This window comes from Pseudomonas sp. 273, assembly GCF_029201425.1.
Lineage (GTDB): Bacteria > Pseudomonadota > Gammaproteobacteria > Pseudomonadales > Pseudomonadaceae > Pseudomonas > Pseudomonas delhiensis.
Window position 1 is genome coordinate 1,959,829 of the sequence record NZ_CP116775.1, and the last position, 448,064, is coordinate 2,407,892.

General features: G+C 64.9%; 399 protein-coding genes, 2 tRNA genes, 3 rRNA genes and 28 pseudogenes (2 of these 432 only partly in view). 240 read left to right on the forward strand and 192 right to left on the reverse strand.

The window, feature by feature from the left end:
* A protein-coding gene (locus PKO50_RS09395) for a TetR-like C-terminal domain-containing protein (RefSeq protein ID WP_275629477.1) crosses the window boundary here: on the forward strand, positions 1-110 show its final stretch. Its footprint begins 214 nt before the window's first position; 110 of the gene's 324 nt are visible here — the last part of the coding sequence; its start codon lies beyond the left edge, outside the window; its stop codon occupies positions 108-110.
* Between the two features lie 188 nt (positions 111-298).
* Here PKO50_RS09395 and PKO50_RS09400 read toward each other — a convergent pair whose 3' ends face one another.
* From PKO50_RS09400 to PKO50_RS09430, 7 genes and pseudogenes are all read right to left on the reverse strand, one after another.
* Positions 299-1,069 (reverse strand): hypothetical protein, encoded by a 771-nt coding sequence (locus PKO50_RS09400; RefSeq protein WP_275629478.1) that lies wholly within the window; start codon positions 1,067-1,069, stop codon positions 299-301.
* A gap of 44 nt (positions 1,070-1,113) precedes the next feature.
* Positions 1,114-2,424, reverse strand: a complete 1,311-nt coding sequence (locus tag PKO50_RS09405; RefSeq protein ID WP_275629479.1) for a hypothetical protein — start codon at positions 2,422-2,424, stop codon at positions 1,114-1,116.
* A 37-nt stretch (positions 2,425-2,461) separates the two neighbouring features.
* On the reverse strand, positions 2,462-2,851 hold the full coding sequence (locus PKO50_RS09410; protein WP_275629480.1) for a type II toxin-antitoxin system VapC family toxin: 390 nt from the start codon (positions 2,849-2,851) through the stop codon (positions 2,462-2,464).
* Entirely contained in the window at positions 2,851-3,063 is a 213-nt protein-coding gene (locus PKO50_RS09415; RefSeq protein WP_275629481.1) for an AbrB/MazE/SpoVT family DNA-binding domain-containing protein, read from the reverse strand. The genes PKO50_RS09410 and PKO50_RS09415 overlap by 1 nt, the downstream gene beginning before the upstream one ends.
* Before the next feature lie 71 nt (positions 3,064-3,134).
* A pseudogene (locus PKO50_RS09420) lies at positions 3,135-4,069 on the reverse strand (DUF3363 domain-containing protein); the annotation flags it as partial.
* A pseudogene (locus PKO50_RS09425) lies at positions 4,069-4,389 on the reverse strand (Arm DNA-binding domain-containing protein); the annotation flags it as partial. The pseudogenes PKO50_RS09420 and PKO50_RS09425, both read right to left, overlap by 1 nt.
* A gap of 379 nt (positions 4,390-4,768) precedes the next feature.
* Complete coding sequence (locus PKO50_RS09430; protein ID WP_275629482.1) at positions 4,769-4,966, reverse strand: hypothetical protein; 198 nt, start codon at positions 4,964-4,966, stop codon at positions 4,769-4,771.
* A gap of 177 nt (positions 4,967-5,143) precedes the next feature.
* Between PKO50_RS09430 and PKO50_RS09435 the strand changes: the two genes are divergently transcribed.
* Both PKO50_RS09435 and PKO50_RS09440 read left to right on the forward strand, forming a co-directional pair.
* Positions 5,144-5,515, forward strand: coding sequence for an antitoxin Xre/MbcA/ParS toxin-binding domain-containing protein (locus PKO50_RS09435; RefSeq protein ID WP_275629483.1), 372 nt, complete (start codon positions 5,144-5,146; stop codon positions 5,513-5,515).
* Positions 5,512-6,036 (forward strand): RES family NAD+ phosphorylase, encoded by a 525-nt coding sequence (locus tag PKO50_RS09440; RefSeq protein ID WP_275629484.1) that lies wholly within the window; start codon positions 5,512-5,514, stop codon positions 6,034-6,036. Before PKO50_RS09435 ends, PKO50_RS09440 begins: the two co-directional genes overlap by 4 nt.
* 13 nt (positions 6,037-6,049) lie before the next feature.
* Here PKO50_RS09440 and PKO50_RS09445 read toward each other — a convergent pair whose 3' ends face one another.
* The 22 genes and pseudogenes from PKO50_RS09445 to PKO50_RS09550 all read right to left on the reverse strand — a co-directional run bounded on the left by PKO50_RS09445 (position 6,050) and on the right by PKO50_RS09550 (position 27,066).
* On the reverse strand, positions 6,050-8,911 hold the full coding sequence (locus PKO50_RS09445; RefSeq protein WP_275629485.1) for a conjugative transfer ATPase: 2,862 nt from the start codon (positions 8,909-8,911) through the stop codon (positions 6,050-6,052).
* A complete protein-coding gene (locus PKO50_RS09450; protein WP_275629486.1) occupies positions 8,911-9,345 on the reverse strand; it encodes a TIGR03751 family conjugal transfer lipoprotein in 435 nt (144 codons plus the stop codon). The genes PKO50_RS09445 and PKO50_RS09450 overlap by 1 nt, the downstream gene beginning before the upstream one ends.
* A pseudogene (locus tag PKO50_RS09455) lies at positions 9,326-10,746 on the reverse strand (TIGR03752 family integrating conjugative element protein). The gene PKO50_RS09450 and the pseudogene PKO50_RS09455 overlap by 20 nt, the downstream one beginning before the upstream one ends.
* On the reverse strand, positions 10,736-11,623 hold the full coding sequence (locus tag PKO50_RS09460) for a TIGR03749 family integrating conjugative element protein (RefSeq protein ID WP_275629487.1): 888 nt from the start codon (positions 11,621-11,623) through the stop codon (positions 10,736-10,738). The pseudogene PKO50_RS09455 and the gene PKO50_RS09460 overlap by 11 nt, the downstream one beginning before the upstream one ends.
* Entirely contained in the window at positions 11,620-12,294 is a 675-nt protein-coding gene (locus PKO50_RS09465; RefSeq protein WP_275629488.1) for a PFL_4703 family integrating conjugative element protein, read from the reverse strand. Before PKO50_RS09465 ends, PKO50_RS09460 begins: the two co-directional genes overlap by 4 nt.
* The gene (locus PKO50_RS09470) at positions 12,291-12,686 is read right to left on the reverse strand and encodes a TIGR03750 family conjugal transfer protein (RefSeq protein WP_061561446.1); all 396 of its coding nucleotides are present in this window, start codon (positions 12,684-12,686) and stop codon (positions 12,291-12,293) included. The genes PKO50_RS09465 and PKO50_RS09470 overlap by 4 nt, the downstream gene beginning before the upstream one ends.
* Positions 12,687-12,696: 10 nt before the next feature.
* Complete coding sequence (locus PKO50_RS09475) at positions 12,697-13,056, reverse strand: TIGR03745 family integrating conjugative element membrane protein (protein ID WP_249919366.1); 360 nt, start codon at positions 13,054-13,056, stop codon at positions 12,697-12,699.
* An 11-nt stretch (positions 13,057-13,067) separates the two neighbouring features.
* Positions 13,068-13,301, reverse strand: coding sequence for a TIGR03758 family integrating conjugative element protein (locus PKO50_RS09480; protein WP_275629489.1), 234 nt, complete (start codon positions 13,299-13,301; stop codon positions 13,068-13,070).
* On the reverse strand, positions 13,298-13,681 hold the full coding sequence (locus tag PKO50_RS09485) for an RAQPRD family integrative conjugative element protein (protein ID WP_275629490.1): 384 nt from the start codon (positions 13,679-13,681) through the stop codon (positions 13,298-13,300). Before PKO50_RS09485 ends, PKO50_RS09480 begins: the two co-directional genes overlap by 4 nt.
* Positions 13,682-14,527: 846 nt before the next feature.
* Entirely contained in the window at positions 14,528-15,649 is a 1,122-nt protein-coding gene (locus PKO50_RS09490; RefSeq protein WP_275629491.1) for a hypothetical protein, read from the reverse strand.
* 204 nt (positions 15,650-15,853) lie between these two features.
* Positions 15,854-16,603, reverse strand: coding sequence for a TIGR03747 family integrating conjugative element membrane protein (locus PKO50_RS09495; protein ID WP_275629492.1), 750 nt, complete (start codon positions 16,601-16,603; stop codon positions 15,854-15,856).
* A complete protein-coding gene (gene traD, locus PKO50_RS09500; RefSeq protein ID WP_275629493.1) occupies positions 16,600-18,771 on the reverse strand; it encodes a type IV conjugative transfer system coupling protein TraD in 2,172 nt (723 codons plus the stop codon). The genes PKO50_RS09495 and traD overlap by 4 nt, the downstream gene beginning before the upstream one ends.
* A 10-nt stretch (positions 18,772-18,781) precedes the next feature.
* Entirely contained in the window at positions 18,782-19,300 is a 519-nt protein-coding gene (locus tag PKO50_RS09505) for an integrating conjugative element protein (RefSeq protein WP_275630451.1), read from the reverse strand.
* Positions 19,301-19,305: 5 nt separating this feature from the next.
* Positions 19,306-19,887: a transglycosylase SLT domain-containing protein gene (locus PKO50_RS09510; RefSeq protein ID WP_275629494.1), complete on the reverse strand. Its 582-nt coding sequence runs from the start codon at positions 19,885-19,887 to the stop codon at positions 19,306-19,308.
* On the reverse strand, positions 19,872-20,525 hold the full coding sequence (locus tag PKO50_RS09515; RefSeq protein WP_275630452.1) for a TIGR03759 family integrating conjugative element protein: 654 nt from the start codon (positions 20,523-20,525) through the stop codon (positions 19,872-19,874). The genes PKO50_RS09510 and PKO50_RS09515 overlap by 16 nt, the downstream gene beginning before the upstream one ends.
* Positions 20,526-20,587: 62 nt before the next feature.
* Positions 20,588-21,253 carry a hypothetical protein gene (locus tag PKO50_RS09520; RefSeq protein WP_275629495.1) on the reverse strand — a complete coding sequence of 222 codons (666 nt, stop codon included), beginning with the start codon at positions 21,251-21,253 and terminating at the stop codon, positions 20,588-20,590.
* Positions 21,250-21,776 (reverse strand): annotated as a pseudogene (locus PKO50_RS09525) (PilL N-terminal domain-containing protein). The gene PKO50_RS09520 and the pseudogene PKO50_RS09525 overlap by 4 nt, the downstream one beginning before the upstream one ends.
* An 865-nt stretch (positions 21,777-22,641) precedes the next feature.
* Positions 22,642-22,797: pseudogene (locus tag PKO50_RS09530) on the reverse strand (general stress protein); the annotation flags it as partial.
* Positions 22,798-22,950: 153 nt separating this feature from the next.
* A complete protein-coding gene (locus PKO50_RS09535; protein WP_275629496.1) occupies positions 22,951-23,607 on the reverse strand; it encodes a phosphoribosyltransferase family protein in 657 nt (218 codons plus the stop codon).
* 2 nt (positions 23,608-23,609) lie between these two features.
* Positions 23,610-24,941, reverse strand: coding sequence for an erythromycin esterase family protein (locus PKO50_RS09540; protein ID WP_275629497.1), 1,332 nt, complete (start codon positions 24,939-24,941; stop codon positions 23,610-23,612).
* A gap of 289 nt (positions 24,942-25,230) precedes the next feature.
* Positions 25,231-25,503 carry a DUF1652 domain-containing protein gene (locus PKO50_RS09545; protein WP_275629498.1) on the reverse strand — a complete coding sequence of 91 codons (273 nt, stop codon included), beginning with the start codon at positions 25,501-25,503 and terminating at the stop codon, positions 25,231-25,233.
* Positions 25,504-25,992: 489 nt separating this feature from the next.
* Complete coding sequence (locus PKO50_RS09550; protein WP_275629499.1) at positions 25,993-27,066, reverse strand: flavodoxin family protein; 1,074 nt, start codon at positions 27,064-27,066, stop codon at positions 25,993-25,995.
* A gap of 173 nt (positions 27,067-27,239) precedes the next feature.
* On the opposite strand from PKO50_RS09550, the gene PKO50_RS09555 reads away from it, so the two are divergent.
* Genes PKO50_RS09555 through PKO50_RS09565 form a run of 3 tightly spaced genes read left to right on the forward strand, consistent with a single transcriptional unit; the run spans position 27,240 to position 28,046 of the window.
* The gene (locus PKO50_RS09555; RefSeq protein WP_275629500.1) at positions 27,240-27,578 is read left to right on the forward strand and encodes a hypothetical protein; all 339 of its coding nucleotides are present in this window, start codon (positions 27,240-27,242) and stop codon (positions 27,576-27,578) included.
* Positions 27,579-27,606: 28 nt separating this feature from the next.
* Positions 27,607-27,849, forward strand: a complete 243-nt coding sequence (locus tag PKO50_RS09560; RefSeq protein WP_009619767.1) for a hypothetical protein — start codon at positions 27,607-27,609, stop codon at positions 27,847-27,849.
* 53 nt (positions 27,850-27,902) lie between these two features.
* Complete coding sequence (locus tag PKO50_RS09565) at positions 27,903-28,046, forward strand: PSPA7_2676 family Cys-rich small protein (protein WP_009619769.1); 144 nt, start codon at positions 27,903-27,905, stop codon at positions 28,044-28,046.
* A 55-nt stretch (positions 28,047-28,101) separates the two neighbouring features.
* On the opposite strand, the gene PKO50_RS09570 is transcribed toward PKO50_RS09565, so the two are convergent.
* Genes PKO50_RS09570 through PKO50_RS09585 form a run of 4 tightly spaced genes read right to left on the reverse strand, consistent with a single transcriptional unit; the run spans position 28,102 to position 31,134 of the window.
* Positions 28,102-28,773, reverse strand: coding sequence for a glycosyltransferase (locus PKO50_RS09570; protein WP_058072385.1), 672 nt, complete (start codon positions 28,771-28,773; stop codon positions 28,102-28,104).
* Positions 28,770-29,354 (reverse strand): class I SAM-dependent methyltransferase, encoded by a 585-nt coding sequence (locus PKO50_RS09575; protein ID WP_275629501.1) that lies wholly within the window; start codon positions 29,352-29,354, stop codon positions 28,770-28,772. Before PKO50_RS09575 ends, PKO50_RS09570 begins: the two co-directional genes overlap by 4 nt.
* The gene (locus PKO50_RS09580) at positions 29,351-30,112 is read right to left on the reverse strand and encodes a PIG-L family deacetylase (protein WP_275629502.1); all 762 of its coding nucleotides are present in this window, start codon (positions 30,110-30,112) and stop codon (positions 29,351-29,353) included. Before PKO50_RS09580 ends, PKO50_RS09575 begins: the two co-directional genes overlap by 4 nt.
* Complete coding sequence (locus tag PKO50_RS09585) at positions 30,109-31,134, reverse strand: hypothetical protein (RefSeq protein ID WP_058072382.1); 1,026 nt, start codon at positions 31,132-31,134, stop codon at positions 30,109-30,111. The genes PKO50_RS09580 and PKO50_RS09585 overlap by 4 nt, the downstream gene beginning before the upstream one ends.
* A gap of 182 nt (positions 31,135-31,316) precedes the next feature.
* On the opposite strand from PKO50_RS09585, the gene katE reads away from it, so the two are divergent.
* Entirely contained in the window at positions 31,317-33,443 is a 2,127-nt protein-coding gene (gene katE / locus PKO50_RS09590) for a catalase HPII (RefSeq protein WP_275629503.1), read from the forward strand.
* A gap of 247 nt (positions 33,444-33,690) precedes the next feature.
* On the opposite strand, the gene PKO50_RS09595 is transcribed toward katE, so the two are convergent.
* From PKO50_RS09595 to PKO50_RS09655, 13 genes are all read right to left on the reverse strand, one after another.
* Positions 33,691-36,072, reverse strand: coding sequence for a membrane-bound PQQ-dependent dehydrogenase, glucose/quinate/shikimate family (locus tag PKO50_RS09595; protein WP_275629504.1), 2,382 nt, complete (start codon positions 36,070-36,072; stop codon positions 33,691-33,693).
* A gap of 79 nt (positions 36,073-36,151) precedes the next feature.
* Positions 36,152-36,409, reverse strand: a complete 258-nt coding sequence (locus PKO50_RS09600) for a hypothetical protein (protein WP_275629505.1) — start codon at positions 36,407-36,409, stop codon at positions 36,152-36,154.
* Positions 36,406-37,026, reverse strand: coding sequence for a cytochrome c oxidase subunit 3 (locus PKO50_RS09605; protein WP_275629506.1), 621 nt, complete (start codon positions 37,024-37,026; stop codon positions 36,406-36,408). The genes PKO50_RS09600 and PKO50_RS09605 overlap by 4 nt, the downstream gene beginning before the upstream one ends.
* Positions 37,016-38,617: a cbb3-type cytochrome c oxidase subunit I gene (locus PKO50_RS09610; protein ID WP_275629507.1), complete on the reverse strand. Its 1,602-nt coding sequence runs from the start codon at positions 38,615-38,617 to the stop codon at positions 37,016-37,018. Before PKO50_RS09610 ends, PKO50_RS09605 begins: the two co-directional genes overlap by 11 nt.
* Complete coding sequence (coxB, locus tag PKO50_RS09615) at positions 38,614-39,564, reverse strand: cytochrome c oxidase subunit II (protein ID WP_275629508.1); 951 nt, start codon at positions 39,562-39,564, stop codon at positions 38,614-38,616. The genes PKO50_RS09610 and coxB overlap by 4 nt, the downstream gene beginning before the upstream one ends.
* Positions 39,561-40,358: an SCO family protein gene (locus tag PKO50_RS09620; protein WP_275629509.1), complete on the reverse strand. Its 798-nt coding sequence runs from the start codon at positions 40,356-40,358 to the stop codon at positions 39,561-39,563. Before PKO50_RS09620 ends, coxB begins: the two co-directional genes overlap by 4 nt.
* Positions 40,348-40,713: a hypothetical protein gene (locus PKO50_RS09625; RefSeq protein ID WP_275629510.1), complete on the reverse strand. Its 366-nt coding sequence runs from the start codon at positions 40,711-40,713 to the stop codon at positions 40,348-40,350. Before PKO50_RS09625 ends, PKO50_RS09620 begins: the two co-directional genes overlap by 11 nt.
* Positions 40,710-41,669, reverse strand: a complete 960-nt coding sequence (locus PKO50_RS09630) for a hypothetical protein (RefSeq protein ID WP_275629511.1) — start codon at positions 41,667-41,669, stop codon at positions 40,710-40,712. The genes PKO50_RS09625 and PKO50_RS09630 overlap by 4 nt, the downstream gene beginning before the upstream one ends.
* Positions 41,659-42,186, reverse strand: coding sequence for a cytochrome c (locus PKO50_RS09635; protein WP_275629512.1), 528 nt, complete (start codon positions 42,184-42,186; stop codon positions 41,659-41,661). The genes PKO50_RS09630 and PKO50_RS09635 overlap by 11 nt, the downstream gene beginning before the upstream one ends.
* Entirely contained in the window at positions 42,183-42,698 is a 516-nt protein-coding gene (locus PKO50_RS09640) for a DUF3341 domain-containing protein (RefSeq protein WP_275629513.1), read from the reverse strand. Before PKO50_RS09640 ends, PKO50_RS09635 begins: the two co-directional genes overlap by 4 nt.
* The gene (nrfD, locus tag PKO50_RS09645) at positions 42,695-44,029 is read right to left on the reverse strand and encodes an NrfD/PsrC family molybdoenzyme membrane anchor subunit (RefSeq protein WP_275629514.1); all 1,335 of its coding nucleotides are present in this window, start codon (positions 44,027-44,029) and stop codon (positions 42,695-42,697) included. The genes PKO50_RS09640 and nrfD overlap by 4 nt, the downstream gene beginning before the upstream one ends.
* Positions 44,019-46,901 carry a 4Fe-4S dicluster domain-containing protein gene (locus PKO50_RS09650; RefSeq protein ID WP_275629515.1) on the reverse strand — a complete coding sequence of 961 codons (2,883 nt, stop codon included), beginning with the start codon at positions 46,899-46,901 and terminating at the stop codon, positions 44,019-44,021. Before PKO50_RS09650 ends, nrfD begins: the two co-directional genes overlap by 11 nt.
* Positions 46,898-47,554 (reverse strand): cytochrome c3 family protein, encoded by a 657-nt coding sequence (locus tag PKO50_RS09655; RefSeq protein WP_275629516.1) that lies wholly within the window; start codon positions 47,552-47,554, stop codon positions 46,898-46,900. The genes PKO50_RS09650 and PKO50_RS09655 overlap by 4 nt, the downstream gene beginning before the upstream one ends.
* 149 nt (positions 47,555-47,703) lie before the next feature.
* Between PKO50_RS09655 and PKO50_RS09660 the strand changes: the two genes are divergently transcribed.
* A complete protein-coding gene (locus PKO50_RS09660) occupies positions 47,704-48,384 on the forward strand; it encodes a DUF2238 domain-containing protein (RefSeq protein ID WP_275629517.1) in 681 nt (226 codons plus the stop codon).
* Positions 48,385-48,648: 264 nt separating this feature from the next.
* Here PKO50_RS09660 and PKO50_RS09665 read toward each other — a convergent pair.
* Positions 48,649-49,718: pseudogene (locus tag PKO50_RS09665) on the reverse strand (M42 family peptidase).
* A gap of 404 nt (positions 49,719-50,122) precedes the next feature.
* Here PKO50_RS09665 and PKO50_RS09670 point away from each other — a divergent pair.
* The gene (locus PKO50_RS09670; protein ID WP_275629518.1) at positions 50,123-51,193 is read left to right on the forward strand and encodes a DUF748 domain-containing protein; all 1,071 of its coding nucleotides are present in this window, start codon (positions 50,123-50,125) and stop codon (positions 51,191-51,193) included.
* 9 nt (positions 51,194-51,202) lie between these two features.
* Here the strand turns inward: PKO50_RS09670 and PKO50_RS09675 are convergent, their stop codons facing one another.
* The 3 genes from PKO50_RS09675 to PKO50_RS09685 all read right to left on the reverse strand — a co-directional run bounded on the left by PKO50_RS09675 (position 51,203) and on the right by PKO50_RS09685 (position 52,435).
* Positions 51,203-51,397, reverse strand: coding sequence for a hypothetical protein (locus PKO50_RS09675; protein WP_275629519.1), 195 nt, complete (start codon positions 51,395-51,397; stop codon positions 51,203-51,205).
* A gap of 308 nt (positions 51,398-51,705) precedes the next feature.
* The gene (locus tag PKO50_RS09680) at positions 51,706-51,909 is read right to left on the reverse strand and encodes a DUF2795 domain-containing protein (protein ID WP_275629520.1); all 204 of its coding nucleotides are present in this window, start codon (positions 51,907-51,909) and stop codon (positions 51,706-51,708) included.
* A 16-nt stretch (positions 51,910-51,925) separates the two neighbouring features.
* Positions 51,926-52,435 (reverse strand): DUF892 family protein, encoded by a 510-nt coding sequence (locus tag PKO50_RS09685; protein WP_275629521.1) that lies wholly within the window; start codon positions 52,433-52,435, stop codon positions 51,926-51,928.
* 197 nt (positions 52,436-52,632) lie between these two features.
* Here PKO50_RS09685 and PKO50_RS09690 point away from each other — a divergent pair, with 197 nt between their 5' ends.
* The 8 genes from PKO50_RS09690 to PKO50_RS09725 all read left to right on the forward strand — a co-directional run bounded on the left by PKO50_RS09690 (position 52,633) and on the right by PKO50_RS09725 (position 57,815).
* Positions 52,633-52,878 (forward strand): hypothetical protein, encoded by a 246-nt coding sequence (locus tag PKO50_RS09690; protein ID WP_275629522.1) that lies wholly within the window; start codon positions 52,633-52,635, stop codon positions 52,876-52,878.
* Positions 52,879-52,969: 91 nt separating this feature from the next.
* Complete coding sequence (locus PKO50_RS09695) at positions 52,970-53,389, forward strand: low affinity iron permease family protein (RefSeq protein WP_275630453.1); 420 nt, start codon at positions 52,970-52,972, stop codon at positions 53,387-53,389.
* Between the two features lie 30 nt (positions 53,390-53,419).
* Positions 53,420-53,938, forward strand: a complete 519-nt coding sequence (locus tag PKO50_RS09700) for a DUF4142 domain-containing protein (RefSeq protein WP_275629523.1) — start codon at positions 53,420-53,422, stop codon at positions 53,936-53,938.
* 10 nt (positions 53,939-53,948) lie between these two features.
* Positions 53,949-55,316: a sodium:proton antiporter gene (locus PKO50_RS09705; protein WP_275629524.1), complete on the forward strand. Its 1,368-nt coding sequence runs from the start codon at positions 53,949-53,951 to the stop codon at positions 55,314-55,316.
* Positions 55,317-55,777: 461 nt separating this feature from the next.
* Positions 55,778-56,164: a response regulator gene (locus tag PKO50_RS09710; RefSeq protein WP_275629525.1), complete on the forward strand. Its 387-nt coding sequence runs from the start codon at positions 55,778-55,780 to the stop codon at positions 56,162-56,164.
* A gap of 14 nt (positions 56,165-56,178) precedes the next feature.
* Positions 56,179-56,697 (forward strand): nicotinamide-nucleotide amidohydrolase family protein, encoded by a 519-nt coding sequence (locus tag PKO50_RS09715; protein WP_275629526.1) that lies wholly within the window; start codon positions 56,179-56,181, stop codon positions 56,695-56,697.
* Between the two features lie 42 nt (positions 56,698-56,739).
* Entirely contained in the window at positions 56,740-56,955 is a 216-nt protein-coding gene (locus PKO50_RS09720; RefSeq protein ID WP_275629527.1) for a hypothetical protein, read from the forward strand.
* Between the two features lie 446 nt (positions 56,956-57,401).
* Positions 57,402-57,815 carry a CBS domain-containing protein gene (locus PKO50_RS09725; RefSeq protein WP_275629528.1) on the forward strand — a complete coding sequence of 138 codons (414 nt, stop codon included), beginning with the start codon at positions 57,402-57,404 and terminating at the stop codon, positions 57,813-57,815.
* Positions 57,816-57,865: 50 nt separating this feature from the next.
* Here PKO50_RS09725 and PKO50_RS09730 read toward each other — a convergent pair whose 3' ends face one another.
* Positions 57,866-58,237: a DUF3509 domain-containing protein gene (locus PKO50_RS09730; protein ID WP_275629529.1), complete on the reverse strand. Its 372-nt coding sequence runs from the start codon at positions 58,235-58,237 to the stop codon at positions 57,866-57,868.
* Positions 58,238-58,456: 219 nt separating this feature from the next.
* Between PKO50_RS09730 and ligD the strand changes: the two are divergent.
* Positions 58,457-58,732: pseudogene (gene ligD, locus PKO50_RS09735) on the forward strand (ATP-dependent DNA ligase); the annotation flags it as partial.
* Positions 58,733-59,153: 421 nt separating this feature from the next.
* On the opposite strand, the gene PKO50_RS09740 reads toward ligD, so the two are convergent.
* Positions 59,154-59,660, reverse strand: a complete 507-nt coding sequence (locus PKO50_RS09740) for a DUF4142 domain-containing protein (protein ID WP_275629530.1) — start codon at positions 59,658-59,660, stop codon at positions 59,154-59,156.
* Between the two features lie 230 nt (positions 59,661-59,890).
* On the opposite strand from PKO50_RS09740, the gene PKO50_RS09745 reads away from it, so the two are divergent.
* Positions 59,891-60,157, forward strand: coding sequence for an SDR family oxidoreductase (locus PKO50_RS09745; RefSeq protein ID WP_275629531.1), 267 nt, complete (start codon positions 59,891-59,893; stop codon positions 60,155-60,157).
* Positions 60,158-60,232: 75 nt separating this feature from the next.
* Here PKO50_RS09745 and PKO50_RS09750 read toward each other — a convergent pair whose 3' ends face one another.
* Positions 60,233-60,478, reverse strand: a complete 246-nt coding sequence (locus PKO50_RS09750; RefSeq protein WP_275630454.1) for a DUF2934 domain-containing protein — start codon at positions 60,476-60,478, stop codon at positions 60,233-60,235.
* A 74-nt stretch (positions 60,479-60,552) separates the two neighbouring features.
* On the opposite strand from PKO50_RS09750, the pseudogene PKO50_RS09755 reads away from it, so the two are divergent.
* Positions 60,553-60,810: pseudogene (locus tag PKO50_RS09755) on the forward strand (alpha/beta hydrolase); the annotation flags it as partial.
* Between the two features lie 22 nt (positions 60,811-60,832).
* On the opposite strand, the gene PKO50_RS09760 reads toward PKO50_RS09755, so the two are convergent.
* The 3 genes from PKO50_RS09760 to PKO50_RS09770 all read right to left on the reverse strand — a co-directional run bounded on the left by PKO50_RS09760 (position 60,833) and on the right by PKO50_RS09770 (position 62,344).
* Positions 60,833-61,351, reverse strand: a complete 519-nt coding sequence (locus tag PKO50_RS09760) for a DUF4142 domain-containing protein (RefSeq protein ID WP_275629532.1) — start codon at positions 61,349-61,351, stop codon at positions 60,833-60,835.
* 215 nt (positions 61,352-61,566) lie between these two features.
* Positions 61,567-62,037: a hemerythrin domain-containing protein gene (locus PKO50_RS09765; RefSeq protein WP_275629533.1), complete on the reverse strand. Its 471-nt coding sequence runs from the start codon at positions 62,035-62,037 to the stop codon at positions 61,567-61,569.
* A 76-nt stretch (positions 62,038-62,113) separates the two neighbouring features.
* Entirely contained in the window at positions 62,114-62,344 is a 231-nt protein-coding gene (locus PKO50_RS09770) for a hypothetical protein (protein ID WP_275629534.1), read from the reverse strand.
* 131 nt (positions 62,345-62,475) lie between these two features.
* Between PKO50_RS09770 and PKO50_RS09775 the strand changes: the two genes are divergently transcribed.
* Positions 62,476-62,712 carry a hypothetical protein gene (locus tag PKO50_RS09775; RefSeq protein ID WP_275629535.1) on the forward strand — a complete coding sequence of 79 codons (237 nt, stop codon included), beginning with the start codon at positions 62,476-62,478 and terminating at the stop codon, positions 62,710-62,712.
* Between the two features lie 188 nt (positions 62,713-62,900).
* A complete protein-coding gene (locus PKO50_RS09780) occupies positions 62,901-64,670 on the forward strand; it encodes a thiamine pyrophosphate-requiring protein (RefSeq protein WP_275629536.1) in 1,770 nt (589 codons plus the stop codon).
* A gap of 157 nt (positions 64,671-64,827) precedes the next feature.
* On the opposite strand, the gene PKO50_RS09785 is transcribed toward PKO50_RS09780, so the two are convergent.
* From PKO50_RS09785 to PKO50_RS09800, 4 genes are all read right to left on the reverse strand, one after another.
* Positions 64,828-65,100, reverse strand: a complete 273-nt coding sequence (locus tag PKO50_RS09785; RefSeq protein WP_275629537.1) for a hypothetical protein — start codon at positions 65,098-65,100, stop codon at positions 64,828-64,830.
* 431 nt (positions 65,101-65,531) lie between these two features.
* The gene (locus tag PKO50_RS09790; protein ID WP_275629538.1) at positions 65,532-65,696 is read right to left on the reverse strand and encodes a general stress protein; all 165 of its coding nucleotides are present in this window, start codon (positions 65,694-65,696) and stop codon (positions 65,532-65,534) included.
* Between the two features lie 45 nt (positions 65,697-65,741).
* Entirely contained in the window at positions 65,742-66,065 is a 324-nt protein-coding gene (locus tag PKO50_RS09795; RefSeq protein WP_275629539.1) for a hypothetical protein, read from the reverse strand.
* A gap of 30 nt (positions 66,066-66,095) precedes the next feature.
* Entirely contained in the window at positions 66,096-66,653 is a 558-nt protein-coding gene (locus tag PKO50_RS09800) for a type 1 glutamine amidotransferase domain-containing protein (protein ID WP_275629540.1), read from the reverse strand.
* A gap of 235 nt (positions 66,654-66,888) precedes the next feature.
* Between PKO50_RS09800 and PKO50_RS09805 the strand changes: the two genes are divergently transcribed.
* Complete coding sequence (locus PKO50_RS09805; RefSeq protein ID WP_275629541.1) at positions 66,889-67,308, forward strand: transcriptional regulator; 420 nt, start codon at positions 66,889-66,891, stop codon at positions 67,306-67,308.
* 757 nt (positions 67,309-68,065) lie between these two features.
* Here PKO50_RS09805 and PKO50_RS09810 read toward each other — a convergent pair.
* The 4 genes and pseudogenes from PKO50_RS09810 to PKO50_RS09825 form a co-directional block, all read right to left on the reverse strand.
* Positions 68,066-68,325: pseudogene (locus tag PKO50_RS09810) on the reverse strand (hypothetical protein).
* 15 nt (positions 68,326-68,340) lie between these two features.
* Complete coding sequence (locus PKO50_RS09815) at positions 68,341-68,739, reverse strand: hypothetical protein (protein ID WP_275630455.1); 399 nt, start codon at positions 68,737-68,739, stop codon at positions 68,341-68,343.
* 185 nt (positions 68,740-68,924) lie between these two features.
* Entirely contained in the window at positions 68,925-69,752 is an 828-nt protein-coding gene (locus PKO50_RS09820; RefSeq protein ID WP_275629542.1) for a DUF932 domain-containing protein, read from the reverse strand.
* 196 nt (positions 69,753-69,948) lie between these two features.
* Positions 69,949-70,838 (reverse strand): annotated as a pseudogene (locus tag PKO50_RS09825) (DUF3577 domain-containing protein).
* Positions 70,839-71,378: 540 nt separating this feature from the next.
* Here PKO50_RS09825 and PKO50_RS09830 point away from each other — a divergent pair.
* Together PKO50_RS09830 and PKO50_RS09835 are read left to right on the forward strand one after the other, a co-directional pair.
* Complete coding sequence (locus PKO50_RS09830) at positions 71,379-71,633, forward strand: type II toxin-antitoxin system prevent-host-death family antitoxin (protein WP_275629543.1); 255 nt, start codon at positions 71,379-71,381, stop codon at positions 71,631-71,633.
* A gap of 3 nt (positions 71,634-71,636) precedes the next feature.
* Complete coding sequence (locus tag PKO50_RS09835) at positions 71,637-72,023, forward strand: type II toxin-antitoxin system VapC family toxin (RefSeq protein WP_275629544.1); 387 nt, start codon at positions 71,637-71,639, stop codon at positions 72,021-72,023.
* 179 nt (positions 72,024-72,202) lie between these two features.
* Here the strand turns inward: PKO50_RS09835 and PKO50_RS09840 are convergent, their stop codons facing one another.
* From PKO50_RS09840 to PKO50_RS09860, 5 genes are all read right to left on the reverse strand, one after another.
* Positions 72,203-72,571 (reverse strand): DUF3085 domain-containing protein, encoded by a 369-nt coding sequence (locus PKO50_RS09840; protein WP_275629545.1) that lies wholly within the window; start codon positions 72,569-72,571, stop codon positions 72,203-72,205.
* Positions 72,572-72,706: 135 nt separating this feature from the next.
* On the reverse strand, positions 72,707-73,075 hold the full coding sequence (locus PKO50_RS09845; RefSeq protein WP_275630456.1) for a hypothetical protein: 369 nt from the start codon (positions 73,073-73,075) through the stop codon (positions 72,707-72,709).
* A gap of 46 nt (positions 73,076-73,121) precedes the next feature.
* Positions 73,122-73,373 (reverse strand): hypothetical protein, encoded by a 252-nt coding sequence (locus PKO50_RS09850; RefSeq protein ID WP_275629546.1) that lies wholly within the window; start codon positions 73,371-73,373, stop codon positions 73,122-73,124.
* Positions 73,374-73,663: 290 nt separating this feature from the next.
* On the reverse strand, positions 73,664-75,229 hold the full coding sequence (locus PKO50_RS09855; protein ID WP_275629547.1) for an ATP-binding protein: 1,566 nt from the start codon (positions 75,227-75,229) through the stop codon (positions 73,664-73,666).
* Positions 75,230-76,032: 803 nt separating this feature from the next.
* Complete coding sequence (locus PKO50_RS09860) at positions 76,033-78,036, reverse strand: DNA topoisomerase III (RefSeq protein WP_275629548.1); 2,004 nt, start codon at positions 78,034-78,036, stop codon at positions 76,033-76,035.
* Positions 78,037-78,404: 368 nt separating this feature from the next.
* Between PKO50_RS09860 and PKO50_RS09865 the strand changes: the two genes are divergently transcribed.
* Positions 78,405-78,773 (forward strand): histone-like nucleoid-structuring protein, MvaT/MvaU family, encoded by a 369-nt coding sequence (locus tag PKO50_RS09865; RefSeq protein WP_275629549.1) that lies wholly within the window; start codon positions 78,405-78,407, stop codon positions 78,771-78,773.
* 157 nt (positions 78,774-78,930) lie between these two features.
* On the opposite strand, the gene PKO50_RS09870 is transcribed toward PKO50_RS09865, so the two are convergent.
* From PKO50_RS09870 to PKO50_RS09925, 12 genes are all read right to left on the reverse strand, one after another.
* Positions 78,931-79,326, reverse strand: a complete 396-nt coding sequence (locus tag PKO50_RS09870; protein WP_061561469.1) for a single-stranded DNA-binding protein — start codon at positions 79,324-79,326, stop codon at positions 78,931-78,933.
* A complete protein-coding gene (locus PKO50_RS09875) occupies positions 79,323-79,880 on the reverse strand; it encodes a DUF3158 family protein (RefSeq protein ID WP_275629550.1) in 558 nt (185 codons plus the stop codon). The genes PKO50_RS09870 and PKO50_RS09875 overlap by 4 nt, the downstream gene beginning before the upstream one ends.
* A complete protein-coding gene (locus PKO50_RS09880) occupies positions 79,877-80,656 on the reverse strand; it encodes a PFL_4669 family integrating conjugative element protein (protein WP_275629551.1) in 780 nt (259 codons plus the stop codon). Before PKO50_RS09880 ends, PKO50_RS09875 begins: the two co-directional genes overlap by 4 nt.
* A 163-nt stretch (positions 80,657-80,819) precedes the next feature.
* Positions 80,820-82,004: an STY4528 family pathogenicity island replication protein gene (locus PKO50_RS09885; RefSeq protein ID WP_275629552.1), complete on the reverse strand. Its 1,185-nt coding sequence runs from the start codon at positions 82,002-82,004 to the stop codon at positions 80,820-80,822.
* Between the two features lie 2 nt (positions 82,005-82,006).
* A complete protein-coding gene (locus PKO50_RS09890) occupies positions 82,007-82,567 on the reverse strand; it encodes a DUF2857 domain-containing protein (RefSeq protein ID WP_275629553.1) in 561 nt (186 codons plus the stop codon).
* Between the two features lie 17 nt (positions 82,568-82,584).
* On the reverse strand, positions 82,585-84,261 hold the full coding sequence (locus PKO50_RS09895; RefSeq protein ID WP_275629554.1) for a ParB family protein: 1,677 nt from the start codon (positions 84,259-84,261) through the stop codon (positions 82,585-82,587).
* A complete protein-coding gene (locus tag PKO50_RS09900) occupies positions 84,254-84,490 on the reverse strand; it encodes a type II toxin-antitoxin system HicA family toxin (protein ID WP_275629555.1) in 237 nt (78 codons plus the stop codon). The genes PKO50_RS09895 and PKO50_RS09900 overlap by 8 nt, the downstream gene beginning before the upstream one ends.
* On the reverse strand, positions 84,477-85,337 hold the full coding sequence (locus tag PKO50_RS09905) for a ParA family protein (protein ID WP_275629556.1): 861 nt from the start codon (positions 85,335-85,337) through the stop codon (positions 84,477-84,479). Before PKO50_RS09905 ends, PKO50_RS09900 begins: the two co-directional genes overlap by 14 nt.
* Positions 85,338-85,368: 31 nt before the next feature.
* On the reverse strand, positions 85,369-85,578 hold the full coding sequence (locus PKO50_RS09910; protein WP_249919395.1) for an AlpA family transcriptional regulator: 210 nt from the start codon (positions 85,576-85,578) through the stop codon (positions 85,369-85,371).
* Between the two features lie 487 nt (positions 85,579-86,065).
* On the reverse strand, positions 86,066-86,791 hold the full coding sequence (locus tag PKO50_RS09915) for a LysR family substrate-binding domain-containing protein (protein WP_275629557.1): 726 nt from the start codon (positions 86,789-86,791) through the stop codon (positions 86,066-86,068).
* On the reverse strand, positions 86,680-86,964 hold the full coding sequence (locus PKO50_RS09920) for a LysR family transcriptional regulator (RefSeq protein ID WP_275629558.1): 285 nt from the start codon (positions 86,962-86,964) through the stop codon (positions 86,680-86,682). The genes PKO50_RS09915 and PKO50_RS09920 overlap by 112 nt, the downstream gene beginning before the upstream one ends.
* A 164-nt stretch (positions 86,965-87,128) precedes the next feature.
* The gene (locus PKO50_RS09925; RefSeq protein WP_275629559.1) at positions 87,129-87,791 is read right to left on the reverse strand and encodes a dienelactone hydrolase family protein; all 663 of its coding nucleotides are present in this window, start codon (positions 87,789-87,791) and stop codon (positions 87,129-87,131) included.
* Between the two features lie 257 nt (positions 87,792-88,048).
* On the opposite strand from PKO50_RS09925, the gene PKO50_RS09930 reads away from it, so the two are divergent.
* The 22 genes and pseudogenes from PKO50_RS09930 to PKO50_RS10035 all read left to right on the forward strand — a co-directional run bounded on the left by PKO50_RS09930 (position 88,049) and on the right by PKO50_RS10035 (position 112,077).
* The gene (locus PKO50_RS09930; protein WP_275629560.1) at positions 88,049-88,807 is read left to right on the forward strand and encodes a glucose 1-dehydrogenase; all 759 of its coding nucleotides are present in this window, start codon (positions 88,049-88,051) and stop codon (positions 88,805-88,807) included.
* Between the two features lie 48 nt (positions 88,808-88,855).
* A complete protein-coding gene (locus PKO50_RS09935) occupies positions 88,856-90,340 on the forward strand; it encodes an aldehyde dehydrogenase family protein (protein WP_275629561.1) in 1,485 nt (494 codons plus the stop codon).
* Positions 90,341-90,394: 54 nt separating this feature from the next.
* Positions 90,395-91,525: an alkane 1-monooxygenase gene (locus PKO50_RS09940; RefSeq protein ID WP_249919400.1), complete on the forward strand. Its 1,131-nt coding sequence runs from the start codon at positions 90,395-90,397 to the stop codon at positions 91,523-91,525.
* Between the two features lie 16 nt (positions 91,526-91,541).
* Positions 91,542-92,036: a styrene-oxide isomerase StyC gene (styC, locus tag PKO50_RS09945; protein ID WP_275629562.1), complete on the forward strand. Its 495-nt coding sequence runs from the start codon at positions 91,542-91,544 to the stop codon at positions 92,034-92,036.
* 25 nt (positions 92,037-92,061) lie between these two features.
* A complete protein-coding gene (locus tag PKO50_RS09950) occupies positions 92,062-93,111 on the forward strand; it encodes a 2Fe-2S iron-sulfur cluster-binding protein (RefSeq protein ID WP_275629563.1) in 1,050 nt (349 codons plus the stop codon).
* Positions 93,112-93,161: 50 nt separating this feature from the next.
* Positions 93,162-94,511: an outer membrane protein transport protein gene (locus PKO50_RS09955; RefSeq protein WP_275629564.1), complete on the forward strand. Its 1,350-nt coding sequence runs from the start codon at positions 93,162-93,164 to the stop codon at positions 94,509-94,511.
* A gap of 77 nt (positions 94,512-94,588) precedes the next feature.
* Positions 94,589-96,538, forward strand: coding sequence for a propionate--CoA ligase (prpE, locus tag PKO50_RS09960; RefSeq protein ID WP_275629565.1), 1,950 nt, complete (start codon positions 94,589-94,591; stop codon positions 96,536-96,538).
* A gap of 180 nt (positions 96,539-96,718) precedes the next feature.
* On the forward strand, positions 96,719-97,927 hold the full coding sequence (locus PKO50_RS09965; RefSeq protein ID WP_275629566.1) for an FAD-dependent oxidoreductase: 1,209 nt from the start codon (positions 96,719-96,721) through the stop codon (positions 97,925-97,927).
* Between the two features lie 32 nt (positions 97,928-97,959).
* On the forward strand, positions 97,960-99,264 hold the full coding sequence (locus PKO50_RS09970) for an aromatic ring-hydroxylating dioxygenase subunit alpha (protein ID WP_249919406.1): 1,305 nt from the start codon (positions 97,960-97,962) through the stop codon (positions 99,262-99,264).
* Positions 99,265-99,274: 10 nt separating this feature from the next.
* Positions 99,275-99,820 carry an aromatic-ring-hydroxylating dioxygenase subunit beta gene (locus tag PKO50_RS09975; protein ID WP_249919407.1) on the forward strand — a complete coding sequence of 182 codons (546 nt, stop codon included), beginning with the start codon at positions 99,275-99,277 and terminating at the stop codon, positions 99,818-99,820.
* 12 nt (positions 99,821-99,832) lie between these two features.
* A complete protein-coding gene (locus PKO50_RS09980) occupies positions 99,833-100,771 on the forward strand; it encodes a VOC family protein (RefSeq protein ID WP_275629567.1) in 939 nt (312 codons plus the stop codon).
* 2 nt (positions 100,772-100,773) lie between these two features.
* Positions 100,774-101,547, forward strand: a complete 774-nt coding sequence (locus PKO50_RS09985) for an SDR family oxidoreductase (protein ID WP_249920234.1) — start codon at positions 100,774-100,776, stop codon at positions 101,545-101,547.
* A gap of 10 nt (positions 101,548-101,557) precedes the next feature.
* Positions 101,558-101,914 carry a non-heme iron oxygenase ferredoxin subunit gene (locus tag PKO50_RS09990; RefSeq protein ID WP_249919409.1) on the forward strand — a complete coding sequence of 119 codons (357 nt, stop codon included), beginning with the start codon at positions 101,558-101,560 and terminating at the stop codon, positions 101,912-101,914.
* Positions 101,911-102,645 (forward strand): class II aldolase/adducin family protein, encoded by a 735-nt coding sequence (locus PKO50_RS09995; protein ID WP_249919410.1) that lies wholly within the window; start codon positions 101,911-101,913, stop codon positions 102,643-102,645. The genes PKO50_RS09990 and PKO50_RS09995 overlap by 4 nt, the downstream gene beginning before the upstream one ends.
* Positions 102,646-102,768: 123 nt before the next feature.
* The gene (locus PKO50_RS10000; RefSeq protein WP_249919411.1) at positions 102,769-103,392 is read left to right on the forward strand and encodes a TetR/AcrR family transcriptional regulator; all 624 of its coding nucleotides are present in this window, start codon (positions 102,769-102,771) and stop codon (positions 103,390-103,392) included.
* A 117-nt stretch (positions 103,393-103,509) separates the two neighbouring features.
* Positions 103,510-104,376, forward strand: a complete 867-nt coding sequence (locus tag PKO50_RS10005; RefSeq protein WP_275629568.1) for an alpha/beta fold hydrolase — start codon at positions 103,510-103,512, stop codon at positions 104,374-104,376.
* Positions 104,377-104,386: 10 nt separating this feature from the next.
* Positions 104,387-105,174: pseudogene (locus PKO50_RS10010) on the forward strand (fumarylacetoacetate hydrolase family protein).
* 13 nt (positions 105,175-105,187) lie between these two features.
* A pseudogene (locus PKO50_RS10015) lies at positions 105,188-106,133 on the forward strand (acetaldehyde dehydrogenase (acetylating)).
* 10 nt (positions 106,134-106,143) lie between these two features.
* The gene (dmpG, locus tag PKO50_RS10020; RefSeq protein WP_275630457.1) at positions 106,144-107,196 is read left to right on the forward strand and encodes a 4-hydroxy-2-oxovalerate aldolase; all 1,053 of its coding nucleotides are present in this window, start codon (positions 106,144-106,146) and stop codon (positions 107,194-107,196) included.
* 194 nt (positions 107,197-107,390) lie between these two features.
* Positions 107,391-108,692: an FAD-dependent oxidoreductase gene (locus PKO50_RS10025; RefSeq protein ID WP_275629569.1), complete on the forward strand. Its 1,302-nt coding sequence runs from the start codon at positions 107,391-107,393 to the stop codon at positions 108,690-108,692.
* A 25-nt stretch (positions 108,693-108,717) separates the two neighbouring features.
* Positions 108,718-110,022, forward strand: coding sequence for an NAD(P)/FAD-dependent oxidoreductase (locus tag PKO50_RS10030; RefSeq protein ID WP_275629570.1), 1,305 nt, complete (start codon positions 108,718-108,720; stop codon positions 110,020-110,022).
* 126 nt (positions 110,023-110,148) lie between these two features.
* Positions 110,149-112,077 carry a methyl-accepting chemotaxis protein gene (locus PKO50_RS10035; RefSeq protein WP_275629571.1) on the forward strand — a complete coding sequence of 643 codons (1,929 nt, stop codon included), beginning with the start codon at positions 110,149-110,151 and terminating at the stop codon, positions 112,075-112,077.
* A 104-nt stretch (positions 112,078-112,181) separates the two neighbouring features.
* On the opposite strand, the gene PKO50_RS10040 is transcribed toward PKO50_RS10035, so the two are convergent.
* From PKO50_RS10040 to PKO50_RS10050, 3 genes are all read right to left on the reverse strand, one after another.
* A complete protein-coding gene (locus PKO50_RS10040; protein ID WP_275629572.1) occupies positions 112,182-113,495 on the reverse strand; it encodes a PAS domain-containing protein in 1,314 nt (437 codons plus the stop codon).
* A gap of 65 nt (positions 113,496-113,560) precedes the next feature.
* Positions 113,561-113,740 (reverse strand): hypothetical protein, encoded by a 180-nt coding sequence (locus tag PKO50_RS10045; RefSeq protein ID WP_275629573.1) that lies wholly within the window; start codon positions 113,738-113,740, stop codon positions 113,561-113,563.
* Complete coding sequence (locus PKO50_RS10050; RefSeq protein ID WP_275629574.1) at positions 113,740-114,501, reverse strand: 2-dehydropantoate 2-reductase; 762 nt, start codon at positions 114,499-114,501, stop codon at positions 113,740-113,742. Before PKO50_RS10050 ends, PKO50_RS10045 begins: the two co-directional genes overlap by 1 nt.
* Positions 114,502-114,758: 257 nt before the next feature.
* Here PKO50_RS10050 and PKO50_RS10055 point away from each other — a divergent pair, with 257 nt between their 5' ends.
* The 19 genes from PKO50_RS10055 to PKO50_RS10145 all read left to right on the forward strand — a co-directional run bounded on the left by PKO50_RS10055 (position 114,759) and on the right by PKO50_RS10145 (position 137,462).
* Entirely contained in the window at positions 114,759-115,541 is a 783-nt protein-coding gene (locus tag PKO50_RS10055; RefSeq protein ID WP_249919418.1) for an SDR family NAD(P)-dependent oxidoreductase, read from the forward strand.
* Positions 115,542-115,563: 22 nt separating this feature from the next.
* Complete coding sequence (locus PKO50_RS10060) at positions 115,564-116,769, forward strand: acetyl-CoA C-acetyltransferase (protein ID WP_275629575.1); 1,206 nt, start codon at positions 115,564-115,566, stop codon at positions 116,767-116,769.
* Between the two features lie 10 nt (positions 116,770-116,779).
* Entirely contained in the window at positions 116,780-118,177 is a 1,398-nt protein-coding gene (locus PKO50_RS10065) for an enoyl-CoA hydratase-related protein (protein ID WP_275629576.1), read from the forward strand.
* 47 nt (positions 118,178-118,224) lie between these two features.
* On the forward strand, positions 118,225-118,542 hold the full coding sequence (locus PKO50_RS10070; RefSeq protein ID WP_249919421.1) for a 2Fe-2S iron-sulfur cluster-binding protein: 318 nt from the start codon (positions 118,225-118,227) through the stop codon (positions 118,540-118,542).
* Positions 118,543-118,577: 35 nt separating this feature from the next.
* On the forward strand, positions 118,578-119,810 hold the full coding sequence (locus tag PKO50_RS10075; RefSeq protein WP_275629577.1) for an FAD-dependent oxidoreductase: 1,233 nt from the start codon (positions 118,578-118,580) through the stop codon (positions 119,808-119,810).
* Positions 119,807-120,592 (forward strand): enoyl-CoA hydratase-related protein, encoded by a 786-nt coding sequence (locus tag PKO50_RS10080; protein ID WP_249919423.1) that lies wholly within the window; start codon positions 119,807-119,809, stop codon positions 120,590-120,592. The genes PKO50_RS10075 and PKO50_RS10080 overlap by 4 nt, the downstream gene beginning before the upstream one ends.
* Positions 120,593-120,728: 136 nt before the next feature.
* Positions 120,729-121,154 carry an organic hydroperoxide resistance protein gene (locus PKO50_RS10085; protein WP_275629578.1) on the forward strand — a complete coding sequence of 142 codons (426 nt, stop codon included), beginning with the start codon at positions 120,729-120,731 and terminating at the stop codon, positions 121,152-121,154.
* Positions 121,155-121,363: 209 nt separating this feature from the next.
* Positions 121,364-121,690, forward strand: a complete 327-nt coding sequence (locus tag PKO50_RS10090; protein WP_275630458.1) for a limonene-1,2-epoxide hydrolase family protein — start codon at positions 121,364-121,366, stop codon at positions 121,688-121,690.
* Between the two features lie 298 nt (positions 121,691-121,988).
* Complete coding sequence (locus PKO50_RS10095; protein WP_249919426.1) at positions 121,989-122,489, forward strand: MarR family transcriptional regulator; 501 nt, start codon at positions 121,989-121,991, stop codon at positions 122,487-122,489.
* Between the two features lie 82 nt (positions 122,490-122,571).
* Complete coding sequence (locus tag PKO50_RS10100; protein WP_249919427.1) at positions 122,572-122,958, forward strand: hypothetical protein; 387 nt, start codon at positions 122,572-122,574, stop codon at positions 122,956-122,958.
* A gap of 523 nt (positions 122,959-123,481) precedes the next feature.
* Positions 123,482-124,951 (forward strand): FAD-binding oxidoreductase, encoded by a 1,470-nt coding sequence (locus PKO50_RS10105; RefSeq protein ID WP_249919428.1) that lies wholly within the window; start codon positions 123,482-123,484, stop codon positions 124,949-124,951.
* Positions 124,951-125,661, forward strand: coding sequence for a glutathione S-transferase family protein (locus tag PKO50_RS10110; RefSeq protein WP_249919429.1), 711 nt, complete (start codon positions 124,951-124,953; stop codon positions 125,659-125,661). Before PKO50_RS10105 ends, PKO50_RS10110 begins: the two co-directional genes overlap by 1 nt.
* A 44-nt stretch (positions 125,662-125,705) precedes the next feature.
* Entirely contained in the window at positions 125,706-129,248 is a 3,543-nt protein-coding gene (locus tag PKO50_RS10115) for an indolepyruvate ferredoxin oxidoreductase family protein (protein ID WP_275629579.1), read from the forward strand.
* An 86-nt stretch (positions 129,249-129,334) separates the two neighbouring features.
* Positions 129,335-131,047, forward strand: a complete 1,713-nt coding sequence (locus PKO50_RS10120) for a DUF1302 family protein (protein WP_275629580.1) — start codon at positions 129,335-129,337, stop codon at positions 131,045-131,047.
* Between the two features lie 20 nt (positions 131,048-131,067).
* Positions 131,068-132,465, forward strand: coding sequence for a DUF1329 domain-containing protein (locus PKO50_RS10125; protein WP_275629581.1), 1,398 nt, complete (start codon positions 131,068-131,070; stop codon positions 132,463-132,465).
* Between the two features lie 76 nt (positions 132,466-132,541).
* Complete coding sequence (locus PKO50_RS10130) at positions 132,542-133,654, forward strand: YCF48-related protein (RefSeq protein ID WP_275629582.1); 1,113 nt, start codon at positions 132,542-132,544, stop codon at positions 133,652-133,654.
* 30 nt (positions 133,655-133,684) lie between these two features.
* Positions 133,685-136,192 carry an MMPL family transporter gene (locus PKO50_RS10135; RefSeq protein ID WP_275629583.1) on the forward strand — a complete coding sequence of 836 codons (2,508 nt, stop codon included), beginning with the start codon at positions 133,685-133,687 and terminating at the stop codon, positions 136,190-136,192.
* 59 nt (positions 136,193-136,251) lie between these two features.
* Positions 136,252-136,998 carry an SDR family NAD(P)-dependent oxidoreductase gene (locus tag PKO50_RS10140; protein WP_275629584.1) on the forward strand — a complete coding sequence of 249 codons (747 nt, stop codon included), beginning with the start codon at positions 136,252-136,254 and terminating at the stop codon, positions 136,996-136,998.
* 17 nt (positions 136,999-137,015) lie between these two features.
* Positions 137,016-137,462, forward strand: a complete 447-nt coding sequence (locus PKO50_RS10145) for a nuclear transport factor 2 family protein (RefSeq protein WP_275629585.1) — start codon at positions 137,016-137,018, stop codon at positions 137,460-137,462.
* A gap of 218 nt (positions 137,463-137,680) precedes the next feature.
* On the opposite strand, the gene aldA is transcribed toward PKO50_RS10145, so the two are convergent.
* The 3 genes from aldA to PKO50_RS10160 are packed head-to-tail and all read right to left on the reverse strand — an operon-like array spanning position 137,681 to position 141,605.
* Entirely contained in the window at positions 137,681-139,111 is a 1,431-nt protein-coding gene (gene aldA, locus PKO50_RS10150) for an aldehyde dehydrogenase (protein ID WP_275630459.1), read from the reverse strand.
* Between the two features lie 2 nt (positions 139,112-139,113).
* Positions 139,114-140,331 carry an alpha-hydroxy acid oxidase gene (locus tag PKO50_RS10155; RefSeq protein WP_275629586.1) on the reverse strand — a complete coding sequence of 406 codons (1,218 nt, stop codon included), beginning with the start codon at positions 140,329-140,331 and terminating at the stop codon, positions 139,114-139,116.
* 32 nt (positions 140,332-140,363) lie between these two features.
* Positions 140,364-141,605 carry a cytochrome P450 gene (locus PKO50_RS10160; RefSeq protein ID WP_275629587.1) on the reverse strand — a complete coding sequence of 414 codons (1,242 nt, stop codon included), beginning with the start codon at positions 141,603-141,605 and terminating at the stop codon, positions 140,364-140,366.
* A 322-nt stretch (positions 141,606-141,927) separates the two neighbouring features.
* Here PKO50_RS10160 and PKO50_RS10165 point away from each other — a divergent pair, with 322 nt between their 5' ends.
* The 3 genes from PKO50_RS10165 (at position 141,928) to PKO50_RS10175 (ending at position 144,086) form a co-directional block, all read left to right on the forward strand.
* The gene (locus PKO50_RS10165) at positions 141,928-142,626 is read left to right on the forward strand and encodes an ester cyclase (RefSeq protein WP_249919439.1); all 699 of its coding nucleotides are present in this window, start codon (positions 141,928-141,930) and stop codon (positions 142,624-142,626) included.
* 20 nt (positions 142,627-142,646) lie between these two features.
* The gene (locus PKO50_RS10170) at positions 142,647-143,693 is read left to right on the forward strand and encodes an aldo/keto reductase (RefSeq protein ID WP_275629588.1); all 1,047 of its coding nucleotides are present in this window, start codon (positions 142,647-142,649) and stop codon (positions 143,691-143,693) included.
* Positions 143,694-143,756: 63 nt separating this feature from the next.
* Positions 143,757-144,086 carry a Rieske (2Fe-2S) protein gene (locus tag PKO50_RS10175; RefSeq protein ID WP_249919441.1) on the forward strand — a complete coding sequence of 110 codons (330 nt, stop codon included), beginning with the start codon at positions 143,757-143,759 and terminating at the stop codon, positions 144,084-144,086.
* A gap of 101 nt (positions 144,087-144,187) precedes the next feature.
* On the opposite strand, the gene PKO50_RS10180 is transcribed toward PKO50_RS10175, so the two are convergent.
* From PKO50_RS10180 to PKO50_RS10195, 4 genes are all read right to left on the reverse strand, one after another.
* On the reverse strand, positions 144,188-145,054 hold the full coding sequence (locus PKO50_RS10180; RefSeq protein ID WP_275629589.1) for an EthD domain-containing protein: 867 nt from the start codon (positions 145,052-145,054) through the stop codon (positions 144,188-144,190).
* A gap of 74 nt (positions 145,055-145,128) precedes the next feature.
* Positions 145,129-145,920, reverse strand: coding sequence for an SDR family oxidoreductase (locus PKO50_RS10185; protein ID WP_275629590.1), 792 nt, complete (start codon positions 145,918-145,920; stop codon positions 145,129-145,131).
* A 23-nt stretch (positions 145,921-145,943) separates the two neighbouring features.
* Positions 145,944-147,347 carry an aldehyde dehydrogenase family protein gene (locus PKO50_RS10190; protein ID WP_275629591.1) on the reverse strand — a complete coding sequence of 468 codons (1,404 nt, stop codon included), beginning with the start codon at positions 147,345-147,347 and terminating at the stop codon, positions 145,944-145,946.
* A 117-nt stretch (positions 147,348-147,464) separates the two neighbouring features.
* Positions 147,465-147,875 carry an ester cyclase gene (locus tag PKO50_RS10195; RefSeq protein ID WP_275629592.1) on the reverse strand — a complete coding sequence of 137 codons (411 nt, stop codon included), beginning with the start codon at positions 147,873-147,875 and terminating at the stop codon, positions 147,465-147,467.
* A 318-nt stretch (positions 147,876-148,193) separates the two neighbouring features.
* Here PKO50_RS10195 and PKO50_RS10200 point away from each other — a divergent pair, with 318 nt between their 5' ends.
* From PKO50_RS10200 to PKO50_RS10215, 4 genes are all read left to right on the forward strand, one after another.
* The gene (locus PKO50_RS10200) at positions 148,194-149,237 is read left to right on the forward strand and encodes an AraC family transcriptional regulator (protein ID WP_275629593.1); all 1,044 of its coding nucleotides are present in this window, start codon (positions 148,194-148,196) and stop codon (positions 149,235-149,237) included.
* Between the two features lie 150 nt (positions 149,238-149,387).
* Entirely contained in the window at positions 149,388-149,723 is a 336-nt protein-coding gene (locus PKO50_RS10205) for a transposase (protein ID WP_275628599.1), read from the forward strand.
* On the forward strand, positions 149,720-150,055 hold the full coding sequence (tnpB, locus tag PKO50_RS10210; RefSeq protein WP_028629613.1) for an IS66 family insertion sequence element accessory protein TnpB: 336 nt from the start codon (positions 149,720-149,722) through the stop codon (positions 150,053-150,055). The genes PKO50_RS10205 and tnpB (PKO50_RS10210) overlap by 4 nt, the downstream gene beginning before the upstream one ends.
* A gap of 63 nt (positions 150,056-150,118) precedes the next feature.
* The gene (locus PKO50_RS10215; protein WP_042913351.1) at positions 150,119-151,630 is read left to right on the forward strand and encodes an IS66 family transposase; all 1,512 of its coding nucleotides are present in this window, start codon (positions 150,119-150,121) and stop codon (positions 151,628-151,630) included.
* 374 nt (positions 151,631-152,004) lie between these two features.
* Here PKO50_RS10215 and PKO50_RS10220 read toward each other — a convergent pair whose 3' ends face one another.
* The 7 genes from PKO50_RS10220 to PKO50_RS10250 form a co-directional block, all read right to left on the reverse strand.
* Complete coding sequence (locus tag PKO50_RS10220; protein WP_275629594.1) at positions 152,005-152,934, reverse strand: FAD-binding protein; 930 nt, start codon at positions 152,932-152,934, stop codon at positions 152,005-152,007.
* Positions 152,934-153,683, reverse strand: a complete 750-nt coding sequence (locus tag PKO50_RS10225) for an electron transfer flavoprotein subunit beta/FixA family protein (RefSeq protein WP_275629595.1) — start codon at positions 153,681-153,683, stop codon at positions 152,934-152,936. The genes PKO50_RS10220 and PKO50_RS10225 overlap by 1 nt, the downstream gene beginning before the upstream one ends.
* Positions 153,684-153,744: 61 nt before the next feature.
* The gene (locus PKO50_RS10230; RefSeq protein WP_275629596.1) at positions 153,745-154,896 is read right to left on the reverse strand and encodes an acyl-CoA dehydrogenase family protein; all 1,152 of its coding nucleotides are present in this window, start codon (positions 154,894-154,896) and stop codon (positions 153,745-153,747) included.
* A 43-nt stretch (positions 154,897-154,939) separates the two neighbouring features.
* Positions 154,940-156,010, reverse strand: coding sequence for an enoyl-CoA hydratase/isomerase family protein (locus tag PKO50_RS10235; RefSeq protein ID WP_275629597.1), 1,071 nt, complete (start codon positions 156,008-156,010; stop codon positions 154,940-154,942).
* A gap of 2 nt (positions 156,011-156,012) precedes the next feature.
* Positions 156,013-156,906 carry a 3-hydroxyisobutyrate dehydrogenase gene (gene mmsB, locus PKO50_RS10240; RefSeq protein WP_275629598.1) on the reverse strand — a complete coding sequence of 298 codons (894 nt, stop codon included), beginning with the start codon at positions 156,904-156,906 and terminating at the stop codon, positions 156,013-156,015.
* A 26-nt stretch (positions 156,907-156,932) separates the two neighbouring features.
* Complete coding sequence (locus PKO50_RS10245; protein WP_249919452.1) at positions 156,933-157,706, reverse strand: enoyl-CoA hydratase; 774 nt, start codon at positions 157,704-157,706, stop codon at positions 156,933-156,935.
* A gap of 52 nt (positions 157,707-157,758) precedes the next feature.
* Positions 157,759-159,282 carry a CoA-acylating methylmalonate-semialdehyde dehydrogenase gene (locus PKO50_RS10250; protein ID WP_275629599.1) on the reverse strand — a complete coding sequence of 508 codons (1,524 nt, stop codon included), beginning with the start codon at positions 159,280-159,282 and terminating at the stop codon, positions 157,759-157,761.
* A 145-nt stretch (positions 159,283-159,427) separates the two neighbouring features.
* Here PKO50_RS10250 and PKO50_RS10255 point away from each other — a divergent pair, with 145 nt between their 5' ends.
* The 12 genes and pseudogenes from PKO50_RS10255 (at position 159,428) to PKO50_RS10320 (ending at position 170,040) form a co-directional block, all read left to right on the forward strand.
* Positions 159,428-160,327, forward strand: a complete 900-nt coding sequence (locus tag PKO50_RS10255; RefSeq protein WP_275629600.1) for a LysR family transcriptional regulator — start codon at positions 159,428-159,430, stop codon at positions 160,325-160,327.
* 468 nt (positions 160,328-160,795) lie between these two features.
* A pseudogene (locus tag PKO50_RS10260) lies at positions 160,796-160,906 on the forward strand (DUF4102 domain-containing protein); the annotation flags it as partial.
* A gap of 63 nt (positions 160,907-160,969) precedes the next feature.
* Positions 160,970-161,107, forward strand: a pseudogene (locus PKO50_RS10265) (transposase domain-containing protein); the annotation flags it as partial.
* Positions 161,108-161,400: 293 nt separating this feature from the next.
* Positions 161,401-161,739 (forward strand): hypothetical protein, encoded by a 339-nt coding sequence (locus PKO50_RS10270; protein WP_275629601.1) that lies wholly within the window; start codon positions 161,401-161,403, stop codon positions 161,737-161,739.
* Between the two features lie 12 nt (positions 161,740-161,751).
* Entirely contained in the window at positions 161,752-162,084 is a 333-nt protein-coding gene (locus PKO50_RS10275) for a hypothetical protein (protein ID WP_275629602.1), read from the forward strand.
* Between the two features lie 397 nt (positions 162,085-162,481).
* Positions 162,482-163,052: pseudogene (locus PKO50_RS10285) on the forward strand (exodeoxyribonuclease V subunit gamma).
* A 745-nt stretch (positions 163,053-163,797) separates the two neighbouring features.
* On the forward strand, positions 163,798-166,209 hold the full coding sequence (locus tag PKO50_RS10295; protein ID WP_275629606.1) for a dynamin family protein: 2,412 nt from the start codon (positions 163,798-163,800) through the stop codon (positions 166,207-166,209).
* A pseudogene (locus PKO50_RS10300) lies at positions 166,206-167,116 on the forward strand (diguanylate cyclase regulator RdcB family protein). The gene PKO50_RS10295 and the pseudogene PKO50_RS10300 overlap by 4 nt, the downstream one beginning before the upstream one ends.
* Entirely contained in the window at positions 167,109-167,414 is a 306-nt protein-coding gene (locus PKO50_RS10305) for a patatin-like phospholipase family protein (protein WP_275629607.1), read from the forward strand. The pseudogene PKO50_RS10300 and the gene PKO50_RS10305 overlap by 8 nt, the downstream one beginning before the upstream one ends.
* A 5-nt stretch (positions 167,415-167,419) precedes the next feature.
* Entirely contained in the window at positions 167,420-168,157 is a 738-nt protein-coding gene (locus tag PKO50_RS10310) for a patatin-like phospholipase family protein (RefSeq protein ID WP_275629608.1), read from the forward strand.
* Positions 168,158-168,191: 34 nt separating this feature from the next.
* A complete protein-coding gene (locus tag PKO50_RS10315) occupies positions 168,192-168,821 on the forward strand; it encodes a hypothetical protein (RefSeq protein ID WP_275629609.1) in 630 nt (209 codons plus the stop codon).
* Positions 168,822-169,035: 214 nt separating this feature from the next.
* Positions 169,036-170,040 carry a WYL domain-containing protein gene (locus PKO50_RS10320; protein ID WP_275629610.1) on the forward strand — a complete coding sequence of 335 codons (1,005 nt, stop codon included), beginning with the start codon at positions 169,036-169,038 and terminating at the stop codon, positions 170,038-170,040.
* 60 nt (positions 170,041-170,100) lie between these two features.
* Here the strand turns inward: PKO50_RS10320 and PKO50_RS10325 are convergent, their stop codons facing one another.
* From PKO50_RS10325 to PKO50_RS10350, 6 genes are all read right to left on the reverse strand, one after another.
* Positions 170,101-170,226, reverse strand: a complete 126-nt coding sequence (locus PKO50_RS10325) for a hypothetical protein (RefSeq protein ID WP_275629611.1) — start codon at positions 170,224-170,226, stop codon at positions 170,101-170,103.
* Complete coding sequence (locus PKO50_RS10330; RefSeq protein ID WP_275629612.1) at positions 170,193-171,650, reverse strand: nuclease domain-containing protein; 1,458 nt, start codon at positions 171,648-171,650, stop codon at positions 170,193-170,195. The genes PKO50_RS10325 and PKO50_RS10330 overlap by 34 nt, the downstream gene beginning before the upstream one ends.
* A 2-nt stretch (positions 171,651-171,652) precedes the next feature.
* Positions 171,653-172,951 carry a hypothetical protein gene (locus PKO50_RS10335; RefSeq protein WP_275629613.1) on the reverse strand — a complete coding sequence of 433 codons (1,299 nt, stop codon included), beginning with the start codon at positions 172,949-172,951 and terminating at the stop codon, positions 171,653-171,655.
* Between the two features lie 8 nt (positions 172,952-172,959).
* Positions 172,960-173,922, reverse strand: coding sequence for a hypothetical protein (locus tag PKO50_RS10340; protein WP_275629614.1), 963 nt, complete (start codon positions 173,920-173,922; stop codon positions 172,960-172,962).
* 72 nt (positions 173,923-173,994) lie between these two features.
* The gene (locus PKO50_RS10345) at positions 173,995-174,702 is read right to left on the reverse strand and encodes a hypothetical protein (protein WP_275629615.1); all 708 of its coding nucleotides are present in this window, start codon (positions 174,700-174,702) and stop codon (positions 173,995-173,997) included.
* 198 nt (positions 174,703-174,900) lie between these two features.
* Positions 174,901-175,431 (reverse strand): hypothetical protein, encoded by a 531-nt coding sequence (locus PKO50_RS10350; protein ID WP_275629616.1) that lies wholly within the window; start codon positions 175,429-175,431, stop codon positions 174,901-174,903.
* A gap of 560 nt (positions 175,432-175,991) precedes the next feature.
* Here PKO50_RS10350 and PKO50_RS10355 point away from each other — a divergent pair.
* The 3 genes and pseudogenes from PKO50_RS10355 to PKO50_RS10365 form a co-directional block, all read left to right on the forward strand.
* On the forward strand, positions 175,992-176,327 hold the full coding sequence (locus tag PKO50_RS10355; protein ID WP_057380821.1) for a transposase: 336 nt from the start codon (positions 175,992-175,994) through the stop codon (positions 176,325-176,327).
* Positions 176,324-176,659: an IS66 family insertion sequence element accessory protein TnpB gene (tnpB, locus tag PKO50_RS10360; RefSeq protein WP_275629617.1), complete on the forward strand. Its 336-nt coding sequence runs from the start codon at positions 176,324-176,326 to the stop codon at positions 176,657-176,659. The genes PKO50_RS10355 and tnpB (PKO50_RS10360) overlap by 4 nt, the downstream gene beginning before the upstream one ends.
* 63 nt (positions 176,660-176,722) lie before the next feature.
* A pseudogene (locus PKO50_RS10365) lies at positions 176,723-178,180 on the forward strand (IS66 family transposase); the annotation flags it as partial.
* Between the two features lie 248 nt (positions 178,181-178,428).
* Here the strand turns inward: PKO50_RS10365 and PKO50_RS10370 are convergent.
* Complete coding sequence (locus tag PKO50_RS10370) at positions 178,429-179,418, reverse strand: site-specific DNA-methyltransferase (protein WP_275629618.1); 990 nt, start codon at positions 179,416-179,418, stop codon at positions 178,429-178,431.
* A gap of 58 nt (positions 179,419-179,476) precedes the next feature.
* Here PKO50_RS10370 and PKO50_RS10375 point away from each other — a divergent pair, with 58 nt between their 5' ends.
* Together PKO50_RS10375 and PKO50_RS10380 are read left to right on the forward strand one after the other, a co-directional pair.
* Positions 179,477-179,713 (forward strand): helix-turn-helix transcriptional regulator, encoded by a 237-nt coding sequence (locus tag PKO50_RS10375; RefSeq protein WP_275629619.1) that lies wholly within the window; start codon positions 179,477-179,479, stop codon positions 179,711-179,713.
* Positions 179,710-180,273 carry a hypothetical protein gene (locus PKO50_RS10380; protein WP_275629620.1) on the forward strand — a complete coding sequence of 188 codons (564 nt, stop codon included), beginning with the start codon at positions 179,710-179,712 and terminating at the stop codon, positions 180,271-180,273. Before PKO50_RS10375 ends, PKO50_RS10380 begins: the two co-directional genes overlap by 4 nt.
* Before the next feature lie 727 nt (positions 180,274-181,000).
* Here PKO50_RS10380 and PKO50_RS10385 read toward each other — a convergent pair.
* Together PKO50_RS10385 and PKO50_RS10390 are read right to left on the reverse strand one after the other, a co-directional pair.
* A complete protein-coding gene (locus PKO50_RS10385) occupies positions 181,001-181,969 on the reverse strand; it encodes a DUF932 domain-containing protein (protein ID WP_275629621.1) in 969 nt (322 codons plus the stop codon).
* A gap of 102 nt (positions 181,970-182,071) precedes the next feature.
* The gene (locus PKO50_RS10390; protein WP_275629622.1) at positions 182,072-182,344 is read right to left on the reverse strand and encodes a hypothetical protein; all 273 of its coding nucleotides are present in this window, start codon (positions 182,342-182,344) and stop codon (positions 182,072-182,074) included.
* A gap of 440 nt (positions 182,345-182,784) precedes the next feature.
* Between PKO50_RS10390 and PKO50_RS10395 the strand changes: the two genes are divergently transcribed.
* From PKO50_RS10395 to PKO50_RS10410, 4 genes are read left to right on the forward strand one after another with little or no spacing between them, the layout of a single operon-like run.
* The gene (locus PKO50_RS10395; protein WP_275629623.1) at positions 182,785-183,819 is read left to right on the forward strand and encodes a DNA cytosine methyltransferase; all 1,035 of its coding nucleotides are present in this window, start codon (positions 182,785-182,787) and stop codon (positions 183,817-183,819) included.
* A 41-nt stretch (positions 183,820-183,860) separates the two neighbouring features.
* Positions 183,861-184,262, forward strand: a complete 402-nt coding sequence (locus PKO50_RS10400) for a very short patch repair endonuclease (protein WP_275629624.1) — start codon at positions 183,861-183,863, stop codon at positions 184,260-184,262.
* Positions 184,263-184,314: 52 nt separating this feature from the next.
* On the forward strand, positions 184,315-187,263 hold the full coding sequence (locus PKO50_RS10405) for an ATP-binding protein (protein WP_275629625.1): 2,949 nt from the start codon (positions 184,315-184,317) through the stop codon (positions 187,261-187,263).
* A 1-nt stretch (position 187,264) separates the two neighbouring features.
* A complete protein-coding gene (locus PKO50_RS10410) occupies positions 187,265-188,989 on the forward strand; it encodes a response regulator receiver domain (protein WP_275630460.1) in 1,725 nt (574 codons plus the stop codon).
* Between the two features lie 57 nt (positions 188,990-189,046).
* Here the strand turns inward: PKO50_RS10410 and PKO50_RS10415 are convergent, their stop codons facing one another.
* From PKO50_RS10415 to PKO50_RS10430, 4 genes are all read right to left on the reverse strand, one after another.
* Entirely contained in the window at positions 189,047-189,283 is a 237-nt protein-coding gene (locus PKO50_RS10415; protein WP_275629626.1) for a hypothetical protein, read from the reverse strand.
* Between the two features lie 426 nt (positions 189,284-189,709).
* On the reverse strand, positions 189,710-191,092 hold the full coding sequence (locus tag PKO50_RS10420) for a site-specific integrase (protein ID WP_275629627.1): 1,383 nt from the start codon (positions 191,090-191,092) through the stop codon (positions 189,710-189,712).
* Positions 191,093-191,544: 452 nt separating this feature from the next.
* Positions 191,545-192,909, reverse strand: a complete 1,365-nt coding sequence (locus PKO50_RS10425) for an FAD-binding oxidoreductase (protein WP_275629628.1) — start codon at positions 192,907-192,909, stop codon at positions 191,545-191,547.
* 206 nt (positions 192,910-193,115) lie between these two features.
* A complete protein-coding gene (locus tag PKO50_RS10430; RefSeq protein ID WP_275629629.1) occupies positions 193,116-194,111 on the reverse strand; it encodes an AraC family transcriptional regulator ligand-binding domain-containing protein in 996 nt (331 codons plus the stop codon).
* A 502-nt stretch (positions 194,112-194,613) separates the two neighbouring features.
* Between PKO50_RS10430 and PKO50_RS10435 the strand changes: the two genes are divergently transcribed.
* From PKO50_RS10435 to PKO50_RS10495, 13 genes are all read left to right on the forward strand, one after another.
* The gene (locus tag PKO50_RS10435; protein WP_275629630.1) at positions 194,614-195,921 is read left to right on the forward strand and encodes an amine dehydrogenase large subunit; all 1,308 of its coding nucleotides are present in this window, start codon (positions 194,614-194,616) and stop codon (positions 195,919-195,921) included.
* Entirely contained in the window at positions 195,915-196,475 is a 561-nt protein-coding gene (locus tag PKO50_RS10440) for a MauE/DoxX family redox-associated membrane protein (RefSeq protein ID WP_275629631.1), read from the forward strand. Before PKO50_RS10435 ends, PKO50_RS10440 begins: the two co-directional genes overlap by 7 nt.
* Positions 196,475-197,104 (forward strand): methylamine dehydrogenase accessory protein MauD, encoded by a 630-nt coding sequence (gene mauD / locus PKO50_RS10445; protein WP_275629632.1) that lies wholly within the window; start codon positions 196,475-196,477, stop codon positions 197,102-197,104. The genes PKO50_RS10440 and mauD overlap by 1 nt, the downstream gene beginning before the upstream one ends.
* A 2-nt stretch (positions 197,105-197,106) precedes the next feature.
* Positions 197,107-197,634 carry a methylamine dehydrogenase light chain gene (locus PKO50_RS10450; RefSeq protein ID WP_109933374.1) on the forward strand — a complete coding sequence of 176 codons (528 nt, stop codon included), beginning with the start codon at positions 197,107-197,109 and terminating at the stop codon, positions 197,632-197,634.
* 4 nt (positions 197,635-197,638) lie between these two features.
* Positions 197,639-198,088, forward strand: coding sequence for a hypothetical protein (locus PKO50_RS10455; protein ID WP_109933375.1), 450 nt, complete (start codon positions 197,639-197,641; stop codon positions 198,086-198,088).
* Between the two features lie 4 nt (positions 198,089-198,092).
* Complete coding sequence (locus tag PKO50_RS10460) at positions 198,093-198,728, forward strand: c-type cytochrome (protein ID WP_275629633.1); 636 nt, start codon at positions 198,093-198,095, stop codon at positions 198,726-198,728.
* 268 nt (positions 198,729-198,996) lie between these two features.
* Positions 198,997-200,358, forward strand: a complete 1,362-nt coding sequence (locus PKO50_RS10465) for a DUF1329 domain-containing protein (protein WP_275629634.1) — start codon at positions 198,997-198,999, stop codon at positions 200,356-200,358.
* An 18-nt stretch (positions 200,359-200,376) separates the two neighbouring features.
* Complete coding sequence (locus PKO50_RS10470) at positions 200,377-202,224, forward strand: DUF1302 domain-containing protein (protein WP_109933378.1); 1,848 nt, start codon at positions 200,377-200,379, stop codon at positions 202,222-202,224.
* 70 nt (positions 202,225-202,294) lie between these two features.
* Positions 202,295-204,655 carry an efflux RND transporter permease subunit gene (locus PKO50_RS10475; protein WP_275629635.1) on the forward strand — a complete coding sequence of 787 codons (2,361 nt, stop codon included), beginning with the start codon at positions 202,295-202,297 and terminating at the stop codon, positions 204,653-204,655.
* A gap of 15 nt (positions 204,656-204,670) precedes the next feature.
* Entirely contained in the window at positions 204,671-205,612 is a 942-nt protein-coding gene (locus PKO50_RS10480) for a YCF48-related protein (RefSeq protein WP_109933380.1), read from the forward strand.
* Positions 205,613-205,697: 85 nt separating this feature from the next.
* Positions 205,698-206,414, forward strand: coding sequence for an NAD(P)H-dependent oxidoreductase (locus PKO50_RS10485; protein WP_109933381.1), 717 nt, complete (start codon positions 205,698-205,700; stop codon positions 206,412-206,414).
* Positions 206,374-207,003: a hypothetical protein gene (locus PKO50_RS10490; RefSeq protein ID WP_256595830.1), complete on the forward strand. Its 630-nt coding sequence runs from the start codon at positions 206,374-206,376 to the stop codon at positions 207,001-207,003. The genes PKO50_RS10485 and PKO50_RS10490 overlap by 41 nt, the downstream gene beginning before the upstream one ends.
* A gap of 133 nt (positions 207,004-207,136) precedes the next feature.
* Complete coding sequence (locus PKO50_RS10495) at positions 207,137-207,679, forward strand: flavin reductase family protein (protein ID WP_275629636.1); 543 nt, start codon at positions 207,137-207,139, stop codon at positions 207,677-207,679.
* A 57-nt stretch (positions 207,680-207,736) separates the two neighbouring features.
* Here PKO50_RS10495 and PKO50_RS10500 read toward each other — a convergent pair whose 3' ends face one another.
* From PKO50_RS10500 to PKO50_RS10585, 19 genes are all read right to left on the reverse strand, one after another.
* Positions 207,737-208,456: a hypothetical protein gene (locus tag PKO50_RS10500; protein ID WP_275629637.1), complete on the reverse strand. Its 720-nt coding sequence runs from the start codon at positions 208,454-208,456 to the stop codon at positions 207,737-207,739.
* A 41-nt stretch (positions 208,457-208,497) separates the two neighbouring features.
* Positions 208,498-209,181 (reverse strand): SMI1/KNR4 family protein, encoded by a 684-nt coding sequence (locus tag PKO50_RS10505; protein ID WP_275629638.1) that lies wholly within the window; start codon positions 209,179-209,181, stop codon positions 208,498-208,500.
* Positions 209,182-209,396: 215 nt separating this feature from the next.
* A complete protein-coding gene (locus tag PKO50_RS10510; protein ID WP_275629639.1) occupies positions 209,397-209,939 on the reverse strand; it encodes a DUF1629 domain-containing protein in 543 nt (180 codons plus the stop codon).
* Between the two features lie 3 nt (positions 209,940-209,942).
* Entirely contained in the window at positions 209,943-210,530 is a 588-nt protein-coding gene (locus tag PKO50_RS34085) for an RHS repeat-associated core domain-containing protein (RefSeq protein WP_346770499.1), read from the reverse strand.
* Positions 210,491-211,162, reverse strand: a complete 672-nt coding sequence (locus PKO50_RS34090) for an RHS domain-containing protein (protein ID WP_346770500.1) — start codon at positions 211,160-211,162, stop codon at positions 210,491-210,493. Before PKO50_RS34090 ends, PKO50_RS34085 begins: the two co-directional genes overlap by 40 nt.
* A 238-nt stretch (positions 211,163-211,400) precedes the next feature.
* Positions 211,401-211,997: a suppressor of fused domain protein gene (locus tag PKO50_RS10520; protein WP_275629640.1), complete on the reverse strand. Its 597-nt coding sequence runs from the start codon at positions 211,995-211,997 to the stop codon at positions 211,401-211,403.
* 62 nt (positions 211,998-212,059) lie between these two features.
* Positions 212,060-212,614: an SMI1/KNR4 family protein gene (locus tag PKO50_RS10525; RefSeq protein WP_275629641.1), complete on the reverse strand. Its 555-nt coding sequence runs from the start codon at positions 212,612-212,614 to the stop codon at positions 212,060-212,062.
* 167 nt (positions 212,615-212,781) lie between these two features.
* The gene (locus PKO50_RS10530) at positions 212,782-213,213 is read right to left on the reverse strand and encodes a DUF2628 domain-containing protein (protein WP_275629642.1); all 432 of its coding nucleotides are present in this window, start codon (positions 213,211-213,213) and stop codon (positions 212,782-212,784) included.
* 39 nt (positions 213,214-213,252) lie between these two features.
* Positions 213,253-213,387 carry a hypothetical protein gene (locus PKO50_RS10535; protein WP_275629643.1) on the reverse strand — a complete coding sequence of 45 codons (135 nt, stop codon included), beginning with the start codon at positions 213,385-213,387 and terminating at the stop codon, positions 213,253-213,255.
* Between the two features lie 196 nt (positions 213,388-213,583).
* Entirely contained in the window at positions 213,584-213,943 is a 360-nt protein-coding gene (locus PKO50_RS10540) for a hypothetical protein (protein ID WP_275629644.1), read from the reverse strand.
* Positions 213,940-218,139, reverse strand: coding sequence for an RHS repeat-associated core domain-containing protein (locus PKO50_RS10545; RefSeq protein WP_275629645.1), 4,200 nt, complete (start codon positions 218,137-218,139; stop codon positions 213,940-213,942). The genes PKO50_RS10540 and PKO50_RS10545 overlap by 4 nt, the downstream gene beginning before the upstream one ends.
* A 6-nt stretch (positions 218,140-218,145) precedes the next feature.
* Positions 218,146-218,613: a DUF1795 domain-containing protein gene (locus PKO50_RS10550; RefSeq protein WP_275629646.1), complete on the reverse strand. Its 468-nt coding sequence runs from the start codon at positions 218,611-218,613 to the stop codon at positions 218,146-218,148.
* 31 nt (positions 218,614-218,644) lie between these two features.
* Positions 218,645-219,214, reverse strand: coding sequence for a DcrB-related protein (locus tag PKO50_RS10555; protein WP_275629647.1), 570 nt, complete (start codon positions 219,212-219,214; stop codon positions 218,645-218,647).
* A 10-nt stretch (positions 219,215-219,224) separates the two neighbouring features.
* Positions 219,225-221,078, reverse strand: coding sequence for a type VI secretion system Vgr family protein (locus PKO50_RS10560; protein ID WP_275629648.1), 1,854 nt, complete (start codon positions 221,076-221,078; stop codon positions 219,225-219,227).
* 55 nt (positions 221,079-221,133) lie between these two features.
* Complete coding sequence (locus tag PKO50_RS10565; RefSeq protein ID WP_275629649.1) at positions 221,134-221,472, reverse strand: hypothetical protein; 339 nt, start codon at positions 221,470-221,472, stop codon at positions 221,134-221,136.
* 131 nt (positions 221,473-221,603) lie between these two features.
* Positions 221,604-222,314, reverse strand: a complete 711-nt coding sequence (locus tag PKO50_RS10570; protein ID WP_109937030.1) for a hypothetical protein — start codon at positions 222,312-222,314, stop codon at positions 221,604-221,606.
* 56 nt (positions 222,315-222,370) lie between these two features.
* Entirely contained in the window at positions 222,371-222,550 is a 180-nt protein-coding gene (locus PKO50_RS10575; RefSeq protein ID WP_275629650.1) for a hypothetical protein, read from the reverse strand.
* A gap of 95 nt (positions 222,551-222,645) precedes the next feature.
* Entirely contained in the window at positions 222,646-223,080 is a 435-nt protein-coding gene (locus tag PKO50_RS10580) for a hypothetical protein (protein WP_275629651.1), read from the reverse strand.
* Positions 223,081-223,109: 29 nt separating this feature from the next.
* A complete protein-coding gene (locus PKO50_RS10585) occupies positions 223,110-224,120 on the reverse strand; it encodes a hypothetical protein (protein WP_109937032.1) in 1,011 nt (336 codons plus the stop codon).
* A 730-nt stretch (positions 224,121-224,850) separates the two neighbouring features.
* Here PKO50_RS10585 and PKO50_RS10590 point away from each other — a divergent pair.
* The 19 genes and pseudogenes from PKO50_RS10590 to PKO50_RS10680 all read left to right on the forward strand — a co-directional run bounded on the left by PKO50_RS10590 (position 224,851) and on the right by PKO50_RS10680 (position 253,149).
* A complete protein-coding gene (locus tag PKO50_RS10590; RefSeq protein WP_089394255.1) occupies positions 224,851-225,594 on the forward strand; it encodes a hypothetical protein in 744 nt (247 codons plus the stop codon).
* Positions 225,595-225,659: 65 nt separating this feature from the next.
* Positions 225,660-226,196 carry a type VI secretion system contractile sheath small subunit gene (tssB, locus tag PKO50_RS10595; RefSeq protein ID WP_089394256.1) on the forward strand — a complete coding sequence of 179 codons (537 nt, stop codon included), beginning with the start codon at positions 225,660-225,662 and terminating at the stop codon, positions 226,194-226,196.
* A 14-nt stretch (positions 226,197-226,210) separates the two neighbouring features.
* Entirely contained in the window at positions 226,211-227,713 is a 1,503-nt protein-coding gene (gene tssC / locus PKO50_RS10600) for a type VI secretion system contractile sheath large subunit (protein WP_275629652.1), read from the forward strand.
* 28 nt (positions 227,714-227,741) lie between these two features.
* A complete protein-coding gene (gene tssE / locus PKO50_RS10605) occupies positions 227,742-228,224 on the forward strand; it encodes a type VI secretion system baseplate subunit TssE (protein ID WP_275629653.1) in 483 nt (160 codons plus the stop codon).
* Positions 228,224-230,056: a type VI secretion system baseplate subunit TssF gene (gene tssF, locus PKO50_RS10610; protein WP_275629654.1), complete on the forward strand. Its 1,833-nt coding sequence runs from the start codon at positions 228,224-228,226 to the stop codon at positions 230,054-230,056. The genes tssE and tssF overlap by 1 nt, the downstream gene beginning before the upstream one ends.
* Positions 230,020-231,087, forward strand: a complete 1,068-nt coding sequence (gene tssG, locus PKO50_RS10615; RefSeq protein WP_089394260.1) for a type VI secretion system baseplate subunit TssG — start codon at positions 230,020-230,022, stop codon at positions 231,085-231,087. Before tssF ends, tssG begins: the two co-directional genes overlap by 37 nt.
* Positions 231,084-233,696, forward strand: coding sequence for a type VI secretion system ATPase TssH (gene tssH / locus PKO50_RS10620; RefSeq protein ID WP_275629655.1), 2,613 nt, complete (start codon positions 231,084-231,086; stop codon positions 233,694-233,696). Before tssG ends, tssH begins: the two co-directional genes overlap by 4 nt.
* A gap of 11 nt (positions 233,697-233,707) precedes the next feature.
* A pseudogene (gene tssJ, locus PKO50_RS10625) lies at positions 233,708-234,261 on the forward strand (type VI secretion system lipoprotein TssJ); the annotation flags it as partial.
* Positions 234,256-234,441: a hypothetical protein gene (locus tag PKO50_RS10630; RefSeq protein ID WP_275630573.1), complete on the forward strand. Its 186-nt coding sequence runs from the start codon at positions 234,256-234,258 to the stop codon at positions 234,439-234,441. The pseudogene tssJ and the gene PKO50_RS10630, both read left to right, overlap by 6 nt.
* Positions 234,438-235,781 carry a type VI secretion system baseplate subunit TssK gene (gene tssK, locus PKO50_RS10635; RefSeq protein ID WP_109937039.1) on the forward strand — a complete coding sequence of 448 codons (1,344 nt, stop codon included), beginning with the start codon at positions 234,438-234,440 and terminating at the stop codon, positions 235,779-235,781. Before PKO50_RS10630 ends, tssK begins: the two co-directional genes overlap by 4 nt.
* Before the next feature lie 11 nt (positions 235,782-235,792).
* Positions 235,793-236,491 carry a type IVB secretion system protein IcmH/DotU gene (icmH, locus tag PKO50_RS10640; protein WP_275630461.1) on the forward strand — a complete coding sequence of 233 codons (699 nt, stop codon included), beginning with the start codon at positions 235,793-235,795 and terminating at the stop codon, positions 236,489-236,491.
* A 31-nt stretch (positions 236,492-236,522) separates the two neighbouring features.
* On the forward strand, positions 236,523-240,416 hold the full coding sequence (locus tag PKO50_RS10645) for a type VI secretion protein IcmF/TssM N-terminal domain-containing protein (RefSeq protein WP_275629656.1): 3,894 nt from the start codon (positions 236,523-236,525) through the stop codon (positions 240,414-240,416).
* Between the two features lie 34 nt (positions 240,417-240,450).
* The gene (gene tagF, locus PKO50_RS10650) at positions 240,451-241,374 is read left to right on the forward strand and encodes a type VI secretion system-associated protein TagF (RefSeq protein ID WP_275629657.1); all 924 of its coding nucleotides are present in this window, start codon (positions 240,451-240,453) and stop codon (positions 241,372-241,374) included.
* Positions 241,371-243,845, forward strand: a complete 2,475-nt coding sequence (gene tssM / locus PKO50_RS10655) for a type VI secretion system membrane subunit TssM (protein ID WP_275629658.1) — start codon at positions 241,371-241,373, stop codon at positions 243,843-243,845. The genes tagF and tssM overlap by 4 nt, the downstream gene beginning before the upstream one ends.
* Before the next feature lie 161 nt (positions 243,846-244,006).
* A complete protein-coding gene (locus PKO50_RS10660; RefSeq protein ID WP_089394267.1) occupies positions 244,007-244,513 on the forward strand; it encodes a type VI secretion system tube protein Hcp in 507 nt (168 codons plus the stop codon).
* A 69-nt stretch (positions 244,514-244,582) separates the two neighbouring features.
* The gene (locus PKO50_RS10665; protein ID WP_146219669.1) at positions 244,583-245,038 is read left to right on the forward strand and encodes a hypothetical protein; all 456 of its coding nucleotides are present in this window, start codon (positions 244,583-244,585) and stop codon (positions 245,036-245,038) included.
* 176 nt (positions 245,039-245,214) lie between these two features.
* Entirely contained in the window at positions 245,215-246,288 is a 1,074-nt protein-coding gene (gene tssA / locus PKO50_RS10670; protein ID WP_275629659.1) for a type VI secretion system protein TssA, read from the forward strand.
* 427 nt (positions 246,289-246,715) lie between these two features.
* Positions 246,716-249,817, forward strand: a complete 3,102-nt coding sequence (locus PKO50_RS10675) for a site-specific DNA-methyltransferase (protein ID WP_275629660.1) — start codon at positions 246,716-246,718, stop codon at positions 249,815-249,817.
* Complete coding sequence (locus PKO50_RS10680) at positions 249,817-253,149, forward strand: DEAD/DEAH box helicase family protein (RefSeq protein ID WP_275629661.1); 3,333 nt, start codon at positions 249,817-249,819, stop codon at positions 253,147-253,149. Before PKO50_RS10675 ends, PKO50_RS10680 begins: the two co-directional genes overlap by 1 nt.
* A 21-nt stretch (positions 253,150-253,170) precedes the next feature.
* On the opposite strand, the gene PKO50_RS10685 is transcribed toward PKO50_RS10680, so the two are convergent.
* Positions 253,171-253,473, reverse strand: a complete 303-nt coding sequence (locus PKO50_RS10685) for a hypothetical protein (RefSeq protein ID WP_109937374.1) — start codon at positions 253,471-253,473, stop codon at positions 253,171-253,173.
* 69 nt (positions 253,474-253,542) lie between these two features.
* On the opposite strand from PKO50_RS10685, the gene PKO50_RS10690 reads away from it, so the two are divergent.
* The 6 genes from PKO50_RS10690 to rrf all read left to right on the forward strand — a co-directional run bounded on the left by PKO50_RS10690 (position 253,543) and on the right by rrf (position 260,041).
* Positions 253,543-254,352 carry a hypothetical protein gene (locus PKO50_RS10690; RefSeq protein WP_275629662.1) on the forward strand — a complete coding sequence of 270 codons (810 nt, stop codon included), beginning with the start codon at positions 253,543-253,545 and terminating at the stop codon, positions 254,350-254,352.
* A gap of 532 nt (positions 254,353-254,884) precedes the next feature.
* A 16S ribosomal RNA gene (locus tag PKO50_RS10695) occupies positions 254,885-256,420 on the forward strand.
* Between the two features lie 80 nt (positions 256,421-256,500).
* Positions 256,501-256,577 (forward strand) — tRNA-Ile (locus PKO50_RS10700).
* Positions 256,578-256,592: 15 nt separating this feature from the next.
* Positions 256,593-256,668, forward strand: a tRNA-Ala gene (locus PKO50_RS10705).
* 232 nt (positions 256,669-256,900) lie between these two features.
* Positions 256,901-259,791 (forward strand): 23S ribosomal RNA (locus PKO50_RS10710).
* Positions 259,792-259,925: 134 nt separating this feature from the next.
* Positions 259,926-260,041, forward strand: a 5S ribosomal RNA gene (gene rrf, locus PKO50_RS10715).
* The 16S, 23S and 5S rRNA genes sit together here with 2 tRNA genes alongside, the layout of an rRNA operon.
* Before the next feature lie 637 nt (positions 260,042-260,678).
* Here rrf and fabB read toward each other — a convergent pair.
* From fabB to PKO50_RS10730, 3 genes are all read right to left on the reverse strand, one after another.
* On the reverse strand, positions 260,679-261,896 hold the full coding sequence (gene fabB / locus PKO50_RS10720; protein WP_089394911.1) for a beta-ketoacyl-ACP synthase I: 1,218 nt from the start codon (positions 261,894-261,896) through the stop codon (positions 260,679-260,681).
* Positions 261,897-261,907: 11 nt separating this feature from the next.
* A complete protein-coding gene (fabA, locus tag PKO50_RS10725) occupies positions 261,908-262,423 on the reverse strand; it encodes a 3-hydroxyacyl-[acyl-carrier-protein] dehydratase FabA (protein WP_009618534.1) in 516 nt (171 codons plus the stop codon).
* A 241-nt stretch (positions 262,424-262,664) separates the two neighbouring features.
* Positions 262,665-264,593: an ATP-binding protein gene (locus PKO50_RS10730; protein WP_275629663.1), complete on the reverse strand. Its 1,929-nt coding sequence runs from the start codon at positions 264,591-264,593 to the stop codon at positions 262,665-262,667.
* Between the two features lie 197 nt (positions 264,594-264,790).
* Here PKO50_RS10730 and PKO50_RS10735 point away from each other — a divergent pair, with 197 nt between their 5' ends.
* From PKO50_RS10735 to sixA, 3 genes and pseudogenes are all read left to right on the forward strand, one after another.
* On the forward strand, positions 264,791-265,813 hold the full coding sequence (locus PKO50_RS10735) for an NAD(P)H-dependent glycerol-3-phosphate dehydrogenase (RefSeq protein WP_009618538.1): 1,023 nt from the start codon (positions 264,791-264,793) through the stop codon (positions 265,811-265,813).
* Between the two features lie 10 nt (positions 265,814-265,823).
* Positions 265,824-266,177, forward strand: a complete 354-nt coding sequence (locus PKO50_RS10740; RefSeq protein WP_275629664.1) for a DUF4389 domain-containing protein — start codon at positions 265,824-265,826, stop codon at positions 266,175-266,177.
* Positions 266,174-266,637: pseudogene (sixA, locus tag PKO50_RS10745) on the forward strand (phosphohistidine phosphatase SixA). The gene PKO50_RS10740 and the pseudogene sixA overlap by 4 nt, the downstream one beginning before the upstream one ends.
* Before the next feature lie 42 nt (positions 266,638-266,679).
* Here sixA and PKO50_RS10750 read toward each other — a convergent pair.
* Entirely contained in the window at positions 266,680-267,171 is a 492-nt protein-coding gene (locus PKO50_RS10750) for an MgtC/SapB family protein (RefSeq protein ID WP_109934327.1), read from the reverse strand.
* A gap of 195 nt (positions 267,172-267,366) precedes the next feature.
* On the opposite strand from PKO50_RS10750, the gene PKO50_RS10755 reads away from it, so the two are divergent.
* The 7 genes and pseudogenes from PKO50_RS10755 (at position 267,367) to PKO50_RS10785 (ending at position 274,997) form a co-directional block, all read left to right on the forward strand.
* Positions 267,367-269,034, forward strand: a complete 1,668-nt coding sequence (locus PKO50_RS10755) for an AMP-binding protein (RefSeq protein WP_275629665.1) — start codon at positions 267,367-267,369, stop codon at positions 269,032-269,034.
* Between the two features lie 17 nt (positions 269,035-269,051).
* Positions 269,052-269,480 carry a hotdog fold thioesterase gene (locus PKO50_RS10760; protein WP_275629666.1) on the forward strand — a complete coding sequence of 143 codons (429 nt, stop codon included), beginning with the start codon at positions 269,052-269,054 and terminating at the stop codon, positions 269,478-269,480.
* A gap of 795 nt (positions 269,481-270,275) precedes the next feature.
* Positions 270,276-271,078 (forward strand): annotated as a pseudogene (locus PKO50_RS10765) (AraC family transcriptional regulator).
* A gap of 105 nt (positions 271,079-271,183) precedes the next feature.
* Positions 271,184-271,996 (forward strand): alpha/beta hydrolase, encoded by an 813-nt coding sequence (locus tag PKO50_RS10770; protein WP_275629667.1) that lies wholly within the window; start codon positions 271,184-271,186, stop codon positions 271,994-271,996.
* Entirely contained in the window at positions 271,993-272,889 is an 897-nt protein-coding gene (locus PKO50_RS10775) for an alpha/beta fold hydrolase (protein WP_275629668.1), read from the forward strand. The genes PKO50_RS10770 and PKO50_RS10775 overlap by 4 nt, the downstream gene beginning before the upstream one ends.
* A gap of 155 nt (positions 272,890-273,044) precedes the next feature.
* Complete coding sequence (locus PKO50_RS10780) at positions 273,045-273,857, forward strand: DUF4892 domain-containing protein (protein WP_275629669.1); 813 nt, start codon at positions 273,045-273,047, stop codon at positions 273,855-273,857.
* Positions 273,858-273,929: 72 nt separating this feature from the next.
* Positions 273,930-274,997 carry an AI-2E family transporter gene (locus tag PKO50_RS10785; protein WP_109932452.1) on the forward strand — a complete coding sequence of 356 codons (1,068 nt, stop codon included), beginning with the start codon at positions 273,930-273,932 and terminating at the stop codon, positions 274,995-274,997.
* 144 nt (positions 274,998-275,141) lie between these two features.
* Here the strand turns inward: PKO50_RS10785 and PKO50_RS10790 are convergent, their stop codons facing one another.
* The 5 genes from PKO50_RS10790 to PKO50_RS10810 all read right to left on the reverse strand — a co-directional run bounded on the left by PKO50_RS10790 (position 275,142) and on the right by PKO50_RS10810 (position 280,305).
* On the reverse strand, positions 275,142-276,392 hold the full coding sequence (locus PKO50_RS10790; protein ID WP_089394926.1) for a CynX/NimT family MFS transporter: 1,251 nt from the start codon (positions 276,390-276,392) through the stop codon (positions 275,142-275,144).
* 31 nt (positions 276,393-276,423) lie between these two features.
* Complete coding sequence (locus PKO50_RS10795) at positions 276,424-277,068, reverse strand: FadR/GntR family transcriptional regulator (protein WP_275629670.1); 645 nt, start codon at positions 277,066-277,068, stop codon at positions 276,424-276,426.
* Between the two features lie 566 nt (positions 277,069-277,634).
* Positions 277,635-278,387: a XopAW family type III secretion system calcium-binding effector gene (gene xopAW, locus PKO50_RS10800; protein WP_275629671.1), complete on the reverse strand. Its 753-nt coding sequence runs from the start codon at positions 278,385-278,387 to the stop codon at positions 277,635-277,637.
* Positions 278,388-278,498: 111 nt separating this feature from the next.
* Positions 278,499-279,539 carry an ATP-binding protein gene (locus PKO50_RS10805; protein ID WP_275629672.1) on the reverse strand — a complete coding sequence of 347 codons (1,041 nt, stop codon included), beginning with the start codon at positions 279,537-279,539 and terminating at the stop codon, positions 278,499-278,501.
* A 19-nt stretch (positions 279,540-279,558) separates the two neighbouring features.
* Entirely contained in the window at positions 279,559-280,305 is a 747-nt protein-coding gene (locus PKO50_RS10810; RefSeq protein WP_109936679.1) for a response regulator, read from the reverse strand.
* Between the two features lie 260 nt (positions 280,306-280,565).
* On the opposite strand from PKO50_RS10810, the gene kdpF reads away from it, so the two are divergent.
* The 6 genes from kdpF to PKO50_RS10840 all read left to right on the forward strand — a co-directional run bounded on the left by kdpF (position 280,566) and on the right by PKO50_RS10840 (position 288,619).
* Positions 280,566-280,655, forward strand: coding sequence for a K(+)-transporting ATPase subunit F (gene kdpF / locus PKO50_RS10815; RefSeq protein WP_089394464.1), 90 nt, complete (start codon positions 280,566-280,568; stop codon positions 280,653-280,655).
* 8 nt (positions 280,656-280,663) lie between these two features.
* Positions 280,664-282,358 carry a potassium-transporting ATPase subunit KdpA gene (gene kdpA / locus PKO50_RS10820; RefSeq protein ID WP_275629673.1) on the forward strand — a complete coding sequence of 565 codons (1,695 nt, stop codon included), beginning with the start codon at positions 280,664-280,666 and terminating at the stop codon, positions 282,356-282,358.
* A gap of 32 nt (positions 282,359-282,390) precedes the next feature.
* A complete protein-coding gene (gene kdpB, locus PKO50_RS10825) occupies positions 282,391-284,439 on the forward strand; it encodes a potassium-transporting ATPase subunit KdpB (protein WP_275630462.1) in 2,049 nt (682 codons plus the stop codon).
* Positions 284,440-284,648: 209 nt separating this feature from the next.
* On the forward strand, positions 284,649-285,197 hold the full coding sequence (kdpC, locus tag PKO50_RS10830) for a potassium-transporting ATPase subunit KdpC (protein WP_275629674.1): 549 nt from the start codon (positions 284,649-284,651) through the stop codon (positions 285,195-285,197).
* Positions 285,198-285,225: 28 nt separating this feature from the next.
* Positions 285,226-287,883, forward strand: coding sequence for a sensor histidine kinase KdpD (locus PKO50_RS10835; RefSeq protein WP_275629675.1), 2,658 nt, complete (start codon positions 285,226-285,228; stop codon positions 287,881-287,883).
* 43 nt (positions 287,884-287,926) lie between these two features.
* Positions 287,927-288,619: a response regulator gene (locus PKO50_RS10840; RefSeq protein ID WP_089394469.1), complete on the forward strand. Its 693-nt coding sequence runs from the start codon at positions 287,927-287,929 to the stop codon at positions 288,617-288,619.
* 463 nt (positions 288,620-289,082) lie between these two features.
* Here PKO50_RS10840 and PKO50_RS10845 read toward each other — a convergent pair.
* A pseudogene (locus PKO50_RS10845) lies at positions 289,083-290,116 on the reverse strand (patatin-like phospholipase family protein).
* A 149-nt stretch (positions 290,117-290,265) separates the two neighbouring features.
* Here PKO50_RS10845 and selD point away from each other — a divergent pair.
* The 5 genes and pseudogenes from selD to PKO50_RS10870 all read left to right on the forward strand — a co-directional run bounded on the left by selD (position 290,266) and on the right by PKO50_RS10870 (position 295,722).
* Positions 290,266-291,300, forward strand: a complete 1,035-nt coding sequence (gene selD / locus PKO50_RS10850; RefSeq protein ID WP_275629676.1) for a selenide, water dikinase SelD — start codon at positions 290,266-290,268, stop codon at positions 291,298-291,300.
* Positions 291,300-292,393 (forward strand): annotated as a pseudogene (gene mnmH / locus PKO50_RS10855) (tRNA 2-selenouridine(34) synthase MnmH). Before selD ends, mnmH begins: the two are co-directional and overlap by 1 nt.
* 197 nt (positions 292,394-292,590) lie before the next feature.
* Positions 292,591-292,869, forward strand: a complete 279-nt coding sequence (locus PKO50_RS10860) for a hypothetical protein (protein ID WP_109936670.1) — start codon at positions 292,591-292,593, stop codon at positions 292,867-292,869.
* A gap of 76 nt (positions 292,870-292,945) precedes the next feature.
* A pseudogene (locus tag PKO50_RS10865) lies at positions 292,946-293,555 on the forward strand (flavin reductase family protein).
* 211 nt (positions 293,556-293,766) lie between these two features.
* Positions 293,767-295,722, forward strand: coding sequence for a methyl-accepting chemotaxis protein (locus tag PKO50_RS10870; protein WP_275629677.1), 1,956 nt, complete (start codon positions 293,767-293,769; stop codon positions 295,720-295,722).
* A gap of 251 nt (positions 295,723-295,973) precedes the next feature.
* Here PKO50_RS10870 and PKO50_RS10875 read toward each other — a convergent pair whose 3' ends face one another.
* Together PKO50_RS10875 and PKO50_RS10880 are read right to left on the reverse strand one after the other, a co-directional pair.
* The gene (locus tag PKO50_RS10875; RefSeq protein WP_275629678.1) at positions 295,974-297,680 is read right to left on the reverse strand and encodes a SulP family inorganic anion transporter; all 1,707 of its coding nucleotides are present in this window, start codon (positions 297,678-297,680) and stop codon (positions 295,974-295,976) included.
* 265 nt (positions 297,681-297,945) lie between these two features.
* On the reverse strand, positions 297,946-298,950 hold the full coding sequence (locus PKO50_RS10880; RefSeq protein ID WP_275629679.1) for an NADP-dependent oxidoreductase: 1,005 nt from the start codon (positions 298,948-298,950) through the stop codon (positions 297,946-297,948).
* 223 nt (positions 298,951-299,173) lie between these two features.
* Between PKO50_RS10880 and PKO50_RS10885 the strand changes: the two genes are divergently transcribed.
* Positions 299,174-299,935 carry an SDR family oxidoreductase gene (locus PKO50_RS10885; RefSeq protein WP_275629680.1) on the forward strand — a complete coding sequence of 254 codons (762 nt, stop codon included), beginning with the start codon at positions 299,174-299,176 and terminating at the stop codon, positions 299,933-299,935.
* Between the two features lie 106 nt (positions 299,936-300,041).
* Here the strand turns inward: PKO50_RS10885 and PKO50_RS10890 are convergent, their stop codons facing one another.
* Positions 300,042-302,774 carry an HAD-IC family P-type ATPase gene (locus PKO50_RS10890; RefSeq protein ID WP_275629681.1) on the reverse strand — a complete coding sequence of 911 codons (2,733 nt, stop codon included), beginning with the start codon at positions 302,772-302,774 and terminating at the stop codon, positions 300,042-300,044.
* A gap of 235 nt (positions 302,775-303,009) precedes the next feature.
* Between PKO50_RS10890 and PKO50_RS10895 the strand changes: the two genes are divergently transcribed.
* Positions 303,010-303,900: a bile acid:sodium symporter family protein gene (locus tag PKO50_RS10895; RefSeq protein ID WP_275629682.1), complete on the forward strand. Its 891-nt coding sequence runs from the start codon at positions 303,010-303,012 to the stop codon at positions 303,898-303,900.
* Positions 303,901-304,165: 265 nt separating this feature from the next.
* On the opposite strand, the gene PKO50_RS10900 is transcribed toward PKO50_RS10895, so the two are convergent.
* The 3 genes and pseudogenes from PKO50_RS10900 to PKO50_RS10910 all read right to left on the reverse strand — a co-directional run.
* Positions 304,166-305,329, reverse strand: a complete 1,164-nt coding sequence (locus tag PKO50_RS10900; protein ID WP_275630463.1) for an AAA family ATPase — start codon at positions 305,327-305,329, stop codon at positions 304,166-304,168.
* Between the two features lie 44 nt (positions 305,330-305,373).
* Positions 305,374-306,567, reverse strand: a complete 1,194-nt coding sequence (locus tag PKO50_RS10905) for a benzoate/H(+) symporter BenE family transporter (protein WP_275629683.1) — start codon at positions 306,565-306,567, stop codon at positions 305,374-305,376.
* Positions 306,568-306,589: 22 nt separating this feature from the next.
* Positions 306,590-307,174: pseudogene (locus PKO50_RS10910) on the reverse strand (LysE family translocator); the annotation flags it as partial.
* Positions 307,175-307,319: 145 nt separating this feature from the next.
* Between PKO50_RS10910 and PKO50_RS10915 the strand changes: the two are divergent.
* Positions 307,320-307,967: a hypothetical protein gene (locus PKO50_RS10915; RefSeq protein ID WP_275629684.1), complete on the forward strand. Its 648-nt coding sequence runs from the start codon at positions 307,320-307,322 to the stop codon at positions 307,965-307,967.
* Here the strand turns inward: PKO50_RS10915 and PKO50_RS10920 are convergent.
* Complete coding sequence (locus PKO50_RS10920; RefSeq protein WP_089394484.1) at positions 307,955-308,398, reverse strand: MarR family transcriptional regulator; 444 nt, start codon at positions 308,396-308,398, stop codon at positions 307,955-307,957. The two genes, PKO50_RS10915 and PKO50_RS10920, sit on opposite strands and share 13 nt — an antisense overlap.
* Before the next feature lie 80 nt (positions 308,399-308,478).
* On the opposite strand from PKO50_RS10920, the gene PKO50_RS10925 reads away from it, so the two are divergent.
* The 4 genes and pseudogenes from PKO50_RS10925 to PKO50_RS10940 form a co-directional block, all read left to right on the forward strand.
* Positions 308,479-309,645 carry a PLP-dependent aminotransferase family protein gene (locus tag PKO50_RS10925; protein ID WP_275629685.1) on the forward strand — a complete coding sequence of 389 codons (1,167 nt, stop codon included), beginning with the start codon at positions 308,479-308,481 and terminating at the stop codon, positions 309,643-309,645.
* A gap of 9 nt (positions 309,646-309,654) precedes the next feature.
* Positions 309,655-310,257, forward strand: a complete 603-nt coding sequence (locus PKO50_RS10930) for a glutathione S-transferase family protein (RefSeq protein ID WP_275629686.1) — start codon at positions 309,655-309,657, stop codon at positions 310,255-310,257.
* A 193-nt stretch (positions 310,258-310,450) separates the two neighbouring features.
* Positions 310,451-310,912 carry a bacteriohemerythrin gene (locus PKO50_RS10935; protein WP_089394487.1) on the forward strand — a complete coding sequence of 154 codons (462 nt, stop codon included), beginning with the start codon at positions 310,451-310,453 and terminating at the stop codon, positions 310,910-310,912.
* A gap of 73 nt (positions 310,913-310,985) precedes the next feature.
* Positions 310,986-311,834, forward strand: a pseudogene (locus PKO50_RS10940) (cache domain-containing protein); the annotation flags it as partial.
* Positions 311,835-312,773: 939 nt separating this feature from the next.
* Here the strand turns inward: PKO50_RS10940 and folE are convergent.
* The 4 genes from folE to PKO50_RS10960 all read right to left on the reverse strand — a co-directional run bounded on the left by folE (position 312,774) and on the right by PKO50_RS10960 (position 315,118).
* The gene (folE, locus tag PKO50_RS10945) at positions 312,774-313,319 is read right to left on the reverse strand and encodes a GTP cyclohydrolase I FolE (RefSeq protein ID WP_089394489.1); all 546 of its coding nucleotides are present in this window, start codon (positions 313,317-313,319) and stop codon (positions 312,774-312,776) included.
* A 96-nt stretch (positions 313,320-313,415) separates the two neighbouring features.
* On the reverse strand, positions 313,416-313,973 hold the full coding sequence (locus PKO50_RS10950; RefSeq protein WP_089394490.1) for a Smr/MutS family protein: 558 nt from the start codon (positions 313,971-313,973) through the stop codon (positions 313,416-313,418).
* Positions 313,974-314,032: 59 nt separating this feature from the next.
* Positions 314,033-314,353 carry a hypothetical protein gene (locus PKO50_RS10955; protein ID WP_009618630.1) on the reverse strand — a complete coding sequence of 107 codons (321 nt, stop codon included), beginning with the start codon at positions 314,351-314,353 and terminating at the stop codon, positions 314,033-314,035.
* Between the two features lie 168 nt (positions 314,354-314,521).
* Positions 314,522-315,118, reverse strand: a complete 597-nt coding sequence (locus PKO50_RS10960; RefSeq protein WP_109933832.1) for a cysteine hydrolase family protein — start codon at positions 315,116-315,118, stop codon at positions 314,522-314,524.
* Positions 315,119-315,290: 172 nt separating this feature from the next.
* On the opposite strand from PKO50_RS10960, the gene prmB reads away from it, so the two are divergent.
* The gene (gene prmB / locus PKO50_RS10965) at positions 315,291-316,202 is read left to right on the forward strand and encodes a 50S ribosomal protein L3 N(5)-glutamine methyltransferase (RefSeq protein WP_109933833.1); all 912 of its coding nucleotides are present in this window, start codon (positions 315,291-315,293) and stop codon (positions 316,200-316,202) included.
* 202 nt (positions 316,203-316,404) lie between these two features.
* On the opposite strand, the gene PKO50_RS10970 is transcribed toward prmB, so the two are convergent.
* Both PKO50_RS10970 and PKO50_RS10975 read right to left on the reverse strand, forming a co-directional pair.
* Positions 316,405-317,190, reverse strand: a complete 786-nt coding sequence (locus PKO50_RS10970; protein WP_275629687.1) for a hypothetical protein — start codon at positions 317,188-317,190, stop codon at positions 316,405-316,407.
* A 124-nt stretch (positions 317,191-317,314) separates the two neighbouring features.
* Positions 317,315-318,313 (reverse strand): alpha/beta fold hydrolase, encoded by a 999-nt coding sequence (locus PKO50_RS10975; RefSeq protein ID WP_275629688.1) that lies wholly within the window; start codon positions 318,311-318,313, stop codon positions 317,315-317,317.
* A 112-nt stretch (positions 318,314-318,425) separates the two neighbouring features.
* Here PKO50_RS10975 and aroC point away from each other — a divergent pair, with 112 nt between their 5' ends.
* From aroC to PKO50_RS11005, 6 genes are all read left to right on the forward strand, one after another.
* On the forward strand, positions 318,426-319,517 hold the full coding sequence (gene aroC, locus PKO50_RS10980; RefSeq protein WP_275629689.1) for a chorismate synthase: 1,092 nt from the start codon (positions 318,426-318,428) through the stop codon (positions 319,515-319,517).
* Between the two features lie 68 nt (positions 319,518-319,585).
* The gene (locus PKO50_RS10985; RefSeq protein WP_275629690.1) at positions 319,586-320,737 is read left to right on the forward strand and encodes an MFS transporter; all 1,152 of its coding nucleotides are present in this window, start codon (positions 319,586-319,588) and stop codon (positions 320,735-320,737) included.
* A complete protein-coding gene (locus tag PKO50_RS10990) occupies positions 320,734-321,360 on the forward strand; it encodes a methylthioribulose 1-phosphate dehydratase (protein WP_275629691.1) in 627 nt (208 codons plus the stop codon). Before PKO50_RS10985 ends, PKO50_RS10990 begins: the two co-directional genes overlap by 4 nt.
* A gap of 31 nt (positions 321,361-321,391) precedes the next feature.
* On the forward strand, positions 321,392-321,937 hold the full coding sequence (locus tag PKO50_RS10995; RefSeq protein ID WP_275629692.1) for an acireductone dioxygenase: 546 nt from the start codon (positions 321,392-321,394) through the stop codon (positions 321,935-321,937).
* Positions 321,938-322,069: 132 nt separating this feature from the next.
* Positions 322,070-322,753: an acireductone synthase gene (gene mtnC / locus PKO50_RS11000; RefSeq protein ID WP_275629693.1), complete on the forward strand. Its 684-nt coding sequence runs from the start codon at positions 322,070-322,072 to the stop codon at positions 322,751-322,753.
* A 52-nt stretch (positions 322,754-322,805) separates the two neighbouring features.
* A complete protein-coding gene (locus tag PKO50_RS11005; RefSeq protein ID WP_109933596.1) occupies positions 322,806-322,997 on the forward strand; it encodes a PLDc N-terminal domain-containing protein in 192 nt (63 codons plus the stop codon).
* 114 nt (positions 322,998-323,111) lie between these two features.
* On the opposite strand, the gene PKO50_RS11010 is transcribed toward PKO50_RS11005, so the two are convergent.
* Both PKO50_RS11010 and PKO50_RS11015 read right to left on the reverse strand, forming a co-directional pair.
* Entirely contained in the window at positions 323,112-323,609 is a 498-nt protein-coding gene (locus PKO50_RS11010; RefSeq protein WP_109933595.1) for a methylated-DNA--[protein]-cysteine S-methyltransferase, read from the reverse strand.
* Between the two features lie 4 nt (positions 323,610-323,613).
* Positions 323,614-324,519 (reverse strand): DNA-3-methyladenine glycosylase, encoded by a 906-nt coding sequence (locus tag PKO50_RS11015; protein WP_275629694.1) that lies wholly within the window; start codon positions 324,517-324,519, stop codon positions 323,614-323,616.
* Positions 324,520-324,687: 168 nt separating this feature from the next.
* On the opposite strand from PKO50_RS11015, the gene speE reads away from it, so the two are divergent.
* The 3 genes from speE (at position 324,688) to PKO50_RS11030 (ending at position 328,802) form a co-directional block, all read left to right on the forward strand.
* A complete protein-coding gene (speE, locus tag PKO50_RS11020; RefSeq protein ID WP_109933593.1) occupies positions 324,688-325,548 on the forward strand; it encodes a polyamine aminopropyltransferase in 861 nt (286 codons plus the stop codon).
* Between the two features lie 228 nt (positions 325,549-325,776).
* Positions 325,777-327,855, forward strand: coding sequence for an LTA synthase family protein (locus tag PKO50_RS11025; RefSeq protein WP_275629695.1), 2,079 nt, complete (start codon positions 325,777-325,779; stop codon positions 327,853-327,855).
* Positions 327,856-328,016: 161 nt separating this feature from the next.
* Entirely contained in the window at positions 328,017-328,802 is a 786-nt protein-coding gene (locus PKO50_RS11030; protein ID WP_109933591.1) for a sulfite exporter TauE/SafE family protein, read from the forward strand.
* 747 nt (positions 328,803-329,549) lie between these two features.
* On the opposite strand, the gene PKO50_RS11035 is transcribed toward PKO50_RS11030, so the two are convergent.
* On the reverse strand, positions 329,550-330,293 hold the full coding sequence (locus tag PKO50_RS11035) for a TorF family putative porin (protein ID WP_275629696.1): 744 nt from the start codon (positions 330,291-330,293) through the stop codon (positions 329,550-329,552).
* Between the two features lie 138 nt (positions 330,294-330,431).
* A complete protein-coding gene (locus PKO50_RS11040; RefSeq protein WP_275629697.1) occupies positions 330,432-332,189 on the reverse strand; it encodes an amidohydrolase in 1,758 nt (585 codons plus the stop codon).
* A gap of 114 nt (positions 332,190-332,303) precedes the next feature.
* Here PKO50_RS11040 and PKO50_RS11045 point away from each other — a divergent pair, with 114 nt between their 5' ends.
* Positions 332,304-333,215 carry a LysR substrate-binding domain-containing protein gene (locus PKO50_RS11045; RefSeq protein WP_109933049.1) on the forward strand — a complete coding sequence of 304 codons (912 nt, stop codon included), beginning with the start codon at positions 332,304-332,306 and terminating at the stop codon, positions 333,213-333,215.
* On the opposite strand, the gene PKO50_RS11050 is transcribed toward PKO50_RS11045, so the two are convergent.
* Positions 333,216-334,223 carry an AraC family transcriptional regulator gene (locus tag PKO50_RS11050; RefSeq protein ID WP_275629698.1) on the reverse strand — a complete coding sequence of 336 codons (1,008 nt, stop codon included), beginning with the start codon at positions 334,221-334,223 and terminating at the stop codon, positions 333,216-333,218.
* A 149-nt stretch (positions 334,224-334,372) separates the two neighbouring features.
* Between PKO50_RS11050 and PKO50_RS11055 the strand changes: the two genes are divergently transcribed.
* From PKO50_RS11055 to PKO50_RS11085, 7 genes are all read left to right on the forward strand, one after another.
* Entirely contained in the window at positions 334,373-335,848 is a 1,476-nt protein-coding gene (locus PKO50_RS11055) for an NAD(P)/FAD-dependent oxidoreductase (protein WP_275629699.1), read from the forward strand.
* Complete coding sequence (locus tag PKO50_RS11060; protein WP_275629700.1) at positions 335,832-336,773, forward strand: alpha/beta hydrolase; 942 nt, start codon at positions 335,832-335,834, stop codon at positions 336,771-336,773. Before PKO50_RS11055 ends, PKO50_RS11060 begins: the two co-directional genes overlap by 17 nt.
* Complete coding sequence (locus PKO50_RS11065; protein ID WP_275629701.1) at positions 336,773-337,534, forward strand: SDR family oxidoreductase; 762 nt, start codon at positions 336,773-336,775, stop codon at positions 337,532-337,534. Before PKO50_RS11060 ends, PKO50_RS11065 begins: the two co-directional genes overlap by 1 nt.
* 107 nt (positions 337,535-337,641) lie before the next feature.
* Positions 337,642-338,541, forward strand: coding sequence for a DMT family transporter (locus tag PKO50_RS11070; RefSeq protein WP_275629702.1), 900 nt, complete (start codon positions 337,642-337,644; stop codon positions 338,539-338,541).
* A gap of 236 nt (positions 338,542-338,777) precedes the next feature.
* A complete protein-coding gene (locus tag PKO50_RS11075; RefSeq protein ID WP_009619201.1) occupies positions 338,778-339,119 on the forward strand; it encodes a ribonuclease E inhibitor RraB in 342 nt (113 codons plus the stop codon).
* 163 nt (positions 339,120-339,282) lie between these two features.
* On the forward strand, positions 339,283-339,987 hold the full coding sequence (locus PKO50_RS11080) for a type 1 glutamine amidotransferase (protein ID WP_275629703.1): 705 nt from the start codon (positions 339,283-339,285) through the stop codon (positions 339,985-339,987).
* 101 nt (positions 339,988-340,088) lie between these two features.
* The gene (locus PKO50_RS11085; protein ID WP_109933042.1) at positions 340,089-341,174 is read left to right on the forward strand and encodes a PAS domain-containing protein; all 1,086 of its coding nucleotides are present in this window, start codon (positions 340,089-340,091) and stop codon (positions 341,172-341,174) included.
* A 367-nt stretch (positions 341,175-341,541) separates the two neighbouring features.
* On the opposite strand, the gene PKO50_RS11090 is transcribed toward PKO50_RS11085, so the two are convergent.
* Together PKO50_RS11090 and PKO50_RS11095 are read right to left on the reverse strand one after the other, a co-directional pair.
* On the reverse strand, positions 341,542-342,105 hold the full coding sequence (locus PKO50_RS11090) for a carboxymuconolactone decarboxylase family protein (protein ID WP_275629704.1): 564 nt from the start codon (positions 342,103-342,105) through the stop codon (positions 341,542-341,544).
* A gap of 10 nt (positions 342,106-342,115) precedes the next feature.
* Positions 342,116-343,444, reverse strand: coding sequence for an aspartate aminotransferase family protein (locus PKO50_RS11095; protein ID WP_275629705.1), 1,329 nt, complete (start codon positions 343,442-343,444; stop codon positions 342,116-342,118).
* Between the two features lie 367 nt (positions 343,445-343,811).
* Between PKO50_RS11095 and glnH the strand changes: the two genes are divergently transcribed.
* The 5 genes from glnH to PKO50_RS11120 are packed head-to-tail and all read left to right on the forward strand — an operon-like array spanning position 343,812 to position 347,916.
* Positions 343,812-344,555, forward strand: coding sequence for a glutamine ABC transporter substrate-binding protein GlnH (gene glnH / locus PKO50_RS11100; protein ID WP_089390301.1), 744 nt, complete (start codon positions 343,812-343,814; stop codon positions 344,553-344,555).
* 17 nt (positions 344,556-344,572) lie between these two features.
* Positions 344,573-345,229: a glutamine ABC transporter permease GlnP gene (gene glnP / locus PKO50_RS11105; protein ID WP_069866202.1), complete on the forward strand. Its 657-nt coding sequence runs from the start codon at positions 344,573-344,575 to the stop codon at positions 345,227-345,229.
* A complete protein-coding gene (gene glnQ, locus PKO50_RS11110; RefSeq protein WP_109933038.1) occupies positions 345,226-345,948 on the forward strand; it encodes a glutamine ABC transporter ATP-binding protein GlnQ in 723 nt (240 codons plus the stop codon). The genes glnP and glnQ overlap by 4 nt, the downstream gene beginning before the upstream one ends.
* Positions 345,949-345,958: 10 nt before the next feature.
* Positions 345,959-347,017 (forward strand): C45 family peptidase, encoded by a 1,059-nt coding sequence (locus PKO50_RS11115; protein ID WP_256595816.1) that lies wholly within the window; start codon positions 345,959-345,961, stop codon positions 347,015-347,017.
* Entirely contained in the window at positions 347,014-347,916 is a 903-nt protein-coding gene (locus tag PKO50_RS11120) for a MurR/RpiR family transcriptional regulator (RefSeq protein ID WP_275629706.1), read from the forward strand. The genes PKO50_RS11115 and PKO50_RS11120 overlap by 4 nt, the downstream gene beginning before the upstream one ends.
* 7 nt (positions 347,917-347,923) lie before the next feature.
* Here PKO50_RS11120 and glpD read toward each other — a convergent pair whose 3' ends face one another.
* Both glpD and PKO50_RS11130 read right to left on the reverse strand, forming a co-directional pair.
* Complete coding sequence (gene glpD / locus PKO50_RS11125) at positions 347,924-349,462, reverse strand: glycerol-3-phosphate dehydrogenase (RefSeq protein WP_275629707.1); 1,539 nt, start codon at positions 349,460-349,462, stop codon at positions 347,924-347,926.
* 140 nt (positions 349,463-349,602) lie between these two features.
* Positions 349,603-350,358 (reverse strand): DeoR/GlpR family transcriptional regulator, encoded by a 756-nt coding sequence (locus tag PKO50_RS11130; RefSeq protein WP_109933034.1) that lies wholly within the window; start codon positions 350,356-350,358, stop codon positions 349,603-349,605.
* 432 nt (positions 350,359-350,790) lie between these two features.
* Here PKO50_RS11130 and PKO50_RS11135 point away from each other — a divergent pair.
* From PKO50_RS11135 to nudC, 5 genes and pseudogenes are all read left to right on the forward strand, one after another.
* Positions 350,791-353,057: pseudogene (locus PKO50_RS11135) on the forward strand (Orn/Lys/Arg decarboxylase N-terminal domain-containing protein).
* Between the two features lie 37 nt (positions 353,058-353,094).
* Entirely contained in the window at positions 353,095-354,447 is a 1,353-nt protein-coding gene (locus tag PKO50_RS11140; RefSeq protein WP_109933032.1) for an amino acid permease, read from the forward strand.
* A gap of 137 nt (positions 354,448-354,584) precedes the next feature.
* Positions 354,585-355,397: a crotonase/enoyl-CoA hydratase family protein gene (locus PKO50_RS11145; RefSeq protein ID WP_109933031.1), complete on the forward strand. Its 813-nt coding sequence runs from the start codon at positions 354,585-354,587 to the stop codon at positions 355,395-355,397.
* A gap of 39 nt (positions 355,398-355,436) precedes the next feature.
* On the forward strand, positions 355,437-357,116 hold the full coding sequence (locus PKO50_RS11150; RefSeq protein WP_109933030.1) for a ferrous iron transporter B: 1,680 nt from the start codon (positions 355,437-355,439) through the stop codon (positions 357,114-357,116).
* Positions 357,116-357,957, forward strand: a pseudogene (gene nudC, locus PKO50_RS11155) (NAD(+) diphosphatase). Before PKO50_RS11150 ends, nudC begins: the two are co-directional and overlap by 1 nt.
* A 22-nt stretch (positions 357,958-357,979) precedes the next feature.
* Here the strand turns inward: nudC and PKO50_RS11160 are convergent.
* Entirely contained in the window at positions 357,980-358,759 is a 780-nt protein-coding gene (locus tag PKO50_RS11160; protein WP_275630464.1) for a TSUP family transporter, read from the reverse strand.
* Positions 358,760-358,871: 112 nt separating this feature from the next.
* Here PKO50_RS11160 and PKO50_RS11165 point away from each other — a divergent pair, with 112 nt between their 5' ends.
* Positions 358,872-359,516, forward strand: a complete 645-nt coding sequence (locus tag PKO50_RS11165) for a hypothetical protein (protein ID WP_109933028.1) — start codon at positions 358,872-358,874, stop codon at positions 359,514-359,516.
* A 765-nt stretch (positions 359,517-360,281) separates the two neighbouring features.
* Here the strand turns inward: PKO50_RS11165 and PKO50_RS11170 are convergent.
* The 4 genes from PKO50_RS11170 to PKO50_RS11185 form a co-directional block, all read right to left on the reverse strand.
* The gene (locus PKO50_RS11170; RefSeq protein ID WP_109933027.1) at positions 360,282-361,049 is read right to left on the reverse strand and encodes an SDR family oxidoreductase; all 768 of its coding nucleotides are present in this window, start codon (positions 361,047-361,049) and stop codon (positions 360,282-360,284) included.
* Between the two features lie 25 nt (positions 361,050-361,074).
* Positions 361,075-362,145 (reverse strand): phosphotransferase family protein, encoded by a 1,071-nt coding sequence (locus tag PKO50_RS11175; protein ID WP_109933026.1) that lies wholly within the window; start codon positions 362,143-362,145, stop codon positions 361,075-361,077.
* A gap of 258 nt (positions 362,146-362,403) precedes the next feature.
* Positions 362,404-362,715 carry an SCP2 sterol-binding domain-containing protein gene (locus tag PKO50_RS11180; RefSeq protein WP_009619228.1) on the reverse strand — a complete coding sequence of 104 codons (312 nt, stop codon included), beginning with the start codon at positions 362,713-362,715 and terminating at the stop codon, positions 362,404-362,406.
* A 56-nt stretch (positions 362,716-362,771) separates the two neighbouring features.
* The gene (locus PKO50_RS11185) at positions 362,772-363,482 is read right to left on the reverse strand and encodes a histidine phosphatase family protein (RefSeq protein WP_109933025.1); all 711 of its coding nucleotides are present in this window, start codon (positions 363,480-363,482) and stop codon (positions 362,772-362,774) included.
* 205 nt (positions 363,483-363,687) lie between these two features.
* On the opposite strand from PKO50_RS11185, the gene sohB reads away from it, so the two are divergent.
* The gene (sohB, locus tag PKO50_RS11190) at positions 363,688-364,710 is read left to right on the forward strand and encodes a protease SohB (protein WP_109933024.1); all 1,023 of its coding nucleotides are present in this window, start codon (positions 363,688-363,690) and stop codon (positions 364,708-364,710) included.
* Positions 364,711-364,765: 55 nt separating this feature from the next.
* A complete protein-coding gene (locus PKO50_RS11195) occupies positions 364,766-365,758 on the forward strand; it encodes a YhdH/YhfP family quinone oxidoreductase (protein WP_109933023.1) in 993 nt (330 codons plus the stop codon).
* A gap of 23 nt (positions 365,759-365,781) precedes the next feature.
* Here the strand turns inward: PKO50_RS11195 and PKO50_RS11200 are convergent, their stop codons facing one another.
* The gene (locus PKO50_RS11200) at positions 365,782-366,633 is read right to left on the reverse strand and encodes an alpha/beta fold hydrolase (protein WP_109933022.1); all 852 of its coding nucleotides are present in this window, start codon (positions 366,631-366,633) and stop codon (positions 365,782-365,784) included.
* 32 nt (positions 366,634-366,665) lie between these two features.
* Positions 366,666-367,103 (reverse strand): hotdog fold domain-containing protein, encoded by a 438-nt coding sequence (locus PKO50_RS11205; RefSeq protein WP_109933021.1) that lies wholly within the window; start codon positions 367,101-367,103, stop codon positions 366,666-366,668.
* Positions 367,104-367,213: 110 nt separating this feature from the next.
* Here PKO50_RS11205 and PKO50_RS11210 point away from each other — a divergent pair, with 110 nt between their 5' ends.
* The gene (locus PKO50_RS11210; protein ID WP_043266837.1) at positions 367,214-367,792 is read left to right on the forward strand and encodes a TetR/AcrR family transcriptional regulator; all 579 of its coding nucleotides are present in this window, start codon (positions 367,214-367,216) and stop codon (positions 367,790-367,792) included.
* Positions 367,793-368,748: 956 nt separating this feature from the next.
* Here the strand turns inward: PKO50_RS11210 and PKO50_RS11215 are convergent.
* The 3 genes from PKO50_RS11215 to PKO50_RS11225 form a co-directional block, all read right to left on the reverse strand.
* Entirely contained in the window at positions 368,749-369,252 is a 504-nt protein-coding gene (locus PKO50_RS11215; RefSeq protein WP_109934976.1) for a DUF934 domain-containing protein, read from the reverse strand.
* Entirely contained in the window at positions 369,236-370,894 is a 1,659-nt protein-coding gene (locus tag PKO50_RS11220; protein WP_109934977.1) for a nitrite/sulfite reductase, read from the reverse strand. Before PKO50_RS11220 ends, PKO50_RS11215 begins: the two co-directional genes overlap by 17 nt.
* 237 nt (positions 370,895-371,131) lie before the next feature.
* Positions 371,132-371,626 carry a thioesterase gene (locus tag PKO50_RS11225; protein WP_089390321.1) on the reverse strand — a complete coding sequence of 165 codons (495 nt, stop codon included), beginning with the start codon at positions 371,624-371,626 and terminating at the stop codon, positions 371,132-371,134.
* 355 nt (positions 371,627-371,981) lie between these two features.
* Here PKO50_RS11225 and PKO50_RS11230 point away from each other — a divergent pair, with 355 nt between their 5' ends.
* Positions 371,982-373,052 carry an ABC transporter substrate-binding protein gene (locus PKO50_RS11230; protein ID WP_275630465.1) on the forward strand — a complete coding sequence of 357 codons (1,071 nt, stop codon included), beginning with the start codon at positions 371,982-371,984 and terminating at the stop codon, positions 373,050-373,052.
* Here the strand turns inward: PKO50_RS11230 and PKO50_RS11235 are convergent.
* The 4 genes from PKO50_RS11235 to metH all read right to left on the reverse strand — a co-directional run bounded on the left by PKO50_RS11235 (position 373,049) and on the right by metH (position 379,125).
* Positions 373,049-373,267, reverse strand: a complete 219-nt coding sequence (locus tag PKO50_RS11235) for a DUF2970 domain-containing protein (protein WP_275629708.1) — start codon at positions 373,265-373,267, stop codon at positions 373,049-373,051. The genes PKO50_RS11230 and PKO50_RS11235 overlap by 4 nt on opposite strands.
* Positions 373,268-373,303: 36 nt before the next feature.
* Positions 373,304-374,629: an MATE family efflux transporter gene (locus PKO50_RS11240; protein ID WP_275629709.1), complete on the reverse strand. Its 1,326-nt coding sequence runs from the start codon at positions 374,627-374,629 to the stop codon at positions 373,304-373,306.
* Positions 374,630-375,060: 431 nt separating this feature from the next.
* The gene (locus PKO50_RS11245) at positions 375,061-375,411 is read right to left on the reverse strand and encodes a 50S ribosome-binding protein YggL (protein ID WP_089390325.1); all 351 of its coding nucleotides are present in this window, start codon (positions 375,409-375,411) and stop codon (positions 375,061-375,063) included.
* A gap of 21 nt (positions 375,412-375,432) precedes the next feature.
* Entirely contained in the window at positions 375,433-379,125 is a 3,693-nt protein-coding gene (metH, locus tag PKO50_RS11250; protein WP_275629710.1) for a methionine synthase, read from the reverse strand.
* A gap of 175 nt (positions 379,126-379,300) precedes the next feature.
* Here metH and PKO50_RS11255 point away from each other — a divergent pair, with 175 nt between their 5' ends.
* Both PKO50_RS11255 and nfuA read left to right on the forward strand, forming a co-directional pair.
* Positions 379,301-381,589, forward strand: coding sequence for a fatty acid cis/trans isomerase (locus tag PKO50_RS11255; protein WP_275629711.1), 2,289 nt, complete (start codon positions 379,301-379,303; stop codon positions 381,587-381,589).
* 170 nt (positions 381,590-381,759) lie between these two features.
* A complete protein-coding gene (gene nfuA, locus PKO50_RS11260) occupies positions 381,760-382,344 on the forward strand; it encodes a Fe-S biogenesis protein NfuA (RefSeq protein ID WP_089390328.1) in 585 nt (194 codons plus the stop codon).
* A gap of 553 nt (positions 382,345-382,897) precedes the next feature.
* Here nfuA and PKO50_RS11265 read toward each other — a convergent pair.
* The 4 genes from PKO50_RS11265 to PKO50_RS11280 form a co-directional block, all read right to left on the reverse strand.
* A complete protein-coding gene (locus PKO50_RS11265; RefSeq protein ID WP_275630466.1) occupies positions 382,898-384,067 on the reverse strand; it encodes an MFS transporter in 1,170 nt (389 codons plus the stop codon).
* Between the two features lie 13 nt (positions 384,068-384,080).
* A complete protein-coding gene (locus PKO50_RS11270; protein WP_275629712.1) occupies positions 384,081-384,323 on the reverse strand; it encodes a DUF1272 domain-containing protein in 243 nt (80 codons plus the stop codon).
* A 23-nt stretch (positions 384,324-384,346) separates the two neighbouring features.
* Positions 384,347-385,357: a GlxA family transcriptional regulator gene (locus tag PKO50_RS11275; RefSeq protein WP_275629713.1), complete on the reverse strand. Its 1,011-nt coding sequence runs from the start codon at positions 385,355-385,357 to the stop codon at positions 384,347-384,349.
* 967 nt (positions 385,358-386,324) lie between these two features.
* Positions 386,325-386,597: a hypothetical protein gene (locus PKO50_RS11280; protein WP_009619255.1), complete on the reverse strand. Its 273-nt coding sequence runs from the start codon at positions 386,595-386,597 to the stop codon at positions 386,325-386,327.
* 353 nt (positions 386,598-386,950) lie between these two features.
* Between PKO50_RS11280 and PKO50_RS11285 the strand changes: the two genes are divergently transcribed.
* From PKO50_RS11285 to PKO50_RS11335, 11 genes are all read left to right on the forward strand, one after another.
* Positions 386,951-388,075 (forward strand): M14-type cytosolic carboxypeptidase, encoded by a 1,125-nt coding sequence (locus PKO50_RS11285; RefSeq protein WP_275629714.1) that lies wholly within the window; start codon positions 386,951-386,953, stop codon positions 388,073-388,075.
* 464 nt (positions 388,076-388,539) lie between these two features.
* The gene (gene pstS, locus PKO50_RS11290) at positions 388,540-389,556 is read left to right on the forward strand and encodes a phosphate ABC transporter substrate-binding protein PstS (protein ID WP_275629715.1); all 1,017 of its coding nucleotides are present in this window, start codon (positions 388,540-388,542) and stop codon (positions 389,554-389,556) included.
* A gap of 66 nt (positions 389,557-389,622) precedes the next feature.
* Positions 389,623-390,618 (forward strand): phosphate ABC transporter permease subunit PstC, encoded by a 996-nt coding sequence (gene pstC / locus PKO50_RS11295; RefSeq protein WP_275629716.1) that lies wholly within the window; start codon positions 389,623-389,625, stop codon positions 390,616-390,618.
* A gap of 1 nt (position 390,619) precedes the next feature.
* The gene (gene pstA, locus PKO50_RS11300) at positions 390,620-391,492 is read left to right on the forward strand and encodes a phosphate ABC transporter permease PstA (protein ID WP_275629717.1); all 873 of its coding nucleotides are present in this window, start codon (positions 390,620-390,622) and stop codon (positions 391,490-391,492) included.
* Between the two features lie 8 nt (positions 391,493-391,500).
* Positions 391,501-392,277: a phosphate ABC transporter ATP-binding protein PstB gene (gene pstB, locus PKO50_RS11305; protein WP_061561292.1), complete on the forward strand. Its 777-nt coding sequence runs from the start codon at positions 391,501-391,503 to the stop codon at positions 392,275-392,277.
* Positions 392,278-392,562: 285 nt separating this feature from the next.
* Complete coding sequence (locus tag PKO50_RS11310; protein WP_275629718.1) at positions 392,563-393,033, forward strand: hypothetical protein; 471 nt, start codon at positions 392,563-392,565, stop codon at positions 393,031-393,033.
* Between the two features lie 149 nt (positions 393,034-393,182).
* A complete protein-coding gene (locus PKO50_RS11315) occupies positions 393,183-393,581 on the forward strand; it encodes a hypothetical protein (protein WP_275629719.1) in 399 nt (132 codons plus the stop codon).
* 87 nt (positions 393,582-393,668) lie between these two features.
* On the forward strand, positions 393,669-394,121 hold the full coding sequence (locus PKO50_RS11320) for a PaaI family thioesterase (protein ID WP_275629720.1): 453 nt from the start codon (positions 393,669-393,671) through the stop codon (positions 394,119-394,121).
* Positions 394,122-394,644: 523 nt separating this feature from the next.
* Entirely contained in the window at positions 394,645-394,914 is a 270-nt protein-coding gene (locus PKO50_RS11325) for a hypothetical protein (RefSeq protein WP_275629721.1), read from the forward strand.
* 281 nt (positions 394,915-395,195) lie between these two features.
* Entirely contained in the window at positions 395,196-396,494 is a 1,299-nt protein-coding gene (locus PKO50_RS11330) for an MFS transporter (RefSeq protein WP_275629722.1), read from the forward strand.
* Positions 396,495-396,566: 72 nt separating this feature from the next.
* The gene (locus PKO50_RS11335) at positions 396,567-397,220 is read left to right on the forward strand and encodes an HAD family hydrolase (protein ID WP_275629723.1); all 654 of its coding nucleotides are present in this window, start codon (positions 396,567-396,569) and stop codon (positions 397,218-397,220) included.
* A gap of 88 nt (positions 397,221-397,308) precedes the next feature.
* On the opposite strand, the gene PKO50_RS11340 is transcribed toward PKO50_RS11335, so the two are convergent.
* Positions 397,309-398,343: an ABC transporter substrate-binding protein gene (locus PKO50_RS11340; protein ID WP_275629724.1), complete on the reverse strand. Its 1,035-nt coding sequence runs from the start codon at positions 398,341-398,343 to the stop codon at positions 397,309-397,311.
* A gap of 206 nt (positions 398,344-398,549) precedes the next feature.
* Here PKO50_RS11340 and PKO50_RS11345 point away from each other — a divergent pair, with 206 nt between their 5' ends.
* A complete protein-coding gene (locus tag PKO50_RS11345; protein ID WP_275629725.1) occupies positions 398,550-400,025 on the forward strand; it encodes a PucR family transcriptional regulator ligand-binding domain-containing protein in 1,476 nt (491 codons plus the stop codon).
* Here the strand turns inward: PKO50_RS11345 and PKO50_RS11350 are convergent.
* The 6 genes from PKO50_RS11350 to PKO50_RS11375 all read right to left on the reverse strand — a co-directional run bounded on the left by PKO50_RS11350 (position 400,015) and on the right by PKO50_RS11375 (position 408,355).
* The gene (locus tag PKO50_RS11350) at positions 400,015-400,359 is read right to left on the reverse strand and encodes a cupin domain-containing protein (RefSeq protein ID WP_275629726.1); all 345 of its coding nucleotides are present in this window, start codon (positions 400,357-400,359) and stop codon (positions 400,015-400,017) included. The genes PKO50_RS11345 and PKO50_RS11350 overlap by 11 nt on opposite strands.
* A gap of 15 nt (positions 400,360-400,374) precedes the next feature.
* Positions 400,375-401,760 (reverse strand): FAD-binding oxidoreductase, encoded by a 1,386-nt coding sequence (locus tag PKO50_RS11355; RefSeq protein WP_109935469.1) that lies wholly within the window; start codon positions 401,758-401,760, stop codon positions 400,375-400,377.
* Between the two features lie 354 nt (positions 401,761-402,114).
* Entirely contained in the window at positions 402,115-402,612 is a 498-nt protein-coding gene (locus PKO50_RS11360) for a phage antirepressor (protein ID WP_275629727.1), read from the reverse strand.
* 297 nt (positions 402,613-402,909) lie between these two features.
* Entirely contained in the window at positions 402,910-405,087 is a 2,178-nt protein-coding gene (locus PKO50_RS11365) for an AAA family ATPase (RefSeq protein ID WP_275629728.1), read from the reverse strand.
* 58 nt (positions 405,088-405,145) lie between these two features.
* Positions 405,146-406,300, reverse strand: a complete 1,155-nt coding sequence (locus PKO50_RS11370; protein ID WP_275629729.1) for a catalase family protein — start codon at positions 406,298-406,300, stop codon at positions 405,146-405,148.
* A 159-nt stretch (positions 406,301-406,459) separates the two neighbouring features.
* Positions 406,460-408,355: a cytochrome c gene (locus PKO50_RS11375; RefSeq protein ID WP_275629730.1), complete on the reverse strand. Its 1,896-nt coding sequence runs from the start codon at positions 408,353-408,355 to the stop codon at positions 406,460-406,462.
* A gap of 199 nt (positions 408,356-408,554) precedes the next feature.
* Between PKO50_RS11375 and zapE the strand changes: the two genes are divergently transcribed.
* From zapE to PKO50_RS11450, 15 genes are all read left to right on the forward strand, one after another.
* A complete protein-coding gene (gene zapE, locus PKO50_RS11380; protein WP_275629731.1) occupies positions 408,555-409,625 on the forward strand; it encodes a cell division protein ZapE in 1,071 nt (356 codons plus the stop codon).
* A gap of 230 nt (positions 409,626-409,855) precedes the next feature.
* Complete coding sequence (locus tag PKO50_RS11385) at positions 409,856-410,698, forward strand: IclR family transcriptional regulator (RefSeq protein WP_089390349.1); 843 nt, start codon at positions 409,856-409,858, stop codon at positions 410,696-410,698.
* 176 nt (positions 410,699-410,874) lie between these two features.
* Positions 410,875-412,224, forward strand: a complete 1,350-nt coding sequence (locus tag PKO50_RS11390; protein WP_275629732.1) for an MFS transporter — start codon at positions 410,875-410,877, stop codon at positions 412,222-412,224.
* A 379-nt stretch (positions 412,225-412,603) separates the two neighbouring features.
* Positions 412,604-413,107 carry a GspH/FimT family pseudopilin gene (locus PKO50_RS11395; RefSeq protein WP_275629733.1) on the forward strand — a complete coding sequence of 168 codons (504 nt, stop codon included), beginning with the start codon at positions 412,604-412,606 and terminating at the stop codon, positions 413,105-413,107.
* On the forward strand, positions 413,104-413,646 hold the full coding sequence (gene pilV / locus PKO50_RS11400) for a type IV pilus modification protein PilV (protein WP_275629734.1): 543 nt from the start codon (positions 413,104-413,106) through the stop codon (positions 413,644-413,646). Before PKO50_RS11395 ends, pilV begins: the two co-directional genes overlap by 4 nt.
* The gene (locus PKO50_RS11405) at positions 413,647-414,423 is read left to right on the forward strand and encodes a prepilin-type N-terminal cleavage/methylation domain-containing protein (protein ID WP_275629735.1); all 777 of its coding nucleotides are present in this window, start codon (positions 413,647-413,649) and stop codon (positions 414,421-414,423) included. It begins immediately after the preceding gene.
* Positions 414,420-414,959 carry a PilX N-terminal domain-containing pilus assembly protein gene (locus PKO50_RS11410; RefSeq protein ID WP_275629736.1) on the forward strand — a complete coding sequence of 180 codons (540 nt, stop codon included), beginning with the start codon at positions 414,420-414,422 and terminating at the stop codon, positions 414,957-414,959. The genes PKO50_RS11405 and PKO50_RS11410 overlap by 4 nt, the downstream gene beginning before the upstream one ends.
* Before the next feature lie 23 nt (positions 414,960-414,982).
* Entirely contained in the window at positions 414,983-419,266 is a 4,284-nt protein-coding gene (locus PKO50_RS11415; protein ID WP_275629737.1) for a PilC/PilY family type IV pilus protein, read from the forward strand.
* Positions 419,267-419,277: 11 nt separating this feature from the next.
* Positions 419,278-419,691 carry a type IV pilin protein gene (locus PKO50_RS11420; RefSeq protein WP_275629738.1) on the forward strand — a complete coding sequence of 138 codons (414 nt, stop codon included), beginning with the start codon at positions 419,278-419,280 and terminating at the stop codon, positions 419,689-419,691.
* 231 nt (positions 419,692-419,922) lie between these two features.
* Entirely contained in the window at positions 419,923-420,876 is a 954-nt protein-coding gene (locus PKO50_RS11425; RefSeq protein ID WP_275629739.1) for an AraC family transcriptional regulator, read from the forward strand.
* Positions 420,877-421,484: 608 nt separating this feature from the next.
* Positions 421,485-422,849: a benzoate 1,2-dioxygenase large subunit gene (gene benA, locus PKO50_RS11430; RefSeq protein WP_275629740.1), complete on the forward strand. Its 1,365-nt coding sequence runs from the start codon at positions 421,485-421,487 to the stop codon at positions 422,847-422,849.
* A complete protein-coding gene (benB, locus tag PKO50_RS11435) occupies positions 422,846-423,334 on the forward strand; it encodes a benzoate 1,2-dioxygenase small subunit (RefSeq protein ID WP_275629741.1) in 489 nt (162 codons plus the stop codon). The genes benA and benB overlap by 4 nt, the downstream gene beginning before the upstream one ends.
* A gap of 10 nt (positions 423,335-423,344) precedes the next feature.
* Positions 423,345-424,358 (forward strand): benzoate 1,2-dioxygenase electron transfer component BenC, encoded by a 1,014-nt coding sequence (gene benC, locus PKO50_RS11440; RefSeq protein WP_275629742.1) that lies wholly within the window; start codon positions 423,345-423,347, stop codon positions 424,356-424,358.
* 236 nt (positions 424,359-424,594) lie between these two features.
* Positions 424,595-425,368 carry a 1,6-dihydroxycyclohexa-2,4-diene-1-carboxylate dehydrogenase gene (locus tag PKO50_RS11445; protein ID WP_275629743.1) on the forward strand — a complete coding sequence of 258 codons (774 nt, stop codon included), beginning with the start codon at positions 424,595-424,597 and terminating at the stop codon, positions 425,366-425,368.
* Positions 425,369-425,525: 157 nt separating this feature from the next.
* The gene (locus PKO50_RS11450; RefSeq protein ID WP_109934986.1) at positions 425,526-426,854 is read left to right on the forward strand and encodes an MFS transporter; all 1,329 of its coding nucleotides are present in this window, start codon (positions 425,526-425,528) and stop codon (positions 426,852-426,854) included.
* Positions 426,855-426,868: 14 nt separating this feature from the next.
* Here PKO50_RS11450 and PKO50_RS11455 read toward each other — a convergent pair whose 3' ends face one another.
* Positions 426,869-427,741: a LysR family transcriptional regulator gene (locus PKO50_RS11455; protein WP_109934987.1), complete on the reverse strand. Its 873-nt coding sequence runs from the start codon at positions 427,739-427,741 to the stop codon at positions 426,869-426,871.
* A 153-nt stretch (positions 427,742-427,894) separates the two neighbouring features.
* Between PKO50_RS11455 and PKO50_RS11460 the strand changes: the two genes are divergently transcribed.
* The 17 genes from PKO50_RS11460 to PKO50_RS11540 all read left to right on the forward strand — a co-directional run bounded on the left by PKO50_RS11460 (position 427,895) and on the right by PKO50_RS11540 (position 445,362).
* Positions 427,895-429,016: a muconate cycloisomerase family protein gene (locus PKO50_RS11460; RefSeq protein ID WP_109934988.1), complete on the forward strand. Its 1,122-nt coding sequence runs from the start codon at positions 427,895-427,897 to the stop codon at positions 429,014-429,016.
* Positions 429,017-429,053: 37 nt separating this feature from the next.
* Complete coding sequence (gene catC, locus PKO50_RS11465; protein WP_015477003.1) at positions 429,054-429,344, forward strand: muconolactone Delta-isomerase; 291 nt, start codon at positions 429,054-429,056, stop codon at positions 429,342-429,344.
* Positions 429,345-429,405: 61 nt separating this feature from the next.
* Entirely contained in the window at positions 429,406-430,335 is a 930-nt protein-coding gene (gene catA, locus PKO50_RS11470; RefSeq protein WP_109934989.1) for a catechol 1,2-dioxygenase, read from the forward strand.
* Between the two features lie 179 nt (positions 430,336-430,514).
* Positions 430,515-431,714 carry a benzoate/H(+) symporter BenE family transporter gene (locus tag PKO50_RS11475; protein WP_275629744.1) on the forward strand — a complete coding sequence of 400 codons (1,200 nt, stop codon included), beginning with the start codon at positions 430,515-430,517 and terminating at the stop codon, positions 431,712-431,714.
* A 199-nt stretch (positions 431,715-431,913) separates the two neighbouring features.
* Positions 431,914-433,173, forward strand: a complete 1,260-nt coding sequence (locus PKO50_RS11480) for an OprD family porin (RefSeq protein WP_275629745.1) — start codon at positions 431,914-431,916, stop codon at positions 433,171-433,173.
* A 43-nt stretch (positions 433,174-433,216) separates the two neighbouring features.
* Positions 433,217-434,101 carry a methyl-accepting chemotaxis protein gene (locus PKO50_RS11485; RefSeq protein WP_275629746.1) on the forward strand — a complete coding sequence of 295 codons (885 nt, stop codon included), beginning with the start codon at positions 433,217-433,219 and terminating at the stop codon, positions 434,099-434,101.
* A gap of 110 nt (positions 434,102-434,211) precedes the next feature.
* Complete coding sequence (locus PKO50_RS11490) at positions 434,212-435,672, forward strand: 2-hydroxymuconic semialdehyde dehydrogenase (protein WP_275629747.1); 1,461 nt, start codon at positions 434,212-434,214, stop codon at positions 435,670-435,672.
* 15 nt (positions 435,673-435,687) lie between these two features.
* Entirely contained in the window at positions 435,688-436,497 is an 810-nt protein-coding gene (locus PKO50_RS11495; protein ID WP_275629748.1) for a fumarylacetoacetate hydrolase family protein, read from the forward strand.
* Between the two features lie 10 nt (positions 436,498-436,507).
* Positions 436,508-437,440 carry an acetaldehyde dehydrogenase (acetylating) gene (locus tag PKO50_RS11500; RefSeq protein ID WP_275629749.1) on the forward strand — a complete coding sequence of 311 codons (933 nt, stop codon included), beginning with the start codon at positions 436,508-436,510 and terminating at the stop codon, positions 437,438-437,440.
* A complete protein-coding gene (mhpE, locus tag PKO50_RS11505) occupies positions 437,437-438,447 on the forward strand; it encodes a 4-hydroxy-2-oxovalerate aldolase (protein ID WP_275629750.1) in 1,011 nt (336 codons plus the stop codon). Before PKO50_RS11500 ends, mhpE begins: the two co-directional genes overlap by 4 nt.
* A 280-nt stretch (positions 438,448-438,727) precedes the next feature.
* A complete protein-coding gene (locus tag PKO50_RS11510) occupies positions 438,728-439,516 on the forward strand; it encodes a fumarylacetoacetate hydrolase family protein (RefSeq protein ID WP_275629751.1) in 789 nt (262 codons plus the stop codon).
* Positions 439,513-439,938 carry a RidA family protein gene (locus PKO50_RS11515; protein WP_275629752.1) on the forward strand — a complete coding sequence of 142 codons (426 nt, stop codon included), beginning with the start codon at positions 439,513-439,515 and terminating at the stop codon, positions 439,936-439,938. Before PKO50_RS11510 ends, PKO50_RS11515 begins: the two co-directional genes overlap by 4 nt.
* Positions 439,939-439,958: 20 nt before the next feature.
* Complete coding sequence (locus PKO50_RS11520; protein ID WP_109936979.1) at positions 439,959-440,531, forward strand: 3-hydroxyanthranilate 3,4-dioxygenase; 573 nt, start codon at positions 439,959-439,961, stop codon at positions 440,529-440,531.
* The gene (locus PKO50_RS11525) at positions 440,528-441,514 is read left to right on the forward strand and encodes an amidohydrolase family protein (protein WP_275629753.1); all 987 of its coding nucleotides are present in this window, start codon (positions 440,528-440,530) and stop codon (positions 441,512-441,514) included. Before PKO50_RS11520 ends, PKO50_RS11525 begins: the two co-directional genes overlap by 4 nt.
* 52 nt (positions 441,515-441,566) lie before the next feature.
* A complete protein-coding gene (locus tag PKO50_RS11530; protein WP_275629754.1) occupies positions 441,567-442,544 on the forward strand; it encodes a LysR substrate-binding domain-containing protein in 978 nt (325 codons plus the stop codon).
* Positions 442,545-442,735: 191 nt separating this feature from the next.
* Positions 442,736-443,998, forward strand: coding sequence for an OprD family porin (locus tag PKO50_RS11535; protein WP_275629755.1), 1,263 nt, complete (start codon positions 442,736-442,738; stop codon positions 443,996-443,998).
* Between the two features lie 32 nt (positions 443,999-444,030).
* Complete coding sequence (locus PKO50_RS11540; RefSeq protein ID WP_275629756.1) at positions 444,031-445,362, forward strand: MFS transporter; 1,332 nt, start codon at positions 444,031-444,033, stop codon at positions 445,360-445,362.
* Positions 445,363-445,788: 426 nt separating this feature from the next.
* On the opposite strand, the gene antC is transcribed toward PKO50_RS11540, so the two are convergent.
* The 3 genes and pseudogenes from antC to antA all read right to left on the reverse strand — a co-directional run.
* Entirely contained in the window at positions 445,789-446,805 is a 1,017-nt protein-coding gene (antC, locus tag PKO50_RS11545; RefSeq protein ID WP_109936974.1) for an anthranilate 1,2-dioxygenase electron transfer component AntC, read from the reverse strand.
* Positions 446,806-446,815: 10 nt separating this feature from the next.
* On the reverse strand, positions 446,816-447,307 hold the full coding sequence (gene antB, locus PKO50_RS11550) for an anthranilate 1,2-dioxygenase small subunit (protein ID WP_109936973.1): 492 nt from the start codon (positions 447,305-447,307) through the stop codon (positions 446,816-446,818).
* A pseudogene (gene antA / locus PKO50_RS11555) lies at positions 447,304-448,064 on the reverse strand (anthranilate 1,2-dioxygenase large subunit) (it continues 633 nt past the right edge of the window). Before antA ends, antB begins: the two are co-directional and overlap by 4 nt.

Genomic DNA, 448,064 nt, shown 5'->3' on the forward strand with positions numbered 1-448,064 from the left:
TGCACGGCCTTGCCTTGCTCAATATTGATGGTCTGCTTCTACCGGAGAAAGTCGGCCCCAATGCGCTGGATAACGCGCTTACGACGTTGCTTGAGGGATTGGAGGCATAGCAAAGGCCCCAGTTAAGTCGCCAGCGGAAGCGGTGTGCCATTGACGTGGGTCAGACAATGGTTTTTCTCGCTTTCTCAACCAACCACTGGCCCTTTCTGCCGCCCGACTTCTCATGGCACCCCATCGCCGCATAGCGTCGAGTGGGATGAAGGGCCGTCATCGCCCACAACAGGCCCACCGACTCAGTTCACCCCTCGGAGTCCGGCACCCGGATCGCCGCAGAGAGGTAGCCCATATCGAATTTCATCAGCGGCGCCGTGGAGTACTTCTGCTGCAAGTAGGCCAGCAGAGCGGACTCGTCATTGCGGTCGATGTCGGCATCCAGGATGAATGACTCCCCATCGGCTTCCCGTACCACGGGGTCTTCGATGCCACTTCCGAATGTGCTCACCACGGCGGACGACTTGAGCACCGCATAGTTGGGGGACAAGGGGTTGAGGCACAGCTTTGCGGTGATCGAGGTTCCCGAGACGTAGGCGGCCACGGCTCCGTCGAGGATCGTGGCATGGCGGTGAAAATCACTGTTTCTGAAGAAGTAGCACGTCCGATAGAAGGACTGGTTCATCTCGAAGATTTTCGTCGTGCCGTACAGGGTGGCGATGAACTGGTGGTACTTCGCTTCGGCCTGCGTACCTGTGGCGGTGAACCAGACCAGCCGGAAGTCATGAGGCTGAGTCGCCGATGATTGAAGCTGCCGGGCCGCCTTTGACACGATCCCGGAAAGGCGGTTGTCCCGCACCAGTGGCAGGGAGGATGCGTGTATTTCGCCGGTGTCGAGCATCTGGGCACGTTGCGCAAGATGCCCTGCGTCATCGAGCTTGGTCTTTTCTTCGATCAGAACTTTGGTGGCGCCAAAGGATGCAAGGAAATCGGACTCCTCCTTCTCGGAGGTCGGAATGTCGTCAACGACTACGCCCCAGTGTTCAAGCAGGAGACGCGCGTAGGATGTGATGGCCATGCCTGATCTGTCTCCGTATATGAGATTGAACAGCGTTGAGCCGCTTACTCGGCGGATGTCTGCGCCTTGTCGGTCGTATGGCCGACCCGAATGGCAGTCAAGCGATATAAAAGTTCGACAAGTTTCATTAACTGGATGTCGTCGGCTTCCGTGCCCCAGGGCTCGAACAGGTTGCCGTGCGCTACGCGGTTACGGATGTTCTTCCAGGCCGAGACGTGCTCGGTGTCGAGTTGACCCGTGGCACTCAACTGAGTGAGATAGCGTGCCACAGAGGGTCTACGAAGCGAGGATGTCATGGAGTTGAGCCGGCTTCTCAGATCAACAGGTGTCAAGTTGGAAAGGAATTTCGTCACTGGAGATAGATCGCCTTCGGCAAAATCAGGGGGCGTCTTCGCAAAATCGCTACCCATCTTGACGATGCCCTCCACGGCGCTGGCGATGGAGAGAGCAAGTACCCAATGCGAACCAGCCACATGTGCCTGAATCACCTCGTCATGAAAGCGAGTAAGCGGATTCGCCTCGAATTCAGGATGACCATCCTTACTTCGATGTTGCGCTATGTATGTCAGGTAGTGCTCGTAGAACCTCCAGAATTCCCCCGCCTTCCTGCTGGAGAACTGTGTTGCACAGCCGCCTAGGGAGCGCTCGATGGATGGCGCTTGCCGAAGTGATACGAAGGCGCGCCCATCAGCAAAGTTCCTTGCGACAAGACGGGGAAAGATCAATTGACCTCGCAAGGCACGCAGGGGCTCCGACAGCCAGTTTTCGAGATAGGGATGGTTCAGGGCCGTACTCGTACTGGCCGTGATTCGAAGCTCATTCGACCACGGCTCAGTCCGCACTTCGATCGTGCTGCCCAGCATCTCGAAAACATGTCGGCCACCGCTGGTACGCCAGCCAATCTTGCTTTCTCCGAGATGTGCTGTCGTTGTGATGATCTCGGAAAAAGGAACTTCCGGTGCCGGCGAGTAGACAAGTTCGACGCCGCTGACAGGCTCAGTCTGCTGCACCATCGTGGTCAAGCCCCCGGATGCACCAATGAGCTGCCAATAACCGCCTTGTACTTCTCCGACCCTCGGACGCACCCATCCTCCATTCCACTCGGTGCCACTGTAGTCAACAGCGCGCAGGCGAAAAGCTGTTTGCGGGTCGTAGAGGCGTTCACCCGTCAACCGCAACGCCTTGAGTGCTTCGTTCTCGTTATGCGGCTTGGCATGGACGTGAAAACTGAAATCCGTAGTTCCCGAAATCGTCAAAGTCCCGGAGCCTTCAAAGATAGGAGGCGCGCCATCGAACCATCCGTCGAGATAAATTCGAGGACATTGGATCTCCTTCTTGCCGGTGAGGAGCCACATGAAAGGTACGAGTGTGGGGGACATTTTCTTCGCGATCTCAAGCTGTCTTGGCGAACAACGCCACGTCCGGCAGCCCTTTGAAGTGCGCATCGCAGGTGAGCAGTTCCGCGCCTTGGTGGCGTGCTGTCGCGTAGACGATGGCATCGGCGGTGGCCAGCTTGTGTTCGCGGTGTAGGTCTGCCGCGAGCAGGGCGATGGTGGTGTCCAGAGGCACGACGACGCATTTTTGCGTGTAGGCGATCACCTGGTCGGCCTGTTCCTCGCCGAGTTCGCGCACCAGCCACTTCGACAGTTCGAGCTGCACAATGGTGGGCACGATGCACTGGGGTTTGTCCGGAAACTGCTTGCCCAGCTTCTTGCCGACCGCGCTGCCGGTCAGCCATTCGATCCAGGCCGAGGTATCGACCACGCGCAGCGGCGCCGCCATTAGTAGCGGTCCTCGCGGTCGCGATAGCCGTCGGTGCGTGCGCCCTTGGCGATGCCGGCCAGGTCGTCCAGCTCGGGCACCGGCATGACCAGCACGCCCTTGCCCTTGGGAATGAACACGAACTCCTGCCCGGCCTCCCAGTGCTGCTCCTCGCGCACGGCTTTCGGAATGGAAATCTGGAACTTGCTGGATAAGGTGGCGGTAGCGGTCATTGTCGTACCCTCAAATCGTCGATAACGGTTTGGTAAGAATACACCCTTGTTCCCTGGGCAGCCAGCCGCGTTCACCCGACCCCCATCCCCCGCTGCCTGCCGAAGCTCCAGCTCACGCTGCCGCCGCGCACCACCGCCGTCATGCTCTGGCCCAGGCGCTGTTCCAGCACCGGCTTCCAGGGCACCAGGCTGAAGCCCTTGCCGTCATCGAGCATCGCGTAGAGCCCGCTGGCGAGCATGACGCTGCGCCGGTAGACGCCGCTGACGCGCTGGCCGTCGCCCATCGAGCGGTGCTCCAAGCCAGTGTCGGTGGCTATGGTCTGCGCGGCCGTCGCCAGCTCCCGGTTGCGCAGTGTCCGCAGCAGGTTGCGCGCGAGGATCACGCGCTGGCCGCGCCGCTCGGCCAGGCCCTGTTCTTCGAGGAAATCGGCGCGCTGCTGGAGGGCTTGGCGCACCTCGCTGCCAAAGCCCAGCTCGCCCAGGCCCTCGCCGCCGCCGATCAACTGCTGGTCCAGCCAGGTGGCGCCGATCACGCGGGCCTGCCGTTCGATGGACAGGTGCGATTTCAGCTCAACGACCACGCCACCGCCCAGGTGCTGAGTGTCGTGCCGCCGGCCCTGCTCGGGCAAGTCGGCCGGGACTTCCCAGACGCCTTCACCCAGGCGCTCCACGATGCCGGCGCGGCGCAGGGCTTCCAACCGGCGGACGTGGGCGGCGACCACCTCGGCGGGGTCGCGGCCGCTCATGTTCTGTCCTTGGGCCTGCGCCTCGGCCACGGCCAGGTGCTGGTCGGTGCGGTACAGGCCATCGACGGCCAGCGCGGCGATGGTCCTGTCCGCCGCGCGCACGCCGGCCGCACCTTTCACCTCCACACTGCGCCCCTGGGGTACTGCTCCAGTTCCGTGCGGGGCGGCAGCGCGACGTAGTGCGCCTTGCCGTCGGTACCATCGACGATCAGGTAGCCCTTGTCGTACAGCTCGTCGACCAGGCCCTTGGCGACGACGCGAACTTCGCGCACAGCTCTTTAACCGTCGGTGCCGTGCGCGCCTCGGCCTTGTCCGCTGCCGGATCGCCGCCCCGACGCACCTGGGCCAGCCACTACTGCGCCAGCGAACGGGCCTGTTCAACGGTCAGTTCGCCATACTGGCCCAGCGCGGGCTTGCGACGCTCGCCGGCGTTCGTGCGGTACTGGAGCATGAACACCTTGCGGCCCGCCGGTGTAATCTTGCACAGAAAGCCGGGAACGAGGGGGTCAAGCAGCTCAATGGGCTGCGCCTGGGGTTGTGCCGTATCGACTGCGGACTTTGTGAGTTTGATCTTGGCCATAGCTGACTCCTTTGGAAGACCCGTTTCCAGGAGCCTCTTGGGAGCCAAGCGGTCGGAAGCCGGGTCAAGTTTCGGAAAGCACCGGCATAGGATGAACTCACGTAAGTTATTGATAAAACTGCCACAACGAGCTGTGGCGTAGTCCAGCGAAGTTCGGTGCTGGAGTCATGCTGAAATAAAAAAGCCGTCCAGGAGAGGGGACTCCAGACGGCTGTGTCCCACAGGAATGACCTGTGGGACAACGGCATGATAGACAGCCAACCCACGAAAGAGAAGCCTTGCCCCAGCGGCGCGGTGGGGGCTCAGCCAGGTTTCAAGCCTGGCTAGGCTGTGGCGGTGAGAAGCGACAAACCACTGGGACAGGAGCGCTATGGACGGGTTAGTCCAGGCTCAGGTTCTCGGCGATCTGGGCGATTCGCTTCAGTGGCTGCGGGCTATTGATGATTGAAAACATCAAGTAGCGCTGGCTGCGAGGCAGGGCTTGTGCACAGCGCTTGGCCGTGGCTTTCACCGCGTTATCGGTACCATGGATTCTTGCGGTAAGCAGCAGGGCGATTGTCGCGTCAGTCAGTGTCACTGCGAGGGCTCGTCAACCGGGCAAGGGATTGGTGGGCGGGTAGTGTACCGCGCAATGGCGGGCGATACGGTAGGGACGAACCGGCTCTGTGCCTCTCCAGGCGAAGTGGATGAGTTTGCCGAGGGTTCATTTTAGGTGCAAAATAAGTGCATGCTCTCTGCGTCAGGAGTTCGACAGATGAATACTGTGCTGCAAGAACCCTTTGTCGAGCGGTTCCGCGAGCCCAACACGCCCTACCTGTCTCCGTCCAAGGTGGGTGACTTCTTTGGATTTCGGGTCCAGGAGTTGGCCGAGCGTGCGCATGTGCATCGCAATACTCCGACAGCTCGGCCCCAGGCGCCGCAGTTGCAGAAGTACCTGCAGGACATGGTGCGAGTGCTGGCGGTGGCCACCGAGATGACCGGCGACGTCCATCGGGCGGTCTTTCTGCTGCGCAATGAACCGCTGCGTGCGTTTGGCTACAAGACCGCGGATACCCTGATCCAGGAAGGTCGCGCCGATGCGGTCATTGCCTACCTCGAATCCTTTGCCGGTGGTGCGGCCGGATGATCTCGAAAACGCTCGGCGCCGACGGCGACGAGGCCTTTTACCGAGTCATCGTGCCGGCCTATGCCGGCACGCCCTTGTCCGGGATGGGAGCGGCGCGCCAAGGAGGGCGGTTCAACCGTCCGGACCAGGAGGCGCTGTACCTGGCGCTGGATGAGTCGACGGCGTTGGCCGAATACAAGCAGGACAACCCGTGGCTGCGTCCGGGCACGATCTGCACGTTCTTCATCAACGGCCTGCGCGTCGCTGACTTGAGTGCCGGTTTCGATCCGGATCGCTGGCCGCCGCTCTGGGCTGACTACACGGTGGACTGGCGAGCGGAGTGGTTCGACAAGTCGGTCGAGCCGCCTACTTGGTACATGGCTGACGATGTGGTTGCCGCTGGGCTGGATGGCATTCTGTTTCCTTCGCAGGCGAGGCCGGGTGGAACCAACCTAGTGATCTACCACAGCTCGTCCCGGCCTGCGGCGCAACTGCGAGTCTATGATCCGGACGGAGCCTTGCAGCGCCTGATAAATCGATGAGGCGATTGCGCGCTCAGTGCCCGAGTCCCGTCATACCAGTACAGGGTGCAATGCCCCTGTCCCGGTCGATGGCTTCTGCAATCCGAAGAGCTGCATCCAACTCGCTGATGCCGTATTGCTGCATGAGCTGGTAGCGTTCAGCTTTCTCCTCTGGCTCGGTCTGTGCTAGGGCGAGGTAGAGGCTGGGCGGAACGGCTCGAAACAGCAGTTCCATGCTGCGCGACAGGATCACGCCCTCCGAGAACTTGCCGGACTCTTTGCGTGCGGAGAGCATCAACGTCTTCTGGGCTGGCGTGAGTTCGCGGAACTTGGCAATTTTTTCCACCTCGTCTGGCGGCATGCTGAGGCAGAGCCACCATTCCATCATGTTCAGCATCGGCTCGGCGGCCTTGGGCAGGTCATCCAGATTCTGTGTGGCCAGCCAGAACCACAACCCGAGCTTCCTCCACATTTTCGCTATTTTCACCACATAAGGCGCGAGCAACGGGTTCTTGGTGATGATGTGCCCTTCGTCGGTGACGTTGATCATCGGGCGGCCGAGGAACTGGTCGCGCTCGGCGATGTTGTTCACCGTGTTGATCAGCGAGATGTAGGCGATCGAAAGCTGGGCGTTGTAGCCCTCGCGGGCATAGGTGGCCAGATCCACGATGGTGATGTCGGCCTCTGGCCACGGCGACCCTGGGCGGTCGAACATGTCGCCATCCGCCCCTTGGCAGAACATGTCCATTGCGTCTGCCATTTCCAACAGTCGCGCGCGTCGGGTCTCCGGCAGCGTGCTGTCGCGGCCGCGTTCGCGCAGCGCGTCCCGCACGTCACGCGTAAGTGTCGTGCGCTGCTCGGTGACGCAACGTTGCGCCGCATCGAGGATGCACTGGCGGATCAGGCTGCGATCGGCACGCGTCATGCGCGCCTCTTCCTTGTCCTCGCCGCCGGTGATCATCAGTCGCGCGGTGATCTCCAACTCGCCGAGCACGTCGCGCTGCTCGTCGCCTTCGTTGGCCGAGTTGTTGTCGTCATCGAGCGCCTCGGCATCGAGCGTCCGTACCTGGCTCGGCGTATCAACTAAGCGCCAGGCATCGGCGAACGGCGCGAGACTCACACCTGCGCCGGGCGCGAGTTTCACACGGTGCACCGTCAGTCCCAGCCGGGCAGCGAAATCGCCGAACAGGCCGAACGAGTTGCCAGCCTCGACGATGAATAGCCGCGGGCGGTAGACCGCCATGACCTGGTTGAGCAGGTTGTTGAGGGTGGCGCTCTTGCCTGAGCCAGTCGGGCCAACCAGGAACAGATGGGCGTTCATTTGCCGGTCGGCCCTGTTCAGCGGATCAAAGGTCAGCGTGCTGCCACCACGGTTGAACAGGGTGATGCCTGGATGTCCTGTACCCTGGCTGCGCCCCCATAAAGGGGCCAGGTTGGCCGCGTGTTGGGCAAACATCAGCTGGGTGTACCACTGCCGCTTGTCCTTGCCCGGATCGTAGACGCAGGGGAGCCAGCGCAGATACGTGTTGAGCGGGGCTACCTCATCATCCTCCCGCACAGGCTGCAGGCCGGCACCGAGCAGCACATTGCCGAGTTGCAGACCACGAGCTTCCAGTTCAGTCTGATCGCGCCCGCGCAGGTAGAAAGTGAGGGCACCTCGAAAGAGCTTGTGCGCGCTGCCGATCAGTCCACGAGCCTGCTGCACGTCGCGCCGGGTCTGCTCGGATGCCAGGGTGTCACCGACCGCCTTGCGGGCCAGGTGGTTGAGGTGCGCCTCTAGGACATCCTGCGGAGTGATGACCAGCGTCAGGCACAAGATCGTGTCCTCCGGCATCTGGTCCATCAGCGCATTGATGGCATCGCCCTTGTGCGTCTCGCCGGTGAGGTGTCCGGTGGACGGTGCCGTACGGAGGCGGTCGATGGTTATGGCGCGGTGTGGCCATCCATCGAAGTGCCAGGTGCCTTGGGATACATCGGATCGTGGCTGGCCGAAGAACAAGCGCTGAGCGAAATCGGTGCCGCTGGCCAACTCGATCTCGCCGGCTTCCTGCTCCTGCGGGTAGCGGGTCAGTGCGTAGAAGCGTTCCTGATCGGCGGGTGCGGTGCCGAGCAAGGTCGGGTACGGGTTGAACCAGCGCAGCAGCCAGGCATGGATGTCCGGAGCGTCGATTCGCTGGCAGCGCACACCAGCATTGGCAAGGCCTCCGGTAAGGCGATCGCAGACCAGGTTGAGGGCCTGTTCGGGTGTTTGTCCTCGGCGAGCGGCGGCTTGGCCAACGTGACGATAGACGACCAGGCGGGTACGGCGGATCTGGCCACGCCAGGGCAGGCGGGTAATGGTCTTGTCTTCGAACAGCCCGCCGGGCTTGGCGATAGCGCCCAGATGGTGGCGGAAGAACCGTAGGTAGAACTCGGTAAATGCCGAGCCTTGGGCTCGGGGCTGGATGTAGTCGCGCAGCGTGCCAAGGTAGGGCTCCCAGTCTGCCTCGTCCTGGGCGTAGAGCTGGACTACCCACGGATTGTCATCCAGTTCGTCGAACGCGTCCTGTAGCACGTTCTCCAGCGCGTCGCGCACCTGCAGCAGCCAACTCGGCTCACGGCCTTCGGTGCCGATCGGCTGCAGCTCGAAGAACGCCGCCACGGAGTGCCCGTCATCCAGCAGCATGCAGCGAGACTCTGGTAGATACTCCACCCAGGGCAGCAGATCGGCGAATGACGGCGCGGAGTCGTAGAGCGCCTGCTCGTCGCCCAGGGTGGCGGGCCTATGCTGCCGAAGTGCTGTACCGGGCTCGGGAATGCCCTTTGCCTGTAACGCAGCGACATGGCGTGCCCAGGTATCGGTTGCCTCAGTACCCTCTGGCTGACGGCAAGGCCGCTTGCGCAGTGGCCAGGACATCAGTAGTCCTCGGTCCGCTCACCAGGCATGGCGTACTGCACTCGCTGGTACAGAGGGAACACGGAGGTGTAGCCAGGCACCGGGACGGGATCGCTGCCGGCAAGATGCGGGTACACGTACATCACCAGATCGGGATTGGGCAGGCGGTGGAACTGCCGATAGATTTCGTTGGCCGCGGTGCGGGTATAGCGGGCCTGTTCCGCCATTGCCGCCTGCCGGTCGGGTGCCTGCAGAGGGCGGCGCAGCGACTGGCGCGCATCGAGCAACTGCCGGGCTGCCTGGCCGCCGCCGGCGCTGCCGCCTGTACCGGCATTCCAGACGTCGAGCATGGTGGCGTCGTCGTGTGGCAGCAGTTCTTCCTTGCTAGTCGTACAGCCTGCAAGGATGAGCGTGATGGCCAGCAGCGCCGGTCCGTCAATCCAGGTCCTGCGCATGGGGCGTTCCTCCAAGGCGATGGTCGACCCGTCGGCCGGCCGGTGCGTAGTCGATAGTCAGGGGCTCCTCGAGGTGTACGGCGACCTTGGCGCCGGGCTTGACGTACACGGCGGCGAAGGCCTGTCCATACAATTTGTTGACCCACTGCGACATGTCCTGCACGCCACCCGCGAGGATGCGGCCCATGGCCTCGTTGGCACCGATGCCGACGGTGCCGATGGCGCCGTTGCTATTCACGTAGGAGAGCTGCCCGCTGCTGGTGTCGAGCAGGGAGGCGACGCCGGCTCCCGCAGCAGTGATCAGGGCTTGGCTGCCGAGGTACTGCTGGGCGTTGCTGCGCCGCTCGCCGCTGACGCAGGGAATGCCGTAGGGATCGCTGATCCAGCCAATGCCGGTTTGTGTGGTGCCGTTGTTCTCGGCGCGTTGCGAGGTGGTATTGCGCCCGTGGTCTTCCGGAAGGGTGCGAATGGTGCCGTCCTGGAACACGAAGGTGACCGAGCGCACCTGGCCGCGGACGCAGGAGAGCGTCCAATCCCCGGAGGCGGTGCCACTGATCACGGCGCCGGCGACGTCGGGAAGATCGATGCCGTTGGCGGTGAGGTTGTCCGGACCGATCAAGATTTTGAAGGGGTAGGGGTCGTTGACCGTGCCGTCCACCGGGACTCGGCCAATCAGTGCCGTCATGGCGATCGAACCGATCAGCGTGGCATTGGTGGGGAGGGTGTAGACCGCCTGCGTTGCCGGTACGCCAGCGGCCTGACGCCCCGCGTCGAGCGCGGTGCCGGCTGCCGTCTCGAGTGTCTTCTGCGCTGGGCCGAAACTGGTGGGGAAGGCGGAGCCCAAGGTGTTCTTCCCGGTACGATGCTTGTCGTCATGGGTGTCATCTGGCTCTACCCAGCGCAGGGTCTCCTCGCCATCCCCGGGCTCCAAGCCCAGCCCGACCGGTAGGTCCGCGGACTTACTTTTGCCACCGCCGATGCCGTCGAGGCGTTGTTGTAGCTCCTGCAGCAGGCCCTGAGTTCGCTGGCGTTCGTTCGCAACCTGGTCCTGGTCCTCGCGCAGTTGGTTGCGTCCGCTCTCGAGGGCGCTCTGGATGCGCCGATCGATGCTGCTCTCCCGTTGGCGCAGGTGTGTATTCTCTTCGCGTTGAGTCTTGTTGTCGGCCAGCGCGGTCTGCAGTTCGGTGCGCAGTTGGCGAACCTGCGCAACCAGGGTGGCCACCGTGTCGCGCGGCGTGTCGCCCTCGATGCCGAGTGCCTTGGCTTCCTCTGGTGTGAGGCGGCTGCTGGCGTCCGATGAGGGGGTGTAGCACCGCGGCCGGAGAAGAGTTTGACGCCGACGAATACTAGTAGCAGGAGCATCGGGATCATCAGCCACTTGAGTAGGCCATTACTGCGCATCGTGGCCTCTGTCTTGCGTCGCCGGTTGGTTGAGCGAGGCATCGATGGGGGAGAGAGTCGGCAGCAACGCTCGCTCCAGGCCGTGACCGCGTGTCACGAGGTAGACGACGGTGGTGTCCTCGGGCGTGCCGACGGGGCCCAGGGTGGGGTGCTGGAAAGTTGCTGCCAGAAAATCCCCCTGGAGCGATCGCGGGTCCAGGTCGAACCAACGTGGGCTGGTATTGCGCAGCCGCACGGCGGTGACCCAGAGATTGTCCAGGTGCCAGGTGGCTAACCCTTGGGCTTGCACCGGCAAGGTCGGCAGGAGGGTATCCAGCGGCATCCCTGCTGGCAGGTTGGCGCGAGTCATGCCGGGCACGGGCTCGACGGTGCGCAGCGGCGCATAGAGGTTCTGCGCGGCATAGCGGGTCAGCACCACTGGGAGTGGTGTTTCGTGCTTGGGTAGAGGCGCTGCTGAGTCACCGGTCTCGGTAGGCTCTTTGGCCGCCGAGGCGACGCCGTACCGGGGGTTGGCGGTTGGCTCTTCGACGATGTGCACCGGTTCCAGTGGCTGCTGCTTGTCCTGTGTGGGTTCAGCCGCAATGTCGAGCAGGATGACTGCACCGGTATCGGCGTCCTGGAGTTGCAGGCGTATGGGCTTGATCGGTTCGTTTGCCAACAGGTAGATGGCGCCGGCAGCGCTCTGTACGCGCAGGCGGTTGCCCAGCGAGGCGGGGACACCGACGCGGACGTTACGGTCGATGAAGACGATGCGCTCCTGGCCGACTACCAGTGGGACGGCCAGAGGCAGGCGTTCCCAGCGCAGAATCTCGGTGGCATTGGCGGAGTTGAAGGCGGCCAGCGCGAGCACGGCGATAGTTAGCGGGATACGACTCATGGGACGTTTTCCGGTGGCGGGGGCGCGGTCTGTGCGGAGTCGATCGGAGCGGCGATACGCTGCGGGGCTCCTTCGTAGCAGTCGATGACCAGGCCGAACGGATTGCGTTGTGGATCGACGTCGAGCCGCAGGACCTTCAGCGGGTAGCGCACCAGGGCGCGCTTGACCTGTTCCGAGGCGTAGTACTCGTCAGCGGTGACATCCAGGGTGACCACCCACGCCTGGTTGGAAATCGTGCGCACGCGCAGGGTCGGGTTGTCGCTATAGCCGCGACCGGGAATCTCGTAGATGCCCCGCACACGGCGGCGCAGTTCGCCGGCGTTGCGGCGATACTGGTAGTCCTGTTGCAGGAAGGCTTTGCAGGCAGGGGTGAAGTAGCTCGACAGGGCATACAGGTTGCGGGGGTAGTCGTCATCGCCGTTGGTAGGCCAGCGCTGCAGCTGTTGCCAGACATAGAAGGCGAAGGCGTACACGCTTTCCGGTGGTACCTCCCACCAGGGGCGGGTACTGCCCGAGCGCAGGTCCGGTGGTACATGAATCGTCAGGTTGCGTGGCGCACTCCACCAGCCAATACCCATGACCAGGGCCAGCGCGGTGAGCGCACTGGCGCCGGTACGCAGGGTGCGAATGTGTGCCTGCAGATGCAGGACCTCGTTCTTGAACCGGCTCATGGCGCGCGGCTCCTGCGCGTCGTCCAATGGCCGGAGCGGGTCACCAGTGTGTGTCCGCCGACGAAGGCTGCAGCATGGGGCAGGTGCGTAGCGGTCCACCATTGCAACTGCCGATATAGCCAGGTCTCAGGACGGCCGCGCTTGATACGGCGGAGCGCGCCACCACCCGCGAAGATCCCACCCGTGATGGCCAGCAGCATCGCAGAGGGCACCACTGCGAGGGTCGAGCAGGCGATAGCCAGTGGAATCCCGCAGAGCAGGCCGATTGCGCCTGAGGAGCCGGCGCACACCCACAGTTCGTTAGCGGTGAGACCGCGCACCACGACCGGGTGGCGGTTGAGCCGATGGGGCAGGAAGGCCACTGTGCCGTCCGCGCGGATATCGTCGCTCATGGTGGGAGGGTCACAGCACGCCGGTGGCTTCGGTCAGCAACCAGATGCCGACCACCAGCAGCATCGCGCCGACCGCCACCGTCAGCCCGAACTGACCCCAGGTGGCGCGGCCGGTGTGGATCTCCGCGTAGCGGGCGTAGGCGTGGTAGCACACACCCACGAACATCGAGGCGACCACCAACAGCGCGATGAGCATCACGATGTCATAGCCGTAGTTGCGCAGCGTCTCGAGGATGCCGGAGCCGGCGCCCCGAGATGGGTTTTCCAGAGTAGGCAGGTCGGCTTGGGCGAAGGATGACAAGGCGGCAACTACGGACAGCCCTGACCAGCGACCAACATGGCTGAGACGCACACGAAGAAAGGACCTCATGGCGACGACCTCTACGACAGCAGGAAGAAGGTCAGCACCAGATACAGGGCCATGATGCGCACCATGACGCCTGTAAGCTGACGTTGGGACAATTGGGCTTCGGCCCAGCCGCTGTAGGCGCCGCGGAGCGCCCAGGCGCTCCACAGCAGTAGCGTGGCGAAGACGGTGCACAGGAGTACTGTTGAGACACCTGACGGCGTGAGGCCGCTGTTGGCCTGGAATGCGCTGGCTTGGGCGGCGTTCATGGAGTGCCCCCTGTGTCCGCGGGTACAACGGTGGCCTGGCGGTAATCACCGAAGAGCTGGCTGGCATCGCGCGGCTGAGCGCGGGAGGGGGACAGATAACCGTGAATGCCGGCGCGGATGCGCTCCAGATCGGCGTTCAGGCGGGCATAGTCGAAGTAGTAGCGAGTCCGCTCGTTGAGCGGCTGCTCAGTCTGTGTCGCAACGAGCCGTTCGATGCTGTCGAGTTGGCGCAGGGCGATGGTGAGGCGCTCATGCTCTGGCATGGAGCCGGCTGCGCCGGCTTGCGCAGAAATTCCCAGACTGCCGAGGCTGAGTAGAAGTACCAGTAGCCTGTCGAAAGAATTCTGCTTGCTGACTAGAGCGTAGGATCGCATCGACATTGACCTGTCCACGGTGGTGGAGGAATGGCGTGATGCTCTCCAGATGCGTGTCGTTTCGCCTCAAGCAATCGGATTCTGTGTGTCACCGGATTGCTGGATGATCATTATTTCCTGAGGTATCAGAAAGATATAGGGGGAGTTCGGATGGCAATGGGGCGAATAAAAGTGTGGAGGGACTGCGATGTAATTCGGATTTTAGGGGGGATTTGAGGTTTCAGGAGCGTTTCGTAGATGGTTTTTTGGGGGGTTCGAGAGAGTGGTATGTAATTAATTCGATGCTTAGAAGGTTGTGGGGCTCTAAAGCATCTATTTTGGCGGAGTATCGGCGAAATTGTATTAACGAAACATGCGGCTGGGTTCGGAGTGGTAATTTCAACCTGTCTCGGTGCAGAGGTGAAGCTGTTTGGTGTCATGAAGGTGCTGCTCGGAATTCTATCCTTCTGTAATGGTGTCTTCTGTTAATATGCTCAATAGAGAAATTGAAATGAGAGTGGCTATTTCCAAATTATTTCAACTTGCACTAGCCGGTCATCAATGAAGCGTAGCTTCCTGTATACACCTCCATCAGGTCCGTAAGTCCAGAATTCAACATGAGCAGCGCCTTTTTTAGGGGTTTTCGTATTTTGGTTTCGAACCCCAGGCTCCCAAATCTCTTTATTGATGGGCTCGCCACATTTATCTATTACCTCCTGCCTCGTATCTCCTTCGCTAGCAATTCCACGACTGCATCTCATTGATGAAGCGTCAGCGAAATTGCTGGAAAGAAGGAAGATGCCAATTGCGAAAGAGATCTTTGAATGTTTCATGGGGCGGACCCTTGAGATTTGGAAGCCTGAATGTGTACTTTTAACCAGCAGCGCTAAGTATGTCAAGTATAAGGCTTAGAGTGAAATTGGTTAGCCCTACGGAGCTCACTACTATTTGAGTTGTAGGCTGCGCGGCTTGTAGCGCTCGTACTACCCAATTTCCGTCAGTAGGCGTAACTACTAATTGGGCTCCATTGTAATTTGGGGAGAGGTTTGTGTGCCCAGATGAGGAAATCATCCCAAGCATTACGCTTAGCTGAGGTATTTGGGCAGCAGAAATCGATATGTAGGTTCCGGAGGTTCCTGCGCCCACTGCGTCCTGCATTTGTATATTTGTTGCTTGCTCTGCACTGAAGTTTATGGAGAGCTTTTTGGTTCCTGAGGTGTTGATTATGTCAACTAGGTTTGGGGCAGTTATACCCTGCGCTATATCGATAATTAGACTTGTTGAGTTAGTGGCAGCAGCAGCAAGGCTTTTGAGATTCTGGGCGGTGATAAGCGTTGCATTGAACTCTAGACTGAGGCTTCGGTTGCCCGCCAGTGTGATGGCGGACAGTAGGTCCGACATCGGTATGTAGGATCCATTGACTACGCTCAATGATGCGGCAGAACCGTTCGCAGCATTAATTATTTCTTTGAGCTTATTTCCAGAAGTGTTTTTTCCATCTAGTGATGCAGTAAAGGTCTTTCCTTGGGCTGCTTGAAATACGGCAGTGACACCGGCAGTAGTTAGTGCATTTAATGAGTCGACTGAAAAAGACAGACCTCTGCTGGTCGCTGCACTAATGGCGTTCGTCACGTCGCTTTGTGATGCCGTTGCGCAGTCAATGCCAATTGAAAGCTTTTTGTTGGCTCCGGCTTGAGTGATATTTTTGACAGCTTGCGTGGTTTGGCTGGTAATAGAAGATATGTTTATGCTTGTGTTAGATCCTGAGGCTGAGTTTATAATCTGTATTGCCTGTGATTCAGATGCTTTTGTTCCGTCAATTTGGAGGGAGAGGTGTCTGCTTCCGGCAGCGCTGATAATTGGGGCAAGTCCGCCGACGGGGTTTGCTTGTGCATTTGATAGTACTAATAGCGTGTTGCTTCCGACTCCAGAAAGCACGCTATTGAAATTGTTGTTAGATATGTAGCCGCCCTCGCATATCATGGTCAGTTTCATGCGGATCTCCTTGGGTTTTTCCCGCTGTGTTTTGAGATGTTGCGTCGGGAAACATAGACTGTGACAAGGAGATTTCAATGGTTAAAAATTGATCTGAGTCAATGTTCTGAGAGTTTAAGAGCTTCGAAAATTCTTTTGCAATTTATAGGAAAGTGTTTTGCGGTTTTGCTAAGGGATAGGGATGTAAATGTATAGGTGATGCACTCACAAATGTTTCTTGAAACTGCTCGCGGTAATACAGACCACCGCGCCAAGCAGCGCTGCACTCGGCAGCAGTATCAGCAGTGGGTGAACGCTGATGGGCAGCATCAGGTAGATGATCCACGGCATCACCGCAATCGGCGTCAGTGCGGCCTTGGCGCGGTGATAGACGAAGCCGGACTCATGACCAGCGCCGAACTTGCGGATGTCGCGCCGTACCAATCCATCCACGAAACCGACGAAGGCTGCCATGACGAACAGCGGCAGCGTCAGGATCAGTACCAGTAATCGCACCAGGAAGGTGAGCACGGTGAACCCCGCGGCGATCAGGTAGCTTTCCGTCAAGCGATAGAGTTGGCCCAAATAATAGTGAAAATCGCGCGCCTCGCCCTGGCTGGGGACGCGAGCGCGTACCGAGACGTGCTCCATCCATTCGAGCAGGCCTGTTTTCACGAAGAGCCATTCGTAGGCGCCATTGATGACCCACTGTGCTGTGCGGCCTGGCTCTTGGATAACCAGACTGTGGGTGAACTGGCTGGACAACTGTTCCAACTCGTAGTCCAGCATGTGCTGGGCGTGGTGCCAGCCTTGGTCCGGCCAGAAGCAGTACATGCCCACGCATTCGATGACGATGGACAGCAGCAGCGACCCCGTCAGTACACCGAGCATACGTAACGGCAGGGTGATGGTATTGACGACCAGGCTCTGCTGCTTGATCTGTTGACGTTGTGCGGTAGCGGCTGGGTCCCTCATGGCCGGGCCTCGTCGTTGCCCTTGTCGGCACTGGCTGAGGGAGAAACGCCTTCGAGCAGGTCATCAGGCAGTGGGCCCTCTTGAAGGCCTGGCAGCTCCTGGCTACTCCACCATTCACCCGCTTCGGCATAGTGCTGTCGCATGTAGCCTGCGAGTTCCTGTAGGTCCGCCGGAATGGTCTCGTCCGGATCGGGGGTCGGCAGTGGCATGCGAATCTTCCACAACTGACCGCCTTGCAGAAGGGCGAACGCTTGGCCCTTCGGCAAGCTGACCAGATGCGCCGGTTCGATCAGGGGAACGCTCGAAGTGGTGACACGGTCCTGGGCGGTGGAGGTGAAGGCCGTCGAGCCATGGATGTCGGAGCTGTCGGTAGCGCCGCTGACCAGGGTGGTGGTGTAGACGTCAACCTTGGGTAATTGCTTGGTCAGTAACTCGGCGGTGGCGGTTTCCCGTACCCGCAGCATGACCAGGTTGTTGAAATTGCCGATCGTTTGGCCTGCTTTGGCACGGCTGCCGATGCGCGCCTCGATGTCCGAGAGTGTCTGGGTGTAGGCCGTGACCCGCAGCCCGGCTCCGCCCCCCTTGTTGATCAGCGGAATGAACTCATCACCCATCAGTTCGTTGAACTCATCCGCGTGGATGTTGATCGGCAACGTACTGCTGTTACCTCCGCCTGGTAAGCCATCGTCGATGCCGAATTTGTAGATGTGCCCAGCTACCGACACCAGGTCGGCGAACATCGAGTTGCCGACGGCTGCGGCAACCTCCGCGTCAGAGAGCGCATCGAGGCCGACATAGACCACCGCGCGTTGGCGCACGATCTGCATCCAGTCGAAGATCGGCCTTGGGTCCGCGAGGTCGGCATAGTCTGGCGCAAGGAGTTGGGCGATCTTGCCGGTGGTCAGCTTCTCGAGGAGTGGTAGGAGGCTTGCAACAATCTTGTCGAAGTAGGTGCGGTCGTACCTGACTGCGCTACGCAGGCCGTCGAGCACGGAGTCATATACCCGGACCTGCGACAGGTACTGTTCCAGGGCGACCACGCGCTTCTCCCGGCCGATCATGTTGCGCGGGGTGTTCTTGTCGTTCAGCCGGCCCTCGATCTGGACGATGATCTCCCAGGCCTTGGGCTCGGTGCGGGCGAAATAGTGGGCGGCGTACTCGATGAACAGGGCATCGATGTTGACCACGTGCCGCTGGATCAGCAGGTAGTCGGGTCGTTGGCCCAACTCGACCAGCGCGCGGGCGATGATGTTGACGAAACGCCAGGCAAACTCCCGGAATGCGGCCGAGTTGCCTTCACCCGAAAGCTGCCCGGCGATGCGGGTGGCCACTTCCGAAATGCGGCCAAAACGCCCCACGGCGTTATAACGCGCCGAGAGGTTCGGCCAGCCGAGGTGGAACATGTAGAACTCACCTTCGCGGCCGGCGCGCTTGGCTTCCACGTACATCCGTTTGAGTAAGTCCCCATCGCCTTTGGGATCGAAGACGATCACCGGCTCGAACTCGCCATCGGTATTGCGCCGGCGGATGTCCTGGGTGATGAGCAATTCGGCGAGTCTGGTCTTGCCGACGCGCGTCGAGCCCAGCACCAGGGTCTGCCCGACACGTTCGGCCAGCGGCAGGCTGACATCGGATTCGTGAGGTTCGATGCCGTGTAGCCGTGGCAGGCCGCCGACTGGAGGCAGCGGTCGCACGGGGTTGAAGGGGCTGTCCCAGCCTGTGAGCCTGGCTAGACAGGACACTGGGAAGGGCGCGAACTCCAGGCGCTCCTCCAGGCGACGGGCCAGGTTGTACGTCGCGGAGGGTTCGACGTAGTGGCGAAACTCCGGTCGGTAGGTTTGCATCAGCCGGTGGGTGTGGCGTTGCTCCCAGCGAAAGCCCCGACCGATGAACAGGCGTTGCTGACTGACCGGTACTTCGCGGCTGGTCATGACGTAGCGTGGTAGGCGACGGAGATTGCGGCGATAACGGAGAATCACCAGCGCTTCGCGCAGGCGGATGCTGCCGAACACCAGGAAAGCCAGCGCGCTACCCAGGCCCAGCGACGGGGTCAGCGCCAATGACCAAGGGGCTACCAGACACAACGCGGCGGCACCTGCGCAAACCGCGACGGAATACAGCTCTACGGCTGGCCGCAGCAGCACCTCTATCGCATAGGCCTGTGCCATGGCGAATAGGTCACTGCTCGATCCCGGTCGAGGTGATCAAGGCCGGGTAGTGGCGCAGCCCCAGGCGTTGTGCCAGATCGTCGCCGGGCGTCGGGGCCAGTTGGAGCTCTGGGGCCAGGGCTCGCAGCGCTGCCAGATCGGCGGGGCTCTGGACATTGACTACCAGCCCCACGGCGCCGAGTGCCTTCAGGCGGCCGGCATGCCGACGAAGCCAGGTGTGCGAGCGCTCGTCGTTGCCGATGATGAAAAGAGGCGGTAGCCCTGGGGCCTGGATCACTCGCCGTTCTACTGGACCTGGTGTCAGCAACGTCGACTGCACAGGCAGCATGTCGGCTTCGCTGAAAGAGTCAGTGGGTACGGGAGGCGCTTCGATTTCCTGCGCTGGTTCTTCCGGGCGTGATTGGAGATCCAGGGCCTCGTAGTAGGGGAGTGCAGAGATGCCGCCGCGGTCTTCGGCGACGATCAGAGACTTGGCTGTGTGATCGCCGTTTGAGGTAGTGGCGAGGGCAAGGAGGGTCGTAGCGAGCAAGAACTTCACGGCCGATCTCCATGGAGGGCCGAGGCGAGCTGGGCATCGCCAAGTACCCGGGCCAGGTGCAGGCCGACGCTCTGCCGATAATGGGTGGCGGGTGCACCGCCGGCGGGGCGGTGGTAGCGTCCGATCGTGATCAGCCAGTCCTGTCCTGGGGTGTGCTGCTCGCGCAGGATTTCGGCGGCGATGGCGAGGTTGCGGTACGGATCCAGAAGCTCGCAGGGATGCTGGTAGCGCTGTTGCTGGTGACCCAGATTGATCTGGCCCAGGCCGGCATCGATGCGAGTTGGCGAGGTGTGTTGCAGGGCCTGCTGGAGCCCGGAGCAGGCTGCGGCCTGATGCGCATAGCGATAGGCCCTGCCAGCAATATTCAGCGTCCACGGCCAGGGCACCAGACGTTCGTTGAGCCAGGTACCGCTCTCCTGTAGGGCAATGGCATACAGCACGACGGAGGGGATGCCGGCCTGCTGCGCGGCGATCTGGTAAGCCGGTGGTGGTGCCTCCAGGGCTTGGGCGTCGGCAGCCAGAAGACAGACGAGCAGCACGCAGATGGCCCATGGCGAACGTTCTATTGCCGCTGCCATTGTCCATTCACCTGGTGCAGTACGGCGGGTAGTTCACCGGGCTGACCGAGTAGCAACCAGCGACCGGCATCGTGGTTGAGGGTGATGTGGCGGGCGCGCACTTTGCTCGGATCGACGCCTACGCGCTGTGCCCAGGAGCGGATCTGAGCGTCGTCGGCATGGCTACCGACGAGGTAGATGTCGAACTCCATGCCTGCAGCCTGCAACTGGCGCACGACCTGATCGCAGGCCGGGCACTCGTCCTTGACGAACACGGCGGCTCGCTCATTGGTGGACGAGGCAATAGGCATAGTGTTGACGTCGAGTGGCATCACCCGTGACGCGGCCGGATATAGCTGTTGCCAGGCGTCGTCATAGGCGTGCTGATAGGTGAGCAGCTTCTCGACCCGGCGAGCTTCGGCCTGGACCTGAAGTTCGGCATAGTGGCGCCGCTCTTCGTCGGAGCGCGCTTCGATGCCGAGAGCAGAGAGCGGATCCAGGTGAGGGGAGTAGACGCCCAGGGGACCACGCATCAGGGCCTGGAAACGTGCCCACTCGTCCGTGCTAAGTCCCCAGTCACGGGCCTGCTGCTCGCCGCTGGTCTCGGTCAGTGTTGGTCGTTCACGGCTGTCATGGGTGGGGGACGTCCGGCTATCCATACCCAGCACCAGTCCGCAGACCAGCAGGCCGGCAATCACCCGGGAAACGCTGTCCCAGTGGTTCATTGGGTGGGCTCGGTGGGGATCGGCAGGCGTCGGGTGTCGTCGCCATGTCGAAAGAGGGCGGTGCTGCCTTCGATGCCCTCCAGCCGCCAGCCCGCTTCTTCCTCACCGGGATGCAGCAGCTGTAGTTGAGTGAGACTGTCGTTTGACGTGTTGATCGGGAGCAGAAGAAGGAACTGCTCGCCCGCTCGTTGCTCGAGGCCAACTATCTGGAACGGCGCTTTGGACTTCCGTGGTTTGGCCGGAGCTGGCCGATGGTGCTGGACTACGACTGGAGGCGTGGCGCGTTGTGCAGCCAGCTGTCCCTCCAACTGCTCAAGGCGGGCCTGCAATGGCAGCAGGCTTTCTGCTGCGGAGTGACCGTCGAGTGATTTCTCAAGGATTCTCAGCCGCTGTCCGAAGGCCTGGCTGTCTGCTTCGTAACGGGATAGGGAAAGAACATCCGACGGCGGTTGATACTCGTCGATCAGTTGGCTGAGGTGGGCTACTTGCTGATGCAACGCCTCGACCTGCTGTGCCGTAGCGCGCGTATTGAGCTGTGCAGCGAGTCGAGCCTGCGTCCTGTGTTCGATCCCCAGGACCGTGGTGAGCGACAACAGCCAGATGACCGCGATCATGTCCATCAGCCGGAGAGGACGGCGCTGTTCTGGTCTTGGCAGGATCATGGTCGCGTCTCCATGGCTGATGCCGATGGAGCGCTGGGAGTTACCTGGGCAGCAGGTTTTCCTGACTGATTCGCGTGGGTGAAGCAGACGTGGCGGGTACTGTCGTCGGCATGCATCGACCAAGCAGGGCCGACCAGAGTCAGCAGCGCCTCGCGTAGGGGGAGGGGCCCAGGTGATAGTGCGGTGCCGGCAACGGCAGGCTGTCCAAGAGGTGGGTTTCGCTCGTGTTGCAGAGCTGGTAGCCGGAGCGGAGCAATGCATACCGTAGGCCGTCACCGACACTGGCATGCAGTGTGTCGGGGATGCGGAGGTCGACCACTTGCTGCAAGAGGTCCTGTTGTGCAGCCGTTGGCGCCAGTTCGACCAGGGTGTAGCGGCCGTAGCGCACCACCGGGACGTCGCCGGGAGCCTGGGCTTGCTCGTTGATCTTCGCGGCAGCGGGTGGCTCAGGCGGGGTGGTCGTGCAGCCTACGACGAACGCGACCAGCAACAGAAGACATGGGCGGTAGACGTAGGCGTGCATGGGACGACCCTTGGCAATATCGAGCCAAGACCATCGCCATTTCGGAAAGCCGCGTCCGCAAACTAACGGATTCGCCGCGTCGCGGCTTTCCTGCTGACTGAGCATGAGATGACGGTGATGAGCCTGAAGCTCTATAGGGACTGGTCCACCATGGAACTGGCACGCACAGTTGCCGCAGCACCGTGCACTACTGATCCGGCAGAGGTCAACTCGGCTGAGGTGGTCTGGTCGTCAGGCCCTGAGTACGTCATGCATGACTGGCGACCGCTTCTACCACCCCATGTGAGTGGTGAGCGATATGGCCGAGTACCCCAGCCCTGTCCTGTTTGTGGACACTTCCGGTCGTGGCTGCGACGAGACAGCCTACGCTGTCGTGAAGATGCGACCGCAGGGTACTGGATCAATGGGGCGGGACACCGAGCGAGATGCTGAGGAGTATCGAGAGTAACTGTGGGAAGTTGAGCTGCGAAAATTCGTGGCGAACAGCCTGGGGCTCCACCAGAAGGGGAGACACGGATGTAGGTCTAAGACACCAGCTTTGCCAACATGACTAGCGACGCCGAAAGTGTGAAAGCTTTACCAGACGTCGGCGAAACGGCCGCGAAAGTTGACAGTGCCGGGCCCGCGAACAGGGCTTTGTCCATTGAGCGAAAAGTCTCAGGAGGAATGAGCCATGACCCGGGAGGCATACAGCCCGCGGCGTAGTGGATGTGTTTCGTGCAGGACGCGCCAGCGGAAGCGATGGACCATCTGGAAAGTCCACGGCCAAATTGCTGTTTGCTTTCAAAATGCTTTTCGCTGCAAAGCTCGGGCATGTGGTCCAGCCGGGTCCCCGGTGGAGCCAAAGGCTCCACCGGGTGAGGGCTTAGCTGCGCCCGCCTCCATGGCTATGTTGCCCGCCCTTGCGGCCGGCTTCGGAGGCTTTCTCACGGTCGTTGGCGAAGTTGCCGCCACTTTGCTGACCGCCTTTCTTCCCTGCCTCGGAGGCTTTTTCGCGATCGTTGGCGAAGTTGCCGGGGTTGGTGTTTTTGGAAGTCATGAAAGTGCTCCTCGGATGCATCGCATCCATTGAGTGGGCCGCCAGTCGGCCCACACCGTTACTGGGAAGGCATCGGCGGGGAATGGTTCGAAGAAGTTTCGCCAGTGGTTGAAACCCGGGCGCAGCCCCGCCGGATCAGGCGCCGGCAGACGCCCGGGAAGGGCCGAGCAGGTCGATGACCTCCTGGTCGTCGAGCTGGTGGAAGTCCCGGTAGTAGTGGCCGACGCTATGGAAATCCGCCGGCGTCAGCAGGCACACCAGCTCGTCCACCAGCGGCCGCAGTTTCTCCACGGTGGCCGGCGGCCCCACGGGCACGGCGAGGATGATCCGCCGCGGGGCGTCCTCGCGCAGGGCCTGCAGCGCCGCGCGCACGCTGTTGCCGGTGGCCAGGCCGTCGTCCACCAGGATCAGGTCGCGGCCACGGCGTGACGCCAGCGGCTGCCGTCCGCTATAGCGGGCGCGGCGGCGCTCGATTTCCTGCAGCTGTTCGGCCAGGCGCTGCTCGAACCAGCCGGGCGCCACATGCAGTTGTCGCAGCAGGTCCTCGTCCTTCACCCACCTGGGCGGGTCGCCCTCCACCACGGCGCCCACGGCGTATTCCTCGTGGCTCGGCGCGCCGATCTTGCGCACCAGCAGCAGTTCCAGCGGGTATTGCAGGGCCAGGGAGATTTCGTAGGCCACCGGCACGCCGCCACGGGGCAGGGCCAGCAGCAGCGGCTCGTGCATGGGCCGGTCGCGCAGCGCCTCGGCCAGGGCCTTGCCGGCATACCGGCGGTCGTCGAATGCGTTCATGGTCAGACTCCGAAGGGGAAGGTGTCCGCCGCGCCCTGCGCCGCGTCGCCGGCGCCGCGCTGCAACGGGGTGACGGCGGTGGTCCGGGCGAACCACAGGTAGGCGTCGAACTGCTCGCCCAGCACCGCCTCGTAGTAGTGGCTGCGGCGCTCGCTGGCCGGCCGGTAGATCACGCCGATGGCGCGCTGCAGCAGCGTGCTGGAGAGCCGGGTGCGCAGCGCCGCGTGCCCGGCGCCGCGCCAGTCGGTCAGCGAGGCGGCCATGCCGGTGCGGGCGAAGCAGCGTTCCCAGCTGTCCTCCAGCGCCGGGCGCACCTGCTGGATGCGCAGCGGGCCGTTCCAGTCGTCGGCCGCGGCCACCTCGCCGCGGTCGGTGCCCATGCCCAGCAGTACCGCCGCGTCGCCCCAGGCGATGCGGCACAGCTGGCCGAGGTTGAACTCGCCGCGCCAGCCCATGGCGGTGGCCGAGGCGTCGCCGATGTGCGAGTTGTGCGCCCAGACCACCGCGCGGGCCTCGCGGCCGCGGTGGCGCAGCAGTTGCTTGAGGGTATCGAACATGTGGTTGTCGCGCAGGTTCCAGCTGGAGACGCTGGCGCGGTACATCAGCCGATAATACTGCTCGGCGGCGCGCACCACCCGGGCGTTCTGCGCGGCGTCGAACAGGCCCTCGCCGCCGTCCAGGCTTTCCAGGCGGGCCACCAGCAGGTCGTTGAGCTGCTCGACCACCGCCGCCTCGCAGGTGTCCCCGTCGCCCCATTGCGCCTGCGCGCCGTAGGCGGCCGGGTCGTCCTGCCAGGGCGTGAGGCAGGCGTAGCGCTCGCGGGCTTCGCGGGCGCGGGGCGGGTCGTGGCTTTCCAGGTACAGCAGCACCGCGGCCATGGAGGCGCGCAGGCTGTAGATGTCCAGGCCGCGGAATTCCACGCGTTCGGCGATGGGCAGGCCGGCGTTGTGGCGGCGCAGCCAGTGGACGAAGTCGAGCACCTCGCGGTTGCGCCACATCCAGCTGGGGAAGCGGGCGAAGGCCGCGCCCTCGCCGGGCTGGCCGGGGTAGTCGCGGACATGGCGGTCCAGGCGCGCCGCGTCCGGCCAGTCGCCCTCGATGGCGACCATGTTGAAGCCGTGCCGCTCGATCAGCTGGCGGGTGATGGCGGCCCGCGCCCGGTAGAATTCGGCGCTGCCGTGGCTGGCCTCGCCGATCAGCACCACCCGGCCGTCGGCGTAGCGCGAGAAGAAGCCGCCGAAGGTCGCCGCGTCCGGCTCGGGCAGCGGCTCGGCGGCGTGGCGCAGGCACTCGACCAGGCGTTCGCGCTCGGCTTCGCTGGCGAAGGAAGTCATGCTGCGTACCTCGTCCCGTGGTTCATTCTGCTTTTGAGAAGGCCGCGGGGCGGGCGTTCAGGTTTTCACTGCGGCGGCAGGGCGAAGGCCAGCGTCCAGTCGCCCTGGCGGGTGCCCCGGGAGCCGTGGCCCAGGTCCACCGTGGCGACCTCGCCCCAGGGCGAGCGCCAGCAGGCCGAACAGGATGCGCAAGGCGCGGAAATGCCAGGGCAGGGGAGCGCCCGTGGCCGGCCTCCAGGCTGGGGTTTCCCGAAGTGACCGGCGCCCCCGGCGAAGACTCGAAAAATCCCTAGCCGGCCAGCAGGCGCATGGGCGAGGCCGGCTGGTCCTTCTGCAGCACCGCCATGTCCAGCGTCTGGCGCAGCTCCAGGGCCAGCTTCGCCACGGCGCGCAGGCTGTTCCAGTCCTGCCGGGGGATCTTCGGCACGGTCAGTTCCACTTCGATGGAGTTGGGTGCGAGCAGTTGCACGGTCATCGAACCATCCGCCTCCAGGGTGCAGCGGCAGCCATAGGGCGCAAAGCTGTCTTCGAGGATGCGTTTGGCCTGCAGGTAGGTTTGCATTCAGCGGGACTCCGGGTTGTCGATTCGATCAGGCGTGCCTGCACATCGTTGCAGGGCAGGGGCAACCGCCCCGCTCACGCCGAAAAGCCGACGTCAGGAAATGAACGGTAGCTGGCTGGCGAAGCGTTGTTATAACTTTTTCTTATACGGGGTGTGGGATTTCAACTTGCGGACGGCGCCCTGGCGCATGAGCGGGCATGGCTTTTCGTAGGATGGTGTTGAGCGAAGCGATACCCATCAGCGCAACCGCATGGGCATCGCAAGCTCAACCCATCCTGCGGAGAGCGCCTCGGTGCGGGGGCAAACCATTGTTCGGAGATATGGCGTTTTCCGGGTGTCGGGGTTTAAGAGCGCCCTCACCCCAGCCCTCTCCCGCAAGCGGGAGAGGGAGCTGTTCGTGCCTCCGGGGGGCCGGTGAGTCCAATCGCGGACAGAGAAACATCCGAACACTCGGAGCGGCGCACTACGCCCAAACCCGACGTCTCCGGCTCATTTCGGCCGCGGATTCCCCAGCCCCGCATCGGGCTGCGACAGCCTGCCCGCACGCAATTGCCGCGCGGCTTCGACCAGCGCCCGGGCAACGTTGCGTACTTCCTCCTGCAACGCCAGGTCAGCATCCAAGGCCTCGTGGCTGCTCGCATAGGGCCGGTAGTAGCCGATGTAGCGCTCCAGGCGCGCCATCTGCCCGGCGGCCACCAGGCCCATCCAGTCCAGCCAGTCGCACAGCGCGTGCTTCACCGCCTCGATGCCGGCCACGTCGCCGTGCACCACCACGCCGTAGGCGCGCCCGGCCAGGTGCTTGGGGTAGGGCCAGCCGTCCAGCTCCAGCTGCTTGGCGCGTCCGGCGTCCTTGCCGTGTGTGGAGGTGGGGTCGGGGTTGCCGCCATCGGCGCAGACCAGCCGGTCGATCATCAGCTTCAGCGGGCCGGGCGCCTGGTACCAGTACACCGGGGTGAGCAGCAGCACGCCGTCGGCCGCCACCCAGCGCGGGTAGATGGCGTTCATGGCGTCGCCCACCTGGTCCAGCGCGTGGTTGGGGTAGCAGCTGCAGGGCCAGTGGCACAGCGGCATGGCGGTGGACACGCAACCCTTGCAGGGGAAAATGCGCCGGCCGTACCCGGAGGTGAGCAGGCTCAGGTCCAGCAGGTCGGTCTCGCAGCCGGCGGCGTCCAGTTCCTGCTGCGCCTGCCTGGCCAGGCGCCAGGTCTTGGACAGCTCGCCGGGGCAACTGCCGTCGTTGCGCGCCGAGCCCGTGACCAGCAGCACCCGCGGTGGCCGCCCCGGCTCCCGGCGCTGACGCTCGGCGGCATCGATGGCCGCGTGGGCGTCGAGCCAGTCCCGGGCCAGTTGGTAGTCGGGGTCGGCGTAGCCCGGCCCGGCGCGCTGGGTGACCGGGGCCTTGCGCCCGGCCTGGTAAGCCTGCCAGGCGATTTCCTCCAGGCGCGCGATGGCGGTGTCCTCGGCGCGGTAGGCCGGGTCGGTGAAGCGCTCGCGGAAGCGTTCGGCGAAGGCCTGGCGGTCGAGTTTCGGCGGGGCCTCGCCGAGCCGTGGCTGGATGGTCATGGGCGCCTCCTCGGGGCCTGCTGTGCAAAGGCTCATGCAGGTGCGAGGCCGTAGCGCGCGCCGAGTTCAAGGCCGATGCCCCGGCGGCGCCAGCGCTGCCGGTCGGCGACCGCGGCTGAACCTTGGTCCGGGGCGCCGGTCAGCCGGAGACCACGCACCACGGAGGACCGGACATGAACCGAGAACCGCCAATCGCCGGCGACCTCGCCGACTGGGAGCGCAGCCTTTCCCTCGGCGCGGGCCTGGCCGTCGCCGGCCTGGCGCTGCGCGGCACGCGCCCCCTGGCCCTGGCGCCACTGGGCCTGCTGCTGGCCTGGCGCGGCCTGCGGGGGCACTGCCGGCTGAAGGGCCTGGTGCTGGAGCCCGGCGACGAACTACAGCGCCTGGCCGCCGACCTGCGCGGCCTGGCCGCGCGCCTGGAACACTGCAGCCACACCCTGGCCCAGGCCGGCAACGCCGGCGAGGACCCGCTGGCGCCCACCGACGAGCAGCTCAAGCGTTTCGACGACTGACCCAGCCCCCGACCGGAGGAACACGACCATGGCGCAGCCCCCGCGCTTTCGCATCCATTACGAACTCGAAGGCCAGCCCTGCTCCCACGAGGTGGATGCCCCCAGCGGCAACCTGACTCCCGACCAGGCGCGCTTCCAGCTGGAAAGCCTGCATTCGGACAGCAACCCGGCGGACATCACCGAACTGCGCATCGTCCCGCTGACGCCCTGCGAGGGCGAACCCGGCCCCGGCGACGGCTGGCAGGCCGGCGCCCTGGATGGCGTGGCCTGAGGCTGGCGCGTGATGAAACCTTGCAAGCCGTCCCGGGCAGGGGAGCCGTCGGCATGAAGTCCGCCCTGTTGTGCCTGCTCAGGGGCTGCGAGTGGGAAGGCCGGGAGGTGCTGGAAGTGGGCCACGAGCGCCTGCTGCACCAGTGCTGCCGGCGCTGCGGCGCGCACCGCTACGCCGCCGCGGCCGAGCTGCCCTGAGCCCCTGACCGCTGCTCGAGGGCGATCGGCCGCTCGCGGGTGCGCCGGCGATGGCTCATTCGCCCTGCGCCAGCGGCAGTTCGGCGAGGCTCTCCAGGTAGGCGCCGAAACCGCCGTGGGCGCGGTAGTCGCGGCGGGCGCTGGTGGTCACGCAGGTCTGGTGCGTCCAGACGATGCGCGCGCCGCAGCGTTCCAGGTCGCGCACCAGGTGCACGTCCTCGTCGCAGGGCAGTGGGCGGAAGCCGCCGGCGCGGCGATAGGCCAGGGCGCAGATGCCCAGGTTGGCGCCGTGCACGTGGCGGTGGCCCTCGCGGGACTGGTAGTGGCGCAGGTAGCGCGCGCGCACCTCGGGGGCATGGGCCGACCAGTCGTCCAGGCACACCGTGCCGCACACCGCCTCGGCGCCGAAGGCCAGCTGGCGCACCAGCCAGTCGGGGCCGACGCGGCTGTCGGCATCGGTGCAGGCCAGCCAGCGCGCGCCCAGGCCCAGCAGGTGCTGGGCGCCGGCGCGGCGGGCCTGGCCGACGTTGCGCGCGCTCACCGGCAACACCGCCACGCCCAGTTCGGCGGCGATGGCCGCGCTGCCGTCGGTGCAACTGTCGAGCACCGCCAGCACGGCTACCGGCTCGCCAGCCAGGGCCGGGTGGCGCGCCGCTTCCAGCAGCGACAACAGGCAGTCGCGCAGGCGCTGTTCCTCGTTGTGCGCCGGCACCAGCACGCCGATCACGGGGCGGCCCCGGCGTTGTCGTCGAACCACAGCTCCAGGCGGAAGTCCGGCTCCAGGTGGCAGATCCGCGCCGGCGCGCCCATGGCCTCGGCGAGCAGGGCATGGACGGCGTCGCCGGCCAGTTCGCAGCCCAGGATCGGATGGCGCCAGTGGCAGGCCGCCAGCGCGGCGCCGCGCTCCAGGCTGGCGGCGGCGCGTTCGCAGGCCAGGCGCCAGGACTGCGGATCGAGGTAGTAGCCCAGTTCGCTGAGCACCACCAGGTCGAAACGGCCGGCGGGCCAGTCCTGCGGCAGGCCGCCCTGGCACACGCGGGCGTGGTCGCAGCTGGCCAGGCGCTGGCGTGCCAGGCTGACGGCGGTGGCGCTGGGGTCGCTGCACAGCAGTTCGTCGCAGCGCTGGGCCAGCTCGATGCTCAGTTCGCCGTTGGCGCAGGCCGGCTCGAAGCCGCGGGCGAAGCGCGGGCGCGGCAGGCAGGCCAGCAGCAGCGCGCGCTTGCGCCGCTCGTACCAGCGGGTGCGGAAGGCCCAGGGGTCGGGATCGTCGGCGTACAGCGCCTCGAAATGGCTGGCGGGCAGGCTCACAGGAAGTACACCTCGAAGGGTTGGCTGAGGGTTTCCAGCAGGTGCGGGCCGAGGATGGGGCCGGCGCCATGGGCGGGGTCCGCTTGCAGCTGGCTGGCGTGGGCGGCGATGGCCCGGCGCTTGCGCCCCCGGGCGCGCGCGTCCAGGTCCAGGCGCCGGGCCCGCGCCCAGGGCAGGCGCGGGTCGCCGGGGGTGGCCCAGTGCCAGGCCCAGATCGGCACTTCGCAATGGCGTGCGCCGCAGGCAGTGGCCGCCGCCGCGCAGGCCAGGCCGACCTGCTCGTGGTCCGGGTGGCCGTCGCGGCGCCAGGTGCTGAGCAGCCTGTCGCCGGGGCGCAGCAGGCCGCGCAGGGCGGTGTCGAGGGGGGCCGCAGCGACCTGGCCGTCGGCCATGCCCAGGCGCCGCCAGTGCAGGCGCGACAGGTCCAGGCCGAGGCGGGCGAGGGCCTCGCGGCTCTCTTGCGGGCGCACTTCGCGCAGGCGTTCGCGCGTCCAGCAGGACGAGCCGGGGTGGCTGGCCTCGCCATCGGTGACCGACACCAGAAGCAGCTCGCCGGCCCAGTCGCCCAGGCTGGCGAGCAGGCCGCCGCAGCCGAGCACCTCGTCGTCGGGGTGCGGCGCCACCAGCACCAGGCGCCCTTCGCCCAGCAGGGCCCGCGGGGTGATCCGCGGCAAGCGCTGCAGCGCCCGGCAGGCGCGCCAGGCCTGCGGGTCGGTGCCGGCGCCGGCTGCGGCTATCGGGTCCTGCGTCGCGCTCATAGCGCCCAGGCCTCGGCGGCCTGGGCGGTCAGGCGCAGGCCGAGGAAGGCCAGGTCGCGCTCGCCGTGGCTCTGGCGCAGGAACACCGGCAGGTCGGCGGCCAGCTGGGCGAAATGCTGGTCGCGGCAGAACGGCGTGGCGCCCAGGGCGTGGCCGACGTGCCATTGCACCGCCTCCACGGCACCCTCGACCTGGGCCCGCACGCGGCGGGCGCCGAGTTCGGCGCAGGTGTCGGGGTTGCCGTCGATCCAGCCGGCGCATTCGCGCAGCGCGCCGGCGGCGCCGGCCAGGGCGGCGTCCACCGCGCCCAGGTGGGCCATGGCGTGCGGGTCGTCGGTGTGGCCGTGGTGCAGGTAACTGGCCAGGCGGCTGGCCGCGCCATACCAGCAGGCGGCGATGCCCGCCGCGCCGTGCCAGAAGCCCGGGCGCTCCAGGTAGGCCAGCGGCCCGCCCACGCAACGCGCCCCGGCTGCCGCGAAGCTGACCTCGACGCTGGCGGTGGCGGCCATGCCCACCGCGTTCCAGCCGCCCTCGGCGACCTGCACGCCCGGCTGCTTCAGGCTCACCGCCACCAGTTGCGGGCGCTGGTTCTCGTCCCGGACGCTGAGCAGCGCCTGGTCCACCTGGGCGGCGCCGGAGCACCAGGGCTTGACCCCGCTGATGCGCACCTCGTCGCCCCGGCGCGCCTCGATGCGTACCCGCTGGCTTGGCGGGTCGGCGGCCCACACCGCCCAGACGCCGGGGCGCCGCGGCACTTCGGGGGCCAGCTCGGCGAGGATCGCCAGGGCATCGGTGTGGCCTTCGTACAGCTTGAGCAGCGACAGGTCGGCGCCGGCCACCGTGGCCAGCGCCTGCCAGCGCTGCAGGGTGCGGCCGCTGCCGGGGCGGGGCAACTGGTCGAGGCCGGCGGCGCACAGCTCGCGCAGGCGCCGGCCCAGCGTGTCGGGCTGGCGGCTGAGGTCGCGGGGGAGTTCGAAGTCGGCGAGGGCCTGCAGCAGGCCGGTGGGCAGGTCGTGGGACATGGCGGCTCCGGCGGAGGTCGTTTCCCAGCCGACTGCCGGGCAAGGCCGGAGGTTCAAACCAAGCGCCGAACGCGCCGCCGGCCTACCGCCGGGAAAAAAGCCTGAACTCCGCCGCCGCGCCCGCCCCCAACCAAGAGCCAGCGCGCCCATGGGCGCCGCCCACCTGATCAGGAGATGGACAGATGACGCAGAACAAAGAGTCCGGCAAGCAGAGCCAACTGGCGGGGACCCAGACCACCGACCGCGCCAACGGCAACGAGAAGCTCGAACAGCTGGAGCGCTACCGCGAGGACGCCACCGGGCAATCCCTGAGCACCAACACCGGCACCCGCATCGCCGACAACCAGAACTCGCTCAGGGCCGGCCCGCGCGGCCCCTCGCTGCTCGAAGACTTCATCCTGCGCGAGAAGATCACCCACTTCGACCACGAGCGCATCCCCGAGCGCGTGGTGCATGCCCGCGGCTCGGCGGCCCACGGCTATTTCGAGGCCTACGAGGACTGCAGCGCGCTGACCAAGGCGGCGTTCCTGGGCAAGGCCGGCAAGCGCACCCCGGTGTTCGTGCGCTTCTCCACCGTGCAGGGCCCGCGCGGCTCGGCCGACACCGTGCGCGACGTGCGTGGCTTCGCGGTGAAGTTCTACACCGAGGAGGGCAACTTCGACCTGGTGGGCAACAACATGCCGGTGTTCTTCATCCAGGACGCGATCAAGTTCCCCGACTTCGTCCACGCGGTGAAGCCCGAGCCGCACAACGAGATCCCCACCGGCGCCTCGGCCCACGACACCTTCTGGGATTTCGTCTCGCTGCAGCCGGAGTCGGCGCACATGGTCATGTGGCTGATGTCCGACCGCGCCATCCCCATCGCCTTCCGCGCCATGCAGGGCTTCGGCGTGCATACCTTCCGCCTGGTCAACGCCAACGGCGAGAGCCACCTGGTGAAGTTCCACTGGCGGCCGAAGTCCGGCACCTGCTCGCTGGTCTGGGACGAGGCGCAGAAGCTCGCCGGCAAGGACCCGGACTTCAACCGCCGCACGCTCTGGGAGGACATCGAGAAGGGCGACTACCCGGAATGGGAGCTGGGCGTGCAGGTGATCGCCGAGGACGACCAGGACAAGTTCGACTTCGACCTGCTCGACGCCACCAAGCTGGTGCCCGAGGAACAGGTGCCGGTGCAACTGCTCGGGCGCATGGTGCTGGACCGCAACCCGGACAACTTCTTCGCCGAGACCGAACAGGTGGCCTTCCACGTCGGCCACATCGTGCCGGGCATCGATTTCAGCAACGACCCGCTGCTGCAGGGCCGGCTGTTCTCCTACACCGACACCCAGCTGCTGCGCCTGGGCGGGCCGAACTTCAACCAGATCCCGATCAACCAGCCGCTGTGCCCTTTCCACAACAACCAGCGCGACGCCTACCACCAGCACACCCTGCACCGCGGGCGGGCTTCCTACGAGCCCAACTCCATCGACGCCGGCTGGCCCCGGGAAACCCCGCCGGCGGCGCGCCAGGGCGGCTTCGTCAGCTACCACGAGCCGATGACCGGCACCAAGGTGCGCGAGCGCGCGGCGTCCTTCGCCGACCACTTCAGCCAGGCCGCGCTGTTCTGGCACAGCCTGAGCGAGGCCGAGCAGAATCACGTGGTGGCCGCTTACGCCTTCGAGCTGGGCAAGGTGGAGCGCCAGGCGATCCGCGAGCGCGAGATCAACGAGGTGCTGGTGAACATCGACGCCCGGCTGGCCGCGCGGGTGGCCGCGCAGATCGGCGTGCAGGTCACGGCGAAGGCCCCGCAGCGCCCGGCGCCGCAGCCATCGCCGGCGCTCAGCCAGGTGAACCTGCTGGCCGGCGACATCCGTTCGCGCAAGGTGGCGATCCTGGTGGCCGACGGCGCCAGCGAGAGCGAGATCGGCGACATGCTCCAGGCCCTGGGCGCGGAGGGCGCCAGCGCCAAGCTGATCGGCCCCACGGCGGCCCCGGTCAAGGCCGACAGCGGTGCCAGCCTGGCGCCCCAGGGCACCTGGGACGGCCTGCCCTCGGTGGCCTTCGACGCGGTCTACGTGCCGGGCGGGGTGGCGGTCACCCTGGGCGGCGACGGCCGCGGCCTGCATTACCTGCTGGAGGCCTACAAGCACCTCAAGCCGCTGGCCTTCAGCGGCGATGCGCAGGCATTGCCGGGGCAACTGGGGCTGCAACCGGATGACGGCCTGGTGATGGGGGCGACGGCGGGGGATGCGTTCGGCGGGTTGAAGAACGCATTGCTGCAGCATCGTATCTGGGCGAGGGAGGCGCAGGTGGGGGCGGTGCCGGCGTGAATGTGGCAGGGGCCGCTCCTATGGTTCCAGGAGGCACGGGCGTAGGAGCGGACTTTGTCCGCGATTGGATTCACCGGCCGCGCCGGACACCCCGGTGGCACGAACGGCCCCCTCTCCCGCAATCGGGAGAGGGCTGGGGTGAGAGTGCTCCTGACCTGCGACCGCCGGCGTTATCCGCCGAATCACGGACGGAGTCCGCTCCTACGGTTCCCTGCTCGCTCATGCTGTGGGAGCGGGCCGCAATCCCTCACTTCCCTCCGCGCGGCAAGGCAAACGCCATCACGTAATCCCCCGGCCTCGTTCGCAACCCGCCGTGCCCGCCGGCGGCGATGACGATGTATTGCCGGCCGTCGCGGCCCAGGTAGGTCATGGGGGTGGCCTGGCCGCCGGCGGGCAGGCGGGCGCGCCAGAGTTCGCGGCCGCTGCCGGCGTCGAAGATGCGCAGGTAGTCGTCGGCCGTGGCGCCCAGCACCAGCAGGCCGCTGCGGGTGGCCAGGCTGCCGCCGATGTTGAAGACGCCGGTGGACAGCGGCAGGTTCAGGTGCAGGCCGAAGGGGCCGCTGTCGCGGGTGGTGCCCAGGTCGCGGCGCCACAGCAGCTTGCGCGTCTGCAGGTCCACCGCGGCCAGCTGGCCCCAGGGCGGGGCCTTGCAGGGGGCGCCGAACAGGCCCAGCCAGGGTTCCACCACCACCACGTACGGCGTACCGTACTGCGGGTTGATGGCGAAGCGCTTGGGCCGCGGCGGCTGGCCCTGGCCGTTCCACGGCTGCACCAGGCCCGAGCCCTCGGCCTGCTCGCGGCGCTGCACCTCGGCGGTGAAGGGGATGTAGCTGAGGTTGGCGTAGAGCCGCTTGCGCTGCGGGTCCAGGCTGGCGCCCTGCCAGTCCATCACGCCGTCGAAGGCCGGATAGACCAGGGTCTTGCGCTCCAGCGAGAAGGGCGTGTAGGCGCCGCGGTAGTTCATGCGGCGGTAGTCCAGGCGGCACAGCAGCTGGTCCAGCGGGGTGATGCCCCAGGCGTCGCTTTCCTTCACGTCCGGCGGGGCGAAGGAGGGCATGCCCACCGACCAGGGCTGGGTCGGCGCGGCGAAGTCGCCGGGCAGTCCGCCCTGGGGCGCGGGGCGCTCGCGCACTTCGGCCAGCGGCTTGCCGTCGCGGCGGTCGAGCAGGAAGAGTTCGCCGCGCTTGGTGGTCTGCACCAGCGCCGGCACTTGGCCGCCTCGGTCGTCGCCCAGGTCCACCAGCGAGGGGCCGATCGGCACGTCCATGTCCCAGAGGTCGTGGTGCAGCGTCTGGAACGACCAGCGCGGCGCGCCGCTGTGGATGTCCAGCGCCACCACCGAGCTGGAGTAGCGCTCGTCGAAGGGCCGGCGCATGCCGCCGTAGTAGTCGGGCACGGCGTTTCCGGTGGGCAGGTAGACCAGGCCGCGCTCGACGTCCGCCGTGTACACGCCCCAGGCGTTGGGCGTGCCGGGGGTGAAGGTCACCTCCGGGCCCGGCCGCTGCAGCGGCGAGTCGGCGCGACCGACGTCCCAGGCCCAGACCAGCTCGCCCGTGCGCGGGTCGAAGGCACGTACCGCGCCCGAGGGTTCGGCGGTCTTCTGGCCGTCGTAGATCCAGCCGCCCAGCAGCAGGCGGTCGCCCACCACCAGCGGCGGCGAGGTGATGAAGTGGAAGCCGCGCGGCACCTCGCCCAGGTGCTGGCGCAGGGACACGTAGCCGTGGTCGCCGAAGCCTTCGCAGAGCTTGCCGGTGTCCGCGTCGAGGGCGAACAGGCGGGCGTCGGCGGTGGTGGAGAGGATGCGCCGCGGGCAGGGCGTGCCCGTCGGCGCCTGGTACCAGGCCACGCCGCGGCAGGCCAGGTAGGCGTTGTTGCCGGTGTCCGGGTGGGCCGAGAAGCGCCAGCGCTGTTTGCCGCTGCTGGCGTCCAGGGCGATCACCTCGCGGTGCGGGGTGCAGAAGTACAGGCTGTCGCCGACCTTGATCGGCGTGGCCTCGAAGTTGAATTCGTAGCCGTCGCTGTTCTCGCCCCCGCGCGGCAGGTCGCCGCTGCGGAAGGTCCAGGCCGGCCGCAGCTCGGCGACGTTGCCGGGGGCGATCTGCGTCAGCGGCGACCAGCGCTCGCCCGCCGGCAGGCCGCCGTAATAGGGCCAGTCGCCGTGTGCCAGGGGACCGTCGACGGCGGGCAGCTCCGGCTGTGGCGTGGGCGCCGGCTCGGCCGGCCGGTACAGCGCCAGCGCTGCCACCAGGGCGATGCCCAGCGCCGGCGCCAGCAGGTAGGCCAGGGGCGAGACCGGCCGCGGCGGCACCAGGTTGCGGCGCACGAACGGCAGGCACAGGTACAGGCCCAGCAGGCTGGGGAAGAGCAGGCGCGGCAGCAGTTGCCAGAGGTCCGCGCCGACCTCCCACAGCGCCCAGGCCAGGGTGCCCAGCCAGGTCAGCGCATAGAGGCCCAGGGCCAGGCGCCAGCCGCGCCAGAGCAGCACGCCGCTGGCCAGCAGGCCGAAGCCGGCGCACAGGTAGTAGGGACTGCCGCCGAGCACGGCGAGCCAGGCGCCCAGGGCGAGGAAGGCGAGGCCGAGCAGGATCAGGATCAGGGCGCTCAGGCGGGGGTAGGGATGGCGGAACATACCGGCTCCTTTTCTTCCGTGGCGGTCATCGCTGGAACCGGCCGGCCAGGGCGGCGCTCCGTCCGGCGGACCGACGGCATCAGCGGGTGGCCCGCTCGCCCAGCACGAATACCAGCAGCAGGGCCAGCCAGCACAGGTACAGCCAGCCGTAGGCGCGCAGCCAGCCGCGGGCGCGCGCCACGCCCATGTAGCCGAACAGCAGCAGCGCCGCCTGCAGCAGCGCGGCCAGGGCCACCAGGGCGTCGGCGCCGGGCGGCCGCCACAGGCTGGCGCCCAGTTGCGCCAGCAGGGCCAGCAGCAGGACCAGCCAGGTCAGCAACAGCGCCCGCGGGCTCATGCCGGGCGCCCCAGCAGGTACAGGCTCGGGTAGAGCAGCAGCCAGAGGAAGTCCACCAGGTGCCAGTAGAGCCCGGTCAGCTCCACGCGCAGGGCGCCGGCCTGGCGGTGGCGCAGGGCGAGGTGGCCGACCAGGGCCACGCCGATGGCCAGATGCAGGGCGTGCAGCGCCGTGGCCAGCAGGTAGAGGTTGACGAACAGCCGGGCCGCCGGCGCCCGCAGCGGCGAGGGCGCGGCGGAGAAGGGCAGCAGGCCCTCGCCGTAGTCCAGGCGGTACTCCACGCCCTTGAGCGCCAGGAAGGCCAGGCCCAGCAGCGCCGCCAGGCCCAGCCAGATGCCCGGCGCGCGCCGCCGCGCCTGGCCTGCGGCGTGCTGGCCCAGGCCCACGCACAGGCTGCCGGTCAGCAGCAGCGCGGTGTTCAGCCCGGCCAGCAGGTAGTGGAAGTGCCCCAGCGCCTCGCCCACCGCGGCCGGGTGGGCCTGGCGGTAGTAGGCGGCGACCAGCAGCAGACTGCCGAACATCATCGTCTCGCCGGCCAGGAAGGCCCACAGCCCTAGGCGCGCGGCCTCGGCCTGCTGGGCCGGGTCGGCGAACGGCGGGCGCAGCTCAGAGCTCATCGCGCGCCGCCCCCGGGGCGTAGTCGTAGGCCTCGAAGTCCACCTGCGGGATCTCGCGGAAGTTGTGCTCCGGCGGCGGCGAGGGCACCCGCCATTCCAGCCCGGCGGCCTCCCAGGGGTTCATCGGTGCGCGGCGGCCGTGGCGCAGCGACCAGAGCAGGTAGCAGAACGGCAGCAGGTAGGCCAGGGCCAGGACGGAGGCGCCGGCCGAGGACAGCACGTTGAGGAACTGGAACTGCTCCGGGTAGGCGTGGTAGCGCCGCGGCATGCCCAGGTAGCCGAGCAGGAACTGCGGGAAGAAGGTCAGGTTGAAGCCGCAGAAGATCAGCGCCGCGGCGATGCGCCCGCACAGTTCCGGGTACATGCGCCCGGTGATCTTCGGCCACCAGAAGTGCAGGGCGCCGAAATACCCGGCCACCGCCGCGCCGACCATGATGTAGTGGAAGTGCGCGACCACGAAGTAGGTGTCGTGCACGTGGATGTCCGCCGCCAGCAGGGCCAGGAACAGCCCGGTGACGCCGCCGACGATGAACAGGCCGATGAAGGTCAGGGCGAAGAGGAAGGGCGCGTGCAGCGTCAGGTCGCTCTTGTACAGGGTGGCGGTCCAGTTGTAGGCCTTGATCGCCGAGGGAATCGCCACCAGGAAGCTGAGCAGCGAGAACAGCAGGCTGGCGTAGATCGACTGGCCGGCGACGAACAGGTGGTGGCCCCAGACCAGGAAGCCGATCAGCGCGATGGCCACGCTGGACCAGGCGACGAAGGCGTAGCCGAAGATGCGCTTGTGCGCAGCGGCGCTCACCAGTTCGCTGACCACCCCCATGGCCGGCAGGATCATGATGTACACCGCCGGGTGGCTGTAGAACCAGAACAGGTGCTGGAACAGCAGCGGGTCGCCGCCCAGGGCCGGGTCGAAGACGCCGATGTGCAGCAGGTGCTCGGCGGCCACCAGGGCCAGGGTGATGGCCAGCACCGGGGTGGCCAGCACGAGGATCACCGAAGTGGCGTACATCGACCAGACGAACAGCGGCAGGCGCATCCAGCGCATGCCCGGCGCGCGCAGGGTGTGCACTGTGGCCAGGATGTTGATGCCGGTGAAGATCGACGAGAAGCCGGCGACGAACACCCCGCAGATCACCGCCACCACGTGGCCGTTGCTGAACATCGTCGACAGCGGCGTGTAGAAGGTCCAGCCGGTGTCCACCCCGCCCAGCAGCAGGGCCAGCAGGGTGAAGCCGCCGCCGCCCACCAGCAGGTACCAGCTGGCCAGGTTCAGGCGCGGGAAGGCCATGTCGCGGGCGCCGATCATGAGCGGCACGAGGAAGTTGCCGAACACCGCGGGGATCGACGGGATCAGGAAGAACCACACCATGATCACCCCGTGCAGGGTGAAGGCGCGGTTGTAGCCGTCGGCGCTGAGCAGGTCGCCCTGGGGCGTGACCAGCTCGATGCGCACCAGGGTGGCGGCCAGCCCGCCGATGAAGAAGAAGGCCGTCACCGCCACCATGTAGAGCACGGCGATGCGCTTGTGGTCGCGGGTCAGCAGCCAGCTGCCGACGCCTTGTCGTGCGCTCAGGTAGCTGGGCTGGCTCATGGCCGGGCCTCCCGCGGCGCTCGCTCGGCCAGCGAGCGCAGGTAGGCCAGCAGGCGCTGGATGGCGGCCTCGTCGAGCAGGTTGGCGTAGGTCGGCATGATCGGCGGGTAGCCGGCCACCACCTGCTTGGCCGGCAACAGCAGGCTGTCGCGCAGGTAGGCGTCGTCGGCGCGCACGCTGCCGCCGTCGGCCAGGGCCACCTCGCGACCGTAGAGCCCGGCCAGGGCCGGGGCGCGCTCGCTTTCGTGGCAGCCGCTGCAGCCCAGCTGGCGGAACAGCCCGGCGCCCTGGCTGGCGAGGTCGCCGGGGCTGCCGGCGGCGTCCAGCCAGCGGGCGTAGTCGGCCGGCTCCTGCACCAGCAGGCGCAGCAGCATGCCGGCGTGGTCGGTGCCGCAGAACTCGGCGCAGTAGCCGGGCCAGTCGCCGGCCACGTCGGCCTGGAACCACAGCTCGGTGTAGCGCCCCGGCAGCACGTCCTGCTTCAGCCGCAGTGCCGGCACGTACAGGCTGTGGATCACGTCCTCGGAGATCATCCGCAGGCGCACCGGGCGCCCGCGTGGCACGTGCAGGGCGTTGATCTCGCGCTGGCCGCCGGGGTGCTGGAACTTCCACATCCACTGCCGCGCCACCACGTCTATTTCCAGGGCGCCGGCCGGCGGCTGGCGGGCCTCCAGGAACAGCCGGGCGGAGAAGCCGAACAGCAGCAGGGCGCCGACGAAGGGCAGCAGCACCCAGGCCAGCTCGATGCGCAGGTCGCTGGAGGGACGGTGGCCGCGGTCGGCCACGCGGCCGCGCCGGTAGCGGTAGATGAACAGGCCCAGGGCGACGAACACCGGGGCGATGAACAGCACCATCAGCGCGGTGAAGCCGATCACCAGCCAGTCCACCTGGGCCGCGTAGGCCGAGGCCTGGGGCGGCCACAGCGGCAGGAAGGCGCCGCCGCTCATGGCTGCCTGCGCTCCCGGCGCAGGGCCAGCAGTACCAGCAGGCCGAGGGCGAGCGCGGTGAGCGCGGCGGCGCCGCGCAGCAGCGCCATGATGCGGCTGGAGTACACACCGTTGCGCGGGTCGTAGTGGTAGCACAGCAGCAACAGCCGTTCCCCCAGGCCGCCGATGCGCCCCTGGCCGGCCTCGGTGAGCGCCAGGCGCAGGTCCTCGCGCTGGTAGCCCAGGCCCTGCAGCCAGCGCGACAGGCGCCCGTCGGCGCCGACCACGGCCACCGCCGAGGCATGGGCGAACTCGCGGCCACCGGGTTCGCGGGCGTAGCCGAAGCCGATGGCCGCGGCCAGGGCGCGGCTGGTCGCGGCGTCGCTGCTGAGCAGGAACAGCCCCGGCGAGGCGGCCAGCTGCGGCCAGCGGCGGGCCAGGCGCTGCTGTTCGGCGCGGGCCTCGGCCGGGCCCTCGGCGGCGTCGAAGGAGAACGCCAGCAGGCGGTAGTCGCGGCCCAGGCGGTAGCCCGGCAGGCCGTCGAGCTGGGTGAACAGCGTGCTGAGGGTGGTGCCGCAGACGTTGGGGCAGCGATAGTACAGCGGCACCAGCAGCAGCGGCCGGCCGTCCAGCAACTCGCCCAGGCGCCAGGCCCGGCCGTGCTGGTCGGTGAGGCGCAGCGCCCGCGGCAACGGCTGGCCCAGGTGCGCCGCGTCGATGCGCGCGCTGGCGAAGGGATCGAAGGCGGCTGCCGGCGCCAGGCCGGCCCACAGCAACAGGCACAGCGCCCAGGGCGCCAGGCGTTCAGCGGTCATCGGCAGCCTCCGCTTGCGGCCAGCCGCGCTGCAGCAGCAGGCGTTGGGCGTCCTCCAGGGGGATGTGGGCGATGCCGGCGGCGCGGTCGACCCAGCCCAGGCCGTGCAGGCGCCGCTCGCTGGCGGCCAGGCGTTGCGCGCCGGCGCCGCGCGGGTCGGCCTCCAGGCGCGGCGGCGGCACCTGCGGCGCCTGGCGTTCCAGGGCGCTGCGCGGTGGCGACGGCGGGCCCGGGTGGCTGGCCAGCAGCCAGGCTACGCCCAGCCCGCACAGGCCCAGGGCGAGCACGCCCAGCAGCAGGATTTTGAGCAGCGCGCGCTCGTCCAGCGGGTTGGGCGCGTGGCGCGGCGCGTTCATGGCCGTGCCCCGCGGGCCAGGAAGTCGATGGCGAACAGCAGCAGCGCGGCCTGGCCGGCCTGCAGCAGCCAGGCCAGGGGCAGCACGTGCAGCCCCTGGTCCTCGGGCAGGCTCGGCAGCACCAGCCATTGCGCCTCCGGCAGGGCCAACAGCAGCAGGCCCCAGGCCGCGCCGCGCAGCGTCCCCGGGTGGCGCCCCAGGGGCGAGGCGAGCAGCGCCAGCAGCAGGCCGTGGCCGACGAACAGCGCCAGCGTCAGCGGCTGCCAGGGCGCCGCGCACTGCGTACCAGCCGCGCTCCAGGGGATGCGCGCCCAGTCGATGACCAGGAACTGCATGTAGTGCAGGTAGGCCCACAGCCCCAGGCTGGCGCACAGCAGCACCCGCAGCAGCTGCGGGTTGGCCGAGGGTCGCGCCAGGGCCAGCAGGCTGGCCAGGGCGAGGGCGTCCAGCCACTGGCGGGCGAGCAGCAGCAGGCCGAGCAGGGCCGAATGCAGCCCGCCCGACAGCGCCATCACCCAGTCCAGGGCCAGCAGGGTGGCCAGCAGCACCAGCAGCATCAGCGCGCCGGGGTGGGCGCGGCCGTCGCCCTGGCGCCGCGCCAGCAACCACCAGAGCAGCGCATAGGCCAGCGCCCGCAGCAACAGCGCCAGGGGCGACAGCCAGAAGCCGCCGGCCTGCGGGTGCAGCGTGCCCGCGCCCAGCAGCACCGGCAGCCAGAACGGCAGTGCCCAGGGCAGCAGGCGCAGGGCCAGGTGCGCGCCCGGCGCCAGTTGCCCCTGCCATGCGCCATGCACCAGGGGCAGCACGGCCGCCAGCAGCAGGCCGCCGAGGGGCAGCTGCAGGCCGGCGAGGGCCGCCGGCAGGCTGGCGGCGGCCAACAGCGAAGGCTGCCACAGGCCGAGCAGGAGCAGGCCGAGGCCGACGCCCAGCAGCAGGGCGAGCGGCCTAGCGCCCATGGTCGTTCTCCAGGGCGCGGCGCAATGCGGCCGGCAGCATGGCCAGCGGCGCATGCTGGCTCAGTTGCAGGGCGCGCAGGTGGGCGACGATGGCCCAGCGGTCGGCCGGCTCGATGCGCGCGGCGTAGCCGTACATCACCCCGTGGCCCTCGGCGATCACCTGCAGCAACTGCGCGTCGGGCATGCCGCGCAGGCGCGCCTCGGCGAACGCCGGCGGCCGCGGGAAGCCGCGCGCCACCACCAGGCCGTCGCCGAGCCCGGCCAGGCCGTGGCAGGGCGAGCAGTAGATGGCGTAGCGCTCTGCGCCGCGCTGGAGCAGCGCGGCATCCAGGGCCGGGCGCCGCTGCAGCAGCGCCAGGCGCGCGCCGTCGCCGCGGGCCATGCTGCCGGGCACCGCGGCCGGGGCGTCGGCGCCCTGCCACAGCGGCACGCCACGGCCGCTGCGGTACAGCGGCTGCTCGGCGCGGTCGTCGCAGCCCGCCAGCAGCGCGGCCAGCAACAGGAGCCAGGGCTTCATGCCGGCACCTCGCGCACGTGCAGCGCGCCGCGGGCCTGCAGCCAGGCGCGGGCGGCGTCGAGGTCGGCCGCCTCCAGGTAGAGGAAGAAGGCGTCGTCGCTGGCCCGCTGGAAGTCCGCCACCTCGAACAGCGGATGGTGCAGGCGCGGCAGGCCGCAGCGGTACAGGAGCATGCCCAGGGCGCCGGCGGCGCCGCCCAGCACGCCGAAGAACAGGGCCAGCACCCAGGCCAGGCCGGGGGCGAAGGGCGGCCAGCCGCCGACGTTGACGGGCAGGTCACGAGCCTGCAGCCACTGGAGCCCCAGCGCGGCCAGCACGCCGAGCAGGACGCCGGCGATGCCGGCGCGGTCGATGGCCGCGGCGTCCGCGGCCAGGCAGCCTTCCAGGGCTGGCAGGGGGTAGGGCGCGAAGGCGTCCAGCCCGGCGTAGCCGGCGGCGCGGACGGCCCGGGTGGCGCGCACCAGCGCGGCGGCGTCGGTGAATTCGGCCAGCAGGCCGCGGGGCGCGTTCATGGCTGGCCCCCTTGCAGTTCCTGCTTGAGTTCGAAGGCCGAGACCATCGGCAGCCAGCGGATGAACAGCGCGTAGGGCAGCAGGAACAGGCCGAAGCTGCCGAGGAACAGCAGGGCGTCCCACGGCGTCGGCGCGTAGGCGCCCCAGGTCGCGGCCAGGTAGCCGCGCTGCTGCGGTACCACCAGCAGCATGTAGCGCTCGGCCCACATGCCCAGCAGCACCGCGCCGGCCACCCCGGCGAGCGCCGCCGGGCTGCGCCGAACCCGGCGCCACCAGAGCGCCTGCAGCACGCCGAGGTTGCAGGCCAGGGCCAGCCAGTAGCTCCAGGCGCCGGGGCCGGCCAGGCGCGCCAGCAGCACGGCATGCTCGGGGGCGTCGTCGCCGTACAGCGGCAGCAGCAGGTCCGGCAGGTAGCCGTAGGCGGTGAGCCAGCCGCTGGCCAGCAGCAGGCGGCCGAGCAGGTCCAGGTGGTGCGGCGTGATCAGCGCCTGCAGGCGCAGCAGCCCGCGCACCAGCAGGGCCAGCAGGCTGACCAGGGCGAAGCCGGAAAACACCGCGCCGGCGACGAAGTAGGGCGGGAACAGCGTGGAGTGCCAGCCCGGCTGCGGGGCCAGGGCGAGCAGGAAGGAATAGCCGCTGGATACGCCGAAGACCATGGCGATGGCCAGCACCGCCAGCACCCGGGTGGCGCGCCACCACAGCGCCCAGTGGCGCTGGGAGTTGCGCCAGCCCAGGGCGAGCAGGCCGAAGCAGCGCTGCCGGCCGCGGCCGCCGGCGCGGTCGCGGGCCGCGGCGAAGTCGCCCAGGGCGCCCAGGTAGAGGAAGGCCAGCGACAGCAGCAGGTAGCCGGTGACGGCGAACATGTCCCAGGCGGTCGGGCTTTTCAGCTGCGGCCACAGGCCGCGGGCATCGGGGTAGGGAAAGGTCCAGAAGAACAGCCAGGGACGGCCCAGGTGGAGGATCGGGTAGAGTCCCGCGCAGCACACCGCCATCAGCGTCATCAGCTCGGCCAGGCGGCTCAGGGAATGCCGCCAGGGCCGGCGCAGCAGCCAGAGCAGGGCGGAGATGAAGGTGCCGGCGTGGCCGATGCCCAGCCACCAGATGTAGTGCAGGATCGGCAGGCCCCAGTTCACCGCCTGGTTGTTGCCCCACACGCCGGGGCCGCGGCGCAGCAGCACGGCAATGGCCACCGCGTAGAGCAGCAGGAGCCCGCCGCCGGCGAGGGCCAGCAGGCGCCAGGCGCCGCGTCGCGGGCGGCGTTCGACGGCCAGCGCGGTAACCTGCGCCGCGTCCAGGCCCGGGGCCAGGCCGTGGCCCTGTTCAGCGGCCATCGCCCGGCGCCCCCGGCTCGTCGTCGATGCGCGCCAGGTAGGTGGTGCGCGGGCGGGTGTCGAGTTCCTCCAGCAGCGCGTAGTGGCGCGGCGAGCGACGGCCGCGGGCGGGCTCGCCGTCGCTGCGCTGCAGGTTGCCGAAGGCGATGGCCTGGCTCGGACAGGCCTGCTGGCAGGCGGTGCGCACCGCCTCGCTGCCTTCGCCGGCCTGCCAGTCCAGGCCCTGCTCGCGGGCGGCCAGGCGCGCGGCGCCGATGCGCTGCACGCAGTAGGTGCATTTCTCCATCACCCCGCGCCCGCGCACGCTGACCTCGGGGTTGCGCTGCGCCTGCAGCGACGGCGGCGCGCCGGCGGTCCAGTCGTACCAGTTGAAGCGGCGCACCTTGTAGGGGCAGTAGGCGGCGCAGGTGCGGGTGCCGATGCAGCGGTTGTAGACCATCTGGTTGAGGCCGTCGCTGCCGTGCAGGGTGGCCTCCACCGGGCAGCCGGCCTCGCAGGGGGCGCGTTCGCAGTGCATGCAGGGCCGCGGCTGGAAGGCCGAGCGCGGCGCCTCGGCGTCGCCCTGGTAGTAGTGGTCGATGCGCAGCCAGTGCATGGCGCGGCCGGCCGCCACCTGTTCGGCGCCGACCACCGGGATGTTGTTCTCCGCCTGGCAGGCCACCACGCAGGCGTTGCAGCCGGTGCACAGGTCCAGGTCGATGAGCATCGCCCACTGCGGGCCTTCGCCGCTGCGCGTGGGCAGCAGCGCCGGGGCCGCCGGCGGTTCGGCGCGGGACACGCGGCGCAAGGCCGGGGCGGCGCCCTCGGGCAGGCGGTGCTGGGCCTGGGTGATGGCCAGGGGCATGCGCTCGCCGGTCGCTTCGCAGCGGCTCACCGCTTGCGCCGGCACCCCGGCGGGCAGGGCGCGCACGGCGAAGCCGACGCCGTTGCCCAGGCGCCCGGCGCGCTGGCGGCCGTAGCCGGCGGTCAGCGCCAGCAGGCCGTCGGCCTGGCCCGGCTCGATCCATACCGGGCCTTCCAGGCGCTGGCCGTCGATTTCCACGCGCAGGCACTCGCCGTTGGCCAGGCCGTAGCGCTCGGCCAGGCGCGGCGCCACGCCGATGACGTTGCCCCAGGTGAGGCTGCTGATCGGCCGTGGCAGTTCCTGCAGCCAGCCGAGGTTGGCCAGGCGCCCGTCCCATACCGCCGGGTCCGGGCGCACGCTGGCCACCAGGTTGGCGGCAGCGGGCAGCACCAGGGCGGGCAGGGCGGCTTGGCCCGGCGTCGCGGCGGGCGGCGCGCTTTCGATCCAGCCGCGTTCCAGGGCGGCGCGCCAGGCCGGCAGGTCATGCTCCGCCCAGGTCTGCCGCAGCAGGGCATGGCCGTCGCCGCGGGCGCCGTTGAGCAGCATCTCCAGCAATTGGTGCAGGCCAGGCGTGGCATACAGCGGGCGCACCAGCGGCTGGACGAGGCAGGCGGAGCCGTCGGCGGCGCGGGCGTCGCTCCAGCTTTCCAATGGGTGCGACAGCGGCAGGTGCCAGTGGCATTCGGCGGCGCTTTCGTCATGGACCAGGCCCGCGTGCAGGCGCCAGGGCACGTCCTGCATGGCCTGGCGCAGCTGCTCGCCCTCGGCGCAGGCGTGCAATGGGTTGCAGTCCAGCAGCAGGAGGCTGTCCACCGCGCCGTCGGCGATGCGCGGCAGCAGGGCGGCCAGCGGTTCCCAGGGCGCCGCGGGCGAGTCTTCCAGCAGCAGCGGGGCGATGTAGTCGTGGCTGTGGCCGAGGCCGCCCAGGCGCTGGTTCAGCCGCGCCGCCAGGGCCTGCAGCTGCGCCGGCTGTTGCGCGCCGACGCAGACCAGCGCTTCGCGCCCGGCGCCGCGCAGCGCCGCCGCGGCCTGGACCGCCCAGCGGCGCTGGGCCTCGTCCAGCTGCGGGCTGCCGGGCAGCGCTTCGCCCAGTGCCCGGGCCAGGGCCAGCGCCAGGTGCGGAAGCTGCCAGGGCGCGGCGGGCAGGCGCGCGCAGGCGGCGGCGCCGGTCAGGCTGGGCACCCCCTCGGCGACATGGATGCGCGCCTGGCCCTGGCCGGCGGCTGCGGCGCGCCGGCGTTGCGCCCAGCCGCGCTGCCAGGCGGTCTGCCGCGGGCCGGGGCCGAGCAGGTCGGCGTCCAGGCAGACCAGCGCCTGGACGTTCTCCAGGCGCAGGCGCGCCGTCAGCGGTTGGCCGAAGGCCTGGTACAAGCCGTCGGCGGCGTTGCGTTCGCCGTAGGCATCGCCCTGGTAGAAGCATGCCCGCGGCCAGCGCTGGCGCAGCGCCTGCAACTGGCGGGCGAGGGTGGGCGAGCTGCTGGCGCCCAGCACCAGGTGCAGGCCGGCGCCCCGGTCGCGGTCGTGCCGGCGCTGCAGGGCGAACAGTTCGCCCTGCACCTGCGCCCAGCCGCTTTCGCGGCCGAGGTGGCGGGGCACCTGCGAGCGGTCCGGGTCGTACAGCTGGAGGATGGCCGCCTGGGTGAAGGCATCGCTGGCGCCGCCGCAACAGGGGTGCTCCGGGTTGCCTTCCAGCTTCAGCGGGCGGCCGTCGATGCAATGCCCCAGCACCGGCTGGGCGATGCCGGCGAAGGGCACGGCGGTGGCGTAGTCGCTGGCCTGGCCGGGGCTGCGCAGGGGCTCCTGTTCGACCCGCGCCACGGCTTCGTCCGGCGGCTCGCCGCAAGCGCCCAGGCCGGCCAGGGCCAGGGAGGCGCCCATCAGTTGCAGGAAGCGCCGCCGGTCGAGGCCTTCGGGAACCTCCGGCAGCGGTTCGGCCGACGGCTCGCCGAGCGCTTCCAGCCAGGCCCAGGGCCAGGCCTCGCCGCGTTCCGCCAGCTGCCGGCGCAGCCGTCGCAGTTCGCGGCTCATCGGTGGCACACCGAGCAGTCGGTGAGGCCGCGCGGGTCGATGTGCCGCTCACGCATCAGGCGTTCGCCGAGGACGCGGCGGTCCTCGTCGGTGTGCCAGTCCGCCAGGGTGACCGCCGAGGGCGGGCGCAAATGCGGGGCCGGGTCGCGGTGGCAGTCCAGGCACTGGGCCATGTCCAGCGGCTCGGCCTTGTAGGTCAGCGGCATGCGCTCCACCGCGCCGTGGCACTGCGCGCAGGCCACGCCGGCGCGCACGTGCACGGCGTGGGCGAAGCGCACGTAGTCGGGCAGGCGCACCACCCGCGCCCAGTGCAGCGGCTGGCGTTCGCGCAGGCTGCGGCGCAGCGGCTCCAGCACCGGGCTGTCGGCCCACACCTGGGAATGGCAGCTCATGCAGGTGTAGGTCGGCGGCAGCCCGGCGACGGCCGCGCGCTCGACGCCGGCATGGCAGTAGCGGCAGTCGATGCGCAGCTCGCCTGCATGGTGCGCATGGCTGAACGGCAGCGGCTGGGCGGGTATCCAGCCGCGGCCGGTACGGTAGTCGGACCTTTGCATCAGCAGGGCCACGCTCACGCTCCCCACGAGACCGGCGCAGGCCGCCAGCGCCACCAGGCGCAACCAGGTGTCGGCGGAACGGCTGAAGATCTGCGCCATCGGCCTCGTCCGTTGGTTTCACTGAGGGTTCGTCAGCCGTTGCGGCATGGAAGTTCGAGTTATCTTTCCGACGGCCCCGCGGCGGAAACTCTGAACGACGGCGGGCGGTGCCCGGTCCACCCGGGAAAGTGGCTCGCGGAGGTGCGCGCATGCCGATACCCGCCGCCAAGGCCGGTTCCCGCTGGACCGCCGCGCCCTCCGGCGCCGCGTCGCCGGGCCTGCTGGCCGCCGCCTGCCTGTGGGTGGCGCTGCTGGGCATCGCCCCGCTGGACCGCGGCGACTGGCTGCTGGAGAACCTGCTGGTTGCCTTCGGCCTGGGCCTGGCGCTGTGGCGGCCGGCCTGGCTGCGGCTGTCGCGGGGCAACTGGTGGCTGCTGCTGGGGTTCCTCGCCCTGCACGAGGTCGGCGCCCACTACACCTATTCGCGAGTGCCCTACGACGCGCTGTGGCGCCATTGGACCAGCACGGGGCTGGATGCCGCCCTGGGCTGGCGGCGCAACCAGTTCGACCGCTTCGTGCACCTGAGCTACGGCCTGCTGGTGCTGCCGGCCGACGAGTGGCTGCGGCGCCAGCTGCGGCTGGGCCGCTGGACGGCGATGGCCTTCGCCTTGAGCCTGGTCATGGCCACCTCGGCGCTCTACGAGCTGGCCGAGTGGGTGGGCGGCGAATACCTGGGCGGCGACCAGTCGGCGGCCTTCCTCGGCACCCAGGACGACGCCTGGGACGCGCAGAAGGACATGGCCCTGGCCGGCCTCGGCGCGCTACTGGCCTTGGGCGCCCGGGGCCTGGCAAAGAGACGCCCGCGGGGAGGAGGGCGGCAAGCGGTGTGACACGGCAGACGTCTTCATCCTGGCTGCGCCAGCGAGGCGGGGTCACCTGGGTTGCAAGTAGCCGAGTATCAGCCAGGACACCCAGGCGAGGGCCATGGAGGCGATGGTCCAGGCACAAAGCAGGATCCAGAAAGCGGGGCGATGGGGTTGTGCCATAAGTTCCCTCTCCAGGCCATGACTGCAGACAAAGTCGGCGTGCACCTATAGGGATAGTTCGCCTCGCCGTGGCAAGCCAGACGGCGCGGCGCCTTTTGACGGGAGGAGCTATGCGCAGTCCACCAGGTACTGGGCCAGCGTCCTGGCGCAGGCGCCGATGCCGTCGGCGAGGATCAGCTCGTAGCCATGGGTGTTCTCGGTCGGAATCGCCAGGCAGCGCTTTGCGGACAGACGCCGCTGGCCAGCACGGCGCTGGCGTCCGAGGCGAAGTCCAGCAGCAGCGCGTACTGCGGCTGGTAACCGCAGCGCACGGCGGCGCGGTGCAACTGCTCGGCGACGGCGCGAGTGTAGTAGGCCTTCTGGTCGCCGGTGCTGATGATCGGGTCGACGCTCAGCCGGGTGGCGTATTCGGCCATCACCGGGCCGACCTCCACCGCGATGGCCACGTCGCCTGGCAACGTGCGCGCAGCGTACATGGCGCCGGAGTTGGATTCCTCTTCCATGGTGGTGAAGACCAGGTAGAGGTCGCAGGCCAGTTCCGCCCTGCGCGCGGCCAGCAGCGCGGCCGCCTCGATGCAGGCTGCCAGCGGCGCGCGGTCGTCGAGGAAATGCGCCGCGACGGCGTCGCCGACCCGCCAGGGCTGGCGCCAGTGGCGGGACAGCACGACCCGCGTGCCCGGCCGGACGCCGGTCGCCTGCAATTGGCTGGGGCTCAGGCGGGTTACGATGTGCACGTCCTTCCAGTGCACCGCGCCGGATTGCACGTCCTTGCCCTGGGAGGATTCGCGGGTGCCGTGCATCGAGCCGAACGACAGCACGCCGGGCAGCACCGTCCCCTCGGCCAGGATGTCCACCGGGCACACGCCGAAGTTCACCGGGTTGGCCCCGCCCAGCGCCACCACGCGCAAGGTGCCGTCCTCCTCGATGCGCTTCACGATCATGGCGATCTCGTCCAGGTGGGCCATGACCTTCACCGCCGGGCCTGTTTCCCTCGCGCCTGCGATCAGGCCGACCAGGTTGCCGACGGCGTCGGTCCAGACGCGGTCGCAGTACTTGACCAGCTCGGCATGGCACACGGCGCGCACTTCGTTTTCCTGCCCACCCGGCCCCCGGGCGAGGAGCAGTTCATCCAGCAGGCGGTTGCCGCTACCGTTCAGGGCATGGCTGGGATCGTTCATCGAGGCCTTCTCCTGTGGGGTCTGTCGTCTGCCGACCCGCAGGCTGGGCCGAGGTTCCGCCGGTCCGCCGGGTGCCCTTTGGCAGGGAGGCGGCTCCATCGCAGACAGAGTCCGCTCCTACAGGCAGGTGCAAGTCTCCTCGTAGGATGGGTATCGCGAAGCGATACCCATCACCGCCACCGCATGGGGTTCGCAGGCTCAACCCATTCTACGAAGAGCACCTCGGCACGGTCGGTAAGACAGTTGCTCCTACGGCTCAGGGAAGCAGGGGCGTAGGAGCGGACTCCGTCCGCGATTAGATTCACCGGCCATGCCGGACCTCCAACGGCTGGAGGGCTAGGGTAACGCACTGAACTCGCCGTCCGCTGCGCCAGTCCACTGCCATAGAAGCTCCGGAGGCGGTGATGAAAAGACGCTACAGCCTGCTCCTGTCGAGCGTCCTGGCGATCCTGGCGTTGCTGCTGGTCGCGCATGTCGCGTTGCCCTACGTGATCCGCGACTACCTCAATGGCAAGCTCGACCGCATGGGCGACTACCACGGCCAGCTCGCCGACGTCGATCTCGCGCTGTGGCGCGGGGCCTACCGGATCAATGGCCTGAAGATCGTCAAGGTCAACGGCAAGGTGCCGGTGCCGCTGCTGGACGCGCCGGTGATCGACCTCTCGGTGAGCTGGCACGCGCTCTGGTACGACCACGGCATCGTGGCGCGGGTGGTGTTCCTGCGGCCGCAGCTGAACTTCGTCGACGGCGGCGACCGCCAGGACTCCCAGAGCGGCGCCGGCACCGACTGGCGCGAGCAGCTGGACAAGCTGCTGCCCATCACCCTGGACGAGGTGCGCATCGACGACGGCCGCATCCACTTCCGCAATTACCGCTCCAGGCCGCCGGTGCACCTTACCGCCAGCGCGGTGCAGGCGAGCCTGTACAACCTGACCAACGTGAGGGACGAGAAGGGCGAGCGGGTGGCCCGCTTCGAAGGCCACGCCCAGCTGTTCGGCCAGGCGCCGCTGGAAGTGCAGGCGTTCTTCGACCCCTTCGCCAACTTCGAGGACTTCGAGCTGCGCCTGCGCGCCAGCGACGTGGAGCTGCGGCGGGTGAACGACTTCGCCGCGGCCTACGGCAGGTTCGACTTCAACCAGGGCCACGGCACCCTGGTGATCGAGGCCAGGGCGGACAAGGGCCGGCTCAGCGGCTACATCAAGCCGCTGCTGCGCGACGTCGACGTGTTCAACTGGCAGCAGGACGTGGAGGAGAAGGACAAGGGCCTGTTCCGCTCCATCTGGGAGGCGCTGGTGGGCGGCGGCGAGACGCTGCTGAAGAACCAGCGCAAGGACCAGTTCGCGACCCGCGTCGAGCTCAGCGGCAACATCCATGACCGGGACGTCAGCGCGTTCCAGGCCTTCCTCGGCATTCTGCGCAACGCCTTCATCCAGGCGTTCAATGCGCGCTATGAGCGTTCCACGCCCACGGACTGAAACGCCTCCTCAATGGCTGGTTGAATCCTGCCTGTCGTTCTGCGCCTGCGGGTGGGCGAAATGACGTTCCTGGCTGCGCGGGAATCGGCCGGCGCCCAACTCCTTCACCCCGGCCAGAAGCCAGGTTGATCTGCTGCTGCACGACACGACGAAGTCGCTGATCTCGAAGGGCTTGTCGAAGCCGGTCGAGAGTGACGCGAACACGTCGCTGATTCTGTTGGCGATTGCCGAGGCATGGCGGGCCCACTGGCTCGTTCTGGCATCCAGGCGCTTTCTCAGGGGAGCCGATGAGCAAGCGCAGCAGAGCGGATACGACGAGGGCGGCGGCCACCAGCGGCAGGTGCCCGAAGCCAGGCATTCAGCGACGCCATGCTGTTCCCCTTATCGATGCGTATGAGTAGTTTTTGTCGGGGCGAGGCGGGAGAACTTCAGGAAAATGGCGAGGCGCACACGAATAGCTCCGTGCTGGAAGAACCTGGCAACGGCCGGTTGCCAGGTTCTTCCAGCGCGTTTCAGGTTTCGCTGTAGCAGGCCATCACGTCGGCCATGTTTTCGTAGTCCTTGTCGGGCAGCTTGCCGATGGTTTCGATGACGCTGCTGTCGGCCCCGTTGCCGCGGGCCTGGTCCACCAGCATTTCCCGGTTGGCCGGGAAATCGATGCCCTTGAGGTACGGGGTGATGGTGGCGGGCGACTTGCCGCCGATGCCTTGGGTCATGTTCACCTCCCGGCAGTCATCGCTTGGCCTCGGCGTCCGGGGTGCTGTCGCGGGCGAGGAACGCCTGGGTCAGCTCCGGCAGGTGACCGCGCAGCCACTCGGCCATGGCCACCTCCTGCGGCAGTATCTGTTCCAGCACGGCCTGGGTCTGGGCGTCGCCCAGCGCCCGGGCGGCGGCGATCAATACCGTGTAGGCGGCGATCTCCACGTTCTCGAACACGTAGCCGCTCATGGCGCCCTTGACCACTTCGTCGCTGACGGTCATGCCGCCGATGCCCTGGGCGAAGGCCATCAGCTTGGCGCCGACGTCCTTGAGAGTGGAGGGACTGCTGCCCAGGCGTTCCAGGCAACCCTCCAGCAGGCGCTGCTGTTCCAGGGTTTCCTGCAGGTGCGCCTCGATGCGCGTCTTCAACTGCGGGTAGTGCTCCAGGCGCTCGGCCTGCGCCTTGAGCATGCGTTCGGCCTGTTGCTCCATGGCGTGGGCGTCGCGTAGCCAGTCCAGCAGGTTGTCTTTCTTGCTTGTCATCGCATGGTCCTCCTCGGGTGGGATGTGCCTGGTAGGAGGGGACGCGGCCGGGGGGCGTTCAGATTGTTTGCCCGACCGGGCGCCGGGGTGGGGAAACGATTGCCGCCGGGGGAGATCTTCTGAACTCCCGGCCGCGGCGCTTTTCCACCGAGGGCGACACCAGAGGCTTTGGGGGCTCGGCCCCGGGAGAGAACGTGATGAGCGACAAGAACCACATCGTGCAGAAACCCCGCCCTGGCCCTGTGGCCGAACATGACGACCCGCCGAAGGCGCCGGTGCGTGAGCGCAAGGGCGAACCGCGCCGGCCCGGCCCGGTCATCGAGACGCCCGAGGAGGGCAGCGACGACGAGGGGTGCGTGCAGAAGCCCCCGGCGTCGACGGCGGAGTACTCGCCCGAGGACATCGACATCCAGGGGATCAGCGATGAGAAGCGCCCGGGCTGAGCGGCCGGGGCGAGCGGCGAAGGCAGCCGCACCGGGGACCGACGAGGTATCCCCGGCCGCGGCTGGAGCCGAGCGGGAAAAGCCCGGCGGGCTGTCGTTTTCCCGCTTCGCCCAGTGGCTGTCGCTATGGGCCGGGCGCCCGCCGACCTTCGCCGTGGCCTGCGCGCTGCTGGTGGTCTGGGCCGTCAGCGGGCCCTTCTTCCATTTCAACGACACCTGGCAACTGGTGATCAACACCTCGACCACCATCGTCACCTTCCTCATGGTGTTCCTCATCCAGAACACCCAGAACCGCGACACCGACGCCCTGCACATCAAGATCGACGAGTTGCTGCGCACCACCCACGCGGCCCACGACGCCCTGATGGGGCTGGACGAGCTGGACGCCGAGCAGCTGCAGAAGCTGCGCGAGACCTACCAGCGCATGGGCGAGAGCGCCTGCGCCGGGGATACGCCCCAGGGCGTGGCCGACCAGGAGCAGGCCGAGGACGACCCGCCGCCAGCGCGCTGACACCCACCCGACCTGCCGAGGAGCCCCGCCATGCCAAGCCTTCGCACCTTCTGTCTCTGCTGCGCCCTGTTGTGCCTGCAGGGGCCGGCCCTGGCGCTGGACATGCCGGTCTCGGCCCCGCAGGACTTCGTCGAGGCCGCCACCGGCATCAGCTCGGCGGCGATCCGGAGCGGCCAGCTGGCCCAGCGCAAGAGCCGCGCCGCGGATGTGCAGGCCTATGCCCGAGAGATGGTCGGCCGCCACGAGGAACAGCGTGCCGCGCTGGCCTCCCTGGCCCACGGCGAGAAGCTCGCCCCGCGCGAGGACCCGGGCCTGGCGGACCAGGCCCGCGAGGCCCTGCTGGGGGTGCGCGAGGCGTCCTTCGACGCCGCCTATGCCCAGGCCGAGGTGGCACTGTACGAGCGCGCCATCGAGCAGTACCGCAATGCCGCGCGCAACCTGGTGGACCCGCAGCTGAAAGCCTTCGCCAAGTCCAGCCTGCCGCGCCTGGAGGACGACCTGCGCGCGGCCAGGGCCCTGCGCGAGGCACACCCGCCGGCCGCGGACTGAGTGCCGGCCCATGGGCTTCAACCAGTGGCTGCTGGTGCTCGGCGGCATCCTGCTGACCCTCGGCCTGAGCTCCGCCTACCTGCGCCTGCTGCCGGTCAGCTCCTCGCTGCTGTACCTGCTGTTCGGCCTGGCCATCGGCCCGCTGGGGCTGGACCTGTGGCAGGCGGACATCGGCCGCATCAGCCCCTGGCTGGAGCACCTGGCCGAGGCCACCCTGCTGATCTCGCTGTTCATCGGCGGGCTGCGCATGCGCCAGAGCCTGCGCTCGCCGGTGTGGACCGCCACCTGGCAGCTGGCCGGGCCGGTGCTGCTGGGCTGCATCGCCGGCGGCGCGGCGCTGGCGCACTACCTGCTGGGCCTGGACTGGGGCCTGGCGCTGCTGGTGGCGGCGATTCTCTCGCCCACCGACCCGGTGCTGGCGAGCCTGGTCCAGGTCGACGACGCCAGCGACGACGACGGCCTGCGCTATGGCCTGTCCGGCGAGGCCGGGCTGAACGACGGGGTGGCCTTTCCGTTCGTCAGCGCGGCCTTCCTGCTGCTCAGCGAGCCCCCCGGCGGCGCCCCGGCGCTGCTCCGGCAACTGCCGCACTGGCTGCTGCTGGACGTGTGCTGGGCCATTCCCGCCGGGCTGCTCACCGGCTACTGCCTGGGCTACGGGGTAGGGCGGCTGGCCATCCACCTGCGCGCCCGGCACACCGACACCAGCGTGTCGGCCAACGATTTCCTCGCCATGGCGCTGATCGCGCTGTCCTACGTGGGCGCCGAAAGCCTCGGCGGCTGGGGCTTCCTGGCCTGCTTCGCGGCCGGCATCGGCCTGCGTCACGCCGAGGTGGCCACCATCGGCACGCGCGAGGACCCGGCCGAAGCCCAGGCCGAGGCCGCGCACGTCCGCGAGGCGGGGCAGGCCCACGGCGCCATCGCCTTCGGCGCGGACCGCGCCGAGCACCCCAAGGTCGCCGCCGGGGCGGTGATGCTCGACATCCTCTCCTTCGGCGACCTGCTGGAGCGCTCCCTGGCGCTGCTGCTGGTGACCCTGCTCGGCGCGCTGCTGGCCCACCACTGGGACTGGCGCGCGCTGCCCCTGGCGCTGGGGCTGTTCTGCCTGCTGCGCCCGGCGCTGGTCTGGCTGCTGGTCAGCCGCCGCGCCCTGGCGCCGCGGCAGCGCTGGCTGCTGGGCTGGTTCGGCATCCGCGGCATCGGCAGCCTGTTCTACCTGTGCCACGCGCTCAACCAGGCCGGTTCGCCGCAGGCGCTGGGTACCGCCAGCGACCTGGTGCTGAGCGTGGTGGCGCTGAGCATCTGCCTGCACGGGCTGAGCGCCCAGCCGCTGCTCGAACGCTACGAGCGCGCCCAGCTCAGCTGTCGCTCTCGGGAATGATGGAGATGTTGCTGTTCTTCTCGAGGATGGCGAAGCGGATCTGTTCCATGCGCTCCAGGGCCTGGGTTTGGCGCGCGGCGAGGAGGATGTCTTCCTCGCGCAGGCCCGACGCTGGCCGGCGATGTGCTCGTCGACCGGGTAGCTGCGTTCGCTGAACTCCTCCGCGGGCTCGGCCGGGAGGGGACGGGGGGCCCTGTCATGGCGGGTACCTTCGCTTGGCCGCTCTATTGCTGCGACTGCGGCAGCGCCGCTTGGTGCCGGCCAGCTCACCGGCAGCCGCGCTGGGCATTTTGCAGCGCCTGGCGAGGCTGGCAGCGCATTCTGCTGATGTCGCCCTGCCATGCGGCGTGGCGCAGGCGCTCTGCGCCGGGCTCCGCTCCCGGGCGGCGGGTGGGCGTGGTTCTTGCTCGGTTCCTGCCTGGTAGTGCAAAGGCTCCATTTACCGACAGGAGGGACGAGGCATGAGCGAAACGGACAAGGTGGTGCTGCTGCTCGCCGAGCAGGCCGACCAGCTATGGCGCCTGGAACAGCTGCTGCTGGACCGCGGCTACGCGGTGCTCAGTGCCGGTGACACGGAGCAGGCGCTGGATCACCTGGCGTCCTCGGTGGTGATCGACATGATGCTGGTGGACGAACCCTTCGCCGGCCCGCACACCGGTCCGGCGCTGATTCAGTCGTCCCTACCGCTGCGCCCGCTGACGCGGGTACTAGTGCTGACACAGGACCCGCAGCGTTCGGCCACCCACGGCCGTTCCTACCCCGTGTTGCTCAAGCCGGTGGGCCTGGACGAACTGGGCCTGGCCATTGACGTGGCGCTGCACAGCCCACCCGTGCAGCCGTGGTTGTGAAGAAGGAACAGGGCATGCCGGCAGCATTGAACGAAGCCGAGGGCCGCGCGCTGGTGACCTACCTGCGCGAGGCCGGCCTGAAGCTGGTGACAGCCGAGTCCTGCAGCGCCGGGCAGATCTGCGCCGAACTGGCCGCCGCGGCCGACAGTGCACAGGTGCTCGAAGGCGGCTGGATGGTCTATTCGGTGGCCGCCAAGCGCCACATGCTGGGCGTCCCGGAGCAGTGCCTGGCGAACTACAACCTCACCAGCGAGGAGGTTGCGCGGGGCATGGCCGAGGCCGCCCTGCGCCACCCGAACGCCAACGTGTCGGTGGCAGTGACCGGCCTGCTCGGCTGCGAGCCCAAGGACGGCATCGAGCCCGGCACCCTGTGCTTCGCCTGGGCCTTCCGCCTGCGCGACGGGCTTACGCTGTTCAGCCGCTGCGAGCACCTGCGCGGTGACCCGCAGCAGATGCGCATGCAGGCCATCCGCACTGCGCTGCTGGCGCTGCCCGACTACCACCGGCGCGCCTGCCACGGCGAACGGGCCTGAGCCCGGCCATTGTCCGCAACCACCTTCGCGAAGGAGGCCCTCATGGGTAGCAAACCCCTGTACCTGGTCAGCTACATCCTCGACGACCAGCCCACCACCCTGGAACTGCACCGCGACGGCGACCTCGATGCCGAAGAGGCGCTGGATTTCCTGCTGGGGCTGCACGGCCCCGCCGCGCGCATCAGCGACGTACAGGTGAGCCGCGTCAAGCGTAGCCAGGAGCGCGACACCACCCCAGGGCACTACCGCCAGCCCTGAGGCCTTCAGGCCAGGCGCCGCAAGCTCAGCAGCACGGCAGCGATACGTTCCACCTGGCGGTAGGCGGGGACTTCCTGCTCTTCGCCAAAACACGTCCGGGTCCAGCTCCTCGTAGCGCCAATCCCAGCCGGCTCGCCTGGCGCCACAGCGGCGCCTCGCCGTCGATTACCGTGGCACCGGTGTAGAGCAGCAGACTGCCGCCGAAGTCAGCGGCCGAGGGCGATTTCGAGGATGCGCAACGACAGCTCCGCGCCCTGGGAACCACCGCTGCATCCTCAGGGCGCAGGAAGCCATCGCCTGAGGCCTGATCGAGCGGGTGGACGCCATGCGCATCGCCGGTTCCACCTGCCAGTGGACGGTGCACGCCTGACGCTCTGGCGGATTCTTCGAACCCTGGCGGCGGCGGACTTTCCACACAGGTGAGTCCACCCTTCAGGAGAACAGCGATGAAAGTCAGCGAAGTCATGAGCCGCGAAGTCCGCACCATCGACCCGACCACCACCCTGCAGGAGGCAGCGCTGCTGATGCGCCAGGCCGACATCGGCGCCCTGATCGTCGGCGAGGGCGAGCGCATGACCGGCGTGGTCACCGACCGCGACCTGGTGGTGCGCGGCCTGGCCGATGGCCTGGATGGGCGCACGGCGGTCAGCGAGGTGATGAGCCCCGGCGTCTGCTACTGCTTCGACGACGAGGAACTGGACCACGTGGCCAAGAACATGGGACAGATCGAGAAGCGCCGCCTGGCCGTGGTGAACCGCCAGAAACGCCTGGTGGGCGTGGTCTCCCTGGCCAACGTCGCCAGCTGCAACGCCGACAAGCTGGGCGCAAACCTGCTGCGGGCGGTGGCGCGGCCGCATTGAGCGTGAGCGCCGATCCCCGCCGCCGGCCATGCCGGCGGCGGGGCGGGGCCCTACCAGCGTGGGTTGCGCTCGGCCAGGGCGCGCAGGCGCTCGCCGGCGACCACTATCTTGCGCGGGCGGTGCCGGTAGTTGCCGGGCACGAAGGTGCGCAGCTCGATGCGCTTGAGGAACCACTCGACGTTGTCCGGCCGCAGCGGGCCCGACTCGGTGATCAGGTCGCGACGGATGCGCTCCACCAGGTTGTTCAGCAGAACCTCGTTTTCCTGCTCTTCCTTGTGCAGCACGCGCAGGGCGATGCGCTCGCCGTTGGCATCGTGCAGGTCCATCAGCACCGAGCCGTCGGGGCGACTGGAGAATCGCGGGGAATAGGCGCGGAACTGGTTCTGCAGGTATTCGATGGCAGCGTTGGAGATGGCAGGCATGACGTACTCCCTGTGTGTTGGTTGGGTCGCCGATGCCTTTGCAGCAATCGTCCCGCCCTTTCCACTGCTCCTAACTGACTGTTTAAGTTGAATTTTCAGCTGAAGAGATGGCCCTTTGATACTTGCGCATTGCAAAGCGGCGGGCCCGGCCGGCGCCTTACTGCATGCCAGGGTGATGGCGAAATGTCATCCAGGCGCGGTTTCGCCGGCCGAGCCTGCTTCCTCAAGACCAGCGGCGGCAAGGGCATGCACGTACTGGTATCGCTGGAGCGCCGCCACGTCTGGGACGAGGTCAAGGACTTCGCCCACGCCATCACCCGCCACCTGGCCAAGCAGATGCCGGACCGCTTCAGCGCGGGCCGAAGAACCGCGTCGGTCGGCAATATCGACGAGCGCCTGGCGCTGGAGGACAAGGACGATCCCTGGGCGGGCTGGGGGGATGGCCGGCAACGCCTGACACGGCGGATGTGGGAGCTCTTGGGTGAGGAGCGCTGATCAAGGGCGCCGGGGGGGATTGCGGGCGGGGTCCGCTCCTTACTTCCCAGGGGCTCTAGGGCGGATAACGCCTACGGGGTTATCCGCCATTTGACCTTGGTTTCCAGCGGCTCCGAGGTTGACCCTGGCGTTGGCTATGACATCGGTGTATCGGCGGATAACCGCGAACGGTTATTCGCCCTACGTCACTGACGAAGGAGGGTTAGGCGTCTCAGGATGACTCCGAATCCATCGCCCACGCCGAACCCCTCCCCCTCTGGGAGAGGGCTGGGGTGAGGGGGAACGGGACTTCGGCTACACACCTCTGCCAACCCTGACTCCGTCTCCCTCCTAACCCTCCCCGCAAGCTGGAGAGGGATCGTTCGGCGCGATGTGGAACCACGAAGCTCCCCGTGATCAGGCTCACCGGCGCTACCTCACCTCACGGTTTCTCCCCATCCAGCAACTGTTGCGCGATCTCCCGTTGGTAGTACAGCTGCGGCTGCCAGTGACGGGCGAAGCGTTGCAGTTCGGCATCACTGTCGTCGTTGGCCTGGTGGTCGAAGAGCTCCACCGCCTGGCGGCTGCTGGCCAGTTGCGCCTCGGCGTAGTCGCGGTCGAAGCGCTGGCTGTCGGCCAGTTGCTGGCGGGCCTGGATGGCGTGGGCTTCGTGGGTTTCGTCGCGCGGAGGGAGCAGGCCTTTTTTGCGCGCCAGTATCCGCAGGTCGTCCAGCAGGCGCTGGTGCTGGTCGATGAGCCCCTGGGCCTGGTCGCGCACCGCCGTGGTGTGGCCGTGGTCCAGGGCCAGGCGGGCGCGGGCCAGTTGCTGCTGGCTGTTGGCCAGGGCGCTGGCGACGAAGCTGGCGTGGGGATTCCCGGCGGGGGCGGCGCTCGCCAGGCCGATACCGCACAGGCAGGCGAACAGCAGCAGGAATATGCGCGCGGCCATGGGCCTCTCCTTCGGTGGTGGACTGTGCTCGGTGGACGCCCGCCGCCGGCGCAGGTTCAGAAAACGCGGCCACTGGGTCATTGGCGCAAAGGCTGAATTCTGCCGCCCCCGGCCGGCCGAATCCTGTGACCGGCGGGGCCACGGTCCCGCGCCACGAAGCGGGGGAAACCTGCCATGAGCGACAACCTACCGCCCAGCACCAGGACCGGCAGCCCGGCCGCGAGGAGGTCATGCAGCCGCCGCCGGAATTCGCCTCGGACAGCTACCGCGCCGCCGGCAAGCTGGAGGGCAAGGTGGCGCTGACCTTCGCCCGCGAGGGCGCCGACGTGATGCTGCTGTACCTGGAGGAAACAGAGGACGCGACCAAGACCTGCCAACTGATCGAGGCCTGCGGCCAGCACTGCCTGGTGCTGGCCGGCGACGTCGCCGACGGCGCCTTCTGCGCCGAGGTGGCCCGGCGCCTGAAGGAGCTCCGGGGCCGATCTGGATGCCGCTGATTCCCTCGACCTTCAGCGCCGAAAAGGTGGCGAAGTTCGGACTTTGTCCGCGATTGGACTCACCGGCCACGCCGGTCACCCCGGTGGCACGGCCAACGGCGTATAACCGCGAGCGGATTCCTCGGCACCATCACCCGCCCGGTGGCGCCTCCGCGCCTTCCCGGCCGGCACCACATCCTGGGCGGCCTCCACCGGAAGAATCTCCCCCAGATGCTCCCGAGCCATCCGCCAATGCCGCTCGGCCTGTCCGCTGGGCCGCCCCTCGGCTTCCCAGATTTCATGAGCCTTCTGGCGTATCTGCGCCTCGCGGTCCTGATCCATCGTACTGTCCTCGCTTCATCGGTCATGTAGAACCACTGATTTCGCCGAGCGGGTGGCACCGGTGGTGCTGGCTGGCCCTGCGCGCCTGCGCCGCCTTCACCGGCGACGCGCTGCTGGTGCAGTCGGAGCACGACGACTTCATCCCCCGCGCCACCCTCCTCAGCTACCGGGCCGCCTTCCAGCAGACCCACTCGCTGACGCACCGGATCATCGACGAGGCCGATCACGCCCTGAGCACCGAATTGGCCTAGGACGCCTATACCGACATCCTGGTGTGCTGGATCACCGAAATGGTGGTGGGCGAGCGAGCCAACCGCCTGGTGCTGGGCTGACGCGCGCCGGCCCCGGAGAGATTCATTTCGAAGGGTGCGCCTTGGCCAGGTCCTGGGCCATCTGCAGGTGCTGCTGGAGCACCGGCAAGGTCACCCGGGCGAACTGCTGCAGGTCGGGATCGCTGGCATTGTCGGCCGCTTCGGTGAACAACTGCACGGCCTTCTCATGGGCCGCCACCTGGTTGTTGGCATAGGCGGCGTCGAAGGATTCCTCGCGCATGTCCAGCGCCTTCGCCTTGGCCCTGTCGGCCAGGCCCGGCTGGTCGGACAGCTCCAGGTGCTTGCGGGTGGCCAGGGCCTGCAGCTCGGTGTTGGCCTTGGTGTGGTCGTCGATGATGTGCTGGGCGAAGGCCTTCACGTCGGCCGCCTGGCTCTTCTGCAGGGCCAGCTTGGCCGCGTCGATCTCGGCCTGGCCGGCGGCGGAGGCCTCGCTGGCGAAGGCCTGGTCGCGGGCGGCAGGCTCCGCGGCGAAGAGGGGCGCGGCGGCGCCCAGCAGGGCGGCCGACAACAGGGTGCCGCGCAGTAAAGCGAGAATGTTCATGGCAGTTCTCCATCGGTCCGTGGGATGCCCCGGGCGTGGGGCTCACAGGGTTGACGGGGGCGGCGGCGCGGGTTCAGTCTTTCCGCCTCGGCGGGTCCTTTTGGCGGCCAGAGAGGTGCGTCCGCCGAAGCTGGGCTTTCGCGCGCAAGCAGCGGTTGCTCCCGCAGCTGATCGAGCTGCCGACGCTGCTGCAGGACATGAGCCGCGTCCGGCGCTCAGGCCGCCCAGGCGCCGTAGGTGCTCTTCAGCGTACCCTTGAGTTCCTTCATCTGGGCGCCCAGCAGGGAGAGCTCGGCAGACGAAAAGAGTTTGAGGGCCTGCTCGAACATCTGTTCTTCCTCTTCCTGGATGTGGTGCTCCAGCAGGTCTTGCAACACCTTCACCCGAGCCGCGAAGCGGACGCTGTCCGCCGCGGTGTCGTTCAGGTCTGGCAGCACCAGGGCTTCCACCGCGCGGTGCTCCTCCAGGGCCTCGAAGTACAGCTTGGTCTCGCTCTTGCTGCCGGCCTCGCGGAAGGCGGGGTAGAAGATCTGCTCCTCGATGCTGGTGTGCACCTTCAACTCGAGTTCGATGCGCTGCAGCAGGTTCTCGCGCGTCTTCACCGCCCGTTCGCTGGTGCCGCTGAGTTCGGCGAGCAGGTCCTTGACCACCTGGTGGTCCTGTTTCAGCAGTTCGATGGCATTCATGGGGATTCCTCCGCGGTTGTACCTGTTCCGAAAAGGGTCTCGGGCAAAGGTTCCAGGAAGCCGAGGAGGGGCCGGCTCAGTCGGGCAGTAGCGGGTTGCGCGTGTTCTTCAACCGCTCGATCCGTTCGGCCGGGGTGCCGATCAGCAGGTGGGCAAACAGCCAGGGCTCAACGCCCATGGCGCGGGCGTGGATGCACAGCTCGGCCCAGCCCTTGCGCAGGCGGTAGGCCTGTGCGTCTTCGTTTTCCTCGAGGCGGGATAGCTCGATCTCCCGGGCCAGGGAAGGAACGCGGCGAAGAAATTCCACCACGGCAGCCTGACGCTGCGTGGAGTTCAATAGATTTTGCATGAGAAGGGGAAGAAAAGCCTGGTGAAGGGAAAGGCCCCGAAACATCCAGGGAAATGTGTAGCGGAAGATTTAAAAAAGTACGCTTGTAAGTGCAGTGGCTCAAGCGAAAAAGGCCATCAGTTGAAATTATGGATATGACGTTGCGCGCAAATTTAGAGCAATTCGCTGTATGCCGCGGATTCACTGGGCGCGAAGAAGCGGTAGCATCATTTGGATATCAGCGTAATGCGGTCATGGACCGGCAATTGTTCATGCAATATGCGGGAATCGGCTTTATCGGTTCGATTTTTCAATGTCGATTGCGTCACCCGCCGGGCTCTGCCTGAATAGTTATTGCGAACTCCCCTTAATATGCACGCCCCAGGGACGGGGTGTTTTTTTCAAGCGTCCATTCACGCCCTTGCCGATGCATTTCGGCACATTCTTCTGAACCCCGCTCTTGTCCATGGGTCGCCTGCAACGAGGGGGCGCGCGCATTTTCGCGGGCGCAGCCATCCGCCGGCAGGAGGCAGCCATGTCGCAGACAGTTTCCGATCAACTACTCCAACGCCTGGCCGAATGGGACGTCGAACGGGTCTTCGGCTATCCCGGCGACGGCATCAACGGCATCATGGGCGCCCTGGGCAGGCGCAGCGAGGATTTCGACTACATCCGCGTGCGCCACGAGGAAATGGCCGCCTTCATGGCCGCGGCCCACGCCAAGTTCACCGGCGAGGTCGGCGTCTGCCTGGCCACCTCCGGGCCCGGCGCCATCCACCTGCTCAATGGCCTGTACGACGCGCGCATGGACCACCAGCCGGTGCTGGCCATCGTCGGCCAGCAGGCGGTGACCTCCCTGGGCAGCGACTACCAGCAGGAAGTCGACCTGCACACGCTGTTCCAGGACGTCAGCGCCTACATCGAGACGGTGGCCAACCCCGGCCAGTTGCTGCACGTGATCGACCGCGCCTTGCGCGTGGCCTGCAGCGAGCGGCAGGTGTGCACCGTCATCATCCCCAACGACGTGCAGCAGATGCCCGCCCAGACGCCGCCGCGCAAGCATGGCCACGTGCTCTCCGGGGCCGGCTTCATCGCGCCGCGGCCCTATGCTCGCGAGCAGGAGCTGGCGCAGGCGGCGGAGATTCTCAATGCCGGGCGCAAGGTGGCCATCCTTGCCGGCGCCGGCGCCCTGGGCGCGCACGCCGAACTGGAGGCGGTCGCCGAGCAGCTGGGGGCGGGGGTGGCCAAGGCCTTGCTGGGCAAGGCGGCGATTTCCGACGAGTTGCCCTATGTCACCGGCGCCATCGGCCTGCTGGGCACCCGCGCCAGCGAAGAACTGATGCGCCACTGCGACACCCTGCTGCTGGTCGGCACCACCTTCCCCTACAGCGAGTTCCTGCCCGGCCCCGGGCAGGCGAGGGCGGTGCAGATCGACCTGCACGCGCGCAACGTCAGCATGCGCTACCCGGTCGAGCAGGTGCTGCTGGGCGATGCCGGCGAGACCCTGCGGCGCCTGCTCCCGCTGCTCAAGGCCAAGCGCCACGGCGCCTGGCGCCGGCGCATCGAACGCGCGGTGCAGGATAGCTGGGGCGAGCTGGAGGAGCAGGCCGGGCAACCGGCGCAGCCGATCAACCCGCAGCAGGTGTTCTGGTCGCTGTCGGCGCAGTTGCCGGACGACGTCATCCTCTGCGGTGACAGCGGCTCGCACACCAACTGGTACGCCCGCGACCTGCGCATGCGCCCGGGCATGATCGGCTCGCTGTCGGGCAAGCTGGCCAGCATGGGCAGCGGCGTGCCCTACGCGCTGGCGGCGAAGCTGGCCCACCCCGGGCGCCCGGTGATCGCCATGGTCGGCGACGGCGCCATGCAGATGAACGGCAACGCCGAACTGGTGACCCTGCAGCAGTACTACCGGCGCTGGGAAGAGAACCCGGTGTTCGTCGTGCTGGTGCTGAACAACGGCGACCTCAACCAGGTGACCTGGGAGCAGCGCGCCCTGGCCGGCGACCCGGCCTTCACTCCGGCCCAGGACGTGATCGACTTCCCCTATGCGCGCTATGCCGAGCTGCTGGGCCTGCGCGGCATCCGCGTGACCGCGCCGCAGGCCGTCGACGCCGCCTGGGAACAGGCCCTGCACGCGGATCGCCCGGTGCTGCTGGAGATCGTGACCGACCCGGACGTGCCGCCGCTGCCGCCGCACATCAGCTTCGACCAGGCCCGGCACCTGCTCGGCGCCTTGCCGGGCGACAGCCGTCGCTGGGGCGTGCTGCGCCAGAGCGCGCGGCAGTTGCTGGCGCGTCGCTGAAGAAGGGGGAGGCAGGCCGCTGGCCGAATGGGAAATCGCCTGCCTGCGCGAGACCCGGCAGCGGCTGGCGAGGTCGTCCAGCGCGGCGCAAGCGAGCGTTGCGAGGGCACTGGACGGCAGGGGTTGAACAGGCTGCTGCGCAATCGCAGAAGCGGCTTCAGCGGAACGTCATATGTCTGCGCAACTCCTTGAGTCTTTCCAGTTCTTCGCTCGGGGTGCCGAGCAATATATGAGCGAACAACCAGGGCTCCAGCCCTGAATGTTTGGCTTGCGCGCACAGTTCGCCCCAGCCCTTTCTGAGTCGATAGGCGTCCAGGTCCTCATCGTTTGCAAGTTGTGAAAGTTCTATCTCTCTGGCCAGGGTGGGGACCTGGCGCAAAAATACGTTCACCGCCTCTAGTTGCTGTTGCGGGGAGAGCAATCTTTCCATCGGGCGACTTCACGTAATGGGGTTGGTTTTCTGCAAGACGCCGACAGGTTGCGGAAGGGAAAACTAGGGTAAGCCCCGGGCTATTTCAAGGCGGAAAACCGGCATGAAGAAATTTTGAATATAACCCTGACGATGTTTTTGAAAGTTGCCGGTTATAAGTCGAAAAACTGGCGGCAATAGCCCAGCGATAGCCAGTGGACATCAGGCGAATTACACGAATGACATGGTAGAATGCACGCTATATCAAGGCTTTGCGATGGGTTTGAACAGTATTTTCAATGAATGTGGAATTGCCCCGGGCCAATACCTAGAATCACTTCGGTTCTTTTGTTCAGATGCCTTGCTTCAGGGATGAAGCCTCTTTTTCCCACGTTCATTGACGCCCGGCGCAGTCGCTCGACCGCGCCGGGACCAGCCTTGGCGCGCAAGGTCTATTTGCGCGCTTCGCCGTGGCTGTGCTGGCCATCCTTGCGGGCCCTTTCCGCGCGGTTGGTGTCGCTGTGCACATTGCCGCCGGTGGTGCCGCCATGCTGGCGCCCGGCCTCGCAGACTTTCTGCGGATCGTCCGCGAAGTGATGCTTGCCTGACTTGCTCATATCGACCTCTCTATCCGCCCGGATGGGGATGGCCAGCGCGCCTCCTCAGGGCGAGATGGGGTCGCTGGCCGGGAAGGTTTCCTCCAGGGCATTGTCCACCCGCCGCTCTTCGCTGCTGTGGTCCCGCGCCGCCGCGCTGGGCATGGCCTCGTGACCGATGGCCGGTTCGCCGGCCTCGTCCGCCCGTCGTTCGAGCAACGCCGCCTTGACCCGGCAATGACCGCTGAGGCCACGCTTGACCATCAGCGCCGAGGCGCCCACTTCCAGCCAGCCCTGCAGGCCGCCGCGACGAAAACCGTTGCGCATCCCGGCCAGGCCCAGGGCCACCGAGAACAGCCGCTCCCAGCGGCCCAGATTCTGTGCACTCATCTGCTGTCCCTCTGTCTGGATGGATGGACCTCAGGCCGCCAGGGCCTGGCCGATGGCCTCGTTGAAGGCTGCCAGGTCGTTGGGGGTGCGCGAGGTGATCAGCGTCCAGCCCTGGGCCGGGCAGACCTTGACCTGCGCGTCCACCCACTCGGCCCCGGCATTGGCCAGGTCGGTGCGCACGCTGGAATAGGAGGTCAGTGTCTTGCCGGAGACCACGCCGGCATCGATCAGCAGCCAGGGGCCATGGCAGATCGCCGCGACCGTCTTGCCGGCCTCGGCGAACTCGCGGACCAGGCGCTGCGCATCGGCATCCTGGCGCAGGGTGTCGGCATTGACCGTGCCGCCGGGTATCACCAGGGCGTCGTAGTCCGCGGCGCTCAGGCCCTGGAGCCGGGCGTTGGACTCCACCTTCAGGTCCTTCTCGCTGTCCTTGAGCCAGGTCTGGGCCTCGCCGCCCTTGACGCTGCCGTGGGTGACGCTGGCGCCCTGGTCCTTCAGGGCCTGCAGCGGGCGCAGCAGTTCGTCGCGCTCGATGCCGGCGTTGGCGGTGATGATCAGGACTTTCTTGCCTTGCAGGTTCGCACTCATGATCGGGCTCCTTCGCTGAAGCGCCACGCGGGCGCAGTGGCTGGCTACGCCTCGCGGCGCGGCACTCACCAGGATTTGGAAGCCGTGGCGGCGGCGAGTTCGAAAGAATTGCCCAACGGAACAGCGCGCCGCTGCTCGGTGCGTTCGAACCCATGGCTGGCTGGGCAGTCGCAACAGGCAGGGCCGGCGCGAAACACCGGCAAGCCAACGAAACGAACAGCGCGGGAGACACGCCATGAGCTACGACTGGGACCTGATCGAACAACTGCTGCTGCACGCCCAGCAATGCGCCGACGAACCCTACAAGGCCCGCGAGTACGGCGAGGAGGTGGCCGAGGAACGCCTGGCCCAGGGCGAGCCGCTGGGCGGCAGCATCGACCACATCAAGCGCGTGGCCGGCGACCTGGAGGGCGTGCTGTTCGACAGCGGCTTCATCCAGGACCGGCCGCGAGACCATGGCGGCACCGGCAACAACTTCGAGCTGACCGAGCGTGGCGTGCGCCTGCTGACGCTGGTCGGCCGCAGCTTCCCGGAACACCTGGTGTTCCGCCGGCTGCTCGACGAGCAGGGCGAGGAGGCGCTGAGCGCGGAAACCTTCGACGCCCTGGCCGCAAGTACCGCGCGGGACCGAATCGACGACAAGCCGATGATCTGAGGCGAGGTGCAGCGATAGACATTGGTCGATATGGCTGGTTTCGGTTCCTGTTTAGCTCCTCTGTAAGTTCGATATGAAGGTGTAGGGCAGTTACCTCCTTGAAGCCAAGGCCGACGGCTTCTTGATTGTCGTCAGCAACGTCAGACCTCGCTGCAAGGTGAGCGTTGGCATGCTATCCAAGTGCGCCGAATTGGCTCCAGTGCTGGAGCCTAGGCTTCACGCCAGTGGTTTTGTCGATTTCACTCTGTTCAACGTATAGGCTGAGGATCCGCCTGATTGGTTCCTACTGGGACAAGATCATCAATGGCGTCGACGAGTAGCCGCAGTAGCATGTCGAAAGGCAACTATTAAACGGTCTTTTTCATCGCTAACGTCGCCCCAGTCTGCGCGGGCGTGGCGCTGGAAGTACGGCATGGGGTCGAGGCACTATTCGCGCATCAGGCGGTCAACGCTAGCGCTGAAGATCAGTGCGCCGATGGGGAACAGTGTGGTACGGCTGCCGCCGTTAGGGCGCTGTGAGTTCATGGGATTTGCTCCTGTGTACTGTGAGCTGGGCACTGCCCAACCGGGGACGGCGCCCCGGTTGGGTGAATGAAGACGACAACCAGCTGCTGTCAGTTGGGGCCTGTTCTGTAGGCGGCTTAGCGAGGAGCTTGCGATGGTGGTCTCTGCGGCAGGGATGGGCTTGTCTTCGGTGGAAGGGAGCAGCATCACCCGCAGGGGCAGTAGCTGCCCCGAGGGGATGGAATGATGCGGACTATTCCGGCTCGAATTTTCGGGTGTGGGGGTTGAAGCGAAGCGCCTTGGCCCCTCGTAGATCGGCGTGAATCCCTTCAGGTAGAGGTTGTTGAGGTACCGGTCGCGATAGGTCAGTGCCTGCCGTGCTTGTTGCTCGGTGAGGCCGCTATCGATGAAGTGTTCCAGCATCTCCTCGCCGGAGGACACCTCGTCGTTGGACAACCGCTCTTCAACGAATGCCAGCAACGAGGGTGGGAGTGCCGCCAGGATCGGGTCCATGTCGGTTCCCCTGGCTCAGGCTGTCAGCGCCGCGGTGGCAGCTGGGGATGTGCATCGCCTAGCGTGGTAGGCACGAACGCTTTCACGCCACTCGGAAGATTGCACCGGCGCCATGTCGAGGTAACTCAACGGGCACGTGTAGTAGTACGGATGGACGGACTCATCCATGCCCTTGTAGCCCCACTGGCCGCCGCTGCGTTGCAGTAGGTCGCAGCGGATGTAGCGTATGGATTCGCCGGGGGCGAGATCCTTGTGGACACCTTCGACTTTCGCGGTGACTTCGACAACGGACCAGAGCACGTTGCCGCGCAGGGTATGCGCGATGACGCGGATACTGGCCTGTGGATGCTCTTCCGGTTGGATCCGGTCGTGGATCAGTTCGGAGCGGGAGTAAGAAGAATAGAGCCAGCCCATGATGGAGGTCTCCTCGAAATAGCCGGAGTCCTCCCTGTATGGGGAGGAGCCCTGGCGAATGGACGAAGCACCGCGGATGCGGCGATGATGCGTACGTGGCTTGCTGATCAGGCTTCTGGTTCCGCTGCTGTTGAGGGCGTAGCCGAGCGCGGACCGCGCCCACAGGGGCGAGATCCGCTTGGTGCTCATGCCTTCAGCTGGCGCATGCCCTCGGCGAGCATCCAGAGCGCACGGTTGAGCCGTATGTTCTGATCGATGCCCTGGACGGCGCGGGTGCGCTGACGGTGACCATTGGCCGAGCGGCCGGACAAACCACCTTTCACCAGGTTCTCCTGCACACGGTTGAAGACGGACCAGAGGTCCCTGCGCCTGTCGTCGCCACGTCGCGGCATCAGCACCTGTTCCTCCGTGATCGGCAGCGGCCTGTCGGGGCTGTCGTACTTGAGGGCCAAGGCGGAGCGAGCCAGTAGCAACGCTTCGTCGTCATCGAGCGTGATGGCGCGCATCGCGTCGCGGGACTCCTGGACATGCTCGAAGCCTTTCAGGACTTCGTAGGCGCCTTCGATGACCTGCTCGGCGACGTTGCCTTTGTGATGCACCCGGATATCCGCGAAGGTGTCGCCACAGACCAGGCCGTTGTGGCAGACGAACCTGAACAGGCCGGCGAGCATCTGGTAGCTGCTGGTGCCGTCGTGCGAGTTCAGCAGGATGATTTCGTTGGCCTCGTCACCATTGATCTGGCTGGCATGGCGAAGACGCAGCATGTGCTTGGTGAATTCGCGGCGGTCCTCATGGCGCACTCGGGTCTGGCACACCATGAAGGGCTCGAACCCTTCGCTGCGCAGTTCGGCGAGCACTGCGGCGGTGGGGATGTAGCTGTAGCGTTCGGACCGGCTTCCGTGCGCGGCTTCAGCGAAGATGGACGGTGCCACCGAGCGAATCTGATCATCGGACAGCGGATGGTCAGCGCGCAGTATCGGCGAGTGGGGAGCGAAACGGGAGGCAAGTTGCATGGCCGTTCTCCTTGAAAATTGCGGCAATCGCTCACGGACCTGGAAGGCCAGCGAGCGTGACTGCATGGGATGAGAAAAGCCCCGGGGACGGGGCTGGCTGAGCGATGACAGGTGACGGGCCGCGCATGCCACCGACACCGAAGTGCCGGGGCATGGAGAGCTGAGGCAAAGACATGGCCCGGGATGGGCCTGCGGGTCAGAACGATGCAGCCCGCGGCGGCTCCTCGACAGGGGCCTGCTCGGGTGTGGAGGGGGCGGGCTATCGTTGTCGTCCTTCGCAGGAACCGTCTCTTCCGGTGCTGGAGCACTTTCGGAGTCAGTTGCTTCGGCGTTCAGCGGATAGACCTGTTGGCCATCGATCTTGATCAGGCCGATTTGGATCAGGTTCGACTTCAGGCTGCCACCCACTTCGCCGGCATGATCGCCTTTGCTGCGGATGTAAGCCTCTGCCTTCATGTCGTTGAGCGTGAAGGCCAGCAACACCTTCTTCTCTGCTTCAACGGCTTGCATGTGGTGATGTACCAGATTCTGAGCGCTGTCATCCGTGACGATGGTGTCGAAGTAGCGGTATTCCCGCTGACCCGGCGGAAGGTCGACCGGGCCGGTCAATGCCGCGATGGCGCACGACAGGAAGGGGTTCCCGCCGTTCTGAACCACTTTGGGGTTCTTCAGATAACCGATGCCGCGGGTGAGCAACTGGTGATACTCGATTTCGTCCAGGACGCTGCGATCCAGCAACTCGGCTTTGAGGAGGCGGGCCTTCATGCTGGCAGCGGGTTCACCCGAGGGCCTGCGGAATGGGTCGATCCACAGGTCGCCGAGACGGAAGCGAACCAGGGGCCGCTGCTTGGGATCATCGATACCAATGTACGGCTCGATGAGCTTCTTGGCATCGGCGCCGGACACGCGCACGTCGAAGTAGCGACGGATCGGGTCCTTTGCCGGACCGAAGAGCGCTGCCACGGTGCATGCGAGGAACGATAGGTTTTGCTTGCCCTTCACCGGCACCTCGCGGATACGTTGGATGTAGGCGATACCAGCGGTGTGGATGTCGAAGTACTTACGGTTGGAGTCAGTACTGGTCATGGCGAGTCTCCATTGACTTGAGAACAAGAAAGCGGAGACACACCCACCCACTGCGGGAGGTGAGTAACCCCGCGGTGGGTTGAGGAACAGTTGGGTCTGCATCCGTCACCGGCGGGCCGGTGGTCGTTCGCGCAAGGGATGCGGTGCGAACTGGCGGTCACGCAGCAGATGCTGCGCGGCAATCTCGAAGACCCCGATTGCCTGGCATGTTGCTGACGGCGTCAGCGGAACATGGAGTCAGCCTGGCGCCGCGTGTTTATCGGGACTAGGGGGAATCGGCAACAACGAAGGACCGTATTGGTCAGTCACCGCAGTAGCCGGCGATGAACTCTTCGTAGGGAGCTCACATGGACGTCTACAAGGCATCGAACTTTGAGATCGCACCATGATCTGGTGATCGGCCGGCTGATATAAAGATCGCTTGCAAAACCAACGAGGGCTAACTAATCTGGTTTAGTTGGTTGAGTTTAATGGACTAACTGAATCGACCCCGTAAATGTAACCCGTAAAACCCCAAAGCCCATTGGATCGGAGAGGGCCATGATGAACATTAACCACTTAGAGATCGTGAATATCCACGATGCCAAGACGAACTTGTCCAAGCTCGTCGATCAGGCAAGCAAAGGTGCTGCATTCGTCATCGCCAGAGCCGGAAAGCCGTTGGTGAAGGTAACTGCGATCTCCGATGAGCCTGTAAAGCGCATCGGTATGCTGGAGGGGCAGATCGTCGTCCCCGATGACATTGATTCGCCGTTCGCTGCCGACATCGAGACGATGTTCTACGGCGAGAGCTAATCAATGCGGATTCTTCTCGACACGCACATACTGCTGTGGGCAGCTGCCAATTCACCCTCCCTTCCGGCAACTGCCCGTAACATGATCAACACTCCGTCAAGCCAGTTGTTCTTCAGCGCCGCAAGCATTTGGGAAGTCTCGATCAAAAACTCGTTAGGCAAGCCTGACTTCCAGGTCGACCCAAGCCTTCTGTACGCAGCGCTGATGGGTGCCGGTTATCAGGAACTGCCAATTCTCAGCTCCCATACGATCGGTGTCGGTGCGCTTCCACATCACCACAACGACCCGTTCGACCGGCTCTTGGTAGCCCAAGCTATCGCCGAAGGCATGCTCCTGGTGACGCACGATTCCGCCATTGCGCAGTACCCCGGGCCAATCAGAAAGCTGTAATTCCCTCTACACGCCTCGCGTAGAGTGATCGATCATGAACGGGCCGCGCGGAAAGTCTCCTGAGCGGGCCGGCATCGGCCGGCGAGGGAGGGCGCTTCGATCTGGAGACGGAGGGGCGCGGTCGTTGGGCTGCACGAAAAGAAGAAGGCCCCCGCGAGCGGGGGCAGTGAAGAGAGATGTCAGCGATCGCCTGAAAGGGGTGGGATCGGCTTGAGGCCCAGGTGTGTTGCGGTGGCTGACAACTCGAGATCGTCCTCGCTGGCGAGGATGTGCGCGAAGACCTTGGTCTGCGGGGAAAAGTGCTCACCGAAGTCATTGCCGCCAAGCTCGGCGCAAGAGCGCTCCCACCAATCATCGAACGGATCGATGTCCGGATTGCAGCCGACCGCGTAGGCGAGCAGCTTCTGGCGCCCATCCTCCGGGCGGCGTTCGCCACGTTCAGCGAGAAAGTACACACCGTGGTCCTTGGCCAGGACCACACGGCACCGATTGGAGATCGCTTCGGCGAGCACGGGGCGAAGGTCTGCCCCTTTGAATCGAAGAGACATGGAGGTATCTCCTGCAAGGTGAGATGACAGATCAGGGGAAAGGAAAGAGGTTGGCTCTGACGTGGGGATTGAAGAAGGGATGGCGCCTCGAGGGCGTTGTCCCCGTGGAGTGGGAGGAGGAGTAGCTGGAAGTCCTCACCAGCCGTTGTAGTGAAGCAGCAGATCGGCGATGACCTTGCGGCGTTGCAGGTCGAGGCCGCCGAGATCGGCGAGCCCTTCGAATTGGCAGCGCCGGAGCATGGCGCCGCCTTCTCGGGCGTCGTAGAAGCTCACCATGCTGGATAAGAACATCCGCTGGCCGCCGCTCAGAACGCCCAATGCATCGTTGAGTTGCAGCAGGTTCGGACGCAGGTGCCACTTGTTGGTGGCGCATTGAAGGCCTTCGCGCGTACCGTCGCCAAACCACTCCGCTCCGGCGATTTCGACACCTCGTTTCCAGGCCTTGAAGAACTCTGCGGGAGCCTGGGCGAAGTGCAGATCCTCAAGTGCGATCTGCTCCAGCAGTTCGGGGTAGAGACTGGCTCATGGATCATCTCCTGAAGAAAAGCGGTTAGGGGATCAGTCGCTGTTGCCACTGCCCGGTTTCCAGGGCATGGCTGGCTTCGGCATGTGAGGGGAAGCACTCGACGGACTCGCGCGAAACCGGACCGTCTTCGTCGGCGGTGCCGATATAGTGTCCCGCGGCGCTGGGTAGAACCTGCAGGGGACGTCGCTCGCCAAGGAGGGCCAGGGCGAGGTAGCCGGCAGATTCGGTACGAGCCTGATCGACGCTGAGTGGGGCGGATGAGGACGCATGGGACATAAAGACCTCCCGAATGAGCTAGAAGCACCGACGCCTGGAGGGCGCTCGTCCGTAGAAGCGGTGCGAGACGGACGGGGTGGATCGACGCGGGAATTCCGCGGCGCAGCCAGAGGATCCCTGCTGCTGGCATGGTGTCGACCGAAGCCGACGACACATGGGAAGCAGCTTCGAGATGGGAAGGAAGGGCGTCAGCGTTGAATGGGAAACCGGAGGTGTTCCGATTGCTCAGCTCAGCGGTAGATCGTGGTGGGGAAAAAAGAACGCTCCCGAAGGAGCGTTCATGGCCGCGGTCAGGATTTCACCTCCAGCAGTTTCCCTTCTCTATCGAAGATCAGTTGAACCACTACCTTGGCGAGCTTGGGCTGGGAGGCGAAGCGCAGCGCGCGAGGTAGCAGTGCTTTTACGACTTCACTGGGCACCTGTGAGCAGCCTACGGCGATGAAGGTCGATAGCGTCTCGTCATCCTCCACTTCAGCATCCTCGTCGTATCGATCATCGAAGATGTAGTCGGATACGAGTGGCGTCACGCAGTCGGCGCTCGGTGTCAGGTAGAGCGTATCGTCCTGGCGGAGTGCCTTGACCGGGTACTGGCCTGGCTCACCTTTCAAGCTGACGTTCAGCGCTTCGACCAGGACCAGTTCGAGGGCCTCGGCCAAAGGAGGCGTGTCCTCGCGATAGAGTATGGCGCCATGGTGGACGCACACCTGATCAGATGTGGTGGTTCGGCGTACCTGCCGCAGCCAGTGCTGTTCATCGAGACGAGGTTCTTCCAGCAGGAAGGCTTGCCGCGCGGCGAGGTAGCTTTCCGCTGCCAACTCCTCGCGGCCATCGCTCTCGATGGACCAGACGCCTTTCTCCTCCAGATCCAGGCGGGCCACGATCCCACTCAGCGGATGATGATCCCAGAAGCGACGATAGCCAGGTGGTTCGCCCTCCCAGTTGCGGAACCATGCACGGGGCGCGAAGGGGACGTCATTCAGCAGGTCTGCATTCGAGGATGACAGGCAGGTCTCCGCGTACGACGATACGAAGTCGCTGCCCGACAGTTGCTCCTTGGCTTCGAACAGTGCCTGCCGGTAGGCGGTGTTGATGGCGTCCTGTATCCGCCGGTTGTCCGTCTCTTCGTTGAGCAGGTGCTGGCGATCGGGCAGACGAGCGATCATGTCATCGCGCAACAGTACGACCTGCTGCCTGGGATCGGTCGAGTAACGGCCGCCAAGGGGGAGCCCCTGAAGGAAGCAGCGCCACCGTGACGGTGGTGTGTCGAGGTTGAGTAGAACCTTACCCACGGCTGCTTCACGCCAGGGCAAGGTGGGGTCAGCCAAGGGCCGAGGAAGGTCGACACCGTTGAACGAGATGGGCACGGGGAATGCCTCGCATAGACGCTCTAGCTGTGCCGCCGTCCATTGCGACAAGGTGAGTGTAGCCTGCGGTGATTTCACGCCTTCCAGCTGTATTTCACTACCGAGGCGCGGTACGGCGGGATGAACCTCGATGGCATCGCCGTGGATGATGGCTGCAGTGGCCGCGCGGAAGGTTTGGTCGCGCGAATGTACCGATAGGTATTCGGCGAAGTAGAGGGTCGACAGGATACCGAGGCCGAATGCGTTCTCCCGCTCTTTCAGCTCTTGGTCCCAACCGGACTCGGCGATGAAGATCAGGGTTTGCAGGTCGGCAATGCCGGTACCGTCGTCGCGCACGATGAGCGTGTTGTTGTCGACGATGACCTCGATGTGCTGAGCTTTGGCCCGGCGAGCGTTCTGCAGCAGCTCACCCAGCATGGAGGCCGGAGTGAAGGCATGTCGTAGGCTGGCGATCAACTGATGCTGGTTGGTCTTGAGACGAATCGTGCTCATGGCGTAGCTCCTGATTGAGGGCCCATAGGGGCGTGAAAGAAGAGGCCCGTGGGACAGCGCGGGGCGCGCTGCGGATGATTGAGGCGCGGAAGCAGATGGCATCGACGCCGAGGGCTGGCGTATGTCCGCAAAGGCGATGCGGGCGGACGGCTGTGGTCACTACGGGACGTAGCGCAACCTTGAAGACCTTGGTTGCCGGGGGCGCTGACGATCAGCGATACCTGCGGCAAGACTTGGGAACTTGGTCTGGCGTGTCGTGGGATTATCGGAAGGTGGGCGTGTCCGGTTCCTGCCGGTCACGGGCTGAGCCTTCATTTGGTTGCGTGAGCAGCAGGAGAAGGCCGCCGAAGGCTGTGCCTCCGGCGTTTGAGGAAGTCGCCACAGTGGGCTGGTTGAACGGTCTGGCTGTCGTCAAAGCCATCCGTTGTCGCAGCAATCGCACTCGGCCCGTGTCGTGGCTGGGGCCGATACCCTTCGGCACGCATCCGCGCACAAAAGGAACCCGTTGTTTCGCCGGTAGGCGCCGGCACCGATTACCGTTCGACCCGGATGGGTCTCCTGGCAACTCGCTGGTAATTCGGCAAGGTGCCAGGGGACCCATCGCGGGCAACGGAAGAGACTGATCAGCTGAAGGGGCGTTCCGCGATTCTCGGAGGAGTGACCTTCGCACCGCACAGAGACAGCTGCAGGCTGGCGGGGGCACACCATTGCGGAAGGGAAGGTGTGCTTGGGAGGTCCCACCGGGCCGGCGGGACGTCTGCCGCAGTGCCGAATACTGGCACGACAGAGGGGCTCAGGAAGTCTTAGCGCGTGACTTTCGTACGTGGCGAGCCTTGTCCGGCTGTCGGCTGCTCGATGGGGCGGGAACCCTTGCAGTCTGGGTAGCGACTGCATGACCAGAACGCGCCATTCTTGCCGGTACGTTGGCGCATCGGTGCCTTGCACCGGGGGCAAATGGGGGCTTTGGGTAGCAGGATGGCCAACGTGCTGTTGCGGTACTGCTGGACCAGTTGCCTCACCCATGAGGCCTGTCTGGAGATAAAGCTCTCCAGCGTCATCTGCCCGGTTTCGATCATATCCAGCGCCTGCTCCCAGAGTGCTGTAGTGCCAGGATCAGCAATCGCCGCAGGTACTGCATCGATGAGCGTGAAGGCGGCACCGGATGCGCGCACGGCACGACTTTTCTTCAGCAGGTAACCACGCCCGAGCAGGCCGTTGATGATGCTGGCACGCGTCGCCTCGGTGCCTATACCCGCGGTCTCCTTGAGCTTCTGCTTCAGGCGCGGATCAGTGACGAACTTGGCGACGCTCTTCATGGTCTTGACCAGTTCACCCTGGGTATAGGGCTTGGGTGGCTGTGTCTTCAAGCTCTTCAGGTCGACCTTGTTGACCTGGCAAGAAGTGCCAGCATGCAAAGGCGGCAGCACTTGGCGCTGTACCGTTTCCTCGGTCTGCGTATCCTCTTCCGGGGGCATTGCCAGCGCTTCGCGCCAACCCATTACGGCAACCTGTTTACCAACGGCAGTCAGCTGTTGCCCAGCACAGACCAGCCGTACCTCTGTGCGATCGAACTCGTGGTGCGGCAGAAACTGCGCGAGGTAATGCCCGCGGATCAGGCGGTAGACCGCGAGCTCCATTTCGCTCATGGCTGACAGATTGGTGGGCTCCTGCGTCGGAATTATGCCGTGGTGAGCGGTTACCTTGTTGTCGTCCCAGGCGCGAGATTTCTGTGTCCTGTCCAGGCAGCTGAGCACTGATTGCAGACAGGGATCGGTGGTGAGCAGGGCTGCAAGAACCGCTGGCGCTTCAGCGAGCATGTTTTCGGGCAGGTGGCCTGAATCTGAGCGAGGGTAGGTTGTTGCCTTGTGCGTTTCGTACAGGGCCTGCGCGATATCCAGTGTCTCCTGGACACCCAGCCCCAACTGCTTGGAGCACACCTCCTGAAGCGTCCCGAGGTCGAACGGCAGCGGTGGACCTTCGCGTACGCGCTCCGTCTCGGCCGACTCGACGGTCGCACTGCCAGTTGTGCGAAGGCGCTCGTAGGCCTGTTGTGCCGTTGTCGGCTGCAGGCAGCGGCCGGCTTTGTCCACCGTGCTATTGGGAGGCATCCAGGTCGCGATGAAGCTCTTTCCGCCATGGGACAGCTCGACATCGATTGCCCAGAAGGGGACGGAGACAAAGCACGCGATCTCACGGTCGCGATCCACCACCAGCTTTAGCGTTGGTGTCTGCACCCGACCAACCGACAGCACACCGTCATATCCGACTTGCCGACCGAGCAGGGTGAACAGTCGGCTAAGATTCATGCCGATCAGCCAGTCCGCCCGGGCGCGGGCGAGCGCAGAGTGGTACAGCGGTAGCGTTTCGTTTGCTGGCTTGAGCGTACTCAGCGCCTTGCGGATGGAGGCATCGTTGAGGGCTGACAACCACAGCCGCTGGATGGGACCGCGGTAGCCACATAGCTCGATGAGCTCTCGGGCGATCATCTCTCCCTCACGGTCTGCGTCCGTGGCGATCACCAGTTCGGAGGCTTTGGCGAGGAATTGTTTGACGATCTTGAACTGCGCGGCGGTTGCCGGCTTGGGCTCGACACGCCATTGCTCAGGGATGATGGGGAGTTGGTCGAGCCTCCAGTGTTTGTACTGCTCACCGTAGCCTTCTGGCGGAACCGCCTCGACCAGGTGCCCGATGCACCAGGTGACGACGAGTCCGGTGCCGCTATAGCACCCAGCTCCGCGTTGCCTGGCGCCTAACACGCGGGCGATGTCCTTACCTTGGGAGGGCTTCTCGCACAGGAACACACGCATAAGTTCTCCAGGCCGCTGGCGATCATGGAATGACTGCCAGGGTTCCCGGATACGATGTACAGAGCAGCAAACTAGGCGGAGACAGTGAGCCCGCTTTCAGTAGAGAGAATGGCGAGTAGCTCGGTTGGCGAGTGCAGGGGTCAAAGGATCTTGGTCGAAGCTTGCTCCGTCATGAAAAATCCCACTCCGATTGCCAAGCCAACAAACATGTGCTCATTGACGAGGAGAGGGATCTCAACTCGTCATGTTGGATTGCATGAGTATCTTTATATTTTATATGGTTATCTCTTGCTTTTACTCTGGCTGCCATTAGGTTGGCTGTCTTATAATAATTTTGTTTTCCCTCTATCTAATAATAGGAGTCCAATATGTCCCGTCTGGCAGAGTTTCGTGCCGCCGAAAAGGCTCTTGCCGAGCAGCTTGCATACCTGGAGTCGCTCAAGAACGACTCGAGCCTGAAGAAGGAAATCGAGTTCGAAGAAAAGCTGAAGAAGCTGATGAGCACTTATGGCAAAAACCTGAAAGATATCATTGGGATCCTGGATCCGGCAGCTGGCGTTGTTGGCCGTAAGGTCAGCCACAAGGTCGATGCGCGGCGCAAGGCGCGTGTCGTAAAGGTCTACAAGAACCCTCACACCGGTGAAACTGTGGAAACCAAGGGTGGGAACCACAAAGTGCTGAAGGCATGGAAGACCGAATACGGTAACGATACCGTCGAGTCCTGGTTGGTCAAATGATGGGAGGACCAGTGAGTGGTCCTTCCGTGGTTGTAGGGGGCGAAATCGTGCCCGGTGCTGCTGACCAGTAATATCGTTCAGAGAGCGCGCTGGAACTCCATGGATCTCGGTGGAACTATCCCCTGGGGATAGTTCCACCGAGTTCTTCGACCTTCAGTTATTCGCCTGCGGTACCTGCGTCAGCTATCGGTTTCGGGCTCAGCACGACCGACTCCAGCCGATAGGGTAGTATCCCGACCCGTCGAGCCTCGATTTTGAAGGTCACTCGTTCGTTCTCGTCGGCATCTTCCCACTCGTCACGCGCAGTGCGTCCCTCGACAAGAACGCGCATGCCTTTCTGGTACAGCGACCGCCAGTGCTCGGCGTCACGATGCCACAACTCGACAGGCGCCCAGTAGCCACCGCGGTCCTCAAAGCCGTCCTTGGTCGGAACAGGATTGTCGAAATAGACGTTGAGGCGCAGTAGGCGGCGCGGCTCGTCGTTGCCGTTAGGAAACTCCCGGTATTCTGGCGCCGAGCCGATATTGCCCTCGCCAACGAAATGAGTGCTCATGGTGACTCCTTGGGGTAGGTGGTGCGGATGGGCAGGTCGTGCCGGTAGACACGCTGCAGGTAGGTCGATTCGGCGCGGGCTACCTTGTTGGCGCATTCCTGGGCTTGACGGCCCAGCGTGTGCAGTAGGCTGATTTGCATGTTGAGGACGATGCGCTGGACTTCCATCGCATGGAGGTCGTCGATCAGCGATTCGGGAGTGGAATGGCTGGTGATCAGTTCTTGCCACAGGGCCACCCCCATCGCCGAACGGTCGGGCTTGCGCCAGCGCAGAAATACGGTCCCTGCGCCAGTCGCTTGCTGGGCCAGTTGTACGGGCAACAAGCGGAAGGGGTAGGCGTTGGCCTGTGCCAGCATGCGCCGCTGCGCCAGCGCGATCAGCTCGTCACGTAGCGCGTGGCACTGGCTGGCCCACTCAGTCAGCGCCCCCTTACCTTTAAAAGGAAAGGGACGTAAAAGGCCTTTTAGAGAGGCTGCGTGTTCCAGATTCTGGAAGTCAGCCTGTCCCAGGGGGATAAAGCGGCGGGCTGCTGCAGATGCCGGGGTGGTCGTCATACCGATGCATCTCCGTCGGCGTCCGCCTTTGTCACCGGGGCATCAACGCTCCCAACTGGAAAGTCGTCGTCGCCCGCGACAAGCCCTGCAGAGGTCGCCGGCGCCGAACGCCGAACGATGGGGGGCGCATAGCGAGAGCGACGGACACCTTCGAGCACGTCCTGCGGCAGTTCGCCGAACTTCTCGATCGCCGCTCGGGCTGCGGCATTTTTCGCCGCGAAGTCGTCTCTGGTGCAGCCGGAGAATCGGTATTGCTGGGCCAGGCTGAACAGGCTGCGCAGCGCGTGGGCGCCCTCGTTGAGCCACCGTTCCAACGTCGAACGGTCGATCAGCGCGGTGTGGTGCGCAAGGATCAACTTGCGAGCCAGGTTGTCGTAGTCGGCCAACAGATAGATCGCCACGAAGCCCAACTGCGCATTCACGAACAACTGTAGCCGGACTGGCTGGATATTCAGATTTTCCCCTAGCGAGATGGCTGAGGGGATGTCGGCCAGGGCCAGGTCGATCTGTTCGCGCAGGGCCTGGAGGGTTTCCTTGGTCTGCGTCAACTTTTCCTCGATTCGCAGCATCCACCAGTCACTGTAAGGATCGTCCTGCTCGGCGCCGCGCTTCATCTTGTTCATCACGGCGATGAAGCCATTGAGGCCGACGATACCGGGCCGACCTTCCGCGGGGGCGCGGCCGTGCCAGACCCGTGAGGCATGATGGGTATGCAACGTCAGTGACATCGGTGCACGAAGGGACCCAAGGTTCAGTTGCAGGGTGTCGTTGGCCATGAGCTCGACTCGCCGTCAGGGAACGAGTCGTCAGCGTGCTGGGGGGAGGGGAAGGCCGTCAGTCAACTAACCGTACCGACACGCAGCCAGGTTTGCTGGTAGAGGAAGGCCCCCTGTTCCACCTATCCCCTGGGGATAGTGCTACTGAGTTCTAGAGTGGCTTTTATCTCTTTCGCCCAAGTAGTGCATGCAACTGCGCTAGATGCATCTGGGCAACACCGGGAGTGGCTGGCTGCTGGTCTGGAGGTTCGATATTTTCATCGCTCTCGGACGTGTTCCTACCTTGTCCAGCCCAGACCTTGAATTCGCCGCGGATGGCTTTTTGGATGATGCCGAACAGATAGCCGGCCGGCTTGCGCACATCATTGCCACGGCAACGCGCCGCCCACTCATCCAGCACGGCTTGTCGCAACTCGGCTTCGACTTGTTGCAAGGCCACTAGCGCCCCGGCCTGTTGTTCATCCTTCAAGGCCAGGAAGCGTTCCGGTAACCGCAGGTCCTGGTGAGCTCGCGTGTACGGCTCCGTACGTACAGATCTTTTTATACGAGTACTCAGTACTTCAGTACGGTCCTGCTTCGGATGCCGAAGAGGGCCGGTTTGACGGGATTTGCCACCTACTTCGGAATCCGAAGAGGGACTTCCACCATTCCGAAGAGGGGACTCGAGGAGCTCATCGGATTCGTGTTTGTCCGCCTCTTGGGGAAGGACGTTGCCTGCTTCGACTCTGCTTTGCGCCATGCGCTGGGCCAGCACCTGCAGTCGTGTCGGCAGAGGGCGGCCACTGAGCAATGGGTCTTCGGCGAGCTCCCGAATGGCGTAGTACCCGACCTGTCGGATCGCCTTGCTGGCATGGTCGAGTGAGTGGCTGACCAGGCCCAGATACTCTGGATCGAGCTGCATGGCTTCGTAGGGGGTCAGGGGCTCGTCGTGTAGAACGTAGAGGTTGCCGAGGAGGCGGCCACTTTTGGTGTCTCGCCGCCGACGCACGAGGCTGAGCCAGCGGGTCAGTCGCAGCAGGGTCAGCGTTCGGGCTACCGTTTCGTGCGAGGCCTGCTCCGCACAAGGGGTCGAGGCTAGGTACAGGCGTAACTGGTCGTAGGTTGGAAATGCGGTCACGCCGTCGGCATTAAGCAGGAGTCGAAACACCTGCCAGGCATTGCGCTCCAGCGGGGTCAGACGCCGGTCGAGGAGCAGGGCGCGGGGGACGCTCTCCTGGCGGTTGCCACTGTAGAGAAAACCATCGCCGACTGGAGACGAACTCTGAGGTGGCGCCAGGCCTCGTAGCGCGTCCTCGAGCAGAGCGGCTAGAGGCGAGGGACCGACAGGTGGCCAATCGGACGAGGCCATGGTTACACCAAGCCTTGGTCGATCCAACTCCGTATCGCGGCCCAGATGACCGACATGGGCAAGGACAAGGTTTCGGCCAGGTCCATCGTCAACGCCAGCATGGCACTGTCGTCTTCCAGCGGAATACCACGTTCACTGATGCCAGATTTCCAGTGCTTCCACAGGGATGTTTCCTGCTCTTCGCTCAGTACCGGATGACGCCCCTTGCGCTTGGGCAGGCCGATGACGTCACGACGTAAAGCAACCTCCTGGTGGGTCAAACCGTAGAATTTGCTGACCATCTCAGTGCTGGCACCCAGGCGCAGCATGCGGTCGACCGTGGCGATCTCATGCTCGATGTCGTCCAACTGACCGACCAGCCGCCAAAGGATCTCCGTATTGACCTTCACGGTGCACCAAGGCACCTGGGCGTTGGTCAGCAGGCTCACCAATGCCGGTTGCTTCAGGACATCCAGTTCACGCTCGCTGAACCCCATGGACAGGCAGCGGCGAAGCTGGCCGTTGCGTAAGTCGTGCAGAACCTGCGCGACAACAGCCTGGTTCAGCGGATGAGGTGCCGACATGGTTGCCTCCGGCCGGTTCAGTTGTCGGCCTCGACTGGATTGGCTTCCAGGTCGAGCAGTCGACGTGCCAGTCTCACGAGACGGAAAAACTTCACCAAACCGTTGTCGCTCAGGCGTTGCGCGTTGTTGAGTTTAGAGCCGAGCAGCAGTGCGCCGAAGTTGTCGCTCAGGCGCTGATCGTCCCACTTGCCGTCGTAGTGGGCACTCAGCGCATGTAGTAGCGCGAGCACCCTGTGAGCGAATAGGGCGATTGCCGCAGCATGCTGGGGGGCCTTGCAGTCGAAGCCGATGCCGGCATCGAGTGGTTCGATGCTGTCGGTCAGCTCGGCTTCCTCGGCGATCTCATGGGCGAACTGCGCAATGTGGATGCGCAGTCGATCTGGCGAGTCTAGCCCTGGCTCGATGTACCAGATGTCCGTGATCGGAAATAGGCCGCCGACCTGTACAGGAATCGCCTGCAGTACCGTGTCTGCGAACACCGGTAACGGGTTGCCGGTCTGCTCGGCCACCAGTTGCTGAATGGCCTGCAGGCGCTCCGTCGTGGCGGCAGGTGAGACAATGTGTTCCTTCATGCGCATCGTCGTGTCGCCTTCCAGAGGAGGGTTTGGCCTCCGTTCCTTCCTGGATGATGGCGAAGGCGGCGGGGCTGGCGTAGCGGAGAATGCGGTAGGGGGCGGCGTAGTACCGTCGCCGTCCCGTGGCGCTGCGGGTGTTGGCTCCGGCTGGGGCTTCGGTGCGGTTCTGACGTTGGTTCTGCCAACATCAGGCTCCGGGTTACCCGGTATTGATGGAGGACTGGCCACGACGCGTTGGCGATGCTCGGTGCTATCGATTTCCAGTTCCAGGAGGTTGTAGTCGGTATCAAGGATGGCCGCCATCTGGCCTATGAGTTCATCCCTGGCCCGTGCCACGGAAAACGCTTCTGGCTGCGTATCGACGGGGGCGAGGACATCGTTGAACAGCGTCTCGAAGTCGATGCTCAGCGACTTCCCGGCAGCGCGTTGTTCCCAGGACAACTCCGCTGCTTTGCGTAGCACAGCCAGCCGTTCGACCTGGTGGCGTCCCAGTCCGTTGTACAGCACATTGGGAATGATCGGCAGCAGATAGCGGACCGTGTCTTGCATCCTGCTGATATGCGATTGCTGGACCGGATAGCCATCGCCGCTGAGGCGGCGAGCCAGTTCGGATTGCGACAGCGGTTTGCCGCTTTCCTGTTCGTACAGCTCGCGGGCCTTCTCGACGCCTAGCGCGCGCTCGATGAAGGTCAGGCTGCCATGCAGTTCGCTCTCCGCCAGGTGACCGGTTAGCGCGATGATCTCGCCACGAGCGGGCCATGGGCGGAACAGGCAAGGAATGCGGAAGAAGCGTTCATCCTTCGTTTCGGACCACAGTTCGCGCAGAATCGCCAGCCGGGTGTTGCCGCCGTTGCGGATTATGTAGTGATTCGCGTCAGGTCGCCGGGTGATCGACGGAGGCGCATCGAGACCTCGTTCGCGGATCGACGCCTTGATCTCGTCGTAGCGTGGATTGCGAGTGATCCGTGGGTCAAGCTCGTACGGGAATAGCTCGTCCAGCGTCACGACCATCGGTGTTTCGGCGATGGGGGCGCTGAGGCTTGTCGCAACGGGGCCGTTGCGCGAGAACCCTTCGGCCAGCAGCTTGCCGGCCATTTCCTTGGGAGTTAGGTCAGCCATTCGGACCACCTCCGAGCAGGTTGCGACTCGGGCGGCGTAGGCGTGCCCAAACGTTGCGGCTGGACCGGTAGTCGCTGGCCGTTGAACTGGTGAAAATCGGTGGCAGGCCCTCCTTGGTGAACTTCAGGTGACCGCCACTCGTCCGGCTGATCTGCCAGTCTTCGCTCAGGGCGAATTCGATCAGCGGTAACAGTCGTTTGTGGCCGTGGCAAAATTCATGTGCGCTCATGGGATTGTCTCCCATCGGTTCGGCCGGTCACACGAGCGAACTGCTCCTGCCATTGCGGGCAGAGCTCGCCGGCGAGGGCGCGCATGGTTTCCAGGGCTGCTGGTGCCTGGCGCCCGGACGGGCGGCGGTACTCGACCCGGTGTACCGGTTGCCCCGCAGTGGCCGCGCGCGGAACTGCCTCGATGGCCGGGATTTCCGTGCGCAGCATCTGGATCTCGCTGTGCTCGCGGAAAATGAGGCGCAGCGTTTGCTGTACCAGACGGGCATTCGAGGAAACGGCTGGCACACGGTTGATCAACAGGTGTACCGGCGGTGGCTGGATGCCCAGGTGGCGGTAAGGCGCAATCGCATTGATCAATTGCAGTGTCCCACGCTGCAACTCACGCGCGGCCAGAATTTCCGGTGTGACCGGGGACACTGCAATATCCGCCGCCAGCATGGCCATCTCCAGCAGGACGCTGCGCGCGCCCTGGGTATCGATCAGCACCAGATCGTAGTGGGGACGGAACAACGGCAGCAGATTGCGCAGGCGCAGGCGCCCATCGGCGGCATGCAGGAGCAGGGTTCCCAGTTGCTGGTGCTCGTCGTTCGACAGCACCACATCCAGGCCTGAGATCGTGGTGTGCGACACCAGATCCGCCAGGGGCTGCTCGTTGAATGCCAGCAGCTCGTAGATGCCGCTGCTGGCGCGATGGCTGAGTGAGTAGTAGGACGACAAGGTGGGCTGTACATCCAGGTCGATCAGCAGCACACGTCGGCCGGCGTCGGCAATGAATGCTCCCAGGTTGGCTGCGATGGTGGTCTTGCCGACTCCGCCCTTCGTCGAAATGATCGCGATCACGTTCATGGTGCGCTCCTCTATGCGTAGTGGAGCGTCGTCAAACGCGCTCTTCGAGACGTTCAGCGATCCAGGCGTCGATCTCGATGGAATCCCAGCCGACCGCTCGGATGCCGAGGCGTTTGGCTTTCGGGAACTTTCCCACCTTCATCAGGTTGTAAATGTGCGCGCGCTTAATACCGGTCTTGGCTTCAACTTCGGCGCGGCGGAGGATACGGCGCTCTGCAACAGGCGTTTGCTCAGTGGGCATGGTGGTCACTCCTTAATGCTTGGTAGCACTCGAAAGGCGTGGCCCGTAGTAGATGAGCGTCACTCCGTTGAGCGCATCAAACAATCGGGATCGACTAACCACCGGATTTTTCGGCGCGCCGTTACATAGGGCGGAACCGATCTTTTACTGAGTTGGTGGCATACACCGTCAAGCCGACCCGCAGGCGCTCAACTAATCGCAGCGTTCTAAACGTGATCAAGATCAAAAACAGAACGTCATAGTTGTGTGTCTAATGAAATATGACCGTGCGTGCGTTTTTGTCATGTTGATGACGAAAAAAGTCGTTCTTAGCTGGGAGTCATTCTCGTCTGTAGTACAGGCCAATCGCAGCGACAGCCTGTCTCATGCGGGGGGTGGATTGAGCGATAAGCCAGTGGCAAGGCGACAATCGAGGTTGGTGTCCTGACAAAAAGGAGCGGACCCCGGTAGAGGTTTCCAGGGCCATACTGATCGCTTCCGGGAAGTTTTAGGCGGTTGTAAGTTTGCCAACTTGCTGGGCTCGGGTGATGAACCTGTTCAACTCTTCGGAGTGCGGCTTGTCGAGCATGGTAAGAAATATCGCAGTGCTCGGTACATCGTCTGTCACCGGCCGGATGATTACATCGGGATGGTTGTATAGGGTAACTTGCGATGCTAGTCCAACACCAATGCCATATCCCGCTGCTACCAACATCATCATCGTCTCGTGTCCGGAGACATATTCGGATATAGGGGGCAGCGGTAACGTATACTTGCAAAACCAACGGCAGATGACATCGTATCCTCCAGAGCACTGATCGGGGTCACAAAGTATCAACGAGTGCCGAGCGACTTCTTCGAGAGGAATTTTTTCGAAGCTAAGGAGGGGGTGGTTCCTGGGAATAGCGATAGCCGGGCGATCCGTCCAAACGATTTCTTTTACGACCCCATCGTTCACTTCGGTGTGTACGGTGAAGCCGGCATCGATCTGGTCGTCTCCCAGCGCCTTGACCATTTCGTTGACGGTCATTTCCATAATCTTCACTTCGGTCAGTGGTTCTTCTTCACGGCAACGGGCCAACAACCGGGTGAGCCTGGGTTGTGCAAGGCTATCTGTCAGGCCTATACGCAGCCGCCCCGGTATCCCCGTGCGGCTGCCTGTACGCGCGTTCGCGCACCGTCCATGAATGTCAACATGCGGCGAGCTTCTTCCCGGAAGACTTCGCCTGCCCATGTCAGCTTGATGCGCCCTCGGTTTCGCTGTAGTAGGCGGACTCCCAACTCGGCCTCAAGTTCTTTGATGGCGCGGGACAGAGGGGAGGGCTCAATGTGGACCCTAGCGGCAGCTCGCGAGAAGCTAAGTTCGTCGGCGACGACCAGGAAATAGCGAAGGTGACGAATCCTCATATACCAGCAGCCTCCTTACTGTCCTATGGATATTTCCGTAGAGACAGAGCACTATTGTTCGGTCTTGCAGTCGAAACTATTTCTTGTAGTGTGGGAGACCGTTCCTTGGTACTGCCCTTGCGCGAAGCCGCTTTTACTCCAGAGAATACAGCCGGCGAGTCTGTTCAGTACTCGTTTCTGCGAATATGTACACCAAGAAATTCCAGTGACTTATGCATTGCCAAATCATCGCTTTCGGGATGATAGTTCTGCATATCGCCTATTCTGTAGAAGCCATTCTCCGCAGGGTAGGTCAGCACTTGAATATTCGGTGCTCTTTCGCGGCACAGGTGCGCGCTACCTGGAATGTTATTGCTTGAATGAACGAGTAGTGGAATGTTTATTCGAGTATGGGTCTCGAAGACGTCTTGCTCATTGTGATACACGATGCAAGGTGCCGATAGCGCTTGCGCTGCTTGAAGAGCTACGACCCCGCCCCAGCCGTAGCCTACGATTGCCACCTTTCCAGCATGGGCTATTGCGTCTACGGCAGTCGCAACCAATTCAGCGGCCGTTTCCAGACCGATCTCGGTAGCCAGCCTGCTGCCCAGCAGGACTTCCTCAGAGGCGTAGCCGAGTTCGACTTCGCGCTGGATTTTGTCGAAGAGTGCGGGGACGACCGTCAGGTAGCCGTCCTCAGCGTATCGTTCGGCGATCTGTCGCATGTCGTCATTGACGCCGGATATCTCGTGGACCAGAACCACACCGCCTATGGGCTTGTCGTCGGGCTCAGCAGACCATCCGTTCATTGGGCCGTGGGGGGTAACCATCGTAATCCAGTGACTCATCGGGACCTCGTTCTTGTTAGCAGTTACGGTTTCGTTGATGGTGCGCTGACCATAGCGGCAGCCATTGCTCAGGTTGCTCTACATCTCGGTTGCCTATGGCGTGGGGGCTAGCGCCTCCACGGCTTTGCCCCTCTCGCTCCACAAAAAATCGTTGACTCAGACGTTCTTCAGCAGGATGATTCCGCCAACAAAGAAACAAACCAGACTGTCTGTATTATCTCCGCAGCAGGGTACAAAAACAATCAATGGAGACTGCCATGAGACTGAAAGACAAGGTCGCGATCGTAACTGGCGCGGCAACCGGGATTGGCAACGCTATCGCGCGTTCTTACCTTGCGGAAGGCGCGAAGGTGGTCATTGCTGATGTGAAAGGGGCCGAGGCAGCTGCGGCAGAGCTTGGTGAGGAGGTCGCACTGGGCGTCTTCACCGATGTCTCTGATCCTGACAGCTCTCGGCAGATGGCCAAGGCTGCACTGGACCGCTTCGGCAGGATCGACGTGCTGGTCAACAATGCCGGTATCTTCACTGGCCTCAACTATGTCCCAATGGAATCGATCTCGGTTGCAGATTGGGACAAGCTCTACAGCGTCAACGTCAAAGGGCCCTGGCTGTGCAGCAGTGCGGTGTCAGCCGCGATGCGCGAGGGCGGTGGTGGGAGGATCATCAACATCGCATCGGTGATCGCTCACATCGGTGCGCCTTTCATGTTGCACTACGTTTCCAGTAAGGGAGCCGTCGCGGCGATGACCCGCGCCATGGCGCGCGAGTTCGCAGCGACCAAGGCTGGGATCTCTGTGAACTCCATTTCTCCTGGCTACACCCATTCGGAAAATGCGCTCGCCAACACCCAGCAGCATGAGCAGTTCGAGGGTGTTTCCGCTTCCATGCGGGCGATCGATCGGCCCCAGGTGCCGTCGGATATCGCCGGGGTGGCACTCTGGCTGGCCAGCGACGAAGCCTCCTATGTCAACGGGCAGAACATCGTGGTGGATGGCGGCATTTACATGAGCCTCTAAGCGCCGTTCTTCACGACATTCATCCCCTTTGCACTCTGGAGTCAGCTTATGAGCGCTAGCTCGAAATTCGCTGCGGACCCGGCCGGGTTCCGCAGTCGCAACCTCATCAATGGACAGTGGAAGGAGGCGGTCTCTGGCGAGACCATCTCCGTTGAGAACCCTGCTACCGAAGAGGTCATCACCCATGTGCCGCGAGGCCGGCATGAGGATATCGATGACGCAGTACGGGTAGCCCGCACTACCTTCGAATCGTCTGCCTGGCGAAAAATACGACCGATCGACCGAGGTCGGATTCTGGAGAACATCGCACGCAAGATTGAAGAGCATGCCGATGAGCTGGCGTATCTGGAATCACTGGATACCGGCAAGGCTGTATCGTTCGCCAAGATCATCGATCTGACTTCGACGATACATGTTTTCCGCTATATGGGCGGCTGGTGTTCCAAGCTTGGGGGGACGACCCCTCCAGTTTCGTTCGATGGTCGCGAATATCACACCTATACCCGCCGCGAGCCAGTTGGTGTCGTCGGCGCCATTACGCCGTGGAACTATCCGCTCGCACTGGGCTCGTGGAAGATCGCCTCGGCTCTGGCCGCCGGCTGCACGATGGTACTCAAGCCCACGGAGCTCACTCCACTGAGCACGCTCCGACTTGCCGAGTTGTGCCTGGAGGCTGGCCTGCCGGAAGGCGCACTGAACATCGTCAACGGATACGGACACGAGGCTGGCGAGGCGTTGGCGCGTCATCCAGGCGTGGACAAGATCACCTTCACCGGTTCGACGGTGGTAGGCAAGAAGATTGTCGAGTACGCACTGGGCAACATGAAGCGAGTCACCCTGGAGTTGGGTGGCAAGTCGCCGAGCATCGTCTTCGCCGACGCTGATCTGGATCAGGTCGGTCTGGGGGCCGCGCTCGCGGTCTTCTTCAACTCTGGGCAGATCTGTTTCGCAGCAAGCCGGCTGCTTGTCCAGGACAGTGTGTATGACCAAGTGGTCGAGTCCGTTGCTGCCGCTGCCGGGCAATTCAAGGTCGGCAACGGCCTGGAGCCTGACACCATGCTAGGACCACTGGTATCCCGCAAACAACAGGAGCGGGTACTGGGTTACGTACGGTCTGGGGTAGAGCAGGGGGCTAGGTTGGTCTGTGGCGGACAGGCTGTCGGAGACAAGGGCTACTTCCTGCAGCCCACCGTCTTTGCCGACGCTGACCCGTCGATGAGGATCGCTCAAGAGGAAATTTTCGGGCCTGTTGTCAGCGTCATCCGCTTCAAGGATGAGGCCGAGGCGATCCGGCTAGCCAACGACACCACCTACGGCCTGGCCGCCAACATCTGGACGCGAGACATCAAGAAGGCGCACCGGGTCGCGCATCGCCTCCAGGCGGGTTCGGTGTGGATCAACTGCCATGGCGTGATTGATCCGGCCGCGCCGTTCGGAGGATTCAAGCAGTCGGGCTGGGGCCGCGAAGTCTCGGAGGAGGGGCTGTCGGCCTACACGGAGACCAAGACGGTCTGCGCATTGCTCGATGACTGAACGCTATCCCGCCCTCGCGTGCGAGGACGTCACGTCCGCTTAAGGAGACCGATCATGTGGGAATACATCAAGTACTACTTCGCACCTCTGGTGCAAGTCCTGGCGATCCTGGGGTTTTATCAGGGTGGCCATTACACCTGGATCGCAATCGGCGCGTTTCCGGCCATCGCCATCCTCGACGCCCTGCTGCCGCTCGATCTGTCGGAGCGCAGGATGAAGAGCCATTTCTGGGCCTATCTGCCGGTCTGGATCTCGACGCTGCTGTTGCCTGTCATGTATTTCGTCTTCGCCTGGTCGGTAGCGAATAACGGCCTGAGTGGATTGGAAATGGCGGCGGGTGTGCTGGGGCTGGCGTGGCTGTCGGTGGTGCCCGGCGTTCCGGCGACTCATGAGTTGTATCATTCGCGTGGACGGCTGGCCCGTTTCGCGGGGCGCTATGGGCAGATCGTGTTTCTCGATGTCATGCGCATGGAAGTGCACGTGGTCGGCCACCACCGCGACGTGGGTACTACCGAGGATATCGATACCGCACCACGTGGCACCAACCTGTACCGGTTCGTCGCCCGCTCGATGGTCGAGTCCGTGCGGTGGGAATTGAAGCTGGACGCGGACAACCTGGAGAAGCGCGGCTTCGGTCGCTATTCGATTCGCCATTCGGTCTGGCGCGCGTTGCTGGCCATCGTGGTGTTCCTGGGCGCCATCTACGCCCTTGGCGGCTGGATGGCAGTCGGCTTGTGCGCGATCTCGATGATCATCGCGCGGTTCTGGGTTGAAGCGTTCAACTACTACCAGCACTTCGGCCAGGTTCGTGTGGTCGGCATGCCCATCGAGAAACGGCACGTCTGGAACCACTATGGCACGCTCTCGCGCCTGTACGCGTTCGAGATCACCAACCACGCGGATCATCACCTCAACTCCTACATCCCGTACTACAAGCTGGTGCCGGATCGTGAGGCGATCATCATGCCGAGCATCATCGTCTGCTTCCTGTCAGGGTTCATCCCGCCTTTGTGGTACGGCGCGATCATCAAGCCGGCACTCAAGCGCTGGGACAACGAGTACGCCTCTTCGGCCGAGCGGCGCCTAGCGCAGGAGCAGAATCAGCGCGCGGGATGGGAAGACTGGTTCGATGACCAGAGTGGGCGTGGAACGCGTCCTGACGAACCTAAGTTGGCGCATGGTTGAGCGAGCGGACTAATCCATGAACCAGGAAAAGCCCCTGCTGCGGGTAATTCAGAAGCGGATGATAGGGCACGGCCTGCTGATACTGCTGGTCGGCCTGCTGGCCGGAGTAGGGCTGCTGGTCAGCCTGATCGGCGGGCTGGAGGTGTTCCCCGGCAGGCTGGTAGCGCTGGAGCTTCCCGGCAGCAGCGATGGCTGGGTGCGCTTTCACATCGGGCAGTTGCTCAATGCGTTCCTGATCGTTCTGCTGGCCCTGTCTCTGCCCGTTCTGGAGTTGCCCGCCCACAGGGCGGGGCAACTGGGCGGATGGATCATCGGGATCGGCTGGGCGAACACCCTGTTCTATGCCGCTGCGCTGTTCGCCCCCAACCGGGCGCTGACCTTTGCGGACAACCGTCTGGGGGCCGCCAACCTAGCATCGGTGATTGGCCTGCTGCCGGCCCTGGTGTTCGCTGTCGTTTCCATCGTCGTCGTGGGCGTGCTGGCCAGACAGGCCCTGCAGCGTCCCGCGTGACCGGTATATCTCCCAAGGGGGCTCAATGCGAAGTTTCTTTCAATCCATCTTCGGCAAGGCAACGCCGAAGCAAGTGCAGATCCTGCCCCAGGACGTGACGATCGTGCTCGAGCCGGGACAGACGCTGCTGGAGGCCGCGCTGGCCAATGGCATCGCCTATCCGCACGACTGTACGGTGGGCACCTGTGCCTCGTGCAAGACACGTCTGAAACAGGGGCGTGTCCGGGAGGCGACGCCGTTCGGCTACACCCTGTCCAAGGCGGAGCTGGATGCGGGCTATATCCTGGCCTGCCAGGCGTTCCCGCGTGACGAGTTCACCGTGGTCGAGATCGACCCGCCGTCGGCTGACTTGCCGCCAGTCGAGCAGTTCGCTGCCACCATCGTGGCAACCGAGCCGCTCACCCATGACATTCTCAAGGTGACCATCCAGACCGATCGGCCGGTTCATTACCTGGCCGGCCAGTATGCGAATGTGCGCGTTCCGGGCTCGCCACGTTTTCGCTGCTATTCATTCGCCAACGCGCCGCAGCGTAAAGGTAGAAACGTCCTTGAGTTCTATATCCGCAAGGTTCCAGGGGGCGAGTTCACCGAAGCTTTGTTCCGTGGTGAACTGGATGGCCAGCCTCTGGAGATGGAAGCGCCCCAGGGCACCTTCCATTTGCATGGCGGCGATGCGCCGATGGTATGCATTGCTGGCGGCAGCGGATTGGCACCACTGGTCAGCATTCTTGAGCATGCCCGAGTGAATCGTATCAAACGCGACTGCACATTGTTGTTTGGCGCACGAACCCAAGGCGATCTGTATCAGCTCGATGCCATCAGCAATATCGCCGCCAATTGGCAGGGTGAGTTTCGTTTCATTCCAGTGTTGTCACATGAGCCGGAATACAGCAATTGGACGGGGGCTCGTGGCCTGGTGACCGAACATATTCCCGTGGATTTCTGCGGGGGGGCGGAAGGCTACCTGTGTGGACCTCCGCCGATGATCGACGCGGCCATCGCACGACTTATGGAGCATGGCATAGCGCTGGAAAGTATTTATTACGATAAGTTTACGGATGGCCGAGATTCCTAGAGTTAATTCCTAGATTAAAAATTCAGTAAAATAAAAATAAGGACTAATTGATGAAAAGATCAATTCACAGCCTTGGTGTGTGCGGCTTTTTTACTTGCTTGTACTCTAGTTTTGCGTGTGCAACAGATGCTTTCAATCTCGTTGGTGCTGGACCGGTTTCCCAAGGTATGGGGGGGATTGGTGCGGCTTTCAATATTGGATCGCAGGGGATGTTGCTGAATCCGGCGACACTAACTCAGATGCAGGATGGGGCGCACCTGGGTGTGGGCATGGACATTGTTTCCGCGGATTTGGAAGTCAAGAATACTGCCACGGGAGAGAACGCTGATTCCCATAGTCATGGGCGAAATAACGGGCCTTACATAGGGCCCGAGCTATCTTTCGTTTGGCGTGGCGACCGGTATGCACTGGGAGTTGGCGCCTTCGCCTCCGATGGTGTTGGAACCCAGTTCGGAGACAGCAGTTTTCTCTCTCGTACCTCCACCAACAATCTTGATACAGGGCTGGATAGTTACTCCCGACTACTGGTGCTGCGGATCCCATTCTCTGTGGCCTATCAAGTGAATGAAAAACTGTCCGTCGGGGCTTCGCTGGACGCAGTGTGGACATCGGTGAATCTGGGGTTCCTGTTGGATACCTCGCAAATCGGCACGTTGGCTGGACAGCAGAGGGTGTCTGGCTCGCTGATGCCGGCCTTGCTGAGTGTGCCTGAGTTATCGGCAGGGTATCTGGAAACCAACAATCACCGTGCTAGTGGTGGCGGTGTGGATTCGTGGGGGGTGGGCGGTCGGCTTGGTCTGACCTATCAATTGAGTTCGCAAACACAACTTGGGCTCGCATATAACTTCAAAACCCATGTAGGGGATCTATCCGGTAATGCCGATCTAACAGCCGTGAGTGCTGTTGCAGGTAATATTCCACTTGCCGGAAAGGCCAAGCTGCGCAATTTCGAAACGCCGGCATACTTGGTGGTCGGGATCGGTCATGAGTTCAGCGATAAACTGGCTTTTGCCTTCGACTACAAACGCGTTTATTGGAGCGATGTCATGGAGGATATCAATGTGCACTTCAAGCAATCTGGTACGGGTGATACGCTCGATTTGAAAGTGCCATTCAACTATCGAGACACTAATGTGTACTCATTGGGGGGGCAATATCGCTACAGTGAAAACTGGACCTTCCGTGCAGGTGTGCACTATGCCCAATTGGCAAGTCCTTCGGGTGGCACATTGCCGATCATTCCTTCGACACCTACTACCAATCTCACTGGGGGGGGCAATACGCCTTCAGTCCTGAGGACGCGATCGACTTCTCTCTGGCCTACGGATTCAAAAAGAAAGTTTCCAATGACAGCTTGCCGATTACCGACAAGCCTATCGAAGTCTCGCATTCGCAGATAGCCGCATCGATTGCTTATACCAAGAGCTTCTAGGCCACAGCGACAAAGCCTGTTCATTCAGTTGGAGAGAAAAGGAACATGAACTTTTCGAATGTATTGGTCAGTCCGGATATGACGGGAGAGGAAGATCGCTATCTTAATCTATACCGTTGCTCCGTCGACGATCCAGAGCGTTTTTGGGCCCAACAGGCGCAGCGTATCCATTGGCATGTTCCGCCGCAGCAAATCCTCCAGGCGTCAAACCCACCTTTCCGGCAGTGGTTCGTGGGGGGGAAAACCAACCTCTGCTTCAATGCGCTTGACCGTCACTTGCCGGAGCGTGCCGAACAGCTGGCGTTGATTGCAGTTTCCTCGGAGACGGGAAGTACTCGGGAAATCACCTATGCGCAGCTGTTCCGAGAGGTCAATGCCTTCGCTGCGGTGATCAAGCGGCTCGGCGTAGGCAAGGGGGACCGTGTTGTCATCTATATGCCAAACATGGCCGAGGCCGTTTTCGCCATGCTGGCCTGCGCACGTATTGGGGCGATTCATTCGGTCGTTTTCGGTGGTTTCGCGGCACACAATTTGGCGACGCGCATTGACGATTCACAGCCCAAGCTGCTGATCACCGCCGATGCAGGTATGCGCGGTGGTCGGATCATTCCTTACAAGCCTCTGGTGGACCTGGCCTGTGCGGAGTCGAAATCGCCGCCAGCGAAGGTATTGATAGTATCCCGCGGTTTGCAGCCGGAGCTGGCCTGCGTGTTGGGGCGTGATGAAGATTATGAGAGTCTGCGAGCCGCCGTAGGCGAGACAGAGGTGCCGGTAGAGTGGTTGGAGTCGAACGAACCCAGCTACCTGCTCTATACCTCCGGCACTACCGGCAGACCCAAGGGCGTACAGCGCGATGTCGGTGGCTATGCGGTTGCCTTGGCATTGTCGATGGAAACGGTTTTTGACGTTGCCCCCGGCCAGGTGATGTTCTCGACGTCGGATGTCGGTTGGGCGGTCGGGCATTCCTACAATGTTTACGGCCCGTTGATCGTCGGGGCGACTTCGTTGTTGTACGAGGGACTACCCACTCACCCAGATGCCGGCATCTGGTGGTCGCTATGCGAGAAATACTCGGTGCGGACGATGTTTTCCTCGCCGACGGCTGTTCGTGTGCTGAAGAAGTTCGATGTCGACGCCATTGAACGTTACGATTTGAGCGCCTTGAGCTACTTGTTCCTGGCCGGAGAGCCGCTGGACGAACCGACTGCCAACTGGATTACCGGGGCACTCGGCAAGCCGGTGATCGACAACTACTGGCAAACCGAGACCGGCTGGCCGGCGATCACCCTTCAGCCCGGCCTGGAGATGAAACCCGTGAAGTTCGGCTCACCCGGCCTGCCGAACCTGGGCTACAGGATGAAGGTGGTCGACGAGCATAGCGGCGAGCCCGTCGCCGCCAACCAGAAAGGCGTGCTGGTCTTCGAGCTGCCGTTGCCGCCGGGCTTCATGACGACCATCTGGCGAGATGACGAGCGCTACCGCACCAGCTATTTCGGGCACTTCAAGGAGCAGGTCTACAGCTCGCTGGATTGGGCTATCCAGGACGAAGACGGTTACACCTACATTCTCGGGCGCACCGACGATGTCATCAACGTCGCCGGCCATCGTCTGGGAACGCGCGAGATCGAGGAGTCCGTTGCCGAGGCCCGCCAAGTCGCCGAGGCAGCTGTTATCGGTGTACCCGACGAGGTCAAGGGGCAGGTGCCCATCGTTTTCGCCACCCTGCGTAAGCCCGCACTCGATGAGCCACAGCGCCAGGACGCCGCGCTGGAAATACGCCAGGTGGTGGAGAGTCGTCTGGGCGCAATAGCGCGGCCGGCGCGAGTGTACATCGTCAATGCGTTGCCGAAGACGCGTTCCGGCAAATTGCTGCGTCGGTCGTTGCTGGCCCTGGCGCTGGATGCGGATCCGGGCGACTTGTCTACGCTGGATGATCCCGGCGCCCTCAATGAGATTCGCAATGCCCTGGCGCGCGGCCCCGACGTGGGAGCCTGATGGCCAAGGCTCCGTTTCAAGAGTTCCAGCGGCAGATGGTCGTCAAGCAGTGAGTTGACAGGTAGATCGAGAGGGATGATGATTTGACTCATAAAACAGACAAGATAGTCTGTTTATATTTTGAATGGCGATGCCCGCGAACAATGGGCGCAATGCAACCGGAAGAGGATGGTCAACCCGATGGGCGCAGACATCAGCAGAATCGTGATTATCGGTGCCGGTCAGGCCGGAGCGACGGTGGCCTTCGGCCTTCGCCGCGCTGGATTCGACGGCGAGGTCACTGTGGTGGGCGAAGAGAGCCACTTGCCATACGAGCGGCCGCAGCTATCCAAGGAAATGCTGCGTACTGAGGCGACCGGTCATCGATCGATCAAGACACGGGCCGACTACGAGTATCAGCGGATCCGCCTGGAGCTCGGACACAAGGTGGTCGGGGTCGATGGCCAGGTGCGTAGCGTCACCCTGGATGACGGCCGCCAGGTCGAGTTCGATCGACTGGTGATCGCCGCAGGAGTACGGCCACGCCAGCTGCCTCTGGCCTTACGGGATGCGCAGCGGATCCACTACCTGCGTACGCTTGAGGATGCGGCTCGCCTGCGTGCCGACCTTGCAGCCGGCAAGCCGCTGGTGATCGTCGGTGGAGGGGTGATCGGGCTGGAAGTCGCGGCCGCTGCGCGCGCGCTGGGCTGCCCGGTGACTCTGATCGAGGCTGCGGATCGGCTGATGGCTCGCAGCGTGGACGAGACGGTCTCCGCCTACTTGGATCGGGCCCACCGGGCCAATGGCGTGGATATCCGCTATGGCGTATCGGTAGGCGAACTGCTCGACGGCGGCCGCCTGCGTTTGTCCGATGGCGGCAGCGTACCAGCGGACAGCGTGCTGGTCGGTATTGGCGTGACCCCGAACATCGAGGGTCTTGAGCATCTGGACATCACCGATGCCGCTGGCGTGCGAGTCGACGCGTACGGCCAGACTCCAGTTCCCGGCATCTTCGCCACGGGCGACATCGCCTCGCAGCCCAATGGCGGTGGTTTCGGGCGCATCGAAACCTGGGCCAATGCTCAGGATCACGCGCTGAACCTGGTCAGGAACCTTCTGGGGGAGGAGCTTCCCTACGACGCGCCTGTCTGGTTCTGGTCCGACCAGGGGCCGATCAACCTGCAGGTCGTCGGCGACGCGACCCAGGGGCGGCGGGTCATTCGTGGCGATGAGCACGGCGACGCCTTCAGCATTTTCCGGCTCGACACCAACCAGCGGGTTATCGGTTGCGCGACGGTCAACTCCCCGAAAGACATGGCCGTGGCCCGCCGCTGGATGAAGCAGGGCGGGATCGTCGATCCGCAGCGGCTGGCCGATCCTTCCATTCCATTACGCGACTGTGCCGTGTGAATACAAGCAGCTTGAACTACGAGGAAAACACCATGAACAACGACAAGAACCTGGTGGAGATTGACGAAAAGAATCTCCATTTTCGCGTGGCCCGCGAGTCTTTCGTCAGCGAAGAGGTCTTGGTCCAGGAGTACGAGAAGATCTTCGATCGGTGCTGGCTGTACGTCGGCCACGTATCCGAGTTCAACAAGCCGGGTGACTTCGTCACGCGCACGATCGCACGTCGCAACCTGTTGGTGACCATGGGTACGGACAATACGATCAACGCCTTCTTCAACACCTGCCCGCACCGTGGCGCCACCGTCTGCCGTGAGCGCTCGGGCAACTCCAAGAACTTCCAGTGCTTCTACCATGGCTGGGTCTTCGGTTGCGATGGCAACCTGAAGAGCCAGCCGGGCAAGGAACGCTACGGCGCCGACTTCATCGCCAGTGGAATGGGCAACCTGGTGCCGGTGCCGCGCTTCGATGTCTATGCCGGCTTCTGCTTCGTCAGCTTCAATGCCGAGGTGGAGCCATTGCCTGATTACCTGGCGGGCGCCAAGGAGTATCTCGACCTGGTGTCCAGGTATTCCGAGAGCGGCATGGGCATCTCCAGCGGCACCCAGGAGTACGCCATCCGCGCGAACTGGAAGCTGCTGGTCGAGAACAGCGTCGACGGCTATCACGCCGTCAGTACCCACGCGACCTACCTCGACTACCTGAAGAACACCAACGGCGGGCTGTCCAGTACCAAGCTCGAAGGCAAGAGCATCGACCTCGGCAATGGCCATGCGGTGCTCGAGTATACCGCGCCCTGGGGCCGGCCGATTGCCTCTTGGATCCCGCTCTGGGGCGAGGAGGGCAAGCAGGAGATCGACCGCATCTACGCACGCTTGGTCGAGCTGCACGGCGAGGAAATGGCTGATCGCATGGCGCACAAGAACCGCAACCTGCTGATTTTCCCCAACCTGGTCATCAACGACATCATGGCCATCACGGTGCGCACCTTCTATCCGCAGGCACCGAACTACATGCTGGTCAACGGCTGGTCGCTGGCGCCGAACGAGGAGTCGGACTGGGCGCGCAAGTTCCGCCTCAGCAACTTCCTGGAGTTCCTCGGCCCGGGCGGCTTCGCCACCCCGGACGACGTCGAGGCGCTGGAGTCCTGCCAGAACGGCTTCAACAACTACCGGCTGGTGCCCTGGAGCGACATCTCCAAGGGGATGGGCAAGGAAACGCCCAACTACGACGACGAACTGCAGATGCGCGCCTTCTGGACGCGCTGGAACCAGTTCATCGGTGGCGCGCCTACGCCGGATACCGGCGTGCAGCGCATCCCTTCCATAGCCGTCGCCTGAGGACACGCCGATGAGTGCCGTTGCCCTAGAGAAGAAAGAACCCCTGCGCATCCCGTCGTCCCAGGACTTCACCGCCTACGTTAGCCGCGGCGAAGTGGAGGACTTGCTCTACCACGAGGCCGAACTGCTGGATACCTGGCAGTTGCACGACTGGCTGGCCCTGTTCACCGAGGACTGCAGCTACTTCGTACCGTCGACCGACCTGCCGCGCACCGCCAGCGCCGACGACAGCCTGTTCTACATCGCCGACGACGCCGTGCGCCTGCGCGAGCGGGTGATCCGGCTGATGAAGAAGACCGCCCACTCCGAGTACCCGCGCTCACGCACGCGCCATCTGGTTGGCAACGTTCGCATTCTCGCGGCCGATGCCGAAGAGATTCGGGTGGCGGCAGCCTTCATTACATATCGCATGAAGTTCGGCAGTAACGATGCCTACGTCGGCAGTACGCACTACCGGCTGCGACGTATTGAGGGGCAACTGCGCATCGTCGAGAAACGCTGTTTCCTGGATCTTGAAGCGCTGCGCCCGCATGGCCGGGTCAGCATCATTCTGTAACGGAGAGCACCGATGGATATCACACTTCCCTTCCGCTACAAGAAACTAGGTTATGCCGCGATCAACGTGACCGACCTTTCAAGGTCGGTGGCGTTCTACCGTGACATCGTTGGTCTCGATGTCGTGCAGCAGGATAGCGATATCGCCTATCTGCGCTGCAGTCGTGACCACCACAACTTCCTGCTCTACCAGGCACCCGGGCACGGACTCAAACGAGTAGGTTTCGAGCTGGAGCAGGACAGCGATGTGCACGCTGCTTTCGAGCATTTCGATCGGATTGGCATGAAGCCGGTTTGGGTGCCCGCGGAAGAGAGCAAGCAGCTGCGACAGGGTATAGGATTCCGCGTGCGTGAACGTCACAGCGGGCTTTTGTTCGAACTGTTTGTTGGGAATATGCACCTCAGCCGGCCGTTCGTGCCCACAGTGGCCAAGATCGCGCGCATCGGTCATGTCGTGATCGGCAGCGAGAACTTCGAGGCATCTCGTGATTCTCTGGTCAACGACTTCGGTTTCCGGATTTCGGACTTGATTGAAGACCGCATCGTATTCATGCGCTGCCATCCCAACCCATTCCATCACACCTTCGCGGTCGGTCCTGCAAGCAGCAGCCATTTCCACCATGTCAACTTCATGGTCACGGACATCGACGACATCGGTAAGGCGCTGTATCGCATCAAGCAGCACGACATCAAGGTGGTCTTTGGCCCCGGCCGGCACCCGCCGTCGGACAGCGTCTTCTTCTACTTCCTCGATCCCGACGGAGTCACCGTGGAATACAGCTTTGGCATGGAAGAGTTCGCCGAACATGGCGCTCGTCCGCCGCGCTACCTGGAGCCCGTACCCGAGTCGCTTGATGTATGGGGAGCGGTGCCGGATGGACAGTTTGGTCGCAGTGGTCCGATCGAGCGGGAGCCGACACCCACTCCGAGTGTGAAGAGGGTCGTGGCTTGAACGTGCAAGACAGAACAGCGCCACCACTGGAGGGACAGGTCGCGGTGGTCACCGGCGGTGCCCATGGCATCGGCCTGGGCATCGTCGAGCGCCTGCTGGCCCTTGGTGCCAGGGTCGTCGCCTCGGACATCGATGAATTAGGTCTCACCTCGGTGCGTGAACGTCTGGCCGGGATCTATGAGGACTCCATAGCGGTCCACGCTGCCGATCTGTCCGAAGAGCGTGGGGCCCAGGCGTTGCACCAGGCCACCGTCGAATACTTCGGCTCGGCGCAGATATTAGTTAACTGCGCTGGGGGAGGGGTGATTCGGCCCTTCCTGGAGCACACGTCGGAAACCCTGAAAGCGACCATCGATCGCAACCTGTGGACCGCGTTGTGGTGCTGCCGGGTGTTCCTGCCGGACATGGTCACTCGCCAGTATGGTCGGATCATCAACATCGGTGCCGACTCGGTACGCAATGGCTTGCCGGACCACGCAGCATACAACGCCGCGAAGGGAGGCATGCACGGATTGACCACCGGGCTGGCCCGTGAGTTCGCTCGCCAGAGCATTACCGTGAACACTGTCGCACCGTGCGCCGTGAACACAGAAGTGTGGGTCAGGGTGAGGAACTCCAACCCCGAGCTTGCCCAGCGATTTCTGGATGTAATTCCGATGGGGCGGGTGGGGGAGATCGAAGAGGTTGCCTCGATGGTTGGCTACCTGGCGCTGCCGGAGGCGGCTTTTGTCACTGGGCAGGTGATCAGTGTCAACGGCGGTAGCGCAATGCTGTGAGGGCAGTGAGATGAATAGCATCATCAAGACGGTTGACCTAACTGGCCTAGTGGATCTGTGTGCGGCCGATGAGGTGGCGGAGGGCGAGATTTTTCGCGCTAAGCTGCCATCTGGCCATGCTGTGGCGATCTACTGTGTCAATGGAGAGTTTTTCGCCACAGACGACATCTGCTCCCATGGCGAGGCGTCCTTGTCGGAAGATGGTTCGCTCGATGGCTACGAGGTCGAGTGCAGTTGGCATTTCGGACGCTTTGACATTCGCACCGGGAATGCCTGCGCGATGCCTTGCGAGCACCCGCTGCGCAGCTGGCCGGTAAAGGTCGACGGTGGGCGGATCTTCGTCGACGCAGGGGCTCACCCTGTATGAGTAGCGTCGAAATTTCCGTTCTTGAGCGTCGCGTGCGTGTGGCGTCGCGTGCACTGGCCCGACACGGTCTAGTGCAGGCGTGGGGACACTGCAGTGCCCGGATCGACACCGAGTCCTTCCTGGTGTGTGCTTCCCGACCCATGGGCCGGATCGGTGTCGGCGAGCCGGGGACCATCGTACCGATCGAGGGCCCGCTGCCGCCCGGTGTGCTGGGCGAAGTTCGCATCCACCAGCAGATCTATCGGCTCCGCGCTGATGTAGGTGGCGTTTGTCGCGTCATGCCCCCACATGTGATGGCGCTGTCTACGCTGCGTTGTGTGCCTAGGCCACGCCATGGTGTGGGGGCATTCAATGCTGCGTGCCGTCTCTGGGATGATCCGCGACTGTTGCGGGACGACGGTCTGGCTGGGGAGTTGGCGGCTCTTCTTGGCGATGCCCCATCCTTGGTCATGCGGGCCAATGGTGCGGTGACTGTTGGCCCAAGCATTGAGCTGGCTGCTGGGTTTGCTTGGTGCCTGGAAGATGCTGCCCGGATCGAAACACTGGTGCGTTCCATGACTGCGGATGCCGAGTGTGATGATGCTTCCCTGACCGAGGAGGAAGTCAGTGTGAGACAGGTCAGCTCGGGAGCTGTCTTTGAGCGGCTATGGGATTTCCTGGCTGAGGATGATCCAGAGTACATGAGCGGCGAGGCCGAATTCCCAGCGCCACGATGGGGGAGTCGGTCATGACATACAAGGTATGTTATGGCCTGGCCACGACGATAGCAGGACAGGGGGTTCGTGCTTGCCGCTTAATTGAGGGTAAGAGTATTGTATTATCCGCATCAATTTCCTTAGACACTCTGAGCTTCGATGGCAAAAAGTCCCGCGCAACGCCGAACCCAGGCCGAAAGGCGCGAAGAAACACGCTCCCGAATCCTGGAGGCTGCGGTCAGCGAACTCTCGCACAACGGCTATGCAGGATTCCGAGTCGACAAGGTAGCGATTGCCGCCAAGGTATCGCGAGGGGCTCAGTCGCATCATTTCCCGACCAAGGAAAGTCTTGTTCTGGCGGCATTGGAAACGTTGTATCAGGCGTCGACAGAGGCCAGCATAAAAGTCATCGAGAACCTGGATTCCGAGGATGTGCTGGATGCTCTGATGCAAGACTCGGCCAAGTTCTATCTGGGGCCGAACTTTACTATTGCCATGTCTCTTCTGAACTTGGGCGAGAGCGAGCCCGAGCTGCGGAAGAAGGTGCGTGCGATTTCTCGCAAGTATCGCTTACCCATCGAGAAGGCATGGTTAGATGCGTTGCTCCGTTCCGGTCTGGACGAAGAGCCCGCACGAACCATCCTGAACATTACCCAGAGCGTCTATCGCGGCATGACAATCCGACGCTTCCTGCGCAACGACCCGGATTACGCCCGCTTCACATTCGAGCAATGGTCGAAGATCGCGCGCGCGTTCATAGACCAGCACACAAGCAAGCGCTAGCCGCAGCACCATATCGCCGGCTTCGTCGGCATTCCATTTCATCAACAACTCACACTGCCATTGTGTTTTCAGCAGGGGCGGTGTCGTCGTGCGTGCAGTTTTTATCAAGAGGTGTTTATGAGTCTTTGGCTTGATTTGCTTGGCGCGGAAGTCCGTTTCGTCGATACCAAAAGCTTTGGCACGATCCGTGTCGCTGAGGCAGGCAAAGGGAATCCCGAAACAATCATTTTCCTGCATGGCATCAATGGCCACCTGGAGGCCTACGCAAAGAATCTGGTTCCGTTATCGAGGGATTTCCATGTCGTTGCCTTCGACTACGTAGGGCACGGTTTATCGAGTAAACCGGTTCGAGACTACAGCCCGCTAATGCTGGCCGAACAGCTCGGTGAGTTGATGGATGCCCTCGGCATCGAAAAGGCGCATCTCTCGGGTGAGTCGCTTGGCGGTTGGGTTTCTGGCCACTTCGCTGCTGCTTATCCGCATAGGGTAGGACGGTTGATGCTCAATACAGCTGGCGGCATTCCAATCGTGACTGAGAAAGGCCGTGAAGACCTGAAGCAGTTCATCGCATTGAACCGACGCAACATCGACAACACTCCGACGTATGAGTCGGTGCAGGCACGCCTGCATTGGCTGATGCACCCCAGCAATCGCCAACTGGTGGACGATGAGCTCATCAACTTGCGGCTGCGCATCTACCTGCAGCCGGAAAGTCGAGCGGTGTTGCCAAAGTTGAACGAGATCCTTGCGCACCACGATGACTATCTTATCCCACTGGAGAAGCTGCCGGCCGGAACATTGTTCCTGTGGACGCACGACAACCCCATCCATGATACCGAGTCGGTCAAGGCGGCTCAGGCCAGGGTGCCAGGCAGCATCCTGTACTTCGTCAAGGGCGATTCGGCGCACTGGCCGCAGTATGAGGCGATCGACGAGTTCAACGCCCTGGCAGTCCGGTTTTTCCAGACCGGCCAAGTTGAGTGAGGAGCGTGCCATGAGCGAAACCAACGTGATGGCGAACCTGCTGTGGAATGCGCAGCAGCAAAAGCAACCCTGCTCACCCGTACGGGAACATTTTGAGGGGCGTAGCGAGATTGACCAGGCCGAATTGGCCTATGCGGTGCAGCAGGCGAACGTCCAGCGTCAGGTGCTGGCTGGCCGGCGTATTGTCGGCCGCAAGATCGGTCTGACCTCTCCGGTTGTACAGAAACAACTGGATGTTGACCGGCCAGACTTCGGCACGCTGCTGGATGACATGGCGATCGTCGATGGCGAACTGATCGACATCAGGCGTCTTCTACAGCCGAAGGTCGAGGCTGAGATTGCGCTGGTGCTCGAGCACGACCTCAACCACGAACGGCACACGGTCGCCGATCTGATCGGCGCGACGGCCTATGCGTTGGCGGCAATCGAGGTGGTGGACAGCCGAATCGCCGACTGGAACATCCGTTTCGTCGACACCGTGGCCGACAATGCTTCCTCAGGCTTGTTCGTACTTGGCACCCAGCCTGTCGGGTTGTCGAGGCTTGACCTGGCCGGCTTGTCGATGCGCATGACTCGCAGTTCCGAAGCCGTATCTCAGGGCGTTGGCGCCGCATGCCTGGGCAACCCCTGAATGCCGCGCGCTGGCTGGCCGACACCCTGGTTCGGGTCGGTACGCCACTGCGCGCCGGAGACGTGGTGCTGACTGGTGCGCTGGGGCCAATGGTCGCAGTTGAGGCTGGCCAGACCTACACGGCGTCGATCGAAGGCTTCGCTCCGGTACGGGCGATTTTCTCCTGAAGGAGTTCCTCTCATGCAACTACATGATGACAAGAGCGCGGTGGCCATCATTGGCTCGGGCAACATCGGTACCGATCTGATGGTGAAGATACTGCGCCATGGTAAACACCTGAAAATGGGGCCTTTGTCGGTATTGATCCGGAGTCCGATGGTCTCAAGCGAGCCGAGCGAATGGGAGTGCCCACGGTGAGCACCGGCATCGACGGCCTGCTAGCCCATCCCGACTTCGGCTCTATCCGTTTCGTATTCGATGCCACCAGCGCCGGCGCGCATGCGCGTCATGAGCAACTGCTGCGGCCACACGGGGTATGTGTGATAGATCTGACTCCTGCTGCGATCGGACCGTTCGTGGTGCCTGCGGTGAATATCGATCAGCACTTGGATGCGCCGAACGTCAATATGGTGACCTGTGGGGGCAGGCGACGATCCCCATCGTTGCGGCTGTTTCACGTGTGGCGTCGGTCGAATATGCCGAGATCGTTGCTTCCATTTCCAGCCGTTCGGCCGGACCAGGTACACGCGCCAATATCGACGAGTTCACCGAGACCACCTCCAACGCCATCGTTCGCGTGGGAGGCGCCCGGCGCGGCAAGGCCATCATCATCCTCAACCCGGCAGAACCACCACTCATCATGCGTGACACCGTCTACTGCCTGGTACCGGGGGATGCGGATCGGCAGGGTATCGTCGAGTCGGTCGAACGCATGGCGTCTGCGGTGGCGTCATATGTGCCCGGTTACCGGCTCAAACAATCTGTGCAGTTCGATGAATTCAATGGGCGTATGCCACAACAGGAGACAGGCGTGGTGTCTGCGCCTCGTCTCAAGGTCTCGGTATTCCTCGAAGTCGAGGGTGCAGGCCACTACCTGCCGAGCTATGCCGGCAATCTGGACATCATGACCAGCGCGGCATTGGCGACGGCCGAGCGCATCGCCGCTCGCCAGTTGGTGGCAGCGTAAGGAGGAAACGATCATGTTCGATAGCAGCAAGAAGATCTACGTCTCCGACGTGACCCTACGTGATGGTATGCACGCTGTTCGCCACCAGTACAGCTTGGCCGACGCCGAGCGCATCGCCAGAGCACTGGATGAGGCTGGAGTGGACAGTATTGAAGTCGCCCATGGCGACGGGCTGCAGGGCTCGTCGTTCAATTATGGGTTCGGTGCACACACGGATCTGGAATGGATCGAACGTGTCGCAGCCACGGTAAGACGAGCAAAGATCGCCACGCTATTGCTGCCGGGAATCGGCACTGTTCATGACTTGAAGAACGCACATGTGGCGGGGGCGAGCGTTGTCCGTGTCGCGACTCACTGCACCGAGGCCGACATTTCTCAGCAGCATATCGAGTATGCCCGCAAGCTGGGTATGGACACGGTGGGCTTTTTGATGATGAGCCACATGACCACCCCGGCAGCCTTGGCTACCGAAGCGAAAAAGATGGAGAGCTATGGCGCACAGTGCATCTACGTCGTCGATTCCGGCGGCGCGATGAACATGTACGACATCGCCGATCGCTTTAAGGCGCTCAAGGATGTGCTGGATCCGGCTACCCAGACCGGCATGCATGCCCACCATAACCTGAGCCTGGGTGTGGCCAACTCGATCGTCGCCCTGGAGCATGGTTGCGATCGTATCGATGCCAGCTTGACTGGCATGGGGGCGGGCGCCGGCAATGCGCCCCTGGAGGTATTCATCGCCGCGGTAGACCGCATGGGGCTGAATCACGGCTGCGACGTGCGCAAGCTGATCGATGCTGCGGAGGAAATCGTCCGGCCACTGCAGGAGCGGCCCGTGCGTGTGGACAGGGAAACGCTCGCGCTGGGGTATGCGGGAGTCTATTCGAGCTTCCTGCGCCATACCGAGGCGGCGGCGCAGAAGTACGGTCTGGATGCCTTCGATATCTTGGTCGAGCTAGGCAGGCGTCGCATGGTCGGTGGCCAGGAAGACATGATCGTGGACGTCGCACTGGATCTGGTTTCAAGAGCAACACGAAGGACGACGTCGGCAGTTGTTTTTTAGTAGACCAACCATCGTTCTTGTTGTCAGGTGCCTCGCGGAGACTTTCTCGGGGCACCTTGCTTAACACTTTCTGTTTATTTCATTCTGTTTTCCTGGCTTGGGGCTGTATATGAATGCGGCTATAGCTCGGTGCAGGTAAGCCTTTGTCGAGTCTCGGTATAAATAAACCCGATACAGGGGGGTGGAGTCTTCCTATGCAAAATAAAAACAATAATTTCGATGCCGTAATAATAGGAGCGGGAGTCGGTGGCGTTTGTACCGCCGCGCGTTTGGCACACAGTGGCTATCGAGTACTGTTGTTGGAGTCACAGGATGCCATAGGTGGGAGAGCTTCTACCCGCACCGTCGATGGTTTTCTGTGCAATACCGGCGCTCTGGTGATCGAACTCGACGGTGCAGTGGTGGAAACTTATAAGGATCTCGGTTTGGAGCTGAGACTATATGAGCCGCGTCGCGCCAGCACTGTTCTAAGAGTTGGGAGGCGAGATATAAATATCACTGAGGGGCCAGCGGGGTGGGTCCGAAACTTTGCTCCACTGATCTTGCGAAATATCACCAATCTGTGCCCCTCCTTGCGGCCATATCCTGGGCAGTCGCTTAAGATATGGCTCAATAAGCTTACCCATCGCCCCTGGATTCACGGTTTAATAAACAATGTCGTCGGAGCGATGTTCGCTGCCAGTACTGAAGATATCCCGGCAGATGTCATTCTGCATTATTTTACTAAGGGTAATTCTTTCAAGAATATAGGTATGCCGGTAGGCGGCACTATCGAAGTGTGGAAGCCGCTGGTCGACTTGATCAAAGCGAGGGGAGGTGAGGTCTGGCTGGGAAGCAAGGCCACTAAACTTGAGTTCTCCGAAGAAGGAGTAGTCTCTGGTGTCGTAGTCGAAAAAGACGGAAGCTTGATCAAGGTGTCGGGCAATCTATTTGTCAGCAATATTGGCCCGCTGGCTACCGTAGAACTGGCTGATGAGTCGGAGCTTCCTGAAGGTTACGCGCAAAGCGTGCGCGATGTCAGTGACCCCGCCGCGATCATCACTGTGCACTTCGCCAGTCCTAGGCCGCTGGCTTCCTTCCCGTGCCTAGCGATCTTCAGCAAAAGCCGCCGCATGGTCTATGCCGCTAATTTCAGTTCGCCCGATCTGCAGAGGGCGCCTGCAGGGTGGTACCTCTATTGTGGTGCGTCGGTACCACGCCCTGCACGCGGCGAGTTTGATCTCGAACTGGAGAAGCGTTTGTTGCTTGAAGACATCCGTGAACAGTTCCCAGGCTTCAATCAGTCGATGGTAGTGGCAATTGACGTCACTGCTCATGAGTGGCCGGCACAACGGGCCATCACGGGTTACGACCTGCCGCCAACTACACCTGTTAAGAACCTTTGGAATGTCGGTGACGGTGTGAAGCCTTGGGGGGCTGCGGGTACGGCAGCATGTGCGGAGACCGCCAAGTTGATCGTTGGCGAAATCTGCCGTCATTCTCCTCGTAGAACCTAATGACATAAAGCGTAAGGTGGATTTCATGAAAGTTGCTGTGATCGGTGCTGGGCCGGCTGGTTGTGCTGCGACCTATACGTTGCGTAAGAATGGCCATGAGGTGTATCTATTTGAAGCACAAGAGCACATTGGTGGGCGGACCAGTCAGATACAGCGTGATGGGTTCAATCTTGGGACAGGCGCGCTATTCTTAATGGGAGGAATCTATCCGCGGACCAATGCCATTCTTAAAGAGCTTGGCAAATACAAGGAGTTGGTTCCCTGGGATGCTAAGGCTCATATTATAGATCGAGATCAACAGCGATATCTCGTTAGCTTCGATCAGGTGATGAGTCTTCTTAAGCTTCCTGTATTTAGTCTTGGTGAGAAAATTAGTATTGCTTATGGTGTGCTCAAGCAGTTGTTTTCTGCTGGCCCTAAGAGCTGTTTTGACGGCGCTGAGCTAGCCAAGTACGACCATGGTGAAAGTCTGCAGGGATGGTCAGAGCGTGTGCTGGGTGATAAAGCAACGCGGTACATCACTCTACCATATATGGGGTTTCTGTACGCCGTACCCTTGAGTTGGTTGAGCACTTCATTGTTTCAGGCAGTCGTTCAGCAGTTCTATAAACTGTCTTTGTCTGTGCCGCCTAAAGGAATGGGTCAGATTTCAGAGTGGATGATTGAAGGGGCGCAGGGCGTTCATTTGAATCTCTCCAGTAAAGTCGAGTCTTTGTGCCACAGGGGAGGTAAGTATGTAGTAGCTTCTCAAGATCGTGAGTTGGAGGTTGATGCTGTTGTTTTAGCATCAGAGCCAGGGGTTTCCGCTACTCTTTTGCAAGGGCTAGTACCGGACTCGGTGTGTGAAAGCCTACGCGGTTGTACTTATTCCGAATATGCTCATGTACAGGTTTGTTATAAGAAAAATCCATGGCCAGATTTTCCCGTTAGCTTGGCGCTTCCAGGTAATCAGGTGAGAAGTTGGGGGGCTTGTGTATTGCAAAGTCGTCGTCACCCTGGTGCGGTTCCTCCAGGTGGTGAAGCTGTGGGAGTTTATTTTTATAACCCGCCGTTGAAGAGCATGAGTGAGGAGGACATAAAGCGTGAGGCCCTCCTAGCAGTGACAGAGGTATTTGGCAGTGCGCCGGAGCCTTCGTTCGTAGAAGTGTTCTACTACAAGCGTGGGCTTTCAATTGCAGTTCCAGGGCACTATGCAAAGATGAATTCCATCCACGGAGAGGTTCCCCAAGGCATATATTTAGCGGGAGACTATTTTGCTCACGCAGGGGTGGAGGCGGCGATTTACAGTGGAGAGATGGCGGCAAACCGGTTGGAGCGTGATCTTGTCTAAGGGATAAAAGTATCTGGATGTATCTCGCTAGACTAGTACGGCGAGGAGTGTTTTCGTTCTCATTTAAAATAATATGCACTCAAATCTTGAGCTATACCAAGTCCCTTGGAGTAGGAGATGTTCTGTATGAAGCAGTGGTTCGACAATCTCAGCGTCAGCTACAAGCTGGGGCTGGGATTTGGTCTGGTCTTGCTCTTCAACGTCTTGCTCGCGCTGGGAGGTTGGAGTACCCGCGAGAACCTGCTGGAGCGGAGCAGGGCCCAAGAGGTCTATGGCGAGCTCAACGAATCCCTGGCGGTATTGCGCCTGTCGTTACAGGACTATCTGCTGGACGGCCGCAATGCGGCTGCCGAGCAGAAGCTGAACGGCGCGCTAGACAATTTCCAGCACAAGCAGTCAGCGATGCGGGCCTTAAGGCTCTTCGCTCAGCCGGAGCTCATTGCGCTTGAGCAGCGGCAGAGCGAGTTGGTTGGTGAGTACCGTAAGGCCCTGGATACGCTACGCGATGCCAACCGTGTAGCTGATCTGACTCGAAATGAGATGACGGTTCGCGCCGACCGCGCGTTCGAGGCACTTGGTACTCTGGAAAAGTTGGCGCTCGATATGGATGAGCATGACCAACGCCGTTTCGCTTATTACCAAGCCTCCGCAGGTCTTATGCAAGATCTGTTGCTGGTTCGCTTTCGTGCTGAAGGCTATGTGAATAACCCCAGCGAGGCATCTGAACGGTTATTGGACGAGCAGATGCGCTTGGCGATAGGGCGCTCTCCCGACCTATTCGGTGTCTTCGGCGAGCAGCCGCCCAGCGAGTTATTAGCTGTCTCGGAGGATCGGCAGGAATATGCCAAGCGCATCGGCGACTACCGAGCTGCCATCGCGGCAGTTGAGCAGGCCCGGCGAGTGCTGCTCAGGGTCGCCGAAGAAACCGGTGAAATAACCCGCTCGTTGAACCTGCGTCAGCTTGAGTACCGAGACCAGTTGGCTGCATCCAGTCGCATTGTACAGACGGCGCTGACGCTGCTTGCCCTATTGGCCGGCATCCTGGCTGCATGGTTTATTACCCGGCAGATTACCCAGCCGCTGAGTAGTACTCTAGGAGTGGTCGAGCGCATCGCCAACGGTGACCTGACAAACATTCCGAACTTCCTGCGCCGCGACGAAATCGGTGTGCTTCAGCAAGGTATTCAACGTATGGGTACTGCTTTACACGAATTGATCTCGGGCATTCTCGACAGCAGCGCTCAGATTGCCAGTGCGTCGGAGCAGTTGGCAGCAGTCACTGAACAGAGCTGCTCGGGGATCAAGAGTCAGAAAGTAGAGGCCGACAAGGCTGCTGCTGCCATGAACGAAATGGCTGCTACTGTGCAGGCGGTGGCCCGTAACGCCGCTGACGCTTCCCGGGCTGCCACTAGCGCGGATGAAGAGGCCCGTAACAGCAATCGGATAGCGGCCGAAGTGCTCTCACAGATTGACAAACTGTCAGCCGAGGTTACCCGCTCTGTGGCAGCCATGGCCCATCTGCAGCAAGAAAGCCAGCGCATCGGTAGTGTGATGGATGTGATCAAGTCAGTGGCCGAGCAGACCAACCTGCTGGCACTAAACGCCGCCATCGAGGCCGCTCGGGCTGGAGAGGCTGGGCGTGGTTTTGCTGTGGTCGCCGACGAAGTGCGTGGCTTGGCATTACGTACCCAGCAGTCCACCTTGGAGATCGAGGAGTTGGTGGCTGGGCTGCATGCTGGTACTCAGCAAGTGGCTCAGGCAATGAAGAGCAGCCAGGAGCTGACTGGTAGCAGCGTGGCGCTGACCAACCAAGCTGGAAAGATGCTGGCAAGCATCACCAGCAAAATTTCTGAAATCCAGAGCATGAATCTGCAAATTGCCACGGCTGTCGAGCAGCAGAGTACGGTCGCCGAGGAAATAACCCGTAGCGTGGTGCAGGTTCGTGATATCGCGGATCAAAGCGCCGCGGCAGGTGAGGAAACCGCGGCTGTTAGCGTTGAGTTGGCACGTCTAGGTAGTCATTTGCAAACCTTGGTCGGGTGTTTCCGTATCTGATATTAGAGCTTCTGAAAACATGTCAGGAATCAGGTACAGATGCGCTGACATGGTTGGCCTGACTTGGCATTCGTTGAACTGCTGCTCTCGGAGTTAGACATAGTTCAGCGCGAGTTGATCATGTTGGCCGCCTGTTGCGTGGCCTCCCGCGTGCGGTTGGCGAGTTTGCGGACCTCGTCAGCCACCACCGCGAAGCCCCGTCCGGCATCGCCCGCGCGGGCGGCCTCGATGGCGGCGTTTAGTGCCAGCAGGTTGGTCTGGTTGGCGATACTGTGGATGACGCCGACGATTTCCGTCAGTTTTTGCAGACTCTGCTCCATGTTCTGGCGTTGCTGTTCCTGTTCGCCACGCAACTGCTCCTCCAACCGCTCCAAATGAATGTCGGCCAACGCCCCGACCACACGTACCGGCGTGCCATCTGGTGTGCGCCGGGTCTGGCCGAGTGAGCGGAACCAGCGGTACTCCCCGCTTTTCAACTTGATTCGGTAGACGGACTTGAACGGCGTCTTGCCACTGCGATCGCCGAGGTGAGCGGCGAATAGTTCAATGACATCCGGTTTGTCGTCTGGGTGGATGCGCGAAGCCCAGCTGTCGAGCACGTTGGGAAAATCTTCCCCATCATCGAAACCGAGCATGTGGCGGAACTGAGGTGACCACCACAAAGGGTTGCTCGGGTTGAGGGGATCGCCATCGATAACCTCCATATCCCAGAGGCCGTCGCTGAGCATCTCCCGGGATAGCTCGAAGCGTACCAGGGTTCTGTCGAGCTCGATGTCCCGCTGGCGCTGAGCGTGAATATCGCGAATGGTTCCGGCCATGAGTAGGGGCACGCCTTGTTCGTCGCGCTGGATCGCGGCGCTAATCAAGAACCAGCGGTCCTCTCCGCTTTTTGTGCGTAGGCGGGCTTCAGTGGTGAAGGGGCGGCTCTCATGCTTCCTGGCCAGATGACGTGCCAGGGCGTCCAAGGTCGTCTGCCTGTCTTCCTCATGCAGCAGAGCTGTCCAGCCACCGGGTGGGATATGCGAGTCGTCGCCATCAAATCCCAGCAAGGCATGGAAGTGATCTGAGTACCAGCACCCGTCTTCATCCACGCTCTTGTCGGTTATCAGGGCTTGGCTCCACCAGCCATCAACGCTCGCATGGCCGATCAGTTCGAAACGACTGTTGGCGGCCTGTAGTTGGGCTTCGTTAGAGGACATCTGGCTAGCGAGCGCATCCAGTGCAAGCTGAAGTTCATCGCGTTGCTGCTGCTGGCGCAAATATTCCTCAGAATGCGCTTGCCAGGCCTGATAGGCACGGGTAGCCAGCGTGCTCATCTCGCAGCGGCTGGGCAGAATGACGGTAGGAAAATCTTCTAGAGCTTCGACGAGTCGTGACAGGCAAGCCAGTACCGCCTTGTTGTTTTTCGATGACAGCATGCGGATCTCCTCTGGAGTGAATCGACATCCTTTTGATGCCAATAGCACTGATCAGTGCCTTCTCATTAGCCGTAAGTGGTTTCGCGTATGCGGCGGGCTTCGTAGGCCCTCAGGTGAACGAGCGCAACGGCGAGAATCGAGCGATCGTCTTCCTGAGGTGGGCCCCGGCGCTCCAAGAGATCGCCCAGGATGTGCTCGGCTTCGGTCTCCACGCCTCGCTCGACGTCGCGCAGGACCGACGCCATCAGGGGGAGCCTGGCTCCGTCAGTACCTCCAGGTAGCGATGGTGGATGGCATCACGTAAGGGGTAGCCGGCCCTGGCTGCAATCTCCGCGCACTCGTCGAGAAGCGCGACGACCAGGTGCTTTCCACCCGCCGCTAGAATGTCACCCAGCGCAGCTCGCATCAGGCAGGTGATACCCGCGCCGGTGGCTATCAGAGCCCATTTCTCCCACATCTCCTGCACTATCCGCGTGCAGGGGATCGCCTCGAAGCCAGCGCCACCATGCAGAGCTACGGCAATTGCCTGGGTGCGAGGGCTTCTCTCTTCGTCCAGTTCACCGAACGAGATTTGATTGACGTCATTGTGATGGACGATGGCGCCGGAAGCGTTCCGGTCGAGCGAGATGCGGCACTGGCCGCCCAGTACGTTGTGTCGTGTGAAGCGCCTCTCCAGCAGGTCTAGGTGCCGCATGCCATTAAGCAGCGGAAGGATGGCGGTATGCTCGGCGACGGCCGGGGAGAAGTCCTCCATCGCTCGCTCCAGATCGTAGGATTTGCAGCTCAGTAGGATCAGGTCATAGGGCTGCTGTATCTCACCGCCCAACACGCAGATTGGAGAGGGATAGTGGATGTCTCCGAGCGGGCTTTTCACGACGAGGCCCTCGCGGGCGAGCATCACTGCTCGTTGGGGGCGGACCAGGAAGGTTACGTCCTGCCCCGCCTGTAACAGGCGCCCGCCGATGTAACCGCCAATGGCGCCAGCCCCGACGATCAATATGCGCATTTTCATCTCCTTCTTTGTCTGCCATTTCGAATGATCTGGCGGGTGTGCCCCGCGTGTCTGAAGGAATCTTGAAGCCGTTCTTGCTGGAGGCACTAGAGCGGGTCGGGGGCTGGCGCCGATTAATGTCGTGAAAAGGCATGTAATGGCATTTTCGGTTGTGGCCCGACCAAGCACAGTGCGGACAATGTGTGTCACTGGCCGACGGCTTGGCGGGCAATTGGTCCGCAACAATAAGATCTACAAGAAAGGTGAGTGCTATGAAGCTGGATTCGAACATCGCCGCGGTGGTGACCGGTGGTGCCTCTGGGTTAGGGGAGGCGGTAGTCCGCAGGCTAGCTGCGAGTGGTGTGAAGGTCGCTATCTTTGACATGAACGCAGAGCGCGGCATACAGGTGGCTCGGGAAGTGGGGGGAGTGTTCTGTCAGGTCGACGTGCAGTCGGACGAGTCAGTTGACGTAGGCTTCGCTCGTGCTCGAGAGGTGCATGGCCAGGAGCGCATCCTGGTGAATTGCGCCGGTATTTCGAAAGGCATCAAAACCGCCGGACGCGATCGCAAGACCGGCGAAATCAAGGTGTTTCCCAGCGCCGATTTCGACCGGGTGGTACAGATCAATCTGGTTGGCTCCTTCCGCTGCCTGGCCCGTTCGGCAGCCGGCATGCTGACACTCGAGCCGCTGGAGCACGGCGAGCGCGGAGTGATCGTCAATACTGCCAGCGTCGCTGCCCAGGACGGACAGGTGGGCCAGGCGGCCTATGCTGCCTCCAAGGCCGGTGTAGTCGGCATGACCTTGCCGATCGCCCGTGACCTGGCCGGTGACGGTGTGAGAATCAACACTATCCTGCCTGGCCTGTTCGCCACGCCGATGATGGCCGGTCTGCCAGAAAACGTGCAGCAGTCGCTGGCGGTCTCGGTGCCCTTCCCGCAGCGCCTTGGCTTACCCGAGGAGTATGCCGACCTGGCTACGTTCCTTATCACCAACGCCTACATGAATGGCGAGTCCGTACGTCTCGACGGCGCGATTCGTCTGGCGCCGCGCTAGCCATACGGCAATCGGAGACAGCATGACTTCCGCCTATATCTATGATGCGGTGCGCACTCCGCGTGGCCGCGGCCGCCCCGACGGGGCCCTGCATGAAGTGACCGCCCTGAACCTGGCCAGCCAAGTGCTGCATGCCATCCGTGAGCGCAACGGGCTCGATACTGCGTTGGTTGATGACGTGATCCTCGGCTGCGTGATGCCGGTGGGGGAGCAGGGCAGTGATATCGCCCGTATCGCCGCACTGGTGGCCGGCTACGATCAGAGCGTGCCGGGTGTGCACCTCAACCGCTTCTGCGCTTCGGGGTTGGAGGCCTGCAATATCGCCGCCGGCAAGGTAGCCAGCAGGGAGGCGCGCTTTGTCGTAGCCGGGGGAGTCGAGTCCATGTCCCGGGTGGCGCTGGGCGCCGACGGCGGGGCGATGATGGTCGATCCGGTTTTCGCCTTCGATCACTACTACGCACCTCAGGGGATTGGCGCCGATCTGATAGCCAGCCTGCATGGCTTCAGTCGTGAGGATGTCGATAGCTACGCGGTCGAGAGCCAGCGGCGTGCAGCGCAGGCGTGGAGTGAGGGCCGTTTCACCCGCTCTATCGTGCCGGTGTTGGACCAGTCCGGCATCGTTCTGCTGGAGCGCGACGAACACATGCGTCCGCAGACCACCCTGGAGTCGCTGGCCGGACTCAAGCCAGCTTTCGCCAGGATGGGAGAGTCCGGCTATGCCGCCGCGGCGTTGCAACGCTATCCGCAGGTCGAGAGGCTCGAGCATGTCCACCATGGCGGCAATTCATCCGGAATGGTCGATGGCGCGTCCGCAGTGCTCATTGGTTCGAAGATGGCTGGTGAGGCGCTCGGTCTGAAGCCGCGTGCGCGGATCCTGGGCATGGCCTCCATTGGCTCGGAGCCGACCATCATGCTCACCGGGCCGGCACTGGTGACACAGAAGGTTCTGCGACGGCTGGGCATGGCTATCTCCGATATCGATCTGTTTGAGCTTAACGAAGCTTTCGCCGCGGTGGTGCTGCGCTACCTGCAGGAGCTGGAGCTAGACCCGGCCAAGGTCAATGTCAACGGCGGAGCTATTGCCATGGGGCACCCGCTGGGCGCTACCGGGGCGATGATCCTCGGCACTGCACTGGACGAGTTGGAGCGCAGTGATAGGCAGACTGCACTGGTCAACCTGTGCGTCGGTGCTGGTATGGGTACCGCCACCGTTATCGAGCGGGTGTGAGGGGACGAGCATGAAGAATTTTTCGATCGCGATCGATGACGACGGCGTTGCCCTGGTCACCTTCGATATTCCCGGCAAGAGCATGAACGTCATCAGTGACGAGGTGCAGGCCGAACTGGACGCCGTGGTGGAAATGCTGCGCGACTCGGAGCGGATTCGCGGAGCGGTGCTGATCTCCGCCAAGCCCAGCGGCTTCTGCGCCGGAGCGGACCTGCCGGAGATCGTCGGTCATTTCAAACGTTGGCGTGCGGCCCGCGACCAGCAGGCGCTACGCCAGGGGTTGGTCGAGAGTAGCAGCCTGTCGCGCCGCCTACGTGCCCTGGAAACCTGTGGCAAGCCGGTGGCAGCCGCCATCAACGGGATGGCCCTTGGCGGCGGACTGGAGTTGGCGCTGGCTTGTCATTACCGCGTTGCGGTGGATGACCCGAAACTGCGCCTGGCTTTTCCCGAGACAGGGGTCGGCTTGCTGCCGGGGGCAGGTGGTACCCAGAGGCTGATGCGCCTAATCGGTATCGAGGCCGCCTTGCCTTATCTGCTCGATGGTGTGCCGATCACTGCCGACGCGGCCTTGGCCGGCGGTATCTTGCATGCTCGGGTGCCCGCCGACTCCCTGCTGGATACTGCCCGTCGCTGGGTGCTCGAACATCCTCAGGCGCAGGCGCCGTGGGATGACTCGGCGTTCAAGCTACCTGGTGGCGGACCGCACTCGCCGCAGGGTTACCGAGGTTTTGCGCCAGCCATTGCCGCGCGTCTGGCCAACTCGGGAGCCGATCATCCGGCACTGGGCAACGTTCTTAAGTGTGTCTATGAAGGGGCGCAGGTTCCGATCGATGCCGGCCTGCGCATCGAGTCCCGCTATTTCTTCAACACCGTGCGTTCACCCCGGGCCGAAGCCATGGCACGCACCTTCTTCATTTCTCGCCAGGTCCTATCCAGACGCGTCGAACGCGGCGACCCGGAGATCTACCTGCAACGTCTGCGCCAGTCGGTGCTCGAGGAGCGACTGGCGATGCTGGACGAAGGTGCCCCGGTAGTACTGGTGAACAATCTGGTTCGCCGCCATGCAGTGCGAGTCGAAATGGCGGACACGGTACAGCCGTGGGGTGAGCACGAGGTGGATTTCACCATGATGGCCGAGCTCCGCCAGCGTCTGCTCTATGTGCAGTCCCTGGCGGCCCTGCGTTGCCTTGAGGAGGGCCTGATCGCCGATCCGCTGGAGGCGGATGCGGCGGCGATCGAGGCTGGTTTCCCGAGCTGGAGCGGTGGCCCGGTATCGTTTGTCGAGGTAGAGGGACTGGCGTACTTTCTCGAAAGCGCCGACCGACTGGCCGCGAGCCATGGGAATTGCTTCGCACTGTCGTCCACTTGGCGCGAACGGATGACTTCCGGGATTGGTCCGTACGGCTGACCGCGGTAGCGGCCTACAACAACAAGACAAGAACAGCGAGAACCGAAATGGGCATTCTCATCGTTGAAAACCGTGAAGGTGAATTGATGACTCTGCAGGCGGAAGCCTCGCAGACTCTGATGGAAATCATGCGCAGCGGCGGGGTGGATGAAATCCTCGCATTGTGCGGTGGGACCTGTTCGTGCGCCACCTGTCACGTCATTGTCGACCCTGCATTCGCTGATCGTCTGGAGCCGATGGGTGCCGACGAGAACGACCTGCTCGATAGTTCCGAGCACCGCACGCCGACCTCGCGGTTGTCCTGCCAGGTGGTGTTTCGCGAGGAGCTCGACGGGCTTCGGGTGACTCTGGCACCGGAAGACTGAGCGACGGTCGCAACAACGACAAGAGGGGATGGACGATGCGTAAAGATGTGGTGATTGTCGGCGCCGGACATGCAGGGGCACAGGCCGCGAGCCTGCTCAGGCAGTCGGGATTCCAGGGGAGCATTGTTTTGATCGGCGAAGAGCGCGAGTTGCCATACGAGCGCCCGCCGCTGTCCAAGGACTACCTGGCGGGCGAGAAGGGTTTCGACCATTTTCTCCTGCGCCCGGCGAGCTTCTGGAACGAAAAGCATATTGAGCTGCGCCTTGGCGAGCGCGTGGTCAAGGTCGATTCCCAGGCGCACCGTCTGGAGACTGCCGTTGGCGAGAGCATCGAATACGGGGCATTGATCTGGGCTGCCGGCGGGGCGGCTCGACGCCTGAGCTGCGAGGGGTACGATCTGGCTGGAGTGCACTCGGTGCGCAATCGCGCCGACGTCGACCGAATGATTGCTGAGCTTGATGGTACCCGCCGGGTAGTGGTGATCGGTGGTGGTTACATCGGCTTGGAGGCTGCGGCGGTACTGAGCAAGCTTGGCAAGTCGGTGACGGTACTGGAAGCTCAGGACAGGGTACTGGCCCGCGTGGCCGGGGAGGAATTATCGCGCTTCTATGAGGCCGAACATCGTGGTCATGGAGTGGACGTACGCCTCGGGGTGGCGGTCGAGCGTCTGGTCGGCGAAGAAGGTAGGGTTAGCGCCGTGGCCCTGGGCGATGGCACACTGCTGCCGGCGGACATGGTCATCGTCGGCATCGGCATTATTCCTGCGGTCGAGCCGCTGATCGCTGCCGGCCTGCCGCAAGGCAATGGTGTGCAGGTCGACGAGTTCTGCCGCAGTGGTTTGCCGGATGTGTTCGCCATCGGTGATTGCGCCGCCCACGTAAACCGCTATTGCGCCCTGCCAGGGCCGATACGCCTGGAGTCGGTGCAAAATGCCAACGACCAGGCCAAGGTGGTGGCCAAGTACCTGGTTGGGCAGCCTGAGGCCTACGATGCGGTTCCCTGGTTCTGGTCCGACCAATACGACCTGAAACTGCAGACCATCGGCCTTTCGGCGGGCTACGACCAGACAGTGTTACGGGGCGACCCCACCTCGCGCAGCTTCTCCGTTGTTTACCTGAAGGAAGGGCGTGTGCTGGCGCTGGATTGCGTGAACCTGACGCGTGACTACGTGCAGGGCAAGGCTCTGGTCAAGGCCGGTGTGAAACCTGACCTGCAGGCCTTGGGCAATGCAGAAACACCGCTGAAGGCACTGGCGGTCACGGTATGAAGGCGGTCCCGGTCAGGCTGGAGGTCGAGGCTGGCATCGCCGAAGTCATCTTCGACCGCCCCGAGGCGCTCAACGCCATCGACGTGGACAGCGCGCGCTGCTTGTTGGCCCTCTGCGAGGAGCTGCGGGAGCGGACAGACGTTCGGGTTATCGTGCTGTCCGGCACAGGCCGGGCCTTCATGGCAGGTGGTGATCTGGCGGCATTCCACGCCGCCGCCGATCCGGTGCAGCTGGCCTCGGAGATCATTGAACCGCTACACCAAGCCCTGGCCTTGCTGGCGACGTTTCCGCAACCCGTCCTCGGTAGTGTGCAGGGTGCGGTTTCCGGTGCAGGCATGAGTATCGCCCTGGGCTGCGATCTGACTATCGCTGCGGCCGACGCCAGGTTCTGTCTGGCCTACAGTGGCATCGCTACCTGCCTCGATGCTGGTGGCTCCTGGCATTTGGTGCGGCAGGTCGGCCTGCAGCGCGCCATGCGTATGGCTCTGCTCAACGAGGTGCTGTCAGCCGAACGGGCGCTGCAGCTCGGGCTCGTCGCCCAGGTCGTAGCGCAGGACGACTTGGTGGTGGAAACCCGGAAGCTGGCACAGCGTTTGGCTGTTGGGCCAGGGTTCGCCTATGGGGAGATCAAACGGCTGTTGCGAGGTGCGTCCAGTCGAACCCTGGAGCAACAGCTAGACGCCGAGCACGAGGCATTTCGTGCTTGTGCCGGCAGCGGCGATTTCCGTGAAGGCATCGCCGCATTCTTCGCCAAACGCAGAGCGCTGTTCAGAGGCAATTGAGCGCTTCCTGAGGTATCTGCTGAGGTTATTGCCGGCCGGAAGCGGTTTCTCATTTTAATGTTGTTGTCAATTATATTGTTAGCAATATAATTTGTAGCGTCCATTCTGGACTGAGCCAACGTTAAGGAGATGCTTCATGAGTGTGCTGTATACCGCGAAGGCCACCGCCATCGGTGGTCGCAATGGCACCGTTCGCAGTGACGACGGATTGCTTGACCTGCAATTGGCCCTGCCTGCTGGCCTTGGCGGCAAGGGTGGGGCGACCAACCCCGAGCAACTGTTTGCCGCCGGCTACGCGGCCTGTTTCGGCAATGCGATCATCCACTCGACCCGCAACCAGGAGGTGAAGATCCGCGACAACGACGTGGAAGTGGTCGCCGCGGTCGGCATCGGGCCAAACGCTGCCGGCGGCTTCGGGCTGACGGTCGCGCTGGAGGTGACCCTGGTCGGTATCGAGCAGGCCAAGGCCGAGGTGATCGTCGCTGAGGCGCACAAGGTCTGCCCGTACTCCAACGCGACACGTGGCAAAGTCGATGTGGTGCTGACGGTGCATACGCGTTGACGTGATCCACGTGCCGATAGCGAACCTGGCGCTCGCGGCTGGCGTCAGGTTTTGGTGATGCCGTTGTGGCTAAGGTGTGCTGCCGCGGCATCCGCCCAGGCTGACACTCCCGGCGGACCCGAATCATCCGAGCAGGAGAGGAAAAGACGATGTCATCACTCACTCTCGTCGATGTCGTGCAGTCCTTCATTGGCGTATGACCACAAGGACTGGGATCGCTCAGGCAATCGTTTGCCGACTGGCTGGCCGAGGATGCGCTCTACGAGAACGTCAGCTTGACCCGCACCACGACGCGCGCCGACGCGATCGCTCTGATCGAGACGTTCGCGCCGGGCCTAGACAACATCGCGGTGGACATGCTGGCGATCGCGCAGGACGGCGAGCGCGTGTTCACCGAGCGCGTCGACTACCTGGGCAAGGCCGACAGCACCGTTATCGCGACGATCCACCTAATGGGCATCTTCGTGATACGCGACGGATGGATCGCCGAATGGTGCGACTACTTCCGCATGCTGCCCGCTACCGAAGCGAGCTGAACGGCTACCCGCTGTATGAGCCACGTTCGCTGTCCGATCTCGATGTTGTTCCCGCAAGCTCGGGTGACCAGACGCAATGACTGAACCAACCCCTATGAATCCTGACCGCTCACCTAACTGCTGATCCCACCACGCCTAGCATCGGCGAAAGACGATATTCCCTTGCAAAATCTAGGAGGAAGCATTGTGGTGCATTTACCAATTCATAGGCTAGCAATACAATTGCTAGCAATTAATTACTGTTGGCGCTTTGAACATGTCGCCACCAGTGTGTAGTCGAACCAGATAGGCGATTGAGATGAAGGCAGGAAAACGTCCCAAGGAACTCGCGAAAATCAAGAAAGACGATGATCCACTCATGCTGGATCGCCAGGTCTGCTTTCCCATCTATGCCGCATCCAATCTGTTGACACGTCTTTATCGCCCGGTGCTGGAGCCACTCGGACTCACTTACTCGCAGTATCTGGTCATGCTGGTGCTGTGGGAGCGCTCCCCAGCCAGTGTCGGGGATCTGGGGGAACGCCTGCACCTAGACTCTGGAACCCTGACTCCGCTGCTCAAGCGTATGGAGCAAGGGGGATTCATCAGCCGGCGGCGCGACCCCGAGGATGAGCGGCGAGTGCTCATCGACCTCACGGCGCACGGGCGCGAGCTGCGCGCGGATGCCCTGTCCGTTCCGGAAACTCTGGCCCTGCAACTGGGCCTGGATATGACGGCGGTCGATGAATTGCGCAACTCGGTGAAAGCTCTGGTGAACATCCTTTGCGGGCACAAACGGTCGTCACCTCCGGGCGGATGAGGTGGGAGCGCGGTGCTAGCTCTGCAAGGACGAATCGACACCTGCTCCGGCTCAGCGTTTTTTCAAAAAATAAGGACTTCTCATGTATGTCGCTCTCAAACACTCCCATCTTCTGACGGCGGTTCTGTCGTTGCTGCTGACGGTCGCCTGGTCATTCCTGGCCTGGAATGGAGGCAAGGGCAACGCTGCCGGGCCGAGTGGCGGCAAGAAGGCCGCCTACATCGCCCATCGCGCGGTCGCTGGCCTAATGGGGCTCACCGGCCTGGCCGTCACCTTTGTCGGCCCATGGCGCTTCATGCTGTTCCCGTACGTGGGCCTGGCCCTGTTCCTGGTTCATGGCATTGCCGCGACGATGTCCAGGCGAGCCTTTGCCAGTGAGCACGGGGATACCAGGCGACGGGTTGCCTTGCTGGTACAGGTGGTAGCGCTTCTGTTGGCTTTCTACATGATGCGTGCCAAGCCCTTCTGATACACACGACCGCGACCCCGTTGTGCTGAGTGGGTACATGCCCCTGAGTTCTCCCTGATGGTAGGGGAGAGCTGCCGTGTCCGCATGGTGATCGATGATGGAAGCGCAGCCTTGTATCCCCAGGGCACTGCACCCGCCACTGGCATGGCTGGGGTGCCCGCCAGGAAACAGCGTGGCAACTGCTGACGTCCGGCGACACGATACGGCGTACTCCCGAGCGAACCATAGTCGGATCAAGCTCGAACGCCATGCCGATTCCAATCGTTTCAGCTCACCATCCATGGCCCCCATTCTGATGGGCCATTGCTGACGCAGCGTCAGAAACTCCTCCTGGAATGTCTTTCCCGCGAAAGCGACCACCTGCCGGCTGGTCGCAAATTTGGCACGAATTGCTTTCTGCCTCTTCGCACAGCCATCGCGGGGTTGCGGCTATTTGCCAAGAATGAAGTCCACCCAGCCTGCGTGCCATGCCATCCGCAGGGCGTGCGACCGCGATAACTCCAAGAACAGGCCCGCAATGCTTATGACCACATCAGACATTTCTTCCCAACTCCAGGCCGACCTCCCGTCGAATGCCGCCAGCGGCGTAGGGCGGATACCGGTCGAGTTTCTCGAACAGCTACGCGCGATCGTTGGCGACAATGGGCTCCTCGTTGGCCAGGATGTCAGTTCGCGCCATCCGGGCGTTTTCATGAGCCGCATCGAGGCTGATGCCATCGTCCGGCCGGCTGACGTCGATCAGGTGGCCCGTGTCCTGGCTCTGTGCAACACGGCGGGTCAGCCCGTGGTGATTCAGGGAGGGATGTCTGGGTGGGTGCGCGCGACTCAGACACGGCCTGGCGACTTGGTGCTGTCGCTGGAGCGGATGAATCGGATCGAACACGTCGATCCTGCCAATCGTACGGTCACCGTGCAGGCGGGCGTGATCTTGGAAACCCTGCAGGATCACCTACAGCCTTTCGGTCTGAGCTTCCCGCTCGATCTGGGGGGGCGTGGCTCTTGTCAGTTGGGCGGCAACGCCGCCACCAACGCTGGCGGAGTGCGGGTTATCCGCTACGGCATGATGCGCGAGCAGGTGCTCGGTCTCGAGGCGGTATTGGCCGACGGCCGAGTGGTGTCGTCGCTCAATCGCATGATCAAGAACAACACTGGCTACGACCTCAAGCAGTTGTTCATTGGCAGCGAGGGCACGCTGGGGGTGATCACCCGTCTGGTGCTGCGTCTGCGCGAGCTACCATCGAGCAGCAACACGGCGATGGTCTGCGCTAGCAACTTCGAGCAGATCGCCCAACTGCTGCGCCATATGGATGGCGCACTTGGCGGGCAGTTGAGCGCCTTCGAGCTGATCGACAACAACTTCTATCGGGTCAATACCGGCCCTGGTCGCCATCATCCGCCGCTGCCCTCGGATAAGCCTTATTACGCAATCATCGAGTCCCTCGGTGCCAGTCAGGAGCGTGATGCGGAGCTGTTCGAGCGAGCCCTGTCGGGAGGGATCGAGAAGGGCTTGGTCGATGACGCGGTGATCGCCCGCTCCGAGCGTGAGAAGCATTCGATCTGGGCGATTCGTGAAGACCTGGAGCACCTGCTCAACGATTTCCGCCCCTTCCATGCCTTCGATATCTCCCTGCCGGTCGGCGACATGGAGCCCTACATGCAGCGTGTCGCTGAGCGCCTGAAGGCTGGTTGGCCGCAAGGTGCGATTGCCTTCCTCGGACATGTCGGCGACGGCAACCTGCATATTGCCATTGGTGCGGGTACACCCGAGGAGAGCTCTGCGATCGAAGCCTGTGTCTACGAGCCGCTGGCTGACTACGGCGGTTCGGTTTCTGCCGAGCATGGCATTGGTCTGGAGAAGAAGCGCTGGTTCCCGATCAGCCGCAGTCCGGTCGAGCGGCAACTGATGCAGGATCTGAAGCGCCTGTTGGATCCGCGCGGCATTCTCAATCCCGGCAAGATCTTCGACTGCGCCGGTACGGCAGGGCAGGCGTGATGAACGGGCCGCTGCTGCGCCTGCACGGCTATGCCGTGAGCAACTACTTCAATATCGCGCACGCCGCGCTGATCGAGGTCGGGGCGCGTTTCGAGGTGGTGCCGCGGCGTGCTAGCCAGGACGAGTCGTTCCTCGTTCTGAGCCCGATGGGCAAGATTCCCGTGCTGGAAACCGAACATGGCTGGTTGGCGGAAACCGTGGCCATTCTCGAATACCTTGAGGATCTGATGGGGCCGACCGGCCTGTACCCGGCCGATGCGTTCCTGCGTGCCCGGGCCCGGCAGATCATCAATGTCGTGCAGATGTACGTTGAAGTGCCAGTGCGTGCGTTGTTCCCCGGCGTTTTCATGGGCGGTGATAACGACATCTCCACACTGGAGGCCTCGCGTTTCACCCTGGACCGCTCCACTGCGGCGCTGCGGCGTTTGGTGGTACCGCGTCCCTACCTGCTGGGTGAGTCACTCGGCTATGCCGACCTGTTCGCCTTCTACTGCTTGGACATCGCCGAACGCGTCTGCTTGTTCGTCTACCAACGTTCCATCTTGGCCGAATTGGGTCTTGAGCAGTGGGCGCAACAGGTGGCCGGGCGCGACAGCTCGCAGCGAGTGCTGACCGCTTTCGACGAGGCCTTCTCAGCCTATCTAGTGGCGAAGAACGCTACCTATCCATTCGAACCGACGCACTACCGTACGCGCCCGGTATCGGCCTGACACCGCTCGGGCTCCGCTCCAACGATCTACGGAAAACAATAATCATGCGTGACGTGAAGCTAGAGGATAAATACACCGCCGAGAGCGGGACCGTACTGATGACCGGGACGCAGGCGCTCGTTCGCGTACCGATGCTGCAGCGCGAGATCGACCGGGCCAACGGACTGAACACAGCGGGATTCATCTCCGGTTACCGTGGCTCGCCGCTGGGCAGTTACGACCTAGAGCTGTGGCGAGTGAAGAAACTGCTGGAACAGCACGACATCCTGTTCCAGCCCGGTGTCAACGAGGATTTGGCCGCCACTGCCGTGTGGGGCACCCAGATGCTGGCTGGTGCGCCAAAGCCGAACAAGGATGGTGTGTTTGCCATCTGGTACGGCAAGGGCCCGGGTGTGGATCGTTCCGGCGACCCGCTCAAGCATGGCAACGTCGGTGGCACCCACCCCAACGGTGGCGTACTCGTGGTGGCCGGTGACGACCATTCCGGCAAGTCCTCGACTCTGGCGCACCAGAGCGAAGTTGCGCTGATGCACTGCAATATGCCGATCCTGGCACCATCGAATGTGTTTGACGTGGTGCGCCTGGGGCTGCTCGGTTTCGCCATGTCGCGCTACACCGGCCTGTATACCGGCTTCAAGATGTGCAACGAGACGCTCGAACAGACGATGACCGTCGATGTCGGCGCCGCCATCGTTACGCCGGTGCTGCCTCCTTATGGCGAGCTTCCGCCCAACGGCATCCACAACTATTCCTCGCACATCGACCGCCAGCAGTCGGAAGTAGTGGTCAAACGCTATCGCTGGCCACTGATCGAGAAATTCGTCCGCGCCAATCGTATCGACGAGGTTCGCATCGATGCACCACGGCGTCGCCTGGGTATCGTGTCGGCCGGCAAGGCTGTGCAGGACGTGATCCAGGCCCTGGCCATGCTCGGCCTCGATGCTGCCGGTGCGGCCATGTTAGGTATCTCCTTCTACAAGCTCGGCTGCATGTATCCGATCGAGCCGCAGGGGCTACGAGAGTTCGCCAGCGGACACGATGAACTGCTGTTCATCGAGGAAAAGGACCCGTTGGTGGAGAGCCAGGCCAAGGCGATTCTCTACGGTATGGAGGACGCACCGTTGATAGTCGGCAAGCTCGACGAGGACGGCGCGTTCATGATCCCCTCTGATGTTCAGCTCGAACCGACACAATTGGCTGTGGTGATCGCCGAGCGCCTGCGGCGCCTGGGTATTCAGGCAGACTCTGCGTTCGCACGTTCCGCCGATCTGGTGAAGATCCTCGAGCGGATCGCCTCGATGGACCCTGCCGAGGCTGCACGCTCGCCATACTTCTGCTCCGGCTGTCCGCACAACACCGGTACCCGTACGGTGGAAGGCAGCATCGCTGCCGGTGGTATCGGTTGTCATGCCATGGCCATGTACAGCGGCCCGGCGATGCTGCCCAACACTCACATGGGCGGCGAGGGTGGACACTGGTTCAGCCTCGGGCATTTCTCCGATACGCCACATATCTTCCAGAACATGGGCGATGGCACCTACTACCACTCGGGCTTGCTGGCTATCCGCGGGGCGGTGGCGGCGAAGGTCAACATAACCTTCCGTATCCTGTTCAACGACGCAGTGGCGATGACCGGTGGCCAGCCGGTGGATGGGCCGTTGACCCCCGGAGACATTACCCGCCAGGTACTCGCCGAAGGTGTGCAGCGCTGCGTGGTGGTCACCGACAACCCGGACAATTACGGCAAACAAAGTGGCCTCGGTACCGGAGTGACGGTGCACCACCGCGACGATTACGAAGCGGTGCAGCGTGAGCTGCGCGAGGTCCAGGGCGTCACGGTGATCGTTTACGAGCAGACCTGCGCTGCCGAGAAACGTCGGCGCCGCAAGCGCGGCAAATTCCCCAACCCGGCCAAGCGCATGTTCATCAATTCCGATGTTTGCGAAGGCTGTGGCGACTGCTCGGTACAGTCCAACTGCGTCAGTGTGTGGCCGAAGGAGACCGAACTGGGGCGCAAGCGCCAGATCGATCAGTCCAACTGCAACAAGGACTACAGCTGCGTGAAGGGCTTCTGCCCAAGCTTCATCACCGTACTCGGTGCCGAACCGCGCAAGCCGAAGAAGTCCGACATGGTCGCAGAGCTAATCCAGAATCTACCGGCACCGAGCGAGGTGATGATGGATGGCGCTTTCAACATCATGGTGTCCGGTATCGGCGGCACTGGGGTAGTAACTGTCGGCGCGTTGCTGGCGATGGCTGCTCACCTGGAGGGCAAGGCTTGCTCGGTGTTCGACATGACTGGCCTGAGTCAGAAGAACGGGGCAGTTTACAGCCACGTGCGGATCGCGGCCGATGACTCCGCTTTGGGTGCGCAGAAGCTCGGTCTCGGTGAGGCCGACTTGGCCCTGGCGTTCGACGCAGTCGCCGCGCTGTCCAAGGAGCCGGCGGTAACGTTGGATGTCGGCCGGACTCGCACTGTGGTGAATATGCGCATCACGCCGACGCCGGCCTTCCAGCGCAATCCGGATCTGCAAGTTGACCGCGAGCGCATCGTCGGTCACCTCCAGAAGCTGTCGCGCGAGCTCTATGGTGTCGACGCCAGCGGCCTGGGGTTGGCGCTGATGGGCGACAGCATTGCTGCAAACCTGTTCATGCTCGGCTACGCCGTGCAGCTTGGCTTGTTGCCGGTCTCGCCGCAAGCGCTGGAGCGGGCGGTGGAAATCAATGGTGTATCCGTTCAGTTCAACAAGGAGGCCTTTGCCCTCGGTCGCCTGCAGGCCATCGACCCGGGACGTATTGAGGCGGCGCTGGCGCTGCATCAGCCGCAAATGCTCGACTTCAAGCCACTTACAGCGCTGGCGGATATCGTCGAGCATCGTACCCGGTTGTTGACCGACTACCAGAATGTCGCCTGGGCCCAGCGCTATCGTCGCCTAGTGGATGCGGTAGCCGCCGCCGAAAGCAGGGTGATGCCTGGAGTGGATAGCCTGGCTGTGGCTGTCGCGCGCAACTTCGCCAAGCTAATGACCTACAAGGACGAATATGAAGTCGCTCGGCTGCACAACGACCCGGTATTCAAGGCCCAACTGCGCGAAGTCTTCGAGGATGGCGCCCGCTATCGCTACAACCTGGCACCGCCGCTGTTCTCCCGACGCGACCCGCTGACCGGTCACCTGAAGAAGCGCGAATTTGGTCCCTGGGTTGGGCATGTCTTCAGCCTGCTCGCCAGACTCAAGGGGCTGCGCGGCACACCGCTCGACCTGTTTGGGTTCACTGATGAGCGCCGTATGGAGCGCCGCCTGATCGTGCATTACGAGCAGCAACTGCTGGTGCTGATCGACCAACTGACCCCGGCCAATCATGCCATCGCCGTGCAGATCGCCTCGCTGCCAGGGCAGATCCGCGGCTTCGGCCACGTCAAGGAAGCCAATGTGGAGAAAGTCAGGGCGCTCGAGGCGCAGCTCCTGACCGACTTCCACAATCCGCCCACCACCGGGCCGGTCACGTTTATTCCCTTGCGTCAGTTGGACAGCCAGACGTCTGCGGATCAACACGAAGCAACGAAGACAGGAGGAAATCTCGTCTAGCCGGAGATGTGGACTGGGGCGTGTACGTAACTTTGTATCAGCCCCCTAAAAAAGTGACCTCAATAATAAATCCAAAAGGGTGTTACATGAATATGAACAAGAAATGCCAGGGCCTGCCGCCTCTTAAATCCCTGTCTTTGGCTGTGATGGCGATGGGGTGCGCTACCCAGGTGCATGCCTTCAATATTTCTAGCGGTGGTGATTGGGACGTCAATCTCGATACTACTGTGCAGTACACTGCTGGATGGCGTGCCCAAGGCCGTGACAGTGGCATCGCCAACCATGCATTTTTCGCCGAAGGTGACTATAAGTTCGATAAAGGCGACATGGTTACCAGCCGCCTGCAGGCACTGTCTGAGTTACAAGGTGTCTACCAGAATAATACCGGATTTCGTATTTCTGCATCCGCTTGGAAGGACTTCGCTTACGACGATAAGGTTGAAACTAATCCTCAGCCTGGTTATGACAGCATTCTCACCTACAATGGTGGGAAGTATTCAAACGAAACTAAGCGGTATCACATCCAAGGTGGTGAGCTACTTGATGCCTTCGTTTTTCACAATACCGAGTTAGCCGACAAACCACTCTATTTGAAGGCTGGTCGCTTCACTCAGTACTGGGGCAATGCGTTATTCTTTCCATTCAGCAATATTGCCTACTCACAGCATCCAGTTGATTTCCTGAAATCGTTCACCCAGCCAGGCTCTGAGGTCAAGGAGTTGTTCCTTCCGCGGACGCAATTGATGGCGTCGACCGATTTAACTCCGGAGCTATCTGTTTCTGCTCAATATTTTCTTGAGTTTCGACCAAACCGCTTTCCGGAAGGTGGTACTTATCTAGGGCCATTTGACATTCTTTATTCCGGACCAAACAATGGTGGGGCGGTGGCTGGCATGTTTGGCGGCCCCGTTTCCGCTGGTAATGAGCACAAGCCTAAGGACATTAACGATAACTTCGGTGTGAAGGTGGCTTGGTCTCCGGAATGGGCAGGCGGCGACCTCGGATTCTACTATCGACAGTTCGACGAAGTTCAGCCTTGGTCCGGTGGAACTATCTATGCTGGTGGGGGCGGTGAAGTCGGCCTGAACTATGCGGATAAGGTTCGCCTGTATGGCATAAGCTATGAGCGTACCTTTGGGGCTCTGAGTACTGGTCTTGAACTCTCCTATCGAACTAATACTGCGCTAAATAGTGCCTTCTCTAATGGGCAGCCTGGCGTTCCTTATCGCGAAGGTGCACGCGGCAATATCGTTAACTTGATCGCCAACGGTCTATATACCCTCGGTCAGAATTCACTTTGGGATACCGGCGTGCTTTTGGCAGAGCTGTCGTACACCCACCTGGATAAAGTTACCGAGAATGATGCGTACTTCAACGGCGTGGGTTATGCCAGCTGTACCGACAGCCTTAATTCTGCTCTCAAGGGTGGCAAGAAGGATGGATGTGCAACTCGCAACGCGGTTGCCGTTGCCTTCTTGTTTGAGCCGCAGTGGTTGCAAGCACTGCCAAGCATCGATCTGAGCATGCCTACATCGCTGACCTACGGCATCAACGGAAACCCCGCCTATGCTGCTGGTTCCTTCTATGCCGAAGAGACTCAGATCTACTCGATTGGTATCAAGGCTGTTTATCAGCAGAAGCATTCAGTGACGCTGCAATACAACGGCTACCACTGGAATACCAGCCCGAAAGGCCCCAGCGGGTTTGGCAACGATGCCTATTCGGGGTTCGGCGGTAATGGCCCGGTTGCTCTTAATGACAAAGGCTGGGTCTCGCTCAACTTCAAAACTTCCTTCTAGGCATGCCGAGGATAATGACAATGAAAACAATGAAAGAAATCCGACGTTCTGCGCTGGCCTTGGCTATTGTGCTGCTAGCAGCGCAAACCGGTTACGCTGCCGTTTCGGCCGATGATGCTCGTGCATTGGGTGCCACCCTGACAAAATTTGGAGCTGAGGCGCAGGGTAACTCCGATGGTTCTATTCCAGCCTATGACGGTGGTCTCAAGAATCCACCGACAGTCGGTAAGGATAGATATCCTGACCCCTTCGCTGGCGAAAAACCTTTGTACGTGGTGGATGGAAAGAACCTGGCCAAGTATGAGGCGATGCTTACTCCGGGTACCGCGGAAATGCTTCGGCGGTATCCGGACTACCATCTAAATGTTTATCCTACCCACCGCACCATAAGCTATCCAGACTGGTTCCTTGAGAACACTGTGAAGAATGCCACCACGGCGAAGCTTGCAGGCGAAGTGGAGGGCGATAAGGTCGTAGGGGCTGCGCCAGATGGTTACCCCTTCCAAGGCGTGCCGTTCCCGATCCCTCGTAATGGCCTGGAGGTGATGTGGAATAACAATTTGCGATTTTCTCCCCCTGTCACTTTGCTGCGCAGTCGCAGCTGGCTGGTAGATACCGGTGGTACTCCCAATGAGTTGCCTGGTATCCAAGCTGCATATATGAACCCATTCTCCGAACAGAGCGGCGAACTGCGCAAGAAGGCTCACGATTCCTATTTTGCCTTCCAGACCTCGTTGTACTCGCCTTCGACCTCGGCGGGTGTGCAGTTCCTGAACTTCTACAAGGTGGATTCCGCCGCGCCAGCACCTATTTGGATCTATACCCCTGGTCAACGTCGTGTGCGCAAAGCGCCTGAATTTGCCTACGACATTCCGATGTCTAGCTATGCTGGAGTGCTGCTTTGGGACGAACCCTGGGGATTTGTCGGACGTATGGACCGGTTCGATTTCAAGTTGGTCGGCAAGAAGGAACTGATCGTGCCGTACAACGTGTTTGGGGTTACCAACCAGAAAACTTCTGAAGAAGTACTGGGTAAAAGCACTGTGAACCCGGATGCCGTGCGCTGGGAGAAGCGCCGCGTGTGGGTGGTCGAGGCTACGCGCAAAAATGGTGTGCGCCATGTCTATAGCAAACGCAACTTCTATATCGAGGAAGATAGTTGGGCAATGGTGAGTACTGAGTCCTTCGACAATGCCGGGAAGCTTTGGCGTGTGGCTTATCTTTATACTTTCCCAGCATACAATATCGGCGGTTTGAACAATAACACTTGGTCATTCAATGACCTCCTCAAGGGGAATTATACCGTCATCAACACCGGCCGAAATGAGCCTGGAAACTACGTACGTAGCTATCAGCGCGAAGAGGGACTGAATATCCCATTCACTCCGCAGGCCATTGCTGGCGGCAGTGTTCGTTGATCGGAGCGGGACGGCGTAATGCCGTCCCGTTTATTTCGTGTGTGGTTTGCCCGGATCCGAAAGAGGGGAATGCAAAATGAATGAAGCTTGTCGATTTTTCGGCGTCCGCTCACTCCATTTGGTCGGTCTAACACTTTGTGGCCTGCTCGCTGGCTTAACCCCGGGGTTTGTACAGGCGAGCTTTGTCGATCCCATTGATCACCCTGCAGTCATGGTCAGTCATGTCGAACAGCGTCCACTGCAGGCGGTTGCACGGGCCGGCCACACTTTGGTTGCAGTTGGCGCTCGCGGTGTGATCGCGACTTCGGAAGATGAAGGGCAGAGCTGGACCCAGCGCCCGTCACCTGTTCAGAGCGACTTGGTCGCCGTGACGTTCCCGAGTCCGATGCACGGTTGGGCGGTTGGTCATGATGGCGTGGTGTTGCACAGCGGCGACGGTGGCATGACATGGGAGAAGCAATTAGATGGTCGCCTGGCCCGGGAGCTCTTTACTCATTACTACGAGAAGCGCGGTGCAGCGAGTGATGGCACGAGCGAGTTGGCTCTGGCATCAGTGGAGCGCAATTATGCCGGCGGTCCTGTACTGCCATGGCTGGATGTTTGGTTTGAGGATACGCAGCGTGGTTGGGTCGTAGGTTCCTTCGGCAACCTGGCGGCGACCATCGATGGAGGGCGGACTTGGCAACCATGGTTCGAACACATCGACAACGAAGAGATGCTCAACCTCAACGCTGTACGTGGCAATGGCGGGGATGTCTACATCGCTGCTGAACGCGGCACGCTGTTCCGGCTCGACCGGGCTGCTGGGCGTTTCGAGAAAATAGAGACTGGCTACGACGGCAGTTTCTTCGGTCTCACGGCCTATGGATCGGCGATGCTGACTTATGGGTTGAACGGGGCAGTATACCGTAGCGATGACCATGGCCAGCGCTGGACATTGCTCACTGCGGCATCCCGGTCCACTGTCACCGGCGGTGCCGCCCTCCCGGACGAGCAGGGGTTCGTGTTGGTCAACGCCGGTGGCGAACTGCTGCTGGGAAGCGCCACTGGTACCTCACTCATGCTACGCAAGGCGCTCCATTCGGCACGCTTCACCTCCGTACTTCCGCTCAATGGTGGGCGCCTGCTGCTGACCAGCCTCGAGGGCGTACGTAGCGAGTCTCTGAACGATGCTCAGGCGAGCAGGTAATTTTCCCGTGAATCAATTCAGAAGGCACAGATGATGGCCATCTACACCAGTCCCAGTGACGGCATGCCGGTCACCACCCGTCTCGACGAATTCGACAGGGCGTCAGGCAGTCGGGGCGAGCGCCTGATATTCAACAATCGTGTTCTGTTAATCATAGTCTGCCTGGCCTTGACGCTGACACTTGGCTTCTTCGCGAGCCGCCTGCAGGTCAAAGCCAGCTTCGAAGACATGATGCCGCAGTCCCATGAATTCGTGCGCAACTACCTCCAACACGCCAGCTCGCTGCGTAGCCTGGGTAACTCAGTACGCATCGTAGTCAGCAATACCAAGGGGGATGACATCTACGACGCCGATTATCTGCGTACTCTGCGCGAGATCAACGACAAGGTGTTTCTGTTCCCTGGCGTTGATCGCTCGTTCATGAAGTCACTGTGGACGCCAGCGGTACGATGGACCGAGATCGCCGCCGATGGCTACCAGGCAGGTTCGGTGATGCCCGACGGCTTCAATGGTTCCGAACAGCAACTTGCCCAGCTGCGCTACAACGTCATGCGCGCTGGAATCATCGGTTCGCTGGTAGGTACAGATGGCAAGTCGAGCATGATCTTCGTGCCGTTGCTCGAGAAGGATCCCGAAACCGGCAAGCAGCTCGACTACAAGGCTTTCCGCGACAAGGTTGAGTCGTTGCGCGAATACGAGAAGGACGGCGTGAAGGTCCAGGTAATTGGATTCGCACAATTGGTGGGGGATCTGATCCATGGCTTGAACCAGGTACTTGCCTACTTCTTCTACGCTGCTTTGATAGCCATGCTGATCATCTTCATCTACATACGTTGCGTTCGCAGCACCCTGCTGGTCACAGGATGCTCGGTTGTAGCGGTGGTCTGGCAGCTCGGCCTGATGCGCGTACTGGGTATTGACCTGGACCCCTATTCGATTCTGGTACCGTTCCTGATCTTCGCCATTGGCGTCTCGCACGGTGCACAGAAGATGAACGGCGTGATGCAGGACATCGGCCGTGGTGCCCACAGGTACGTTGCCGCACGCTACACCTTCCGCCGTCTGATTCTTGCGGGGCTGACCGCGCTGTTGGCCGACGCTGTCGGCTTTGCGGTACTGGCGCTGATCGATATTCCGGTAATCCGGGGGCTGGCATTATCCGCCAGCATTGGTGTGGCAGTGCTGATCTTCACTAACCTGATTCTTCTGCCAGTACTACTGTCGTTCACTGGCGTCAGCCCGTCGGCGGCAGCGCACAGTCAGCAGCGCTTACAGAATGAGCCTCAGCTGCTACGGGTATTAGCCCGATTCACCGAAAAATCACGAGCAATCGTAGTGATCGCGGTAACCGTGGTGCTCACTGCCGTCGGTTGGATGGTCGCCCTGGACATTAAAATTGGCGATCTTGACCCGGGAGCGCCCGAGCTGCGTCCGGACTCGACCTACAATCGCGACAATGCCTACATCACAGCGCATTACCAACTGTCCAATGACCAATTCGCGGTAATTGTCTCGACGTTACCCCAGGGGCTGGTGAGCTTCGAGACCCTACTGGAAATGGACCGTCTGGAGCAGATTCTGCGCGATTTGCCGGGAGTTCAGGTAACGGTTTCCGCGGCGAGCATGGCTCGGCGCGTTACAGCTGCCGGCTATGAGGGCTCGCTGAAATGGGAAACCATCAACCGCGACCCCTTCGTTATCCAGGATGCGATGAATAGCATCAACAATACCAACCCGGAGATGTTCAACGAGGGACGTTCGGTTGCTCCGATCATTGCTTTTCTCTCCGATCATAAGGCCGAGACACTTAGCCGCGTGGTGGAGGCTGTCGAGGCTTTTGCCCGCGAGCACAATACATCTGACCGCCAATTTCTCCTGGCTGCTGGCAGTGCAGGTATAGAGGCGGCGACCAACATCGCCGTAGAAAAGGCCAACCGCACCATGCTGCTCTATGTGTATGGCGCCGTAGTGCTCTTGTGCTTCATCACTTTCCGCAGCTGGCGCGCGGTTATCGTTGCAGTGGTGCCGCTCATGGTGACCACCATTCTCTGTGAGGCACTGATGGTTCTTCTCGGTATCGGTGTCAAGGTCGCTACTTTGCCGGTAGTGGCTCTGGGCGTCGGCATTGGTGTGGACTATTCGCTTTACCTGCTGACCATTCACCTGATGTACCAGCGTCAGGGCCAGCCGTTGAAGGCGGCCTACAGCGGTGCGTTGGCGTCCACTGGCAAGGTGGTGGCGCTAATCGGCATCACTCTGTCCGCGGCGGTGGTCACCTGGGCCTGGTCGCCGATCAAGTTCCAGGCAGACATGGGAATCCTGCTGGCTTTCATGTTCCTTTGGAACATGCTCGGCGCGCTGGTCCTGGTGCCCAGCCTAGCGGTATTCCTTTTGCCTGATCTCAAGCAGCAGGAGTCAGAGCGACGTGATGGTGGCGCTACCGTCAAACCGATCACCAGAACTACGTCTACCAAGTCGTCGAGCCCCGATGCTCAACAACTTCTAGCCGATGAGGGGCTACGGCAGGCACGACCGTAGTCGTCATAAGCCCCAGTTCTATCCGGGACTGGGGTTTAATTTTTTACGAGGAATACCCAATGTTCGATCTTTCAGGCAAGACCGCCATCGTCACCGGTGGCGCTTCGGGTATTGGCGCTGCTACGGCACGGCGCCTGCGTAAAGCGGGGGCCGAGGTCTGGATCGCCGACGTTATCGAGTCGGTGGAGGAGGGCTGTCATTTCCGTCGCACTGACGTTTCCAGAATCGGAGACCTCATCGGCCTCTGCGATGAGGTGATGGAAAGCGCTGGTCACTTGGACATTTATGTCAACAACGCGGCGATCTCCAGTGGCCACCTGCTGGCCGAGGCTGACCTGCAGCGTTCCGAGCGTTTTTGGCGAGTCAACCAGATGGGTGTGCAGATGGGTATCAAGGAAGCGGCGGCACGGATGAGAGCTGGCGGTTCGATCATCAATTTCTCTTCCATCACCGCTGTGCGAGGGCTGGCCCACTGGGGTGAGTATGCCGGCACCAAGGGCGCGATCATCGCTCTGACCCAGACCGCCGCTATTGAATACGGCCCACGCGGCATCCGCGTCAATTGCATTGCCCCTGGCATCATCGAGACGCCCATGGCCATGAGCGAAGCGCCGGACATGGTACGTAAGAACGCCGCGGTGTTCGCTCCGCTCGGGCGAATTGGGCAAGCGGAGGAACTGGCCGCTGCCGTGCATTTCCTTGCCAGCGATGACTCCAGCTACGTCACTGGACAGATTCTTTCAGTGGATGGTGGCTGGAGCACCGGCACATCGCTCAAGGCCATCGAACTGGCCCTGGCCACTTGAATGAAAGGAGAAATTCTGTGGATGAGCTGAACCTTGAAACCCTGCTCGATCAGGCGCGGATCCAGGCGGTTCTGATTCGCTATGTGACCGCCCTGGACGGACATGAGTGGGAGGGACTACATCAAGTGTTCGTTCCCGAGGCAGTGGCCTATTACGCTGGTGTGGGTGACTTCCATGGTCGTGATGCAATCGTCGCGGTAGTACGCGATTTTCTCGAGGGCTGTGGTTCGACTCAGCACCTGCTGGGCAATGTTCGCATCCAGGTCTCTGGAGACCAAGCTCAGGCCCAGTGTTACTTGCAGGCTATCCATGCCGGCGTGGGATCCTTTGTCGGACAGACCATGACCGTTTGGGGAGAGTACAGTGATCGATTGGAGAGACGAGCGGAGGGCTGGCGCATCGTCGAGCGACGCTTGCAGGTCCAGCATGTGAGCGGCGATGTCGGGGTGCGACTAAAGGCCTGATTCGTCGAAAACTGCCGACGTGGCCCCCGGTGAGCAAGGTTCTCGGGGGCTTTTTCTTTGGCATCGTGATTGGCGTGCTTGGGTAAGTCGCCAGAGACTTGTGGCGAGTGACATGGATCGGAAGAAGGGAGAGAGTGGCGAGGGGGAAACCGCTACGATTGAGCAGAGGGCAGGGTTGAGCAAGGAGAGGGAGGGAGAGTAACTCCCGCCCCATTGGATCAACCTTGGATGTAAGCCAACTGGGTGTGGGTGTATTCGTACAGACCGTGCTTACCATCCGCACCGCCGATGCCGGAGCGACGTACGCCGGCATGGAAACCCTGGATGGCCTCGAAGTTTTCTCGGTTGACGTAGGTCTCGCCGAACTTGAGCGAGGCGATGGCGTGCATGGCGCTGCCAAGACTGCGGGTGAAGATGGAAGAGCTCAAACCATACTCACTGTCGTTGGCACGGGCTATGCCCTCGTCAAGCTCGTCGATGGAGTCGACCAATGCCACCGGCCCGAATATTTCCCGCTGCAGGATGTGCATGTCTGGCTGAGTACCGGCCAGCACCGTCGGCCTGACGTAACAGCCCTCGCGCCTGTCGAGGCTGCCGCCAGCCAATACTTCGGCTCCCTTGGCACGGGCATCGTCGACCAATTGTTCGATGCGTTCGACGGCGGTGCGATTGATGAGCGGCCCCATCTCTACCGGCGTTTCGCCAAACGGGTCGCCGAAACTAATCGAGTTGAAGGCTGCTGCCAGTTTTTCGCAGAACTCAGGATGCACTGCACGCTGCACATAGATGCGTTCGGTGCAGTTGCACGCCTGGCCGCTGTTGAGTGTCTTCGAGGTTTTCATTGCTGCCACAGCTAGGTCGATATCGGCATCGTTGAGAATGATCGCCGGTGCCTTGCCACCCAGTTCCAGACTGACCTTGGTGATATTGTGCGCGGCGTTGGCCATGATCGCGGCGCCGGCGACCGAACTGCCGGTGAAGCTGATCATGTCCACCCCGGGGTGGGCGACCAATGCTTGGCCGACACTGTTGCCCAGTCCTCCGATCAGGTTGAAGACGCCTGCTGGCAGGCCTGCCTGGGCGGCGATTCGTGCGAATGCATGGGCGCTGTAGGGCGTTTCCTCGCTGGGTTTGATCACCACCGTATTGCCGGTGAGCAGTGCAGGAGCGACCTTGCGTATGACCATGAACAGCGGGAAGTTCCATGGCAGGATGCCGGCCACTACTCCCATCGGTCTGCGGAACAGCAGAATGTTCTCACCAGGTCTGTCGCTGGTAACGATCTCGCCCTCGATGCGCCGCGCCCATTCGGCTGTGTAGTCTAGGTATTCGGCGCTGAGCGCTACCTCCATCTCCGCCAGCGGCAGCACTTTGCCTTGCTCGGTGGAGATGATCCGGGCCAGGCGCGGAATATCGTTCCTGATGCCCTGAGCGATGCGTCGCAGGTACTGGCCTCGCTCGTTGGCTGGTAACAGGGACCAGCCCTGTTGGGCCGCGCGAGCGCTGGTCACTGCGTGTTCGACCAGTTGAGCATCACCATCGGGCATGGTGCCGATACGTGCCTCGCTGGCCGGGTTGATGACGTCGATCACCGCATCGGCGGCAACGAAGGCGCCGTCGATGAAGTGCTCGAAGCCCAGGTTGGTCATCGTCATTTTATGTTCCTCAAGAAGGGATGGATGCCCTGGGAGGACTCCGTGGCGGATAGAAAATTGGGCAATCTACCGGCGGCCGTTATGTGTTGTCGTCCCAAGTCATCCAGTCGGGCACAACCAAGCAGTGCCAGTGTGCGCTCGGTCTCCTGGCGCAACAGATCGAGGACACGCCGCACGCCTGGCTGACCGAAAGCGGAGAGGCCGTAGAGGTAGGGACGGCCGATCATGCAGGCACGTGCGCCCATGGCCAGTGCTTTGACCACGTGACTGCCACGGCGTACTCCGCCATCGAGCACCACTTCGAGGCGGTCGCCTACTGCGTCGACGATATCGGCAACTAGTTCGATGGTCGCCGAACCGCCGTCGAGTTGGCGGCCGCCGTGGTTGGATACGATGATGCCGGTGACTCCGGCCGTCGCTGCATCATGAGCATCGGCCACCGATTGAAGGCCCTTGATGATGAAGGGCTTGTCCCAATGCCGCATCAGGAACTCGATCCGTGCCCAGGTAATGTTCTGTTCCATATGGTTGGCGAAATAGCTTGCCAGTGTCCCGAGGTTCCCGCCGCCTGGCATCGGTACATTGGGCAAGCTGATGCCTCCCCCCGCCAGGTAGCTAAGGCACCATGCTGGTTTGCTGGCGAATCCGAGCAGATTGCGGCGTCCCAGACGGGGTGGGATGGTCAGGCCGTGGCGCAGGTCGCGTTCCCGATTACCGGCCACTACGGTATCGACGGTGAGACAGAGCGCATCGAAACCGGCTGCCTTGCAGCGGTCGATCATCTCGATGTTCAGTCCGTCGTCGCTGAGTAGATACAGTTGGTATAGCTTGGGGCCGGCACTGGCTGCCGCCACATCTTCGATGCTGGTCGTGGCCATGGTAGACAATGCATAAGCCAGGCCGGCCTGTGCTGCCTCCGTCGCGACGGCGACCTCCCCACTAGGGTGGAACACCCGGCTCATGCCCGTGGGAGAGAGCATGACAGGCCACTGCAGGTCACAGCCAAAGACACTTCTGCGCATGTCCACCTTGCGGATGTCGCGCAGGTACGACGGGACGAGGTCATAGCGGGAGTATGCGGATTCGTTGGCTCTTCTGGTGATTTCGTCGTCCGCGCCTCCCTCTATATAGTGGAACAGCGCCGCCGGCAAACGCCGACGGGCCGCTACGACGAAATCGTGGAGATTGAAACAATCCTCGAGTCGGCGGCCCATGGCCTATCCCTCCCGGAAAGCTGAAGGGATGTTTAGCGCGCCTTATAGCGTACCCGCAGCTCGTGCGGGCCACGGGCGAAGTAGGATTCGAGCCAGTGCACCTCGCTTGACAACGGGGTCAGTACTTCCAGACGAGTGAAGACCACTTCCAGGGCTTTGCGTGCTTCCATGCGGCTTAGGAAGCTGCCCAGGCAGAAGTGCGGTCCCTGGCCGAAGGACATCAAGGGGACCTCGATCTTGCGATCGATGTCGAAGACTTCCGAGTTGGCGAACTTGCTTTCGTCGCGGTTGGCCGAGGCCAGTAGAGGCATTACGCACGAGCCTTTGGGGATGGCTACGCCGCCCAGTTCGGTATCTTCGGTGGTATGGCGGAAGATCATCTGTACCGGAGGGTTAAAGCGCAGCACTTCTTCCAGCAGAGCCGGGATAAGGCTGTGATCGGCACGTACGCGCTCGTAGACATCCGGGTGTTGGTGCAGGGCTACTAGGGTACTGCCCAGCAGGTTGGTGGTGGTTTCTACGCCGCCGATCAACAGCAGGACAGACATGGACAACACTTCATGGCGGGTCAGCCGCTCACCGTTCACCTCGGCCTGGATCAGCGTGGAGATGATGTCATCACCTAGATTGGCGCTGCGCTGGTCGTAGATCTCTTCGAAGAACGCGCGCAATTCATCGGAGTGCTTGCGGATCTGTGCAAGGCGCTCGGGGCCATAGGCGGCGCGGTTGGCGGCCGACAGTAGGTCATCGACCCAGACCTTGAACTCGGCGCGTCGGTCGGTCGGAACACCTAGTACGTCCGAAATTACGGTAACCGGAAATAACGCAGTGAAATCCCATACCCAGTCGCATTCGCCTTCCTTGCCGTACTTGGCAATGAGATCGTCGATCAGTTGATTGGCGATATCGGTTGCACGTTGCTGCAGCGCGGCGACCTTGGTCGGAGTGAAAGCCTTGTTGGCGATCTTGCGCAGGTGCATGTGGTTGGGCGGGTCCATGGAGATCATCGGCAATACTTCCGGAACCGGGTCATATTCACCTAGCAGCTCCGGCCAGAACTGCGCGGAGCTGTATAACTTGCCGTTCTTCAGCAGGGCGTCGACGTTGTCGTAATCAGCTACGGCGAACGCTTTCAGGCTTTCGATCCACTTCACCGGTTCGTCGCGGCGAAGCTTGGTGTAGTAGGAATAGGGGTTCTGTTGGACGGCGGAATCCAGGGGATCGTAGGTCTTGCCGGAGATATCGTCGTTCCGGGAGGATTGCAGTTGATTCATGTCTTTCTCCAACGCTGCGTACTTTTATTCTTGTGTCTCGGCGAGGCTTAGCGCCGGACCGCGTGAGCCGCGGCCATGTTCAGCGGCCTATTCACGCTATCCCTTCGTTCGGCCGACGCTCAAGGGCAATACGTGCCAGTGTCGCTCAGCCTGTGCCAATCGCAGAGCGTTGCCCAATGCGGGCCAAGAAGGATTCGCATTACGCCAAGTATTGTCACGAACCGCCCACGACTGGCCGTAAAGGTTGTGGGGAGGAGAGGTGCGTCCTTCTATAAGAACAGGGCAGTCAAGCTCTGCCGATAACAACAAGAGGAAAGTGAAGATGCACATCCTGTATGCGCACGATGTCAGTGACGAACACCTCTCGCCCGAGCAACGAGAGTTCGCGCGGACGCTGCGGAACCCGGCTCTGCAGACACGAATAGAAGGCTCCTTGGGGCTCGCGGGCGGCGGTCGTTCGCGCAAGAATTTTCAGACGGCCCAGGATTGGGTGACGGCGTTCTTCGAAAAGGGCGCCGATGAGGTGCTGGGCTATTACGCCGACGATTTCGTCTGGGAAGACATTGAGTTCGGTCAGACCATTACCACCAAGGAGGAGTTGTACAAAGCCTTCGTGGTATTCAATAACTCAGGCCCCGATTCGCCGTTCGGTGTGCATGAGTTCGAAATGATCAGCTACGACGGAAATACCGTGCCACTTTCCAAGGCTACTCGGCGTCATGATGGTGTGGCCAAGGGCTGGAGCGAAAAGGACTACCATCGCCTGGCCGACAACATCCTGATCGGTGCCGATTTCGAGTATGACGAGTGGGGCTACATGCAGTGGATCTGGAAGGCTACCCACAATGCCGACTTCTTCGGTATACCGGCCGCCGGCAAGACCACCGTCACTCGCGGTACTACAACCCAGTTCTACCGTGACGGCAAAATCGTGCGCTGCCGTACCCATTGGAATTTCCGCGAGTTCGCCATCCAACTCGGTCTGATTCCGCCGCCGGACGAAGCCTGGCGCAACAACTGAGTTCGCCGAGGAGGTGAATGATGCGTTACTCGATTCTGGGGCGCAGCGGGTTGCGGGTGTCCAGGATGTGCCTGGGTACCATGACCTTCGGTCCCGGTGCCGACTGGTCCCGCTCCGAGGCTGAGGCACGGGCAGTATTCGACGCTTACGTCGAAGGCGGTGGCAACTTCATAGACACCGCCAACATGTACACCGGCGGTGAAAGCGAGAAGATCGTCGGCCGCCTGGTGGCCGATGATCGCGAACGTTTCGTGCTTGCTACCAAGTACGCCAATGCCGTTCCTGGTAAGGGCGACCCTAATGCCGCGGGCATGCACCGCAAGAGTCTGACCCAGTCCCTGGACGCCAGTTTGAAGCGCCTGGGTGTCGACTACATCGACCTGTATTTTGTGCATTGGTGGGACTTCACCACGCCAGTGGAGGAGGTCCACCGCGCTCTGGACGATGCAGTCAGCGCTGGCAAGATTCTGCACATCGGGCTTTCCGACGTACCGGCGTGGGTCGTGTCGCGCGCACAGGCATTCCATGAGTTACGGGGCCTGGCCCCAATCGCTTGCATGCAGTTGGAATACAGCCTGGTGCAACGCTCCATCGAGCGTGAGCACCTACCGCTAGCCGACACCTACGGCATTGGTGTGACTGCGTGGTCACCGATGGCAGGTGGCATCCTCAGTGGGAAGTACACCCGCCAGCAGGCTGTGGACGGCCCGAAACGCCTGGACTCCATGCAACTGCAGGCGCTGGACGATCGCAACCGCGGTATCGCCCTGGCGGTCGATGCGGTGGCTGATCGCCTGGAGGTGCCGTCTTCGCAAGTGGCGCTGGCCTGGGTTATGTCGCGCGGGGTAACCCCCATCGTCGGCGCGACTCGACCTCAACAGATGCGTGAGAACCTCGCGGCAGCTCAGCTGATTCTGGATCGGGCGACCCTGGCTGAGCTGGACAGGGCCAGTGCGTTCGATGCCGGCCACCCCTACAACATGCTGACGTGGGACATGCCGATGTCGCTCGGTTATGGCGGGATGTTCGAGCAGATCGATATCCCCGATTTCCCCACTCGTCGGTGAATTGATGGGCAATGGCGAGCTAATCACCGTATGCCCTGTATTGGTTATGATAAGGAGACTTTCATGAGTACATCTGATACCGCCGAGCGGACCGTTTTTCATCGCGTTGGTTCGGTCGCCGCGTTGCGTGGCGGCCAGCCCCTCGAGGCCACCGTAGAAGGTAAGATCATTGCAGTTTTCGCAGTTGGCGATGGGGTTGTCGCCACCCAGGGCATATGCCCACATGCGACAGGACCGCTACATGAAGGTGAAATCGAGGGGAGAGTGCTCACCTGCCCATGGCATGGCTGGCAATTCAACCTGGACTCTGGTGTTTGCGAAGAAGACCCGTGCTTGAAGCTGGAGCGCTACGAAGTGCGCATCGAAGGGGACGATATCCTGGTGCGTGTCTGACGGCCTGCCACAGTGACAGAACGGACGACGGTCATGGACCGTCGTCCGTTTTTTATTTTCTCGTTTACGGATGTTGGCAATGTGTTAAGGCGAGCCAGGCCTCAACTCAATGTTGCCGATGGAGAGATGCCGTAGATGCAGCGTGTGACTGTCTCCGACAGCTGATTGACGGCGCCTGTGGCATTAATTGTCTGCAGCGCGTCTAGACCGCGTAGGCCGAGTTGGGTAGGACGTCCCCCCAGAACCATCGTGTAGGTGGCCGCAACCGGATAAAGCTGCAGCTTGCCGATACCCTCGAACAAGCCGGAAGGGGCATTTTCGATGGCGTCCCGAATGCTCATCAGTGTTTCATCCATGTCCCTTCCACTGACTTGCAGCACGGCATCAAAGGTAGTAGCGGGCGTCTGGCAGTTATCTACGCCTTCGGTATCCCACTGCGACGGATCACCGGAGGCCAAGTTGTGGATCTTCAGCTTGGATATGTACGCTTGGTTTGAAAGCGTGATCAGCAGACGCTCCAACGTGGTGGCAAATTCGTTCTCGCTGCGGCCTGTACGTCTGCCGAGCAGGATGAAAAAACTGGCAGCGGTATCCGACGAATTATCCAGATAGATGCGGCTTGCGCCTGGCTCCAGATTGTACAGCAGAGAGGCTTTGAAGACGTTGCGCTCGTCTGCCTGGATATGGACGGCGACTTCACTGCTGGCCAGTCCAGCACGAGCCTCGGCGTCGGCGAAGGTAACTTCGGCGATGCCGTGGAATCGGGCTGTAGGGAGGATTGAGCGGGATATGTGAGAGGACAATGGTAGACCCCGTACCGCTGCGCCCAAGTGAAACTGTACATAGGACTCGAACCCTGGGATGCGGGCGGCCAAGACTCCGTGGACGTCGCGCCAGTATTTTGAGAACAGCGGAGAGGACAGCCCGTCCTTTTTGCTCAGGAGGGCGATGGTGGTGACGGGATTCATGCTGATTTATCCTCGGGCCGTCGCCGCGCGCGTGTTGAACACACGGCGGCGGGCAAAGTGTGAGGGGAGAGGATTCAGGGGGCGCCGAGCAGGCCGCCGTCGAGTGCGGTGATGCCGCCGGTCAGGTAAGCACCGGCCCGTGAACTGAGGAAAATCACTGTGCCGCCGATATCTTCCAGGCTGCCAAAGCGTCTTGCCGGGATTCTTTCCAGCATCGAGCGCTTCAGATCGGGTACGGCTGCGAAGAAGCCAGCGGTCATGTCACTGGGGAAATAACCGGGGGCGATAGCGTTGACATTGATGTTGCGGCTGCGCAAATCCGAGGCGAGCATGCGTGTCAGTTGGTGTATGCCGGCCTTGCTGCAGCCATAGGCGTAAGCGCCGTTACTCTGTGGCATTAGGCCACCGATGGAACCAATGTTGACGATGCGCGCCGGATCATCGGTGCTTGCTCCTGCTTCAAGTAGCGACAGCAATGCCTGAGTCAGCAAAAATGGGGCGCGAAGGTTGAGTTCCATCAGACTGTCCCAGCTTTGGCCGCTAATGCTGCCAATTGGCTCAGCGCTGAAGGTGCCTGCATTGTTGACGAGGATATGCAGTTCAGTGATGTGGCTACCCAGTTCCTTCGCCAGAGCGCGTACTTCCTCCTCGGAAGACAGGTCATGGCGCAAAAACGTGCAATGACCATATCGCGCCAGTTCTCCGGCCAGTTGCTCTCCGGCTTCTTGCGAGCGCCCGGTGATGAATACCTGGCATCCGGCCAATACCAAAGTGCGGCTTATCAGTGCGCCTATCCCCTTGGCTCCGCCGGTAACCAGCGCAGTCTTGCCGCTCACGGAAAATAATTGCTCATAAATGGACGCCATGGCGTTCCCTCCGTGGCCACCTCTCATATGGCCGCGACTTTGTTGATGTTGATCACTTGGGGGGCGGTGTATTCCAGCAGCCCTTCATGCCCGGATTCCACACCGATACCCGACTGTTTCCGTGTCGGGAAGGGAATCGAGGGGTCAAGGGCGCAGTGCTGGTTGATCCAGACAGTGCCACTGTCAATTCTGGCAGCGATGGCCTGAGCAGCGTTCAGATCCTTCGACCAGACCGAGGCGCCGAGGCCTAGTTCAGAACGGTTGGCGCGCTTGATTACATCATCGATGTCGGTGTAGCGGATTATCGGCAGGATCGGCCCGAACGGTTCCTCATCCACAAGTGGGGTGCCGTCATCGATATCGCGGACTACGGTCAGTGCGACGAAATAGCCTGGGCGCTCCAGGCGATGGCCGCCGGCGATGATCCGGCCATGCTGGCGAGCGTCGTCCAGGTAGCCGAGCACCTTGTCCAGTTGCGCCTTGTTCTGGATAGGGCCGAACTGGCAGTGTGCGTCGTTGCCGACGGCGGCTGCGTTGGCCAGGGCTGCCATTTCCTCGCACAGCGCATCGTAGATCGCATCGTGGACGTAGAGCCGCTTGATGATCGCGCACACCTGGCCACTATTGAAGAATGCGGCACCGAACAGTGCAGGCGCTACAGCCTTCGGGTCCACGTCCGGCAGTACGATGGCGGCATCATTGCCACCGAGCTCCAGGGTCAGGCGCTTCAGGGTGTCGGCGGCCGAGCGCATGATCAGCTTGCCAGTGGCGGTCGACCCCGTGAAAGAGACCTTGGCGACCTGGGGGTGCTCGACCAGCGCAGCTCCCGCCGCGTTGCCGCCGGAGACGATGTTCAGCAATCCTCGTGGTACGAGGTTGGCGACCAGTTCACCGAAACGCAGCACGCTCAGCGGCGAAGTCGGTGGTGGCTTTAGCACTACGCTGTTGCCCGCCAGCAGTGCCGGCGCGATCTTGCTGAGAGACAGGTAGAGCGGCGCGTTCCAGGGAGATATGGCCGCGACCACGCCGAGCGGCTTGCGATGCAGTTCGACCCGGCTGTTGCTGTCGTCGGCGATGATTTCTACATCGAGTGACTGGTCGGCGAAGAACTCCAGGTAACGTCGCGCCAGATCGACTTCGAAATGAGCGAGAGGCAGGGGGCGTCCCTGTTCGCTGACCAGCAGCGTGGCAAGTTCATCGGCATTTTCTTGCAGAGCCTTGGCCAGGTGCCGCAGCAACTGCCGACGCTCTTCGATATCGGTTGTACGCCAGGCTTCGAAAGCGGTAGCAGCCGCTTTTACTGCACTGTCGATCGTCTCGGCATCGGCGTCTGAAACTTGGGCGATGACGCTTTCGTTGGATGGGTCTATGACTGGAAGATGATGAGGCGCTTCGGTCAGGCGACCGTCGATCAGCATGTGGAACATTGCATTTTCTCTTGTTCCGACGCCTGGCTGCTCAGGCATGACCGTCAGGTGGTCAGCGGCGGCAGGCGTTCATCCTAGGGGAAGGGCGGCGGACAGGGCCGCCCCGGGCGACAACACCTAGCTAATGGCGCCGAGCTGGCGCAGCACGGGCGCTGCATCCCAAATGCTGCGTTCGAGGATGATCTTGCCATCCTTCCAGCCCATGACCGTGACACCGCGTGTCTTGGTGATCTTGCCGGCGGCAGGAACGCCAAGGAAGTCGCCGGCATGCTTGGCCTCCCAAGTCCATTGGAAGGAGCCGAGCTTGTCGTCACCGACGTAGTCGAAGACATCGAAGCGGTTGTAGGCCTTGTTGGGTTCCTCGATGACGAAGCCGGAGAAGAATTGGCGCAGGGCCGCGAGATCGTTGTTGATACGTAGGTCGAAGTTGACGTCCTCGAATTCGAACCGGTCAGAGTAAAGGGACATCAGTTCGTCGGTGCGATCGGCGAAAAGGCCAATCCAGTATTGGGACCATTGAAGGTTCATGGGAATCTCCTGGCGGATCGATTTATTGTTGTGGTGGCCGAGGTGCTGCCGAGAGTCAAGCTAACGTTCAGGGCAGAGAATGGCGATGGCACGTAATGCCAATGCCGGGCTGAACGTGACAATGTGCCTTGGGAGGTCGCCAGCAGGTGCCGTCTCGTTTTGGCGGAGAGCCCCGGCGGCTCTGGCCTAGGAGGTTGTCGAGGCGGGCGAGCTGCTCCTGAGGTGGATGTTGACAGACGTTATGCTCTGTGAGTCTATTGGAGAACAAAAATAAGACGGACACCCGTGGCGCGATATGCCGGGTGCGAGGAGATGATCATGAAGTCGGGACTCTCAAGTTGGGTGTTGGCCATCGCTCGTACACTTGACTGTGTTGGTGTGCCGCATGAGCGGATATTTCGCCAGGTTGGGATGGATCCTGCAGGGCTTGAGTCGGGCAACAATCGCTACTCTCAGGAAATGGTCAGCCGCTTGTGGCGGGCGGCGATCCAAGAAACCTCGGACCCCCATTTTGGCCTGAAGGTTGCCGCGCAGATTCGGCCTTCGACTTTTAATGTGGTCGGCTATGCCATGAGTTGCAGTGCCACTCTCGGTGACGCCCTGCATCGCTTCGCGCGTTACGCCAAATTGATCTCGAGCTCCGCGACGGTGACACTTGCCGAAACCCCCGAGCACTTGCACCTTTCCTTCAGTTTCGATACCGGCGGAGCGCCGCCAATCTACCAAACCCTGGACACCGTCATTGCAGGTCTAGCCTGTTTCACTAGTTGGATCGCTGGGAAGCCGGTAGCGCCTCTTGAGGTGCACTTTAGACACGAGCGTCCTGCTGATGTGACTGCTTACACGAACCTATTGAAATGCCCGATTTATTTCGAACAGCAAGAAGACAGCATCCTCTATCGAAGCGAAGATATGAATCGTCCGATTCTGTCCGCAGATGAAAATCTGGCTGCATTACTTGACGGCGTGGCCATTACTCAAATGGCTCAACTGTCGGAGCGTTTTTCCAAGAAGGTGCGCGATTGCCTGTTGAGGCAGTTTTCCCAAGGTGAAATATCCCGGCGTGGCACCGCAGATCTCATGCATATGACTGAGCGGACGATGCTTCGTCGCTTGAAAGATGAAGGGACGACCTTCCAGGAGGTTCTAGACCGTCTGCGTGAAGAGCTTGCATATGAATACCTGAGCCGCTCGGACGTCACGGTGCAGTCCGTTTCTTTGATGCTTGGTTTCTCTGATGCGAGTACCTTTTCTCGTGCCTTCAAGCGTTGGACAGGGCGCCGACCTAGTCTGGCCCAGCAAGAAAAAACTGTAGGACGGGCACCTCAGGTATTTGGTACTTCAGCCTTTGGTTTACGTTAAACCGTTTGGACGAAAGAGCGCCCAAGTTGGGGTACAGGCTTAGGCTCGTAAGCGTCCGGCCAACACACCTCCCCGGTTCTTCCAGCTAGCGGCATGGTGTCCACCTGTTTTTGGTGGACACCATTTCAAGCCCCTTGTGGAGGATCTCCTGTGCCAGGCCAACGCCGCTCCTATCCCAAATCCTTCAAGGCCCAGGTCGTCGATGAGTGTACCCAGCCCGGCGCCTCGGTTGCCGGTGTAGCCTTGAGCCACGGCCTCAACGCCAATCTCGTGCACAAGTGGATTCGCCGCCAGCAGGCACAGCTGCCCGCTGTACCCTCAAGTTTTATTCCGATTCCTCTCGTCCCGAGCCTGCCGGCTACCCCGAGTGCGGCCGACATGGCCATCCAGATCGCCATTCCCCATCGGGCCGGCAAGCTGTCAGTGCAGTGGCCGGGCAACGACCCTGAAGGCTGCGCCCGCTTCCTGCGCGAGTTGCTGAAGTGATCCGCATCGAGCGCATCTGGCTCGCCACCGAGCCGCTGGACATGCGCGCCGGCACTGAAACAGCGTTGGCCCGGGTGGTTCAGGTGTTCGGTGCGGCGCAGCCGCACTGTGCCTACCTGTTCACCAACAAGCGCGCCAACCGGATGAAGGTGCTGGTGCACGATGGCTTCGGCATCTGGCTGGCCGCTCGGAGGCTGAATAAGGGTCGCTTCGTCTGGTCGGGCAATTGGCAGGGACAGCAGTTGGAACTCAGCCCCGAGCAGTTGCAGGCCCTGGTGGTCGGCCTGCCTTGGCAGCGTCTTGGGCCTGATGCCGAGATCAGGCTCCTGTAACTGGGGTGCAATTAGGCCAATGGCCTATCGTCGAGGGGGCCAGAAATTCGCACACTCGGCGCCATGAATTCTGCCGCTTTCGATCATCTGACGCCTGAGCAACTGCGCCAACTGGCCGCGCAGTTGAGTCAGCGCATCGATCATCTGGAAACGCTCAACCAGCGGTTGAACCACGAACTCGCCGTGCTGCGGCGCCACCGCTTCGCCCGCCGTAGCGAGCAGCTCAATGCCGACCAGCTCAACTTGCTGGATGAGATGATCGAGGCTGACATCGCCGCCATCGAGGCAGAGCTTGAAGCGGCGCGCCCGGCCGCAGCCAAGCGTGAGCTACGGCAGCAGCCCAAGCGGGCGCCTCTGCCAGCCGAACTGCCGCGCACGCTGATACTCCATGAGCCGGACAGCACCCAGTGTGCCTGCGGCTGCCAACTCAAGCGCATCGGCGAAGACGTCAGCGAGAAGCTCGACTACACCCCGGGCACCTTCACCGTCGAGCGGCATATCCGTGGCAAGTGGGTCTGCGCCAAGTGTGAAACATTGATCCAGGCCCCGGTGCCTGCGCAGGTGATCGACAAGGGCATCCCGACTGCCGGGCTACTGGCTCAGGTCATGGTGGCCAAGTTCGCCGATCACCTGCCGCTGTACCGTCAGGAAAAGATCTTCGCCCGCGCCGGGCTGGCCATCGCGCGCTCCACGCTGGCGCAATGGGTCGGCGCTTGCGGTGCCCAACTGCAACCCCTGGTCGATGCCCTGCGCGACTGCCTGCTCCAGCAGGACATTATCCTCGCCGACGAAACCCCAGTGCAGATGCTCGCCCCGGGCACGAAGAAAACCCAGCGGGCTTACGTCTGGGCCTATGCACCCAGTCCCTTCGCCGATCTCAAGGCAGTGGTCTACGACTTCAGGCCGAGCCGGGCCGGTGAGCACGCGCGCAGCTTCCTGGGCGATTGGCAAGGCAAACTGGTCTGCGACGACTTCGCCGGCTACAAGGCCAGCTTCGAGCAAGGCGTGACCGAGATCGGCTGCATGGCCCATGCACGGCGCAAGTTCTTCGACCTGCATGCCGCCAACCAGAGCCAACTGGCCGAGCAGGCCCTCCAGTACATCGGACAGTTGTACGAGGTGGAGCGTGAAGGGCGAGAGCTGCTCGCCGAAGAGCGACGGCAACTGCGCCAGGACAAGGCCAGGCCGATCATCGAGGGCCTGCATAGCTGGATGCTTGGGCAGCGGCAGAAGGTGCCGGAAGGCAGCGCGATCGCCAAGGCACTCGACTACAGCCTCAAGCGCTGGGCAGCGTTGGTGCGTTACCTGGATGACGGCAACCTGCCCATCGACAACAACTGGATCGAGAACCAGATCCGCCCCTGGGCCCTGGGGCGCTCCAACTGGCTGTTTGCCGGCTCGCTGCGCAGTGGCCAGCGTGGCGCAGCTTTGATGACGCTGATCCAGTCAGCCCGCCTGAACGGGCACGATCCGTACGCCTACCTGAAGGACGTGCTCATGCGCCTGCCGACGCAGAAGGCCAGCGCCCTGACCGAGCTGCTGCCGCATAACTGGGTACCCGCCGGCAAGGTGTGATGCCCGTTCGCTTACTTAGGCTCAACGAAGGTAGGGGCATCGCAGTCGACATACCTTGCATGTTCTTGATGGCCTTCTTGGTATCGTTGAAGGCTCCAGGTGGCATAGCCGTTGGCCATGCGTTTGTCGACGATCATGGTGCGCGTCTTATATATCATTGAGGAATGGCATACCGGTGATGGGGGCTTCACCGGTTGTCCACGTCATTACCTCACACTCGGATCGTATCGGCTTGCTCTAGCTCCCGATCTCCTCCATCCCGAACAATTGGTCGTAGGGAAGACCTTTGACTCAGCCTGGAGCATGTTCATGTGGTCCGGCATGCAGTCTTATTGCTAGACAGGCAGGCCGTGGTCGGCCTGCCTAGTGATAGCTCAGAATGTGCTGGTCAACTCCGGCACGGCCTCGAATAGATCGTCCACCAAACCATAGTCGGCGATCTGGAAAATCGGTGCCTCTTCGTCCTTGTTGATGGCGACGATGACTTTTGAGTCCTTCATGCCCGCCAGGTGCTGGATAGCGCCGGAAATGCCTGCGGCGACGTAGAGTCGTGGGGCAATGATCTTACCGGTCTGGCCGACCTGCATGTCATTCGGTACGAAGCCGGCGTCGACCGCGGCGCGGGAAGCTCCGACGGCGGCGCCCAACTTGTCGGCCAGGGCGTAGAGGAGCTTGAAGTTGTCGCCGTTGCCCATGCCGCGGCCACCGGAGACCACGATCTTGGCGGTGGTCAGCTCCGGACGGTCGGACTTGGCCAGTTCCTCGCGTATGAAGGCCGAGGTGCGTGAGTCGAACGCGCTGTTCACGACTTCCACGCTGGCCGAACCTCCTTGCGTACTGGCCGCGTCGAAGCCGGTGGCACGTACGCTGATGACCTTGACCGGGGCCGAGGACTGCACGGTGGCGATGGCGTTGCCAGCGTAGATTGGACGTTTGAAGGTGTCGGCGCTGAGCACCTCGACGATCTCGGAGATCTGGTCGACGTCCAGCAGCGCGGCGACGCGCGGCAGGTAGTTTTTGCCGTTGGTGGTGGCGGGCGCCAGCGCATGGCTGTAGTCGCAGACCAGGGAGACCACCAGGGGGGCGAGGTTCTCCGGTAGTTGGTGGGCGTAGGCGGCGTTGTCGGCGAGCAGCACCTTGGCCACGCCGGCGACCTGGGCGGCGGCCTCGGCCACGCCACCGACGTCCTGCCCGGCGACCAGCAGGTGGATTTCGCCGCCGATCTTCTGCGCGGCGGTGACGGTGTTCAGGGTGGCGCCGGCCAGGGCGCCGTCGTTGTGCTCAGCGATTACCAGGATAGCCATCAGATCACCTTCGCCTCGTTCTTCAGTTTCTCGACCAGTTCAGCCACGGACTTGACCTTGATGCCGGCGCTGCGGGCAGCCGGAGCTTCCACTTTCAGGGTCTTCACGGTGGAAGCGGTGGAAACGCCGAGGGCGTCCGGGGTCACCACGTCCAGCGGCTTCTTCTTCGCTTTCATGATGTTCGGCAGCGACGCGTAGCGCGGCTCGTTCAGGCGCAGGTCGGTGGTGACGATCGCCGGCAGGTTCAGCGCAACGGTCTGCAGACCGCCGTCGATTTCACGGGTGACGTTGACCTTGTCGCCAGCCACTTCGACCTTGGAGGCGAAGGTGCCCTGGGCGTAGCCGGTCAGCGCGGCGAGCATCTGGCCGGTCTGGTTGTTGTCGCTGTCGATGGCCTGCTTGCCGAGGATGACCAGCTGCGGCTGTTCTTTGTCGACCACGGCCTTGAGCAGCTTGGCGACGGCGAGGGAGTTCAGCTCGTCGTTCGACTCGACCAACAGGGCGCGGTCGGCGCCCAGGGCCAGGGCGGTGCGCAGTTGTTCCTGGGCGGCGCCGGGGCCGACCGAGACCACCACGATCTCACTGGCGACGCCCTTTTCCTTCAGGCGCACGGCCTCTTCCACGGCGATTTCGCAGAAGGGGTTCATGGACATTTTCACGTTGGCGAGATCGACGCCGGAGTTGTCCGCCTTGACGCGGACCTTGACGTTGTAGTCGACCACGCGTTTAACGGCAACAAGGACTTTCATAAAGGGCTTCTCATGGAAATAGAAAAAGCAGGGCTATGGAAAATCGCCTGCGTAATGAGGCTCACAGGCTATAGTGAGCCAACTCACGGGCGATCAGCAGGCGCTGGATTTCGCTTGCGCCTTCGTAAATCTGGGTTATGCGGGCGTCGCGGTAGTATTTCTCTACCGGGTAGTCCTCCAGGTAGCCGTAGCCTCCATGTACTTGGATGGCCTTGGAGCAGACTCGCTCAGCCATTTCCGAGGCAAACAGCTTGGCCTGTGAAGCTTCTGATAGGCAGGGAACCCGGGCACTTTTTAGTCGTGCTGCATGTAACACCAATAGGCGCGCAGCATTGAGTTGGGTATGCATATCGGCGAGCAGGTTGGCTACGCTCTGGTGTTCGATGATGGTTTTGCCGAATTGGATGCGTTCGCGTGCGTATCTCAAGGCCGCTTCGAATGCAGCTCGCGCTATACCTAAAGCCTGGGCAGCAATACCGATACGCCCACCTTCGAGATTGGCGAGGGCAATTGCCAACCCCTTACCGCGTTCGCCTAGCAGGCTGTCTTCGGGGATGTGGCAGTTGTTTAGTGTTACTGCACAGGTGTCGGAGGCGCGGATGCCCATCTTGTGTTCACTGCGATCAACCACAAAGCCGGGGGTGTCGGTCGGCACCAAGAAAGCGGAAAGCCCTTTTTTGCCTAGCTCCGGATCTGTGACAGCAAAGACAATCGCCAACTTGGCGCGTTTACCATTGCTGACGAACTGCTTGGCACCGTTAAGTACCCACTGCCCATTTCGAAGTTCGGCTCGGGTACGGAGATTGTGCGCTTCGGAACCTGCCTGTGGTTCCGTCAGGCAGAAACAACCTATGGCCTGTCCGCTAGCCAGGCTCGGTAGCCATTCATTTTTCTGTGCCCAAGTGCCATAGAGCAGGACTGGCCCGCAACCGACAGAGTTATGGATGCTCATGAGGGCTCCAGTGGCACCATCGCCAGCGGAAATTTCTTCTACCGCCAGAGCGTAGGCAACATAGTCAACATAGGTACCGCCCCATTCTTCCGGCACTACCATGCCAAGCAACCCTAGCTCGCCCATCTGCGCCACCATGGCGTCGTCGATCCAGCCCGCTTTTTCCCAGGCTTGCGACTTAGGTGCAATCTCACTGCGAGCGAAATCGCGGGCCATGTCGCGGATCATGCGTTGCTCTTCGCTCAATTCGAGGTCATGCATCGAGTTTTCTCTATTTTTTAAAGTATGACTTAGGTGCGCAGCGTCATGTTTGGGCAGGCTGGAAGCCGTCAAAGAGCTCGTTTACGCGGCTGGCATCGAGTTGCTCCAAGGTTGGAGGGTTCCAGCGTGGCGTCTTGTCCTTGTCGATGAGGAGCGCACGCACTCCTTCCATGAGGTCACCCTTGGCAAACCACTGTCGGTCGAGGTGTAGCTCCAACTCGAAGCAGTTGGCCAGAGACAAGGTACGGCCCAGGCGTAGCAGTTTCAGGGTGGTACTTATGGCTAGCGGCGAGCGGTTGTTGAGCAATTCGACCGTTTGCTCAGCCCAATCCTGGTACTCAGGGCGGCTTTCTGCCTGTAGTGAGGCGCGGACCGCAGCCAGGTCGGGTTGCGCGAAGTGCTCGTCGATGGCTGGATGCAGGGCCTTGAGCTCGGCCCCCGGCAGGCGGTTATTGGCCAGGCTGGAAAGCAAACCAGCTAGGGTTTCCCGCGGCGGGTGGGCCCAGATGATCTGATCCAGACGGCGATCGAATTCCCTGATCTGTTCGCTTGGGAGGCACCAATCGGCAAGTCGTGCATACAGTGCATCGGCGGCACGGATTTGGATGCCAGTGATTCCGAGATAGAGGCCCAGCTCACCCGGCAGGCGAGGAAGGAAATAGCTACCGCCAACATCCGGGAAATAGCCAATACCGGTTTCCGGCATGCCCATCTTCACTCGCTCCGTGACAACTCTTAGTGCTGCGCCTTGGACTAGGCCCATACCGCCACCAAGAACGAAGCCATCCATCAGCGCGACAATGGGTTTGGGGTAGCCGTGGATGTATTGGTCAAGGGCGTATTCTTCCTCAAAGAAGATATGGTGCAGGTCGGTGCCGGCCCGGTAACTGTCGTACAGTGCACGAATATCTCCGCCGGCGCAGAAGGCTTTTTCGCCATTGGCGCGTAGCACCACGGCTAGGATCGCCTGGTCGTCTGCCCAAGCCTGCAACTGTTGCTGTAGGATGCGGATCATCGGCAGTGTCAGTGCGTTCAGCCCGGCTGGGCGGTTCAGCGTCAGGTGGCCGACACGATTGCGCACTTCGACCAGTACTGGGGCTCCGGCATCGCTCATGCTCATGCCTCTTTTTTGCGGTATAGGTTGATGATGGCGGAGAAGTCCAGGGCGCCGTTGCCTTGCAAGCTGAAGGCCTGATATAGCTGCTGTGCTGCCGCGCCAAGCAGCACCGGCGTATGCGCCTGCTTGGCCGCTTCGGTGGCGAGGCCCAGGTCCTTGAGCATCAGGTCGGTGCCGAAGCCGCCGCTATAGCCGCGCGATGCCGGAGTATTGTCCATGACGCCGGGGAAGGGGTTGTAGGTATCCGAGCTCCAGCAGCGACCGCTGGAGGTATTGATCACCCCGGCCAGCACGCTGGCATCCATGCCTAGGGCAACGCCGAGGGCCATGGCTTCGGCCACGCCGATCATCGAGATTCCTAGCAGCATGTTGTTGGCGACTTTGGCAACCTGGCCGTTACCGGTCCCGCCGCAGTGCACGATATTCTTGCCCATCGCGGCAAGGATTGGCTGGGCATGCTCGAAGTCGCTTCGAGCACCTCCAACCATGAAAGTCAGAGTGCCAGCTGTCGCTCCACCAGTTCCGCCGGAGACTGGTGCGTCGAGCATCGGGTTGCCTTGGGCGAGGGACGCATTGGCCACCTCGCGAGCACTGTGGGGATCGATGGTCGAGGAGTCGATCAGCAGCACACCGGGACGGACGTTGGCCAGCAGGCCATCGGTGCCAAGGTAGACACCCTTCACATGGGGGGCCGCCGGTAGCATGGTGATGATCACCTCGACATCACTTTGCGCCAGTGCAGCGGGGGATGCGGCTGATGTCGAGCCGGCTTCGACCAGGCCGGCGACCGCGCTGGCGGAAAGGTCGAAGACACTCAGCCTGTGACCGGCCTTGAGCAGATTGCGGGCCATGGGGGCGCCCATGTTGCCGAGACCGAGAAAACCGATATGCATGGTGGAAACCTCTTGTTCTTGTTAAGTCAGCAATGCTTGAACTGTGCCTGCCGCTTCTCGACGAAGGCAGCCATGCCTTCCTTCTGATCGAAGGTGGCGAAGATCGCGTGGAACACCCGACGCTCGAAGCGCAGGCCTTCGCTGAGACTGCCCTCGAAAGCGCGGTTGATGCTTTCCTTGACCATAAGGGTGGCGGTCAGTGATTTGGCGGCGATGTCCTGAGCGACCTTGAGGGTTTCTTCGAGCAAATGGTCGAGCGGGAAGACGCGGGCGACCAAACCGGCGCGCTCGGCCTCCTCGGCATTCAACTGGCGACCGGTCAGGCATAGCTCCATGGCTTTGGATTTACCTAGGGCGTGGGTCAGGCGCTGGGTGCCGCCGATTGCCGGTAGCACGCCGAGGGTGATTTCCGGCAGGCCGAAGCGGGCATTGTCGGCGGCATAGATGAAGTCGCACATCAGCGCCAGCTCGCAGCCGCCACCCAGGGCGTAACCAGCCACAGCGGCGATAATCGGCTTGCGCCGGTTGGCGATGCGATCGGCCGCTGCGAAGAAATCGTCCAGATAGATCTGAGGAAAGGTCAGGTCGGCCATTTCCTTGATGTCGGCACCGGCAGCGAAAGCCTTGGGCGAACCGGTGATGACTATGCAGCCGATGGCCGGGTCGTTTTCCAAGTGGTCGAGAGCCCGGTTGAGTTCAGCGATCAACTGGCTGTTCAGCGCGTTGAGCGCTTTCGGGCGGTTCAGGGTGATCAGCCCGACCCGGTCCTGGATGTCCATCAGCAGGGTTTCCAGTTGCATATCTTTGCCTCCTAGCAAGCGGCCGGCGCAACTGGGCGCCGGCCGCGCCGGATCATTTCAGGTTGATGGTGGTGTTGACGGTGCCGCCTACTTCGTTTTCGTCGAACCAGCGTTGGGTGATGGTCTTGGTCTGGGTGTAGAACTGCACTACCTGCTTGCCGTAGGGGCCGAGGTCGCCGAGTTTGGAAGCGCGCGAGCCGGTGAAGGAGAACATCGGTACCGGTACAGGGATCGGCACATTGATACCCACCTGGCCGACGTCGATCTCTTCCTGGAAGTGGCGGGCAGCGGCGCCAGAGCGGGTGAATATGGCTGTGCCATTACCGTTGGGGTTCGCGTTGATCAGCTCAATGGCTTCGTCCAGGGTTGCAGCGTGCATTACGCAGAGGACCGGGCCGAAAATCTCTTCCTTGTAGATACTCATCTCTGGGGTGACGCCAGAGAAGATGGTCGGGCCGACGAAGTTGCCTTTGGAGTAACCGGAAACCTCCGGTTTGCGACCGTCCAACACCAGTTCCGCACCCTCGTTAACACCGCGCTCGATGAGGCCGCTGACGCGGTCCAGGGCGGCACAGGAAACCACCGGGCCGACATCGGTGCCTGGTTCGACACCGGCACTGACCTTGAGCGACTTAGCCTTTTCGGCCAACTCCGGCAGCCAACTTTGTGCTTCACCCACCAGAATCGCTACCGATAGTGCCATGCACCGTTGGCCGGCCGCGCCGAAGGCGGCTCCGGCGAGGTTGTTGAGGGTCTGCTCCTTGTTGGCGTCGGGCAGGATAATGGCGTGGTTCTTCGCACCCATCATGCACTGCACACGCTTGCCGGCCAGCGAGGCGCGGTTGTAGACGTGGGTGCCGACCTTGGTCGAGCCGACGAAGGAAACGGCTTTGATGTCCGGGTGATCGCAGATCAGGTTGACCGCCTCGGCTCCGCCATGGATGACGTTGAGTACCCCGGCCGGGACGCCGGCCTCCAGGGCCAGTTCGACCAGGCGCATGGTCACCATCGGGTCCTGCTCGGAGGGTTTGAGGACAAAGGTGTTACCGGTGGCGATAGCCATGGGGAACATCCACAGCGGGATCATCGCAGGGAAGTTGAACGGGGTGATCCCGGCGCACACGCCCAACGGCTGCAGCAGGGTGAAGGTGTCGACGCCGCCGGCCACGTTGTTGGCCAGCTCGCCCAGTTGCAGATTGCCGATGGCCGCAGCGTGCTCGACCACCTCGAGGCCGCGGAACACGTCGCCTTCGGCGTCAGCCAGAGTCTTGCCTTGCTCGGCAGTGAGGATCGCCGCCAGCTCCTTCATGTTCTCGCGGATCAGTTGCTGGTACTTGAGGAAGATGCGTGCGCGGGCACCGATCGAGGTCTTCTTCCAGGTCTTGAACGCGGTCCTGGCGGCGGCCACGGCTGCGTTCATCTCATCTTCGGTGGCGAAGGGCACGCGGGCCAGCACTTCCTGGGTAGCGGGGTTGATTACCTCGCGCCACTGGGTGGTCTTCGATTCGACGAGTTCGCCACCGATCAACAGCTTGATGGTGGGGATCGCATTCTGAGTATTGGCTTGCGCGGTCATTGCTTATGGCTCCGGCTTTTAAGAGCAGATATGGAGGGGCGGCTTTATAAAGTTCAGGCAATGATGCTAGGGTGCGTTTTTATCTGTATCAATGCGGATAAATGCAGGGCTCATATGCGTTTTTGCATAGTCATGAGGCGAATGAATGGACTGGGACAATCTGCGTTATTTCCTTGAGCTTTCTCGCGTTGGCACATTGAGTGCTGCGGCCCGTCGATTGGGGGTCAATTACACGACGGTGGCGCGGCGCATTCAGGCGTTAGAGAAGCTCTTGGATGCGCAACTGTTTTTGCGTGGAGTTGCCGGTTACAGCCTGACCGAGGCGGGGCGTGATCTGCTGCCACAGGCTGAGGCTATGGAGAGTGCCTTCTCTACCATTGAAAAGACCCATGAGAGCCAGCGGGAGAACCTGTCTGGTCATGTACGCATTGGTGCGACCGAGGGCTACGGTGCGCTAATGCTCGGCTCACAACTGGCTGAATTCACTCAACAACACCCGAACTTGGGAATTGATCTGCTGGCAGTACCGCGCATGGTGCATCTATCGCGGCGTGAGGCCGATATTGTGATCACTTTGGAGCGGCCTGAGCGTGGGCCGTTCATCATCACCAAATTGACTGACTACGTGCTCAAGTTGTACGCCTCAAGTGAGTACCTTGAGCGCCGCCCGACGATACGTAGCGGGGAGGATCTACGCCAGCACAGCTTTGTCAGCTATATAGACGATCTGCTGTATAGCAAGGAGCTGTTCTATCTCGAGGAGATCGGCAAGCCCCTGCACATTGCTCTGCGCAGTACCAGTATTTTGGCCCAGCATCAGGCTACGGCTGCGGGGGCGGGGATTGCCATTCTACCGTCGTTCGCGGCGGACGCTGATGCACGCCTGCAGTGCGTGCTTGGCGAGCAGATAGCCTTCACCCGAACCTTCTGGATGCTGATGCCCATTGAGCTTAAGGACATTGCTCGGATGAAAGCCACCTGGAATTTCCTGCGTGAAAAGGCTGATGCCAGTCAGTCGCTCTTAATGGGAAGATCCCCTAGGTAGAACCAGCATAGTTTCAGGTGATGGGCAACTGACATCTGGGCATGATTAGCACGTTGCCTATTGGAGGCGCTTCAGGATAGACACGAGTGGCTGGTCGAAGTCTCTCTTGGAAGAAAAATTGATGTTAGGAGTTGCCAAGCCCTCCGAAGAAGTCCAAGATTGTGTCCACTGCGGAGGCAGTAGGCGAGAAAAATTCCTTTTAATCAAAGGGTTGGAGACTAGTTGTAAGTCCCGTTTCCCGCTCCAGATTTTGATCTGCGGATGTCTACTAGGGTCTGTAAGTCATTTTAAAAAGGACCGAAAGGTCCTTTTCTCGTTCCAGCAAAATCCACTGGAAACCACCCCTAGCCGGGACCTTTAAGTCCATTTTTAAGTCCAGCCTTTCGGGAGAGGTGCTTTCCGGATTTTTGCTGGAGGAGCGTGGTCTGCGAAACATCTGGTCATGACTCTCCGTTCAGGAGCCAGGCCATGGCGCTCACAGATTTTGCGATCCGACAAGCCCAGGCTACCGGCAAGGACTATATCCATCCCGATTTCGGCGGTATGTCATTGGCGGTTTCTGCCAAAGGTGGCAGGTCTTGAGATTTCCGATATTACTGGGTTTAAAAACAGAAGCGCATGTCCCTGGGGACCTAGCAGGAGCTCATGAGCTTGATCCAATTAGCCCGCCTCAACGGGCATGACCCGTATGCCTATCTCAAGGATGTGCTGACGCGGCTGCCGCCGCAGCGGGCGAGTGAGATCGGCCACCAGCTGCCGCATCAATGGACGTCTGCCTGAGTTACGCAAGGTGACTTGGGCAGACGCTTACAGTAGAGCAGCAGGCTGACCGGATTAACGTTGCGCCTTCAATGAACAAAGCCAATTGGGCGCTGTGCCGGCGCCTCTTTGAGTGCCAGCTCCGACTGCAGTGCACGGAAGAATTCATCGGCATCGGAGAATGGGCGGAAACGAGAGCGTCGGGCAAGAGTGGCGAAGTCGCCAGGCGTCAGGCGCCGCAGTGTCCGCACTTTCGCATCTTGCTCAGCGCTAGGGGCGCTAAGCCCCATCTGTTCCAAATGCAGGAGAAATAAATGACTGATCTATTCGGAGCGCAGATACCCGTGCGTGATGTGCGTGAGCACCCGGATATTCAAGCGGTTGCTCGGTGGGTGAGTCGCAAAGGAGATGAGTTCACCGCACTAGGGGTTACGGAAAAACAGCAGGTCGCACCGCTGTTCATGCCTGGACTCGGGCGTGAAGAGCTTGAGGACGTGCTCCACAAGAATCGCTTGGTAGAGCAGCTCTGCTGTTACGTTCGCGAGGCCTCGATCTTCTGGGCCACAGCGTCGACGCCCTCTGCTGCATCCGAAGGGGAGCTGTTCGTCGAGCTCATTGACCAATTTGTTACCTATCGGCTGGAGCCGGTTTGAGGATGTAGCGACATGAACGATGTTTTCCAGCTTGAACCATGCACTAAGATTGACCGGGCGCAGTCCTACATCCGCGCCTATCCCCATATTTTGTCGGCGTTGAAGACGCCGCATGTGCTGGATGAGCAGGCCTTCGTTTGCGGTGCCCACATGGTGTACGGGTGGATGCCAACAATTTTGGAGATCCACGTCAGCGAGTCGGTCGATGTACATGCCGGGGTGGCATTGCTCAACAAAGCTCGTACTGCTGGGCGCCTCAGCTGTGAAGAGATTGAGCAACTAGCCAGCCTGGTGAATCGCTCTGTGGTTGGAGCATCCAAGCTGCTGCACTTTGTGAATCCTTAGGCGTTCGCGATTTGGGATTCTAGGATCTACCGTTTCCTGCACCAGAAGGCTGCACACGCTTATCGTGTCAACAGCGCCAGCGAGTATGAAGCTTATCTGGACCTGCTGCAGCGCTTGCGGCAGGACGATCGCTTCTCGGTGCTCCATGCCTCCGTCAACCGGAAAATGGGATATGCCGTATCGCCGCTGCGTGCCCTTGAAGTGGTGATGTTCTTGAACTCTCCCACGGTGAACGAGCCTGCCGAGGGCGCGTCGCTTGCGGCAAGTGTGGTTGCCGTTTAGCCAGATTGATTCGACGGTGTTGTGCGCTTTGTGAGCCATGAATTTGCTATGACGACACACGTTGTCGTCGCAGCTCTTTAACGTTCCCTTTGGTGCATATGCAGGAAGCTGACCTATGCAGGCGCTTGAGCCCGGTCTGATCATCATCCACGGCAATCACCTTGAAGAGCTGCGTTCTCTTTCGGTGCAGTGGATGCGCCGTTACCCGTTGCGGCCACTGGAAAACGAAGTGCTGCTGGTGCAAAGCAATGGCATCGCTCGCTGAGCGAGAAGGCTGTGGGATTGCTGCAGCGCTGGATGTCGATCTACCTGCGCGTTTTCTATGGCAAGCCTATAGATCCGTATTGGGCAAAGACGCGATTCCTCAGCAATCGCCGCTGGACAAGGCCCCGCTAACTGGGCGCCCGATGCGGCTCCTATTGCGTGTAGTTTTTCCTCGTAACGATGGTAGTGGCAAACTACGACACATCCTGCCGAGCCGATTGAGTGCGGTCGAAACTGTGTTTGCCATAACCGTACATAAGTCCCAAGGCTCAGAGTTTGAGCACTACGCGTTGATCCTGCCCGATACGATGAGCCCCGTGCTGACTAAGGAGCTGCTCTACACCGGCGTTACCCGCGCGCGAGGCTGGTTTACCCTATTGGAGAGCCGGGCCGGGCTAATGGAAAGCGTCGTGCGCAGATGAATAGAGCGACGTAGCGGGCTGAGAGAGTCACTGATTACTAGGGAGTAGGAGCGCTAAGTGCTGCAGGGCGACATGGTTTGTCGCCCCTGTTTGCAAGCTTGGAAGCACTTGGTTCTCGAGAGTGCATGTGATGCCGATACCTCCCCATCCCTATGTGTTCAGCTGTACATCCTGCCGATGGAAGAAAACCATAATCCCCCTCAGCGACGCGCTTGCTTTGGGCAGGGATTGGTTCGACAAGTGTCCCCAATGTGGATGCGAGGTGTTGCAGCGGCGGCACGCTTCGCAAGCAGAGATTCTTGGAGCGAAGATTGTGCGTCTGTTCCTGGCCCGTCGATGGTGAGTAATCACCGTAAGGCCTTTGTTGCATGGCCAAACGCCATCTTCCGTTGTAGGCTTGCACCATTGCACGTGCCAATCGGCTGGCGACGTGTGTTTGACAAGATTTAGGGAATTGAAGCGATGCCGCCATCAAGGATGCGATGCACTGGCCTGATCTCGGATTCTGCCGCAATGCGGCTATCCACGGTCCTTTCTCTCGCCGGAGTTGGCGTCTGCTGGATCATTAGTCCCGACGGCTTGCGGAGCAAGTTCGTCAATTCAACTCTCTGCTACCTCGCACCTAATGGCGCATGCCCGCCACTAGGGCGTCTGGATACCTCAACCGAACTGTTCAAGTGTGCTGTAGACGCAGCTCGCTCGTAATTTGCTGGCCTCAGAAAAAAGGCCCGTTCAAGGAGATGACATGCACGAAAACACCATCGCAATTCTTCAGGAGGAAGCGCGCAGGCTTCTTGATGTTGAAATTGACTTGCTTGAACGAATGCAGGCCGAGCCAGGTGTGGTGGTAGATGAGCAGGATGGCGGGCATCAGACGTTCTCCAGCGAATCGATTGTCACAGATATTGAGATGCTGCGTGATGAGCGAGCCAAGCTAGAAAATCTAGACATGGTGCTGGCAGTTGTTGGCACGATGAAGGCGGGCAAGTCCACCACTATCAATGCGATTGTCGGCTCCGAAATTTTGCCGAATCGCAATAGACCGATGACCGCTCTGCCGACGCTGATCCGGCATACCCCAGAGCAAATCGAACCTGTGCTGCGTTTGGAGAATAACGCTCCTATTAATGATCTGCTTGGTCAGTTGTACGAGGTCTATTGTGGCCCGGTCGGTCAGCAGGCATTGGAGGGACTTGAGCGTACTGATGACATGTTGCAGTTACTGAGCATGATTCAGCGGCAGGAACGCTTCGCAAAGCGTTATGAGGGGCCTGAAGCTATTTTCGGATTCCTGAAAAGCCTTAATGACTTGGTGCGTTTGGCTGCAGCGCTGGATGTAGAATTCCCGTTCTCGAGTTATGAGAAAGTCCAGGAGCTGCCAGTAATTGAGGTGCGCTTCGCTCACCTTAGCGAGACGGCCAAAGTTGGGGGGCGTCTCACCCTTTTGGATACCCCAGGGCCAAATGAGTCTGGGCAGCTCCACCTGAGCGAGATGCTAAAGCTCCAGCTGGGAAAAGCTTCGGCAGTCCTGGCCGTCATGGATTTCACCCAGCTCAAATCAGAGGCTGATGAGCAGGTTCGTCAGAAGTTGGAAGATATTTCCGAAATCTGCGAGGGCCGAATGTATGCCTTGGTCAACAAAATTGATCAGGCAAACCGGAATAGTGACAGCCCAGAGCAAATTCAGGCGATTGTTACCGATACCCTGAAGAAGAGGAAGCGTCTGAAGTGTGAACATGTGTTTCCGGTTTCCTCCAGTTTGGCCTACTTGGCCAATCGCGCCCGTCATGAGCTGGTCAACGGACGCCGTTTGTCTGTTAGTGATGCTTGGGTTGGAGACTTCGGTAAGTTGGCTTTCGGGATGATGAGCTGGGAGGAGTCTATTGAAGACGCTGGTAAGGTATTGGAAGCGGCTGATAGAATGTGGGGTAATTCGCGGTTCAGTGCGCCATTAGATAAAGTTATCCGTATGGCGCATGGGCACGCAGCAAAGTTTGCTATAGGTTCCGCGGCGTCAAAGCTAGTATATATTTCCTCTCGAATTAGCCGCTTCCTAGAGGTTCGTGACACAGCGTTGGCTAAAAATTCCAAGGAACTTGAGGAGCAGATAACATCGCTGCTTGAAGATGTCAGGAATGTCGAATGCCTTGAGAAGGAAAGCCAGGAAAAGGCTGAAAAAGTACTGGAAGAAATTGATGCTGGGTTGGACAAGATCTTCAGAACAATTCACCAAAAGATTTATCAACAAATAGAAGAAGGGTTCAAAGCAGGGAAGGCCACTGAGAAGGAGCAGGCACGCGCTCGCTCGCAGCAAAATGCTTCTCCTAAGGGGGTTGCAGGCTTCTTTATTACTGCATTGGGCGTCTCGCGTGATCACCGCCAGCCAGGCTTCGGTTTTGAGTTTGATGAAAGCAATCCGTTGATTTCCTTCAATAGCAAGGAGGAAGCCGCTGCATTGGTGGGAAAGATTGAAGAAGGTGTTCAGGGGATTGTCGCCGATGGCGAAAAGAAAATGGCGGAGAGTATTGATGTTTTGCTTTCGGAATTCCGTGCCGCTTTTTCCAATGACGTAAAGGCTGAAGCCATTAATTTGGTTGAAGCGCTCAATGAACGTTTCAATCGTAGTGGATTCGCAATTGATATCTGCCTTCCAGATACCACTCCGATAGCTTTTAAATATTCTGCAAGTGAGCTGCTGGGAAAGATGATCGACAGCAAGCAACGCACAGTAACCCGTTACCGACGCAGCAGTGGTGTGTGGGGGACAATTTGCAGTTGGTTCGACAGCTCTGATTGGGGATGGGAGACCTATCGAGCAACCGAAGGCTACTACGAAGTCGATATAGATAGCATTCGGAAGAAAATCAACGGTTCAATCAAGAAATTGTTTGAGGATCTTCGGGATACAACCCGTGTAACTATCAAAGCTCCGCTGGAAGCTGGTGTTCACCAGTTTTTTGAGCAGCTTAAGCTCACCTTGGAAAACATTCGCAGCGATTTAGCGCAGAGCCTTATTGATAAGCGAAGTAATCGCGGTGAACAGCAAGCATTGGCTCAGCGCCTTACCGTCCTGAAGCGTCATGTGCCAGATATCCAGAAAGACAGTGAAGAACTCAAGAAGGATGTACCGCCAGTCACAGAGGAAGCCATGGCATGAACGAGGCCAATGCACTGGATCTGGGCTCTGATATTTGCCAACTACTTAATTGCCTACCTGAGAAGTTTGTAGTTGATTTCGCCAATGGAATTGACGTTGCCCGAGAGCGTCAACGCTATATTGCAGGGAGAACTGCTTTTTTTTCGCGTCTATATGACGGATTTACCGGTCAGGGGACACGGCATCAAGCGGAGATCAATGCCAGCCTTAGCGATGGTGTGGAAGGGGCATTACAGTGGCTTATGGGTCTGAGTGAGTCGCTGGCAAAGAGTAATCGTACTATCGTCAAAGTAAACCAGCGGGTCGATGCTTTGAAGCTGGATGTCGCCAAGATCGCCAATTACACCTTCGAAACCCGTCAGAGTTTGGAGCTGTTGTCCCAGCGCTTGGGGGATCGGTGTAGCGCGCTGGAGCTGGAGGTGGCTCGTATTGGCAGCTTGCAGAAAGCACAACTTCACTTCGATGCGGTTTTTGGTAAGTGGGCTGCTGGTCGCTTCAGTAGCTTTTCCCTATCCGGGCGCTGTTATGCCGCGCTGGAGGAGTTACGTTGGGGGCATTTGGTGATCATTTCCAGCATCTATCTGGAGATGAGCGTCAGAAGCGGTTAGAAGTGTTGGCTGATCGAGCCATTGTCCAATTGCGTCAGGATGCTAATTTGAGTGTAGGGGAGCGAATAGCTACCAGAGAACGTTGGCTCGCGCAGCCGCAAGGGCGTCATGTGTTGGAAGATGCCAGTGATGCCCTGGGATATTTAGGCGATTGGGCCGACGCTGAGCGTAATCCTTTTATTTTTGTCGTTTCCCAACAGCCTCAGGAGCTTCCGCTTCAAATCCCGCGCCTAGGATCTGCACAGCGGTTTACCGAAACGCTTATTAGTGAGCTTTTCCTGGAGGCGCGACATGGCTAAGTCGATGAAGGTTGGGTTGGTTCTGTCGGGTGGCGGAGCCAAAGGTGCTTATCAAGTCGGGGTGCTCAAGGCTCTCAGGGCGCTGGGTACTCGAATTGATGCAGTCTCCGGTGCCAGTATTGGCGCGCTGAACGGTGGCGTTTTGGCTTCTGCTCCATCTCTGGATGTCGCGATTGAGCGCCTTGAGGAGCTTTGGGGGCGCTTGGCCAAGCAGTCGCCCCTGAATATGAAAGTTCCCGGTTATCTGATGATGCTTGCCGCAGCGGGCTTGCGGCTCCAGGGGCAGGTGCTGCGCTAGCTGCTGTGCATGTCGCTCAGGACGTCGCTCGCCGCCTAGATTATGAGCTGCCCGAATGGCTGGAGTTTCTTGAAGACAGCGTGCTCGACGACCAGCCACTCAAGGCGCTAATGGACGAGTACCTTGTCTCTGACGGTCTAGAAACTGGCCTTCCGCTTTATGTTTCTATCTACAAAAGCAATGGTGGGCTGACTGATCTTCTCTCCGCTTTTAAAGCAGAGCTTGGTTTCATTGATACTCCGAATTCTGAGTTTGTTCATATCCAGTCGACGGCACCAGCCGAGCGTAAGAAGCTTCTTCTGGCCTCCGCTGCGATTCCCATGTTGTTCAAACCCCGCACCATAGAAGGTCAGCGATACACCGATGGTGGTCAAGGTGGTTGGCAGACCATGCAGGGTAACACTCCGATTACGCCGCTACTCAATGCTGGCTGCAATTTGGTCATCGTTACACATCTCAGCGATGGTTCCCCCTGGAGCCGACATGATTTTCCAGGTGCAACCATTCTGGAGATTCGACCGAGTGAATCGCTCAATCGTGCTCAAGGGCCTCTTGGGGCGCTCGTGATCTTCTTGGCTTCGATAATGAAAAGATCACATCCTGGATTGAGCAGGGTTATCGCGACACTCTCGCATGCGTCGGCAAAGTCATGGACGCTCAGAAGAGTCGAAATGAGCTGCGTGTCTCCGAAGCCGCTCTGGATGCTATCGACCAACAAGGTACACAGGCCGACAAGGCACTAGCAGACGCATTGGCTAGGTTGAAGTAGAGATGGTAGTGGACGACGACGTGAGTGAAGTTAATGCGCTGAAGCAACTGCTGGCGAAGGCAGATTCGAGATACCTCGACCTATTGGTGGACTACATCACCGATGGTGGGAAAGGGCGCCTGATGCTATCGGCCGCGAACTGTAAGGCTCTGGTTCAGGCCAAGGCTGACGGCGGGTATTCCGAAGCTAAGCTGGAGCTGCTGGTCAGTGAATTACTGCATTTCGGAGGCAACAGCATCGCCAACCTATGGCGTAGCCAAGGTGCCTCTTGGGCATCGATCGTCGTGGATGTGCTCGATCACCTAAAAGGAAAGCGCGAGGACGGAGACTCGGTCATTGAGTTGGAGCGTCGAGCGCTTGTACAGCTCCTTAGGCACTTCTGGGACAAGTTGTCGAAGGCTGAACTTGAGCCCCTATGTGAATTGTTGAAGGTAAACGGCATACCGGACAAGGACCAGCTAGAGGTTCTGCGTCAGGCAGTGATGGGGGCAACCGAGGTTGGAGCGACATTAGCGAAGATATTGGCGGCTGCGATGGCGAGTTCAACCTTCGGGGCCGGCGCGGCGTTTACTGGTCTTTCCTGGGGGGCGCTGCAGCGGGTGTCGCGCAGTTTGCAGCTGGCCGTGGGGTCTCGGTAGCGTTGGGTCCTATTGGACTGGCGCTGGGAGGGATCTGGGGCGCCTACAGCCTAACCGGGCCCGCTTTCCGGGTCACAGTTCCTTGTGTGGTGTTGATTGCGTTAATCCGGCTTGAGGCGCGACATCCCGGCTGACCACCCGTTCGTCGTGATCCACCGGACGGGCGCTTGTGCTGTGCGGTCGTTGGAAGAGTGAAATTAGTAAAGGTAGTGCTATGTCTGAAGCGAAGGATACGTTGCTCAGGATGTTTGCTTTGCTACGCCTGATCCCCGAGTTTCCTGGTCACATTGCATCGACGACGTTGTTAGAGAAGCTTCGCGATCGTGGCTTTTTCGTTGATATGCGTACAGTGCAGCGAGATCTGAATCGGCTTAGCACACCTTTCTCGTTGATGTGCGATGAGAGCGTTACGCCGTATCGATGGAGCTTCACGAAGGATGCGGAGCTGGATTTTCGCGAGATGGATCCTTCCACGGCGCTGGTTCTGTATCTGGCTCAGGATCATTTGAAGAGCCTTCTCCCGCAGAGCGCGCTCGATCTGCTAGCGCCTCAGTTCAATCGGGCTCGGAACTACCTGGATGGGCTGGGACAGAACGGTTTATCGCATTGGGCCAGACGCGTACGTGCTGTGCCCAATGGCAGAGCCTTGGTCCCGGCACAGATACCGCTGCAGATATGGGATCAGGTATCGACTGCGTTGCTGGAGCATCGTCAATTGCGGGTTCTTTACCTCAGCCGCAGTAAAGCGACGCTTAAGGAGATGCGACTGCACCCCGTAGGCTTCATTTCACGCCACTCCATCAGCTACCTGATTGCTACGGTTGATGGTTACAGCGACGTCATTCAGTTTGCTGTGCACCGTATCCGTGAGGCTGAATGCCTTGACCTTCCTGCAACAGAGCATGCGGCAGTAGATCTGGATGAATACCTTAACGGCGGCGGCTTTAACAGTGTAGGGCCTGTGCCCATGGTCGAGCTGAAAGCTGACGTTTCGCCCCAAATTGCCTGGCACCTCAGTGAGACCCCGCTTAGCCAAGAGCAAAGTCTTGAGTCCCTACCCGGGACGGACTGGCAACGGTTACAGGTTTGTGTGCCGCAGGATCAGGAAACTCTGTGGTGGATATTCGGTTTGAACGAGAATATTCGCGTTTATGCGCCGCAAATTTGGGTAGATGCAGTTAAGGAAAAAACGGAGAAAGTCAGGCAGATGTACGCCTGACAGCCCGGGCCCAAAAGCCATCGGACCTCACTGCTCACACCGATGGCACTGGTTTCCCATTCAGTTGTTTACGGCCAGCAACTCTTTCAGTTCATCAGCGATCGCTTTGGCATCGTCGTCGCTTCCGAGTTGGGCTACCCCAACGCCATGCGCTAGCCAGAAGTCCTTGCTTTGCAGCTTTTCCACGGCTCCTCCGCGGGGATCAGTAGAAGAGCGCAAGTGGGTTGGTGATCGAACCAGCGCAAGCTGTCATGGTAGATGTGGGCTGAAGCCATTCCGTCGAGAACCCCTTCGCGGCTGGTCCTATACTTCGCATCAAGTATCACAAATCTGCGCTGGCTCCCTGCCTCCAGAGTCACTGCGATGTCCGGAAAGCGTCGTTTCGAGAGGCTAGAGAAGCCGGCATAGTGCTTTTTGTCGATTGATGGGCATCGGACCTGAAGCCAGACTTCCAGCGTAAAGTCTGAACCCTTTCCGCTCCAGCAAATACAGTCGTCACTCTGTGTCGGATAGCGGACTTCCCACTTTAGAGTTGGGTAGCGCGAACGCAGCTGCTCGACGATTTTGATGTAGCACCAGCGTTCGTAGATCTCCCAGGAAGGGCTGATCCACAAGCTCTCTTCGCCTGTCGTGCCTAACACCCCGGGCCTCAGGCTATGCCAGCCGAAACGGTAAGCCCGCGCATAGATAGGGTGAGCGGAGATTGCATTCAGTCCTGCTGCAGTGATTCGCTGAGTACTTAGATGGCAGAAGGGCTCCATTCGCTGCTGGCGTCGCAGCGTTCGGTACAGGCCATCAAGGAAGGTGATACGCCTCTTCAAGCGTGGTGCTAGCTCTGATCGAGTATCAGAGCGGTGCTCCGTTTCGGCAATACGTTCAAAGGCTCGTATCGTCTGGCGACAGCGAGACATCACTTTATGAAGTATCGCTCCAAGCACCTGATTGGCAGGATTGTCTTGATGCTCAAAAACCGCAGCGACTTCGAAGCTGGCTTGTGACGAAGGCAGTGTCACGCCCTCCGATCCTAGGATCATCGTGCGGCTCTTAAGAGCTGCTCGGACCGCCGATGGCTCCAGGCGCTTAACCTGGTGCGCGCATACTGCAACTCGTTCTCGGCGAAGCCTGGTAAGGGGGCGCTCGGTCACCTGTCGGAGTGCGGCAACTAGCGACTCTCCATAACGCCGAAGGCGCGCGTACTGCAGATGAGGGTTTGAGTCCTCCCCATCCCTGCCTATGGAGATCTGCGCGCTCTCTGTGCCTAACAGCAGTCTGGCGTCGAAGGCAACGATGTCCTCCAACATCTTTGCAAAGATGTCTTTGCCAAGCTTATCGCCGCTGGGTGCGACATCAAGGCGGTACTTGGCGATGATACCGCCGCTCAGGTTCGTTAACTCAGCTGAGACCTCACCAGCGAAGTATCCTGGCTCCCAAAGCCAAACAACTTCACCTTCATGCAGTTGCTCGGGCAGCAGTGCATCGTCGATGTAAAGCCGATGCTCTGGCAGCGCTCGGAAACGGTATAAACCCAGCTCACCAAACCCTAATGACGGCTCGCCGGGGGTGACCGATATAGCTATGTTTTTTTCGTCGTAGCAATGAAGGCTCGTCATGGTTAACGCCAGAAGCGGGCGGAACCCAGGTGATGAAGGTCATCGAGCATCTCCTTCACCTTGGCTTTGGACGCTTCCAGTTCGACCTTCGTCAGCACCTCAAGGACGTCTTTGAATACCTTCTGCAAACGCGGACTGTCTTCGCCGCGAAGCTTTGGAAGTACCTTCGCGTAAACAGCCTGGTCCAAGGCTTGGTTGAAGGGGATGACTTGTCCGTTCGCGGCCTCCTGAAGGTAGCCGATGACGTCGTGAAGAGTCCGCCAGCCAAAATGCAGGCGCATGGGTCTAAGTGCCTGGACGAGCTCTATCAGCAGGGTGCGCACTATGGTGACCAGCTCTGTTGGTAGCGACGTTGTCGCCCAGCCCGGGAACGCCTCGACATCGATATCCCAGAATTCAATTACCGACGCTCGGTCGAGCACTTTGTCACTCAAGCCATGAGTGGTCTCGTCCATGTTGACTGTGCCAATGATCAGCAGGTTGGCGGGGTAGGGGATGGAAGTCGGTACGTCACTGATACCGTTCCCCAGTGCATGGAGCTCAATGTGATCGCCGGTCTCCATCGCTGACAGCAGAGGAGCCAGATATTGCTCCGGATGCGACAGATTCATTTCGTCCAGAATCAGCGTATAGGGGCTGGCGGGGTCAGCGCTGGCACGTAGCAGGAAGTCCAGGCAGGCCGTACGCACGTACGTATCGGCTTCCAATGGGTTCACATAGCCGAGTAAGGCCGATGGATCATGCCAGCCGGGCTGCACTGGCACGATTAGCAGTCCCTCATGAGGATCTTGGGTCTGCTGCCAGAGGCTCAGCGCGTATCCTCGAGCCAGTTGCGTTTTACCCGCTCCACTGAGGCCGGTGAGTACGGCCAAGTGGCGACGGAAATGGCTCCAAAGTCCCGCATCAAGCTGGGCGATGAGCTCCGGTGGAAATTGAATCTCTGGAGCAAAGCCCTTGATGATTTCCATCAGGGTCGGCCGACTGGCTTTGATTGATGAAGCAACACGGGGGGCCTCCAGATCACTGGGGCCTGCAGCAATTGGCGTTGCTTTCAGGACGCCCGGCGTCCAGTGAATGCGCGCTACCCACTCTTCGCCGCTGTCAGTCAGACGAAGGAGCTTTGCTCCATCTAGTTCAATCAGTGCCAGGGAGCGAAGCCAGCTTACCAGCGCACTCGGCGCGAAATTGCTGGTCCAGCCCGGATTGACTTGGCGTAGCAGCTCATTTGCTTGCTGGGTGGAAAGAGGTGTTTGTTTGAGCGTGAGCAGTAGATTGTCGAAGCCAAGGATGCGAGTAATCATCCAGTCGATTACTTCATCTGGCTCGCCAGACTCCAAGAAGGCTTCGCCGCGGGGGTAAGTTGTAGATCGGTTCCTTGTGCACGCAGAACGCCCCACTCGGCGATCAATGCATTGAGCTGGGTACTCAACGAGGACTTCTTGAAGGCGGGATTCAGCGATTGAAGGTGCTGCATGAAGTCTTCGCGAGTACATCCTTCTCGCGCAAACTCAATCATTGCCAGCAGGGTGGCAATCCCTCCGCCGATCGAAAGCAACCCTCGGCGTCGGCGCTCTGCTGGCAGAGGGTTGAGCAGCTCCTTGCCCGTTTCTGGGTCGGCCAGCTCTGTAGACTCTTGTTCCGGCCGTTGGACGTACGTCACATACAACAGCCAGGGCAGGGTCATGCGCTCCACACCGGTGGTAGTAAAAATGTTCTCTACGGGGCCTAACACCTCATCAAGTCGGTCCAGCACCTTGCGATGAAGGAGCTGACGTGACTCCCCTCTTTGGGCTGCCCCCATCGCGCTAGCGAGCTCGCGAAGTTTTCGTGAGTGACCGATGGTGGTGAAGAACCCCGGACATAGCACTGCGAATACGCGGTACATCTTGAGCTTAGGAAAGCGCTTGACCAGCGGTGTGATAGCGGTAACCAGAGCATTCCAGGTTTCAGTGATCAGCAGCTCCTGTTGAGCTCTTTCAAGACCAGGGAATCGGTTTTTAAGCTGCCACAGCTGCTCAATCACGCCGGTGTTTTGAGCGACCTTAGAGATGTCGACTTGCCCCATTCCAGTGGACGTAACCTGCTCACTATCCCACAGATTGCGCTGGAACCGCTCGCTGAAAAAGGTTGGCTCGTCGACGTCACGGACTTCCTGAAGCAGCGTCAGCAAGCCTGCCACCCAGTCTTGATTCCCCTTTTGCATTAGGGGTTGCTGCAAGGTTGTGTCACATGCTTGCTTCAGTTGAGCGTCGTCTTTCAGATTCAGGACCATCGAGGAGTCATCTCTTTTGCTCAAAACGGCGGAGTCGTTACAGGTAGTAGACGGGGCTAGCCTACTGGGCGATTAGGCGAACTCCTGGAGCCTTTCGTGCTCCTCTAACACCTCTTCAGTCACATGCCGTGCGCGGTTTCCACGCCCGCTTGGCTGCATAACCACGCGGATGGACTCTTCCATCTTGATTTTTTTGTCATCGGCGTCCTCACCTATTACATAGGTGCGCGAGAAGGGGGCAAGGGCGTGGGCGAGCGGCTCAATCATTTGCTCGCGGTTTGAAAGTTCTTCTTCGTCGAGCTCGAGCATTGAGGCCATGATCGAGCAGTCGATCATCGTGGCAGGGAGCCAATCGCAGCTGGACGAGTAGCCGACACACCATTTGATGTTTGTGCCCTGCATAAAGACCTCGATGGTGTCGGTGTCCGTCCCGGCGAAGCAGGATCCAAGCATGATGCCGGTGATGTTCGTGTTCTTGGAGTGATCTCCGATTGCGAACAGAATGTCCTCCAGCTTGACGCCCCCAACCTTACTTTTGCTGCCATGCGCTGCGATGTAGATCACTGCATTGTTGAAGCGAGCGCTGCAAAGGATTTCGAGTGCCCGGTCGAAGCTTCGCTTGTCATAGAAGTTGGCGTGAAACACCTCGGTATCGCCAGCCAGCTTGGCAATGCCCTCGACAAAAGGCAGCACGCTAGCGCGGTTGCAGTCTGCGCTATCTAGCTCCCAGGGGTTTTCGAGGATCAGGATGGCTCTGTTGGAGTAGTGGTGTCTTGGCATTGTCTGGCTTCTTTGTCAGGGGGCCTGAGGCATCAGGCAAATATGCGAAAGGGAAGATGGTCAGGAAGGAGGCGTGCTCTAAATCTTCCTGACGAAGGCATGGCGTGTTCGGGATTTAGCCGAAAAGGGTTGTCTTAGTAAGGTCTGGGTCGGGATCGTTATCATCGACCAGGTGGGCCATTTTCGTGAGGGTGCGAGCTAGCGTCTCGTACTTGCCCCATAATATGAGCATATGTTCAAAAACCTGGCAGATGGCGTCTTTGGCGTAAAGGGGAAGCCCCCCACATCCACGTAGTCATAGATTTCTTGAATGTGTTGTGATTCGAAATGCTCGTCAATATTCGACTGTTGTTCGAGCAGCAGGTTGTAGCCGTCGTAGCACTCCTCCCGTAGCTGTTCCGCATATTTACGGAAGTCCTGATCGTCTTCACCGAAGTGCTCTCGCAGGTGCTCTGGAATCTCCTGCAAGCTGCGAAAGCGCTTGCGTTGCCCATCGCGACGGATTTGCGAGGTGAGCCACTCTTGTTCGTCGAAGGCCTTACCCTCTGGGAGAAAGCCGCACAGAGTGTTGGCGCTTTCTGCCTCGTCTACGCACTCTGAGACTGCATCGATGATTTCGCCTATGAATGTGCCGGCGAAAAAGGGTTTGAGATGGCCCTGCAGGTCGCAGAAGTCTCCAAGAAGCTTGTAGTAACGGGCAGCAGTTTGGTTCGCGTGTTCTCGGTCCATGAAAAAGCTCCCACGGCTTCACAGGTACATGAGGGGCGTGGCGCATCCTTGGCTCAATGCATTGGCAGGGCGCCGCATTGAGCTCGATGCTACCCAAGTGGCTGGCTCTGTGCCATCTCTCCAGCATCGAGCTCGACCAAAAGATCAAGGATGTCCGGATGACTTTAAGAACTGCTCTAGGCGTTCTTTGAGGATTTCCTTCTTGTTCGCAATGCGCACATCCAGCGAGGGAGTCTGGCAATTGGGGCAGCCAGTGAGCCATTCCCGAGGACACGCCCGTGTGTCTCCGCTTGGAAGATAGGTCTTCTTCCAGGAGCAGTAACAGCAGGTGAGGGTGAAGGGTTGTGGTGGTGAGAACATGGCTGCATCCGTGACCGTCAATTGACGGCAGCTTGGCTGTTTGGGGCGACAAGTTGTGTCGTCCTTGACAACAGTTCGCTGCCGAAGCCAGTCATCGGTAAGCGTCCGGCCAACACACCTCCCCGGTTCTTCCAGCTAGCGGCATGGTGTCCACCTGTTTTGGGTGGACACCATTTCAAGCCCCTAGTGGAGGATCTCCCGTGCCAGGCCAACGCCGCTCCTATCCAAAATCCTTCAAGGCCCAGGTCGTTGATGAGTGTATCCAGCCCGGCGCCTCGGTTGCCGGTGTGGCCTTGAGTCATGGCCTCAACGCCAATCTCGTGCACAAGTGGATTCGTCGCCAGCAGGCGCAGTTGCCCGCTGCATCTTCAAGTTTTATTCCGATTCCTCTCGTCCCGAGCCTGCCGGCTACTCCAAATGCGGCCGACATGGCCATCCAGATCGCCATCCCCCATCGGGCCGGCAAGCTGTCGGTGCAGTGGCCGGGCAACGACCCTGAAGGCTGCGCCCGCTTCCTGCGCGAGCTGCTGAGGTGATCCGCATCGAGCGCATCTGGCTCGCCACCGAGCCGCTGGACATGCGCGCCGGCACCGAAACAGCGTTGGCCCGGGTGGTGCAGGTGTTCGGTGCGGCGCAGCCGCACTGTGCCTACCTCTTCACCAACAAGCGCGCCAACCGGGTAAAGGTGCTGGTGCACGATGGCTTCGGCATCTGGCTGGCCGCTCGGAGGCTGAATAGGGGGCGCTTCGTCTGGTCGGGGAATTGGCAGGGACAGCAGTTGGAGCTCAGCCCCGAGCAGTTGCAGGCCCTGGTGGTCGGCCTGCCTTGGCAGCGTCTTGGGCCTGATGCCGAGATCAGGTTCCTGTAGCCGGGGGGCAATTAGGCCAATGGCCTATCGCCGAGGGGGCCAGAAATCCTCACACTCGGCGCCATGGATTCTGCCGCTTTCGATCATCTGACGCCTGAGCAACTGCGCCAACTGGCCGCGCAGTTGAGTCAGCGCGTCGATCATCTGGAAACGCTCAACCAGCGCTTGAACCACGAACTCGCCGTGCTGCGACGCCACCGCTTCGCCCGTCGTAGCGAGCAGCTCAATGCCGACCAGCTCAACCTGCTGGAAGAGATAATCGATGCCGACATCGCCGCCATCGAGGCAGAGCTTGAGGCGGCACGCCCGGTCCCTGCCAAGCGCGAGCTACGGCAGCAGCCCAAGCGGGCGCCTCTGCCGGCCGAGCTGCCGCGCACACTGATACTTCACGAGCCGGACAGCACCCAATGTGCCTGCGGCTGCCAACTCAAGCGCATCGGCGAAGACGTCAGCGAGAAGCTCGACTACACCCCAGGCTCCTTCACCGTCGAGCGGCATATCCGTGGCAAGTGGGTCTGCGCCAAGTGTGAAATATTGATCCAGGCCCCAGTGCCTGCGCAGGTGATCGACAAGGGCATCCCGACTGCCGGGCTACTGGCTCAGGTCATGGTGGCCAAGTTCGCCGATCACCTGCCGCTGTACCGCCAGGAAAAGATCTTCGCCCGCGCCGGGCTGGCCATCGCGCGCTCCACGCTGGCGCAATGGGTCGGCGCTTGCGGTGTCCAGCTGCAACCCCTGGTCGATGCCCTGCGCGAGTGCCTGCTTCGGCAGGACGTCATCCTTGCGGACGAAACCCCAGTGCAGATGCTTGCCCCAGGCACGAAAAAGACCCAGCGGGCTTACGTCTGGGCCTATGCACCCAGCCCCTTCGCCGACCTCAAGGCCGTGGTCTATGACTTCAGGCCGAGCCGGGCCGGTGAGCACGTGCGCAGCTTCCTGGGCGACTGGCAAGGCAAGCTGGTCTGCGACGACTTCGCTGGCTACAAGGCCAGTTTCGAGCAAGGCATCACCGAAATCAGTTGCATGGCCCACGCCCGCCGCAAGTTCTTCGACCTGCATGTCGCCAACCAGAGCCAACTGGCCGAGCAAGCCCTCCAGTACATCGGCCAGTTGTACGAGGTGGAGCGCGAAGGGCGAGAGCTGCTCGCCGAACATCGACGGCAACTGCGCCAGGACAAAGCCAGGCCGATCATCGATGGCCTGCATGGCTGGATGCTTGGGCAGCGGCAGAAGGTGCCGGAAGGTAGCGCGATCGCCAAGGCCCTCGACTACAGCCTCAAGCGCTGGGCAGCGTTGGTGCCTTACCTGGATGACGGCAACTTACCCATCGACAACAACTGGATCGAGAACCAGATCCGTCCCTGGGCCTTAGGGCGCTCCAACTGGCTGTTTGCCGGCTCACTGCGCAGTGGCCAACGTGGCGCAGCTTTGATGACGCTGATCCAGTCAGCCCGCCTGAACGGGCACGATCCGTACGCCTACCTGAAGGACGTGCTCATGCGCCTGCCGACGCAGAAGGCCGACGCTCTGGCCGACACAACTGGGTATCCACCGGTAAGGTGCAATGTCCGTTCGCTTACGATGGTGAGACTGGGTGTGTCGATGTTTGTGCGCCTAGTTGATGGAAGTAGGTCAGTAGGTATGTTGATGCTAGGCGCAAGAGCGGGTTACACATACTCGGGAGATCGAAATCTGCTCCCATTTTCTAGTAAGAGAGGAAGGGCGAACCTATGGACTGCCCTTCCTCTTCTATGACCTTGTCGAAAGCCCTAGATGGCTAGGGCCGATTGCTGTCGGTACTCCTCAAGGTCCACGGATTCACCTGCGACAATTCGTTCATAGAGCTCCTTCATCGTCTCCGGGGGCAAACCCTTATCAAGGAAGCGGAAAGCGGAGGCTCCCACATACTCGGGTAGAGCCTCGAATGCCATCCACCGGCGTCCCTCCGTCTCTGCGACCTGGCCGGTAGTATTCGAGCCACCGAAGATATCCACGACAATGTCGTTGGGGTCGGTCAGCATCCGAATGAAGAATTCCGGTAGCTTCGCGGGAAAGCGCGCCGGGTGCCCCTTGAGGCCCACGGCCTTGCAGCCGGATAGGTACTGCCCGTTGGACTCGGAGTTTGGAATCTGCAATAGGTTGGGTGGAATTGCCCCGCCGTTATCTTTTGCGAAGCTCTTGCCAATGTCGTGCCCCGAGGGGCGGGTCTTGGGGGTGTAGAACTTATCCGGATCCTCTATCAGCTTCTTCATACGGTCACTATAGGGAGCGAGGACTTTGGTGATATCTGATTTAGGCCACTCGGTTTTGCTGAACCACCAGACGGTGTTGATCGAGTCCTTCACACGTAGTTTGCGCTTGTTCACCCACTCGATTGGGCTCGGCAGCTTTGACGGATTGAACCAGTAGAAATCCTCAGCAAGAAAGAACCCCAACTCATCTACCATCCGAATCATCACGCGGAAATTATAGAGACTGCGGGCTGGCACACCCTTCATATACGCCCCGCCGAAGTCCACAACGAAGCTGCCGTCATCCTTCAGCTTTCTGTGCACCAACTTGGCGAACTCAAGGAACCAGTCGATGTACTCGTGCTGATCGAGGTTGCCATATTCTTTCTGGCGCTGGAGGGCGAAGGGGGGGCTGGTCATGACCAGGTTGATGCTGTTGTCGGGCAGAGCGGCCAAGAGTTCACGAGAATCGCCTATGTAGGTTCCTCCCTTTCGGGTGAAATAGGCTGGAGAGAAATCATTAATCATGCTGGATGCTACTCATAGTCTGTAGATTCATTGTCATCATGTCTTGATTATCCCGCGTATGAAAAAGAAGTCAAAGCCCTCTGAGGCACGGCGGCGGTTCGCCGTGAACCTGAGGATCGCGCGGGGGAAGCTCGGGCTGTCGCAGGAGGCATTGGCCGACGCGGCGGGTCTGCACCGGACCTACGTTGGTTCGGTGGAGCGAGGTGAGCGAAACATCTCCATCGACAACATCGAGCGGCTGGCAATCGCCCTGGACGTTTCTCCCGCATCACTGCTGGAGGAACCAAAGGAATGACATTGAAGCCGCATGAAGATTACGCTCGCCTGCAAGCCGCCTGGCCGTCCATTGAGGAATACCAGAGGCTGGCGACCGAGCATGGTATCGATGATATCTTTCAGGATAATGGCGGCAAGCTGCTGCAGGTGCTTCTCCTTCTCGGCCTTCGCATTATCCCTGGTCGAGAGGGTAACGATGCGGTTGATGCAGATGGACGCGAATATGAGCTTAAGTCGGTCAACATTGAGTTGACCAAGAGCTTCTCGACCCACCATCACATGAATCCCTTCATCATCGCCAAGTACAGGCAGGTGCCATGGGTGTTTGCTATCTACCGCCATATCGCACTTCAGGCTGTGTACCTCTTGGAGCCTACGGACCTCGAGTTCTATTTCCAAAAATGGGAGGGGAAGTGGCATGTAGACGGGGGCAAGGACATCAACAATCCAAAAATTCCAGCGAAATACGTCATAGAGCACGGGCGCCTGGTTTATGGGAAGGAGCCTGACCTTTCGTCCAGACGCCGCGTACAGCCCACGCCACCCGATGCTGCGGGTTTCGAGCCTGACGAGGTCTAAGAAAACTCTCCACGGACTCGCCGGGTGTAGCCATGGCGAGTCTGCGGCCTGACAGCTTGGTAGTGGGTAGCCCTGATCGTCAAGAGTCTCTTGGAAAATGGGCAGATTTATTTTTCCTACCCTAATCCCTGCAATCTCCGCACGCCCTCATGGCTCAAGCGTCCCGCCCAAACTCCTCGCCATCCGGCCTGGTCTGCCCAGCCTCAGGCGCCACCTACTCACTCACCAGCCAAAGCGCGTACAGCGGATACAAACGCACTAGTGCTTTCACTTCCTGGGCGCTGATGCGTGGGTTCGCTTGTCGTAGCGAACCGTTCGCCAGCGGGTGCCGCTGACCTCGGTACGCTTCACCAGTTCGTCCAGACCTGTCCTGTTGATAAGCGCTCTTGCTTGGTCGTCTATCAAATTCATGCGAAATGGTATTTTGCATCTGTAATATACAAAAACCCCGATTCCTTTCGTATATTACGAAAGTAGGTGAGGTAAGTCTTCTGGGTTAAGGAGCCTGGTGCCGCTGAATTACGCTCGAATACAGCAAAAAGCCATGGAGGGGAGAAAACCCATAAGGGGGAGTGCTATGAGCCAACGAGATCTGAATCTCGACCTGTGCACCATCGAAGTCTTTGGCCGGATGTGCGTTTTGTCTGATGACGTAGTCGCCGAGTGGATCGGAGCTGGCGTGCTGCCAAATCGGAGCATCGCCGGTAACGGAAGGAGGGAACGGCCGTCAGGCCACCAACTGCAGGGCCGCATCCAGGGCGCGTTGCTTGATCACTGCCCCCTGGCCGAACCAGGCCGAGTCCATGCGGTACTCGTTGCTACGGGCACGGCGTTCGTGGTCGACGTACTCAGTGACGGCATTGAGCAGACCCCAGGCGGTACCGTTGGCGGCTTCCAACTGAGAGCCACGACCGCGGCCTTCGTACAGGCTTTGCACCCGACGCAGCGCGCGTTCGTTCGGTAGGGCATCCGGCAACGGATTGTTGGGCTGGGCATCGCAGAGCACCTGCATGAAGTAGCCCATCGCCTCGTGCCATTGCACCTTGCGCTCGGCCAGGTGGCGCATGCGGTACATGAACTCGTCCCATTGCGAGACGGCAATACCCAGTTGCTTCTTCACCGCCTGGGCGTCGAAGCGGGTGCTAGGCGGCACCTTGATCGCCCGGGTAGCGCCATCGACGGCGATGGTCAGGGTGTTGTTACACACCACCCGCACCGTGGTAGGCGTGGCGGTAGTGGCCAGGGTGCCGTCACAGGACGTGGCCAACAGCAGGTAGCCATTGACCAGGTCGTTGCCCTTCAGCGAGGTGTTCTGTCCGGTGCGCGCCAGCGTCCAGAACTTGCGGCCACCTTTGAGCACGCCAGCGGTTTCCAGCTCGTAGCCAGAGACCTGGGTGAGGTCGCGGTAGAACTCCAGCACCTCCTTCGGTTGCACCACCTGGTAGCGCTGGGAGACCACCGAGAGCGGTGCCTTGCTGTCGGAGCGGTAGAGCACCTTCTGCTCGGGGAAGGAGTGGATACTGCCGAGATGGCCGACCGCGTCCGCTTTGAAGTGGACCGGACTTTCCTGGATCTGCCAGTCCATGCCGGCTTCGCGCTGCCAGACTTCCAGCGGTTGTTTCGGGGAGAGGCGGCTGCCCAGGCCATGCCAGGGGGCTTCGCCGACATAAGCCATGCGTTCGATGAGATGAGCCATGGTGAGTTTTCCTGTGAGCAATAGCCGGCATAAAGCGCTGCGCAACGCGCAGCACCGGCGGAAGGGTTGAAAAGGGAAGGGGGAGAAGACGCGCGAAACCGATCAGGTCGGCAGGTTGAAGCGATGCCCGCAGATCAGGCAGAGGTTGTTGGCGAGGACGTGACGATCCAGTTGGTCGCCAAGCTGGGCGCCGAGTGCACAACCGCCGACGCCACCGGCCAGGCCGCCGAGGATGGCGCCGGACAACGAGCCGAGGGTGATGCCCAGCGGACCAGCAATGGCGCCGACTGCCGCACCGGCTTGCCCGCCAGCAAGAGCGGCGGATGCACCACGCGTTGCGCCACCGACCGTGCCGACGAGGGCACCGATCTTCATGGCGGGATGCAGGGATGCGATCTTGGGAGAGTTACAGCGAGGACACTGCAATGACATGGCTGGGGAGCCTCCTTGGTGGATATGTCATGGCAGTGATGTAGGATTGAAATTTTTTCTGATCGACTGGTGCAGCCAAGCATTATGAATCGCATGGGGATCTCGTCGGTTCACCATAAATGCCCATAAAACGGGTATTTACGGCCTACGCAAACCTCAATAAGGCCTGTGTTTACTGAAAGTCAGGTCGATGTAGTCACCTTCGAAAATGAAGTGATTCGGCGACGTCCTGGGATGCATCAGATGGTGCCCTAGCCCGCGAAAACCCTAGACTCTACAAGCACTTGCGCCTATATTTTCACCAGTGGCAACACTGTTGCCATCTCTGCTGTCTGCCACGATTCCGAGGGTAGGACGCTCACTCAATCGTCAGGTACTTCTTCATGCCAAGGCCAATCGCTCTGGATTTATTCTGCGGGTCCGGTGCCGTCTCCCTGGGACTAAAGAAAGCAGGATTCCAAGTCGTAGGGGCCGTTGACTTTGACGCTGGAGCTTGCCGCACCTATCGCGACAACCACCCGGAAGTCCGGCTGCGGGAGAAGGATATTCGGGAGGTGAACCCTGACGAGTTCGCTGACGTCATTCCGGAGCGGTTGGATCTGCTTGTGGTGTGCGCTCCCTGCCAGCCGTTCAGCAGCCAGAACCGACACAAGAGCGACAAGGATTCGCGTCGGGATTTGGTGGGTGAGTCCAAGAAGTTCATCAAGCGATTCGAGCCCTCCTTGGTCTTTTTGGAAAACGTCCCGGGTTTGGCCTCTACCAGTATTTTCGGGGGCTTCAGGCGTTGGCTGAGAAAAGCCGGCTACTCCGTAGCCCAGCCCATGCGTGTGGATGCCGCAGATCTGGGAGTACCCCAGCGTCGTACCAGGATGATCCTGGTTGCGGCCAAAGGTGTTCCGCTCTCCGTCGCTACGAACATCGTGCAACGTCGTCGGAAAACCGTGCACAGGGCAATTTCCGAATTGCCCGTGCCACCTGTGGGCCGGCCTGAGCCTGGGTTGGATCCGCTTCACTTCGCTCGGAGACACTCGCCGCTCAATATTCAGCGTCTGCAGCATATCCCTCGTGATGGTGGCGGACGTGAGTCCTTGCCTGTTGAGCTGCAGTTGGCTTGTCACCAGCGGGCGGAAAAGGCTTCCTCGTTCTCGGACACCTACGGGCGTATGAGATGGAACGACGTCGCTCCGACCCTTACCACGGGGTGTACGGACATTACCCGGGGTCGTTATGCCCACCCGGAACAGCACCGGGCAATCACCCTTCGCGAAGCTGCGCGGCTTCAATCGTTCCCGGATACCTATATCTTCCATGGAAACGCCGGCCAGATCGCAACTCAGATCGGCAACGCCGTTCCACCGGAAATGATGCGCACCATCGCCCGTAGTCTCAGGGCCGCGATCAGAGCCGACGCATTGTGAAGAACAGCCCTTCATCCCGGCCTCCAGCCTCTTCGGATCAGGTGTCGGCTGTGATGAAGCGTGTTCGCACGAAGGACACGGCGCCTGAGCTCGCACTTCGAAAGTTACTCTTCTCCGTAGGGTTGCGTTACCGCATCCACTACAAGCCCAAATCCGTTGCCTTGGGGCGCTCAAACATCGACATCGCCTTCCCCAGGGCGAGGCTGGCCGTATTCGTTGATGGATGCTTTTGGCATGGCTGTCCGGATCACGGTACGATCCCAAAAGCGAACGGCGACTGGTGGGCGGAAAAGCTGCAGAGCAATCGTGCCCGGGACGAGCGGGTGACCGCTGTTTTGCACGCTGCAGGTTGGACTGTGTTGCGCTTTTGGACCCACCAGTCCCCTGAATCCATGGCAGCTATCGTCATGGATCAACTACACAAGAATTCTATAACTCCTTAGAGACCTAGGAGTCTTCATGACACAGCTCAGGGTGAGAGCTAGGGCCGTCGACATGCTCGGCAGGCAGCAAATTGCGGGGATTCCCACCGCAATCCATGAACTTTTCAAAAATGCACACGATGCCTATGCGGAAAGAGTTGAAGTCGACTATTTCCGTCGTAACCGCGTACTTGTCCTCCGTGATGACGGATATGGCATGACCCGGGAGGATGTCGAAAACCGCTGGTTAACTTTGGGCACCGAGTCCCGTGTTAACGCCAATCGTGATTCGGATGACCAGGAATGGAGAGGCCCGAAAAACTTACCCAAGCGTTCTATCATGGGGGAGAAGGGCATCGGGCGTTTAGCCATCGCAGTCATTGCCCCAATTACAATTCTGATGACTCGGGCAAGTCGACCTGATGGTTTGAGGGATTTAGTTGTAGCTCTAGTCCATTGGGGTATTTTTGAACAGCCAGGGTTGGATGTCAGCGCAATCGACGTGCCTGTGGAGGAGTTTACCGGTGGCACGCTACCAACTAGGGATGATATTGGGCGTTTAGCGGATAAAGTAGCCGATAACCTCAAGTCACTTGAAGGCAAAATTTCTCCTGCAGCATTCAAGCAACTAATTGAGGATTTAGATCGGGTCCGGATAATTGGTCCCGATATGTTGGATAATACCCTTAATAAAAACGATGATGGAATATATAGGGCTGATCCGCTAACTCTCACTGGTGAAGGCTATGGTACACATTTCATTGTGCTTCCTGTCGCCCCCGAGTTGGATGATGATATTGATGGGCGGGGTGAGAAAGAGTCCTCGAAGTTAGAGCGGAACCTTCTCGGATTTTCCAATGCAATGGCTTTTGATGATCCGGTGATTAAAACGGAATTTCGTGATCACACTTTGGAAGGGGTGGAAGAGAGGATAGGGCCAAAAAGCTTCTTTAACAGTGACGACTTTAATAAGACTGACCAATACTTTGAAGGTGAATTTGACGAATTTGGCCAGTTCGTAGGAAGGGTTTCTATCTACGGAAAGTCAAGAGAGTTTGTCTGCAATTGGACGGACGGGGGAGGTAGGACGCCAAAGTGTGGGCCATTCTCTTTCCGCTATGGATATGTCCAAGGGCGCTCTAGTGAGTCTCGACTATCCCCAGAAGATTGGTCGGAAATGGTCGGAAAAACCGACAGGATGGGAGGGCTTTATATATATAGGGATGGTATTAGAGTCTTGCCCTATGGGAACTCGGATGTAGACTGGCTAGACATTGAGAAGAGACGGACTCTGGCGGCAAAGGATTGGTTTTTCTCTTATCGTCGTGGCTTTGGATATGTGGGTATTAGGCACTCTGAAAATGGGGCTTTGACCGAGAAGGCTGGTCGTGAAGGGTTTAGGGAGAATCTGGCTTATCGAGATTTTCGCTCGATTTTGGTTAACTTCTTTAAGCAGTTGGCATATGAGTTTTTTAGGAAAGCATCCCCTCAAGGTGACGATTACCATGAGGGTAAAGAGACTTTTGCGGCCCAGGCTGAGTTGCTTAAGAAACAGAAAGAGAAGGCCGATCAGCGGCGGAAGCAATTGCAGTCGGAGCTAGAAGAGTTTTTTGATTTTTATAACTCAGGATATTTCGAGTCTGAGTCATCAGCGATTCTTAAAGATTTAAAAGAAAAGCTTGAATATATTGGTCTTGAGTTGGATTTAGGGGATTTTGCTTCAAGAGCGCGGCTGTTAGAGCTAGATGCTAAACAGAGGCTTCGCGCGCTGAATGGAAAGGTTCAATTAATTCTGCCGCGAGGGCTGGCTCTAACTAAGAGGCTGCAAAGGGACTGGGTTGCATACGAGTCTATATCTGCACAGTTGAAGCAGGAGTTGTTAGAGCCTCTCAGGGCTGATCTGGATGAGCAAATAAGAAAGGCTACTGACGGTCGTGTGGCTGCATCAGAAAGAAGGAGTATTGCCCTTCAAGATATTGAGCGCGAAAAGGATAATATTGTTCGCGAACTGGCAAGTCTACGGAGGGAAACATCAAGTTCTGTTGGGCAAATGCAAAACGCTGTGCATGATGTTCTTAAGGAGGAATTCTCCGGTCTCAGAGTTAATGTTGAAAGGTTGGTCGATGAGTTTGTAAAGCGTACGGCTGAGAACCCGGATGAGTTGGATAAGATTCGTAGCGAGATTGAAAGCAAGCTCTCAGATCTGAAGCTTCGGGAGGTTGAGCTTTTAGATTCTTTGAGGCGGCAAATGATTGAGTTATCTGAAGGTGTTCAGGCTCGAGAAACGTTAGACGATCGATTTGCTGCTCTTGAGTCAAGAAATCAAGTTCTGGAGGAGCAAATTGAATTTTATTCGGAGTTTGCTCAGATGGGGATGTCGGTAGGTATTCTTCAGCATGAGTTCGAGGGAGCATCGCGAGGTATTCGATCTGCGATGTTAGAGCTCAAGCCGTGGGCTGACAGAAATCTGCCGTTGGCATCTATCTATAAGAAATTACGCGACCATATTGAGCACCTGGAAGGGTATCTAAAGGTTCTTGATCCTCTAGGTAGGAGGCTGTATCGCTCTACCGTTGAAATTTCCGGAAGTGAAATATTGAACGTGGTTCGAAGTGTGTTCAGTGAACCCCTTGAGGCTTCCTCAATAGAGCTTGATGCCACTCTTGCGTTTCGTGGATTTATGGTGCGGTGTAAGTCTTCGGCGTTAATGGGCGCTTTTGTAAATATTATTGATAATGCTATTTACTGGCTAAATAGTCGCTCTCACGGCGAGAAAAAGATAATACTGGATGCGGATGATAAAGGTTTCCTTATTTCTAATAATGGGCCTGGTATAGAAGAACGCGTACGGCAGAGAATGTTTGACTTCGGTGAGACGCAAAAGCCTGGTGGACGCGGAATGGGGCTTGCTATCAGTCAACAAACGCTGCGCAGAGAAGGTTTCGATATTGAGCTGGTTCAATCGGGAGTTGATGTAAGTCCTAAGTTTAGGATTTTCTCGAAGGATTCGCGGAGTGAGTGATATGGGAAGTCAAGGTGTTATAGAGGAAGCAGCAACTATGAATTCTGCCGCCATTTGGTCTGATCATATCCAAGGAGCAGTAAAAGAGTTCCTTAAGACGGCGGTTGTAATTGATAATCAGCCATGGATTCGTGAGGCAAGCTCAGCGCCTACGCCTCAAGTCGCTCCGCCAGTAGATAATGGTCTAGATGCTGATCTACCGGTAGTTGAGGTACCTGTTGCACCTGTTGAGATAGATCAACTACACGACCTAGACCTGCGTGCGGTATCTGATAGGTTCGCATCTAATGGAATTGCATGCGCATTTGTCCTCCCGGATGATGAAGACTCGCAGCAAGAACAAAAGGTTGCTCGTGCGGTAGCTGCGGCAAAGGTTTCCGATCTCGTTATCATTGATTGGTATCTGAAGAAAAAGGATTCGTCCTTGACTCTTTCGATCCTCCAGGAAATTGCGACATCGGACTCTGCTGAAAATGGGAGGCTTCGGCTTATTTGTGTCTATACAGGCGAGCCGTTGGGCGAGTCAATATTTAAAGATGTTAAGGAGTACCTGCAGAATGGAGGGATCTCTGTTGAAGATGTTGCGGGGCAAGATTTTTGTGCTTATGGTGATAATACGCTGGTCGTATTAAAGAATAAGGGTGCTACTCCGGCCTCTCAATTGCCGCTGGACTTGATAAATTTATTTTCTCGCTTTGCAGACGGATTAATACCTGCATTTTCGTTGGCTGCTGTTGGGGCTATTAGAAAAAATGCTCATCACATGTTGACGCGATTTGGTAGTAAATTAGACTCGGCCTATATTGCCAATAGGATAATTACAAATCCCCCAAGTGATGTTTCGGAAATGCTCCGTGATTTGTTTGTGTCTGAATGTGACTCTGCTTTGGGTTTGGAGTCTGTTGCTGATAGGTATTTAGAGAGTGAGCCGATTGTAAAATGGATTAATGCTAAAGAGGACATCATATCGGTTCAGAGGGTGGGCGGAGATGTTGTTATAGATAAGTCTCTTCTTCTGAGTATCTTGGCTGGTGGTGTTCGAGATCATAAGGCGTTCAATGGTGACCCGAATGATATTAAATTTCCTGAAAAATCTCGGCATTTGATTTCTACTGCGTTAGCGGGAGGAGCTGAGCTCTCTAAAAACTCTGAGCACGAATTTGCTCGGTTGGTTGTTCTGAAACGCGAAGCTCATGGCCGCTCAAAACTGTATGGTGCCGGAGGGTGGCGGCCATCACTGACGACTGGGACTTTAATTAAGTATCAGTTGAGGCCTGCAGGGACTGATGAGCAAGGGCAAGCCGTAGCGGAGGAATTTGAGTATCTTATTTGCCTGACTCCAGCATGCGATACGTTACGGCTTGAAGAGAAAACTCCGTTTGTATTTTTAAAGATATATATTGATTCCGAAAAATATGGAATTGTCTTGAAAGACTCCGAGGGGCAGGAGGTTTTTCTCCGGGTAGATCAAAAGGGGCCTGTTATTAGAACCTTCTTTTTTACTCCGGACACTTCTCTTCAAAGGGTCTTTGCCGATTGTGTTCAGGAAGGCTCGGAAAAATATGAATTTCAATGCTTAGAAGGGAAAAAATTCTCCTGGCTTGGAGAGGTGAGATATACCCGTGCAGCCAGTGAAATGGCTGGGCTTTTACGGAATTGGATGCGAATTGGTATTAGTGATTCAGAGTATCTGAGGCTAATAAACGAAGGACGTTTCAATTTTTAAAGTTGTACAGGGGGGCTCGTCCCCTCCAACTTCTTGAGTTGATATATTTTTCGGCTACTACGTCTTCACACGGATGCGTTCAGTGCACTCTTTCACATCATCATCGATGATGTTGCCCGGCTTAATGTACTCCTTCATGGATCTTCGCGTGCCTCTATTGGCTTCCCTTTCGCGTTGAGCCTGCATCTTGAGGTTTGTTCTGGCGCCTTCTGCTAGTGGGCCTTTTCCGTTGGCAAGACTTTGCATGATGCTTTTCTGGACGTAGTTCGCGAGGACTTCGATGATGGGGTTCATCGCCTCGGCGAGTGTGAGGGATGAGGAGCTTAGGAGGGCAAGGGTGGCCAGTATGGTCTTCTCTGATTCACGTCCTTGTAGTGAAAAATCGACTAAGCCCGGAAGATAGGGGCTTAGCCAGACCATATGCTCAGGGCATCTAGCGTCAATCGGAAAATACTGAAATGCGGATAGCAGTACCTATTCCCTGGTCATGCCTTTTACTGTCTAACTAGCCATCGGAGGCTAGGGCGGTGTTTTTGCGTCATTCCTTCCTGGCGGATTTCTCTCGGGCGTACCAGCGCCTAGCTACCGTCTGAGTAATCTCTATCCCGCGTCTTGTCCGTCCAAGTTTCGGTGAGCCTCATCGTACGCGGAGCTAATTTCCCCCATTGGCTGGGTCCAAAATCGTTCTCTTTTGGATTGCGCAGGGCTTGAGATGGTATTTTAGGGAGTTAGGATTTTTTCTAACCTGATTCCAAGGTGTTGCCAGGCCTCTGCTTTCTCATTGGCGTAGTCATAATGGAGATAGTGCCGGCGAACTTTTGAGCCACCTAGCAAGTGGTTCTGGCAGCGATCAATTATCTCCAGCGTCACACCGAGCTCCTGCATCATAGTAGCGCCTGTGCGACGCAGGTCGTGAGGCGTCCATTCACCTTTAGCGCCTCTGCTCAGCACGAGTGAGTCGTCGTGGTGGCGGCCAGCTAAGGGCTTGCTGCGGTTCTTAAAGCGGCACTGCCGGTCACCGATCAATTTGCTGACTGTCTTGGTGTCGACATGGCTTTTTTCGTCCTTACTGGGGAAGCAGAACGGGGTATAGCCGGTTTCTTCTTTCAGGCGCCTGAACTGACTCAACGCGAATGGCGACAAGAATACGTGATGATCCTGGCGCTTGCCCTTGTGCCCCTTGGTAGCTTCGGCAGGGATAAACCAGGTGCCCTTGTCCAGATCCACGTGGCGCCATTCGGATTTGAGCAACTCACCGATACGGCAAAGGGTGCTCAGACAAATCCAGACGGCGCATTGCACACGTGGATTGACGGGACGGATGCCTGAGTATTTCTGGCCGGCGGGGAGGGCGTCGTAGTCGCGTTCCAAGCGGGCGAAGATGTCGTGCAGCTCTCGGATTTCGTCAGGGGAAAGTAGTCGGTCGCGCTGTTCTTCGTAGTCGTGATCGAGCAGCTTGTTGACGTCTATCAGGTCGGCCGGGTTGCCGTCGGCCATCAGGGTGCGCCATGGCTTGCGTTTCTCTCCCCAGCGCAGCATTTGGCCGATGTCCTTGCTGCGGATAACCACAGTACGGTTCAGGCCGCGGGCTTTGACTTGGCGCAGGACGTTGAGCAGGTCTTTCTCGGTTAGGGTGCGCAGTGGCTTCTTGCCGATGAGAGGGAGCACGTCCTTGGTGAAGCTTCGGCGCAGCTCGGCATTGCCGTCCTGACGTGATACACCATCGCGCATCCATTCCTCGAAGAGGTCGGCGACTGTCTTGTTCTCCGCGGCCTGGCGCTCGGCTTCGGCAATGGTGGCGGCGATGGCGGCCTGGGCCTCGATCTTGGCGGCCTTGCGGGCAGCGGTGGGGTCGATCCCTTTGGTGGCTATCGCTTTCACTTCGTCGCGTTCGGCGCGAATCTGCGCTAGCGATTTCTTCGGCCAACTGCCCAGGCTTTGGTCGCGCTTCATTCCATCCTGCTTGAATTCGTAGCGGAACTGCACCGTCACGCCACGCACGCCGGCACGGACTTTGGCGACCAGGCCCCCGTCCTCGCGGAGGATCCGGCCATCATCGGCTGTGGTGAGCGCTTCCAGTTGCTTGGCTGTCAGTTTGGCCATGTCCTACCCCTTGCCTTATTCGGTTCCGTGGAATTTTACCCCACTTTTACCCCACCGAATCGCTTGGCTGTCGGTGGATGCTCGTGGATCATGGTGGACGCTAATCTAGCCTGTATGCTCCGTATTTACTAGGGTGTAGGTGATTCGTCAGTGTCCATTGGTGTCCATGGAAATCCACAAAATAAGCGCATGGGGTGCAAGGGGTAGAGTGTTAAAATAATCCGCTCCATCAGGCCATGACATGAATTACTGCAGCGCTCGGAGCTTACTCAGAAGGGGGAACGAGATCGCGCCCCCGCCATCACCACGACAAGAGCGGACCTCCTCATAGGACCTGACCCAGGAGGCTCCTACGACGGCATCACGCCGCCAAATTGCCGTATAGCCCATCGACATAACTTGCCATCGACGGCGAAGCATCGAGAAACCGCTCCCCCGGAACAGCCACCCAATCACCTCCCCCTCAACCCCCGCTCCTCCCACCAATCCCACGCCTTGAGCGCCTGCCGAGCCACCCGGCCGCCCAGGAAGAAGAGCGTATCGCCGGCCATCGGGATGGATTTCCTGTTCACTATCCAGAAGTCCGTCAGTTCGGTCTTCTCGCCGTTGAGCAGGTCCGCGATGGTTCTGCCGTTGAGGTGGGTCAGTGCGACGCCGTGGCCGAAGCAGCCGCCCGAGTAGATGATGCGTTCGTCGCCGACGAAGCTGATTTCAGGGACCATGTCCACGTTCACCGAGACCGGGCCGCCCCAGCGGTAGGCGATGCGTACGTCCTTCAACTGGGGGTAGATCCACTTCAGGTGGGCTTCGCAGTGCTGCCAGCTCATGGGAGAGGGGACCTCGTCCATCGGTGGCGTTCTGTAGACGATCGCGTCGCCGCCGCCCATGAGGATCCGGCCGTCCACGGTGGGGCGGAAGTAATGCAGCATCTGCCGGTTGTCGCCGAACGACTGCCGGTCCTTCCAGCCGATGCTTTGCCACTGCCGGTCGCTGAGTGGCTCGGTCACGATCTGGTAGGTCCAGAGCGGGAACTGCCGGGTCTTGAGCGCGCGGGTATCCGGCACCTGACGTGAGTAGGCGTTGGTCGCCACCACTAGCTTGTCGGCTGTGACCTTGCCCTGTGGTGTTGTGAGGCCGATGGCGGAGGCCGTTCTTTCGATGTTCGTCACGGGCGTCGTTTCGTAGATCGTGACGCCCGCCGACTCGGCCAGCCCCTTGAGGGCGCGCACCTGTTTGCAGGGGTTGAGGTAGCCGGTGCCGGATTCATAGATGCCGCTGTTGAAGCGTTCGGAATGGAAGTCCTGATGAACCTGTGACTTCTCCCGCCAGCGCATGTCGCCATCGAGGCCCAGTTCCTGGAACAGCTGATAACTCTTTTTCAGGCGATTGGCCTGCTGCTCCGAGTAGCTCATGCGAACCAGGCCGTTGTGGCGGTAGTCGCAATCGAGGCCGTTTTCCTCGATCAGGCTCCTGGTATGGGCCACCGCTTTCTCCAGGTACCGGTGCGCCTCGATCATCTTTTGTTTTCCCCAGCGCAACAGCACCATTTCGGGCTCCAGGCCGAACATCCTGGTGCTGAAGCCGGCGTTGCGGCCGCTGGCGCCGAAGCCGACGACGGCGGCTTCGAGCACCACCACTCGGGCGTTGGGGTTGTCCTGCTTGAACTGCCAGGCGGTATTCAGGCCGGTGTAGCCGGCGCCGATGATCGCCACGTCCACCTTCAGGTTTTCTTTCAGGGCAGGGTTGGGCGAGTAGTGCCCGTAGTCGTGTTGCCAAAAGGACTTGCTGCCCAGAAGCGGGTCGCTGTTGCCGGTCATGCTCTTTTCTCGTCTGCCGGGGATTGGGAACGCGACGTCGTTTGCAGGGCCTGGCCAGGAGGCCGCGCGGGGCCTTCTCCGGCGCAGTGCAGAGGCCGTCGGTTTCGAAAGGACGGCATCAGGGTAGTGGCGGGGCGAGTCGATGAATTGTCAGCCGGTGCCAGCCATTTGGGCCGCGCGCGCCAAAGTCGGGAAGGGGAGCGCGGTCAGGCGCGTGGCCGGCTGCTGGCGCGGTATTGCTGGGGCGAGCGGCCGGTCCAGCGTCGGAAGGCGCGGGTGAAGGAGCCGGATTCTGAATAGCCGACCAGCAGGGAGATTTCCGTCATGGAGTAGTCCGAGTCCGTGATGTACGCCAGGGCGAGTTCCCGGCGCACGTCTTCGACCAGCGACGAGTATTCGATGCCATGGTCCTTGAGGCGCCGCTGCAGGGTACGTCGGCTCAGGTTCAGCTGCTCGCAGATCTCGTCCAGCGAGGGGGCGCCGCTGCTCATTTCGGTCGCGATCATCCGGGTGACCTGGGCGAGCAGTTCATCGGACACGGCGCGCTGCTCGCGCTCTCGTTCGAGGTAGGGCTCGAGTGCCTTGTACAGCCGCTCGTTGCCACGCACCACCGGCATTTGCAGGGTCTGCAGGGGCAGGTGGATGCGGTTCGTGGGCTGGTTGAAGTAGAGCGGGCACTGGAAAATCCGCTTGTGCACCGAGGTGTCCGCGGGCCGGTCGTGTTCGAAGTCCATGCGCAGCGGCCTGATGGTGCTGCTGGTGATCAGGTTCAGCATGCGCAGGACGCAGGCGATCGCGAATTCCGCGTCCTGCCGCCGCTGGAGGACGGTCGGAGCGGTGACCTGATACTCCACGGTGACTTCGCGCGAGTCGCAGGTGAAGTCGAAGATCGACTCCTGGGCGAAGACGACGATGAACTGCTGCAGGGTCTTCAGGGCCTTTTCGACGCTGGGCGCGCAGTACAGGGCGTGGCCGAGGGCGCCGAAATCGTCGGCTTCGGTCTGGAACCCGAGTTCGAGCCCGACGTTGGGGTTCGACTGCCCCGCCGCCTCCCAGAGGGCGACGTACTGCTCGCCGGGTATTTCTATGTCCCCGCGCTCCAGTACCCGGGCATCGATGCCAAGCGGGGCGAGGTGGGGTTCGAAGCAATCCCTGAAGCGACGGAAGAAGTTCTCGGACATCACCGTACGGGCGGATTTCATAGGTGCCACAGCCTTATCGTTCTTGTCGTTCGTCTGTCCGTTTCGAAGGTCCCGCCGCCGACCGCTTCGGTCGACCGGTCGGTGATTTCCCGCGCCTGGCGTTGCCGGGCCAGGTGGTTGGGGAATCATCCCACGTGCTGTTTACGATAATCGCTTCGGGCCATGCCTGGTAAGCCCGGCATCACCGGGCAAGGGCGCCTGTCGTCGCGCCCAGGGGCGGCTCCCTCCGATTGGCATCGGATGTCAACGACTCTGTCACCTGCTGGCAAGCCGCGGTGGCGCCGCTTTGAATAGTTTTTCCAGCCAGATACGCACAGAAACCAGCAGCGTATGGAACCGCGGCGCAGCGCATCGCCACCGATGCAGTCAACCGCGATTTTTCCGCTGCTGGCCAGATGACCGACGAAGCGACCGACCCGCTCTTGCCGACGTACAGGCGCAGGGCAGGGTGGCGCTCGCCCGTCGGATCGAGCGCTTCCGCAACCCAGGAGACTGACGCCAGATGCCAACCCGCCTGCCAGGGCGGGGCGAGCCCGACCGCCCCGCCGCCCATGAGCCATCGACGAGCCGGGGCAAGCGCCCGCCCGCCCTGTGGAAGCGCTCGCTGCGCGCCCTGTTGGGTGGCCTCTCGCTGGCTGCCCTGGCACTGCCGGCGCTGGCGCAGTTCGTCCCCGAGCAAGCCCACGTCGAAACCCTGGGCGCGCACCAGGGCCAGCACTGGTTCTGGATCTGGGGCAGCAACGCTCCCAACATGGTCGACGGCCGCGCCTTCCTGTTCGCCGACGACGGCCGCAACCTCGGCCAGGTGAGTACCGGCATGTGGAGCAACGGCCTGGTGCTGTCGCACAAGCGCGACGAGTTCTACGCCAGCGAGATCTACTTCAGCCGCGGCGTGCGCGGCACCCGCACGGACGTGGTCACCGTCTACGACGCCCACACCCTCAGCCCCAAGCGCGAGATCGCCATCCCGCCCAAGCGCATGACCGCGCTCATCTCCACCGGGCTCAGCGTGCTATCGGACGACGAGCGCTTCCTGCTGGTGCTCAACTTCACCCCGGCGCAGTCCATCTCCGTCGTCGACCTGGAGCGCAACCGCTTCGTCGGCGAGGTCGCCACCCCCGGCTGCGCCTCCATCTACCCGGCCGGCCCGCGGGACTTCTATTCCATCTGCGGCAACGGCGGCTTCTTCCACCTGCGCCTCGACGACAATGGCCAGGCCGCCCTGCAGGAACGTACCGCGCCGGCCTTCGACCCGGTGAAGGACGCGCTGCTGACCACCGCTTCGCGCCTGGGTGATACCTGGTACTTCGTTTCCCAGAACAACGATGCCTATGGCATCCGCATGACCGCCCAGGGCGTCGAGGCGACCCGGCACTGGTCGCTGCTCAGCGATGCCGAGCGCGCCGACGGCTGGGGCGTGGCCGGCAACCACGGCGCCGCGCTGCACGAGCGCAGCGGCAGGCTGTTCGTGCTGATGCACAAGGACAAGCCGGAGAACTACCAGAAGCCCGGCACCGAGGTCTGGGTGTTCGACACCCGCACCCACGCGCGCCTCGCCCGCATCGAGCTGGAAGAGCAGAGCACCGCCATCGGCGTCAGCCAGGGCGAGCGGCCGCGCCTCTACAGCCTCGACTGGATGGTGCCCATGCCTGGACTGTTCACCGCCTGGGTCTACCTGACCGAAGGCGAAAAGGGCCTGATGCCGCTGCTGCGCCAGGGCATCAACCTCTACGACGCCGACAGCGGCAAGCACCTGCGCAGCATCGGCGACATTCCCCTGGGCTTCCTCAATGCGGTGGCGCCATGGTGATCGCGACCTGCCTGCACGACCCGCTGGTGCACCTGGGCAGTGCCTGCGCCCTGGCCTTGCTGCTGGGTAGCGCCGGCCTGCACAAGCTGCGCGATCCGCAGGGCTTCGCGCGCGTCCTCGATGATTACGCCGCGGCGTTCGCCGGCCTGCTGCCCACCAGGCTGCGCGCCGTTCTCGTCGGCCTGCTACCGGGCCTGGAACTGCTGGCCGCCGGCGGTGCGCTGGCCAGTCCCTGGCAGCCCTGGGCGGCGGCGCCTGCCGCGATTCTGCTGGCGCTCTATACCGCCGTGCTGGCCGGTGCCGCCTGGCGCGGTGTAGCCATCGCCGATTGCGGCTGCCACTTCGGTGGCCGGCCGCAGCCGCCGGGGCGGGCGCTGGTGCTGCGCAACCTGCTGCTGCTCCTGCCGGCGCTGAACCTGCTGGCGCCCATGGGCGAACGCCCGCTGGTGTGGTTCGACGCCGTCACCCTCGGCTTCGCCCTGGCCAGCGGCGTGGCGCTCTACCTGCTGGCCAACCTGTTGATCTCCAACCGTGCATCCCTGGGGGAACCGTGATGGACATGACTTACGCATTGATCGTCTCCAGCGGCTTTTCCTGGCTGCTCAACCTGGCCCTGGTCCTCGCCGTCTGCGCCCTGGCGCGGCAGGTCGGCCTGCTGCACGAACGTATCCGCCCGGTGGGCGCGCTGTCCCTGGGCAAGGCCATCAAGGCCGGGGAGGCGGCGCCGATTTTCACCCTGCCGAGCCTCACCGGCGGCTCGGTGAGCCTCGGCGGCGCCAATGCCCAGGGGCAGTCGACCCTGCTGTTCTTCCTCTCCGAGACCTGCCCGGTGTGCAAGACCCTGCTGCCGGTGCTCAAGGCCATCCGCCAGCAGGAGCGCCTGCGGATAGTGCTGGCCAGCGACGGCGAGGTCGCCGCGCACCAGGCCTTCATCGAGGCGCAGCGCCTGCAGGCGTTCCCCTACCTGCTGTCGCGCGAGGTCGGTCTGGCCTACCAGATCAGCAAGCTGCCCTACGGCGTATTGATCGACGCCAGCGGCACCGTGGTCACCCACGGCCTGATCAATACCCGCGAGCACCTGGAAAGCCTGTTCGAGGCCCAGGTGCTCGGCTTCGCCTCGATCCAGGCCTTCGAGGCCGCGCGCCACGCGGCTGGAACTCCCCTCTACAAGCAGGTGCACTGAGCATGGCGATCAAATGGTTCGACGAAGCCGCCGAGCTGCTGACCCGCAAGGTCGCGCGCGGCACCTCGCGGCGGGGCTTCCTCGGCGGCCTGGGCACGCTGCTGGCCGGTGCCGGCGCGACGACCCTGCTGCCGGTTTTCCGCAGCGGCGCCTTCGCCCAGCCGGGGGCTTCCAGCCTGGTGGAGAACGGCGACCCGAGCAGTTGCGACTACTGGCGTTACTGCGCCATCGACGGCTTCCTCTGCAGTTGCTGCGGCGGCACGGTGAACAGCTGCCCGCCGGGCACGGTGCGCTCCGACATCACCTGGATCGGCACCTGCCGCAACCCGGCGGACGGCAAGGACTACGTGATTTCCTACAACGACTGCTGCGGCAAGAGCAATTGCGGGCGCTGCGTGTGCCAGCGCGACGAGGGCGACCGCCCGCTGTACCGCCCGCAGAGCTCCAACGACCTCAACTGGTGTTCCGGCAGCCAGGCCGACATGCCGTACCACTGCTCGCTGTCGGTGGTGATCGGGGTGAAGGAATAAGCCCATGGCCGGCCGCTCCCCGATCCGCGCCGCTCTCGCCGCACTGCTGCTGGTGGGCCCGGCAAGCGCCTGGACCACCGAGCCGCGCCAGCTGGACTACATGCTCAACTGCCAGGGTTGCCACCTGCCCGACGGCAGCGGCAACCCGCAGCGCCAGGTGCCGGCGTTCCCCGGCCAACTGGGCAAGTTCCTCGGCGTGCCGGGCGGGCGGGAATACCTGGTGCAGGTGCCCGGCTCGGCGCTCTCGGGCCTTTCCGACGACGCCCTGGCCGGCGTCCTCAACTGGATGCTGGAGCGCTTCGACAGGGAGCAGCTGCCGGCCGATTTCCAACCCTACAGCGGGGCGGAGCTGCACGGCTGGCGGCAGCGCGTGCCGGCCGATGTCGGCCAGGTCCGCCGCGACCTGCTCGAACGCATCGCCCAGCAAGAAAAACAGAAGCGCGAAGGAACCTGAACCCATGAAGGCATGTACCCGTGTCGGCCTGCTTCTGCTCGCCGCAACGCTCCACATTCGCGCCGAAGCCGGTGCCGGCGTCGAAACCTGCGCCGCCTGCCACGGCGACCAGGGCCAGGGCAACGCCGTGCTCGGCGCCCCGCGCCTGGCCGGCCAGCAGGTCGACTACCTGCTCCAGCAACTGCGCGCCTTCAAGGCCGGCCAGCGTGGCTACGACCCGCAAGACAGCCAGGGCGTGCAGATGCGCGCTGTGGTAGCCAGCCTGGACGAAGCCGACTTCAACCGCCTGGCCCATCACTACGCACAACAGCAGGCCGCCAAGGTCAGCGCGAGCAAAAGCGCGGGCACCGCCCATGGCGAGTCCCTCTACCAGGGCTCGTGCGCGGCCTGCCACGGCCTGCAAGCCGAAGGCTTCGCCCACCTGAAGACCCCCAGCCTGCGCATCCTCGATGCCAGCTACCTCGACCGCCAGCTCACTCACTACACGGACGGGACACGCGGCAGCGATGCCCATGCGGATCCACTGGGCATCTGGATGCGCGGCATCGCGTTGCAGATTCGCAGCGCGGAGGACCGGAGGGCGATCATCGATTACCTCGCCAGCCTGTCGCTGCCGGCGGCCGAACAGGCGAGGCGCTGAGGGATGCGCTGCGCCCGTGAGCCGGAAAGGCAAAGGCCTTTGGGGATTGGCGGGAGAGGAGGGCCGGTATCGGCGGCATCAGCCGCGCTTTCCACTGCCGGGCCCGCTCGCGATTGGCACCAGATGCCAATTTCCCTGGCCTCTACTGGCAAGTCGCTCCGCGCCGCTTTGGATAGCTTTGCACTCCAGGCGAGCCCGATGTCGAGCCCCTCTGGGGCACCTCGAACTGCTTCCCGATAAACACAAAAAGCTCCTCCAGGAGAAGTTCATGAGAAACCTCCCGCTTTCGCTGTTGGGCGGTGCGCTGTTGGCGCTCCTTGGTACTGTTCAGGCGCAGGGCGCCGCTGCGGCTGGCCCGGGCGAGCTTGGCAACGCGCTCACCCCTGTCGGTGCCGAGAAGGCCGGCAACGCCGACGGCAGCATCCCGGCCTGGAACGGCGGGCTGACCCAGGCGCCGGCCGGCTGGAGCCCTGGCCATGGTGACCCTTATGCCGCTGACAAGCCGTTGTACCACGTGGATGCGAAGAACCTCGCGCAGTACCAGGCGCTGATGCCCGAAGGGCAGGTGGCGCTGATCAAGGCTTACCCGAGCTATCGCCTGGACGTCTATCCCACCCATCGCAGCTGCGCCGTTCCCACCGAGGTGGCGCAGCGCACCAGGGAACTCGCCGGGCAGGCGCGCATCGGTAGCGACGGCTGGCGCCTGGAGCAGGCACCCGGCGCGGCGGTGCCGTTCCCGCTGCCGAAGAGCGGCATCGAGGTCATGTGGAACTACAAGCTGCGCTACATGGCCAAGGGGCGGCGGGCGCAGATCTCGTTCCTGATGCGCGAGAAGGGCGGCTCGCTCACCGAAGTCAAGCAGTGGGCCTATGAGTACTACCCGTGGAACGACCCCGCGGTGAAAAGCCCGGCCGACACCGGCGGCATCGAGGCCAAGTTGCTCTACGACGTGCTCTCGCCCTCGTCGCGCGCCGGCGAGATGTACCTGGTGCACGCCTACCTGGACAAGCCGCAGGACTCCTGGATCTACTTCCCCGGCCAGCGCCGCGTACGCCTCGCGCCCTCGTTCGCCTACGACAACCCCATCGCCGGCTCCGACAGCCTGTACTTCGTCGACCAGATCAACATGTTCACCGGCGCCCTGGACCGCTATGACTTCAAGCTGGTCGGCAAGAAGGAAATGCTGGTGCCGTACAACTCCTACAAGCTGGTCGACAAGGCCAACAAGTACGAGCAGCTGATCGGCCAGGACTACCTGAACCGCGACGCGCAGCGCTACGAGAAGCACCGCGTGTGGGTGGTGGAAGCCACCGTGAAGGCCGACAAGCGCCACTCCTTCGCCAAGCGGGTCTTCTTCATCGACGAGGACAGCTGGAGCCTGCTGTACGTCGACATGTACGACGCCAAGGGCAACCTCTGGCGCTTCCAGGAAGGCAGCCTCTGGGCCGACCCGGAAATCCAGGCCTGCACCAACTTCGAATACGTCAGCTACGACCTGGTCGCGCGCCGCTACATCGCCGACGGCTTCACCCAGGAAGGGGAGGCCCTCGACCTCCCCGCGGGCCTGCAGGGGCGGGTGAGCGACAAGATGTTCAGCGCCAACGAATTGCGTCGCCGCGGCGAACGCTGATCAGCCCGGAGAAACCTCATGAACAAGAACGACAAGTGCGGCGCGCAAGCGCCGCAGGGGATGCTGCGCGCCCGCAATACCTCGACCCTGGCCCTGCTGGCGGCTTCCGGCCTGCTGTGGGCGCAGCCGGGCCAGGCCTTCGTCTTCGGCTCCGAAGCGGGCGTTTCCGGCAGCTTCGACTCAACGCTTTCCTATGGCTTCGCCACCCGCCTGCAGTCGCCGGACTGCAATCTCGTCGGCAGCGACAGCGGCGGCTGCAACAACGGCGCCAACACCGAACTTGGGCGCTACTACAACCTGTCCAGGGGCAACGGCTACGCCAATGCCGACATCAACTACAGCAACGCCGACGACGGTGACCTGAACTACCACAAGCACGACGTCTATTCCCAGGTAATCAAGGGCACCCACGAGCTGAGCCTGAAGTTCGGCGACGGCTGGAGCGCCCTCGGCCGGGTCGCCTGGGCCAGGGACTTCAAGATGGACGACACCCGTCGCACCGACCTCGAAGACACCGCCAGGCGCGATGCCACCGAGCGCTTCGACCTGCTCGACCTGTGGCTGGCCAGGAGCTTCGACCTCGGCCAGATGCCGGCCAAGGTCAAGGTGGGCAACCAGGTGATCAGCTGGGGCGAGGAAATCTTCGTCACCGGCGGCATCAACCAGATCAACGCCCTCAGCCTGCCCAAGTACCACACCCCGGGTACCCAGTTGAAGGAAGTGTTCATCCCGGCGCCCATGGCCTCGTTCAACCTGGGCCTGAGCGACACCCTGAACCTGGAGGGTTACTACCAGTTCAAGTGGAACGCCTACGCGCTCGACCCGGTGGGCACCTACTTCTCCGCGGCGGACGTAGCCGGGGAAGGGCGCCGCGCCATCTACTATCCGACCAACTATGTCGAGGGCATCCTGCCCGGCACCTGCGCCGCCACCCCCAGCGGGCGTTGCGGCGACCCGCTGAGCAGCGGCCTGAGCACGGCCGACCTGGTAGCCGCGGGCCTGGCGGTGCCCTACGCGGGTGAGCGCGAGGCGAAGAACGGCGGCCAGTACGGCCTGGCCCTGCGCTGGCGGGCGGAGGGCATCGACACCGAGTTCGGCCTGTTCTACGAGCGCTACCACGACAAGCTGCCCTTCATCGGCTACACCGCGCGCAAGGACCCGGACAACCTGGTGGTGGACGACTACTTCATCAACTACGGCGAGGACAAGGACCTCTTCGGCCTGTCGATGAACACCATGCTCGGCCCGGTGGCCGTGGCCGGCGAGCTGTCGTACCGCCCGCACGACAGCGTCGCCATCGACCCCACCGTGCCCTTCGGCAGCGCCTTCACCGGCAGCTACAACAAGTACAGCGTGTTCGACACCGGGGTGAACAAGGGCTTCGTCGAAGAGCGGAAGTGGCAGGCCGACCTCAACGCCATCTACACCTTCTCCGCCAACGACGTGCTGGGCTTCATCCCCACCAGCCTCGGCGCTTCCGACGGCTTCATGATGGCCGAGGCGGTCGTCACCTACTACCCGGGCCTGGATACCTCCGGCAAGGTGCCCTACGCGCTGCCGGACTACGCGCTGCCGGACAAGGCCTCCTGGGGCTACGTCACCGAGTTCGGGATCAACTACCCGGACCTGTTCGGCAGCGGCGTCACCGTCACCCCGCAGCTGGACTTCAGCCAGGACGTGAACGGTACCTCGCCCAACGCCTCGCCCTTCGTCGAGGGCCGCAAGTCGCTGACCACCTCGCTGCTGTTCAACTACCGCGACCGCTGGAAGGGCGGCCTGCAGTGGGTGCAGTTCTGGGGCGGCGGCGCCAACAACCTGATGGCTGACCGCGACTTCCTCGGCGGCAGCGTTTCCTACTCGTTCTGATCCCTGGCAGTAGACCGCCGGCGACGGCCCCTGGCCGGCGCCCGCGGCACTCGTTGCATCGAGGCATTCCATGTTGGCTTACCTGGTGTCGGCGCTCGAGCGCCTTCTCTTCCGCCATCGCCTGGCGACCCTCGGCCTGCTGGCCGTAATCACTCTGGTGATGGGCTTCTACGCCTCGCGCCTGGAGATGTCGGCCGGCTTCGACAAGCAGCTGCCGCAGCAGCATGCGTTCATCAAGACCTTCAACCAGTACCGCGACGTGCTGTTCGGCGCCAACCGCATCATCGTGGTACTGCACGCCAGGCACGGCGACATCTGGAACAGGCAGGCGATGACCCGCCTGTACGACCTCACCCAGGCGCTGTTCTTCATGCCGGGCATCGACCGCCGCAGCGTGACCTCGCTGTGGACGCCGAACACCCGCGCGGTGCAGATCACCGAGGAGGGCATGAAGGCCGAGGACGTGGTCGGCGGCGACGTCACCGTCGGCACCCTGGACGACCGCGCCATCGCCGGCATCCGCGAGCGCACCATCATCGGTGGCTTCGTCGGCAGCCTGGTGGCCAACGACTACTCCGGAGCCATGGTGGTGGCCGAGCTGGCCGACCCGGACCCGCAGACCGGCAAGCGCCTCGACTACCTCGAGTTCAGCCAGCGCCTGGAAGAGCAGGTGCGCGCCAGGTACGCCGACGCCGACTATGACGTGCAGATCATCGGCTTCGCCAAGCAGATGGGCGACATCGGCGCCGGGGCCAGGAGCGTGGTGGCGTTCTTCGGCCTGGCCTTCGTCCTCACCGTGCTGGCGGTGTACTGGTACACGCGCTCCTGGGTGCTGACCTTCCTGCCGCTGTGCTGCTCGCTGGTGTCGGTGGTCTGGCAGTTCGGCACCCTCACGCTGCTCGGCTTTGGCCTGGACCCGCTGGCGATCCTGGTGCCCTTCCTGGTCTTCGCCATCGGCGTGAGCCACGGGGTGCAGCAGGTCAACTACATCGCCAAGGAAGTCTGCGCCGGCGCCGACGGCCTGACCGCCGCGCGGCGCAGCTTCGTCGGCCTGCTGATCCCCGGCACCCTGGCGCTGATCACCGCCTTCGTCGGCTTCGCCACCCTGGTGCTGGTGCCCATCCCGATGATCCGCGAGCTGGCGATCACCGCCTCGGTGGGGGTGGCCTACAAGATCGTCACCAACCTGGTCATGCTGCCGCTGCTGGCCAGCTACTTCCGCTTCGATGCCGCCTACGTGGCCCGCGTCGAAAGGCTGCGCCGCGCGCGCGACGGGCTGATGGTCCGCCTGGGGCGCATCGCCGAGCCGCGCAACGCGGCCATCGGCGGCGTACTGTGCCTGCTGCTCATGGCCGTGGCCGTGTGGCAGAGCCAGGGCCGCCATATCGGCCACGTGCTGCCGGGGGCGCCCGAACTGCGCGCCGACTCGCGCTACAACCAGGACGTACAGAGCGTCGTGGACCACTTCTCCCTGGGCCTGGACCTGTTCACCGTCGCCGTGGAGACCCCGGCCGGCGGCTGTTACCAGCACGACGTGATGCGCTACGTGGAGCGCCTGACCTGGTACCTGGGCAACGTGCCCGGCGTGCTCTCGGCGCAATCGCTGCCGGCGCTGACCAAGCTGGCGGCCTCCGGGGTGAACGAGGGCAACCCGAAATGGGCGGCGCTGCCGCAGGACGAACTGTCCCTCGCCGAAGCCGTGCGCCAGGTGCCCGAAGCCCTGCACCTGTACAACGCCGACTGCACGCTGCTGCCGGTCAACCTGTACCTCGCCGACCACAAGGCCACCACCCTGACCCGCGTGGTGCAGGCGGTGGAAAGCTACCGCGCCAGCCACCCCATGGCGGGCGTGAACGTGCGCCTGGCCAGCGGCAACGCCGGGGTGCAGGCCGCCACCAACCAGGTGGTGGAGGCCTCCGAGCTGCCGATGATGCTCTACGTCTACCTGACCATCCTGCTGCTGGTGTTCCTCGTCTACCGCGACTGGCGGGCCATGGTCGCCTGCTGCCTGCCGCTGACCCTGGCCACCTTCCTCGGCTACTGGTTCATGAAGGCGCTGGACATCGGCCTGACCGTGGCCACCCTGCCGGTGATGGTGCTCGCCGTGGGCATAGGTGTGGACTACGCGTTCTACATCTACAACCGCCTGCAGATGCACCTGGCCGCCGGGCAGAACATCGTCGACGCCTTCAAGCAGGCCCTGCGCGAGGTGGGCGTGGCCACGGTGTTCACCGCGCTGACGCTCTCGGTCGGTGTCGCCACCTGGGCCTTCTCGGCGCTGAAGTTCCAGGCCGACATGGGGCTGCTGCTCACCTTCATGTTCATGGCCAACATGCTCATGGCCATCACCCTGCTGCCGGCCATCGCCGTACTGCTGGAAACCCTGATCCCGCGGCGGGGGCCGGTGCGCGCGCCCCTGATCGCCCATTGAATGGAGGACGCGCGAATGTCCAGCATCCAACCCCTGCGCCCGCTCCTGGCCGCGCTGGTACTGAGCCTCGCCGGGCAGGCCTGGGCCGCCGAAACGCAAAGCCCGGCCATCGCCCTGGACGCCGCGCAGCGCACGCCGCTGGTCGCGGTGGCCGGGGCCGGCCAGCGCCTGGTGGCCGTCGGTGACCATGGCGTGGTCGTGCTATCCGACGATGGCGATGCCTGGCGCCAGGCGCGCAGCGTGCCGGTCGACGGCCTGCTGACGGCGGTGAGTTTCGTCGACGACCGCCAGGGCTGGGCCGTCGGCCATGGCGGCGTGCTCCTGCACAGCGAGGACGGCGGCGAAACCTGGGCCCTGCAGCAGCGCCTGGACGACAAGCCGGTGCTGCTCTCGGTGTGGTTCGAGAACGCCCGCCACGGCATCGTCGTCGGCGCCTACGGCTACGCCGCGCAGACCGAGGACGGCGGGCGCAGTTGGCGACGCCTGGCGGTCACCGCCGAAGGTGACGACTTCCATCTCAACCACATCTTCGCCGGCAGCAATGGCGGCCTGTTCATCGCGGCGGAACAGGGGCACGCCTATCGCTCGCTGGACCGCGGCGCGACCTGGCAAGCGCTCGACACCGGCGCCAGCGGCTCGCTGTGGAGCGGGTCGGGGCTGCGCGACGGCCGGCTGCTGCTGGCCGGCATGAGCGGCCGGGTGCTGCTCGGCGATCGCCTGGGCGAGCACTGGCAGGCGCTGGACAGTGGCAGCCACGAGGCGATCACGGCCGTTGCGCAGTTGGCCGATGGGCGCGTGGCGCTGGTCGGCAATGGCGGCCTCGTCGCGCTTTCCGACGCCAGCCTTGCGCGCTTCGCTGCCGCACGACGGGAAGACCGCCTGAACCTGTCGGCACTGGCGCCGCGGGCGGATGGGCATCTGCTGCTGTTCGGGCCCGCCGGGGTGATTACCCAATAGAAACGGGCCGCCCTGGTGTCCGCTGGCGCGTTCGCCGGACACCAGGGCGGCCACCCAGTTGTCAAAAACGGAAGTCTGGAAAGCAATGAAAGTCTTGATAGTACATGCCCACAACGAGCCGGCCTCTTTCAACGCCGCGCTGAAAAACCTCGCGGTCATGGTGTTGGGCGAGCAGGGGCACGAAGTGGTCGTTTCCGATCTTTATGCCCAGAAGTTCAACCCGGTTGCCACCGCCGAGGATTTCGGACATCGAGCCAATGGCGAATATCTGGTCTATGCGCTGGAGCAACGGCACAACCACAACAACGGCATGTTGGCGGCGGACATCCAGGTGGAGCTCGAAAAGATAAAGTGGGCCGACCTGATCATCTTCAACTTCCCCCTCTACTGGTTCGGCATGCCCGCCATCATGAAGGGGTGGATCGACCGGGTCTTTGTGTCCGGGTTCTGCTATGGCGGGCGGCGGATCTACGACCGAGGCGGCTTGAAGGGAAAGAGGGCGATGCTCGCCTTCAGCCTGGGCGGGCAGCGCCATATGTTCGGCAAAGGCGCCGTGCATGGCGAGATGGAAGCCCTGCTGCGCCCCATCCACCAGGGAATGCTCGCCTATGTCGGGCTCGAGGTCCTGCCGCCATTCATTGCCTATCACGTCCCATACATAAGCGCGGCGGAGCGCCGGGAGTACTTGAATGAGTACGCCCGGCACCTCGTTACCCTCGAGCAGCGCGAGGCGCTGAAGTTCCCAAGGCTGGACGACTTCGATGAGTCGCTTCGTCCCCTGGGGGAGGAACGGGGCTGCTGAGCCGCCCGCTTTGCGGGCTGGCCATTTTCAGGGTTTGAAAATACCTGTCGAATTCAAGTTGGAGAACCTCATGCCCTCAAAGGAATTCATCGAGGGGTTCCGCCAGGAACTCGCCAATCGCTCGTTCGCGCTGATAACCGTAAGGCGGATGGCGGCGCGTTGCAGGGGAAGTGATTGGCATATGTTCTGGCAGGCCTATTGGGACCTGGAAATCCTGAATGCTCGTCGATACGAAGCCGCGGCGCTGCGCTGGGGGCTGGACCCCACCCCGGGATTACCGACGAAGCTGAAGGCCTGGATCGTTTCGTCGGTACCCCGGTGCCTGATGGTTGGGCTGGTGAAGTTCGTTCACGGAAAGACCATCGCCTATGTCGATCGGCTGCGCGACCTGCGGCAGTCGGGGCCGGCCGAGACCGTGGCATTTCTGGATTTCATGGTGGAGCAGGAAGAACTTCAAGTTGAAATGATGCGGCTGGCGCTGGCCGGCCGACATTCGGAAATGCGTGCCTGCGCGGAAGGTTTTTTCCTGAAGCATGAAGGTTCCACTTCCAGGCCCGGACAGGGTGCCAGGCAGGTATCCGCAAGCTGAATGCGAGTCCAGTGACGTGGCTCGGGGAAAACGCCTACGCTATTACTTCCCACGCCCCTGGGAGGGGGGAAGAAAGGCCACACCACCAGTGGTCTCCATCCCTCGCCGTAGCACGCAACGAGGAACCCTCGCCATGAAAGCGCTGAAGCTGGAGAAGGCCTTCACCCTCCTGGAGCCCGGCCCGCTGGTATTGGTCACCACTTGCGACGACGGCCAGCGCAACATCATGACCCTGTCCTGGACCATGGTGGTCGACTTCACTCCACGCTTCGCCCTTACCACCGGGCCCTGGAACTACTCCTACACCGCCCTGGAGAAGACCCGCGAGTGCGTCATCGCCATTCCCTCCGTGGACCTGCTCGACACCGTGGTCGGCATAGGCACCTGCTCCGGCGCCGACACCGACAAGTTCGCCCGCTTCGGGCTGACCGCCCTGCCAGCTAGGCATGTCGGCGCGCCGCTGATTGGCGAGTGCCTGGCGAACATCGAGTGCCGGGTGGTCGACGTGATCGAGCGGCACAACATAGTGGTACTCGACGGCATCGCCGCCTATGTCGATTCCAGGCGCGAGGAGCGTCGTATCCTGCATGCTGTCGGTGATGGCACCTTCGTGGTGGATGGCGAGATGCTGGACCGGCGCAAGGCGATGCGCTCGAAGTTGCCGCCTGGTGTCTAGGTGGTTGGGTGTGGCTACGGCAGAGCCATGGGGCTTGGCATCGAGTCCGAATCTTTCCTAGCCGAGTGTCCGTGATAGCCAGGCGATCAACCTGGCCAGCCAGAAGCGCTGGCGCCACGCGCGAATCTGCGGCAGGTTCTCGAAGATGAATGGTTTGACGCGACTGCGTTCCTGGCTGGCCAGTGATTTGAGCGCAGGAATGGCATTGCGCAGGTAGTACACGTAGTACAGGGAGGTGACTGCGAAGAATCCATAGAGCCAGAGCGCGACATGGGCCTTGTCAGCGGGTTCGCCTAGCATTGCCATCACCGTGGCGGAAAGCGCGGCTGCGATACCGCCGGTCCAAGCACCAAGGCTTTTGTCGTCGTCTTCGGAGTAGCTGACCTGTTCGTGACGGACCTGAAACGGTGAAGTGAACTTGCGGCGGAGCCCTACCAGCCAGTAGGCCGCTATCGTCAGCCCACTGGGGACGAGGGCCATACCGAGTGCCTGCAACTGCGGTTGTCCACCCAGGCGCTGAAAAGCCGCGATCCCCATTACCAGGCCCAGCATCGGGCAGACTGCGAGCCAGTTGATGAGTGCGGTACTGGCAAAATCGAGGAAACGCTCGCTGACGCAAGATACTCGCAGAAAACGCACGAAGGCCCACATGCAAATCAGCAGGTAGGGCAGCAGAAGCATCGGCATCAGGCCGACGGCTGCGCCACCTATCAGCACCCAGCAGAGCAAGCCGGAAAGCAATTGCCTGAAGAATCGGTTCGGGTCGGGTGTGAGCATCCTTTCTCTTCCGTCAGGAGGTATTCGATTATGTTTGGAGGCTACAGTTCTCGTTGAATGATGGTGTCTTCTAGAAATACAGAAATCCAAGTATCCATTACTTTCCAAAAATTGAATCCGCTTTCTATTTTGTCAGGCGCCTCATGCCACCAGATCGAAGCATGCCCACTCTTTTTTTGAAGGTTTATGCAAAGATAGTCGCCTGCACCATTGTGAAGTAGACCTGTTAACTTTGAAATAAAGCTTGGGCTGTCTCCATCGTAAAGGTCCGATATGTTGACCTGTAGCTCAATAGGGAGAGGGCCCATGGATTGGGAAGGATAGAAAGTGAATCCGTTATGCAGGTTTAGATAGAAATACTTAATATCTTCAGGTAGTTCCTGGGTTTTGGCTTTTTGAGGCCTATTGTTTGAGATTGGAGGTGCTCCTAAATAAAAATAAAATCCATCAGTGTCTCTGAATATATAGATGAGTTTAGGCTCGTCGTCTGAAAGCAAGGCTGTTCCTATAAGGCCTTTTTTCAATAGGTTGAAGGTCCATGGGAGGTGATCCTTGAATCTTTCCCACTTCGCAGGTATCCACGGAGAGTATGCATGTGTTACGCCGAAACCTTTCCACTCGGCAGGGTATGAGTGACTCGCAGGAACTTTTTCTGGCGACATGAATATTCTTGATTTTGGGAAGCTATGGCTCAGTTCAGCTTCTAGTTTGCCTGTGTTTATCATGGCCCACTCCTGTGTTTGGTGTTTCTAGTAAGCCGTAAAGCAAAGTGGCCTTGACTATTTTTTGCACTGTTTGCATTCCCTTGCCCCGCCGGGCTTGGACGGGCCCATGATGGCGGGGGAGAAGGGGTGATGGAGGTGGAGCAGTGAGGGCATTTCATTAGTTTGACTTCCTTTTCATTTTATTGAGCTATCAGTAAGGTTAAGCTTGGGGTCGATTAATTTGTCGGGATTTCTTTGAAATCTACTCCTACTAGTTTTTGTTTTTTTGCTAAATGAACAAAGTTTTCAGATACAAATATCGACAAAGGGCTTTCCTTTAGTCTAAAAATTTGGAGATTTGGTATTTTTGATTCCTTCAATGCATACTTGTATACAACAAGGCCTTGAGGGTATTCGTCAAACTCTGCTTGCTCTTTGTCTAGGGCGTCGTGGATTGCTGATGTTATTACTATGCCGTGATGGTCAGTATTAGGAGAGTTGATTTTTATTTTTATGAACGAGTCGGGAACTATTGAACTTATCACTTCAAGAGCTTTTGAGGTAACGATAAGCGTTGGTCTGAAGTAGGTGAATATATCAGACCTGTCTTCCTTTTTCTTGTCGTCAGTATTGTAAGCTAAGTTGAAGGTTTTTGATGTTAGTGTGCTTGCGTTCTCCCCGAATGCATATTCGCTGGAAGCGTGATATAGCTTTAGGTCCAAGTCTTCGTCTATGAGCGTTTTGTATTTGCTGCTTTGGGTTATGGAGTAGTATTTCATGGTTTATCCAAATATATCTTTCCAGTTGGAGTCTCTGGATGCGCTTAAAAGTTTTTGACGAATATTGTTGAGCGCCTTTGTGACGCCTTCCTTTCCACCCATTCTATCTGCGTTTGTTATTATTTCGTTCACTGTTTCGAAGTAACTATTTGGGTGCTTTCCGTTGTGTAAGATTCCGGGAATGCTTAGGTCTGTATTGTTTCTGTTTGGAAGAAATACACCATTTACTGCGTCATCTACATGGATCCCATGCTTTTTGAGAATATCTCGAGCTGGCGCAGCCAGTTTTGCAGTGTCCCCGACAATATGGTGCGCTGCAGTGTTTACTGGCCTAGTTATTCCGCCTGCTTCGAGATTCTTTCCTAAGGCTTTTGAGCACCACCCTAATGGGTCAATCCAGCCTAATGTATTGGGACTGTAGGAGTATAGATTCTGCCCGCCTAACAACCCAATCGGATCCTGCCCCACAAACCGCCCCACCGCCGGATCGTAATAGCGGAAGGTGTTGTAGTGCAGCCCCGTCTCCGCGTCGAAGTACTGCCCCTGGAACCTCAGGTTCTGCTCGATCTCTTCTGCCGCATAGCCTTCCACTTCCCCCAGGCCTTGTAGGTGGCCTGCCATACCGGCTTGCCGTCCTCGTCGGTGACGTCCAGCGGCGTGCCGATCTGGTCGGTGTGGAAGTAGTAGGTGCGTTCGGCGTCGCCTTCCCGGTCGACGCGGGCCAGGGGGGCGTAGCTGTCGGGTTCGTAGAGGTACAGGCTGTCGCCGTTGGCCCGGCGTTCCTGGAGCAGGCGCAGGCCTTGCCAGAGGAACCCGGTGCTTTTCGTCGTGCCGTCGTGTTCCACGGCCTTGGCCACCCGGCGGCCCAGGCTGTCGTAGTGGTAGCGGCCTTCGCTGAGCAGGTTGCCGTCGCGGTAGGTGCGGGCGCGGATCAGGCGGTTTTCGCAGTCGTATTCGAAGTGCTGTTCCAGGTGGGCGCCGCGCTTGCGCACCACCATGTTGCCCCAGGGGTCGTAGTCGTAGCGCTGGTCTTGCCAGGTGCGCAGGCGGTTGTCGCGGATCTGGCCGTGGTGGCTGTCGCCCTCGGGGTTGACCAGGTTGGCGGCGGCGTCGTAGACGAAGCGTTCGCGGCTGGCCAGGTCCGGGGCGCTGCGGCCGAGCAGTTGGCCGTTGGCCTCGTAGGCGTACTGGGTGTCGCCGCGCAGCTTGTCCTGGGTGCGCACCAGTTCGCCGGCGGCGTCGTACTGGTAGCGGCGCTGGATCGGGTTGTCGCGGTGCAGCAGCAGGTCGGCGGGGACGATGCCCGGGTTGTGCAGGCTGGAGAGTTTCTCCGCCGGCAGCCCCGAGGCGAACTGCCAGGCCTTGCGGCCCAGGGCGTCGTAGCCGAAGTTGTGCGCTAAGCTTTCCCCACTTGGTTGCCGACCACTCGTATTTCATAGATTCGTTGGTAAATTGTATTGGCTACTTTAAAACAGACTTTCGTTCTGAGTCGAAAATGTTCGCTTCTTTTTCTAATAATAAATCTTCAAACTCTTTCGCGGAGTTCTCATAGATAAAGTTTTTCTCGTCTTCATGAATAGCAATACATTGTAGCCAATTTATTTTGAGGCTCTCATAGTTAAGCTGTGGAAAGTGTCCTTCATTCCATATAAACGGATAGGTGAGATAAAAATGAGGTAGGTCAGTGTTGGGGTAATATTCTTTAAGTGCGTTCTCTAGAATATCTCCAGGTAAGATCTCTCTTTTTCTGTTTATTAGTATGAATGCTGCAGTTGTTAGAGCATTTTTCCATGGGGTGTTGGTTGTTTCTGTCGCGGCACACAGTTCTACTCGAGTAGGGAACGGTGAACCATCCGAGTACTTGAAGTCAATCTCAGATAGACCTATTGTTCCAATGGACACTATGCCATCTTCAATGGTGTTCTCGGCTGTTAGTATGTCAATGGAAAGAGACTCGTTCTCGTTGAAGTATGCTTGAATCTCGGTCTTGCCAGAAAATACACCGATGGTGTGTTTGGCTACTGATTTTCTTTGGTCTGAAGGGTAAGGACGTAACATGTTTAAGGTCCGTAATAGTCGTCGGATGGTAATTCTGCAGCATGGCTTCTATTAGGGGAGCCCTAGAGAAGACTTCTGGTTGTAATGTTAACATTCTCTTGGTAAATATTTAGAGGGCTGATTTTAAGTTGTATATAAATTTCTGATTCATGTTTAAGGTTGTTGATAAAGTTTTCAAATGAACCGGTCAGCCACCGATAGGCATTGGCATGGTTTGACTCTGGGCTGATGTTATTGTCGAATGAGTCGATTGCATAGAGGCATATGTTGTTTTCGGTTAAATCTAAGCAAAAGAAGTTCCCTCCATCATCTATTGCAAAGGGGAGAAGGGTTTCAGGGACGACTTTTTTCGTCATTGTGGTATAGAGTGCATCTAGATATTTAGTGTCATTGCTATAGGCCTCGTTGGTTCTGGCAATAATCTTGAAGCGCTTAACTCGTACGGGGTCGTAATTGTCGTCGCTATCCCACCAGTCTCTATCTGGTATTCCGCCATTATGGGTTAGGTAAAATTGCTTGAAGTCCTCGGGTAATGAATGGTTGACTATTTTCTCTAATAGTTCGATGTCAGGTAGGCTTATGCTTGGTCCGGATTTGTAAAATTTAAGAGCAGACATTGTAATTCCTTGGTTTAGCAAGTGGCCTCGGTTTCTAGTCTTCCTATATTGATCATGGCCCACTCCTGTGTTTGGTATTTTTAGTAAGCTGTAAAGCAACACGGCCTTGGCTATACCAAGGCCGTTATCATCTTCAGCGAATTATTAGAGAGCAAACTGAGGCTTGGCTATAGCATCCGCTGGCCTTCAAAGGGATTCCAGCCTTGCTGGCCTTTGACCTGCTTGAGGTAGTAGGCGTAGTTGGTGATGACGGCGTAGCAGGCGGCGAAGCCCATGCCGATGCCGTTATCCAGCGCGCGGGGAATCTCGATGCCGGTCAGTATCTCGAACAAACCCTCCAGGATGCCCACCGCGAAGATGATGGCGAGCATCATCAGGTTCTTTTTCCACAAGCCGAGGACGAACCAGTAGATGGGGCCGAAAAAGAAGGCCAGGATGCTGGCGTTGATCAGGATGCGCTTGCCGAAGGGCAGGGCGCGCAGGGCCTGCTTGTAGGTTTCGCTGCGCGGGCCGCCGTGCTGGTCATAGAAGGCGAAGCGTTCCTGCCATTTCGGCTTGAGGTTGCCTTGATTGGGTTGGGTTTGCGGGATGCTTTCCATGGGACCTCCTGTCGTGGTTATCCGTGTGTGGGCGATGGCTCAGGCCTTCTTCAGCCGCGCCGCGGCGAGGAAGGTCACCAGTACCGTGGTGAAACCCCAGAGGGCTGGCCCTACGGTTGGAATGGGGCGCAGCACGAAGAAACCGACTACTGCCGTGGCTACGGCGGCAATCACGGCGACCTTCTTGTCAGCGGTGATGCTGAACTTGTTGTTGCACTGTTTGCATTCCCTTGTCCCGCCGGGCTTGGACGGGCCCATGATGGCGGGGGAGAAGGGGCTGATGGAGGTGGAGCAGTGAGGACATCTTATTGTGATAGAATAAACCTCTAATTTATTAAGAGCTGATTGTTGTAGGCTATGAGGCATTGGGTCAGTGGGGGAATCCACCCGAGGTGTAGATACCCCATAACTTATTTATAAAATCTATATCCAGTTTTTTTTCTAGGGCGTCAATTACTAGCCCTAAATCGTCAGATGCGTATCCCGCTAGTTCAGAGTTTCCGGTTAGTTGAAATATTCTTTTGAAAGATATCTCTCTTGCTTCTTTGGCTTTTAAGGTTTCTGGTCTCCCGTCCTCTTGGATGATTTTATATGCTGCGCTCCATAGAGTATCGAATTCAGAAGAGTCTCTCGCATCGAGCATGGATTCCCAGTTGGTATTTTGCGAAAATATCTCATGCAAGAAATTGTCGCTTTTTATTTTTTGAAATACTTCATCTGCTGTTGTCATCGTAAGCCTACCTCTTTTAGCCAGTTGTCTATTAAATCTACAGCTTGAACTGGTGTCACATCCTCGCCAAGGATATACGTCCCGTTTGGAGAGCGTACATCAACTCTTATGTCATTAAGGTCTTTATATGCTTCACGGTATGCGGCAAATAGCTCATCATCGGTACCTGGAAACGCGCCTTGCCGTGGGCCGATCACAGACCGCTCGGCATCATGCATACGCCAGTGATCGTGTTCTGGATTACTGCCTCGGGGGAATAGTGTTGGACGCGTTTTGTCTGATCTACTAACTGCAAACGGTCTTCCAACAGACTTTCGAACGGCTGGTACGTGATGTCCAGAGGAGGATACCCCCATTTCCCTACACCAGCCCCATGGATCATACCAACCTAATGTATTCGGGCCGTAAAGGTAGAGATTCTGCCCGCCTAACAACCCAATCGGATCCTGCCCCACAAACCGCCCCACCACCGGATCGTAATAGCGGAAGGTGTTGTAGTGCAGCCCCGTCTCCGTATCGAAGTACTGCCCCTGGAACCTCAGGTTCTGCTCGATCTCTTCTGCCGCATAGCGTTCCACTTCCCCCCAGGCCTTGTAGGTGGCCTGCCATACTGGCTTGCCGTCCTCGTCGGTGACGTCCAGCGGCGTGCCGATCTGGTCGGTGTGGAAGTAGTAGGCGCGCTCTTCGTCGCCTTCCCGGTCGACGCGGGCCAGGGGGGCGTAGCTGTCGGGTTCGTAGAGGTACAGGCTGTCGCCGTTGGCCCGGTGTTCCTGGAGCAGGCGCAGGCCTTGCCAGAGGAACCCGGTGCTTTTCGTCGTGCCGTCGTGTTCCACGGCCTTGGCCACCCGGCGCCCCAGGCTGTCGTAGTGGTAGCGGCCTTCGCTGAGCAGGTTGCCGTCGCGGTAGGTGCGGGCGCGGGTCAGGCGGTTTTCGCAGTCGTATTCGAAGTGCTGTTCCAGGTGGGCGCCGCGTTTGCGCACCACCATGTTGCCCCAGGGGTCGTAGTCGTAGCGCTGGTCTTGCCAGGTGCGCAGGCGGTTGTCCCGGATCTGGCCGTGGTGGCTGTCGCCCTCGGGGTTGACCAGGTTGGCGGCGGCGTCGTAGACGAAGCGTTCGCGGCTGGCCAGGTCCGGGGCGCTGCGGCCGAGCAGTTGGCCGTTGGCCTCGTAGGCGTACTGGGTGTCGCCGCGCAGTTTGTCCTGGGTGCGCACCAGCTCGCCGGCGGCGTCGTACTGGTAGCGGCGCTGGATCGGGTTGTCGCGGTGCAGCAGCAGGTCGGCGGGGACGATGCCCGGGTTGTGCAGGCTGGAGAGTTTCTCCGCCGGCAGCCCCGAGGCGAACTGCCAGGCCTTGCGGCCCAGGGCGTCGTAGCCGAAGCGGCTGGTCAGGCGGCCCTGGGTGCGCAGCACTTCGCGGTGCAGGTCGTCGCGCTCGAAGTCGCTGATGACGCGGCCGTCGAGGTTGAGTTGGTGCAGGTGGCCGCTGCCGTAGTACAGGTGGTTGAGGTGGCGGCCGTCCGGCAGTTGCAGGCTGAGCAGGTTGCCCAGGGCGTCGTACTGGTAGCCCAGTTCGCCCAGCGGGGTGCTTTCGCCGAGCAGGCGGCCGTTGGCGTCGTAGGCGAAGGCCAGGCGTTCGGCCTGCAGGCCCTGGCGTTTGCCCTGTTCGCTGGGCAGGCGGTCGATGCCTTGCAGGCGGTCGCCGGCGTCGTACTGGTAGTCGTAGCGGGCGTCGTCGGTGAGCTTGGCCAGCAGCCGGCCGATAGCGTCGCGTTCGAACCGGGTGCATCGCGTGGGGCGTTCGCCCTGCTGGCCGTAGCCGGTTTCCTCGACTTCCACCAGGTGGCCGCCGGCGTTGTAGCGGAACCGGCGGGTGAGGTTGTCGATGCGCTGCTCTTCCACCAGGCGGTCGCTGGTGTCGTAGGCGAAGCGATAGGCCGCGCCGTTCTCGTTGACCAGCGCGGCCAGGCGCAGGGCGCGGTCGTATTCGTAGCGGACGATCTGCCCCTTGGCGTCCTGGCGGCTTTGCGGCAGGCCGCGGGCGGTGCGGATCAGGCGGGTGCTCTGGCCCTTGCCGTCGGTGTGCCCGAGCAGTTGGCCGAGGGCGTTGTAGCTGAAGGCCTCGCGGCTGCCGTCGGCGTGCTCGATGGCCAGCACTTCGCCGTTGGGCTTGCGCTGCAGGCGGGTGGTCTGGCCGAGGGCATCGGTGATGGCCACCAGGTGCTGGCGGTCGTCGTATGCGTAGCGGGTCTGCTGGCCGGAGCAGTCCTGGTAGCGCTCCACCTGGGCCAGGCCGTTCCACCACAGGTGCTTGCGCTTGCGCAGGGCGTCGACGATGGTGTGCGGCAAGCCGTCCTCGCCGTTGAAGTATTCGGTGTTGTGGCCTTCGGCGTCGGTTTCCTCGATGAGGCTGCCCCGGGCGTCGTAGCGGGCCTTCCAGGTGCTGCCGTCGGGGTAGGCCACTTCGCTCACGAGGTTTGTGGCGAGGTGGTGCCGGTAGCGGATGCTGCGGCCCAGCGGGTCGATTTCCTCGACCAGGCGCGAGTACTCGTCGTACTTGAGCTGCACGCGGTTGCCGTCGGGCAGTTGCAGGCCGGTCATGTTGCCGGCGTCGTCCAGCTCGATGCGGTATTCCTCGCCGCCGAAGTCGCGGCTGGCCACCACCCGGTGGTCGGCGTTGTAGTGGATGCGCGCCTCGCGCTGCAGGGCGTCGCTGACCGTGGTGACGCGGGCCTGGAGGTCGTAGTGGAAGTGGTAGTGCTCGCCGTCGCTGGTCCAGTGCTCGACCACCCGTGGACGTCCGCCGAGGTTTTCCCAGCGGTATTCGCAGCGCAGCCCCAGGGCGTTCTCGTGGCGCACCATCAGGCCGTCCTGGTAGGCGAAGCGGCGGCTGGTGTCGCCGTTGCGGTTGTGCACCTCGCTGAGCTGGCCCTGCGCGTCGTAGCGGTAGCGCACCAGGCTTTCCACCGCCTGGTCGCCGACCACCCGCACCACCTCGGTGAGGCGCTGCAGCGGATGGTCGTAGTGCAGGTGCAGGCGCAGCCCGCCGCTGGCGGTGATGTCCAGCAGGCGGCCATCGGCGCCGCGGTTGAAGTGCAGGTAGTGGCCCAGGGCGTTCTCGAGGCGTTGCAGCGGGGCGGGGCTGCCGTCCGCGGGCAGTTCGCCGAAGTAGAAGAACTGGTTGTCGAGGCTCTGCAGCAGGTAGTGGCCGCCCTGGCTGCGCACCAGGTAGACCTGCTCGTTGGCGGCGAACACCCGCTCGCCCGGTTCCAGGGCGACGAAGGGCACGCTGCGGCCCTGGTTGTCGCTCAGGTAGACGAACTCGCCGGCCTGGCGCAGGCTCTGGTCCCAGGGCAGCACCCAGCCGCGGCCGAGCACGCTGTCCACGTCCAGGTCGCTGGCGTAGAAGCGCGACCACTGGATGGGCATCAGCCCGGGCAGGCTGAAGTCGGTTTCCCCCGCCTCGGTGAGCAGCTTGCGCCCGGTGGTGGCGTCCACCGGGTTGCCGAACAGGCCGCCCACCGCGCGGTTGATCGCCGGACCGAGGACGTAGCGGCTGGCCACTTCGCCGGCGACGAAGCCGGCGGTGAATTTCAGCACGCAGGGCATGATCGCCTTCATTCCGGCCTGGGTGCCGGCCTTGATCAGCTGGGCGATGCCGCCGGCGGCGCCAGCCACGGCCATGAGGATGTCCACGGTGGTGCGCAGCCAGCCGGGGACTTCGTCGTCCACCGGCAGGTACTGCACGGTGCCGCCGCCGATGAAGACGTCGGAGGAACCGCCATCGATCTTGGCGCCGCAGGTGAGCTTGTCGCCCTTGCGCGCGGCGGCGACGTCGTTGATGAAGACGTTGCTGGAGCCTTCGGCCACCTGGATCAGCGGCGGGTGCTTGTCGCAGATGGCTGTGCTGCGTTCGACGTGGGCGGCGTTGCGCTGGTTGATGTAGACGTTGGGCGAGCCCTTGTCGATCATCCCCGCTGGCGAGATGAACATCCGCCCTATGGCTTCGCCGGCGGCGGTGAGCAGGCTACCTCCGACGCCTGCGAGAATACCGGCCAGGAGGGCCACGCCGAATCCACAGGTGAAGGTGGCGATGGCCACCGTGGCGACCAGCGCTATCCCCAGCGCGGCGCCGATGAGAAAGCCCGCCAGCGCGCTGGTATGGGCTATCTCGTCATGCAGGCGAGCGGCTTCGTACATGGCGGCTCACTCCGTGTCGCCGGCGGCGTCTTCCGGGAGGGTGGGCGCCTGGCGTAGGCGGAAGCTGGCCAGCAGGTCGAGCCAGGCCTGGCTCTGCGAGGTGCTGAAGTCGCCCTGGCTGGTGGTGGAGAACACCAGAGCACGGCCCGGCTCGATCTCGAAGGCGGCCTGGCGCTGGTACAGCGGGCGGCCGTCGTTGAGGTAGTAGGCGTCCACCTGGATGCCTTCGAGCGCCGGCTCGCCCAGGCTGGCCGGTTTCTTGCCGAGCAGGGTGTAACCGCGCAGCTTGGCGCCGATCAGCTTGACCTGGCGTTCGACGTAGGGCTTGAGGGTTTCGCCGGGCAGCAGGTTGTCGCGCGAGACGGTGATGCTCAATGGCGCCGGCACGCTGTTGCCGAGCACGAACATGTTCACGCTGCGGTCCTGGTAGCCTTCGGGGAGGGTGATCTGTCCTTCCTGGAGTTGGTAATCCATGGGGTGTTCCTGTCGTGAAACGGTGAGGAGGTCAGGCCAGGCGCAGTTCGTCGAGCATGGCGTCGAAGTCGATCAGCCACTCGGCCAGTTCGGCCTGGTTCGGATCGAGCACGGTGGACAGGCTCAGCCACTGGCGCGGGCCGCCGGCCAGCGGCAGCAGCGCGCCGACCACGCGGCCATGGCGCGCCTGCTGGCCGTCGCGGTAGAGGTAGTCGACCTGCTGCGCAGGGTGGCCGGCGAGCTGGCGGGGAGCGCGGCGCACGATGCGCAGGTCGGCATGGCGCTTCTCCAGGCTGGCCAACAGGCTGTCCATGGCCTGGTCGAGGCCGAGCTGTTCCGGGGCGGGGCGCTTCTTCAGGCCCAGGGCCAGCGGCCGGCTGTTGCGCTCCAGGGTCACCTCGATGCCGCGCACTCCATAGGCCTCGGGCAAGGCCACCAGCAAGCCGGCGAGGGTCACGCCGTTGGCGCCTTCACGCAGCGGCCCGGCGGCCGGAGCAGGGCAGGGCGGTGCGGCCTCGGGAGCCTGGGGCGGCTGTTCCGGCGCGGGCTCCGGTGTTTGCCGGCGCTGCGCCAGGCGGTCGTAGATGCTGCTGCTTCTCATGGGCGTGCCCTCACTTGTTGATCCGTACCGGCTGGCCTTCGACGAAGGTCTCGCCCTTGCTCAGGGTATGGATGGCGTCGGCCTGGATCTCGATGGCCTCGGGTGTGAGGGTGATGCTGCTGTTGCCCACGCGCAGGATGATGTGGGTCTTGGCCTCGATCTGGATGTGCTGCTGGCCGACCACCAGGGTGTAGGCGCCTTCCTGGACGTTGACCAGGGTGTCCTTCTTGATGGTCTCGGTATGGGTGCCGCCCACGGTGATGCTGCGGTTGTTGCCGACGCTGTGGGTCTCGTCCAGCTCCACCTCGGTGTCCATGAAGCGCTCGGCGTGGATGATCACCTGCTCGGCGCCCTGCTTGTCCTCGAAGCGGATGAAGTTGGCCGCGGCCGCGCCGCTCTTGGTCGAGCGGGTGAGGAAGCCGCTCTGCGTCTTGTTCTCCGGCAGTGACCAGGGCGGCATGTTCTGGCTGTTGTAGAGGCTGCCAGTGACCAGCGGGCGGTCCGGGTTGCCGTCGAGGAAGGAGACCACCACCTCGTCGCCCACCCGCGGGATCTGGATGCTGCCGAAGCCGCCGCTGGCCCAGGCCTGGGCCACCCGCACCCAGCAGGAGCTCTTGTCGTCGCGCTGGCCGTAGCGGTCCCAGTGGAACTGCAGCTTCACCCGGCCGAGGCTGTCGGTGAAGATCTCCTCGCCGGGCGGGCCGACGACGATGGCGGTCTGCGGGCCGGAGATGCGCGGGCGTTCGGCGGAGAGCGTCGGGCGGTAGGGGATCTTGCGGCGGATGCAGGTGAACTCGTTGGTGTAGTGCGCCTCATCGCCGGTGAGGTAGTTGTTGCTGCCGCCGTGCTGCACGCCGAGCAGGAGGAACTGGCGGTCGTCGGCACTATCGTTGTCATGGTCGTAGTGCTGCAGCAGCTCGAAGGTGTATCCGGGGCTCATGCCGCGGCAGTTGCTCGCGCCGTAGAACAGCTTGGCCTGCACCTCCAGCGCCTCCAGGCGGTTGCGCACCAGCGCCTCGCCGTCGTCGTGGGTGCCGTGGGTGTACTGGCCGGGGAAGTCGAAGATCTCGAAGGCCTCGACGTCGCCCTGCTGGTTGACGCTGTCCAGGCCCACCTGCAGCAGGTTGCCCGGCTGCTTGTAGTCGAAGGTCTGCATCGCCACGCGGCCGGACTGCAACTGGCGCTGACCGCTCCAGCCGGTGATGGAGTCGGCACTCTCGGTGACCGCGGCGCTGTGGTAGCGGATCCGCGGCTGCGCCGGCAGCGGTTTGAGCAGGGTGGAGTCGTCCATCACCACCAGGGTGTGCTGCTCGTTGGTGTGCTCGAAGTAGTAGAACAGGCCTTCGTTATCCAGCAGGCGCTGGACGAAGTTGAGGTCGCTCTCGCGGTACTGGGTGATGTAGCTGTGCGGCTTGAGCGCCTTGCTCAGGCGGAACTCGAACTTGGGCAGCGCGCCGTAGGGGGAGAACACCTGGGTGATCACCTGCTCTACGGTCTGGTCCTGGAAGATGCGCGAGTCGAAGCGCCGGCCGAGCATCCACAGCCAGGGGCTGAGGGTCGCCGAATAATGGGCCAGGCCACCGTCGCTGCCGTTGCTGGCGAAGCGCGTGATATAGCCGTGGATCGGTCGCGTGCCGCCGTCGGCCAGTTCGATCTCCAGCAGCGCCGGCTTGCCGATCAGCGACTTCAGCTCGATATGGGCGTCCTGGCTGATCAGCCCCATGTTGAAGCTGAACAGCCGGGACAACCCTTCGCCGCCTGTGAAGTGATCGAGCAGCAGTTCCTGGGCGGACTGCAGCGGCGTGGTCAGTTTCACCAGGCGCCGGTTCTGCGGGATGAAGAGGGCGGCGAGATCCATCAGCATATCGTTCTCCTGCGTAACACTGGGGCCGCGCCGGGAACGGTGCGGCGGCATCCTTTCAATGGGGTGGCGGCGCCAGTCGGGCGAACAGCCGGGCCAGTGGCGAACGGGCGCGCCACTGGCGGATTTCCGTGAGGTTGGGCAAAACGAAGTTGGTCTTCCCGCGCCGCTCGAGAGCGCAGAGCGTTCTCAGGTCGAAAAGGGCGCAGCGATAGTGATAAGTGGCGTATAGCGCGAGGCCAAGGCAGAGCAGAAATAGGACATAGGGAAAATTCCCCTCGTCCCATGACGCTGTACCGGTCACAGCTGCGCTAGCTCCCACCAGGCGTTCGGTATGGTGTTGCAATATGGTGGCCCCCAATGCTGCTGCCGTCAGGCGGATGAGCAGGAGGGACATGCCCAGGATGTACAAGAGCCGCAGGGGGGAATGGCGGTCGCCAGAGCCCCTGCGAAGATGGCCTGGAGAGTGAAGCCGGCCAGCAGGTTCGTACGCGGTTGGCTCGGAGAGGTTGGAATGACCATGGGCATTCAGCGCTCCTTCAGTTTGTTGCTGAAGGCGATGAAGGTCCTGGCGGGCCAGGAACGAGAACGCAGCGCCTGGATTTCTTCCAGGTTGGGAAAGCTATAGCGATACCCGTTCTGACGCTCGGTTTCCTTGAGTTGCCGAAGCGCGGCGATCGTGCCTCGTATGGATATCACGGTGACGACGGAAAGTGCGGAGGTGAGAATTAGCATCACTATGGGGCTGGCAAGCACGTCTCGGATTTGAGGCATCAGAAGGCTTGTGATGCCGAGGCCAGCCCCCAGCCAGACGAGGTTGACCTTGCGTTCCTTCACGCTCGGGTACACTCGGTTGCCGCGAATCTTATAGGGCGTCTGTTTCACCATGCCTGCACGAACGAGCCGGTAGACCGCAAACGTCAGAAGCGCAGGCAGGCTACCGAGTGCCAGGCATACGGGTAGCGGCCAGCCGAGCTTGGTACCGAGCAGGACCATCAGCAGCAAGGCGAAGGATGGCATCATGGACAAGGCCTGGAACAGCATCAGCGCGCAATAGGCGCTGTAGCTTTCGTTCTGGTAGGCGTGATATCCCCGCCAGCCGCAGGCGAGGGCGAATGCCGCTACAGCCAGCCACGTCAGCACCGGCTGGATCATGCAAAGCATGCCGAGCAGAAATACCAGCAGCAGTAGCCATTGCCGTGTAACGGAGAAAAGCGAATGGGTACTTGACGCGATCATCTCTGCGCCCGCCTCCCGGTGATTGCCGGCAGAAGGTATGAGGCAGGAATAGGCATTCAGCGCTCCTTGCCTCTACCCAGGGCATTACCCAGATAGACGAACAGATTCGCGGCCCACGATTGGGTCCGCCATTGCCGGATGTCCTCGATGTTCGCGAAGGTATAGCGCTTGCCGCTGCGTTCCTGTTGTTTGAGCCAGCGTAATCCGGAGATGGCATGCCGGTAGTAGAAGAGCATGTAGAGACCGATCAGCACTGCGCTGCCCGCGATCAGCAGGCCGGCGTGCTCTCCCTTCGCCAGCGCGGCACCGCCCAGCGCTGCGAAGCCGCCGATCAGGCCGGCCCACTTGGAGCTTTGCGGGGTACTCTTGTGACCTCGACCCGGTCTGCCCTGATGCGGAAGACTTCCGGCTTTGGCGGTTGTGAGCGCAAGAGTAAGTAACCGGCGCCAATGAGCAGGAAGGGGCTGAGGCTGGCTGCGATTCCCGTTGTCGCAGGCCACTGGTCATGAACAGTGGCAGCGATTACGCCGGCCGCGATCATGGGCGCGATGCTCAGGTTGAAATACAAGAACAGCCCTGCATAGTCGGTAAAGCTTTCGCTGGCATAGACGCAGCGGCAACGTATCCAGGTCAGGATGAGCATGTAGGCACAGAACGGCAGCAGCAGGATGGGGTATCCGATGACGACGAACCCAAGGAAAAGCAGGCTGGCAAGTAGTCCTGCAAAGGTGGATTTGAAAAAGTAGGATCGGGTCGTCAGGATCATGCTGTAGCAGGGCCTCCTCAGGTGAGCCTTTACTTCTTTCCCGTCAGGAAATCGCCTATAGCCTTATCGGCTCCGAATCTTTCGACGGTAAATTGCGCACCGGCGCCTGCGATCAGCGATATACCGATAACGATGACGGCCGGGCCTGCGACCAGCGAGGCTACTACGAAGCCTGCGGTGAAGGCGGCGACGTTACCAACCTGGCTGTACGCCGATTTTTCCAGGAACTCGCCGACGCTGTGTGAATTGCTCGCGTCGATATAGGCCTGGGGGCCAAAGCTAAGGGCGGCACCCACCGCATTGCTGCTGAGTACTTTGCCGAAGCCGCGGGTTCCATAGGCCTTGGCGTCGATGTAGGTTCTGCTGCGCAGGTCTTTCAAGGTGTCGTAGGCCGGAACTTGCAGCAGGTCCCCAACCACCTCTCCTCCAACGCGGTAAAGCCTGGCCGTTTCCGTCGCCGGAATCCTGAACTTGAGATTGCCCTCCACATGGACCAGCCTGATCCGCCGGTGGAAGGTCTTGCGCGCGGAACGGCTGCCGCTGCGGCCGCGTGTGCTGGCCCAGGTGGCCAGTTCCTTCTTGAGCTTGTCGGGGATGTCCAGCAGGTCGACCACGCGCTTGGTCTTCAGGCCCGCGTGCATCATGCCGGCGACGTTTGCCACGGTGCCCGGCAGGTTGCTTGCCGAGAACAACAGCGGCCCCACCACGGGGATCGCCTCGGCCTGCTTGCGCAGCGCCTCCATTTCCTTCGCCGAGGTCTTGCCGGCCTGCTTCAGCTTGCCGAAGAGGAATACCAGCAACGCCAGCGATTCCTCGGCCTCTTCCTCGGACATGTCGCTGTCCGCGGAGGCCAGTTCGCCGGCGAGGAACATCGCACCGCTGTAGTCATCGGTGGCGTACTCCCCGCCGATGTTGATCCGCGAGGGCATGGCCCGCGCCGCCACCACTTCCGGCCACGGCAGTTCGCCCTCGCCGAGCAGGCCCTGCGGCCCGAGGCCCATGGGGTCTTCGCGGGTGCAGGGGTAGAACAGCCCGCTCATGGGCGGCCACCTGCGGGCCCCTGAAGGGGGGCGTCGTTGCGGTGGTGACGGGGCATTCCAGGTGGGATTCCGGATTCCGTTTCGTATTCATGAAATGAATTCATGTTGCGCATCCTGCAGAAAGCTTTCCCCACTCATGGGGTGCGAAGGAAAAACCGATCGAAACGAACTGTCAAGCGGCAGCTGATAACCGTGGGTAGTGGCATTTTGCTTTGCCGGCTTCCCTTTCTTTTCGGCTGTAAGGCCCGTCCTGAAAGGGTTTTGCGGTATGACCTAAGACGGGCCGCACAGCGGTTAGTTCCTTCCGCCTCCGCCGCTTATCTCGCAAATGCGTGTAGGAAATTCGCTATTCGGTGTATCAGCGATGATCCATTCCAATGGCGGGAAAGTGTGGAGTGGATCACTATCATGAAAATTACTATTGCAGCGCAGCCCGCATTCTCCAAGGGTTCTGGCCATTGGCGGCGTTGGTCGTGGCAGGGCGATTGATGTCAAAAGGGAGTCTTGTGGCCATCATTGCCGCCTTCCCGGGATGCTGCGAAGAATAATTCGCATGTAGTCATTCGCCCGGCTCCACCCTGGAACGTCACCCTCAGTGACGGCACCCGGGGCAGCCCCGGCGGGTTTCACACCATCGATACAGCCGCTCTCGAGCGGCTGCTTTGCGTAGACGAGCATCAGCGGGCAGCCCGCCAAGGGCACCGCGAAACAGGGACGGGAAGGCATTCGCATGAGCCAGGGACTCGACATCGAGGCGTTGATCCGCCTGCGCAAGCAGACCCGGGCGATTTCCGATGCCTTGCGTTCGCAGGCCGCCGACTACCTGGCCACCCTCGCCATGCTGGTGCGGCCGCAGCACCTGTTCGGCGAATACCTGCAGGGCGCGCCGCGCAGCAGCGGCCGCGAGACCCAGCACCACTTCAAGGAATTCAAGGAACTGTACGACCGTATCGGTTCCGCCGCGCCCTTCAGCCTGATCCACGAGCTGGAGGTGCCTCTCAACCTGCTCAACACCACCCCCGAGCTGTACGCCCTGGAATACGACCTGCCGCTGGCCGGGCGCACGGTACGGGTGACCAGCCCGACGCGCTGGGTGGTGGGCTTCCAGTCGTTCGAGCTGGAGCGCTTCCGCAAGGTCATCAAGGACCCGAACCGCAGCAACGCCGAGCTCTACCGGTTCGTCATCCACTACCTGGTGCTCTTCTACTGCTTCAGCAAGTCCGGCGGCCTGGGCCGCCTGCTGCTGGGGCTGCGCTTCCCGGTGAGCTTCGAGCGCCTGAAGGAGTTCGGCGACCTGCCGTTCTGCGTGATCAGCTCGCCGGTGCGCTCGAGCCTGCCGGACGAGTCGGTGATCCGCAGCGCCACCGAGATTTCCGGCAACGCCACCTTCGAGGAACTGGTGAGCCGGGAAGACATCCTCGGCATGCAGGACGACATCCGCCAACGACTGCTGCAGACCGTCGAAGGCTTGTGAGGAAAAGGCCCGGCGACCGCCGCCCGGCCGTAGTGACAGCGACAGGATTCGGAGAGGAATCAGCCATGGCGAAGAAGGAAAGCACCCAGCACAAGCTCGACCGCGTCCGCGCGCCGCGTGTGCACATCACCTACGACGTGGACATCGGCGACGCCATCGAGAAGAAGGAACTGCCCTTCGTCGTCGGCGTGCTCGGCGACTACTCCGGCAACCCGCTGGAACCGCTGCCGAGGCTGAAGGACCGCAAGTTCGTGTTCATCGACCGCGACAACTTCAACAGCGTGCTCAAGGGCGTGCGCCCGCGCCTGACCTACCGGGTGGACAACACCCTGGCCAAGGACGGCACCCAGCTCGGCGTCGAGCTGAACTTCAACGCCCTGGAAGACTTCGAGCCGCAGAACGTGGTCAAGCAGGTGGAGCCGCTGCGCAAGCTGCTGGAAGTGCGCAACAAGCTGGCCGACCTGCGCAACAAGATGGGCGGCAACGACAAGCTCGAGGAACTGCTCATGGACGTGCTGCAGAACACCGAGAAGCTCAAGACCCTCGGCAAGGAATTCGGCCGCGAGGCCGCGCTGCCCAGCGACGACGGCAAACAGGCCTGACCAGGAGTTCGAACATGACCGACCAACAAACCGCGGCCCAGCGCGCCACCGCCGTCGAGGGCGTCGAGGCCTTCGCACCGCAGGCCTCGCTGCTCGACAGCATCATCTCGGAAAGCCGCGTGGCCCGCTCGGAGTCCGAGCGCTCGCGTACCCGCGACCTGATCGGCGAGCTGGTCTCCCAGGTGCTGGAAGGGGAGATGACCCCCAGCAAGGACCTGATCGCGGTGCTCGACGCGCGCATCGCCGAGATCGACTCGATGCTCTCCGAGCAGATGAACGAGATCATGCATGCCCGCGAGTTCCAGCAGCTGGAAGCCTCCTGGCGCGGCCTGAAGTACCTGGTGGACCAGACCGAGACCGGCACCCACCTGAAGATCCAGATGCTCAACGCCACCAAGAAGGACCTGGTGCGCGACTTCAAGTCGGCCTCGGAGTTCGACCAGAGCGCGCTGTTCAAGAAGGTCTACGAGGAAGAGTACGGCACCTTCGGCGGCGCTCCCTTCGGCATGCTGCTGGGCGACTACGAGTTCACCCGCAGCCCCGAGGACATGTACCTGCTGGAGGAGGCTTCCCACGTCGCCGCCGCGGCCCACGCGCCCTTCATCTCGGCGGCCTCGCCGGAGCTGTTCGGCTGGGACGCCTTCACCGACATGGCCGGCCCGCGCGACCTGGCGAAGATCTTCGATACTGTCGAGTACGCCAAGTGGAAGTCCTTCCGCAGCTCCGAGGATTCCCGCTACGTCGGCCTGACCGTGCCCCACGTGCTCGGGCGCTTGCCCTACGGCCCGGATACCGCGCCGGTGGAGGAGTTCAACTTCGTCGAGAACGTCGACGGCCGAGACCACAACAAGTACCTGTGGATGAACGCCGCCTACGCCCTGGGCACCCGCATCACCGACGCCTTCGCCCGCTACGGCTGGTGCGTGGCCATCCGTGGCGTGGAGGGCGGTGGCCTGGTGGAAGGCCTGCCGACCCACACCTTCCGCACCGACGACGGCGAGATCGCCCTGAAGTGCCCGACCGAGATCGCCATCACCGACCGCCGCGAGAAGGAGCTGTCGGACCTCGGCTTCATCCCGCTGGTGCACTGCAAGGGCACCGACTACGCGGCCTTCTTCGGCACCCAGTCGGCGCAGAAGCAGAAGCAGTACAACACCGACATCGCCAACGCCAACGCGCGGCTGTCGGCGCAACTGCAGTACATCTTCGCCACCTCGCGCATCGCCCACTACATGAAGGCGATCATGCGCGACAAGATCGGCAGCTTTGCCTCGCGCAAGGACGTGGAAACCTTCCTCAACAACTGGCTGGCCAGCTACGTGCTGCTGGACGACACCGCCAGCCAGGAGGCCAAGGCCAAGTTCCCGCTGCGCGAGGCCCAGGCCGAGGTGGCCGAGGTGCCGGGCAAGCCGGGGGTGTACAAGGCGGTGACCTTCCTGCGCCCGCACTACCAGCTCGACGAACTGACCGCGTCGCTGCGCCTGGTCGCCGAACTGCCGCAGTCCACCCGCGGCTGACCGCGAGCCCTTGCCAAGGAGTGGCAGCATGAGCAGCTCGCACAAGCTGATACCGACCCTGCTGGACCGGTTGCTCGACGACCAGCCCCAGCAACCGCGGGAAGCCCTCGACCAGCGCCTCTACTCGCTCGCCGAGTACAAGGCGCGGGTGGTGCGTGACCTGGAGATACTGGTGAACACCCGGCAATGCCTGCTGGCCGGCGGCCTGGAGGCGTTCCCGCAACTGCGCGGCTCGATCCTCGAGTACGGCATGCCGGACTTCACCAGCAAGGGCGTGCTCAACCCCGAGGACCGCCTGCAGATCCAGCGCCAGCTGGAACGGGCCATCGAGGTCGGCGACCGGCGTTTCCGCAACGTCCGCGTGCAACTGCTCAACCAGCAGCTCAGCCAGCGCATGCTGACCTTCCGCGTCGACGCCCTGCTGCGCCTGCACGACGCCACGCGGCAGGTCTCGTTCGACGCGGTGCTGCAGGTGAATACCCAGGAATACAAAGTGCAGAACCTCAACTGATGCTCGACGACCTGCTTCCCTACTACGAGAAGGAACTGTCGCATCTGCGTTTCCTCGGCCAGGAGTTCGCGCGGCAGTATCCGAAGATCGCCTCGCGCCTGCTGATCGAGGGGGACAACTGCGAGGACCCGCACACCGAGCGCCTGATCGAGGCGTTCGCGTTCCTCGCTGCGCGGGTGCACAAGAAGCTGGACGACGAGTTCCCCGAGATCGTCGAGGCCTTCCTCGAGGTGCTGTACCCGCACTACCTGCGGCCCACGCCTTCGCTGTCGATCGTCGAGTTCAGCGCCGGCGAGCGCAGCCCCATCACCGGCCACTACCGCATCGAGCGGCACAGCCAGCTCAACTCGCGGGTGGTGGACGGGCAGACCTGCAAGTTCAGGACCTGCTACCCGGTGGACCTGTGGCCCATCGCGGTGCGCGAGGCCACTTTCGCCGAGCTGGAGCGCTCGGCCTTCAACGGCCACAGCGCCGACCTGGTGGCGCGCCTGCGCATCGGACTGCAGTGCACCACCGAAGTGCCCTTCGGCAAGCTGGCCATCGAGCGCCTGCGCTTCTTCCTGGACGGCGAAAGCACCCTGATGCTGCCGCTCTACGAACTGCTGTTCAACAACCTGGCGAAGGTCACCCTGGCCTTCGAGGAGGACGGCCGCCGTCGCGAGGTGGCGCTGCCGGCGGGGGCGCTCAAGCCGGTGGGCTATGCCCTGGACGAGGGGGTGGTGGACTACTCCGAGCGCTCCTTCCTCGGCTACCGCCTGCTGCACGAGTACTTCACCTTCCCCGACAAGTTCATGTTCTTCGACCTCGAAGGGCTGGGCCGGGTGCTGGCCGGCAAGCCGCTGCACGCGGTGGAGGTCAACTTCTACTTCGCCGACTACGACCTCGGCGAGCGCCTGGCGCGGCTGGCGCAGACCATCAACCGCAACCACTTCAAGCTCGGCTGCACGCCGGTGATCAACCTGTTCCGCCAGCAGGCCGAGCCGATCAAGCTGACCCACGCCCGCCACGAGTACCCGGTGGTGCCGGACGTGCGCCAGCAGACCGCGGTGGAAGTGGTGTCCATCGACCGCGTGCGGCGGGTGCGCAAGGTCGGCAACCTGGACCAGGTGAGCACCTGCCACCCGTTCTTCGAGCCGCGTGGCGAGCTGGACAGCCACGCCACCTACTGGATCGGCCGGCGCCGGCCGTCGCAGCGCAGCCAGGACGCCGGCAGCGACATGTTCATCCGCCTGGTGGACCGCGAGCTGGAGCTGATCGACGCCAGCGCCGACACCCTGAGCATGACCCTCACCTGCAGCAACCGCGACCTGCCGATGCTGCTGCCCTACGGCGGCGCCCAGGGCGATTTCAGCCTCGACCGCAACCCGGTGGTGCAGAGCATCCGCTGCCTGCGCAAGCCCACCGCCAGCGCGCGGCCGCCCCTGGGCAACGGGCTGATCTGGCGCCTGGTGGCGCACCTGGGGCTGAACCACATGTCGCTGGTGTCCCAGGGCCGCGAGGCGCTGCTGGAAATGCTGGCGCTGTACGACTACAGCAACGCCTCGGCGGTGCGCAAGCAGATCAACGGCATCGCTGCCGTGCGCAGCGAGCCGGTGGTGGCACGCATCGGCCACCCCCGCCCGAGCTTCGTGCGCGGCGTGGGCATCACCCTGGAACTGGACGAACAGCAGTTCATCGGCAGCGGCATCTTCCTGTTCGGCATGGTGCTGGACCACTTCTTCGGCCAGTACTGCTCCATCAACAGCTTCACTCAACTCACGCTGCGCAGCCGCCAGCGCGAGAAGCGAGTCGTGCAATGGCCTCCCAGAACTGGCGCGCAAGCCCTGGTCTGATCGACCAGGCGCGGGCCGAGCCGTACCGTTTCGAGTTCTTCCAGCTCGTGCGGTTGCTGCGCCTGCACTACAGCCGCGCCGGGCGCATCGACCCGGAGGCGCGGCCGCACGACGACCCGTTGCGCTTCCGCTCGCAGCTGTCGCTGTGCTTCCCCGCCAGCGAGGTCAGCGACCTGCAGTTCGAGCGCGAAGGCCGGCGCTCGGCCAACGACCAGCCGCTGACCGACGTGCAGGTCACCTTCATGGGCCTGGTGGGGCCGTCGGGCGTGCTGCCGCAGCCCTACACCGAGCTGCTCATCGAGCGCCACGTGCAGCACCGCGACGATGCCGCCCACGCCTTCCTCGACATCTTCTCGCACCGCATGACCGCGCTGTTCTACGAGGCCTGGCAGAAGTACCGCTTCCACATCGAGTACGAGCGCAAGGGCGCCGCCGACTTCGAACGCTACCTGCTGGCGCTGGTGGGCTTCGGCCCGCGGGCCCGGGCGCGCAGGTTCAGCGAGGGGCAGCCGCTGCGCCAGTCGCTGTTCAGCTACTTCTCCGGGCTGTTCGCCCAGCGCCCGCGCAACCCGCTGAACCTGGAGGCCATGCTCGGCTTCTACTTCGCCCTGCCGATCCGCGTGCGCCCCTTCAACGGCCGCTGGCTGGACATCGAGCCGGCGCAGCGCACGCGCCTGGGCCGCGCCAACGCCGTGCTCGGGCAGAGCGCGGTGACCGGCCGGCGCACCTGGGACTACCAGTCCTGCGTGCGCATCGAGCTGGGCCCGCTGGCGCTGGAGGACTACCGGCGCTTCCTGCCCGGCCACGCCGACCACCAGCGCCTGGTGGACCTGGTGCGCTTCTACCTGGGCGCCGAGCTGGATTTCGAGATCGCCCCGCGCCTGCGCCGCGAGGCGGTGCCCCTGGCCACCCTGGGGCGTGGCGGGGAGCTGTCCCTGGGCCGGCTCGGCTGGCTGAAACGTCCCGGCGCGCACGCCGAGCCCTCGCGCTGCGCACTGTTCCGCATTCCTTACGATGGGGTCCGCCTGTGAACCTGAAATCCCTGTTCGCCAAGCTCGACGACAGCTGCCGCAGCGCCACCGAAGGGGCGGCCGCGCTCTGCCTCGCCGAGCGTCACTACGACGTCGACATCGAGCACCTGCTGCTGCAACTGCTGGACGCCGAGGGCAACGACCTGCAGGCCATCCTGCGCCACTACGAGGTGCGCCCCGACCGCCTGCAGGCCCAGCTGCAACAGGCGCTGGCCGGGTTCAAGACCGGCAACGCCCGTACCCCGGCGCTGTCGCCGCACATCACCCGGCTGATCGAGCGCGCCTGGGTGCTGGCGTCCATCGAGTACGGCGAGGCGCAGATCCGCAGCGGCCACCTGTTCCAGGCGTTGCTCGACGACGCCGAACTGCGCCGGGTGGCGCTGGGCTCCGCGCCCGAGCTGGAGAAGATCAACCCCGACGACCTGCGCCTGAACCTGGTGGCGCTGACCGAGGCTAGCGGCGAGGCGCTGCAGGCCCAGGCGGCGCCGCAGCAGGGCGCGGCCGGCGCCGCCCCGGGCGCGTCGCGCGGCAAGACGCCGGCGCTGGACCAGTACACCATCGACCTGACCCGCAACGCCCGCGAAGGCCGCATCGACCCGGTGCTGGGCCGCGAGGCGGAAGTGCGGCAGATGGTCGACATCCTCACCCGCCGCCGGCAGAACAACCCGATCCTCACCGGCGAGGCCGGCGTCGGCAAGACCGCGGTGGTGGAGGGCCTGGCCCTGCGCATCGCCCAGGGCGAGGTGCCGCCGCCGCTGCAGGGCGTGGCCATCCACACCCTCGACCTGGGCCTGCTGCAGGCCGGCGCCGGGGTCAAGGGCGAGTTCGAGAACCGCCTCAAGCAGGTGATCGAAGAGGTCAAGCGCAGCCTGCACCCGATCATCCTGTTCATCGACGAGGCCCACACCCTGATCGGCTCCGGCGGCCAGGCCGGGCAGAACGACGCGGCCAACCTGCTCAAGCCGGCGCTGGCCCGCGGCGAGCTGCGCACCATCGCCGCCACCACCTGGGCCGAGTACAAGAAGTACTTCGAGAAGGACGCCGCCCTGGCCCGCCGCTTCCAGGTGGTCAAGGTGGAGGAGCCGGACGAGGACAGCGCCATCCACATGCTCCGCGGCCTGCTGGAGAAGATGCAGGCGCACCACCGCGTGGCCGTGCTGGACGACGCCATCGTCCAGGCTGTGCGCCTGTCCAGCCGCTACCTCAGCGGCCGCCAGCTGCCGGACAAGGCGGTGAGCGTGCTCGACACCGCCTGCGCCCGCGTGGCCCTGGCGCAGGCGGCGCAGCCCGGCGCGCTGGAAGACTGCCTGCGCGAAGGCGACAACCTGCGCGCCGAGATCGCCGTGCTGGAGAAGGAGAGCGCCAGCGGCGCCGACCATGCCGCGCGCCTGGCCGAACTGAAGGCCGCGCTGGAGCAGGCGCACCAGCGCGAGGAAGTGCTGAAGGCGCAGTGGCAGCGCGAACTGGAGCTGGTCAAGCGCCTGCACGAACTGGAAACCCGCGCCGAGGCGGGGGAGGGCGAGGCGCTGCGGGCGGACCTGGCGGCACTGCGCGCCGAGCTGGCCGAGGTGCAGGGCGAGGCGCCGCTGGTCCACGCCCGCGTCGACGGCGGCACCATCGGCGAGGTGATCTCCGCCTGGACCGGCATCCCCCTGGGCAAGATGCTGCGCGACGAGATCGACACCGTGCAGCGCCTGCCGGCCCTGCTCGGCGAGCGCGTGCTGGGCCAGGATCACGCCCTGGAAGAGATCGGCAAGCGCATCCGCATCTCCCGCGCACGCCTGGAGGAGCCAAACAAGCCCATCGGCGTGTTCCTCCTGCTTGGCCCCAGCGGCGTCGGCAAGACCGAGAGCGCCCTGGCCCTGGCGGACATCCTCTACGGCGGCGAGCGCAACCTGATCACCATCAACATGTCCGAGTACCAGGAGGCGCACACCGTCTCCAGCCTCAAGGGCTCGCCGCCGGGCTACGTCGGCTACGGCGAGGGCGGCGTGCTGACCGAGGCGGTGCGCCGCAAGCCCTACAGCGTGGTGCTGCTGGACGAGGTGGAGAAGGCCCACCCGGACGTGCTGGAGCTGTTCTTCCAGGTCTTCGACAAGGGCGTGCTGGACGACGGCGAGGGCCGCGAGATCAACTTCCGCAACACGGTGATCATCCTCACCTCCAACGTCGGCACCGAACGCATCATGCAATGGTGCCTGGGCGCCGAGGCCGCCCCCGCGCCGGCGGAGATCGTCGAGGGCCTGCGCGACACGCTCAACCAGGTGTTCAAGCCGGCCTTCCTCGGCCGCCTGAACATCGTGCCCTACTACCCGGTTCAGGACGCCGTGCTGCAGCGCATCGTCGCGCTCAAGCTGGAACGCCTGCGCCAGCGCTTCGAGCGCAACCACCAGGCCAGCCTGAACTTCGACGCCGAGCTGGTCCCGGCCATCGCCGCCCGCTGCACCGAGGTCGACAGCGGCGCGCGCAACATCGACAACATCCTGTCCGGGACGCTGATGCCGGAACTGGCCCAGCGCGTCCTCGAGCGGATGGCCCAGGGCAAGCCCCTGCAGGGCCTGTCCGTGCGCCTGGGCAAGGATGGCGATTTCGCCTACCGCATCCGCTGAGGGCCGCCACCATGACTTTTAACGCTTCCCGAAAACTGCGCCTCGCCGGCCTGCTGCTGCTCGCCGCCAGTCTCTCCGCCTGCGGGGTGATGGACCGCGTGGGCAAGCGCATGGACGACACCTGGGCCGGCGACATGCTGTTCAGCGACCGCGACAAGGTGACCCTCACCGTCGACGGCGGCAACGACCTCAACCCCGGTCCGGACGGCAAGCCGCTGTCGGTGGTGGTGCGGGTGTACCAGCTGAACTCCCTGGAACGCTTCCTGAGCGCCGATGCCGATGCCCTGTGGGACCAGCCCAAGGTGGCGCTGGGCAACACCCTGCTGGACGCCCGCGAGCTGACGCTGCTGCCCGGCATGGGCCAGGTGGAGCAGTGGCCCATGGCCCTGGAGGCCCGCTACATCGGCGTCGCCGCCTTCTTCCGCGAGACCCGCCAGACGCGCTGGAAGGTGGCCGTGGCCGCCGACTCCATGCGCAAGGAGAGCGTGCTGTTCTCCTCCGGCGACGGGGCGCGCATCTACCTCGACGGCAGCCGCGTGGCCGTGGCCCGGGCACCGACGTGCTCGACGACCCGGCGGCGCGCCAGCTGGCCGCCGGCGCCCCGGTGGAGCAGCAGGGCGCCACCGCGCAACTGCTGCAGAAGGCCGGCGACAGCGCCCTGCGCGCCGCCGGCGAAAGTGTCGAGAACGGCGCGCGCGACGCGCTGGAAAGCAAGGTCAACTCAGCCCTGGAAGGCAGTCTATGAGCAAGAGCAGTCGGGTGATGTGGTCGGAGGGCATGTTCCTCCTGCCGCAGCATTTCCAGTACCAGGACGAGTTCCACCAGCACCAGCTGGCCCAGGCCACCCTGCGCGGCACGCCCTTCCACTGGGGCGTGCAGCTGCTGGAACTGGACGAGGAAGCGCTGGCCGGCGGCGTGCTGCAACTGTCGCGGCTGAAGCTGGTGTTCCCGGATGGCACCCTCTACGACGCCCCGCAGCAGGACCCGCTGCCGGCCGCCCGCGACCTCAAGGGCCTGCTGCGCGAAAGCGACCTGAAGGTCTACGCGGCGCTGCGCCGGCCCGAGCCCTATGGCCTGAACTACGTCGAGGACGGCGCCACCGAACAGGGGGCGCGGCGCTTCCGCAAGCAGTTCGACACCCTGCCGGACCTCAACGAGGGCGACCTGGAGAACGAGATCACCAGCCTGCGCCTGAACGTGGTGCTGCTGATCGAGGGCGACGACCTCGACGGCTTCAGCTATTGCCCGCTTGCCAAACTGGTGCGCAACAACGCCGGCGGCTTCAACCTCGACAGCCACTTCGTCCACCCCAGCCTGCACCTGGGCGCCCACGACACCCTGCTGGGCATCGCCCGGCGCCTGCTCGGCGTGCTCCAGGCCAAGAGCGAGGCGCTGTCGGGGCGGCGCCGCGAACGCGCCGACCAGATCGCCGAGTTCGGCTCCAGCGACGTCACCCTGTTCTGGCTGCTGTTCACGGTCAACCGCGCCTACCCGGCGCTGGCGCACCTGCTGCAGCACCCGCGGCTGCACCCCGAGCAGCTCTACCGCTTCCTCGCCGAACTGGCCGGCAGCCTGCTGACCTTCTCGCTGAGCATCCAGCTCAAGGACATCCCGCCCTACGACCACGACGACCCGGCCGCCTCGCTGCTGCGCCTGGACGCCCTGCTGCGCGAGCTGCTGGACAACGTGGTGCCCAACCAGTACGTGCCCATCGCCGTGGAGCAGACCAAGCCGTCCTACTACGTCGGCCGCCTGCACGACGTGCGCCTGGCCGAGGCCGACTTCTACATCTCGGTGCACGCCGACATGCCCGGCGCCAGCCTGCTGGAGTTGGTGCCGCGGGCCTTCAAGGTGGGCTCGCCGGAAGACATCGAGGTGGTGGTCAACACCGCCATGCCCGGCGCCACCCTCAACCACGCCACGCGCCTGCCCAGCGCCATTCCGGTGCGCCTGGACAACCACTACTTCTCCATCGAACCGCACGGCCGCGTCTACCAGCGCATGATGGACGCCCAGGCCATCGCCTTCTACGTGCCCAGCGCGTTCGCCAACCTCAAGCTCGAACTGATGGCGGTGCTCAAATGAACGAAGCCGTGATGCCCGCGACCCTGCTGCAGCAGGGCGAGAAACCCACGCTCAAGGACCTGGCCAAGGACTTCCTGTCCATGGCCCTGATGATTCGCCGCGGCCGCCAGGCGCAGAGCGTCGAGCGCTTCCTGGCCAGCGTCGACGACTTCTTCGCCGGCCTTGAGCGCAATGCCCGCGCCGCCGGCTACAGCGTCGAGCAGGCGCGCGACACCCAGTACGCGCTGTGCGCCTTCCTCGACGAAAGCGTGCTCAACGCCGGCCAGAGCAACATCCGCAGCCACGTCGAACTGCACCCGCTGCAGTTCAAGTACTTCGGCGTGCACCTGGCCGGGGAGGGCTTCTTCGACAAGCTCGAGGCGCTGCGTGCCGACGTCAAGGCCAACCTCGACGTGCTGGAGATCTACCACCTGTGCCTGGCGCTGGGCTTCGAGGGCAAGTTCAGCCTCGAGCAGAAGGACCAGCTGCGCTACATCGCCAACACCCTGGGCCAGGACATCGCCCGCTACCGCAAGGCCCCGCGCGCCCTGGCGCCGGACTGGGCGCTGCCGGACCAGGTCTCGCAGATGATCCGCTACGAGGTGCCGCTGTGGGTGTACGTCGGGTTGATCGCGCTGTTCTGCGCGGCCCTCTACTTCACCCTCGACTGGCTGCTGGGCAAGGACGTGGCGACGCTCGCCGGGCAACTGGACGCGCTGTTCGGCCAGTGAGCGCCGCCTTCATCGATCAGGTCAGGAAGACATGAAAGTCATATTCCGCGCACTCAAGAGTTTCTGGTTCGCCCTGCCGCTGCTGTGGCTCGTCGGCATGCTGCTGTGCTGGTTCGTGCTGCCGCGCTGGCTGCCGCAGCGCGAGAGCGTGCTGGCGGCCATGGCGCTATTCAGCGCCTTCTGCCTGCTGCTGGTGGTGCTGCGCCAGTACCGGCGCATCCGCGCCGAGCGCAACATCGAGAACCTGGTGCAGCTCGAGGTGGACCGCAGCGCCGGCGCCGGCGGCGAGTTCCGCGACTCCCAGGTGCTGCAGCAGCGCCTGAAGCACACCATCGCCCTGCTGCGCGCCTCCCGCGCGGCCGGGGGCGGCGGCAAGGCGGCGCTGTACGACCTGCCCTGGTACCTGGTGGTGGGCATGTCCGCCTCGGGCAAGACCTCGCTGCTGACGCGCTCCGGCCTGTCGGCCAGCATCGCCGGGCAGAGCGCGGCGCAAAGCGGCACCCAGCATTGCGACTGGTACTTCAGCCCGGAAGCGGTGCTGATCGACACCGCCGGCCGCTACCTCACCGACGACCAGTCGGCCCAGGAGTTCGCCGACTTCCTCAAGCTGCTGCGCCGCCAGCGCCGCAAGCCGGCGATCAACGGCCTGGTGCTGGTGGTCAGCCTGCCGGGCCTGCTGGCCGCTTCCCATGACGAGCGTGGCGAGCTGGCCGAGCGCCTGGCACAGCGCATCCAGACCTACAGCCAGTGCCTGGGGGTGAACCCGCCGATCTACCTGATGCTCAGCAAGGTCGACCTGCTGCCCGGTTTCTCCCAGGCCTTCGACGCCCTGGACGCCACCGCCCGCCAGCAGCCGCTGGGTATCACCTTCGGCCTCGGCGAACTGCGCCAGCGCGGCCTGCGCGGCGCCCTGCAGGACAAGTTCGGTGCGCTTCTGGCCAGCCTGGAACAGCACGTCGGCGCGCAGATCGACGGCCTGGGCGGGCACGCCGATGCCAGCCTGCTGCAGTTCCCGCGCTACCTGGGCGAACTGTCCGGGCTGCTCGGCGACTTCCTCGAGAGCTTCGAAAGCGCCGCGCGCCAGCGCACCCCGGCGGTGCTGCGCGGCCTGTACTTCACCAGCGCCCTGCAGACCGACCAGGTGCTGCCGCCGCTGCTGGAGGAAGTGCTGGCCGAGCACTTCGCCCTGGACGCCGACGCCGCCGAGCGCCCGGACGAGAGCCTGGCGCGGCGCATCGGCGAGCGCAGCTACTTCATCACCGACACCTTCCGCCGGGTGATCTTCCCCGACCGCGACCTCAGCCTCTATTACTCGCGCCTGGGCAAGCGCAAGGCGCTGGCGCCGAGCCTGCTGGCCTTCGCCGTGCTGGCCGGGGTGGCATTGGCCGCCTGGCAGGGCTGGTCGTTCGCCAACAACCGCGCCTGGCTCGACGGCCTGCGCGCCCAGTTGGGCGGCGCCGGCCAGGACCCGGCCCAGGACCTGGAGCTGCTGCGCACCCGCCTGGCCGAGGTCGACAACCAGCGGCAGAACGGCGTGCCCCTGCGCCAGGGTGCGGGCCTGTATGCCGGCGACGACCTGCGCGCGCCGCTGCAACGAGCCTACCTGGAGCAACTGCAGCGCCAGGCCCTGGAACCGGTGGGCCGGGAACTGCAACGGCGCCTGCGCAACCTCGACGACTTCGCCCAGAGCCTGGGCGCCACCGCCAGCGCGCCGGCCGAAGCCGGCAGGGCCGGGAAGGACCAGGGCCGTGGCAGCGATGCCGCCGCCGCGGCGCTGCGCCAGGCGCGCCAGGGCAATGCCGCTGCCGCCCCGAACCTGGGCGGTGTGCCGCGCAGCGTCGGCGACCTGGGCTCGCGCCTGCGTGGCGAAGCGGGCAGCCGCCTGCGCGAAGCCGCCCGCGATGCGCGCCGCGGCGCCCTGGCCGAGCTGGCCGCCGGCAAGGCCGCGGACGCCTCCGGCGAGCGCGCCGCCGCAGCGGGCCTGAGCCTGTCCGAGGAAGTCCTCGACCGTCTCGACGAACACCAGGTGGCTTCGCTGATCGAGGCCTACGACGCGCTCAAGCTCTACCTCATCCTCACCCGCCCGGAACAGCACGCCGACGCCGACTTCGTCGCCGCCGCGCTGCCGCGGGCCTGGGAGCGCGCCCAGGCCGGGGAGGGCGGCGACAAGCTCGACCCCGCGGTGGTGCGCGCCAACAGCGCCATGTACGTGCGCTACCTGCGCGCCGGCGAGGCGCCGGCGCTGCGCCGCAACGAGGAGCTGGTGGCCGAGGCGCGGCAGAACCTCAAGTCCTTCATGCGCGCCAGCTCGCTGGTGGACCGTGAATACCTGCGCCTGCAACTGGAGGCCGACCGCCAGTTCCCCGCGCTGACCCTCAACGACCTGGTGCCGCTGCCCGGGCGCAACCTGCTGTATTCCAGCGAGGCGATCCCGGCGCTCTACAGCCGCCAGGGCTGGGAGCAGTTCCTGCGCCCGGAGCTGATCAAGCTGCTTTCCGGCGACCTGCGCAACGAATCCGACTGGGTGCTCGACGGCGAGGGCAGCGACGGCCTGGTGCAGAAGGCCAACTTCATGCGCGAGCTGATGGCCCGCTACAAGGCCGACTACGCCGAGGTCTGGATGCGCTTCCTGGCCGGCACCGGGGTGCGCCAGTTCGGCGACATGCAGGGCGCCACCCGCCAGTTGTCGCTGTACAGCGACGTACAGAACTCGCCGCTCAAGCTGCTGCTCGCGGCGGTGGACCGCAACACCAGCTGGGACCAGCCGGAGAAGCCGGCGCAGAAGGTCGCCAGCGCCGTCGAGGACAGCTTCTGGACGCGGGTGAGGGGCGTGTTCGGCGATGACGCCGAGGCCGCCGCCAAGCAGATGAGCACGCCGCTGCCCAAGGTCGACGACGGCAGCCTGGCCAAGCGCTTCGAGCCGGTGGCGCGGCTGTTCGCCCGGGAGAACCCCGAAGGCGCCGACAGCACCGTCATGGACCGCTACCTGGCCTCCCTGCGCCGGCTCAAGGTGCGCCTGGCCAACGTCCAGCGCTCCCAGGACGTGGGCAAGAGCAGCAAGGCGCTGATCAGCGAGACCCTCGAGGGCGGGCCCTCGGAGTTCGCCGGTGCGCGCAACTACGTGGAGACCAGCATCGACACCAGCCAGGGCGGCCTGTCCGCCTCGCTGCAGAAGCTCTTCATCGCGCCGCTGCAGTACAGCTGGGACAGCCTGCGCGAGCCGGCCGGCGAACAGATCGCCCAGGCCTGGACGCAGCAGATCGCGCGGCCCTGGAACCAGGTGCTGGCGCACCGCTACCCGATCGCCCCGGGCAGCGCCAACGAGGCCTCGGTCAAGGACCTGCAGCGCTTCGTCGACCCGCAGAGCGGCCTGCTGCCGGCCTTCAGGCGCAACGAGATCGGCAACCTCTCCGGCGGCGAAGGCCTGGGCATGGGCAACGGCCAGCAGGCGCCGCTGGTGGACCCGCGCCTGGTCAGCGGCATCGACCGCGCCAGTTCGCTGGGCGAGGTGATCGCCAGCCTGTCCGACCGCGACAACGGCTTCGAGGTGATGCTCGAACCCTCCGGCGCCTTCACCGACATCGTCTTCACCCTGGACGGCCAGGAGCAGCACTACCGCAACGGCCGCAGCAGCTGGAGCCGCTTCGCCTGGCCGGGCAGCACCAGCACCCCGGGCGCGCGCCTGGACGTGGTGACCCTCTCCGGGCAGCGACTGACGGTGTTCGACTACCCGGGCCGCTGGGGCCTGCTGAAGATGAGCGAGAGCGCCCGCGTGAGCAACGTCGACGAGGTGCAGCAGCGCTTCACCTGGAGCACCGGCGCCGGCAACGTCAGCCTGCTGGTGCGCAACTACGGCGGGGTGAAGATGACCGACCTGGCCAACGTCAAGGCCCTCGGCTCGCTGGGCCAGGCGGGGCGCCTGTGAGGGGCCCGGCCATGGCGGGCGAGGGCGCGCGCCCATGATCGGCTGTTTCGGCAAGCTGCCGGCGGCGGCCGATTTCGTCAGCCTGCACGGTGCGGCGGAAGAGGTGCGCGAGTTCGACGCCTGGCTGCAGGCCGGCCTGGGTCGCCTGCAGGGCGTGGAAGACTGGCGCGAGCGCTTCGACCGCCTGCCGCTGTGCCATTTCTGCTTCCGTGCCCGCTCGGGCAACTGGCTGTTCGGCGGCCTGGCCAGCTCGCGCGACGCCAGCGGCCGGCGCTATCCGTTCCTGGTCTTCCAGGGCATCCGCGGCGGCCACGCCCAGGGCTTCGTCGCCCCGCACACCCTGGGCGAACTGTTCGCCGGGCAGGTCACGCCCCTTCTCAACCAGGCGCGCCAGGGCGTGGAGGCGCAGCAGCTGTTCGCCCGCATCGAGGCGCTGCGGCCCTGGGGCGAGCAGGACCTGGCGCTGTACCGCCGGGTGCACGAGAAATTCCTCGCCGACTTCAACCTGCGCGACATCGCCGCCGCGCTGGCCAACACCTACCCGGAATTCGTCGCCAGCGCGCTGCTGCACCGCCTGCATGCCCTGCGCGCACCCCTGGCCGAGGGCCGGGCGCTGGTGCTGCGCCTGCCGCTGCCGGCCGAACGCTGGCTCAAGCGCCCGGTGGCCGACCTCTGGTGCACCTGGCTGGCGCGCTTCGCCGGCGGCGCCATCCCCGTGGCCAGCCTGCTGGTCGACGACTTCATGCGCCCGGAGCTGCTGTGCTTCACCGGCCGCGGCGAAGACGCCCTGTACCGCCTGCTCACCGGCGTGGCCGGGCGCGAGGAGCGCTACGACCTGCTCGAGAGCTTCGCCGACTTCAACGAACACCACCGAGCCCTGGAGCTGCCCGACGAAGGCCTGGCGCTGCGCGACTACCTGGCGTGCTTCGCCCCGGCCGAGGAGGCGCAACCGGTATGAACAAGATCCGCTACTACTTCCTCAAGTACCAACCCTACGTCCTCGGCGTGGCCTTCTTCCTGGCCATCTTCCTGGTCTGGCGCCTGGGCCTGCTGCTGGGCTTCGCCTCGCTGCCCAGCCTGCTCGCCGGCATCGCCCTGTTCCTGGTGCTCTCGGCGCTCTACGTGCTGCTGCTGTACCGCGGTGCGGCGGCGCCCTCCCATGACCTGGAGGCCTTGCTGCGCGACGACGCCGACCAGGCCGTGCTGGCGGCCAGCCCGCAGGACCGCGAGGAGATCGGCCTGCTGCGCGAGCGCCTGCTGCAGAGCCTGGAGCGCCTCGGCGCCAAGGGCCGCGGCCGGCGCAGCCGCGACGCGCTCTACGCGCTGCCCTGGTACCTGGTGATCGGCCAGCCGGCGGCGGGCAAGAGCAGCATGCTGGCGCAGTCCGGGCTGAACTTCCCCTATGCCGACCGCGAGGGCGTGCGCGTCGCCGGCCTGGGCGGCACGCGCAACTGCGACTGGTTCTTCGCCTCCGAGGCGGTGCTGCTGGATACCGCCGGGCGCTACATGCACAACCCCGAGGAGGCCGGCAAGTGGCGCGGCTTCCTGGCCCTGCTGCGCAAGTACCGCCAGCGCCGGCCGCTGAACGGCCTGATCGTGACCGTGAGCATCGAGGACCTGCTGCAGGGCGCCGACGACGACCGCGAGCAACTGGCCAAGCGCCTGCGCGAACGCATACAGGAAGCGCACCAGCTGCTGGAGGCGCGCCTGCCGATCTACCTGGTGTTCACCAAGTGCGACCTGCTGCCGGGCTTCAGCGAGTTCCACCAGCGCCTGGACCCGGCGCGGCGCGAGGAAGTGATGGGCAAGACCTTCGCCCACCAGGGCTTCGAGCAGTCCGACTGGGGCCGGCGCTTCGACGACGCCATGGCGACCCTGGTGCAGTACTGGAAGCAGGTGGCGCACCAGCAACTGGTGGAGCAGGACATCCGTCTCACCCGCGAGGACCCGTCGGTGTACCGCCTGCCGCTGGAACTGGAAGCGCTGCGCCCGCGCCTGCAGGCCTTCGTCGCCACCCTGCTGCGCGCCAATCCCTACCAGAGCGCCGAGCTGCTGCGCGGCTTCTACTTCACCTCGGCGCTGGACAGCCGCGAGCTGCGCCATGGCGTGCATGCCGGCGCGGTCACCGCGCGCTTCGCCCTGCAGGCCGACGGCGAGCCCGGCGGCGCCACGGCGCGGCCGCAGGCGTTGTTCATCCCGAGCCTGTTCCAGAAGGTGATCATTCCCGACCAGCACCTGGTGGCGCTGTACACCAGCAACCGCCGCGAGCGCCGGCGCAAGGCCATCGGCGTCGGCGTGGCCGCCTCGCTGGCGGCATTGCTGTGCGGCGCCTGGGGTTGGTCGTACTGGAACAACCACGCCCAGCTGCGCGACATCGGCAGCGAGCTGGCCAGCGCCGCCGAGGCCGACCGCAACGACGCCGGGCGCTTCACCCAGTGGCGCAGCCTGGACGGCCTGCGCCAGTGGACCGCGCACTACTTCAACCGGCACCACGACGACGGCGTGCCGCTGTCCATGCGCCTGGGGCTGTACCAGGGCCATGCCGTGGAGCCGCTGCTGCGCGAGCGCTACTTCGCCCGCCTGGAAAGCGTGATGCTCGAGCCCACCGCGCAGAACCTGACGCGCACCCTGTACCTGCTCACCGGCATCAAGGTCTACCAGCGCAACGCCCGCGAGCTGGCGCCGGTCAGCGGTGTCGACAGCATCGAGCCGCGCGCGCTGCCGGCGGACAACCGCGCCCAGTCCATCGCCGACTTCGGCGAGGCCGCGCTGGACACCTACGTGATGCTCTCGCGCTCCCAGCGCGAGAAGGCCGAGCCGGCCTTCCTCAAGGCGCACCTGCCGGACTACTGGTACCCGGCCATCGCCGCGCAGGTCGGCGGCAGCGACCGCGAGGCGACCGACTACCAGTACGCCAGCCGGCAGATCGACTTCTACGCCGAGCAGATCCGCCAGCCGGACGTGCCGCGGATCCTCGACAACGCCTTCCTGGTGTCCAGCTCGCGCAACTACATCAACAGCCTGCGTTCGCAGTCGCTGCGCGCCATCGAGACCATCACCCTGGAGTCCGACACCCTGTTCGCCTTCGCCCGCGCCGACTTCCAGAGCCTCAAGGCCGGCGGCCAGCGGCAGCTCAACGCCATCGCCGGCAAGCTCCTGAGCACGCCCAACGTGGGCAAGATCGTGATCGCCGGGCATGCCGACCAGCTGGGCGACCCGGACTCCAACCAGAAGGTCTCGCTGCAGCGCGCCCAGACCATCAAGACCTACCTGGCCGGCAAGGGCGTGCCCGGTGAACTCATGGAAGCGGTGGGCGAGGGCAGCGCCAAGCCGCTGGTGAAGTGCGACATGCAGATGCCGCGGGCGCGGCTGATCGAGTGTCTTGAACCCAACCGCCGCGTGGAGATCGAGGTCCGTGCGCTCAACTGAGCCGGGCCGCCACGGCGGGCGGGAAGAAATGCCGATGGCCGTGCCCCGGGGCATGGCCGCGGTGCCGACGGAGCCTCTCTACGGATAGGGGTTTCAACGTAGGGCGACGATCTGAGCAGTTCGATGGAAGCCCGATTCACTTAGATATGGAGATATGCGACATGGCATTTGATGCTTTCCTGAAGATCGACGGCATTCCGGGCGAGGCCCTGGACGACAAGCACAAGGACTGGATCGAGGTGCTCGGCTACAACTACGGCGCCACCCAGGCCACCTCGGCCACCGCCAGCTCCGCCGGCGGCGCTTCCTCCGAGCGCGTCAACCTGAGCGACTTCACCGTGCGCAAGTTCGTCGACAAGGCCTCGGCCAAGCTCTTCGAAGCCTGCTGCAAGGGCCAGCACCTCAAGCAGGTGGTGCTGAACGTCAACCGCGCCGGCGGTGACAAGGTCACCTACTACCAAATCACCCTGGAAGAAGTGGTGGTGTCCTCGATCAACCACACCGGCGCCGCCAACGACGCCGAGTCCGGCGACCTGCCGACCGAAGTGGTGACCTTCAACTTCGCTCGCATCAAGACCACCTACACCCAGCAGAAGCGCGCCGACGGCGCGGGCGGCGGCAACGTCGCCGGCGGCTGGGACCGCTCGATGAACAAGGTCTATTCGTAATAGGTTAGCCCACGCCCCAATGAAGTCACTTTCATTGGGGCGTTGCTGAAGTTATCAGGGAGGAATTGTATGGCTTGCTATAATTCGGGAGATTTTTCAAAGTATTTTACTGAGAATATGGAGTCTCTTGGTCTTGGTGTTCCAAGCTCATTGTTTGAGAGTTATGATAAGGCTATGGCTACTGCGTCGGCACTCGTGAGTGCATTGCAGACGCTTGGGCGGAGTGCAACCTTAGCCGAGTTGGCAGGAGCCACAAATTGCGCTGAGTTACTTGTTCTCGGTGCGAGTATGGGGGCGGCCTACTATGTTGGAGCCGTTATAGGAAGTATTGCTGTGGCTTCTGGTAAGTCGTTGGGTTGTGGCACAAGCATGGCGGATATGGTCGCATTTGTTCATGCTACTCCAGGGCTTGCTTTTGTAGGGTGGAAGGATTTTTATATCCAGCATCCAGAGGTCTTTGATACAGGGCAGGCTAATCGGCGCTTGTACTTTTCTAAGTCTTTATTCGGTGCGGGGTATGTATGAAGAATATTGGATTTCTGATTCTGGCGCTAGTAATTGCTGGATTGGCTCACTTGTTCTTCCAGGTTTCGGGTAGATATGCGTTCTTAATAATTTTGGCTGTTTCAATTTTGGGGCTTGTTCTTAATGGGAAGGGGCCTAGGTTTACGAAAAAAAATAACTCGGAGTGATACTCATCGATGCCTATCTTGTCCCCTTTGCCCGCCATTGACGTCCTGGCTGCCCCCATCGACGGTGGTGCCGGCGAGGACCTGAGCTTTTCCGAGCTGTTCGACCAGATCAAGGAAGCGCGCCGCGCCGACCCGCAGTACCTGTCCCAGGGCGACTGGCAGACCGACCTCAAGCAGGCGGACTGGGAGCAGGTCATCGAACTGGCCGGGGAGGGCATCGCCCGCCGCAGCAAGGACCTGATGCTGGTCGCCTGGCTGGCCGAGGGCCTGGCCCGGCGCCATGGCTTCGCCGGCGTGGAGCACGGCCTGGCGCTGGCCACGCGGTTGCTGGAGGCGTATTGGGACAGCCTCTTCCCCGAGCTGGAAGAGGGCATCGAGCAGCGCGCCACGCGCCTGGGCTGGCTCGACAGCACCCTGGCCGAGGTGGCCAGCCAGCTGCCGCTGACCCAGGGCCAGGCGTACAGCCTGCTGGCCTACGAGGAGTCGCGCCAGGTGGAGAACCTGGCCCGGCAGAACGCCGATGCCGCCAGCGCCGCGCTGGCCGACGGCAAGATCAATGCAGAGATCTTCCAGCGCGCCGTGGTGCTGACCGACACCGCGCACCTGCAGGCCCAGCATGCCCGGATCGGCGCCTGCCTCGTCGCCTTGCAGGGCCTCGGCGCCAGGGCCGACAGCCTGTTCGGCCAGGAAGCGCCTTCCTTCCGCAACCTCGACGACGTGCTGCACCGCTGCCAGCAACTGCTGGAGCGCTTGCTCAAGGAGCGCAACGTGGACATCAGCGCCAATCCCGTCCCGGCTGCCGAGCCCGAAGCCGCGCCGGCCGCCCGGCCCGCATCCGCCGAAACGCCGGCCGCCGCCCCTGCCGTCAACGGCATGCCGCGCAGCCGCGAGGAGGCCCTGGCGCTGCTGGGCAACGTCGCCCAGTACTTCCGCCAGCACGAGCCGCACAGCCCGATCCCCTACCTGGTGGAGCGCGCCATCAAGTGGGGCGGCATGCCCCTGGACGCCTGGCTGCGCGACGTGATCAAGGACGGCGGCGTGATCGACAGCATCCGCGACACCCTGGGCACCCAGGAGTCCTGAACCTCGGCCCCGCATGGCCGGGCCGGCGGGCGCCCCGACCGCTTGTCCGCCGGCGGGGCTGGCGCAATGCCGCACGGCGGGGGCCGCGCCCGTACCCGCTGCGGCAGCCGCCCGCCAGCGGTCGCGAACGCTGCGCTTCTCTTGTAAGATCAACGGTTTGGATTGGCAGGGCGCTGCCCAGGTTGCCAATCGCAAGTCAGTTGAGATTCACTGCCTGCCGGATCGCAGAGGGAGCTGAATCCCGATTTCCGCCTGCCACCCCGGTCGTCATGCCGCCGAAGTGCCTCGCCACCGCGGCGCGGGCCTGCGGGTGCGTGCCTCCCGAGCATAGTCAGCGCCCGCACCGCCGAACCCGGCAGCGGGCGTGGTGTGCGTTTCCCCGGCGGTGAACCCGGACAGATACAGCGGTATTGAAAAAGGCCAAGTCATGAGCGACATCCGTAACCCCAAGCACCAGGCCCTGGTCGCCAAGCTGCGCGAGATCTTCCAGATCGACCGCCCGGAGCTGGACTTCGGCGTCTACCGCATCCTCAATGCCCGTGCCGGCGAGATCAACGACTACCTGGAGCGGCGCCTGCCGGGCAAGATCCAGGCGAGCCTGGCGGCCGGCAGCGCCGCCAGCCTGCAGCAGCTGGAAAACGAGTTGCGCGAGGCGGAAAAAAGTGCCCAGCAGCTCGGCGTGAGCCCGGAAAGCGTACCGCGGGTGCAGGCGTTGCGGGCCCGGCTGAAAGAGGCAGGCGCCGGCGCCTCCGAGCACGAGAACGCCGTCTTCAGCCACCTGCTGACCTTCTTCGGCCGCTACTACAACAACGGTGACTTCGTCAGCCAGCGCCGCTACAAGGGGGACACCTATGCCATCCCCTACGCCGGCGAGGAAGTCATGCTGCACTGGGCCAACAAGGACCAGTACTACACCAAGAGCGGCGAGAACTTCGCCAACTACAGCTTCCGCCTGGAAGACGGCCGTACCGTGCACTTCCGCCTGGTGGCCGCCGACACCGCCAAGGACAACCGCAAGGACAACGACAAGGAGCGCCGCTTTGCGCTGATCGAGCCCATGACGGTGAGCCGCACCGACGAGCATGGCCATGAGTACGACGAAGCGCTGCGCCCCATCGAGGAAAGCGACGGGGCCGACGGCCAGCCGCTGCTGACGCTGCGCTTCGAGTACCGGCCGGTGGCCAAGGGCACCAGGCAGGAGACGCTGATCGGCAAGGCCGTGGAGACCGTGCTGGGTGACGCGGCGGTCAAGGCGCGCTGGGCCGAGCTGGCCAGGCGCGAGCCGACCGAGAAGAACCCGCAGCGCACGCTGCTGGAGAAGAACCTCACCGACTACACCAGCAAGAACACCGCCGACTACTTCATCCACAAGGACCTGGCCCGCTTCCTGCGCGGCGAGCTGGACTTCTACATCAAGAGCGAAGTCCTGCACCTGGACGACCTGCAGAACGCCACCGCCATCGCCGACATCGAGAAGAGCCTGCGCATGACGCAGTGCCTTCGGGCCATCGCCCAGGAGCTGATCGACTTCCTGGCGCAGCTGGAGGAATTCCAGAAGAAGCTGTGGCTGAAGAAGAAGTTCGTGGTCTCCAGCCACTACTGCATCACCCTGGACCGGGTGCCGGAAGCGCTGTACCCGGCGATAGCCGCCAACCCCCGGCAGTGGGAACAGTGGCGCCAGCTGGGGCTCTGGACGGGCGCGGCGAACGGCACCGAGCAGGACCTGCGCAACGCCCCCTTCCGGATGCTCGACACCAGCCTCTACGACGCCGCCTTCAAGGCGCGGCTACTGGCTTCCCTTTCCGACCTGGACGGCAGCGTCGACGGCATCTTCGTCCACAGCGACAACTTCCAGGCCCTGAGCTTCCTGCAGGAGCGCTACCGCGAGCAGGTCAAGTACATCTATATAGACCCGCCCTACAACACCAACTCCACGCCCATCCTCTACAAGAACGAGTACAAGCACTCATCCTGGATGAGCCTGATGCAGGACCGCCTGGTCAAGGGCATGGGCCTGCTGCGCTACGATGGCGTGAAGACGGTGGCGATCGACGACTCCGAGATGGTCAACCTGTCCAAGGTGATGGAGCAGGTGGCGCCGGAGCACACGCTGTCCCGCGTCACCGTGGTGCACAACCCCAAGGGCTCGATCACCCGCAACTTCAACCGCACCCACGAGTACGCCCTGTTCCTCACCCGCGACGGGCTGTCGAGCATCGCCAGGACCCTGGAAGAGAACGACACCCCGCGCAAGATGCGGCGCTGGGGCGAGAACTCCCGGCGCGTCGACCGGCGGCCGTCGTTCTACCCGATCTACGTCCTGGACGGCCGCGTCGTCGACGTCGGCACGGTGCCGGACGACGACTTCCACCCGGCCGGCAGGAACGTCCTGCTGGCGGACGGGCGCGTCGAGGTGTGGCCGATCGACCAGGACGGTGTCGAGCGGCGCTGGAACTTCGGCCTCGACTCCATCCGCCAGAACCTCGAGCGCATCGCCGCGCGCAAGGTCGGCGACGACTGGGACCTGTTCGTCACCCACGAGCAGACCGTGCCCAAGACCGTCTGGAGCGGTGGCGAATTCGATGCCGGCAAGTACGGCAACAGCCTGCTCATCGACATGCTCGGCGAGAAGCGCTTCGATTTCCCGAAGTCGATCCACCTGGTGAAGAAGTGCATCTCCCTGGCGGTCCAGGCCGACGAGCAGGCCCTGGTGCTCGACTACTTCGGCGGCAGCGGCACCACCGCCCACGCCGTGGTCGAGCTGCGGCGCGAGGCCCGGGCCGCCGGCCTGGAGCCCAGGATCGGCTTCATCCTGGTGGAGCAGGGCGAGTACTTCGAAAGCGTGACCAAGCCGCGGGCGATCAAGGCCATCTATTCCGCGCAATGGAAGGACGGCAAGCCCACGGCGCCGCAGACCGGGCTGTCCGGCTGCTTCAAGGTGCTCAAGCTGGAGAGCTACGAGGACGCCCTGAACAACATCCAGCTCGCCCGGCCGCCGGCGGTGGGCGACCTGTTCGGCTTCCTCCCGGACCACGCGCGGGACGACTACCTGCTGCGCTACATGCTGAACGTCGAGAGCCGCGCCTCGTTGCTGTCGATCGGCGACTTCCGCAAGCCGTTCGACTACGCCATGGACATCGCGGTGGACTCCGCCGGCGCCTTCGAGCGGCGCCCGGTGGACCTGGTCGAGACCTTCAACTACCTACTCGGCCTGCGCGTCGGCCAGGTCGATGCGCAGCTGGAGCGCGGCTTCGTCAAGGTCACCGGCACGCTGCCGGGCGGGGAGCGCTGCCTGGTGCTCTGGCGTGACTGCGAGGTCCTGGACTACGAAGGCGTCAGCCGGCTCTGCGAGGAACTGGCGATCGACCCGGCGGACAGCCGCTTCGACGTCATCTACCTCAACGGCGACCACAACATCCCCACGGTGCTCACCCAGACCGCGGCGGAGGGCGGCGCCACCCGCGAGCTCAGGCTGCGCCAGATCGAGCCGGAATTCCTCGAACGCATGTTCGCCGTGGAGGCGCTCTGATGGCGCGTGCACCACGGGGCGCGGCCGGCAAGCGCAGCTTCCACCAGGAGCTGGTGCTCAACCGCTGGATGCTGGGCTTCTTCAGGGGCGGCAGCCTGGGGGCGCTGAAGCTGCGCCTGGGCGACGACCGCCACGAGGGCATCGACGACGACGGCCAGACGCTGTTCTTCCACGAGCTCGCCGGCAACCTCTTCGAGCCGCAGCGCATTGGCGAGGCGGAGCTGCGCCGCTACGACCTGAACATAGTCGCGCACTGGCAGCGCATCACCGCCCAGCGCAACAAGCGCGAAGGCCACGAACTGCAGATGAAGTACTTCCAGTACCTGTCGCTGCTGTTCACCGAGATCTACCTGGACTGGTACTTCAACCGCCGCGAGGCGCTGCTCGATGGCCTGAACCAGACCCTGGCGGCCTACCGCGGGGAGGCCGGCGCCGATCCGTTCCGCGACTTCGACGCCGACGACCTGAACAAGATCGCCTTCTGGAACGCCACCGGCAGCGGCAAGACCCTGCTGCTGCACGTCAACATCCTGCAGTACCTGCATTACTTCCAGGCCGGCAACGCCGACCGCTACCCGAGCAAGATCATCCTGCTCACGCCCAACGAGGGCCTGTCGCGCCAGCACCTGGAAGAGCTGCACCTGTCCGGCTTCGGCTTCGCCCAGTACTTCAACAAGAGCCAGACGCCGCCGCGCGGCACCATCGAGATCATCGACATCAACAAGCTCGGCGACGAGATGGGTGACAAGACCGTGGCGGTGGAGGCCTTCGAAGGCAACAACCTGGTGCTGGTGGACGAAGGCCACCGCGGCACCGGAACCGCCGCGGGGGCCTGGATGAGCCGGCGCGACGCACTGGTGCGCGGCGGCTTCGCCTTCGAGTATTCGGCCACCTTCGGCCAGGCGGTGGCCAAGGGGCTGACCGTCGACGCGGCGGAGGACGAGCTGAAGAAGAAGCGCGCCAGGATGCTGTTCCAGACCTCCAGCCTGAAGAAGCTGGACGAGGCGCAACTGGCGCAGCTGGCGCTGTCCGCGGAAGAGCTGCGCCAGGCGCGCATCACCGCGACCCGCGAGGTCTACGCCAAGTGCATCCTCTTCGACTACTCGTACAAGTTCTTCTACGAGGATGGCTACGGCAAGGACTCGCTGATCCTGAACATGAACGGCGAGGCCTACGCCGAGGGCGACAACGCCTACAAGTATTTCGCCGCCTGCCTGCTGGCCTTCTACCAGCAGTCCTGGCTGTGGAGCCGCCATCGCGAGCAACTGCAGGACTTCAACATCGAGAAGCCGCTGTGGGTGTTCGTCGGCAACAAGGTGGCGGACGAGGATTCGGACATCCTCGAGGTGGTGACCTTCCTCGCCGAGTTCCTCAACCGCGAGGCGCAGATCAAGGCCTGGCTGGCGGACCTGGTGAACGACAAGGCGCAGCTGCTGGACGCCAAGGGCAACAACATCTTCCAGGGGCGCTTCGCCCCGCTGCTGGGCTACAGCGACAGGATCGACGAGCTGTACGCCGACATCCTCCAGCGGGTGTTCAACGCCCCGGCCCGCCAGCGCCTGAAGCTGGTCAACATCCGCAACAGCAAGGGCGAGCTGGCCCTGCGGGTGGGCGATGGCGAACCCTTCGCGCTGATCAACATCGGCGACGACTCCGGCTTCTTCCGCCAGGCCGAGGCCTGCGCGGCCTTTGACAGCGAGGTGGACGACTTCAGCGGCGCGCTCTTCGGCACCCTGAACCACAAGGACAGCCGGCTGAACGTGCTGGTCGGTTCGCGCAAGTTCACCGAGGGCTGGAGCAGCTGGCGCGTATCCACCATGGGCCTGCTCAACATGGGCCAGGGCGAGGGTTCGCAGATCATCCAGCTGTTCGGCCGCGGCGTGCGGCTGAAGGGCGAGGGCTTCTCGCTGAAGCGCACCAGCCCCCAGGAGCGCCCCAAGGGCCTGCACCTGGACAAGCTGGAAACCCTGAACATCTTCGGGGTGCGTGCCAACTACATCGCGGCCTTCAAGGACTACCTGAAGGAGGAGGGGATCACCCCCAGCGACGAGCTGATCGAGCTGGACCTCCCCACCCGGGCCAACCTGCCGCAGGGCAAGCTGAGGACCCTGGCGCTCAAGGACGGCTACAAGGACAACCAGAAGAAAGGCTTCAAGCGTACCCATTTCCCCTGGCTGTACGAAGTGCCCGCGGCATTCGCCGGCAAGGTCAAGCTGCCCCATGTGACGCTGGACCTGTATCCGCGCATCGAGGCGCTGAGCACCACGGCGACGGCGGGCACGGCGGCGCAGGCGCGGCACAGGGGCAAGCTGGACCCGGCGCTGTTCGGCCTGTTCGACTGGGACCGCATCTATATCGAGCTGCAGAACTGCAAGCTGCAGCGGGGCTGGAGCAACCTGCGCCTGGACCGGCAGAAGCTGATGGACTTCTGCCAGGGGCCGGCCGACTGGTACACGCTGCTGATCCCGGCCAGCGAGCTGGCGATCACCGGCTACGCCGACGTGCGCAAGCAGGAAGACATACTGCTGCGCCTGCTGGTGGACTATACCGAGCGCTTCTACAAGGCCCTGAAGAGCGGCTACGAAGGCCAGTTCTACGACGTGGTCCAACTGGACGGCGGGCATGGCTCGATGCTCAAGGGCTACCGCTTCGAGATAGAGGGCAGCGAGCAGGGCCTGGAGTACTTCCGCAAGCTGGAAGAGCTGAAGGCGCTGGTGGCGCAGGGGCGGCTCGACCAGGCCGGCCAGTGGAGCGCGCCGCACATGGTGGCCATCAGCTTCGACCGTCACCTGTACTACCCGCTGCTGTCGCTGGACGACAAGGACGCCGTTCCGTTCAAGCTGCGCCCGCTGGCGTTCGACGCGCCCAGCGAGTGGGCGTTCGTCAGGGACCTGGAGGCCTTCCATGGCTCGCCCGCGGGCAGGAAGGCCATTGGCTCGCGCAGCCTTTACCTGCTGCGCAACGCCGCCACCCAGGACAAGGGGCTGGGCTTCGCCACCGCGGGCAACTTCTATCCCGATTTCCTGCTCTGGCTGGTGGATGACGCGACGGGGCAGCAGTGGCTGACCTTCGTGGACCCCAAGGGGCTGCGCAATCTGGACCTGGCGCATCCGAAGCTGGGGTTGTACAGGGAGGTCAAGTCGATCCAGGCCACGCTGCCGGGCGAGCAGGCGCTGGTGCTCAACGCCTTCGTGCTGTCGCCGACGCCCTATGCGGAACTGCTGAACGTCGCGGAGCACTGCCCGAAAGCGGAGCTGGAAGACCGCCACATCCTGTTCATGGAGGACGGCGCCGGCGGCTATCTGGAGAAGATGTTCGCGAGGATAGGGTAGGGGGCTGGCTGTGGCCGGGGGCTACAGCCAGTGGGCGGGAACTTCGATCTCGTAGTTCTTGGCCACGATGGCCAGCGTCCCGGCGATTTCGGCGTGGCGTGCCTGCTGTGCGCTGTTCCAGCTTTCCCGGTTGGCCAGCAGGGTCTTGAGTTCCTCCAGGTTGTACATGCCCAGGCGGAGGAAGTTGCCCCAGGTCGGGGCGCCGAAGAGGTTGTAGATGGTGGTGGTGTCGTCGCGCTCGCTGGCCAGGCGCTTGGGGCCGGTCAGCTTCTCGGCGGCGGCTTCCGCCTCGTCGCGGTCTTCGTAGGTGTTGAGCAGCTTGATCATGAAGAACGTGTGATCTCTTCGTGTAGCATGGCTGAGGGGCGTCGATTGTAGGGAGTTGATGTTCGCATGTCGAATCCATGGAAGGCCTGCAACCTGTACCAGAACCTGCTGGAATCGCTGCCGCCGGGGCTGGTCGCCCGCGTCCCGGCGGCGCACTCCAGGCTGCTCGCCTGGCAGCCGGAGTCACGGCATTACTACCAGACGATGTACCTCGACCAGGCACAGGGCGCGCCAGCGCGGAAAAGGCCCGGCGACGGGGTTTGCCGCGAATGCGAGCATTTCCACCTCTCCACGCTCAAGCATATAGACAAGAACCCGGACATCGACCTGGGCAATGAACTGGAGGCGGTGTTCGAATCCTACTTACAGCAGGTCCTGGACACCCTGGTTCCGGGGCTCGTGGTCGAAAGGGCCGACCAGCAGGAACTGCACATGCCGGATTTCCAGGTACGACATGTGCAAAGTGGCGAAGTCCTGCTGCTGATGGAGTTCAAGGTCATATTCCGGCCCTTCCTGCTGATCTCGAAGAAGGTCAACCCGGCCTACGAGTGCTATTCCCACTCGATGACGCTGGACGTCGCCGGCAAGCTGGACGCCCAGCGCGAGCTGGTGGTCAACGGCCCGGGAGTGCACAAGTGCGCCTACGTCTACTGGTATGACCTGCCCTGCGTGAAGGGTGTGTTCTGGATGTCGGCGGAAGACGTGTACCGGCACCAGGACGAGCAGGTCGCCTATAAGAGGAAGGTGGTCAGTGGCGACATGGGTGCGGCGGGGCAGGTCAGGGGCGCGGTCAGGAAGCTGTACCTGCCGCTCTATCAGATGAACGACTTCGATTCGCTGGTCTCGCTGCTGCAGGAAAGAAGGCCGTCGAAATAAAAGTTTCAAAAAGTCGTTGACGGGCATTCTGAAGTCCCTATAATGCGCACCACTCCCAGCGACGAAGCGCTGAAAGAGCTTGAAAATCAAGCACTTAAGCGGGTTCGAAGTTGAGGGTGGTGGTCAGGCAGGTGATTCACTTGCCGCCTTTCGGTTCGATAGCTGCTCCGGCAGTGGGCCGAAAAGGAAGATCGCCGAGGTGCTTGACAGCGAGTTTGAACGCTGTAAAATGCGCCTCCCGCTGACGAGAAGCTTCGGCCGATCGAAAGCGCAAGCTGTTGAGTAGGAACGAAAAATTCTGAAAATAACGCTTGACGGAATAAGAGGTTGGCGTAGAATGCGCGGCCTCGGTTGAGGCGAAAGAATCAACCACTGCTCTTTAACAAGTTGAATCAAGCAATTCGTGTGGGTGCTTGTGAGCTAAGACTGGTGATCGCAAGATTATCAGCATCACAAGTAACACTCGTGAATTCGAGAGTTTTTTGCGATTGCTGAGCCAAGTTTAGGGTTTTCTCAAAACCCGATCAGTATTGAACTGAAGAGTTTGATCATGGCTCAGATTGAACGCTGGCGGCAGGCCTAACACATGCAAGTCGAGCGGATGAAGGGAGCTTGCTCTCTGATTCAGCGGCGGACGGGTGAGTAATGCCTAGGAATCTGCCTGGTAGTGGGGGACAACGTTCCGAAAGGGACGCTAATACCGCATACGTCCTACGGGAGAAAGTGGGGGATCTTCGGACCTCACGCTATCAGATGAGCCTAGGTCGGATTAGCTAGTAGGTGGGGTAATGGCTCACCTAGGCGACGATCCGTAACTGGTCTGAGAGGATGATCAGTCACACTGGAACTGAGACACGGTCCAGACTCCTACGGGAGGCAGCAGTGGGGAATATTGGACAATGGGCGAAAGCCTGATCCAGCCATGCCGCGTGTGTGAAGAAGGTCTTCGGATTGTAAAGCACTTTAAGTTGGGAGGAAGGGCTGCAAGTTAATACCTTGTAGTTTTGACGTTACCAACAGAATAAGCACCGGCTAACTTCGTGCCAGCAGCCGCGGTAATACGAAGGGTGCAAGCGTTAATCGGAATTACTGGGCGTAAAGCGCGCGTAGGTGGTTTGGTAAGATGGATGTGAAATCCCCGGGCTCAACCTGGGAACTGCATCCATAACTGCCTGACTAGAGTACGGTAGAGGGTGGTGGAATTTCCTGTGTAGCGGTGAAATGCGTAGATATAGGAAGGAACACCAGTGGCGAAGGCGACCACCTGGACTGATACTGACACTGAGGTGCGAAAGCGTGGGGAGCAAACAGGATTAGATACCCTGGTAGTCCACGCCGTAAACGATGTCGACTAGCCGTTGGGATCCTTGAGATCTTAGTGGCGCAGCTAACGCGATAAGTCGACCGCCTGGGGAGTACGGCCGCAAGGTTAAAACTCAAATGAATTGACGGGGGCCCGCACAAGCGGTGGAGCATGTGGTTTAATTCGAAGCAACGCGAAGAACCTTACCTGGCCTTGACATGTCCGGAATCCTGCAGAGATGTGGGAGTGCCTTCGGGAATCGGAACACAGGTGCTGCATGGCTGTCGTCAGCTCGTGTCGTGAGATGTTGGGTTAAGTCCCGTAACGAGCGCAACCCTTGTCCTTAGTTACCAGCACGTTATGGTGGGCACTCTAAGGAGACTGCCGGTGACAAACCGGAGGAAGGTGGGGATGACGTCAAGTCATCATGGCCCTTACGGCCAGGGCTACACACGTGCTACAATGGTCGGTACAGAGGGTTGCCAAGCCGCGAGGTGGAGCTAATCCCAGAAAACCGATCGTAGTCCGGATCGCAGTCTGCAACTCGACTGCGTGAAGTCGGAATCGCTAGTAATCGTGAATCAGAATGTCACGGTGAATACGTTCCCGGGCCTTGTACACACCGCCCGTCACACCATGGGAGTGGGTTGCTCCAGAAGTAGCTAGTCTAACCTTCGGGGGACGGTTACCACGGAGTGATTCATGACTGGGGTGAAGTCGTAACAAGGTAGCCGTAGGGGAACCTGCGGCTGGATCACCTCCTTAATCGAAGATCCCGGCTTTCTCATAAGCTCCCACACGAATTGCTTGATTCACTGGTAAGCGACGGTTAGGCAACCCTATATGGGTCTGTAGCTCAGTCGGTTAGAGCGCACCCCTGATAAGGGTGAGGTCGGCAGTTCGAATCTGCCCAGACCCACCAATCGTTGGAAAAGAGGGGGCCATAGCTCAGCTGGGAGAGCGCCTGCTTTGCACGCAGGAGGTCAGGAGTTCGATCCTCCTTGGCTCCACCATCTCCGAAATCGTCGAAAGCTCAGACATGAGTGTTCCGCTGCGAACATTGATGTCTGGTCTTTGTGCCAGAACCGTTCTTTAAAAATTTGGGTATGTGATAGAAGTAGACTGAATGATCTCTTTCACTGGGGATTGTTCAAGTCAAGGTAAAATTTGCGAGTTCAAGCGCGAATTTTCGGCGAATGTCGTCTTCACGTTCGAGACGTATGACCAGATTGCTTGGGGTTATATGGTCAAGTGAAGAAGCGCATACGGTGGATGCCTTGGCAGTCAGAGGCGATGAAAGACGTGGTAGCCTGCGATAAGCTTCGGGGAGTCGGCAAACAGACTGTGATCCGGAGATCTCTGAATGGGGGAACCCAGCCAGCACAAGCTGGTTATCACACACTGAATCCATAGGTGTGTGAGGCGAACCAGGGGAACTGAAACATCTAAGTACCCTGAGGAACAGAAATCAACCGAGATTCCCTTAGTAGTGGCGAGCGAACGGGGACTAGCCCTTAAGCTTCTTGGAATCTAACAGAACGCTCTGGAAAGTGCGGCCATAGTGGGTGATAGCCCCGTATGTGAAAGGTTCCAGGAAGTGAAATCGAGTAGGACGGCGCACGTGAAACGTTGTCTGAACATGGGGGGACCATCCTCCAAGGCTAAATACTACTGACTGACCGATAGTGAACCAGTACCGTGAGGGAAAGGCGAAAAGAACCCCGGAGAGGGGAGTGAAATAGAACCTGAAACCGTATGCGTACAAGCAGTGGGAGCCCACGTTGTTGGGTGACTGCGTACCTTTTGTATAATGGGTCAGCGACTTATATTCAGTGGCGAGCTTAACCGAATAGGGGAGGCGTAGCGAAAGCGAGTCTTAATAGGGCGTTTAGTCGCTGGGTATAGACCCGAAACCGGGCGATCTATCCATGAGCAGGTTGAAGGTTAGGTAACACTGACTGGAGGACCGAACCCACTTCCGTTGAAAAGGCAGGGGATGACTTGTGGATCGGAGTGAAAGGCTAATCAAGCTCGGAGATAGCTGGTTCTCCTCGAAAGCTATTTAGGTAGCGCCTCACGTATCACTCCAGGGGGTAGAGCACTGTTTCGGCTAGGGGGTCATCCCGACTTACCAAACCGATGCAAACTCCGAATACCTGGAAGTGTCAGCGTGGGAGACACACGGCGGGTGCTAACGTCCGTCGTGAAAAGGGAAACAACCCAGACCGTCAGCTAAGGTCCCAAAGTTATGGTTAAGTGGTAAACGATGTGGGAAGGCTTAGACAGCTAGGAGGTTGGCTTAGAAGCAGCCACCCTTTAAAGAAAGCGTAATAGCTCACTAGTCGAGTCGGCCTGCGCGGAAGATGTAACGGGGCTCAAACCATACACCGAAGCTACGGGTGCATCGCAAGATGCGCGGTAGAGGAGCGTTCTGTAAGCCTGTGAAGGTGAGTTGAGAAGCTTGCTGGAGGTATCAGAAGTGCGAATGCTGACATGAGTAACGACAATGGGAGTGAAAAACTCCCACGCCGAAAGACCAAGGGTTCCTGCGCAACGTTAATCGACGCAGGGTTAGTCGGTCCCTAAGGCGAGGCTGAAGAGCGTAGTCGATGGGAAACAGGTTAATATTCCTGTACTTCTAGTTACTGCGATGGAGGGACGGAGAAGGCTAGGCCAGCTTGGCGTTGGTTGTCCAAGTTTAAGGTGGTAGGCCGAACACTTAGGCAAATCCGGGTGTTCAAGGCCGAGAGCTGATGACGAGCTTTCTTTTAGAGAGCGAAGTGGTTGATGCCATGCTTCCAGGAAAAGCTTCTAAGCTTCAGGTAACTAGGAACCGTACCCCAAACCGACACAGGTGGTCGGGTAGAGAATACCAAGGCGCTTGAGAGAACTCGGGTGAAGGAACTAGGCAAAATGGCACCGTAACTTCGGGAGAAGGTGCGCCGGTGAGGGTGAAGTATTTACTGCGTAAGCCCACGCCGGTCGAAGATACCAGGCCGCTGCGACTGTTTATTAAAAACACAGCACTCTGCAAACACGAAAGTGGACGTATAGGGTGTGACGCCTGCCCGGTGCCGGAAGGTTAATTGATGGGGTTAGCGAAAGCGAAGCTCTTGATCGAAGCCCCGGTAAACGGCGGCCGTAACTATAACGGTCCTAAGGTAGCGAAATTCCTTGTCGGGTAAGTTCCGACCTGCACGAATGGCGTAACGATGGCGGCGCTGTCTCCACCCGAGACTCAGTGAAATTGAAATCGCTGTGAAGATGCAGTGTATCCGCGGCTAGACGGAAAGACCCCGTGAACCTTTACTGTAGCTTTGCACTGGACTTTGAGCCTGCTTGTGTAGGATAGGTGGGAGGCTTTGAAGCGTGGACGCCAGTTCGCGTGGAGCCAACCTTGAAATACCACCCTGGCATGCTTGAGGTTCTAACTCTGGTCCGTTATCCGGATCGAGGACAGTGTATGGTGGGCAGTTTGACTGGGGCGGTCTCCTCCTAAAGAGTAACGGAGGAGTACGAAGGTGCGCTCAGACCGGTCGGAAATCGGTCGTAGAGTATAAAGGCAAAAGCGCGCTTGACTGCGAGACAGACACGTCGAGCAGGTACGAAAGTAGGTCTTAGTGATCCGGTGGTTCTGTATGGAAGGGCCATCGCTCAACGGATAAAAGGTACTCCGGGGATAACAGGCTGATACCGCCCAAGAGTTCATATCGACGGCGGTGTTTGGCACCTCGATGTCGGCTCATCACATCCTGGGGCTGAAGCCGGTCCCAAGGGTATGGCTGTTCGCCATTTAAAGTGGTACGCGAGCTGGGTTTAGAACGTCGTGAGACAGTTCGGTCCCTATCTGCCGTGGACGTTTGAGATTTGAGAGGGGCTGCTCCTAGTACGAGAGGACCGGAGTGGACGAACCTCTGGTGTTCCGGTTGTCACGCCAGTGGCATTGCCGGGTAGCTATGTTCGGAATAGATAACCGCTGAAAGCATCTAAGCGGGAAACTAGCCTCAAGATGAGATCTCACTGGGGACTCGATCCCCCTGAAGGGCCGTCGAAGACTACGACGTTGATAGGTCGGGTGTGTAAGCGCTGTGAGGCGTTGAGCTAACCGATACTAATTGCCCGTGAGGCTTGACCATATAACACCCAAACAATTTGTGTGTTGATTGGTGAAGTCGACGAACCGAAAGTTCGTGAGAACCGCAAAGAATACCTGTCACATACCCGAATCGGGATGAGCGTGAGCGCAAGCCACGGGCATCCGAAAGAATTGCTTGACGACCATAGAGCGTTGGAACCACCTGATCCCATCCCGAACTCAGTAGTGAAACGACGCATCGCCGATGGTAGTGTGGGGTTTCCCCATGTGAGAGTAGGTCATCGTCAAGCACCTATCCCAAAACCCCTGATCAGCCTGGCTGGTCGGGGGTTTTGCTTTGGCGCGGGGAAAGCCAATCGCGGACAAGGTCCGCTCCTACGCCATGCCCACCTCCGGCTCCCCTGTAGACGCGCGCCCTGCGCGCGAATCGCGGGCAGGGCCCGCTCCTACAGTTACTCTGTGCGCCATGTGCCCGTAGGAGCGGACTCCGTCCGCGATCCGGCCGGCAGGCCGGCGATGCCGTATCCCCCGCGCCAAGGCCCGGCGGCGGATAACCGCGAACGGTTATTCGCCCTACGTCTAGCGCCACACCCTGTAGGAGCGAGCTTGCTCGCGAACGGTGCTTGCCGGCGGCAGTCGTGTTTCGGGTTGACGCCGTTCCCTCTCCCCAGCCCTCTCCCGCAAGCGGGAGAGGGGGCCGTTCGGCGTTGCCGGGGCGTTCGGTGTCAGCCTGGAACATCGGTTCGAATACGCAATCGTAGGGCGCATAACGCCCCAAGCGTTATCCGCCGTCGGCCCCACACCAGGTCCACCGGCGGATAACCGCGAACGGTTATCCGCCCTACGTGTCGCCTCCTCCAGGAGGTCCCAAAACACAGGCAACAAAAAAGGCGCCCCCGGGGCGCCTTTCTTGTATCGAGCTGACGATCAGCCGTTGAAGCGGCGCAGCACCAGGGTGGCATTGGTGCCGCCGAAACCGAAGCTGTTGCTCATCACGGTGTCGAGCTTGGCGTTCTCGCGGGTCTCGCGCAGGATCGGCATGTCGGCGACTTCCGGGTCCAGCTCGTCGATGTTGGCGGAGCCGGCGATGAAGTTGCCTTGCATCATCAGCAGGCAGTAGATCGCCTCGTGCACGCCGGCGGCGCCCAGGGAGTGGCCGGACAGGCTCTTGGTGGAGCTGATGGCCGGGGCCTTGTCGCCGAAGACTTCGCGGACGCCGCGGATTTCCGCCACGTCGCCCACCGGGGTGGAGGTGCCGTGGGTGTTCAGGTAGTCGATCGGGGTGTCGACGGTGGCCAGCGCCTGCTGCATGCAGCGGATGGCGCCTTCACCGCTCGGGGCGACCATGTCGTAACCGTCGGAGGTGGCGCCGTAGCCGATGATCTCGGCGTAGATCTTGGCGCCGCGCTTGAGCGCGTGCTCCAGTTCCTCGACCACCACCATGCCGCCGCCACCGGCGATGACGAAGCCGTCACGCTTGGCATCGTAGGCGCGGGAGGCCTTTTCCGGGGTGTCGTTGTACTGGGTGGAGAGGGCGCCCATGGCGTCGAACAGGCAGCTCTGGCTCCAGTGCTCTTCTTCACCGCCACCGGCGAAGACCACGTCCTGCTTGCCCATCTGGATCTGCTCCATGGCAGTGCCGATGCAATGTGCGCTGGTGGCGCAGGCCGAGGAGATGGAGTAGTTCACGCCCTTGATCTGGAAGGGGGTGGCCAGGCAGGCGGAAACGGTGCTGCCCATGGTGCGGGTGACGCGGTATGGGCCGATGCGCTTGACGCCCTTTTCGCGCAGGGTGTCGATGGCTTCCATCTGGTTCAGGGTGGAGGCGCCGCCGGAGCCGGCGATCAGGCCGGTGCGCGGGTTGGAGATCTGCTCTTCGGTCAGGCCGGAGTCCTTGATCGCCTGTTCCATCGCCAGGTAGGCATAGGCCGCGGCGTCGCCCATGAAGCGGAACACCTTGCGGTCGATCAGCTCTTCGAGGTTGAGGTTCACCGAGCCGGAGACGTGGCTGCGCAGCCCCATGTCGACGTACGACTGGTTGTGGCGGATACCGGCACGGCCGGCGCGCAGGTTGGCTGAGACGGTGTCTTTGTCATTGCCCAGGCAGGATACGATGCCCAGGCCGGTGATCACGACGCGACGCATGCGGATTACCCTTAGAAGCTGTCAGTGGAGGTGAACAGGCCGACGCGAAGGCCTTCGGCGCTGTAGATTTCGCGGCCATCGACGCTGACGCTGCCATCGGCGATGGCCAGGACCAGCGAACGGTTGATGGTGCGCTTGATGTGGATGTTGTAGGTGACCTTCTTGGCGGTCGGCAGGACCTGGCCGAAGAATTTCACCTCGCCCGAACCCAGGGCGCGGCCGCGGCCGGGGTTGCCCTGCCAGCCGAGGTAGAAGCCGACCAGCTGCCACATGGCATCCAGGCCCAGGCAGCCCGGCATCACCGGATCGCCTTCGAAGTGGCAGGCGAAGAACCAGAGGTCGGGGTTGATGTCCAGCTCGGCGACCAGTTCGCCCTTGCCATACTTGCCGCCAACGTCGCTGATGTGGGTGATGCGGTCGATCATCAGCATGTTCGGGGCGGGCAGTTGCGCATTACCCGGGCCGAAGAGCTCGCCGCGGCTGCAGCGCAGCAGGTCTTCTCGGGTGAAGGCGTGTTGTTTGGTCATGCGAGCTCCTCAAAAATCCTGAACGGCAGGGCGAAATCGATCGTCCTGCGGCTCCGCGCGCCTCATTCTTGTAGCGGCGTCCTGCGGCAGCCTAGTCATAGACTATTGCCTGTCGGTTAAAGTCACAGCACCGGGCGAACGGTTGTTCACTTTATTCCGGTGCCTCTGTTGCTCCAGCTGGGCGTTCATCTTGCCGATCAGCCTCGCAGGCCCACGAGTTTGGGCGAACAGGCCCCGCGGATCAACGCCCGGAGGTCAACCAGCGCTGCAGAATTTTCTGCAGATCGGCGCGCTTGAACGGCTTGGCCAGGTAATCGTCCATGCCCGACTCCAGGCACAGCTCGCGATCACCCTGCAGGGCATTGGCGGTCAGGGCGATGATCGGCACCTGCCGGCACCCGGCGAGTGCGCGAATCTGTCGCGTGGCCTCGTAGCCGTTGAGCAGCGGCAGGCGGCAATCCATGAGGATGGCATCGAATTCGTTGCGTTCCGCCGTGCGCACCGCCTGTGCGCCATCGCCGACCAGAGTGACGCGATAGCCGAGGCTGCGCAACATGGCTTCTATGACCGTTTGATTCACCGGGTTGTCCTCCACCAGCAGCACCGACTGGCCCGTGGCCGGCTCCGAGGCCCGCAGGGCGCGTGCGCCGGCGCCCGGGCCGCGGGCGTGGAAGGGCAGGGGGATCTCCAGGGTGAAGGTCGAGCCCAGGCCTTCCTCGCTGGACGCCTGCAGGGTGCCGCCCATGCGCTCGGCCAGGGTGCGGGCGATGGCCAGGCCCAGGCCGGTGCCGCCGTAGCGCCGCGAGGTGGACGAATCGGCCTGCTTGAAGGCCTCGAACATGTGCTCCAGGCGCTCCGGGGAGATGCCGATGCCGCTGTCGTTGACCGCGCAGGTCAGCCACAGCACCTCGTCGTCCAGGGCCTGCCAGCGCACTTCCAGACGGATGGCGCCTTCCTCGGTGAATTTCAGCGCGTTGCCCAGCAGATTGACCAGGATCTGCCGCAGGCGCGTCGGGTCGCCCCGCACCTCCAGGTACTCCAGCCCCGGCTGGACGTCCATGCGCAGCGTCAGGCCACGTTGCTGGGCGCTGTGCTGGAAAGCCAGCAGCGAGCCCTGGATCAGCTCCAGCACGTTGAAGGGGATGTGCTCCAGCTCCAGGGCGCCGCGCTCGATGCGCGAGAAGTCGAGGATGTCGTTGATGACCTTGAGCAGGTGCTCGGTGGATTCGGTGGCCAGCGCCGTGTACTCGGCCTGCTCGTGGTTGAGCTCGGTGGTCTCCAGCAGTTGCAGCATGCCCAGCACGCCGTTCATCGGCGTGCGCAGTTCATGGCTCATCATGGCCAGGAAATCCGACTTGCTGCGGTTGGCCTGCTCGGCCTCCTCGCGGGCCGCCACCAGTTGGGTGATGGTGCGCTCCTGCTCCTTGCTGGCCTGCTGCAGGCCGCGCGCCAGGTTGTTGATGTGCCGTGCGAGGTCGCCGACCTCGCCGTTGTCCAGCACCGGCAGGCTGGTCTGGTAGTCGCCGGTCTGGATCGCCTGGACCGCATTGGCCATGGTGCTGATCGGCGCCGCCAGGCGCTGCGCCAGGCGGCGGGCCAGCAGCAGCGTCAGCAGCAGGGCGAAGAAGGCCAGCAGGCTGGCCTTGAAGAGGATTTCCTGCTGACGTTCGCTGAAGGCGTCGTTGGCCATGCCCACCACCACGCGGCCCAGGTAGTCGGCATCGCTGGCCGGCTGGCCCTGGCGGCCCGGGGTGTGGCGCAGCGCGGCGGCGTCGCCGGGGACCTCGGGGGCGACGTGCTCGCGCTGGATGGCGGCGTGGAACACCTCGATCTTGGGCGCGACCTGGCCGTTGTCGCCGGGCGGCTGCTCGGCGTAGACGAGAATCTCGTCATTGCGGTTGCGCACCTCGATGAAGCGCACGTGCGGCGTGCCCAGGGTGGTGCGCAGCAGGCTCTGCAGGACCGGCAGGTTGCCCGAAAGCACGCCATACTCCGCTGCCGGGGCGAGCTGGTTGGCGATGAGCTGGCCGGTGTGGTTGAGCTCCTGGCGCAGGTCCTGCAGGCGCGAATGGGTGAAGTAGCCGGTCAGCAGCAGGGTCAGCAGCAGCGCGGGGCCGAGGCTGATGGCGAGCATGCGGTTCTGGATGTTCCAGCCCTTGCGCGGCGTCATGCTGCGTCTCCGGCGGCTGGTCGGTTCTGGCGGTGCTGCGTGGCGTGCACGGAACGGCCCTGTTCTCGATTCTCTACGGGGACGGATGTTAAACGAGGCGGGGCGCTTTGCCAGCGTGCGATGTGCACTGGCCGCCTGGCGGTGGCGCCTTATAATGCCCCAATCGCCGCCTGCGTGCGGCCCGTGATGGAAGTGACATGACTGAGCAGCAACCGATCGCCGTGCTGGGCGGCGGCAGTTTCGGCACCGCCTTCGCCAACCTGCTGGCGGAGAACGGCCAGCGCGTGCGCCAATGGATGCGCGACGAGGAGCAGGCCGCGAGCATCCGCGCCCTGCGCGAGAACCCGCGCTACCTCAAGGGCGTGCGCATCCACGAGAACGTCGAGCCGGTCACCGACCTGGCGGCGACCCTGAACGATTGCGAGCTCATTTTCGTCGCCGTGCCGTCCAGCGCGCTGCGCAAGGTGCTGGAACCCTTCGCCGGGCAACTGGCGGGCAAGTCGCTGGTCAGCCTGACCAAGGGCATCGAGGCGCAGAGCTTCAAGCTGATGAGCCAGATTCTCGAGGAGATCGCCCCGGCCGCGCGCATCGCGGTGATTTCCGGGCCGAACCTGGCCCGCGAGATCGCCGAGCACGAGCTGACCGCCACCGTGGTCGCCAGCGAGGACGAGGCGCTCTGCTCCCGCGTGCAGGAAGCGCTGCACGGCCGCACCTTCCGCGTCTACGCCAGCGGTGACCGTTTCGGCGTCGAGCTGGGCGGGGCGCTGAAGAACGTCTACGCCATCATCGCCGGCATGGCCGCGGCCCTGGGCATGGGCGAGAACACCAAGGGCATGCTGATCACCCGCGCCCTGGCGGAGATGACGCGCTTCGCCGTCAAGCTCGGCGCCAACCCCATGACCTTCCTCGGCCTGGCCGGGGTGGGCGACCTGATCGTCACCTGCTCGTCACCGAAAAGCCGCAACTATCAGGTTGGCTTCGCCCTGGGCGAGGGCCTGAGCCTCGACGACGCCGTCGCCCGCATGGGCGAGACCGCCGAAGGGGTGAACACCCTCAAGGTGCTCAAGGCCAAGGCCGACGAGCTGGGCGTCTACATGCCGCTGGTCGCCGGGCTCTACGCCATCCTCTTCGGCGGGCGCACCCTGGCCCAGGTGATCCAGGCGCTGATGAGCGGCGAGCCGAAGACCGACACCGACTTCATTCCCACCAGTGGCTTCTGAGGAGATACCCATGTCCGCTGATCGCTTGGCCGACCGTATGAACAAGGAATCCCTGGCCCTGCGCATCCTCTGGATGCTGCTGTTCGCCCTGGTCTGGTACGTCGCGCAGATGCTGCTCGGCGCCGTGGTGGTGGTGCAACTGGTCTACCGCATCATCTACGGCGCGCCCAGCGCCAGCCTGCTGGCCTTCGGCGACAGCCTCAGCCAGTACCTGGCGCAGATCGGCCGCTTCGGCACCTTCAACAGCGACGAGAAGCCCTGGCCCTTCGCCGACTGGCCGGCCGCCCGCGCGCCCGAAGGCGAGGCTGCACACACGGTGCCGCCGGCGCCGCACCCGGTGCGCGACGAGGAACCGAAGCTGTGAGGATCTGGCTGCTGCGCCATGGCCAGGCCGAGCCCCAGGCCCGCCGCGACGCCGAGCGGCAGCTGACCGCCCACGGCCGCAAGGAGGTGCTGCAGAGCGCCGGGCACCTGGCCGGCCACCCGCTGGATGGCATCCTGGCCAGCCCCTACGTGCGGGCCCAGCAGACCGCCGAGCTGGTGCGCGAGGCGCTGGGCTTCGACGGCGCGGTGGGCACCGCGCCCTGGCTGACGCCGGACGACGACCCCCGCGACGTGCTGCGCTTCCTCGACAACCGCAGCGAGCGCAACCTGCTGCTGGTCAGCCACCAGCCGCTGATCGGCGCCCTGGGCGGGCTGCTGGTGCACGGCAGCCGCGACGAGGCCTTGCCCATGGCCACCGCCTCCCTGGCAGAGCTGGAAGGCGAGGGGCGCTGGCGGGGCTGATGACCCTGGTTTCCCTCTACCACCCCGGGCGCGGCTGAAGGTTCCGCCGGGGCCCTGCGCGGGCCTCGGCGTTCCGCGCGTCAACTCGGCTTGTCGTCGTCCGTCAGGCTGACATCGTCGGTCGGCTCGCGGCCGGCCAGGCGCTGCTCCAGGCGGTTGCCCAGCACCAGGATCAGCAAGGTCAGCACCAGGCCGACGGCGGCGGTCAGCACGTGCCCGGTGCCGCAGGCCAGGCCGAGCATCGACGAGACCCAGATGGTGGCGGCGGTTGTCAACCCTTCCACGCGGTAGCGGCGTTCGTGATGGACGATGACTCCTGCGCCAATGAAGCCGATGCCGGTGAGCACGCCCTGGGCCACTCGGCTGGCGGCATCCGCGGTGGCCGGCTGCAGTTGCTGGATCACCGTGATCGCCAGCGCCGCGGCCAGGGCGGTGAGGGCATGGGTGCGCAGCCCGGCGGGGCGGTGGTGCAACTGGCGGTTGAGGCCGATCAGGCCGCCGAACAGGGTGGCGCAGAGCAGGTTGAAGAGCAGCGGCAACTCGGCCAGCGCGCTGTCGGTGATGAACGGCATGGGCAGCTTTCCACGGGGGCCTGCCGCTGCTTTTAGCAGTTCGCTGGCGGGCGCGCCATGCACTCCTGAAGCATCTCCCTACAAAAGTTCACATATCCCTTCTTGCCAGGCTGTAGGACGCATGGAATATTCGACCAAGCAAGTGCTTGGTTGATCTATCGCTACACCTCTAGAACAACAAGAAAGGAGGGGCATGTGGTCACTGCAATTCGTTCTCCGCTCGAGCAATTCCTGCAACGCGAGGCGCGCCACCCGGACAAGCGCTACCTGGTCCAGCCGCTGCCGGGCGGCCAGGTGCAAAGCCTCACCTGGGGCGAGGCCGGTGACCAGGCGCGACGTGCCGCCGCCTGGCTGCGTAGCCTGCAGCTGCCACCGGGCAGCCGCGTGGCGATCATCTCGAAGAACTGCGCGCACTGGATCGTCGCCGACGTCGCCATCTGGATGGCCGGGCACGTCTCGGTGCCGCTGTACCCGAACCTCACCGCCGAATCGGTGCACCAGGTGATGAGCCATTCCGAGGCCGCGGTGGCCTTCGTCGGCAAGCTCGACGACTGGCCGGCGATGGCCCCGGGGCTGCCGGCCGAGGTGCTCAGCGTGTCCCTGCCGCTGCACCCGGAAGGCCGCTTCGACCACAGCTGGGACGACCTGCAGGCCTGCGAGCCGCTGCAGGAGGTGTCGCTGCCCGACCCGGCCAGCCTCGCCACCATCATCTACACCTCCGGTACCACCGGCACGCCCAAGGGCGTGATGCACTCCTACGCCAACTTCGACTTCGCCGCCAGCCACGCCATGAAGCTGTTCGGCGTCGGCGAGGGGGACCGCCTGCTGTCCTACCTGCCGCTGTGCCACGTGGCCGAGCGGATGTTCGTGGAGATGGCCTCGATCTACGCCGGGCAGACGATCTTCTTCGCCGAGAGCCTGGACACCTTCCTCGCCGACATGCGCCGGGCGCGGCCCACGGTGTTCTTCGGCGTGCCGCGGATCTGGACCAAGTTCCAGATGGGCGTCTACGCGCAGATGCCGGCGCAGAAGCTCGACCGCCTGCTGCGCCTGCCGTTCATCGGCCGCCTGGTCGGGCGCAAGGTGCTCGCCAAGCTCGGCCTGGACGCGGTGCGCTACGCCCTGTGCGGCGCGGCGCCGGTGCCGCCGGCGCTGCTCGACTGGTACCGGCGCCTGGGGCTGAACGTGCTGGAGGTCTACGGCATGACCGAGAACTGTGGCTACTCCCACGTCTGCCGGCCCGGCAAGCAGCGCGAGGGCTGGATCGGCCAGTCCAGCCCCGGGGTGGAAGTGCGCATCAGCGACGAGGGCGAGGTGCAGGTGCGCAGCGGCGCGACCATGCTCGGCTACTACAAGGACCCCGAGCGCACCGCCGAGACCCTCACCGAGGACGGCTACCTGCGCACCGGCGACAAGGGCGAGCAGGACGCCGAGAGCAACCTGCGCCTGACCGGCCGGCTCAAGGAAATCTTCAAGACCGGCAAGGGCAAGTACGTCGCCCCGGCACCCATCGAGAATCGCCTGGCGGTGCATTCGCGGATCGAGCAGATCTGCGTGGTCGGCGATGGCCTGGTGGCGCCCCTGGGGCTGTGCGTGCTGTCCGAGGTCGGCCGCCAGGAGGCCGCCAACGGCTCGCGCTCGCAGCTGGAGGAGAGCCTGCGGCAGCTGGTGGAGGAGGTCAACGGCGAGCTGGACAAGCACGAGCGCCTGGCCGGGCTGGTGCTGGTGAGGGACGTGTGGAGCGTGGACAACGGTTTCCTCACGCCTACCCTGAAGATCAAGCGCAACGTGGTGGAGTCCACCTACGGCGCGCGCTTCAACGAATGGGCCGAGCGCCGCGAAGCGGTGCAGTGGCATGACTGACTGCCGGGAGTGAATGCATGAGCCAATGGCGCACTACGCCTGACCTGGAGGCGCTCAACGCCAACCTGAGGAACACCATCGGCGAGGTCCTGGACATCCGCTTCGAGGCGGTGGACGACGACTCGCTGACCGCCAGCATGGTGGTGGACGCCCGCACCCACCAGCCCTACGGCCTGCTGCACGGCGGCGCCTCGGTGGTGCTGGCGGAGACCGTCGGCTCCACCGCCAGCTACCTGTGCATCGACACCAGCAAGTACTACTGCGTGGGCCTGGAGGTGAACGCCAACCACCTGCGTGGCCTGCGCAGCGGGCGGGTGACGGCGGTGGCGAAGGCGGTGCACCTCGGCCGCTCCACCCACGTCTGGGAAATCCGCCTGCACGGCGACGACGGCAAGCCCAGCTGCATCTCGCGGCTGACCATGGCCATAGTGCCGCTGGAGCGCTAGGCGATACGGAAGACCTGTAGGAGCGGGCCCTGCCCGCGATTTCGCGCGCAGGGCGCGCTCCTACATGAAAACGCCATGGCTGGGGTGGTGTAGTCTTGCAGCCCGCGCCGGGATGCTCTTCGTCGGATCGAGGGGGCGCCTAGCTCTTGCTCGCGAACCTTGGTCCTGTGCTCCTATCTCCGCATCGTCATTCCTGCGAACGCGGGAAGCCAATTGGCTTGGGGGCTTGGTGTAGCGCGCCGCTCCGAGTCTGCGGAGATTTTTTGTTTCGCCCCCTCGGGCGAGTCCCTTTTGTCAAACGCCACAAAAGGAACCAAAAAGGCTTGCCCCGCATACGGGCCCGATGGAGCCGGGCTACCCTCACGAATTCCCCCGCCACGGAGGCCCGCCCCGAGGGTACGTCCCTGTAGCCCATCGGGGCTCTAGCGACATCCATGTCGCATGACCTCCTGAGCGCCGGTTTCGCTCGGCCTTCTGAAGGGGCGTTCCGGTGCGCTCGGTTGTTTCTCTGGAAGTCCAAAAGCCAGAGCTAGAGCGGACGCGCTTTTGCTTTTCGTAGGAGCGAGCTTGCTCGCGAACCCCGGGTTCCCGCGTTCGCGATAGTTCGTAGGGCGCATAACGCCTACGGCGTTATCCGCCGTTTTCAACGACGGATGATCGCGGACAGAGTCCGCTCCTACGGTTCCAGGAAGCACGGTCGTAGGAGCGGACTCCGTCCGCGATTCGTCCCCATGGGATTCCCCAGCCCGCAATTTTATCCAAGACCTGCCCGCGCCGCGGCGCTAGAGTAGGCCGATGGAACGCATCGAACACCACCGCAGCGGGCTGCCCGGCGTGCGTTACATCGACGCCGAGTACCACCGTTTCGCCTTCCCCCGGCACTTCCACCTGGACTATCACATCGGGCTGATGCTCGACGGTCGCCAGCGCTACGTGCACGCCGGCGAACGCTGCCTGGCCGGTGGTGGCGACATCCTGCTGATGAGCCCGGAAAGCATTCACGACGGCGCCAGCGAGGGGAGGACGGCTATCGCATCCGCGTGCTGTCCATCGAGCCGCAGTGGCTGGAGCAGGCCGCGCGCAGCCTCAGCGACGGCCGCCAGGGCACGCCGCGGTTGCTGGCCAGCCAGGTGCGCGACGAACAGCTGCGGCAGCAACTGCACGGCCTGCACCAGGTGCTGGCCGAGGGCGAGCGGCTGGAACAGGAGGGCCGGCTCTGGCAGGGCCTGGCCACGCTGCTCGGACATGCTTCCAGCCTGCGCATCCGCGAGCCGCGCCAGGGCTTCGACGCCCAGGCCTGGCGGCGCCTGCGCGAGTGGCTGGAGTCGCGCCTGGAAAACCCGCCGACGCTGGACGAACTGGCGGCCTTCTGCGACCTCAGCCCCTGGCAGGTGCTGCGGCGCTTCCGCAACCACTGCGGGCTGCCGCCGCACCAGTGGCTGACCCAGCTGCGCCTGGAGCGCGCCCTGCCGCGGGTGCTCGCCGGCCAGCCGCTGAGCGAGGTGGCGCTGAACCTGGGCTTCTACGACCAGGCGCACTTCAGCCGCCTGTTCCGCCGCACCTACGGATTGCCGCCGGCGCGCCTGCGCCAACGCTGAGGCCTGGCTTTTGGCCGGACTGCCCTGGCCGGCGGTGGGCCCGGCCATTGTCGCCCGCTGCCGCCTGGGGGAAAATCCTGCCGTCTCCAGCACGCGGTCACCGGCATGTCCCAAGCGCTTTTCTTCGCCCACGCCAACGGCTTCCCCTCGGCCACCTACGGCAAGCTGTTCCAGGCCCTGGCGCCGGAATTCGAGGTGCGCCACCTGGACATGCACGGCCACGACCCGCGCTTTCCGGTGAACGCCAACTGGGCGAACCTGGTGGACGAGCTGCTGTTCCACCTGGAAGCGCAGGGCGCGCCGGTGTGGGGCGTCGGCCATTCCCTCGGCGGCCTGCTGCATTACCATGCGGCGCTGCGCCGCCCGGAGCTGTACCGCGGCGTGCTGATGCTCGACTCGCCGACCCTGACCTTCGCCGACCAGTGGGTGATCCGCGCCGCCAAGCGCTTCGGCTTCATCGACCGCATCACCCCGGCCGGGCGCACCCTGGGGCGGCGCGAGGACTTCGCCGACTTCGACGAGGCGCTGCGCTACTTCGGCGGCAAGTCGCTGTTCCGCCGCTTCGACCCGGACTGCCTGGCGGACTATGTGCGCCACGGCCTGGCCGCCAGCAGCCAGGGCCTGCGCCTGAAGTTCGACCCGGCCACCGAGATCAGCATCTACCGCAACGTGCCCCACGCTGCACCGGGCAGCCCGCGGCGCCTGGCGGTGCCGCTGGCGCTGGTGCGCGGCCGCCACAGCCGGGTGGTGCTGCCGCACCATGCCCGCGCGGTGCGCCGCGCGCCCTGGGGCGAATCCCTGTCGCTGCCCGGCGGGCACATGTTCCCGCTGGAGCGCCCGCGCGACACCGCCGAACTGATCAAGCAGGTCGTCGAGCGCTGGCAGCGCCGCGCCGAACAGGAGAATGCCCGCCCATGAGCGCCCAGGTCGAAGAGATCCGCCTGAACCTTCCGCACATCGAACTGGCCGCGCACCTGTTCGGCCCCGAGGACGGCAAGCCGGTGCTGGCCTTGCACGGCTGGCTGGACAACGCCATGAGCTTCGCGCGCCTGGCGCCGAAGCTGGACGGGCTGCGCATCGTCGCCCTGGACTTCGCCGGCCATGGCCACTCGGCGCACCGCGCCGCCGGGGCCAGCTACCTGCTGTGGGACTACGCCTACGACGTGCTGGCGGTGGCCGAGCAACTGGGCTGGGAGCGCTTCTCGCTGCTCGGGCATTCCATGGGCGCCATCGTCTCGGTGCTGCTGGCCGGCGCCATGCCCGAGCGTATCGAGCGCCTGGCGCTGATCGACGGCCTGGTGCCCTACACCGGCGAGGCCGACACTGCGCCGGCCAAGCTGGGCGAGGCGCTGAAGGCGCAACTGGCGCTGCCGAACAAGCGCAAGCCGGTGTACGAAGCCATCGACCGCGCGGTGGAGGCACGCATGAAGGGCGTCGGCGCGGTCAGCCGCGAGGCCGCCGAACTGCTGGCCCGGCGCGGATTGATGCCGGTGCCCGGCGGCTTCACCTGGCGCAGCGATGCGCGCCTGACGCTGCCCTCGCCGCTGCGTTTCACCCGCGCCCACTCCGCGAGCTTCGTCCAGGCGGTGCAGTGCCCGGTCAGCCTGGTGCTGGCCCAGGGCGGCATGCTCGCCGCCGAGCCGAGCATCCGCCAGTTGCTCGACGGGCGCCCCTTCGCGGTCCACGAGCTGCCTGGCGGCCATCACCTGCACCTGGACGACGAAGGAGGCGCGCAGGCGGTGGCGGCGATCTTCCAGCCGTTCCTGGGGGACTGGCCGCGGGGAAACACCCCGTTGCCGCACCCCGCTTGACTAAAGCAGGGCTTGCCACGACGCTGCATGGATCGCAGTCGGGAGATTCTGCATGATCGAGCTCTTCGCCACCGCCACGCCGGGCGGCCCCAAGGATTCCAGCGGCCCGGGCGCGCACGCCCCGCAGCGTGCGCAACGGAGGTGCGACGCCTGACATGCCTCGTCTCTCCCTGCTGCCCCTGGTGGGCACGCTGTTCGCGGCCAGCGTTTTCGCCGCCGACGTTCCCGACAGCCACGACCTGAGCCTGCTGCCCCGTTTCCCGAGGGCGGAAATCGTCGACTTCAGCAGCGCCCCCGGCACCGAGCGGGTCTACCCGCTGGGGCCGATCAGCCGCATCAGCGGGCGCCTGCGCATGGAAGGCGAGGTGCGCGCCCTCGGCCAGCTCACCGCGCTGACCTACCGCCTGCCCGACGAGGACTCCAGCGCCAACGCCTTCGCCGCCGCGCGCAAGGACCTGCTCCAGGCCGATGCCACCCCGCTGTTCTGGTGCGAGGGCCGCGATTGTGGCTCCAGCAGCCTGCTGGCCAACGCCGTGTTCGGCAAATCCAGCCTCTACGGCCCGGACGACCAGCAGGCCTACCTGCTGGTGCGCCTGGCCGCGCCGCAGCAGGACAGCCTGCTGGCGGTCTACTCCATCACCCGCGGCAACCGCCGCGCCTACCTGCACGCCGAGCAGCTGGACGCCGGCAGCGCACTGGGCGAACTGCTGCCCAGCGCCGCGACCCTGATGCGCCTGCTCAAGGCCAACGGCGAGCTGACTCTCAGCCACGTGCCCGCCGAGCCCGGCGGCGCCTGGCTCGACCTGCTGGTGCGCACCCTGCGCCAGGACACCGGCGTGCGCGTCGAGTTGGCCGGAGCCCATGCCGCCGACTGGCGCGGCGCGCTCACCGCCCAGGGCGTGCGCGATGCCCGCCTGGAGCTGGGCGGCAGCGAAGGGGACGGGCTGCACCTGACCTGGCTGCGCTGATTCGCCTACGCTGAAGCTGGGCGCAGCGAGCGCCCGGCTGCCGTCGCCGTACCGAGAAGGAGTCCGGCCCCGATGTTCGATAACCTGCTGTTGCGCATCCTCCTGGTGACCCTCCTGGTCGCCAGCCTGTGGGTGCTGGCGCCGTTCTGGACGGCATTGTTCTGGGCCGCCGTGCTGGCCTTCGCCAGCTGGCCGCTGATGCGCCTGCTGACGCGCCTGACCGGCGGCCGCGAGGCGCTGGCGGCGGGCGTGCTGACCGCCTTCTGGATCGTCCTGGTGGCCCTGCCGCTGTTGTGGCTGGGCTTCGGCATGGCGGACAAGCTGCGCGCCGGCGTCGAGCTGGTGAAGAACCTGCAGGTCTCCGGGCTGCCGCCGCCGCCGACCTGGCTGGCGCGCACGCCGCTGATCGGCGACCGGCTGATCGGCTGGTGGTACTCCATCGACCAGCAGGGGGTGGCCATCTTCTCCGCGCTCAAGCCCTACATGGGCGAGGTGGGCAACTGGCTGCTGGCGCGCTCGGCCAAGCTGGCCGGGGGCATCTTCGAGCTGGTCCTGAGCCTGGTGCTGATCTTCTTCTTCTACCGCGACGGCAAGCGCCTGGAGGCCTTCGCCTACCAGATGCTGGAGCGCCTGATCGGCCCGCGCGCCGAACACTACATGGAGCTGATCGCCGGCACCGTGCAGCGGGTGGTCAACGGCGTGATCGGCACCGCGGCGGCCCAGGCGGTGCTGGCCTTCGTCGGCTTCCTCATCGCCGGGGTGCCGGGGGCGCTGCTGCTGGGCCTGCTGACCTTCGTCTGCAGCCTGCTGATGGTCCCGCCGCTGGTCTGGGGCCCGGCCACCGTCTGGCTGTTCTTCGAGGGCAGCTACGGCTATGGCGTGTTCCTGGGCATCTGGGGCTTCTTCGTCATCAGCGGCGTGGACAACATCCTCAAGCCCTACCTGATCAGCCGCGGCGGCAACCTGCCGCTGGTGGTGGTGCTGCTCGGGGTGCTGGGCGGGCTGCTCAGCTTCGGCTTCATCGGCCTGTTCCTCGGCCCGGTGCTGCTAGCGGTGGTCTACAACCTGGTCAACGACTGGATCGAGAGCCCCAAGCGCGGCGCCCTGCCGCCGGGCGGGCCGGGGGACAAGGCGCCCTAGGCCGGTTTCGCGCACAGGGCGCGCTCCTACAGAACCGTAGGGCGAATAACCGTTCGCGGTTATCCGCCGCTGGCCCATGCGCGGAACCCGGCGACGACGGCGGATAACGCCTTAGGCGTTATGCGCCCTACGGGGACGCGCCGCTTACTGGAGCGCCTCGCTGCGTACGCCCACCATCCGGTCGCGGCCGGCGCCGAGGCCGGCGATCAGCGCGCCCAGGCTGATGGCCACGAAGATGGCGCCGACCGCGTCCCAGCCGTCGCTCAGGTCGTGCACCAGGCCGACCAGGAAGGGCCCCAGGGCAGCCAGGGTGTAGCCCACGCCCTGGGCCATGCCGGACAGGTGCGAGGCGACGTGGGCGTCGGGCGAGCGCAGCACGATCAGCGCCAGACCGATGCTGAAGGTGCCGCCCTGGCCCAGGCCGAGTACCACCGCCCACAGCCAAAGGCTGCCGGTGGACGCGTAGAGCAGGCCGAGCAGGCCGGCGAGGGTCAGCGCCAGGACCAGGAACACCACCAGGCGCTGGTCGCGGCCGCGGGTGCCGAACCAGGGGGCGCCCAGGGCGCTGAGCAGCTGCACCATCACCGAGCCGGACATCATCAGCCCGGCGGCCGTCGGGCTCAGGCCGCGGTCGATGAGGATCGACGGCAGCCAGCCGAACACGATGTACGCCAGCGACGACTGCAGGCCCATGTACAGGGTCACCTGCCAGGCCAGCGGGTCGCGCCACAGGCCCTTGACCTGGAACGCCTGGCGGTGGGCGTGGTGGACCTGGCGCGTCTGCGGCAGCCAGACCAGCGCGGCCAGCACCGCCGGCAGGGCCCAGGCGGCCAGGGCCGGTTGCCAGCTGCCGCCGAACAGCCCGGCCAGGGGCACGCTGGCCCCGGCGGCCAACGCCGCGCCCAGGCACAGGGCCATGGTGTAGACGCCGGTCATGGTCCCGGCGATGTGCGGGAAGTCGCGCTTGACGATGCCCGGCAGCAGCACGCCGATGACGCCGATGCTGGCGCCGGCCACCAGGCTGCCGAGGAACAGCCCGGCGATCGGGAACAGGCTGCGCAGGACGATGCCGGCGGCCAGCAGCAGGAGGATCGCCAGCACCGCCCGTTCGGCACCCAGGCGCCGCGCCAGGCGTGGCGCCAGCGGGGCGAACAGGCCCAGGCAGAGCACCGGCAGGGTGGTCAGCAGGCCCGCGGCGGCGGCCGACAGGCCGGTGTGCTCGCGCACCATGTTCAGCAGCGGCGCCAGGCTCGACAGCGCCGGGCGCAGGTTCAGCGCCACCAGCACCAGGCCGAGCAACAGCAGCCAGGGCCGTACCGGGGCGGGCGCGGGGGCGGGGACTTCGTCGATCTCGGCGTCGATCAGCAGTTCGTCGGCGTGGTGTCGTTGGGACATGGCAGCTATCGCAAGGCAGTGGGAAGGGAAGTCAGATCAGCAGCGCGCGGTTGGCGGCGACGGCCGCCTCGGCGTCCTGGCGCTGCAGGGCGTCCAGCAGGCGCTGGTGCAGCTCGAAGGGCGGCTGCGGGCGGCCGGGTTCGCTGATGGTGCGCTGCAGGCCGGCGCGGATCACCCGCGAGAAGTAGCGGTACAGCTCGCTCAGCAGCGGGTTGTGGGCGCTGTCCACCACGCGCTGGTGGAAGGCCAGGTCATGCTCGACGTAGGCCTCCAGGTCGCCGCCATGGTGCCGGGCGCTGAGCGCCAGGGCCTGGCGCAGGGCGGCCAGGTCGGCGTCGCTGCGGCGCAGGGCGGCCAGGCGCGCGGCCTCGACCTCGATCACCCCGCGCGCCTCCAGGGCCTGCTCGATGGAGCCGCGGGCCAGGGCCAGCATGGTGTCCAGCGGGTCGGCGCAGGCGCGCACGTAGGTGCCATCGCCCTGGCGCACTTCCAGCACGCCGGAGAAGGTCAGCACGCGTACCGCCTCGCGCACGGTGTTGCGGCTCATGCCGAGGATTTCCGCCAGCTCCGGCTCCGGCGGCAGGCGCTGGCCGAGGGCCCAGGCGCCGCTGTCGATGCGTTGGCGGATCTGCTCCAGGGCGATGTCGACCAGGGAGCGCTTGAGGGGATTGGCCATATAGACATCCAATCATCGGATGATTAGGCGGGACAGGCTACTGCAGCTGTGGGGATGTGGCAAGGCGGGGAGCCTTGGGCGCGGGGTGGGATTATCGCGGACGGAGTCCTACGCGGCGTCGGCCACGTGCTCCTTTGTAGGAGCGCGCCCTGCGCGCGAATCGCGGGCAGGGCCCGCTCCTACAGTCATGCCGTAGGCCACGCTCTTGGGGATGGCAGGGACCATAGGGGCACGCTGTAGGAGCGGATCTCATCCGCGAATCGCGCCGGAACTTCCGGCTATCGCGGACAAGGTCCGCTCCTACGCGGGCCGAGCCATGCCATTCCCCTGTAGGAGCGCGCCCTGCGCGCGATTCGCGGGCAGGGCCCGCTCCTACAATGGGGCGACATGGGAGACGCGAATTTTGATCCAGTCACCCCCGCGAACGAGTGAGCCCAGAAGGCAGTTGCTCCTACGGTGCAGGACAAACGCTGACGTAGGATGGGTGGAGAGAAGCGATACCCATCGCCCTGGCCGCATGGGTTTCGCCGAGGCTCGAGCCATCCTGCGAAGAGCCGTCCGGCGTGTCAGGCGGCGATGTCGACCAGGCTACCGCTGGTGTTCTGGTAGCTGGCGGCGCTGCTGTCCTGGTAGTGCCTGGCCAGCATGGCGAGCATCTGCTGCACGGCCTCGGCGCCGGCCGAGCTGCTGGTGTTGGAGCCGTCGCTGCTGGAACTGCTGGCACTGCTGGCCAGGCTGCCGTCGGCTTGGCCGGAAGTGGGTGGCGGGGGCGGCGGCATGTCACCCTGGGCCTGCTGCAGGGCGCTGCTCAGTTCGTCCTGGCTGATGCTGCCGCTGCCGTCGCTGTCCAGGGCGCTGAACAGCTCGCTGCTGTCGCTGCTGCTGGTGGCGGCGCTGAGTTCGTCGCTGCTGATGCTGCCGTCGCCATCGCTGTCCAGGGAGGCCAGCAGGTCGCCGGCGGCCTGGTCGGCGGAGGGCGGGGGCGGTGGCATGTCGCCCTGGGCCTGCTGCAGGGCGCTGCTCAGCTCGTCCTGGCTGATGCCGCCGCTACCGTCGCTGTCCAGCTGGGCCAGCAGCGAATCGATGTCGATGTCGCCGCTGTCGCTGCCGGAGGCGGACAGGGCGCTGTCCAGCTCGCTGGAGCTGACGCTGCCGTCGCCGTCGCTGTCGAGGGACTTGAACAGGTCGGCGGCGAATTTCTGCGCCTTGTCGCCGGTACTGCCGGTGCTGCTGGTGGAACTGCTGCTGGCGCTGCGCTGGGTGCTGGCGAGCGCGGCGCCGCTGTAATAGCTGCTGTAGCTGCTGACTCCGCTGATCATCGGACTGCCTCCATGAGGTTATGCGGCCGGAACTGGATTCCCGGTCCTGGCAGGTTCGAGGCGTGCCTTGTCGAGGGTATGTGCGCTTTGTATGCGGGGGCCGACAAAGCCTCAGGCGCGCGGCAGGGTCAGCACGGCGGTGGCGCCGCCGCCGGGGGTTTCCTCGAAGTACAGGTCGCCGCCGTGGCGCCGCGCCGCCTCGCGGGCGATGGCCAGGCCCAGGCCGACGCCGCCGGAGTTGCGGTTGCGCGAGCCTTCCAGGCGGAAGTAGGGCTCGAACACCTGCTCGCGCATCTGCGCGGGGATGCCCGGGCCATGGTCGCGGACCAGGATTTCCACCTGCTGGCCGGTGTCGCGCAGCACCAGTTGCACCTCGCCGGCGTAGCGCAGGGCATTGTCCAGCAGGTTGGACAGGCACGAGCGCAGGGCCAGCGGCTGCACCTTCAGCGGTGCGCACTGGCCCTCGACGCTGACCCGCGCGCCGTGCTCGCAGGCGTCCTCGGCCAGCGACTCGGCCAGGGCGTTGACGTCGAACCACTGCAGCGCCTCGCTGGTGCGCTCCTGGTGCAGGTAGTGCAGGGTGGAGTCGAGCATGCCGATCATCTCGCCCAGGTCCTGGGCGAAACGCGCGCGCAGCTGCGGGTTGTCGATCTCCTCCACGCGCAGCTTCAGGCGCGACAGCGGTGTGCGCAGGTCGTGGGACACCGCCACCAGCATGCGGCCGCGCTGCTGCACCTGCTCGCGGATGCGCTCGCGCATGCGGTTGAAGGCCTGGGCCGCCTGCCGCGCCTCGCGCGGGCCGGTTTCCGGCAGCGCCGGGCTGTCCAGGTCCTCGCTCAGCTGCAGCGCGGCGTCGCCCAGGCGCTGCACCGGGCGCGCCAGCAGGCGCGCGCCGAACCAGGCGGCGGCGACCAGGCTCAGCAGCTGGAAGGCGAAGGGCACGCTCCAGAACGGCAGGCGCGGCGGTGGCGGTGGCGGCGGGCCGGGTTCGGCGAATGCGTGGGGCGGCGGGGGAGGCGGGGGCGGGGCCGGATGATGGAAGTGGCTGAACCAGACGAAGGCCAGCAGGTGGGCGACCACGATGGCCAGCAGGAACACGCCGAACAGGCGGGCGAACAGGCTGTCGGCGAGCTGCAGCGAGCGTTTCTTCAAGCGGGCCTCCCGGGCCGGGTCAGGTGATGTCGCGCACGTCGAACAGGTAGCCTTCGCCGCGCACGGTCTTGATCAGCCGCGGCGAGCGCGGGTCGTCGCCGAGCTTCTGGCGCAGGCGCGAGACCAGCAGGTCGATGCTGCGGTCGAAGGCCTCGATGGCGCGGCCGCGGGCGGCGTCCAGCAGCAGCTCGCGGTTGAGCACCCGGCGCGGGCGCTCGAGGAACACCCAGAGCAGGCGGAACTCGGCGTTGGACAGCGGCACCACCAGGCCGTCCGGGGAGTGCAGCTGGCGCAGCACGCTGTCCAGCCGCCACTGGTCGAAGCGCACCTGGGCGCGCGGCTCGTTGCGGGCCTCGTCGCCGCGCACGCGGCGCAGGATGGTCTGGATGCGCGCCACCAGCTCGCGCGGCTCGAAGGGCTTGGCCATGTAGTCGTCGGCGCCCAGCTCCAGGCCGATGATGCGGTCGGCCGGCTCGCAGCGCGCGGTGAGCATGAGGATCGGGATGTCCGACTCGCTGCGCAGGTAGCGGCACAGCGACAGGCCGTCCTCGCCGGGCAGCATCAGGTCCAGCACCACCACGTCGAAGTTCTCCTCGGCCAGGGCCTGGCGCATCCCGGCGCCGTCGGCCACGCCGCGGGCCTCGATGTTGAAGCGCGCCAGGTAGCCGCAGAGCAGTTCGCGGATCGGCTCGTCGTCGTCCACCAGCAGGGCGCGGATGGTCCAGCGGCGCTGGCTGTCTTGGCTGGAGGCGGGATTGGGGAACATGGGGTACCTGTCGCTGGGGGCGCCCGGGGCGCGGAGTCAATGCTAACCCGCCCTCGCACGGGGGGCCACGGTAGGCAAGGCTGACGGCGGCGGATATCGACAGAGTGTCGTCAATGTATCGGCGCGCATACAAAGCTGCGCCATAGCGCTTCTTTACGCTTTCTTTATGCCCACCGGAAGGCCCGCCAATCGCTTCTTTACGCCCGCTTTGCGGACACTTTTCCCATCGCGAGGATTCCCCTGCGTAAGGAGAAACAGACATGAGCGTGCTCGACGGGGTGGCCCTGGTCCTGGCCACGGGGCTTTTCATCTACCTGCTGGTGGCGCTGCTGCGCGCCGACCGCGCCTAGGAGGCCGCATGAACAGCCATGACGTGATGCTGATCGCCGCCTTCTTCGCCCTGGTGCTGCTGCCCGCGCCATTGCTCGGGCGCTTCTACTACAAGGTGATGGAGGGCGAGCGGACTTTCCTCAGCCCCGTGTTCCTGCCGGTGGAGCGCCTGGTCTACCGCGTCTGCGGCATCGACCCGCAGGGCGAGCAGGACTGGAAGCGCTACACCCTGGCCATGCTGGCCTTCAACCTGGCCGGCCTGGCCCTGCTGTTCGCCATCCTGGCGGGGCAGGGCGCGCTGCCGCTCAACCCGCAGCATCTGCCGGGCCTGGAATGGACCCTGGCGCTGAACACCGCGGTGAGCTTCGTTACCAACACCAACTGGCAGGCCTACAGCGGCGAGGCTTCGCTGAGCTACCTGAGCCAGATGCTCGGCCTGACCGTGCAGAACTTCGTCAGCCCGGCCGTCGGCCTGGCCGTGCTGGTGGTGCTGGCCCGCGGCATCGCCCGCAAGTCCACCAGCAACCTCGGCAACTTCTGGGTCGACCTGACCCGCGCGACCCTCTACGGCCTGTTGCCGCTGTGCCTGATCCTGGCGCTGCTGCTGGTCTGGCAGGGCGTGCCGCAGACCTTCCTCGACTACGTCCACGCCACCACCCTGCAGGGCGCCGACCAGACCATTCCGCTGGGCCCGGCGGCCAGCCAGATCGCCATCAAGCAGCTGGGCACCAACGGCGGCGGCTTCTTCGGCGTGAACTCGGCGCACCCGTTCGAGAACCCCACGGCCTGGGCCAACCTGTTCGAACTGGCGTCGATCATCCTGATCCCGGCGGCGCTGGTGTTCACCTTCGGCCACTACGTCAAGGACCTGCGCCAGAGCCGCGCCATCCTCGGCTGCATGCTGCTGCTGTTCGTGGTCGGCCTGGGCGTGGCGCTGTGGGCCGAGTACCAGCCCAACCCGGCCCTGGCGCAGTTGCCGATCACCCAGGGCGCGCCCCTGGAGGGCAAGGAGAGCCGCTTCGGCACCACCGCCAGCGTGCTCTGGGCGGTGACCACCACGGCCGCCTCCAACGGCTCGGTGAATGCCATGCACGATAGCCTCAACCCGCTCAGCGGCCTGGTGGCGATGTTCAACATGATGCTCGGCGAGGTGGTCTTCGGCGGCGTCGGCGCCGGCCTCTACGGCATGCTGCTGTTCGTGCTGATCGCGGTGTTCCTCGCCGGCCTGATGATCGGCCGCACCCCGGAATACCTGGGCAAGAAGCTGGAGGCCCGCGAGGTCCGCCTGCTGGTCGCCACCCTGCTGGTGATGCCGGTCGGCGTGCTGGTGCTCGGCGCCATCGCCGCCAGCCTGCCGGGCCCGGCCGCGTCGGTGAGCAATCCCGGCGCCCACGGCTTCAGCCAACTGCTCTACGCCTACACCTCGGGCACCGCGAACAACGGTTCGGCGTTCGGCGGCTTCGGCGCCAACACCCCGTTCCACAACCTGATGATCGCCCTGGCCATGCTCATCGGCCGCTTCGGCTACATCGTCCCGGTGCTGGCCATCGCCGGCAGCCTGGCGGCGAAGAAGCGCGTGCCGGTGGGGCCGAACAGCTTCCCCACCCACGGCCTGCTGTTCGTCGGCCTGCTGGCGGCGACCATCCTCCTGGTCGGCGGCCTGAACTTCCTGCCGACCCTGGTCCTCGGCCCGGTGGCCGACCACCTGACCCTCGGCTTCTGAGGAGCCAACAGATGAATGCCAAGACCCAGGACATGTCGCTCAAGCCCGCCATGCCCGCCCCCGAGAAACGCCACAGCCTGAGCTTCGCCGCGCTGTGGAAGCCGGCGCTGCTGCAGGCCTTCGTCAAGCTCGACCCGCGCCAGCTGCAGCGCTCGCCGGTGATGCTGGTGGTGGAGCTGACCGCCATCCTCACCACCGTGCTGTGCTTCACCGGCGGCGACGCGGTGCCCCTGGCGGTGGCCGCGCAGATCGCCGCCTGGCTGTGGTTCACCGTGCTCTTCGCCAACTTCGCCGAGGCCCTGGCCGAGGGGCGCGGCAAGGCCCGCGCCGACAGCCTCAAGGCCGGCAGCCAGGGCCTGATGGCGCAGCGCCTGAATGTCGATGGCAGCTACGAGAGCGTGCCCGCCGGCAGCCTGCGCAAGGGCGACGTGGTGCGCGTGGTGGCCGGCGAGCTGATCCCCGGCGACGGCGAGGTGATCGAGGGCGTAGCGGCGGTCAACGAGGCCGCCATCACCGGCGAATCGGCGCCGGTGATCCGCGAGTCCGGCGGCGACCGCTCGGCGGTCACCGGCAACACCCGGCTGGTCTCCGACTGGCTGCAGATCCGCATCAGCGTCAACCCCGGCGAGTCGACCCTCGACCGCATGATTGCCCTGGTGGAGGGCGCCAAGCGGCAGAAGACGCCCAACGAGGTGGCGCTGGACATCCTGCTGATCGGCCTGACGCTGATCTTCCTGCTGGTGGTGGTGACGCTCAAGCCCTTCGCCCTGTTCGCCGGCGGCAACCTGCCGCTGGTGTTCCTGGTGGCGCTGCTGGTGACGCTGATCCCGACCACCATCGGCGGCCTGCTCTCGGCCATCGGCATCGCCGGCATGGACCGCCTGGTGCGGCTGAACGTGATCGCCAAGTCCGGCCGTGCGGTGGAGGCCGCCGGCGACGTGCACGTGCTGATGCTCGACAAGACCGGCACCATCACCTTCGGCAACCGCCGCTGCGCCGCGCTGCACGCCGCGCCCGGGGTGAATGCCGTGGAGCTGGCCGAAGGCGCCTTCCTCGCCTCGCTGGCCGACGACACGCCCGAAGGCAAGTCCATCGTCGAGTTCCTGCGCGCCCAGGTGCTGCTGCCGGAGCCGTCGCGCGAGAAGCTGACGCCCATCGCCTTCAGCGCCGAGACGCGGCTGTCCGGCGTCGACCTGGACGGCCACGTCTACCGCAAGGGCGCGGTGGACGCCGCCCTGGCCTTCATCGGCCGCGCCCGCGACGACATGCCGGAAAGCCTGGCGAAAGAGGTCGAACGCATCGCCCAGAGCGGCGGCACCCCGCTGCTGGTGGTGGCCGACGGCAGGCTGCTGGGCGCCATCCACCTCAAGGACGTGGTCAAGCCGGGCATCCGCGAGCGCTTCGCCGAGCTGCGGCGCATGGGCATCCGCACCGTGATGGTGACCGGCGACAACCCGCTGACCGCCGCGGCCATCGCCGCCGAGGCCGGGGTGGACGACGTGATCGCCGAGGCCACCCCGGAGAAGAAGCTGGCGCGCATCCGCCAGGAGCAGGCCGAGGGGCGCATGGTGGCGATGTGCGGCGACGGCGCCAACGACGCCCCGGCGCTGGCCCAGGCGGACGTCGGCATGGCCATGAACGACGGCACCCAGGCGGCGCGCGAGGCGGCCAACCTGGTGGACCTGGACAGCGACCCGACCAAGCTGCTCGACGTGGTCCAGGTGGGCAAGGAACTGCTGGTGACCCGCGGCGCGCTGACCACCTTCTCGGTGGCCAACGACGTGGCCAAGTACTTCGCCATCCTGCCCGCGCTGTTCGCCGGCATCTACCCGCAGCTGCAGGTGCTCAACGTCATGCGCCTGGCCAGCCCGCAGAGCGCCATCCTCTCGGCCATCGTGTTCAACGCGCTGATCATCATCGCGCTGATCCCCCTGGCCCTGCGCGGCGTGCGCGTGCAGGCCAGCGACGCCATGCACCTGCTGCGGCGCAACCTGCTGGTCTACGGGGTGGGCGGCATCATCGCGCCCTTCATCGGCATCAAGGCCATCGACCTGTTGCTGGTGGCCGTGGGCCTGGCCTGAACAGGGTTGCAGAGACGCCCTTCGTAGGATGGGTTGAGCGAAGCGATACCCATCGCCATTGCCGGCAGCATGGGTTTCGCAGGCTCAACCCATCCTACGGGGTTACCCGGACTGTAGGAGCGAGCTTGCTCGCGAACCGCCCTGGTTCGAAGAGCTTCGCGAGCAAGCTCGCTCCTACGAAGAGCCCGCATCATCGAGGAAACCGAAAAATGCTCACCCACATCCGTCCCGCCATCGCCTCCCTGGCCCTGCTGTCGCTGGTCACCGGCGTGGCCTATCCGCTGCTGGTCACCGGCATCGCCCAGCTGGCCTTCCCCGAGCAGGCCAACGGCAGCCTGGTGCGCGACGCCAGGGGCGAAGTCCGCGGCTCGGCGCTGCTGGCGCAGAAGTTCGCGGGACCGCAGTGGTTCCACGAGCGGCCCTCGGCCGGCGACTACGCCACCGTCTCCAGCAGCGCCTCCAACCTGGCCCCGGGCAACCCGGCGCTGGCCCAGCGCATCGCCAAGGACGCCGCCGCCGAAGCGGTGGCCGGGCGCCCGGTGCCGCTGGCGCTGGTCACCACCTCCGGCAGCGGGCTGGACCCGCAGCTGCCGCCGGACGCCGCGCTCTACCAGGTGCCGCGCATCGCCCAGGTCCGCAACCTGCCGGTCCAGGCCGTGCAGAACCTGGTCGAGGCTAACACCCGGCGGCCGCTGGTGGGCCCGGCGGTGGTCAACGTGCTGGCCCTGAACATGGCCCTCGAGCAACTGCCTCGCTAGACTTGCGCACAATTCCCAGGAGGCCGAGATGACCGATCCCAGGCGTGCCGACGCCCTGCTCGCGGAAGTGGAGCGCAACGGCCGCGGGCGCCTCAAGGTGTTCCTCGGCGCCGCGCCCGGCGTGGGCAAGACCTACGCCATGCTGCTGGCGGCCCAGGGCCAGTTGCGCCAGGGCGTGAAGCTGCGCGTGGGCATCGTCGAGACCCACGGCCGCGCCGAGACCGAGGCGCTGCTGGCCGGCCTGCCGCAGCAGCCGCTGCTGCGCTCGGAGTACCGCGGCATCCACCTGGCCGAGATGGACCTCGACGGCCTGCTGCGCGAGCCGCCGCAGCTGGCACTGGTCGACGAGCTGGCCCACAGCAACGCCCCCGGCAGCCGCCACGCCAAGCGCTGGCAGGACATCCAGGAGCTGCTCGCCGCCGGCATCGACGTCTACACCACGGTCAACGTCCAGCACCTGGAGAGCCTCAACGACCAGGTGCGCGACATCACCGGCGTGCAGGTGCGCGAGACGGTGCCCGACTGGGTGCTGCAGGAGGCCGACGAACTGCTGCTGGTGGACCTGCCGCCGCGCGAGCTGCTGGAGCGCCTGCGCGAGGGCAAGGTCTACGTGCCGGAACAGGCGCGCGCGGCCATCGACGCCTTCTTCAGCCAGACCAACCTCACCGCGCTGCGCGAGCTGGCCATGCAGACCGCCGCCGCGCGGGTGGATGCCGACCTGGCGCACCGCTACCGCCAGCAGGGCGGCGAGGCCCCGGCGCTGCGCGGCCGCCTGCTGGTGGGCGTGGACGGCGAGCGCAACGCCGAACGCCTGGTGCGCCACGCCTCGCGGGTGGCCGAGCGCCGCCACCTGCCCTGGAGCCTGGTCCACGTCGACACCGGCGACGCCCGCGACGAGCAATCCCGCCTGTACCTGCAGAACGCCCAGCAGCTGGCCGAGCGCCTGGGCGGAGAGGTGGTGCAGCTGCGCGGCGGGGAGGTGGCGCGCACCCTGGTCGAGCACGCCCGCGAGCGCCGCGCCAGCCTGATCCTGGTCGGCCGTTCGCGGCAGCGCTGGCACCGCCGGCTGTTCGGCGGCGGCCTGGCGGCACGCCTGCTGCGCCTGGGCGAGGGCCTGGAGATCAGCGCGCTGGACAGCGAGGCCGACCTGGCCCCGGCCACCCCGCGCCGGCGCGAGCGCGGCCACTGGCGCGACTACCTGCTGGCGGCGCTGGCCGCCGCCGTGGCCAGCGCCCTGGCCTGGGGCGTGGCGCACCTGCTGGAGCTGCCGAACATCTCCCTGGTGTTCCTCGCCGCGGTGCTGCTGGTGGCGGTGCGCAGCAGCCTGTGGCCGGCGCTGCTGTGCGCGGTGCTGTCGTTCCTGGCCTACGACTTCCTGTTCATCCCGCCGTATTTCTCCTTCTCCATCCAGCGCGAACAGGACGTGCTGACCCTGCTGTTCTTCCTGCTCATGGCCGCGCTCACCGGCAACCTGGCCGCGCGCCAGCGCCGCCAGCTGCAGGTGCTGCGCGACACCCAGGAAGAAACCGGCGCGCTGCTGGAACTGTCGCGCAAGCTCACCGCCGCCACCGACCGCCAGGCGGTGCTGGCCGCCGCCAGCCAGCAGTTCGCCCTGTGGAACGACCTGGACATCTGCGTGCTGGCCCGCCAGCACGATGACTGGAAGGTGGAAAGCGGCCACGCCCGCGGCTTCGACGAGCAGGAGCGCGCCGCCGCCGACTGGGCCTGGCAGCACGACCAGCCGGCCGGCCTGGGCACCGGCACCCTGCCGTCGGGGCGCTGGTGGTGGTGGCCGCTGTCGGCGGAGGAGGGGCCGCTGGCGCTGCTCGGCGTGCGCCCCAGGGACGGCGAGCCGCTGCCCGGCCAGCGCCGCCGCCTGCTCGCCGCCCTCGGCCAGCCGCTGGCCCAGGCCCTGGCCCGCGCGCGCCTGGCCGACGACCTGGAGGCGGCGCGCCTGCACGGTGAGACCGAACAATTGCGCAGCGCGCTGCTGGCCTCGGTCAGCCACGACCTGCGCACCCCGCTGACCACCATGCGCGGCGCCATCGACAGCCTGCTGGCCCTGGGCGACGCCATTCCCCCGGCCGACCGCAAGGAACTGCTGGAAAGCACCCGCGACGAGGCCGAGCGCCTGGACCGCTACATCCAGAACCTGCTGGACATGACCCGCCTGGGCCACGGCGGGCTGAAGCTGGCGCGCGACTGGGTGGCCCCGGAGGACATCGTCGGCAGCGCCGTGCACCGCCTGCGTGCGCTGCTCGCGCCCTACCGCGTGGAAACCCGCGTGCCGGCCGAGCTGCCGCTGCTGTACGTGCACGCGGCGCTGATCGAGCAGGCGCTGGTCAACGTGCTGGAGAACGCCGCACGCTTCTCGCCCAGCGGCGGGCGCCTGCGGGTGGCGGCGGCGCAGGTGGGCGACGAACTGCAGTTCAGCGTCAGCGACGAGGGCCCGGGGATTCCCGAGGGCGAGCGGGAGAAGATCTTCGACATGTTCTACAGCGCCGCCCGCGGCGACCGCGGCGGGCCGAGCACCGGCCTGGGCCTGGCGATCTGCCAGGGCATGGTCGGCGCCCACGGCGGGCGCATCAGCGTCGGCGACGGCCTGGACGGCCGCGGCACCACCCTGACCCTGCACCTGCCGCTGCAGCGCCAACCGGACCTGGAGCAGCTTGATGCCGGTAGTTGAAAGGCCCAAGCTAGGCGCCACCGCCCCCAGCCAGCCGAGCCCGATGAGCACCAACGCCGCCTGCATCCTGGTCATCGATGACGAACCGCAGATCCGCAAGTTCCTGCGCATCAGCCTCAACGCCGGCGGCTACCGGGTGGTGGAGGCCGGCAGCGGCGAGGAGGGCCTGGCCCAGGCCGCGCTGAACCGCCCGGACCTGGTGGTGCTGGACCTCGGCTTGCCGGACAAGGACGGCCAGCAGGTGCTGCGCGAATTGCGCGAGTGGTCGCAGGTGCCGGTGCTGGTGCTCTCGGTACGCGCCGCCGAGAGCGAGAAGGTGCTGGCCCTGGACGGCGGCGCCAACGACTACGTGACCAAGCCCTTCGGCATCCAGGAGTTCCTCGCGCGCATCCGCGCGCTGCTGCGCCAGGGCCACCAGGGCGAGAGCCAGGCGGCCAGCGTCACGGTCGGGCCGCTGCACCTGGACTTCGCCTACCGCCGGGTAGCGCTCGATGGCGCTGAAGTGGCACTGACGCGCAAGGAATACGCGGTGCTGGCCACCCTGGCCCGCCACCTCGGCCGGGTGGTCACCCAGCAGCAACTGCTCAAGGACATCTGGGGCCCGAGCCACGTCGAGGACACCCACTACCTGCGGGTGGTGGTCGGCCACCTGCGGCAGAAGCTGGCGGACGACCCGGCCAACCCGCGCTTCATCGTCACCGAGGCCGGCGTGGGCTATCGCCTGCGCGATGCCTGACCCTCACCGCATCCCGTTTTTCGTAGGAGCGAGCCGTACTCGCCTTGCCGGCGGATCGCGGACGGAGTCCGCTCCTACAATGGGGCCTGCCGCTCGGCATGAACCGTAGGAGCGCAACTTTTGCGCGAATCTCGGGTAGGGCCCACACCTATGGGCCAGACGAAACCCCGTCGTAGGAGCGGACTCCGTCCGCGATACCTCGAACCCGCGCACCGGACCACCGCAAGAGCACCCTCTCCCCAGCCCTCTCCCGCAAGCGGGAGAGGGGGCTGTTCGGCGCGGGTGGAAAGGCCGGCGCAGTAACGTAGGGCGAATAACCGTTCGCGGTTATCCGCCGATACACCTCCGTTGCCGCCGGCGCCTTGGCCGAGCCCGGGAACATATCCAACCCGCGCCAAGCCCAACGGCGAGCGGGCCGGTAGCCAAGGCCAATCGGCGGATAACGCCGTAGGCGTTATGCGCCCTACGGATTCTCCGCCTCGTACCTGTCCAGCGTATCGCTGGCGATCTGCCGGCCCAGCGCCACCAGTTCCGGCGCCTTGTAGAACTCGAAGAAGCGGCACACGCGCTTGGGCACGTTGATCAGCACGTCCGGCGGGTAGCCGGCGATCTTGTACTGCGCCAGGGAGGTCTGCATCACCTCGAAGCTCTGGTTGACCAGCTCCAGCAGCGAGGCCGGGCTGCTGCTCTCGATCACCCGGCTGCCGCTGGCGGACTTCGGCGAGCCCTTGGCCTGCGGCGCGGCGGCCGGTTGCTGCATTTCCGGCTCGGCCGGCTCCTCGCTGTCCGGCACCGGCTCCAGCAGGGCCTCGGCGCGCAGCTCCGGCGGCACCAGCTCCGGGCTGTGGCGGCGGAACAGGCTGAGCTTGTCGCTGAGGCTGCCGATCAGGCTGTCGAAACGGCCCTTGATCGCCGCCGGCCGTTCGATCACCGGCAACTGGTACTGGCGCTGGTTGGTGGCATTGAGGTTGACCGCGATGATCAGGTCGGTGTGGCTGGACACCACCGGGACGATCGGCAGCGGGTTGAGCAGGCCGCCGTCGACCAGCATGCGCGGGCCCTGCATCACCGGGGTGAACAGGCTGGGAATGGCCGCCGAGGCGCGCATGGCCTGGTGCAGGTCGCCTTCCTGGAACCAGATCTCCTGCTGGTTGGTGAGGTCGGTGGCCACCGCCGTATAGGGGATCGGCAGGTCCTCGATGTTGATGTCGCCGATGATCTCGTGGATCTTGCCGAACACCCGTTCGCCGCGGATGGCGCCGAGGCGGAAGCTGACGTCCAGCAGGCGCAGCACGTCCAGGTAGTCCAGGCTCTCCACCCAGTCGCGGTACTCCCCCAGCTTGCCGGCGGCGTAGATGCCGCCGATGACCGAGCCCATGGAGCAGCCGGCGATGCAGACGATCTCGTAGCCGCGCCGCTCCAGTTCCTCGATCACGCCGATATGCGCATACCCCGCGCTCCGCCGGAGCCGAGCACCAGCGCCACTTGTTTCGACATGGACGGTCATTCCTCAGGCAAGGCATTGCAAGGCGCGGCGCGCAGCCTATGGCCGGCGCCGGATAGTACCGACGATACGCCCGGGTAGGGCGGGGCGCCAAGGGTGTTTGCTAGAATCGGCCGATCGATTTCCCGCCCCCGGAGCCAACATGAGCGAACCCATCCGCCTGACCCAGTACAGCCACGGTGCCGGCTGCGGCTGCAAGATTTCCCCCAAGGTGCTGGAGGTGATCCTGGCCGGCAGCGGGGCGCAGAACCTGGACCCGAACCTGTGGGTCGGCAACGCCTCGCGCGACGACGCCGCGGTCTATGCTATCGACGGCGAGCACGGCGTGGTGTCCACCACCGACTTCTTCATGCCGATCGTCGACGACCCCTTCGACTTCGGCCGCATCGCCGCCACCAACGCCATCAGCGACATCTACGCCATGGGCGGCGACCCGCTGATGGCCATCGCCATCCTCGGTTGGCCGGTCAACGTGCTGGCGCCGGAAATCGCCCGCGAGGTCATCGCCGGCGGCCGCAAGGTCTGCGACGAGGCGGGCATCCCGCTGGCCGGCGGGCATTCCATCGACGCCCCCGAGCCGATCTTCGGCCTGGCCGTCACCGGCCTGGTGGAAAAGCGCTTCATGAAGCGCAACGACACCGCCAGCGCCGGCTGCCGCCTGTACCTGACCAAGCCGCTGGGCATCGGCATCCTCACCACCGCCGAGAAGAAGTCCAAATTGCGCGCCGAGGACGTGGGCCTGGCCCGCGACTGGATGTGCACCCTGAACAAGCCCGGCAGCCGCTTCGGCAAGCTCGCCGGGGTGACCGCCATGACCGACGTCACCGGCTTCGGCCTGCTCGGCCACCTGGTGGAGATGGCCGACGGCGCCGGCCTGACCGCGCGTATCCGCTTCGACGCGGTGCCGCGCCTGGAGCACGTCCAGTACTACCTGGAGCAGGGCTGCGTGCCCGGCGGCACCCTGCGCAACTTCGACAGCTACGGCGAGCGCATCGCGCCGCTGCCGGAGCTGCACAAGCTGCTGCTGTGCGACCCGCAGACCAGCGGCGGCCTGCTGGTGGCGGTGACTCCGGAAGGCGAGGGGGAATTCCTCGCCGCCGCCGCCGAACTGGGCTTGCAGCTGGCGCCGATCGGCGAGCTGGTCGAGCGACAGCGTCACGCGGTAGAGGTGGCCTGATGCGCGACAACACCCGGCACTACCGCGAACTCTTCCTCGACGACGTCCCGCTGATGGACGTGCGCGCCCCGGTGGAATACACCAAGGGCGCCTTCCCCCACACCGAGAACCTGCCGCTGATGAACGACATCGAGCGGCAGAAGGTGGGTACCTGCTACAAGCAGCATGGCCAGCAGGCGGCCATCGCCCTGGGCCACGAACTGGTCTGCGGCCCGCTCAAGGCCGAGCGCATCGAAGCCTGGCTGGACTTCGCCCGGCGCCACCCGACGGCTACCTGTACTGCTTCCGCGGCGGCCTGCGTTCGCAGATCGTCCAGCAGTGGATGAAGGACGCCGGCATCGAATACCCGCGCGTGGTCGGCGGCTACAAGGCGCTGCGCGGCTTCCTCTTCGACACCACCCGCGCCGCCACCGAGGAGTGTTCCTTCGTGCTGATCGGCGGCCTCACCGGCACCGGCAAGACCGAGGTGGTGGCGCAGCTGGACAACGCCCTGGACCTGGAAGGCCACGCCAACCACCGTGGCTCCAGCTTCGGCCGCCGGGCCACGCCGCAGCCGGCGCAGATCGACTTCGAGAACCGCCTGGCCATCGACATCCTGAAGAAGCGCCACGCCGGCATGAACCAGTTCGTGCTGGAGGACGAGGGGCGCATCGTCGGCAGCTGCTCGCTGCCCCTGGAGCTCTACCAGGGCATGCAGGGCTACCCGCTGGTGTGGCTGGAGGACAGCTTCGAGGGCCGGGTGGAACGCATCCTCAAGGACTACGTGATCGACCTGTGCGCCGAGTTCGTCGAGGTGAAGGGCGCGCCGGAAGAAGGTTTCGAGGCCTTCGCCGCCTACCTGCGCAAGAGCCTGTCGGGCATCGTCAAGCGCCTGGGCGGCGAGCGCTACCAGCGCCTGGCGGCGATCATGGACGCGGCCCTGGACGAGCAGCGCCGCAGCGGCGCGGTGGACCTGCACCGGGGCTGGATCGAGGGGCTGCTGGGCGAATACTACGACCCGATGTACGCCTACCAGCTGGAAAGCAAGGCCTCACGAATCGAGTTCCGCGGCAACCATGACGAGGTGGTGGAGTACCTGCGCGCACGGGCGTAGGGCGAATAACCGTTCGCGGTTATCCGCCGATACACCGGGGCCACAGCCAATGCCCAGGTCAACCTCGGAGCCGCCGTGAACCAAGGCCAAACGGCGGATAACGCCGTAGGCGTTATGCGCCCTACGCCAAACCCACCTGTAACCTTGGACGGTGGCGGTCTAAGCTGGAACACGCCCGAACCACCAAGGAGGTCGTCATGAAGGCACTTCTCGCAGTACTCGCCGCCAGCCTGGTGCTGGCCGGCTGCTCCGGCAAGACGGTCAACCGCGACAGCTGCGCCAGCGAACTGAACGCCGCCTGGCACGAGCTGGACCTGGCCAAGGCCGAAGGCTTCGCCGGCACCGTCAGCTACTCCAAGGCGCTGGCGCTGATCAGCGCGGCCAAGACCGAGCAGCAGGTCGAGTCCTACGGCGGCTGCCTGGACAAGGCCAGCAAGGCGCGCTTCTACATCAAGGAATCGCGCGCGGGCCGCTGACCGGGCGCGGGCAAGGCGGGCATAATCACCGGGCGGACGGGCGCTCCGGCCCGCCCGGCAGTCAGGAACCCCACTCATGCAGCTCGACTTCAGCACCCTCGCGCCCGCCGACGCCTACCGCTGGCTGGCCTCCACCGTCACCCCGCGGCCCATCGCCTGGGTTTCCACCCTGTCCGCGGAGGGCCACGGCAACCTGGCGCCCTTCAGCTTCTTCCAGGTCATCAGCGACGAGCCGCCGACGCTGATGGTCAACACCAGCATCCGCGACGACGGCAGCGTCAAGGACACCCTGCGCAACGTGCGCGAGACCGGCCAACTGGTGATCCACCTGGTCAGCGCCGCCCATGCCGAGGCCATGAACGCCACCGCGGCGACGCTGCCCCATGGCGTCAGCGAGATCGAGCAGGCCGGCATCGCCACCCTGCCCAGCGTGCGCGTGGCGCCGCCGCGGGTGGCCGGCGCAGTGGTGGCACTTCGAGTGCGAGCTGGCGCAGATCCAGCCCTACCCGGCGGACAAGCCCAGCTGCTACCTGATCTTCGCCCGCGTGCTGCTGGCGCACATCGACGACGCCGTGCTGCGCGACGAGCGCCACGTCGACCCGGCCAGGCTCGACCTGGTCGGCCGCCTGGGCGGCACCCAATACGCCTTCACCCGCGACACCTTCAGCATGATCCGCCCCAAATAGGCGCACGGGCTGTCGCGCGCCGGGACCTTGGCGCGCGACTGTCCTGGATGCGACCTGTGCATGCCCGTGCGCAACATCGTATTGCCATCATCGACGGACCCCCTTGTTCCGCCGGTCGGCCGGCTCCTAATGTTCCGTCCGAAAGCAACGACAAAGAACGGGAGAGCTTCGGTCGAAGACTCTCCCGCAGGGCATTCGAAGGGGAGCTGGCATGGTCGCGTTCGTACAACGGCGGTTGGCCAATCTGGGGACGGCGAAGAAATTGGCGCTGGGCTTCGGCCTGGTACTGCTGCTGACAGCTTTGGTCGCCGGGATCGGCGTCGGGGCGCTGCGCTCCATCGAGCAGCGCTTCGGCCTGCTGGACGCCATGAGCGCGGTCAATCGCGAAGTCCTGGAGATGCGCCAGAGCGAGAAGGACTTCGTCCGTGACGCCAACCCCAAGGCCGCCGAGCAGTTGCGCCAGCGCGCCAAGGTCCTCGCCGGGCACGTCGAGCAGCTCAAGGCGCACCCCGGCCAGGCCGAGGCCATGGAGCGCGTCGCCCAGGCCATGGCCGGCTACCTGGCGTCCTTCGACCGCTTCGAACAGGCCAGCAAGAGCCGCCACCTGGCCCTGGAGGCCGCCAACTGGTCGGTGTCCAGCGCCTCCAACAGCCTGGACATCCTGCAGTCCAGCCTGGCCGACGACGGCGCCTACGAACTCAAGCAGAGCCAGGGCCAGAACGGCGAGGAACTGCTCAAGCAGGCGGCCCAGGTCGGCCAGCTCTACCGCCTGGTGCTGCAGGGCCTGAACGAGGCCCGCGCGCGCCTGGACCAGAAGGACGGCGAGACCGGCGGCGACGCGCGCATCAAGTCCGCCGACGAGGCCCTGGAGCTGTCGAAGCAGCTGCAGGCGGCGATCACCGACCCGGCCTACGTCTCGGTGATCAAGGACGTGGCCACCAACATCGACGGCTTCGGCAACAACCTCGGCGACTACTCCGCCGGCCTGGCCAAGGAACAGCAGGCGCACCGCGAGATGTCGCAGCGCGCCGAAGAGATGATGCAGCAGGTGGACGCTTCCTACGCCACGCAGCAGGCGGCCATGGTCAGCGTGCTGCACAGCAGCGTGGGCGCCATGCTCGGCTCGGCGGCGCTGGCGCTGCTGGTCGGCACCCTGGCCGCGCTGCTGATCAGCCTGCTGATCGTGCGCCCGCTGCGCCAGGTGATCGGCATGGCCAGCCGCATCGCCGAGGGCGACCTGAGCCAGACCATCCGCGTCGAGCGCAAGGACGAGGTGGGCCAGCTGATGGCCGCGGTGGACGCCATGGCCCAGAGCCTGCGCGGCATCGTCGGCCGCCTGCACGACGGCGTCGGCCGCATCACCTCCTCGGCGCAGGCGTTGTCCGGCGTCACCGAGCGCACCCAGAGCGGCGTCAACAGCCAGAAGGCCGAGACCGACCAGGTGGCCACGGCGATGAACCAGATGGCCGCCACTGTCCACGAGGTGGCGCGCAACGCCGAGGCCGCGGCGCACTCCGCCGAGCAGGCCGACGGCACCGTGGCCAGCGGCCAGCAGGTGGTGCGGCGCACCCTCGGGCGCATCTCCGAGCTGGCCGAGGCGGTGCGCGAGGCCTCCGCCAGCATCCACGACCTGGGCCGCGAGAGCCAGAACATCGGCAGCGTGCTCGACGTGATCAAGGCGGTGGCCGAGCAGACCAACCTGCTGGCGCTCAATGCCGCCATCGAGGCGGCGCGGGCCGGCGAGCAGGGCCGCGGCTTCGCCGTGGTGGCCGACGAGGTGCGCGCCCTGGCGCGGCGCACCCAGCAGTCCACGGCGGAGATCGAGAAGCTCATCGGCGCGCTGCAGAGCGGCGCCCAGGCCTCGGTGCAGCACATGCAGCACAGCCACCAGCTGGTGGAGAAGAGCGTCGGCGACGCCGAGCAGACCGAGACCGCGCTGGGCGAGATCGCCGCGGCGGTGGCGGTGATCCACCAGATGAACCAGCAGATCGCCGCGGCCTCCGAGCAGCAGAGCGCGGTGGCCGAGGAGATCAACCGCAGCGTCACCAGCATCCGCGGCATCGCCGACGAGTCGGCCCAGGCCATGGAGTCCACGGCGTCCTCCAGCGTCGAGCTGGCGCAGCTCAGCCGCGACCTGCAGGGGGTGGTGGGGCAGTTCCGGTTGTAGGCAGCGCCGAGACACCTGTAGGAGCGGGCCCTGCCCGCGAATCGCGTGCAGGGCGCGCTCCTACAGGGGAATGGTGTGGGTGGAGCGGCGTAGGAGCGGATCTCATCCGCGAATCGCGCCGATACGTCCGGCTATCGCGGACAAGGTCCGCTCCTACGGTTCCAGGACGCACGGACGTAGGAGCGGACTCCGTCCGCGATTGGATTCACCGGCCACGCCGGACACCCTGGAGGCACGGACGGCGGCTCGCCCTACGTCGCCGGGGACTGCGTGCTTTCCTGCTGGCGCTTGTACCAGCGCCGGTAGGCGTTCACCCCGGCGCGCACCGAGCTGAACACCAGCGGCGGCTTCAGCTCGCCCAGCTGGCCGGAGCGTTCCATCATCGCCAGGGTTTCCCGTGGCACCCGCGCCAGGGACAGGTGCACGTCCTGCGCCGCCAGGGTCTGCTGCACCTCGCGCAGCACCGTCAGGCCGCTGACGTCCAGGTTCAGCACGCCCTCGGCATTGAGCAGCACGGCGCGCGGTGCCTTGGTCTGCGCCACCACCTGCAGCAGGCGCTGCTTGAAGTAGTCGGCGTTGAAGAACAGCAGCGGCGCGTCGAAGCGGTAGATCACCAGGCCCGGCAGGGTGTGCGCCTGCGGGTAGTGGCTCAGTTCCACCTGGCCGTCGATGCCGTGGACCCAGCCGAGCACCGCGTCGCTCGGCCGGTAGGTCAGGTACAGCAGGCGCAGCAGGGCGATGACGATGGCCACGAAGATGCCCGGCAGCACGCCGACGCTGAGCACCCCGACGGTGGTCAGCAGGCACAGGCCGAACTCGAAGCGCGACAGGCGCCAGAAGCCCTTGAGCGCGCTGAAGTCGATCAGCCCCCAGCCGGCCATCAGCAGCACCGCGCCCAGGGCGGGCATGGGGATCCAGCCCAGCGGGGCGCTGAACAGCACCAGGGCCAGGCCGATGACCAGCGCCGCGACCACGCCGACCAGCTGCGTCTGGCCGCCGACCATGTCGTTGACCGCGGTGCGCGAGTCGGCGCCGCTGATGACGAAGCCCTGGGACACCCCGGCGCCGATGTTGGCCACGCCCAGGGCGATCATCTCGCGGCTGGCGTCGATGCTGTAGCCGTGGCGCGCGGCGAAGCTGCGGGCGGTGAGCATGGCGCTGCAGAAGCTGACGATGGTGATGCCCAGGGCGTCGCGGAACAGGTTGCCCATCTCCTGCACGCTGGTGCGCGGCCAGCTCAGCTCCGGCAGGCCCTGGGGCACCGCGCCGAGCAGGGCGACGCCATAGTGGTCCAGGCCCAGCGCCACGCTGGCCAGGGTGGCGAAGAACACGCCCACCAGGGCGCCGGGGATCTTCGGGTAGCGCCGTGGCAGCAGGATCATCAGCAGCAGGGTGGCCACGCCCAGGGCCAGCGTCGGCAGGTGGGTACTGCCGAGGTTGCGCAACAGCGCCAGCAGGCCGGCGAGGAAGCCGCTGGTCTCGGTGTGGTAGCCCAGCAGCTTGCCCAGCTGGCCGGCGATCAGGCTCAGGCCGATGCCGTTGAGGTAGCCCACCAGGGTCGGCCGCGACAGGAAGCTGGCGACGAAGCCCGCGCGCACCAGGCCGCCGACGATGGACAGCAGCCCGACCATCACCGCGACGATCATCGACAGCTGCAGCAGGCGCTGCGGATCGCCCGCCGCCAGCGGCGTGATGGCCGCCGCGACCATGGCCGCGGTGGCGGCGTCGGGGCCCACCATCAGTTGCCTGGAGCTGCCCACCAGGGCGTAGATCAGCATCGGCAGGATGCAGGCGTAGAGCCCGACCTGGGCCGGGAAGCCGATGATCTGGGCATAGGCGATGGCGGTGGGAATCTGGATGGCCGCCACCGACAGGCCGGCGAGCATGTCCGGGCGCAGCCAGACGGCGCGGTAGTGCAGCAGGTTGTCCAGGCCGGGCAGCCAGCGGGTGAGGGGCATGGGCGTCTTCCGTGAAACGTCGGGGCTGAAGCTTAGCCGCAGTGTAGGGCCGCGGCTTGCCCGGCGTCAGTGCCTGGCGTAGGAAGACGAAGGATTTCGAGAAGGATGGCGCCGGGATGCTTTTCGTAGGATGGGTTTCTCTTGCACCTGTAGGAGCGGGCCCTGCCCGCGATTCGCGCCCAGGGGGCGCTCCTACAGGGTGCCACATGGTTCAGTACCGTAGGGCGCATAACGCCCGGGGCGTTATGCGCCCTACGGTGGGCCTTCAGAGCTTGAGGATGAGCTTGCCGAAGTTCTCGCCCTTGAACAGTTTGAGCAGCGTCTGCGGGAAGGTCTGCAGGCCCTCGACTATGTCTTCCTTCGACTTCAGCTTGCCCTCGGCCAGCCAGCCGGCCATCTCGCGCATGGCCTCGGGGTAGCGGCTGACGTAGTCCATCACCACCATGCCCTCCATGCGGGCGCGGTTGACCAGCAGCGACAGGTAGTTGGCCGGGCCCTTCACCGCCTGTTTGTTGTTGTACTGGCTGATGGCGCCGCAGATCACCACCCGCGCCTTGGGCGCCAGGCGCGCCAGACAGGCGTCGAGGATGTCGCCGCCGACGTTGTCGAAGAACACGTCGATGCCGTTGGGGCAGCTGCGCTTGAGGCCCATGGCGATGTCCTCGTTCTTGTAGTCGACGGCGCCGTCGAAGCCCAGTTCCTGCACCAGGTAGCGGCACTTGTCCTCGCCGCCGGCGATGCCGATCACGGTGCAGCCCTTGATCCTGGCGATCTGCCCGACCACGCTGCCCACCGCGCCGGCCGCGGCCGAGACCACCACGGTGTCGCCGGCCTTGGGCAGGCCGACGTCGAGCAGGCCGAAGTAGGCGGTCATGCCGGTCATGCCCAGGGCCGAGAGGTACAGCGGCAGCGGCGCGCGGTTGGCGTCGACCTTGTAGAAGCCCCTGGGCTCGCCGAGGAAGTAGTCCTGCACGCCGAGGGCGCCGTTGACGTGGTCGCCGACGACGAAGGCCGGGTTGTTCGAGGCCACCACCTGGCCCACGCCCAGGGCGCGCATCACCTCGCCGACGCCCACCGGGGGGATGTAGGACTTGGCGTCGTTGAGCCAGCCGCGCATGGCCGGGTCCAGCGACAGGTACAGGTTGCGCACCAGCACCTGGCCGGGGCCGGGCTCGCCGAGCGGGGTTTCCTGGTAGCGGAAGGTGTCCTGGTCGATGGCGCCCTGGGGGCGCTGGGCGAGCACGAACTGGCGGTTGAGCGGGGCGGTCATGGCGATGCTCTCACGGAGGGGGAAGCCCTAGGGATAGTCCGCGCCGCGGGCCTAGGCAAGCTGCAACCGACCGCGAGAATGCCTGGCTATCCATGGCGATGATTCTTTCCTGGCCGCTTCATCACCATTACGGATAGTGCCAGCTACAGCGGCCTGATAGTGCTTTGCCCGCGCGCGGGGCTGGCTAGACTCGGACGATTCTCCATCCGTTCGAGGACTGTCCATGAGTCAGCTGCTTTCCGGCCAGGTCGCCCTGGTCACCGGCGCCGCCGCCGGCATCGGCCGCGCTACCGCCCAGGCTTTCGCCCGCGAGGGCATCAAGGTGGTGGTCGCCGACCTCGACGCCGCCGGCGGCGAGGCCACCGCCGAGCTGATCCGCGCCACGGGTGGGCAGGCGCGCTTCATCCGCTGCGACGTGACCCGCGACGCCGAGGTCGAGGCGCTGGTGGCCGCCACCGTGGAGGCCTATGGCCGCCTGGACTATGCCTTCAACAACGCCGGCATCGAGATCGAGCAGGGCAAGCTGGCCGACGGCAAGGAAAGCGAGTTCGATGCCATCATGGGCGTCAACGTCAAGGGCGTCTGGCTGTGCATGAAGCACCAGATTCCGGTGATGCTCGCCCAGGGCGGCGGCGCCATCGTCAACACCGCCTCGGTGGCCGGCCTGGGCGCGGCGCCGAAGATGAGCATCTACGCCGCCTCCAAGCACGCGGTGATCGGCCTGACCAAGTCGGCGGCCGTCGAATACGCGAAGAAGAAGGTGCGCATCAACGCCGTGTGCCCGGCGGTGATCGACACCGACATGTTCCGCCGCGCCTACGAGGCCGACCCGAAGAAGGCCGAGTTCGCCGCCGCCATGCACCCGGTGGGCCGCGTCGGCAAGGTCGAGGAGATCGCCGCGGCGGTGCTCTACCTGTGCAGCGACAACGCCGGCTTCACCACCGGCATCGCACTGCCGGTGGACGGCGGCCACACCGCGCTCTGAGCCGGGCAGCGGCGGATGACCGTTCACGGTTATCCGCCCGATGGGACAGTGGCGTAGGGCGAATAACGCCTCGGGCGTTATCCGCCGTCCCCGGCGAACCCACCTTTCAGCGTTCCGCCAATCGCGCCGCCAGTCCGCTGCGGCGGATCACCCACTTCTCCAGCTCGGCGCCGATGAACACCAGCAGCCCCGCGCCCAGCACCCGCAGCCACTCGGCCGGGCTGAGGTCGGTGGAGCCGAAGAGCTCCTGCATCCAGGGCGCGTAGGTGAAGGCCAGCTGCAGCGGGATGCATGCGGCGATGGCCAGCAGCACCCAGTGGTTGCCGAACAGGCCCTCGCGGCTGAGCACCGAGCCGAAGATCGAGCGGCTGTTGATCAGGTAGAACATCTCTCCCACCACCACCGCGTTGACCGCCATGGTCCGCGCCGACTCGATGCCGGTGCCGCGCTGCAGCTCCCAGAGGAACAGGCCGAAGGCGCCGAGCATCATCAGCAGCGCCACCATCAGCACGCGCCAGACGAAGAACCCGGAGAGCAGGGCGTTGCCCGGCGGCCGCGGGCGGCGGCGCATGATGTCGTGCTCGGCCGGCTCGAAGGCCAGGGCCAGGCCCAGGGTGCTGGAGGTGACCATGTTGATCCACAGCACCTGCGCCGGCGTCAGCGGCAGGCCCAGGCCGAGGAAGAGCGCGGCGATCACCACCAGCGCCTCGCCGCCGTTGGTCGGCAGCATGAACAGGATGAACTTCTTCAGGTTGTCGTAGACCGCGCGGCCCTCGCGCACGGCGCTGGCGATGCTGGCGAAGTTGTCGTCGGCCAGCACCACGTCGGCGGCCTCGCGCGCCGCCTCGGTGCCCTTGCGGCCCATGGCCACGCCGACCTCGGCGCGCTTGAGCGCCGGGGCGTCGTTGACGCCGTCGCCGGTCATCGCCACCACCTGGCCGTCCTCCTGCAGGGCCTGCACCAGGCGCAGCTTGTGCTCGGGGCTGGCGCGGGCGAAGACGTCCACGTCCAGGGCCACGCGGCGCAGCTCGGCGTCGTCCATCAGCGCCACCTCGGCGCCGGTCACCGCCGGCCGGCCGACGCCGATGCCCAGGCGGGCGCCGATGGCGCGGGCGGTCTCGGCGTGGTCGCCGGTGATCATCTTGACGCGGATGCCGGCCTGCTGGCAGTGCGCCACGGCGGCGATGGCCTCGGCCCGCGGCGGGTCGATCAGGCCCACCAGGGCCAGCAGGGTGAAGCCCTCGGCGACGTCCTCGAAGCCCAGCTGCGCGCCCCGCGGCGCCGCCGGCCGCGCGGCCAGGGCCAGCAGGCGCAGGCCGCGGGCGGCGGTGTCGGTGGCCATGCGCCGCCAGTAGTCCGGGTCCAGCGGCGCCTCGCCGGCGTCGGTGAGCTGCGTCGAGCACATCTCCAGGATGCGCTCCGGCGCGCCCTTGACCAGTATCCACGGGCGGCCCCCGGCGTCCTGGTGGCTGCTGGCCATGAAGCGGTGCTGCGACTCGAAGGGGATGCTGTCCAGCCGCGGCCAGTCCTGCGCGCAGGCCTCCTGGGGCAGCCCGGCCTTGGCGCCGAGCACCAGCAGCGCGCCTTCGGTGGGGTCGCCTTCGACGAGCCACTGGCCGCCGTCCTCGCGCAGTTGGGCGTCATTGCATAGCACCCCGGCGCGGATCGCCTGCTGCAGCGCCGGTTGCGCGTCGGGCTGCACTGCGCGGCCGTCGACGCTGAAGCCGCCCACGGGGACGTAGCCGACGCCTTCCACCTCGTACACCCGCTCGGCGCAGACCAGGCGCTGCACGGTCATCTCGTTGCAGGTCAGGGTGCCGGTCTTGTCCGAGCAGATCACCGTCACCGAGCCCAGCGTCTCCACCGCTGGCAGGCGCCGCACGATGGCGCGCTGGCGGGCCATGCGCTGCACGCCCAGGGCCAGGGTCACGGTCATGATCGCCGGCAGCCCCTCGGGGATGGCCGAGGCCACCAGGGCCACCACCATCATGAACATCTGTTCCGGCGTCTCGCCCAGCCACAGGGTGCCGAGCAGGAACACCAGGGCGCCGATGCCGAGGATGACCATGGCCAGGATGCGGCCGAAGCGGTCGATCTGCCGCAGCAGCGGGGTGGTCAGGTTCTCCACGCTGCTGAGCATCTGGTTGATGCGCCCGAGCTCGGTGTCCGCCCCGGTGCCCACCACCAGCCCGCGGGCCTGGCCGTAGACCACCAGGGTGCCGGAGTAGGCCATGCCGTAACGGTCGCCCAGGGGCGCGTCGGCGGCCACCGCCTGGGCGTTCTTTTCCACCGGCAGGGATTCGCCGGTCAGCGCCGCCTCGTCGACGCGCAGCTCCTTGCCGCCGAGCAGGCGCAGGTCGGCCGGCACGCGGTCGCCGGAGGCCAGCAGCACCAGGTCGCCGGGGACCAGGGCGGCGGTGTCGATCTGCTGGCGCTTGCCCTGGCGCACCACGGTGGCGGTGGAGGAGAGCATGCCGCGGATGGCGTCCAGCGCCGATTCGGCCTTGCCTTCCTGGATGAAGCCGATCACCGCGTTGATCAGCACCGCGCCGAGCAGCACGGCGGTGTCCACCCAGTGGCCGAGCAGCGCGGTGACCAGCGCGGCGGCGAGCATCACGTAGAGCAGGATGTTGTGGAACTGCAGCAGCAGGCGCAGCAGCGGGCCGCGCCGGCGCGGCGGCGCCAGGCGGTTCTCGCCGTACTGCTGGCGGCGGCTTTGCACCTCGGCCTCGTCGAGGCCGGCGGGGCCGCTGCGCAGGCGGGCCTGGACCTCGTCGCCGGCGAGGCTGTGCCAGGGTGTGGCGCTGGCGTCGGAGTGGGGAACGCGGCGTCGGCTCATGCAGGGCTCCTGTCGAGGGGAGGGCAGGGATGGGCTACAGCATGGACAGGCGCGCGCCGTACGGGCTTGACCTGGAACAGCGCAGGCGACCGGCGTGCGCCCAGTGTTTTGCATTCTGTTACAGCAGGAAGTTCTTTTGGCCGGCAGGGACAGTTACAAAGGCCACACTGGTAGGAAGAATCGGCCTACGGCGGCATCAGACCGCCCCTTCGCGTGCTGCAGGAGAACCACAACAATGACCGCCAGCCCCTTGCTCACCCTGTTCCTGCCCGTGGCCCTGGGCATCATCATGCTCGGCCTCGGGCTGTCCCTGACCTTAGCCGACTTCGCCCGCGTCGTGCGCTACCCCAGGCCGGTGCTCATCGGCCTGGTGTGCCAGATCGTCCTGCTGCCGCTGGCCTGCTTCTTCATCACCCTCGGCTTCGCCCTGGAGGCGGCGCTGGCGGTGGGCATGATGCTGCTGGCCGCGTCCCCCGGCGGCACCACGGCCAACCTCTACAGCCACCTGGCCCACGGCGACGTGGCGCTGAACATCACCCTGACGGCGGTGAACTCGGTGATCGCCATCTTCACCATGCCGCTGATCGTCAACCTGTCGCTGGTCTACTTCATGGACGAGGGCCAGGCCATCCCGCTGCAGTTCGGCAAGGTGCTGCAGGTGTTCGTCATCGTCCTCGGCCCGGTGGCCATCGGCATGCTGGTGCGGCGCCTGGCACCGGCGCTGGCGGCGGCCCTGGAGAAGCCGGTGAAGATCCTCTCGGCGCTGCTGCTGGCGGTGATCATCGTCATCGCCGTGAGCAGGGACTGGCAGACCTTCGTCACCTACGCCCCGGTGGTGGGCGCGGCGGCGCTGTGCTTCAACCTGGCGAGCCTCGCCGTGGGCTACTGGGTGCCGCGCCTGCTGCGGCTGTCGCGCCCGCAGTCGATCGCCATCGGCATGGAGATCGGCATCCACAACGGCACCCTGGCCATCGCCCTGGCCCTGAGCCCGATGCTGCTGAACAACCACACCATGGCGATCCCGGCGGCGATCTACGGGGTGCTGATGTTCTTCACGGCGGGGGCGTTCGGCTGGTGGGTCAGCCGGGGGGTGAAGAAGGAGGTGGCGACGGGGGCGGTGGTTTGAGGGAGAGCCGTTCGCTGGAGGTCTTGGCGTTCGGGGTTGAGTCCGCTCCCTCTCCCCAGCCCTCTCCCTGAAGGGAGAGGGAGCTTGTCCGTGCCGAGAAAGTATCGTCGTCAAACTGGAACGTCGTGATAGCCGGCTGACTCAGGAATAGCCGAGCACGCCGAACGGTCCCCTCTCCCTTCAGGGCGGGCCGCGTAGGCGAGGGTTAGGGAGAGGCAATGTGGCCAAGCCGTAAACCGCCGTTACCGGGAGCTTCCCCGTACCCTCAATCCGGCCAATGCCAAGCCGGCTCGTCGAACATCCCCTGGCCACGAATCCGCGTCTGCCCCAGCTCCTTCTCCAGGTGGATGGCGTTGCACTGCGGGTGTTCCTCCAGGGTGGCGATCAGCCGCGCCGCGTGGGACACCACCCACACCTGGGTGTGTTCCGAGGCGCGGACGATCAGGCGCCCCAGGGCCGGCAGCAGGTCCGGGTGCAGGCTGGTCTCCGGCTCGTTCAGCACCATCAGCGACGGCGGCCGCGGGGTGAGCAGGGCGGCCACCAGCAGCAGGTAGCGCAGGGTGCCGTCGGACAGCTCGGTGCCGCTCAGCGGGCGCAGCAGGCCGTGCTGCAGCAGCTGCACGGCGAAGCGCCCGCCGCTCTGGACGTCGATGTCCAGGCGCGCGCCGGGGAAGGCGTCGGCGATGGCCGCGTCCAGCGCCTCGGCGTCGCCGATCTCGCGGATGGTCTGCAGCGCCGCGGCCAGGTCGCGGCCGTCGTGGTGCAGCACCGGCGTGCGGGTGCCGAGCTGGGGCAGGCGCGCCGGGGCCTCGGCGTCGCTGCGGAAGTGGTCGTAGAAGCGCCAGCCGCGGATGCGCTCGCGCAGGCGGAAGACTTCCGGGCACTGCGGGTCGTTGCCGATCTGGGCGAACAGGCTGTCGAAGGTCGGCAGGTGCTGCGCCTTCACCTCCCAACTGCGGCCCTCGCGCAGGCGCACCATGGGGCCGTTGCGGTCCACCAGCAGCGAGGCCGGGCGGTACGCCGGGCCGGCCCAGATGCATTCGCGCTTGATCTCCGGGTCCAGGCCGAAGGCGCTCACCAGCGGGGGCGGCGGCAGGCCCAGGGCGATGGCGTAGCCGAAGTCCTCGCCGGCGAAGCCCAGGCGCAGGCGCACCACGTCCTTGCGCGGGCCGCCCTGGACTTCCACCTCGCCCTTGCGCATGCGCCGCGAGAGGGTTTCCGGGCCGGCCCAGAAGGTCGATTCCAGCCCGCCCTCGCGGGCCAGGGCGTTGACCACGCCGCCCTGGGCGGTCTCGGCCAGCAGGCGCAGGGCGCGGTAGAGGTTGGACTTGCCGCTGCCGTTGGCGCCGGTGATCAGGTTCAGCCGGCCCAGGGGCAGCACCAGGCTGTTGATCGAGCGGTAGTTGGCGACGGCCAGGGTGTGCAGCATCAGGGCGTTCCCGCTGTGTGGCGAACGCCCGATGCTAGCAGAGCTCAGGGCGCGCGACGCCAGTTCAGCAGCAGTTGCGTGGCCAGGCCCGCCACCAGGCCCCAGAAGGCCGAGCCCACGGAGAACAGGGTGAAGCCCGAGGCGGTGACCAGGAAGGTGACCATGGCCGCCTCGCGCTGGCGGGCCTCGGCCATGGCGTTGCTCAGGCCGTTGGTGATGGAGCCGAGCAGCGCCAGGGCGGCGATGGACAGCACCAGGGCCTTGGGCAAGGCGGCGAACAGCGCTGCCAGGGTGGCGCCGAAGATGCCCGCCACGCCATAGAAGACGCCGCACCAGAGCGCCGCGGTGTAGCGCTTGTGCGGGTTTTCGTGGGCCTCGGGGCCGGTGCAGATGGCTGCGCTGATGGCCGCCAGGTTGATGCCGTGGGAGCCGAAGGGCGCCAGCAGCAGCGAGGCGATGCCGGTGCTGGAGATCAGCGGCGAGGCCGGCACCTGGTAGCCGTCGGCGCGCAGCACGGCCAGGCCGGGCATGTTCTGCGAGGCCATGGCGACGATGAACAGCGGGATGCCGATGCTGATGGTGGCGGCCAGGGAGAAGCTCGGCGTGGTCCACACCGGCCTGGCCAGCTCCAGCTGGAAGTGGCTGAAGTTCAGCAGGCCCAGCGCGCCGGCCAGGGCCACGCCCACCAGCAGCGCGACGAACACCGCGTAGCGCGGCGACAGGCGCTTGGCCAGCAGGTAGCTGAGGAACATCGCCACCACCAGCAGCGTCTGCTGCTCGGCGGCGCGGCAGATCTCGATGCAGATGCGGAACAGCACCCCGGCCAGCAGCGCCGCGGCCAGCGAGCCGGGCACCTGGCGCATCAGCCGGTCGAAGCTGCCGGTGACGCCGCACAGGGTGACCAGCCCGGCGCAGACGATGAAGGCGCCGATGGCCTCGGAATAGGGCACGCTCGGCAGGCTGCTGATCAGCAGCGCGGCGCCGGGGGTGGACCAGGCGATGACGATGGGCGTGCGGTAGCGCAGCGTCAGGCCGAGGGTGGTCAGGGCCATGCCGATGGACAGCGCCCAGATCCACGAGGATATCTGCGCGTTGCTCAGCCCGGCGGCCTGGCCGGCCTGGAACATCAGCACCAGCGAGCTGGTGTAGCCGGTGAGCATGGCGACGAAGCCGGCCACCACGGCGGCGGGGGAGGAGTCGGCGAAGGGGCGCAGGCGTGCGCTGGTCGAGTCGGTCATGCGGGGGTGATGTCCACGAACAGGGGTAGAGGGAGGCTACCAGCAGCAGGGCCATGCCGATATTGAACACGCGGCGCCTCGCCGGCTGCTCCAGCCAGTGCCGCAGGAAGCTGCCGAGCACGGTCCAGACGCCGACGCTGGGCAGGTTGACCACGGCGAACAGCACGGCGATCAGCAGCACGTTGCCGGCGAAGCCCTGCTGCGGGGTATAGGTGGTGATGGCGCCGATGGCCATGATCCAGGCCTTGGGGTTGACCCACTGGAAGGCCGCCGCCTGCAGGAAGCCGAACGGCTTGCCGGTGTTGCGCCCGTTGGCCTGCGGGGCGCCGGCGCGGGCGATGCCCCAGGCCAGGTACAGCAGGTAGGCCGCGCCCAGGTAGCGCAGCACCTGGTAGGTGAGGGGGAAGGCGTGGAACAACTGGTCCAGCCCCAGGCCCACGGCGACCACCAGCAGCAGGAAGCCGATGCTGATGCCGAGCATGTGCGGCAGGGCGCGGCGCACGCCGAAGTTCACCCCGGAAGCCAGCAGCATCATGTTGTTGGGCCCGGGCGTGATGGAGGTGACGAAGGCGAAGCCGAGGAAGGCGGCCAGGAGTTCGAGGGGCATGGCGGCACGCATCTTGTGGTTTTTCTGCAGCCTAACCCCGGCCCCGCGGGCTGTCGCGTAACAGCCAGGGGCGGATCGGCCCGTACAGTGGCGCGGCCGGCGTGCTGTGGATATGGTGGGCAGGTCGCAGTCGTGGAGTCCCGCCATGGACCACAATCCCTATGCCGCGCCCAAGGTCGAGCTGATCGAGACGCGCACCCCGGCCAGCCTCGCCGGCGGCCGCTGGAGCCCCGGCCACCTGCGCCTGCTGGCCTGGCTGAGCCTGGCGCTGCTGCTGGCGCAGGGCGTGCTGTTCGGCCTGTCGTTCCTCGGCGGCACCGGGCGCGGCGACGCCCTGGACAGCTACAGCCTGTGGCTGGGCGTGCTCTGCACGCTGCTGGGCTGCTACCTCAGCTGGCGCGCCACGCAGTTCCTGGTCGACCGCTTCGGCGCCCGCGGCATGGCCTGGCCGCTGTGGCTGTCCATCGGCCTGGCGCTGGTCATCCAGGCCTACGCGGTGGTCTTCGACGCCCAGCTCGACGGTACGCCCAACGCGGCCCTGGCCGGTTTCATGGCGCTGTTCCTGCCCAGCGGCCTGGTGGGCCTGTGGTATGGCGTGCGGGTGCTGAAGATCGGCCTGCCGTACCCCTCGGTGAAGGTGCTGGGCTGGCTCGACGTGCTCTCGGGGGTATGCATGGCCAGCATCCTGCTGTTCATCCCCGGCACCTTGCTGGCCGCCGCGGCGCTGCTGCCGCTGGCGCTGATGTTCCTGCGCGGCGCGCGGGAGCTGGAGGGCGGCGCTCAGGCGTCCTGAAGCGGCTGCGCCAGGGCCTGGTTAACCGCCAGCCAGCCGTGCACCGCCTCTTCGCCGGCCTCGGCGAAGGCGCGCTGCAGCAGGCGCGCCTGCTCGTTGCGCAGGGCCCGCTCCAGCCTGGCGCCCTCGGCGGTGAGGCTGAGCAGGCGCTTGCGCTTGTCGGTCGGCGAGGCTTCGCTGCGGATCAGCTGCATCTCCTGCAGTTGCCGCAGCGGCATGTTCAGCGCCTGCTTGCTCACGCCCAGGGTGGCCAGCAGCTCCTTCACGCTCAACCCGCTCTTGCGCGCGACGAAGAACAGGATGCGGTGGTGCACCCGGCCCAGGCCGCGGCGGCCGAGAATCTCGTCCGGCTTGGCGGTGAACGCCCGGTAGCTGAAGTAAAAGGCTTGCATGGCTTCCGACCAGGTGTCGGAGGGCAGAAGGTCAGGCATATTGACGTATCCGTTCGGCCGTCGTAGCTTCGGTCAACCAGTTTGACTCATTTGCTCCTGCCTCCGCTACCGGTGACCCCATGGCCTTCTCCGAACGCATCGCCCGCCTGAAAAGCTCCCTGATCCGTGAAATCCTCGCTGCGGCGCAACGTCCGGAGGTGATGTCCTTCGCCGGCGGCCTGCCGGCCGAGCCCATGCTGCCCAAGGTGGAGTGGGCGGACATGCCGGCCAGCATGGGCCAGTACGGCATGAGCGAGGGCGAGCCGGCCCTGCGCGAGGCCATCGCCGCCGAGGCGCGGGCCCTGGGCGTGCCCTGCGAGGCCAGCCAGGTACTGATCGTCAGCGGCTCGCAGCAGACCCTGGACCTGGCCAGCAAGCTGTTCATCGACCCGGGCACCGAGGTGCTGCTCGAGGCGCCGACCTACCTGGCCGCGCTGCAGGCCTTCCAGCTGTTCGGCGCCGACTGCGTGACCGTGCCGCTGGGCGCCGAGGGCCCGGACGTGGCCGCCCTGCGCCAGCGCCTGGAGCGGCACAAGCCGGCCTTCGCCTACCTCATCCCGACTTTCCAGAATCCGTCCGGCGTGCGCTACAGCGAGGCGCGCCGCGACGAAGTGGCGGCGCTGCTCGACGAGTTCGGCGTCACCCTGATCGAAGACGAACCCTACCGCGAGCTGGTGTTCGACGCGGGCAGCGCCACCCCGCTGGTCAGCCGCCTGAAGAAGGCCAGCTGGATCTACACCGGCACCGTCTCCAAGACACTGCTGCCGGGCCTGCGCGTGGGCTTCCTGATCGCCACCCCGGACCTGTTCCCGCACCTGCTGCGCCTGAAGCAGTCGGCCGACCTGCACACCAACCGCATCGGCCAGTGGCAGGCCCTGCAGTGGTTCGGCAGCGAGGCCTACCGCGGCCACCTGGCCGAGCTGCGCGACTTCTACCGCATCCGCCGCGACGCCATGCAGGCCCAGCTGGAAGAACACTTCGCCGACCTGGCCGAGTGGAACGTGCCCCAGGGCGGGCTGTTCTTCTGGCTGACCCTGAAACAGCCGGTGGACACCCGCGGCCTGCTGGACAAGGCCCTGCAGCAGAACGTGGCCTTCATGCCCGGCGAACCCTTCTTCACCGACCCGGATGCCAACCCCGGCCACCTGCGCCTGAACTTCAGCCATGTGGCGCCGGAGCGCCTGGGCGAGGGCCTGCGCCGCCTGGCCACGGTGATCCGCGAAGCGCAAGCGGCCCAATCTGCCTGAGGAGGCGACATGTACACCGTCTACGGCGACCGGTTGTCCGGCAACTGCTACAAGGTCAAGCTGGTCCTGCACCTGCTGGGCCAGCCGTACCAGTGGCGCGACATCGACATCCTCAAGGGCGAGACGCAGACCCCCGCGTTCCTGGCGAAGAACCCCAACGGCAAGGTGCCGGTGCTGGAACTGGAGGACGGCAGCTGCCTGTGGGAGTCCAACGCCATCCTCAACTTCCTCGCCGACGGCAGCGAGCTGCTGCCGAAGGAACCGCGCCTGCGCACCCAGGTGCTGCAGTGGCAGTTCTTCGAGCAGTACAGCCACGAGCCCTACGTGGCGGTGGCGCGTTTCATCCAGTTCTACCTGAAGATGCCGGACGAGCGCCGCGCCGAGTACGAGAACTGCCTGAAGGGCGGCTACAAGGCCCTGGACGTGATGGAGCAGCAGCTGGCGCGCACGCCCTACCTGGTGGGCGACAGCTATTCCATCGCCGACATCACCCTGTACGCCTACACCCACGTGGCGCACCAGGGCGGCTTCGACCTTTCCGGCTACCCGGCGATCAACGCCTGGATGCAACGCGTCGCGGCGCACCCGCGGCACGTCGGCATGCTCGACTGAAGGAATATGCCTACTAAAAGCCCGCCACCGTGCGGGCTTTTTCGTATTCGTGGGCTCTAGTCCGCAGTTTAGGGTCAATCCTATTGACGGGCATCATGGCGCGCCCCGTCCCGCCTCCCTACCCTGGACCCAGCCAACAATAGAGCAGTAGCCGGGGCGGCAGGAATGCCGGCGGCCGGTGGGGGAGGTAAAAATGGCCTATCTGGTCTGGCAGGATGACCTGAACACCGGCATCCAGGTAATCGACAACCAGCACAAGCGAATCGTCGAGATGATCAACCAACTGCACGAGGCCCAGGGCACGCTGGACAAGGCACGGGTCGGCGAGGTGATCGAGGAGCTGGTGGACTACACCCAATCGCACTTCGCCTTCGAGGAAACCCTGCTGGAAGACTCCGGCTACCAGTTCACCCGCGCCCACAAGAAGGTCCACGAACTCTTCATCAAGCGCGTCTCCGACTACCGCCTGCGCTTCGCCGCCGGCGAGGACGTCGCCGAGGAACTCAAGGGCCTGCTCGGCCGCTGGCTGTTCACCCACATCCGCAACGACGACGCCAACTACGTGGAGTCGGTCAAGGCCAGCATGCACGAGCTGACCCGCGACCAGGGCCACGGCGGCTGGCTGTCGCGCTCGATGAAACGCTTCTTCGGCTGACGCCGGCGGGCGAAACCGCAGCGGCCATCTATGCTCAGTCCAGAACAAGAAGGGACGACATGGAGGACCCTGCATGAAACGCCTGCTCAGTGCGCTGCTGTTCTGCTTCGCCTGCCTGGCCCCGCTGCACCTGCCGGCCGCCACCAGCACCGCGGCCGACGCCGCCCAGGCCCAGCGGGCCCGGCAGTTGCTGGAGAAGGCCGTGGCCTATTACCGCCAGGAGGGCGACAAGGCCTTCGCCGCGTTCAGCCGCCAGGGCGAGTTCGTCGATAACGAGCTGTACGTCTACGTGGTCGACAGCAAGGGCGTGATGCTGGCCAGCGGCGGCCCTTCGGTAGTGCTGATCGGCCGCGACGTCTCGCAACTGCTCGACCCGAACATGCGCACGCAGTTCGCCAAGGCCCTCAAGGCCCCGGAGAACGGCAAGGTGCAGGAAACCGAGTACCGCTGGAAGAACTGGGCCGACGGCCGCGTCGAGCGCAAGCACACCTACTACCAGCGCATGGGCGACCGCTTCCTGGCGGTGGGCTACTACATCCCGCGCGCCGACGCCCGCCAGGCCGAGGCCATGCTGGAGAAGACGGTGAAGGCGGTGGAAGGCGCGCCGGACGCGACCTTCAAGCGCATCAACGACCTCGACAAGGCCTTCATCGAGGATGACCTCTACGCCTTCGTGGTCGACATGGACACCAGCAAGTTCGTCGCCCACGGCTACAACACCCGCATGGTCGGCACCGACTTCGCCGGCCTCAAGGACCCGGCCGGCAACGCCATCGGCCAGGCCATGCTGGCCCTGGCCAAGAGCAAGGGCGAAGGGCAGTTCGACTACCAGTGGCGCAACCCGGTGACCGGCAAGGTGGAGAGCAAGCACGCCCTGCTGCGCAAGAGCGGGCACTACCTGGTAGCGGTGGGGTACTACACGGCGGGGGCTGAAAGCCCCGCCATGGGGCTCTTCGTAGGAGCGAGCTTGCTCGCGAACGGAGCTTCCCGGCGGTGTAGATGCTGGGCTCAAGAGCGCCCTCTCCCCAACCCTCTCCCGCAAGCGGGAGAGGGGGCTGTCCTGAGCTGCCGGAGCGTCCGGAGTCATCCTGGCCCTCACCGCCGTCGGCCGTGCCACAGAGATGTCCGGCGCGGCTGGTGAGTCCTACGGGGAGCCCGGGAGTTTCGTGATTCCGCTTCACGCCGAACGGTCCCCTCTCCCGCTTGCGGGGGAGGGTTAGGGAGGGGGGGACGGAGTCAGGGTTCGCGAGCAAGCTCGCTCCTACGAAGAGCCGTGCCGCTCTTGATTTTGGACTTCCAGAGAAATATCCGCGCGCACCGGAACGCCCCTTCAGAAGGCCGAGCGAAACCGGCGCTCAGGAGGTCATGCGACATGGATGTCGCGAGAGCCCCGACCAGTACAGGGACGTGCTGTCGGGGCGGGCCTCCGTGGCGGGGGAGTTCGCGAGGGTAGCCCGGCTCCATCGGGCCCGTATGCGGGGCAAGCCTTTTTGGTTCCTTTTGTGGCGTTTGACAAAAGTGACTCGCCCGAGGGGGCGAAACAAGAGACATCAACGCACTCGGAGCGGCGCGTTACACCAAGCCCCCACGCTTCTGGGTTTCCGCGTTCGCGGGAATGACGGGGCGGAAGGATGGTGCCGGACTGGCAAGCCACTCCGAACAGCCCCCTCTCCCTTCAGGGAGAGGGCTGGGGAGAGGGTGCTCTTACACCCAACGCCGATGCCACCGACAAACCCCGTTCGCGAGCAAGCTCGCTCCTACAATCCACCATGAGGCACGGTATTCCCCCGTAGGAGCGGACTCCGTCTTACAGACAAGAAAAACCGGCCCCACAGGCCGGTTTTTCATCCCACAAGCGACCTCAGCGAATCAGGCTGAGAAACTCGCTGCGGGTGGCGGCGTTCTCGCGGAACTCGCCGAGCATCACCGAGGTGACCATGGAGGAGTTCTGCTTCTCCACGCCGCGCATCATCATGCACATGTGCTTGGCCTCGATGACCACCGCCACGCCCAGGGCGCCGGTGACTTGCTGCACGGCCTCGGCGATCTGCCGGGACATGTTCTCCTGGATCTGCAGGCGGCGGGCGTACATGTCGACGATGCGCGCCACCTTGGACAGGCCCAGCACCTTGCCGTTGGGGATGTAGGCCACGTGGGCCTTGCCGATGAAGGGCAGCAGGTGGTGCTCGCACAGCGAGTACAGCTCGATGTCCTTGACCAGCACCATCTCGCTGTTGTCGGAGCTGAACAGCGCGCCGTTGACGATCTCTTCCAGCGTCTGCTGGTAGCCGCGGCAGAGGTACTGCATGGCCTTGGCGGCGCGCTTGGGCGTGTCGAGCAGGCCTTCGCGGGTGACGTCCTCGCCGAGCTGGCTGAGGATCTCCGAATAGTTTTGTTCCAGGGACATGATCTACCTGTTGGGACTCGTTGAAGCGCAGGAGACGCAGGGTAGGGCGCGCGTCGCGCGCTGGCAAGGGCGCGGTGCGCCAGCGGGAGCGACGGATTATTCGTCGCGCCCCTCCAGCATGGTGCGGCGCAGCATCACGTAGAGCGAGCCGGTGCCGCCGTGGCGCGGCAGGGCCGAGGTGAAGCCCAGGACCTGCGGGTGCTGGCGCAGCCAGGTGTTGACGTGGCTCTTGAGCAGCGGCCGGCGGCCGTCGGTGCGTGCCGCCTTGCCGTGGGTGACGCGCACGCAGCGGACTTCCAGGCGGGTGGCCTCGGCGAGGAAGTCCCAGAGCAGCTCGCGGGCCTTCTCGATGTTCATGCCGTGCAGGTCGAGGCTGCCCTCGAAGCCGATCTGGCCGGCCTTGAGCTTGCGCATCTGGCCTTCCTGGACGCCGTCGCGGGCCCAGTACAGCTCGTCCTCGGCGCCGACGTCGATGACGAACAGGTCGGACAATCCGTCGACGCGCACGTTCTCCACCTTCGTCGTGGCGTTCTGCTGGCGCAGCCGGACCTGCTGGCGGTCGGCCCTGGGCTTGCCGGTGTCGGCCTGGTCCACCTCGATGCGCTTGACGCCGCGCATCTCGTTGGCGAACAGGGAAAAATCGTCGTCTTGCATGGAGCCTCCGCGAAGAGGCGGCATTCTAACGGATCACGGGCGCCTTGCGGCAAGCCCGCTCAGCCGCGCTTCTTCATCAGCCGCGGCGACAGGCTGAGGCCGTCGCCCCGCCGTGCGCGGCGCCGCGCCAGGCGCCAGAACAGCACGCCCAGCCACAGGGCGAGCAGGCCGATCACCAGCAAGACCGCGCCGGCCGCCGGTTCGATGTGCATCACCCCCGCCGCCGGTTGCCGGCGCAGCAACGCCGCGCCGCCGGCCAGGGCGCCGAGGACGCCGAACGCGGCGATCAGGGCGGCCACGGCGGCCACGAAACGCCAGCGCCAGCGGCCCGGTCGCTTCGGGCGCAGCGTGCGTGGATCGAAACTGTCGGACATCTTCATCCCGGCTTCCTCATCTGCTGAACGAGGCTATGACCGGTGTCGGCGGGAGGGGGTTCCGCCCCCCGGGGAATGCCTGGCCCGCCCGTCCGGCGCGTGCCCGCTGGATGCGTTGCCTTACAGCCTAATAGCTGCGGCGGCAAGGCGCCGCCGCAGCGGGACGGACGGTGCTCAGATGAGCGCCTGGGCCTCGCCGACCACGGCGGCGAAGTTGTCGCCCAGGGCGGCCATTTCCGCGTGGTGCAGGTCGCGCGCCGAGAGCACGCCACCATCCGGGGTGGGGATGTCGCGGGTGGCGCAGGCGGCGGTGACCAGGGTGCAGCGGTAGCCGTAGTCCTTGGCCGCGCGCACGGTGGTGCTGATGCTCGAATGGGTCATGAAGCCGCAGACGATGAGGTCCAGCCGGCCGTTGTGCTGCAGGCGGTCATGCAGCTCGGTGCCGGAGAAGGCGTTGGGCAGGCGCTTCTCCACCACCACCTCGCCGGGTAGCGGCGCCAGTTCGGGCAGGAACTGCCCGCGCGGGCCCTGCGGGTCGAGCAGGCCGCCGTGGATACCCAGGTGGCGCACGTGGACGATCGGGGTGCCCTGGCTGCGCGCGGCATCCAGCAGCAGGCGGATTTGTGCGACCGCCGGTTCCAGGCCGGGCAGGGCGAGGACGCCGCTGCGGTACTCTTCCTGGGCGTCGATGATCAGCAGCGTGCTCTGGCGGAGGGTGGCGGGCGGATAGCCGCGTCCGCTGATCTTCAGCATGCTGAGCGGTTGGGACATGACGTACTCCTGATGATGCGTATGCCACCATTGTGGTCTGTTCCGCGGGCGCTGTGAATCTATGCGAAACCCGCGCAAAGTGGTATTGACCCCCTCGACGCCGGTATGCGCCCGCTGTACGCCGCCTTGGGCTAGAATGCCGGGCTTTTGCCCGTTGCGAGGACCTTGCGCCGTGACCGAATCCCGTTTGCTGACCCTTCGAGACCATATCCGCTGGGCGGTCAGCCGCTTCCATGCCGAGGGGCTGTTCTTCGGGCATGGTACCGACAACGCCTGGGACGATGCGCGTCAACTGCTGCTCGGTGCGCTGCACCTGCCGTGGGAAATGGCCGATGCCTACCTGGACTGCCGCCTCGAGGACGACGAGCGCGACTACCTGCGCGAGCTGCTGCGCAAGCGCATCGAGGAGCGCGTGCCCACCGCCTACCTGCTGGGCGAGGCCTGGTTCTGCGACCTGCCCTTCGTGGTCGACGAGCGCGTGCTGGTCCCGCGTTCGCCCATCGCCGAGCTGATCCGCCAGCGCTTCGCGCCCTGGCTGGCGGCGGAGCCGGCGCGCATCCTCGACCTGTGCACCGGCTCGGGCTGCATCGGCATCGCCTGCGCCCACGAGTTCCCCCGGGCGGAAGTGGTGCTGGCCGACCTGTCCTTCGACGCCCTGGAAGTGGCCAACGTCAACATCGAGCGCCACGAGCTGGGCGAGCGCGTCTACACCGTGCAGGGCGACGGCTTCGCCGGCCTGCCGGGGCAGCGCTTCGACCTGATCGTGTCCAACCCGCCCTACGTCGACGCCGAGGACTTCGCCGACATGCCGGCCGAGTACCAGCACGAACCGGAACTGGGCCTGGCCTGTGGCGACGACGGCCTGGACCTGGTGCGGCGCATGCTCGCCGAGGCCGCCGACCACCTGACCGAGCAGGGCACCCTGATAGTCGAAGTGGGCAACAGCCAGGTGCACGTCGAGGCGCTGTACCCGGAGGTGGACTTCACCTGGCTGGAGTTCCGCCACGGCGGGCACGGGGTGTTCCTGCTCTCGGCGAAGCAGTGCCGGGAGCACCAGGCGCTGTTCCGCTCGCGGGTGAGCTGAGGCGCCGCGGGCCCTGCCCGCGATTTCGCGCGCAGGGCGCGCTCCTACAGGGGGAATGGTTGCGGAGCGGATCTCAACCGCGAAACGCGCCGGAACGCCCGGCCATCGCGGACAAGGTCCGCTCCTACGGTTCCAGGAAGCACGGTCGTAGGCGCGGACTCCGTCCGCGATGGACCTCCGCGCAAAACCGAATCCCCAGGCCTCAGTGCGTCGCCATCCAGATCAGCAGCCCCGCCTGGAACACCGCGAACACCGTCAGGCAGGCGATGATGAAGCGCAGGCTGGTGTCGTCGCGGCGGAAGGTCTCGATGCGCTGCTGCAGCTTGCGGATCTCGTTGTCCTGGCTGGCCAGGTTCTGGTCGGCCTGCTCCAGCATGGCCGCGGCGTCCAGCAGCGGCACCAGCTGCACCTTGTCCTTGTTCCAGTCGTCGTACAGCTCGCTCACCCGGCCGGCGCCGTAGCGGGCCTTGAGCAGGCGCGAGTCCTCGTAGTCCACGTCGAAGCCCTGGGCGCGCAGGAAATGGTCGCGGCGCAGGCGGATGTCTTCGTTGGGCGCGTCCTTCACCCCCAGGGTGCCGCCCTCGACCTTGTAGTGCGCCCACTTCTGCTTGGCCCAGGCGATGCCCTGGGCCAGCAGGAAGCGGCCCAGGCCGCGGTTGATCGGCTCCAGGGCGAAGCCGCTGTCGGCGCCGAAGCGCACTTCCTTGTTGCGGTGGTCGGCCCAGACTTCGAACAGGTTCTGCTCCTTGCGCAGGGCCTGGCCGGGCAGCTGGACGCTCAGGCGCAGCAGGCTCTGCTCCGGGGCGTGGCGTTCCACCCGGCCGAGCTGGACGAAGCGCAGGGCGCGGGTGCCGGTGTTGCGGTCGGTGGGCTGGGGCGCCAGGCGCAGCAGGCGGAAATGCTCCGGCGCCAGCTCCGCCCAGGGGTGGGGCGGGGCCGGTGCTTCGGCGGGGGCGGCGTCGTCGCTGCGCGGGTCGGCGTCGGTCATCGGAATCCTCGGGCCTGGCCGACGGCCAGGGCTGGCTCAACTTCTGTAGGAGGCATGTGTAACGCCTTTCATACAGGGGTTAAGCGATTATCGACGCCGGGGCGGATTTCTTGAGACGTTCGTTTCAGCCCATGCCCTGGGCTGGCGGGTCCTGCGGGCGGACCCTGCGGATGAAATCGACCAGCCGCTGGACCAGGTCGCGGGCCAGCGGCAGGTTGGCGTCGTTGTAGGACGCCAGTTGCTTCTTCACGTCGGCCGGGACGATGCGCAGGATGTGGTTCATGCCGGACACCAGCTGCAGCTCGGCGTCTGGCCTTGCGCGGTGCAGGGCCTGGGCGTCGGCCACGTCGACCTGGATGTCGCTGGTGCCCTGCAGGATCAGCGTCGGCTGGCGCACCCGGGCCAGCGCCCGGGCCGGGTCGTGGCGGAACAGCGAGATCAGGTAGGGCTGCACGCTGGGGCGCAACAGCGCGTTCAGCTGCGCCGGCACCTCGGGCACCTGCCGGCCGGCGCGCAACTGGTCGAGGATGGCGTCGGCCCTGGCCAGCAGGGGTAGCGGCAGGCGCACCGAGAGCTGCTCGCGCAGGACCTTGTCGATCGGCCGGCCGCTGCCGGCGATCAGCACCAGGGCCGCGGCCCGGCTGCGCGGTGCGGCGAGGCTTGCGATCAGCGCGCCCTCGCTGTGGCCGACCAGCACCTGCGGGCCGAAGCGCGGATCGGCGGCCAGCCGGTCGCTCCAGGCCACCAGGTCGTCGACGTAGCCGTCCACGCTCAGCTGCCGCTCGTCGGGGGCGGCGTCGCGGCTGCGGGCGACGCCGCGCTTGTCGTAGCGCAGGCTGGCGATGCCGTTGGCCGCCAGGGCCTCGGCCAGGCGCCGCAGGTAGGCGTTGTTGCCGCCCCCGGGGTTGTTGCCGTCGCGGTCGGTGGGCCCGGAGCCGGCCACCAGCACGGCCAGCGGCGGCGGGGTGGTGGCCTGGGGCAGCAGCAGGGTGCCGCGCAGCACGCCGTGGCCGGTGTCCAGGTCGTAGGGGCGTTGCAGGATGGTGGGGGAGGCGGCGTAGGTCATTGCGGCGAACAGCCAGCAGGAAAGAAGGGCGATGAGGCGCGGCATGGAAGGCTTCATGGAGTGCATGATAGCGGTTTGACGGCGCGCGCCGCTGAAGGTTCGCAGGGCCGAGTGTCGCAGGTATACTGCTGGGCCTTTTCGTTCATCCAAGTCTTCCGCGGAGCCTCGCATGTCCGGCAACACCTACGGCAAGCTGTTCACCGTCACCACCGCTGGCGAGAGCCACGGCCCGGCGCTGGTCGCCATCGTCGACGGCTGCCCGCCCGGCCTTGAACTGTCCCTGGAAGACCTGCAGCGCGACCTCGACCGGCGCAAGCCCGGCACCAGCCGGCACACCACCCAGCGCCAGGAGGCCGACGAGGTGGAAATCCTCTCCGGCGTGTTCGAGGGCAAGACCACCGGCACCCCGATCGGCCTGCTGATCCGCAACACCGACCAGAAGTCCAAGGACTACTCGGCGATCAAGGACCTGTTCCGCCCGGCCCACGCCGACTACAGCTACCACCACAAGTACGGCGTGCGCGACTACCGCGGCGGCGGCCGTTCCTCGGCCCGCGAGACCGCCATGCGCGTGGCCGCCGGCGCCATCGCCAAGAAGGCCCTGGCGGCCCTGGGCATCAGCGTGCGCGGCTACATGAGCCAGCTGGGCCCGATCGAGATTCCCTTCAGGACCTGGGACAGCGTCGAGCAGAACGCCTTCTTCAGCCCCGACCCGGACAAGGTGCCGGAGCTGGAGGCCTACATGGACCAGCTGCGCCGCGACCAGGACTCGGTGGGCGCGAAGATCACCGTGGTCGCCGAAGGCGTGCCGCCGGGCCTGGGCGAGCCGATCTTCGACCGCCTGGACGCCGAACTGGCCCATGCGCTGATGAGCATCAACGCGGTGAAGGGCGTGGAGATCGGCGCCGGTTTCGCCAGCGTCGCCCAGCGCGGCACCGAGCACCGCGACGAGCTGACCCCCGAAGGCTTCCTGTCGAACAACGCCGGCGGCATCCTCGGCGGCATCTCCAGCGGCCAGCCGATAGTCGCGCACCTGGCGCTCAAGCCCACCTCCAGCATCACCACCCCGGGCCGCTCCATCGACGTCAACGGCAACCCGGTGGAAGTGGTCACCAAGGGCCGCCACGACCCCTGCGTGGGCATCCGCGCCACCCCCATCGCCGAGGCGATGATGGCCATCGTGCTGCTCGACCACCTGCTGCGCAACCGCGCGCAGAATGCCGACGTGAGCGTGGCAACCCCGGTGCTGGGCCAACTATGAGCTGCAGGCTACAGGCGGCAGGCTTCAGGAAACAGCGGCTTCTGCCTGCAGCCTGCCGCCTGTAGCCTGTGGCCGCTCCCCTGCCTTATTGGCGCCTGTCCAGCTTCTATTTCTTCTATTTCTGCCTGCTGGGCGGGACCGCGCCTTTCCTCGCCCTGTACTTCCACCACCTGGGCTTTTCCGCCGCGCGCATCGGCGAGCTGGTGGCCATCCCCATGCTGATGCGCTGCGTGGCGCCGAACCTGTGGGGCTGGCTGGGCGACCGCTCCGGCCAGCGCCTGCGCATCGTGCGTTTCGGCGCGCTGTGCACCGCGGCATGCTTCGCCCTCATCTTCCTCGACCACAGCTACGCCTGGCTGGCGCTGGTGATGGCCGGGCACGCGTTCTTCTGGCACGCGGTGCTGCCGCAGTTCGAGGTGATCACCCTGGCCCACCTGGGCGAGCGCACCGCCAGCTACAGCCGCATCCGCCTGTGGGGCTCGATCGGTTTCATCTGCACCGTGGTCGGCCTCGGCCGGCTGTTCGAGGCCACCAGCCTGGACTACTACCCCTGGGCGCTGCTGGCGATCATGCTGGGCATCGTCGGCGCCAGCTGGTGGGTACCCAACGCCCAGCCGGCCTGGCGCCACGGCGACGCGCCGGCCAGCGGCTTCCTGGCCCAGCTGCGCCAGCCCGGGGTGATAGCCTTCTACCTGTGCGTGTGCCTGATGCAGCTGTCCCACGGCCCGTACTACACCTTCCTCACCCTGCACCTGGAGGCCCTCGGCTACAGCCGTGGGCTGATCGGCTGGCTGTGGGCCCTGGGGGTGGTGGCCGAGGTCCTGCTGTTCCTGGTGATGCCGCGCCTGCTCGGGCGTTTCAGCCTGCGCCAGGTGCTGGCGGCGAGCTTCCTGCTGGCGGCGCTGCGCTGGCTGTTGCTGGGCAGCCTGGCCGACCACCTGGGCCTGCTGCTGTTCGCCCAGTTGCTGCACGCGGCCACCTTCGGCGCCTTCCACGCCGCGGCCATCCATTTCGTCCAGCGCAGTTTCCAGGCGCGCCAGCAGGGCCAGGGCCAGGCGCTCTACGCCGCCCTGGCCGGCACCGGCGGCGCCCTGGGCGCGCTTTACTCCGGCTACAGCTGGGCTAGCCTGGGTCCGGCCTGGACCTTCGCCATCGCCAGCCTCGCGGCCCTGGCCGCAGCCGTTATCATCGGTACCCGTCTGAAAGAGGAGCGGGCATGAGCGTCAACCGTGAACACCTGACCCGGCAGATCATCGAGGCCGGGCGCTTCCTGTACGGCCGCGGCTGGTCGCCGGCCACCAGCAGCAACTATTCCGCGCGCCTGGCCGCCGACCGCGCGCTGCTCACCGTCTCGGGCAGGCACAAGGGCCAGCTGGGCGTAGACGACGTGCTGGAGACGGACCTGGCCGGCAACAGCCTGGAGCCGGGCAAGAAACCCTCGGCCGAGACCCTGCTGCACACCCAGCTCTACGCCTGGCGCCCGGAGATAGGCGCGGTGCTGCACACCCACTCGGTGAACGCCACCGTGCTCTCGCGCCTGACCCAGGGCGAGCGCCTGGAGCTGGAGGACTACGAGCTGCAGAAGGCCTTCGCCGGCGTCACCACCCACGAGGGCCGGGTGACGGTGCCGATCTTCGACAACGACCAGGACATCGCCCGCCTGGCGGCCAGGGTGCAGCCCTGGCTGGACGCCCACCCGGAGTGCCCCGGCTACCTGATCCGCGGCCACGGCCTGTACACTTGGGGGCCGCGCATGGAAGACGCCCTGCGCCAGGTGGAAGCCTTCGAATTCCTCTTCGAATGCGAACTGAAAGTCATGAGCCTTCGCGGCGGCACGCGCTGAGCGAATCCGGCAGCACCCCGAGGAAAAGACCATGAGCAGCCTGACCGTCTACCACGAATCCGCCCCCGAGCAGCCGCTGAAGCTGCTGACCCATGCCGAGGACATCGCCTCCACCCTGGCCGAGCTCGGCGTGCGCTTCGAGCGCTGGCAGGCCAGCGCGCCCATCGCCCCCGGCGCCAGCCCCGACGAGGTGCTGGCCGCCTACGCCCCGGAGATCCAGCGCCTGAAGGACGAGCAGGGCTACGTCACCGTCGACGTGGTCAGCCTGAACGCCGACCACCCGCAGAAGGACGAGCTGCGCGCCAAGTTCCTCGACGAGCACCGCCACGGCGAGGACGAGGTGCGCTTCTTCGTCGCCGGCCGCGGCCTGTTCAGCTTGCACGTCGAGGACCACGTCTACGCCGTGCTCTGCGAGAAGAACGACCTGATCTCGGTGCCGGCCGGCACCCGCCACTGGTTCGACATGGGCGAGCGCCCGCACTTCGTGGCCATCCGTCTGTTCAACAACCCCGAGGGCTGGGTGGCGAAGTTCACCGGCGACGGGATCGCCGGGCGCTTCCCGCTGCTGGAAGACTGACACACCACAGCTCTTCGTAGGAGCGAGCTTGCTCGCGAACGAACCCCGCTGCGGAATCCGTTCGCGAGCAAGCTCGCTCCTACACGGCTACACCTTCCCGCCCGGGATATGAGGCGGGCTTCTGGAGTCCCCATGCCGATCAAAGCCATCCTCACCGACATCGAAGGCACCACCAGCGCCGTCAGCTTCGTTTTCGACGTGCTCTTCCCCTACGCTGCCGCGCACTTGCCGGACTTCGTCCGCGAGCACGCCGACAAGCCCGACGTGGCTGCGCAGCTGGACGCTGTGCGCGCCGAGAGCGGCGAGGCCGGGGCCGACGTCGAGCGCTGCATCGCCATCCTCCTGCAATGGATAGCCGAGGACCGCAAGGCCACGCCGCTGAAGGCGCTGCAGGGCATGGTCTGGGAACAGGGCTACCGCGCCGGCCAGCTCAAGGGCCACGTCTACCCGGACGCGGTGGAGGCGCTGCGCCGCTGGAAGGCCGAGGGCTACGACCTGTACGTCTACTCCTCCGGCTCGATCCAGGCGCAGAAGCTGATCTTCGGCTGCTCCGAGGCCGGCGACCTGACGCCGCTGTTCTCCGGCTACTTCGACACCACCAGCGGGCCCAAGCGCGAGGCCGCCTCCTACGCGCGCATCGTCCAGGCCATCGGCCTGCCGGCGGAGCAGGTGCTGTTCCTCTCCGACGTGGTGCAGGAACTGGACGCGGCCCGCGAAGCCGGCCTCGCGACCACCGGCCTGGCCCGCGAGGGCGGTGCCCTGGAAGGCCACGAGACCCTGGCCAGCTTCGCCCTGATCGACCCGGCCCGCTGCTGAGGCCGCCGCCGTCTATGCTGGAGGGCGTGCCTCCAGCAGCGGGAGCGGCGCCATGGGTTCGACCTTCAACGGGCTGATCGGCCTGATCATCTTCGCCCTCGACGTCTGGGCGATCATCAGCGTGCTCAAGAGCAGTGCGGAGGTGCCGATCAAGATCATCTGGGTGTTGGTGATCCTCATCCTGCCGCTGCTAGGGTTGGTGATCTGGGCGATCGCCGGGCCGAAGGGCAACGTCCGCGTGTAGTAGAGCTTTTCGTAGGAGCGAGCTTGCTCGCGAATGGAGTTTCCCGGTGGCGTTGGCGTATTCGGTTGACTCCGTTCCCTCTCCCCAAAAAACGGAAACCACCGGGAAACCCCGTCAAACCAGCTCCAACTCCCGCGATGCCCCCACCATCACCCCCTCCAGCCGCAGCAGCGCCTCCTTGCGCGGCAGGCCGCCGCCGTAGCCGGTCAGGCTGCCGTCGCGGCCGATCACCCGGTGGCAGGGGATGATGATGCTGATCGGGTTGGCGCCGTTGGCCGCGCCCACCGCGCGCACCGCCTTCGGCCGGCCGATGCGTTCGGCCAGGTCGGCATACCAGGTGGTGTGGCCGTAGGGGATCTGCGTGAGCGCGTGCCAGACCTGGCGCTGGAACTCGGTGCCGCGGGGCGCCAGGGGCAGGTCGAAGACCTTGCGCTTGCCGGCGAAGTATTCGTCCAGCTGGCGCATCACCTCATCTAACTGGTGGCTGGCCTCGCGCCAGTCCGGGCCCGGCTCGTGGCCTTCGAAGGGCGTCATGTAGAGCATCCGCAGGCCCTGCTCGTCGCCGGCCAGCAGCAGGCGGCAGAGGGGGCTGTCGTAATAGCGGTAGTGCATGGCTTCATCCTCCGATGCGGCTGCCTTGCGAGTAGGCTTGCCAGAGATAGACGGCGGCGTAGGCGCGCCAGGGGCGCCAGGCCTCGGCGCGGCGTTGCAGGTCGCGGGCGGCGATGCCGGCCTCGCCCCAGACCGGCGACTTGAGCAGGCCCAGGTCGGCGGCGGGGAAGGCGTCGGCCTCGCCGAAGGCGCGCAGGGCCACGTACTCGGCGGTCCAGGGTCCGATGCCGGGCAGCTCGCAGAGGCGCTTCACCAGGGCCTCGGCGCCATCGTCCACGTGCAGTTCCAGGGCGCCCTCGGCCACCGCGGCGGCGAAGCGCTGCAGGCTGGCCACGCGCTTGCCGGGCATGCCGATGCCGGCCAGGTCCGCCTCGGCCAGGGCCCGCGGGGTAGGGAAGAGGTGCTGCGGGCCGTCGGCCACGGCGTTGCCCAGGGGCCGGCCGAGGCGCTGCACCAGGCGGCCGGTGATGGTCACCGCGGCCTTCACCGTGACCTGCTGGCCGACGATGGCGCGCACCGCCTGCTCGAAGGGGTCGAAGGCGCAGGGCAGGCGTAGCCCCGGCCAGGCCTCGACGAGCGGGCGCAACAGCGGGTCGGCGCCCAGGTGCGCGGCCACCGCCCGCGGGTCGCTGTCCAGGTCGAACATCTTGCGCACCCGCTCGGCCAGCGGGGCGCTGTCGGCGGCGCCGTCCAGGTGCAACTCCAGGCGCAGGGCCGGCTCGCCGGCCAGCGGGCGGATGTCCATCCAGCCGGGCACGCCGTCCAGGCGCAGGCTGCGCCGGTAGTGGGCCTCGCCCAGGGTTTCCACCCCGGCCAGGCGGCGCAGGGCGAAATGCTCGTGGAACTGCCGCCAGTCCCAGGGCGGCTGGTAGGGCAGGTGCAGGACGAGGGGGGCGATGGCTGTGTTCATGGCGCTGACCATAACCCGCCGCCGCCGCGCTGTCGTCCCGCAGCTGACTTTCAAACTGTATGGGCATAGCGAGTGGGTTCGACCTGTCATGCCTCGCACAGTAGAATGCGCGCCTTTCACGGCCGGCCCTCGGCCCGCTTCATTCACCGTCGAACCGGGAGACCGCCCATGCGCGACTACCAGGAAACCCTCTACGAAGGCTACGGCCAGCGTTTCAGCGTCGACCAGCTGCTGCACGAGGTGCGCACCGAGCACCAGCACCTGGTGATCTTCGAGAACGCCCGCATGGGCCGGGTGATGGCCCTGGACGGGGTGATCCAGACCACCGAGGCCGACGAGTTCATCTACCACGAGATGCTCACCCACGTGCCCATCCTCGCCCACGGCGCGGCCAGGCGCGTGCTGATCATCGGCGGCGGCGACGGCGGCATGCTGCGCGAGGTGTGCAAGCACGCCGGCGTCGAGCACATCACCATGGTCGAGATCGACGGCACCGTGGTCGACATGTGCAGGCAGTTCCTGCCGCGCCACTCCAACGGCGCCTTCGACGACCCGCGCCTGGACCTGGTGATCGACGACGGCATGCGCTTCGTCGCCACCACCGAGCGCAAGTTCGACGTGATCATCTCCGACTCCACCGACCCCATCGGCCCGGGCGAGGTGCTGTTCTCCGAGAACTTCTACCAGGCCTGCCACCGCTGCCTGAACCCGGGCGGCGTGCTGGTCACCCAGAACGGCACGCCCTTCATGCAGCTGGACACCGTGCGCAACACCGCCGGGCGGATGAACGGCCTGTTCGCCGACTGGCACTTCTACCAGGCGGCGGTGCCCACCTACATCGGCGGCGCCATGACCTTCGCCTGGGGCGCTACCGATCCGGCGCTGCGCCAGGTGCCGCTGGAAACCCTGCGCCAGCGCTTCGCCGCCAGCGGCATCGCCACCGGCTACTACAACCCGGAAATCCACCAGGGCGCCTTCGCCCTGCCGCAGTACGTGCTGCAGGCCATCGGCAAGCCGCACAACGACTGACCGGCGCGCGCCGCCGGGACCGCCCGGCGGCGACGACTCTTTTTTCACCCGCATTGGGCATAATCCCCCGCCTCGGCGGCGATTCTTAAGGTCCGGCTAATCTTGCCCGACTAGAATGCGCCGCCGGCTTCCACGCCCCCGCCCCGCGGCGGCGTGGCGGCCATGCGTCCCTCGCCCGTGCCGGGGAGGGCGCCCGAAACCGAAAGTCGCAGAATACGGAACCTGACCATGGGCCAATCGGAAGTCCTGAATACCCGCCAGCGCGCGGCCAACCTCGCGCGCGCGACGGTGTCCAGCCACCTGGGGTTCATCCTGCTCAGCAGCCTGGCGCTGATGCTGATGTTCTCGCTGCTGCGCCTGGCGCTGCTGATCTACAACCGCGAGCTGATCGGCGACACCCCGGCCAGCACCTTCGTCGAGGCCTTCCTCACCGGGGTGCGCTTCGACATCCGCGCGGTGGTGCTGATAGTCGCGCCGATGATCTTCGCCCTGGTCAGCGTCACCGCCATGCGCTGGCGCATGCTCTGGCGCGTCTGGCTGACCGCCCTGGCCAGCCTGACGCTGTTCCTCGGCGTGCTCGAGCTGGACTTCTACCGCGAGTTCCACCAGCGCCTGAACAGCCTGGTGTTCCAGTACATGTCCGAAGACCCGAAGACGGTCATGAGCATGATCTGGTACGGCTACCCGGTGGTCCGCTACCTGCTGGCCTGGGCCGTGGCCACCTGGCTGCTGTTCATGCTGTTCCGCGGCGTCGACCGCGCCACCCGGCCCAGCACCGTGGGCGCCTCGGCCGCCGCCTGGTACCTGCGCGTCGCCGCCCTGCTGGTGGTGGTGCTGGTGGCGGGTGTCGCCTACCGCGGCACCCTGCGCCAGGGCCCGCCGCTGCGCTGGGGCGATGCCTTCACCACCGACTCCATGTTCGCCAACCACCTGGGCCTGAACGGCTCCATGACCCTGCTCAAGGCCGCCGAGGACCGCTTCGGCGAGGACCGCGCGAACATCTGGAAGGCCACCCTGCCCGACGACCAGGCCCGCGACACCGTGCGGCAGATGCTGCTGACGCCCAACGACAAGCTGGTCGACGCCGACGACGCGGCCATCCGCCGCGACTTCACCCCGCCGGCCGAAGGCACGCTGCCGGGCGTGAAGAACGTGGTGGTGATCCTCATGGAAAGCTTCGCCGGCCACTTCGTCGGCGCCCTGGGCGCGCCGGGCAACATCACCCCGTACTTCGACAAGTTGTCGAAGGAGGGCCTGCTGTTCACCCAGTTCTTCTCCAACGGCACCCATACCCACCAGGGCATGTTCGCCACCATGGCCTGCTTCCCCAACCTGCCGGGCTTCGAGTACCTGATGCAGACGCCGGAGGGCGGCCACAAGTTCTCCGGCCTGCCGCAGCTGCTCAGTGCGCGCCAGTTCGACGACGTCTACGTCTACAACGGCGACTTCGCCTGGGACAACCAGTCCGGCTTCTTCGCCAACCAGGGCATGACCACCTTCGTCGGCCGCAACGACTTCGTGAACCCGGTGTTCTCCGACCCGACCTGGGGCGTGTCCGACCAGGACATGTTCTCCCGCGGCAACGAGGAACTGGACCGCCTGGCCGCCACCGGCAAGCCGTTCTACGCCCTGCTGCAGTCGCTCTCCAACCACGTGCCCTACGCCCTGCCCAAGGACCTGCCGGTGGAGCGCGTGACCGGCAACGGCAGCCTCGACGAGCACCTGACCGCCATGCGCTATTCCGACTGGGCGCTGGGCCAGTTCTTCGAGAAGGCGAAGAAGTCCCCCTACTACAAGGACACCCTGTTCGTGGTGGTGGGCGACCACGGCTTCGGCGCGCCGGAGCAGCTGACCGAGATGGACCTGTTCCGCTTCAACGTGCCGCTGCTGATCATCGCCCCGGGCATCCAGGAGAAGTACGGCAGCAGCCGCGACACCGTCGGCACCCAGATCGACATAGTGCCGACCATCATGGGCCGCCTGGGCGGCGAGGTGCGCCACCAGTGCTGGGGCCGCGACCTGCTGAACCTGCCGGCCGGCGACAAGGGCTTCGGCGTGATCAAGCCCTCGGGCAGCGAACAGGTGGTGGCCATCCTTTCCGGCAACCGCATCCTGATCAAGCCCAAGGAAGGCGACATCCGCGTGTACGACTACCAGGTCGGCGCCCACCCCAAGGCCGACCGTGTGCAGAACGTGCCGGACGAGGCCGAGCTGAAGAAGCGCCTGGAGTCCTTCATCCAGACCGCCACCCGCAGCCTGCTGAACAACACCACCGGCGTGGTGGACAGCAAACCGGACAGCGACTGACCGGCGCATGATGGAAAAGGGGCCCGCGGGCCCCTTTTTCGTGGGCGGTGCTTTAAAATTTGGTTATAAATTAAGTCGATATTGATATAAGCGCTTATAAGGAAAGCCGCTATCCTGCCCGCCGGTTTTCGCGGGCCGCTCATGGCTTTCAGGAAGGGTTGATGGAATTCGGCGTCCTTGGTTTCGTTGTCGCAGGCTTGGTGGTCGGGTTCATCGTGGGCATGACCGGTGTCGGCGGCGGTTCGCTGATGACGCCCATCCTGCTCTGGTTCGGCATCAACCCGGCCGCCGCCGTGGGCACCGACCTGCTGTACGCGGCCATCACCAAGTCCGGCGGCGTGCTGGTGCACACCCGGCACAGGAACGTCGACTGGCGCATCACTGGCTGGCTGACCCTCGGCAGCGTGCCGGCGGCGGGGCTGACCCTGCTGTTCCTGCACAGCCTGGGCGCCGACACCCAGGCGCTCAACACGGTGATCAAGCACGCCCTGGGCGTGGTCCTGCTGCTCACCGCCCTGGCCATCCTGTTCAAGCAGAAGCTGCTGGCCTTCGCCCACAGGCACGCCGGTGACCACTACCACCTGGGCGGCACCAGCCTGAACAGCCTCACGGTGCTGACCGGCGTGGTGCTCGGCGCCATGGTCGCGCTGACCTCCATTGGCGCCGGCGCCCTGGGCACGGTGGCGCTGTTCGTGCTCTACCCCTTCCTCGCCACCCGCCGCCTGGTGGGCACCGAGATCGCCCACGCGGTGCCCCTGACCCTGGTGGCCGGCCTGGGCCACGCCAGCATGGGCAACATGGACTGGCAACTGCTGGGCTACCTGCTGTGCGGCTCGCTGCCGGGCATCTACCTGGGCAGCCATCTGTCCGGGCGTATTTCCGACAGCGTCCTGCGGCCGTGCCTGGCGGTGATGTTGTTCAGCATTGGCTACAAGCTGGTGTTCTGAGCCGGTTCGGCGGTTCTCTGGGTTCGTAGGAGCGAGCTTGCTCGCGAACCTTGGACTCGCACTCCGCCCTCAACCTCGTCATTCCCGCGAACGCGGGACGCGGCTCCATCGCGAACAGCGCTTGCGCTGGCCCGAAGGGGTATAACCCAGAGACTTCTTTGGGGTTGGGCTTGGTGTAGCGCGCCGCTCCGAGTCTGCGGAGATTTTTTGTTTCGCCCCCTCGGGCGAGTCACTTTTGTCAAACGGTGGAAGGCCACCCCCGCAAAAAGGAACCAAAAAGGCTTGCCCCGACATACGGGCCCGATGGAGCCGGGCTACCCTCGCGAACTCCCCCGCCACGGAGGCCCGCCCCGAGGGTACGTCCCTGTAGCCCATCGGGGCTCTCGCGACATCCATGTCGCATGACCTCCTGAGCGCCGGTTTCGCTCGGCCTTCTGAAGGGGCGTTCCGGTGCGCTTGGATGTTTCTCTGGAAATCCAAAATCAAGAGCGGCACAGCTCTTCGTAGGAGCGAGCTTGCTCGCGAACCCTGGCTCCCCACGTTCGCGATAGTTCGTAGGGCGCATAACGCCTACGGCGTTATCCGCCGAATCGCGGACAAGGTCCGCTCCTACGGTTCCAGGAAGCACGGGCGTAGGAGCGGACTCCGTCCGCGATTGGCTCCCGGCCGCGCCAATCGTCAGGCATCGCTGCCCGGGCCAACGGTTTTCCCGACGGGGCACCAGAAACCCCATTCGGCCCGCGCCCGCTAGAACCGCTTCGTCGCCCGCGCCACCACGGTCGCCGTGCAGATGTCCTTGAAGCCCTGCCAGTTGTAGCACTCGCTCTGCGACAGGTCGGTGTCGATGTAGCTCAGCGACCAGTCGATGCCGACGAACTCCCTGTCCAGGCGCGCCTCCCATTCGTGGTAGGTGCTGCGGGTGCCGCCGTCGCCGGCGAGGTAGAGCGGGTCCTTGGCGTCGTTGCGGCCGTAGCGCAGCTTGGCCTGGAACCCGGCCGGCAGCTCGAAGCCGTAGCCGACGTAGCTGTAGAGCTGGCTCTGGTCCTTGCCGAAGTAGGTGGTGATGTCCTTCGAGTAGTAGCTGGCCAGCTCGAAGCCGTAGGCGTTGAGGATGGCGTAGACCTCGCTCTGGTTGAACTGGCCTTCCTTCGGGTAGCGGTACTGGATGTAGCCCAGGTCCAGGCTCACCGCGTCCGTGGCCTGCCAGTACCAGCCGGCGTAGTAGTCCAGTTCCTGGCGGGTCTTGAGGCCGTAGCCGAAGTCGACGTTGGAGCTCCACACGCCGAGGTACAGGCCGCTGCTGTGCTGCAGGGTGGCGCCGGCCTGGATGGCCGGGTCGTTCTGCGTCTGCGAGATGCCGCGGGAGCGGTAGTCGCTGGCCAGGGTGGCCTCCAGCTGGACCGAGAGGTCGTCGGTCAGCTCCAGCGCGTGGCTGCTGGTGAAAGGCGCGCAGGCGAGCGCCGCGCCGAGGACGAGAGCGTTGTACTTCATGGACTTACCCTTTGTTGTGATTGTGTGGGCAGGAAAAAGCCCGCGCAGCCCCCTCCCGCCGGCGAGCCGGGAAGCGCAAAGGGAAGGGGCGGCGGGAAGGGCCGGGCTTCAAGTGGCCCGGCATTGGAGCGAACGGTTTCAGAGGCCCTGCTGGCCGTCGGCGCGGTAGACCTCGCGGCCGCCGAACAGGGTGTGCAGCACCCTGGCCTCGCCCAGTTCGGCGTCGGGGACGTTGAACAGGTCGCGGTCGAGCACCACCAGATCGGCCTGCTTGCCGGGGGCCAGGCTGCCGATCTTCCCGTCCAGGCCGATGGCCTTGGCGGCGTTGAGGGTGTACGCGTAGAACATCGTCTGGCGGTCGATGCGCTGCTCGGGGTTGAGCACGCCCTTCGGGCCCTGGCGCGTCACCGCCTGGTACATGGCCTTCAGCGGGTCGGGGGTGGACACCGGCCAGTCGCTGGCCCCGGCGATGGTGGCGCCGGCGTCCAGCAGCGATTTCGCCGGGTACATGTAGCGGAAGGCGTCGTCGGCGATGTAGGGCTTGACCAGGTCGAGGGTGTAGTCCTCGGCGGTGGCCCAGTCCAGCTGCATCGAGGCGATCACCCCGAGCTGCCTGAAGCGCGGGAAGTCCGCCGGGTTGACCAGTTGCAGGTGGGTGATGGAGTGGGTCACGCCGCTCTGCCGGTCCTTGCGCGCCTGGGCGATGCCGTTGAGCGACTCGCGCACCGCGCGGTCGCCGATGGCGTGGATGTGCACCAGCCAGCCGCGGGCGTCAGCGGCGCTGACCAACTCGCCGAAGTGCTGCGGGTCCAGCAGCAGTTCGCCGGGCTTGTGCAGGTTCTTGTAGTCCTCCAGCAGCGAGGCGGACTGCGCCGGGTATTCCAGCACGCCGTCGGCGAACACCTTGATCCCCGGCAGGCTCAGGTTGGGGATGCCCTGGAACTGCCGGCGCACCTTGTCGATCACCGCCAGGTCCGCCGGGCGGCTCTTCGGGTTGACCACCAGCAGCGCGGCGACGTGGGCGCTGAGCTGGCCGTTGCGTGCCAGGTCGCGGTACACCGGCAGCACGCCGAGGGTGTGCTCGGTGGGCTTGATGTCGAACAGCGCCTGGCCCGGGCTGCCGTTGGCCGCCGGGTCCATCCAGGCGGTGATGCCCAGGCTGTTGTTGTACTGCACGGCGGCCAGGCCGGCGCGGTCGAGGGTCTGCTGGTCGGCGGCGGGCATGGCTTCGGCCACGCGGTCGAAGCCGGAGTCGACGACGAAGCCGGTGGGGGTGAAGTCCTTGGCGTGGGCGATGTTCTGCTGCTCGCTGGCCGGCAGCGAGCGCACCCGCCTGGCGTCGAGCCCGGCGCGCTGGAGCATGGCGGCGTTGGCCCAGGCGGTGTGGTGGTCGCTGCCGATGAACACGATGGGCACCTTCGCCCATTCGCCGGCGTTGAAGATTTTCGCCAGCCCCTCGGCCTGGGACCAGTAGCTGGAGTGCATGCCGTTGAGCACCAGGATGTCGCCGACCCTGGCCTTGCCGCTGTCGCGGGCTTCGCGCAGGCGCTGAGCCAGCTCGTCGAGGCTGACCTGTTCGTCCTGCATGCTCGCGGCGATCAGCTCCAGGCCGCCGAAGATGGAATGCGAGTGGCTGTCGATGAAGCCGGGCATCAGCAGCTTGCCGCCGAGGTCGACCTGGCGGCTGTGGGCGTCGCCGAGGGCACGCACTTCCTGGTCGCTGCCGACCTTCAGCACCTTGTCGCCGGCGATGGCCACCGCCTGCTGCAGCGGCTGCCCGGGCTCGGCGGTGAAGACCTTGGCGTTGTACAGGATCAGGTCCGCGGTTTGTGCGTGGGCTTCCAAAGTACCCAGTGCGATTGCGACAGCGAGTGCGCCCTTGATGAGCCTTCGCATGACTTCCCCTTGCTTGGTGGTTGATTTTTATTGGTCTGCACAAGAGGCTACTGGCCGGGGCTATTCCCCGAAAGCCAGTCGCTGGCACAAGACTTGTGAAAAATTGGAAAGAATATGGACAGGTTCAGCAGCCTAGCCCTCTTCGTCGCCTGCGCCGAGACCGGCAGTTTCAGCCGCGCCGCCGAGCAGCAGGGCAAGACCCCCTCGGCGGTGACCAAGGCCATCGGCCAGTTGGAGGCCAGCCTCGGCGCACGCCTGTTCGAGCGCACCACGCGCAGCATGGCGCTGACCGAGGCCGGGCAGCTGTACCTGGACAGCGCCCGCGAAGTGCTGGCGCGCATGCACGAGACCGCCGAGGAAATCGGCCAGCTGCAGCACAGCCTGCGCGGCAGCCTGCGGATCACCGCGCCGCTGGCCTTCGGCGCGGCCTTCCTCAACGACGTCTGCGCCGACTTCCTCATCCAGCACCCGGACCTGCGCCTGCAGGTAGACCTCAGCGACAGCTACGTCGACCTGCTCGACGGCCGCTACGACCTGGCCCTGCGCCTGGGCCACAGCAACCTGCCGGGGCTGATCGTGCGGCCGCTGGTGGAGAACCGCGTGGCGCTCTGCGCCAGCCCCGAATACCTGGCGCGCCGTGGCGAGCCCCGGCACCCGCTGGAGCTGGCCGAGCACGACCGCCTGACCTACTGGCACCCGGCGCTGGACACCCGCTGGTGGCTGGAGCGCGATGGCGAGCGCTTCTCCATCCTGCGCGAGGGGCGCCTGAGCAGCGACAACCACGAGCTGCTGCTGGCCGCCTGCCTGAAGGGCAGGGGGCTGATGCCCTGCCCGCTATGGAGCGCCTTGCCGTACCTGCGCGACGGGCGCCTGTGCAGCGTGCTGGACGACTACTACTTCGACCCCGATGCCTTCGGCCAGCGCATCCTCGCCGTCTACCCCAGCCACAGGCGCGCCACGCGCAAGATCCTCGCCTTCATCGAGCACCTGGAAGGCGCCCTGCGCCAGCTCGGCATCGAGGCCTGACTAGCGGCCGCGGAAACGCCCCGGCGGCACGCCCTTCCAGCGCTTGAAGGCGTGGATGAAGTTGGACACCTCGCCATAGCCCAGGCGCTCGGCGATCTCCTCCAGGCGGATGGCGCCGGTGCCCAGCAGTTCCTCGGCCAGGGCCTGGCGCACCTCGTCGAGCAGGGCGCGGTAGCTGCTGCCCTCGTCCTGCAGGCGGCGGCGCAGGGTGCGCGAGGTCATGTGCAGCTCCTGCGCCACCTGCTCCATGTCCGGCAGGCGCCCCGGGGTGCGCAGCAGGCGGTCGCGGATGCGCCCGGCCAGGCCGCCCAGCTCCTGGCGCCGGGCCAGCAGGGCGCGGCATTGTTCCTCGCAGTGCCGGGCCACCTGCGGGTTGGCGCCGGGCAGCGGCAGGTCGAGGGCGGCGCTGGCGAAGACGACGCGGTTGGCGGCCTGGCCGAACGCCGGCTCCACGCCCAGTTCGGCCAGGTACAGGCGGGTGTCGGCGGGGCGCGGGCGACGGAATTCGGCGCGCAGGACCGGCAGCGGGCGCCCGGTCAGGTCGCGCTGGATGCGCAGCACGCCGCCCAGGTCGCGTTCGCAGGCGAAGGCGCGGACGTCCTCCGGCATGGCGGCATCGTCCAGCAGCAGGCAGGCCTCGGCGCCGTCCTCCTGCAAGTCCAGGCGGGTGAACACGTAGGTCAGCCCCAGGTAGCGCAGGCCCAGGCGCGCGGCGCCGCGGAAGTTCGGGCTGCTGAGCAGGGCGAAACCCCAGATGCCGTAGGCGTTCAGGTGGTAGCGCAGGCCGGCCTGCAGGCCGCTGCCGGCGGGCAGGCGCTGCGCCAGGTTGCACAGCACCTGCAGCTCGCTGCGGGCGTCGATCTCGCGGGCCGGGTCGACCAGCACCGCCAGGTCCAGGCCGCTGCCGTGCAGGCAGTCCTCCAGGGCCAGGCCGTGGTCGAGGCCGAACTGGGTGAGCAACTGCACGCTCAGGGCGCTGCGGCGGGTGGGCCAGGGCTGGTCGGGCATCGGCGGCTTTGTCCGGAAATCACAATTTAATGTCCGACTATGCCATAACCCGGCGCGGAGGGTGGCACTAGCCTATGCTCATCCGCCAGCGCGGCGGACGACGGCAGGCCTTGCGGGGCCGCCGTCCAGCCAAAATCGGGAGCACAACAATGCACAATACTTCCCGTGATCCGGCACCCTTGCGCGTGCTGATCATCGGCGCCGGCTTCGGCGGCCTGGGCCTGGCCATCCGCCTGCAGCGGGCCGGCATCCACGACTACCTGATCCTCGAGAAAGCCGCCGACGTCGGCGGGGTGTGGCGCGAGAACAGCTACCCCGGCGCCGCCTGCGACGTGCCTTCGCACCTGTATTCCTTCTCCTTCGAACCCAAGGCCGACTGGACGCGCAAGTTCGCGCCCCAGGCGGAGATCCTCGACTACCTGCGCCACTGCGCCGACAAGTACGGCCTGCGCCCGCGCATCCGCTTCGGCTGCGAGGCGGTGGACGCCTGCTTCGACGAGGCCGCCGGGCAGTGGGTGGTGCGCTGCGCCGACGGGCAGACGCTGCGCGCCCGTGCCCTGGTCTGCGCCACCGGCCAGCTGAGCCGGCCGCTGTACCCGCGCATCCCCGGCCTGGAGGGCTTCCGCGGCGCGGCCTTCCACTCGGCGCACTGGGACCACCGCGCCGACCTGCGCGGCAAGCGGGTGGCGGTGATCGGCACCGGCGCCAGCGCCATCCAGTTCGTCCCGCGCATCGCCCCGCAGGTGGCCGAGCTGCTGCTGTTCCAGCGCAGCGCGCCCTACGTGATCGCCAAGCCGGACCGCCCCTACGCCGCCTGGGAGCGCCGGCTCAAGGCGCGCCTGCCCTGGCTGCAGCGCCTGGACCGCGGCCTCAAGTACCTGCAGCACGAGTCTCGGGTGCTGGCCTTTTCCACCTTCCCGCCGCTGATGAAGTTCATGCAGCTGAGCTTCCGCCTGAACCTGCGCCGCGGTATCGCCGATGCGCAACTGCGCCGGCGGTTGATCCCGGACTACCCGCTGGGCTGCAAGCGCATCCTCATCAGCAACGACTACTACCCGGCGCTGGCGCGGGACAACGTACGGGTGATCGACACCGGCATCGAGCGGGTGACCGAGGACGCCATCGTCACCCGCGACGGCCAGCGCCACCCGGTGGACGCCATCGTCTTCGGCACCGGCTTCGCCGCCACCGAGTTCCTCGCCCCCATGCGCATCCAGGGCCTGGGCGGACGCTGGCTGGAGCAGGCCTGGGCCGAGGGCGCCGAGGCCTACAAGGGCATCAGCGTCAGCGGCTTCCCCAACCTGTTCATCCTCTACGGGCCGAACACCAACCTGGGGCACAACTCCATCGTCTACATGCTGGAGAGCCAGTTCCCCTACGTGCTGGCCTGCCTGCGCCACCTCGACGAGCAGGGCCTGCGCTACCTGGACGTGCGGCCCGCCGTGCAGAGCGCCTACAACCAGGCCCTGCAGCAGGGCCTGCAGCACACCGTGTGGGAGAGCGGCTGCGACAGCTGGTACAAGACCGCCGCCGGCCGCAACACCAACAACTGGCCGGGCTTCACCTTCCGCTACCGCCAGCAGACCCGTCAGCCGGAGTTCGCCGACTATGAATGCGCCCGTTGAGTTCGCCCCGCCGGTCTCCCTCTCGCAGCGCCTGCTCGCCGGCCTGCTGCGCGGCACCCTGCGCCTGCTGTTCCGCGGGCTGATGCGCCCGTCGATCCCGGTGCCGATGCAGCGCCGGGTGCTGAATGCGCTTACCGCCGCCACCCTGACCCCGCGCGGCGTGCAGCGCGGCGCGGAAGTCATCGCCGGGGTGCCCTGCGAATGGCAGCGCGCGGGCCAGGGCGAAGGCCGCACGCTGCTCTACCTGCACGGTGGCGCCTACCTGGTGGGCTCGCCGGCCACGCACCGGGCGATCACCGCCAACCTGGCGCGCCTGGGCCGCCTCGACGTCTGCGCGGCGGACTACCGCCTGGCCCCGGAGCACCGCTTCCCGGCGCCGCTGGAAGATGCCCTGGCGGTCTACCAGGCGCTGCTGGCGCGCGGCCAGGACCCGGCGCGGCTGGCCGTGGCCGGGGATTCGGCCGGCGGCCACCTGACCCTGCAACTGGCCGTGGCGCTGAAGGCGCGGGGCCTGCCGCTGCCCGGCGCGCTGGTGGTGTTCTCGCCGGTCACCGACGTCAGCTGCAGCCAGTGGCACCAGCCGAAGGCCGGCGACCCGCTGATCGGCCGCGCCTGGGTGGAAAGCGCCATCGCGATGTTCTGCCCGCCCGGCGTGGCGCGCGACTCGGCGCAGTTGTCGCCGCTGTTCGCCGACCTTTCCGGGCTGCCGCCGCTGCTGATCCAGGTCGGTGAGGACGAAGTGCTGCGCAACGACAGCCTGCGCCTGGCCGGTGCGGCGCGTAAGCGGGGAGTGGACGTCACCCTGCAGCGCTACCGCGACTGCTGGCACGTGTTCCAGGCCCACGCCGGGGTGCTGCGCATCGCCGACCAGGCCCTGGGCGAGGTGGCGGGCTTCCTCGGCCGGCACCTCGGGGGAGGGCGCTGATGGACAGCATCCTGATCACCGGCGCGGCCTCGGGCATAGGCGCGGCCAGCGCGCGGCTGTTCCATGCCCGCGGCTGGCGCGTCGGCCTGCTGGACCTGAACGCCCAGGCCCTGGACGGGCTCGCCGCCGAACTGGGCGGCGCCTGGCAGCGGGTGCTGGACGTCACCGACGCGGCGGCGGTGCGCGAGGCGCTGGCGGATTTCGTCGGCGCCGGAGACGGCCGCCTGCGCCTGCTGTTCAACTGCGCCGGCATCCTGCGCTTCGGCCGCTTCGAGGAGATCCCGGCGCAGGAGCATGGCCGCCTGCTGGCGATCAACGTCCAGGGCCTGCTCAACTGCTGCCACGCCGCCTTCGCCCACCTCAAGGCCACGCCCGGCGCCCAGGTGCTGAACATGGGCTCGGCCTCCGGCCTGTACGGCGTGCCGGAGATGGCCACCTATTCGGCCTCGAAGTTCGCCGTGCGCGGCTTCACCGAGGCGCTGGAACTGGAGTGGCGGCGCCACGGCATCCGCGTCGCCGACCTGATGCCGCCCTTCGTGCGCACGCCCATGGTCACCAGCCAGGGCTACGAGCCGCCGGTGCTGCGCCGCCTGGGTGTGCGCCTGCGGGCCGAGGACATCGCCGCGGCGGCCTGGCGCCAGGCCCACAGCACCCGGGTGCACCGGCCGATCGGCGCGCTGTTCCGGGCCATGTACTGGTCCGGCCAGCTGTCGCCGCCGGCGCTCAACCGCTGGGTGATGGGCTGGCTCAGCCGCGAGTGAGCGCAGAGGGCTTGCACTGCCGTGGTGCAGCCCGGATGCTGTAGGGCCCGTCCGCAGCCGCAGGAGGTTGGCTGCCGGGCCCTTCCGCCCACCGCAAGGAAGCCGCCATGCCCTTCGCCTATTTCTGCCTGGCCCTGTCGATGCTGCTGGTCGGCGGCAACATCGCCATCGGCAAGCTGGTGCTGGAAGAACTGCCCGTCTACCTGTTCGCCCTGCTGCGCTTCCTCATCGCCAGCCTGGTGCTGCTGCCCGGCCTGGCCCTGCCGCGGGTGCGCGCGGGGCTGGATGGCGGCGCCTGCCGCGGGCTGTTCCTGCAGGCCTTCTTCGGCTGCTTCCTGTTCAGCCTGTGCATGCTGCACGGTGTGCAACTGACCTCGGCGACCAGCGCCGGCATCATCACCAGCGCCACGCCCAGCGTCATCGCCCTGCTGGCCTGGCTGTGGCTGCGCGAGCGCCTGGAGCCGCGCGGCCTGCTGGCCATCGCCCTGGCGGTGCTGGGCATCGCCGCGCTGAACCTGCTGGAGCGCCCGGCGGGCGGCCGCAGCGGCGTGGCGGGCAACGCCCTGGTGCTGGGCGCGGTGGTCGCCGAGGCGCTGTTCGCCATCTATTCGCGGCGCCTGTCGCTGCACCTGCACTCCTGGGCGATGGCCCTGGGCGTCAACCTCGCCGGGCTGCTGCTGTTCCTGCCCCTGGCGCTGCCCGAGGCGCGGGCGCTGGACTGGCGCGGCGTGTCCACGGCGACCTGGGGCTGGACGCTGTTCTACGCCCTGAGCGCCAGCGTACTGTCGTTCCTGCTGTGGTACCGCGGCATTTCCCGGGTGCAGGCCAGTGTCGCCGGGCTGTTCACCGGGCTGATGCCGGTGGGCTCGGCGCTGGTGGGCGTGGGCCTGCTGGGCGAACGCTTCGGCGCCGGCCACGCCCTGGGCATGGCCCTGGTGCTGGCCGCGTTGCTGCTGGCGACGCGGCCCGCGGCGCTGCCGCCCGTCGCCGCCGAACGCGCCGATTGACCGCCAGGGCGGCATTCGGCCGGCATAGGCGCTACGCTGAAACTGTTGGTTGCCGGCAGACGGACCCTCCTGCCTGCCAGTTCAATACCTTTGGCGACCAATTGGGGGACGTTGAAGCATTTTTGGCGTTTCCTGTGGCACAGCGAAGTGCCCGCCGCAGGCCCGGCCGCAAGCCGGGCCGGCATTGGCTGGGAAACTAGGTGAAACCCTGAACGTCTCGAAAGGAGGTGCGTACCATGGAAAAGCCCCTCTCGGAGGATATCAGTGTCAATGTGCTGCGCCGGATGAAGGAAGGGGGCTTCGATTTCGCCCGCATTCATCCCATCGACTTCTTCGCCATCTTTCCCGATGAACAGAACGCCCGCCAGGCCGCCCGGCAATTTCGCGGCGAATCCCTGAGGGCCCAGGTCGAAGCCCGTTCCGATGGTGGCTGGAACCTGCAGATCAGCAAGGTGATGTTCGCCACCCACGCGGCGATCGGTGCATTCGAACACGACCTGGAGGAAGTCGTGGCGCCGCTCGGAGGTGTGCTCGACGGCTGGGGCGTGACCCAGGAAGTGAGCAGCCTGCGTCCCTGATCCAACCCGTTCGTCTCGCCGCCAGGCCGCGCCGGCCGGTGGCTTCCCACTCCCATGAACCCGATGCGCCCGCGCCGCCGGAAGGCGGTGCGGGCCTGCCCGCGGGCGCGCTGGGGGTTATGGTCGGGCGCCTTTTGCGGCAGACTGCCGCGCGGAGGTAAGCATGACCGATATCCTGATCCTGACCCACGCCGACTTCTGCCCGCCGGGCCACCTGGCCTGCGTGCTCGACCGCGCCGGCCTGGCCTTCGAGGTGCGCCGCGCCGACCACGGCGAGCTGGACGGCTACGACCTGGAGCGCCCCAGGGCGGTGGCCATCATGGGCGGCCCCATGAGCGTGAACGACGACCTGCCCTGGCTGCGTACCGAGGTGGCGGCGCTGCGCCGTTTCATCGAGCGCAAGGTGCCGATGATCGGTCACTGCCTGGGCGGCCAGCTGCTGGCCAAGGCCCTGGGCGCATCCATCCGCCACCAGGGCTATACCGAGATGGGCTGGCAGCCGATGCGCCGCCTGGAGTCCGCGAGCCCCTGGCTTGCGCACCTGCCCGGGGAATTCCCGATCTACCAGTGGCACGGCGACACCTTCGACCTGCCCGAGGGCGCCGAGCGCCTGCTGTCCAGCCCCTGGTGCGCCAACCAGGGCTTCTCCTGGGGCGGCTTCGTCCTCGGCCTGCAGGGCCACCCGGAGATGACCGAGGAACTGGTCAGCGGCTGGATCAACGGCTGGCCGCAGTACCTGGACCCCAGCCAGCCCAGCCAGGAAAGCGCCGAGGTGATGCTCGACGACCTGCCGCGCAAGGTGGCTGACCTGAACCGCGTGGCCGAGGGCTTCTACGCCCACTGGCTGAGGCTGGCCGGCCTGGCGTGAGCGGGCGGGGTGCACGGCCGTGCGCCCCGGGGTTTGCTGTAATCCAGCGGTTTACAACTGTGTATACTGCGGCTCCAGGCTTCCCCAGGACAGGACCGCGCATGACGGAAAACAGCTTCGCCTTCCGCCTCAAGGAATTGCTCGAACTCAACAAGCTGACCCTGCAGGCGGTGGCCAGCGCGCTGGGCATTTCGCGCACCGCGGTGCACAAGTGGACGCGCGGCGGCGAGATCGACTACGACAACCTGCGCAAGCTGGCCGCCTTCCTCAAGGTCAACTGGATCTGGCTGCGCTACGGCGAGGAGGCCGTGCGCGACCTGCAGGCGCTGGAGCCCATCGAGCTGCCGATGACCGACGTGCGCCGCCGCTACACCGCCGAGATCATGGAGAGCGAGGCGCGCATGAAGCTGGCCCAGGAGAGCGCGCGCATCGTCACCTGGGAATGGAACCTGATCAGCGACGAGGTCACCTACTCGCCCAACGTCGAGGAGGTCTACGGCTGGCCGGTGAGCCACAACCAGGACTTCTGGCCGCACCTGCCGGCCGAGGACGTGGCCGCCATGCGCGCCATGTACGACCAGGCCATCGCCGAGGGCAGCGGCTGCGAGTGCGACTTCCGCATCTACCGCCCGGACGGCGAGCTGCGCTGGATCGCCTCCCGCGCCCGGGTGGTCAAGGACAGCGCCGGGCGCTCGGTGAAGATGGTCGGCATCAGCATGGACAACACCGCGCGCATGGCCGCCGAGGAAAAACTGCGCAACAGCGAGGAGCGCTTCCGCGCCATCTTCGAGCTGACCTGGGGCGCGCTGGCCTACATCGGCCTGGACGGCACCTGGCAGCGCGTCAACGGCAGCCTCTGCGAACTGCTCGGCTACAGCGCCGAGGAACTCTACGGCATGACCTTCCAGCAGCTCACCCACCCCGACGACCTGGAGCGCAACCTGCAGCTGCTGCGCAGCATGCTGGCCGGGGAAATCGACCGCTACGTGGTGGAGAAGCGCTGCCGGCGCAAGGACGGCCGCTACGTCTGGGTGCGCGCCCGCACCTCGCTGCAGCGCCGCCGCCAGGACGGCCTGCCGGAGCACCTGATCAGCGTGTTCGAGGACATGGGCCCGGCCCGCGCCGAACGCGAGCGCCTGCAGGCGCGCATCGCCGAGCTGGAGGCGCAGCTGGCGGAGCGTGCCTGAGGCGGGACGCAGGCGCGGGGCAATGGCGGATAACGCCGTAGGCGTTATGCGCCCTACGACCGTGCCACCGTATGGTTCCGCGTGGCGGAGGCAATCGATCGTAGGGCGAATAACCGTTCGCGGTTATCCGCCGTTGGCCGTGCCGCCGGGGCGTCCGGTAATCGCGGAAAAGTTCCGCTCCTACGGTTCCAGGAAAGCACGGTCGTAGGAGCGGGCCCTGCCCGCGATTTCGCGCGCAGGGCGCGCTCCTACAGGGAATGGCTCGGGTGGGGCGGCGTAGGAGCGGATCTCATCCGCGATCCGCGCCGGAACGTCCGGCTATCGCGGAAAAGTTCCGCTCCTACGAAAGGCCCGTGCCCATGCCCGCTCAGGGCTCGGCGAAGGGCAGGGGCGTGTCCGTTTCGCGGCGTACGGCGAAGGTGTTGAGGGTCATGGCCACCAGCGCGTAGTAGCCGAAGATGCCCACCAGTTCCACCATCCCGGCTTCGCCGAAGGCACCCACACCCTCGTCGTAGAGCGCCTGCCCGATGCGCTTGCTGGCGTAGAGGCTACTGCCCAGGCGGTAGACCAGGCGCTCGTCGTCGCGGGCGAACAGCGGTTCCTCGCCGCGCCGCAGGGCTTCGATCACCTCGTCGGCCAGGCCGGCCCGGCGTGCGATGGGTTCGTGGATCTGCCATTCCGCCTGGGATTGCCACCAGGCCGCGGTGAGCAGGATCGCCAGCTCGCTCAGGCGCAGTTCCAGGCGCGTGCCGTAGCGGCAGAAGGCCCCCAGCTTCTGCGCGCTGTCGGCCAGCTGCGGGCTGTGCACCCAGGCCAGGAAGGGACCATCGAGGTTGCCGCGGGGGCCGCTGAGGATGTCGTTCAGCACGCGGCGCTGTTCGTCGTCCATGCGCTCGTCGGTGAGCGGGGTGAGGCGCGATTCGATCTTCATGGGGCTGTCCTCAGAGGCTGCCGATGGCCTTGTCGATGGCGCGCTGCAGCTTGTCCACCAGTTCGTCCAGCTGCGCCTCCTCGAGGATGAAGGGCGGCGCCAGGAGGATGTGGTCGCCGCTGCGGCCGTCCAGGGTGCCGCCCATGGGATAGCACAGCAGGCCCTCCTGCATGGCGGCTTTCTTGATCCGCGCGTGCAGCTTCGCCTCGGCGGGGAAGGGCGCCTTGGTGTCGCGCTCGGCCACCAGTTCCAGGCCCTGGAACAACCCGCGCCCGCGGATGTCGCCGATGTGCGGATGGGCGCCGAAGGCCTGTTGCAGCCGTTGCTGCAGGCCGTGGCCCAGGCTGCGCACGCGCGGCAGCAGGTCGCGTGCCTCGATGGTCTTCTGCACCGCCAGGGCCGCGGCGCAAGCGGTGGCGTGGCCGATGTAGGTGTGGCCGTGCTGGAAGAAGCCCGAGCCCTGGGCGATGGCGTCGTGGATGCGCTGGCTCACCAGGGTGGCGCCGATGGGCTGGTAGCCGGCGCCCAGGCCCTTGGCGATGGTGACCAGGTCGGCGCTTATGCCTTCCTGTTCGGCGGCGAACAGGCTGCCGGTGCGCCCCATGCCGCACATCACCTCGTCGAGGATCAGCAGCACCCCGTGGCGGTCGCAGATTTCCCGCACGCGCTTGAAGTAGCCCGGCACCGCGGTCACCGCGCCGAGGGTGGCGCCCACCACCGGCTCGGCGACGAAGGCCATGACCTTGTCCGCCCCCAGGCGGAGGATTTCCGCTTCCAGTTCCTGCACCAGGCGTTCGCCGTAGGCCTCGGGCGTCTCCCCGGCGGCCTGGTCGCGGTAGGCATAGCAGGGGCTGACGTGGCTGACGTCGATCAGCAGCGGCTGGAACTGCTGGCGCCGCCAGGCGTTGCCGCCGGTAGCCAGGGCGCCGAGGGTGTTGCCGTGGTAGCTCTGGCGGCGGGCGATCAGGTGCGTGCGCTGCGGCTGGCCGATCTCCACGAAGTACTGGCGGGCCAGCTTGAGCGCCGCTTCCACCGCCTCGGAACCACCGCTGACGAAGTACACCGAGCGCATGCCGGCGGGCGCGCGGGCGACCAGGAAGTCGGCCAGTTCCTCCATGGGCTCGGTGGTGAAGAAGGAGCTGTGGGCGTAGGCCAGGGTGCCCACCTGCCGGCGCACCGCCTCGATCACCGCCGGGTCGCTGTGGCCCAGGCAGGACACCGCCGCGCCACCGCTGGCATCCAGGTAGCGGCGGCCTTCGCTGTCGACCAGGTAGGCGCCGTCGCCGCGGACGGCCGTGGGGTAGGACTGGGTGAGGCTGCGGTGCAGGACGTGGCTCATGGTGACCTCCGGGTTGGTTGCGCAAATATTAATTGCATTTTTTGTGTTGGCAATCTTTTGTTGCGCAGCGGTTGCGCGATCGAGGAGGCTGGCGAACGACTAGAAGCGGCGAAGTAGAGAAGCTCTTGGTCAATTTTCCACTGGATGAAGGCCGCAAGCATCCGGCAAGGTTTGATAAAAATACTTGCAATCGTATTTATTGCATGTTTATTTTGCGAAAAAGCACCCTGTGCATGCAGCCCCTTCCGTGGGTTAGCCGCTCAAAACAATAAAGTCCGGGCCCCGGCCCGTTGCGATCGAACTGCCGCTAATGCGCGCCCCGCCGGCCGGCGGGGCGCAACCACCGACCCGCAAGAGGAAGTCCTGCATGAAAAAGCTGCTTCAAGCCTCGTTCGCCGCGCTGTCCCTGTTCGCCGCCGCCAGCTCCATGGCCGCCGGCAAGGAACTGCTGATCGCCACCGACACCGCCTTCGTGCCCTTCGAGTTCAAGCAGGGCGACAAGTACGTGGGCTTCGACATCGACCTGTGGGCGGCCATCGCCAAGGAGATGGGCGTGAGCTACCAGCTCAAGCCGATGGACTTCAACGGCATCATCCCCGCGCTGCAGACGCGCAACGTCGACGCCGCCCTGGCCGGCATCACCATCAAGGAAGACCGCAAGCAGGTCATCGACTTCTCCGACGGCTACTACGACAGCGGCTTCCTGCTGATGGTCAAGGCCGACAACGACAGCATCAAGGGCGAGGCCGACATCGCCGGCAAGAGCCTGGCGGTGAAGAGCGGCACCTCGGCCGCGGACTACGCCAAGGCCAACCTCAAGGCTGCCGACCTGCGCCAGTTCCCCAACATCGACAACGCCTACCTGGAGCTGCGCACCGGCCGCGTCGACGCCGCCATGCACGACACCCCCAACGTCCTCTACTACATCAAGACCGCCGGCGACGGCCAGGTGAAGGCGGTGGGCGAGCAGATGATGGCGCAGCAGTACGGCATCGGCTTCCCCAAGGGCAGCGAGCTGCGCGAGCCGGTCAATGCCGCGCTGAAGAAGCTGCGCGCGGACGGCACCTACGCGCAGATCTACCGCAAGTGGTTCGGCACCGAGCCCAAGTGAGCCGGAGGTAGAACCCCATGCATTTCCAATGGTCCGCCATCTGGGACGCGTTGCCGGTGCTGCTCGAAGGCGCCCGGCTGACCCTGTGGATTTCCATCCTGGGCCTTGCCGGCGGCGCCGTCATCGGCCTGCTGGCCGGCGTCGCCCGCGCCTACGGCGGCTTCTTCTCCAGCCGCCTGGCGCTGGTGTTCGTCGAGCTGATCCGCGGCACGCCGATCATGGTCCAGGTGATGTTCATCTACTTCGCCCTGCCGCTGATGATCCCGGTGCGCATCGACCCGTTCAGCGCGGCGGTGGTCACCATCATGATCAACTCCGGCGCCTACATCGCCGAGATCACCCGCGGCGCGCTGCTCTCGGTGAACCGCGGGTTCCGCGAGGCCGGGCTGGCCCTGGGGCTGTCCGGGCGCGACACCCTGCGCTACGTGATCGCCCCGCTGGCCTTCCGGCGGATGATCCCGGCGCTGGGCAACCAGTGGATCGTCAGCATCAAGGACACCTCGCTGTTCATCGTCATCGGCGTCGCCGAGCTGACCCGCCAGGGCCAGGAGGTGATCGCCGGCAACTTCCGGGCGATGGAGATCTGGTCGGCGGTGGCGGTGATCTACCTGGTCATCACCCTGGTATTGAGTTACGTGCTGCGGCGCATGGAGTCGAGGCTGAAGATCCTATGATCGAGTTCAAGCGGGTATCCAAGCACTTTGGCCAGACCGAGGTGCTCCACGACATCAACCTGAAGATCGGCAACGGCGAGGTGGTGGTGATCATCGGCCCCTCCGGCTCCGGCAAGTCGACGCTGCTGCGCTGCATCAACAAGCTGGAGGTGATCACCGGCGGCGAGCTGTTCGTCGACGGCATGGAGGTCAACGACCCGAAGGTCGACGAGCGCCTGATCCGCCAGGAGGCGGGCATGGTGTTCCAGCAGTTCCACCTGTTCCCGCAGATGACCGCGCTGGAGAACGTGGCCTTCGGCCCGATCCGCGTGCGCGGGGCGAAGAAGGCCGAGGCGCAGGCCCTGGCCCGCGAGCTGCTGGCCAAGGTCGGCCTGTCTGACCGCGCCGGGCATTACCCGTCGGAGCTGTCCGGGGGCCAGCAGCAGCGCGTGGCCATCGCCCGCGCCCTGGCGGTGAAGCCCAAGCTGATGCTGTTCGACGAGCCGACCTCGGCGCTGGACCCGGAGCTGCGCCACGAGGTGTTGCAGGTGATGAAGGACCTGGCGGAGGAGGGCATGACCATGGTCATCGTCACCCACGAGATCGACTTCGCGCGCAAGGTCGCCTCGCGGCTGATCTTCATCGACAAGGGCCGCATCGCCGAGGACGGCGAACCCGCCAGCCTGATCGGCAACCCTGCCAGCCCGCGCCTGCGGGAGTTCCTGCAACATGTCGCCTGAAGGTCGCCCCATGAGCCTGAGCCCCCTGAACCTTTCCGGCAGCGCCTACGAAATCGGCCTGGGCCTCGGCCGTTTCGGCCGCGACGCGGTGCACCAGCGCCTGCGCACGCTGCCGCTGTGGCGTAGCCTGGCGGCGCGGGCCGGTTCGGCCGCGGCGCAGCGTATGCAGGCGCAGGTCCAGGCGCAGTTCCCGCGCATCTGGGACGAGCTGCGCGGCCTGGCCGACGGCCTGGAGTTGCCGCTGGAGGAAGTCTTCCTGTGGAACTGCCGCGGCGATTTCGTCCAGGACGCCAGCGTCGACGGCTGCACCACGGTGTTCGGCCCCGCCGAGGGCGGCTGGCTGATCGCCCACAACGAGGACGGCCTGCCTGCGCTCGACGGCTGCTGCGGCCTGCTCCACGCGCAGCCCGAGCAGGGCCTGGGCTTCACCAGCTTCGTCTACCCCGGCTCCATCCCCGGCCACACCTTCGCGGTGAACGCGCGCGGGCTGGTCAGCACGGTCAACAACATCCGTCCCAGTGCCATCCCGGCGGGGCTGCCGCGCCAGGTGCTGGCCCGCGCGGTGCTGGACGCCGAGAGCCTGGCCCAGGCCGTGGCCGTGCTGTCCACGGCGGGGCGCGCCGGGGCCTTCCACCATGCGCTGGGGCAGGTGGGGGCTAGCCAGCTGTTCAGCGTCGAGGCCTGTTCCGGCGGCGTGGCGGTGCGCGAGGTCCTGCGCCCGGCGGGGCATTCCAACCACCTGCTGGATGCCGCGCTGGACGCCCGGGGCCAGCGCATCACCGGTAGTTCCGGCAGCCGCCAGCGGCGCGTCGATGCCTTGCTGGCCGGCTCGCCCGCGCAACTGGACGAGGCCCGCGCCCTGGCCATCCTGCGCGACACGGCGGATGCCGAGCTGCCGGTCTACCGCCGCGCCGCGGACGACCCGGACGACGAGAACACCCTGGCCACGGCCGTGTTCCGCATCGCCGCGAACTCGGTAGAATGGCGCGTCCACTGCCAGCCCGACACCCGAGAGGTCGAGGCCCGGGGCAGTGTCCGCCCCGATCCCGCACCTGGACCCGCACGATGAGCCAAGCGCCCGCCGCACTGCCCGACAACCTGGGAGCCCTCAAGCAACTGCTGGAGGACATCGAGCGCGGCGGGGCGGGCATCTCCCTGGGCGGCAGCTCGCGCCGGGTGCTGGCGGCGCTGATCGAGGCGCCGCAGCGCACCGCGGTATCGTCCATCAGCGAGCTGGCCGAGCAACTGGGGGTCAACGCCTCGACCCTCTCGCGCCTGGCCCAGCGCCTGGGCTACGGCGGCTTCAGCAAGTTCCAGGACGTGTTCCGCCGCGAGCTGACCGAGGGCAAGAGCTTCTACAGCGACCAGGCCTCGCGCCTGCTGCTGACCCCCGCCGACAGCACCCTGTCGCGCCTGACGCGCCTGGGCCGGCAGGAGAGCGCCAACATCGCCAGCCTGATCGAGCAGGTCGAGCCGGACGTGTTCGCCCGCGTGGTGGAGCTGCTGGCCGGCGCGCGGCGCGTGCGCATCCACGGCATGCGCCAGTTCACCTCGCTGGCGCTGTTCATGTCCTACGGCCTGGGCATGCTGCGCCCCGACGTGGCGGCGCTGGATTCCAACCGCCAGGGCGTGGCCGATGCCCTGGCGCAGCTGGATGCCGGCGACGTGCTGGTGGTGGCCAGCTGCTTCCCCTACACGCCGAGCGTGCTGGCCACCGCCGAAGTGGCGGCGCGCCATGGCATCGAGGTGGTGGCCCTGACCGATTCGTCGAGTTCGCCGCTGGCGCGGGTGGCGCGGCACAGCTTCTACGTGCCCAACCACAGCCTGTTCTACAGCAACAGCATGTGCGCCTTCATGCTGCTGGCCCAGGGGCTGCTCAGCGAAGTGGCCGGGCGCCTGGGCGAGAGCGCGCTGGCCTCGCTCAAGCATCGCGAAGCGCTGATCGGCGAGTTGAATTCGTCGCTCTGAGCCCGCTTCAGGCCACCTGCGTGTTCGCCTTGCGCGGGTGCTCGCGCGCCAGGTAGTCGGCCAGGCGCAGCTTTTCCGCGGCATTGAGGAACAGCCCCAGCTTGCTGCGGCGCCAGAGGATGTCGTCGGCGTTCTCGGCCCATTCCTCGCGGCACAGGTAGTCCACTTCGCGGGCATGGAGCCCGGCGCCCAGGTGTTCGCCCAGGTCGGTTTCGCCCTTCGCCCCGTCCAGCAGGCGCCAGGCGCGCGTGCCGTAGCTGGTGGCCCAGCGCCGCGCCAGCTCGGCCGGCAGCCAGGGGTGCCTGGCCAGCAACTCGACGGCCAGGTCCTCGGGGCTGGTCATGTGCTCGCCGCCCGGCAGCGGGGCGCCGGCGGTCCAGGCCGGGCCCATGCGCGGGAAGGTCGGCGCCAGCTGGGCCAGGGCCGCCTCGGCGAGCTTGCGGTAGGTGGTCAGCTTGCCGCCGAACACCGACAGCAGCGGCGCTTCGCCCGGGGCGCCCTGCAGCGCCAGGGTGTAGTCGCGGGTGACGGCGGACGGCTCGTCGGACTCGTCGTCGCACAGCGGGCGCACTCCGGAGAAGCTCCAGAGGATGTCCTCGCGGCGCACCTGCTGCCTGAAGTGGGCGTTGACCACCGCCAGCAGGTAGCCGGTTTCCTCGTCGCTGATCCGTACCTTCGCCGGGTCGCCCAGCCATTCGCGGTCGGTGGTGCCGATCAGGGTGAAGCGCCCCAGGTAGGGGATGACGAAGACGATGCGGCGGTCCTCGTTCTGCAGGATGTAGGCCTGCTCGCCTTCGTACAGCCGCGGCACCACCAGGTGGCTGCCCTGGATCAGGCGGATGCCGTAGGGCGGTTGCTGGCGCAGGTCGTCGCGGATGAACTGCGCCACCCAGGGCCCGGCGGCGTTGACCAGGGCGCGGGCGCGGATGGAGTAGAGGCTGCCGTCGTCGCGCTCCAGGTGCAGGTGCCACAGGCCCTTGCTGCGCCGCGCGCTGACGCAGCGGGTGCGCGGGTGCACGTGGGCGCCGCGCTCGCGGGCGGCCATGGCGTTGAGCACCACCAGGCGGGCGTCGTCGACGGAGCAGTCGGAGTACTCGAAGCCACGGCGGATGCCGGGTTGCAGCGGGCTGTCGGTGCCGAACGACAGGCTGCGCGAGGCCGGCAGCTTCTCGCGCCGGCCCAGGTGGTCGTAGAGGAACAGCCCGGCGCGGATCAGCCAGGCCGGGCGCAGGTGCGGCTGGTGCGGCAGCACGAAGCGCAGCGGGTGGACGATGTGCGGGGCCTTGGCCAGCAGCACTTCGCGCTCGGCCAGGGCCTCGCGCACCAGGCGGAATTCGTTGTGTTCCAGGTAGCGCAGGCCGCCGTGGACCAGCTTGCTGCTGGCCGAGGAGGTGTGGCTGGCCAGGTCGTGCTGTTCGCAAAGGAAGGTGAGCAGGCCACGCCCGGCGGCATCCGCGGCGATCCCCACGCCATTGATGCCACCGCCGACGACCGCCAGGTCGTAGACCTCAGCCAGGGGAGCGGAGCGCTTGTGGGAATGGCTCATGGGGCGTCCTCTTGACTGGAAATGAACATCAATATGTTCGAATTCGAAAATATGATAGGCGGGCGAACGAAAAATGACCAGCCTGAAGGCTGCCATTCGGCTGATTCATAGGCGTTTTTCGAATTCGAACGGGACGGCCGTCAGGCCAGTTCCAGCTGGACCTTGTGCTGGGCCAGCAGGCGCGCCACGGCGGGCGGCGGCGCGGCGTCGGTGAACAGGCTGTCGACCAGGCCGATCGGCCCCAGGCGCACCAGGGCGTTGCGCCCGAACTTGCTGGAGTCGGCGGCAAGGAACACCTGCCGGGCGTTCTCGATGATGGCGCGGGAAACGCGCACTTCCTGGTAGTCGAAGTCCAGCAGGCTGCCGTCTTCGTCGATGCCGCTGATGCCCACCAGGGCGAAGTCGACGCGGAACTGCTCGATGAAGTCCACCGCGGCCTGGCCGACCACGCCGCCGTCGCTGCGCACCGTGCCGCCGGCCACCAGCACCTCGAAGTCGGCCTTGGCGCTGAGGGTGGCGGCGACGTGCAGGTTGTTGGTGATGATCTTCAGGTTGCGGTGGCCGAGCAGGGCGCGGGCGATAGCCTCGGTGGTAGTGCCGATGTTGATGAACAGCGAGGCGTTGTCGGGTATCTGCGCCGCCACCGCCTCGGCGATACGCTGCTTCTCGTCGCGCATCTGGTCGGCGCGGGTGTTGTAGGCGGTGTTCTCGATGCTCGAGTCCCAGGCCGCGCCGCCGTGGTAGCGGCGCAGCAGGCTGCGCTCGGCGAGCTGGTTGATGTCGCGGCGGATGGTCTGCGGGGTGACGGCGAACTGCTGGGCCAGTTCCTCGATGCTCAGGTAGCCGCGCTCGCGGACCAGGTCGAGGATGCTTTGCTGGCGGGGGGGCAGGTTCATCTGCGCTCTCGTGGGGGCGGGGCGAAGGTACAAGCATGCCGCAGCGGGGCGCTTCGTGCCACCGGGGCGTCCGCTCAGGGATGCATGGCTATGAAAGGCTGGACAGCGGCGCTGAGCGCAGAATCGCGGACAGAGTCCGCTCTTACCCCACCACCGCTGCCCCACCTGTAGGAGCGCGCCCTGCGCGCGATTCGCGGGCAGGGCCCGCTCCTACGGTTCCAGGGAAGCACGGGTGTAGGAGCGGACTCCGTCCGCGATTGGACCCACCGGCCGCTCAGGACTGCGCCCACGCACCAACGACCCCCAGGCTTTCCGCCTTTCTCCCGTGCGACCTTTTCTTACAGCCTGAAGCCGGCCATATTCCCCTGCGGAATGTAAGCCCATACGCTGCAGGGGAACGACGGAAGCCTCCGTCAGCATTCGGGGCTCACAATGTACAAAGACCTGAAATTCCCCATCCTCATCGTCCACCGCGACATCAAGGCCGACACCGTCGCCGGCGACCGCGTCCGCGGTATCGCCCGCGAGCTGGAGCTGGACGGCTTCAGCATCCTTTCCACCGCCAGTTCCACCGAAGGGCGCATCGTCGCCTCCACCCACCATGGCCTGGCCTGCATCCTGGTCGCCGCCGAGGGGGCGGGGGAGAACCAGCGCCTGCTGCAGGACGTGGTCGAGCTGATCCGCGTGGCGCGGGTGCGCGCGCCGCAGCTGCCGATCTTCGCCCTCGGCGAGCAGATGACCATCGAGAACGCGCCGGCCGAGTCCATGGCCGACCTGCACCAACTGCGCGGCATCCTCTACCTGTTCGAGGACACCGTGCCCTTCCTCGCCCGCCAGGTCTCGCGGGCCGCGCGCAAGTACCTGGAGGGCCTGCTGCCGCCATTCTTCCGCGCGCTGGTGGAGCACACCGCGCAATCCAACTATTCCTGGCACACGCCCGGCCACGGCGGCGGCGTGGCCTACCGCAAGAGCCCGGTGGGGCAGGCGTTCCACCAGTTCTTCGGGGAGAACACGCTGCGCTCGGACCTGTCCGTCTCGGTGCCCGAGCTGGGCTCGCTGCTGGACCACACCGGCCCGCTGGCCGAGGCCGAGGCCCGCGCGGCGCGCAACTTCGGCGCCGACCACACCTTCTTCGTGATCAACGGCACCTCCACGGCGAACAAGATCGTCTGGCACTCCATGGTCAGCCGCGACGACCTGGTGCTGGTGGACCGCAACTGCCACAAGTCGGTGCTGCACTCGATCATCATGACCGGCGCCATCCCGCTGTACCTGTGCCCGGCGCGCAACGAGCTGGGCATCATCGGGCCCATCCCGCTGTCCGAGTTCAGCCGCGAGTCGATCGCCGCGAAGATCGCCGCCAACCCCCTGGCCCGCGGCCGCGAGCCGAAGGTGCGGCTGGCGGTGGTGACCAACTCCACCTACGACGGCCTGTGCTACAACGCCGAGCTTATCAAGCAGGCCCTGGACGGCAGCGTCGAGGTGCTGCACTTCGACGAGGCCTGGTACGCCTACGCCGCCTTCCACGAGTTCTACGACCGCCGCTACGGCATGGCCACCAGCCGCGGCGAGGACGGCCCGCTGGTGTTCACCACCCATTCCACCCACAAGATGCTGGCGGCCTTCAGCCAGGCCTCGATGATCCACGTGCAGGACGGCGGCAGGCGGCGCCTGGACCGCGCGCGCTTCAACGAAGCCTTCATGATGCACATCTCCACCTCGCCGCAGTACGGCATCATCGCCTCGCTGGACGTGGCCTCGGCGATGATGGAGGGCCCGGCCGGGCACTCGCTGATCCAGGAGACCTTCGATGAGGCGCTGAGCTTCCGCCGCGCCCTGGCCAACGTGCGGCAGAACCTGGCGGCCGGCGACTGGTGGTTCTGCGTCTGGCAGCCGCCGGGGGGGAGAGCACCGACGAGGTGCGCACCCGCGACTGGCTGCTGGAGCCCGACGCCGAGTGGCACGGCTTCGGCGAAGTGGAAGACGACTACGTGCTGCTCGACCCGATCAAGGTCACCCTGGCCACTCCGGGCCTGAACGCTGCCGGGCGTCTTGAGGAGCACGGCATTCCGGCCGCAGTGGTCGGCCGCTTCCTCTGGGAGCGCGGCCTGGTGGTGGAGAAGACCGGCCTGTACTCCTTCCTGGTGCTGTTCTCCATGGGCGTGACCAAGGGCAAGTGGAGCACCCTGGTCACCGAGCTGCTGGAGTTCAAGCGCAGCTACGACGGCAACGCGCCCCTGGCCGAGGCCCTGCCCAGCGTGCTCCAGGCCGCCCCGGCGCGCTACGCCGGCATGGGCCTGCGCGACCTCTGCGAGCAGTTGCACGCCTGCTACCGCGAGCACGCCACGGCCAAGGCCATGCGCCGCATGTACACCACCCTGCCGGAGCTGGCGCTGCGCCCGGCCGACGCCTACACCCAGCTGGTGCGCGGCGAGGTCGAGGCAGTGCCCATCGAGCGGCTCGAAGGGCGCATCGCCGCGGTCATGCTGGTGCCGTACCCGCCGGGCATCCCGCTGATCATGCCGGGCGAGCGCTTCACCGAGGCGACCCGCTCGATCCTCGACTACCTGGCCTTCGCCCGCACCTTCGAGCACGACTTCCCCGGCTTCGATTCCGATGTGCACGGCCTGCAGGTACAGGACGTGGACGGCCGGCGCTGCTATACCGTTGAGTGCATCGTGGAAAATGCCGACAGCTGATTCCGTCGTCCAGGGCGGCGGGACCTAAGGAGCGAGGATGAGTGGGGGAGAGGCTGCCAAGAAGGGCAGCATGGGGTTCTGGAGCTGTACCGCGCTGGTGATCGGCAACATGGTCGGCTCGGGCGTCTTCCTGCTGCCCTCCAGCCTCGCCGCCTACGGCGGCCTGAGCCTGTTCGGCTGGCTGGTCTCCAGCACCGGCGCGGTGCTGCTGGCCTTCACCTTCGCCCGCCTGGCGCGCCTCAACCCCGGCGCCGGCGGGCCCTACGCATACACCCGCGAGGGCTTCGGCAGCTTCGCCGGCTACCTGTGCGCCTGGACCTACTGGAAGGCCGCGTGGATCGGCAACGCCGCCATCGCCGTGACCCTGGTGGGCTACCTGCGGGTGTTCATCCCGGCGCTGGCCGACCCGCTGCTGATGGTGGCCACCGCCATCGGCGCCATATGGCTGTGCACCTTCATCAACCTGCGCGGCATCGCCACCTTCGCCGTGGTGCAGAACCTGCTCACCGCGCTCAAGCTGATCCCGCTGCTGCTGGTCGGGGTGCTCGGCTGGTTGCACTTCAACCCCGACTACCTGGCCATCCCGCCCCGCGAGCAGCTGCCGAACATGGGCTACGCCCAGGCCATCGCCACCACCGCGGCGCTGACCCTCTGGTCGTTCATCGGCCTGGAGTCGGCGACAGTGCCGGCCGACGACGTGCGCGACCCCAAGCGCACCATCCCGCGCGCCACCCTGTTCGGCACCCTGGCCGCGGCCGGCGTGTACGTGTTGTCGATCACTTCGGTGCAGGGCCTGATGCCGCCGGAGGTGCTGGCCAAGTCGACCTCGCCCTTCGCCGACGCCGCGCGCGTGCTGATGGGCGACTGGGGCTACTACCTGGTGGCCGGCGGCGCGGTGATCGCGTGCCTGGGCGCGCTCAACGGCTGGGTGCTGCTGCAGGGGCAGATCCCGGTGGCGCCGGCGCGCGACGGGCTGTTCCCCGAGTCCCTCGGCAAACTCAACAAGCACGGTGCCCCGGCCAACGGCCTGTGGGCCTCGGGGCTGCTGGTGACGGTGCTGGTGCTGATCGACGGCCAGGGCAACCTGGTGGACGTGTTCAACGTCATCATCCTGCTCGGCACCATGACCGGCGTGGTGCCCTACGCCTTCTGCACCGCGGCCCTGCTGCAGCTGCTGGCGGTGCGCACCGAGGAATTCTCGCCGCGCTCGCGGCCGCAGCTGATCGCCGTCGGCTCGCTGGGCTTCCTCTATTCGCTGTGGGCGCTCTACGGCACCGGCGAGCAGGCCATCTTCTGGGGCTTCCTGGTGTTCATGGCGGGCATCCCGATGTACACCTGGCGGCAGTGGCGCAACCGCCAGCAGGGCCTGCCGGTGGCGGAAATCGACTAGCGCCCGCGGGCAGCGGGAGCGTGCCCTGCATCACATAGGCCGGCATCGACTTTTGCCCTTGCCTTGTTATAGTGGCACGTCATCACTACAAGACCTGCCGCGTACAGCAGAGCAGGGCATTCCCGAGGGTTTCCCCCGTGACCGAGTACAAAGCATTCCGCGTCGAACTGGCCGACAGGATCGCCCATGTGATCATCAATCGCCCGGAAAAGGTCAACGCGATGAACGCCGATTTCTGGCGCGAGATCGTCGAAATCTTCCGCTGGGCCGACGAAACGGATGAAGTCCGCGTAGTGGTCGTGTCCGGCGCCGGCAAGCACTTCTCCGCCGGCATCGACCTGATGCTGCTGGCCCAGGCCGGCAGCCAACTGGGCAAGGACGTCGGCCGCAACGCCCGCGCCCTGCGCCGCAAGATCCTCGAGCTGCAGGCCTCGTTCAACGCCATCGACGCCTGCAGCAAGCCGGTGATCGCCGCCGTGCAGGGCTACTGCCTGGGCGGCGCCATCGACCTGATCTCGGCCTGCGACATGCGCTACTGCAGCGCGGACGCGCAGTTCTCCATCAAGGAAATCGACATGGGCATGGCCGCCGACGTCGGCACCCTGCAGCGCCTGCCGCGGCTGATCGGCGACGGCATCATGCGCGAGCTGGCCTACACCGGGCGCATGGTCGACGCCGCCGAGGCCGAGCGCATCGGCCTGGTCAACCGCAGCTACGCCGACAGCGCGGCGCTGCTGGACGGCGTGTTCGAACTGGCGCGGCAGATCGCCGGCAAGTCGCCGATCGCCATCCGCGGCACCAAGGAGATGATCCGCTACGCCCGCGACCACCGCGTCGAGGACGGCCTGGAGTACATCGCCACCTGGAACGCCGCCATGCTGCAATCGGCCGACCTGCAGAAGGCCATGGCCGCGCACATGAGCAAGCAGCAGCCGGAGTTCGCCGACTGATGCCCCGTACCCACCTCGCGCAGGAGGCGCGCTAGCCCGATGGTCACTGGAGCCACCTCCCTCAGTCTGGTGCGCGACGAGCTCTTCGCCACCATGGAGCAGGCCGAGCAGAACCTCGAGCAGTTCATCGCCGAGCGCCAGAACGGCAGCCTGCTGCAACATGCGGTCGAATGCCTGGCGCAGATCCGCGGCACCCTCAACCTGATTGAACTGGCCGGCGCCGAGTTGCTGGCCCAGGAAGCCCTGCAGCTGGCCACCGACATCCCCACCGGTGTCGGCGAGGAGCGCGACGGCCAGCTGGCCGCGCTGGGCAATGCCCTGTACGTGCTGCGCCGCTACCTGGAGAACCTGGAGGCCAACCGCCAGGAGATTCCCGAGCTGCTGCTGCCGGCGATCAACGACGTGCGCCTGGCCGCCGGCCAGCCGGTGCTGCCGGAGAGCTTCTTCTTCAGCGCGCGCCTGGACCTGCCGCGCCCGGCGGCGCCCCGCGCGGTGCCGGCGGTGGCCGACCGCGCCCAGGAGGTCCGCCGCCTGCGGCACATGTACCAGGTGGGCCTGCTCGCGCTGGTGCGCGAACAGGACCACTACGCCGGCCTCAAGCTGATGGGCCGCGCCCTGGCGCGCCTGGACGCGCTGCTCGGCTACGGCCCGCGCAGCCGCCTGTGCTGGATAGGCGCCGGCGCCCTGGAAGCCCTGGCGGATGCGCAGATGCTGCCGCGCAAGGCGCGCAAGCAGCTGTTCTCGCGCCTGGACCGCGAGCTCAAGCAACTGCTGGCCAACCCCAACTACGAGGCGCCGCGCCAGCTGCTCAAGGAACTGCTCTACCTCACCGCCCTGGCCGACACCCGCGGCCCGCGCGCCAGCGAGCTGCGCGAGGTGTTCGGCCTGGCGCCGCTGCCGTTCACCGACCACCTGCTGGAAGACGAGTCGCAACGCCTGTCCGGCCCCGGCCAGGCGGTGATGCGCTCGCTGTCGGCGGCCATCCGCGAGGAACTCACCACGGTCAAGGACCAGCTCGACCTGATCGAGCGCGGCGTGTCCCCGGCCGACGCCCTGGGCACCCTGCACACCCAGCTGGGCAAGCTGGCCAAGACCCTCGGCATGGTCGGCCTGAACTCCGCGGCCAACGTGCTGCAGGGGCAGGTCTCGGTGGTCTCCGCCTGGGTGGCCAAGGGGGCGGTGGAGTCGCCGGCGGCGCTGAATGCCCTGGCCGACGCGCTGCTCTACGTGGAAAGCCTGGTCGGCAGCCTGGAGCGTGGCGAGCGCATGGCCGCTCCCGCCATCACCGACCTGGAGCCGACCGCCGAATCCTTCGCCGTGCACCAGCTGGCCGAGGCGCGCATCGTGGTCATCGACGAGGCCCAGGGCGGCCTGGCCCTGGCCAAGCGGGCGATCACCGCCTACCTGGAATCCAACGGCGACAAGCTGCACCTGGCCAACGTCCCCGGCAGCCTGCAGGCGGTGCGCGGCGGGCTCTGGTTCCTCGGCCAGGAGCGCGCCGCCCGGCTGGTCGGGGCTTGCGCCGACTACATCCAGCGGCAGATGATCGAAACCACGCAGATGCCGTCCGAGCAGATGCTGGAAACCCTGGCCGATGCCCTGACCGGCCTCGAATACTACCTGGAGGGAGGCGCCGTGCTGCGTCCCGAAGGCCAGCCCGACGTGCTGGACGTGGCCAGCGAGAGCGTGCGCGCCCTCGGCCTGGAGGTGGCTGCCTGATGCGTACCGGACGTTGGGAGTCCGCCTGGCTCGACCCGGCGGAGAAGGGGGCTGGGCCCTGGCCCACTGTCGCCAGCAGTTCCTCGGCGATGCCAATGGCGTGCTCTTCCCCCGCGACTGGCTCAAGCGCCAGGACCTGCCGGTGCTCTCCGAGCAGGGCGTCGGCCACTTCGACGGCGACGCCGTGTACCTGCTGGAGCTGGACGCGCCGGCCAGCGTCGAGGGCTGCAGCTGGATCGGCCTGCGCCACGTCATGCTCGAGGCCGAGGAAGACCAGTTCGCCATGCTCGGCTTCGCCAGCCAGGTCGGCACCTGGGCCCGCGAGAACCGTTTCTGCGGCGGCTGCGGCCAGCCCATGCGCGCCGTGCCGCGCGAGCGCGCCATGCGCTGCGACGCCTGCGACATCCAGCGCTACCCGCTGCTGTCGCCGAGCATGATAGTGCTGGTCACCCGCGGTGACGAATTGCTGCTGGCGCGCTCGCCGCGCTTCGTGCCGGGCATGTACAGCACCCTGGCCGGCTTCGTCGAGCCGGGCGAGTCGGTGGAGCACTGCGTGGCCCGCGAGGTGAAGGAAGAAGTGGGGCTGCAGGTCGGCGACATCCGCTACCTGGGCAGCCAGAACTGGCCCTTCCCGCATTCGCTGATGCTCGGTTTCCACGCCGAATACGTCAGCGGCGAGATCGTCTGCCAGCCGGACGAGATCGAAGACGCCCAGTGGTTCCCCTACGACTCGCTGCCGCGCCTGCCGGCCGGGCGTTCCATCGCCCGCTACCTGATCGAGAGCTGGCTGGCGCGCCGCGCCGGGCGGCCCGATCCCATCCTGCCGGGCGGCGGCTACTGACGCCCGGCGTTTTCCCCGCGCTTCAAGCCGCGCTGAACCAGTGCTGCCAGACCAGGCGCGCGGTCAGCGCCAGCACCACCAGGATGAACACCGGGCGGATGAATTTCGCGCCGCCGCCGATGGCGGTGCGCGCACCCAGGTAGGCGCCGACCATCAGCGCGCTGCCCATGCACAGCCCGAGCAGCCAGACCACCTGGCCGGAAGCGACGAACACCGCCAGCGCCACTATGTTGCTGACGAAGTTCATGGTGCGCGCCACGCCGCTGGCGCGGACCAGGTCCAGGGGGTACATCAGCAGGCTGCTGACGGTCCAGAAGGCGCCGGTGCCGGGGCCGGCCACGCCGTCGTAGAAGCCCAGGCCCAGGCCTTGCGGCCACTGGCGCTTGCGACCCACCGGGGCGTCGGCGTCCAGCGGCGCCCTGGGCGTGCCGCCGAAGAGCATGTACAACCCGCAGGAGAACACCACCACCGGCAGCATGCGGTTCAGCCATTCCGCCGGCAGCAGGTGCGCGGCCCAGGCGCCGATGGCCGCGCCTATGGCGGTGGCCAGCAGGCCGTTGCGCCAGCGCTCGGGGTGGAACAGCTTGCGCTTGTAGAAGGTGTAGCTGGCGGTGGCGGAGCCGAAGGTGGAGCTCAGCTTGTTGGTGCCCAGGGCCAGGTGCGGCGGCACGCCCGCGGTGAGCAGGGCGGGGATGGTCAGCAGGCCGCCGCCGCCGGCGATGGCGTCGATGAAGCCGGCGAGGAAGGCCACGACGGCGAGGATCAGCAGGGTGAGCGGGTCTACGGTGAGCTCGAAAGGGATGGCGAAGGGCATGAAAAGTACGACCTGGGTTCAAGGCTGCGACGCCACGGCTGGCCGTCGCGTCGAGGGGTGCGCATAATGCCGGCAATTCTACGCGCAAGGAACTGATTCAATGCAGTACGACGGCCTGGCCTGGACGTTCGCGCTGATCGCCCTGCTGGCGCTGCTGGTCGCCGCACGCATCCTCTTCGACCGCCACTGGTTCCTCGGCTGGCTGCGCGGCTGCGCCGGCCTGGCCTTCGTCGCCGCGGCGCTGGCGCTGGGCCTGGCGGCCTGGGACCTGCGCAGCTACGACGCGCTGCCCGCCGAGCGGCCGCTGGCGACCCTGAGCTTCCAGCGCCTGGCGCCGCAGCGCTACGAGGTGAAGATCCTCGAGGGCGACCGCGAACGCCGCGTCGAGCTGGGCGGCGACCTCTGGCAGCTGGACGTGCGCATCATGCAGTGGCGCGGCCTGGCCGCGCTGATCGGGCTCGACCCCGGCTACCGCCTGCAGGGCCTGGGCGGCCGCTACCTGGCCATCGAGCAGCAGGGCCAGGCGCGCCAGCAATCCCTGGCCGAGAGCCCCTACGGCTTCGACCTGTGGCGCTGGCTGCGCGACGGCCAGCACGACCTGCTGACCTTCCGCCCACTGGCGGCGCGGGTGAACTTCCTGCCCATGGCGGACCAGGCGGTCTACAGCATCAGCTTCGGCCCCGCGGGCCTGGCGGCGGAGCCGGTCAACGCGGCGGCGCAGCAGGCGCTGCGGGAGTGGCGGTAGGCACGCCGTCCACCTACGCCATTCCCCCTGTAGGAGCGCGCCCTGCGCGCGATTGAACCCACCGGCCGCACTGGACTCTTCCTTGGCACGAACACCCGTAGGGCGCATAACGCCTACGGCGTTATCCGCCATCATTACCGTGCACCGGTGCCCCGGCCAACGGCGGATAACCGCGAACGGTTATCCGCCCTACGGTTCCAGGGATGCATGATTGTAAGAGCGGACTTTGTCCGCGATGGCCGGAGGTTCCGGCGCGATTCGCGGATGAGATCCGCTCCTACGCTGCCCCACCCGCGCCGTTCCATGTAGGAGCGCGCCCTGCGCGTGAAATCGCGGGCAGGGCCCGCTCCTACAGGTCGTCGGATGGCACGGCATTCCCTCGTAGGGGCGGACTTTGTCCGCGATGGCCGGAGGTTCCGGTGTGATTCGCGGATGAGATCCGCTCCTACGCCGCCCCACCCGCGCCGTTCCATGTAGGAGCGCGCCCTGCGCGTGAAATCGCGGGCAGGGCCCGCTCCTACAGGTCGTCGGATGGCACGGCATTCCCTCGTAGGACTCTGTCCGCGATGGCCGGAGGTTCCGGCGCGATTCGCGGATGAGATCCGCTCCTACGCTGCCCCACCCGCGCCGTTCCATGTAGGAGCGCGCCCTGCGCGCGAATCGCGGGCAGGGCGCGCTCCTACAGGTTGCGGGGAGGCGTGCATCGATGGATCACCCAACGAAAAAGGGAGCCCGAAGGCTCCCTTGTTCATTGCGCTTTCGCGATCAGGCGAGGAACCCGCCGTCCACGTTCAGCGCCACGCCGGTGGTGTAGCTGGAGGCGTTGCTGGCCAGGTACAGCACCGCGCCGGCCATTTCGCTGGGCTCGGCCACGCGCTTGAGCGGGATGCGCTGCAGGGCGACGTTGCGGATGGCGTCGTTCTTCACCAGGGCCGAGGCGAACTTGGTGTCGGTCAGGCCCGGCAGCAGGGCGTTGCAGCGGATGCCGAACTGCGCGCATTCCTTGGCGAAGACCTTGGTCATGCTGATCACCGCGGCCTTGGTCACCGAGTAGATGCCCTGGAACTCGCCGGGGGACACGCCGTTGATCGAGGCGACGTTGATGATGCTGCCGCCGCCGTTTTCCTTCATCAGCTTGCCGCCTTCGATGGACATGAAGTAGTAGCCGCGGATGTTCACGTCCACGGTCTTCTGGAAGGCGGAGAGGTCGGTGTCCAGCACGTTGCAGAACTGCGGGTTGGTGGCGGCGTTGTTGACCAGGATGTCCAGGCGGCCGAACTGCTCGCGGATCTGCGCGAAGACGCTCTGGATCTGCTCCATCTCGCCGATGTGGCAGGCGATGGCGGTGGCCTTGCCGCCTTCGGCGATGATGGCGTCGGCCACTGCCTGGCAGCCCTCGATCTTGCGGCTGGAGACGATCACGTGGGCGCCCTGCTGGGCCAGCAGCCTGGCGATGGCCTCGCCGATGCCGCGGCTGGCGCCGGAGACGAAGGCGATCTTGCCGTCGAGGTCGAACAGGTGGGTCTTGGACATGGGGTTCCCCTTGTTGTGATCGGCGTTACAGCCGGGACTTGTCGATGACCTGCAGGCTCATCTGCTCCAGCAGCTTGTTCATGTGGATGAACTGGGCGAAGCGTTTGTCCTGGGTCTGGCCGTGGAAGTAGCGGTAGTAGATCTGCTGCACGATGCCGGCCAGGCGGAACAGGCCGTAGGTGTAGTAGAAGTCGAGGTTGTCGATGGGCGGCAGGCCTGCGCGCTCGGCGTAGTAGTCGGCGAACTGCTGGCGGGTGAGCATGCCGGGCAGGTGGCTCGGCTGGCGGCGCATGAGTTGCACCGGGGCCGGGTCGTCGGCTTCGATCCAGTAGGCGAGGGTGTTGCCCAGGTCCATCAGCGGGTCGCCGATGGTGGTCAGCTCCCAGTCCAGCACGCCGATGATGCGCATCGGGTCTTTCGGGTCGAGGATGACGTTGTCGAAGCGGTAGTCGTTGTGCACGATGCCCGGCTTGGGGTGGTCGGCCGGCATCTTCTCGCGCAGCCAGGCCTTGACCGGTTCCCAGCTCGGCGCGTCGGGGGTCAGGGCCTTCTCGTAGCGGTCGCTCCAGCCTTCGATCTGGCGCTGCACGTAGCCCTCGGGCTTGCCCAGGTCGCCCAGGCCGCAGGCCTGGTAGTCGACATTGTGCAGTTCCACGAAGCGGTCGATGAAGTTCTTGCACAGGGTGTTGGCCTGCTGCTCGTCGAGGGTCAGCTCCGGCGGCAGGTCGGCGCGCAGGATGATGCCGTTGACGCGCTCCATCACGTAGAACTCGGCGCCGATCACCGATTCGTCGGTGCAGTGCACGTAGGCCTTCGGGCAGTACGGGAAGCCGGCGTTGAGCTGGTTGAGGATGCGGTACTCGCGGCCCATGTCGTGGGCCGACTTGGCCTTGCGGCCGAACGGCGGGCGGCGCAGCACCAGCTCGTGGCTGGGGTACTCCAGCAGGTAGGTCAGGTTGGAGGCGCCGCCAGGGAACTGGCTGATCTTCGGCTCGCCCTGCAGGCCGGGGATGTGGGCCTTCAGGTAGGGATCGATGGCCGCGGCGTCGAGCTCTTCGCCTTGGCGGATGCGGGTGGACTGGTCAGTCAGCGACATGCTTATCCCTTTCTTGTAGTCGGTAGCTGCCGGGGCAGCGGCGCCCGGGGCCCATCATGCAGGGCAATAATGGTGTCCCGAGATAATTGGCTAATCTAATGCTCGCTTCCTACCCCCACAAGCGCCGCGGGGCGTTATTGGCGAGCGTGTTGGAGCCCGATCAGGCTGCCTGATCCGCCTGGTTAGAGCGGCGCGGACGAAAAAAAACCGGAGCCGCGGGACTCCGGTTTTCTCGTGCTGGCGGGTAGTGCTCCGGGATCAGACCGGGAACAGCTCGCCCAGCTTCATGGCCAGCATCATGTCGCCTTCGGCGCGCAGCTTGCCGGCCATGAAGGCCTGCATGCCGTCGGTTTCGCCGCTGGTGATGCCCTTGAGGGTCTCGCTGTCCATGATCAGGGTGACGTTGGGGTTCGGCGCATCGCCCTGCACGACTTCGCAGGTACCGTCCTTGACCACCAGGTAGTGGTTGTCGCCGTCCTCGATGTTGAACTGGAAGACCAGGTCCAGGCCGGCGGCGGCGCCAGCGTTGAATTTGCTCTTCATGGTGGAGACGATGTCAGCAACGCTCATGGTTCTATCCCTTTTCTAGGTTTTCTCGCGCGCCCGTCGGGCGCAATGGGCCGGGCTCATCGATAGGTGATGAGTTCCGGCGCCCTCAACAGTTCCAGGTGCACGTGACTGTTGAAGGAAGCCAGGGACACTTCGTCGCCGCGGAACTTCAGGCGGCTGAGGGAAGTGTTGACGATCTGCCAGTTCAGCTCGAAGGCCTTGATCGGCGGTATGCCGACGATCTGCTGGAGCACGGCGGTGATGGTCCCGCCGGAGGTGAACACGGCGACGTTGTCCTTGCCGCTGGCCTGGCGCAGCAGGCGCTGCAGGCCGTCGTGCACGGTGTCGAGGAATTCCTGCCAGCTGACCAGGCCTTCCTTGGGGTGCTCGCCGCCGACCCAGCGGGCGATCACGTAGGAGAACAGGCGCTGGAACTCGGCGCGGTGCTGCGCCGCGTTGCGCATGATGTGCAGGGCCTGGGGCTCGTGCTGGAGCAGGTCGTCGAGGTGGGCGCGGATCACCGCGTCGGCCTCGAACTCGTTGAAGGCGGCGTCGATCTCCAGCGCCGGCACGTCCAGCCCGGCTTCGCGCATGCGCCCCAGGGCCTCGTCGGCGGTGTGGCGCTGGCGCTGCAGGTCGCCGGCCAGGCAGCGGTCCAGGCGCAGGCCCAGGCCCGCCAGGTGCTCGCCCAGGACCTGGGCCTGGCGCACGCCGGTCGCCGAGAGCACGTCGTAGTCGTCGGCACCGAACGAAGCCTGGCCATGTCGAATCAGATAGATGCTGCCCACGCACGGACCTCGGCAGGGGGAAAGTTCCGGCGAGGTTATGGGGAAGGCCCTGGGCTGTCAACGAAAAAACATACGCTTGTTTGAATGGCATTCCCGGCGCTGATGAAGGCGTTCGCCAGCGCTGGCTGCGGCCCGGCGGGCTGGGTATGCTTGCGGGATTCCCCGGCCCGGTCGGCGGGCGGGGCACAGGTGAATAGGGGGAAGTGTGGAGTTTCTTCTGGATTACGCGGGTTTCCTGGCCAGGACCTTGACCGTGCTGGTGGCGGTGCTGGTCGTGCTGGTGGTGGTCGCCGCCCTGCGCGGCCGCGGGCGGCGCAGCTCGGGCCATCTGGAAGTGCGCAAACTCAACGACTTCTACAAGGACCTGCGCGAGCGCCTGCAGGGCAGCGTGCTCGACAAGGACAAGCTCAAGGCCCTGCGCAAGTCCGAGCACAAGGCCGCCAAGCAGGCGAAGAAGGCCGGCGGCCAGAAGAGCCGCGTCTACGTGCTGGACTTCGACGGCGACATCAAGGCCTCGGCCACCGAGCACCTGCGCAACGAGGTCACCGCGCTGCTCAGCCTGGCCACGCCCAAGGACGAGGTGGTGCTGCGCCTGGAGAGCGGCGGCGGCATGGTCCACAGCTACGGCCTGGCCGCCTCGCAGCTGGCGCGCATCCGCCAGGCCGGCGTGCCGCTGACCGTGTGCGTCGACAAGATCGCCGCCAGCGGCGGCTACATGATGGCCTGCATCGGCGAGCGCATCCTCTCCGCGCCCTTCGCCATCCTCGGTTCCATCGGCGTGGTGGCGCAGCTGCCCAACGTGCACCGCCTGCTGAAGCGGCACGACATCGACTTCGAGGTGCTCACCGCCGGCGAGTACAAGCGCACCCTGACGGTGTTCGGCGAGAACACCGAGAAGGGCCGCGAGAAATTCCAGGAGGACCTGGAGTCCACCCACGAGCTGTTCAAGGGCTTCGTCGCCCACTACCGGCCCAAGCTGGCCATCGAGGAGATCGCCACCGGCGAGGTCTGGCTGGGCCAGGCGGCGCTGGGGCGCAAGCTGGTGGACGAGCTGAAGACCAGCGACGAGTACCTGGCCGAACGCGCCCGCGAGGCGGACGTCTACCACTTGCAGTACGTGCAGAAGAAGAGCGTCCAGGAGCGCCTGGGCGTGGGCGCCAGCACGGTGATCGACCGCGTGCTGCTGAGCTGGTGGGAGCGCCTGGGGCGCAGCCGTTACTGGCAATGATTCCGGCGCGGGCGCAGGGGCGCCCGCGCGGCAGGCTTTGCAGAAGGAGAGCGTGATGAGTGCATTCAAGGCCCTCTGGGTCACCGAGTCCCCGCATGGCATCTACGAGCAGCAGGTGGTCGAGCGCGACACCAGCCAGCTGCCGGCCGGCGAGGTGCTGATCCGGGTGCGGTATTCGTCGCTGAACTACAAGGATGCGTTGTCGGCCAGCGGCAACCGTGGCGTGACCCGCAAGTACCCGCACACCCCCGGCATCGATGCCGCCGGGGTGGTGGAGGAGTCCTCGGTGGGCGAGTTCGTCGCCGGCGACGAGGTGATAGTCACCGGCTACGACCTGGGGATGAACACCCCGGGCGGCTTCGGCCAGTACATCCGCGTGCCGGCCGCCTGGGTGATCAAGCGCCCGCAGGGCCTGAGCCTGCGCGAGGCGATGATCCTCGGCACCGCCGGCCTCACCGCGGCGCTGTGCGTCGACAAGCTGGAGCAGGCCGGGGTGACCCCGGCGGCCGGCCCGGTGCTGGTCACCGGCGCCAGCGGCGGCGTCGGCAGCATCGCGGTGATGCTGCTGGCCCAGCTGGGCTACAGCGTGGCGGCCTCCACCGGCAAGCTGGAGCAGGCCGAGTTCCTCAACGGCCTGGGCGCGCGGCAGATCATCGACCGCGCCACCGTCGCCGATGGCGTCGACAAGCCGCTGCTCAAGGAGCAGTGGGCCGGCGCCGTAGACACAGTCGGCGGCGACATCCTGTTCAACGTGGTCAAGTCGCTGCAGTACGGCGGCAGCGTGGCCTGCTGCGGGCTGACCGCCGGCGCCGGGTTCAAGGCCACGGTGCTGCCGTTCATCCTGCGCGGGGTGAACCTGCTGGGCGTGGACTCGGTGGAGCTGCCGCTGGTGGTCAAGGCCTCGATGTGGGACAAGCTCTCGCTGCAGTGGAAGCTGCCGCGCCTGGAGGAGCTGGTCCGCGAGATTCGCCTCGACGACCTGCCCACCGCCATCCACCAGATCCTCGCCGGCAAGCTGGTCGGCCGCCTGCTGGTCAACCTCGACTGAGGCGCCGTGCCGGGGCCGGGCGCTCAGCCCAGCTCCGGCAGCAGGTAGCCCTCCCACAGCGTGTCGGCGAACTGCTCGCGGAAGAAGCCGAAGTGGCCGATGCGCTTCACCCCCAGTTGTTCCGGGGCGATGCGCCGGCTCACCTTGGGCGCGCTGCGGTAGAAGCCCAGCAGCGCCTCGGTGCTGCGCTGGGACATCATCTCGTCGTCGGTGAAGGACAGCGAAACGATGGGCGTGTGCACCGCCGAATAGCGGATGCGCATCTGCTCGCCTTCGCCCAGGGCGTACTGCGGGTGCAGGCACCAGCGCCGCCACTGCTCGATCACCCCGCGCGGCAGGTCGCCGACGATGCCCAGGCGGCGCCCGGGGAAGTAGCCCAGCAGCGGCGTGACGGTGGGCGCGATGAAGTGCCAGAGCAGCCAGGCGCGGCCGCGCAGGCCGGCCGTGTTGTCGCGCCAGTAGCCGCTGCCGCTGGCGATGCTGAAGGCCCGGGTGATGCGCGCGCGGCCATCGACGAAGGGCAGGATCTGCCCGCCCAGGCTGTGGCCGATCCAGTACAGCGGCTTGTCCCCCGCGGCCTCGGCCACCGCCGCGAGCACGGCGCTGCAATCGTGGCGGCCCCAGTCGACGACGTTCGCCTTCACCTGCCGCAGCGGGCCGTTGCGCGACTGGCCCATGCCCTGGTAGTCGAAGGTGACGACCAGGTAGCCGCGTTCGGCCAGCCAGTTGGCGAAGGCGCCGTAGAAGCGCTGCTCGACGCCCATGGCCGGGACGATCAGCGCGGCGCCGAGCATCTCGCCCGGCGGCCGGTACCAGTGGCTGGCCAGGCGCTGGCCCTGGCCGTTGTCGAGTTCGCGGGGTTGCGGGGTAATCATGGCTGCTGGCTCCGGAGTCCGTTCGGGGAAGGTCAGGCCTGGCTGACGTACATGGTGATTTCGGCGCGGAACACCGGCTTGTCGCCGACGTAGGCCAGCACCGGTACCTTGAGGTCGCCCTCGGCGTTCCAGTCCACGCCGCTGCCGTCGGCCACCGCGCGCACGTCGCCGTCGGCCTTGGCCAGGTATTCCACGCTCATGCCGCGGGGAATCCAGCGGCGCCCGGCGGGAATGGACACGTCGGTCATGGTGCCCGCGGCCAGCTCGGCGGCGTTGCACAGCGCAATGGCGTGCACGCTGCCTATATGATTGAGCACCTCGCGGCGCTTGGCGAAGGTCACTTCGGCATAGCCGGGGCGCAGCTCGACGAAGGTCGGCGCGATGCTGGCAAAGTAGGGGGCGACCTGGCCGATCATGGCGCTGAACTGCGCGGGGCCGGCCTGGCGGTACATCTGCATCATCTGACTCATGGTGGCTCCAGGGGTACGGATTGAAAGATGGATGCGCGCCAGGGCAGTATACGAAGACTAGAAATTAATTCTAGAAAAATATTCTAGAAACGATCCGCACAAGGAAACCCATGGGCCGAGCTTCCCGCAAAGACGACATCCTCCAGGCCGCGCTGGCCTGCTTCAGCGAATCCGGCGTGGACGCCACCACCATCGAGATGATCCGCGACCGCTCCGGCGCCAGCATCGGCAGCCTGTACCACCATTTCGGCAACCGCGAGCGGATCATCGGCGCGCTCTACCTGGAAGGCATCGGCCAATACGCGGCCCTGCTCGACGCCGGGCTGCGGGAGGGCATGGGCGCCGAGGCCACGGTCAAGCTGTTCGTCACCTGCTACATCGACTGGGTGGTGGCGCACCCGGACTGGGCCCGCTTCATCCTGCACAACCGCGGCCGGGTGGAGGCGGGGGAGATGGGCGAGCAACTGCGCGAGGCCAACCGCCAGCAGGGCCGGCGCATCGCCGAGCTGCTGGCCGTGCACCGCCAGGCCGGCGCCTTCCGCGAAATGCCCTTCGAGCTGTTCAACTCGGTAGTAATAGGCCCCACCCACGACTACGTGCGCAACTGGCTGGCCGGCCGCACCCGGGTGGAGCTGGCGGATTGCCGCGACCTGTTGGCGCAGATCGCGTGGGAGAGTGTGAGGGCGTAGGGGAGGGGGCTAGGAGTCCGGTGCGGTTGGCGAGGCCGCTCCTACGATCCTGCCGACCGTAGGGCGAATAACCGTTCGCGGTTATCTGCCGCCATCCGTGCCACCGGGGTGTCCGGTGTGGCTGGTGAATCCAATCGCGGACGGAGTCCGCTCCTACGACTGTGCTTCCTGGAACTGTAGGAGCGGACTTTGTCCGCGATCATGGCGGATAACGCCGTAGGCGTTATGCGCCCTACGGGTCAGGATGACGCCTGATTCTCCAGCCGCTCAGGACGGCCCCCTCTCCCGCTTGCGGGAGAGGGTTGGGGAGAGGGCGCGGAGCCAACCCCAGGCACCGTGGCCGCCGGCAAGCGCCATTCGCGAGCAAGCTCGCTCCTACGAAGAGCAACACGGCGTGGTCTGCAAGGCCGTTGTTTCTACGACCCTGCCCAGCCGTAGGGCGAATAACCGTTCGCGGTTATCCGCCGCCATCCGTGCCACCGGGGTGTCCGGCGTGGCGGGTGAATCCAATCGCGGACGGAGTCCGCTCCTACGACGGTGCTTCCTGGAACTGTAGGAGCGGACTCTGTCCGCGATCATGGCGGATAACGCCATAGGCGTTATGCGCCCTACGGGTCAGGATGACGCCTGATTCTCCAGCCGCTCAGGACGGCCCCCTCGCCCTTCAGGGAGAGGGCTGGGGAGAGGGCGCGGAGATAACCACAAGCACCGTGGCCGCCGGAAAACGCCATTCTACGAGGAGCGGGAAACGAAAAAGCCCCGCCAGGCAGGCTGTGTGAAAACCTCAGGATCGGTCCCACTGGTTAAAAAACAACCTGGATTTCGCGTTTCTACGTGGATTCTGGATTGGCTGAATAGCCAAGCCTCTTCAGATTTCACGTAGGAACGCGCTCTTCGAAGAGCCGCTCGGTTTTTCACACAGCCTGCAGGGCGGGGCTTTTTCATGTCGCTACCGATCAGGCCAACTGCCGCCGGCGGAACAGTGGCTGCGGCTGGGTCACCGAAGTCTGGTAGACCTCGCTGAAGTCCTCCAGGCTGGCCAGCGCGTCATGCGGGTCGCGGTCGGCGCGGATGGCGTAGGCGTCGAAACCGCAGCTCTGCATGTAGAACAGCTGGTCGCGCAGCACGTCGCCGATGGCGCGCACTTCGCCCTTGTAGCCGAAGCGCTCGCGCAGCAGGCGCGCGGTGCTGAAGCCGCGGCCGTCGGTGAAGGCCGGGAAGTTCACCGCGATCACCTGGAACCTGTCCAGGTCGCCGGCGATGGCCTCGGGCTCCTCGTCGGCGTCCAGCCACACGCCCAGGCCGCCGTCGCGGCCGCGCAGGGCGGGGCCGTGTTCCAGCCACAGGTTCAGCGGGATGATCACGTCGTCGCTGTTGGGCACGCTTTCCAGGGGGGCGTCCTTGGGCAGCAGGTGCCAGCGGTCGTCGACCACTTCGCGGTGCTTAATGATTCGCTGCATATACGCGCTCCTTGAAGGGGTCGATGCCGATGCGGCGGTAGGTGTCGAGGAAGCGTTCCTCTTCGGTGCGCCGTTCGACGTAGACCTTGATCAGCTTCTCGATCACGTCGGCCATCTGGTCCTGGGCGAAGGACGGGCCGAGGATCTGCGCCAGGCTGGCGTCGCGGCCGGCGCTGCCGCCGAGGGACACCTGGTAGAACTCCTCGCCCTTCTTGTCCACCCCGAGGATGCCGATGTGGCCCACGTGGTGGTGGCCGCAGGCGTTCATGCAGCCGGAGATGTTGAGGTCGATGTCGCCGATGTCGAACAGGTAGTCGAGGTCGTCGAAGCGGCGCTGGATGGCCTCGGCCACCGGGATCGACTTGGCGTTGGCCAGGGAGCAGAAGTCGCCGCCCGGGCAGCAGATGATGTCGGTCAGCAGGCCCACGTTGGGGCTGGCGAAGCCTAGCTCGCGCAGTTCGCCCCAGAGGGTGAACAGCTGCGCCTGCTCGACGTCGGCGAGGATGATGTTCTGGTTATGGCTGTTGCGCACTTCGCCGAAGCTGTAGCGGTCGGCCAGGTCGGCGATGGCGTCCAGTTGCTTGTCGGTCACGTCGCCCGGGGCCACGCCGGTGGGCTTGAGCGACAGGGTCACGGCGACGTAGCCGGGCTTCTTGTGGGCGAAGGTGTTGCGCTCGCGCCAGCGGGCGAAGCCGGGGTGCTCGGCATCCAGGGCGGCGAGGGCGGCATCCTGGTCTTCCAGGGCCTTGTAGGCCGGGTCGACGAAATGCACGGCGACGCGCTGCACTTCCGCCTCGGTCAGGGTGCTGGGGCCGTCCTTGAGGTGCGCCCACTCGGCGTTGACCTTCTCGGCGAAGACCTCGGGGGTCAGCGCCTTGACCAGGATCTTGATGCGCGCCTTGTACTTGTTGTCCCGGCGGCCGTAGCGGTTGTACACGCGCAGGATGGCGTCCAGGTACGACAGCAGGTGCTGCCAGGGCAGGAATTCATTGATGAAGCTGCCGACGATGGGGGTACGGCCCAGGCCGCCGCCGACCAGCACGCGGAAGCCCAGCTCGCCGGCCTCGTTCTTCACCGCTTCCAGGCCGATGTCGTGCACCTCGATGGCGGCGCGGTCGCTCACGGCGCCGTTGACGGCGATCTTGAACTTGCGCGGCAGGTGGGCGAACTCGGGGTGGAAGGTCGACCACTGGCGGATGATCTCGCACCAGGGGCGCGGGTCCACCAGCTCGTCGCGGGCGATGCCGGCGAACTGGTCGGTGGTGGTGTTGCGGATGCAGTTGCCGCTGGTCTGGATCGCGTGCATCTGCACGGTGGCCAGCTCGGCGAGGATCTCCGGCACGTCCTCCAGTTCCGGCCAGTTGAACTGCACGTTCTGGCGGGTGCTGATGTGGGCGTAGCCCTTGTCGTAGTCGCGGGCGATCTGCGCCAGCTTGCGCACCTGCCGCGAGGCGAGCAGGCCATAGGGTACGGCGATGCGCAGCATCGGCGCGTAGCGCTGGATGTACAGGCCGTTCTGCAGACGCAGCGGGCGGAATTCCTCGCCGGTCAGTTCGCCCGCCAGGTAGCGGCGGGTCTGATCGCGGAACTGCTTGACGCGATCCTCTACGATCCTCTGATCGTATTCGTCATATACGTACATGAAAAATCCTGCTGTCAGGCTATAGCGCTCGGGCGTACTGCGCTTCCGAGCGCGCACGGCAACGCGCTCCACGCGGAGTGGCGGGCAAGATACCAGTTAGGGAATATGCGTAAAAGTGAAGTTTGAGTATATGGCGAGAACTTTCTGATATAAGCGCCGTATCCATCGCAACCTTCTCCGCCGGCAGGTGCCGCGAAAGGGGCGCGGAGCCTGGCCGCAGGCCCCTCGCAGGTTCCCTCAGCCCTCGCGGCCGTGGGCTTGGTCGCCCAGCCGGGCGGTATCGACGCGGACGAAGATGGAGTCGCCGATGGCGGTCAGCACGTCGCCGGCATACACCTCGCAGATGATCCGGCTCTTGCGCCCCAGCTCGCCCTCCACGTGCGCGCGCAGGGTCAGCGGTACGCCCATCGGGGTGGGCTTGATGAACTTGATGCCGAGGTGGCCGGTGACGCAGTCCAGGCGCGGCAGGCTGCCCGGCTCGCGGCCTTCGGCGCGGTAGTGGTAGGCCATGGCCGTCCAGTTCGAGTGGCAGTCCACCAGCATGGCGATCAGGCCGCCGTAGACCAGTTCCGGCCAGCCGGTGTACTTGGCCTCGGGCAGGTGCTCGGCCATGACGTGGATGCCGTCCTCGTGCCAGTAGCTCTTGATGTGCAGGCCGTGGGGGTTGCTGCCGCCGCAGCCGTAGCAGATGCCTTCGGGCGCGGCGCGGTCTTGCAGGGAGAGGTTTTCCATGGTGACGCCTTGTTCTTGTTGCGGAAATCGCCCCAGCCTAGCCGGTTTCGCCGCCTGCATGAAGGGCCGCGCCTTGTCGCTGCCCGTGCCCTGGTCTTAACTGCTGGTGGGTCCACCGAAAACAGCAAGAACAAATGGGGGAAACATGAGCGAAGAATCCCGTAACGACAATCGCGACAGCGTGATCGACGCCCGCGCGGCCTTCATCCTCATCCTGCTGGTGGTGGCTACGGCGATATTCTGGGTGAGCCATCAGTAATTTTCGCTCCACCGGTCAGGGTTGAGCGAACACAATGAAGGCAAATGGCTATACTTCACCGGCTTCTGGTCGGTGGGGTGTGGGTTCTTGAGTCTTCTGTGCAGGTCCTGGTTGCTGGTCGCCGGTCTGTTGCTGTCGTTGGGCAGCCAGGCGGCGTCGGTGGTGTTCCTCAACCCGGGACGGTCCGACGAACCCTACTGGGTCAGCTATACCCGCTTCATGCAGGCCGCCGCCGACGACCTGGGCATGCCGTTGCGCGTGCTCTACGCCGAGCGCGACCCGCAGCGCTCGCTGCAGCAGGCGCGCGAGCTGCTGCGCGACGGCCGGCTCCCCGACTACCTGGTGTTCACCAACGAGGGCTACATCGGCCCGGAGCTGCTGCGCCTGTTCGCCGATACCCCCGTGCGCCTGTTCACCGTGAATCACATGCTGACCGCCGACCAGCAGCGCATCGTCGGCGGCAGCCGCGAGCGCTACCGCAACTGGATCGGCAGCCTGGTGGCCAACGAGGAGGAGGCGGGCTACCTGATGGCCCACCGCCTGCTCAAGGCCGGCACGGCGGCGGGGCGGGGGCTGGACCTGCTGGCCTTCTCCGGGCTTGCCCAGGCGCCGGTGGCGCAGTTGCGCGAGCAGGGCATGCGCCGGGCGCTGGCCGACTTCCCGCGGGCCCGGCTGCTGCAGGTGGTGTACGGCGGCTGGGACCGCCAGCGCGCCTATGAGCAGGCGCAGCAGCTGCTGCGCCGCTACCCGCAGGTTCGGCTGGTCTGGTCGGCCAACGACGAGATGGCCTTCGGCGCCATGAAGGCGGCTCGCGAGGCCGGCCACGTGCCGGGGCGCGACATGCTGTTCAGCGGCCTGAACAATTCCCAGGAGCTGCTTTCGGCGGTGGTCGACGGCAGCATCAGCGTGGCCATGAGCGGCCATTTCACCCTCGGCGGCTGGACCATGGTGCTGCTGCACGACTACGACGCCGGGGTGGACTTCGCTGTCCACGGCGGCAAGGACCGCCAGCTGCCGGTGTTCATCCTGCTGGACAAGAGGCGCGCGGAAAAGCTGCGCAGCAGCCTGGCGCGCCCCGGCTATGGCGTGGATTTCCGTGCGCTCAGCCTGGCCCTGCACCCCGGGCAGAAGGATTACCGCTTCAGCCTGCGGCCCCTGCTCGACTAGACCCCCGCCAGGTGCAGCACCAGGCGCACCAGGGCATAGAGCAGCAGGACGAAGACCAGGGTGAAGGCCACGCCGAGGAAGATGAAGTGGCTGGGTTTGCCATGGCTGAAGTCGCGGGTGCGGTTCTTCCCGCTCTGTACGCCGAAGGCGGCGGCCAGCACGCTCTGCAGCATCTGCCAGAAGCTCGGCGGGCGGTTCTGTGAATCGTCGTTCATGGAAGCCTCCTTAGCTGCCGGAAAGCATAGCCGGCCTCAGAGTTCTATCTGCGTCCACTGGCGTTTCTGCCACATCACCGCGAAGATCGCCGAGGCCAGGCCGCGCTGCAGGATCTGCATGCTCCAGATCGCCAGCAGGCCGCCGCCCAGCACCGGGCCGACCAGGTAGGCCAGGGGCAGGAAGAACAGCCACTGGTTGCCTAGGCTGACCGCCATGACCGTGCGCGTGGCGCCGGCGCCGAGCAGCGCCTGGGTCAGCACCAGGGCGGTGGCGTCGATGACCATGCCCAGCCCGGTGAACATCAGCGGCACGCGGCCCAGCTCGATCAGCGCCGGGTCGCTGACGAACAGCCGCAGGATCGCCTCGGGGAACATCCAGAACGGCGTGCCCAGCAGCGCCAGGCCGCAGGCGGCGACCTTGACCACGTCCCAGCCCCAGCGGTGGGCGCTGTCGAAGTCGCCCTCGCCCATGCACTGGCTGACCAGGGTGGTGGCCGCCATGCCCAGGCCGATGCCGGGCAGGATCAGGAACAGCGCCAGGTTGATCAGCACGTGGGCCACCGCCAGCTCGCGGGTGCCGACCTGGGCGATGATCCAGAACAGCAGGGTGATGCCGGCGGCGAAGAAGAACTGCTGCAGCGAGTTGGGCAGCGACAGGCGCAGCATCACGCGGATTTCCCGCTCGCTGGGCAGGCGCGCGAGGAAGCCGTGGGGGCGGGCGTCGCGCCAGGTGATCCAGGCGTAGATCGCCGAGCCCAGGTACAGCGCCAGGGTGGTGCCCAGGCCGCTGCCCACCGCGCCCATGCGCGGCAGGCCGAACAGGCCGTGGATCAGGCTGTAGCTGATGGCGGCGTTGGCCAGGTGCATCACCACCAGGGTGCGCATGTACGTGCCCGAGCGCCGCGTGCCGTTCCAGTAGCCGCGGAAGGCGAAGTTCAGGCCCACGGCCAGCACCGAGAGCGCGCGCCATTCGAAGTAGGGCACACCCACGGCCAGCACTTCGGGGTCGTGGGACAGCAGGCGGACGATGGGTTCGGCGAACAGCAGGCACACCAGGGCGATCGGCAGGGCCAGGCCCAGGGCCACCAGCAGGCCGCAGTTCAGCGGGGTGGCCAGGTCGCCGTCGCGGCCCTCGCCGCGGCGCCGCGCCACCAGCGCCTGGACGCCGGCGCCCAGGCCCATGACCAGGGAGATGGCGACGAAATTGGCGTAGCTGCCGATGCCCACGCCGGCCAGGGACTTTTCCCCGAGGTGCCCGACCATGGCGGCGTCCACCAGGTTGAGCAGGCTCTGGCTGAGCATGCCGCCGATGATCGGCAGCCCCAGGCAGAGGATATTGCGAAGGCGCTCGCGCTCTAGCATGGCGTCCCCGAACTGCAGGTGATCCGGCGATTGTTGGTCGAGGGCGACGGCGCGCCGGTGACCGAGCCCCTCGCAGCAAAGCCTAGCGTAAGGCGGCCGGCGTTGCCCGCTCGGTCGTCGCGCGGGCCCGGGTCCGGCGACGGCTGACGCTTTCCTCCGGGATGGTGTAGGAGCAACTGTCTTACAGGCTCTACCGAAGTGCTCTTCGTAGGAGCGAGCCATGCTCGCCTGCAACGTAGGAGGACCTTGTCCGCGATAGCCGGAACCACCGGCGCGATTCGCGGATGAGATCCGCTCCTACGCCGCCCCACCCATGCCATTCCCCTGTAGGAGCGCGCCCTGCGCGCGAAATCGCAGGCAGGGCCTGCTCCTACAGGTTGCCGATGGGCACGGCATATATCCCGTAGGAGCGGACTCCGTCCGCGATTGCCTCAGTCCAGCAACCCGTGCCAGCAGTCGCTCAGCTCGCCCAGTTCGGAGGAGGTGCACCAGGCCTGGCTCTGCAGCCACTGGCGGACGGTCTCGCGGTCGGCTTCGTCGAGGCTGCCGACGGCGTTCAGGCACAGGTAGCCGGTGAACTCGCCGTCCTCGGTGGCGCCGCCGACGAACAGCCAGCCCTGGGATTCGACGAAGGCGATCCACTGGTCGAGCACTTCGTCCAGGTCACCGCTGTAGTGCACTTCCAGGCTGAAGCCCAGTTCCTTGAACTCGGCCAGGCGCAGTTTCTTGCGCAGGCGGCGCTTGCGCGGTTTTTCCATCTGTTCGGGGGTGAGGTATTTCATCTTTCGCTCCTGGAAGGCGGATCAGGCGTCGTAGCCCAGGTTCGGCGACAGCCAGCGTTCGCTGACCGCCACGTCCTGGCCCTTGCGGGCGCTGTAGGCGTCGATCTGGTCCTTGTCGACCTTGCCCACGGCGAAGTACTGCGCCTGCGGATGGGCGAAGTACCAGCCGCTGACCGCGGCCGCCGGGAACATGGCGTAGTGTTCGGTGAGGGTGACGCCGGACAGGCCCTTGGGGTCCAGCAGCTGGAACAGGGTGCCCTTTTCGGTGTGGTCCGGGCAGGCCGGGTAGCCGGGCGCCGGGCGGATGCCGACGTACTGTTCGCGGATCAGCGCATCGTTGTCCAGGTGCTCGTCCGGCTGGTAGCCCCAGTACTCCTTGCGCACGCGCTCGTGCAGCCACTCGGCGCAGGCCTCGGCGAGGCGGTCGGCCAGGGCCTTGACCATGATCGCGTTGTAGTCGTCGCCCTTGGCCTCGTAGGCCTTGGCCACTTCCTCGGCGCCGATGCCGGCGGTGGTGATGAAGCCGCCGACGTAGTCCTTCACGCCGCTGCCCTTGGGCGCGACGAAGTCGGCCAGGCTGAAGTTCGGCTTGCCGTCGGGCTTGATGGTCTGCTGGCGCAGGTGGTGCAGGGTGGCCAGCTTGTGGCCGTCGTCGGCGTAGACTTCCAGGTCGTCGTGGTTGACCTGGTTGGCCGGCCAGAAGCCGAAGACGGCCTTGGCGCGGATCAGCTTCTCGTCGATCAGCTTGCGCAGCATCGCCTGGGCGTCGTTGAACAGGCTGGTGGCGGCCTCGCCGACCACTTCGTCGGTGAGGATGCGCGGGTACTTGCCGGCCAGGTCCCAGGAGATGAAGAAGGGCGTCCAGTCGATGTACTCGGCGAGCACGTCCAGGTCGATGTCTTCCAGCACCTTCACGCCGGTGAAGGAGGGCACCGGCGGCTGGTAGCCGGCCCAGTCGAACTGCGGCTTGGCGGCGATGGCCGCCTCGTAGCTCAGGCGCTCGGTGCGCGCGCTGCGGTTGGCGGTGCGCTCGCGGACCTCGGCGTACTCCTCGCGCAGCTTGCGGGCGTAGTCGGGCTTCATTTCCTTCGACAGCAGGGTGGTGGCCACGCCCACCGCGCGCGAGGCGTCGGTGACGTAGACCACGGCGTCGTTGCTGTACTGCGGGTCGATCTTCACCGCGGTATGCGCCTTGGAGGTGGTGGCGCCGCCGATCATCAGCGGCAGGCTGAAGTTCTGCCGCTGCATTTCCTTGGCGACGTGGACCATCTCGTCCAGCGACGGCGTGATCAGCCCGGACAGGCCGATGATGTCGCACTTCTCGGCGATGGCGGTCTGCAGGATCTTCTCCGCCGGCACCATCACGCCCAGGTCGACGATGTCATAGCCGTTGCAGCCCAGCACCACGCCGACGATGTTCTTGCCGATGTCGTGCACGTCGCCCTTCACCGTGGCCATGAGGATCTTGCCCTTGGCCTCGGGCTTGTCACCCTTTTCCGCCTCGATGAAGGGGATCAGGTGGGCCACCGCCTGCTTCATCACGCGGGCCGACTTGACCACCTGCGGAAGGAACATCTTGCCGGCGCCGAACAGGTCGCCGACCACGTTCATGCCGCTCATCAGCGGGCCTTCGATGACCTCGATGGGCCGTGCGCACTTCTGCCGGCATTCCTCGGTGTCTTCGACTATGTAGGTGGTGATGCCCTTGACCAGGGCGTGCTCCAGGCGCTTCTCGACGCTATGGCTGCGCCATTCCTCGTCTTCCACTTCCTTGGCCGCGCCGCCGCCCTTGTAGTTGTCGGCGATGGCCAGCAGGGCCTCGGTGGCGTCCGGGCTGCGGTTGAGCACCACGTCCTCGACCTTGTCGCGCAGCTCCTTGGGGATCTCGTCGTAGATCTCCAACTGGCCGGCGTTGACGATGCCCATGGTCAGGCCGTTGCGGATGGCGTAGTAGAGGAACACCGAGTGGATGGCCTCGCGCACCGGGTTGTTGCCGCGGAACGAGAAGGACACGTTGGACACCCCGCCCGAGGTGAGCGCGTAGGGCAGGTTGTCGCGAATGTAGGCGCAGGCGTTGATGAAGTCGACCGCGTAGTTGTTGTGTTCCTCGATGCCGGTGGCCACCGCGAAGATGTTCGGGTCGAAGATGATGTCTTCCGGCGGGAAGCCCACTTCGTTGACCAGGATGTCGTAGGAGCGCTGGCAGATTTCCTCCTTGCGCGCCTGGGTGTCGGCCTGGCCGGCCTCGTCGAAGGCCATCACCACCACCGCGGCGCCGTAGCGCTTGCACAGGCGGGCGTGGTGCTTGAACTGCTCGACGCCTTCCTTCATGGAGATCGAGTTGACGATGCCCTTGCCCTGGATGCACTTCAGGCCGGCCTCGATCACCTCCCACTTGGAGGAGTCGATCATGATCGGCACGCGGGAGATGTCCGGCTCGGAGGCGATCAGGTTGAGGAAGGTGACCATGGCCGCCTTCGAATCCAGCATGCCCTCGTCCATGTTGATGTCGATCACCTGGGCGCCGGCTTCCACCTGCTGCTGGGCCACTTCCAGGGCCTCGGCGTAGTTCTCCTCGCGGATCAGCCGGGCGAACTTGGCGGAGCCGGTGATGTTGGTGCGCTCGCCGACGTTCACGAACAGCGAGCTGCGGTCGATGGTGAAGGGCTCCAGGCCCGACAGGCGGCAGGCCTTGGGAATCTCGGGGATGACCCGCGGCGGGTACTTGGCCACGGCCCTGGCGATGGCCTCGATGTGCGCCGGGGTGGTGCCGCAGCAGCCGCCGATGATGTTGAGGAAGCCGGATGCGGCGAACTCCTCGACCACCTCGGCCATCTGCGCCGGGGTCTCGTCGTACTCGCCGAAGGCGTTCGGCAGGCCGGCGTTGGGGTGGGCGGAGACGTGGGTGTCGGCCTTGGTCGCCAGCTCTTCCAGGTACGGGCGCAGTTCCTTGGCGCCCAGGGCGCAGTTCAGGCCGACGGAGATCGGCCTGGCGTGGTGCACCGAGTTCCAGAAGGCCTCGGTGGTCTGCCCGGACAGGGTGCGGCCGGAGGCGTCGGTGATGGTCCCGGAGATCATGATCGGCAGTTCGAAGCCGAGTTCCTCGTAGACGCCCTGCACGGCGAAGATCGCCGCCTTGGCGTTGAGGGTGTCGAAGATGGTCTCGATCAGGATCAGGTCGGCGCCGCCTTCGATCAGGCCGCGGGTGGCCTCGCTGTAGTTCTCCACCAGCTCGTCGAAGGTGACGTTGCGGAAGCCCGGGTCGTTGACGTCCGGGGAGATCGAGCAGGTGCGGCTGGTCGGGCCCAGCACGCCGGCGACGAAGCGCGGCTTGTCGGGGGTCTCCAGGGTCTTGGCGTCGGCCACTTCGCGGGCCAGGCGCGCGCCCTCGACGTTCAGTTCGTAGACCAGCGCTTCCATGCCGTAGTCGGCCTGGGACACCTGGGTGGCGTTGAAGGTGTTGGTCTCGAGGATGTCGGCGCCGGCGTCCAGGTAGGCCTTCTCGATGGCCTGGATGACGTCCGGGCGGGTGAGCAGCAGCAGGTCGTTGTTGCCCTTCACGTCGCTCGGCCAGTCGGCGAAGCGGGTGCCGCGGTAGTCCTCTTCCTGCAGCTTGTAGCTCTGGATCATGGTGCCCATGCCGCCATCGAGGATGAGGATGCGCTCCTTCAGGGCTTTCTGCAGGGCTTGCTGGCGGGCGGCACGGTCGGACATGGGAACTACCTGGAAAAGGGCGTGACAAAGGGTCGCTGATGATAGCAAACCTGCAGGGGATTTGAGCTGACCGGCCTTTTACATGAGCGCGGCTCATGTTGGACCGGCCATCGATTGGCCGCAAACGCCCGCGGAGCCGCTAGAATCCGCCTATTCACGAGGTAGGGAGTACCAGATGTCCTTGCGCGCATCCTTTGCGTTGACCATTGCGTTCATGCTGCTTTCAGCCGTTGCCCAGGCGGCCGGCATTTCCTACAGCAAGGACATACAGCCGATCTTCACCGAGAAGTGCGTGGCCTGCCACGCCTGCTACGACTCGCCGTGCCAGCTCAACCTGAGCGCCGCCGAGGGCGCCCAGCGCGGCGCCAACAAGCTGCCGGTGTACGACGGCACGCGCACCAGGGCCCAGGAAACCACCCGCCTGTTCCTCGATGCCCATGGCGCCGACGCCTGGCGGCGCAAGGACTTCTGGTCGGTGCTGGACGCCCGCGGCGGCCAGGCCGCGTTGATGCAGCGCATGCTCGACCTGGGCCACGCCCACCCGCTGGTGCCCAACGCGAAGATCCCCGAGGGCCTGGACCTGTCGATCAACCGCAGCAACCAGTGCCCGACGCCGGACAGCATCGACGACTTCGTGCAGAAGAACCCGCGCAGCGGCATGCCCTTCGCCGTCACCGGCCTGAGCGATGCGCAGTACGCCACCCTGAAGAAATGGCTGGCCGAGGGCGCGCCGGTGGACGAGCAGGCCTGGCAGCCCGGCGCCGGCGAGGCACGGCAGATCGGCGAATGGGAGCGCTTCCTGAACCAGCCCGGCGCCCGCGAGAGCCTGGTTTCGCGCTGGCTCTACGAGCACCTGTTCCTCGCCCACCTGTACTTCGAGGACCAGGGCGCGCCGGGGCACTTCTTCCAGCTGGTGCGCTCGCGCACGCCCAGCGGCCAGCCCATCGACCCCATCGCCACGCGGCGGCCCAACGACGACCCCGGGGCGGCCTTCTACTACCGCCTGTGGCCGATCCAGGGCGTGATCGTGCACAAGACCCACATCACCTACCCGCTGAGCCCGGCCAGGCTGGCGCACACCCGCGAGCTGTTCTTCGCCGACGCCTGGACGGCCGACAAGGTGCCCGGCTACGGCCTGCAGCACCGCGCCAACCCCTTCGAGACCTTCGCCGCCATCCCGCCGCGCTCGCGCTACCAGTTCATGCTGGACAACGCCGAGTACTTCGTCCGCACCTTCATCCGCGGCCCGGTGTGCCGCGGGCAGATCGCCACCGACGTGATCCGCGACAACTTCTGGGCCATCTTCCAGGACCCGGCCCACGACCTCTACGTCACCGACCCGGCCTACCGGGCCAAGGCCACGCCGTTGCTCGGCCTGCCCGGGCAGATCGACGACATGGGCCAGATGCTCCAGCAATGGACCAGCTACCGCGACAAGCGCAACGAATACGAGGCGCTGCGCCTGGACGCCTACGAGGACGCCCCGGCGCCGACCTGGGCGGACATCTGGCACGGCAACGACAACGCGCTGCTGTCGATCTTCCGCCAATACGACAGCGCCTCGGTGCGCAAGGGCCTGATCGGCGGCATCCCGCAGACGCTATGGTGGATGGACTACCCGTTGCTGGAGCGCACCTACTACCAACTGGTGGTCAACTTCGACGTCTACGGCAACGTCTCGCACCAGGCGCAGACGCGGCTGTACTTCGACCTGATCCGCAACGGCGCCGAGCAGAACTTCCTGCGCCTGATGCCGGTGGCCGCGCGCGAGCACCTGCTCGACGACTGGTACCAGAACAGTGGCAGGCTGAAGATGTGGCTGGACTACCAGAACCTCGACAACGACGCGCCCACCGGCCTGGACCTGCCGGAGAAGGGCGCCAAGAACGCCTTCGCCGTCCAGTTGCTGAGCCGCTACGCCAGCCTCGACGCGCGGCCCGACCCGATCAACCTATGCCAGGATGGCGGCTGCTACCGGCCGAAGGCCCCGCGAGCGCTGCAGGATGCCGAACAGGCCTTCAGCCGCCTGGTCAGCCGCCCGGCGGCGGGGCTCAAGGTGATCGAGCAGTTCCCCGAGGCGACCATCCTGCGCGTCGAACTGCCCGGCGGAAAACGCGAGATCTACACGGCGCTGCGCAACCGCGCCCACAGCAACGTCGCCTTCATGCTCGGCGAGTCGCTGCGCTACCAGCCGGGGCTGGACACCCTGACCATCTACCCGGGCGTGCTCTCCAGCTACCCGAACTTCATGTTCGACCTCAAGGCGGAGGAGGCCGGCGACTTCGTCACGGCCCTGGAGCGGGTGCAGGGCCAGGAAGACTTCGACAAGGTGGTGGAGCGCTGGGGCATCCGCCGCAGCCACCCGCAGTTCTGGTCCTACTTCCACGACCTCGACGCCTACCTGCGCGAGACCGAGCCGGTGGAGGCGGGGGTTCTGGACATGAATCGCTACGAAAACCTTTGAGGCGGCGGCAGGCAGCAGGCTACAGGCGGCAGGCAAGAGCGGCTTGAAGCCTGCGGCCTGGAGCCTGCCGCCTGAAGCCGCTACTTGCGAACTATTCCTACTAATTTGGTAGGGCTTTATCCGGGTGGGGCGAATGGCGTAAACTGCCCCCACGTTTGCGAGGAGTTGCCATGAGCGCCATCACCATTACCGAAGCTGCCCAGGGTTACCTGGCCGAACTGCTGGCCAAGCAGGACACCCCGGGCATCGGCATTCGCGTCTTCATCACCCAGCCGGGCACCCAGTATGCGGAAACCTGCATCGCCTACTGCAAGCCGGGCGAGCAGAAGCCGGAAGACACCCCGGTCGGCCTGAAGGACTTCACCGCCTGGATCGACGGCATCAGCGAGCCCTTCCTGGAAGACGCCGTCGTCGACTACGCCACCGACCGCATGGGCGGCCAGCTGACCATCAAGGCGCCGAACGCCAAGGTGCCGATGGTCAACGAGGACAGCCCGATCAACGAACGCATCAACTACTACCTGCAGACCGAGATCAACCCCGGCCTCGCCAGCCACGGCGGCCAGGTCAGCCTGGTCGAGGTGGTCGAGGACAACATCGCCGTGCTGCGCTTCGGCGGCGGCTGCCAGGGCTGCGGCATGGTCGACATGACCCTCAAGGACGGCGTCGAGAAGACCCTGATCGAACGCATCCCGGAACTGAAGGGCGTGCGCGACGTCACCGACCACAGCAACAAGGAAAACGCCTACTACTGAGTGGTGGGTGTTTCGACAAAAAGCCGCCCCTCGGGGCGGCTTTTTTGTGCGCGTGGCAGTGTTGCACGCGGTCGCGGTGATGGGTATCGCTTCGCTCAACCCATCCTACAAAAGCCCCCGCGGCCGTGCTCTTCGTAGGAGCGAGGGGGACGCCTAGTTCTTGCTCGCGAACCGCATGGCACCGCGTTTGTTCGCGAGCAAGCTCGCTCCTACGAGAAGCCGTGCTTGCCTGTACGTGCCCGCGATTCGCGCGCAGGGCGCGCTCCTACAATGGGAATGGCGCGGGTGGGGCAGCGTAGGAGCGGATCTCATCCGCGAATCGCGCCGGGACCTCCGGCTATCGCGGACAAGGTCCGCTCCTACGGGGGAGGAATACCGTGTCTCCCGGCGACCTGTAGGAGCGGGCCCTGCCCGCGATTCGCGCGCAGGGCGCGCTCCTACATGGAATGGCGTGGGTGGGGCAGCGTAGGAGCGGATCTCATCCGCGAATCGCGCCGGGATGGCCGGCTATCGCGGACAAGGTCCGCTCCTACGGGGGGAGGAATACCGTGGCTCAGGCGCTGGCCGGCTGGCGTCGGCGCGCCGGCCAGAGCAGCGCCAGGGCGAACGCCAGCACCGGCCACACCAGCAGGTTCACCGCGCTCCAGCCCAGGCTGGTGATGAGCGCGCCGGAGCTGAACGACATCAGCGCCGCCATCAGGCTGTTGCCCTGTTCCATCAGCCCCTGCGCCTGGCCGCGTTCCTCCGCGCCATGGCCCTCGCCGAGCAGGGTGGTGCCGGCCACCAGCATCAGGTTCCAGCCCATGCCCAGCAACAGCGAGCTGGCCAGGAAGTGGCCATGGTCCAGCCCGGCCAGGGCCACGCCGGCGCTGGCCGCCAGCAGGGCGATGCCGAGCAGGGCCACGCGGCGGCTGCCGAGGCGGTCCACCAGCGGGCCGGCGACGAAGGCCGGGAGGAACATGCCGAGGATGTGCCACTGGATCACGCTCGCCGAGCTTTCCAGCGACAGCCCGCAGAACTGCATGGCCAGCGGCGTGGCGTTCATGATCAGGATCATCAGCCCGTGGCCGGCGGCGGTGCAGGCCATGGCCGCGCGCACCAGCGGCCGGCCGAGCAGCGCGCGCATCGCCGCCAGGCCGCCATGGGGCGGGCGCGGCGCGGCGCCTTCGCGCAGCCGCGCCATCAGCAGCAGGCCGACGAGCGCGAGTGCGGCGATGGCCAGGTAGGCGCCGACGAAGGGCGTGGGCAGCGCCTGCCGGGCCCACAGCGCCAGGCTGGGCGCCAGCAGCGCGGCCAGCACGCCGCCGCCGATCACGTAGGCGCTGGCGCGGCCCTTCTCGGCCTCGCCCACCGCCTCCAGCGCGGCGAAGCGGTAGTACATGGCCGAGGCCTGGTAGGCGCCGATGGGCAAGGCGCCCAGGCACAGCAGGGCGAACGAGCCAAGCTGCACACCCAGGGCGCAGGCCAGCCCGCCGAGCACGCCGCCGGCGGCACCCAGCATCAGCCCGGGGCGGCGGCCGTGGCGCTGCATGAACAGCGACAGCGGCTGCACCGCCAGCAGGTTGCCCAGCACCAGCAGGGCCAGGGGCAGGGTGGCCAGGCTGTTGAGCGGCGCCAGTTGCGCACCGATCAGCGAGGTCAGGGTGATGCCGATCAGCGAGCAGGACCAGTACAGCGCCTGGCCGAGGAACAGCAGGCGCAGCGCGCCGTTGCGCAGTAGCAGCATGTCCGCGCCCTCAACCCTGGCAGCCGCCGGGCTTGAGTACCCGCTGCGTCGAGGCCGGGTGGCGCAACAGCGCGTCGGCCGGGCGGCGCGGCCGTTGCAGCAGCTCGCCGCCGCAGTTCGGGCATTGGCCGCCGAGCACACCTTCGGCGCAGTCGCGGCAGAAGGTGCATTCGAAGGTGCAGATGCGCGCGTCCGGGCTGTCGCCGGGCAGCTCGCGGTCGCAGCATTCGCAGGTGGGGCGCAGTTCGAGCATGGCGAGGTCCTTCTGGCTGGGGATCAGGCGTCGGCGTGCTGGCCGAAGCGTTCGGCGTATTCCTGGGGGCTCACCGCCAGGTGCTTGTGGAAGGTGCGCCGCAGGTTCTCCGGGTGGCCGAAGCCGCACAGCCGGGCCACGGTGGCGATCGACGCCCGGGCGTCCTGCAGCAGGGCGCGGGCGGCTTCCAGGCGGACCTTCTCGACGTAGCGCCCCGGCGCCACGCCCAGCTCGCCGATGAACACCCGCGAGAGGGTGCGCGGGCTCATGCAGGCCTGCTCGGCCAGGGCTTCCAGCGACAGGTCGGCGCCGAGGTTGGCCGGGATCCACTCCAGCAGCGCGGCCAGGCGCGGCGCGCGCACCGGCTCGGGGGTCAGCCAGGCGCTGAACTGCGCCTGGCCGCCGGGGCGCCTGAGGAACATCACCAGGCGCCGGGCCACGGCCAGGGCCAGCGGGCGGCCAAGGTCGGCCTCCACCAGCGCCAGGGCCAGGTCGATGCCGGCGGTGACCCCGGCGGAAGTGAACACGTGGTCGTCGCCGTCGCGGCGGCTGGGGTCGTAGGTGTGCAGGCGGTCGCCCTGCACCTGGACCGCGGGGTGGCACGCGCGCAGGGTATCGACGTCGGCCCAGTGGGTGGTGGCGGTGCGCCCGTCGAGCACCCCGGCGGCGGCCAGCAACAGGGCGCCGGAGCACACCGAGCCGAGGCGCCGCACCTGGCCCTCGGCGACGCGCAGCCAGGCCAGCAGCGCGGCATTGGCGCACTGTGCCTCCACGCCCAGGCCGCCGGGCACCAGCAGGGTGTCGAGCCCGGCGGCATCCGTGTCACCCCAGGCGGCGTCGGCGCAGATACGCAGGCCGGCGGAGGTGGCCACCGGGCCTTCGTTTTCGCCCAGCACCAGCAGCTGGTAAGGCGCCGGCAGGCCCTGGCGCTGGCGCTCGACGTTGGCCGAGGCGAACACCTGCAGCGGGCCGGTGACGTCCAGGCTCATCACGTCGGGGTAGATCAGGCTGGCGATGCAGCGGGTGGCGGGCATGGCGGATGGCTCCCGGGGTTTGCCGGGAGTGTGCGCCTGGCGTGGTGTGGCGACAATGCCAGGTAGCCCACGGATCTTGCCAATCGTTTGCCGGCGCTCCCGGAGGGCCCAGCGCGGCCTGGGAGTTCAATTGCGGACTCTGTCCGCGATTCGGCGGATAACGCCGTAGGCGTTATGCGCCCTACGGGGAGTCCGGGAGCTTCGTGGTTTCCCACCACGCCGGACGGTCCCCTCTCCCGCTTGCGGGGAGGGTTAGGGAGGGGGACGGCGTCAGGGGTGGCAGAGGTGCGTGGGCGAAGTCCGCTCCCTCTCCCCAACCCTCTCCCTGAAGGGAGAGGGGGCTGTCCCGAGCTGTCGGATAACGCAGAGTCAGCCGGCAAACTCGTAGGGCGAATAACCGTTCGCGGTTATCCGCCGTTAGCCCAAACACCGATGCCCGACGACGATGGCGGATAACGCCGTAGGCGTTATGAGCCCTACGGATTTCCAGAGAAACCTCCAAGCGCACCGGAACGCCCCTTCAGAAGGCCGAGCGAAACCGGCGCTCAGGAGGTCATGCGACATGGATGTCGCGAGAGCCCCGATGGGCTACAGGGACGTACCCTCGGGCGGGCCTCCGTGGCGGGGGAGTTCGCGAGGGTAGCCCGGCTCCATCGGGCCCGTATGGCGGGGCAAGCCTTTTTGGTTCCTTTTGTGGCGTTTGACAAAAGGGACTCGCCCGAGGGGGCGAAACAAAAAATCTCCGCAGACTCGGAGCGGCGCGCTACACCAAACCCCAAGCCACTGGCTTCCTGCGTTCGCGGGAATGACGAGGGGAGGTCGGAGCACAGAAGCAAGATTCTCGAGCAAGAACCAGGCGTCCCCCTCGCTCCTACAACAGCCTCTTCCCCTCACCGGAAATAAAAAAACGCCGTTTCCCTCCCCGCGAGAAACGGCGCTTTTCAGCTCCGGGCCAGAGGCCAGGCCCTCACTCGGGCATATGCCATTCCTGCAGGTCATACCCCTCGCGATTCAGTTCCTCGCGCGCCTGGGTCAGCAGGTCGGCCAGGCGGGCCGGGTCGGAGTATTCGGTGCAGGGGATGCGCGTCAGGCCCAGCAGGCGGGTACCGGTGCGGTCGAGGACGGACAGGTCGAGGCTGCCGTCGCCGCCGGACTGGTCGATCCAGGTGACGCAGTGGAAGGGTTGGAAGGCTCGTCCGGTGATCAGCAGAGCCTCGTTGAAACGAAGGGTCGCGTTCATGGTGGTTACACTCTCTGCGCAGGTCATCCATTGCTCTGTCAAGGGGACGGCGCTTCACTGATCCGTCCGATCTGTACAGCCCATTGACACCGCGAGCCGTGCAAAAAGTCACAACGCCTGTCGCTTTTGTGCACAAGGTTGTCGCATTGGAAACGGGAAAATTGCCGGCAATCTTCCGGGAAACCGCCGGTAAATGGCTCTGCCACGCGGTTTTCATCGAGCTTGCGGGGTGCGCCGTTGCGTCGCAGGGGCTGTGTGTCCTCGGCCCGGTTTTTCCGGGGCCGGTTCGTGACAGCCGGGGCAGGGCGCCGCAAGATAGCGGTTTTGCATCCGCTTTTGCCCGAGGAGGATTCATGGAGATTGGCTGCGACTTCGACAGCGGCAACATCCAGGTGCTGGATGCCAGCGACCCACAGGACGTGCGCCTGGCCCTGCGCCCGGACCTGAAGAGCCCGCACTTCCAGTGGTTCCACTTCCGTGCCGGCGGCCTGACCCCCGGCCGGCGCTACGGCTTCAGCCTGACCAACGCCGGGCAGTCCAGCTACCCCGGCGGCTGGCCGGGCTACCGCGCCGTGGCCTCCTACGACCAGCGCGACTGGTTCCGCGTGGATACCCGCTACGACGGCCAGACCCTGCACTTCAGCCTCGACGCCGAGCAACCGCAGGCCTGGTTCGCCTATTTCGAGCCCTACCGCCGCGAGCGCCACGCCGCCCTGGTGCGCCAGGCCATCGAGCAGGCCGGCGCCGAGCTGGTGGCCACCGGGCGCAGCATCGAGGGCCGCGACATCCCGCTGCTGCGCATCCGTCGCAACCCGCAGGCCACGCGCAAGCTGTGGCTGATCGCCCAGCAGCACCCCGGCGAGCACATGGCCGAGTGGTTCATGGAAGGCCTGATCGAGCGCCTGCAGCAGCAGGATGCGGAACTCGACCACCTGCTGCAGCACGCCGAGCTGTACCTGGTGCCGAACATGAACCCCGACGGCGCCTTCCGCGGCCACCTGCGCACCAACGCCGCCGGCACCGACCTCAACCGCGCCTGGGGCTCGCCCAGCGCCGAGACCAGCCCGGAAGTGCTGTTCGTCCAGGCGCACATGCGCCAGCAGGGCGTCGACCTGTTCCTCGACATCCATGGCGACGAGGAAATCCCCTATGTGTTCGCCGCCGGCTGCGAGGGCAACCCCGGCTACAGCGAGCGCCAGGCGCGCCTGGAAGCGGAGTTCCGCAAGCGCCTGGAGGAATGCGGCGAGTTCCAGAGCGTCCACGGCTACCCGCGCAGCGCGCCGGGCAAGGCCAACATGACCCTGGCCTGCAACCACGTCGGCGAGACCTACCAGTGCCTGGCGCTGACCCTGGAGATGCCCTTCAAGGACCACGACCTAGCCCCCGATGCGCGCACCGGCTGGAGCGGTGCGCGCACCAAGCGCCTGGCCGGCGCCGTGCTCTCGACCCTGTCGAGCCTGGTGCAGGAACTGCGCTGAGTGGAATCTTCGCCGCCGCGTGCCACTCTAATGCTGTGAGGAACTTGCATGCGGAGGTGTCCATGTACAGGACGCGCAAGCTGTTGACCCCCAGGAGATCGAGGACCTGCAGGAACGCATGGAGGCCATGGATGAGCTGGACTTCCGCGAACGCCGCGAAGTCCGCAAGAACCGCGGGGGCGACCGTCGCCCGCGCCTGGCCGCGGCGCCGGCCTGACCGGCGCGCCACGCACCCGGCCGGCGCTTGCCGCGCGGCCGGGTGCGCAGGGCGCGTTAGCCCCTGGCGGCCCTGGCGCGCCGAGTTGCGGAGGGGCGCCGGGACAGCCGCGCTGCCATTAAGTTGCCAGTACGCAGATTATTAATCTCGCTGTCATAAAGCGTACACATTGGCGGCATTAAATCATCACGTCTTCTAACCAACCGGGGACTTCCCGGACTTCCTCCCATATTGAGGTATTGACGTGATGCTGCTCAGCAAAACCCGCTTGTCCGTCCTGCTGGCTTCCATGGCCCTGACCGGCCTGGCCCATGCCACTGATGTCACCGGCGCCGGCTCCAGCTTCGTTTACCCGGTGCTGTCGAAGTGGTCCCAGGAATACAGCAAGTCCTCCAGCAATCGCATCAACTACCAGTCCATCGGCTCCGGCGGCGGCATCGCCCAGATCAAGGCCGCCACCGTCGACTTCGGCGCCTCCGACGCCCCGCTGTCGGCCGACGACCTGAAGGCCGCCGGCCTGGGCCAGTTCCCCAGCGTGATCGGCGGCATCGTGCCGGTGGTCAACCTGGACGGCGTCGAGCCGGGCAAGCTGCACCTGGACGGTGAAGTCCTGGCCAAGATCTTCCTCGGCAGCATCACCGACTGGAACGACCCGGCCATCGTCGCCCTGAACCCGGGCCTGAAACTGCCGGCCACCAAGATCACCGTGGTTCGTCGCTCCGACGGCTCGGGCACCTCCTACAACTTCACCAACTACCTGTCCAAGGTCAGCGGCGAGTGGAAGGACAAGATCGGCTTCGGCACCACCGTACCCTGGCCGGTCGGCATGGGCGGCAAGGGCAACGAAGGCGTCTCCGCCTACGTCAAGCAGATCAAGAACTCGATCGGCTACGTCGAATACGCCTACGCCCTGCAGAACAAGATGGCCTACGCGTCGCTGAAGAACGCCGCCGGCAAGTTCGTCGAGCCGAACACCAAGAGCTTCCAGGCTGCCGCCGACACCGCCGACTGGGCCAACGCCCAGGACTTCAACCTGCTGATGACCAACGCCCCGGGCGACAGCGCGTGGCCGATCACCGCCACCACCTGGATCATCATGTACAAGCAACCGAAGAACGCGGAACAGGCCCAGGCCGCCTTCCACTTCTTCAAGTGGTCCCTGGAGAACGGCCAGCAGCAGGCTGCCGCCCTGGACTACGTGGCGCTGCCCGAATCCCTGGTCAAGCGCATCGAAGGCTACTGGAAGTCGGACTTCGCCCGCTGATCGGGTGAATGACCAGGACCGCCGCCCGGAACACCCGTGCGGCGGTTCGCTTGCTTGGATGAACCGATGTCTACCGAATCCTCCCCGTCCATCGCCATGCCCAACCTGAAGGCCGCCGAAGCCGAAGACCGCGCCCAGCGCGACCAGCGCCACGACCGCTGGTTCCGCAACGCCATGTTCGGCTCCGCCATCCTCGTGCTGTTGCTGCTCGCCGGTGTCGCCGGCTCCACCCTGTGGGGCGGCAGCCTGGCCTTCTCGCACTTCGGCCTGGACTTCCTCACCAGCACCGAATGGGATGCGGTGAACAACAAGTTCGGCGCCCTGGTGCCGATCTACGGGACCCTGGTCACCTCCTTCCTGGCGCTGCTGATCGCCGTACCGGTCAGCTTCGGCATCGCCATCTTCCTCACCGAGCTGGCGCCGCCGTGGCTGCGCATGCCGGTGGCCGCGGCCGTCGAGCTGCTGGCCGGCATCCCCTCGATCATCTACGGCATGTGGGGGCTGTTCGTCTTCGGCCCGTTCATGGCCCAGCACATCGCCCCCTGGCTGAACGACTACCTGGGCGCGCTGCCGCTGGTGGGCGGCCTGTTCCAGGGCCCGCCGCTGGGCATCGGCATGCTCAGCGCCGGCATCGTCCTGGCGATCATGATCATCCCCTTCATCACCTCGGTGATGAACGAAGTGTTCCACAGCGTACCGACCACCCTGAAGGAATCGGCCTACGCCCTGGGCAACACCACCTGGGAAGTGGTCTGGGACATCGTCCTGCCCTACACCCGCTCGGCGGTGGTCGGCGGCATCTTCCTCGGCCTCGGCCGCGCCCTGGGCGAGACCATGGCGGTGACCTTCGTGCTGGGCAACTCGCAGCACTTCTCCGCCTCGCTGCTGATGCCCAGCAGCTCCATCGCCTCGGTGATCGCCAACGAATTCAACGAGGCCTACACCGACCTGCACCGCTCCTCGCTGATCGCCCTGGGCTTCCTGCTCTTCGTGGTCACCTTCATCGTCCTCGCCGCCGCACGCCTGATGCTGCTGCGCCTGTCCCAGAAGGAGGGCAAGTGACATGGCCGGCAACGAAAGCCTGTATCGCGCCCGTGCGTTCAAGAACCGCGCCGCCATGGTGCTCAGTTGCGGCGCCACCCTGTTCGGCCTGATGTGGCTGGCGTGGATCCTGCTGACCACCATCAGCCACGGCATCGAGGCGCTGAACCTCGACCTGTTCACCAAGATGACGCCGCCGCCGGGGGCCGAGGGCGGCCTGGCCAACGCCTTCTACGGCAGCGTGCTGATGAGCGCGCTGGCGCTGCTGATCGGCACCCCCATCGGCCTGATGGCGGGCATCTGGCTGGCCGAGTACGCCCGCCACACCCGCATGGGCACCGTGGTGCGCTTCATCAACGACATCCTGCTGTCGGCGCCGTCCATCGTCCTGGGCCTGTTCGTCTACACCAGCGTGATCCTGCCGCTGAACTACCTTTCCGACCACCGCGTGGGCTTCTCCGCCATCGCCGGCGCCCTGGCCCTGGCCCTGCTGGTGATCCCGGTGGTGGTGCGGACCACCGACGAGATGCTCCAGCTGCAGCCGACCACCATGCGCGAGGCCGCGCTGGCCCTGGGCGTGCCGCAATGGAAGCTGACGTTGCAGATCGTCCTGCGCGCCGCCCGCGCCGGGGTGATCACCGGCATCCTCCTGGCCCTGGCGCGCATCACCGGCGAAACCGCGCCGCTGCTGTTCACCGCCTTCGGCAACCAGTTCTGGAGCAGCGACCTGCTCAAGCCCATGGCCAGCGTGCCCGTCGTGGTCTTCCAGTACGCCATGAGCCCCTTCAGCGACTGGAACGCCCTGGCCTGGGCCGGCGCCCTGGTGCTGACCCTGTTCGTACTGCTGCTCAGCCTCACCTCCCGTCTCATCCTTCTGCGCAATAGGGCATCCTGATGACTGCCATGACCACCGCCATCGCCGCCGAACGCACCAAGATCCGCGTTCGCGACCTGGAGTTCTTCTACGGCGAGCACCGTTCGCTCAAGTCCATCAACATGGACATCCCGGAGAAGTGCATCACCGCCATCATCGGCCCGTCCGGCTGCGGCAAGTCGACCCTGCTGCGCATCTTCAACCGCATCTACTCCCTGTACCCCAAGCAGGAAGCCCGCGGCGAGGTGCTGCTCAACGGCGAGAACATCCTCGCCCCCGGCTACTCCATGAACCGCCTGCGCAGCCAGGTGGGCATGGTGTTCCAGAAGCCGGTGCCGTTCCCGATGACCATCTACGAGAACATCGCCTACGCGGTGCGCCACCACGAGAAGGTCAACCGCCGCGAGATGGACGACCGCGTCGAGCAGGCCCTGCGCGGCGCCGCCCTGTGGGACGAGGTGAAGGACAAGCTGAACGCCAGCGCCCAGGGCCTTTCCGGCGGCCAGCAGCAGCGCCTGTGCATCGCCCGCACCATCGCCCTCAAGCCCCAGGTGCTGCTGCTCGACGAACCGACCTCGGCGCTGGACCCGATCTCCACCGGGCGCATCGAGCAGCTGATCACCGAGCTCAAGCAGGAGTTCACCGTGGTCATCGTCACCCACAACATGCAGCAGGCGGCGCGCTGCTCGGACTACACCGCCTTCATGTTCCTGGGCGACCTGATCGAGTTCGGCGACACCGACACCCTGTTCACCAAGCCGGCCAAGGAGCAGACCGAGGACTACATCACCGGTCGCTTCGGCTGAGCCTTCGCGCACCGCCGACGCCCGCCGCGGAACACTCCGCGGCGGGCGTTTTCATTGCGGATTCCGGCAAGCCCTTGCCACCCACGGCAGACCCTTGCCGGCTGCGATGCCTTTCGTAGGAGCGAGCTTGCTCGCGAACGGGCCTTCCCGGTTGCACCGCTGCCGTGCTGTTCGCGAGCAAGCTCGCTCCTACAGGCTGTGCCATACCGTCGCGCCCGTCGGTCGCCACCCTGGCGTGTTTCTTGCCCGGTACAAGGCCTCCCCTTCGGCAGCGGAGTCCCGCCCATGAACATCATCGACGGTTTCAGCACCCTGAGCCTGGCGACCAGGCTGGTGCGCGGCGTGGTCGCCGGCGCCAGCGAGTTCGCCAGCTACCTGGCCAGCGCCAGCAGCGCAGACGCCACGACGAGCGGTACGAGCGATACGCCTTCCGGCGCGGTAGCATCCTCCGGCGCCGCCGCGCAGAACGGCGGCAGCGCCCTGGACGAATTCCTCGCCTACATGAAGCTCAGCCCCGGCGAAAAGCTGCGGCACAGCGTCATGCAGGACATGGACATCACCCAGGAGCAGCTCGATGCCATGCCCGCCGAGGACCGCGAGCGCATCGAGAACGAGATAGCCCAGCGCATCAGGGAAAAGATCACGCAGCAGGCCGACGCCGGCAGCCCGCCGGTCGCACCCACTGCCACCCCGGTGGCCCTGAAGCAGATGTACGGCGTTGAACGAACCCAGCCCAGCCTCGATCTCCTCGGTTGACCCCGCCCCGGCCGGCCCTCCTGCCGGCCACCAGCCACCCGCGCCGGCCATGTATCGAAGCCGATGCAGGACGCTACCCGATGCCGGGTGCATCGCTGAACTCCGTTGCCTAGACTGCGGTCTTCCGCAGTAAGCCCACGTTTGCGCACATGTCTTCCATGCAATCCCACAGCAAGTTCATCGGCCACGTTCCCCGCCACCTGATCCAGCAGGCCGTGCCGAAGAAGGTCGGGCGCGGCTGGCGCGCCGACTTCAACGTCGCGGTCTGGCTGCACCTGGCGCTCGCCGACGAGCTGCAGGTGACCCTCAAGGTCAGCTACCAGGACGGCGAGACCGTTCGCGAGCAACTGATCGACCGCGGCCGCCCCGGCTTCAACCAGCGCATCCTGCTGTGCGGCATCGCGCGCCTGGAATACAACCAGGCCATCGAGTCCATGAGCCTGTCGCTGCTGTCCGACGAACCCATCCAGACGCTGATGGTGGACGAACTGTTCGTCCAGGCGGTGGAGCTGCAGCGCGACGGCGAGCGCAGCCGCAAGCGGCGCTGAAGATTCATCCGAAGGAGTGATACGCCGGGGCCGGCCGATGCGCTGAAATGGCGGCCTACCGTGCCGAACACGCCAGCAGGATCGCCCATGAGCTTCGACCCTTCGCAACTGCAGTCCTACACCCAGTACCGTGGCATCGCCATCCCGCTGCTCGACCACCTGAAGTTCCGCTACCTGCCGGCCGGGGAGGGCGGGCGCGACGGCCACCTGGTGCTGCGGGTGGAGCGCGAGCACCTCAACGGCTGGAACAACGCCCACGGCGGCGTGCTCATGAGCCTGCTCGACGTGGCCATGGCGCTGGCCTGCAGCCACGCCGACGAGGCCGGGCGCGGCTGCGTGACCATCGAGATGAAGACCAGCTTCCTGCGCCCCGGCGGCGACGTCGGCGAAGTGCTCGAAGCCTTCGGCCACGTCCGCCACCGCACCCGCTCCATCGCCTTCTGCGAGGCCGAGATCCGCAATGCCGCGGGCGATGTCGTGGCCACCGCCAACGGCACCTTCAAGTACCAGGACAAGCCGCGGCCGGTGATCGACGCCTGAGCCTGCGCCCCGGAATTACTGTAGGAGCGGGCCCTGCCCGCGATTCGCGCGCAGGGCGCGCTCCTACAGGGGGCACATGGCCGACGCCGCGTAGGAGCAACTGTCTTGCGCCCCGCGCCGAAATGCTCTTCGTAGGAGCGAGCTTGCTCGCGAATAAACCCCGCTGCGGAGTCCGTTCGCGAGCAAGCTCGCTCCTACAGGTTGCCGGAAGGCGTGGCATTTCCCTGTAGGAGCGGACTTTGTCCGCGATTGGATTCACCCGCCACGCCGGACACCCCGATGGCACGGCCAACGGCGGATAACCGCGAACGGTTATTCGCCCTACGCCAAGGTCGGCCGTTGCGTAGGGCGCATAACGCCCCAGGCGTTATCCGCCCCCTGACCTTGGTTGCCGGCCCGCTCGGTTCCGAACCTGGCATCGCCGCCCCGACACAACCGATCCCGTCGTGCCCCGACCAACGGCCCACCCCCCAGGCGACGACCTGCGCCTTCCCGTAATAAATGTGTGGCTATGCTTGGGCCCATGGACATCCGGATCGAACAGACCGATGGTGATCCGCCCACATGGAAGGTCTTCCTGGGGACGTTCTTCATCGTATGCACCAGTGAAGACGAAGCCTGCGTCTGCGCCGAGGCCGCGCACCGCTACGCCAGCGCCAACCCGGCCATCCACTGCGACCTGCCCAGCCCGCCGGCGGCCGTGACGCCCCTGCGCGCCGGCTGTTGCCCACCCAGCGGCGCCGAGCTGGAGGCCTGGGAACTGCGCTGGCCGGAGCGCTACCTGGGCACCTGAGCGCCGCGACCGAATCCCCGCCCACAGCCATCACCCGCCTATACCTGCCTCCTGGCTGGGCGCAGGCGGTTTTCCGACAGCGCCGCATCGCCCCCGCCGTAGCCGACTTCCGTAATTGCGCCGAGCACTGTGGGACTTGACCCCCGGGCTTCGCAGCGTGAGCCAGCGGTCAAGTTCTGCGCGCCGCGCCACACCTAAGCTCGCCCCTTCGTGCCGCTGGACGAGGCCTTGCCGTGCACCGGCCGCACCCACCACAAGAACACCAAGGGGGAGCACCACCCATGCAGACTCGAACCGGCGGCTGGACCGCCCAGCAGCGCTGGCGCATCCAGATCTTCGCCATCACCTGGCTGGCCTACGCGGCCTTCTACTTCACCCGCAAGGCCTTCTCCGTGGCCAAGCTGGGCATCGGCGAAGACCCGGGCTTCGTCCTCGACAAGGCGGCGATGGCCGACCTGGACGCCCTCTACCTCGCCGCCTATGCCGTGGGCCAGTTCGTCTGGGGCAGCTTCGCCGACCGCTACGGCCCGCGCGTGGTGGTGGGCTTAGGGCTGTTCGTCTCGGCCCTGGCGGCGCTGGCCATGGGCACCTTCGCCACCCTGCCGATCTTCGCCACCTGCATGGTCGTCCAGGGCCTGGCGCAGTCCACCGGCTGGTCGGGGCTGTGCAAGAACATGGGCTGCTTCTTCTCCACCGGCGAGCGCGGCCGCGCCATGGGCTACTGGAGCACCTGCTACGCCTTCGGCGGCCTGGTGGCCACGCCCTTCGTCGGCTGGTGCGCCTACCGGCTCACCGACGACTGGCAGATGGCCTTCCTTTCCGCCGCCGGCGTGGTGCTGGTGGTGGGTTGCCTGTTCCTGCTGCTGCAGCGCAACCGCCCGGAAGACGTCGGCCTGCCGCCGCTGGAAGACCGGCACGAACCGCCGGCGCAAGCCGACGGCGGCCTGTGGGACGCGCTGCGCCAGGTGCTGCGCAACCGCACCGTGCTGGTCCTGGGGCTGGCCTACTTCCTGCTCAAGCCGGCCCGCTACGCCATCCTGTTCTGGGGCCCGGTGATCATCTACGAGCGCATGCCGGAGATCGGCAAGGTCGCCGCGGCCATCGTCCCCACCGCCTTCGAGATGGCCGGCCTGCTCGGGCCCATCCTCATCGGCCTGGCCTCGGACCGGCTGTTCGGCGCCCGGCGCATGCCCGCCTGCGTGCTCAGCCTGCTGGCGCTGGCGGTGTGCCTGGCGCTGTTCGTGCCGGTGCTGCTGAGCGGCAACCTGTACCTGGTGGTGGGGTTGCTGTTCCTGATGGGCGTGACCCTCTACGGCCCCGACTCGATGATCAGCGGCGCCGCCGCCATCGACTTCGGCACCCACCGGGCCGCCGGCACCGCCACCGGTTTCGTCAACGGCTGCGGTTCGGTGGGGGCGATCCTCGGCGGCCTGCTGCCCGGCTACTTCGACACCCTCTCGGTGTTCGTCCTCTTCACCGGCACCGCCCTGGCGGCCTGCCTGCTGCTGGTGCCGTTCTGGTACAGCGTCCCGCAGGGCCAGGCCGGCACCGTACCCGCCAGCGGCCTGCAGGCGCGCTGAGCCGCCAGCGCCGACACGCCGGGCCGCGGGGCGGCCCGGCCAGCATTCCCGAGCACACTAAGGAGCAGGCCCATGGCCCTCGCACTCTTCGACCTGGACGACACCCTCATCGACGGCGACTGCGCCAGCCTGTGGAGCCGGCACATGGCCGACCTGGGCTGGGTGGACGGCGATGTCTTCGTCCACCACGACCAGGCGCTCATGGCCCTCTACGCCCGGGGCGAACTGGCGATGGAGGACTACATGGCCTTCACCCTGGCACCGCTGGCGGGGCGCACGCCCGAAGCCGTCGCCGCAGCGGTGGAACCCTTCGTCACCGACGTCATAGGCCCGCGCATCCGCTTCGACGCCCTGGGCTGCCTGAACCACCACCGCCAGGCCGGCGACCGCCTGCTGGTCATCTCCGCCTCGGCGCACTTCCTGGTCGCCAGCATCGCCGCCCGGCTGGGCGTCAGCGAAGTCCTGGCCATCGACCTGGAGCAGAGCGACGGGACCTACAGCGGCCACACCCGGGGCACCCTGACCTACCGCGCGGGCAAGATCGCCCGCCTGCGGACCTGGCTGCAGGCGCAGGGCGAAAGCCTGGTCGGCGCCCACTTCTACTCCGATTCGCGCAACGACCTGCCGCTGCTCTCCCTGGTGGAGAACCCCCGCGCGGTCAACCCCGATCCGGCCCTGCGCAGCCACGCCGAAGCCTTCGGCTGGCCGATCCTCGACTGGCGCTGACGCGCCCGCCGGGCAAAAAGAAGCCGCCCGCAGGCGGCTCGGAAAGCGGGCGCGGGCACGCCACACTGTGGGAACGGGGTTTCGGCGATCAGCGCGCCGCCCAGGCGTTGAAGCGCTGCTCCAGCTGTTCGCCGTGGTCGGCCCAGAAGGCGGCGTTCATCTGCACCTGGTTGGCCAGGTTGGCCGCGTCGGTGGGCATGTCGCGGCGCCGGGCCTCATCCACCTGGCCGACCGCGGCGGTGTTCACCGGGCCGTAGGCGATCTGCTGGGCGTAGGCCTTCTGCTGCTCGGTCTGCAGCACGAACTCGATGAACCGGCGGCCTTCCTCGGCGCGCCTGGCGCCCTTGGGAATGGTGAAGGCGTCCATGTCGTAGATGCCGCCGTTCCAGACGATGCGCAGGTTGCTCTCGTTCTGCACGGCGGCGATCCGGCCGTTGTACACCGAGCTCATCACCACGTCGCCCGAGACCAGGTACTGCGGCGGCTGGGCGCCGGCCTCCCACCACTGGATGCTCGGCTTGATCTGGTCGAGCTTGCGGAAGGCGCGGTCCTGGCCTTCCTTGGTGGCCAGCACGGTATAGACGTCCTTCGGCGCCACGCCGTCGGCCATCAGCGCGAACTCCAGGGTGTACATGGCGCCCTTGCGCAGGCCACGCTTGCCCGGGTACTTCTGCAGGTCCCAGAAGTCGGCCCAACTGGTGGGCGCGGTCTTCAGCTTGTCGGCGTTGTAGGCCAGCACCGTGGACCACACGAAGAAGCCCACGCCACACGGTTGCACCGCGCCTTCGAGCAACTGCGGGGCGAGCCTGGCGATGGCCGGGTCCTCGCCGATCTCCTCCAGCAGGCCCTCGTCGCAGGCGCGGGCCAGCTCCGGCATCTCCATCTCCACCACGTCCCAGGACACGCTGCCGGTATCCACCTGCACCTTCACCTTGGCCATCTCGCCGTTGAACTCGTCGGCGATCACCCGGCTGCCGGCCTGGGCCGCATAGGGCTCGTAGAAGGCCTTGACCTGGGCGGCCTTGTTGGCGCCGCCGTGGGACACCACGGTGATGTCGGCATGGGCCTGGCCGGCGAGGCAGGCGAGGGCGAGGGTGATGGCGCTGCTCAGGGACTTGTGCATTGTTGTTCTCCGTCGAGTCGGTGAGGGCTGGCGATTCGCGATTAGTCTCGGTGCGCTGCGCGGCGCCGGACAATCAGACGGAACAACGATTCGGCCGGGGCCGCTCGTACCTCCGTACGGGGTGCCGCGCCCCGGCGCGACAGGCGGGCGGCATTGGTGTCATCCTTGCCCGCGCGCCACCTCCACCTGCCGCCGGAAGCCGCCCCATGCCGTTCTGCATCCAAGACATCCTCGACGACAGCGCCCTGCGCACCCGACTGCTGGCCGGCGCGGAAAACACCGCGCGGCGCCTGCGCTGGGCCCACGTGTGCGAACTGGCCGACCCCACCGAGTGGCTGGGCGAGGGCGACCTGCTGATGACCACCGGCATCGGCATCCCGGCCCAGCCCGAGGCCCAGCGCGCCTACCTGGAGCGGCTGGCGGCGGCGCGCCTGGCCGGGCTGATGATCGGCGAGGACATGCAGGCCCCGGCCGACCTCGGCGCCCTGCAGGAGGCCGCCCAGCGCCTGGGCTTCCCCCTGCTGATGACGCACTACTCGGTGCCGTTCTCGGCGGTCACCCGGGCCATCCTCGACGCCGGCAAGCAGGAGGAATACGAACGCCGCAGCGCCGTCACGCGCATCTACGAAAGCGCGCGCATGGGCCTGCGCGGCCTGGGCCCGGACGCCCTGCTCAAGCGCCTGGCGGCGGACGTACGGGCACGCCTGTACCTGTTCGACGCGGCCAGCCTGGAGCCCTGGCAGGAAGGCCTGGAACCGCTGCCCGAAGCCTGGCGCCAGGCCCTGGGCGAGCGGCGCGGCGGCGGTGCCTCGGTGAACCGCTACCTGGCCGGCGAGGAAGAGGCATTGGTGATGGCGCTGCCGTCCCTGGCCGCCTGCGAACTGCTGGCCAGCGGCGGCGAACTGCTCGACTACGGCCTGCTGCACCACGTGACGGCGGTGCTGGGCATCGAGCTGGAGCGCCTGCAGGTGGAGCACGAGCGCCTGCTGCGGCAGGGTTCGGAACTGCTCGACGACCTATTGCAGCAACGCCTGAGCGAACGCCCGGCGCAGGAGCGCCTGGCCGCCCTGGACTGCCCGGTGGAACAGGCCACCCTGGCCGTGGCGCGGCCCGCCGGGCCGCTGCCCGAACGCTGGGCGCAACGCCTGCGCCGGCACGGGGTGAACCTGCTGCTGCGCAACCAGGGCGAGGAACTCATCCTGCTGCTGGCCCGCGGCGAATCCGCCGAGGCGCTGCAGCAGGCGCTGGGCTGCCCGCTCGGCCTGGGCAACCCGCTGGGCCACGCCGGCCGCGCCCCGGAGGCATTGCGCGAGGCCCGCCTGGCGCTGGCCCACGCCTCCGCGCAGCGGCCGCTGGCGCGCTACGCCGAGGCGCAGAGCGAACAATCCTGGCTGCCCGCCAGCCTGGAGGAAGCGGCGCGGGTGCACCGCCGCGTGCTCGGCGCGCTGGCCGACTACGACCAGCAGCAGGGCGCGCAGCTGGAGCACACCCTGCTGGTGTTCCTGGAGCAGAACCGCTCCTGGCAGAAGGCCGCCCAGCGCCTCAACGTGCACAAGCAGACGCTGGTCTACCGCATCCGCCGCATCGAGGAGATCACCGGCCGCTCGCTGGATTCCACCGAAGACGTCGCGGTGCTCTGGATCGCCCTGCGCGCGGCGCAGATCGCCGGCTTCAGGGAATGATCAGGAAGCTCTTGCGCACCGTCTCGCGCACGTCCCAGGTGCCCTGGCAGTTCGCCGGGAACAGCACCGCGTCGCCCGGGCGCAGCTCGATCGGCTCGCCGCCGTCGGGCTCGAAGAAGCAGTGCCCGCTGATGAAATGGCTGAACTCGCGTTCCAGCACCTGGCGGCGGAAGCGCCCCGGCGTGCATTCCCAGACGCCGGCGAGCAGCCCGCCGGGGCCCTCCACGGCGTGGGTGGCGGCCTCGGCCAGCGGCGTGCCGACGGGCGCCTTGGCCGGCACGGCGGCGGGCAGGGCGAGGCTGGCGGTGGCGGCCAGGCGGATGGGTTGGTTCATGGCGTACTCCTGCGGTCAGAGGCTCTTGTCTTCCAGGCCGGCCGGGGCCAGGGTGCTCAGCGCACGGTCCAGCCAGCCCGGTTGTTCGTCGTCGGCCTCGCGGGCCTCCTTGCGCTGCACCGCGCCGCGCACCAGCAGCCCGCCCAGGTAGCGCAGCGGTTCGGGCGGGAAGCGCCTGGGCTGGCGGCCCACCAGGCCGCAGCGGCTCCACTCGTCGTCGCGGCCCAGCGCCAGGCTGGCGAGGATGCGCCCGCCGAGGCGGCTGGGGCCCACGCCGTTGCCGCTCCAGCCAATGCCATAGAAGATGTGCGGCGCGTCCTGCAGGTGGCCGAACACCGGCAGGCTGTCGTAGGTGCGGTCGATGGGCCCGCACCAGCTGTGGGTGATGGGCACGTCGTGCAGCTGCGGGTAGGTGCGGCGGAAGTCCGCCTCGGTATCGCGGCTGAGCTGCGCATCGTCGTCGAAACCCTCGTCGATGCGGCTGGCGAAACTGATCATCCCGGTGCCCTTGCCGAAGGCGATGCGCCCGTCGCGGGTGGTGCGGTAGTAGTCCACCATCAACTGCGAATCGGTGACGGCCTCGCCGCCGGTCCAGCCGATCCACTTCAGGCGGTCGGGAATGGGCGCGGTGGCGACAACGGTGCTGGTCACCGGCAGGATGGTCCGGCGCAGCTCGGGAATCTGCGCGGCCCAGGCATTGGTGGCCAGCACCACGCGGCCCGCGGTCACGGTGCCGCCCGGCGTGCGCAGCAGGGCAGGGGCGCTGCGCTGGAAGTCCTCCACCTGGGTGTTCTCGAAAATCCGCACGCCCTTCTCCAGGGCCACCCGGCGCAGCCCACGGGCCAGCCGCGCCGGCTGCACGGTGGCGTTGCTGGCCTCCAGCACCCCCTCCAGGTGCCGCGGCGAACCGGCACGGCGCGCTACCTCGGCGTCGGCCAGCGGCTCGAACACCGCCTCGCCCAGGCGCTCGCAGGTGCGCTGCACATCCTTCCAGGCACCGCGCTGGGCATTGCTGGTGGCGGTCCACAACCAGCCGCCACGGCGGAAATGCGCATCGATGCCATGGGCCTCGCAGAACTCGCCGATCTCGCCAATGGCCGCCGCCGAAGCCCGCGCCAGGCGCAGCGCTTCCTCCCTGCCGCACTGCGCGGCCAGGGAACTGATCTTCGGCCACCAGGACATCACGAACCCGCCATTGCGCCCCGAAGCCCCGCCGCCGCAGATATCCCGCTCGAGAATGGCGATGCGGCACCGCGGCTCCAGCTCCAGCAGGCGCAACGCCGTCCACAATCCGACGAAGCCCCCGCCGACGATGGCCACGTCCACCGTGATGTCTTCCCGCAGCGGCGCGGTGGGCGCAAGTTCGTCGGCGATTTCCTGAAGCCAGAGGGAGCGTTTCATGGGGGCGTTGTCCGTGGGTGAACTGTCGATACCCCACTGTCGCCCCGACGAGGAAGGCGAACAATCGTGCAATCCACGCAATCCACCACACCCGCCTCATACGAAAATATGAGCCACCCCACCCGCCTTTCACGCTCTTCGTAGGAGCGAGCTTGCTCGCGAACCTGACTGACGCCGTGCCAAACCGGTTCGCGAGAACGACAAGGCGCCAGGACGACTCAGCACGCCCCCTCGTGCCGAACAACCCCCTCTCCCGCTTGCGGGAGAGGGTTGGGGAGAGGGAACAGCATCACCCCCAAACACCGCCGCCACCGGAAAACACCATTCGCGAGCAAGCTCGCTCCTACGAAAAACCTACCTCAACCGCCGCGCCCACTCCCGCCAACCCACCCGCGCCTCGGCAGACCCCCGCACCAACCGCGGCAACTCCGCCATATCCACCCACAACTGCCCCTGCCAATCCAGCACCCGCACACCGCACCGCCCCCAACTCAAACACAGCTGCCGCGGCCCATCGCCACCGCCCTGGCCCCGCACCTCCGGCACCACCCGCGTACTGATCCAACGACGCAACCCACCCAGATCGGCATGGGCGAAATGAAAAACCAGCGCATAGGCCCCGGACTCGCTGACCAGCACCCGCTCCAGGCTGCCGACATCGTCCAGGCGCAGCCATTGCGTACACAACTGGTCATCCTCCAGGCGCTTGGACAGCCGCTCGTTGCTGGGATGCCCGATCAACCGGCGCAGGTCGTCCAGCACGAACCAGACCTGGTCGTCGAGCAACAGGGCGCGGAGGGGGCGGTAGTTGTGGAAGAAGTAGAGCGGGGTGGGGAGGGTGGATTCGTCCATGGGAAGTGATCCTTTCTCTAGTGAGTTTAGGACCGCGACCAACCGCTGCTAACCGGATGGAGGCGGAACCGCACAGGGTTAGCAGACCGACCACTAGAAGCCGGCAGACCCGAAGGTCTCCCCATGCGGCCCGCCATATCGGATTTCTTTGGGCGAATGAAATCACCGAAAGAACGCCAGGCGTTTCCGCTTCTAGTGAGTTCGGGCTGCTAAACCCGGCCCCGTCGCTTTCACGGGGCTTGTTGAGGTTATTGGGTGCTGTTGGTAAGGTCAATACCAATAGTTCCTGACTTGATTCTAGTCGTTTATGCTGCTAGTCATTTTCTCATAATGCTCTGGATAGCCTGTGGCCTCAAAAACTCTTTTTAAGCCTTCTCTAAAATCGTCATAGTTAAACTCTTTAAGATCGAATATATTTTGCCCTAAAGAGTGCGATTCTCGGTTTATATATCGACAGAAGGCTTGGAATCGATTTTCTTGGAGCTCAGGTTTTTGAATGACATTGCTTAGATCAGCCTTTTGTACAAAATTAAAGAAATATTCAACAATGTTTCTCATGCAGTTAGCAATTAGGGCGGGCGGCTGATCTCTATCTTGAACTATGGACCAGTATGAGTGATAGTCATTTTGGATTTCCTCATACTTCATGGGCTTAATGTTTGTGCCTTCGTTGTTTTTTGAAAGTCTAAAGAGTTTTTGATGCTCTTTTCGCCGCTGGTGATTGGAGTCGGTTAGTTCATAGAAGAAGTAGAGGCTGTGAGTAAGTACAAAAATTTGCTCTAGGTTTGGTGAGTTGAAGAATTCACTCTTTATGAGATGGCCAATATTGTACATGTATATGTGTGATAGACTTGAGACTGGATCATCTATCACGGCAATACGCTTCTTTGTAGTTTCTGTAGCTTCGCGTTTTCCTTTGCAGAGTTCACAGAAGTATAAGAAGCTAATAATGGTTTTTTCGCCTTCGCTTAAAGATGAGAATATTGCATCGCTTTTTCCTGTTCTAACTATCTTGTATAAAGAGTCTTGGTGTTTTTCTATGTAGAAGCCTGTGATGCCTAGTTGTTCCAAGTTTCTATTGATGGCGGCGACTGCCTCATCAATGTTTATCGTGGACTTTTGTAATTCTGCAATTTCATTTCTTTTTTCTTTTTCGTCTTTTGAAGCTTTCAGTTTTTTAGCTCTAGCTTCGGAGATTAACTCGTTGGCTGATTTTGACTCTGATTCTAATAAGGAAATAGTTTGGTCATATTCCCAGCGTTGAATAGACCAGAAATGCGATTTTAAAGATATTAGCTCTTGGTCGGAGTTGTCTATTTTTGAATTGTGTTGTTCTATTTCTGTATTGATATTGTCAATAATTGAGTTTAGCTTGGATATGTGAGGGGTTAGCTCTTCTAGAGTTTCTGAGGTGCTAGGGTTTGATATCTTTCTCTTTATCTTGGTTAAAGCGTTCTCAAAAGACTTTTCTAAGTTTAGGTACGTCTCTGTAAGTTCTGATGCAAACGGCTCGCTAAATGGAACTGCTCGGTAGGCTTCTAGGTAGGGAAGGCTTTCTGCAGCTTTTTTGTACGAATTTAGTATTTCGGAAATATTGTTCAGTGCTTTTTCATAGTTTTCATTGAAGTAATTTTTTATCTCTTTTTCTAGTTTGTTGCTTATGGTTCTTTCTTGACAGAATGGGCATTGGCTAAGGACATCTTCTTTCTCTTCTGGGAGGTATTTAAGCCCTTGTCGAACCCAGTCTGAGTTGCTGAGTTTTTCTATCAGTTCTGCTATTGGGCTATCATTGCTTCCTATAATTGGTGTTTGGAGGATTGAGTTGGATTCGATATGTGCTTCGTTAAAGGAGAACTTTTGAAGGAGTTCGTATTTTTGAGCTGTATCGCCATTAATGGCCTCAACTTCTCTCTTTATCTGCTCAATGGTTTTCTCTGGTTTTGAAGAAGGTTTATTTATTTTTTCTAGGTAACTGTATAGGGACTCCTTACTTCCCTTGAGACCATCTAGGCAGTACTCAAGTACCCGATCCCCTCCTGAATATTCTTTCTTTATGTTCCAGGTTGTATCTTGGGATTTTTCTCTTAATTGAGAGATTTTTTGCTCTTCGTTGCTTATTTCTTGTTGCTCTGTTTTTTGTTTTTCGATCAGCTCTTGTAATTCTTTTTCGGCGCTCTCAATTTTTAGTTCTATCTCTTTGTTTTCTTTTGAGAGACTGAAGATGCCTTTTAGTTGGTTGGCGACATGAAAATGGTCGTAAATAAATTTCTGATTGTAAGTGAGTATTAGCTCGTCCGGCTCGGCTACTATGGAGCAGTTCTCGTATCCTATAGATTTTGTGTTATACAGGAAGTTTGAAAGAGTGCTTTTTCCTGTCCCGTTTAAGCCGTAGATGATATTTACTTTTTTATCGGTTTCTATGGTTGTGGGGGATGTATAGGTTGCAACTCTATGCATGGTTATTTTGGTTATCATACGCTCCCTCCTTTATATGGGGCGGTGTATAGGGTTATTGCTAAATGGTGCAGGTGGCTCATTCCCCACCCACCCCATTCCTCTCATGCCGATAAACACTCACCGCCTCGTAAACCGCCTTGCGCAACCGGTTGATCCCGCCGATCGGCCGGTGCTCCGGCAGGGCGTGCCAGGGGTTGAAGGAGAGGTTGTCGCACATCAGGTTCTGTTCGCGGCTGTCGAAGTCCTGCGGGGGGATGCTGACCAGGGCGACGGTCTGGAAGGGGGAGTCCTTTTCCTTCCATTCCACGCTGGTGTCTTCGATGGGCATGTATTTGCTGGCGTCCTGTTTTTGCACCTGCAGGGCGAAGCAGGCGGGGACGCGGTCTATCGAGAGCTGCTGGTAGAGCGCGGTGCGCAGGAAGTTCGGCAGTTTTTCGTTGAGCTTGGGCAACTGGTAGCTGGGGCAGGCGCCCGGGGCGGGGACGGTGCGGAACTTGATGTTGTTCTGCTCGCCGAGCTTGTACGGGGCTATGCCGAAGTAGCTGGCCTGCAGCGGGCTGGCCGGGGCGGGGGCTAGGGTTTGCAGGGCGATCAGCAGGTGGCGGATTTCCCAGGTGCTGGGCTTCCAGCTGGGGAAGAAGGCCAGGACCTTCTGGCCGTTGGCCTGGGCGTTGAAGTTCTGCCGGTATTCGACCACGTCGCGGACGAAGAACACCGGGTGGTTGAACATGACGAAGTCCTGCTCGCCGTCGTGGCCCTTGCCGGGCATCAGCTTGGCGCCGGGCACGTCGAGCAGCTTGATGGCCATGCCGCGGGCGTCGTTGGCGCTGTCCTGCTGCGGGTAGGCGTTGCCGTTGGAGAAGCGCACCCAGGCGTTCCACACCTTGCCCGGCTGGGCGAACACGCCCTGGCGCAGGTCGGCGGGCAGGTTGGGGTTGACGGTGACTTCGGCCTTCACGCAGCCGTGGGCCTTGGCGTGGGCGTCGCGCAGCACGCGGGTGTTGTCGCGGTGCTGTTCGACGATGCGGATGGCGTCTTCGATGATGGCCTGGGTCTGCTGGGCTTCGTTCGCGGGGACCTGTTCCTGGGTCGAGACCGGGCCGCTGAACTTGATGCTGTAGTACACCCAGCCGATGCCCAGGCCGACCAGGCCGAGCAGGGCCAGGCAGAGGATGGGCAGCGCCACCCATTTGCCGAGGAGGTTCCAGATCCGGGTGAGCAGTGCGCGCATGGGGGCGGTCCTTTGCGGGGGGCTTTCTTGGTTTTCTTCTGTTGGGTTGGGTGTTCGGGGGAGGGTTTTGCCCTCTCCCTAACCCTCTCCCTGAAGGGAGAGGGGACTGTTCGGAGTGGGGCGGGGCTATGCAGTCAGCCGGTCAGCCCCGTCCTGGCGTCACTCGCATTTCGGGCCTGGGGTCCAGGGTTGGGTGGGCTCGTCGGTCAGGCGGCTTTCGTAGGCCGGGTTGCCCAGTACCTTCAGGTATTCCACCAGCGCCCAGCGTTCGTCCGGGCTCAGGGCGCGGCCGATGGCGCCGTCCTTGCGGCAGCCGTCGCGGAATTCGTGGCCGCGGTTGCTGTTGCCGGTGACGCTGGTCTTGTACAGGAAGCCGCCGGGGAAGCGTTCGGTGCGGTAGCCGACGAACTTCGGGTCGAAGTCGAAGGTGCCGACGTAGAACTGGGTATCCCGCTCGGCCACCGGCGAGAGCAGTTGGAACAGGTTGGGCACCGAGCCGTTGTGCAGGAACGGCGGGGTGGCCCACACGCCGTCCAGTGGGCGGGCCTTGTAGGCGGCCAGCTCGCGCACGCCGATCTCCAGGCCGTAGCCGTTCATGCGCTTCTGCTCGTCGGGGCCGATGCCGGCGTCCTTGTAGGCGCGCTGCTCGACGTAGGCGGTGATGTAGGCCAGGCCCTTGGCGGCGGACAGCCTGGACAGGTCCAGCGGTTGGCTGGGCGGCGGCATCAGCACCACGTTGAGCTTGTCCAGCTCGTCGAGCTGCCATTTCAGCGGCGTCAGGTCGTAGGTGTGGTTGGCGATGTTGTCCGCGGTGGTCGGGTCGGTGCCGATCACCGGGGTGGGGATCATGGTCATCTTCCATTCCGGATCGCGCGCGGGGGCCAGGCGCTGGTCCGGCTCCACCACGTGGGGGCCGTGGCAGCGCTGGCAGTTCTCGCGGAACAGCGCGCGGCCCTGGGAGGCGCGCTTGAGGTCGATGGCGCCGAACACCTCTTCCGGCCAGGCCGGTGGCTTGAGGGTCTTGAGGCCTTCTTCCAGGTCGTGGAGGTCCTTCACCCGCACGCTGGAGGCGTAGCGCGCGTCGCCCAGCACCGGCTGGCCGTCGGCGTCGAGCAGGCCGAGGGTGGCGCCCACGCCCAGGGCCTCGCCGATGTTGCGGGCCATGGGCTGCATGGCCGAGCCGTTCCACTGCACCCAGTCGAATTTCCAGATGTCCCACAGCTGCGGGTAGTTCACCGGGGCGTTGGCCACGCGGTAGTTGTCGACGCTGATGTGGTCGCCGAACACGCCATTGGCGATGCGCCCGAAGGCGTCGGCGCGGCCGGGGCCTTCCTCGGTGGGGTAGAGGCGCCGGCGGGTGTCGTTCCAGGCGGTGCCCAGCAGGGTGCCGAGCACGTCCTTGAAGCCCGCGCGCAGTTCGGCCCTGGCCTGCTTGTCGGGGTTCTGGCCCAGCACGTCCTCGGCGAAGCGGTCGAACTTCCAGGGGTTGATGTAGGTGAACAGCATGCTCATGCCCAGCGCCTGGCCGAAGGCGCCGCCGCGCACGGTGGGCACGGTGGAGGCGATGGAGTGCATGGCTGCGCCGCCGTCGATGCGCACGGCCTGGCCGTTGTAGCGCAGCTCGCCGGTGTGGCAGGCGGAGCAGGTGATGTCGAGGTACTCCGGGCCGTTGTCGCCGTTGCGGTGGCGGGCGAAGCCCACTGGCAGGTTGCCGGGGTTGTTCGGGTCGAGCTTGCGCTCCTTGGCCGGCTTGAGCTGCTCGGGGGCGATCAGGAAGCCGTAGCGGGCGAGGTTGGCCGGGTCGGCGAACTTCTCGTCGGAGAAGGGCTGGCGCAGCTGGACGAACCAGTCGTAGAGCAGGCCCTTCACCTGTGTGCCCTGGGGCGTGTAGTAGTAGTGCTCGCGGGCCTGCTGGTCCCATTGCGGCAGCAGGTTGAGCTTGTCCGGCGGGGTGTACTGCGGCACGTTGGGGTGGGCGACGTACCAGAGCAGCACGCCACCCACGAGCAGGAGCAGCAGGACGACAGCGAGTATGATCCGTCCGATGATGCGCATCGCAACTTCCTTGTTCTGGGGGCCCGGGGCCATCGTTATGCCAATACCGGCGCCGCTTGGCAAGGTGATGGCGCACGATGAACAGGGTTTTTGTCCACCCGGCCGCTCGCGCCGTGGTGGTCGCAGGCGCGGCACGTGGGCGGGTTCGCCCGCCGTTTTGAAAGGGACATCACCGCCGGTGATGTCGAAAAGGTGTGTCTTGAGTTCCGATCATTCCCTCGACGACGAATCAGTGGCCGCACGGGTGTCGCGGCATTTTCGCGTGGCCCTGGACGAGCGCGGCTACAGTGCCGACGCCTCGCAGCAGGCCGCCATCGACCACCTGGCCGACTGGCTGGACGGTTTCCTCGGCGGCCGCCGCTCCTGGCTGCGCAAGCCGCCCGCGGGCGTCTACCTGTGGGGCAGCGTGGGCCGTGGCAAGAGCTTCGTGATGGACTGCTTCTATGCCGCGGCACCCTTGCAGGCCAAGCGCCGCGTGCATTTCCACGCCTTCCTGCAGGAGCTGCAGAAACGCATGATGGCCTTCACCGGCCAGGCCGACCCGCTGGCCCGTGCGGCCCGGGAGATCGCCGCGCAGACGCGGCTGCTGTGCTTCGACGAGTTCCACGTGCACGACATCGGCGACGCCATGCTACTCGGGCGCATGCTCAAGGTGCTGGTGGAGGAGGGCGTGGGCATGGTCTGCACCTCCAACTACCAGCCCGAGGGCCTGTGCCCCAACCCGCTGTACCGCGAGCGCTTCCGCCCGGCCATCGAGCTGATCGAGAAACGCTTCGACGTGGTGCCGCTGGACGGCGGCGAGGACTACCGCCTGCGCGCCACGCCCCTGGAGAACTGGGGCAGCTACCTGTGGCCGGCGCGCGCCGACGACCTGGCGCTGATCGGCGCGCGCCTGGGCCTGGACGACGCGGCGCAGTTCGACCAGGTGCTGGACGTCAACCACCACCCGCTGCGCATCCACGCCCTGGAGGAAGGCCGCGCCTGGCTCGACTTCAGCGAGCTGTTCGAGCGCCCGCGCTCGGCGGCCGACTACCTGTGGCTGATCGAGCATTTCCCGCGCATGGCGGTCAGCGGCCTGGGCCCGCTGGGCGACTACCCGCCGGACGTGAGCATGCGCTTCCTCAACTTCATCGACATCGCCTACGACCGCCAGCTGCGCCTGCAGCTGTTCGCCAGCGTGTCGCTGGACCGCCTGGCCGAGGGCGGCGCGGCGGTGGATTTCGCGCGGACCCTGAGTCGGTTGCGGCAGTTGAAGCTGGAGCCGTTGTAGGGGAGCCGGGCCCAGCTCCGGAGGGGCGGGTGTGGGTGGTGTATCGGCGTACAACCGCGAACGGTTGTACGCCCTACGCCAAGGTCGGTCATGGCGTGGGGCGAATAACCGTTCGTGGTTATCCGCCGCCTGGCCTGATACAGGTTTGGGCGATTATCGCCCAATTCCATTTGCGATTATCGCCCGACGCTTCGATAATCGGCCAAACCTTCCGCCAGCAGGACTGCGCCATGACCGACGAAAATTCCGCCAGCTCGGGCACCCTGGCCCCGCCCATCGTCGCTTCGCCGGCCAAGCGCATCGAGGCCTTCACCGGCGACCCCAACTTCATGACCTCGCTGGCCCGCGGCCTGGCGGTGATCCATGCGTTCCAGGAGCGCAAGCGCCACCTGACCATCGCCCAGGTCAGCCACCGCACCGAGATTCCCCGCGCCGCCGTGCGCCGCTGCCTGCATACGCTGATGAAGCTGGGCTACGTGACCACCGACGGGCGCACCTATTCGCTGCTGCCCAAGGTGCTGACGCTGGGCCACGCCTACCTGTCCTCGACGCCGCTGGCGGTCACCGCGCAGCCGATCCTCGACCGCGTCAGCGAGCAACTGCGCGAGGCCTGCTCCATGGCCACCCTGGAAGGCGACGAGATCCTCTACATCGCCCGCTCGGCCACGCCGCAGCGGCTGATCTCGGTGGACCTCAGCGTGGGCAGCCGGCTGCCGGCCTACTGCACGTCCATGGGCCGCATCCTCCTGGCCGGGCTCGACGACCAGGCCCTGGAGGACTACCTGGCCCACGCCGACCTGCAGGTGAAGACCAGCCGCACCGTGTGCACCCCGGAGGGCCTGCGCGCGAGCATCGCCGAGATCCGCCGGCAGGGCTGGGTGATCATCGACCAGGAGCTGGAGATGGGCCTGCGCTCGGTGGCGGTGCCGCTGAAGGACTCCGCCGGCCAGGTGCTGGCGGCGCTGAACGTCGGCACCCACGTCGGCCGGGTGTCGCGCCAGGAACTAGAGACGCGCTTCCTGCCGGTGCTGCTGGAGGCCAGCCGGGAGCTGAGCACGCGGCTGTTCCACTGAGGGTTGGTTTTGTTCGGTAATCGCCCGGCTTGGCGATTATCGAATTGAAGGGCTGTCAGACTATTCGTACTGTGGGCCGTCCGCCCGCAAGGGCGCCGAATAACAACAATGAGTGACAGCCACCGGTCCATGCCCCGGTGGCGGCCTCATTCCTGTCCGCCTGCAGGAATCGCCGCATGACCCGTTCCGCCACCCTGCCGTCCACCGGCACCCTGGACGTCCAGTCCTTCATCAATGCCCAGCCGCTGTCGGCGTACCAGTACCGCATCGTGCTGCTGTGCTTCCTCATCGTCTTCCTCGACGGCCTCGACACCGCGGCCATGGGTTTCATCGCCCCGGCGCTGACCCAGGACTGGGGCATCGACCGCGCCAGCCTCGGCCCGGTGATGAGCGCCGCGCTGATCGGCATGGTCTTCGGCGCCCTTGGCTCCGGGCCGCTGGCCGACCGCTTCGGGCGCAAGGTGGTGCTGGTGGCGGCGGTGTTCCTGTTCGGCCTGTTCAGCGTGCTCTGCGCCTTCAGCGCCAACCTCGACCAGTTGCTGGTGCTGCGCCTGCTCACCGGCGTCGGCCTGGGCGCGGCCATGCCCAACGCCACCACGCTGCTCGCCGAGTACACCCCCGAACGCCTCAAGTCGCTGCTGGTCACCAGCATGTTCTGCGGCTTCAACCTGGGCATGGCCGGCGGCGGCTTCATTTCCGCCAAGCTGATCCCGGCCTTCGGCTGGCACAGCCTGCTGCTGCTCGGCGGCGTGCTGCCGCTGGTGCTGGCGGTGGTGCTGCTGGTGTGGCTGCCGGAGTCGGCGCGCTTCCTGGTGGTGCGCAACCGCGGCGACGCGCGCGTGCGCAAGGCGCTGGCGCCGATAGCCCCGGCGGAGGTGGCCATGGCCGGCGGCTTCAGCGTGCCGGAGCAGGGCAGCGCGCCCAGCGGCAACGTGCTCAAGGTGGTGTTCGCCGGCCGCTACAGCGCCGGCACCCTGCTGCTGTGGCTGACCTACTTCATGGGCCTGGTGATCGTCTACCTGCTCACCAGCTGGCTGCCCACCCTGATGCGCGACAGCGGCGCCAGCCTGGAGCAGGCCGCCTTCATCGGCGCGCTGTTCCAGCTCGGCGGGGTGCTCAGCTCGGTGGCGGTGGGCTGGGCCATGGACCGTTTCAACCCGCACAAGGTGATCGGCCTCTTCTACTGCCTGGCCGGCGTCTTCGCCTACTGCGTGGGCCAGAGCCTGGGCACCCTCGGCCTGCTGGCGACGCTGGTGCTGGCCGCGGGCATGTGCGTGAACGGTGCGCAGTCGGCCATGCCCTCGCTGGCGGCACGCTTCTACCCGACCCAGGGGCGCGCCACCGGGGTGTCCTGGATGCTCGGCATCGGCCGCTTCGGCGCCATCCTCGGCGCCTGGATCGGCGCCACCCTGCTGGGCCTGGGCTGGAACTTCGAACAGGTGCTCACCGCCCTGGTGGTGCCGGCGGCCATCGCCGGCACCGCGGTGGTGATCAAGGGCCTGGTCAGCCACGCGGACGCTACCTGAAACCGTAGGGCGAATAACCGTTCGCGGTTATCCGCCGTTGGCCGTGCTACCGGAGCGTCCGGAGTGGCAGGTGAGTCCAATCGCGGACGGAGCCCTACATCACCGGCTGGCAGCGCTTTTGTAGGAGCGAGCTTGCTCGCGAACAAATAGGGTGCCATGCGGTTCGCGAGCAAGCTCGTTCCTACGAAGAACCGGCCCTCTTTCCTCCCCCGCAATGACAACGGACCAGCGGTCGCCCACCGCCTGCGAGCGGTAGCGAATGTATCGCCCATGAAAAATTAAGGACACATGCCGCCGCTAACGCCGGCCCGACAATAGGCCCATCGCATCCCGGCCCCGGCCGGGGTTTCATGCAACTGTCGTTCGAGCGGTTCGGGCCATGAGTGTTTCTGTCCACCCGCGCAGGCCGGTGCCCATGGAGGGGGCCGAGGGTCAGCGCGCTTTTACCCTGATCGAGCTGATGGTGGTGGTCGCCCTGGTGGCGATCTTCGCCAGCATCGCCGTGCCGGCCTTCGGCTCGCTGATCGAGTCCAGCCGGGTGAAGTCTTCCGCCTCGGCGCTCTACCGCCTGCTCCAGGGCGCCCGCGCCGACGCCGTGAGCACGCGCACCGCCATGAGCCTCTGCCAGAACGGCAGCGCCTACGAGTGGCTGCTGGTGCGTGCCGGCAGCTGCGCTTCGCTCGACGCCAGCCTGGTGGCGCAGCGCCTGAGCCTGCCCAGCAGCATCGGCGTCAGCAGCAGCGTCAGCGGCCTGACCTTCCGTGCCGACGGCAGCGCCGCGGTGGCCAGCCTGATCCTCAGCGGCAGCAAGAGCGGCAGCAGCTACAGCATCAAGGTCGCCGCTTCCGGCTACATGAGCCTGGGCTCGGGGAGCAGCCAATGAAACGTAACCCGGCCGGCTTCAGCCTGATCGAAGTGCTGGTGGCCTTGCTGGTGATCTGCGTCGGCGTGCTGGGCATGCTCGCCATGCAGGGCAGGGCGATCGCCTATTCCCAGGACATGGCGGTGCGCGGCACGGCGGCGGCGCTGGCCGACGAGCTGATGGAAACCATCCGCACCGACCTCTATTCCGCCCAGGACGGCGGCACGCCGCTGACGCCGCCGGCCAGCTCCGACTACTACAAGGCCAGCGGCAGCGCCTTCCCCGCGGCGCCGGACAGCTGCGCCTCGCTGGCTGCGCTGAGCGCCTCGCAACGCCTGGGCTGCTGGGCGCAGCGGGTGCGCCAGGCGCTGCCCGACGCCGCCAGCCTGATGAGCAGCGATTTCCACGTCTGCCGCAGCAATGGCGCCAGCACCTGCAGCGGCAGCGGCTCGGCCATCGAGATCCAGCTGGCCTGGCGGGTGAAGTCCGGCGAGTGCCTGGACGCGAATGCCGGCAGCGACCCGACCATCTGCCACTACGTGCTGCGCGAGGAGCCCTGAATGCCCGCCCATCCCCGCCGCCAGGCCGGCCTCTCGCTGGTCGAACTGATGGTGGCCATGACCCTCGGCCTGTTCCTGATACTGGGTGTCACCCAGATGTACCTCGACGGCAGCACCCGCACCCGCTACTTCGCCGGCCAGTCCGAAAACCTCGACAACGCCCGCTACCTGCAGCGGGTGCTGGACGCGCGCCTGTCCCGGGCCGGCTACCGGCGCCAGCCGTCGACACGCATGAGCACCGCCTTCCCGGCGCAGAGCAAGAACGGCTGCAGCTTCGCCGCCGGCCAGGCGCTGGTGCGGGTGGATGCCAACACCCTGTGCCTGCGCTACCAGCCGCGCGACGCCGACGACATCGACTGCACCGGCGCTTCCCTGGGCAGCCTGCCAGGGTTGACCACGCCCTACGCGACCTTCAGCCCGAGCAACGACGTGGTGGAGAAGATCGGCCTCGCCAACGGCCAGCTCAACTGCAACGGCAGCGTGCTGGCCGACAACGTGGCGGCGGTGCACTTCGACTACGGCGTGGACACCGGCAGCGACGAGAACGCCCGCCAGGTCGCCAAGTACGTCGCCAGCCCGACCAGCGCCCAGACCGTGCGCAGCCTGCGCTACACGCTGCTGCTGGCTAGCAGCGGCAGCAACCTGACCGGCGGCATGAGCACCACCAGCTGCACCGACTGGGCGACCCTCAGCGGCGGCAGCGCCTGCACCGACGGCGACGGCACCCTGCGGCGCATCGTCAGCGGCAGCAGCATGTTGAGGAACCTGATGCCATGAGGAGTACCCCGATGCACGGGCGCCAGCGCGGCGCCGTGCTGTTCGTCGCCCTGGTGATGCTGCTGGTGCTGACCCTGCTGGCGGTCGGTGGCATGCGCGAGATGCAGCTGGAAGGGCGGATGACCGGCAACCGCCTGGAACTGCAGCGGCTGACCAGCGCGGCCGAATCGGCCCTGCGCGAAGGCGAGGGCAGGGTGAGCGAGAGCAGCCGCGCGCTGGAGGCCTGTTCGTCGTCCAGCCCCTGCTACACCGGCCTGGCCAGCAGCTATGCCGTGGACTTCTCCAGCGCCACGGCCTACACCGGGCTGGACGGCGCCACCAGCCTGCCGCGCAACGCGCGCTGGTACCTGCGCTACATCGGCAACAGCTGCAAGGGCGGCTCCGGCGGCAGCGCCAACGCCTACCTGTCCAAGGGCCAGGCCGGCTGCACCTACTACTACGAAGTCAACGCCCAGGCCTACAAGGACAGCGCCAGCACCGGCTGCGCCGCGAACACCCTGTGCCTGCGCTCCAGCACCGCGCTGGTGATCCCATGAGGCCCGCGAGGAGGCTCCCCACCATGAAACCGCTGCGCGCGCTGGCGCTGCTCCTGCTGTCCTGCCTGCTGTGCGCCGGCGCCCGGGCCTCGGTGCTGGCGCAGACGCCGCTGTTCGTCAGCAACATCGCCCCGCCGATGAACATGCTGGTGGTCGGCCGCGACCAGAAGCTCTACTTCCCGGCCTACAACGACGCCTCGGACATCGACGGCGACGGCCAGCTGGACATCTACTACAAGCCGAGCATCGACTACACCGGCTATTTCGACTCGTATAAGTGCTACAGCTACGACAGCAGCAACAACGTCTTCGTCCCGAAGAGCGTCACCAGCACCAAGAAGTGCAGCAGCCAGTGGAGCGGCGACTTCCTCAACTACCTGACCATGTCGCGCCTGGACGTGCTGCGCAAGGTGCTCTACGGCGGCTACCGCTCCACCGACAGCGCCACCGCCACGGTGCTGGAGCGCGCCTTCATCCCCAACGACGCCCACAGCTGGGGCAAGGAATACAAGAGCGTCGCCCGCGACGGCTACAACATCGCCGACTACGCGCCGCTGAGCGTGCCCAGCAGCGGCAACTACATCCTCTTCGCCAACACCTCGCGGCCGGCCAGCGGCACGTCCACGCTCACCGGCTACAGCAGCAGTGCCGTGCCCAAGCTGCGGGTGATCAGCAACACCAGCTATCGCATTTGGAACTGGGTCTCGCGGGAGGACCCGCAGGCCACCAACACCATTTCCTCCAGCACCAGCGTCACCCCCAGCCCGGACATGACGGTGCGCGTGCAGGCCTGCGTCAGTGGCCTGCTGGAGAGCAACTGCGTGCAGTACGGCAGCGTCTACAAGCCCACTGGCGTACTCCATGACTACGGCGCTTCGAACAAGATGTACTTCGGTCTGATGACCGGCACCTACACCAACAACCTGCGTGGCGGCGTGCTGCGCAAGGCGCCGGCCAGCTTCGGCGACGAATACACCGCCAGCACCGGGCGCTTCCTCACCGATTCCACCAGCGGCACCGGCTGCCTGAATTCGCGCTGCTACGTGAACAACAGCGGCATCGTCGCCAACCTCGACCGCCTGGTGTACTACCAGCGCTGCAGCACCGGCACCCTGCTCAACCCGCTGACCAACGGCAGCTGCCCGGACTGGGGCAACCCGCTGGGCGAGATGGCCTACGAGGCGCTGCGCTACTACGCCGGCAAGGCGCTCAACGGCAACTACGCCGCCGGCACCATCGACACCGGCCTCGGGCTGTCCAGCGTATCCACCTGGAGCAACCCCTACTCGACCTATCCGTCGTGCACCCGGCCGTTCATGACGCTGATGAGCGACATCAACCCCAGCTACGACTCGGACGTGCCCGGCAGCACCCTGGGCAGCGACGTCAAGCCCACCGACGACATCGGCTTCGACTTCGCCAGCATCGGCGCCACCCTGTGGAGCAAGGAGGTGGGTGCCAGCGCCAAGGTCAACATCGGCGAATCCTCCGGCACCACCAACGACTCGGCGCCCACCGCCAAGTCCGCCAGCAGCTTCGCCAGCATCCGCGGCCTGGCCGAGGAGCCGACGCGCCAGGGCAGCTACAGCACCGCCGCGGTGAGCTACTTCGGCAGCCAGACGGCGCTGACCAGCGCCGGCTCGAACAAGGTGCAGAGCTTCTCCATCGCACTGTCCTCGACCTTGCCCAACATCAGGATCACCACCAGCAAGGGCACCCTCAAGCTGGTGCCCTTCAGCATGGACGTGACCCAGGGCGTGGTCAGCCAGATCACCGGCTTCTACATCGACACCCTGACCAAGGACAGCAGCGGCAACATCAGCACCATCACCTTCCGCGTGGTCTACGACGACTCGGCCCAGGGCAGCGACTACGACATGGACGCCATCGTGCTCTACACGGTGACGGCCAACAGCGACGGTACCGTGTCGGTCACTTCCAAGACCGAATATTCGGTGGCGTCCTACGAGTCGCACATGGGCTACACCATGTCCGGCACCACCAAGGACGGCGTCTACCTGGAGGTCACCGGCGGCGGCAGCGGGACCACGCGCTACAAGCTCGACACCCCGGACGGCAAGTACCCCGGCGACTGCTCGGCGACCAACGCCAACTGCAGCTACCTGCCGGGCCTGGCGAACAACAGCGCGAGCATCAGCGGGCGTTCCGACTCGCACACCCGTACCTTCACGCCATCCACCTCCACCGCCGTCACCACCTTGCAGGACCCCCTGTGGTACGCCGCCAAGTACGGCAAGAGCGACCTCAGCACCTGGGATACCGACGGCGACGGCACCCCGGACAACTACTTCCTGGTGAGCAACCCGAGCAAGCTGGCCAGCCAGCTGAAGTCGGCCTTCGACGACATCCTCCAGCTCAACACCTCGGTCACCGCGGTGGCGGTGGACTCGCAGTCGCTGGACGACGGCGACTACGTCTACAGCACCAACTTCAGCTCCAGCGACTGGACCGGCGACCTGATCAAGAAGCAGAAGGTCAAGACCACCTCCAGCAGCGGCGCCACCAGCACGACCACCACCACCCTGTGGAAGGCCTCGGCGCAACTGCCCAGCAGCCGCAACATCTATTTCGCCAAGAACGGCAGCCTGACCTCGTTCACCTGGGCCAACCTCAGCAGCGCCCAGCAGACCGCGCTCAACCGCACCGCCGCCGGCGTGGTCGACAGCAAGGGCTCGACCCGCGTGGACTTCCTGCGCGGCAGCAACACCAGCTTCCGCAGCCGTTCCTCGCTGCTCGGCGACATCGTCAACTCCTCGCCGGTGCTGGTCAGCGGCGCCGACTACATCACCGCGCGGGCCGACGCCCTGGAGGGCAGCACCAGCTATGCCACCTACGCCAGCGGCCAGGCCGCCAAGCCGTCGGCGGTCTACGTCGGCGCCAACGACGGCATGCTGCATGCCTTCAACGCCAGCACCGGGGCCGAGCTGTTCGCCTTCATCCCCAGCGCGGTGATCGCCAACCTGAACATCCTCACCGCCAGCGACTACGGCCAGGACGAAGGCACCGAGCACCGCTACTTCGTCGACGGCACCCCGGTGGTGGCCGACGTCTACTACGGCTCGGCCTGGCACAAGGTGCTGGTCGGCAGCCTCGGCGCCGGCGGCCGCGAGGTGTTCGCCCTGGACATCACCGACCCGGCCTCGCCGAGCCTGCTCTGGGAGTTCACCAGCGACAGCGATTCCAGCCTCGGCTACACCGCCGCCAAGCCCAGCATCGCCCGCCTGCACGACGGCAAGTGGGTGGCCCTGGTGCCCAACGGCTACGAGAGCGGCAGCAACAGCGCCTCGCTGCTGATCATCGACATCCAGAGCGGCACCCTGCTGAAGAAGATCACCGCCACCCCCAGCCTGACCACCACCGACACTGGCGCGATCGACAGCCTGGCCAACGGCCTGTCGCGGCTCTACGTGGCCGACGTGAACAGCGACGGCATCGCCGACTACGCCTACGCCGGCGACCTGCTGGGCGACCTCTGGCGCTTCGACCTGATCGACACCAGCGCCAGCAGCCCGCTCACCGCCAGCGCCGCCGACGCCAAGTTCGCCGTGGCCTTCGGCGGCAACCCGCTGTACGTGGCGCGCAACGCCAGCAACGTGCGCCAGCCGATCACCGCGGCGCCGAGCCTGGTCGAGCACCCCAGCGGCACCGGCTACATCGTCGCCTTCGGCAGCGGCCGCTACCTGACCACCTCGGACAAGACCGCCACCGCCACCCAGAGCATCTACGGCATCTGGGACCGCAAGACCGCCGGCGAGGCCACCAGCGCCTCGCTGACCGCGGCCAAGACGCGCAGCGACCTGCAACAGCAGACGCTGACCGCCGGCACCACCGACGGCACCACCACCTATACCCTGAGCGAGAGCGACGTCACCTGGTACGACAGCAGCGGCGACACCGCCGACGCCAACGTCGCCACCTGGGGCTGGTACTTCGACTTCCCGCGCACTGGCGAGCGGCTGATCTACGACATGACGCTGTACGGTTCCAGCCTGATCTTCGCCAGCTCCACGCCGCAGACCGGCACCTGCGCCGCGGGGTTGTCCGGCACCGTCTACGCGGTGGACCCGGAGAGCGGCGGCAAGACCGACTACAACGTCTTCGACCTGAACAGCGACGGCATTTACGAGTCGATGTCCGGCTTCGTCACCGACGGCGGCGACATCACGCTGTCCGGTGGCTACACCTGGGGTGGTGGGGACGTCTACCTCCCCGATGGCGTACCCACCAACACCGGCACTGTCAGCGGCCGGCGCAGCTGGCAGGTGTTGCCGAGCGATTCCAACTGATGGGGCGAACGATGAAACCCGTACAACGAAGCCGCGGCTTCACCTTGATAGAAATGATGATCGTCGTGGTCATCCTGGCGATACTCGCGGCCATCGCGCTGCCCAGCTACCAGAAGTACGTGCTGCGCAGCCACCGCGCCGAAGGCCAGGCGCTGCTGAGCGAGGCGGCGGCGCGGCAGGAACGCTACTTCGCGCAGAACAACGCCTACGCCAGCACCAGCACCGCGCTGAACCTGGCCAGCTACCTGGCGGGCGTGCAGTACTACAGCCTGGCCATCTCCAACGTCACGGCCTCGACCTACACCCTGACCGCCACGGCCACCGGCAGCCAGGCCAGGGACAGCGAATGCCTGACGCTCACCCTCGACCAGGCCGGCACCCGCGGCGCCAGCGGCACCGGCACGGCCAGCGCCTGCTGGCAATGAGCCAGGGCGAAAGCGTGCGATAGGCGAACACTCCGCCACAGGTCGAATTGCGCCGCCGGCCATCCCACCTTAGGGTGGCCGGACGGTATGCGGGCCAGCCGTCCCCGGATCGGGGTGGCCGCGCGACCGTCCGTCCTCTGCCGGGCCCTGCCGTCCCGGCCACGGCATAGACTGGACGGGCACGAGCCGCGACGAAGAGCGCGGACGACTACAACAAGAGTGAGTGCCTGTATGCAGAACCTGCTGAGCGAGCGCAGCCGGATCTTCGAACGCGCCGACCCCTACGCGGTGTCCGGCTACGTCAACCAGCACGTCGGCAGCCACGCCCTGCGCATGCCCGCCCACGGCCGCCCCGAAGCCAGCCTCAACCACCGCAAGTTCGCCAGCCTCGACCTCTGCCGCATCAGCTACGGCGCCGCGGTGCGCGTCACCTCGCCGGCGCTGGAGACCATCTACCACCTGCAGGTGCTGCTGCACGGCCACTGCCTGTGGCGCGGCCAGGGCCGGGAACACTACCTGGAGCCCGGCGAGCTGCTGCTGATCAACCCGGACGACCCGGTCGACCTGACCTACTCGGACGACTGCGAGAAATTCATCATCAAGATCCCCACCGCGGTGCTCGAAGGCGTCTGCGCCGAACAGCGCTGGGCCCACCCGCGCCAGGGCCCGCGCTTCACCGAGAGCCGCTACCGCCTGGGCGAGCTGGAAGGCTTCGTCAACCTGCTGGGCATGGTCTGCATGGAAGCCGAGGCCGGCGAGCGCCTGCCGCGCATCGAGGAGCACTACCAGCAGATCGTCGCCAGCAAGCTGCTGACCCTGCTGCAGACCAACGTCAGCCGCGAATGCCTGGCCGCGCCCATGGCCTCGTTCGAGCGCATCGACGACTACATCGAGCGCAACCTCAAGCAGGACATCGACATCGAGGAACTGGCCCGCCAGGCCAAGATGAGCCTGCGCTCGCTCTACGCCCTGTTCGAACGCCACGCCAGCAGCACCCCGCGCCAGTACATCCGCCAGCGCAAGCTCGAACGCATCCGCGCAAGCCTCGCCGACCCCAGCTGCAACGTGCGCAACGTCACCGAGCTGGCGCTGGACTACGGCTTCCTGCACCTGGGGCGCTTCTCCGAGAGCTACCGCCAGCAGTTCGGCGAGCTGCCCTCGGAAACCTTCAAGCGCCGCGGCTGATACCGGGCAGCATTCGCGGTTATCCGCCGTTGGCCATGCCGCCGGGGTGTCCGGCGTGGCCGGTGGCCCTACGGGGAACCGGGAGCTTCATGGTTCCGCATCGCGCCGAACGGTCCCCTCTCCCGCTTGCGGGGGAGGGTTAGGGAGGGGGGCGGCGTCAGGGTTGGCAGAGGTGCGTGAGCGAAGTCCGTCCCCTCTCCCCAACCCTCTCCCTGAAGGGAGAGGGGGCTGTCCGAGCCGGTGGATAACACAGCGTCAGCCGGCAAACTCGTAGGGCGAATAACCGTTCGCGGTTATCCGCCGTTGGCCGATGCGCCGATACACGACGCAAACGGCGGATAACGCCGTAGGCGTTATGCGCCCTACGGGTTTCCAGAGAAATATCCGCGCGCACCGGAACGCCCCTTCAGAAGGCCGAGCGAAACCGGCGCTCAGGAGGTCATGCGACATGGATGTCGACCCCGCACCCCCTAAATCCCCACCCCCCTGAAACACCCCGCAACCCCGCCTGCAAAAACCGGATAACGCTCTGCACAAAGCGGATATTGCCCCCGTCCACCCAGCCCTAACCTGAGCCTGCCTGAACAATAACAACGGAGGCCCCGGCCATGACCCTGGGTATCGACTACTTGCGTTCCCTGCTCGAAGAAGACCCCGTCAAGGGCGTCTACCGCTGCAAGCGCGAAATGTTCACCGACCCGCGCCTGTTCGAACTGGAGATGAAGCACATCTTCGAAGGCAACTGGGTCTACCTCGCCCACGAAAGCCAGATTCCCGAGAAGAACGACTTCCTGACCACCCTGATCGGTCGCCAGTCGATCTTCATCGCGCGCAACAAGGATGGCGTGCTCAACGCCTTCCTCAATGCCTGCAGCCACAAGGGCGCCATGCTCTGCCGGCACAAGTCGGGCAATCGCTCCAGCTACACCTGCCCGTTCCACGGCTGGACCTTCAACAACTCCGGCAAGCTGCTCAAGGTCAAGGACCCGGCCGAGGCCGGCTACCCGTCGAGCTTCAACTGCGAAGGCTCGCACGACCTGACCAAGGTGGCGCGCTTCGAGTCCTACCGCGGCTTCCTCTTCGGCAGCCTCAACCCCGAGGTGCGCCCGCTGGTGGAGCACCTGGGCGAGTCGGCGAAGATCATCGACATGATTGTCGACCAGTCCCCCGAAGGCCTGGAAGTGCTGCGCGGCTCCTCCACCTACATCTACGAGGGCAACTGGAAGCTCACCGCCGAGAACGGCGCCGACGGCTACCATGTCAGCTCCGTGCACTGGAACTACGCCGCCACCCAGAACCAGCGCAAGCAGCGCGAGGCCGGCGAGGAAGTGAAGACCATGAGCGCCGGTGGCTGGGCCAAGCACGGCGGCGGCTTCTACTCCTTCGAGCATGGCCACATGCTGCTCTGGACGCGCTGGGCCAACCCCGAGGACCGCCCGGCCTACGAGCGCCGCGAACAGCTCGCCGCCGACTTCGGCCAGGCCCGCGCCGACTGGATGATCCAGAACTCGCGCAACCTCTGCCTGTACCCCAACGTCTACCTGATGGACCAGTTCAGCTCGCAGATCCGCATCGCCCGGCCCATCGACGTCAACCGCACCGAGATCACCATCTACTGCATCGCGCCCAGGGGCGAAAGCGCCGAGGCCCGCGCCCAGCGCATCCGCCAGTACGAGGACTTCTTCAACGTCAGCGGCATGGCCACCCCGGACGACCTGGAGGAGTTCCGCTCCTGCCAGCAGGCCTACCAGGGCAGCGCCGAGGGCTGGAACGACATGTCCCGTGGCGCCGCGCACTGGATCGAGGGCGCCGACGAAGCCGCGCAGGAAATCGAACTGCACCCGCAACTGTCCGGCATGCGCACCGAGGACGAAGGCCTGTTCGTGCTGCAGCACAAGTACTGGCTGCAGGCGATGAGCGAAGCCCTGGCCGCCGAAGAAGCCAAGCGCATTCCGCTCGAGGAGGCCGTGTGATGAGCCGCTACGAAACCGTCCGCGACTTCCTCTACCGCGAAGCCCGCTACCTCGACGACAAGGACTGGGACGCCTGGCTGGAGCTGTACGCCAGCGACGCCAGCTTCTGGATGCCGGCCTGGGACGACCGCGACGAGCTGACCCAGGACCCGCAGCGGGAAATCTCGCTGATCTGGTACGGCAACCGCGGCGGCCTGGAAGACCGCGTGTTCCGTATCAAGACCGAGCGCTCCAGCGCGACCATGCCGGACACCCGCACCTCGCACAACATCAGCAACATCGAGGTGCTGGACGAGGAGGGCGGCATCTGCCAGGTGCGCTTCAACTGGCACACCCTGAGCTTCCGCTACAAGACCACCGACAGCTACTTCGGCACCAGCTTCTACGCCATCGACCTGCGCGGCGACAACCCGCTGATCAAGGCCAAGAAGGTGGTCCTGAAGAACGACTACGTCCGCCAGGTCATCGACATCTACCACATCTGAGGTGGCCGCCATGAGCTATTCGATCGCACTGAACTTCGAAGACGGCGTCACCCGCTTCATCGACGCCAACCCCGGCGAGACCGTGGCCGACGCGGCCTACCGCCAGGGCGTGAACATCCCCCTGGACTGCCGCGACGGCGCCTGCGGCACCTGCAAGTGCTTCGCCGAGGCCGGCCGCTACGACCTGGGCCAGGACTACATCGAGGACGCGCTGAGCGAAGAGGAAGCCGAGCAGGGCTACGTGCTGACCTGCCAGATGCGCGCCGAAAGCGACTGCGTGGTGCGCGTGCCGGCCTCCTCGGACGTCTGCAAGACCCAGCAGGCCAGCTACCAGGCCGCCATCAGCGAGGTGCGCCAGCTGTCCGAGAGCACCATCGCCCTGTCGCTCAAGGGCGAGTCCCTGAGCAGGCTGGCCTTCCTGCCGGGGCAGTACGTCAACCTGCAGGTGCCGGGCAGCGACCAGAGCCGCGCCTATTCCTTCAGCTCGCTGCAGAAGGGCGGCGAGGTCAGCTTCCTGATCCGCAACGTGCCGGGCGGGCTGATGAGCAGCTTCCTCACCAGCCTGGCCAAGGCTGGCGACAGCCTGGAACTGGCCGGCCCCCTGGGCAGCTTCTACCTGCGCGACATCAAGCGCCCGCTGTTGCTGCTGGCCGGCGGCACGGGCCTGGCGCCCTTCACGGCGATGCTGGAGAAGATCGCCGAGCAGGGCAGCGAGCACCCGCTGCACCTGATCTACGGGGTGACCAACGACTTCGACCTGGTGGAGCTGGACAGGCTCGAGGCCTTCGCCGCGCGCATCCCCAACTTCAGCTTCAGCGCCTGCGTGGCCAACCCCGAGAGCAGCTATCCGCAGAAGGGCTACGTCACCCAGCACATCGAACCCAGGCACCTCAACGAAGGCGAGGTGGACATCTACCTGTGCGGCCCGCCGCCGATGGTCGAGGCGGTCAGCGCCTACATCCGCGAGCAGGGCATCACGCCGGCCAACTTCTACTACGAGAAGTTCGCGGCCAGTGCGGCGTGATGGGGCGCTGTAAGAGCCCCTCTCCCTAACCCTCTCCCTGAAGGGAGAGGGGACCGTCCTGAGCTGCTGGCCTGCATGGCTTCAGCCGGAGGTTTCGGCACATACGGAGCTGCCGGTTGAAGCCTTGGATGACGCAGGCACGGACAAGCCCCCTCTCCCTTCAGGGAGAGGGCGGGGGGAGAGGGCAGCCGGATACCGCACCCACCTCCCAGGACGCAACCATTGCCGAGGTAACCATGAACAGATTCGCCAACAAGGTCGCCATCGTCACCGGCGCCGCCCAGGGCATCGGCCGCCGCGTCGCCGAGCGCCTGGCCGAGGAGGGCGCCCGCCTGGTGGCGGTGGACCGCTCCGAGCTGGTCCACGAACTGCAGGACGAACTCGGCCAGCGCGCCGAGGTGCTGACCCTCACCGCCGACCTCGAGCAATTCGCCGAGGCCCAGCGCGTGGTCAATGAGGCCGTGCAGCGCTTCGGCCGCCTGGACGTGCTGGTCAACAACGTCGGCGGCACCATCTGGGCCAAGCCCTACGAGCACTACGCCGAGCACGAGATCGAGGCCGAGGTGCGCCGCTCGCTGTTCCCCACCCTGTGGTGCTGCCGCGCCGCGCTGGTGCCGATGCTGGAGCAGGGCGGCGGGGCCATCGTCAACGTCTCCTCCATCGCCACCCGCGGCGTCAACCGCGTGCCCTACGGCGCTGCCAAGGGCGGGGTGAACGCGCTGACCGCCTGCCTGGCCTTCGAGACCGCCGAGCGCGGCATCCGCGTCAACGCCACCGCGCCGGGCGGCACCGAGGCGCCGCCACGGCGCATCCCGCGCAACGCTGCCGAGCAGAGCACGCAGGAGAAGGCCTGGTACCAGCAGATCGTCGACCAGACCGTGCAGAGCAGCCTGATGAAGCGCTACGGCAGCATCGACGAACAGGTCGGCGCCATCCTCTTCCTGGCCTCCGACGAAGCCTCCTACATCACCGGCGTGACCCTGCCGGTAGGCGGTGGCGACCTGGGTTGAACCACACACATTCGTAGGATGGGTTGAGCCGAAGGCGATACCCATCGCCCGGAGTTGATGGGTATCGCTGCGCTCAACGCCATCCTACGTAAAGACGGACCGCCCACGACGCGGCCCGAACGGCTTCTCGCACAACAACAAAAAAGAGAGTGACGCCATGCGGAAAATCGACGTACACGAGGTCATCGACAACGCGCGCTTCGGCCGCTTCCATTGGCGCGTGATGGCCTGGTGCGCCCTGCTGCTGATCTTCGACGGCTACGACCTGTTCATCTACGGCGTGGTATTGCCGGTGCTGATGAAGGAATGGAGCCTGAGCCCGCTGCAGGCCGGCGCCCTGGGCAGCTACGCGCTGTTCGGGATGATGGCCGGGGCGCTGTTCTTCGGCCCGCTGGCCGACAAGGTCGGGCGCAAGAAGGGCATCGCCATCTGCTTCGTGCTCTTCTCCGGCTTCACCGTGCTCAACGGCTTCGCCACCAACCCCACGCAGTTCGGCATCTGCCGCTTCATGGCCGGCCTGGGCATCGGCGGGCTGATGCCCAACGTGGTGGCGCTGATGAACGAATACGCGCCGAAGAAACTGCGCAGCACCCTGGTGGCGGTGATGTTCAGCGGCTACTCCCTGGGCGGCATGCTCTCCGCCGGCGTGGGCATCTACATGCTGCCGCGCTTCGGTTGGGAGGCGATGTTCTTCGCCGCGCTGCTGCCGCTGTTGCTGCTGCCGCTGATCCTCTGGCAACTGCCCGAGTCGGTGGGCTTCCTGCTGCGCCAGGGCCGCACCGGCCAGGCCCGCGCCATCCTGCGCCGCGTCAGCCCGGAAAGCGCGCTGGACGACACCAGCGAACTGCACCTGGACGAGGGCAAGCCCCGGGGCGCGCCGGTGCTGGAACTGTTCCGCGAGGGCCGGGCGCTGCGCACCCTGATGCTCTGGGTGGCGTTCTTCTGCTGCCTGCTGATGGTCTACGCGCTCAGCTCCTGGCTGCCGAAGCTGATGGCCAACGCCGGCTACAGCCTGGGTTCGAGCCTGTCGTTCCTGCTGGCGCTGAACTTCGGCGGCATGTTCGGGGCGATCTTCGGCGGCTGGCTGGGCGACCGCTTCAACCTGCCCAGGGTGGTGGCGCTGTTCTTCGTCGCCGCCGCCGTTTCCATCACCCTGCTGGGCTTCAACAGCCCGATGCCGGTGCTCTACCTGCTGATCGGCATCGCCGGGGCCACCACCATCGGCACGCAGATCCTGCTCTACGCCACCGCCGCGCAGTTCTACGGCCTGGCCATCCGCTCCACGGGCCTGGGCTGGGCCTCGGGCATCGGCCGCAACGGCGCCATCGTCGGCCCGCTGCTGGGCGGCTCGCTACTGGCCATCGAGCTGCCGCTGCACCTGAACTTCATGGCCTTCGCCATCCCCGGCGCGGTGGCCGCACTGGCCATGTACCTGGTCAGCCGGCGCAGCCTGGCGGTCGCCCCGCTGGCCGGAGCCCAGGCGTGAAGCGCCGCGCCGGCCTAGCGGTTGACCTGCTCGATCAGCGTCAGGCAGCGCTGCACCATGGCGCTGACGTCGCCGGCGCGGCGGCTGAGGATGATCGGCGACACCGCCTCGGGTTCCTCCAGGCTGGCGTAGCCGATGTCCGGGCGGTGCTGCTGCTGCACCGAGGCCGGCACCAGGGCCACGCCCAGGCCGGCGGCGACCAGGCCGATGGCGGTCTGCAGCTCGTTGGCCCACTGCGCCACGCGGATGCCCAGGCCGTGGTTGGCGAACAGCGCCAGCACGTGGTCGGCATAGCTCGGCCGCGGGTTGGCCGGGTACAGCACGAAGGGCTCGCGGGCCAGGCGCCGCAGGCTCACCGGCGCCCCCAGCAGGGGGTGCCCGGTGGGCAGCACGGCCACCAGCGGGTCCTCGCGCAGCACCTGCTGGTGGATGGCCGGGTCGTCGAAGCGCATGCGCCCGAAGCCGATGTCGATGCGCCCGCTCTTGAGCGCCTCGACCTGCTGCAGGGTGGTCATCTCCTGCAGGCCCAACTCCAGCTCGGTGTCGGCGCGCAGCTCGCGGATCAGCTCCGGCAGCACCGCGTAGAGGGTCGAGGGGGCGAAGCCGATGCCCAGCCACTGGCGCTGGCCCAGGCCGATGCGGCGGGTGTTGTCGCAGATGTTCTGCAGCTGTTCGAGCAGGGTGCCGCTCTGCTCGTAGAAGAAGCGCCCGGCCTCGGTCAGGCGCAGCGGCCGGCCGCGCTCCAGCAGCTCGACGCCGAGCAGTTCCTCCAGCTGCTGGATCTGCCGGCTCAGCGGCGGCTGGGCGATGTGCAGGCGCTCCGCGGCGCGGGTGAAGTTGAGGGTTTCGGCCACCGCCTGGAAGTACCGCAGGTGTCGAAGCTCCATGATACCTCCAGGGTATGGAACGAGAGGGCAATGATATTGGACTGCCTGCCACTGCTGGCGCAATCCTTCGACGTGCAAGACAAGACCTGGAAGGTATCGGCTGCGACAGACGGCCGGGCCTCGACAAGAGCCTAGCGTGATATGGAACCTGACATGACCCAAGCCCTGATCGAACGCCTCGAGGCGATCATCGTCGACCTGCCGACCATCCGCCCGCACAAGCTGGCGATGCACACCATGCAGCGGCAGACCCTGGTGATCCTGCGCCTGCGCTGCAGCGACGGCATCGAAGGCCTCGGCGAGGCCACCACCATCGGCGGCCTGGCCTACGGCAACGAAAGCCCCGAGAGCATCAAGGCCAACCTGGAGGCGCACTTCGCGCCCCTCCTGGTCGGCCAGGACGCCTGCAACGTCAACGCCGCCATGCAGCGCCTGGACAAGGCCATCAAGGGCAACACCTTCGCCCGCTCGGCGGTGGAGACCGCGCTGCTCGATGCCCAGGGCAAGCGCCTGGGCCTGGCCGTCAGCGAGCTGCTCGGCGGCCGCGTGCGCGACGGCCTGGAAGTGGCCTGGACGCTGGCCAGCGGCGACACCGCCCGCGACATCGAGGAAGCCGAGCGCATGCTCGACCTGCGCCGCCACCGCATCTTCAAGCTGAAGATCGGCGCCAACGCGCTGGAGCAGGACCTCAAGCACGTGGTGGCGATCAAGCGGGCCCTGGGCGAGCGCGCCAGCGTGCGCGTGGACGTCAACCAGTACTGGGACGAGTCCCAGGCCATCCGCGGCTGCCAGGTGCTCGGCGAGAATGGCATCGACCTGATCGAGCAGCCCATCTCGCGCATCAACCGCGCCGGCCAGGTGCGCCTGAACCAGCGCAGCCCGGCCCCCATCATGGCCGACGAATCCATCGAGAGCGTCGAGGACGCCTTCAGCCTGGCCGCCGACGGCGCCGCCAGCATCTTCGCCCTGAAGATCGCCAAGAACGGCGGCCCGCGCGCCGTGCTGCGCACCGCGCAGATCGCCGAGGCGGCCGGCATCGCCCTGTACGGCGGGACCATGCTCGAAGGCGCCATCGGTACCCTGGCCTCGGCCCACGCCTTCCTCACGCTGAAGCAACTGACCTGGCACACCGAACTGTTCGGCCCGCTGCTGCTGACCGAGGAAATCGTCACCGAGCCGCCGGTGTACCGCGACTTCCAGCTGATGGTACCGAACGCCCCGGGCCTCGGCCTGAGCCTGGACGAGGAGCGCCTCAAGCGCTTCCGCCGCCCCTGAACCCGCGCCTGAATTCTGCGATAGAGGAGAAGCCCCCATGCTGTTCCACGTGAAGATGACGGTGAAACTGCCCGTCGACATGGACCCGGCCAAGGCCGCCCAGCTCAAGGCCGACGAGAAGGAACTGGCCCAGCGCCTGCAGCGCGAGGGCAAGTGGCGCCACCTGTGGCGCATCGCCGGGCACTACGCCAACTACAGCGTCTTCGACCTCGCCAGCGTCGAGGAACTGCACGACACCCTGATGCAGCTGCCGCTGTTCCCCTACATGGACATCGAGGTCGACGGGCTCTGCCGCCATCCGTCCTCCATCCATGCCGACGACCGCTGAGCCCGGACCCGCAATCCCGACCGACGAAACCCCTGTATAAGAACAAGACGAGGTGAACACCATGACCGTGAAGATTTCCCAGACTGCCGAGATCCAGAAGTTCTTCGAAGAAGCCGCCGGCTACGGCAACGACGCCGGCAGCCCGCGCCTGAAGCGCATCATGCTGCGCGTGCTGCAGGACACCGCGAAAATCATCGAGGACCTGGAAGTCACCGACGACGAATTCTGGACCGCCGTGGACTACCTGAACCGCCTGGGCGGCCGCGGCGAAGCCGGCCTGCTGGTGGCGGGCCTGGGCATCGAGCACTTCCTCGACCTGCTCAACGATGCCAAGGACGCGCAGATCGGCAAGACCGGCGGCACCCCGCGCACCATCGAAGGCCCGCTGTACGTGGCCGGCGCGCCCATCGCCCAGGGCGAAACCCGCATGGACGACGGCAGCGAGGACGGCGTGGCCACCGTGATGTTCCTCGAAGGCCGCGTGCTGGACCTGGACGGCAAGCCCATCGCCGGCGCCACCGTCGACCTGTGGCACGCCAACACCAAGGGCAACTACTCCTACTTCGACCAGAGCCAGAGCGAGTACAACCTGCGCCGCCGCATCGTCACCGACGCCGAGGGCCGCTACCGCGCCCGCAGCATCGTGCCCAGCGGCTATGGTTGCGACCCGCAGGGCCCGACCCAGGAGTGCCTGAACCAGCTCGGCCGCCACGGCCAGCGCCCGGCGCACATCCACTTCTTCATTTCCGCCCCCGGCTACCGCCACCTGACCACCCAGATCAACCTGTCCGGCGACCAGTACCTGTGGGACGACTTCGCCTACGCCACCCGCGACGGCCTGGTCGGCGAAGTGAACTTCGTCGAGAACGCCCACGGCATCGAAGGCCGCGTCGCCGAGCTGGAATTCAGCTTCCAGCTGCAGAAGGCCACCAGCACCGATGACGAACAGCGCAGCCACCGCCCGCGCGCGCTGCAGGTGCAGGGCGCCTGAGCCACGCTACCCGCACTGCGTGCTCTTCGTAGGAGCGAGCTTGCTCGCGAACCAACCCCCGCTGCGAAGCTGGGTTCGCGAGCAAGCTCGCTCCTACACCGTTACCCCAGGCATCGTTCCCAGCCGGCTTGCCGGCAGGGCGAAGCCTTGCGTGCAGAACAAGAAAAAAGTGAGGCGCCATGAAAGACCTCATCCGCGACTTCTCGTTGTCCGCCCTGGTGGCCGGGTTGATCGCCACCCTGATTTCCTACGCCGGCCCCCTGGTGATCATCTTCCAGGCGGCCAAGAGCGCCGGCCTGCCCGACGCCGCGGTGTCGTCCTGGGTCTGGGCGATCTCCATCGGCAGCGGCGTGCTCGGCATCCTCCTCAGCCTGCGCTACAAGGTGCCGCTGGTGATCGCCTGGTCGGCGCCCGGTTCGGCGCTGCTGGTGGCGCTGCTGCCGGGCATCGGCCTGAACGAGGCGGTCGGCGCCTACCTGGTGTCGAGCCTGATCATCTTCCTGGTGGGCATCTCCGGCGCCTTCGACCGCGTGGTCGGCAAGCTGCCGCCGGCCATCTCCGCGGCCATGCTGGCGGGCATCCTGTTCAGCTTCGGCACCCAGCTGTTCGTCTCGCTGCAGGCCAAGCCGGCGCTGGTGCTGGCCATGTTCGTCGCCTACCTGCTGGGCAAGCGCCTGGCGCCGCGCTACGCCGTGGCCCTGGTGCTGCTGGTGGGCTGCGCCATGGCCATCGGCGGCGGCGAGCTGAACGCCTCGGCGCTGGTGATCGGCCTGGCCACGCCGCAGTGGATCACCCCTGAGTTCAGCGTCCACGCGTTGCTCAACATCGCCCTGCCGCTGGTGGTGGTGGCGCTCACCGGGCAGTTCGTGCCGGGCATCGCCGTGCTGCGCAACGACGGCTACCAGACCCCGGCGCGCCCGCTGATCGCCAGCAGCGCCCTGGGCACCCTGCTGCTGGCGCCCTTCGGCTGCCACGGCCTGAACCTCGCCGCCATCACCGCGGCCATCTGCACCGGCCGCGAGGCCCACGAGGACCCGGCGCGGCGCTACGTCGCCGGGGTGGTGGGCGGCGTCGCCTACCTGCTGCTGGGGCTGTTCGGCGCCACCCTGGTGTCGCTGTTCAGCGCCTTCCCCCGCGAGCTGATCGCCGCCCTGGCCGGCCTTGCGCTGTTCGGCGCCATCGGCGGGGCGCTGGCTGGCGCCATGGGCGTGCCGGAGGACCGCGAGGCGGCGCTGATCACCTTCCTGGTGACCGTCTCGGGCATGTCCTTCCTCGGCCTGTCGGCGGCCTTCTGGGGCCTGATCTTCGGCCTGGCCGCGCACCTGCTGCTGGTGCGCCGCCGCGCCCGCCAACCCGAGACGCGCGCCGTGCGCGCCTGACCACGGAGCAACCGCAAGCGGGCGCCCGGCCGGGGTGTCCGCCCCAGGCAAGACGGCAGCGGAAGCAGGGCAGGGCGGCTGACGAAGCGGACAGCCCCATGCCCCCGCGGGCCGACACACAGCTCCCCGCCCAGCGCTTGGCCGCGGCCCTCCGGTCGCTAGGCAGGGGATCGTACAACCATAAGAACAAGAGAAAATCATGAGCAATCGCGTATGCGTGACCGCCGTCGCGCTGGGTATCGGCGTGGCCGCCACCCAGCCGGCGGCCGCGGCCGAAGGGCTGATCGAAGGTGCCAGCGCCACCCTGCAGGCGCGCAACTACTACTTCAGCCGCGACTTCTCCGACATCGTCGGGCCCAACCGGCAGTCCAGGGCGGAGGAGTGGGCCCAGGGCTTCATCCTCAACTTCAGCTCCGGCTACACCCCGGGCCCCGTCGGCTTCGGCCTGGACGCCATCGGCGTGCTCGGCCTGAAGCTGGACAGCAGCCCCGACCGCACCAGCACGGGCCTGCTGCCGGTGGGCGGCGACGGCCGCGCGCCGGACGACTACAGCCGCCTGGGCCTGGCCGGCAAGGTGAAGTTGTCGAAGACCGAGCTGAAGGTCGGCGAACTGCAACCCAACCTGCCGGTTCTGGTGTTCAGCGACATCCGCCTGCTGCCGCCCAGCTACCAGGGCACCTTGCTGAGCTCCAGCGAAATCCCCGGGCTGACCCTGCAGGCCGGGCACCTCACCTCCACCCACCTGCGCAACGAGGGCGGCGACGAGAAGATGATCGCCATGCTCAGCTACCAGCCGCAGCGCCAGGCGCAGAGCGACGCCTTCAACTATGCCGGCGGCGACTACGACTTCAATGGCAAGCGCACCCGCGTCAGCGCCTGGTACGGCCAGCTGGAGGACATCTACAAGCAGCGCTTCCTCGGCCTCAAGCACGCCCAGCCGGTGGGTGACTGGGTGCTGGGCGCCAACCTCGGCTACTTCGACGCCAGCGAGGACGGCAAGCACCTGCTCGGCGACATCGACAACCGCGCGGTCTTCTCGCTGCTCTCGGCCAAGCGCGGCGGGCACACCTTCTACCTCGGCTACCAGGGCATGTTCGGCGACAGCGCCTTCCCCCGGGTGTTCGCCAACGTCTCGCCGCTGGGCAACGAGGTGCCGACCTACGAGTTCGCCTCCACCGACGAGCGCTCCTGGCAGGTGCGCTACGACTACGACTTCGTCGCCCTCGGCGTGCCCGGCCTGACCACCACGGTTCGCTACATCAGCGGCGACAACGTCGACACCGGCATGGGCTTCGAGGGCAAGGACCGCGAGCGCGACCTGGACATCGGCTACACCGTGCAGAGCGGCCCGGTGGCCGGGCTCAACGTGCGCGTGCGCAACGTCATGGCGCGCTCCAACTACCGCAGCGACATCGACGAGAACCGGCTGATCCTCAGCTACACCTGGAAGCTGTTCTGAGCCCACCCGGGGGCCGCGCGGCCCCCTTCGCCAAGGAGACCCCATGACGCGCAAGACCACCGCCGCCACGCTGCTCGGCCTGGCCGCGCTCTGCGCCCTCTGCCTGCCCTGGCTGCCCTCGGCCCAGGGCGCGCTGCTGGCGCCGTTGCTGGCCTGCCTGCTGGGCGCCGGGCTGCTCTACCACCGCCTGCCGGCGCAACGCATCGAGGTGCCGGTGCCCGTGGCCGTCGCGGCGCAGCCCCCGCCGCCGCCCTCGCTGCCGGAGCCCGCTCCCTGCGTGGCCGACCCCCTGGCCGGGCGCCTGCGTCCGCCCCTGGGCGACCTGCGCCAGGCGCTGCAGCAGACCGAGGACGACATGCGCTACGCCGACGACCTGGCGCGCAACGCCGGCGACCGGGTGGCGCAGAGCGCCAGCAGCATACAGGCCGCCGCCGGCGCCCTGGGCGAGCTGGAAGGCTACATGGCGCACATGACCCAGGTGTTCGACGAACTGGGCCGCGAGTCCCTGCGCATCGGCGCCATCGTCGGCAGCATCCAGGACATCGCCCGGCAGACCAACCTGCTGGCGCTCAACGCCGCGATCGAGGCGGCCCGCGCCGGCGAGCACGGCCGCGGCTTCGCCGTGGTGGCCGACGAGGTGCGCAACCTGTCGCACCGGGTCAACGGCTCCAGCGAGCAGATCCGCGGGATTTCCGACAGCCTGCGGCACTCCGCCGAGGAGGCCCAGGCCGGCGTGCAGCGCCTGGGCGACTCGACGCGCCAGGGCCTGGCCCGCGCCGCCGAGGCGCTGCAGGCCATGCAGGAGATGCGCGAAGGCGCGGTGATGCGCGTGCAGATCGTCCAGCGCATCCTCCAGCGCCTGGGCACCCAGCAGGTGCTGGCCGGCGAGCTGCAGGTGCTGGTGGAAGGCGCCGAGGCAAACGCCTGAAGGCGCGTTCAGGTATTCCTGCAGGGGATACCTGAGAGCGCTTTTTTGATTATCCGCTTATAGGGAGCCTCCCTAGACTCGGCGAAAAACACCCTACAAGGGAGGTCGCCGTGTCTCATCACTTGCTCCGCCACTACATCGCGGGCGCCTTCGTCGGCAGCAGCCGCACTTTCGACAACGTCTCGCCGGTGGACGGCCGGCTGCTCGGCCAGGTCTGCGAGGCCGGCGAGGCCGAGGTGAACGCCGCCGTGGAAGCTGCGGCGGCGGCGCAGAACGGCCCCTGGGCACGTTTCAGCGCGGCCCAGCGCGCCGACCTGCTGGAGCGCATCGCCGACGGCATCGAGCGGCGCTTCGAGGACTTCGTCGCCGCCGAAGTGGCCGACACCGGCCGCCCCGTGCACCAGGCGCGCAGCCTCGACGTGGCCCGCGGCGTACAGAACTTCCGCAGCTTCGCCGGCCAGGTGCGGCAGGGCGGCGGCGAATTCTTCGAGATGCGCAGCGGCGATGGCAGCGACGTGTTCAGCTACACGGTGCGCAAGCCCCATGGCGTGGTGGCGATCATCTCGCCGTGGAACCTGCCGCTGCTGCTGCTCACCTGGAAGGTCGCGCCGGCCCTGGCCTGCGGCAACTCGGTGGTGGTCAAGCCCTCGGAAGACACGCCCTCCAGCGCCACCCTGCTGGCCGAGGTGATGCACGAGGTGGGCGTGCCCGCCGGGGCGTTCAACCTGGTCCACGGCTTCGGGCCGAACTCCGCCGGCGAGTTCCTCACCCGCCACCCGCAGGTGGACGCCATCACCTTCACCGGCGAGTCGCGCACCGGCTCGACCATCATGCGCGCCGCCGCCGAAGGCGTGCGCGAAGTCTCCTTCGAGCTGGGTGGCAAGAATGCCGCGGTGGTCTTCGCCGACTGCGATTTCGAGGCGGCGGTGGCCGGCGTGCTGCGCTCCAGCTTCACCAATTCCGGGCAGGTCTGCCTGTGCTCCGAGCGCGTCTACGTCGAGCGGCCGATCTACGAACGCTTCGTCGCCGCACTCAAGGCCGGCGCCGAGCAACTGAAGATCGGCTACCCCGACGAGGACGGCGTGGACATGGGCTCGCTGATCTCCCACAAGCACCGCGACAAGGTGCTGGGCTACTTCCGGCTGGCCGTGGAGGAGGGCGCCAGCGTGGTCAGCGGCGGCGGCGTGCCGCACTTCGACGATGCGCGCGACAAGGGCGCGTTCGTCCAGCCGACCATCTGGACCGGCCTTGCCGACGACGCCCGCTGCATGCGCGAGGAGGTGTTCGGCCCGGTCTGCCACATCGCGCCCTTCGACAGCGACGAGGAAGTGCTGCGCCGCGTCAACGACTCCGCCTACGGCCTGGCCGCCTCGCTGTGGACCCGCGACCTGGGCCGCGCGCACCGCGTCTCGCGGCGCATCCACGTGGGCATGGTGTGGGTCAACACCTGGTTCCTCCGCGACCTGCGCACCCCCTTCGGCGGCGCCCGGCTGTCCGGCCTGGGCCGCGAGGGTGGCCGCCACTCGCTGGACTTCTATTCCGAACTCACCACCGTCTGCGTCAACCCCTGAGGCCAGGAGAAACCCATGCATCCAGCACTCATCGAAGCCGCCGCGCGCCTGCGCCAGGCCCGTGACAGCGGCCAGCCCTGCGCCCCGGTGCGCGACCTGATCCAGCCGGCCGGCCAGCAAGGCAACGCCGCCGCGCTCGACCTGGCCTATGCCGTGCAACAGCGTAACAACACCGCCGACATCGCCGCCGGCTGGCGCCCGGTGGGCCACAAGATCGGCCTGACCTCCCGTGCCGTGCAGCGCCAGCTGGGCGTGGACCAGCCGGACTTCGGCCGCCTGTTCGCCCAGATGGCCCGCGGCGACGGCCAGCCCATCGCCTGGAACGACTGCCAGCAGCCCAAGGTGGAGGCGGAAATAGCCCTGGTGCTGGAACACGACCTGTGCCACGAGCGCCACACCCTGGCGGACATCTTCCGCGCCACCGCCTTCGCCCTGCCGGCCATCGAGATCGTCGGCAGCCGCATCGCCAACTGGGACATCAGCCTGCTCGACACCGTGGCCGACAACGCCTCGTCCGGGCTCTTCGTGCTCGGCAGCCGCCCGGTGCGCCTGGAGCGGCTGGACCTGGTGAACTGCGGCATGAGCCTGAGCCTGCGCGGCGAGCCGGTGTCGGTCGGCGCCGGCGCGGCCTGCGTGGACAACCCGCTGAACGCAGTGCTCTGGCTGGCCGACACCATGGCCCGCCTGGGCGAACCGCTGCGCGCCGGCGACGTCATCCTCACCGGCGCCCTGGGGCCGATGGTCCCGGTACGCCCGGGCGACGTCTTCAGCGCCGACATCCAGGGCCTGGGCCGCGTCAGCGCCGCCTTCGCCGAAGCCCAGTGAGGAAGCCCGCATGAGCCAGAAACGCAAAGTCGCCATCATCGGCTCCGGCAACATCGGCACCGACCTGATGATCAAGCTCCTGCGCAACGCGCAGCACCTGGAAATGGCCGCGATGGTCGGCATCGACCCGGCCTCCGACGGTCTGGCCCGCGCAGCACGAATGGGCGTCGCCACCACCCACGAAGGCGTGGAAGGCCTGACCCGCCTGCCGATCTTCGACGAGATCGACTTCGTCTTCGATGCCACCAGCGCCGGCGCCCACGTGAAGAACGACGCCTTGCTGCGGGGCCACAAGCCCAATCTTCGCGTGATCGACCTGACCCCGGCCGCAATCGGTCCGTATTGCGTGCCGGTGGTCAACCTGGAGCAGCATCTGCAGGCATTGAACGTGAACATGGTGACCTGTGGCGGGCAGGCGACCATTCCGATGGTGGCGGCCGTGTCCCGCGTGGCGAAGGTGCATTACGCGGAAATCATTGCTTCCATCGCCAGCAAGTCCGCCGGCCCCGGCACCCGCGCCAATATCGACGAATTCACCGAGACCACGTCGAAAGCCATCGAAGTCATCGGTGGGGCAGCCAAGGGCAAGGCGATCATCATCATGAACCCGGCCGAGCCGCCGCTGATCATGCGTGACACCGTCTACGTCCTGTCCGAAGCAGTGGACCCGTCCAAGGTGGAAGCCTCGGTCGAAGAGATGGCTGCGGCCGTGCAGGCCTACGTCCCCGGTTACCGCCTGAAGCAGAAGGTGCAGTTCGACGAGGTCCGCGACCTGAACATCCCCGGCCACGGCCGCTTCAGCGGCCTGAAGACCTCGGTGTTCCTCGAAGTCGAAGGCGCCGCCCACTACCTGCCGGCCTATGCCGGCAACCTCGACATCATGACCTCCGCCGCGCTGGCCACCGCCGAGCGCATGGCCCAGGCGATGGGAGCTGCGGTATGAAAAAGCTGTATATCTCCGACGTGACCCTGCGCGATGGCATGCATGCCATCCGCCACCAGTATTCGCTGGACGATGTTCGGGCGATTGCCACGGCCCTGGACATGGCCAAGGTGGACTCCATCGAAGTCGCGCACGGCGATGGCCTGCAAGGTTCTTCGTTCAACTACGGCTTCGGCGCACACACCGACCTGGAATGGATTGAAGCGGCAGCGGATGTGGTCAACCACGCCAAGATCGCCACGCTGCTGCTGCCTGGCATTGGCACCATCCACGACCTGAAGGCTGCCTACAACGCCGGTGCTCGCGTCGTGCGCGTGGCCACCCATTGCACCGAAGCGGACGTCTCCAAGCAACACATCGAGTACGCCCGCGAGCTGGGCATGGACACCGTCGGTTTCCTGATGATGAGCCATATGCAGACGCCGGAGGGCCTCGCGCAACAGGCCAAGCTGATGGAGAGCTACGGTGCCACCTGTATCTACGTGGTCGATTCCGGCGGCGCCATGAACATGGACGACATCCGGGCGCGTTTCCGCGCGGTGAAGGCCGTGCTCAAGCCCGAGACCGAAACCGGCATCCACGCCCACCACAACCTCAGCCTCGGCGTGGCCAACTCCATCGCCGCGGTGGAAGAGGGCTGCAACCGCATCGACGCCAGCCTGGCGGGCATGGGCGCCGGCGCCGGCAACGCGCCGCTGGAAGTCTTCATCGCCGCCGCCGACAAGCTCGGCTGGCACCACGGCACCGACCTCTATGCGCTGATGGATGCCGCCGACGACCTGGTGCGCCCGCTGCAGGACCGCCCGGTGCGGGTGGACCGTGAAACCCTGGCCCTGGGCTACGCCGGCGTCTATTCGAGCTTCCTGCGCCACGCCGAGGTGGCCTCGGCGAAGTACGGGATCAAGGCCGTGGACATCCTCGTCGAGCTGGGCAAGCGGCGCATGGTCGGTGGCCAGGAAGACATGATCGTCGACGTGGCCCTCGACCTGCTGGCCACCCGCGCCTGACATCGAGCCCGACTGTAGGAGCAGGCCCTGCCTGCGATTCGCGCGCAGGGCGCGCTCCTACAAAGGCACGGTGTCGGGGCAACCCGTAGGAGCGGATCTCATCCGCGAATCGCGCCGGAACCTCCGGCTATCGCGGACAAGGTCCGCTCCTACGGTGGGCCCCCTCGACTGTAGGAGCGAGCTTGCTCGCGAACCGACTCCGCAGCGGGGCCAGGTTCGCGAGCAGGGGCTAGGCGCCCCCTCGATCCTACGAAAAGCGTAATCCGCAGGAGTACAGCATATGAGCACCGATATCCCCCGCATCGCCCAGGCCCTCGACCAGGCCGCGCGGCATGCCGAACCCCTGGCGCAGTTCAGCGCCAGCGCGCCATTCAGCCTGGACGACGCCTACCGCATCCAGCGCGCCTCCATGCAGCGCCGCTATGACGACGGCGAGCGCGGCATCGGCGTCAAGCTGGGCTTCACCAGCCGCGCCAAGATGGTCCAGATGGGCGTCGACAGCCTGATCTGGGGCTGGCTCACCGACGCCATGCTGGAAGAGGACGGCGGCCTGGTGGACCTGGCCCGCTACATCCACCCGCGCGTCGAGCCGGAGGTCTGCTTCCTCACCCGCCGCGCCATCGACCGCCCGCTGACCCTGCTGGAGGCGGCCGACTACCTGGAGGCCGTGGCCCCGGCGCTGGAGATCATCGACTCGCGCTACCAGGCCTTCAAGTTCAGCCTGGAGGACGTGGTGGCGGACAACTGCTCCTCCGCCGGCCTCACCGTCGGCCCCTGGTCGCGGGACTTCGCCGGGCTGGCCAACGCCGGCGTGGTGCTGCGCCTGGACGGCCGCGTGGTCCAGGCCGGCTCCACGGCCGCCATCCTCGGCAATCCGCTGCGCAGCCTGGTGCAGGCTTCGCGCCTGCTGCACCAGGCGCAGATCGAACTGCCCGCCGGCAGCCTGGTGATGGCCGGCGCCGCCACCGCCGCCGAGGCCGTGCGGCCCGGCATGCACGTCAGCGTCGAGGTCCAGGGCCTGGGGCAGAGCAGTTTCAGCGTGCGCAACGATCAAGGAGCAGCAGCATGAGCGACAACAAAGCCACCGTGGTCGCCGGCAAGGCCACCCCGCGCGGGCGCTTCCCGCACATCAAGCGCGCCGGCGACTTCCTCTTCGTCTCCGGCACCAGCTCGCGGCGCCCGGACAACAGCTTCGTCGGCGTCGAGGTGGACGCCATGGGCACCACCAACCTGGACATCCGCGCGCAGACCCGCGCGGTGATCGAGAACATCCGCGACATCCTCGCCAGCGAACACGCCAGCCTGGCGGACGTCGTCGAGATCAGCGCCTTCCTCGTCGATATGAATGACTTCGGCGGTTACAACCAGGTCTACGCCGAGTACTTCGACGAGAACGGCCCGACCCGCACCACCGTGGCAGTGCACCAGCTGCCGCACCCGCACCTGCGCATCGAGATCAAGGCCGTGGCTTATGCGCCGCGCCCCCGTTGAACCGCTGGGAGAGAACAACAATGGACAAGCACCACTTCAGCGCCCCCTTCAATTTCAACCGCTGGCTCGACGAGCACGCCCACCTGCTGCAGCCGCCGGTGAACAACCAGCAGATCTGGCAGGGCAGCGACTACATGGTCACTGTGGTCGGCGGGCCCAACCAGCGCACCGACTTCCACGACGACCCGGTGGAAGAGTTCTTCTACCAGTTCAAGGGCAACGCCTACCTGAACATCTGGGACCGCGGCCGCTACGAGCGGGTGGACCTCAAGGAGGGCGACATCTACCTGATGGCCCCGCACGTCATCCATTCGCCGCAGCGCCCCGAGCCCGGCAGCCTGTGCCTGGTGATCGAGCACCGCCGCCCGCAGGGCCGGCACGATGCCCTGCAATGGTCCTGCGCGCGCTGCGGTTGCCTGGTCAAGCGCTACGAAATGCAGCTGCAGAGCATCGTCGCCGACCTGCCGCCGGTGTACGAGCAGTTCTACGCCACCTCCGACGAGGAACGCCGCTGCCGCGAATGCGGCGAGATCCACCCGGGCCGCGACTGGCAGGCCTGGCACAAGACACTCAACGAGTTCCACAGCGTATGAAGATCGACATCCACTCGCACTTCTTCCCGCCCATCACCCAGGCCGAGGCCGCTCGCCTGCACCCGCAGCGCGCGCCCTGGCTGCGCACCGAGGGCCGGCACGGGCAGATCATGCTCGGCGACAAGCCGTTCCGCCCGGTGCACGACGTGCTCTGGGACCCGCAGCGGCGCCTGGAGCACCTGGACGAACAGGGCCTGGACGTCCAGGTGATGTGCGCCACCCCGGTGATGTTCGGCTACGACCAGCCCATCGAGCGCGCGCTGCCCTGGGCGCAGTTGATGAACGACCGCGCCCTGGAGATGGCCGCCATCGCCCCGGAGCGTCTCAAGGTGCTGGCCCAGGTGCCGTTGCAGGACATCGACGCCGCCTGCCGCGAGGCCAGCCGCGCCAAGGCCTGCGGCCACGTCGGCGTGCAGATCGGCAACCACGTCGGCGAGCGCGACCTGGACGACGCCGGGCTGGAGACCTTCCTGCGCCACTGTGCGCAGGAGGGCATCCCGCTGCTGGTGCACCCCTGGGACATGCTGGGCCGCGAGCGCATGAAGAAGTGGATGCTGCCCTGGCTGGTGGCGATGCCGGCGGAGACCCAGCTGGGCATCCTCTCGCTGATCCTCTCCGGCGCCTTCGAGCGCCTGCCCGAGTCGCTGCGCATCTGCTTCGCCCACGGCGGCGGCGCCTTCGCCTTCCTGCTCGGGCGGGTGGACAACGCCTGGCGCCACCGCGACATCGTCCGCGAGGACTGCCCGCAACTGCCCTCCAGCTACGTGAAGCGCTTCTTCGTCGACTCGGCGGTGTTCGACCCCGGCGCGCTGCGCCTGCTGGTGGAGGTGATGGGCGCCGACCGGGTGATGCTCGGCTCCGACTCGCCTTTCCCGCTGGGCGAACAGAGCATCGGCGCCGGCGTGCTGGAGCACCCGCTGCTGGGCGAAACCGACAAGGCGCGCATCTGCGCCGGCAATGCGAGGGCCTTCTTCGGCCTCTGAGAGCTTCCATGGCAGGGTGTCGGCGCAACGGCCGGCCAGAACGAGGTGCCAGATGAAATCCAGCGTCGTATCCGTCGCGCGCAAACTGAAGTTCTACCAGCTGGTTGTGTTCGACCAGGTAGCGCAGAGCGGCTCGCTGCTGCGGGCCGCCCAGGTGCTGAACATGACCCAGCCGGCGGTGACCAAGGTCATCCACGAACTGGAGTCGTACTTCGACGCGCCGCTGCTGGAGCGCGGCAACCGTGGCGTCAGCGTCACCGAGCTCGGCGAATTGGTATTGCGCCGGGCGCGCTCGATGCTCGCCGAGCTGCGCGCATTGGGCGACGAGGTGGAGGCCTTCCGCGAAGGTACCTCCGGGCACGTGGTGGTGGGCACCCTGATTTCCGCCTCCACGTCCTTGCTGCCGCATGCCTTGCGCCTGCTCAAGGCGCGCGCGCCGAAGGTGCTGGTGTCGGTGCGCGTCGGCCAGTTCGACCAGTTGTTCCCGGCGTTGATCGGTGGCGAGGTCGACCTGGTGGTGGGCCGCGTTCCGGACGACTGGCCAGTGCGCGGCGAGGCTCGCTCACTGGGCGTGGACGTGCTCTACGAGGAGCGCCTGTGCATCGTCGGCGGCCAGGAGCACCCGCTGCATGGCAGGGCGGGGCTGGGCCTGGCCGACCTGCACGATTGCCCCTGGGTGCTGCCGCCGCCCGGCTCGCTGCTGCGGCAGACGGTGGACCGGCTGTTCACCCGGGCCGGCCTGGCGCTGCCGGGCAACGTCATCGAGTCGCTGTCGGTACTGACCAACGTCGCGCTGATGCAGGACCAGCGGACCGTCGGCCTGCTGCCCCTGGAGACCGCCCGGCAACTGGCGCAACCCGGTGGCGTGCGGGCCTTCGAGCTGGGCATGCCGCTGCGCTTCGGCGACATCGGCTGCTTCCACCCCGGCGAACGTGAGCTGGGGCCGGCGGCGCGGTTGTTCCGCGAGTGCCTGGGGATCGCCAGCGCGGAGCAGGGCGCCGAGCCCCCGGAGGCACGATCACCGGTGTGACGGTGCTGTTGCACATTCGCAATCAGCGGATGCAGGCCGTCGACTAAGCGGATAGCCCCGCTCACTCGACTGGTCGCTAATGGCGTGGACCGGCCGCCCGGTCCGCGGCGACGACGACCTTCCTTCGTAGGCCGCCTGCGGGCGGCCTGGGGGAAGTATTTGCCTACAACAACTACAAGAGCGCAAAGAACATGAGCAATCCACGCAACCTGTCCTGGGCCGCGTTGGCTTCGGGCACCCTGGCGGCGCTACCGCAGGTAGAGGCCGGCGAGGGCCTGGTCGAGGGCGCCAGCGCCACCTTGCAGGCGCGCAACTACTACTTCAGCCGCGACTACTCGGACATCGTCGGCGCCAACCCGCAATCGAAGACGGAGGAGTGGGCCCAGGGCTTCATCCTCGACTTCCGTTCCGGCTACACGCCGGGGCCCGTGGGCTTTGGCCTGGACGCCATCGGCCTGCTCGGCCTGAAGCTGGACAGCAGCCCGGAGCGGACCAACAGCGGGCTGCTGCCGGTGGACGGCGACGGTCGCGCGCCGGACGACTACAGCCGCCTGGGCATGGCGCTGAAGGCGAAGGTCTCGCGCAGCGAACTCAAGCTCGGCGAGCTGCAGCCCAACCTGCCGGTGCTGCCGGCCAGCGACAACCGCCTGCTGCCGCCCACCTACCAGGGCGCCATGCTGGCTTCCGCCGAGATTCCCGGCCTGGCCGTGCAGGCGGGCCGGTTGAAGTCCTACAGCGTGCGCAACGAGGCCGGCACCAGCGACCTGCAGGCGATGGTCGGCGCGACGCCCTACCGCCAGGTGGAAAGCGACGCCTTCAACTTCGCCGGCGGCGACTACGACTTCAACGCCAAGCGCACCCGCGCCAGCCTCTGGTACGGCCAGCTGGAAGACATCTACCGCCAGGGTTTCCTCGGCCTCAGGCACAGCCAGCCCGCCGGCGACTGGGTGCTGGGCGGCAACCTCGGCTTCTACGACGCCAAGGAGGATGGCAAGCGCCTGCTCGGCAACCTGGACAACCGCGCCTTCTACGCGCTGCTCTCGGCCAGGCGCGGCGGGCACACCTTCTACGTCGGCTACCAGGGCATGTTCGGCGACGACGGCTTCCCGCGGGTGTTCCCCAACGTCGCGCCGCTGGGCAACGAAGTGCCCACCTTCCAGTTCGCCTCGGCCGACGAGCGTTCCTGGCAGGTGCGCCACGACTACGACTTCGCCGCCCTCGGCATCCCCGGCCTGAGCACCACGCTGCGCTACCTGCGCGGCAGCAACGTCGACACCGGCAGGGGCTTCGAGGGCCGTGACCGCGAGCGCGACCTGGAACTGGCCTACACGCTGCAGGGCGGCCCGCTGGCCGGGCTGAACATCCGCCTGCGCAACGCCATGGCCCGTTCCAACTACCTCACCGACATCGACGAGAACCGCCTGATCCTCAGTTACACCTGGAAGCTCTTCTGAGCCGGCCCACCCCTAGCAACGAGAAGAACCCCATGAACAGACAAACCCTGCGCGTCAGCGACGTGATCGACAACAGTCCGCTGTCCGCCCTGCAGATCCGCGTGTTGCTGCTGTGCTTCCTGGTAGTGGTGCTCGATGGTTTCGACACCGCCGCCATCGGCTACATCGCCCCCGAACTGGTGCGTGACTGGGGCATCGAGCGCGCCCAGCTGGCCCCGGCCTTCGCCGCCGGGTTGTTCGGCATGCTGGTGGGCAGCGTCGGCTTCGGCCCGGTGGCCGACCGCCACGGGCGCAAGCTGGTGCTGCTGCTGAGCCTGCTGATCGTGGCCCTAGGCACCCTGGCCTGTGCCCTGGCGCCGAACATCGAGGTGCTCACCGTCCTGCGCTTCTTCACCGGCATCGGCCTGGGCGGCGTGCTGCCCAACGCCATCACCCTCAGCTCGGAATACTCCCCGGCGCGGCGGCGCATGCTGCTGGTGACGCTCAGCTATTCCGGCTTCACCCTCGGCCTGGCCCTGGGCGGCTGGGTGGCGGCCATGCTGTTGCCGCTGGTGGGCTGGAAGGGGCTGCTGCTGTGCGGCGGGCTGGCGCCGCTGGTGTTGCTGCCGGCGCTCTGGCTGGCGCTGCCGGAGTCGATCTGCTTCATGGCCGGCAAGCCGGCGCTGGTCGAGCGCCTGCGGGCCATTCTCGAGCGTATCGGCGGCAGCCGCGACTGGGCGGCCGTCGAGCTGCTCGGCGACGAGCCCCGCGGCCAGGCGCGTTCGCCGGTGTCCTCGCTGTTCACCGACGGCCGCGCCCTGCGCACCCTGATGCTGTGGCTGACGTTCTTCTGCTGCCTGTTCGTCTTCTACCTGCTGACCAGCTGGCTGCCGACCATCCTCCGCGACAGCGGCTACGCCCTCGGCCAGACCGCGCGCATCGCCTCCATGCTGCCGTTCGGCGGGGTGGTGGGCGGCATCGCCATGGCCATGCTGATGGACCGCGTCGGCGCGAACCGGGTGCTGCCGCCGCTGTGCCTGGCCGCGGCCGTCGCCCTGGCGCTGACCGGCACCCAGCTGGGCCATGCCACGGCGCTGCTGCTGATGGTCTTCGTGGTCGGCTTCACCCTGACCGGCGCGCTGAACAACCTGAGCATCCTCGCCGCCACCTTCTACCCGACCCACGCCCGCGCCACCGGCGTGGCCTGGGCCCTGAGCGCCGGGCGCGCCGGCTCCATCATCGGTTCCTCGCTGGGCGCCTGGCTGTTCGCCGCGGCGGGTGGCCTGCAGCTGTTCTTCCTGTGGATCGCGCTGCCGGTGCTGCTGGCCGGCCTGGCGCTGTTCGCCATGACGCTGACCCGCTCCCGCGCGGCGCAGATGGCCTGACGCCAGGTCCGATCGGATAACGCCGGGCTCGACCATGACGTAGGGCGTATAACCGTTCGCGGTTATACGCCGATACACCCAGGCCACAACCCACGCCAAGGCCAGCCCCGAAGCCGCCTGGGGCCCGGGCCAAGCGGCGGATAACGCCGTAGGCGTTATGCGCCCTACGCCGGGTTCGACCGTGATGTAGGGCGTATAACCGTTCGCGGTTATACGCCGATACACCCAGGCCACAATCCACGCCAAGACCAGCCCCGAAGCCGCCTGGGGCCCAGGCCAAGCGGCGGATAACGCCGTAGGCGTTATGCGCCCTACGCCGAACCTTGGAGCCGCCGTAGGAGCGGACTCCGTCCGCGATAAACCGCCCCGCGCGGTGCCCTGCATGAAAAAAGGCCCGCGAGCGGGCCTTTTCGTTGCTACCGGAACTCAGCTGTTGCTCTGGGTGAACTTCTCCAGGTACAGCCGGCCGTTCTCCAGCCCCTGCGCCTGCAGCCAGTCCTTCACCGACTCGACCATCGGCGGTGGGCCGCACAGGTACATGTCGAAGGGCGCATCGCGCAGGGCCGTGGCGTCGAAGTGCCCGGTGACGTAGCCGCGCTTGCCGTCCCAGCCGTCGTCGTCGCTGATCACCGGGGTGAAGGCGAAGCCGGGGATGCGCTCGGCGTAGGCGGCGATGCGCTCCAGCTCGCAGAGGTCCGCCGCCTGGCGCACGCCGTAGTACAGGTGCACCGGCTGGCCGCAGCCGCCGGCTTCGGCCAGTTCGTCGAGCATGCCGAGGAAGGCCGACAGGCCGGTGCCGCCGGCCACCAGCAGCAGCGGGCGTTCGACGTGGCGCAGGTAGAAGGTGCCCAGCGGCGCCTCGAAGGGGATGACGTCGCCCACCTGGCAGCGCTCGCGGATGTAGTTGCTCATGGCGCCGTCGGGCAGCAGGCGGATGAGGAACTGCAGCGGGTTGCCGGCGCCCGGCCGGTTGGCGAAGGAGTAGGAGCGCACCGCGTCGGTGCCCGGCACGTGCAGGCGGGCGTACTGGCCGGGCAGGTAGTCCGGCGCCGGGCCCTCCACCTGCAGGCGCAGGATGGCGGTGCTTGCCGAGACCTGCTCGACGCCGCTGACCACGCCGCGATGGCTGGCCGGGCCCGCGGCGCTGCACAGGCTGGAGTCGAAGTCGAAGTAGAACGCGGCGTCGGATTGCACGCGGGTCTGGCAACTGAGGATCTTGCGCTGGGCCAGGTCCTCGGGGGAGAGGGTTTCCTCGTCGGCGTAGTCCATTTCGTAACGGCCGGACTCGCAGCGGCCCATGCAGGTGCCGCAGACGCCCTCGCGGCAGTCCAGGGGGATCTTGATGCCGTTGCGCAGCGCGGCGTCGAGGAGGATCTCGTTGCCCTGCACGGGGAAGAACAGCGTCTTGCCGTCGGCGAAGCTGAAGGCGACCTTGTGGTTCATCGGGCCATCCTCACAGGTGGTAGAAGTCGAGCACCGAGTCGATGCGGTCGTTGAGCAGCAGCACGTGCTTGCGGGCGATCAGCCAGCTCTCGCCGGCCGGGCGCAGGCGGTAGGTGGCGTGGCCGAAGAACTGCCCGGGGCTTTCCAGGCGGTAGAACAGCGTGTGCCAGTTGGCGCGCACTTCCAGCTCGCCGCTGTCCAGCTCGCGGAGGCGCACGTTGTCGATGCCGTGCAGGGTGCGCGGCATGGGGATGGTGGAGGCGGCCTTGCCGGTGCGGATGCGGAACACCCGGTCCTCCAGGCCGGCGCGGCTGGCGTAGTAGATCAGCGACATGCCGCGCCTGGGGTCGGTGGTGTAGACGTGCTCGGAATCCCACTGCGGGACGTGGAACTCGCTGTCTTCGCTGAACATCGCCAGGTAGCCGTCCCAGTCCTGGGCGTCGCACAGCTCGGCGTTGCGGTAGAGGAACTGTTCCACCCGGTATTGCAGTTGCGCGTTCATGCCTGCACCTCCTTCGGTTGCAGGGCCTTGCGTTCCAGGCCGTCGAGCAGGAAGCGCTGCCAGTGCTGGTGCTGGTTGACGTAGAGGCCTTCGTGGGTGAGTTCGGTGCCGGTGAGCACGGGCGCGATGCCCAGGGTTTCGCTGTTCGGCGTGGCCCCTCGAGCCATTTGCCCTGGCCGCGGGAGATGTCGCTCCAGCGTTCCAGGCGGCCCTGGAAGCCGCGCTGCTGCTCGCGGAATTCCACCAGGTCGTCCGGCGTGCCCATGCCGGAGACGTTGAAGAAGTCCTCGAACTGGCGGATGCGGTTCTCGCGGTCCTGGTCCGACTCGCCCTTGACGCCGATGCACTGGCTGATGACTTCGGTCCTGTTCCAGGCGATGGGGCGGACGATGCGCAGCTGCGAGCTGATCTGGTCCATGAAGAACAGACTGGGGTAGATGTTCAGGTTGCGCAGGCGGTGCATCATCCACTCGGCCCTGGCCTGGCCGTGTTTGGCGACCAGGCGCGGCATCACGCTGGCGTAGCCGGGGCGCACGGTGGGGTTGGGCATGTCGCTGAACAGCACGCTGTGGCCGTTGCGGAAGCTGAACCAGCCGTCGTCGGTCTGCGCGTCGCCGGCGCCGAGCTTGCTGTAGTCCAGGGTGCCGCTGGCCGTGCCGTTCTCGACGTTGACCTGCTGGCGGTGCTGCACGGTGGCCACGTAGTTGTAGTGCACGGTACTGACGTGGTAGCCGTCCAGGCCGTTCTCGTTCTGCAG

What these genes read in the sequence shown, in the direction of transcription:
- PKO50_RS09400 (WP_275629478.1), bottom strand. Translation starts at nt 1,069, where the DNA reads ATGGCCATCACATCCTACGCGCGTCTCCTGCTTGAACACTGGGGCGTA.
- PKO50_RS09405 (WP_275629479.1), bottom strand. Translation starts at nt 2,424, where the DNA reads ATGTGGCTCCTCACCGGCAAGAAGGAGATCCAATGTCCTCGAATTTAT.
- PKO50_RS09410 (WP_275629480.1), bottom strand. Translation starts at nt 2,851, where the DNA reads ATGGCGGCGCCGCTGCGCGTGGTCGATACCTCGGCCTGGATCGAATGG.
- PKO50_RS09415 (WP_275629481.1), bottom strand. Translation starts at nt 3,063, where the DNA reads ATGACCGCTACCGCCACCTTATCCAGCAAGTTCCAGATTTCCATTCCG.
- PKO50_RS09435 (WP_275629483.1), top strand. Translation starts at nt 5,144, where the DNA reads ATGAATACTGTGCTGCAAGAACCCTTTGTCGAGCGGTTCCGCGAGCCC.
- PKO50_RS09440 (WP_275629484.1), top strand. Translation starts at nt 5,512, where the DNA reads ATGATCTCGAAAACGCTCGGCGCCGACGGCGACGAGGCCTTTTACCGA.
- PKO50_RS09445 (WP_275629485.1), bottom strand. Translation starts at nt 8,911, where the DNA reads ATGTCCTGGCCACTGCGCAAGCGGCCTTGCCGTCAGCCAGAGGGTACT.
- PKO50_RS09450 (WP_275629486.1), bottom strand. Translation starts at nt 9,345, where the DNA reads ATGCGCAGGACCTGGATTGACGGACCGGCGCTGCTGGCCATCACGCTC.
- PKO50_RS09460 (WP_275629487.1), bottom strand. Translation starts at nt 11,623, where the DNA reads ATGAGTCGTATCCCGCTAACTATCGCCGTGCTCGCGCTGGCCGCCTTC.
- PKO50_RS09465 (WP_275629488.1), bottom strand. Translation starts at nt 12,294, where the DNA reads ATGAGCCGGTTCAAGAACGAGGTCCTGCATCTGCAGGCACACATTCGC.
- PKO50_RS09470 (WP_061561446.1), bottom strand. Translation starts at nt 12,686, where the DNA reads ATGAGCGACGATATCCGCGCGGACGGCACAGTGGCCTTCCTGCCCCAT.
- PKO50_RS09475 (WP_249919366.1), bottom strand. Translation starts at nt 13,056, where the DNA reads ATGAGGTCCTTTCTTCGTGTGCGTCTCAGCCATGTTGGTCGCTGGTCA.
- PKO50_RS09480 (WP_275629489.1), bottom strand. Translation starts at nt 13,301, where the DNA reads ATGAACGCCGCCCAAGCCAGCGCATTCCAGGCCAACAGCGGCCTCACG.
- PKO50_RS09485 (WP_275629490.1), bottom strand. Translation starts at nt 13,681, where the DNA reads ATGTCGATGCGATCCTACGCTCTAGTCAGCAAGCAGAATTCTTTCGAC.
- PKO50_RS09490 (WP_275629491.1), bottom strand. Translation starts at nt 15,649, where the DNA reads ATGAAACTGACCATGATATGCGAGGGCGGCTACATATCTAACAACAAT.
- PKO50_RS09495 (WP_275629492.1), bottom strand. Translation starts at nt 16,603, where the DNA reads ATGAGGGACCCAGCCGCTACCGCACAACGTCAACAGATCAAGCAGCAG.
- traD (WP_275629493.1), bottom strand. Translation starts at nt 18,771, where the DNA reads ATGGCACAGGCCTATGCGATAGAGGTGCTGCTGCGGCCAGCCGTAGAG.
- PKO50_RS09510 (WP_275629494.1), bottom strand. Translation starts at nt 19,887, where the DNA reads ATGGCAGCGGCAATAGAACGTTCGCCATGGGCCATCTGCGTGCTGCTC.
- PKO50_RS09515 (WP_275630452.1), bottom strand. Translation starts at nt 20,525, where the DNA reads ATGGATAGCCGGACGTCCCCCACCCATGACAGCCGTGAACGACCAACA.
- PKO50_RS09520 (WP_275629495.1), bottom strand. Translation starts at nt 21,253, where the DNA reads ATGATCCTGCCAAGACCAGAACAGCGCCGTCCTCTCCGGCTGATGGAC.
- PKO50_RS09535 (WP_275629496.1), bottom strand. Translation starts at nt 23,607, where the DNA reads ATGAACGCATTCGACGACCGCCGGTATGCCGGCAAGGCCCTGGCCGAG.
- PKO50_RS09540 (WP_275629497.1), bottom strand. Translation starts at nt 24,941, where the DNA reads ATGACTTCCTTCGCCAGCGAAGCCGAGCGCGAACGCCTGGTCGAGTGC.
- PKO50_RS09545 (WP_275629498.1), bottom strand. Translation starts at nt 25,503, where the DNA reads ATGCAAACCTACCTGCAGGCCAAACGCATCCTCGAAGACAGCTTTGCG.
- PKO50_RS09550 (WP_275629499.1), bottom strand. Translation starts at nt 27,066, where the DNA reads ATGACCATCCAGCCACGGCTCGGCGAGGCCCCGCCGAAACTCGACCGC.
- PKO50_RS09555 (WP_275629500.1), top strand. Translation starts at nt 27,240, where the DNA reads ATGAACCGAGAACCGCCAATCGCCGGCGACCTCGCCGACTGGGAGCGC.
- PKO50_RS09560 (WP_009619767.1), top strand. Translation starts at nt 27,607, where the DNA reads ATGGCGCAGCCCCCGCGCTTTCGCATCCATTACGAACTCGAAGGCCAG.
- PKO50_RS09565 (WP_009619769.1), top strand. Translation starts at nt 27,903, where the DNA reads ATGAAGTCCGCCCTGTTGTGCCTGCTCAGGGGCTGCGAGTGGGAAGGC.
- PKO50_RS09580 (WP_275629502.1), bottom strand. Translation starts at nt 30,112, where the DNA reads ATGAGCGCGACGCAGGACCCGATAGCCGCAGCCGGCGCCGGCACCGAC.
- PKO50_RS09585 (WP_058072382.1), bottom strand. Translation starts at nt 31,134, where the DNA reads ATGTCCCACGACCTGCCCACCGGCCTGCTGCAGGCCCTCGCCGACTTC.
- katE (WP_275629503.1), top strand. Translation starts at nt 31,317, where the DNA reads ATGACGCAGAACAAAGAGTCCGGCAAGCAGAGCCAACTGGCGGGGACC.
- PKO50_RS09595 (WP_275629504.1), bottom strand. Translation starts at nt 36,072, where the DNA reads ATGTTCCGCCATCCCTACCCCCGCCTGAGCGCCCTGATCCTGATCCTG.
- PKO50_RS09600 (WP_275629505.1), bottom strand. Translation starts at nt 36,409, where the DNA reads ATGAGCCCGCGGGCGCTGTTGCTGACCTGGCTGGTCCTGCTGCTGGCC.
- PKO50_RS09605 (WP_275629506.1), bottom strand. Translation starts at nt 37,026, where the DNA reads ATGAGCTCTGAGCTGCGCCCGCCGTTCGCCGACCCGGCCCAGCAGGCC.
- PKO50_RS09610 (WP_275629507.1), bottom strand. Translation starts at nt 38,617, where the DNA reads ATGAGCCAGCCCAGCTACCTGAGCGCACGACAAGGCGTCGGCAGCTGG.
- coxB (WP_275629508.1), bottom strand. Translation starts at nt 39,564, where the DNA reads ATGAGCGGCGGCGCCTTCCTGCCGCTGTGGCCGCCCCAGGCCTCGGCC.
- PKO50_RS09620 (WP_275629509.1), bottom strand. Translation starts at nt 40,358, where the DNA reads ATGACCGCTGAACGCCTGGCGCCCTGGGCGCTGTGCCTGTTGCTGTGG.
- PKO50_RS09625 (WP_275629510.1), bottom strand. Translation starts at nt 40,713, where the DNA reads ATGAACGCGCCGCGCCACGCGCCCAACCCGCTGGACGAGCGCGCGCTG.
- PKO50_RS09630 (WP_275629511.1), bottom strand. Translation starts at nt 41,669, where the DNA reads ATGGGCGCTAGGCCGCTCGCCCTGCTGCTGGGCGTCGGCCTCGGCCTG.
- PKO50_RS09635 (WP_275629512.1), bottom strand. Translation starts at nt 42,186, where the DNA reads ATGAAGCCCTGGCTCCTGTTGCTGGCCGCGCTGCTGGCGGGCTGCGAC.
- PKO50_RS09640 (WP_275629513.1), bottom strand. Translation starts at nt 42,698, where the DNA reads ATGAACGCGCCCCGCGGCCTGCTGGCCGAATTCACCGACGCCGCCGCG.
- nrfD (WP_275629514.1), bottom strand. Translation starts at nt 44,029, where the DNA reads ATGGCCGCTGAACAGGGCCACGGCCTGGCCCCGGGCCTGGACGCGGCG.
- PKO50_RS09650 (WP_275629515.1), bottom strand. Translation starts at nt 46,901, where the DNA reads ATGAGCCGCGAACTGCGACGGCTGCGCCGGCAGCTGGCGGAACGCGGC.
- PKO50_RS09655 (WP_275629516.1), bottom strand. Translation starts at nt 47,554, where the DNA reads ATGGCGCAGATCTTCAGCCGTTCCGCCGACACCTGGTTGCGCCTGGTG.
- PKO50_RS09660 (WP_275629517.1), top strand. Translation starts at nt 47,704, where the DNA reads ATGCCGATACCCGCCGCCAAGGCCGGTTCCCGCTGGACCGCCGCGCCC.
- PKO50_RS09670 (WP_275629518.1), top strand. Translation starts at nt 50,123, where the DNA reads ATGAAAAGACGCTACAGCCTGCTCCTGTCGAGCGTCCTGGCGATCCTG.
- PKO50_RS09680 (WP_275629520.1), bottom strand. Translation starts at nt 51,909, where the DNA reads ATGACCCAAGGCATCGGCGGCAAGTCGCCCGCCACCATCACCCCGTAC.
- PKO50_RS09685 (WP_275629521.1), bottom strand. Translation starts at nt 52,435, where the DNA reads ATGACAAGCAAGAAAGACAACCTGCTGGACTGGCTACGCGACGCCCAC.
- PKO50_RS09690 (WP_275629522.1), top strand. Translation starts at nt 52,633, where the DNA reads ATGAGCGACAAGAACCACATCGTGCAGAAACCCCGCCCTGGCCCTGTG.
- PKO50_RS09700 (WP_275629523.1), top strand. Translation starts at nt 53,420, where the DNA reads ATGCCAAGCCTTCGCACCTTCTGTCTCTGCTGCGCCCTGTTGTGCCTG.
- PKO50_RS09705 (WP_275629524.1), top strand. Translation starts at nt 53,949, where the DNA reads ATGGGCTTCAACCAGTGGCTGCTGGTGCTCGGCGGCATCCTGCTGACC.
- PKO50_RS09710 (WP_275629525.1), top strand. Translation starts at nt 55,778, where the DNA reads ATGAGCGAAACGGACAAGGTGGTGCTGCTGCTCGCCGAGCAGGCCGAC.
- PKO50_RS09715 (WP_275629526.1), top strand. Translation starts at nt 56,179, where the DNA reads ATGCCGGCAGCATTGAACGAAGCCGAGGGCCGCGCGCTGGTGACCTAC.
- PKO50_RS09720 (WP_275629527.1), top strand. Translation starts at nt 56,740, where the DNA reads ATGGGTAGCAAACCCCTGTACCTGGTCAGCTACATCCTCGACGACCAG.
- PKO50_RS09725 (WP_275629528.1), top strand. Translation starts at nt 57,402, where the DNA reads ATGAAAGTCAGCGAAGTCATGAGCCGCGAAGTCCGCACCATCGACCCG.
- PKO50_RS09730 (WP_275629529.1), bottom strand. Translation starts at nt 58,237, where the DNA reads ATGCCTGCCATCTCCAACGCTGCCATCGAATACCTGCAGAACCAGTTC.
- PKO50_RS09740 (WP_275629530.1), bottom strand. Translation starts at nt 59,660, where the DNA reads ATGGCCGCGCGCATATTCCTGCTGCTGTTCGCCTGCCTGTGCGGTATC.
- PKO50_RS09745 (WP_275629531.1), top strand. Translation starts at nt 59,891, where the DNA reads ATGCAGCCGCCGCCGGAATTCGCCTCGGACAGCTACCGCGCCGCCGGC.
- PKO50_RS09750 (WP_275630454.1), bottom strand. Translation starts at nt 60,478, where the DNA reads ATGGATCAGGACCGCGAGGCGCAGATACGCCAGAAGGCTCATGAAATC.
- PKO50_RS09760 (WP_275629532.1), bottom strand. Translation starts at nt 61,351, where the DNA reads ATGAACATTCTCGCTTTACTGCGCGGCACCCTGTTGTCGGCCGCCCTG.
- PKO50_RS09765 (WP_275629533.1), bottom strand. Translation starts at nt 62,037, where the DNA reads ATGAATGCCATCGAACTGCTGAAACAGGACCACCAGGTGGTCAAGGAC.
- PKO50_RS09780 (WP_275629536.1), top strand. Translation starts at nt 62,901, where the DNA reads ATGTCGCAGACAGTTTCCGATCAACTACTCCAACGCCTGGCCGAATGG.
- PKO50_RS09785 (WP_275629537.1), bottom strand. Translation starts at nt 65,100, where the DNA reads ATGGAAAGATTGCTCTCCCCGCAACAGCAACTAGAGGCGGTGAACGTA.
- PKO50_RS09790 (WP_275629538.1), bottom strand. Translation starts at nt 65,696, where the DNA reads ATGAGCAAGTCAGGCAAGCATCACTTCGCGGACGATCCGCAGAAAGTC.
- PKO50_RS09795 (WP_275629539.1), bottom strand. Translation starts at nt 66,065, where the DNA reads ATGAGTGCACAGAATCTGGGCCGCTGGGAGCGGCTGTTCTCGGTGGCC.
- PKO50_RS09800 (WP_275629540.1), bottom strand. Translation starts at nt 66,653, where the DNA reads ATGAGTGCGAACCTGCAAGGCAAGAAAGTCCTGATCATCACCGCCAAC.
- PKO50_RS09805 (WP_275629541.1), top strand. Translation starts at nt 66,889, where the DNA reads ATGAGCTACGACTGGGACCTGATCGAACAACTGCTGCTGCACGCCCAG.
- PKO50_RS09815 (WP_275630455.1), bottom strand. Translation starts at nt 68,739, where the DNA reads ATGGGCTGGCTCTATTCTTCTTACTCCCGCTCCGAACTGATCCACGAC.
- PKO50_RS09820 (WP_275629542.1), bottom strand. Translation starts at nt 69,752, where the DNA reads ATGCAACTTGCCTCCCGTTTCGCTCCCCACTCGCCGATACTGCGCGCT.
- PKO50_RS09830 (WP_275629543.1), top strand. Translation starts at nt 71,379, where the DNA reads ATGATGAACATTAACCACTTAGAGATCGTGAATATCCACGATGCCAAG.
- PKO50_RS09835 (WP_275629544.1), top strand. Translation starts at nt 71,637, where the DNA reads ATGCGGATTCTTCTCGACACGCACATACTGCTGTGGGCAGCTGCCAAT.
- PKO50_RS09840 (WP_275629545.1), bottom strand. Translation starts at nt 72,571, where the DNA reads ATGTCTCTTCGATTCAAAGGGGCAGACCTTCGCCCCGTGCTCGCCGAA.
- PKO50_RS09850 (WP_275629546.1), bottom strand. Translation starts at nt 73,373, where the DNA reads ATGTCCCATGCGTCCTCATCCGCCCCACTCAGCGTCGATCAGGCTCGT.
- PKO50_RS09855 (WP_275629547.1), bottom strand. Translation starts at nt 75,229, where the DNA reads ATGAGCACGATTCGTCTCAAGACCAACCAGCATCAGTTGATCGCCAGC.
- PKO50_RS09860 (WP_275629548.1), bottom strand. Translation starts at nt 78,036, where the DNA reads ATGCGTGTGTTCCTGTGCGAGAAGCCCTCCCAAGGTAAGGACATCGCC.
- PKO50_RS09865 (WP_275629549.1), top strand. Translation starts at nt 78,405, where the DNA reads ATGTCCCGTCTGGCAGAGTTTCGTGCCGCCGAAAAGGCTCTTGCCGAG.
- PKO50_RS09870 (WP_061561469.1), bottom strand. Translation starts at nt 79,326, where the DNA reads ATGAGCACTCATTTCGTTGGCGAGGGCAATATCGGCTCGGCGCCAGAA.
- PKO50_RS09875 (WP_275629550.1), bottom strand. Translation starts at nt 79,880, where the DNA reads ATGACGACCACCCCGGCATCTGCAGCAGCCCGCCGCTTTATCCCCCTG.
- PKO50_RS09880 (WP_275629551.1), bottom strand. Translation starts at nt 80,656, where the DNA reads ATGGCCAACGACACCCTGCAACTGAACCTTGGGTCCCTTCGTGCACCG.
- PKO50_RS09885 (WP_275629552.1), bottom strand. Translation starts at nt 82,004, where the DNA reads ATGGCCTCGTCCGATTGGCCACCTGTCGGTCCCTCGCCTCTAGCCGCT.
- PKO50_RS09890 (WP_275629553.1), bottom strand. Translation starts at nt 82,567, where the DNA reads ATGTCGGCACCTCATCCGCTGAACCAGGCTGTTGTCGCGCAGGTTCTG.
- PKO50_RS09895 (WP_275629554.1), bottom strand. Translation starts at nt 84,261, where the DNA reads ATGGCTGACCTAACTCCCAAGGAAATGGCCGGCAAGCTGCTGGCCGAA.
- PKO50_RS09900 (WP_275629555.1), bottom strand. Translation starts at nt 84,490, where the DNA reads ATGAGCGCACATGAATTTTGCCACGGCCACAAACGACTGTTACCGCTG.
- PKO50_RS09905 (WP_275629556.1), bottom strand. Translation starts at nt 85,337, where the DNA reads ATGAACGTGATCGCGATCATTTCGACGAAGGGCGGAGTCGGCAAGACC.
- PKO50_RS09910 (WP_249919395.1), bottom strand. Translation starts at nt 85,578, where the DNA reads ATGCCCACTGAGCAAACGCCTGTTGCAGAGCGCCGTATCCTCCGCCGC.
- PKO50_RS09915 (WP_275629557.1), bottom strand. Translation starts at nt 86,791, where the DNA reads ATGGGCAGGCGAAGTCTTCCGGGAAGAAGCTCGCCGCATGTTGACATT.
- PKO50_RS09920 (WP_275629558.1), bottom strand. Translation starts at nt 86,964, where the DNA reads ATGAGGATTCGTCACCTTCGCTATTTCCTGGTCGTCGCCGACGAACTT.
- PKO50_RS09925 (WP_275629559.1), bottom strand. Translation starts at nt 87,791, where the DNA reads ATGAGTCACTGGATTACGATGGTTACCCCCCACGGCCCAATGAACGGA.
- PKO50_RS09930 (WP_275629560.1), top strand. Translation starts at nt 88,049, where the DNA reads ATGAGACTGAAAGACAAGGTCGCGATCGTAACTGGCGCGGCAACCGGG.
- PKO50_RS09935 (WP_275629561.1), top strand. Translation starts at nt 88,856, where the DNA reads ATGAGCGCTAGCTCGAAATTCGCTGCGGACCCGGCCGGGTTCCGCAGT.
- PKO50_RS09940 (WP_249919400.1), top strand. Translation starts at nt 90,395, where the DNA reads ATGTGGGAATACATCAAGTACTACTTCGCACCTCTGGTGCAAGTCCTG.
- styC (WP_275629562.1), top strand. Translation starts at nt 91,542, where the DNA reads ATGAACCAGGAAAAGCCCCTGCTGCGGGTAATTCAGAAGCGGATGATA.
- PKO50_RS09950 (WP_275629563.1), top strand. Translation starts at nt 92,062, where the DNA reads ATGCGAAGTTTCTTTCAATCCATCTTCGGCAAGGCAACGCCGAAGCAA.
- PKO50_RS09955 (WP_275629564.1), top strand. Translation starts at nt 93,162, where the DNA reads ATGAAAAGATCAATTCACAGCCTTGGTGTGTGCGGCTTTTTTACTTGC.
- prpE (WP_275629565.1), top strand. Translation starts at nt 94,589, where the DNA reads ATGAACTTTTCGAATGTATTGGTCAGTCCGGATATGACGGGAGAGGAA.
- PKO50_RS09965 (WP_275629566.1), top strand. Translation starts at nt 96,719, where the DNA reads ATGGGCGCAGACATCAGCAGAATCGTGATTATCGGTGCCGGTCAGGCC.
- PKO50_RS09970 (WP_249919406.1), top strand. Translation starts at nt 97,960, where the DNA reads ATGAACAACGACAAGAACCTGGTGGAGATTGACGAAAAGAATCTCCAT.
- PKO50_RS09975 (WP_249919407.1), top strand. Translation starts at nt 99,275, where the DNA reads ATGAGTGCCGTTGCCCTAGAGAAGAAAGAACCCCTGCGCATCCCGTCG.
- PKO50_RS09980 (WP_275629567.1), top strand. Translation starts at nt 99,833, where the DNA reads ATGGATATCACACTTCCCTTCCGCTACAAGAAACTAGGTTATGCCGCG.
- PKO50_RS09990 (WP_249919409.1), top strand. Translation starts at nt 101,558, where the DNA reads ATGAATAGCATCATCAAGACGGTTGACCTAACTGGCCTAGTGGATCTG.
- PKO50_RS09995 (WP_249919410.1), top strand. Translation starts at nt 101,911, where the DNA reads ATGAGTAGCGTCGAAATTTCCGTTCTTGAGCGTCGCGTGCGTGTGGCG.
- PKO50_RS10000 (WP_249919411.1), top strand. Translation starts at nt 102,769, where the DNA reads ATGGCAAAAAGTCCCGCGCAACGCCGAACCCAGGCCGAAAGGCGCGAA.
- PKO50_RS10005 (WP_275629568.1), top strand. Translation starts at nt 103,510, where the DNA reads ATGAGTCTTTGGCTTGATTTGCTTGGCGCGGAAGTCCGTTTCGTCGAT.
- PKO50_RS10025 (WP_275629569.1), top strand. Translation starts at nt 107,391, where the DNA reads ATGCAAAATAAAAACAATAATTTCGATGCCGTAATAATAGGAGCGGGA.
- PKO50_RS10030 (WP_275629570.1), top strand. Translation starts at nt 108,718, where the DNA reads ATGAAAGTTGCTGTGATCGGTGCTGGGCCGGCTGGTTGTGCTGCGACC.
- PKO50_RS10035 (WP_275629571.1), top strand. Translation starts at nt 110,149, where the DNA reads ATGAAGCAGTGGTTCGACAATCTCAGCGTCAGCTACAAGCTGGGGCTG.
- PKO50_RS10040 (WP_275629572.1), bottom strand. Translation starts at nt 113,495, where the DNA reads ATGCTGTCATCGAAAAACAACAAGGCGGTACTGGCTTGCCTGTCACGA.
- PKO50_RS10045 (WP_275629573.1), bottom strand. Translation starts at nt 113,740, where the DNA reads ATGGCGTCGGTCCTGCGCGACGTCGAGCGAGGCGTGGAGACCGAAGCC.
- PKO50_RS10050 (WP_275629574.1), bottom strand. Translation starts at nt 114,501, where the DNA reads ATGCGCATATTGATCGTCGGGGCTGGCGCCATTGGCGGTTACATCGGC.
- PKO50_RS10055 (WP_249919418.1), top strand. Translation starts at nt 114,759, where the DNA reads ATGAAGCTGGATTCGAACATCGCCGCGGTGGTGACCGGTGGTGCCTCT.
- PKO50_RS10060 (WP_275629575.1), top strand. Translation starts at nt 115,564, where the DNA reads ATGACTTCCGCCTATATCTATGATGCGGTGCGCACTCCGCGTGGCCGC.
- PKO50_RS10065 (WP_275629576.1), top strand. Translation starts at nt 116,780, where the DNA reads ATGAAGAATTTTTCGATCGCGATCGATGACGACGGCGTTGCCCTGGTC.
- PKO50_RS10070 (WP_249919421.1), top strand. Translation starts at nt 118,225, where the DNA reads ATGGGCATTCTCATCGTTGAAAACCGTGAAGGTGAATTGATGACTCTG.
- PKO50_RS10075 (WP_275629577.1), top strand. Translation starts at nt 118,578, where the DNA reads ATGCGTAAAGATGTGGTGATTGTCGGCGCCGGACATGCAGGGGCACAG.
- PKO50_RS10080 (WP_249919423.1), top strand. Translation starts at nt 119,807, where the DNA reads ATGAAGGCGGTCCCGGTCAGGCTGGAGGTCGAGGCTGGCATCGCCGAA.
- PKO50_RS10085 (WP_275629578.1), top strand. Translation starts at nt 120,729, where the DNA reads ATGAGTGTGCTGTATACCGCGAAGGCCACCGCCATCGGTGGTCGCAAT.
- PKO50_RS10095 (WP_249919426.1), top strand. Translation starts at nt 121,989, where the DNA reads ATGAAGGCAGGAAAACGTCCCAAGGAACTCGCGAAAATCAAGAAAGAC.
- PKO50_RS10100 (WP_249919427.1), top strand. Translation starts at nt 122,572, where the DNA reads ATGTATGTCGCTCTCAAACACTCCCATCTTCTGACGGCGGTTCTGTCG.
- PKO50_RS10105 (WP_249919428.1), top strand. Translation starts at nt 123,482, where the DNA reads ATGACCACATCAGACATTTCTTCCCAACTCCAGGCCGACCTCCCGTCG.
- PKO50_RS10110 (WP_249919429.1), top strand. Translation starts at nt 124,951, where the DNA reads ATGAACGGGCCGCTGCTGCGCCTGCACGGCTATGCCGTGAGCAACTAC.
- PKO50_RS10115 (WP_275629579.1), top strand. Translation starts at nt 125,706, where the DNA reads ATGCGTGACGTGAAGCTAGAGGATAAATACACCGCCGAGAGCGGGACC.
- PKO50_RS10120 (WP_275629580.1), top strand. Translation starts at nt 129,335, where the DNA reads ATGAATATGAACAAGAAATGCCAGGGCCTGCCGCCTCTTAAATCCCTG.
- PKO50_RS10125 (WP_275629581.1), top strand. Translation starts at nt 131,068, where the DNA reads ATGAAAACAATGAAAGAAATCCGACGTTCTGCGCTGGCCTTGGCTATT.
- PKO50_RS10130 (WP_275629582.1), top strand. Translation starts at nt 132,542, where the DNA reads ATGAATGAAGCTTGTCGATTTTTCGGCGTCCGCTCACTCCATTTGGTC.
- PKO50_RS10135 (WP_275629583.1), top strand. Translation starts at nt 133,685, where the DNA reads ATGATGGCCATCTACACCAGTCCCAGTGACGGCATGCCGGTCACCACC.
- PKO50_RS10140 (WP_275629584.1), top strand. Translation starts at nt 136,252, where the DNA reads ATGTTCGATCTTTCAGGCAAGACCGCCATCGTCACCGGTGGCGCTTCG.
- aldA (WP_275630459.1), bottom strand. Translation starts at nt 139,111, where the DNA reads ATGACCAACCTGGGCTTCGAGCACTTCATCGACGGCGCCTTCGTTGCC.
- PKO50_RS10155 (WP_275629586.1), bottom strand. Translation starts at nt 140,331, where the DNA reads ATGGGCCGCCGACTCGAGGATTGTTTCAATCTCCACGATTTCGTCGTA.
- PKO50_RS10160 (WP_275629587.1), bottom strand. Translation starts at nt 141,605, where the DNA reads ATGAATCAACTGCAATCCTCCCGGAACGACGATATCTCCGGCAAGACC.
- PKO50_RS10165 (WP_249919439.1), top strand. Translation starts at nt 141,928, where the DNA reads ATGCACATCCTGTATGCGCACGATGTCAGTGACGAACACCTCTCGCCC.
- PKO50_RS10170 (WP_275629588.1), top strand. Translation starts at nt 142,647, where the DNA reads ATGCGTTACTCGATTCTGGGGCGCAGCGGGTTGCGGGTGTCCAGGATG.
- PKO50_RS10175 (WP_249919441.1), top strand. Translation starts at nt 143,757, where the DNA reads ATGAGTACATCTGATACCGCCGAGCGGACCGTTTTTCATCGCGTTGGT.
- PKO50_RS10180 (WP_275629589.1), bottom strand. Translation starts at nt 145,054, where the DNA reads ATGAATCCCGTCACCACCATCGCCCTCCTGAGCAAAAAGGACGGGCTG.
- PKO50_RS10185 (WP_275629590.1), bottom strand. Translation starts at nt 145,920, where the DNA reads ATGGCGTCCATTTATGAGCAATTATTTTCCGTGAGCGGCAAGACTGCG.
- PKO50_RS10190 (WP_275629591.1), bottom strand. Translation starts at nt 147,347, where the DNA reads ATGTTCCACATGCTGATCGACGGTCGCCTGACCGAAGCGCCTCATCAT.
- PKO50_RS10195 (WP_275629592.1), bottom strand. Translation starts at nt 147,875, where the DNA reads ATGAACCTTCAATGGTCCCAATACTGGATTGGCCTTTTCGCCGATCGC.
- PKO50_RS10200 (WP_275629593.1), top strand. Translation starts at nt 148,194, where the DNA reads ATGAAGTCGGGACTCTCAAGTTGGGTGTTGGCCATCGCTCGTACACTT.
- PKO50_RS10215 (WP_042913351.1), top strand. Translation starts at nt 150,119, where the DNA reads ATGAATTCTGCCGCTTTCGATCATCTGACGCCTGAGCAACTGCGCCAA.
- PKO50_RS10220 (WP_275629594.1), bottom strand. Translation starts at nt 152,934, where the DNA reads ATGGCTATCCTGGTAATCGCTGAGCACAACGACGGCGCCCTGGCCGGC.
- PKO50_RS10225 (WP_275629595.1), bottom strand. Translation starts at nt 153,683, where the DNA reads ATGAAAGTCCTTGTTGCCGTTAAACGCGTGGTCGACTACAACGTCAAG.
- PKO50_RS10230 (WP_275629596.1), bottom strand. Translation starts at nt 154,896, where the DNA reads ATGCATGACCTCGAATTGAGCGAAGAGCAACGCATGATCCGCGACATG.
- PKO50_RS10235 (WP_275629597.1), bottom strand. Translation starts at nt 156,010, where the DNA reads ATGAGCGATGCCGGAGCCCCAGTACTGGTCGAAGTGCGCAATCGTGTC.
- mmsB (WP_275629598.1), bottom strand. Translation starts at nt 156,906, where the DNA reads ATGCATATCGGTTTTCTCGGTCTCGGCAACATGGGCGCCCCCATGGCC.
- PKO50_RS10245 (WP_249919452.1), bottom strand. Translation starts at nt 157,706, where the DNA reads ATGCAACTGGAAACCCTGCTGATGGACATCCAGGACCGGGTCGGGCTG.
- PKO50_RS10250 (WP_275629599.1), bottom strand. Translation starts at nt 159,282, where the DNA reads ATGACCGCGCAAGCCAATACTCAGAATGCGATCCCCACCATCAAGCTG.
- PKO50_RS10255 (WP_275629600.1), top strand. Translation starts at nt 159,428, where the DNA reads ATGGACTGGGACAATCTGCGTTATTTCCTTGAGCTTTCTCGCGTTGGC.
- PKO50_RS10270 (WP_275629601.1), top strand. Translation starts at nt 161,401, where the DNA reads ATGACTGATCTATTCGGAGCGCAGATACCCGTGCGTGATGTGCGTGAG.
- PKO50_RS10275 (WP_275629602.1), top strand. Translation starts at nt 161,752, where the DNA reads ATGAACGATGTTTTCCAGCTTGAACCATGCACTAAGATTGACCGGGCG.
- PKO50_RS10295 (WP_275629606.1), top strand. Translation starts at nt 163,798, where the DNA reads ATGCACGAAAACACCATCGCAATTCTTCAGGAGGAAGCGCGCAGGCTT.
- PKO50_RS10305 (WP_275629607.1), top strand. Translation starts at nt 167,109, where the DNA reads ATGGCTAAGTCGATGAAGGTTGGGTTGGTTCTGTCGGGTGGCGGAGCC.
- PKO50_RS10320 (WP_275629610.1), top strand. Translation starts at nt 169,036, where the DNA reads ATGTCTGAAGCGAAGGATACGTTGCTCAGGATGTTTGCTTTGCTACGC.
- PKO50_RS10330 (WP_275629612.1), bottom strand. Translation starts at nt 171,650, where the DNA reads ATGACGAGCCTTCATTGCTACGACGAAAAAAACATAGCTATATCGGTC.
- PKO50_RS10335 (WP_275629613.1), bottom strand. Translation starts at nt 172,951, where the DNA reads ATGATTACTCGCATCCTTGGCTTCGACAATCTACTGCTCACGCTCAAA.
- PKO50_RS10340 (WP_275629614.1), bottom strand. Translation starts at nt 173,922, where the DNA reads ATGGTCCTGAATCTGAAAGACGACGCTCAACTGAAGCAAGCATGTGAC.
- PKO50_RS10345 (WP_275629615.1), bottom strand. Translation starts at nt 174,702, where the DNA reads ATGCCAAGACACCACTACTCCAACAGAGCCATCCTGATCCTCGAAAAC.
- PKO50_RS10350 (WP_275629616.1), bottom strand. Translation starts at nt 175,431, where the DNA reads ATGGACCGAGAACACGCGAACCAAACTGCTGCCCGTTACTACAAGCTT.
- PKO50_RS10370 (WP_275629618.1), bottom strand. Translation starts at nt 179,418, where the DNA reads ATGATTAATGATTTCTCTCCAGCCTATTTCACCCGAAAGGGAGGAACC.
- PKO50_RS10375 (WP_275629619.1), top strand. Translation starts at nt 179,477, where the DNA reads ATGAAAAAGAAGTCAAAGCCCTCTGAGGCACGGCGGCGGTTCGCCGTG.
- PKO50_RS10380 (WP_275629620.1), top strand. Translation starts at nt 179,710, where the DNA reads ATGACATTGAAGCCGCATGAAGATTACGCTCGCCTGCAAGCCGCCTGG.
- PKO50_RS10385 (WP_275629621.1), bottom strand. Translation starts at nt 181,969, where the DNA reads ATGGCTCATCTCATCGAACGCATGGCTTATGTCGGCGAAGCCCCCTGG.
- PKO50_RS10390 (WP_275629622.1), bottom strand. Translation starts at nt 182,344, where the DNA reads ATGAAGATCGGTGCCCTCGTCGGCACGGTCGGTGGCGCAACGCGTGGT.
- PKO50_RS10395 (WP_275629623.1), top strand. Translation starts at nt 182,785, where the DNA reads ATGCCAAGGCCAATCGCTCTGGATTTATTCTGCGGGTCCGGTGCCGTC.
- PKO50_RS10405 (WP_275629625.1), top strand. Translation starts at nt 184,315, where the DNA reads ATGCTCGGCAGGCAGCAAATTGCGGGGATTCCCACCGCAATCCATGAA.
- PKO50_RS10410 (WP_275630460.1), top strand. Translation starts at nt 187,265, where the DNA reads ATGGGAAGTCAAGGTGTTATAGAGGAAGCAGCAACTATGAATTCTGCC.
- PKO50_RS10415 (WP_275629626.1), bottom strand. Translation starts at nt 189,283, where the DNA reads ATGAACCCCATCATCGAAGTCCTCGCGAACTACGTCCAGAAAAGCATC.
- PKO50_RS10420 (WP_275629627.1), bottom strand. Translation starts at nt 191,092, where the DNA reads ATGGCCAAACTGACAGCCAAGCAACTGGAAGCGCTCACCACAGCCGAT.
- PKO50_RS10425 (WP_275629628.1), bottom strand. Translation starts at nt 192,909, where the DNA reads ATGACCGGCAACAGCGACCCGCTTCTGGGCAGCAAGTCCTTTTGGCAA.
- PKO50_RS10430 (WP_275629629.1), bottom strand. Translation starts at nt 194,111, where the DNA reads ATGAAATCCGCCCGTACGGTGATGTCCGAGAACTTCTTCCGTCGCTTC.
- PKO50_RS10435 (WP_275629630.1), top strand. Translation starts at nt 194,614, where the DNA reads ATGCCAACCCGCCTGCCAGGGCGGGGCGAGCCCGACCGCCCCGCCGCC.
- PKO50_RS10440 (WP_275629631.1), top strand. Translation starts at nt 195,915, where the DNA reads ATGGTGATCGCGACCTGCCTGCACGACCCGCTGGTGCACCTGGGCAGT.
- mauD (WP_275629632.1), top strand. Translation starts at nt 196,475, where the DNA reads ATGGACATGACTTACGCATTGATCGTCTCCAGCGGCTTTTCCTGGCTG.
- PKO50_RS10450 (WP_109933374.1), top strand. Translation starts at nt 197,107, where the DNA reads ATGGCGATCAAATGGTTCGACGAAGCCGCCGAGCTGCTGACCCGCAAG.
- PKO50_RS10455 (WP_109933375.1), top strand. Translation starts at nt 197,639, where the DNA reads ATGGCCGGCCGCTCCCCGATCCGCGCCGCTCTCGCCGCACTGCTGCTG.
- PKO50_RS10460 (WP_275629633.1), top strand. Translation starts at nt 198,093, where the DNA reads ATGAAGGCATGTACCCGTGTCGGCCTGCTTCTGCTCGCCGCAACGCTC.
- PKO50_RS10465 (WP_275629634.1), top strand. Translation starts at nt 198,997, where the DNA reads ATGAGAAACCTCCCGCTTTCGCTGTTGGGCGGTGCGCTGTTGGCGCTC.
- PKO50_RS10470 (WP_109933378.1), top strand. Translation starts at nt 200,377, where the DNA reads ATGAACAAGAACGACAAGTGCGGCGCGCAAGCGCCGCAGGGGATGCTG.
- PKO50_RS10475 (WP_275629635.1), top strand. Translation starts at nt 202,295, where the DNA reads ATGTTGGCTTACCTGGTGTCGGCGCTCGAGCGCCTTCTCTTCCGCCAT.
- PKO50_RS10480 (WP_109933380.1), top strand. Translation starts at nt 204,671, where the DNA reads ATGTCCAGCATCCAACCCCTGCGCCCGCTCCTGGCCGCGCTGGTACTG.
- PKO50_RS10485 (WP_109933381.1), top strand. Translation starts at nt 205,698, where the DNA reads ATGAAAGTCTTGATAGTACATGCCCACAACGAGCCGGCCTCTTTCAAC.
- PKO50_RS10490 (WP_256595830.1), top strand. Translation starts at nt 206,374, where the DNA reads ATGAGTCGCTTCGTCCCCTGGGGGAGGAACGGGGCTGCTGAGCCGCCC.
- PKO50_RS10495 (WP_275629636.1), top strand. Translation starts at nt 207,137, where the DNA reads ATGAAAGCGCTGAAGCTGGAGAAGGCCTTCACCCTCCTGGAGCCCGGC.
- PKO50_RS10500 (WP_275629637.1), bottom strand. Translation starts at nt 208,456, where the DNA reads ATGCTCACACCCGACCCGAACCGATTCTTCAGGCAATTGCTTTCCGGC.
- PKO50_RS10505 (WP_275629638.1), bottom strand. Translation starts at nt 209,181, where the DNA reads ATGATAAACACAGGCAAACTAGAAGCTGAACTGAGCCATAGCTTCCCA.
- PKO50_RS10510 (WP_275629639.1), bottom strand. Translation starts at nt 209,939, where the DNA reads ATGAAATACTACTCCATAACCCAAAGCAGCAAATACAAAACGCTCATA.
- PKO50_RS10520 (WP_275629640.1), bottom strand. Translation starts at nt 211,997, where the DNA reads ATGTTACGTCCTTACCCTTCAGACCAAAGAAAATCAGTAGCCAAACAC.
- PKO50_RS10525 (WP_275629641.1), bottom strand. Translation starts at nt 212,614, where the DNA reads ATGTCTGCTCTTAAATTTTACAAATCCGGACCAAGCATAAGCCTACCT.
- PKO50_RS10530 (WP_275629642.1), bottom strand. Translation starts at nt 213,213, where the DNA reads ATGGAAAGCATCCCGCAAACCCAACCCAATCAAGGCAACCTCAAGCCG.
- PKO50_RS10540 (WP_275629644.1), bottom strand. Translation starts at nt 213,943, where the DNA reads ATGACAACAGCAGATGAAGTATTTCAAAAAATAAAAAGCGACAATTTC.
- PKO50_RS10545 (WP_275629645.1), bottom strand. Translation starts at nt 218,139, where the DNA reads ATGTACGAAGCCGCTCGCCTGCATGACGAGATAGCCCATACCAGCGCG.
- PKO50_RS10550 (WP_275629646.1), bottom strand. Translation starts at nt 218,613, where the DNA reads ATGGATTACCAACTCCAGGAAGGACAGATCACCCTCCCCGAAGGCTAC.
- PKO50_RS10555 (WP_275629647.1), bottom strand. Translation starts at nt 219,214, where the DNA reads ATGAGAAGCAGCAGCATCTACGACCGCCTGGCGCAGCGCCGGCAAACA.
- PKO50_RS10560 (WP_275629648.1), bottom strand. Translation starts at nt 221,078, where the DNA reads ATGCTGATGGATCTCGCCGCCCTCTTCATCCCGCAGAACCGGCGCCTG.
- PKO50_RS10565 (WP_275629649.1), bottom strand. Translation starts at nt 221,472, where the DNA reads ATGTCCCTCCTGCTCATCCGCCTGACGGCAGCAGCATTGGGGGCCACC.
- PKO50_RS10570 (WP_109937030.1), bottom strand. Translation starts at nt 222,314, where the DNA reads ATGATCGCGTCAAGTACCCATTCGCTTTTCTCCGTTACACGGCAATGG.
- PKO50_RS10575 (WP_275629650.1), bottom strand. Translation starts at nt 222,550, where the DNA reads ATGCTCTTCTACTACCGGCATGCCATCTCCGGATTACGCTGGCTCAAA.
- PKO50_RS10580 (WP_275629651.1), bottom strand. Translation starts at nt 223,080, where the DNA reads ATGATCCTGACGACCCGATCCTACTTTTTCAAATCCACCTTTGCAGGA.
- PKO50_RS10585 (WP_109937032.1), bottom strand. Translation starts at nt 224,120, where the DNA reads ATGAGCGGGCTGTTCTACCCCTGCACCCGCGAAGACCCCATGGGCCTC.
- PKO50_RS10590 (WP_089394255.1), top strand. Translation starts at nt 224,851, where the DNA reads ATGAGCCAGGGACTCGACATCGAGGCGTTGATCCGCCTGCGCAAGCAG.
- tssB (WP_089394256.1), top strand. Translation starts at nt 225,660, where the DNA reads ATGGCGAAGAAGGAAAGCACCCAGCACAAGCTCGACCGCGTCCGCGCG.
- tssC (WP_275629652.1), top strand. Translation starts at nt 226,211, where the DNA reads ATGACCGACCAACAAACCGCGGCCCAGCGCGCCACCGCCGTCGAGGGC.
- tssE (WP_275629653.1), top strand. Translation starts at nt 227,742, where the DNA reads ATGAGCAGCTCGCACAAGCTGATACCGACCCTGCTGGACCGGTTGCTC.
- tssF (WP_275629654.1), top strand. Translation starts at nt 228,224, where the DNA reads ATGCTCGACGACCTGCTTCCCTACTACGAGAAGGAACTGTCGCATCTG.
- tssG (WP_089394260.1), top strand. Translation starts at nt 230,020, where the DNA reads ATGGCCTCCCAGAACTGGCGCGCAAGCCCTGGTCTGATCGACCAGGCG.
- tssK (WP_109937039.1), top strand. Translation starts at nt 234,438, where the DNA reads ATGAGCAAGAGCAGTCGGGTGATGTGGTCGGAGGGCATGTTCCTCCTG.
- icmH (WP_275630461.1), top strand. Translation starts at nt 235,793, where the DNA reads ATGCCCGCGACCCTGCTGCAGCAGGGCGAGAAACCCACGCTCAAGGAC.
- PKO50_RS10645 (WP_275629656.1), top strand. Translation starts at nt 236,523, where the DNA reads ATGAAAGTCATATTCCGCGCACTCAAGAGTTTCTGGTTCGCCCTGCCG.
- tagF (WP_275629657.1), top strand. Translation starts at nt 240,451, where the DNA reads ATGATCGGCTGTTTCGGCAAGCTGCCGGCGGCGGCCGATTTCGTCAGC.
- tssM (WP_275629658.1), top strand. Translation starts at nt 241,371, where the DNA reads ATGAACAAGATCCGCTACTACTTCCTCAAGTACCAACCCTACGTCCTC.
- PKO50_RS10660 (WP_089394267.1), top strand. Translation starts at nt 244,007, where the DNA reads ATGGCATTTGATGCTTTCCTGAAGATCGACGGCATTCCGGGCGAGGCC.
- PKO50_RS10665 (WP_146219669.1), top strand. Translation starts at nt 244,583, where the DNA reads ATGGCTTGCTATAATTCGGGAGATTTTTCAAAGTATTTTACTGAGAAT.
- tssA (WP_275629659.1), top strand. Translation starts at nt 245,215, where the DNA reads ATGCCTATCTTGTCCCCTTTGCCCGCCATTGACGTCCTGGCTGCCCCC.
- PKO50_RS10675 (WP_275629660.1), top strand. Translation starts at nt 246,716, where the DNA reads ATGAGCGACATCCGTAACCCCAAGCACCAGGCCCTGGTCGCCAAGCTG.
- PKO50_RS10680 (WP_275629661.1), top strand. Translation starts at nt 249,817, where the DNA reads ATGGCGCGTGCACCACGGGGCGCGGCCGGCAAGCGCAGCTTCCACCAG.
- PKO50_RS10690 (WP_275629662.1), top strand. Translation starts at nt 253,543, where the DNA reads ATGTCGAATCCATGGAAGGCCTGCAACCTGTACCAGAACCTGCTGGAA.
- fabB (WP_089394911.1), bottom strand. Translation starts at nt 261,896, where the DNA reads ATGCGTCGCGTCGTGATCACCGGCCTGGGCATCGTATCCTGCCTGGGC.
- fabA (WP_009618534.1), bottom strand. Translation starts at nt 262,423, where the DNA reads ATGACCAAACAACACGCCTTCACCCGAGAAGACCTGCTGCGCTGCAGC.
- PKO50_RS10730 (WP_275629663.1), bottom strand. Translation starts at nt 264,593, where the DNA reads ATGACGCCGCGCAAGGGCTGGAACATCCAGAACCGCATGCTCGCCATC.
- PKO50_RS10735 (WP_009618538.1), top strand. Translation starts at nt 264,791, where the DNA reads ATGACTGAGCAGCAACCGATCGCCGTGCTGGGCGGCGGCAGTTTCGGC.
- PKO50_RS10740 (WP_275629664.1), top strand. Translation starts at nt 265,824, where the DNA reads ATGTCCGCTGATCGCTTGGCCGACCGTATGAACAAGGAATCCCTGGCC.
- PKO50_RS10750 (WP_109934327.1), bottom strand. Translation starts at nt 267,171, where the DNA reads ATGCCGTTCATCACCGACAGCGCGCTGGCCGAGTTGCCGCTGCTCTTC.
- PKO50_RS10760 (WP_275629666.1), top strand. Translation starts at nt 269,052, where the DNA reads ATGAGCCAATGGCGCACTACGCCTGACCTGGAGGCGCTCAACGCCAAC.
- PKO50_RS10770 (WP_275629667.1), top strand. Translation starts at nt 271,184, where the DNA reads ATGTCCCAAGCGCTTTTCTTCGCCCACGCCAACGGCTTCCCCTCGGCC.
- PKO50_RS10775 (WP_275629668.1), top strand. Translation starts at nt 271,993, where the DNA reads ATGAGCGCCCAGGTCGAAGAGATCCGCCTGAACCTTCCGCACATCGAA.
- PKO50_RS10780 (WP_275629669.1), top strand. Translation starts at nt 273,045, where the DNA reads ATGCCTCGTCTCTCCCTGCTGCCCCTGGTGGGCACGCTGTTCGCGGCC.
- PKO50_RS10785 (WP_109932452.1), top strand. Translation starts at nt 273,930, where the DNA reads ATGTTCGATAACCTGCTGTTGCGCATCCTCCTGGTGACCCTCCTGGTC.
- PKO50_RS10790 (WP_089394926.1), bottom strand. Translation starts at nt 276,392, where the DNA reads ATGTCCCAACGACACCACGCCGACGAACTGCTGATCGACGCCGAGATC.
- PKO50_RS10795 (WP_275629670.1), bottom strand. Translation starts at nt 277,068, where the DNA reads ATGGCCAATCCCCTCAAGCGCTCCCTGGTCGACATCGCCCTGGAGCAG.
- xopAW (WP_275629671.1), bottom strand. Translation starts at nt 278,387, where the DNA reads ATGATCAGCGGAGTCAGCAGCTACAGCAGCTATTACAGCGGCGCCGCG.
- PKO50_RS10810 (WP_109936679.1), bottom strand. Translation starts at nt 280,305, where the DNA reads ATGTTCCCCAATCCCGCCTCCAGCCAAGACAGCCAGCGCCGCTGGACC.
- kdpF (WP_089394464.1), top strand. Translation starts at nt 280,566, where the DNA reads ATGAGCGTGCTCGACGGGGTGGCCCTGGTCCTGGCCACGGGGCTTTTC.
- kdpA (WP_275629673.1), top strand. Translation starts at nt 280,664, where the DNA reads ATGAACAGCCATGACGTGATGCTGATCGCCGCCTTCTTCGCCCTGGTG.
- kdpB (WP_275630462.1), top strand. Translation starts at nt 282,391, where the DNA reads ATGTCGCTCAAGCCCGCCATGCCCGCCCCCGAGAAACGCCACAGCCTG.
- kdpC (WP_275629674.1), top strand. Translation starts at nt 284,649, where the DNA reads ATGCTCACCCACATCCGTCCCGCCATCGCCTCCCTGGCCCTGCTGTCG.
- PKO50_RS10835 (WP_275629675.1), top strand. Translation starts at nt 285,226, where the DNA reads ATGACCGATCCCAGGCGTGCCGACGCCCTGCTCGCGGAAGTGGAGCGC.
- PKO50_RS10840 (WP_089394469.1), top strand. Translation starts at nt 287,927, where the DNA reads ATGAGCACCAACGCCGCCTGCATCCTGGTCATCGATGACGAACCGCAG.
- selD (WP_275629676.1), top strand. Translation starts at nt 290,266, where the DNA reads ATGAGCGAACCCATCCGCCTGACCCAGTACAGCCACGGTGCCGGCTGC.
- PKO50_RS10860 (WP_109936670.1), top strand. Translation starts at nt 292,591, where the DNA reads ATGAAGGCACTTCTCGCAGTACTCGCCGCCAGCCTGGTGCTGGCCGGC.
- PKO50_RS10870 (WP_275629677.1), top strand. Translation starts at nt 293,767, where the DNA reads ATGGTCGCGTTCGTACAACGGCGGTTGGCCAATCTGGGGACGGCGAAG.
- PKO50_RS10875 (WP_275629678.1), bottom strand. Translation starts at nt 297,680, where the DNA reads ATGCCCCTCACCCGCTGGCTGCCCGGCCTGGACAACCTGCTGCACTAC.
- PKO50_RS10880 (WP_275629679.1), bottom strand. Translation starts at nt 298,950, where the DNA reads ATGACCGCCCCGCTCAACCGCCAGTTCGTGCTCGCCCAGCGCCCCCAG.
- PKO50_RS10885 (WP_275629680.1), top strand. Translation starts at nt 299,174, where the DNA reads ATGAGTCAGCTGCTTTCCGGCCAGGTCGCCCTGGTCACCGGCGCCGCC.
- PKO50_RS10890 (WP_275629681.1), bottom strand. Translation starts at nt 302,774, where the DNA reads ATGAGCCGACGCCGCGTTCCCCACTCCGACGCCAGCGCCACACCCTGG.
- PKO50_RS10895 (WP_275629682.1), top strand. Translation starts at nt 303,010, where the DNA reads ATGACCGCCAGCCCCTTGCTCACCCTGTTCCTGCCCGTGGCCCTGGGC.
- PKO50_RS10900 (WP_275630463.1), bottom strand. Translation starts at nt 305,329, where the DNA reads ATGCTGCACACCCTGGCCGTCGCCAACTACCGCTCGATCAACAGCCTG.
- PKO50_RS10905 (WP_275629683.1), bottom strand. Translation starts at nt 306,567, where the DNA reads ATGACCGACTCGACCAGCGCACGCCTGCGCCCCTTCGCCGACTCCTCC.
- PKO50_RS10915 (WP_275629684.1), top strand. Translation starts at nt 307,320, where the DNA reads ATGGACCACAATCCCTATGCCGCGCCCAAGGTCGAGCTGATCGAGACG.
- PKO50_RS10920 (WP_089394484.1), bottom strand. Translation starts at nt 308,398, where the DNA reads ATGCCTGACCTTCTGCCCTCCGACACCTGGTCGGAAGCCATGCAAGCC.
- PKO50_RS10925 (WP_275629685.1), top strand. Translation starts at nt 308,479, where the DNA reads ATGGCCTTCTCCGAACGCATCGCCCGCCTGAAAAGCTCCCTGATCCGT.
- PKO50_RS10930 (WP_275629686.1), top strand. Translation starts at nt 309,655, where the DNA reads ATGTACACCGTCTACGGCGACCGGTTGTCCGGCAACTGCTACAAGGTC.
- PKO50_RS10935 (WP_089394487.1), top strand. Translation starts at nt 310,451, where the DNA reads ATGGCCTATCTGGTCTGGCAGGATGACCTGAACACCGGCATCCAGGTA.
- folE (WP_089394489.1), bottom strand. Translation starts at nt 313,319, where the DNA reads ATGTCCCTGGAACAAAACTATTCGGAGATCCTCAGCCAGCTCGGCGAG.
- PKO50_RS10950 (WP_089394490.1), bottom strand. Translation starts at nt 313,973, where the DNA reads ATGCAAGACGACGATTTTTCCCTGTTCGCCAACGAGATGCGCGGCGTC.
- PKO50_RS10955 (WP_009618630.1), bottom strand. Translation starts at nt 314,353, where the DNA reads ATGAAGATGTCCGACAGTTTCGATCCACGCACGCTGCGCCCGAAGCGA.
- PKO50_RS10960 (WP_109933832.1), bottom strand. Translation starts at nt 315,118, where the DNA reads ATGTCCCAACCGCTCAGCATGCTGAAGATCAGCGGACGCGGCTATCCG.
- PKO50_RS10970 (WP_275629687.1), bottom strand. Translation starts at nt 317,190, where the DNA reads ATGACCGACGCCGACCCGCGCAGCGACGACGCCGCCCCCGCCGAAGCA.
- PKO50_RS10975 (WP_275629688.1), bottom strand. Translation starts at nt 318,313, where the DNA reads ATGAAGCCTTCCATGCCGCGCCTCATCGCCCTTCTTTCCTGCTGGCTG.
- aroC (WP_275629689.1), top strand. Translation starts at nt 318,426, where the DNA reads ATGTCCGGCAACACCTACGGCAAGCTGTTCACCGTCACCACCGCTGGC.
- PKO50_RS10990 (WP_275629691.1), top strand. Translation starts at nt 320,734, where the DNA reads ATGAGCGTCAACCGTGAACACCTGACCCGGCAGATCATCGAGGCCGGG.
- PKO50_RS10995 (WP_275629692.1), top strand. Translation starts at nt 321,392, where the DNA reads ATGAGCAGCCTGACCGTCTACCACGAATCCGCCCCCGAGCAGCCGCTG.
- mtnC (WP_275629693.1), top strand. Translation starts at nt 322,070, where the DNA reads ATGCCGATCAAAGCCATCCTCACCGACATCGAAGGCACCACCAGCGCC.
- PKO50_RS11005 (WP_109933596.1), top strand. Translation starts at nt 322,806, where the DNA reads ATGGGTTCGACCTTCAACGGGCTGATCGGCCTGATCATCTTCGCCCTC.
- PKO50_RS11010 (WP_109933595.1), bottom strand. Translation starts at nt 323,609, where the DNA reads ATGCACTACCGCTATTACGACAGCCCCCTCTGCCGCCTGCTGCTGGCC.
- PKO50_RS11015 (WP_275629694.1), bottom strand. Translation starts at nt 324,519, where the DNA reads ATGAACACAGCCATCGCCCCCCTCGTCCTGCACCTGCCCTACCAGCCG.
- speE (WP_109933593.1), top strand. Translation starts at nt 324,688, where the DNA reads ATGCGCGACTACCAGGAAACCCTCTACGAAGGCTACGGCCAGCGTTTC.
- PKO50_RS11025 (WP_275629695.1), top strand. Translation starts at nt 325,777, where the DNA reads ATGGGCCAATCGGAAGTCCTGAATACCCGCCAGCGCGCGGCCAACCTC.
- PKO50_RS11030 (WP_109933591.1), top strand. Translation starts at nt 328,017, where the DNA reads ATGGAATTCGGCGTCCTTGGTTTCGTTGTCGCAGGCTTGGTGGTCGGG.
- PKO50_RS11035 (WP_275629696.1), bottom strand. Translation starts at nt 330,293, where the DNA reads ATGAAGTACAACGCTCTCGTCCTCGGCGCGGCGCTCGCCTGCGCGCCT.
- PKO50_RS11040 (WP_275629697.1), bottom strand. Translation starts at nt 332,189, where the DNA reads ATGCGAAGGCTCATCAAGGGCGCACTCGCTGTCGCAATCGCACTGGGT.
- PKO50_RS11045 (WP_109933049.1), top strand. Translation starts at nt 332,304, where the DNA reads ATGGACAGGTTCAGCAGCCTAGCCCTCTTCGTCGCCTGCGCCGAGACC.
- PKO50_RS11050 (WP_275629698.1), bottom strand. Translation starts at nt 334,223, where the DNA reads ATGCCCGACCAGCCCTGGCCCACCCGCCGCAGCGCCCTGAGCGTGCAG.
- PKO50_RS11055 (WP_275629699.1), top strand. Translation starts at nt 334,373, where the DNA reads ATGCACAATACTTCCCGTGATCCGGCACCCTTGCGCGTGCTGATCATC.
- PKO50_RS11060 (WP_275629700.1), top strand. Translation starts at nt 335,832, where the DNA reads ATGAATGCGCCCGTTGAGTTCGCCCCGCCGGTCTCCCTCTCGCAGCGC.
- PKO50_RS11065 (WP_275629701.1), top strand. Translation starts at nt 336,773, where the DNA reads ATGGACAGCATCCTGATCACCGGCGCGGCCTCGGGCATAGGCGCGGCC.
- PKO50_RS11070 (WP_275629702.1), top strand. Translation starts at nt 337,642, where the DNA reads ATGCCCTTCGCCTATTTCTGCCTGGCCCTGTCGATGCTGCTGGTCGGC.
- PKO50_RS11075 (WP_009619201.1), top strand. Translation starts at nt 338,778, where the DNA reads ATGGAAAAGCCCCTCTCGGAGGATATCAGTGTCAATGTGCTGCGCCGG.
- PKO50_RS11080 (WP_275629703.1), top strand. Translation starts at nt 339,283, where the DNA reads ATGACCGATATCCTGATCCTGACCCACGCCGACTTCTGCCCGCCGGGC.
- PKO50_RS11085 (WP_109933042.1), top strand. Translation starts at nt 340,089, where the DNA reads ATGACGGAAAACAGCTTCGCCTTCCGCCTCAAGGAATTGCTCGAACTC.
- PKO50_RS11090 (WP_275629704.1), bottom strand. Translation starts at nt 342,105, where the DNA reads ATGAAGATCGAATCGCGCCTCACCCCGCTCACCGACGAGCGCATGGAC.
- PKO50_RS11095 (WP_275629705.1), bottom strand. Translation starts at nt 343,444, where the DNA reads ATGAGCCACGTCCTGCACCGCAGCCTCACCCAGTCCTACCCCACGGCC.
- glnH (WP_089390301.1), top strand. Translation starts at nt 343,812, where the DNA reads ATGAAAAAGCTGCTTCAAGCCTCGTTCGCCGCGCTGTCCCTGTTCGCC.
- glnP (WP_069866202.1), top strand. Translation starts at nt 344,573, where the DNA reads ATGCATTTCCAATGGTCCGCCATCTGGGACGCGTTGCCGGTGCTGCTC.
- glnQ (WP_109933038.1), top strand. Translation starts at nt 345,226, where the DNA reads ATGATCGAGTTCAAGCGGGTATCCAAGCACTTTGGCCAGACCGAGGTG.
- PKO50_RS11115 (WP_256595816.1), top strand. Translation starts at nt 345,959, where the DNA reads ATGAGCCTGAGCCCCCTGAACCTTTCCGGCAGCGCCTACGAAATCGGC.
- PKO50_RS11120 (WP_275629706.1), top strand. Translation starts at nt 347,014, where the DNA reads ATGAGCCAAGCGCCCGCCGCACTGCCCGACAACCTGGGAGCCCTCAAG.
- glpD (WP_275629707.1), bottom strand. Translation starts at nt 349,462, where the DNA reads ATGAGCCATTCCCACAAGCGCTCCGCTCCCCTGGCTGAGGTCTACGAC.
- PKO50_RS11130 (WP_109933034.1), bottom strand. Translation starts at nt 350,358, where the DNA reads ATGAACCTGCCCCCCCGCCAGCAAAGCATCCTCGACCTGGTCCGCGAG.
- PKO50_RS11140 (WP_109933032.1), top strand. Translation starts at nt 353,095, where the DNA reads ATGAGTGGGGGAGAGGCTGCCAAGAAGGGCAGCATGGGGTTCTGGAGC.
- PKO50_RS11150 (WP_109933030.1), top strand. Translation starts at nt 355,437, where the DNA reads ATGGTCACTGGAGCCACCTCCCTCAGTCTGGTGCGCGACGAGCTCTTC.
- PKO50_RS11165 (WP_109933028.1), top strand. Translation starts at nt 358,872, where the DNA reads ATGCAGTACGACGGCCTGGCCTGGACGTTCGCGCTGATCGCCCTGCTG.
- PKO50_RS11170 (WP_109933027.1), bottom strand. Translation starts at nt 361,049, where the DNA reads ATGTCCAAGACCCACCTGTTCGACCTCGACGGCAAGATCGCCTTCGTC.
- PKO50_RS11175 (WP_109933026.1), bottom strand. Translation starts at nt 362,145, where the DNA reads ATGTCGCTGACTGACCAGTCCACCCGCATCCGCCAAGGCGAAGAGCTC.
- PKO50_RS11180 (WP_009619228.1), bottom strand. Translation starts at nt 362,715, where the DNA reads ATGAGCGTTGCTGACATCGTCTCCACCATGAAGAGCAAATTCAACGCT.
- PKO50_RS11195 (WP_109933023.1), top strand. Translation starts at nt 364,766, where the DNA reads ATGAGTGCATTCAAGGCCCTCTGGGTCACCGAGTCCCCGCATGGCATC.
- PKO50_RS11200 (WP_109933022.1), bottom strand. Translation starts at nt 366,633, where the DNA reads ATGATTACCCCGCAACCCCGCGAACTCGACAACGGCCAGGGCCAGCGC.
- PKO50_RS11205 (WP_109933021.1), bottom strand. Translation starts at nt 367,103, where the DNA reads ATGAGTCAGATGATGCAGATGTACCGCCAGGCCGGCCCCGCGCAGTTC.
- PKO50_RS11210 (WP_043266837.1), top strand. Translation starts at nt 367,214, where the DNA reads ATGGGCCGAGCTTCCCGCAAAGACGACATCCTCCAGGCCGCGCTGGCC.
- PKO50_RS11215 (WP_109934976.1), bottom strand. Translation starts at nt 369,252, where the DNA reads ATGCAGCGAATCATTAAGCACCGCGAAGTGGTCGACGACCGCTGGCAC.
- PKO50_RS11220 (WP_109934977.1), bottom strand. Translation starts at nt 370,894, where the DNA reads ATGTACGTATATGACGAATACGATCAGAGGATCGTAGAGGATCGCGTC.
- PKO50_RS11225 (WP_089390321.1), bottom strand. Translation starts at nt 371,626, where the DNA reads ATGGAAAACCTCTCCCTGCAAGACCGCGCCGCGCCCGAAGGCATCTGC.
- PKO50_RS11235 (WP_275629708.1), bottom strand. Translation starts at nt 373,267, where the DNA reads ATGAACGACGATTCACAGAACCGCCCGCCGAGCTTCTGGCAGATGCTG.
- PKO50_RS11240 (WP_275629709.1), bottom strand. Translation starts at nt 374,629, where the DNA reads ATGCTAGAGCGCGAGCGCCTTCGCAATATCCTCTGCCTGGGGCTGCCG.
- PKO50_RS11245 (WP_089390325.1), bottom strand. Translation starts at nt 375,411, where the DNA reads ATGAAATACCTCACCCCCGAACAGATGGAAAAACCGCGCAAGCGCCGC.
- metH (WP_275629710.1), bottom strand. Translation starts at nt 379,125, where the DNA reads ATGTCCGACCGTGCCGCCCGCCAGCAAGCCCTGCAGAAAGCCCTGAAG.
- PKO50_RS11255 (WP_275629711.1), top strand. Translation starts at nt 379,301, where the DNA reads ATGTCCTTGCGCGCATCCTTTGCGTTGACCATTGCGTTCATGCTGCTT.
- nfuA (WP_089390328.1), top strand. Translation starts at nt 381,760, where the DNA reads ATGAGCGCCATCACCATTACCGAAGCTGCCCAGGGTTACCTGGCCGAA.
- PKO50_RS11270 (WP_275629712.1), bottom strand. Translation starts at nt 384,323, where the DNA reads ATGCTCGAACTGCGCCCCACCTGCGAATGCTGCGACCGCGAGCTGCCC.
- PKO50_RS11275 (WP_275629713.1), bottom strand. Translation starts at nt 385,357, where the DNA reads ATGCCCGCCACCCGCTGCATCGCCAGCCTGATCTACCCCGACGTGATG.
- PKO50_RS11280 (WP_009619255.1), bottom strand. Translation starts at nt 386,597, where the DNA reads ATGAACGCGACCCTTCGTTTCAACGAGGCTCTGCTGATCACCGGACGA.
- PKO50_RS11285 (WP_275629714.1), top strand. Translation starts at nt 386,951, where the DNA reads ATGGAGATTGGCTGCGACTTCGACAGCGGCAACATCCAGGTGCTGGAT.
- pstS (WP_275629715.1), top strand. Translation starts at nt 388,540, where the DNA reads ATGCTGCTCAGCAAAACCCGCTTGTCCGTCCTGCTGGCTTCCATGGCC.
- pstC (WP_275629716.1), top strand. Translation starts at nt 389,623, where the DNA reads ATGTCTACCGAATCCTCCCCGTCCATCGCCATGCCCAACCTGAAGGCC.
- pstA (WP_275629717.1), top strand. Translation starts at nt 390,620, where the DNA reads ATGGCCGGCAACGAAAGCCTGTATCGCGCCCGTGCGTTCAAGAACCGC.
- pstB (WP_061561292.1), top strand. Translation starts at nt 391,501, where the DNA reads ATGACCACCGCCATCGCCGCCGAACGCACCAAGATCCGCGTTCGCGAC.
- PKO50_RS11310 (WP_275629718.1), top strand. Translation starts at nt 392,563, where the DNA reads ATGAACATCATCGACGGTTTCAGCACCCTGAGCCTGGCGACCAGGCTG.
- PKO50_RS11315 (WP_275629719.1), top strand. Translation starts at nt 393,183, where the DNA reads ATGTCTTCCATGCAATCCCACAGCAAGTTCATCGGCCACGTTCCCCGC.
- PKO50_RS11320 (WP_275629720.1), top strand. Translation starts at nt 393,669, where the DNA reads ATGAGCTTCGACCCTTCGCAACTGCAGTCCTACACCCAGTACCGTGGC.
- PKO50_RS11325 (WP_275629721.1), top strand. Translation starts at nt 394,645, where the DNA reads ATGGACATCCGGATCGAACAGACCGATGGTGATCCGCCCACATGGAAG.
- PKO50_RS11330 (WP_275629722.1), top strand. Translation starts at nt 395,196, where the DNA reads ATGCAGACTCGAACCGGCGGCTGGACCGCCCAGCAGCGCTGGCGCATC.
- PKO50_RS11335 (WP_275629723.1), top strand. Translation starts at nt 396,567, where the DNA reads ATGGCCCTCGCACTCTTCGACCTGGACGACACCCTCATCGACGGCGAC.
- PKO50_RS11340 (WP_275629724.1), bottom strand. Translation starts at nt 398,343, where the DNA reads ATGCACAAGTCCCTGAGCAGCGCCATCACCCTCGCCCTCGCCTGCCTC.
- PKO50_RS11345 (WP_275629725.1), top strand. Translation starts at nt 398,550, where the DNA reads ATGCCGTTCTGCATCCAAGACATCCTCGACGACAGCGCCCTGCGCACC.
- PKO50_RS11350 (WP_275629726.1), bottom strand. Translation starts at nt 400,359, where the DNA reads ATGAACCAACCCATCCGCCTGGCCGCCACCGCCAGCCTCGCCCTGCCC.
- PKO50_RS11355 (WP_109935469.1), bottom strand. Translation starts at nt 401,760, where the DNA reads ATGAAACGCTCCCTCTGGCTTCAGGAAATCGCCGACGAACTTGCGCCC.
- PKO50_RS11360 (WP_275629727.1), bottom strand. Translation starts at nt 402,612, where the DNA reads ATGGACGAATCCACCCTCCCCACCCCGCTCTACTTCTTCCACAACTAC.
- PKO50_RS11365 (WP_275629728.1), bottom strand. Translation starts at nt 405,087, where the DNA reads ATGATAACCAAAATAACCATGCATAGAGTTGCAACCTATACATCCCCC.
- PKO50_RS11370 (WP_275629729.1), bottom strand. Translation starts at nt 406,300, where the DNA reads ATGCGCGCACTGCTCACCCGGATCTGGAACCTCCTCGGCAAATGGGTG.
- PKO50_RS11375 (WP_275629730.1), bottom strand. Translation starts at nt 408,355, where the DNA reads ATGCGCATCATCGGACGGATCATACTCGCTGTCGTCCTGCTGCTCCTG.
- PKO50_RS11385 (WP_089390349.1), top strand. Translation starts at nt 409,856, where the DNA reads ATGACCGACGAAAATTCCGCCAGCTCGGGCACCCTGGCCCCGCCCATC.
- PKO50_RS11390 (WP_275629732.1), top strand. Translation starts at nt 410,875, where the DNA reads ATGACCCGTTCCGCCACCCTGCCGTCCACCGGCACCCTGGACGTCCAG.
- PKO50_RS11395 (WP_275629733.1), top strand. Translation starts at nt 412,604, where the DNA reads ATGAGTGTTTCTGTCCACCCGCGCAGGCCGGTGCCCATGGAGGGGGCC.
- pilV (WP_275629734.1), top strand. Translation starts at nt 413,104, where the DNA reads ATGAAACGTAACCCGGCCGGCTTCAGCCTGATCGAAGTGCTGGTGGCC.
- PKO50_RS11405 (WP_275629735.1), top strand. Translation starts at nt 413,647, where the DNA reads ATGCCCGCCCATCCCCGCCGCCAGGCCGGCCTCTCGCTGGTCGAACTG.
- PKO50_RS11410 (WP_275629736.1), top strand. Translation starts at nt 414,420, where the DNA reads ATGAGGAGTACCCCGATGCACGGGCGCCAGCGCGGCGCCGTGCTGTTC.
- PKO50_RS11415 (WP_275629737.1), top strand. Translation starts at nt 414,983, where the DNA reads ATGAAACCGCTGCGCGCGCTGGCGCTGCTCCTGCTGTCCTGCCTGCTG.
- PKO50_RS11420 (WP_275629738.1), top strand. Translation starts at nt 419,278, where the DNA reads ATGAAACCCGTACAACGAAGCCGCGGCTTCACCTTGATAGAAATGATG.
- PKO50_RS11425 (WP_275629739.1), top strand. Translation starts at nt 419,923, where the DNA reads ATGCAGAACCTGCTGAGCGAGCGCAGCCGGATCTTCGAACGCGCCGAC.
- benA (WP_275629740.1), top strand. Translation starts at nt 421,485, where the DNA reads ATGACCCTGGGTATCGACTACTTGCGTTCCCTGCTCGAAGAAGACCCC.
- benC (WP_275629742.1), top strand. Translation starts at nt 423,345, where the DNA reads ATGAGCTATTCGATCGCACTGAACTTCGAAGACGGCGTCACCCGCTTC.
- PKO50_RS11445 (WP_275629743.1), top strand. Translation starts at nt 424,595, where the DNA reads ATGAACAGATTCGCCAACAAGGTCGCCATCGTCACCGGCGCCGCCCAG.
- PKO50_RS11450 (WP_109934986.1), top strand. Translation starts at nt 425,526, where the DNA reads ATGCGGAAAATCGACGTACACGAGGTCATCGACAACGCGCGCTTCGGC.
- PKO50_RS11455 (WP_109934987.1), bottom strand. Translation starts at nt 427,741, where the DNA reads ATGGAGCTTCGACACCTGCGGTACTTCCAGGCGGTGGCCGAAACCCTC.
- PKO50_RS11460 (WP_109934988.1), top strand. Translation starts at nt 427,895, where the DNA reads ATGACCCAAGCCCTGATCGAACGCCTCGAGGCGATCATCGTCGACCTG.
- catC (WP_015477003.1), top strand. Translation starts at nt 429,054, where the DNA reads ATGCTGTTCCACGTGAAGATGACGGTGAAACTGCCCGTCGACATGGAC.
- catA (WP_109934989.1), top strand. Translation starts at nt 429,406, where the DNA reads ATGACCGTGAAGATTTCCCAGACTGCCGAGATCCAGAAGTTCTTCGAA.
- PKO50_RS11475 (WP_275629744.1), top strand. Translation starts at nt 430,515, where the DNA reads ATGAAAGACCTCATCCGCGACTTCTCGTTGTCCGCCCTGGTGGCCGGG.
- PKO50_RS11480 (WP_275629745.1), top strand. Translation starts at nt 431,914, where the DNA reads ATGAGCAATCGCGTATGCGTGACCGCCGTCGCGCTGGGTATCGGCGTG.
- PKO50_RS11485 (WP_275629746.1), top strand. Translation starts at nt 433,217, where the DNA reads ATGACGCGCAAGACCACCGCCGCCACGCTGCTCGGCCTGGCCGCGCTC.
- PKO50_RS11495 (WP_275629748.1), top strand. Translation starts at nt 435,688, where the DNA reads ATGCATCCAGCACTCATCGAAGCCGCCGCGCGCCTGCGCCAGGCCCGT.
- PKO50_RS11500 (WP_275629749.1), top strand. Translation starts at nt 436,508, where the DNA reads ATGAGCCAGAAACGCAAAGTCGCCATCATCGGCTCCGGCAACATCGGC.
- mhpE (WP_275629750.1), top strand. Translation starts at nt 437,437, where the DNA reads ATGAAAAAGCTGTATATCTCCGACGTGACCCTGCGCGATGGCATGCAT.
- PKO50_RS11510 (WP_275629751.1), top strand. Translation starts at nt 438,728, where the DNA reads ATGAGCACCGATATCCCCCGCATCGCCCAGGCCCTCGACCAGGCCGCG.
- PKO50_RS11515 (WP_275629752.1), top strand. Translation starts at nt 439,513, where the DNA reads ATGAGCGACAACAAAGCCACCGTGGTCGCCGGCAAGGCCACCCCGCGC.
- PKO50_RS11520 (WP_109936979.1), top strand. Translation starts at nt 439,959, where the DNA reads ATGGACAAGCACCACTTCAGCGCCCCCTTCAATTTCAACCGCTGGCTC.
- PKO50_RS11525 (WP_275629753.1), top strand. Translation starts at nt 440,528, where the DNA reads ATGAAGATCGACATCCACTCGCACTTCTTCCCGCCCATCACCCAGGCC.
- PKO50_RS11530 (WP_275629754.1), top strand. Translation starts at nt 441,567, where the DNA reads ATGAAATCCAGCGTCGTATCCGTCGCGCGCAAACTGAAGTTCTACCAG.
- PKO50_RS11535 (WP_275629755.1), top strand. Translation starts at nt 442,736, where the DNA reads ATGAGCAATCCACGCAACCTGTCCTGGGCCGCGTTGGCTTCGGGCACC.
- PKO50_RS11540 (WP_275629756.1), top strand. Translation starts at nt 444,031, where the DNA reads ATGAACAGACAAACCCTGCGCGTCAGCGACGTGATCGACAACAGTCCG.
- antC (WP_109936974.1), bottom strand. Translation starts at nt 446,805, where the DNA reads ATGAACCACAAGGTCGCCTTCAGCTTCGCCGACGGCAAGACGCTGTTC.
- antB (WP_109936973.1), bottom strand. Translation starts at nt 447,307, where the DNA reads ATGAACGCGCAACTGCAATACCGGGTGGAACAGTTCCTCTACCGCAAC.